Here is a 404,202-nt window from a genome sequence, read left to right on the forward strand (position 1 = left end):
CGTGGGGGAAATAATTATTATAAACAGATACATCGGAGAAATAATTTTCAAAATAAATTTTACATATAGCTTTAATATTCTGAACTTTATACAAAGGTATTCTCTCCTCTATTCTCCCCCCTCTTAGAAACGATTCGATCAGATTCAGCAAAAAAGGTCCGTCCCCGTGGGGGAAATAATTTTTACAATACTTCCCGAATATGTTTGTAATTGGAATGAATGGTATCTATTATTTCCCGGCTTTTCCCACTCATCAATAATTTATACATGGACCGTACAAAACCGGTCATCTGAGCCCATTCCACTTTTGGCGGCATAGCTAAAGCATCTGGGTCGGTCTTGATATCGACTAATACCGGACCTTCTCTTTTAAATACCTCTTTTAAAACCGGCATGACCTCCCCCGGAGCTAGTATACTATACCCTGGAATTTCCATGGCTTCAGCTACCCGGCTATAATCCGGATTTAACATATCAGTCTGCCAATCCGGTAGCCCGGCCACCTCCATCTCCAATTTTACCATTCCCAACGCCCGATTATTAAAGACAATGATTTTTATAGGAAGATGATATTGTACAATGGTACTCAAATCACCCAACAACATCGATAATCCCCCGTCCCCACACAAAGCCACCACCTGCCGGTCCGGAAAAGCCAAGGCTGCCCCGATAGCCTGCGGCATAGCATTCGCCATGGAACCGTGATTGAAGGATCCCAGCATTTTCCGTTTTCCGGTAGCCTGTAAATAACGGGCTCCCCATACGCAGGTCATCCCCGTATCGACGGTAAAGATTGCATTTTCCTTGGCTAATCCGTTGATGATAGACATGACAAATTCCGGATGAATACGTTCCTCACTCCCCCTTTCTTCTACATAAGTGTTCAACCGTTTTCTCACTTTTGCATAATCCGCCAACTGTTTTTTCAGGAAAGAATCGTCGGCATGCGGTTCTATCAGAGGAATAAGAGCCCGCAAGGTCGTTTTTATATCCCCGCAAAGCCCCATCTGTATTTTAGCTCTCCTCCCCAATCGCTCCGGATTGATATCCACTTGCACGATTGTATTGTGTTCCGGCATAAAAGAAGCATAAGGGAAATCCGTACCCAACATGAGGAGCACCTCCGCCTCATGCATACTATCATATCCGGAAGGCATTCCCAACAAACCCGTCATTCCTACTTCATAAGGATTATCGTACTGGATTTCCATTTTACTTTTAAATGAATAGGCTACCGGAGCATTTAAAAGTCCCGCCAACTCCACTAACTCATCGTGGGCATCTTTTGCACCTATGCCACAAAATAAAGTGATCTTGACCGCATGATTTAAAAGAGAAGCCAATTGCTGCAGTTCCCCTGGAGAAGGACAAATTTCAGCGGGAGCAGGAAAAATACAAGGAGAAGATAATCCCTTATCGGTAGCAGCTGAGGCCAAATCTCCAGGTATCCCGATGACAGCGACACCCTTACGGGTCAAAGCTTTCTGCATAGCTGCCTGCAACATCCGGGGTGCCTGTTCCGCAGTAATAGCCAGCTCGTTGTAAAAACTACAATCGCTGAATAATTTCAATGTATTGGTTTCCTGAAAATAATGGGTCCCGAATTCCTCCGAAACAATCGTCGAAGCAATCGCAATCACAGAAGCTCCCGAACGATGAGCATCATATAAGCCATTTATCAAATGCACATGACCGGGACCGCTACTTCCCCCACAGCAACCCAAACCACCGTGTAACTGAGCTTCCGCCCCCGCCGCAAAAGCCCCGGTCTCCTCGTGCCGTACATGTATCCATTGAATCTTTCCATTGCGCCTGACCGCATCATTTATCTGGTTTAAACTATCCCCTGTCACTGCATATATCCGTTTCACTCCGGCTTCAACTAACATTTCTACAATTTGTTCCGCTACCTTCTTTTCCATAATTATTGGTTTTATATTCCTATAAAACGCAATAAACCCAAAAATGTTAGGGAAACGGAAATTTTCACATTTTCAATTTTTCATTTGGACAATTCAAAAAACAATTCTATTTTTGTCCCGCCAATCTAAAATAGATTTTAAAAGGCGGTATCGTCTAGGGGTCAGGACGCAAGATTCTCATTCTTGAAACCCGGGTTCGATTCCCGGTACCGCTACCAGAGGTCCGTTTATACGGACCTCTTTTTTATCGGCCGGAAAAAACCAGAGGCAGAAATACGTGAAAGTTTAAATTCGAAGAAAAGATTCAGATCTTAATTTTCAATTTTTGACCAGGGCGGATATCTTTTACTTTACTTTCGCTAATACCGTTCCAACGCATGATATCTTTATTGGAAACTCCCGGATATTTTTTGGCGATAGACCAAAGATTTTCTCCCTTTTTAACCGTATAGTATACAAATTCGCCGTCTATCGTTTCCACTTTCGGCGCATCCGTCTCATTGGTTACCTTACCGACATAAGTGGCCTTATTTTTATATTGGTTGGCTTTTTTAGCCGATACATAAATCACCAATTTTTGTCCGACCCGTATGGTCATCTTCCGGTTCAGATTGTTCCAATATTTCAAATCAGCTAAGCGTACATTAAATTTAGCGGCAATTGCTCCCGGCACATCTCCACTCTTTACAGTATATACCAAACGGGCTTTATCTCCAGAAACTCCACTTACATAAGCATACTTTTTAAACCGTTCGTTGGGATTTGCCGTACGGTCGCTGTCGTCAAAGTATACCTTTCTTTTGTAGGCAAATATGGAATCCTGATTATCGATAAAACCGGACACATAATTATACGGCATTTTCAAAACATAAGCTTTCCCGAAACCGGCCGGAATAATATCCTTAATATACTGCGGATTAATATCTCTCAATTCCTCCACCGACACCTCCATATTTTTACAAATCTGATCGAAATGCAAAGCCTTCTCGATAATCACAGTATCACATAAACGGGGTAAAGTACTCTCTATCGGGTAAATATTATGCTCTTTATAATAATTAAATGAATACATGGCAGCAATAAAAGCCGGCACATACCCGCGTGTTTCCCGGGGTAAATGATAATAAATATCCCAGTAATTTTTCTTACCTCCGGAACGGCGAATAGCCTTATTTACATTTCCGGGACCGCAATTGTAGGCAGCAATCACCAGTATCCAGTCCCCATAAATATTATAAAGATCTTTCAGATAACAGATAGCAGCTTCCGTAGCCCTTGCCGGATCATAACGTTCATCGATATAGGAGTTAATCTCCAATTTATACATTTTACCGGTAGGATACATAAATTGCCATAATCCGCAAGCTCTGGCCCTGGAACGGGCCACCGGATTCAACGCACTTTCAATTACCGGTAAATATTTCAATTCCAAAGGCATTGAATTCGCCGCCAGAACTTCCTCAAACAAAGGAAAATAATATTCACTCAATCCCAGCATGGTAGCTAGCTGCTGACGCTTTTTCACCGTATACAATTCTATAAAATTCCGGACGATATTGTTATAAGACAATGTAATGGCAGAATTTAATGAATCCAGACGATATAAATAAACAGAATCCGGAAAGTAAGGAACCTGCCTGAAATTTTCCATTAAGAAAGTCGAATCCACATATTCCATTTCCCGCTGAAATTCCTGGGACCACTGAGTATAAGATTCGTCAATTGTGCGAATAAACGAATCCGCAATACTATCCCGAAGAGATTGTTCTGTAACCAACGTATCGTTCGATATACTTCCCTGAGCCTTTCCCATCGAACTGATTCCTAACAACACCAACACAACAAATAAACGCACCATTATCTTTCAGATTAAAAATTTAAAGTTAAAGTGAGACCGACCGAATTTCCGTTTGCAGGCGTATAAAACGCATTCGGTTGAACATTAAAGCTCAGGTCTTCATTGATTTCAAAATCGTAAAAATGAGCCGATACACAAGCCTCAATTACTTGTATAGCATAGATAGCCCCCATTGTAATATAAAGTAAATCCCGGTTTCGTTTAAAACTGTCTTTCTTATTTTTCAATTGAGTTTGAAAATTCAACTGCTGCTGGGGGGTAAAATTCTCAACCCCTCCTCCAATATACACTTTATCCCAGGAAGGATTTTGAGGATAAGGCAAATCAGGATCTTCGGCTTTAGCCTCAATATATAAAGTATAGTCGATAAAAGCTGTTTTATATTTTTTAAATTGCTTACTGTTCCAACTCAAGCCGTATACAGTAGCTCCCACTCCTCCGTATAAAATGGGCAATTTCCACCACCAGCCTTTTTTATTGTAGATCTGACCTGCCCCAGGCAATGCCAAAGCCAGAATAGTAGCCTTATGAGGAGAATGCGGTTTTTTATTTATAACTTCCTGAATTGAAAGTGTATCCGCTGCCACAAATAGTGTGTCAGGTTGGGGAGGAACATACTGAGCCCTAATTTCTATTCCCAGTACACAGATGAATAATATCAATAATAACTTCTTCACGTTCTCCGATTATCCTCCGACTTTATCCAGTAAACCAATAATTTTTTCCAGTTCGTCGTCCGATTTAAAACTGATCACTATCTTCCCTTTTCCGGTTTCGTTCCGTTTCAATTCGACTTTGGTATTAAATCGCTGAGCCAAATGTTTCTGCAAAGCAATATAATCCCCGATTTCCGTTTTTTTCCGAGAAAGAGTTCTTTCTTCTCCTTCCGTTTTCGGATTTGCTAATTCCCGAACGATTTCTTCCACTTTTCTGACAGAAAAATCATACTTCAGAATTTGTTCGAAAATCATAAACTGAGTTTCCGGATCTTCAATGCCGATAATTGCCCTGGCATGCCCCATACTGATCTTTTTATCCCGGATGGCCAATTGTATCGGCGCCGGTAACTTCAAAAGTCTCAGATAATTGGTAATAGTCGTTCTTTTTTTACCTACCCGTTCACTCAATCCGTCCTGAGTCAATTTACATTCATCCAATAAACGCTGATAACTGATAGCTACCTCTATTGCATTCAAATCTTCCCGTTGAATGTTTTCGATCAAAGCCAATTCCAGCAAACTCTCGTCTTCGGTTTTACGGATATAGGCCGGAATCGTTTCTGCTCCTGCAATTTTAGAAGCACGGAAACGCCGCTCTCCGGCGATTATCTCATATTTACCCTCCTCTATAGCCCGTACAGTGATAGGTTGTACAATCCCTATCGACTTTATTGAAGCAGCCAATTCATTCAAAGCTTCCTCGTCAAATTCCGTCCTGGGTTGAAAAGGATTCGGACGAATATCTTCCAATCTCAGCTCTTGAATAGCAGCAACAGCTTCCGGCCGCTGCTTGGGATCTTCAGCCGCATCTGTAATCAGCGCTCCTAAACCTCTTCCCAATGCACTTCTTTTTACCATATTTCTAACATTACAACAGCTTTACACTATATCTTAAATTCCTTAAAAGATTATTTCTTCTTTTAGCCACACGGTATTTTCTTTATCTGAATGTTTCGGTTTTCTTTTTATTCCTCGTTGTTTTTCCGTAATAATTCTTTGGCCAGATTCAGATAATTTACCGTCCCCCGGCATTCTGCATCATAAAGGATAACAGGCTGTCCGTAACTGGGCGCTTCCGCTAATTTTGTATTCCGCTGGATAATCGTTTCAAAAACCATATCTTCAAAATGCTTCTTTACCTCAGCTGCCACTTGATTGGACAATCTTAAACGAGCATCGTACATGGTCAGGACAAATCCCTCTATTTCCAATTCAGTATTCAAGCGTTTCTGGATAATTTTAATCGTATTGAGTAATTTTCCCAACCCTTCCAAAGCCAGATATTCACATTGAACCGGAATAATGACAGAATTAGCAGCCGTAAGAGAATTAACCGTAATTAAACCCAAAGAAGGAGAACAATCGATAATCACATAATCGTAATTATCCCGGATCGAATTCAATATCTTGGATAAAACTTTCTCCCGATTTTCAAAATTAAGCATTTCCAATTCTGCTCCCACTAAATCAATATTAGAAGGCAACAAAAACAACCCTTCAATCTCTGTCTTTAAAATAGCTTTCTCCGGCTCCAATCCATCCACAATACATTCATAGATCGTCGCATTCTCCAACTCTTTTAACTCATACCCCAAACCAGACGTAGCATTTCCCTGCGGATCAGCATCTACTAACAAAACTTTTTTCTCCAGCACTGCCAAGCTAGCAGCCAAATTAACAGAAGTTGTCGTTTTCCCCACACCTCCCTTTTGATTGGCAACAGCAATAATCTTAGACATAAATATCCATTTTAATTATGTGGTAAAAATACACATAAAAAGATAAACCTCCCTTTTTTCCCTTTATTTTTTAATAACAATAGAGCGTTTTTTACTAACACTATCTAAAAATTTCATTTCTTTCCTTTTCACAAACTGTATGGCAGTAAAAACGAACCGAATGATCTGCAAATTTAAAATTGTTTGTTATTTTTATTATTTAAAAAGGAAAAAAGAAAAAGAAAAAAGCTTATTTTGAATTTTCATTTAACATCGTTTACAAAAAAATTTTATGAATTCATCTGATATTGTCTGTGAATTAAAAGCTGCCGGTAATCCGGAAAAAGCCCGTCATCTCTCTCATTTTTTTAAAACCGGCAAAGGAGAATACGGAGAAGGAGATCTTTTCTTAGGAGTTACCGTACCGGAACAAAGAAATATTGCCCGGAAATACCACCAAGCCCCTCCCGAAGTGCTGGAAGAACTGATCATTTCCCCCTGGCACGAATGCCGGCTGACCGCCTTGCTGATTTTAGTCTACCAATTTGAACACCGGAAAACAAAAGAAGAGCAGGAGAAATGCATTGATTTTTATATTACCCATACCGATTATATCAATAACTGGGATCTGGTGGACCTTTCCTGTTATAAAATTCTGGGAAAATGGCTGGCAGACAAAGACCGTTCTCTCTTATACGACTGGGCCAGAGGCAATCATTTGTGGAAACAAAGAATCGCTATGGTCAGTTGTATGCATTTTATCCGGCAAGGAGATTTTAAAGACGGATTAGCCATAGCAGATATATTACTGCAACATTCCCACGATCTTATTCAGAAAGCAGTAGGCTGGCTCCTCCGGGAAATCGGTAAAAAAGATAAACAGACCCTGACGGACTTTCTGGCGAAGCGGTATAACCGAATGCCCCGGACCGCCCTCCGTTATGCGATCGAACGCTTTCCCGAAGAAGAAAGGAAAAGCTATCTGATCCGCAATTTTAAATCGGAGCGTCCCAACAGTTAAAGAATGAACAGCCACATTGCCGGATTCAGGCTTTACGGATTAAGGAAAGCAACTTCCCGATTGTCATCGTAATCCGAACCCAAGGTTCGTTAAACCGTGAGTTGCCAGACGAATGTCAAGCCAGTAGAAAGTATCGTTACCCCTCTCCGCATTTAAACATTTATCCACTTGAACATTTCTATCAAATCCATAATTTTAATACCTTTGCTCCACATTCAGTATATTCAAATTTATGATCAGTTATTTACAAGTAGAAAATTTAAGTAAACGTTTCGGCGAACAATTATTATTTGAAAACATCTCTTTCGGTATAGGAAAAAACCAAAAAGTATCCCTGATTGCCAAAAACGGGATGGGCAAATCCACTCTCTTACAAATTATTGCCGGAAAAGACAGTCCGGAATCCGGAAGCGTTATTTTCCGTAACGATATTACAATTGGCTATTTAGAACAAAATCCCGCCCTCCAAGAGGAAAACACGGTTTTTGAAGAAGTTTTCAGTTCCGATTCTCCTATCTTAAATCTGATCAAAGCCTATGAAAAAGCTGTGGCTCAAAATGACCTCCGGCAACTGGAAGAATTACTTCCCCAAATGGATACTTATAATGCCTGGGATTACGACAATACCATCAAACAGATTTTATCGGAGCTCAAAATAAACACTTACGAAAAAAAGATTGCCCACCTGTCCGGAGGACAGCGAAAAAGAGTGGGCCTGGCTAAAGTTCTGATCAGCAATCCGGACTTTCTGATTCTGGATGAACCGACCAATCACCTCGATATCGAAATGACAGAATGGTTGGAAGAGTATCTGGAAAAATCGAATGTAACCTTACTGATGGTTACCCACGACCGATATTTTCTGGATCGGGTGTGTTCCCACATCATCGAAATCGATGAATTCGGACTTTTCACTTACGAAGGAAATTATTCGTATTATTTGGAAAAACGAGCCCAACGGATTGAAACCCGGAATGCAACCATAGACAAAGCCAAAAATCTGCTTCGGACAGAGCAGGAATGGATGCGTCGTATGCCACAGGCCCGTAGTCACAAAGCCCGTTACCGCATCGACAATTTCTATAAAATTAAAGAAATCGCTTCCCAGAAAACCGATGAAAAAACATTGGAACTGGACATCAAAGGCCAGCGTTTAGGAAAAAAAATCCTGGAACTGGAACATATCAGTAAAAGTTTTGAAAATCATACTCTGATTCAGGATTTCTCTTACAAATTTGTACGGGGTGAAAAAATCGGAATCGTCGGAAAAAATGGAATCGGAAAATCAACTTTTCTGAATATCATCACTCAGAATTTAGCTCCCGACAGCGGCACAATCGAAATCGGGGAAACCGTGGCATACGGATATTATAAACAATCCGGGATACAATTTCAGGAAACAGACCGGGTAATCGACATTGTAAAGAATATAGCAGAACGTATCGATTTGGGAAACGGGCGCGTCTTATCCGCTTCTCAATTTCTGGAATATTTTCTCTTTACCGATAAACAGCAATATTCCCTGGTTGAAAAATTAAGCGGAGGGGAACGCAGACGCCTCTATTTACTTACAGTCCTGATGCGTAATCCCAATTTTTTAATTCTGGATGAACCGACAAACGATTTGGACATTGTCACCCTAAATGTGCTGGAAGAATACCTGAAAAGTTTCAAGGGCTGCCTGCTTATCGTTTCACACGACCGTTTTTTTATGGATAAAGTTTCCGACCGGATTTTTGCCTTTGAAGGGAACGGAATAATCAAGGATTTCCCCGGGAATTATACTCAATATAAGAATAAAAAAGAGGAGGAAGAAGAACAACGGCAGAAAGAACAAAAAAAACAAACAACTCAGCAAGCTGCCGTACAACCTTCCGGGCCAACTGACAAAACGCAAAAGCGAAAACTCAGTTATAAGGAAAAGCTGGAAATGCAGCAACTGGAACAAGAAATAGAGCAATTGAATACAGAAAAGACCGATATAGAAACGGCCCTCAATTCCGGAACACTATCCAACGACCAATTGTTACAACAATCCCAACGGATAGCAAAAATTATTGAATTGCTGGATGAAAAAGAAATGCGCTGGCTGGAACTAAGCGAAATATAAATCACGAATTTCGGTTCATTTTCATATTTTTGGATAGATAAATAGAATGCAGGAAATTATCAAAGAATTTTTAAAAACTCATCGGATCCCGGAAAAAGCAAAATTTATAATTGCCGTTAGCGGGGGACCGGATTCTATTGCGCTTTTGCATCTGTTTAAATACCTCAATCTGAACATTCTCGCTCTCCATTGCAATTTCGGCCTCAGGGGCAAAGAATCCAATAGAGACGAACAATTCGTCAAGCGTTTTTGCGACTTGTACGGTATTTCCCTTAGTGTAAAACAGTTCCAGACAAACCGTTATGCTGAAGAAAAAGGAATTAGCATTGAAATGGCTGCGCGGGAATTGCGCTATGAATGGTTTCGGGAAATGAAAAACAAAAAAAAGATGGATTATATCGTCACCGCTCATCATGCTGACGATCTGGCCGAAACTATTTTTATCAATATCTGCCGCGGCACCGGTCTAAAAGGACTCACCGGGATCAAACCCGTCAACGGTGATCTTTTACGTCCCCTCCTGGATTGCTCCCGCACAGATATCCTGCAGTATATCGAACAACACCAACTGGGATTCCGCACAGATTCTACCAACAATTCGCTGGAATTTGTCCGGAATAAAATCAGACATAAAATAATTCCGGTATGCAAGGAAATTAATCCCGCTTTTCTGGATATCATCCGGGAAAATTGCGAAATCCTAAAGGAAACCGAAGAAATCTATACCTATGCTATCGAAAAACTGAAAAAAGAAGTTACCGACTATAAGAACGGAGAAGTTCTCCTCCATATCCAAAAAATACTGGCCTCTCCGGCCCCCTATACTCTATTGTATGAAATACTGAAACCTACCGGTTTTAATAAAACCCAGGTCCGGGATATCCTGAATAGCAGTGAATCCACTCCGGGAAAACAATTTATATCCGGAAAATTTATCCTTACAAAAGGAAGAGATTATTGGAGACTTTTCGAATCGCATTCCACTCCCTTTATCCCTCTGCAAATCGAACAGCCAGGAAACTATGAAATCAATGGAATTCCCTATCGGTTCGAACTTGTCCCCGCCGGAAGTCCCCTCCCTACTAACCCTGCTATCGCTTGTCTGGATGCCGATAAGGCCATTTTTCCCCTCACCATCCGCTCCTGGGAAAAAGGCGACCGCTTCTGTCCCCTGGGTATGAAAAAACTTCAAAAAAAATTGAGCGACTTTTTTACAGACCTAAAATTCAGTCCCAAACAAAAAAGGGAATGCCTGCTCTTACTCTCCTCCAATCAAATTGCCTGGGTAATCGGTTACCGTATAGACGACCGCTTTAAAACAGGTCCGCTTACTCGACGCATCCTTAAAATTTATCCGCTCCAATAGCTTTTTTATTTCTGCTAATTCATTTTTTCATTAAAACAACTAATTTTTTAGTTAAAAGTTTTCATGTTTCTGCATTAAATTCTAAATTTGTCAATATAAACAAGATTACAAAAAAGGAACTGAATCCTATTTTGGAATTTCAAACTTTATCAGGAATGAAAAGTATTGTATTATTAGCGACATTTTTCCTTTTCCAACAAGTCTATTCCCAAGAAAAAAGACAGGCAGAACTCACGCTGACGGAACATTTGAATTTGCAGGAAGTCATTACGTTAGCCCGGCAGCGTTCCACAGATGCCATTCTTTATCGGCATCAATTTCTGAGCGCATATTGGCAATACCGTTCTTTTCGGGCAGAGCTCCTTCCTTCTCTCAATTTAGGTTTGGTCGCTCCGAATTTCAGTCATAGTTTGGTGGCCCTTCAAAACTCCGAGACCGGGGAATATAAGTATGTACAGGACTATGCCATGCGAAACAGTGTAAACCTTTCCATCGACCAGAATATTGCTGCTACCGGAGGTAAAGTAGCCTTGTATTCCAGTCTGGAGCGTTTGGATCAGTTTGAACCCCAGCGTTATCATCTTTATAATACCAATCCGGTCAGTATCACTTATACCCAACCGATATTCGGGAGTTTCAATAAACTAAAATGGGATAAAAAAATAGAACCGGAAGCTTATGAAAGAGCGAAAATAAATTATCTGGAAGCCATGGAAGGCGTAACGGTAAAAGCAGTAGATCTTTTTTTTACTTTAGTCAGTGCCCAGCAAAAAATGAAGATGGCCCGGACAAATTATCAAAATACGGAAAAGAATTACCACATTGCTCAGGAAAGATTTAAAATCGGGACGGTCACTCAAAACGATCTTATGCAATTGGAGCTACGCATGCTTAACGACGGAATGACGATCAGCCAGATGGAGACAGAAGTAAAAACTGCCCAATTTGAGCTGGCTTCTTTTTTAGGTTATCCCCAATCCGGAGTGAATTTTGAATTGACGCTTCCCGAAACAATTCCCCCCCTGAATCTCAATTATTCAGATGTATATGAATTGTCGATCCGCAATACGTCTTTTAAGCTGGATCAGAAAATTCTACTATTACGGGCCGAAATGGCCATTGCTCAGGCAAAAGCAAACCGGGGAGCACAAGCAGAATTTTTTGCCCAATTCGGGCTCAACCAGAGTGCCGCCGAACTGAATGGTAGCTACCGGAATCCTCAGGACCAGGAAAATGTCCGTTTAGGAATTCAAATCCCGCTTATGGACTGGGGTATGGGCAAAGGAAGAGTTAAAACGGCACAATCCCAGATGAACGTCATCCAAACCCAGATCAAACAACAACTGACCGATCACCAGCAAGATATAATGATTCGGGTACTCCAATTTAACAATCAGGCTACCCAATGCCGGATATCGGAAAAAGCAAATGAAGTAGCCCAAAAACGCTACGACCTCTCCATGGAATTATTTAAAAAAGGGACTTTAAGTGTATTGGAATTCAATACGGCACAAACCGAAAAAGACGAAGCGGTCAGCCGGTTTATTACGGAAGTATACAATTACTGGAAGTATTATTATTCCCTTCAGCAATCTACCTTATATAATTTCCTGGAAACCCGGAATATCTCGGAAGATTTTGACAAATTGATACAGAACTGAGCTCTCGGGGCCAGCTTATAAATATTTTACCTCTAAACCGAATGAAGATGAAATACCGGAACGTAAGATTATTTTTACTATTGATCATTTGCATTACCGGCTGCAAATCACCCGTACCACAGGAGGCAAGTGAAACCGGGCGAAAAAAATACGAAATAGAAAAAAATCCGGTCGATACGCTTATACTGCGCAAAAAAGACTTTCATAGTCAGTTGTTGAGTAACGGAAAGCTAAGAGCCCGGAACAAAAGTGTTTTAAAATTTGCAACCACCGGTATTGTACGTCAATTAAATGTTAAAAACGGAAGTGCGGTCGCTGCAGGAGAGATCATTGCCGTATTGGACACCTGCGAGGCGGCTCTTCAATGGGAACAAGCACTTAACCAAATGGATAAAGCATCCATCGAACTGGAAGATAAATTATTGGGATATGGTTATAACATCAGGGATTCCCTGCAAATTCCTCCGGAAACGATGCGAATCGCCCGGATCCACAGCGGATATAACGATGCCTTAGCCCATTTACAAATGGCCCGTTTCCAACTGGATCAATGCACTTTAAGGGCGCCCGTCGGAGGAAAAATAGCCAATCTGCACACCCATTTACATGAATACCCGGAAGGGAACGAATTCTGTGAAATCATCAACGACCGTACCTTCGAAGTAGAATTTACGATTCTGGAAAACGAATTGAAAACCATTTATACCGGACAAAAAGTTTTAGTGGCCACTTTTACGAATCCGGATAAAAAATATCCGGGATATATCACAGAAATTAATCCGACAGTAGATGAAAACGGACAAATCAAGGTAATCGCTCAATTTCCAAACCCGGGGCATTTACTGGATGGGATGAATGTAAAAATACAGGTCGAAAGCATTATCCCCGGCCAGTTTGTCGTTCCTAAAAGCGCTGTGCTGATCCGTGACAATCAGGAAGTACTCTTCAGAATTAATGAAGAAGGGAAAGCCGACTGGACTTATGTACATATTGTAAGGACCAATAACGATAGTTATGTGGTGACTGCCAACCGGGAAAAAAGAGTAGAACTCAAGGAAGGAGATATTATTATTACCTCAGGCAATTTGAATCTGGCTCATGAGTCCCTGGTAGAAATTAAAAAATAAGGAAGGTATATCGCTTTTTATTAAAAACAAAAATCCTATGGTTGAATTTCTGATAAAAAGACCCATCGCAGTGACTATGTCCCTGATTGCCGTATTGGTACTCGGCATATTAGCTGCCAATTTCCTCCCTGTTTCTTTAATGCCGGAAGTAAAAATCCCGCAAGTTACGGTTCAGGTTACTGCAGAAAATCTTTCAGCCCGGGAATTAGATGCCACCGTGGTGAAACCTTTACGGAATCAATTGACTCAACTCAACCACCTGAAAAACATCCGGACAGAAACCCGGGATGGCAGCAGCACTATTTTTATGGAATTTGAACACGGTTCGGACATCGATTTTATATTTATAGAAGTAAATGAAAAAATAGACCGCACCACTCTCCCCAAAGACATAGAACGCCCCCGCACCCTGAAAGCAAATGCGACAGATATCCCGGCTTTCTATCTCAATCTCACCCTGAAAGAGAATATTCCTCAACAGACAGCAGACATACAGAAATTCATAGAACTAAGTAAATTCGGCCTTTCGGTTATCTCTAAGCGAATCGAACAAATTCCGGAAGTAGCCATGGTCGATATCAGCGGACAAATCCTTTCAGAAATTTCAATTATCCCGAACCTCCCCAAACTGCAAGCCCTCCACATAGAAGTAGCCGATTTGGAAAAGGCTATTCTGGGAAATAATATCAATTTGGGAAACCTGACCATCAGAGATGGGGAATATCAGTACAATATCCGTTTTTCTTCTACCCTGACCCAAAAAGAAGATATCGAAAATGTATATTGTAAAATCAACGGCCGTTTGTACCAAATTAAAGATCTGGCCCAAGTCAAGGAAGTTCCCCAAGGACAGATCGGTTTTGTAAAATCAGACGGGAAATCCGCTCTTACCTTGGCCATTGTCAAGCAAGCCGATGCCCGTATGTCCGATCTGAAAAAAGAAATTCACCAACTGACGGAAACTTTTCGGAAGGACTATCCCCACATCGATTTTACCATCACCCGCGACCAAACGGCTCTATTGGATTATTCTATCGACAATCTCACCCAAAATCTACTGGTGGGTATTCTGCTGGCTTGTCTGGTTATCTTTTTCTTTATGCAGGACTTCCGCTCTCCCCTTCTCATTACCTTGACCATCCCGATCTCACTGATTATTACCCTGCTTTGTATGTTTGTCACTCGTATTTCCCTAAATGTTATTTCTTTATCCGGTATCGTACTCGGAGTAGGGATGATGGTCGACAATTCCATTATTGTCATCGATAATATCACACAGAAGTGGGACAAAGGCGAAAAACTGAAAACTGCTGTCATCAAAGGAACAAACGAAGTTTTTACTCCGATGTTAAGTTCTGTACTTACGACTTGTTCCGTTTTTATCCCCCTTATCTTTATGAGCGGTATTTCCGGAGCTCTGTTTTATGATCAGGCAATGGCCGTCACAATCGGCCTGTTCTCTTCCCTGGCTGTATCCCTCATCGTTATTCCGGTTTATTATTATAGGTTTTATAAAAAACAGGAAAAACGCTCCCGTAACCGTTTCCTGTCCCGCTTCCATCTGATGGATTATGAGAAAATATATGAAAACGGACTGAAATGGATTTTCCGCCATCAGGTCCTGACCTGGGGCATTCTAATCGGAATGATTGCTGGTAGCTGCGGAATTTATCTGGTAATTGAAAAGAGAAAATTTCCTCCTATCACGCAAAACGATTTGCTGTTGAATATCGAATGGAACAAACGTATCAATGCAGTTGAAAATGAGAGGCGTACTTCCCGCCTGACCGATCATCTAAAGCCTTTGCTTTCACAATATACAGTCATGGCCGGTAGTCAAAAGTTTCTGCTTTCACACACCAAAGAGAATTCAGTATCCGAAGCCATTGTGTACTTGAAAACCGTCCATCCCGACAGTATTCCGGTTTTAAAAGAAAAAATCCGCTCTTATCTGGAAAATAATTATCCGGAAGCCCTTTATTCTACAGAAAGTTCCGGAAATATTTTCGATATGATTTTTGCCGAAAAAGAACCGACTTTAGTAGCCCGGATCCGAAGTATAAACGGGAAATCCCCGGAACCCGATCTACTCAATCAATTACTCCGTTCCATCCGGGATAAACTCCCCTCCATACACATCGAACCGGTAGCCTGGCAAGAAGTTGTACAACTCCTCACCCAACCGGATCTGATGACCTTGTATGGGATTGATTATAACCGCCTTTTCTATAAATTGAAAAGTGCTTTCAACGAAAACCGTATCTTTTATATGAACGAAGGCGAATATTCGATTCCCGTACTTCTCGGCGAGGAAGAAAAAACGCTCCAACATATCCTTCGCACTACCACGGTAAAAAATGATGCAGGAATCGATATTCCACTTTCTTTACTCCTCAGGGAAAACCGGATCAACGACCTGAAAAACATTATCTCCGGAGCGGAAGGTGAATACTATCCGCTTCAACTGGAAGTAAAAGAAAAAAACATTCCGGATATTACACAACAAATCACAGCGGTTGTGGCAGCCGACCGGAATTTCGAAGTGAGCTTCAGCGGAAGTTACTATTCCAACCGGGAAATGATAAAAGAACTATCCGCCATCCTGGTTGTTTCTCTGCTATTGCTGTATTTTATCCTGGCGGCACAATTCGAATCGCTGATACAACCTCTCATCATCTTGTCTGAAATCGGCATCGATTTATTCGGAGCTCTTTTCCTGCTCTGGATTTGCGGTTCCAGTATCAATATTATGTCGATGATCGGCATTATCGTGATGTGCGGAATCGTGATCAACGATTCTATTTTGAAAGTGGACACCATCAACCGATTACGCAAAGAAGGCAAAGGCTTGCTAAAAGCAATCCTCATGGCAGGCAACAAACGGCTTAAACCGATTATAATGACCTCCCTGACTACGATATTAGCAATACTCCCTTTTTTATTTACCGGGAATTTAGGGGCCGATCTGCAATTTCCGCTTTCACTGGCCATTATCGGAGGTATGACAGTGGGAACAATCGTAAGTGTTTATTTTATTCCCCTGGGGTATTATTATATATACAAAATCCGTCAGAGCTAAAAAGAGAAAAAGACTGAACGCATGAATCAAGAAAAAGTAAATCCCGTAAAAACGAAGCAGAAATTCTCTTCTTTTTCTGTCATTCTGACGATGATAGCCCTTATGATCATCGGAGCAAGTCTGATTCCCAAATTGAATATCCGTTATACTCCCTCTCTGCAACAACAGGAATTAACGCTTACTTTTTACTGGTACGGCGCCTCTGCCCGGGTCATTGAACAAGAAGTTACTTCAAAAATTGAAGGAGTATTGGCATCTATCAAAGGAATTCAGGAAATGCGTTCTTCAACCGGAAAAGGATGGGGACAAATAACCCTTGAAATTAAAAAAAAGGAAAATGTGGATGCTATCCGTTTTGAAACCGCAACCCTCATCAAACAGATATATCCCCATTTACCGGAAAAAGTAACCTATCCGAATTTCTCCACCAATGTCTCAGGAGATCAAATGCAAACGCTCCTTTCTTATACGTTAAATGCTCCGTACTCCACTTCCCAAATTCAGCAATATGCGGAAGAACACATCCTGCCTGTTATCTCCCGCATCGAAGGAATAAACGATGTGAGTATTTACGGAGCTACGCCTTATGAATGGGAAATCCGCTTCCACCCGAATAAATGTGAAGCCCTGGGTCTTACTGCCCAGGATATCGCCAAAGCCATTGATGCTTTTAATGCCGAAAACATAGTGGGACTCATACCGGAACAAACCAGCGCCCGGGATACTCTTCCCGTCCGGGTAATCCTGGTTAATCCTGCTCTCCACAAAGTATCCAACCGGAATCCGGAAGAGCAAAATACCTTAACTGATACCCGGATATGGGAAAATATACCCCTCACCAATAACAAGGGAAGAATTATCTATCTCCGGGATATCGCAGAAATCCAATATAAAGAACAATTACCCAACCGATATTACCGGATTAACGGTCTGAACAACATCAACCTTTCTATCCATGCCGAAAAACAGATCAATGCCCTGGAAGTAACAGCCAAGGTCAAAGAGGAAATGAAAAAACTATCCGCCCATTTTCCGGAAAATTATTCCACTATCATCGCCTACGATTCTTCAAAAGAAATCGAAAAAGAATTGAATAAAATTTATGTCCGCACTCTTATGTCCACTCTCATTCTGCTGGCATTCGTTTATCTGGTAAGCCGGAAATTACGTTATCTTTTCCTTATCGTCATTACCTTACTGGCCAATATCCTCCTCGCTTTTATTTTCTACAAATTATTTCAACTGGAAATTCACCTGTACTCCATGGCCGGTATCACGGTTTCCCTGGGCCTGATCATTGATACCAGTATCATTATGATCGACCACTACAATTACTACCGTAACCGCAAAGCTTTTCTGGCTATTCTGGCTGCTCTTCTGACCACCATAGGAGCTCTGATTATCGTATTTTTCCTACCGGAACAAGAAAGAGCCAACCTGGTGGATTTTTCCTCCGTCATCATCATTAACCTCACTGTTTCCCTCTTCATTGCCCTTTTGTTTATTCCGGCTTTAGTGGATAAACTTCCCATGAAATCCCGAACAGGCAAAAAATTATTCCGGTCCCGCCGACGACTGGTGCAATTTACCCAAGGATACGGCAAATTCATCCGTTTCAGTCGCCGTCCCCTTCTGAAAGGAATATTTCTCGTATTCATCCTGCTCTGTTTCGGTATCCCGCTCCATCTCCTACCCGAAAGACTAAAAGATACGGCCGGCAAAGACCGACAAGGCTTTTTTCCGGCTTTATATAACAAAACATTGGGCAGTCGTTTCTATCAGATGACCCTAAAACCGAAACTCGAACCCCTACTGGGAGGAAGCCTGCGACTGTTTACGGAGCATGTATTCAACACCAATTACTACAGCGATCCCCAACGTACCCGTCTCTATGTAAGGGCAAACATGCCGGAAGGCTGTACTGTACATCAGCTCAATGAGGTACTATTAAAAATGGAAAATTTTCTCAGTCAATACGAACAAATCGAAACTTATCAAACGTACGTACTCGATTATAATAACGGAGGCATTATCATCACCTTCCAGCCGGAATTTGAAAGCAGCAGCTTTCCCCATACTTTGCAGGAAGCCCTCGTGTTGAAAGCAACGGATCTGGGAGGTGCTACCTGGAACGTATACGGTATGGGCCAATTCTTTTCCAACGCATTGGGATCCGGCTATAAAAGCAACCGGATTTCACTCAGCGGATATAATTACGATATGCTTTACAATTTTGCCCTGCAGCTGATCGACAGTCTTACCCGTAATCAAAGAGTTTCCGCTCCCGAAATCATGGGTTCAGACAACTGGAGAGTGAAAAATTTAAATGAATATTTCCTCCGCTTTAATTTCGAACGCTTTGCCCAACAAGAACTGACCCCTGCAAATTATTATGATTTCCTGACACAACAATTATACCGAAACAGCCTACAACCGGTTTTTATTTACGGCCAACAAACCCCGATTACCCTGGTATCCTCGGAAAATAAAGATTTTGACATCTGGCATTTGCAAAATGACATTATTACAATGAATAAACAGTCCGTCAAATTATCTGATCTCGGAAACATAGAAAAACGTCCCAGCGGGAATAATATTTATAAGAAAAATCAAGTTTATTCCCTTCAAGTGGCATACGACTTTCTGGGTCCTCACGAATTAGCCAAACGGGTTATGGAACGTGAAATCAAAAAACTAAACCTTCAGCTTCCTTTAGGATTTAAAGCCGAAAATAAATATTTATCTACCAATTGGAAACAACAATCCCAACCTTATATTTTACTTTTTCTGATTGTAATCATTATTTATTTCATTTGTGCTATTCTATTCGAATCTCTTTGGCAACCCTTTATCATTATCCTCATGATCCCCATTTCTTTTATCGGGGTATTTCTGACTTTTTACCTCTTCCAGTTTAATTTTGACCAAGGCGGCTTTGCCTCTTTTGTCCTCCTCTGCGGAATCGTCGTAAATGCAGGTATTTATCTTATCAACGAATATAATCTTACTAGTCAAAAGACCCGCCAAACCGGAATAAAAATCTATTTGAAATCGTATAACCATAAAATCATCCCTATTTTTCTGACAATTATATCCACCATATTAGGACTCATCCCTTTTGTATATTCCGGAGCTCAGGAAATTTTCTGGTTCTCTTTCGCAATCGGAGCCATGGGAGGTATGCTCTTCTCCCTTGTTGCATTAATTATCTACCTTCCCCTCTTGATGAAGTTTAAACCCCTTCTCCCAAAGGCTTTTTGATTTTATCATTTTTATTTAATCCGAAATACTTTGTTAAATTCTAAACAAACCTTCCTTTTGTTTAGAAAATTAATACATAACAACTTCATTATCAAATCTTAGTATTTCAAAATTAAGCAAAACAGCTCGATAAAAACGAACAAAATATTATCTTTGCTCCCTACAATTAAACTTATGACAATGAAGAAAACGGATCTATACAGAAATTTAAGCCCGAAAGAAATTCTCGCTTTACAGCAGCAGTACTGTACTTCAGACGATTGGAACCGGATAAAAGTTGCAGAAGATTTTACTCCTGAACATATTTGTCATGTTCGTTTTTCCGGCGACATTTATCTGGGAAAATTTCAGGATTCGTTCACCTTGGCAGGTGGATTGGTGAAACATTCCGGTCTTTTTCATGTGACCTTACACAACTGTTGTGTCGGGAACAATGTTTTGATTGAAAATATTCAAAATTATATTGCTAATTACGAGATTGGAGACAATAGCTTCATTCAGAATGTCAACTTGATTGTTACGGAAGGCAAGAGTTCTTTCGGAAACGGTGTTTTGGTTTCCGTACTCAACGAAACAGGAGGGCGTGAAGTTCCGATTTTCAATGATCTCTCTGCCCACTTAGCCTATATCGTAGCTTTATACCGGCACTATCCGATACTCACAGAAAAACTGGTACAATTCATTGATCGTTACGTAGAAACCCATAGCTCTGAAAAGGGACGCATCGGGAAAAACGTAAGTATTGTAAGTGCCGGAAGTATCCGGAATGTCATGATAGGCGATCATTGTACCATTGACGGGACATCCCGCCTAAAAAACGGAAGTATTAACAGTAATGTTTTAGCTCCGATATACGTAGGATACAATGTCGTAGCCGAAGATTTTATCATTTCTTCCGGTTCCCGTATTACGGACGGAGTGACCCTTATGCGTTGTTTTATCGGTCAGGCCTGTCATTTCAGTCATCTCTTTTCCGCCCATGATTCCTTATTTTTCAGCAATTGTCAGGGAGAAAACGGGGAAGCTTGCGCTGTATTTGCCGGCCCCTACACGGTAACCATGCATAAATCCAGTTTGCTGATTGCCGGAATGTTTTCCTTTTTGAATGCCGGCAGTGGCTCTAATCAAAGTAATCATCTTTACAAATTAGGTCCTATTCATCAAGGTATCGTAGAAAGAGGTTCTAAAACCACCAGTGATTCTTATATCTTATGGCCGGCCAAAATCGGAGCTTTTTCTTTGATTATGGGAAGACATGTGAATCATCCGGACACTTCAGATCTTCCTTTTTCGTATCTGATCGAAAAAAACAACCAGACTTATCTCGTCCCGGGTGTTAACTTAAGAAGTGTGGGTACGATCCGGGATGCGCTGAAATGGCCCAAACGAGACAAGCGGACCGATCCTCATCAGCTGGACTGTATTAACTTCAACCTACTCAGCCCTTATTCTATCCAGAAGATGTTAACCGGTATGGAAGTCTTGAATTCCCTCCGGCAAGTTTCAGGAGAAACTTCCGAAGAATACGCCTACCAAAGTGCACGTATAAAAAACAGCTCCCTGGAAAAAGGACTTGTCTTATACGCCAAAGCCGTTAACAAATTTCTGGGCAATTCACTAATCAAGCGTTTGGAAAAGATTTCATTCACTGCTGATTCTGAAATTCGTGCCCGCCTACAACCGAACAGTGAAAAAGGTCTAGGAGAATGGATTGATTTAGCAGGCCTGATTGCTCCTCAAAAAGAAATCGAAAATCTGATCCGGCAAATTGAAACGGGAGAAATCACCTCGGTAGAACAGATCAATAAAACTTTCGACACCCTACATCAACAGTATTACGAATTAGAATGGAACTGGGCCTGGCAAATCATCTGTAAGTGGTACGATGTTTCCCTCGACACCATCACCTCTTCCGATATTATTCGAATCGTCAACATCTGGAAGGAGGCTGTCATATCTTTGGATGAAATGCTCTATGCGGATGCCCACAAAGAATTTTCATTGACGGCCCAAACGGGATTCGGCATAGATGGCAACAGCCGGCAAAAACAAAAAGATTTCGAACAAGTAAGAGGAGGATTCGAAAATAATCCTTTCGTGGAAAACGTCCGCCGCCATATTTCCGATAAACGGGCTTTAGGAGACGAACTCATTGCAAGAATGGAAAAAGTCAAAATATCCTCCTTTATCCCCATCAGTGACCGGGAACGGATTGATATTTAGCTGTATCTTCAGCAAGTTATATCTATGCCACGACTTCTGAGAGCAAAAATATTTCTTTCAAGTATTGTCACTTTTTATAGGGGAAAAATCTACCTACCCTTCCACTGGAGAATATGCTCAGGACGTGATTAATTCTCAAATAGGTGACGAGTATGATATTTTTTTAGGAATATTATGGACTCGATTCGGTTCTAAAACGCTAAACTATGAATCGGGTACAGAAGAAGAGTTTTATCGGGCATTGGAACGCAATCAAAAAGCAAATAAAGTTCATATAATGATGTATTTTAATATTGAAGGAGTACCTTTGGACTCCTTAGATATTGAACAATACTCTAAAGTTAGATCTTTTCAGAAGCGAATAGCAGAATTAGGTTGTTATTATTTTACATATGTAGGTTCGGAAAACTTTAAAAATGATTTGCGTACTCATTTATATAAGGTTATAAAAAATTGGAATGTTAATAATACATCTTCGACAACAAATATGAATTTATCCAATTTGCCTGTAATTATAGAATCTACTGAGGACGAGGTGGTAGAATTAGGATTATTAGAGTTTCAAGATGTTTTGAACACGAAATCTGAAGAAGCCGTAAAAGCTTTAAATGAAATAACAGCTTCTACAGCTTGGATAGGTGAACAAATCTCCGAATATGCTCAGAAACTGAATATAATCAATGAACAAAAGCCTGTGAATCAAATTCAATTGGCTAAAGGTATAATCAATTCTTCTGCTAAAACGATGAATCAATATGCCATGAAGATCGAGCAACCTATTCAAAATTGGATTGCCTCTTTTGAGGAAATAGTAGGAGCTTTGAAAGGTTTATTACAAGTCTCTGATAATATTATTTCTGAAGAATCTTGGAGAGAAAATAAAGAAGCGCTGCATTTATTGTTAACTAATATAGATTCATCATATGAACAATTAGTAGAATTTTATAAATCGGTTAAAGGTTTACCAAAAATGACTCAATATATCATTCTAGCGAAGAAAAATGTTTGCTCAAAATTGAAACAATTATTAGATAGCACGGACAAATGCAAAATATCAGCTAATGAAATGATTGATTTAATTAATAAAAAATTATATGATATGGATAAATTATAAACGTACTATCATATCAGTCTGCTAGAAAATATCCTCCATTTTTGGGTGCACCTCTAAACTCTATTAAATCTTTATCTTGTAAAATCTTAATATATCGCATTGTCGTCCGCAAACTCTTACTTATGTGTTTACTGATTTGAGAAGCATTTAAACCAGGAGTTTTTGCCAGCAAATTGATAATGGCTTTTTCTTTCTCGTTTATAGTATCATTTACTATGCCTTTTACTATGCCTTTTACTATGTCATCGGCGACATTGTTTTTTGCTTGCCGTTTGAACATTACCGTAAACATCCCCTCCGTATGAAACTCCGGTTCAGACAGGTTGGCTTCTTTCATAGCTTCCTGCATACGGGGGATACCGGATGCTACCCTTTCGACCAAATGCATTCGGTTAAACAAGCTAAAGATTAATGGATTACGTGTCAGGCTCTTGTGTCCGAAATCTTTGGCTACGATAGGCAAAAGTCCTCCGGGATTGGAAACTTCTACCCGGTCATCAAACATTTCTATCGTAATGGTCGCTCCCTGTTCGTAATAATCACGATGGGAGAGGGCATTTATAATGGCTTCTTTAAATACCGTAAGAGGAATTTCCCAAATTTCTTTCCTCGGTCCCGCTCCTTCAATTTTATAGGCAACTTGCAGTTTACTTTCGAGCCACGCCATAGCCTGTAAATATTGTTGGTATAATGGACCGCCAAAGGTTTTATCATCTATGATATATACCTTAGTTGTTCCTTTGAAAAGAACACATCTTATTACGGCCTGTGGAAATTTCCGTTCGGGTTGTTTTCCAAAGAACATAGCTGCACCGTTCTTGGTTATTCCTTTGTCCGTAAATAGTTCCAAATTCTCAAATATCTGTTTGTTGGCAGTCGACGAACTTAGCTGTGCTTCCATGCGAAAGTCTTTTATCGCTTGTTCGTCCGCATCTGTATAGATATTGAACCAATCGCAAGGAATGTGGTCGAAAAATATTTTGTTGCACTCCTGAAAGAAGCTGCGCATCTCTTCGACAGTACGAAGTTTTTGCGAATTTGCGCCATCACGCACAAAAATAGAACCGGAAAATATATAAGGCTTGTCTTTACCTGACGGAACATCAATTACCCAAACTGTTTTATTGCCGATATTTACCGCATACATATCACAATGGAGAGCCGGAGATATTTCATGGATAGAGTCTTGAATGGCTGAACGTTTGTTATTCTCTAAATCTATACCAATGATCTGCCCGTTATCATCTACGCCAATGAGTAAATATCCTCCGTTTGCATTAGCGAAAGCGCAAATTTCCTCTGTGAGTTCACGAACTTTTGAAGGTACGCGGACTTTGAACTCTACCTTATAGCCTTCTCCGCTATCAATGAGTGATAGTATGTTTTCTACATTTGTCATAGATATTAATAAACATAATACAAAAATAGTTATTTATTTGGTAAACACTTCATTCATACAGTTTTATTTGTTGGCTCAACTGGAACGATAGGAAGACAAACTACATTTGTCCGGCAAGAAAATGGATGAGACTTTGGCCGTCTCTTGTGTACGGATAGAGGTAAGCTGGCCTGCAATATTTCTCGCGCCTGTAACCGGAAGGTCTCCCTGCATGAATGGGAAGATAAAGTAAAAAACTGTATACCGATTGCACGAGGGATGAATAGCTTGCCGGCAGAAGAGCATCTATACTAATACCCCGATAGAAGTGGCGGGAACCCTGGAAAGACCCTCAGGCGAAAAACTCATAACGCCACAGGAACCGGCCTTAGCCTATACTCAGAAAAATGACACTATTAGACCGGGAAAACAGATGCTTATGTATTTAATACCATTTTTCAATGAAACGAAATTAGGAAATTGAACCGATGACTCTGTTATACAACGCAACGTATTGTAAAATAAAGAAGTAGCCATTATGCAGGGAAACATTCAGGGATTTTTCAAACCGTCCTCCGAATAAATACCTATAGTTTACTTTAATCCTCTTTATTTTCGAAAATGAAAAATCCCTGAACTTCTTTGCATTCCAGCAATTTATATCGTTTTTCTTTTCCTAAAAGCGATGACAACCGAACTCTCAAACAGGAGGTATTCGGACAGCTAAACACTCAAAAGCGGAAGAAACAGCTGGAAGAATAAAAAGTCTTGACCCAAATCCAGGCTTTTTTCCTTTATTTTATTTAATTTCGCGTAAATTTTTTCTTTAAAGCGGAAAAATTGGAACAGGTTTTAATAAAGCTCCCATTATTGAGTCCTTACCGAGTGAAAGATCTGGACAAGGGGAACAAAAACAGCCTGAGTGCAGTGGTATAACTTATCATCCCAACATACTATGGCTTTATTTACAGACGAAGTATCAAGAACATTTGGGGAATATCTTCTTATTCCCGGCTTAACGACAAAACAGTGCATCCCGGAGAATGTCTCTCTGAAAACGCCGCTCGTAAAATTCGAAAAAGGTCAAAAACCTTTTATTGAATTGAACATACCTTTTGTATCGGCTATTATGCAATCGGTATCAGATTCGGGTCTAGCAATCGCATTGGCCCGTAACGGAGGACTATCTTTTATTTTCGGTTCCCAACCCATCAGTTCTCAAGCAGAAATGGTGAGGAAAGTGAAAAATTTCAAGGCCGGATTTGTCACCAGCGATTCCAATCTCACGCCCGAACATACGCTCGAAGACGTACTGAACCTTATCAAACGCACAGGGCACTCTACGATAGGGGTGACGGAAGACGGTACTTCCAATGGAAAATTGTTAGGCATTGTCACCAGCAGAGACTACCGTATCAGCCATGACAGTAAAGACAGCCGGATAAAAGACTTCATGACACCTTTCTCCAAACTCACTGTCGGGAAAGTAGGAATGACCTTATCGGAAGCAAATCAGTTGATCTGGGAACATAAATTGAATGCTTTGCCCATTATTGACCAGGACCAGAAATTGGTTTACTTCGTCTTCCGGAAAGATTACGACAGCCATAAAGAAAACCCCTATGAATTATCCGATGTTCACAAAAAATTGTTAGTAGGTGCAGGTATTAATACGCGGGATTACAAAGAACGGGTACCGGCTTTGGTAGAAGCCGGTGCAGATGTCCTTTGTATCGATTCTTCCGACGGCTATTCCGAATGGCAAAAAGAGACTTTGACCTGGATTAAGCAGGAATACAAGGGTAAAGTGTTGGTAGGAGCCGGCAATGTAGTCGACAAAGACGGTTTCTATTATTTAGCGGAAGCCGGTGCAGATTTTATAAAAGTGGGGATCGGAGGAGGATCGATATGCATCACCCGGGAACAAAAAGGAATCGGACGGGGGCAGGCGACGGCTCTTATCGATGTCGCTGCAGCCCGCAATGAATATGCTCAAAGGACAAACACCTATATCCCCATTTGCAGTGACGGAGGGTTGGTACACGACTATCATATGGTATTGGCTTTAGCGATGGGAGCCGATTTCTTGATGATGGGACGTTATTTTGCACGTTTCGATGAATCTCCTACCCGGAAGCTGACGGTAGGAAACCGCTTTGTAAAGGAATATTGGGGAGAAGGATCGAACCGGGCAAAGAATTGGCAGCGTTATGACATGGGAGGCACTGAATCCCTAAAATTTGAGGAAGGAGTGGATAGTTATGTTCCCTACGCAGGTAAAATGAAAGATAACCTTAACATTACTTTAGGAAAAATAAAAGCGACCATGTGCAGTTGCGGAGCGGTCTCTCTCCCGGAATTACAGAATACGGCGAAAATCACTCTCGTTTCTTCTACTTCTATTGTAGAAGGAGGTGCCCACGACGTCATTCTGAAAGAATAGTTGGGGAGAAAAGGGGAGTAAATCCCTTTTCAAACATTTGAGTAATCATTTTAAATCAGAGTAAGACATTTTTCTTACCTTTGCCGAAAATTAAAAAGGCGTATTATGGAGGAATGTATGGAACATCCGGAAAATTCACCGGAATACGAAGGATTAAAAGTTAACAAAGGAATAGAACAGCCGGATCCGATGAATCCGAATCTGGCCGCCCGGTTAAAAAATATACGTAAAAAAGCTTTAAGTATTGATGACTATGTAGAAGGGATACTAAAAGGGGACATCAATATTTTGAGTCAGGCGATTACGTTGGTAGAGAGTTCTAAAACGGAACACCAAGCGGTTGCACAGGAAGTCATAAAACGTTGCCTTCCCTCTTCCGGAAGCTCCATTCGCATCGGCATTACAGGAGTTCCCGGAGCCGGGAAAAGTACATTTATCGAAAGTTTCGGCAAATACCTTACCGGACAAGGGCATAAAATTGCTGTTCTGGCCATTGACCCCAGTAGTGAACGTTCCAAAGGAAGTATTTTGGGGGATAAAACCCGCATGGAAGAGTTATCGTGCGATCCGCATGCTTATATCCGTCCTTCCCCTTCTGCGGGTTCACTGGGAGGCGTAGCCCGGAAAACACGGGAAGCCATGATTTTATGTGAAGTAGCCGGATTTGATATTATTTTAATAGAAACGGTGGGGGTAGGCCAAAGTGAAACGGCTGTCCATTCCATGGTAGATTTTTTCCTGTTAATACAGATTGCGGGAGCAGGGGATGAACTACAGGGAATAAAGAGAGGGATCATGGAAATGGCAGACGGCATTATCATAAATAAAGCAGATGGCAATAACATCAGCAAAGCCCAACTCGCCAAAGCCCAATTGCAATCGGCCCTTCATCTGTTTCCTCCCCATGAATCCGGCACAGAACCCAAAGTTTTGACCTGTTCTGCCTACGAAAAAATAGGCATAAAAGAAATCTGGGACAATATTTTGAACTATTGTAGTATCACCCAACAAAACGGTTATTTTGACAAAAGAAGAAGGGAACAATCCAAATACTGGATGTATGAAACCATTAACGAACAATTAAAAAACCGTTTTTATAACAGTCAAAAAGAGAATCTGAAAATAGCAGAAGAAAAAGTTTTGAAAAACGAGATGAGTTCCTTTGCTGCTGCTTTTGAACTCCTGGAAAAATATTTTTCCAGTTGCAAAAACTAAAACAAAACCCCTCTGTCCACACCGGATAGGCACTCCTTATCAGTCGCCGATGAACGGACCTACGGTTTGAATAAAAAATCAAATCAGTAACGTGGGTCCGTTCGTCAATTCCCCCGCCAAACTTTTACTTAAAATCGGGAATATCTTCCAGAAAACAAAAAATCCGTTTCTCGTTCGTATAACCGCATAAATGCACCCGACCATTTGTAACGACCACATAGCGGGCTGCCAGGGTCAGATTATAACCGAACACCTGATCAAACACTTGCTGGGAAAGCGGAACGGAAGCAGCCTTGCATTCCACAATCAAATAAGGTTTTCCCTGTCTGTCGTAACATACAATATCAAAACGTTTCTTCAAACCGTAAACATCGATTTCTCTTTCAATAGCAACCAAAGCAGGTGCGTAATTTTTATAGTGAATTAAATAATGAATAAAATGCTGGCGCACCCATTCCTCCGGAGTTAAAAGCACATATTTCTTACGAATGATATCGTATATATACAAACCTTTCTCTTGCTTTTTCACTTTATACTCGAAAGCCGGTAAAGACAGATGCATATTTTCTCTATTATTATTTATGCTTATTTATCCACAACAGACTTGTATCTCCATAACTGAGAAATCTAAAATTTTCCCGGAGAGCATAGGCATAGATCCGTTTCCAATCCTCGCCTACAGCAGCTGCCACCAACAGCAAAAGTGTACTTTGCGGCTGATGAAAGTTTGTAAACAAAGCATCGATTACCCGGTAAGAATAACCGGGCACAATAATAATCGTTGTCCGGGCTTTTAAAAGCTCCTCCTGAGTTTCGTCAAACCATTCTTGTAAAGCCCCCATAGCCTGCTGCAACGAATAGCAGGAAGGTAATGTATAAGCTTCCCATTGAGACAAATCATAGAAACAAGGATCTCCTTCTAATTTCTTTACTCCCATCCAATAAAGGCTTTCGAGGGTTCTCACAGACGTAGTACCCACAGCAATCACCTCCCCGGCCTTTTTTGCCAAGTCCTCTATTAATTGACGGGATACCATCACATGTTCTGTATGCATATCATGTCCCCCAATTTTCTCAGCCTTTACAGGACGGAAAGTTCCCGCTCCTACATGCAACGTCAATTCATCGATTCTCACTCCCCTACTTGCCAGAGTCTCCAGTATCTCTTTCGTAAAATGCAATCCCGCGGTAGGTGCAGCAACAGAACCTTCCTCCCGGGAATAAACGGTCTGATAACGGATTTTATCCGAATCCTCAGCATCCCGATTTAAATAAGGAGGAATAGGTATCCTTCCGCAAGCTTCCAGTACTTCACTGAACGACAGATGCGGAGGCCAGGAAAAACGGACTTTTACTTCGCCTCCCTCCTGCGTTACTTTTTGCGCGGTCAAAACGACTTCCCGTCCCTCATGAAAAAAACGACAAAAAATCTCCCCCTCACGCCATTTCCTCAAATTTCCCACCATACAGGTCCAAACACAAGTGGCACGAGCCGCAAAATTCAAGGCGTAATCCGCTGGTTCTGCCGGCTCCAGACAAAAAATCTCAATATGCCCTCCCGTTCTCTTCTGAAAAAAAATACGGGCGAAAATAACCTTAGTATTATTGAAAATAAGGGTTTGCCCCGGAGCTAAAATCTCCTTTACGGCAGTAAAAGTATTTTTAGTAATTTCTCCCTTTCTGTATATCAGCAACTTAGATAATTCACGCTGAGGCAAAGGAAACTTAGCAATTTTCTCTTCCGGTAAATCATAAGTATAATCCTCTATTCTTATCTCTTTAAGACGATCGAGTATTCGTGTATCCATTTGCATTTTTTTAGAAAAACAAAGGTAGTAAAAAGTTCAAATGTGTAACAGGATAAGGGAGGAAATGGGGAAATATTCAAAGCCTGAACGGCTGTTCGAGCCTGAAGAATGCCCGAAGAGCCGTTTTATCCTTTCCGGCCTCTCCCCTCAAATCAAAACACCGGAACATTTTCAACACTTGTTTTCCGATTGCATATTTTTTTTAACTTTGTAAATTCAGAGGAACAAAAATCATGAAGACGAAAAAAGAAATAGTGGAAAATTGGTTGCCCCGGTATACAGGGCGTGAACTGGAAAATTTTCCGAAATACATTCTACTGACAAATTTTGAGTATTACTTGGATTTATTTTCAGAAATGTACGACGAACCGATTATCGGCATAGATAAAACAATGCCCAATGTCTCTCATGAAGATGTCATGCTGATCAATTTCGGTATGGGAAGTGCAAATGCAGCTACTATATTGGACTTACTGACAGCGATAGAAGTGGAAGCTATTTTATTTCTGGGAAAATGTGGGGGTCTTAAAAACAAGACTTCCGTAGGAGATTATATTCTCCCGATTGCAGCCATCAAAGGGGAAGGGACTTCCGACGATTATATGCCTCATGAAGTCCCGGCACTGCCAGCCTTCAGCATACAAAAAACCTGCTCGAGAATCATCGTCAACCACAACCGGTATTATTATACAGGAGTCGTATATACGACAAACCGCAGGGTTTGGGAATACGATGACCGTTTTAAGGAATACCTGGTAAAAACCCGGGCGATGGCAGTAGATATGGAAACAGCTACAATTTTCACCGTAGGATTTGCGAATCGGATTCCGACAGGGGCTTTATTGCTGGTTTCCGACCGTCCTATGATTTCTGAGGGAATAAAAACAGCCGAATCTGACAAACACGTCACTCAAAAATTCGTAAAACAACATTTAGAAATTGGTATAGAAACCATGAACAATATAAAAAATAAGGATTACTCTGTCAAACACCTTATATTTTAACTTTTTACGGGAGGAATATATGAACATACTTTACTATACAAAAAAAAATATTCGGTTTTCGTTGGGCAAATTAGCTGTTTTTTGTTGCTTATTCCTTTTATTTCTGACTTCCTGTCAAAATAAATCTCAAAAAAGCACCGATGATCTAGAAAACACTCGGATCGAATTGACACAGCCTACTTTCAATTTCGGGAAAATCACTTCGGGGGAAACCGTTAGTCACACTTATTCTTTAAAAAACACAGGGGATCATTACCTCATTATCAAAAACATTCAAACCAGTTGTGGCTGTACTACCGTCGACTATCCCAAAGAGCCCATAGCACCCGGAAAAGAAGGAAAATTAGAAATAGCTTTTAACTCTTCCGGCAGATACGGTAAACAATACAAAGAAATCCGTATATTTGCAAATGTTCCGGAAAAGGTGGTTACTTTAAAGTTTACGGCCGACATACAGGGAACGCCTTCGGGACATTGAAAATATTCCCTTCATCAATCGGAATCATGACGGGAAAACAGAAATAATGATAATAAAAACGATTGTAATCTATTCCTATAGACGATTACGATAATTTAAAACAAACCAAGATTATGAACACATTTTTTATGATTGTATTACAAACACAACCTCAAGGTAGCGGTTTAATGAGTTTTTTACCTCTGATCTTAATTATCGTGGTATTCTGGCTTTTTATGATCAGACCTCAAATGAAAAGACAGAAAGAATTGAAAAAATTCAGAGATGCTTTGCAAAAAGGAGATAAAATAGTAACTACCGGAGGAATTTACGGAAAAGTTGCTGAAATTCAGGAATACGCTATCATTATGGAAGTCGAAGGCGGAGTTCGCCTGAAAGTAGACAAATCAGCTGTCATCAAAGACATGACAGATGCTGCTCCTGCGAAATAAAAAGAGATTTATTGACGTATCTATTTTTTCGGATTTACAATTTTGGATTGTATTTTTACATCAAAATCGTAAATCCGAAACTTTATTCCGTGCACATGAAAATGAAAGGATCTTATTTTAAAAACCGGAATATCCGCATTGACCGGAATATTCTAAGTTATATAATATGTGTAATCATCGCAGCAATATTATGGTTTTTAAACGCACTGAATAAAGAATATACAAGTGAAATTTCTTATCCTGTCCGTTATACGGACTTTCCGAAAGGGAAATATCTGGTCTCTTCTCTTCCTTCCACTATTACACTAGAGGTGAAAGCCAAAGGTTTTACATTGGTCGGATACCGAATCAGCACTTCTTTTTTACCGATCAGTCTGGACATTAATTCTTACAGCAATTATATGCTGGAAAAAGATAATATCCTGGAATATACTTTAAAATTAAGTACCATTAAAGACAAAATCAACAACCAACTGAATTCAGATATCAAATTACTGAACATTAAACCGGAAGAAATTTATTTTAAATTCTCCCCGGCTGTGTCTAAAGTGATTCCGGTAAAACCAATGGTAGATTATTCCCTGAAGAAACAATACATACTCAAAGATAAAATCTCGGCTGTCCCCGATAGTATTTTAGTCAGCGGTCCGGCTTCTCTGATGGACACCTTAAGCTATATTCCCACAGAAACATGGAAAGCAGGAGAAATCAATAAAAATCTTTCCCGAACGATCGATTTAGAATTTCCTCCGAATTTTTCAGCAGATGAAAAAAGCGTAAAAGTGAATATAGAACTGGAACGTTTCACAGAAGCCAAACGTAACATTCCGATATCCGTCTGGAATCTACCGGACTCCCTCAATATTAAATTATTTCCCAATACGGTAGAAATCAGTTATGAAATCGGTTTAAGCCGATACGATAAAGCGACAGACCAAGATTTCGAATTTATCGTGAATTATGCCGAGACACAGAATTCCTCTTTTTTACCGGTAGAAGTTGTAAAATTCCCTCCTTACATAAAAAATCTGAGCTATACCCCTCAAAAAGTAGAATATATCCTGGAAAAAAGGAATCGTTGATTAGCTGCTTTAATGAAAGATATATGGTAAAAATTGGTATTACAGGAGGTATCGGTTCAGGTAAAACAACCATAGCGACCCTTCTCAAAGATAGGGGATATCCGGTCTATATAGCCGATAGCGAAGCCTCTGTCCTGATCAATACTCATCCCTCTATCCGGAAAGCTCTTACCGATCAGTTCGGAAGCTCCCTATACGACAAAGGAGTATTGAATAAAAAAAAATTATCTGACATTATTTTCAAGGATAAAAATGCCCTCTCCCTGGTAAATCATATCGTACATCCTGTCGTAATGGAAGATTTCATCGCCTGGAGCCAACAACAGCGTACAAACCTGGTATTTTTTGAATCGGCAATACTTTTTGAAGCAAATTTAGCTGCGCATTTCGATGTAATTATCTGTATTTATGCTTCCCTGCAAACCCGGATAGAACGAGTTCGCAAACGGGACGGGATTTCTCCGGAAAAAGTGATGGAAAGGATTAAAAACCAATGGAGCGATGAGAAGAAATGCCAGCAATCCGATTTTATCATTTATACGGACAGGGATTTGGATATCAACCGGCAAACGACAGAAATCGTAAAAAGAATAGAATCAAAATACTTCAGATCTCCTGAAAGTATATAACTTTGCAATAAGAAAACTGATAAAAACTACATTATGGCAAAATACGGTAAATGGATTGGAGCAGGATTAGGATTTGTGCTGGGAGGCCCTTTGGGGGCTTTATTCGGTCTTTTTATGGGATCCATCTTAGATAATGTAAACGTAACCGTACAAAATACAGGCGGACAAAATCCTTATCATACGGGCAGAGGCGACTTCATGTTCAGTTTAACTGTATTGGCAACGGCAATGATGAAGGCCGATGGTAAGATTACCCGTAACGAACTGAATTATGTAAAAAGCTTTCTTAAAAATAACTTCGGAGAAGAAGCCACCTTAGAAGCCTTGGGAATGATCAAAAAATTGAGTACCCAGGAAATTCCTTTAACAGAAGTGTGCCAACAGATCCGTATGAATATGGAACAAGCTTCCCGTATCCAGCTTTTGTACTTTCTTTTCGGCCTAGCACAAGCAGACGGCCAAATATGCAATAACGAAATAAAGTTATTGGAAAACATTTCTTCCTTGCTCGGAATCGACCGGACTACGTTCAATTCTCTTAAATCCATGTATTATAATGATCTCGATTCTGCCTATCAGACACTGGGAATAAGTCCGAACGCTACCGACGAAGAAGTGAAAAAAGCATACCGGAAGATGGCTTTCGAAAACCATCCTGACAAAGTAGGACATCTGGGCGAAGATATCCGGAAAGCCGCAGAAGATAAACTGACCCTGATTAATCTGGCTTATGAGAAAATCAAAAAACAAAGAGGGCTGAATTAAAACATTCCTTTCTTTTGGAAAATTTCAAATAAAAGCGAAAACCGGAACACTGCCAGAACATAAAAATCAGAACTAAAAATCGCAAATCAAAAAATTCTTTCTTATTTTTGCAAGCTGTTTTAACAAACAAATAAATTTTGCACTATGATGTTAAAAGAAATCTTATCTATTTCAGGAAAACCAGGACTTTACAAACTCATCAACAATACTTCTAATGCTATTATTGTAGAATCTCTCTTGGACGGGAAGCGTTTTGCAGCTTATTCCAATTCCAAAATTATAGCCTTAGAAGATATCTCTATTTATACGGAAGATGAAGATATGCCCCTCAAAGAAGTATTAAAACGGATTTTTGAAAAAGAAAACGGGGCACAAGCTTTATCCCACAAAGCAGATACAGAAAAAATTCTGGCTTATTTTGAAGAAATCGTACCGGAATATGACCATAACAGAGTATATGTCTCGGATATGAGAAAAATCATCCAATGGTACAACTTATTGGCAGATAAGAAAATGTTAAGCTTTGAAGAGGAAACTCCTAAAGCCGAATAATACATCCTTCTTTATTACCGATGTATAGACAGACGAAATCCCCTCCTATTCCGCTTCTATACATCGGTTTTTTTGTGAAAAATTACAGGAGAATTTTCTGGCTTTACCAGAAAACGATAGGCTTTCCCTTCTTTCGTTCCTTGAGGAACATTTCACAGAGGGATGTACCAATTTTATTTTTCCCAAACGTACCCGCCCGATGAACGACTATTTCCAGTTTAAAAAATTTACTGTCCGGCAATCTCAAACAGCGATGAAAGTCGGAACCGATGGAGTATTGTTAGGAGCTTGGGCCGAACTCACAGCAGCTTCATCCATTCTGGATATCGGGACAGGCACGGGCCTTCTCGCCTTGATGGCCGCCCAAAGAAATACGAAAGCCCATATCGATGCTGTCGAAATCGATTTTATGGCCTATCAGCAAGCTGTAGAAAATGTTGCACAAAGCTCCTGGAAAAACAGTATTTCCGTTTTTCATCTTTCTATTTTCGATTTTTTCCCCTCCCGGCTTTACGAACATATTTTATGTAATCCTCCCTTCTTTGTCAGTTCTACTCCCGCTCCTCTTCCGAACAGAACACTCGCCCGTCATTGTCAGGATTTTACACACGAAGATCTGCTAAAAGCAGCCGAGCGTCTATTACTGCCACAGGGTAAATTCAGCCTGATTCTCCCCTGTCAGGAAGCCGACGAATTGATCGCCAAAGCAAAATCATTAAATCTCTACTTATCCCGGGTCACCCGAGTTCTCCCTACACCGCAAAAAGCTCCCAAAAGGAAATTGCTCGAATTCAGCCGTATCGAAAAAACGATCGCAGTCAACGACATCGTTGTAGAATTCAGCCGCCATCAGTATAGTCCGGAATACATTTGTTTAACCCGGGAATTTTATCTGAACTTATAGCCCATAAAATTAAAAGTCAACTATCTTTGATTTTAATTAAGTAATTTATATATTTTTACCCCGAACTAATTTAAATTTTTAACTTTCCATTAACCATTTATTTTGTTCCTTTACTTTATATTTGCTTCTATAAAAACAGTCATTTAACAAAGACGTTTTTTTTTCATAAGTTTGTATGTTTAGGTTAGTAGTTAGTAATTAATAAGAGATCGTTCACGGTCTCTTATTTTTTTTCTATATTTACCGCTTGAAAACGTTATCGTCTGGAGATAAAATGCTCAGTAAGCTAAAAGGGGACAGAGAAGGGCACAAATCTTATAACGTCCGTAAAAGTCAGAACAAAGGTAAAAGGGTAATTTTTAAAACAAAGATAAATGATTATGAAAAAACAAGTAGCATTAGGTATTGATATCGGCGGAACCAATACGACATTTGGATTTATAGACAGAGAAGGAAATTATCTGGCAGATGGAAATATAGAAACCCAAAAACACGAAGATATCAATGATTATCTAAAAGAATTATATCTGGAAATAGAAAAAGTTTTAGATCCGTTACGGGAGGAAATAGAGATGATCGGAATTGGAATCGGGGCTCCCAACGGGAACTATTATAAAGGTTCTATTGAATTTGCTCCCAACCTAAGATGGCATGATGTCATTCCGCTTTGCGACATGATGAAAGAATATTATCCCACTCTTCCGATTTACCTGACCAACGATGCAAATGCGGCAGCCATAGGGGAAATGATATACGGAGGGGCCAAAGGTATGAAAAATTTTATCATGGTTACCTTGGGTACAGGTCTGGGTAGCGGATTCGTTGCTAACGGAGAATTGGTCTACGGACACGACGGTTTCGCCGGCGAACTGGGACATATCATTGTTTCTCCTAACGGCAGACAATGCGGTTGCGGACGGCAGGGGTGTCTGGAAACTTATGTGTCGGCGACAGGTGTAAAGCGGACAGCTTACAAAATGATGGCAAAATACAACTATCCGAGCGAATTGCGTACGATACCTTTCAATGAAATGACGGCGAAAATCGTTGCCGAAGCAGCAGAAAAAGGGGATATGATCGCTATCAACACTTTCAAATATACAGGAAAAATGCTGGGAGAAGCATTAGCAAATGCCATAGCCATCACCAGTCCGGAAGCTATCTTTTTATTCGGAGGATTGGCAAAAGCCGGGAATTTACTTTTTGAACCCACAAAAGACCATATGGAAATGAATCTTTTGAAAATATACTCCAATAAAGTTAAATTATTACCTTCCCAATTAGACAAAAATGCAGCTATTTATGGAGCTGCTGCTCTGGTATGGAAGGAGCTAAATAAATAATTTCTATTCTCAGGAAATCGGTAATCCGGAAAATCCGATTACCGATTTTCCCGGTTTCAGAATTTCGTTTTCCCCTTTTACGCTATTCCGAGGGCCAAGCCATCGATTATTTACTGCTTCACAAGTTATTCTTATCTGAAATACACCTAAGATGAAAAACTACACGGTCGTTTTTTGCTGTCTTTTTCTGCTCTGTCTGGGATGTAGAAACCACGAAAAAGAACTTAAAATTACAGAATATGTAAATCCGTTTATCGGGACTGGAGCTCACGGGCATTGCTTCCCGGGAGCGGCTTATCCCTTTGGAGCCATACAATTAAGTCCCGATAATCCCCGCAATGGCTGGGACTGGAGCTCGGGTTATCATTATAGCGATAGTATTATCTCTTCTTTTTCGCACACACATCTCAGTGGTACAGGCATAGGCGATCTGCAAGATATCCGCTTTCTGCCGGTATTGAATAAACCGGATAGCAACCAATCTACAATACAATATATTGCCTCCAATTACGCTCGCTTTTCGCACGACAATGAACAAGCAGAACCCGGTTATTACAAAGTAAAATTCGATAACGGGATTATCACCGAATTATCGGTAACCCCCAGATGCGGTTTTCACTACTATCAATATCCGTCCCATACCACCCACGGATTGACCGTCGATTTGACGACAGCCCGCAACTGGGATAAACCCGTAGAATGTTGCATCAAAAAAGTCAATAATCGTACTTTGGAAGGCTACCGTAAATCCAAGGGATGGGCACCGGACCAAAGGGTATACTTTTCAATCGAGTTTTCTCAGGATGTAGAAGTCTTAGCAGGGAAAAATAAATTTGAACCTTTACAAAACGGACAGAAAATCATAAGCGATTCTTGTTACGTCTGGATAAATTTCGGAGATAAAACAGATAAAATTCTTTCCAAAATCAGTATTTCCTCGGCCAATTTTGAAGGAGCAGAAGCCAATTTACAAAAAGAATTACCCCACTGGAGTTTCGATAAAGTAAAACGGGATGCCAAACAAGCCTGGAAAAGAGAATTATCGAAGATAAAAGCAGAAAGTCCGGATGAATCTCAATTGAGTATTTTTTATACAGCTCTTTATCATGCCTACCTTGCTCCCAATTTATTTTCCGATGCCAACGGCAATTTTAAAGGGCCTGATCATGAAATTCACAGTGTAGACAAACGACAAAAACAATATACGGTATTTTCTTTTTGGGACACCTTCCGGGCTGCTCATCCTCTTTTTACCATTACGCAGAAAAAGAAGGTAGGTGATATGGTCCATTCGATGCTAAAACACTACGATGCCTACGGACTGCTACCCGTCTGGGAATTGGCAGGAAATGAAACCAATTGTATGATCGGCTATCACTCCATTCCGGTAATGGTAGAGGCTTATTTAAAAGGGATCCGGGATTTCGATGCGGAAAAAGCTTATGAAGCCATGAAAAAAACGGTTGCTTCCGACCGGGGCGGTATGAACTATTTCAGGGAATTGGGTTATATTCCCTGTGACCGTGAAAATGAATCTGTCTCTAAAACCCTCGAATACGCTTACGATTACTGGTGTATTGCTCAAATGGCAAAAGCCTTGAACAAAGAAGACGACTATCTTTACTTTCTGAAAAAATCCAGAAATTACGCACACTTGTTCGATAAATCAACCGGTTTTATGAGAGGCAAAACAGCTGCCGGCCAATGGAAAACACCCTTTTCTCCCCTCTACTCCAATCATCGGGATGATGAATACACAGAAGGAAACGCCTGGCAATATTCCTGGTTTGTACCTCAGGATATCGAAGGCCTCATCCATCTGCACGGAGGCCCGGAAGCCTTCTGTATCAAATTAGACAGTTTATTCACCATCCCCTCCCAGTTAGAAGGAGAAAATGCCTCCCCGGATATCAGCGGCCTTATCGGGCAATACGCCCAGGGAAACGAACCCTCCCACCACGTAGCCTATCTTTTCAATTATACTGGTCAGCCTCAGAAAAGCCAGTATTATCTGAATAAGATTATGACCGAATTATATAAAAATACTCCCGACGGCCTGTGCGGAAATGAAGATTGCGGACAAATGTCTGCCTGGTATGTCTTTTCCGCCATGGGCTTTTATCCGGTTAACCCGGTAGAAGGTAAATACCAACTGGGAACTCCTTTATTCCCAAAAGTTACGCTAAAGGTAGGACCGGAAAAACGTTTTGTCATCACAGCTAATAAAGAAAATGACAAATTTATATACGTTGAAAAAGTATTGTTAAACGACAAAGAACTCGACCGTACCTGGATTACTCACGACGAAATTATGGAAGGGGGAAAATTAGAATTTACGTTGACGGACAAACCCACAGAAGAAAAGAGAGATTAAATTTTCAGAAAGGATAAAAACAATTTTTTATCGTCAACACTTCTTTTTTATATACTTTTATAGGTCAGTCAATAGAACTAGAATGAAAAAAAATATAGGTGTAATTTTAGCCGGAGGAAGCGGAAAAAGAATGGGGGAAAACATTCCCAAACAATTTCTGGTCATTGCCGGAAAAACCGTGCTTGAACATACATTAACTGTTTTTGAAAACCATCCCTTGGTAGACGAAATAGCCTTAGTAATAGCCCCCGCCCATGCTCCAATGCTGGAACAGATTCTTCAGGTTCATCCTTTTAAAAAATTAGTTTCTGTTTTACACGGAGGCCCGGAGCGGTACCATTCCAGCCTTTCTGCTTTAGAAGCATATGCCCATGTAGATTGCAATTTATTAATACACGATGCTGTGCGCCCTTTGGTAGATCCCAGGATTATCAGCGATGTCATCCGACAACTGGAGAAAGTGAACGCAGTCAATGTCGCAGTACCCGCCACCGATACAATTATAGAAGTAGATGAGAATCAAGAATATATTACCTGTATTCCGGACCGCTCCCGGTTATTTCATGTTCAGACTCCCCAGGGATTTGACAGGGCAACCCTACAACGGGCTTTTGACAAAGCGTTAAAAGACCCGGATTTTCAGACGACCGATGATTGTGGTGTGATAAAAAAATACCTGCCGGAAGAAAAAATCCGACTGGTACACGGGCATCCCCGGAACATAAAGCTGACCTGGCCGGAAGATCTGGCTTTTGCAGAAAAATGGCTAAGCTTGAATCCCTTTAATTCCTGCTACGAATGAAAAAATTTATCGGATTGTTTTTCTTTTTGGTGTGTACGGTCTCTCTTTCTGCTCAACCGCGTGAATTTCATTCTTCCGTCTCTTTATCCGGTTTTCTCGCCCATCAAAAAAAATTACCTTTTTGGGCGACCTCTAACCGCTACGGAATTCTTCCCGACAGTCGGGGAAGCCTATTGGAAGCAGGTCTGTTCTCCGATTTTAATTCCAAACATATTTTTCAACTGGCTTATGGCATTTCTGCCGCAGCTTATCTTTCTCACGACGACAATGCCATTCTATTAGACCAGTTGTACATCAGCGGAAAATGGAAAAAATTGCGGCTGGATTTAGGGATGATCCATCGGGAAACCGAATACAACGGAGTGTCTTTTACCAACGGAAATATCATTTATTCCAATAATGCCCGGACGATGCCCGGTTATAATTTACATTCCGATTATATTGCAGTTCCCTGGACCCATCAAGTTTTTTCTTTCCAGTTCAACTGGGCAGACTACCTGATGATCGACGACCGTTACGTCCATCATACACGCTTACACAACAAGTCCATTTTTCTTAAAATCACTCCGCACGCCCGTTTAGAAATTATTTTGGGATTAGAACATTGGGTACAATGGGGCGGAACTTCTTCCCGTTATGGGAAACAACCTTCCTCTTTCAAAGACTATCTCCGCATTGTATGTGGCAAAGCAGGAGGTGACGGAGCTACGAATAGCGACATCATTAACGCTTTAGGAAATCACCTGGGACGGGAACACCTGCGGATCAATTACAAAGGAGACAATTATCTGCTTTCTTTTTACCATGACATCCCTTTCGAAGACGGCTCGGGTACAGATTTCCGATCTTTCCCCGACGGCGTATACGCCTTTTATTTCGGCTCGAAAGAAAAAAAGCGGTGGCTGAGCGATATTATTTATGAATTCAATTACACCAAATACCAATCCGGCCGCTACCACAACCCTCCGGGACATCCCGAACAGGTATTGGGAGGGAATGACAATTATTTTAATAATGGCGAATACCAAAGCGGATGGACGCTGTACGGAAGAACCATAGGTTCCCCTCTAATGACCCCTCATGAGCCGAACGCTAAAGGTATCACCTTAGGAATCTATAACAACCGGATCATCGGGCACCATATCGGCTTGAAAGGCCAGGCCTGGAAAAAAATCCCCTACAAAATAATGTTGACCTATACGTTAAATTACGGACAATACGTAAAACCGCTGCCCCAAGCCCCTCAAAAACAATTTTCCTTTGCCCTGGAAGCTGCTTTGCCACAAACTCCTAAACTTCCTCTCAGAATCGATGTCGGCATATACGGAGATCGGGGAGAATTTTTACCCAACAACCTCGGTTTCACTTTAAAACTGAGCCGAAAAGATATAATCAAACGGAAAAAATAAACTTTTACGGCTCTGGATGCTTTTTCTCCTATAAGAATAAAATAAGCCGACACGGATATTTGTATCAAACAACTTTTATAACTAATAATTTTATTACTTTTGTAATACTATTTACAGCAGGTGTGCACGAGGAATCTGAAAAACAATTTTAATAACAACAATCGTAGCGGAACTCTAAAAATATGACACAAGAAACCACTTATCTCGACAGAAACGAATATAATTACGGGCCAGCCCCGGAAGTAGCTGAAGTTTTAAAAAATTTCGATCCCAATAAACTTTGTTTTTACACCCGTATTTACGACGAAGGGAAAAAAAGTATTTTTTCAGACTTTCTTTCCTCTTTATATCAAATTCCGGAAAAACAAATCATTCTGGGCTATGGAGGCGAAGATATTTTAAAACAAGTGGTTCATTGTTTTTTAGCCGGGAAAGAAAAACAAAAAACATTGTTGATTCCCAAATTTTCGTGGTGGTATTATAAATCCATTGCCGACGAAGTGGAAGGCAGAAGTGTCCTTTATCCGCTTTACGAAGACGGGAATACGTTTAAATACGACTTTAAAGCTCTGCAGGAGACTATCGAGCGGGAAAAACCGGAAATGGTATTGATTGCTTCTCCGAACAATCCGACCGGAAATGCACTGCCAGCTGAAGAGCTGGACAAGACGCTCTCCTTTATCGGAAAAGACACAGTGGTAGTCATCGACGAAGCATATGCTTCTTTTGCCAATAAAGATACTAGTTATATCAAACCGCTTTTAGAGAAATTCCCCAATGTATTAATTGTCCGAACCCTATCCAAGTTTTACGGTTTACCGGGATTACGGCTGGGATTCGCTTTTATGGGAACAGCTCTAAGCCGTTTTTTAAATTACAGCACGAAATACTTGGGCTATAACCGTTTGTCGGAAGAATTGGGTATCGCTGTATTAAAAGCAACCGATTATTATCAAAACGTAGCCGACCAAATGGCTCAGGACCGGGAAATGTATATCCGTGAATTGCGTCCGCTAGCGGGTTTTAAAGTTTATGACTCCAATGCCAATTTTATGCTTGTCAAATATCCGATCGAGTGGAAGGAAAAATTACAAACCGCTTTGAAAGCCAAAGGATATCTGATTAAATTTATGAATGAACCGGACATCAATACCCACATGCGAATCACCCTGGGTACACATGCCCAAAATTGTATGGTCATTGAAACCATTAAAGAAGTTGTAGGAGCATGAAAGCTGTAATACTGGCTGCAGGTATTGCATCCCGCCTGCGGCCTCTTACCAATCATACCCCCAAATGTCTGTTGGAAATCGGAGGGAAAAGTCTATTGGAAAGAGCCATACAAGGACTACTGACCAACAACATCCGGGAAATCGTCCTTGTCACCGGTTATTTGCAAGAACAGATTGTGTCTTTCGTGCAAAAGAAATTTCCGGAAGTAGACGTAAAATTTATCTACAACGAGAAATACGCTACGACCAATAATATTTATTCTCTCTGGTTGGTGAAAAACAGTATACAGGGTGAAGATATTATACTCCTCGACAGTGATATTCTATTTGATCCGGGATTGGTAACAGCAGTAATAAACTCCCCCTATCCGGATACGTTGGCTTTAAATTCGCACCCGCTTTGTGAGGAAGAAATGAAAGTCATTGCTGATCCTATGGGAAAGGTCGTCGAAATCAGTAAAACCTGTTCTCCGGAACAGGCCATCGGAGAATCGATCGGCATAGAAAAGATATCCCATACTTATCTGCAATACTTATTCGCGGAGTTGGACCACATGATTTTAAAAGAAGATTTAGGAAATGTATTTTACGAAGCAGCTTTCCAGCGTCTGATTGCTCAAGGTAAAAGTTTCCATATAGTCGACACCTCCACTCTATTCTCCATGGAATTGGATACCTTGGAAGATTTTCAGACAGCTACGGAAAAATTACCTGCTAATTTGTTGTAACCATGGGGAATAAATACGACATCAGAGCTTTACAATTGAAAGTATTGGATATTCTGCTGGCAGTAGATAAAGTTTGCCGGGAGCATCATTTACGGTACTATATTATGGCCGGTACCTTGATCGGAGCTGTAAGGCATAAAGGATTTATTCCCTGGGACGACGATCTGGATATTGGGATGCCCCGGAAGGATTACGAAATTTTCATGGAAAAATCGAAGGATTTATTACCGGATTACCTAGAAGCAATTTATTGGAAAAATGATCCGGATTACCCCCTCTCTTTCGCGAAAATACAAGATGCCCGGACGACATTGATTGAAAGAAAACATTTAAAATACAAAGGGGGGATTTATATCGATGTGTTTCCACTGGACGGCGCTCCTTGCGGAAAATTAATCCGCCTCTGGCATTTCGGAAAATTTGAGTTTTACAACAAAACGTTATATTTTCTTTTCAGAGATCCTTATAAACACGGCAAAGGGATCAGTTCCTGGCCTTGCCGGATCGCCCGTACCCTGTTTACCCGCCGGGGAGTGCAGGCAAAACTGGAAAAACTGATGAGGAAATACGATTTTGATCGTTCCGAATGGGTATGCGATTACGACGATGGCCGAAAGGGCATTCTTCCCCGTTCTGTCATCGGAAACCCTACCCTTATTTCTTTTGAAGAAAAAGAGGTATACGGTATAGAAAATTATCATGCCTACCTCCGCAATAAATACGGAGATTATATGCAAATTCCACCTGCAGAAAAGCAGCGTCAACATAATTTTTATTTTCTGGACTTGAATAAACCTTACCGGGAAAAAGAATAAGCGGAGGAAATAGAAAGGTTTAAACAGTATAGAGAAACTTTACAAGCTTGTTCAATCCATTAATCATTTCCTATGAAAATCGGGTACGATGCTAAAAGACTTTATAAAAATTTCACCGGACTGGGAAATTATAGCCGGACTTTAGTCGGGAATTTACAGCTCTTCTATCCGGAAAATGAATATTATTTATATACGCCGGACATCCGTCAGAATGAAGTGACGGATTCCTTTTTGAACAACGCTGCTTTTCATACGGTTATGCCCCGGGGAAAACTGAAAGGGTGGTGGCGCACTTCCGCTATAAAGAAAGATTTAAAAAAAGACCGGATCGACATTTTTCACGGGTTAAGTCACGAAATTCCGCTCCGGATGCAACATACGGGTATACGGTCGGTTGTCACCATACACGACATCATCTACCGTACTTTTCCAGATATGTATTCGCTTATCGACCGGAAAATATACGATTTCAAATTCAAGTACGCCTGCCGGCATGCCGATAAAATCATTGCCATCAGCGAATGTACAAAAAAAGATATTATTCGTTTTTTTGGTATCCCTGAAAGTAAAATAGCAGTTATTTACCAGGCTATACAACCCATTTTTTACCAGATGCAAGAGGCCGGGGAAGCCCGGAAAAAAGTAGAGCGTTTTCATATTCCTCCCGATTATTTACTATATGTGGGTTCAGTAAATTCCCGGAAAAATTTGTTGGGTATTGTCAAAGCACTCCGACTGTTGCCTTCGCATTTACAACTTCCTCTGGTCATCATCGGCAACGGCAGGGGGTATAAAAAACAGGTAGAAGAATATGCATCCACTCACCGACTGAGTCAAAGGTTAATCTGGCTCAACAACCTGACCGACAGCAGTGTCCTGCAGGCATTTTATCAGAGTGCCCGGATTTTTATCTACCCCTCTTTTTACGAAGGTTTCGGACTTCCGGTGACAGAAGCTTTGCTGAGCAAGGTCCCGGTCATCACTTCTTCCGTCTCTTCTTTACCGGAAGCAGGAGGTGATTATTGTTATTATGTGAATCCCTCACAGCCGGAGGAGATAGCCGAAGGTATCCGGAAAATTATAGAAGATCCGGCCTTTTGCAACAAACTGACAGCAGGAGGGTATGAATTTGCTCACCGGCAATTTGATCCCCGCCTCTTGACTCAAAAAGTCAATGATGTCTATCGGGAACTGCTTTCTTTGCGTTCATAAGTCAGGAAGGAACAGGCAAATTCATTTTTTTCATCCGCCACTACCTCTGTCCGGTTTACTTCTGTCCACTGCGTTGCCTTCACTTCAGGAATAAAAGTATCTCCTTCTACCCGGGTATGTACCCGGGTCAGATACAAACGGTCGGCTTTCTCCCAAAGGGCATTGTATAAAGTCCCGCCGCCGATAATAAAAACTTCTGTTTCTGCCCTCAAAGCCTCTAAGGCGTCAGTAATATCCGAATAACATTCACATCCCTCTGCACAAAAAGCAGGGTTATGGGTTATGACAACATTACGGCGGTTAGGTAAAGCTTTCCCGATCGACTGGAAGGTACGCCTCCCCATCACAATAGGATGCCCTGTCGTAAGGGTTTTAAAATGTTTCAGATCGGCAGGTAAATGCCATATCAATCCGTTATCTTTTCCGATAACATTATTTTCCGCTGCTGCAACAATAAGGGACAATATCATAATTTCAACGTTTTGAATACAAAGATAAGGATATTCCCGTATAAAACCACGTCTTGCTTCCCGGTTCTTTTTCTCTCAGCGGGACTCAACTTTCCGGGGGTCAAAATCCGGTTGTTTCTTTTCCTTTTTCCGGATTACGCATCAAATAATTGCTTCTTACGGAAACTTTACCTAGTTTTGCAAAGCACGTGCTTTTATGCGATAATTTAGATAACTTAATAAAATTGTATTATGGCCTTTACCGACATTTGCAACAAAATTTTTAACGAATCCATTACGGATTACCATGTGAAAGACAATGTAGACACTCCTATTCAGAACCCATACCCCTTAAAAAGTATAGAATATTATTTATATCTGAAAAACTGGATCGATACCGTACAATGGCATTTTGAAGATATCATCCGGGACCCGCATATTGATCCAGCAGAAGCCTTATTGTTAAAAAGACGGATCGACAAATCCAATCAGGACCGTACAGATTTAGTGGAGTTGATTGACAGCTATTTTCTGGATAAATTCAAAGCAGTAACCGTTTTGCCGGATGCCCTCATCAATACGGAAAGTCCGGCCTGGGCAATTGACCGTCTTTCCATTCTGGCTTTGAAAATCTACCATATGCAACAGGAAGTGAACCGGACCGACACCAACCCAGAACACCATCAGCAATGTGAAAAGAAATTGAACATTCTTCTGGAACAGCAAAAAGATCTTTCCACGGCTATTGGACAATTGCTGGACGACATCGCAGCCGGCCGGAAATACATGAAAGTATATAAACAGATGAAAATGTATAACGATCCGGCTTTAAATCCTGTACTTTACGGAAAGAAATAAATATGAAACGTTTGCTGGTCGTCCGTTTTTCCGCTATGGGAGATGTGGCCCTGACTGTACCTGTACTTTATTCGTTGGCAACACAATATCCCGAATTGGAAATTACTGTACTAAGTCGCGCAAATTTCCGGCCGCTTTTCGAAAAGTTACCGGAAAATGTGACTTTTAGGGCAGCCGATCTCCGGGGCAAACACAAAGGAATTCTCGGATTAACCCGCTTATTCAGAGAACTTCGCCCCTATAAATTCGATGCCATAGCCGATCTGCACAATGTATTGCGGACCCGCTTTTTGCGGACCTGCTTTTGGCTCTACGGGAAAAAAACGGCTTCTATACAAAAAGGACGGAAAGAAAAAAAACAACTGGTACGATCGGTAAATAAAATCCGTAAGCCTTTAAAAACGTCTTTTACCCGTTACGAAGAAGTATTTACCCGACTGGGCCTTCCCTTGACATTGCACTTTTCCTCTATTTACGGAGAGGGAAAAGGGAATTTCGAACTCATTCGGCCGCTTACAGGAGAAAAAAAACAGGAAAAATGGGTGGGAATTGCTCCTTTTGCACAGCATACAGGAAAAATATATCCCTTGCCGCTCATGGAAAAAGTCGTCGCCCTTCTGAATGCAAAATCCGGTATCCGGCTTTTTTTCTTCGGTGGAGGCAAAAAAGAAACGGAAATCCTCCAAGGATGGGAAAAGAAATTTCCGGGGACATTCGCTTTACCGGGGAAATTAAAGATGCCGGAAGAACTTGTCCTGATGAGTTACCTAGACGTGATGATTTCTATGGATTCCGCCAATATGCACATGGCCTCGCTGGTTCATACGCCGGTCATTTCCATATGGGGCGCTACCCATTTCTGGTGCGGATTTATGGGCTGGGGACAAAAAGAAGAACAGGCTATACAAATGGATTTACCCTGTCGTCCCTGTTCTGTATTCGGCAATAAACCTTGCCTGCGGAAAGATTACGCTTGTCTGAATGGCATTCTTCCGGAAAAAATCGTCCAGGAAACGGAACGTTTATTGAAAAAAAATGAAGAAAAAGATATTGATTAATCCCAAATACGAACACCTGCGTTCCTTTATCACTTCTCTTCCTGATACTTTTTCGCAAAACGGAAAAGTTATCTATCAGAGTCGGAATGAACTGCGTGTGTTTGAAAAAGCAGGATTATCTCTCAACGTAAAGCAATTCGGTATTCCTCTGTTTTTCAATCGGATTATTTATAACGGTTTCCGCCCCCCCAAAGCCCTCAGGGCTTACGAATATGCCTTGAAACTGCAACATTCAGGTATCAATACTCCGGAAGCCATTGGCTGTATTTGCATGAGCCGAAGGGGACTTCTGGACAGATGCTATTTCATCAGTCTGCAAGTACCTTATACCCGCAGATTTTATGAATTCGGAACCGCCCCACTCGAAGGGAAAGAAGAAATTATCCGGGCCTTTGCCCGTTACACCGCCCGTATGCACGAAGCCGGAGTATACCATAAGGACTATTCCCCGGGCAATATTTTATTCGATATACGGGAAGGTAAACCAGAATTCTGTGTCGTAGACATCAACCGGATGAAGTTCGGGCCCGTAGGTATAAAAATGGGTTGTGCTAATTTTGCACGTCTTTGGGGACAACAACCTTTTTTCCGTATATTAGCAACAGAATATGCTGCAGCCCGTCACTTCGACGCCGAAGTATGTATCAAATGGGTATTACATTACCGACAGAAATTCTGGAAAGCTTACAGTCAAAGACATCCTCCCGAATTTCAATTAGATTTATAAATATTATGATGGAGCAAGCGCGTTTATACGATTATTTAATTGTCGGAGCCGGCCTTTTTGGAGCCGTTTTTGCCCGGCAGGCCTTCCAATCAGGAAAAAAATGTCTGGTCATTGACAAACGTCCCCACAAGGGCGGGAATATTTATTGTGAGGATATCGACGGCCTCCGTGTCCATAAATACGGAGCCCATATTTTTCATACCAGTCAAAAAGAGATATGGAATTACGTCAACCGCTTTGTCGAATTCAATCGCTTTACCAACTCTCCCCTAGCCTATTACAAAGGGAAACTCTATAATCTTCCTTTTAATATGAACACTTTTAACCGCTTATGGGGAGTCGTCAGTCCGGAAGAAGCCCGGATTAAAATAGAAGAACAACGGAGGAAATATGCTTCTCTCCCAGAACCGGCCAATCTGGAAGAACAGGCTTTAAAATTGTGCGGGGAAGACATCTACCAAATTCTGATCAAAGGATATACCGAAAAACAATGGGGAAGATCAGCTAACGAACTCCCCGCTTTTATTATCAAACGGATTCCTTTCCGATTTACATACGACAATAATTATTTTAACGATGAGTATCAAGGTATCCCCAAGGGAGGATATAATCTTCTAATCGAAGGACTTTTAAAAGACATAGAAGTAAAACTGAACACCGATTATTTCGAAAACCGGTCCTATTTCGACCATTTGGCCGACAAAATAGTATTTACCGGTTGCCTGGATGAATTTTTTAACTATGAATGCGGACCGCTGGAATACCGCAGTCTTCGTTTTGAACACGAACAATTGGAAATAGTAGATTTTCAAGGTAATGCAGTCGTCAATTACACCGAACGGGAAGTGCCCTATACCCGGATTATTGAACACAAACATTTTGAATTCGGACAACAACCTTTCACCATCATTACACGGGAGTATCCCAAAGCCTTTGCAGCAGGAGATGAACCTTATTATCCCGTAAATGATTCACTCAATACAGCTAAAGTCAAAAAATACAAAGAAAAAGCAGCCCAATTTCCTCATTTGCTCCTGGGGGGAAGATTGGCCCAGTACGCTTATTTCGATATGGACGATACCGTAGAAGCAGCGTTGGATTTAGCTCGCCGGGAGTCCCTGTTTTAAAACGATGTTTTTTATCAGGCCGGCTGCACAATTATTTAAAACAAACCTACGAAGAATAGACCTCACAACGATATGACCAACAAATGTTATCTCTCCAAAAATTACAAGGGCTTACAAAACGCCGGAAACAAAGCTAAAACCGATATTGAAAAAATCCTTCAGCAACAGGGCTTCCGGAATGTCGGATTAAAACAAACAGTGTATACCAATAAAGTTCTCGGCTTTTTTATCACCCTCCTGGGGGTACTGAAAGCTCCTTTTTGTCTACACAAAGGGGATGTGCTACTTTTACAGTACCCTTTGAAGAAATACTATAGTTTCGTCTGTAATATGGCCCATCTGAGAGGAGCCAAAGTGATTACCCTGATCCACGACCTCGGAAGCTTTAGACGTCAAAAGCTTACGATTCCGCAGGAAATAAAACGCCTGGGGCATAGCGATTATATTATCGCCCACAATACGTTTATGAAAAGCTGGCTGGAACAACAAGGATGTAAAATTCCAATCGGCTGTCTGGAAATTTTCGATTACTTGTCGGAAACAACAGCTCCGGACCGGGACCTTCCTCCACTTCCTTATGGTGTCGTATATGCCGGAGGACTGAGCCCCCGCAAAAACACATTTTTGTATGAAATAGGAGAAACGATTTCCAATTACCACATCAATTTATACGGCAACGGATTCGAAGCTGAAAAAGCCAAAGGAAAAGAACATTTCACTTATAAAGGTTTCGTCCCTTCCGATCAGCTTATCGCGAAAGCGGAAGGAGATTTCGGCTTGGTTTGGGACGGAGATTCCATTACGTCCTGCAGCGGAAACTGGGGGGAATATTTACAATACAATAATCCCCATAAAACCTCTCTTTATATCCGTTGTGAATTACCGGTAATTATCTGGAAAAAAGCAGCCCTGGCTCCTTTTATTGAAAAAAATAAAATCGGGATACCCATCGACAGCCTGACCGAACTAAACGAACGCCTGAAAGCTTTAAGTCCGGAAGAATATAAACAAATGAAAGCAAACATCGCTATCGTCAGCAATCGCCTCTCAAACGGATATTATTGTACCAAAGCTGTAGAGAAAGCCCTAAAGACACTGTTATGAAAAAGGGATGTGCTATAAAATCCCTTTTTTGTTTTTGACGTCAAGCAACCGCTAAGGAATACACCATCAGAAACCGTAACGTTTTATAAAAAACGTCCAGTGTATCATTTTCAATAAAAGTTTATCCGTCGTTTTCAGGTTTTTCTTTAAAGATTTATCTTTTTGCCCGAATTCTATTTCAAAACGGATTTTACGGGTATTGTATTTTGCACGTATAATCCGGTCGAGTAAAGGATCGGGCAAAGCAATGGCCTTTTTCATACAAGTCCATATATATTTATCGACATCCAGCATTTCCCGGTAACAATTAAATGTTTCGTTCTCTGCAATACGATAATTAAACGTAGGAATCGTATTGTATATCGATCCAAACCGATAAGTGTAATGGGAAAATAAAGCATAATCCGCTACAGGATAAAATTCCGGATTAAATCCTCCTATTTCCAACAGACACTCTTTAGCAAACAAGGATCCGACCCCATTCCCTACCTCATCCATAAAATGAGCGAATACAGAATAATTATAGTGATCTTTTTTTCTCAATATCCCCATAATTTTCTTACCGACCTTTTTTTTCTTAATATATTCTCCTTTACCGTTTATCTTATTGAAGGCAGAAAAGATGGCTTTATTTCCGCTTTTTTTCTGTAAACTCATCAAACGGGACAACGCATTCGGCAATAACATGTCATCGTCGTGGCAAAATACCAAAAAAGGAGCCCTGGCCAACTCGATACAACGGTTCCAATTGCCGAACATGCCTATATTTTTTTGATTCCGATAGTAATACACACGGGGAGCATTGAATTCTTTGACAACTTTAAAATTGGGAGTTTCTCCAGAAACCGTATCGTCATTATCTATCACGATAATCTCGTAAGCTCCTTGGTAATCCTGTTCCAAAGCCGATTTTAAAGCGACCCTCAAAAAATCCGGATGATTATAAACCGGCATTACAATAGAAACTTCCGGTTTCGGGCAACAACTGAAATCTCCGCTTACCAATAAGGAGGGAACTTCTCTATACGTCTGAAAATTATCCTTTATTTCAAAAATATTCCGCATATCTCACTGTTTAATTATGCTGTAACAAATCCGATATTCCTTCTTGCAAAGAAATCTGAGGTTGCCAATCCGGCAAAACGGTTCCTCTCTTCCAGGGACACATCACTTCCCGAAGCCGGTACTCCCGCCCTCCCCATATAATATTCAGTTTCTTTCCGCTTACGTGCTCAAAAACCGCCGCCAGTTCCCGCAATGAATAAGGTCGGTCTGCCCTCAATACATATTCCTCTCCCTGTTCCTTTTCCTCACTTAAACGTCTGATTAAAACCCGGAATCCGGCGATTACGTCGTCAATATGCAATAAGTCGATCTGTTGTTCTCCCGGCGACATAGCTAACTCTTCTCCCGTTTCCGCAATTCGCTTGAACAATGCCAATATTTTGGTCCGCGTGTCCCAAGGCCCATAAGTATCACACAGTTTTAAGGTCATAAAACGCAGAGGGGATACGGCAGTATAATACCGGGCCACATCGATAAAAGCTTGTTTGGATGCCGCATATAAATTGACAGGACAATATTCCGGACTGTCCGATTCGTAATTCTGCCAGATTGTACCTGTATTCAAAAACCATTTTACTTCACTTTTAGAAGCAGCCTCCAATAAAGCCGTCCCAAAATAAACATTCGACAAAATGATATCTTTGATTTGCTCCTCCCGGTGCTGGGCAATATACAAAGAAGCCAAGTGCACAATTCCTTCTATTTTTTCTTTATTCAAATATTGCCGTAAGGCCAGTATATCTTCCTTAAAACAAAAGGCCGGTATATCTTCTAAGCCTGTCAAATCCGAACCTTCCCGGACCAAAAGATGCAGAGAAAAATCTTTTTTCAATTTCCGGACCAAATGTCGTCCGACAAAACCTGTGGCTCCGGTAATCAATATATTCATCAAAAAGGAGATTTGAAATTTTCCAATTTTTCAAAAGTCAGATCCCGCCCGGACACAATCGGTCGCTGTATCCCCCAGTCGAAGCCGAAAGAATCCCAAGCGATCCCGCAATCCTGATCCTTTGCATAACAGGATGTCTGGGCATAATTGACAATACTTCCCTCTTCCAAGGCCAGAAAACCATGGGCTAACCCCCGTGGAATATATAAATACCGGGCTGCCCGTTCATCCATCTCCAAAGAAAAAAACATCCCGAAAGTAGCGGATTTCTGACGTAAGTCCACGACAACGTCCCGGATTTTCCCTTTACTCACATACACTAATTTCGTATGATCGAAAGGGGGCAACTGAAAATGCATCCCCCGGATGACATCTTTCCGGGAAACAGAATAATAAAACTCTTTAAAATCAGTATCCAGATCGTTTTCCTTAAAAAAATCGTAATTGTACAATTTCTGAAAACAACCTCTTTCATCCTGAAAATCGACGGTTTCCAGGATATACAAACCCGAGATGGAAGTTTCTATCTTTTTCATTGGGAAAGCATATATTTTTCAATCTGTTCCACACAAATGCGATCAACCGGCTCCTGCCGATAACGCCTATACCAATCGGTCGTCAGACGTACCGCTTCTTGGACTGCTAAACGAGGTTCCCAGTTCAAATAATACTTTGCCTTTGAAATATCCAGCATCAAAAGCTTCGCCTCATGCAAAGCCCCGGCCTGCGAAACATCTTTCACCTCTCCTCCACCATATAAATCCGCAATCTGATTCGCAATCTCCCACACTGTCGCAACAGATTCGGCATGCGGCCCAAAATTCCACCCCTCACAATAACGGGTAGGTTCCTCCCACATTTTCATCGCCAGCAACAGATAACCACTCAAAGGTTCCAAAACATGCTGCCAGGGGCGGACTGCCTGAGGACTCCGGATTTCGATGGGCTTCCCTGCTTCCAACGCCCTTATGCAATCGGGCACAATCCGGTCCAACGCCCAGTCCCCTCCTCCGATAACATTGCCGGCACGCACACTGGCAATCGACTGTCCGTGTTTCTCGTAGGTCTCCGGATTGAAAAAAGAACGTCTCCAGGAAGCTATTGCGATCTCCGCCGCTCCTTTAGAAGAAGAATACGGATCGTATCCCCCCAGGGGCTCATTCTCCCGATACCCCCAAATCTGCTCTTTATTTTCATAGCACTTATCGGTTGTAATCATAACGCCGACCTTAACGTCAGGCGTATTCCGCATCGCCTCCAGAATCCGGATAGTCCCCATCACATTCGTCTCATAGGTCTCCACCGGAATTTCATACGATAGCCGGACAATCGGCTGTGCCGCCAAATGAAAAACAATTTCAGGCCGGTATTGCTGAAAAATCTGCTTCATTTTTTCTCCATCCCGAATATCTCCCCTTAAATCCACTATCCGCTTTCCAATCCCCGACAATACAAAATTATCCCGCTCCGTATAGGGCTCTAAACTTACCCCAATAACTTCCGCCCCCAATTCATACAACCAAATTGCCAACCAAGATCCTTTAAAACCGGTATGCCCGGTCAATAAGACCCGTTTCCCTTTGTAAAACGCCCGAAATGTATCCAGATTTGTCATAAGATCACCAAACTTTCCAGGGAGCAATTCCTTTCTCCCACATATCATTCAACTCTATACTATCCCGCAAAGTATCCATCGGTTTCCAAAATCCCGTATGCTTAAATGCGTGCATCTTTCCCTCTCTGGCAATGTTTTCCAGAGGCGTCCGCTCGAATATCGTAGCATCTCCTTCCCGTATATAATCGAAAACTTCCTTTTCACAGACAAAATAACCGGCATTTATCCAATTCCGGTCGCCATCCGGCTTTTCCAGAAAAGAAGTCACCTGATTCGATTGAGGATCAATCTGCAAAGCTCCGAATTTACCACTCGGTTGATAGGCCGTCAGCGACAAAATAGCTCCGGACTTTTCATGTGACAAAAGAGTATCCCCTATATTCAAATCCGTCACTCCGTCTCCATAGGTCAGCAAAAAACGCTCTTCTCCCACATACTTCTGAATCCGTTTTATCCGTCCTCCCGTCATCGTATTCAAACCGGTATCTATCAGAGTCACTTTCCAGTTCTCACTGTGATTATCCAGAATTTCCACACTATTATCCGCCAAATTCACCGTCATATCGCTATTGTGCCGGAAATAATTGGCAAAATACTCTTTAATCACGTATTGCTTATAACCGCAACAAATGATAAACTCGTGGATACCATAATAACTATACGTTTTCATAATATGCCAGAGAATCGGTTTACCGCCAATTTCCACCATGGGTTTAGGAATCAGGTTGGTCGCCTCGCTAAGACGGGTACCGAAACCACCTGCCAGAATTACTGCTTTCATTGCTTATGTCCGGATACAAAGTTTTTAATCGTTTCGATCATATAATGCAGCATTTCCGGCTGCATTCCTGGATATACACCTATCCATAAGGTATTATTCATAATCAAATCCGTACAGGTCAATTCCCCGACAATCCGGTATCCCCTTCCCGTACGGCGCATTTCGTCAAAAGCCGGATGTTTTACCAAATTACCAGCAAATAAATTACGGGTCTGAATTTTTTTACTTTCCAGATAACCAGATAACTGATTCCGGGTGAAACCCGCCCCTTCTTTTACGGTAATCAAAAATCCGAACCAACTCGGTTTTGAATTTACCTGCGGTTCAGGCAAAATCAAATCTTCTATTCCCTCCAAACCCGCTCTCAGTAAAGCCCAATTTTTTCTCCGGATCTCTACAATATCGTCTAATTTCTCCAACTGGGCACAACCGATGGCAGCCTGCATATCTGTCACCTTCAGATTATAACCGAAATGGGAATACACATACTTATGATCATATCCCACGGGTAATTCCCCAAATTGCTTACTGAACCGATAATGACAAGTATTATCCACCCCTCCCACACACCAGCAATCCCGTCCCCAATCCCGGAATGAATTTACAATTTTATGCAGTTGCGGATCATTCGTATAAACGGCTCCTCCTTCTCCCATTGTCATGTGGTGGGGAGGATAAAAACTACTGCTACCAATATGTCCCACAGTTCCGGTCTTCTTCCATTCCCCCTCTATAAAATAAAGGGATCCTAAGGCATCACAATTATCTTCGATTAACCACAATCCATGAGCATCACAAAATGCCTTTACCGCTCCCAAATCGAAGGGATTCCCCAGCGTGTGAGCAATCATGACAGCTTTGGTCTTAGCTGAATAAGCCTGTTCTAACTGTGTAACATCAATATTGTATTCCGGCAAAGTAACATCTACAAATACCGGTACGGCCCCAAACTGAATAATCGGAGCGACCGTCGTAGGGAAACCACAAGCGACCGTAATCACTTCATCCCCCCTGCAAATCCGCCGTTCTCCCAAAGCCGGGGAAGTTAAAGCCATAAAAGCCAACAAATTCGCAGAAGAACCGGAATTTGTCAGAGAACAATATTTCACACCCAACCATTCAGCAAAACGGGTCTCAAATTTCCGGGCCCAAGGACCTGCCGTCAACCAAAAATCCAGAGAAGAATCAACCAGATTGAGCATTTCTTCCTCATTGTAATAACGACCTCCGTAATTTACAAAAGTCTTTCCGGCTTCAAAAACCTTAGAAGGAGCATGCACCTCCGCATAATACTCCTTCACCAACTCTAATATTTGCGATTTTAACTCTTCCTTCCGAGCCATATTATTTTATTTAAATCCTTTCTCTTCTTTACAGGAGTTATTTCCTTGTTCCAAATACTGATCTATCCCGTATTGACAGCGGATCAGTTTATTTTCATTATTCCGGTTATAGATACTCTCGTTAACACTCATATCGTGTTTGGTACTGTGTTCATTATGATAGATATGGTACTCTATCGCCTTGAATTTAATAAATCGCCTCTGAATACCATAGCGGTTCAAACGGGCCGGAAGATCAAAATCCTCAAATCCGTATCCCACAAAGGCTTCGTCATATCCGTTTACCGCCCACAGATCTTCTTTCCAAAAAGACATATTACATCCTCGTCCATACATCCGCCCTTTCTTATAATTGTAAAAGAAAGGAGTGAGTAAAGGACACCTCAACCCATTAATCCGACGGCGTATCCCTTTGGAAAAAAAAGAAAGTTTGTATTCTCCTGCTTTTTCAAAATCAGCCGATACCCCCTCTTTCAACTTCACCCGGCCTCCCGATAAAAAATAACCTTTCCGGGCTTCCTTCATATGATCTTCTATAAAACGAGGATGCATAATGATATCCCCATCAATCTGTATGATATACTCCCCCTCACACACGGCAAAAGCCCTGTTCCGGATTTTTCCCGCCCGGAAACCTTTATCTTCTTGCCATACATGCTTGAGCTTACAAGGGAATTGCTCCCGCATCTCATCAATCAATGCTTGGGTAGAAGGCCGGGAACCGTCATCCGCTACCACTACATCCAAAGGCAGTTGTGTCTGCTTTAAAACACTTTTCAAAGATAACCGGAGGGCTGATTCCCAGTTATAGGTCGTTATAATTAAGCTAACTTTCATGTATAGAATGAGTTTTTCAAATTACCCGGAACAATCCTTCTCTCTTTCCGGCTAATTATTTTATTTTTAGCAAAATAAACATATTCCACCTAATAATACAAATTCGAGATGAACAATATGAAAAATACCTGTGAAATATAAAACAGACTACCTCTCCCTTAAATAAGATATTTTAATAAAAAAGAAAAATCAGAAGTTCTTTTCCGAACATCAGTTTTTATTTTTTAACCGTAACTTTCTGATTTTATTTCGTTATCCTTAGACAGATATATCTCCTTTAATATGGGGATGAGGATTATAATTACTCAACTGAAAATCTTCATACCGAAAACCAAAAATATCTTTTACCTCAGGATTCAGATGCATCTGAGGTAACTCCCGCGGTTCCCGGGTCAGTTGCAACTTCACCTGTTCGATATGATTTAAATAAATATGGGTATCTCCCAAGGTATGTATAAACTCCCCGGGCTGCAACCCGCAAACCTGCGCCATCATCAGTGTCAGTAAAGCATAGGAAGCAATATTAAAAGGGACTCCCAGGAAAGTATCAGCACTTCGTTGATAGAGCTGACAGGATAATTTACCGTCTACAACATAAAACTGAAACAAAGCATGACAGGGCGCCAAAGCCATATTTTCAATATCCCCGGCATTCCAGGCACTTACAATCAGGCGTCTGGAATCAGGCGTATTCCGGATATCCCGCACCACCTGGGCAATCTGATCCAAATGAGTACCGTCCGGACGAGGCCAACTCCTCCACTGATAACCATAAATATGCCCCAGATCCCCTTTTTCATCCGCCCATTCATCCCAAATCCGCACACCGTGTTCCTGCAGATAATGCACGTTCGTATCTCCCTGCAAAAACCATAACAATTCATATAGGATCGACTTTAAATGCAATTTTTTAGTCGTCAATAAAGGAAATCCTTTTTGCAGATCAAAACGCATTTGATGACCGAAAATACTGATTGTTCCCGTTCCGGTCCGGTCTGTTTTCTGTGCCCCTTCGGCAAGAATTTTATCCAATAATTCCAAATACTGCTTCATGATAATCTATCCTAAATGTTAAAGCATTAATGCCCCAAAGGCCAGGTTATAAAGATAAGTCCTCCGACTCATTTAATAATTTTGTAAACTCCTTGATTTCAGCTTATCACATTCCTGAAATATATAACTAATTTTGATGTTGTATTCCTTATTTTTTTCGGATCAACATCAGGCCATGCCGGACGGGCAGGATCACTTTTTCCACCCGTTCATCCGCTGCAACCCGCTCATTAAAATCCAGGATTCCCTTCGTCTGCGCATCCCGGGCTTCTTTTACTACCTTTCCTTCCCACAATACATCATCCGCTATAATAATCCCTCCCGGACGCAATTTATCAAATACCAGACGATAATAATCGGAATACTGTCTTTTGTCTGCATCGATAAACACGACGTCAAATTGCTCCTCCAAGGTCGGTATTACCGTACAGGCATCTCCCAATAAGAAACAGATTTTTTCTCCTAAACCGCTTTTCTCTATATAAGCCCGAGTAAAATCTTCTATTTCATCGTTGATGTCAATCGTATATAATTTTCCCCCTTCCGGCAAAGCCAAAGCCATAGAAATAGCAGCATATCCGGTATAAGTGCCGATTTCCAACACCCGTTTTGCTCCCGTCATCCGACAAATCAATTTCAGAAATTGTCCTTGCATATTACCGGACAGCATTCTTGGACGCATAACCTGTAAATGAGTTGCCCTCCTCAATTCAGCCAAAACAGCCGGCTCCGGTTCTGAATGAGCCATCATATATTCTTCCAATTCTGCATTCCACTCCATAAGCTTTCCAAAATTCTGTTCTCTTCTCCGGTTTCCCTTTCGACAAACATTAGCAGCAATAAAACCGGTTTTATTTATACACCAACACTGATTGGCGACCCGTATCCAATATTTCTGCTGCGACCTGCTGCAAACTCCCTGCATCAATCTCTTCAATCTTTTTACAAAGACACTCAATACTTTCCACTTTATCGTATACCAGAAAACTCTTCCCAATGGAGAGCATGGTATTTTCATAATTTTCAGCCGACAAGGTAAGTTGTCCAATAGCCTGCGTCTTTGCCTTCCTCAGTTGTACTAATCCCAAGGGTTCACTATAAAGCATCTCCATCTCCCGCCGGCATAGTTTCAGACATTTTTCCAAATCCGCCGCATCACAACCAAAATAAACGGTAAAAATACCCGTGTCCGAATAGGGAGTATAAGAAGCTTCTATGTTGTAGACCAATCCATGCTTTTCCCGAAGATTCAGATTCAATCGGGAATTCATCCCACTTCCACCCAAAATATCTACCAATACAGACAAAAGCAAACGTTTCTCCTCCCGGTAATCGTAAGCAATGTTCCCCAATATACAGTAATTCTGAAAGGTCCCTTTGACTACCTCTTTTTGCTGAGGAATGTAAATTTCAGGACAATGCCGGCCAAAAGGTACGGTTTCCCCGGATAATCCTCCGAAATATTTCTCAACGAACCGGATCAACTTGGAAAAATCAATATCCCCGACCGAACTGATCACCATACGCTGGGGAACATAGTTCCGGTGTACAAAATTAAAAATCTGTTCCCGGGTTAAATTCCGTACGCTCTCTTCATTCCCTAATATATTACGTCCGATTGGCTCTCCTTTATAAACCAGTTCTTCAAAATCATCAAAAATCAATTCCCCGGGAGAATCCTTGTAAGAGTTAATCTCGTCAATGACAACTTCCTTTTCCTTCTCTATTTCTTTTTCCGGAAAAACCGAATCAAAAACAATATCGGCAAACAATTCCAAAGCCCGTTCATAATCTTTGGGCAGAAAAGAAGCATATATACAGGTATCTTCCTTCGTCGTATAGGCATTTAACTCTCCTCCCACATCTTCCATACGGCTCAAAATGTGATAAGCTTTCCTCTTCGTCGTACCTTTAAAAATCACGTGTTCAATAAAGTGAGCAATCCCCACTTCATCTTCCCTTTCATCCCGACTCCCTGCATTTATAATTAAACCACAATAAGCTGCTTTATTCGGTACATGTTCATGAATGACCTTCAGCCCGTTTTTCAATATATAAGTCTGATACATTATCGACGTTCTCCCTCTTCTATTAGCTCACAAAAGTAGGAAAAAAATCGGGATTTCCGGAATTGTTTAAAAGTTCGGATATATAAAAGTTTTCTTATAAAAATGACCGAAAGATAAAGAAGTTATCCCTATGGACGTTCGGAACGGATCGGTGACTTTTAAGTTTGAGGAACAAAACCGCTCTGTTTCCGATTTAAATAGAAAATTACACATTAGGGCACGTCCCTAATGTGTAAATTCTTGTATTTGAGACCGAAGTTTTGTCCCGAATAAAAGACCTAGCGGGAGGAAAGCAACATTTTATCGGGAAATAGTATTGTTAAAAATGCACCTAAAAAAAGCTGATGAAAAATTTCACCAGCTTTTTGAATATGATACTCAAACGGAAGTCCCTTCTTCAGGAAGATCCGTTTGCCGCTTTCGGCTTTAAACTTGTGGGTACGGCCAAAATTGTTTTATTTTTGAAATAACTTTTCAAAATCAGCCATAGCAATAGGCTGCTCTTCCAATTTTACATTTTCCTTTATCACTGCAAAGATCTTATTGTCCACAGCTCTCTCATAAAGATGCTGCCGTTGCTTTTCATCTTCCAGCAGTTTTACAGCAAATCCGTCCAATTGCTCGTTCGTCAGTCCATACAAACCATATTGCTGTAATTGGGCAGCAGCAACTTCCCGGCCTACGGCCTTCAAATCATCCGCTTCTACTTTCAACTCGTACTCTTTAATCAAAGCATTTTTAATCACCTGCCATTTGAATTCATCCCGGTAACCTTCAAAATCCTTCTCTACATCCTCTGCTTTCATTTCTTTATTTACGGCCACGATCCATCTCTTCAAAAATGCTTCCGGTAACACCACTTCCTCGTTCTTCTTCAATAATTTTTCACGGGCATCTATCGTAAAACGGTATTCAGAATGTCCCTGTAATTGTTTTTCAATATCACCTTTTACACGGGCACGGAATTCTGCTACATCCTTTACAGCATCTTTGCCATAAACCTTATCAAATAAATCCTGGTTTACTTCTGCATCTACATAACGTTTGATCTCGTTCACGATAAAGCAAAAATCAGGATTGGCTTTTTCCGCTTCCTCTTTAGAAACACCTAACATAGAAGCGTAATCCGTTTTATTCGGGAATGATTTAGCTGCATTAAATTTTACTTCTTGCCCTACCTTAGCACCTTTGAATGCATTTACAGCTTCTTCGTCTTTTATGTGCATAACGGATAAGGATGCCTCAGCATTGTTCACCCCCCCCTCTTTCACACTGCCATCAGCATTTAATTCAATCAGTTCTCCCTTAACGTATTCCGTTCCTTCAACTTCGTCCACCGGAACCATTTCCCCATTGTTCTTACACATGTTCTCGATTTGCTTATCGATCATCTCATCGTCCACCGTAATCAAATAATAAGGTACTTTTTCCCGCTTACTCAACTTCACGTTCACCTCGGGAGAAAGAGCAATGTCATAAGCAAACTCAAAATTCTCATCGTTTAAATCCAGTTCTTTTTGTTCGGTCTCGCTTGGTAGCGGTTCTCCCAGAATTTGAAGATCATTTTCTTTTATATAATTGTTAAGCGCTTCTCCCAACACCTTGTTTATTTCTTCCACCAACACAGCCTTACCGTAAATCTTTTTCACAATTCCCATGGGGGTTTTCCCTTTGCGGAATCCGTCAATAACCACTTTCTTCTGATAATCTTTCAGTACATTCTCTACGCGACTTGCGTAATCTTCTTTACCTAACTGAATCTTAATAATGGCATTAAGATCATCGTTCTGGGTTTTTGTTATGTTCATGCTATCGTTTTTGTTACAACAGTCGCAACAGTTACAACGGTCACAACAGTTTTAATTATACAATATATTTCGATTTCTCTAACCTAAAAAAGCCACCTAGAAGAAGGCGGCTTTCCATTTTGTACGGGCGAAGGGACTCGAACCCCCACGTCTTTCGACACTAGATCCTAAGTCTAGTGCGTCTACCAATTTCGCCACGCCCGCTTACAATTTCAGCGCTGCAAAAATAGCCTATTTTTTTAAACCTCCAAAATATTTATGAATTAAGATTTTAGATTTGTGAATTAAAAAATACACATTCCCTCATCTTATTTTTTCTTCCTCAATTCAAAATTTTTACCCAGGTAAACCCGCCTTACTTCAGGATCGGCAGCCAGATGCTCGGCCGTTCCGGACTCCAATATCCGGCCATCGTATAAAAGATAGGCCCGGTCCGTAATGGAAAGCGTTTCCTGTACATTGTGATCGGTAATCAGAATACCAATATTCTTATCTTTCAGTTTCTGTACAATACCTTGTATATCTTCCACGGCAATGGGATCTACCCCCGCAAAGGGTTCGTCCAACAAGATAAATTTCGGACGGATAGACAAAGCACGGGCAATTTCCGTACGCCGCCGCTCTCCTCCGGACAACTGTATCCCCAAACTTTTACGGATATGCTGTAAACCGAACTCATCCAACATCTCTTCCAGACGGTCTTTTTGTTCGTCCTTCGGCATCTTTGTCATTTCTAATACCGCCTTAATATTATCTTCCACACTCAACCTGCGGAATACAGAGGCTTCTTGCGCCAGGTATCCGACTCCTAACTGAGCCCTCCTATACACCGGCTCTTTTGTAATCTCCCGGTCATCCAAGAAAATCCGGCCTCCGTTCGGAGTAATCAAGCCCACGATCATGTAAAAAGAGGTCGTTTTCCCCGCCCCATTCGGTCCTAACAACCCTACAATTTCTCCTTGTTCCACTTGTAAAGAAACCCCCTTTACTACCGTACGGCTTTTATATTTTTTTACCAGATCCTCTGCTCTCAGTATCATAAATTCCTATTTTGGTGTACAAAGATAGGCAAAAGTTAAGAGTTAACAAATACTTCCAAAGCCTATTCTACACGTAAAGTTATTTGGTTCCGATCAGAAATTCAGGTTTATACTGAAATTGACCGCGAAATTTTGTACTTTTTGTCCGGGTACACTATGCCGGTGACTCAAACGCCAGATAGCATCTACCCGTAATATCCTAAATATATTTTCAATGCCCACGCCTGCTTCAAAGTACGGCTTGGAAACAGACGACATCCCTTCCGGAAAAAGCAAAATAGCCCGCGTATCTTCCAAACTACCGTTATTTTTCTTCTCCAATGTTCCAATCAAAGCTTTGAATATAAATACCTCTCTCCACTTCAATCTTTTCATCAGAGGAATTTTTCCCAAGAAAAAACCTTTAAAATGATGCTCATACATCAGAGATGCCCATAAGTCAGAAGCAAATTCGTAATAATTCATACAAGAAAAAGCATAAGGATCGTAGAAATAGGTGGCATTCCCCTCATGCAATTTCAACAACGGATAAGGCACTTTTCCAAAAATCTTTCCCCCACTCAATGCAAATTTGGAAGTACCTATAGGCGGAAATCCTATATCCCACATCACCGTTCCCTCCAGCCGGTAATATTCATAATCATTTTTAAAAATGCCTTTTACCCCCGCAGACAAATCCAATGTAAAGATCGGATAATCCGAACCCAAAGAAAACTTATCAAATGTCTGACGGACAATAATTTCATTTTTGGACAATCGGGTCCTCAACCGAAACGAAAGCGACTGTATGGAACTCATTTCCTTCCCATCCGGGCGAATAAAAGGGACATAACGGGAAGAAAAAATATTCCTCACCTGAGCAGCAAAAGTATTGCTGACCCCTTGACGCCATTCTTGTTCAAACGAAATATCTCCCTGATTTACCAAACTCAGCCGATCATTATTGCCCCTTGACAAGATAGAACTCAATATGTTCCCCTCTGTAAACGCATTTACACCAGCCCCCAACTGTACGACATCATGCTTAAAAGACAGGGTGAGTTTAGAGGTTGGCAAATCCTTAAACATATACTCCAAACCTCCCCCTCCCTTAAAATGCCGGTCTTTTGTTCCATATGCCAAATGTCCGAATAAACGAATTTTTTTGCTGAAATCAGAAGTGGTCCGTAACCCCAGTTGAAAACGGCATCCTTCCAGCTTATTAAAACTGAACAATTTATAATAAGGTCCGATACCCACATACTTGGTATCATAATATCCTCCCAATATAGTACTGATAACGGTATAAATGTTCTGATAAAGCGGTACATTCTTTACAGAATCCACCATGCCATATATCTGTTTTTCTTTCACACTGAGCTCATACGGCCGTACAGTATCCCAATATTGTTCGTCGTTTTTCAATACATCCCGGGAAATAATCACGTTATTGTCCAATTTTAATACTTCTTCCGGTATTGGCTCATTCAAACGTACGTGAGTATAATCGATCTGACGATGGCCTAAAAAAGAAACGAGCTTGGCAGAATCAGACATAACAATCGTGAAATCAGCAAAAAGCTTATCCTGTTTTGGAAACCAAACCGAATCATTCACCAATTCATTGGTATTTTCGATGACCAAATGCCGGATCCAGTTTACATTCAAGCCTTTTAACATTTTCACATGAGCAGATTGTAAAGCCCAAGAGGCCGAATCAATATTTACCTCCCCGTCCAATACCGGCGTAGAAGTTCCTTTGGGATGAAAACGGATTTTATAGGTTTTCCGCCCGTTAATCTGCATACTATCTACTAAAAAATATTTGTAATACAGCAATCCGTGTTCCGATAAAGGACTGGCAAATTTCACCTCAAAAATATTGATATAATTATCATAAAGGTTCACATTTACATGCAAATGTCCCGTAAACTGAGCCAAAGAATAGTCCTCTTCTATTCCGGAAATCCGGCTGGCTTTTACAATTTCGCGGGAAAAACCAGGCGAACTCCGATGATAATAATCTGCCGTAGCTTCCGAAATCATAATCGGTAAAAAAGCCTTTCCGGTAATGACAGAAGTATCCATATGTTCAAAAATAAAACCAAAATTCTTTTGGAGTTTTTTATTTTTAAAATAAGGATTAATATTGGTCAGATCCAATTCCATCTTTGTATAAGTGGAACACTTATAGAGAGATAATTCATCCGGATTGTTTTTCTTTTTATTCCGGGAAACATTTTTCAGAATCCGATGGGCAGGATTTTCTCCAGGAGTCACATTCACTTCTTCCAGATCAACAGTATAAGGAACCAACTGAAAATCCAACGCATTATACGAACCCGGCACAACCTTTACTGTCTGAGATTCATATCCGACAAAAGAAGCCTGTAATTCGGTCACCTTTTCCCGGGTTTCCAAGATATAAATACCATCGAAATCAGAGGTAACTCCTACCGTCGTCCCTTTAAATACAACATTGACCAGAGGAAGAGGTTCCCCGGTCTTTGCATCGGTGATTTTTCCTCTCACACGCGTACTTTGTCCCCAAGCCACAGAGGTCACCGTTATCAGTAATATAAAGAGAATGTATCTATTCATGAATTTATTATCCTAAGAAAATTAATCCCGGTCTTTCCGGAATAAATTTATACCACCCCCTCTTTAAGTATGTCGTGGAGATGAACTATACCTTTATATATACGTTGGTCATCGGTTACGACCAATTGTGTAATACTGTTCTTTTCCATTAACCTGAAAGCATTATAAGCCAATTCTTCTTCCGGTATCGTTTTGGGAGAAGCCGACATAATGTCAGCAGCTTTCAATCCGTCGACATCCTTATATTTTTCCAACATACGCCGTAAATCCCCATCTGTTACAATACCAATCAATTTCTCTTCCTGGTCGACGACAGCGACTGCCCCCAAGCATCCCCCAGACATTTCCAGAATTACTTTGCGAATATTGTCTTCCAAACCGACTTTAGGCCGGTTTTCTTTATCAAATACATCCGAGACCCGTGTATAAAGGCGTTTCCCCAAAGATCCTCCCGGATGGTAACGGGCAAAATCCCGGCTGGAAAAATTCCGGCATTCAATCAAACACATGGCCAAAGCATCCCCCATTACCAACTGAGCCGTCGTAGAATTGGTAGGAGCTAAATTATTCGGACAAGCTTCCCGGTCTACCTTCGCCTTTATCACATATTCCGCATTCTGAGCCAAAAAGGAGTCCGTATTGGATACCATAGCCACTATGGAATTATTCCCAATATTCCGGATCAGAGGAAGCAATACTTTAATTTCAGGCGTATTTCCACTTTTAGATACAAAAATAACGACATCTTCATGTTGTACCATCCCCATATCCCCGTGAATCGCATCGGCAGCATGTAAAAAAACAGCCGGCGTACCCGTAGAATTCAAAGTAGCTACAATCTTTTGCGCAATAATGGCACTTTTTCCGATCCCCGTAATAATCACACGCCCCTTACTTTCATATATTAATTTTACAACTTTTTCAAAATCCTCGTCAATATAATTGAGCAGATTCCGGACAGCCTCTGCCTCATCCGAAACGACCTTCTTTGCAACACACTTAATATCAATCATTTTATCAAATCATTACTAAACTACTTCAAGAATTACAATATTTATGCCAAAAAAAATGACAAAAATTCTTGTAGGAATTATTTTTTACTATAACTTTACTCAAAGGCAAAAGTACCATTTTTTTATGATTCACCCTACAATAGGGGATCATACATTCGACTTTTATGAAAAGAAATAAATAGAAGGAAAAGAAATTTATTTTTTAATGTGCAAATGTTTAAACGTTCTCTTGTATAGATGCTCGATATCGCTTCATTTACGGTGAAGAAATCTCAGGAACCTTTGCTTTATTTCCCGAGAAATACTTTCATCTGTTCCCAAATGAACATTTATTCGAAAAAGAACTTTTGAACATTTTTACGTTTAAACATTTAAATTTAAATTTTTTTGTTATTCATTCAAATTAAGTTATAAATTTGCACTTCCTTTGCGAAAAGTGTGCGAAAAGATTACAAATACAATGGGATTGGAGATTGATTTACATGAAAAATTAAAAGAGTATTTTGGTTTTGATAACTTCAAAGGGAATCAGGAAGCGATCATCCGGAATGTGTTAGCAGGTAAAAATACATTTGTATTAATGCCGACAGGTGGCGGCAAATCCTTGTGCTATCAACTGCCTGCCCTTATTCTCGACGGTACAGCTATTGTGATCTCCCCTTTAATTGCTCTGATGAAAAACCAAGTGGATGCCATGCGTTCATTTAGTGCTGCCGAAGGAGTAGCTCATTTTCTGAATTCCTCTTTGACGAAAAATGAAATTTTAAAAGTCAAAGAAGATATTTTAGAAGGAAAGACCAAATTATTATATGTAGCACCGGAGTCTCTGACAAAAGACAGTAATGTAGAATTCCTGAAAAAAATAAAGATTTCTTTTTTTGCTGTCGATGAAGCACATTGTATCTCTGAATGGGGACACGATTTCCGGACCGAATATCGTAAAATACGCCCGATTGTCGAGCAGATCGGAAAGGCGCCTATCATCGCTTTGACAGCCACAGCTACGCCGAAAGTACAACACGATATCCAAAAAAATCTTGACATGCTGGACGCCGAAGTATTCAAATCTTCTTTTAACCGTCCGAATCTCTATTACGAAGTCCGTCCCAAGAATGATCCAACAAAAGATATTATCAAGTTTATCAAAAAGCATGAGGGAAAATCGGGGATTATCTATTGCCTGAGCCGGAAGAAAGTGGAAGAACTGGCAGAAGTCCTTTGCATAAACGGCATTAAAGCAGCTCCTTATCATGCTGGCATGGATGCAACTACCCGAAGTGCCAATCAGGACAAATTCCTGATGGAAGAGGTCGACGTCATCGTAGCTACAATCGCCTTCGGAATGGGCATTGATAAACCGGACGTACGGTTTGTCATTCACTACGATATTCCCAAAAGTCTGGAAGGGTATTACCAAGAAACAGGACGTGCCGGAAGAGATGGAGGAGAAGGTATTTGTATCACTTATTACAGTTATAAAGACATCCAAAAACTGGAAAAATTTATGCAAGGGAAACCGATAGCTGAACAGGAAATCGGAAAACAATTGCTGATGGAAACCGTATCTTATGCGGAGACCTCTCTTTGTCGACGAAAAGTCCTACTCCATTATTTCGGAGAAGATTTTGACGAAGACAATTGCGGATGCTGCGATAACTGCCTGTATCCGAAGAAAGAATTCGAGGGCAAAGAATATATATTGGATGCTCTCACATTGGTTTCAGAAATAAAAGAAAAATTTAAAATAGAACATTTGGTCAATATCTTGATCGGAGAAGCCGATTCGGCCATAAAGGCATATAAGCACGACAAACTGGAAATGTTCGGAAGCGGAGCAGAAAAAAGTCGTCAATTCTGGACAATGGTTTTTCGCAGAGCGCTGATCAGCCGGTTTATCGAAAAAGATATTGAACAATACGGTGTAATAAAAATAACGAAAGAAGGACTAGATTTTCTAGAACACCCTAAAGAATTTATGCTGATGGAAGATCGTAATTTTGAGGAAAACGAAGAAAAGATTCAGGAGAAGGGCGGCGTTTCCGCATTAGATAACACTCTATTTGCCATCCTGAAAGATTTACGGAAAAAAATTGCTAAAACCAATAACCTGCCTCCTTATGTCATTTTCCAGGATCCGTCTTTGGAAGATATGTGCATCAACTATCCCATTACAATAGAAGAGTTGGCCAATATCCAAGGCGTAGGTACAGGCAAAGCCCAAAAATACGGGAAAGAATTTGTAGAAGTCATCAAACAATATGTAGAAGACAACGAAATCGAACGGGCGCAGGATATGGTAGTGAAAACCGTAGCCAACAAATCCAAATTTAAAGTATATATTATCCAGAACATCGACCGGCAAATCGATTTGGAAGACATCGCCTCTGCCCAAGGACTTAGCTACGAAGAACTCATCAAGGAAATGGAAGCCATCGTATTTTCCGGAACGAAACTCAATATTGATTATTATATCAATAAAATTCTGGACGAAGAGCAGCAAAAGGAAATATTTGATTATTTTATGGAAGCTCAAACCGACAATATTGCAGAAGCTTTCGACGAATTCGAAGGGGATTATTCCGAAGAAGATCTGCGCCTCATGCGCCTGAAATTCCATTCCAAACACGGGAATTAATCTACCTGAAGAACGCTCTTCTCTGGAATTATGAATAATGTATTAATCTGTTAAGGGAGTGTGAGTGTATAGAAAAGCAAGGAAACCATCAGATTGAAAAATATAAACGACAGGAGAAGGAATACTACATTATAATAGGCATATCACGAATGAGAAGAAATCGTTGATTTCCTCTCATTTTTAATCCAAGTAAAGTTAAGCAGTTTGCCTGTTTTTCTTTTCGGCCTTTAAATTAGACGAGATAAAAAAGAGGGACTAGCATAAAATAATGCTAATTAACAAGCAGTTATAAGATTGAAGAAAATCAGATAAAGGAGGAAAAATTAAAAGAATAAACGCCCGTTTTATATTAAATCAAATACCTTGATAATCTATGTAAATACAGATTACAAAAATAACATTTTTTCCGGGAAATACAAAAGATAACATTTATTTTTAAATGTAAGTAAAATATCTACCTTCAATAGAACTAGTCTATTAAGAGATATAAAGACGGACAGGCCTTAGTCTGACACCGTATACCCTTCGTCCAAGGAATAACAGAAAGACACTTTCTCCCTGCTTTTTATTTTTCTTTATCGACAGAACGGACAAAGGGAATATCTTCCCGAAATAACTTCCGGTAAGTGATATGGGTTTTCACAGCTTTGGCACTCAAATAATCCATCAAATGCATCATCTGAGGATTAAAGTCGCCCACCCAGTTCATTTCTAAATATTTATAACAACTATTTTTCTTTACGATGGTCTCACAAAACTGTTTGATTAAAGCGGCTTCCACCCCCTTCCCCTGGAATTCGGGAACGACGCCGAAAAGCTGTCCTAAAGCGACGTCCACTTTTTTTATGCGGCGATAATATAAAAATTTCAGTATTCCGGTTAAATTCAATTTCCCATTCAAATGCCGGATCACCTGATTCATTTCCGGAAACATCAGGAAAAAACCGATAGGCATCCCTTTATAATAGGCAAAATAAATCAAATCTTTATCTATTACGGGCTGCAAATTCTTATAAATAACCTCGACTTGTTCCCGGGTAATACCGTCCACTCCATGTACCTCCAGATTCCAAGCTTTATTATATACTTCCAGTAAAGCGTCAATTGCCTTTTGTTTTCCGATTTCCCGGTAGGTATGGACCGCGTAATCCGGATTTTTCAACAGACGATCCGCTTTCCATACAACTATAGGTGCCAAACTTTCTACAACCAAACGGTTACGGTAAGTAAATTGTTTAAAATAATCCCGGAAACCATATTCTTCAAAAAATTTTACATAATAAGAGTGGGTGTAAGGCATAGCATAATTCGGAAATCGATCGAACCCATCCACCAACAATCCCCACCATTCAATCCGTTCCCCGAAATTTACAGGTCCTTCTATAGCCTCCATCCCCTTAGCCTCGAGCCATTCCCGACATTTATCAAAAAGCATAAAAGCAGCCTGCTTATCGTCTATACATTCGAAAAAGCCCATCTGCCCCACCGCATACTTATCCAAATGACAGGTTTTCCCGTTGACAAAAGCAGCTACCCGGCCTACACAATGCCCAACCTCATTGTATAACACCCAACGCACACATTCCCCGTTTTTAAAGCAGGGATTTTTTCTCCGGTCGAACACATTGCGGATATCGTTATCCAAAGGACGTATCCAATATGAATTATTCTTATAAAGCTCTACAGGCAAAAGCAAAAAATCCGCTTCCTGCTTTTCCGTTTTAATCTCTGTAATCGTATACATAACTTAGTTTAGTAGCTAAAATCACACCAACTTCACAAACTCACAGCTTCCGGATGCCTGCTGGTATAGATATATTTTATACGCCACTCCAATTTTCTTTCCCATACTACCAGAATAGCTAAAATCAGACGGGGAATAATCAACCACCATACTGGCAAACCAATGACCATAAACAACAAAGGATCTTCCACCTGTGAATGAGAAACGGCCAAATGATGATTTAACAAATCAGCTTCCTTCTTTTCCAGCTTGCCTAATTTGGCATAATCCATCATAATAGCTGAACCGTAAGCTAAACCGACAGTATTTCCTAAAATCCACAAAAAAGAAGCGGAAGCCGTTAAACCAAATAAATTCATTAAAGGAGCAAATAAGCGGGAGAGTGCCTTCAATACCCCGAACTCTTCCAATAAGCGCTGAATAATCATCAACGAAATAATAATACCGAAGATCTTCACGCACAACCACAAACTACTTTCCAACCAATGAAAAAATGCGGCCGAAAATCCCGGTTCCACAGCTTCGGTCGAGGAAAGTGCTTCCGGCATAGCCGGTAGTATACCGTTTAAAGCAAAAGCCGCTATCAAACTTCCTGCCAACCTGACTCCAATCATACGCAAAGCAGTAGAGCCTGTTTTTTGTTGCACCAATGTTTCTATAATAAAACCGTGAGAAATCAGACACATGACAGCCAGTATTACCCCTTCCCTTACTGTAAAATCCAATGTTGTAATCAAAGCAATAACCGTATAAATATTGGTAAAAATACTGGTTACAAACACCAAAGCAGCATCTCCGGGTAAACCCAGATAAGTAAATAAAGGAGTCGCAAAAGATGAAATATAAGGCAAAATATTAAAATAAGATAAAAGCATGACAAAAAAGGAAACAGGCAACATAATTTTGAGAAACCAGCAAGAGGTCCTCAAAGCTACCGGCAAAGCTTTTTTTATACAACCGAAAATACGTTCTTTAATCATATATTGCCAATTTACAGTTTCCAAACTTTCTACCTCAATTCCTCTGTCAGCAAACGGATTTCCATCGTCGGACTGATCCGTTCATATAAAATATTATATACCGCATTAGTAATGGGCATGTGCACATTATAATGCTCATTAATTTCTTTGATTCCCTTTACGGCAAAATAACCTTCTGCAATCATCAACATTTCCATCTGAGCCGATTTCACAGAATAACCTTTCCCGATCATCGTCCCAAAAGTACGGTTCCGACTGAATTGTGAATAAGCGGTTACTAACAAATCCCCCAGATAAGCTGAACTTTTTATGTCCCTGTGAATAGGATGAACTGCGGCGACAAAACGTTCAATTTCCTGTATGGCATTTGAAATTAAAACAGCCTGGAAATTGTCCCCATACCTCAACCCATGGCAAATTCCGGCAGCAATAGCGATTACATTTTTCAATACCGCAGCATATTCCGTTCCGTAAATGTCATCCAAAATACTGGTTTTTACATAATGACAATCAAAAGTCTGGGCAACTCGCCGGGCAACTTTCAGATCATTACTGGCAAAAGTCAGATACGATAAGCGCTCTAAGGCAATTTCTTCGGCATGACAAGGACCGGAAATCACCACAATCTGTTCCAAAGGCACTTTAAAATAATGATTAAAAAATTCCCCTATAATCAGATTGTCATTGGGTATCAAACCTTTAATAGCAGAAACGACAATTTTTTCCTGCAAAGAAACCGTAATATTAGCCGTTACATTTTTCAGGAAAGCACTGGGAATAGCAAATATAATGACATCACACATCCCGATGAGTTTATTGATATCGTCGGTAAAGGTAATTTTAGAAAGGTCAAATTCCACTCCACAGAGATAACGCGGATTATGACTCAAAGCCCGAAAAGCCTTGATGGTATCAATATTCCGCATAAACCAATTGATATGGTCGTTCGTTTCTGTCAATATTTTAGCTATAGCTGTCGCCCAACTTCCTCCTCCGACAATGCCCAACCGGGGTTTTTCTGGTATTTCCATGATTATTGCTTTATATTTACAATTTAAAATTAAAATCGTAAATCATACCTCTCAAATTTCCTTGTTATTTACCTGTCCATTTTTTCACTTCTTCCTGAGAAGGAGCCGTCAACCCCAGCTTTTCCTTTTTGTTAATTCCACAAAGCTGCTGATGTAATTTATTGGAATTTTCCACTTCTCTCAAAGCTTCTACAGTCAAAATTCCAGCTTTTTTCACCACTTCTATCCATTCTTTGGGCACCCCCGCCTCTTCAAATTTTTCGTCTCCGTCAACGGCAATTTTCTTTTCCGGTTTCATCTGGGGAAAAAACAAAACATCCTGAATAGAAGGACTATTGGTGAGGAACATACACAAACGGTCGATACCGATTCCCATACCGGAGGTGGGAGGCATACCATATTCCAAAGCCCGTACAAAATCATAATCGATATACATCGCTTCATCGTCTCCTCTTTCCTGCAATTTCATCTGTTGTTGGAAACGATCCAATTGATCGATAGGATCATTGAGTTCGGAATAAGCATTGGCGACTTCTTTTCCGTTGACAAACAATTCGAACCGCTCTGTCAGATCCGGATTACTCCTGTGTTTCTTTGTCAAAGGTGACATCTCCTTCGGATAATCATAAATAAAAGTAGGCTGGATATAATGCCCTTCACATTTCTCTCCGAAAATTTCATCGATCAGTTTCCCCTTTCCCATTGTCCTGTCTACGGCTATGCCCATCTTCAAACAAGCATTATAGAGGTCCTCTTCAGACATTTCTTCTATGTTATAACCCGTATATTCTAAAATAGCGTCTGTCATCCGAATCCGACGGAAAGGCGGAGTAAAATCAATTTCCTCCTCTCCGATCCGGGCTTTCAAAGTCCCATTCACAGCCATAGCAGCCCGGGCAATCATCTCCTCTGTAAAATTCATCATCCACAGATAATCTTTATAAGCTACGTAGATTTCCATACAGGTAAATTCCGGATTATGTGTTCTGTCCATTCCCTCATTCCGGAAATTCCGGGAAAATTCATATACTCCTTCAAAACCGCCTACAATCAACCGTTTCAGATATAACTCGTTTGCGATTCGAAGGTATAAAGGAATATCCAGAGCATTGTGGTGAGTGATAAAAGGACGAGCAGAAGCACCTCCCGGAATCGCCTGTAAAACAGGTGTTTCCACTTCCAGATAACCTTTGCTGTTAAAAAATTCCCGAATCGCATTGATCATACGGGTTCTTTTCACAAATACTTCCTTCACCTGAGGATTTACAATCAAATCCAAATAACGTTGCCGATAACGCAATTCCGGATCGGTAAAAGCGTCGAAAATCTTTCCGTCTTTCTCCTTGACAATAGGTAAAGGACGCAACGATTTCGACAACATAACCAACTTCTGAGCATGCACAGAAATCTCCCCGGTTTGGGTACGGAAAACGTAACCTTCTACCCCTACTAAATCCCCGATGTCCATCAATTTCTTAAATAAAACATTATAAGCCGTAGAATTTTCATCTTCAGAGATATCATCCCGGCTGACATATACCTGAATTTTTCCGGTAGCATCCTGCAATTCAAAAAATGAAGCTTTACCCATAATCCGGCGACTCATCATTCTTCCGGCAATCACAACTTCCCGCTTCGGAGCTGCATCATCAAAACTCTCTTTTATCTCTTCAGCCCGGCCCGTTACCTTAAATTCTGCAGCAGGATAAGCTTCAATTCCCAATTTCGTCAATTCGGCCAAAGAATTACGACGGATTATTTCCTGTTCACTCAATTCAGTAAAACCCATTTTATTATTATTTAAATAGTTTATTATCAATATGTTAATTTCCACATCTCATCGAGGGACTGCAAAGATAATAAAAAAATAAAGAGAAAGCTATCCTATTCCTTTGATTTGTAACTGCATACCTTTTTTATGTTTAAACTGTTGAAAAATTATAGTTTTTTAGTTTTGAAATAACAAGGAATTTCCGCTTCTTTGTATCAGAATTGGAAAAAAGTATAATGAAAAAAAGATGGGTTATAAACACTCCCCCGGAGGAAAATAAGATATTAAAATTAGCATATAAATTAAACTGTCCCCCCGTTATTGCGAATCTCTTGTTACAAAGAGATATAGATACTGCTGAAAAAGCACAGGCTTTCTTTTACCCTTCTCTCAACATGCTCCACGATCCGTTTTTAATGAAAGATATGGACAAAGCTGTAGACCGTTTGGACAAAGCCATCGCTCAAGAGGAAAAAATATTGATATATGGAGATTACGATGTAGACGGCACAACGGCAGTAGCTTTACTTTATAAATACTTAAAAAATAAATGTAACGCCACAAATCTGGAATATTATATTCCGGATCGCTATACAGAAGGATACGGAGTTTCTATCAAAGGCATAGACTATGCTGCAGAAAATGACTTTTCCCTCATTTTGGTAACAGATTGCGGTGTAAAAGCAGTAGAAAAAGTCCGGTACGCCAAAGAAAAAGGCGTAGACATTATCATCTGCGATCATCATACGCCCGGCGATTCGCTGCCGGAAGCCGTTGCGGTGCTGGACCCCCAACGCCAGGATTGCGATTATCCTTATAAATGGCTCAGCGGTTGCGGGGTAAGTTTTAAACTGGTACAGGCACACAGCATGAAACACAATTTACCCATGTCGGAATTGTATAAATTGTTGGACCTGCTCTGTGTCAGCATCGCCAGTGATATTGTACCCATCACCGGAGAAAACCGCATACTCGCTTATTACGGACTGCAACAGTTAAACGAAAAACCCAGTCTGGGTCTGAAGACAATCATTGAAGTTTCCGGTATCGATAAAGAAATTACGATAAACGATATCGTGTTCCGAATCGGCCCCCGGATTAATGCGGCCGGAAGGGTAGAATCAGGAAACCGAGCCGTCGATCTTCTGGTGGCTGACGAAAAATTCTCCGCCAACGATATCGCCTCCGATATCAATATTTTTAACGACCGCCGGAAAAAACTGGATCACGATATTACAGAAGAAGCTATCGCCCATATCACCCATTCCGAAATAGAACCTTCCCGTAAGACAACTGTACTTTTCAATCCCAAATGGCATAAAGGAGTGATCGGAATTGTCGCTTCCCGACTGACAGAATCGTTTTACCGTCCTACCATCGTATTAACCGAATCCAATGGCATGGCTACCGGTTCCGCCCGCTCCGTGGAGGGGTTCGATCTCTATTACGCTATCTCCCAATGCAGCGAATTACTGGAAAATTACGGGGGACATAAATACGCAGCCGGCCTGACCCTGAAAATCGAAAACATAGAACCTTTCAGAAAAAAGTTTGAGCAAATCGTTCAGGAAACGATCAACGAGGAGATGTTAACACCCCAAATCAATATTGATGCAAAGATCAAACTCTCCGATATTACGCCTGAACTGTATAATATGCTTCAGAAATTTGCCCCTTTCGGACCCAATAATACCATTCCGGTATTTATGACCGAAAATGTAACCAATTTTATCGGAACCCGTAGGGTAGGAAGAAACAATGAGCACCTGAAACTCGTCGTAGTAGATGATACCCGCATCTGCAGCGATCGTAGCGGTATTGGTTTTGGAATGGGACATTTATACGACGAAGTAAATTCCGGTAAATATTTCAGTATCTGCTACTCTCTTCAGGAAAACGAATTCATGGGAAAAATCGATATCCAAATGATGCTGAAAGACATTAAATTCAATAAGCCGGAAAAAACAGAAGAATCCTGACCGAACGAGACAGACATGCAAAGTTTATCTTCGAAATTATTAGAAAAAGCAGTAGAACAATTTGCTTTATTACCGGGAGTAGGGAAAAAAACAGCCTTGAAATACGTGCTTTTTATGCTGAAAAAAAAGCCGGAAGAGGTAAATTCATTTCTCCAAAGCCTTCAGGATTTAAAAAACAATATCCGGGAATGTCCGCAATGCCATAATATTTCAGACAATAATCTCTGTGAAATATGCAGTGATCCCAAACGAGACAATTCTGTGATCTGTGTGGTCGAAAGCATTAAAGATATCATGGCCATAGAAGCTACTTCCCAATACCATGGCCTTTATCACATCCTGGGCGGCATTATATCGCCCATGGAAGGCATTGGTCCGGCAGATTTACATATCAGCAGCCTGCTCGAAAGAGCTGAAAAACCGGAAGTGAAAGAAATAATCTTTGCCCTCAGCGCCACAATAGAAGGAGATACTACCGGTTACTATATCTACAAAAAGCTCAAAAATAAAGAATCCCTTACGATTACGACCATTGCCAAGGGAATATCCATCGGAAATGATCTGGAATATACCGACGAACTGACACTGGGCCGATCGATCCTTCATCGGGTTTCCTATACCGGCAACTGATTGATATCCCCTGAGGTTTGTACCGCTCAAACGTCGGTAAATTCTCTACGCAAAACAAAAGGCGTTCTCTTATAACAAAGTAAAAGCAAAAGGCATCAAAGCGCTCGCCTTCAAACAAACGGTCTGCTGTTTGCCGATCAGAATAACGTCAAAATCCCCGTGACGCTTTATCATTTCCATCATGACCTGACGGCAAGCTCCGCAAGGAGGTACAAATTCTTCTGTCTGTTGCCCCTTATTGGCACCCGCTACAGCCAAAGCTTTTATAGCAACCTCCGGATAAAGTGCTCCGGCATAATACAATACAGTCCTTTCTGCACACATTCCACTGGGATAGGCAGCATTCTCCTGATTTGTCCCTGTCAGAATTTCCCCATTTTCCAGCCAAACAGCAGCCCCCACTGAAAAACCGGAATAAATGCTATAAGCATTCGGCAATACTTCTACCGCTTTCCGACACAACAACTCATACTCTGGAGGATAAGAATTTTTATAAACCACATAATCAATTTTGACTTCTCTTTTATCCATTGCTTATTTTTATTACTTTTACAACGTGATACAGGATTTGTAAAGTTCGTAAAAGTTTATTAAAAGCAGAGCATGAAAAGAACTTTTTTTATTATTTTCTGATCTCATTGCGTTACGAAAGTATGAAGAAGATTTATAAAATATTTTTAATTTCACTCTTAAGCGTATCAAGCTTAGCCGTTTACGGCCAGTCCAGGAAAGAATTTATCCGAAAATACAAACACATCGCCATCAAAGAAATGGAAAGAACCGGTATTCCCGCCAGTATTAAGCTGGCTCAAGGTATTCTGGAATCCGGCTGTGGCCAATCGGAACTTTCCGTGAACGCCAACAATTATTTTGGCATAAAATGTCACGAATGGGTAGGCCCTACTTTTCATATGGACGATGATTTGGCCGACGAATGTTTCCGAAAATATAAAAATCCGGAACAATCCTGGATCGATCACAGTGAATTTTTAGTTTCCCGCCCCCGTTATGCCGACCTCTTTAAGATTCCGGCCAATAATTATAAAGCTTGGGCCAGAGGACTGAAAGCCGCTGGATATGCAACAAACCCTCAATATGCCGATATGCTTATAAAAATTATCGAAGAAGAAGAACTCTATAAATACGATCATCCTCTAAAACGCACCCTTTCTCGCCCGGAATCCGTAACTGCTTCCGCAGAAAACCCTACGCCTTCCCCTTATGCCAAACCGGTATCTGTCAATTATCTGAAACGGGAAGAAATGCGTAATGGAATTATCTGTATTGAAATACAGGCAGGCGATTCTTTCGAAAATATTGCTACTTATTACGGGATAAAACTCCGGAAATTATTACAATACAACGACAAAAAAGATACATCTCTGACAATCGGACAGTATGTATTCCTAAAAAAGAAAAAAAATAAGGCGGCAAGAGGATATGAATTCCATCGTGTGAAACCGGGAGATACACTCTATCTAATAGCACAGATGTATGGTGTAAAACTTAAAAGTCTGGTTAAATTCAATTATATCGATAGCAATACTCCTTTAATTGAAGGAGAAAAAATTTATCTGAGAAGTAAAGCGGGAGTTTAACCTCTCTGCATTCATACGAATACCGAAAAATGGAGAAAAAAACGAATATATTTCTATCTTTTAATATGCCTTTCGGATTACTGATGGGAGGAACTTTTGTTGTCGCCTCTTATATGTATTTCCAATATAATGGCAATATTTATGCCAATCCGGCTCTGGACAGGACACTCACTTTCCTGTATATCATCGGACTTTTTATCCAAATCCGCAGATACAGGGAAAATGCCGGATTACAGGGATATATTTCTTACGGAAAAGCCGTAAAAACAGGCAGCTATCTGTCTGTAGTCACCGCTTTCGTGTATGCTGTTTATACCTCCTTTATTTACTCGGCTCATCCGGAAACATTGAAAAACTATTTAACGACAGTAGAAAGTGTCTTTAAAGAACTTTATCCCAATTCTCCCTTAGCCGACAATATGACGCAAATGCTTCACGCTTTTACCACACCCCTCACAATGGGATTTTCTGAATTTATATCTAAAACCTTGCTGGGAGTTATTTATTCGCTGATTGTAGCTGCTTTTTTGAAAAAAAGCAGACCAACAGAAATTTAGCCTTTTGACGTTCAGAACAGTAATTAATATTTGTAAATCGAATTTCTATGAATATTTCCATAATTGTCCCTCTTTATAACGAAGAAGAATCTTTGCCTGAATTAACAGCATGGATTAAAAAGGTGATGGACGAAAACCAATTGAGCTATGAAATCATTATGGTAGACGACGGGAGTACGGATCATTCCTGGAAATATATAGAAGATTTATCCCGCCAGAATCCTTGTATACATGGCATAAAATTCCGACGTAATTATGGGAAATCGGCAGCCTTACACTGCGGTTTTCAAGTAGCACAGGGAGATGTCGTCATAACGATGGATGCAGATATGCAGGATAGCCCGGACGAAATACCCGCTCTTTTCCAAATGATCGAAAAAGAGGATTATGACATGGTGTCCGGATGGAAAAAGAAAAGATACGATCCCCTATCCAAAACGATACCGACAAAAATATACAATGCTACTGCCCGTAAGTTTTCCGGCCTGAAATTACACGATTTCAATTGCGGACTAAAAGCCTATAAAAACAAAGTGGTAAAAAGTATAGAAGTGTACGGAGAAATGCACCGTTATATTCCGATCTTAGCGAAACAAGCCGGATTTACCAAAATCGGAGAAAAAGTGGTACAACACCGTGCCCGCAAATATGGCAAAACGAAATTCGGAGGATTAAACCGCTTTATCAACGGCTTCCTGGATTTGTTATCGATCTCTTTTATCACCCGATTTGCCAAAAAACCCATGCATCTCTTCGGAGCCTTAGGTACATTTTTATTTTTAATCGGTTTTTGTTCTATCGCCTGGATCGGAATCGAAAAATATATGAATCTCGTCAAAGGAATCCGCGCCTCTCTGATTACAGATAGCCCTTATTTCTACATCGCTTTAACTTGTATGATACTGGGAACCCAATTATTTTTAGCGGGATTTATAGCAGAACTGGTTTCCCGTTCCGCCGTAGACCGGAATGTATATCAAATTGACGAAGAAATCTGAGGTTTTATGTTTACACTCTTGAATGTCCAAAAGTGTAAACACATATACGTCCAAGGGCTCCACACTAGCCCGCGCTCGATGAATGCTGACCGGTCACACCCTGCTTATCAAACCTCCCATCCTAAAGAAAAAAGGAATACGTACGAGTATTTAAATTCTACCCTTTTCTATCCGTATGTACACTCCAGATCGTTTCTGCGGTACAATGCACCCGTTCGTCCGAAGCATCTTTTACCCGATGGTAAACAATTACCCGCTCTCCTTCGGAAGTTATCCGGTAATAAGAATTTATCCGGCTATCCGGCATAATCTCATGCTCATAAACGACTTCCACTTCCGTCAGTATATGGTTTTTAAGAAAATCAAAAGGCAGGGAATTCGTTATCCATCTCATATAAGAAGCCTGGGTGACATGTCCGTTAAAATCAATATTGTCGAAAGTTGCTGTAAATTGGCGGCATTCCTGAAAATCTGTCCCGAATTCTTTCTCGTTGATCAAATGTTCGATAGGAAGTTTTTCAATCTGATGAGACGTGCTCATTTCTATAACCCGCACCGATTGACGCACAGGCCGCCTTTTCTTTAAATCGACTGTTATCCATTCAGAAGTAGCTCTTACAATTTCCTCCCCACTTCCCCTCAACATCCGGTAATCCCTCAATGCGAACAACCGATCTATTCCCGACGGCCAAGTCTCCAAAATCACTTCTTCCTCAAATTGAGGCATTTTATGAATCTGAATATGCAGGCGATGTAACATCCAGGTTAAACCGGATTTATTCAGCGTATCCACATCTACACCCAAAAGTTTTGTCTGCCCTTCCGCTACATCATTAAATAAATCACATAAAGTTTTAATAAACAACCGTCCTTTATAATTGGTATAATGATTGTATATTTTAATTTTTTCAGAATATTTTGTAATGACCATTTTTATTTATTTTATCGTAAAAATAAGGATATTTCAGCAGACTTCCATTTTCTAAAGCAAAAAGTTAAATTCCGAAAGTCAATTTTTTCTTTCTCGTCCCTCCCCTTGTCTGCTGCTCTTTTCTTCAGCAACTCTTTTCTAAAAAGAAATTAAGATTATGTAACAAATAGAAGGGATATTTCCGTACAAACAGTAAAAACGCCATAAATGCAAAATACCTACGTATTGATATTGCTTTCTCTATTGGTAGCCTGTACAAAAGAAAAAAATACCGACCTTACACTTTCCACTCGTCCGGTGAAAGTCGTAAAAGTCGGTACACTCAGTACTATCGACAGGACTTATACAGGTACAGTAGAAGCAGAAGAATTCAGTATTCTCGCCTTTAAAGTTGCCGGGACGCTCACTTCCCTTCCGGTGGAAGAAGGTCAGATTATACCCAAAAATTATGTCATCGCCCGCATAGATCCCATAGATTACCGATTAAAATATCAAACCGCGGAATCCAATTACGAAACGGCAAAATCCATCTATGAACGTACGGAACGGTTATTGCAACAAAATGCGACTGCCGTTCAAAATCTGGAAATTGCCCGGGCCGATTATATACGGGCCACCTCTGCCCTCAATATTGCCAAACGGACTTTTGGCTATACACAACTTTTGGCTCCCTTCCGGGGATTGGTAGAAAAAAAATATGTAGAAAATTTTCAACAAGTACAAGTAGGTGAAGCTATTGTCCGTCTTGTCAATCCGGATAAGCTCAATGTGCGCTTTATCTTACCGGAAACGGCTATTTCTGTGATGCAAATTCCAAAAACTATTTACGTACAATTCGACACCTATCCGGGACGCTGGTTTCAAGCCGATATTAAAGAATATATTTACTCCTCAGACGGTTCCGGCATACCGGTAACCTTACGAATTACCGATCCGGATTTTAAACCTTTTCAAAAAGAAGTATACCCCGGTTTTTCTGCAAAAGTGCTTCTCAAAATAGAAAACACTATTTCCGACAATTTTATTATCCCCGCCAGCGCTTTACTTTTTGAGAACAACCGATATTACATTTGGCTGGTCAATCCGGAACAGATGACAGTCCAACGCCATCCCGTAAAAGTTTTATTTTTCGAAGATAAAGCCCTGATAAAAAAAGGCCTCTATCCCAATGATATTATTGTTACAGCCGGCGTTGCCGACTTAAAAGACGGACAAAAAGTGATGATACAACATCCGAATAATAATCTATAAAATCAAAACTATGAGTTTTTTAAAGGAATTTAAAGCTTTTGCCATGAAGGGCAATGTAGTCGATATGGCTGTCGGTATTATTATCGGCGGAGCTTTCGGCAAGATTGTCTCCTCATTGGTGAGCGACATCATCATGCCACCTATCGGCCTTTTAATCGGAGGGGTAAATTTCAGAAATCTCGTTATACATCTAAAACCAGCAGAAGTAGACCCTACCGGAAAAGTCATAGAAGCAGTTAATATTAACTACGGAAATTTTATTCAAACCAGCTTGGACTTTCTGATTATCGCATTTTCTATTTTTTTAGTTATCAAAGGCATGAACAGCCTCCGCAAAAAACAAGTTCCGCCACCGCCTCCCGCTCCCCCCACTCCGACAAAAGAAGAAACCCTGCTCTCCGAAATCAGAGATATTCTGAAAGAGAAAAAGCAGATCTGAATTTGTTCTGAAATGTAATCGGTCAAGGGTGTAAATGTCGAAAGGTTCCCTTGAGGCTTAATGCTTTCTGGCAAAAACGGACTGAGGTTTCGCCAATAGACAAAACTTTGGTCCTGGAGAAAGGATAGGCACCAGAAACTTCAGTTTCCCCTATCAGCGAGGCGTCAGATAAACCTCTCTCAAGCATGAAATGCCCTCAATCATTTTCAAAGGAAACTTTTCAACCTTTACACGCTCAAACCAAGACGAATCCAGGTATAATTCATTACTCTATTTTTTAGGTATTCCTCCCCCTTGTCACAGGAACAAGCGTCTTTCTGTACAAAAGCAAAGTGTGAAAAACAACCGCCTCACAGCAACATCTCTACTACGTAATCGATATCTGTAGGGATTTCTTGTAACTTCAATGTCACACCATCTTTATCCTGACGGAAAATAACAGGCTTTCCATTCTTATAGACACTGGCTTTTTTTACTTTCACTCCTTGTAAAGGAAGATATAAAACATTATCCTGCGCATCCAATATATGTACATATAAAATATTCCCTTTTTGAGTTGTGACTCCCCAATGGTGGGGTGCAATAAGTCCTGCCCGGGTACCGTATATCGTATTCCCATATACTTTCATCCATTCTCCTACTTCCTGCAAGCGTTTTACCGATTCTTCCGGAATTTCCCCATTCGGTCGCGGTCCCACATTCAATAAAAGGTTGCTGTTATTTCCAGCAGCCTTTACCAGATAACGAATCAAAGCTTCTGTAGATTTAAAGTTGTGATCCTGTAGATTATATCCCCAAGTCCTGTTCATGGTTTCACAAGTTTCCAAAGGCAATGTTCCGATTTCGGATTCTCCGGAATAACCAGCTGTATTTTGACCCGGCAAATCACGTTCGAACATCTGGAAATCTTCTCCGCTCTTCGGCGCCTGATGATGGTTATTCCCAATCAGACAAGCCGGTTGTAAACGGTGAATTAAAGCATATTGTTCTTCCAGCCGCCAGGGAGCGTCTTTTTTATCCCACCAACCGTCAAACCAGATCCCCCCAATCGGTCCATAGTTTGTCAGCAATTCCGTCAACTGAGCATCCGTAAATTTCAAATAATTTTCCCAATTTCCCTTGGCTTCCCGACCGGTCTTATGCCCCGTCCGCCCCAAAGGAAAGTAGTCAGGATGATGCCAATCCAGATGAGAATAATAGAAAAATAATTTTATACCTGCTTTTTGACATGCTTCCGCCAATTCTTTTACGACATCGCGTCCGAAAGGAGTGGCATCGACAATGTTGTAATCCGATTGATGGGTAGCAAACATGGAAAAACCATCGTGATGGCGAGAAGTAAAACAGATATATTTCATGCCTGCTTGCTGAGCGATAGCCACCCATTCTTCGGCATTAAACCGTGAGGGGTAAAAACCGGCTGCTAGTTTCTGATATTCCTTTTCATTCAGCCCTTTCTGCTCCAATACCCATTCCCCACTGCCCAACATACTGTAGATCCCCCAGTGAATAAACATCCCAAAACGGGCATCCCGGAATTCTTCCCGGTTTTTCAGATTTTCAGCTGTCGGTGTGTAAACGTTTGCATTCTGTCCCCAAGTCCATCCGAATCCACCCAGAAGACATAAAAAAACCAAACAATATTTCATATCATTTTTATTTTATAAGGTTCGTATTCCGCTTTTTATCCTGACTTTATAAATATCCTCTATTTTAAATGAACAAATATCCGAAAAATACTCAAGTTTGCTTTGCATCGCAACGTTTTCGGCCGACTGTCTCCCTATACCCGGGCCTAAATTTACCAGTCAGTTCGCAGTATTTTTCGGATATTTTCAGCAAAATATAATTATTGTATCCTATTCTTTTCTAAAGATTCAACTTATAACCGACAGAAAGTTGAAAAACGTGATTTTTATTGGATTCTCCGACAATATCTTTGTCGAAAACATTTGTCAATCCGATATTATAACGGGCTGAAAACATCAATCCCATATCCAGCTCATAGGAAGCACCTACAGCAAGACTTAATCCCACCGTATTTAAATTATGCATTTTTACCTTGGTCGTTTCATCTCCTACTTTTTCTACATATTTTGCATTTAAAGCAAGCCCCAACTCCGGTCCAACCTCTACATGTAAGTTATCCCATACATTTAAACGAGCTAATACAGGGATATTCAAATAATTTACCCGTACCACGCTTGTCACTTTTTTATTGTAATTACTATGAAACTTATCTCTTGTCCCCTGCCGGGAATACAATAATTCGACCTGCATTCCGACAAAATCTGAAAATTTCACATTAGCAAAACCTCCGAAGTGAATACTCGCCTTATTGTTCATTTCAAAATTAGTAAGGTTCGTAACGTTTAACCCTACTTTAGGCCCAAAGTTAAAATCAGACTGAGCTTTCACACTTCCAAAAAATGCCACAACAACAATTAACAATAGAATTCTTTTCATATCACACTCTTTTGGTTATTAATTTAGAACAAAGTTAAAAAATATTTTATAAAAAATAACAAAAATCATGCCGGGAAGGTAACTCTCTTCCCCTCTATTTGTAAACAATCCCAGAATTCCGGATAACGAACTACCCTTCAATGATTAAGATAAAAGAAACCCCTTTAAATTTCTTATGGATAAACGCATATAAACTCATTATGATCTAGCTAACCATATTTTTATACCGTACCCTATACAGGTGCATGCTCAAATCTTTCAACATTTCAGATTAATTTTCTATATTTACAAGGGCAGAAAAAGAGGGATGTAGAAAAATAACGAACCAAAAACAATCAGAAAGATATATTAATACGGGTTTATAAATACAAAAATTATGCAAGATATAATAAACGGACGTTGCGGTTGGTGCGGTGTTGACGAGCTGTATGTGAAATACCACGATCAAGAATGGGGAAAGTTGGTGACAGATGACAAGACATTGTTCGAATTCCTTGTATTGGAAAGTGCTCAAGCCGGATTGAATTGGATAACGATCCTTAGAAAACGGGAGGGATATCGCAAAGCCTTTTGTCATTTCGATGCCGAGCAGGTGGCACAAATGACCGACGAAGATGTCAAACGGTTGATGCAGTTTGATGGCATTGTAAAAAATCGGCTGAAAATTAAATCGGCCATCACAAATGCAAAGTTATTCCTTGCTATACAAAAGGAGTTCGGTAGTTTTTATGATTACACACTGTCGTTTTTTCCCGACAGGAAACCAATTATCCACACTTTTCGATCATTGAGTGAGATTCCTGTATCCTCTCCCGAATCCGAAGCCATGAGCAAGGATATGAAAAAAAGAGGATTTAAATTTTTCGGACCTACGATTTGTTACGCCCATTTGCAAGCTTCAGGTTTTATCAACGATCATCTGACAGACTGTATTTACCGAAAAGAATAAACAACAGTAAAGCTGGAGACTTCCTGTATTTGTCTCTCTCTACCTAAAACGTATTTTATAGGAATGCTGAATTCTAAGAAATAAGAAAAGGAGGATTATGTGAATATGTCTCAGATAATACAATCAAATGCCCGATTTGTGAACTTCAAAGAAAATTCTGAAAACAGTAAATCTCAGTTATAAAAGCTTCGCAACATAAATTAGGCCTGAAAGTATACTTCTCTCACAAGATAGGTCCGTAGTTTACATCTACCTTTTTTCAGGAATTTTTTATATGCGGGAACGGTCCTTGTGTAATCCTCTAGTAGAAAGCAGACTGGCTTCTCAAGGGTAGTGCCCTTTTTAAAGTTTAATAGAATAATTATTTAGTAATAATAAAAATTACACATTAGGGCACGTCCCTAATGTGTAAAATGCTTGATTTACAAAAGAGAAACCGTTCATTTAGCTGGAACAGTCCCTGATTTTTATGAGAACCCAAATAATTACCAATTAAACTTATATCCGACAGAGAATTGAAATACTCCGTTTTTATTGCTTTTTCCAAAAGTATCTTTATCAAAAGCATTACTTAAACCCAGGTTGTATCGGGCAGATATTAAAAGATGATCGAATAAGTCATAAGAGACTCCGAAAACAAAGCTAGCTTCTATGGTATTCAAATCATGTAATTTTTCTTTTACAGTGGTTCCCGAATGTTTATATTTAGATTTGGCATTCAAGCCGATTCCCAACTGAGGACCTAAATCCACACTTAAACGTTCCAGTACATAGATACGGGCCAATACCGGTATATTCAAATAGTTCACCCGGTAATTCACCTTTTCCCTGATGCCGTCGATATCTACTTTATCTCTCCAGCCTTGGCGGGAATATAATACCTCAAGTTGCAAACCGATCAAATCGGTAAAACGGGCTTCTCCAAAAACACCTACATTGACACTGGCCTTACTGTTTCCGTGCGAATGAGATATATTACTCACATTTAACCCTACTTTAGGCCCGATTGTGTATTCTGTCTGGGCCTTCACACTGCCCAACAGGGCAATCCCCGCAATGAATGCTAATAATAATTTTTTCATTTTCGTTCTAGTTTAGTTTATTAATAATAAGACAAAGTTATGAAACATTCCCGAAATATGGAGGGCATAAAAAACGGGTATCTCTTCAGATACCCGTATTTTATACTATAAAATGTTATGAAAACTTAATAAGTAAACTCAAACCAATGATCCTTATCTGTAGCTACCGAAAGCGTCCGTACTTTTAAAGTTCCCTTTTTATCTTCCGGATCAAAATACCAACCGCTTTTGCCCGATTGGAAATCGGCAGCTGTAATATTTTTCAAAGCCGAACCATTTAGAGAAACTTGTAAAGGTGTTTCTTCCGTATGTACATTCAACTCATAAGTCCGTTCTTTCAGCCGGCCTTTGTAGTCTCCCCGGGCTTTACCTATATGCACAGTAATCCTTCCTTTTTTCTCTTGGGGAGCCGACATGGAAATGAGCGTCTTCGCAAATTCCCCTTTGCGATAATCCCGGCTTAATCCATCATCTTCGTACATATCAAAAGAACTGTCCCCAAAAGGATAAAGGTCTAAGGTCAGTACATCCGCAGGTTTCTCTCCTACATAATTCATTTGAGGATACAGGGGAATAATCGCTCCCTGACGGATAAATACCGGACAGATATCCAAAGCAGCTTTATACTTTTTGAGCCACTTCCCTCCTTCGTATTTTTCTCCTGTCCAGTAATCGTACCACGTACCTTTGGGGAAATAAATATCCTCCCGCTCACAAGTCCCCCGCCAGTCTCCCCGTTTATATACAGGAGCCACCAGCATCCATTCCCCACTCATAAACTGATACTGAGTAAGGGTATCATACGTCACTTCGTCTTCCGGGAATTCCAATACCATGGCCCTCACCATAGGTACTCCGGTAGTATGAGCTTCCTGACAATACGTATAAGCATAAGGCATCAAGCGCATTTTTAATCTGAGGTAATGCCGGTTAATTTCCTCATAGGGATGCCCGTATAGCCAAGGTTGTTTGTCCACCGGTGCCCATCCGCTCATCGTCATAATAATAGGAGTAAATACCTTCCACTGGAGATCCCGGGTATAAGTAAAAGCAGAACCGCCGAATATTCCGTCCACATCGCTGGTGGCCGCATTAAAAGCCGATAAACCTGCTCCCGTTATAGTCGGAATATGATAGCGGATATAATCGAAATTACCCGATTGATCTCCGCTCCATACAGTAGAATAACGTTGCGTACCAGCCCAACCGCATACCGACCAAACAAACCCCCGTTCGTTGGAATTATTTTCGATTCCTTCATAAGCCGCCTTCGTCCCGTTCAAAGCAAATTCATAACCGGGACCAACCCAAGCCACATCGAGTTTACAAAGGCGAGTCCCACATTCCCCAACTTCATAAGCAATTTTATCGACGCCGTTTTCTGTCCACAATCCCGTATAGAACCCTCTTTTCTTCAACTCTCTCACAACAGAATCGAGTTTGACATACCCACATCCATACCCGTCGTTGGGTAATATCCATCCTCTCGGCATATCGTGCTCGATATATTTATCCGCAATCTGGGTAATGACATCCGGAGTCTGTTGTTTCCACCCTACCCGTTGTTCGGGTTTATTATAACAATCAGCATCCCCCATTGTCAACATCCAAAGAGCAGGCATAAAAGGTTTTCCGGTAATATCAGTATAATCATTCAGGATATCTTTCAATGTCGGCCCATAAAAATAAAAAGCATCAAAGCGGTTTTCATTGTGAGAAAGAGTACTGGAATACTCTATTTTCATCCCGTCCTCTGCCGCAACCTGCCCCACTCCGCTGAAAGAATATTTTCCCGGTGCAAAAGTATTGCGAAATACGCCATAACCATTGGAAGACATATAAAAAGGTACCGGATTGGAAACCTGATCTTCATGCCAACCCGTGATCGAAATATCCAGATCCGTCCCACCATGGGAAAAACGTCCTTGCTGCATACCTCCTCCATAAAAATATTCTTTACCACCTCGTTTTAAAGTTTGGTAAGTCTTTGCTCCAAAAGAAAGCGGTTCTTTCTCTTCAAATATCATTTTTTTATCCGCCTTATCATAAAGGGCAAACCGCAAAGGTTTCTTATAAACCCGAACGACACAGGCCGGAGTCGAAAACCGATAATAACGGCTGTTCTCACTGACAGAAACAGACGGATTCTTTTTTCCGTAATCCACGACTATTGCATTTCCTGCCGGATTCGTATATTCTCCATCCTGAGCCAACCAAATCCGGAAAATGTCGTTCCGGTAAAACATCAGTTTTACTTTCGAATAACCGGAAATAAATTCAAACTCAGATTTATTCAATTTTTTAAAATCTGTCACATCCCCCAGACTCATCTTTGCCGCGTATAAACGCACGTCCAGAATATCGTTACTCTTTTTCTCATCCTTTCCGTATTTTATTTCAAAATGAATCTTATGCGACCCTTGCTGAGATAAATCTACCGGAGGAAAAGCAACAATACGCTCCTCTTGTTTCTCCAGATATTTTCCAGCAGCTTCTACCACCGTCTTGAACTGACGACCATCCCCCAAAGTGGCCCATACTTCAAAATTTTCCCCTACAGCTTGAGCACCGACATTCTGAATTTTAACCTTCAACGTATCATGCGTCGTAAATTCATTCCCTTCCGGACGATGCGATTCCAACCCAACAAGCGCTACATCATGAGCATAAGGCTCCGTCAGTTCAATATCATCTACCATCCAATACCAGGAAAACATCCCTTTCCAGAAAAAACGAATATATACAGCAGGCTGATTGGCAGCAACCTCCGTGATATTGATCTCTTCTGAAATCGGTTCATGCATATTCGTTGCTGCCGGACGATCCCTCAATACATCATACTCTTTCCAGTTCTTTCCGTCGTTGCTGACTCCTACCCACAATCCCTTATTCTTAGCTGTAAACCAATTGTTCCAGCGAAAAGCATGCTGGAATTTCAGCACTACATCGTTTTTCCCTTCACAATTTATGGCCGAAGTCTGAAAATAACCGGAAGGATATTCTTTTCTTTGATTCCATTTCGTCACTTCTTCCCCCGTAAAAACTCCGGCCCTATACTGCATATGATATCCCCGGCTTACAGAAGCAATCGGAGGTGCCTGTTGATCGAACTGAAAAGAACCGGGATAAGGCTGATCGGTAACAAACCATTCACAAGTACGTCCCTCTGCCCCGGTGGAATCCACAATCACCCACCCTTGGGGTAATGCTCCCGAAGAAAAATCCTCTTTCCAAAAACTCTTTTGCTGGGCACTGAGCCACGTACTCATCCCCACAAAGTACATTAACCATAAAAACTTTATCATGCGCTGAATTTTAGATAATTATAATGATGAAATTTATTACTTTTTCCGGGTAAACTTAATTAATTTTCTTTATATACACGAACAAAACAAAAACTTTATAAAAAATTTTACAATAGAAGCCCCTAGGCGACACCGTCCTCTATTTTTTCGCCTTCTCAAAACACAGAAAAATGAAAGGTATTCTGTCCCGGACAAATACCCACGCCCGTTTGGTAATTTTTTACTTTATATCATTGATCTTACAGATTTCCATAAAAGAAGCCCCTCTCACATACCCGAAACTACCTCCGATGACCAGGATATAGTCTTCTTCCTGGTATCCTGCTTTCAACAAAACATCGGGTATATCCCGAATAAATTCATCACGGGAAGTCGGCTTTTCAGTATGATAAGGGCGAATACCAAAAGAAAGAGCCAATTCCCGCATTACTTTGGGATTATAACAACGGGCATATACGGGTAAAGCCCCACGAAAGGCAGATAAATAACGTGCCGTACGCCCACTCAAAGTATCTACAACAATGGCCTTTATCGGTAACATGGTAGTAGTCTTTACAGCCACCCGCGCCAAAGCTGCCGTAATTTCATTATTAATCCGCACCAGACTTCTTCCTGAATCGGGAGGAGTGGTCAACTCGTTAGCTTCCGCCACTTTTGTCATGACTTCCACCGCTTCCACCGGATAACTTCCGTAGGCTGTCTCTCCACTTAACATAATAGCATCCGTACCCATAAAAATAGCATTCGCAATATCGCTCACCTCCGCCCGCGTCGGACGGGGATGTTCGATCATGGTATGCAACATTTGGGTAGCAATGATAACCGGTTTCTTACTTTCAATACACTTTGTTACAATGCATCTTTGAATTTTAGGTATTTTTTCTGCGTCGATTTCGATTGCTAAATCGCCTCTTGCCACCATTACGCCATATACATGATCCAGAATTTCGTCGATATTATCTACCCCTTCCTGATTTTCGATTTTTGCAATTATCTTAATATCACTCTTATACTGATCCAGAATTTCCTGTATCTGGAGGACATCCTCTTTATTCCGGACAAAAGAGTGGGCAATGAAATCGAGATGATTTTCGATTGCGAATTCGATAAACCGACGATCTTTTTCACTTAAAGATTGTAATTTCATCGAAGCACCCGGAACATTGACACTTTTCTTATCCTTTATAAAACCGGGATTCGTAGCCATCACTTCCAGACGATCCTCGTATTTCCCTTGAACGATAAATTCCATGTCCCCGTCATCAACCAAAATTTTATCTCCGATTTTAATATCCTGAGTAAAATTTTCATACGACACATGTAATAATTTTTCATCAGAAACCACCTCTTCCTTCCCGGTAATATAAATCACTTCTCCTTTTTCCACCTCTATCGGTACTGTCACCTGCTTCGTTCTCACTTCCGGCCCTTTGGTATCGATCAGTAAAGGTATTTTCTCAGACACCGCCCTGACATTTCGGATCACTTTCATGGCATCATCCAACGTCTGGTGAGCCGTATTCAAACGTACCACATCCATTCCTGCCTGATACAGTTCCTGTAAAAAGTCAACATCACATCGCTTATCTGAAATCGTTGCTACAATTTTCGTCCTTTTCATAGAATTATCTTTTTCTGTTTAGCAATCCCGAACAACCTCCTATTTCCTCCAGTGTATATTATTCAGTTTCGTATTGCTGTTTTTATTATCTGATTATTTCCGATTCAATGAAGTCTGTTTTCCCTTTACATTTTAGCTCTACGAACATTCTTCCTAAAAATGTTTGCTTTTATCTGGTCTTAGGAATGTCTTCTCTTCCGAAGCCGTAAAGCCTGTAAAGCCAATTCGTATGAATCCAGCCCGAATCCCGCTATACTTCCCTCACAAACAGGTGCTAAAAAAGAAGTATGCCGAAACCCCTCCCGTCTCGCAATATTAGAAATATGTACTTCTATAACAACAGCTTTCACCGCAGAAACGGCGTCTGCAATAGCCACTGAAGTATGTGTATACCCTCCGGCATTGAAAATAATACCATCGTATTCGAATCCTACCTCATGAATTTTATCAATCAACTGTCCTTCGCTATTAGATTGGTAATAGACAATCGTTTCCTCCGGATATTTTTTCCGGAGTTCTTCCAGATAATTATCGAAAGACATTTTTCCATATACATCTGGCTCCCGGACACCTAATAAATTCAAATTAGGACCATTTAAAATCAATATTTTCATACGCGTTTTCCGTCTCAAAGTTATTTTAAACCCTTACTTCTTTCCCTTTTAAGCCGATATATGAACCGGCTTCTTTCAAAAACTATTCCTTTCTTTTCTTGCCGGCTTCAGGCATATTTATATTTTACAAATTTAGTCATTTTTCCCGTTTTAACTTTTAAAACCCCTTAATTTATAGTCCATATTTTCATTTTAATAAAATAAAATCATTTTGTAAAATACATTCGTCTATAAAAAAATTAAAACGATTCACGTAAAGGGTAAAAAGAGGTCTTTATAACCTAAAGCATTTACCCCTATATTTCACTATTTTCATTCAATTTTAATTTACAAAAAATAGTTTATTTCAATTTTGGACATAATTAACATATTATTCAAAGAAATAGTTTGCATTTTATGCTATTATTAATTTACTTTGTAAGGGCAATTTATAAAAATAATCATATAGAATATAAAAAAAATATTTATATTTACCGCTTGATTTTAACCAGTATCTTTTGACAGAGAAGATTAAGGGTTTATATTCTATACTTGGGTGTTAATTTACTATTGATTAAAATAAAAAACAAAATGACTTGGGATAACGCTATTGAAAATTACAAGACTTTTCTTATCTTGGAAAAATCACTTTCCTCAAATTCAGTTGAAGCTTACTTAAATGATGTGCGTAAATTAGCTAAATTTTGCGAGGAAGGCCACGATGTCAAAGAAGTGGAACAAGTAACCTATGACATATTAAAAGGTTACTTGCTTTTTGTAAACGATCTGGGAGTAACAAACCGTACGCAGGCCAGAAGTATTTCCAGCATCCGCTCTTTTTTCAAATTTTTAGTATATGACGGAATTTTGACCAGTAACCCTACTAAAATGTTGGAAGCCCCGAAAATCGGGCGCAAACTTCCGAGCATACTCACTGTAGAAGAAATCGATTCTATCCTGAATGCCGTGGAAATGTACAAGCCCGAGGGACAACGGAATAAAGCAATTATTGAAACTCTTTATTCTTGTGGTCTCAGAGTATCTGAACTGATCAATGTCAAAATCTCCAATATTAATTTCCGTATGGGAACAATTAAAATTGAAGGAAAAGGCAATAAAGAAAGAATGATTCCACTAAGCAAAAATGCAAAACAGGAAATCAAATTATACATGAAAGGATATCGGGACTACCTGGATATCCAAAAAGGATACGAAGATGTTCTGTTCCTGAATAAACGCGGAACAGCTCTTTCCCGGGTAATGGTATTCAATATCATCAAACACCTCTCAGAAAGAGCCGGAATTAAAAAATCCGTATCCCCTCATACCTTCCGGCATTCTTTCGCCTCCCATCTGGTAAACGGGGGAGCTGACCTGAGAGCTGTACAAGATATGCTAGGACATGAATCTATTCTGACGACAGAAATCTATACCCACTTGGATAATCATTACCTTCGGGATACCATCAATAAATACCACCCGAGAATTATAAAAGAAGAAAGCGAAAAGGAAGACGAAAAAAATAAAAAATAAGTCGGAAAAGAGCGTTTTGAAACGCTCTTTTTTTTATCTTCGCAAACCGCAAATAAAAAAAGATGGAAAATAAAGACGATATTCTGAAAAAACTCAGTAGTGAAGATCCGGACGCCAGAAAAGAAGCCATTGAAATCATCAAAACAGCAGGAGACATATCGATTATTCCGGCTTTACTGGACTTACTTTCCCTGGGACAAGACCATACGACTACAACAGAAGTTGTAAGTCTTTTGGCAGATATAAAAGATAATCATTTCAAAAAAATACTGATCGACCGGATTGAAACCACTCCCGACCCATTCCCCAAATCTCTTTTATTGCGTATTTGTTGGGAATCTGCACTCGATTTTTCTGATTCCGCCGAAATGTTCGCCCGAATGATTCTTTCGGAAGATTTTATCGTAGCCTTGGAAGCCGCTACTATTTTGGAAAATATGTCCCAACCGGCAACAGCAACAAGGAAAGCTATCGTTCATATCCTGCAAAACGCTCATACGGGAGAGGAAAAACAATTTTTGATCGACAATGTATTGCATGCTTTGAATAAAGCATAATCAAACGTCACCCGATTTCAATAATTCCTGAATCCTCGTAATTTTTTCTTCTAAAGACAAATCAGCCCCGAGCCAATGGATGTGAAAACCTTCTCTTTCCATTTTCCGGAACCATGTCATCTGCCGTTTAGCAAACTGATGAATAGCTATATTTAACTTCTCTGTCATCTCGATATACGTCAATTGACCGGTCAGATATAAAGTAATATACTTGTATTCTAATCCGTAATAGATTAAATCTTCAGGAGCTATTCCCCTGTCCAGTAATTTTTTCACCTCTTCCACCATGCCCTTCTCTAATCTTTCGTGTAAACGCCGGGTAATTCTCTCCCGCCGGACTTCCCGGCTTACATCCACTCCTACAATTAAAGGTCTGATTTCCGGATAATCTTCCTTCGTTTGCGGATGACTCCTATAATACTCTTCTATTTCGATAGCTCTTACAGCCCGCTTTACAGTATCGACATCTGTGGTGTTATGCAATTTCTTATATTGTGACAACACCTCGCTTAATTCAGCCAAGCTCTTCTGTTCCAACTGCTTTCTCAATGTTTCATTGACCGGAACAGCCAATAGTTTATAGGCTTTTAATACAGCTTCCACATATAAACCGCTTCCTCCACACAATACCGGAAAAATCTGTCTTTTTTGCAAGGCATTCCACACGTTTAGAAAATCCTTCTGAAATTCAAATACATTGTATTTATAGCCGGCTGCTACAATATCAATCAAATGATAAGGAATCTGCCGACCTTTATAACAATATTCTTCCAGATCTTTCCCCGTGCCTAAATCCATTTCCTTATACACCTGACGGGAGTCCGCACTAATAATCTCTCCTCCCAATTCCCCTGCCATCCGGACGGCAAGAGTTGTTTTACCACTGGCAGTAGGGCCAATTACACACAAAAGATTAAACATTTTTTTCTTTCTTTCGTACCACATATCGATTTATTTTCATGCCTTTTGTCATTCGCAAAATAAATCAAAATATCTGTAAACTCTATTTTTATAAACTGAAGAACAAAAATAATCAATAATAATCTTTATCCGTTCAAAACTTCTATATTTGCAAAATACGAAATTTTTCAGCCCTCTGAATCATTTGGTATTCCTAAAGCAAAAAAACGGAAAACCGACAGAAAAATAGAAACAAGCTATTAGTGAAATAGTAATAACCTAAATAAACAACATTTTATGATAAACGATGAAAATATCCTGATCCGGGCGCTGGAACCTGAAGATTTAGAATACCTTTATAAATGGGAAAATAATATGGATCTTTGGGATGTAAGCGATACACTTACGCCCTTTTCACATTTTGCATTGAAAAAATACATTGAAAATGCTCACCGGGATATTTATGAAACCAAGCAATTGCGTTTAATGATTGCCAACAGAGAGGACAATGAACCTCTGGGATTAATTGACATTTACGATTTCGATCCTTACCACCAACGTGCCGGTTTGGGAATTATGATCCACAACACAGAAAATCGTCGCCAGGGATATGCACAAAGTGCTATCAAACTTATCCTGGACTATTGTTTTGAAACATTAGGCCTACATCAGGTCTACAGCAGTGTCCCCCAATGTAATATCGCCAGTCTGAAACTTTTTGAGAGCCTCGGTTTTACTCAAACCGGTTACCGGAAAGAATGGCTGAAACGAGGCAACGAATGGGAGGATGTTATTTACTTCCAATTGTTAGCTTCATCCTGGAACCGGGAAGAAACGACAAATTCCTAAGCCGGACAGACGTTTCCAATAAGGAACCGAAGCATAACAGGGCCAGTGAAAAGCAGTATCAAGTTTACTTGGATACTGCTCAAATACAGCCTAAAATTTCAGGGAATGAATCGGGGGGATCGATGTGAACCTTTCTTCGGATTACCCCTTTCCATTCGACTTTCCTTTTCGAATTTTTCGTACTTCAGGAACTGTTCCTCCGTCAATATTTTTTTTAGCTCTTCTCTCATTTCTTCCCGGTTTCTGCGTACAATTTCCCGCCTATTTTTCCGGTCCTCTTTTTTTCCTTCCAAAAGCCTTTTCCGTTTCTCTTGGGCAGATTTAAACCAAGCCTTTAATTCTTCCTGTTGCGGAGCGGTCAGCTCCAATTCTTTTTCCAACTGTTCCCACATCTTATTCACTCGCTGTTCCGGGGGAAAACGTTCCTCTGAAGCAGACTGGCGGGTATTAGAGTGACAAGCCAACAGAAACAAACATACAGAAACAAACAAAATTCCTTTTTTCATATCCGTTCTAAAAAGTAGGTAAAACATTCCGCTGCCCGAATGTTCAGAAAATTCAGAAGAGAAGGCAGGTATTCCTATCGAGTATCCCCTGGCATTATCCTTTCGAACGTTTGAATTTCCGAACGAATCGATATTCTTTTTTAGGACAAAAATTACGGATAAAAGTTTATTGTCCTTTTTCGGTTCCAATAAAAAATCGTCAGGTAAAAAAACAAATAAAAGGCAATAAATAACCCGATTTACTCTTTGACAAACCGGTAGGGAGTTATTTCCGGCCTAAGGGGCCCCTCCTCTCCTCCTATCAAATAAATAAATCGGGATAAAATAAAACGTTTATAACTGTCTTGAATCAGTCTCTATCGTAATGTCTCATGCGTTTTTCATGTTTTTTCACACCATCGCATTTTTGATGTCTGCATTGCTCCTGCATCGTTAAATATTGCTTATATTGTTCCGGAGTCAATACTTTTTGAACGGCAGCCTGCATATCCTCGTAATTTTTCCCCATTGCTTCACGCATAGCTGCCCTATCCTGTTGGCCATTCTGGCGGATCGAATGCATTTTTGTATACGAAGTTTCAAAAACACTCCTCAATTCCCGCTGCTGTTGCTCTGTTAAAGTCATGTTTTCCTGCATCTTTTCGATCATCCAATTTGCCCTTTCCGGAGCAGACATTCTTTTCACATTCTTCTGAGCCTGTAGCGACAAAGAAACTATAAAAAAAATACAACTTAAAAATACAATCTTTTTCATTCTCGTTTGGTTTAGTCTGTTTAATACCTCAAATCTCTCACTCTCTTCCTTATTATCGTTCCTTTGAATGAAAAGTTCGCTAAATCAGAAATATTTAATGATTCATGGGAAAGTTTAAATGTTCGAAGAGAAGAACCCTGAATCCCTTCTATCTTCACTCATTTGAACTTTCGATTTTTTCTAACTGACAACAAATCCAAAACTTAAAACGGATTTAAGCTTAGCGTTACGCGAAAAATAGCTATCTTTGTCGACCCAAAAGTAAAAATTATGAATCACAAATCAGGATTTGTCAATATCATCGGAAATCCGAATGTCGGAAAGTCAACTTTAATGAACCGGTTAGTAGGGGAAAAGATTTCTATCATCACTTCTAAATCTCAGACAACCCGGCATCGCATCAAAGGGATTGTAAATGATGAAAATTTTCAGATTGTATTTTCGGATACACCGGGTGTTGTAAAGCCCAGTTACAAAATGCAGGAATGCATGCTGGAATTTTCCAAATCGGCTTTAACCGACGCAGATATTATTCTCTATGTCACAGATGTAGTAGAAGATATGTTGAAAAATAATGATTTTATCGAACAAGTAAAACGATCCGCAGCTCCAATATTATTGGTCATTAACAAAATAGACCTGACAACCCAGGAAAAATTGGAAGATCTCTTTGACAAATGGAAATCTCTCCTTCCCCAAGCAGAAATTTTTCCGGTGTCAGCGACTGAAAATTTCAATGTAGATCATCTTTACCAAAGGATTCTGGAACTCTTACCGGAAGGGGAACCCTTTTTTCCAAAGGACGAGCTAACGGATTTGCCGGCCCGTTTTTTTGTCAATGAGATTATTCGGGAAAAGATTCTGCTGAATTATGAAAGAGAAATTCCCTATTCGGTAGAAGTAGCTGTAGAAGAATTTAAAGAAGATGCCAAGCGGATCAATATTATGGCTGTTATTTATGTAGAACGCGACTCTCAGAAGGGAATCATTATCGGTCGTCAAGGAGCCGCTCTGAAAAAAGTAGGGACGGAAGCTCGTCTGGATATTGAAAAATTTTTCGGGAAAAGCGTTTTTCTGAATCTTTACGTCAAAGTGCAAAAAGATTGGCGCAGTAAGGATAAAGATTTGAAAAACTTCGGATATGTGCAATAAAACCGTAGTGTTTTACCAACCAAGGATACAAACGGTTTTTAGATTTTAAAATGATAACTCATGAGTAATATAGTAGCAATTGTAGGACGCCCCAATGTGGGGAAATCTACGCTTTTCAATCGTTTAATCGGTAGCCGTAAAGCCATTGTCAACGAAGAAAGCGGCGTAACCAGGGACCGGAATTACGGAAAGTCCGAATGGAATGGCAAAGAGTTCTCTGTCATTGACACCGGCGGATATGTATCCAATAGTGACGATATTTTTGAAGAAGAAATCAATAAACAAGTACTTCTGGCGATAGAAGAAGCAGATGTCATTCTGTTTATGGTAGATACAGAAATCGGTTTAACAGATCTGGATCAGAATTTTGCAAAATTACTCCGGAACATTCAAAAGCCAATCTATCTCGTTGCCAACAAAGTCGATACCAGTGAACGGATTTACGATGCCAGTGAATTTTACCGTCTGGGCATCAACAGCGATCTATTTTGCATCTCTTCAGCAAACGGATTCGGCACAGGAGAATTACTGGATAAAATTACGTCACATTTTCAAACGGATTCCGTGGAAAGTACCGATCATCTGCCCCGTATCACCATTGTAGGACGTCCGAATGTGGGGAAATCTTCCACCATCAATGCTCTGATCGGCGAAGAACGGAATATTGTCACGGAAATTGCCGGAACGACCCGCGATTCTCTGTATACCCGTTACAACCGGTTCGGACACGACTTTCTATTGGTGGACACAGCCGGTTTGCGGAAAAAAGCCAAAGTAAACGAAGATGTAGAATTTTATTCCGTCATGCGTTCCGTACGGGCGATAGAAGATTCCGACGTATGTATGCTCCTAATCGACGCTACCCGCGGTATGGAAGCACAAGACCTGAATATTTTCCATCTGATTGAACGCAACCGCAAAGGAGTGGTGATCCTGATCAATAAATGGGACCTGATTGAGAAAGACAATAAAACGACCCTTCTGTTTGAAAAAGAAATCCGGGAAAAAATCGCTCCTTTCCGGGATGTAGATATTATTTTCACTTCCGCTTTAACCAAACAAAGGTTATTAAAAGCCCTGGAGGCCACCTTAAAAGTATACGAAAACCGTACACAAAAACTGAAAACCTCCGAACTGAACCGCGTCATGCTGGAAGCTATCGAAAACTATCCGCCCCCTATGGTCAAAGGCAAATCGGTCAAAATTAAATACGTGACGCAACTTCCCACACATGCTCCGTCTTTCGCTTTTTATTGCAATCTGCCTCAATATGTGAAAGAAACATATAAACGTTTCCTGGAAAATAAAATCCGGGAAAACTGGGATTTTACAGGAGTGCCTATACAAATTTTCATGCGAAAAAAATAGAAAACTTAGACAAAGCATAAAAATGTAAATATATCCCTTAGAAAAAGAAAATTCCGAAAGTCCTTTTCGAAAAGACGGGCAGTTTTCCACTTTCCTCAATTTGCCTTTCAATCGCTGAAGGAAGAAAGCTGCAAACCTGACAAAAATCCGGACTATCAGCTCCGTAGGGGGGTATGGTGTTTGCCGGTTTCCGAAAGAAACGGTTTATGACAGAAAGTCTGAATCGGAGCTTCCGGGATTACTTTTTTATTAAAAATGTATCTTCTTTTCCCAAGTTTCTTTTTTCCCTTTTACCTTTCAGCTTTTATTTTTTTATATTATCTTCGCGTGTATTTTTTTACAATACCTATGGGTCAAAGAGCAGGAATAGGACACGAAGGAGTGATAAAAAACATTTCGGAACATACCGTTGATGTCGTGATCAGCAGTCAGTCGGCCTGTGCAAGTTGCCATGCGAAGTCCCTATGCGGGGTATCAGAAAATACACAAAAAATAATTACGGCCATCCGTCCGGATTTTGAATTGACGGTCGGAGAAAAAGTAGTTGTTTATGCCAGCGTACAGAATGCTGTATTTTCAGTAATAGTGGCTTATGTTATCCCTTCCGTTATTTTAATAGGTATTATTCCTTGTGTATTGGCATTGGGATTTAATGAAACCATTGCAGCAATCAGTGCTGTAGGATGCGTGGTGATTTACTATTTATTCCTTTATCTGTTTCGTCAGTCGATCGGTAAAAAAATAAAATTTACGATTGCCCAGATAAGGGAATAACCATAGTTAAAGACAAACAGAATATAAAATACGACTCTATAAACTATAAGAAATGAATACAATTGTCATTACCATTATTGCATTATGTGCTATAGGTATAATATCGGCTATTATATTGTACTTTGTAGCACAAAAATTTAAGGTAGAGGAAGATCCCCGTATTGATATCGTGGAAGGTCTTTTGCCGGGAGCGAATTGCGGAGGATGCGGTTATCCGGGATGCAGGGGATTAGCTGAAGCTGCCGTAAAAGCCGATTCGCTGGACAATATCCTATGTCCCGTCGGAGGAGCTGAATCGATGAAAAAAATTGCAGCGGCTTTAGGCAGAGAGGTAGTGGAACAAGCACCTAAAATTGCGGTAGTGAAATGCAACGGTAGTTGCGAAAACCGTCCCCGGCTCAATCGCTATGACGGAGCTCGTTCCTGTGCAATTGAACATTCTTTATATATAGGAGATACGGCTTGTGCTTACGGTTGTCTCGGATGTGGCGACTGTGTAGCGGCTTGCCCTTTCGATGCCATTCATATGAGCCCAGCTACTGGATTGCCCGAAGTCTCAGACGAAAAATGTGTAGCTTGCGGTGCCTGTGTCAAAGCTTGCCCGCGCAATATCATAGAACTCCGGAACAAAGGTCCGAAAGACAGAAGAGTATTCGTATCCTGCGTCAATAAAGACAAAGGGGCCGTTGCCCGGAAAGCCTGTAAAGTAGCTTGCATCGGCTGTATGAAATGTGCCAAAGAATGTCCGTTCGAAGCCATTACCGTAGAGAATAATCTAGCTTATATCGATTATAACAAATGCCGTTTGTGCCGGAAATGCGTAACGGTATGTCCTACAGGCGCCATACACGAAGTAAATTTTCCCCCGCGGAAAGTGAATCCGGAGACACCGAAAACAACCGTAACAGCTAATGCAAAACCAGCACCTGTCTCCCAACCCGTTTCTTCCGTTCCGGGAAATTCCGAAACAGGAGAAAAAAAGGAAACGGTCTAAGCCAATAGAACATTCAAAAAGGATTTTAAAACTTAAAAATAATACACTGTGTTAAAGACATTTAAAATCGGTGGTATTCATCCGCCCGAGAACAAATTAACGTCTGGTGGAAAAATACAAAAATTACCCGTACCGGAACAGGTAATCATTCCGCTCGGACAACATATCGGCGCTCCTGCAAGTCCGGTAGTCAAAAAAGGAGACGCAGTAAAAGCCGGCCAGTTAATCGGTCAGGCTACCGGATTTGTATCTGCCAATGTACATAGTTCCGTTTCAGGAACTGTCACAGCTGTCGAAAGCCGCCCCGATGCTGCAGGATTACTCAAACCTTGCATTGTCATTCAGGTTGAAGGGGATGAATGGGTACCGGAAGTCGATCTTTCCGAAAAAATCGAACGCCATACGGATCTTCCGAAAGAAGAAATTATCAAAGCAATAAGTGCAGCCGGAATTGTAGGGATGGGAGGAGCCACTTTCCCCACTCAGGTGAAGCTTTCTCCTCCCCCGGGCAGTAAAGCAGAAATACTGATTATCAACGGGGTGGAATGTGAGCCTTATCTGACGGCCGATCATCGCATCATGCTGGAAAGAGGAGAAGAGATCCTCATCGGGGTACAGTTGTTGATGAAAGCTATAGAAGTAAAAAAAGCAGTCATCGGTATTGAAAACAATAAACGGGACGCAATTGAGCATTTGCAAAGCCTGGCAGCAGGTATGAACGGCATTGAAATCTGTCCCTTAAAAGTAAAATACCCGCAGGGAGGAGAAAAACAACTCATACAGGCTATCACCAAGCGGGCAGTTCCTTCCGGGGCTCTTCCGATTGCGGTAGGAGCTGTCGTACAAAATGTAGGTACAGCCCTGGCCGTATACGAAGCCGTATTAAAACGGAAACCTTTGGTAGAACGTGTGGTTACCGTTACCGGGAAATCGGTAAAGAATCCGGGTAATTTTCTCTGCAGAATCGGTACTCCTATAGCGGAAGTTATCAAAGCTGCCGGCGGACCTCCCGAAGATACAGCCAAAGTCATCGGTGGGGGTCCGATGATGGGACGGGCGATATTTAACATCGATTCTCCGCTTATGAAAGGCAGCAGTGGTATCTTGCTCCTGAATGAAAAAGAAGGAGAACGGAAACCGTGCAAAAACTGCATCCGCTGCACCAAATGTGTATCGGTATGTCCCATGGGCCTGGAGCCTTATTTGCTGATGAAATTATCCCAATACAATCTGTTGGAACGCATGGAAGAAGAAAAAGTGATGGATTGTATTGAGTGCGGATCCTGTAGTTTCACCTGTCCTGCCGATCGTCCGTTATTGGATTACATCCGTTTGGGCAAAGCCAGAACCGGAATGATGATCCGGAACAGAAAAAAATAAGAATTATAAATTATACATTTTAAGTTGTAAATCTCATTTACAGTTTAAAATCTAAAAACTTAAATATGAATAATTTGGTTATCTCTCCATCCCCTCATATTCATAGCGGCGATTCCATCGAAAAGAATATGTACGGGGTATTGATTGCACTGATTCCGGCCTTCATTTGCTCTGTATTGTTTTTTGGATGGAACGCATTAGTGCTGACTTTAACCTCAGTGATTGCCTGCTTAATTTTTGAATTTTTAATACAAAAATATTTATTAAAAAAACAAACCAGTATTTGGGACGGATCAGCCCTGATTACGGGAGTACTATTGGCTTTCAACGTACCTTCCAGCCTGCCGGTATGGATTATGATTCTCGGAGCTTTAGCAGCCATTGGTATCGGAAAAATGAGTTTTGGCGGATTAGGGTGTAATATCTTTAATCCGGCTCTGGTAGGGCGGGTATTCCTGCTGATCTCTTTTCCCGTACAGATGACGACATGGCCGGTCGCCCACACGCAGATTGTCGAGCCCACCTTCCCGCAAACCTATGTGAATGTAGTCAGTGAAAATTCTACGGATGCCATTTCCGGAGCTACTCCGCTTGCTTTATTGAAAATTGTAGTAAAAAATAATACAGAGATTTCCAAAGCAAAAGTAGCCCTGACGAAAGCGGATAAAGAATTAGCCGAGGGTACAAAAACGGCTGCCGAGGTAGCTGAATTGAAAACAAAACTGGAACAAGAAATTCAGGCCGCTCAAATCAGTCAGCAAAAAGCAAAAGCAGATTTGCCAACGGCACTGGAATTGTTTGTGGGACAGAATCCGGGTTCTTTCGGAGAAGTTTCAGCACTTGCCCTGCTATTAGGCCTTTTATTTATGCTGGCGAGACGCGTTATCACCTGGCATATTCCGATTACGATATTCATTACCGTTTTTGTATTTGCCGGTATATTGCACCTCTGTAACCCGGAACAATTTATCAGTCCGGTTTACCAGCTGCTTTCCGGAGGACTTATGTTGGGAGCCATCTTTATGGCAACGGATTATGTCACTTCTCCGATGGCCGTCAAAGGTATGATTATCTATAGCGTGGGAATCGGACTTCTCACCGTCATCATCCGGAACTTCGGAGCTTATCCCGAGGGGATGTCTTTCGCCATCCTGATCATGAATGGCTTCACTCCGTTGATCAACAGATATTGTAAACCTAAAAGATTTGCTTAAGGGACGATTTACGTTTCTGAAAAATAATCGTAAATCTGAAATTTAAAACAGAATTAAGATGGGAAAGAAATTAGAATCAAATTTTAAAAATATGGTGCTGGTGTTATTCACAATCACCCTGATTTCCTCAGCAGCCGTAGCATATGTCAATTCCCTGACAGCAGAACCGATCGAAGAAGCCAAGCAAGCCAAACAGGTGAAAGCCATACGGGAGGTAATCCCCGGAAAATTCGATAACGATCCCATGGCAGAAGCCTGGGCCGAAAAAACACCAGACGGTGGAATACTCGAATTTTATCCGGCTAAAAAAGAAGGACAACTCCTGGGCACAGCCGTAAAAACCTATACAAACAACGGATTTGGAGGGACTGTCTGGTTGATGGTGGGATTCAATCCCGACGGAACAATTGCCAATTATTCCGTATTAGATCACAAAGAAACTCCGGGACTCGGTTCTAAAATGGACTCCTGGTTTAAGCCCACTCAAAAAGAAAAGAGTCTGATCGAACGTATTTTTGGTTTTGAAGTTAAAAGCGTAGAAAAACAAAGCTCCGTTATCGGCAAAAATCCAGAAACACAGGCTTTAGCCGTTTCAAAAGATGGAGGAGAAGTAGATGCTATTACGGCCGCAACGATCTCCTCCCGGGCTTTCCTAGATGCAATCAACCGGGCTGCAAACGGCTTAAAGGGCAGTCGTGAACAAACGTCAGCCACTACCCCGGAAAACAAGAATAATTGATGTTATAAACCGTAAATTCACAAGCACATATGAATAATTTAAAAGTTTTTACCAACGGTTTGTTTCGGGAGAATCCGACTTTCGCATTGCTGCTGGGAATGTGTCCTACCTTGGGCGTAACGACCTCTGCCGGCAACGGAATGGGTATGGGATTAGCCACCGCTTTTGTACTGATCATGTCAAACTTAGTTATTGCTTTGGTCGCTAATATTATACCGGATAAAATCCGAATCCCTTCCTTTATTGTCATCATAGCAGCATTCGTAACTGTAGTAGACCTGTGTATGGCAGCCTATCTGCCCGCCTTACACGCTTCCCTGGGATTATTTATCCCATTGATTGTAGTGAATTGTATCGTACTGGGCCGAGCTGAGGCATTTGCATCTAAAAATAGAGTGATTCCTTCTATCTTTGACGGACTCGGCATGGGATTAGGATTCACCTTTAGTTTAACCCTGCTGGGAGCTATCCGAGAATTCTTAGGAAGTGGGAAAATGTTCAATCTTTCCATTTATCCGGACAATTTCGGTATGCTGATTTTTGTACTGGCTCCGGGAGCTTTTATCGCCTTAGGCTATCTGATTGCCATCGTAAACCGGATCCGGGCCAAACATTAACCCTTAATCGTTACTTCTATGGAATATATATTAATTTTTATCACAGCCGTCTTTGTCAATAATATTGTATTGGCACAATTCTTGGGAATATGTCCTTTTCTGGGTGTATCTAAAAAAGTTTCCACAGCTTTGGGAATGACCGGGGCCGTTACATTTGTTATGATACTGGCTACTATCGTAACATTTATCGTTCAGAAAACGGTATTGGATCCTTTCCATATCGGGTTTATGCAAACTATTACTTTTATCCTGATCATTGCTGCCCTGGTACAGATGGTAGAAATCATACTGAAAAAAGTAAGCCCTTCCCTCTATCAGGCACTGGGCGTTTTTCTTCCCTTGATCACCACGAACTGTGCCGTATTGGGAGTGGCCATTATGGTCATACAAAAAGACTTTAATCTGCTGCAGTCGGTGGTATTCGCCGGTTCCACCGCATTGGGATTCGGACTGGCCTTAACCATCTTTGCCGGTATCCGGGAACAACTGGAACTGACAGACCTTCCCAAGGGATTGAAAGGCTCTCCTATTGCTTTGATTACAGCCGGTCTACTGGCAATGGCATTTATGGGCTTCTCCGGAATTGTATAATATTACGAATATCCGTAAAATTAAGCGCTAAGTAGTTCCCCCGAGGAATATTCATTTTCACAAAGGCAAAATTTGCCTTTGTGGATTTTTTCTTTCAGCCCATTTGCCTTTCCCGCCCTTTTATATCGATAAGAGAAAATTTAAATTTTCGTTCATTTAATGGAATATAAATGAACGAAATCGGAAAAGGTGAAACGACTAAAATCAGGGATAACCCGATCGGCTTTATCGCGAATCTGATCTTCAGCATTAGTAGTAGCCAATCCCACTACTTTCATCTGAGCCCGGCGTCCGGCTTCCAAACCGGGAAATGAATCTTCAAAAACCACACATTCGGCAGGCTTCCTCCCCAGTTGCTCAGCAGCCAACAAATAGCATTCCGGATCAGGTTTAGAACGGGTAATCCGATCAGCAGTAATTATGGCGTCAAAAAGAATTTTCAGTTGGGGATATATCCGATATACGTTTTTCATCTTTTTATCGTCAGAACTGGTGACAATAGCCACTTTTACTCCGTTTTGTTTTAATATCCCCACGAATTCCAGACTGCCTTTTATGAAAGGAAAATCCATCTGTCGTTCGAAATCGTCAATTCGCCGTACAATTTCCCGGGCTTGCTGCTCTTGAGGAAAATATTCAGCTAAAATCTCTTTTAGGGTACGGCCTTTCAACCGACTGCTGAAATCCGGAATTTCCGGGTGTGCCAGTTTCCCTTGTTCTCGCCAAAAGCGGGTATATTCGGATTCCGTATCGAAAATCACTCCGTCCAAATCAAATAATCCGGCCATTCTCTTTTCCATAATTCCATTTTTTATAACTATATTTTTTCGGCTTTCGAAATTACAAAAAACTATTATTTCTGTTTTGCATTTACACTCTTTTCTCACAGAAAGATCCATTTGCTTCCTTTTCTATCCAAAAATTTTCCAAAAAACTCTTCTCTCTAACGGAAATTTGAAAGGAAACAGAAGTATCTAAAAAATATATCCTAATTTTGTAAACCCAACCCAAAAACGGAAATTGACAATGATGCAGGAATATCTGACACACCCTATCTTTCATGTATTGGCAGAAATAGCAGAAGAAAACAATATCGAAACCTATGTTATTGGAGGATATGTACGGGACCTCTTGCTGCATCGTCCTTCCCAAGATATCGATATTGTCGTTCAAGGTAACGGCATTGCCCTGGCAGAAGCTACGGCCCAAAAATTAGGACATTTGAAGGTGTCGGTATTTAAAAATTTCGGAACGGCTATGTTCCGCTATAAAGGTACGGAAATTGAATTCGTAGGAGCCCGCAAAGAATCTTATCGTTCTGATTCCCGCAAACCCCTTGTCGAAGCAGGTACGATAGATGACGACCAAAAAAGACGGGATTTTACAATCAACGCGTTGGCGATCTCCCTCAATAAAAAGGATTACGGCCGGCTGGTCGATCCTTTCAAGGGTCTGCAACATCTGCAGGAACGATTGATAAAAACTCCCCTGGAACCCGGTATCACATTTTCCGACGATCCTTTACGCATGATGCGGGCCATCCGTTTTGCGACCCAATTGAATTTCAAAATAGAAGAAAATACTTTTAAAGCTATCCGTGCCAACAAAGACCGCTTAACGATTATTTCGACCGAAAGGATTATGGATGAATTCAACAAAATCATGCTTTCTCCTGAACCTTCCAGAGGAATTTTCTTATTGGAGGAAACCGGTCTGCTGGAAATGTTCTTTCCGGAACTGACAGCCTTAAAAGGAGTTGAAATCATCGACGGCATAGGACATAAAGATAACTTTTACCATACTATGGCAGTTCTGGATACTGTAGCTTTGTATTCGAATGACCTATGGCTCCGCTGGGCAGCTCTTCTGCACGATATTGCAAAACCTGTCACCAAAAAGTTTATAAAGGGACAAGGATGGACTTTTTACGGCCACAATCACATCGGGGAAAGAATGGTTGCTAAAATCTTCAACCGTCTCAAGCTACCCCAAAATGAAAAAATGAAGTATGTCCAGAAATTGGTCAATTTACATATGCGTCCGATCGTCCTTTCCGAGGAAATCGTAACAGACTCCGCTGTCCGCCGATTATTATTCGATACAGGAAACGATATCGACGATTTGATGACTTTAGCAGAAGCCGATATAACGTCCAAAAATGAAGAAAAAGTAAAACGATTTCTGAAAAATTTTAAAATCGTTCGCCGGAAATTAAAAGAAGTAGAAGAAAAAGATTCTATCCGGAATTTTCAACCCCCTATCAGCGGAGAAGAAATTATGGAAACTTTTCACCTTTCCCCCTGCCGGCTGATCGGAGATATTAAAAATGCCATTAAAGAAGCTATCCTGGACGGGATCATCCCGAATAAGGACGAAGAAGCCCGGGCCTATATGTTTAAAATAGCCGCCGAATTGATGAAAGACAAAGAGACAAACGGTTAAAGAGAGGAACCTTCGGGATCGCCATACCGCTGATGGGCATATTTAGGTACAACAGTCTTGAGGACAGCCCGATGAACTTTTAAATAAATGGGAGAAGTCATAAAAGCCGCATCTCCATCGATATGCACCCGATAAATATTCCCCTCTATAAGCGCCTCCGGGCACTGGATTTCCTTATAAAAGCCCATTTTATCAATCCGGGCGCTCATTAAAGCAAATAAAAAAGGTACCAAATTCCAGTATTTCGGACGTTTTAAAAGACAGATATCAACCAATCCGTCCTTCAAGGAAGCATGCGGGGCAATACTTGCATTATTTCCGAATTGGGAACTATTAGCAAAACTCAAAATAAAACACCGCTCATTTAAGATTTTCCCGTTTACTGTAATTTTATATTCTTGTTCGGTATACCGAAACCACATTTTCAAACCGGCATAAATATAGGAAAAGACTCCCCGCCTTTTTAAACGATTAAATTCATGAGCAACTTCCGCATCAAATCCAACCCCGCTTACATTCAAGGAATAAAGTCCATTCATTTCCAACATATCGACATAGGCATAAGCTCCCGACAAAACCTGTCTCAAAGCTTTCTTCATACGGGTAGAATACCCCAAATGCCGGGCAAAACCATTTCCGCTTCCGATAGAAACAATGCCGAAAGCAATCTCACTCCCATATAAAGCCCCACCCACCTCATTTACGGTGCCGTCTCCCCCTACGGCAATGATATGCGTATACTTCTTTTTCTTTATCGCCTCCGCCGCTAAAATACGGGCATGCCCGGCATATTCAGAAAACAGGATTTCATAATCTAATCCTTGATATTCAGGCATAAAACGGATTATTTCCGGTAATTTTTTACCGGATCCGGCCCCCGAAACAGGATTGACTATAAACAACAAATGCATAGGTAATTCCGAGAGAATTATTTTCCAATCCCATAATAGACATAGCCGAACTCCTTCATCTGATCGGCATTGTATATATTTCGTCCATCGAAAATGACCTTTTCCTTCAAAGCTTTTTCGATATAGGTAAATTTAGGTACTTTAAACTCCTGCCATTCGGTGACCACCACCATGGCATCGGCATCTGTTAAGGCCTCATACATATTTTTGGCATACTCTATCTTCCCTCCTATCCGCCGCTTGCATTCTTCCATGGCAACCGGATCGAATGCCTTTACCACAGCACCCGCTTCCAATAAACGTTCAATTAACACCAGAGAAGGCGCTTCCCGCATATCGTCTGTAGCAGGTTTAAAAGCCAGCCCCCATAAACCAAACCGCTTTCCTCTTATATCCTGACGAAAATGCTTCATAATCTTAGAAAACAAAACTTCTTTCTGCTTTTCATTTACCCGCTCCACCGCCTTTAATACCTCCATACGATAACCGTATTCATCTCCGGTTTTGATCAAAGCTTTTACGTCTTTCGGAAAACAGGATCCCCCGTAACCACATCCGGCATTGAGAAACTTCTTTCCGATACGAGTGTCACTTCCGATCCCTTTTTTGACAGCCTCTACATCCGCCCCCACGATTTCACACAAATTGGCAATATCGTTCATAAAAGAAATCCGCGTAGCCAACATCGAATTAGCCGCATATTTGGTCATCTCCGCAGAAGGAATATCCATAAAGTAAATCGGGGTATTATTCAACAAAAATGCATGATATAGTCTCTCCATCGTCTTTCTGGCCCGTTCCGATTCCACTCCGATCACAATCCGGTCGGGCGCCATAAAATCGTTAACGGCATCTCCTTCTTTCAAAAATTCCGGATTGGAAGCTACATCAAATTCGACATCGGAATTCCGCTTCCGAAGCTCTGCAGCAACAGCCTCTTTTACCTTTTGATTTGTACCCACCGGTACAGTCGATTTGGTAACGACAACAGCATAATGATCCAAGATCTGCCCTACCTCTCTGGCAACCTCCAGCACATAACTCAAATCAGCCCTTCCATCCTCATCCGGAGGCGTTCCTACAGCTATAAACACTGCATCCGCATCTACTATGGCTTCTTCTAAAGAAGTAGTGAAAAACAAACGTTCATCGGCCCGGTTTTTTATGACCAACTCCCTAAGCCCCGGTTCATATATCGGAATCCCCCCCTCATTCAGCAAAGCAATTTTAGATGCATCGACATCCACACAGGTAACAGTAACTCCCGTTTCCGCCAAACAAGTTCCGGAAACTAAACCAACGTATCCAGTACCAACAACTGTAATTCTCATAAATTTATATTTATACCCAGGTTTTAATAGATCAGCCCCCTGATCAGCACATAGCCGATTGGTAATCCTCCGGATTTGACAGACAGAACTTGGTTCAGGATAAAACTTTAAAACTGAAAAACAACCGTAAATCTTATCCGAACCTTCGGTTCTTCATCAACACCCGACAGTCACCCGTCCACGAAGTACTTATCTGTGAATAAAGTGAACACTTATCGTTTTCCGGTAAACTCCAAAATCTACTTATCTTCCCGCTCTCCATTTCTCTGCAAAACACAAATAGATTTTCCCTTGTTTTACTAAAACGACAAAAATATAAAAATTAAAACGGGAAAAAACATACTTTCCTCATTATTTACGTAAATTTGTCTGAAATAACTTCTAATCCTGAAAACTATGGCTTTAAGTAAATATGTTTTTTGTTATTGCCTTCTCCTGGCCCTTTGTCTCAGCGGATGTTCCCGTACAAAATCCAACACCGCCCAACCTGAAATCAATAAATACATTTATGGATATACTTCCGGAACGATTACTTCCGATGCACACATCTATATTTATCTGGATAAAACTCCGGACAAGTCATTTCCCATAGGAGAACCTTTGCCGGGTGATCTTTTGAAAATATCTCCGGCCATAAAAGGACAACTTTTTCTCAAAGAAGAACGCATTTTGGAATTTATCCCCCAGCAAGGCTTTACAAACGGACAAGAATACCGGTTAAGGTTACATCTGGGAGCTCTTTTCAACGTTCCCAGCGATTACAACTATTTTGAATTTTCAGTGAAAGTCGTCGATCTACAAGCATCTTTTAATCCGGGAAATTTTACGACCACCTCCTCCAACGATACTTTAAATTATCAGGCTTCCCTCTATACTTCTGATCATATGGAACCCCAGGAAATAGAGAAACAGGTTACAGCACAAATTGATAATCAATCTCTTCCGATAGAATGGTCTCATTCAGGCAATACCCATCATTTTACAGTCTATCCTATTCTTAAAACCGAACAACCGCAAACGCTGACGTTACGTTTCGGCAATAAAGTTATCAATCAGAAGGAATTTCAGGAAAATATTCCGGGAAATCAGCAATTTTCAGTTCTCAACGTACAACTGAACGATAACGACAGACAATCACTACGGATCGACCTGTCGGAAAATGTGGATCCTTCCCAGAATCTCGAAGGATTGATTACAATACAAGGAGTATCGGATATCCGGTATAAAACCAATGCCAATACCATTTTCCTTTTTTATACGATTCAAGAAGATGCAGAAAGCATAGAGGTAACTGTCCACAAAGGTATCCGGAGTAGCGAGAACAAAATTCTGGAGGAACCTTATACCCAAACAGTCTATCTTCCTTCTTCCAACCCGGCCATCCGATTCATCGGAGAAGGTATTATTGTTCCTTCAGAAGGAAAAGTATGGGTCCCCTTCTCCGCAGTAGCCCTGAAAGCCGTCGATGTACAGATTATAAAAGTTTTTGATCAAAATATGAATTTTTTTCTCCAGCAAAATTCGTACGACGGAACCGGAGATCTCATACGGACAGCCCGACCTGTATTTCGTCAAAAGATAGCACTAAATCCGGAAGGTTCACCGATTAATTTAAACCACTGGAATGATTTTACCCTTAACTTATCCGATCTGGTTAAACTGGAAAAAGGCGTCATTTACCGGATAGAAATTCGTTTCCGCAAATCTTATACGACACTCGACTGCGCCTCAGAGGGCCAGGATAATATCGATTATTACGATCAGGACTGGGACGGCAACGACTATTATTACAGCAATTATTATTACAATAACGATTACCGATGGAGCGACAGAGATAATCCTTGTACAGATTCTTATTATACCGGAGACCGGTTTATCAGTAAAAATATAATCAATACGTCCCTTGGTATTCTGGCCAAACGAGGTTCAGACAACCGATATTTTGTGGCTGTCAACGACATTGTAACGGCAGCACCCGTGGCAAATTGCATGATCTCCCTTTACAATTATCAAAACCAAAAAATCGACTCTGTACAAACCGATAAAAACGGTTTTGCATACCTGAATACGGATATGAAAGCCTTTATTGCTCAGGCCCGTAAAGGACAAGATAAGGCCTGGTTAAAGATATCAGATGCCAATTCCTTATCTCTCAGCAACTTTGATATTAGCGGACAAGATGTGCAATCCGGATTGAAAGGATTTATCTACGGAGAAAGAGGCGTATGGCGTCCCGGCAACGATATCTACCTTTCTTTTATTCTCGAAGATAAGCAACACCTATTACCCGCCGGACATCCGATTATTGCCCAACTCATCGACCCGAAAGGAAATACGACAGCCACCCGCAAAAGCGTCACCGGCGATATCCCCATCCATACCTTCCGTTTTTCCACAGCAGAAGATGCCCCTACAGGATACTGGAAATGCGTCGTACAAATCGGAGGAAACCGCTTTACCAAAACCTTACGGATCGAAACGATCAAACCAAACCGACTGAGTATTAATATGATCTTTCCCAATGAACAAGTCGTAGGAAAAGGCATAAGCAATAGTATCGTAAAAGTTAAAACCAGATGGCTTAACGGAGCTTCCACTCCCAACCGGAAAGCAATAACTGAAGTCAAATTAAATCGGAGCCAATATACCTTTAAAAATTATCCGGCTTATACGTTTAATAGTTCAACAGACGATTTCGAACCTTATAGCGCCACTCTTTTTGATGGGGAAACTGACTCGGAAGGAAATTTTTCCTTTAATCTGAACGAAATAAAAACGGAAAATGCCCCGGGCATATTAAACGCGACATTTACCACCCGGGTATTTGAAGAAAGCGGAGATTTCAGTATTGCTACGTATACCACTCATTACTCGCCTTATACCCGCTATGCAGGTATCCGCCTCCCGGATTCGGAAGACGGCTGGTACCCCACTACAGAAAACGTAAAACTAAGCGGAGTACTGGTTACCCCCCTGGGACAAAAAGCTCCCGTTAATACAACTGTGGAGATTCAGGTATATAAAATTGAATGGCGCTGGTGGTGGGATTCAGAAAATAATAATTACACTTATATCAACCGTCCTTATAATAGCTTGTTAATAGACAAAACCATCCGAAGTAAAGACGGCAAATTCGAGTGCGAATTGAATATCGAACATTATGGCCGTTATTATATTCAGGCAACAGACAAAGAGTCGGGACATTCTACCGGACTCGTTGCTTATTTCGGCTCCTGGGCGGAAAATTCCAGTAAAGAAGCTGCAACGATACTCAATATTACAACCGATAAAAAAAATTATAAAGCGGGCGAAAAAGTACAATTGACTATACCTTCTTCTCAACAGGGAATAGCTATTGTCAGTTTAGAAAACGGAACTTCTTTCCGGGATATACACCGCATCCAAACAACTGAAAATTCCACTCGCTTTGAATTTGAAGCGACTCCGGCCATGTGCCCGAATATTTACGTTTTTGTGACACTGATACAACCGCAGCAGAATCGCGATAACGACCGGCCGATACGCCTGTATGGAGTGGTAAATATCAATATCGAAGACGCTGCCCTGCATCTGTATCCGGAAATAAAATTGAAGCCGGATCTCCGGCCAGGAGAAGAATTTACCGTAACTGTCAGTGAAAAAGAACACCGGGCTATGGATTATACCCTGGCCGTTGTAGACGAAGGCTTACTATCTCTGACCTCTTTCCGTACTCCTCAGCCCTTCCCGGCATTTTATGCCCGCGAAGCCCTGGGAGTCAAAACCTGGGATTTCTATGACTATATTTTCGGAGCTTACGGTGCCCGGCTGGAAAAAGCATTTGCCATAGGAGGAGACGAGGTTTTAAAACCGGAACAGGATGAAAAAACAAACCGCTTTAAACCCGTAGTCTTATTCGAAGGCCCCTTTTCTCTGAAAAAAGGAGAGTCCCGCACACACAAACTCCGCATGCCCGAATATATCGGAGAAGTACGGGCCATGGTCGTTGCCGCGACTGCCGACGGGAAATACGGTTCTGCCTCTGCCGATGCCCAAGTCAATAAACCACTGATGCTGTCCGTGGCTATGCCTCGTTTGTTCACTCCCGGCGATGTGATGAATGTCCCCGTGACCGTATTTGCCATGAACAATTCGATCCGAAACGTAGAAGTACAAATGACGACAGACGATAAGCTCGAAATCGTCGGAAAAAACATCCAGACTGTTACCTTTACTGAACAAGGAGAAAAATTAGCCTGGTTTACACTTCGCGTCAAACAAACAACCGGTAACACCGCTCTTACTTTTACAGCCCAATCCGGAAAAGAAACGACCGTTGTAAAAGAAAACGTACAGATCCGGGTGCCGAATCCACGAATTACCCACGTCAGCAGCGAAATACTGAAACCAGAAAAATCAGTTAAACTGTCTGCAAAAGTAGAAGGAGCAGACCCCCTATCCACACTGGAAATTTCTACTATTCCTCCCCTCAATTTGGCGGAGAGACTCCAGGAACTGATCACTTATCCCCACGGATGCGCCGAACAAATTGTATCTACAGCATTCCCGCAAATCTCTCTCAATACTTTATTGGATTTGACTCCCAAACAAAAAATGGATATTGAGACAAACGTAAAAGCCGTCATTAGTCGTCTATCCCTCTACCAAACAGCCGACGGAGGCTTCGCTTACTGGCCGGGATCACCTTATGTTTCAGAATGGGTAAGTACTTACGTAGCTCATTTTCTAATATCCGCCTCCCGAAAAGGATATTCCGTTCCTACACAACTTTTACAAAAAGATTTGAATTATCTCCAATCGTATGCCAACAGTTACCGGATAAACAACTATTACGATGAAATCGGACAAGGATACCGCTTGTACGTATTGGCTTTAGCAGGGAAACCGAATTTGCCGGCTATGAACCGAATGAAGGAACGGAAACTCCAGAATGCAACAGCCCAATGGCTACTGGCTTCCGCATACGCCCTCTGCAATCATCCCGATATTGCCCGCAAACTCATTCAAAAGGCTTCCCGGGAAGTTTCTCCTTACCGACAAACCGGAGGTACTTTCGGCTCCGATATCCGGGACAAAGCAATCATTCTCCAATCGATGATTTATTTAGGTATGCAGGACGAAGCTTATCAAATGCTGGAACAAATCTCAGCCGCCCTCTCGTCAAACAACTGGTTGAGCACACAAACCACAGCTTTTGCTTTACTGGCCGCCACTGAATATGTAGCGAAATTTGTCGGAAATACAGACGGTCTAAAAGCTGAAATCCAAACCCAAGGCCAAACGATAAACATACAAACCAACAAAACATTCCAACAAGAGCAATTAACAATCCGAAAGGAAGAAAGCTCTGCCAGTGTAAAAAATACGGGAACCAATACCCTCTATATCCGTTTAATCACGTCCTCAGCACCTTATCAGGTAGTGACGGAACAAATCCTGTCAGGCCTTTCTATGAATATCCGCTACTACGATGATAAAGGACAATCGGTAGATATCAATAATCTACTGCAAGGAACGGATGTAACAGCTAAGATTTCGGTCCGCAATACAGGTATGACAGGCACTTATGACAATCTGGCCCTTACTTATTTGTTACCCTCCGGTTTTGAAATCATTAACGACCGTCTGACCGGCAATACCCAAGCCTTTAAAGACACAGACTACGTCAACATCAGAGACGATGGATACGACATTTATTTCAGTTTAAACCAAAACCAGACCAAGACGTTTGAATTCCGGTTTAATGCAGCTTTCGCAGGCGATTATCTGCGCCCGGCCATTCAGTGCAGCGCGATGTACGACGACCGTATCCAAGCCGTTTTACCCGGAGGGAAAACCGTTATCCGTCAAGAATAAAGTTTTTCAACTTCTTTCCTCTCATCAGCTTGCCTGTCGTTTAGATTTGTTTAACGGATCTAAACGACAGGTCTGTTATTGGTTTATTTTTAATATTTGTCTTTCACTATTTCAAGGTTTGTCTGTAATTTTTGTAAATCTCTTTTATAAGCAGTCCGGAACATCATTCCACTTTTAAACATTTTCTGTATATTTGCATCGCCATTTTTTTATGCAAAGGATAGTTGGAAAAACCAATTGTCAAAGGAAAGCCTAGGTTTTACTATAAAATTCAATCTGAAATCCGGATCTGATGAAATATACTCCGGAGAAATAAAGATGCCGGAAATTTTCCGGTTGATACTGAATGTTCGTGTATGTCTGTTCAAACTTCACCCCTTGCGCTTGGAACCGAGAAAATCGGTAAATTACTGATTCACTATTCCCTACCGGCGATCGTAGCCATGACGGCCTCTTCGCTGTACAATATGATGGATAGTATCTTTATCGGACACGGCGTCGGGCATTTGGCTATTGCCGGCCTGGCCATCACCCTGCCTTTTATGAATATCGCAGCAGCATTCGGGTCTTTGGTAGGCGTCGGAGCTTCCACTTTGGTTTCTATGAAAATGGGGCAAAAAGATTTGAAAAGTGCCACGGATATACTGGGAAATGTTATTTTATTGAATCTGTTGATCGGAAGCCTCTTTACCCTCACAAGTCTTTGTTTCCTTGATCCTATTCTCCGCTTTTTCGGAGCCAGTGATGCCACTCTGCCCTATGCCCGCGATTATATGAAAGTGATATTATGGGGAAACATAATTACCCACGTTTATATGGGACTCAATGAAGTCGTGCGGGCTTCCGGTTATCCTCAAAAAGCCATGCTAGCTACTTTGTTCGCAGTAGTAATTAACGGAGTGCTGAATGCTCTTTTCATATTTGCCCTGGATATGGGCATACAGGGAGCCGCCTTGGGAACCATCACGGCTCAGTTCCTCGCACTTTGTGGAATATTATTCCATTTTTTTAATCCGAAAAGCTTTATTCATTTCCAAAGAGGAATTTTCAATATGAAACGGAAGTTAGTCTTCGGAATGCTGGCTATCGGTTTATCTCCCTTCCTGATGAACCTTTGTTCCTGCATGGTGGTCATCCTCATCAATAACGGCCTGAAAAACCACGGAGGCGACATGGCTATCGGAGCTTTTGGCATCGTCAACCGGATCAGTTTCCTCTTCATTATGATTATTATGGGGTTCAACCAAGGCATGCAACCTATTGCAGGTTATAATTACGGAGCCCGTCAACTCGACCGGGTCGTTAAAATACTCCGTTATACGATTGGATGTGCCGTCGGAGTAGCGACGACCGGATTCCTCATCTGCCAGTTTTTCCCCCGACCGATGATCTACCTCTTTACAACGAAAAAAGAACTGATCGACATTGCAGCGCGAGGACTCCGGATCGTATTGGCATTCTTTCCGGCCGTAGGCTTTCAGATGGTTACTTCCAGTTTTTTTCAATCCATAGGTATGGCAAAAAAAGCTATTTTTTTATCTCTCACCCGGCAATTATTATTCTTAATCCCCTGTCTGCTTATTTTGCCGAACATTTTCGGAGAAATCGGCGTCTGGATCAGTATCCCGGTAGCCGATGTCATCGCTTTTATTACCGCACTTTTTATGCTGATCTGGCAACTGCGGTATTTTCGACAGTTAAAGACAACAAAAGCTTAATACCTTTTTTCAACATTCGCCCAATCTACGATCGTCCATAAATTTTTGATGTGCTCCGGACGGCGGTTTTGATAATCCAGATAATAGGCATGTTCCCAAACATCAAACCCCAATAAAGGAATAAATCCCCGGGAAAGCGGATTTCCTCCGTTACTCTCCTGAAAAATAAATAATTCCCCTTGGTCATCTTTAGCCAGCCATACCCAACCCGAACCAAACAAAGTAACAGCGGCATTCGAAAATTCCTCCTTGAAATTCTCAAAAGAACCCCATTTTTCTTCAATAGCTTCCAATAAAGCTCCAGTAGGTTGTTGACGGGCATTCGGAGAAAAAGTATTAAAATAGATTATGTGGTTTAAAGCCTGAGCACCATTGTCATATATAGGTCCTGTAGAATACTTCACAATCGTTTCTAAATCACTTTTTTCAAAAGGAGTTCCTACGATTAAAACATTCAACTTGTCAATATAAGCTTTCAAATGTTTCCCATAATGATAATTCATGGTTTCTTCACTGACAACAGGAGCCAACGCATTTAAAGCATAAGGCAATTGCGGCATTTGTATTCCGGAAGAGGTTGTCTGAGCCCGTAAAGAATGCTGCCCCCATCCGGCTAAACCCATTAAAATTATCCAGCAACCTATAAAATATCTTTTTCCCATCTCTTTATCTAACATTTGTTTATCTTCTAATTACTTCAATCTTCTCCGGAAGGTCGTCCGACATTTTTCGACTCTTCCTTTAGCTCATCCATATAATCGGATAAATTATCCCGGGCGTTTTCATCATCTATATCGTCTATATGATTGACTACTTTTTTGTAGTTTTCCTCTAATTCCTCATCCCTTTTTTCCCGGGATTCAGAATATTTTTCTTGTTCTCTTTTCTCCATCGCATTGATTTTATAGAATTGATATCATGAGGCTTATAAATAAACCGAACAAGATATAAAACGTAAAAACCGAAGAAAGGTTTTAAAAGCTCCCCAAACGAATCCTCAAAATGCTTAAATTCACTTACCAACCGGACTCCCTCACAAATTTTAACAGCTCCAACCGAACAAAAACAGCTTCCCTTACGTTATTGGCTTATAACTTAAAGAAGGGAATAACAGACTACAAAAATTAAGTACAGACGATTATGGGCAAAACAAACAAAAAACTCTCCACTTGGCAACTGGCTTTGATGACGGCTGCCGCCATTATCAGTTTAAGAGGATTACCCATGATGGCTCAAGAAGAACTCACCATGTTCTTTTATATTCTCTTTGCAACCGTTCTTTTCCTGATTCCTGCTGCTTTAGTAGGAGCGGAATTAGGAAGTGCCTTTGCGGATAAAGGAGGAGGCGTTTATACGTGGGTAAAAGAAGCTTTCAATCGTCCCTTGGGATTTACTGCGATTTTTTTACAATGGATCCAAAATGTCGTATGGTATCCTACCGTACTTGGCTTTGCTGGGGCGGGAATCGCTTATATGATCGGGAAACCGGCATTAGCACAAAACGGGGTATTTGTCGGACTTTTTGCCATCGCTATGTATTGGTTTGCGACCTGGATCACCCTGAAAGGGACCTCCGCTGTTTCTAAAATTACAAGTCAGGGATTTCTGTTGGGAACCGTACTGCCCGGAATAGTTATTATCGTCATGGCCATCATCTGGATTGTCGGGAAAAATCCCATTGCTTTTGAACATATTCCAACCAACGTCCCACAGGTAGCTAATATAGATATTGCCCATCATGTACATCCCCGCTTTTTTCCCCACATGACAGGCATGAGCGACATCGCTTTTCTTGCAGGAATTCTCTTACTTTTTGCAGGAGTAGAAGTTCACGCCGTACACGCTCCGGAATTAAATAATCCGCAAAAACAATTTCCGGCAGCCATGTTTCTGGCAGCCCTGATTTCATTCGGATTATTTACCTTGGGAGCCTTAGCGGTAGCCGTTGTCACTCCCTACGACCAAATAAATCTGCAAGACGGATTATTTGTCACCTTCCGGCAATTATTCGATCATTATCACATCGGCTGGATGACAAATATTATGGGCTTTTTGGTAGCCTTCGGAGCATTGGCGGGCGTCATGTCCTGGATTTCAGGCCCCAGCCGGGGCTTACTTTGGACAGCCCATGACGGCGAACTCCCCGATTTTATGAAAAAAACAAACCGAAACGGCATACAGATCAACATCCTCATTATCCAAGGATGCATCGTCACCATTCTATCTTCCCTCTATATTGTAATGAGCGATGTAAGTGTAGCCTTTTTCTTACTCAGCGCCCTTACAATCGGGCTTTATCTGATTATGTATATGCTGATGTATGCAGCCGGCATTAAACTGCGGTATTCACAGCCCGATTTAAACCGGAGTTATCGCGTTCCGGGAGGAAATACCGGTATGTGGCTAATTGCCGGTATCGGCTTTTTAGCTGTACTCTTCTCTTTTGCCGTCACCTTTTTCCCCCCTTCCCAACTTCCTGTCGGAAGTCCAGCCTTTTACACAGGACTCGTAATTACCGGTACTGTGGTATTCCTGGCTATCCCCCTTATTATCAGTTCTATTATGGAAAAGAAAAGGAAACGACAAAAAAATAGGTAAAATGTCCAAAATTTGAAGGATTGAAAGCACAAAAGCCAGATTAAAACTTTGCCCAAACGGACAATCTACTCATTCGTCAATCACCAGACAAATATTAATCCGGCAATTGTTCTCTACCAGAGAAGTTTTTGCACATTGGGAGGAAGAACTTTTTGTACCTCTGCTCCATTTTTTGACTTGTATCAATTTGCAGGAAATTTGTAAATAATATCTTTGTCTGTCAATGGAGGACACAAATGTCCGAAAAACAATCTGCAAAGCAGAACATTAACTTTTTAAATTCATGATAAAAGCTGCATTTTTTGATATTGACGGAACTTTGGTCAGTTTTAAAACCCACGAAGTTCCCGCTTCTACTGTAAGGGCATTACATCAACTCCGCTCTCAAGGTATTCTGACTTTTATTGCTACAGGTAGACATATACTTACTGTCAACAATTTGGGCAATTTAAAATTCGACGGTTATATGACCCTCAACGGAAGTTATTGTTTTATTGATCTAAAAGTTATCTATAAACATTCTATTCCTCCTGCAGATATCTCTATGCTCGTCAATTATCTACAGGAAAAAGCAAATTTCCCCTGTATTTTTGTTCACGAAAACGCCCTGTATATGAATTATATAAACGAGCAGACAACAAAAGCCTTTCAGCTCCTGAATTTTCCACAGCCGCCTATACTCCCTCTAACAGAAGCCGCTCAAGGAGAGATCTTCCAATTAATTGCCTTTTTCACTCCTTCCCAAGAAATGGAAATTATGCCCCAGTTACCTCATTGTCAATCTACACGCTGGACTTCTCTCTTTAGCGACATCATCCCTTTAGGAAGTAACAAACAGATAGGGATGCAAAAAATAATAGAACATTATGGATTCTCCCGGGAAGAAGTTATCGCTTTTGGAGACGGAGGCAACGATATTCCTATGCTACAATATGCCGGAATCAGCGTGGCGATGGGGAATGCCAAAGACGCGGTAAAACAATCAGCGGATTACGTAACGGCTTCTGTAGATGAAGATGGCATTTACAAAGCCCTCACCCATTTGGATATTATTTCTGCACACCCCTTCTAATCCCAGCCCAAACCAAATCCAATTACACATTAGGGACGTGCCCTAATGTGTAATTTTACCCTTACTCACCCTCAGCCCAAACGATCTAAAACAACCATCCTCTTTTCAGATCACCCGTCGCCTTTTCTTTTCCCTGAAAAGATAGAACACAAGGTTTTTTGAGATTAATATGCAAATGAGTAATCTGTTTTTCATCTGGAATCACCTCTATTTTTTTACCAACCTTCTTTATTTTACAATTATAACTCCTATATTCTCCATTTTCCCGCTCTATCAAAAAAGCATTTGTCAAGACGGTTTCCCCCATACATTTAAATACTTCATGTACGTCATTATCCTGACTATTTACCGTCTGCCAATCGCTGATCATATTGACATATTGTTCTCCGATGGTAAATTTACGGGTATCGTACAAACAGGGATGCGGGTTTCCAAAACTCAAATCCGAAAAGTCATACTTCTTATCTGCGCTACAAGCTTGCTCCACTTCCAAATAGGGATCTACCACAAAAGCCCAACGGAGTTGGCCGGTTTTATAATCGATCAGATTGGCGAAAGCTCCCATAGCATTGAAGGTTTGCTGTAACCATTTCTCCTCGCCGGTAAGTAAATAGGCGTAATACGTCGCATAAGCCCGCCAACCGCTCCAACCGTGAGGAGAATTAAACATATTAGGCAACATTTCTACATCATATTGTGCTTCCCAATAACGCATAGTGCCTTGACGCCTACGAGCATCCGGCACTCGAAGCTGAGTAAGACAATCATGACTGTTCAGAATCTCCAGCATTGCCTCTGTATAATGTCTCCGGTCTTCTTCCTTTTGTTGCAAGATTCCTAGCATACCAATCTGTAAAGCAGAACAAGAAATCATTCCGTCCTCAAAAGTCATTTCTCCTTCCGTTTGAAAATCCCCCCGGGAAGCCACCAACTGGTCGATAGCCCGTTTAGCAGACTGGTAATGCCGTTCTCCCCTTTCCCTCCATTTTCTGTCTTGTTTTCCCAATTCCTGCTCAGCTATGGCTAATTCCAGCATACTTTTGGCAATGTATATAACACTCGTATAAACTGTTTTACGATTATAATAAGCTCCGTTCTCTTTTTGAGAAAAACCGATAAGCCAATCGGCCAGTCGACTAGCCCGTTCTAAATCCCGAATATTTTTACTGGCCTCATATTTATCCACTAACATCCCGATAGTCGTAGAAGTATTCTGAATACGGGATTTATAATAAAGCGGTTCCATACGAACAGTATCATGCAATTTTTGAAAAAGTAATTCAAAATAATCCTGTATCAGCCCATCTTCTCCCTCCTCCGGGAAATAGCGGGCAGCCAGAAAAGCAGAGTAAAATCCATACCAACTCTCTGCATGAGAGGTCGGTTTTTGATGATAGCGCCTTACATTTTCCCTGGCCTTGCGAAACACCCACTCCCAAGAGGGATGAACTGTAAGTACCGCTTCTGCTATTTTTCCTTTTGATTTAACATTCACCTGATACAAACCGGGACGAGGTAATATCACCTTTACCTGCGTACGGCCAGCTTTAATCCGAGCTGTTTGTAAAGGCAAAAGCATTCCGTTATCTGTTACAACTTCGACCTGTGGTTGTTCCCCCCAAATTTCAAAAGTGGCCTCTTCTCCTGAAGTATAAGAAGTACGAGATAAATCGATTAACGGTATCTCTACGATATCGGAAATTCCTTTCTCTAAATCTGATAACTTACCTATATTTACAAAAGCAATTACCCAACTTTTTGATTCTCCTTGTTTTAATTCATACAAATGTTGTGGATGACGTGGAGGAAGAGGCAAACAATTCAATAAATCCAAATTTAAAGATTCAATGCGGTGCCCCATAAACCAATGAGGAGCAGGATCCTGATACCCCAGATTGTAATCCACACTCCAAGATGCGATAGGCTGCTCACACACCAATGCCAAAGTATGCCCCCGAGGAGTTTGCATATATCCATAAAAATGAGTCTTTTCATTTCGCATCAAAGTAGGAAAATATTTATCAAACCAATCCGGATATTTATCCATATAAGTATCAATCCCTAATTTTAAACCGGCCTTCTGAGGCTGATAAGGAGTTGTCGACCGATTGGTCAGAGTAAGCTGAATCGCCGGATATTTTTCCGTAGATAAATAAGCTAATTCACATTCTACACCTTCCACCTCTGTCCGGAATAACTGGTTTCCCAACGCAGTCCACCTTGGACACTGCAATTTTCCTTCCCTTTCAGCATAAAAAGAAGGACCTCGTTTGCCTGTTTGCCGGAAAAAAGGTATGGTATCTCTTCCCTTATCTTTAAAAACAAGTTGTTTTATATACCCTTCGGGATCTAGTTGCATTTCCCAATTTTCAGTTCTTATAACGGATTGACTATACGCTTTAAAAACACCAATAAAAATAAGTAAACATAAACAATATTTCATACCTGATTTTTTTTATTTTTCTTCCAGAAATAAAACACTATACCCACAACCAAACAGATTCCCCCTCCGATTAACCCATATTGCCATACCGAGAATCCTTTTCTTTGTTTAATAATAATCGGTATACTTTCCCGTAAACCGATACTTTGCGTTTCAATAAGAGAGCTTGCTACAACTTTAGAATACTTGTTCACACGGGCCAACTCTTCTTTAGTAAAATAAACAATCTTACAGCTTTCGACATGCTTTCGCTTAGTAAAAACAGAATCCGCAGCTTCATAATCTACCTCCTTCGTTGTATTTTTTACTTCCCGTCGTAGCCAATTTCCCAAAGAATCCGTTTCCAAATACCGAATTTCCGAAACCTGAACGGCCATTCCCCTCTCCCAAAATTCAGACTTAACTATTTTCCAAGGCAACTGTTCTGTTTCTTCATACCAATATTCCGCTTCTTCTAAATCTCCGTAATCCGTCTGTACATATTTCCGGATGCGTCCCAGCTCATCAAAAGTATATACAATTCCCAAACATCCATTTGTATTCTCCTTCACTTCCCTCCGTACGCAGCCATCGAACTCTATATCATAAAATTCCTCCTGCAAAATATACCGACAGGCATTTATATAATCATAAACTGTTACATACTTTTCCGAATTCACGAATTGTACTACATTTCCCACTATATCAAAGGTCAGAAAAGAACCATCACTATACACAACCGATTTTACCTTTCCGTTTAAATTCTTTGTCTTCCACCCAGACATCTCCTCCCGATCCAAACTCAAGACCTCCGATATCCCGCACACCACACAAAACAACAAAAAATAAACCTTTTTCATCAATCCTTATTATAAATACAATTAACCTTGCAAATATACACATTTACACACTAGGGACGTGCCCTAATGTGTAATTTCACCTCGATCGTCCTATTTAAAAATCCTTTCCTCTTATTTGATTTAAAATATATAAGTATTTCTGATCTTATCAGAAAAGAAGAAACATCCCTTTGTTCACAAATCAGCACTCCGTTGACTCGTGTACTTATAGCCCTGAAAAGAGAACCTTCGATCCGGATGAAATTTGCCGCTGATTTACAATACAAAAGTTTTACCCCAATCGAAATTCAGTCAATTCGGCCCAAAGAGGTGCCAACCAGTAAGACGCCAGGTTCAAAGGTTGATCTATTGAAATTTACGTTTTTTCCAAAAAATTACACGTTAGGGCACGTCCCTAATGTGTAATTTTTTATCTTTACACAAAAGAAAGAGGATGAAACAAAGCTATCGATTCGGCATATTATTTTTTCTCTGCTTCCCAACATTTGTTATAGCACAAGAAAGAGGTATCGTTCTGGACAATCCTACACAAACACCTTTAGGAGGTGTCAACATTTATCTGAACGATAAAAACAATGGAACTGTTACAGACAAAAATGGAATCTTCGATCTCAATAATTTCCAAAATCTTCGAGAAAATGATACCCTTTATTTTTCGTATGTTGGATATTATACTCAAAAAATTACTTATCATACTTTGAAAGAAAATAAATATAAAATAGAACTTATTCCGAATCCTCAACTTTTAAAGGAAGTTACTGTGCATTCCGATCCTATCCATTTAAAGCGCTATATCGATTATATTAAATTAGCATCCCTCCCCGTTCAATTACGTGCTTTCGGTACATGTCTGATCGGCAACAGAATTTATGTTATCGGAGGGGATAGTTCCTTTGAGGAAAAACTTAAAAGTGGAGGCCGATATAACACTTTCTGCTGGTATAAATACCGGGGAAATATGTATGTGTACGATATTCCTACGGATAAATGGCAATTAAATACTTCAAAATTTAAAGAAAGAGCTAACCATACTGTTCAGTACGATAGCGGAAAAATATATATATTAGGAGGCAAAAGACTAGCTAAAAATAAAAAAGTCGAATATTTAGAAGATTGCATAGAGGTTTATGATACTTTGAGTCAAAAGATCTGGAAAGATTATGCCAATCCTCATCAAGCAGTCAATTTTGCATCTTGCATATACAATCATAACCTGATTGTCATGGGCGGCTCTACCCGAATCAAAATAAACAAAGAAAAAACATATTCTAGCAAAGTTCATGCTTTAGACTTAAAAACCGGTTATTGGTATGAACTGGAAGATATGCCCCAAGCACAAGAAGCCAAAGGCATCCTTGTCGGAGATCACATCTATTTGATTGGAGGTTATAAAACAACTGCACTTAAAGAAATCCAAAATTATAATATAACAACAGGGGCATGGCATACAGAAGGAGAACTACTTTACGCCACAGAAAGGCCTGCTCTTGCTTATCATAAAAATATCATTTACATTTTCGAAGGAGATAAAATTCAAACTTATAACGTCAAAACAAAAGAAATCAAAAATTTTCAAATCAATCTTTTCTTGAAAAACAGTGAATTATTCTGTATAGATAACAAACTCTATATACTCGGAGGTGCCGAAACTTCCGAGACTTTAATCCTTCCTTCCCAGCATCTTTATTGTATTGATCTTCACGAATTCCAAATAACCGCCCAATCTGACCGGGATTAAAAATTTAACAAACCAGACGTCTGGTATAACTCCAACGTTTCATACCCCATACAATCAATGCACTAATTATAAATACGGAACAAGCCATACCGACAATTCTCAGAATAGCAGGAAGAGAAGATTCCCAAATATCATAAGCAATTTGTACAAAAACAAAATGACAAAGGTATATGCCAAAAGTTAAAGAAGCGATACGAGACAACAAAACTGAAGACCTTATGTTTAACTTCTGAATGATTACAAACACAGGAAAAGTCATCATAAATACATTAATCCCTGCAAAATACCAGACAATCTCTAAGTTTGCATAATTACCCGGAAAATATTTCTGTGTCAATAAAAAGCCCAAAGAGGTTATTAAATAACCAATCCCAAACAGGGGGATAGTAATTCCTAAAGTACGTTTCCAACTCCAAGCAAGCGGATACTTTACCAAATAATAAGCCAGTATAATATATCCTATAAAACCAGAAACATAGTAAAAAGTACCATATACATTCCAATCACAAACTCCGAATAAACCCATATTTCCATAATTTCCCGTATATCCTAAAAGAGGTGCCAACATTTTTAAATACGGTATAACCAAAGAAATCACCCAAATCCCTAAAAATACCTGAATTTCCCGTTTTTTGGCTCCCTCCAGCCAACTGTTGAGAATAGGTATAATAAAATATATACCTATTAACATATAAAGATACCACAAAGGTGTTGTATCAAAATTGAAATTAAAAATAAATGTATATAACTTTGTTCCCATGCCCCTCCAAGTGTAATCGCCGGTAATCGCCATGTTTTGTGTAGCAGGATGAATATAATTCAAATAAACAAAAAATAAAATCGGCAAAAGCATCGACCAGAAAATCAATGGTATAATAATACGTCCGATTCGTTTTTTATAAAACGCAATCATATCCATGCGTACAGGAAATAACAAAACCCCTGTCATCATCACAAAAAGAGGGACACAGGGACGTACCAAACTCCCACTAAATACGGCTGTCAAAAAATTGGCCCGGTTTGTATCAAATTGAGCCGTAAAAGGATCACAACAATGAGAAAAAACAACTAAGAAACAGGCTAAAATACGTAACAAATCTATCCATCCGATAGTTTCTCTTTTTTCCATAATACAGATTTCCGTCAATAATTTAGACATACCATCTATTTCAATTCTCATCGCAGAATAACTCTTATTCCTGCTTATGGAATTAAAACAAATTTTTACTTTTTGTTGCAACAAAGATAAAGAAACATCCTTAAGTGCAAGAAATTTCAAGAATTAATTACCGAAAACCTTTTTATAAGTAAAAAATAGTAAAATCTTTAAATTCTATTATCTTTATTCTGCATTATTTCTACAAGATCTGCTACCGTCGGATTATGAATAGTTAGTCCTCCGTCAGCAATAATGGTCTGTCCTGTGATATAACCTGCATCGTCAGAAGCTAGGAAGGCGATTACAGAAGCAATGTCTTCCGGCTTTCCCAAATAGGGCAAAACATTATGGCGGAGGAATACATTCCGCATCTCTTCCGATAAATTATTTAAAGCAGCCGGAGTAAGAACCAAACCGGGAGCCACAGCATTACAGCGAATATTTTTCTTTCCGGCCTGGGTAGCTATATACCGGGTTAAATTTATCATACCTGCTTTCGCAACACCATAATAAGTTCCTCTAAGATCAGCAGTTATTCCTCCCACAGAAGCCACATTGACAATATTCCCCCCTCCCTGGTCTGCCATAATAGGAATTACCAACTGGGAAAGATAAACGGCACACTGTAAATTCAGCCGAAAAGCTTTATCAAAATAAAAGATATCTAAATCTTCAATGTTCTGATCTTTCTGAAGATCCGTCCCTCCCACATTATTTACCAATATGTCAATTCTACCATACTCTTTCACTGCAAATTCCACCAATTGAAGGCAACTTTTCAATACTGTTGCATCAAAATACTGAGCTTGAACATCTCCTCCTTCTTTTCTCAGTTCCTCCGCAAAAATATCCGCCCTATCCTTTGCAAAATCTGCAATTACAACCTTTCCTCCTTCTCCAACCATCCGCCGGGTCGTAGCCGCTCCAATTCCGGAAGCCGCTCCGGTAATCACAATAACTTTCTGCTCAAATCTCTTCATATCCGTCCGTTAATTCTTTCTCTTCCTTCTATAACGAATATCTTCCTCTCTTTGTTGTACAAATTACACATTAGGGATGTGCCCTAATGTGTAATTTTCAACTAAGTACAAAATTTACCTTCTTTTCCTTTATAATAAAAACCCATCTTCCCTCGTCTTCCCCTCTTTTAGGTAACTTTATAACTTCCTATTATTGCCCTGTGCAATTACTCTCACAATATTTGTTCTAAAAACAAATGAATGAAGAATAACTTAAATAAATATTTTGAATCCCCCGGATAGAAGAAAGCTAGAATTTTAAAGAAATGAAAAATGATTAATTACACATTAGGGCACGTCCCTAGTGTGTAAAAACAGAAAGGAGTTTATTCTAATTGATATGTTTCCTCTAGCATTTTAATTGTCTTTTCCAAACTCATTTCAATTTCCTGAAAAGGCTCTTCTGAACTGAAATTATTTACGACAAAGTTGCATACATTCCATCCCTCTTTGGAAAAAAGAAAATTTCTCCAAAAATCCCGAATAAATTGATATTGCTTCTTATCATAAAAATCAAAATTTTCACTATTTATAAGGTTATTCGTATACCCTACTTTTATATCGTAAAAATCTTTGACAAGCATTCTCGTTATCTCCAAATCACTATAGGATTTTATAATTTGTAAAACAAGTATTCTAGGCTGAATTTTTTGAAAAAGAGAAGAAATTTTTAGTAATTCCATAGCGTCTTTTGTATAAACAAATGACCTGCTTTGAAAAGGAATATTACTATACATTCTCAACGTATCTTCTGACGCTTTTTCAATACAATCTCTATATTTAAGAACATAACTACACGCTTTACGCTCCAATTGTATTCTTTCTGTAATTCGTCTTACTTCTTTTTTATTTAGTTCGAGTTCATTTTTGACAAGTTGTAAAGCATTTACGATCTCTTTTGATTGAGAATAATCTGTTATCATATTACTTCCAGCGAATGTAACAATAATTCCCACCATAACAATCGACAATTGCCGGATATAATCCCCAATCTTCCAAGATGTGATTAACTTAATTATATTATTTATTTTCATATGTTCCTAATAATAATTTATACACTTACATACCTGTTAAAGTTAATTATTTTTCTAAAAACTTGTTATAAAACCTGTAAAAACAATTTTAATTTGTTATTGAGGTATAGATACAGATCTTATATCCCCAAAAGCTTGAAATAATACAAATTATTTATGCTCTTAAAAATAGATTATTTACACCAAAAATCGGATTTTACATACAATAACGATATTAAAATGAAATCTTCGAGATAATCTTTAAACAATTCATTCTCCAACAAATATTTATTAAATTTCAAATCTGTAAAAATCGAATGGACGTTGTATTCAATCCATTCCATATTTCCTAAGAAAAAATCCCGAAAAATTCTACTTATAGATCTCTTAAGAAATAACAATAAAAGCAAATAATAATATTACATAAGATAATATTTAATAAATAATATATATATATAAGATAACAAATTAATATTTTTAATTAACAAAAATTTGTCAATTACCATAAAAATGAGTTTTTTTGTTGAAAACTTAAATTATGGAACCTTTATATCAGCATTTAAAAATGTTTGTAGCTTCTCCAGGAGATGTAGCAGAAGAGAGAGCAAGTGTAGAAAATATTGTGAAAAGAATAAATGATATATTAGGAGAAACGTTACATATAAACTTAAATATAGTAAGTTGGGAAAACATACCCCCTACCACAAATACGGAAGATGTACAGGAAGAAAACATAAATAAGAAAATTAAAGAGTGCCATTTCTTTTTGTTGATTCTATATAAAAGATATGGAACAATTGCCAAAAATGCAAGAAAATCTAATACTGAGAGAGAAATAGACACCATAATAGAATGTGTAAAACAAGAAAAAAAGAAACAAATTATTTCTTATTTTAAAGAAATCTCTTCTAATGAAGATCCAGGACCCCAGGAAAAAAAAATAAAAGCATTACAGAAAAAATTAGCTAAAGACCATCATTGGTTTTATAAATCCTATAAAGATGCGCATGATTTTGAGATTAAATTAATTCATGATTTATACAATCTCCTTTTAAAGATGCACACTTCTTCCTATAAAGTGATGCAATTAAAAAAATTTTGGAAATTCGGGCAAGTAGATGGTCAGAAAGGACCTGAAATTGCCATTATCTATCCTCCTGTTGCTAAAGACAACTTAAGCGATAAAATCACTAATTTCTGGCAAAAGAAATTAGTCCCTTATATCAACTTTGAAGATTATAAAGCTCTTCATAAAATAATGAAAAATATTTCAATGATAGGCGGTAGTAGTTCTTACCGTGTATATTCTAAATACAATTTACCGACTAATATAGGGGACCAAAATACGGTATGGGTATGTTTACCTAGGCAAGCAAAAGCTTTGGAAATCTTAAAAAGAGATTATCCTGATAGAAAATTCAATATCATTCTCGGGAAAAAAAATGTGGAACCTCAAATAGAGTGGATCAATTCCAAAGGCGAAAAGGTATTAATCAAATCACCTTTATATTCTTATTTAAAACGTCAGCGTCCAGCAAAAGACACACGAGATAATAACGATGTGAATTTTGAAAATATTATAGCAAAAGATTTTGCTGTAGTCGCCAGATTCGACAAAGGTAATAAGCGAGGTGAATGGGAAAAACTTAAAAATTATTTTATTGCAGGATTACATGGATTAGGAAATTGGGGAGCAGCATGGTATATCGACAGGAAATATTCAGATCTCGACCAATTCACAGATAATCAATACGATAATATTCAAATTCTTTTGGAAGTGACCTATCAGGACGGGAGAATATCAGATGTCAGGTCAATATCTGATATTACCCAAAAGGAAATTGATGAAATGATTAGTACAAAAAATGTTGTAAACGTAATCAAAAAGTATAAAGACATTACATAAGCATATCTTTTATTACAATACCTTATAAAGATACTGCAAGAAATAAAAATATTCCTTCTCCTTTTCTATTGATATTACATCAAAACATCTTTCTTTCTCTATATGTGATTTACAGTATAAATTACACATTAGGGCACGTCCCTAATGTGTAAAAATAGGGTTGGAAAGGGAGTGGGAATTATTTATAAATAAGCATACAATAGAAAACAGGAGAGGAATAAGGGAGGATATAAAAAAGGAGTTATTTTTATGTAACTCCTTTATTTTTCAATCAGTGATCCAGGCGGGATTCGAACCCACGACCTACGGCTTAGAAGGCCGTTGCTCTATCCAGCTGAGCTACTGGACCAACACTTTTACGGTTTGGCGGTGCAAATATAGAGGATTTTTACGGGAATACAAACTTTTGTTTTATATTTTTTGCAAACGACAGGGGGAAGAAGGCTTTCATTTCTAAAGAGAATGTGTAATTTTGTCGCTTCAATCGGAAAAGATGATAAAACCTGTAAAAGCGAATTTCTGGGCCTTGGTTCCTTTGTTTATTTTTCTTGGGATCTACCTGATCACTTCATTGATTGTAAAGGATTTTTATAAAGTACCGATTACGGTTGCTTTTGTCATTTCATCCGTAGTAGCTATCGGAATGACCCGGGGTGAAAAGTTGAGTGAAAGGGTTTCCCGTTTTTCAGCGGGAGCTTCTGATCCGAATATTATGCTGATGCTCTGGATTTTTATTCTGGCTGGATCTTTTGCACAATCGGCAAAAGCGATGGGAGCTATAGATGCTACCGTCAATCTGGCTTTACAAATCCTTCCGGATAATTTATTATTAGGGGGTATTTTTATAGCTGCCTGTTTTATTTCTCTTTCAGTAGGAACTTCTGTAGGGACGATTGTCGCTCTTACTCCAGTAGCTGTAGGAATAGCCGATAAAACCGGAGTGGAATTACCTTTTATGGTGGCCATTGTGGTAGGAGGAGCTTTTTTCGGCGATAATCTGTCCTTTATTTCTGATACCACGATTGCAGCAACTAAGACGCAGGAGTGCCAAATGAAAGACAAGTTTAAAGTAAACAGCATGATTGTATTGCCCGCGGCTTTGTTTGTACTTATCTTTTATATTATAGAGGGCTGGCACATACAAGTTCCCGCCCATTTGGCTCCGATTGAATGGATAAAAGTCATTCCTTATCTGGTCGTATTGGGAACCGCTATAGCCGGTATGAATGTGATGCTGGTTTTGCTCTTGGGGATCGGTATCACCGGAGGCATCGGACTTTGTAACTCCAGCTTTGATATTTTCGGCTATTTCGGAGCGATGGGAAACGGAATTACCGGTATGGGGGAATTGATCGTCATCACATTACTCGCCGGAGGTATGTTGGAAATGATCCGCTACAACGGTGGAATAGCTTATATCATCGAACGGCTTACCCGGCGTGTAAACTCGAAGCGCCTTGCAGAACTCTGTATTGCCGGCCTGGTCTGTCTCGCTAACCTTTGTACGGCCAATAATACCATTGCAATCATTACAACCGGTCCCATTGCCCGGAATATCGCCGGACGTTTCGGAGTAGACAAACGAAAATCTGCCAGTATTCTGGATACTTTTTCCTGTTTCGTACAAGGCATCATTCCCTATGGAGCCCAAATGCTGATCGCTGCAGAATTAGCGGGTATTTCTCCCCTTTCGATCATCCGCTACCTGTATTATCCAATTTTAATCGGAATTTGTGGTTTACTCGCTATTTTGCTGAGATATCCCAGACATTACTCCTAGTCCCTTCTTTAAAAATCCTACTATTAAGGCAGTAATCCTCCTATAGTCCTCTCGTACTCCGCCAGAGCGACTTTATATTGATAATTTGCCGAGACAACATTTATAAAAGCCTGTAACCAAGTTACCTGAGCCGACAGTACATCAATCACCGGCAACTTTCCCTCATTATAGCTAAAAGTATTGAGTATCAAATTATGGCGTGCAATTTCCAAGGAGGAATCTACAATATTGATTTTTTTCAGAGCTTCCGTTAAACTTACCCAGGCATTACTCAGATCCAGCCGGATCTGATCGAGCAGCTTACTTCTCTCCAACTCCCGGGTTTCTTCCTGAGTTTCACTTAAGCGGACATTATGCCGGCGTTCTCCCCAATAAAATACAGGAATATTCACCTTCGCAAAAGCAATCGTAGAAAAGCGTTTATCTCCATCTACATTTATCAGAGTAGTCCCCCAATTTTCTTTTATCCCTACGGCCAAATTAGGCAAGTAATTCGCTTTTACCAATCGGGTTTGTAAACGAGCTAATTCAATGTCCTGTTGTGCAATGCGGTAATCCGGCCGGTTTTCCAAAACAAGCTGTAAATCATAAAGAGAAGGGATAGCCATAGGCTGACGTATCGAATCGCCCAATACAATCGGCCGGCCGGCTTCTTCTCCCATCATGACATTCAAAGCCTGTACAGCTGTTCTATAATTTGTTTCAGAGGTATTTAACTGTAATTCAGCTTCTTTTAAACGAGCTTGTACCATTAAGACATCCGTCTTACTTATTGCTCCTTCTACAAACCGTTTGTCTACAATATCGAACAATTCCCGGACAATTCCCACAAATCGCAATGCAATCCGATACAAATCCCGGTTTGCCGCTACAGTCCAATAATTTACATCCGCTGCATAGACAATATTATCAACGGTATACTCTTCTCCCAAACGGGCAATAGCTTCCTGAATACGGGCCATCTCGTATTGTTTACGCAAGCCGCTTCCTGCATATACATTTTGGACCACTCCTGCCTCCACACTGTAATTATCGTGTTTAAGATCTATTCCGGGCATAAACTGAACGTCTTCTATTTGATAAGAATAGCTTCCTGTCATATCTACCCGGGGAAAAAATCCAGTTTTTATACTTTTCAACGTATAAAGAGCTGCTTTTACAGCTTCCTGAGATTGTTTGATCTCCTGATTATAATCCAGCACTTTCTGACGGTATTGCTGAAGTGTCAAGGGTTGAGCCATCCCATACCCTCCTAAAAATAACAATCCGATTATTCCATATATTCTTTTCATTCTAAATTCCTCTTCTGAATTTTAAATATCTTTTTACTTTTCTGGCAACTTTTTTATTCAGGCCTTTTTCTTTACCGAAATCCGGAAAATCAAACTATACGTCACCGGTAAAACAATAATGGTCAGTAAACTTGCGACCAATAATCCGCCCATAATGCCAGCAGCCATTCCTCCGAACATAGCATCGAACAATAAAGGCAACATACCCAGTATAGTCGTACCGGAAGCCATCGTCACGGGTACAATTCTGGATTTCGTAGCCTGAATGACGGCTTCCAAAGGAGCCAAACCGTTGGCTTGTTCTATCCCGATCTGATCGACCAATACAATCGCATTCTTTATATTCATACCAACCAATCCCAACAGCCCGAGCAAAGCAAAAAAATCGAACATCCTTCCCAGCACCAACAAGCCGAATACAACGCCGATAAAAATAAGAGGTACCATTAACAAAATGACAATGGGTTTACGGTAAGTCCGAAACAACAACAGCAATACGACAAACATCAGTATAAATGTGAGAGGCATATTTGCTGCCAACGCTTCATTTGATTCGACCTGGCTCTCATCTTCTCCAAAGAATTTCATCCGATATCCGGGAGGAACTTCGATCTTTTGTACCTCTTCCCACACTTTCCGGAAAGCCTGTTTTGTATTCGCTCCCCGCTTTGGATCACATTGCGCCATCATTACCCTTTCGCGGTTATACCGTTTAATCACGTTGTAATTATAATTCAGGTCAAAACGATCTACGACCTGCGCCAAGGGTACAGCAGAACCGGTAGCAGAAAACACGGGTAAAGTCCGCATATTATCTAAATTTCCGGCTTCATAGTTTTCTTCTTTTAATAAAATCGGCATAAATAAATCTTTCTCCCGATAATCGCCCAAAGGGAGTCCGTTTGTAGCCACTTTCAAAGCATAAGCAACAGCCTGTCGGGTTATTCCCAAACGTTGTCCTCTCTCCTGTGAATAAACAGGTTCCCATACGGGTACCATATTTCCCCAGCTACTCCGTACATCCGTCACCATAGGACAAGCTTGCATAATTAGCATCGCCTGCTCTGTCAAATTCTTAAGGGTGTCGATATTTTCTCCTATAAAACCAATTTCGATAGCCGCCTCTACTGCCGGCGATAACTTAAAAAGAGAAGAACGGACCAGCATATTGGGATAATTTTGCCTTACATAGCGGTTGAGGCGTTCTTCTACTTCAGCAGTATAAGCTTTTTCCTTTACTTCTATGAGTATATTTCCAAAATTCGGTTTGGGTCCGAAAGAAGTACTGGCCAGGTAATAACGCAGCGGAGAACCACCCAGAGTAGTAGATACATTGACGACTTCTTCTTGTTGCATTAAATAATTCTCGATATCCGATAACATTTTTTCGGACTCGCGTATGCTATAACCTTCCGGCAGAAAACAATCCGCCCGGAAATAAGGCTTATCCATATTCGGAAAGAAATTCTGAGGCATCAGTCCCATAATCACCAAGGACAGTACAAATAAGAGGATCACCCCCGCAATAGTCACTATTTTATAGCGGATCAATTTCCGCAGAACTTTCGCAAAGCCGTTATAAAATTTCGTATCATAGGGATCTCTTGCTGTATCATCTTTCTTTTCTTTTAAAATAAAATTCCCGAATACAGGAGTTTGTGTCAAAGCCAGAATCCAACTCAGTCCCAAAGACACCGCTAACACGACAAACAACGGCTTTACGATTTCGGCAACGGCGGAAGGAGCCAGATACAAAGGCAAAAAAGAGAAAATGGCGATCAAAGTAGCCCCCAACAGCCCCCACTGAGGGAGAGTAGCTCCCCGGATCAGGGCTTCCCGCCTGCTCATCCCCCGGCGGATGGCAATCTGGGCATTATCTGTAACGACAATAGCATTATCCACTAACATCCCCATTGCGATAATAAAAGCCGCCAAAGAAGTCCGGTTTAATCCCACTCCGATGAATTGCATCACCAGTAAAGTACCTCCGATAGAAAACAAAAGAGAAGAACCGATCAACATGCCGGCTCGGGCTCCCATCACAATGAGAATAATAAAAATGACAATAGCCAGTGATTCCACCAGGTTGAGAATAAACCCGTTATTCGCTTCCCGGGCAATCTGGTCTTCGGGATAAAGAGTAATCAGCTCTATTCCTACAGGCATCAAAGGCAACAACTGATCCAATTTCCCTCTCACCTCTTCTCCGGTTTTGACCACATCTTTTTCCGGAGCAGTGGATACTCCGATTCCGATAGCTCTTTTCCCATTTACCCGCATCAGACTTCCCGGCGGATCCAGATAGCCCTTTTCAATAATAGCGATGTCCCCTAACCGGATTTGTTGTCCGGTTTCTGTCACCAGCAATTGATTGCGAATATCATTCAAATCTTTATAAGTACCTTCAGCCAATATTTTTAACTCTATATAACCGGCTCTTTTTTCACCGGTATTGATGAGAGAATTTTGAGATTTAATGGTTTGAATCACCGTATTCAGATTTAAACCGGAATTTGCCAATTTAGACATCGATATAAATGCATTTACCACTTCCGTCTGTTCCCCATACAGAGCCACTTTTTGAACTCCGGGAACTGTCACCAATTCTGTCTTTATCCGCTGTCCCCATTCCCGCAAATCGTGGTAACTGAACCCTTCTGTAGCAGCCAGACCAAAGTAAATGCCGAATACATCCCCAAAATCGTCCGAGACACTGATAACCGAAGCGCCCTGTGGCAACTGAGGCTGAATATTGAGTACTTTACGCCTCAACTCATCCCACATCTGGGGCATCTCATCCGGAGGTGTTGCCGGACTCAGCTCGATATTGATTTTAGACATGCCATAATAAGATTCCGACTTTATCTTATATACTCTTCTCATCGATTGAATTTCCCGCTCGATAGGTTCTGTAATTAACTGTTCCACTTCTTGTGGTGTCGCCCCCGGATAACGGGTAATCAGAACAGCAGATTTTATAACAAAAGGAGAATCCTCTTTTTTCCCCAACGATTCAAAAGCCATCACTCCCCCAATCATCAGGACAGCCAGAAAAAAATAAATTACTTTGGGATTATCCAGAGAATATTTTGGAATATTCATAAAATTTTATTTAAAATATCGACTACTACCTTTCTGTTCCCCGGCTTTCGGATTCCGCGTTAAAAATAAACGCCCCCTTAAAGCCGATACTTTCCGGAACGATTTTAAGGAATAACTTGTACTTTTTGACCATCCGTAATAAAATTCACCCCATCGATTACCACCACATCCCCTTGTTTCAATCCCTTTTTCACCATCACCTTATCCTGACCAAAAAGCTGAACAATCTCTATCCGGCGTTTCCTTACCGTAGCTGTTTCCGGCTCATAAATCCAAACAGAAGTGACATTTCTTTCCGGATCGATAAACACAGCATTCAAAGGCACTACGGCATGTTCGTCTACTTTTTCCTCAATTTGGATATGAATCCGGGCAGAAAAACCGGGATAAACCGGAAATCGTTCTTTCTTATAAAGCGTATCCTCTATAACTAATTTTACGGGGATTCCGCCTCCCCCCGGAGAAGCATCTATAAATTCCTGGATTCTGGCCTGAAAATGATATCCTCTGTAGACATCAAATTCAACCGATATATTCATTTTTTCCCGGGTCAGTCCGACACTGGTTTCCGGTAAAATAAAACGAACAGCCAACTTATCCGGATTAACTAATTTTATAATCGGTTCTCCTGCTTGTACTTTTTGATAATTCTCCACATACTTTTTTTCTACAAACCCTTCAAAAGGAGCTTTTAAACGGGTATCCTGCAAGGTATTTTGAGAAGTCTGGAAGGCAGAGCGGGCTTTGACATAATTATTCAGGGAAACTTCGTAATCCTGACGGGAGATCGCTTCCATATCCAATAACTTTTTGTCCCGTTCCAATTGGGAACGGGCAGTAACATAAGCAGCCTGATTCGCATCATTTTGCAATTGGTAATCGAGCGGATCTACGACTGCCACGATCGTCCCTTTCTTTATCGTTTCTCCGGCATCCACATTCATTTCAACCAAAGGACCTCCTACTTTGAAAGCCAACTGGGCAAACTCTTCTGCTTCCACAACTCCGGTATAAATTTTATCCAGCCTTTGAGGGGTCCCTATTCTTTCTACTTTTACCGGACGTAGAATATCCTGGTACACCTCGTCTTTATTCCGGCTACATCCCAGTAAAAAAAACAAACTCAGGACGATAAACTGTACGTTGTCTATACGTTTCATATCTTTATTTTCCGGTTTCAACGGCGAAGCCGAATTCATAAATATTACTTCACGTATACGTCTTTTATCTTAAAATGGTTTGGGAAAAATAAAAAAATGAGAAAAACCTTCCGGCAAGTAAATCATACCTATCCGAAAGGCTTCTCTCCACAAAATTTCCAGGACAAAATATACGCTATTTCAGCATACCTGTAGATCTCAATTTGATTTCTGTCAAAATTTTTTTCGTATACAGAGGGAAATCGCTATTTAACATCCATGCAAAATAGCCGGGCTGTTCTTTTAAAACCTGTTCCACTGGGATTCCCTTATTTTTTCCGAAATTAAATACTTCCACTCCCTTATCGTTAAATACAATAAAACCAGCAAAATCGGCATTATTGTTCTGAGTAGAAAACTTGCTTAAAAATTCAATACTATTTTCCAATTTTCCCTCATACCGATCCAACTGGGCTTTCAAAACTTCATAGGTAGCAAAAGTATCGGCGGCGGCTGTATGTGCATCTTCGAGACATTTATCACAATAGAAACGATAAGCAGCAGAGAGGGTACGTTGTTCCATCTTATGGAAAATCGTCTGTACATCGACAAACTTCCTTTTCCGCATATCAAAATCCACTCCCGCCCTTAGAAACTCTTCGGCCAACAAAGGAATATCGAAACGATTGGAATTATACCCTCCCAGGTCGCATCCCTCGATATACCGGGCCAATTCCTTGGCAATCCCCTTGAAAACCGGGCAATCTTTTACATCCTCATCGTATATTCCATGGATAGCTGATGCTTCCTTCGGAATAGGCATTTCCGGATTTATCCGTATCGTTTTTTGCTCTTCTTTTCCATGGGGGTATACCTTTAATACCGAAATTTCCACGACCCGGTCTTTGGCAATATTGACACCCGTTGTTTCCAGATCGAAAAACACGATCGGATTAGCTAAATTCAAATTCATTTTTTCATTTAATTGCAAGTTATAGCAAACAGAATTAACCGATTAAAAACAGAACAGGTTAAAAGATCACACCTAGAGTCATCTTTTAACCTGTTGCTTATTCTCCGGTTATCACACCATCATCGGCATTAATAACATCAGCAGGTCTTCGTCCTGATCTTCATTTTCAAAAGGCAGGAATAAGCCGGGACGTGTAGGATCTGACAATTCCAATACCACATTTTCCGACTCAATATTCGATAGGATTTCCAAGACAAAAGGAGATTTAAATCCGATAGCAATCGGTTCCCCTTCATACTGACAGTTCAAGGTCTCATGGCCTGACATGGAATAATCGATATCCTGGGCAGAAACGGTTATTTTGTCTCCTTCCAGTTCGAATTTTACCAAATTACTGGCTTGATTTGCCATGACGGACACGCGGCGTAAAGAATTATACAATTCTTTTTTCTCAATAATTACTTTTTTAGAATTATTTTGCGGGATCACAGAATTGTAATTCGGGAAACGTCCTTCGACTAAAGTAGAAGTCATTTTATAATTATCGAAAACAAAACATGCCATTTTTTCATTGAAAGCAATCTGCAACGGAGCGTCGTCTTTAGGCAATATATTCTTCAACATCAAAGCTGGCTTTTTAGGCAATATCAAGGCATGTTGTCCGGTTTCACATTTACCGTCAAAGCGTTTATAACGCACCAGCTTATGAGCATCTGAAGCGACGAAAGTAAAATTATCTTCATTCATCTCGATCAGAATACAATTCATAACCGGTCTTAAATCATCATTCGCAGTAGCAAATATGGACTTTACAATACCATCCAGCATCAATCCGCATTTGGTCTCAAAAGAAGTGTTTTCTCCCTCCGGGACTCCGGGACGCGGATAATCTTCTGCACTTTCCCCTCTCACTGAAAATTCTCCTTTTTCCGAGATAATCCGAACTTCATTCGTCGATTCATTAATATCGAAAGTCAGGGGTTGTTCCGGAAACTCTTTCAGCATATCCAGTAAAATCTTCGCAGGAATAGTCATCTGGCCTTCTTCTTCCAGACTATCCAATTCAATTTTCGCCTCCATTGTGGTTTCTTTATCGGATGCTGTTGCATACAGCAAGCCGTTAGTAGCGACTAAAAGGATATTATCCAGAATCGGCTGTACCGGTTTCCCGCCGATTACCTTGCTTACCGCTTGCAAGCGCGTCAGCATAGTATTACTTGATACGACAAACTTCATAGGTTATATTTTTATTAATTATTATTCTGAAATGAACGCCTAAATTAATGTATTTTTTTTTCCTCTTGAAATTTTAAAGAAAATATTTCCACAGAAAAACAGAATTTATGAAATAAAATTTACCCCTTCTCTTCTTTCATAAAAATATTCTCTCCGGCTGTCATTTCGATCTCAAAGTTCCTTATTTTTATACAAAACAAATCCCCGAATCAACGCCACAAAAAAGGGATACCCTCCTGCTTTCAAACAGCATTACGGGTACCCCCCTCCTAAAAGACCAAGCGATCAGCCCATAATTTCTTCTACCTCTTCTATCGTAATCGGAATACGGCGGTCTCCTAACAAGCGGCATCCTTCCTCTGTAATCAAAACATCGTCTTCCAGACGAATACCACCGAAATCCTTATAAGTTTCGATCTTATCGTAGTTCAAAAATTCTTTATGCATTCCTTTTTCTCTCCATTGATCGATTAAAGCCGGAATAAAATAGCATCCCGGTTCATCGGTCACCACAAATCCCGGTTCCAAGCGACGTCCCATACGTACTGAAGACGTACCAAACTGATTAACCGGACGGGTTTCCGCATCGTAACCGACATAGATCTGCCCTAAATCTTCCATATCGTGAACATCCAATCCCATCATATGTCCCAGCCCATGAGGCATAAACAAAGCATGTGCTCCGGCCGCTACAGCTTCATTCACATCTCCCTTCATCAGTCCCAAATCTTTTAAGCCCTGTGCCAGGACCTTACATACATCCAGATGTACAGAAAGATAAGTCACACCGGGACGGGATAATTCCAAGGCTTTGTTGTTACAACGGACGACAATATTATAGATATCTTTCTGGCGGGCAGAAAACTTTCCGTCTACAGGGACAGTACGCGTAAAATCGGAACAATAATTCATATTATTTTCAGCTCCGGCATCTGTCAGCATCATTCTTCCCTTTTGCAGTATCTGGCTGTGATTATGATTATGTAAAGTTTCCCCATTCTGAGAAAGAATAACCGGGAAAGAAACCATACTCCCGTAAGAAGCGGCAATTCCTTCTATCAAACCTGTGATATATTGTTCCTTGATTCCGGAACGGCAATTCCGCATAGCGGTAGTATGCATATCATAACCGATATTACAAGCTTTTGTAATTTCCTCTATTTCACAGGCTTCCTTCACAGAACGCAAAGCGACAACTGCCTGTATCAATTCTACAGAAGCATATTGTTTCAAAAGAGAGTGATGAATACCCAATAAATCTTCCAACAATAACATATTCCGATAGCGATAAGGCGGCAAGAAATGGATTTTACGACCTTCCGCAATCGCCTGTTGTAACATCTCAGCTAATTTAGCAAAAGGGCGGGTAGACGTAATTCCCACAGAAGCTCCCAATTCCTTCACTTTCGGCTGAGGCCCCATCCAGATAATATCGTCCATGTCCACATCATTTCCGAACAGGTATTCTTTTCCGCTTTCCACATCCAAAACACCGGCAAACCCTGGCATATTCAAACCGAAAAAATATAAAAACGAACTATCCTGACGGAATTTATAAGTATTATCTTTATAATTAGCCGGAGCCTCTCCGTTCCCTAAAATAAGAACCAACCCTTCCCACATCCTCTCCTTCAATTCTTTTCTCCTGTTTTTATAAACACTTGCTTCAAACATACGATTTATTTTTAATGAGTAATTATTTTTATTTTCTCTTCACATATCCTCTTCTCTCTTCCTTTCCGAAAGAGCTCACAAGATAACGAAATAAACCCGGAAATAAAATACGTTTTAATACCTAAAATTCCAATTCAATATTATTCAACCGCATAGCGCTACATTTAGAAAGAACGTCCAATGGACGAATCTCGCAACGATGCCATTTTCCCGGTTCTAAGGGGAAGGTCCCCATTTCCTGCTTGTAAACTTTATATTCTTCTTCAGGTTTGATACTGAAGCAGATTTTTTTCTCAAAACGATTATACAATTTAATCACCAACTGATTTTTTCCCTTTTGCAAAGGCAATACTACGCTTTCTTTATTATATAATTTTCCTTTTTCTGAAAGATGCGCTGTAATTTCCCGCCCGTTCAATAATACCAATATACCATTCCCGCTTCCTAACTCAACCGATATGCGCTGAACTCTGTCGGATTCTATTTCTGTATATAAAAACAGCGATTTTCTCTGCCGCATTCCTAACTCGTTTATCTTTCCGTATTGAAAACCGGTCAGTTTTTTCCATCCGGCCTCTTCCGGATTCCCGGGAATCCGGTCGATCCCTGCCGGAAGATTTCCAAAAACACTACCAGAGGGTTTCGTGTACACCCTTCCCCATTTCACTGTTCCTTTTTTCAGATAAACCGAATTTCCCTGCAAATTACGATCTCCCAGGACCACTTCCCTTTCTACCCCGTCCACCAGCATCCGTATTTTTCTTCCTCTCTCATTATCCGTATAATACAAAGTAGGTTTCACTTGTTTCTTGGAAGTCTGGAAACCCCAGGTATAAGCCACCGTACTTCGAAATCCGGTATAATAATCAATACAAGAATAAGCGTATAAAGGTGTGGCATTATCCAATGTCCATTTTTTCCCTCTTACCCGACTGTTTACCGGTTCTACCTTCCATCCATCTTCCATCTCCAAACAAATTACTCCCAGGGGACTGTCTTCTTGCCAGCAAGGTTGCCCGTACAATTGCCATTCTCCCTTTTCCTGCCTTACAGTCACAGGTCCCCCTCCCACATAAGAAGCCGACAGAATTTGTCCTCTCAATCCGTCCAAACGAATATTGACGGGACTCACGGACTTGTCTGCAAAGATATAAATACGATTTCCTTTTACAGTGATATCCTGCCAGGGATACAAATATTCGAAAGGATTAGCTCTCACGCCGTAAACCCCTTCTCCATATTTTCCCAGCCAGCTTCCCATCTTTTCCAACACTTCCTGTTCGAAAGGAACCACACTCCCATCTCCTTTGGGACCAATATTTAACAAATAATTCCCTCCCCGGCTCACGACTTTAATCAAACTCCGGAGTTTTTCATCCCTCTTTTCTGCCACCTCCCCTCTTTTCTGCCAGGAACGATATCCCCATGTCTCATCGAAAAAAGAAGCAGCTGTCTGCCAGGGAACTCCTATCTTATCATCCGGGTATTCATTGTCTCCTAATACGCTGAAGTCGCTGCAATCATTTCCCAACCGCCCGCTGATCATACAACTTGGCTGTAAAGAATCCACCAAATGATAAAGTCCCCGGCTCTGTTCCGAAGTCAGGGACCCCATATCAAACCATATTTCGGAAATATCCCCATAGCCTGTCATGATTTCCTCTACTTGTTTGAGATTATAAATATAGTGTTCCGGAGTCAACGGATCCGCATTATGACTAGAAATAGGATAAGCCTGAGGAAAATGCCAATCGATCAGGGAAAAATATACCCCGAAACGCATTCCCTGTTTCCGGCAAGCCTCCGCCAATTCCTTCATGACATCTCTTTTAAAAGGAGTAGCGTCTACTATATTATAATCAGTATACCGGCTGTGATACATACAAAAACCGTCGTGATGTTTAGAAGTAAACACTATCGATTTCATTCCTGCCCGCCGGGCCAAGGTTACAATAGAATCAGCATTCCAGCAAACGGGATAAAACCGATCTGCCACTGCAGCATACCAATCTCCAAAAATACCGGCCTGCGACTGTATTTGTTCACTATATCCCTGAGTAATCGGTTTTCCTTCCCACACTCCTCCCAATTCGGAGTAAATCCCCCAATGAATAAACATCGAAAATTTCTGGTCCAACCACTTTGAATCGGGTTTCTTTTCACCATAAGCCCCTAAAGCACACAAAAGAAATAAGAATACTATTTTTTTCATAACCGTAAATTAAATTATCCGCATCTTTGCATCTGCCGAGATCGCCCCAAAAGGCAGCAATCCGCCTTTTGAGTAAATCTCTATTATTTTACGGCTATAAAAGTAATCAAATTTCCGATCCTTTTTTCAATCGGGGACGCCGAAACAAAAAGGCGGCCAAAGGAGTCGCTAATCCTGCGACCATAACGATCCAGGCACCATAGCGAAGTACAATCTGTTCCCCATTTATTCCGCTCAACCGTCCACTTAATTCTAAGGTAGTATCCTGAGCAAAATAAATATCGAAGATACGCCATAAAACGACAATTCCCGCTGCAATTCCCAACACAGAAACGGCCCAGGTATTCCCGTAACTCATATCGTAAGTCGTATTCCGGCGCACACATAAAAACAGGATAATAATAAACATAATAAAGGTAAACCAACCGGAGGTCGAAACCCCGCTAAGATCTCCTACCATTTCCACTCTGAACCAAGGTAAAAAAGTAGCAATAACCCCAGCAATAGCTAAAATAAATACAATAAACCGTTGTGTGCTCATAATTTTATTTTTTATTTACATTATTTTTCAAACAATCAGAAAAATTCCAGTTTACCTAAAAAAGGTAACGAAAATATATACGTTTACAGGCTGGAAAAGTTCGAGAGAAAACAAAAGGATTCCATTCTTTCCTCTATATGTAAAAAAAACTGACGAAAAACAGAAATTTAAAAAATATCTATTCTTTTTTTTTTGGTAATCGCAATAACAATGAGTACTTTTGAGGGCAAATTCGAAAAGTAAACGTTTCCGAAAGATATATTTATGTGCTTAAAATATGTTCTATAACACAAAAAATTAGAATTAAATACATTATTCATTAAATAATTTATTATCATGACACCAACTCATATTGAACACATCGGCATAGCCGTAAAAAGCCTGGACGAGGCTATTCCTTTCTATGAAAAAGTATTGGGATTAAAATGTTATGCCATTGAAGAAGTAAAAGATCAAAAAGTAAAAACAGCTTTTTTTCAGGTAGGTCAAACGAAGATTGAATTATTGGAATCGACAGATCCGGAAGGACCTATTGGTAAATTCGTAGAAAAGAATGGTGGTGGTATGCACCACATGGCTTTTGCCGTAGAAGATGTAGCACAGGCTTTAAACGACGCAGCCGAGGCTGGATGCCAACTGATTGACAAAACTCCGCGCGCTGGCGCAGAAGGTTTACAAATCGGCTTTTTGCATCCGAAGTCTACCAACCGGGTATTGACCGAACTTTGCGGAAAAAAATAATACGGTTTTAAAGTTCAGTTTCAATAAAGAATTACTGCGATGAACAGCAATTCTTTATTGATTTTAAGACTTTACAACTTTATAAACATTATAAATTCAATATTATATGATGACGAATCAAGATAAAGTAAAAAAACTGATCGACCTACGTGCGACAGCCAAATTAGGCGGCGGTGAAAAAAGAATTGAATCCCAGCATAAAAAGGGGAAACAAACGGCTCGCGAACGCATTGAAATGTTACTGGATGACGGTAGCTTTGAAGAATTCGACATGTTCGTAACTCACCGTTGTACCAATTTTGGGATGGAGAAAACCAAATTCCTCGGGGATGGTGTGGTAACCGGACAGGGAACTATCGACGGTCGTTTGGTATTTGTATTTGCACAGGATTTTACCGTATTCGGAGGAGCCTTATCTGAAACATTGGCACAAAAAATCTGCAAGGTCATGGATAAAGCCATGGTTGTCGGAGCTCCGGTAATCGGTTTGAACGATTCCGGGGGAGCCCGTATACAGGAAGGTGTAACTTCTTTAGCTGGCTACGCTGAAATTTTCGAACGCAATATTCTGGCTTCTGGGGTCATTCCTCAAATTTCTGCCATCTTTGGTCCTTGTGCAGGAGGAGCCGTTTATTCTCCGGCTTTGACCGACTTTATCCTGATGACAGACGAAACATCCTATATGTTCGTGACCGGTCCGAAAGTAGTGAAAACCGTTACCGGCGAAGATATCAGTACCGAAGACCTGGGAGGTGCCGGCATCCATTCCAGCAAATCAGGGGTTGCCCATTTCAAGGTAGAAAACGAAGAAGAAGGTATTCTGATTATCCGGAAGCTTCTCTCCTATTTGCCGTCTAACAACCTGGAAGACGCTCCAATGATTGATTGTACTGACCCGATCGATCGTCTGGAAGACAGACTGAATTCCTTGATCCCCGACAATCCTAACCAGCCTTACAATATGCTGGAAGTGATCGAAGCCATTGTCGACCATGGAGAATTTTTGGAAGTACATCGTAATTTTGCCAAGAATATTATTGTCGGTTTTTGCCGTATGGGCGGTATACCGGTAGGTGTTATTGCCAACCAACCGAACTTCCTGGCAGGGGTATTGGATATACAAGCTTCCCGGAAGGCAGCCCGTTTCGTTCGTTTCTGTGATTGTTTCAATATTCCGATTCTGACGTTGGTTGATGTACCGGGATTCTTACCGGGTAGCGGACAGGAATACGGAGGTATCATCATCCACGGCGCTAAATTGTTATTCGCTTACGGAGAAGCTACCGTACCCAAGGTTACTGTCACCTTACGCAAATCTTACGGTGGAGCACACGACGTGATGTCCTGTAAACAACTTCGCGGAGACGCCAATTATGCATGGCCTTCTGCCCAGATCGCCGTCATGGGGGCTTCCGGCGCCATCGAAGTTCTCTACGGTAAAGAAGTAGCCGCTATCAGCAAAGAGGAAGAAAAAGCTAAATTCATACAGGAAAAAGTAGATGCTTATGACGAAGCTTTTGCTAATCCCTACCAAGCAGCTTCCTATGGTTATATCGACGATGTAATCGAACCGCGCAATACCCGTTTCCGGGTGATCCGTGCTTTTGAAAGCCTGCGTACCAAAAAAGTGGTGAATCCGCCTAAGAAACACAGTAATATACCTTTATAAAATTAAAGCATATGACAAGTTTAATTACGCTTTCTACAGATTTAATCAGGGAAGCCGGGGGATATACCATTTCAATCGTTAGTATTATTGTTGTATTTGCAGCATTGGGGATTTTGGTGGCTATTTTCATGTCCATTCCGAAAATATTGGAAATGAGCATTAAAAACAAACTGAAAAAAGCCGGTAAAGAAGAACCCAATCAAAAAATAAATGTCGAAGCCAATGTAAATGTAGCTATTGCTATGGCTCTGCATCTGTATTTCGATGAACTGCACGATGAAGAAAGTAATATTATTACGATTCACAATGCACCTAAGCAATATTCTCCCTGGAGTTCTAAAATATATGGTGTACAAAATCAACCGGTGAAAAAATAAATTAATGATTCATGACCGGCAAAACGAATAAGCCGGTCACCAATTAGTAAAAATATGAAAAAATACAAGTTTAAGATAAACGGTCAAACCTACGAAGTTGAGGTAGGTGGATTCGATGGCTCAAACGCTACTGTTTCTGTAAACGGCACCCCTTATCAAGTAGAAATACAGGGAGAAGAGAAGAAAGCAAAAACGCCAGTATTAGCTCGTAAACCGGTGGTAAACAAACCGGGAGAAGGCCAGATTAAAAAGAATGAAAGCAGTGGAGCTGCTTACAAAATCAACTCTCCGCTACCAGGAACCATTAAAAAAATCAATATTAGCGTTGGGGCTACCGTAAAAGCTGGCGAATGCGTTATGATTATGGAGGCCATGAAAATGGACAATAACGTAATGGCCGAAAAAGGTGGTGTTGTACAGGCTATCAAAGTAAAAGAAGGAGATGCAGTTCTCCAAGGCGATACATTAGTAGAAATAGCATAATTCAATAGAATATGAACAGACTTATTTTCATTATGCTATCTTTTTTGTTTGTCGCCTTCAGCGGAAATATCTGCGAAGCTTCAGACAAAGGTAGCTTAAAAGACGAGCTTGTCCACGGCAAATGGATGAACAGGGCCGACGGGTATATCCCGAAGGCTATCCGGGCAGCAGACTTAAAGCCGGATCAGAAAGCCCGGACGGTAGCCCGCTACAAAGTTTACAGTTTTTATGATGATGGAACCTTTACCATGGACTCCATCAAACAGCGTTATACCGGAACATGGCAATTGGAAGGAAATAAAGTCATTATGACTTTCAATCCGAAAAAGATTACAGAATTCTCTCCGAACTTAGATCCGAATGCCTCTGGACAAGGTTACGTAACAACCGATGTAATGGTCAACTTAGGTATCCGTACCGCTACCATAAACGGAGATGTACTGGAATTCTCAAATCCGACCCAGAATGCTTATCACAATTCCGACGCTATTGCCGGAATGAAGAATTTCTGGGAATTTACCGGATTCCCGAATGCCACGACAGGAAACCTGATCATGATCATTATTGCCTTAATTTTTATCTGGCTGGCTATCCGCTTCGACTACGAACCCATGTTGTTGATTCCGATAGGTATGGGTATCATTATCGGAAATATTCCTTTCTATATGGGAGAGGCCTTCAACCTGAAATTGGGTATTTACGAACCGGGATCGGTATTGAATATTCTTTATTCCGGTGTGATCAACGGTTGGTATCCTCCTTTGATCTTCCTGGGTATTGGAGCGATGACCGACTTCTCTTCTTTGATTTCCAATCCTCGTTTGATGTTATTGGGAGCAGCGGCCCAATTGGGTATATTTGTAACCTTCCTCGGAGCTTTATGGTTAGGATTTGCTCCTCCCGAGGCCGGTGCTATCGGTATTATCGGTGGAGCCGACGGTCCGACAGCTATTTTCCTTTCCTCTAAATTAGCCAACGGCGTAAACATGCTGGCCGACGGGACCTTAGTGAAAAACCTTATCGGTCCGATTGCTATTGCAGCATATTCCTATATGGCTTTGGTTCCGGTAATTCAGCCGCCGGTAATCAACTTACTGACTACAAAACACGAACGGAAAATGCTGAATTCAACTTGCAAATGCAACAGAATTCTGATTAATAATTTGTTTAAATATTTCGTTTGGCGTGAGGTATCCAAGTCTTTTACGAGGTCGATTATTGAGTTTATTTTCAATCCACTTAATCTGTTTGTTGGTTACTTCACTAAAGTCCTTACCCTTTGGGATATACTGCCTGATAAGCCCGTTGGTGTTTTCATTGGCACCACGTTCCCATGAGTGGTATGGTTTGCAAAAATAGAATTTTATTTCCAATTTTTGCGCAATTTCCTCGTGCTTTGCAAACTCCTTTCCATTGTCAGCCGTAATTGTGTGTATTAAGTTTTTCACTTTCCGCAGTGCCCATACTGCAATCTTAGCTACCGGGATGGCTTCTTTTCCCGACAACTTGCGTATCCAGACCCTGCTTGTTGCTCTGTCGTTAATGGTAAGAATGGCACCTTTGTGGTTCTTACCAATAATTGTATCTATCTCTAAATCACCAAATCTCTCCTTCAGTTCCACTATCTCGGGACGCTCATCAATATCCACCCTGCCTGGGATAAATCCTCGCCCTGCATTTTTAGAACCACGTTTGGCATACCTGCGACCTTGTCTGCGAAGATATTTGTGCAGTTTGCCACCCCGCCGCTTATCCTCCCAAATCCAGCGATATATCGTTTCGTGAGATACCATCGCAATTCCCTCCAAGCGGCTCCTGCCGACAATCTGCTCCGGGCTGAATCCTTTCTTCAACAGCTTTATTATCCGTTTTCTCATTGCCGGTGTAAGCACTTCCTTGCGATGTTTTTGCTGCTTGCGCCTGTCTGCTTTTCGCTGGGCAAGCTCCATGCTATAGCTACCACTTCGGGCGTCGCAATTGCGCTTTATCTCCCTGTAAACAGTGCTTTTATCTACTCCGATAGCTTCCGCTATTGCTTTTTTGCTCATCGGTATTTGCAACATCATAGAAATTGCATACCTTTGTTCCTCGGTTATATGTTTGCTCATCTGCAACTTTTTTTTCTTTGGACGGACAATTAAAGCAAAGATAGCAAACTTTATCCATTCAGAGTGAGAGAAAGGGGGACATTGTCTCTCTTTCCTCTCTGAAAAATAAATGTTTTTATTGCTTATTATCCGCACCCAAAAAGTTGCATTTATAAGTTGAACTCAAGAATTAAAATGCGTCCCCCGCGTTCTGTCAGCCGTTTGGAAAAACAACTCTTCCCCATCATCGGTTTGTTGCTGACAGCTTTTATTGCACCGTCTGCACTTCCGTTGTTAGGTATGCTGTTCTTTGGTAATTTGCTGAAAGAATCGACAGTAACCAATCGTTTGGCCAATACAGCCAGCAATGCTTTGATCGACACGATCACGATGTTATTGGGAGTTACCGTAGGAGCTTCCACTCAAGCCGACGTATTCCTGACGAAAGACTCTATTTTGATCTTCGGATTAGGAGCGTTCTCTTTCATCATTGCGACTGCCGGGGGGGTATTAGTAGCCAAAATCATGAACTGGTTATCTCCGAAGAGCAATCCGATCAATCCGATGATTGGAGCCGCCGGCGTATCTGCAGTTCCGGACAGTGCCCGGGTGGTACAAAATTTGGGATTGAAAAACGATCCGACCAACTACTTGCTGATGCATGCGATGGCTCCGAACGTATCCGGAGTGATCGGATCAGCGGTTGCTGCCGGAACTTTACTGAGTTTCTTGATGTAAAATCGCTATTCTATAAAAAACTCCCTGATCAAACAGGGAGTTTTTTATTATCCATTTCTGTATTTCCTTTTCCAGAAAAATACATAATCCAAGGAATAACGTCCTCCTCCTATCCAAAAAAACAAAATATAAAATGCCAGATATAAAATTCCGAGTTCTTTCATCTGGAAAGGATCATCCCCATGAATAACCCATATTGCTATTATCATATTAAAAATCAAAGGTAGAGCCGACAAGCGGGTAAACAGCCCGAACAAAAGAAGCACAGAACACCCCACTTCTGCCAAAAGGGAAAAAACAAGGGATACCACCGGACTAACCCCCAAGGGATCCGGGAAATTATCAGCCAGTTCACCGAAGGCCATCCATTTTGCACCTCCATGCAGTAACATCATACAAGCAATAAATACCCGAACGAATAATAAAGGCAAAGAACGCCCTTTCTGTAATGGTTTTCCCAGAAATAAAAAATCTTTCATAAAACAATTGTAATTAACATAGTAAATACGAGTATCCCCCTCTTTCCAGAAAATCACGTCTATCTTCCGTCCCCACTTACAACCTTTATTCCCCTCCACTTACTTCTTCCTCACAACGCATTTTATTTTACGAAAATACCTAAAAATATGTTTCTTTTCCCTCTTTATTCTTTTCTTCATCTTTTTTCTGATACATATTTTTTCTTTCTTTTTATAAACGGTATCTTTATCCCATTATTTATTTAATTTACATATATGAGTATCCGAGGTTTTGGTAGTGATAATTTTTCCGGAGTCCTTCCGGAAGTGTTCAATGCTCTGAAAGAGGCCGCATACGGACATCAACATTCTTACGGAGAAGATCTTTATACAGAAAAAGCAATCCAAGATTTTAAACAAATCTTCGGGAAAGATATAGAAATCTTTTTCGTATACAATGGAACAGGAGCCAATATTGTCAGTCTTTCTGCTTTCGCCCGTTCATTCAACGCAGTTATTTGTGCAGAAACGGCCCATATTAATGTAGACGAATGCGGAGCCATCCAAAAACAGGCAGGCTGTAAACTGCTTACTGTTCCCACGTTTGACGGTAAATTAAATACCGGACTTATTCAAAATCACATGCATGGTTTCGGGGAACAACACCATTCACAACCCAATATCATTTCGTTAACCCAATGTACGGAACTCGGAACGACCTATACGCCGGAAGAATTGAAAGAAATATGTGATTTTGCCCATGCAAGGGGACTCTATGTCCATATGGACGGCGCCCGTTTAGCCAATGCAGTAGCATATCTGAATTGTGACCCTTTAGATATTACCGTAAAAGCCGGTATTGACGTATTGAGTTTCGGAGGAACCAAAAACGGTATGATGTTCGGAGAAGCCGTTATTTTTTTCAATACTTCTGTTTGCCAAAATGTCCCTTATATCCGCAAACAAGCGATGCAGCTTCATTCCAAATCCCGTTTCATTGCTGCCCAATTCTCCGCTATATTAAAAAACGGACTTTGGCTAAAAACAGCAGCTCACGCCAATCGCATGGCTCAAAAACTGGCAAACGAAGCTTCACTTATTCCCGGAATTAAAATTACTCAAAAAGTGGAAGGCAATGAAATATTCGCCATCATCCCCCGGGATAAAATTGAATGCTTGCAGAAAGAATGTTTCTTTTATATATGGGATGAAGACGCTTCGGAAATCCGCTGGGTATGCTCTTTCGATACCACAGAAAGCGATATCATTGAATTTGTAAATTTACTGAGAGAGAAATTACTCTAATTCTTTCCTCTCTTATATGAAACGCCAGTTTGTTCATACGGAAGACGGAAGTACTACCTTATATGTCCCTGCACTAAATGAACATTATCATTCGATACACGGGGCCATACAGGAGTCCTTACATATTTTTATCCGGGCGGGAATTGAATTTTACCTCCAGACTCATTCCACCGGTTTTCCTTTATCTGAATTGAATATTTTAGAAGCAGGATTCGGAACAGGCTTAAATGCTTATCTTTCGCTTCTGTATGCAGAAAAGCAAAAAATCAGGCTTCAGTACCACAGCCTTGAAAAATATCCCTTAACCTTCGAGGAAATCCAACAACTCAATTATAAAGCACAAGTTCCTGCTAAAAACCCGGATCTATTTGACCGGTTGCATACCTCCCCCTGGGAGACAGAAAACCTGATCAGCCCGTTCTTTCGTTTACACAAATACCAGAAAGATTTTAGGGAAATCAGTTTTGAATCCCGTTTCGACATCGTTTTTTTCGATGCTTTCAACCCGGATATTCAGCCTTATTTATGGACGGAAGAAGTATTCCGGAATTTTCATAAAGCCCTTAAACCGGGAGGGATATTGGTTACCTATTGTGTAAAAGGGAGTGTCAAGCAAGCTCTTCGAAACCTGGGATTTATGTTAAAAAAGCTCCCGGGACCTCCGGGGAAAAGAGAAATATTGAGAGCGCAGAAGGCCGTTTTTGAAAAGAAATAAAGACATGGAAAAGGAAGAAATCAAAGAATTACTGGAGGATAAATACCGGGAATACTGTCGTTCTGATTTTTTTGTAATCACCGATCCCATTCAAATCCCCAAACTGTTTGAACAAAAAGAAGACATTGAAATATCCGGTTTTCTGGCGGCGTCTCTGGCTTGGGGACAACGTCCTACGATTATTCGCAAATGTAAAGAACTTATGCGTCTGATGGATTATGCACCCTACGACTTTATATTAAATGCCCAAGAAACAGATTTTGAACGTTTTACAAACTTCAAACACCGTACATTTAACGGCTATGACTGCTGTTATTTTTTACAGGCTTTAGCTCACATTTACCGGACCAAAGGAGGTTTGGAAAAAATCTTTACACAGGCTTACCAGCAACATCAGGATATGTTCCAGGTGTTGCGTTGTTGGTATAACGAATTTACAGCACTTCCAGCCGAAAAAAGAGTACTAAGGCATATTGCAAATGTGGAAAAAGGATCGGCAGCCAAAAGAGTAAACATGTTCCTTCGTTGGATGGTCCGCCGAGATGCCAGTGGCATCGATTTCGGATTGTGGAAATCGATCCCTCCCGCCGCCTTACTGATCCCTTTGGATCTACATACGGGAAATGTAAGCCGCAATTTGGGCCTGCTCCATCGCAAACAAAATGATGCCCAAGCTGTTGCAGAACTGACAGAGCGACTCCGGGAATTTGATCCCGTAGATCCCATCCGCTACGACTTCGCCCTATTCGGCTTAGGTGCTTTTGCCAAGTCAAAGGAAGAAAAGGAGTATTAACGATTCAGCAAGGGATAAGAGTTGAGCTTGTCTGCTGCCCGGCTATAAAGAAAATCTTCCAAAGCTTCTACATAATTCATACGGTGAGCATCACTTCCCACAAAGCTCACCATTCCCGACTTTAATAATTGCCAAGCGATCTTCTCTGTTTCTTTTCCATAAAATCCGGCCAAAGAAAGTAAATTCACTTGTAAAAGACAACCCTTTTTGACCAAATCCTGACATTTCTCCAGAAAATGATTGTAATAAAACTTATATCGCTCCGGATGGGCCAATACCGGGACATATCCTTTAGCGCGCAAGAGAAAAATCAAAGACTCTAAATGTATCGACTCCGCCAGAAAACTATTCTCAATCAAGATATATTGCTGATAAAAAGGCAACATCTTTCCTTCTTCCGCCAATTGGAAAACTTCCTCTCCTACCCGATACTCCGCTCCTGCTTCTATAGGCACCTCCGGACAAGCTTTTTTTAAAATTGCCAGAGTCGTTTGGATATCTTCTATACTATTGGGCATAGCCGGATAAGCAACATGAGGCGTCAATGAGAAATGTTCAATTCCTAATTTCCTCATTTTTTCCACCAATTTTACCGCTTCCTCCAAGGTCTTCACCCCATCGTCCAAACCCGGTAAAAGGTGCGCATGCATATCATGCCGATAAGAAAAATATTGTTTACGACTCCCAAACCATCCCATTTACTTCTCTTCTTTGTGTTTTTTGGAATGCTCATGCTTTTCTTCCGAATCATAGCCGTAGCCATAACCGTAACCGTAGCCATAACCATAGCCATAACCGTAGCCGTACTTCCCATGTACCATCTTCACTCCGTTCAAAACAATTCCCAAATTATTAATCCGCTTTTCCCGATCTAATTCAGCAACTAATTTTAAGGCTTTCTTATCCAATACATTTGCTCTGACCACGTATACACAAGCATCTGCATATTTACTCAACGTAAATCCATCCGCCAAAACTCCCAGCGGAGGAGTATCCAAAATAATATAAGAAAATTCAGCCTTCAATTTTGTCAATAATTGATGCATTCTTTCCCCAGATACCAATTCCGTCGGATTCGGGGGCACCGTACCGCCGAAGATGGCATATAGATTCTCATCGATCTGTTCTATCACCTTATTCACATCGTCTTCTATTCCGGCCAACCAGGCAGACAAACCTTTCCCCTGTGGTTTCCCAAAGAATTCATTCATTCGGGGATTTCGTAAATCGCATCCCAATACAACGATCTTTTTACCTGCTTTAGCATAAGCAGTAGCCAAATGCGAGGATACCAATGATTTCCCTTCTCCGGGGATAGTAGAAGAAACCATAATCACCGGACAGCCGTCCTTTCGGTTAATCATATAATTCAGATTTTCCCGGATCAGGTGCATGGACTCTTCCAAAGCAAAATTTCCTTTAAATATCTTGACTTTTTCAACCGGTAACTCGGGCAAACTTCCCAAAACCGGAATTTTTACGGCTTTCTCCACATCTTCCAGCCCCCTCACTTTGGAATTGACCATATCTTTCAGGAAAATAATACCGAATGGCACGGCACAACCGACGATCAATCCTACCAGTATAATCAGCATCTTCTTAGGAGATACCGGAGATTTACCGCTACGGGCATCTTCTATAATTTTAGCTGCCGGTACATACATCAGCTTTGCAATTTCCGCTTCTTCCCGTTTTTGCAAGAGGAATAAGAACAAATTTTCTTTCAATTCCTGTTGACGCGCAATAGCCCGGTATTGGCGCTCCTGGGTCGGTACGGAAGTCAACAACTTGTCTACAGACACATTTTCCTGACGCAAACTGTTGATTTTAATTTCCTGACTTTTTTCTACATTCCCGATAGCGATCTGAATATTATTCTTCAAAGCCTTCAACTGGTTACTCAAACTGATCAGTAAGGGGTTGCTTTCATTAGCCGTCATCAACAACTTATTTCTCCGCAACACCATTTCATTATACTGCGTAATACCACTTGCCAAAGTAACGTCTGTCAAACCCAGATTTTCCGGTAACAGGCGGAACTCGTCATTTCCTTTCTGTTCCAAAAAAGCCCGGATACTTTTTACAACAGCCAGTTCCGTCTCTAGTTTCAATAATTCCGCATCCGCAGCTTTTTTCCTCTCCATGACCATAGCTGCATCGGATGTAATATCCGTCAAGCGGTTCTCTTTTTTAAACCGTTCTGCATCGGTTTCAATACTCCCCAATTCCCGGTTGATAACACTCAATCGTTCGTTGATAAATTCGACGGTTTTGGTAGAAACCAACTGTTTATCGGTTACACCGTTATCATTATAAAGACGAATAAGAGCATTGATTAAATCTATCCCTCGGGCCGGAATGGCATCTTTTACTGAAATACTGACAGCATTCGTATTTTTTCCCAGTAAATTGACAGACAAATTAGCATGATAACGATCGGTTGCCGATTCGTAAGAACTCAATTGTACCAATAACTCATCATCCCGGAAAGCTGTATCGACTTTTTCTACGGAGATCTGATAGTCTCCCATCGGAATCGCCTGAGAATATTCGCCTTCATAAATCAGCACTCCTTCCCGATCTTTGATCACCACTTTACCACTTTTATAGGTAGTGATGATCATAGAAGTATCCTGAATATTCTCTGGATGATCAATTAAAATTTTAATCGGAGTAGAAGCATATAAATTGCGGTCTCGGGGAAAACCTTCTTTAATATAACTGATATTTAATTCCAAATCCTTTATCACTTCCCGCATCAGATTTTTGGACTGGAGTTCTACAATTTCATTTTCCACAAACATATCCCCTCCCTGTATAAATCCCAGTTCTTTCATCATCACATTCGTTCCCAGTTCTCCTTTTTTCGAATCACTGATCATCACCTTAGCTTCCACATTATAAATCGGAGTCTGGATCATATAAATATACACAGCTAATGCTATACAGACAGGCACTGCTATGGCAAACCAACGCCAATGAATCAATAATTTAAAAAATAATTCCCTGAAATCAATGCTTTCTTCTTCGTTCCGGGTTAATTGTTCCTGTTCATTTACGTTCATATCGTTATCCTGAAAAATGTAAATCTAACTATTCTAAAATTCTGTTTCTGCCTTCCGATCCGGCTATAAGGTTTTCTATTTCACAATAAGTGCGACAATAGCGACGATTGTCGATATACTGGACACCACATACGTCCAGAAAGTACCCATGTTTCCTCCCACAACTCTTCCTTTGTTAGGTTCTACATAGATGACATCATTTTGTTGCAGATAAAAGAAAGGTGAATCGACAAAATCGGAAGAAGTCAGATCAATGCGGGCAAACTGTTTTTCATTCCCTGATTCCCTGATCAGAAGTACATTTTTCCGTTTTCCGCTAATCTGTAAATCTCCTGCCATTCCCAAGGCATCTAACAAAGAGATACGTTCTGTCGTTACTTTATAACTTCCTGGATTCTTTACTTCTCCCAAAACGGTTACTTTAAAATTGAGAAATTGAATCGTGACAATCGGATTTTTCAAGTAAGTGGATAATTTCTCCTTTAATAATTCCGACAATTGATTCCGGGTAATTCCGTCTACTTTAATACGGCCTAGTACCGGAAAATCGATATATCCCTCTTTATCGACGATATATCCTTGCTGAGCCCCCTGCTGAGAATTCGTGATTTCCCGTCCCAAACCGATCATCGGACTGTTAAAAGGAGTCGCTGCTTCAAAATCGTCACAAGAAACGATAATAGAGAGCAAATCATCCGGATGTATCACGGTCTTATATTCAGACGCAGTCTTAATCCTTTCATTCACCTCTACATCTTGTAAATAAATAACTTTTTTGGAAGACACACAAGAAACCCCTAACAGGCTCAACAACAAGAGAATTACGATATTCCTATATTTTCCCATACGTTTAGTTTTAATGTCGTTTATAAAGTGCAGACTTTCTTCAAAAGCCTCAAAAATTACAGATAATAAAATGATACAGGCCTCTTTCCTCCCATCCCTTTGTTGTTGCCACAATAGAGCAGGCAAATATAATGATAAAAATAGGAAAACTAAAAAAATATTAATTATTTATCCTATCCCTTATCATTTTAGAAATTGCTATCTTTCGGATCTCAGGAATAACTTTTGCCTGCAAAGTCTCATTCCCATTGATTTTTATGGATTTTCATTTCGTCGTATTTTTCCTTAGGACTATGAGGAATGGCCGGATAACCGACAGGTACGACACATAAAGGAAGAATATGATCCGGCAGTCGGATTTCTCTCTTTACCACTGCCATGCGATCCTCATAGGGGTAAGCTGCCGTCCACACGGCCCCCAACTGCAATGCTTCAGCCGCCAGCAAAATATTTTCTGTTGCAGCAGAACAATCCAAATACCAATAAGAAGATTTAGTAGTATCCCCGCATACAACAATTGCCAAAGGGGCTTGTTTCAACATCTTAGCATAAGGTAAAGCTTCTGCCATGGCATCCAATAGGGAACGTTCTGTTACCACAACAAATTCCCAGGGACGCACATCCTTTCCGGTAGGCGCAGCCATACCGGCTTTTAATAATATCTGCACTTTCTCTTCTTCCACCGGCTTTTCCAAATATTTACGTACGCTCTTCCGTGACATAAGATTCTGAATCGCATCCTGAGTCGGGATATTCCCTTCCGTAGGACGACTATTACTACAAGATGTAACCATAATACTGACAATAAATACTATAATTAAAACAGAATTTTTCATTTATTTATACTTTATACCTTTTTACGGAGACTGAAGTTACATTCTCAAATCAAAATTCTCCTCCGCTCTGCCCCTCAAAAAGATTATTTTTTATTTCTTCTTTTGCCATTTTATAGTAAGGCAATCTCTGTTCCAGGTGTTTCCTTACAAAATCGTGGATTTCCTCATCCTTCAAACCACTTACAAGAGGACGTTTTTGTTTTCCCCGAATCAAACGAGCCGTCAAGATGCTGATATCAGTATTCAAAAAAATAGTATGTCCCTGCTGATTCATATATTCCATATTGCCGTTAAAACAAGGAGTGCCTCCTCCCGTAGAGAGTATAAAATCTTCATACAACTCACATACCTCCTGTAAATAGCGGGTTTCTAATTTACGAAATCCTCCCTCGCCTACCCGGGTGAAAATTTCTGCAATACTACATTTTTCCCGATCGATGATATAAGCATCCAGATCAATAAAACGCCTCCCCTGCTCCTTTGCCATAACACGTCCCTTACGAGATTTGCCGCAGGCCATATATCCGACTAAAAAAATTTTCATTCCAACACTGAATAACATTACAGTAATGAGGACGTAAAATCTCCCCTCTCCCCCTTACCTATCATCCTTTTAATCAAATTCCAATTTCATCTGTTCTTCCCCGTCTGCCAGCTCCGAGGGATTGGTCACTTCAAATTCCACCTCCGAATTAATTTCTTTTTCCTCTTCCAACACCAAAGGTTCAATTTCCCGGATTTTTTTTACTTCATAGGTAGTTAATCGCTTTCCCCGAGCCTTATAGGACTTCTCGGCGATAAACTCATCTGCCCGTATCACTTCAGCCGGACGATTTGCATATTTTCCGCCAAAGAGAATCTCAAACTGCGGATGTCTTTCGCAACTCAAGCCCACTAAACAGGAACCAGCCCCTTCTCCGATAAAAGACAATATCTTGGTCGTCTCTTCAAACCGAAAGCGCTTCAAATAATAATATTGTTGCTCGGCATCAAAAAAGACAGCCGACCAAACTTTCCGTTCGTCAAACTTTTCGATAATCAAATATTCCCCGTCGTAATGGTTGGTCAAATCAAAAGAAGAAGTATAATATGTCCCGTTTTTATTGACCACCAATATCCGTTCTTCTCCCTGGAATTCCCCCAGATATTTTCCTCTTTCGTCCGTATTTAAACGAAATACATCTTCATCAAACCAGATTTTCCGCCCTCCGAGAGTAGACACTCCTTTTTGGACAACGCTGATCTTATGCACATCGTTCTTCGATAGTAAATTTCCTTGAGAATCCCGGCCTTTTATGGCGAGATCTGCAAAATCGTACTCAAATACCAGCTTCTTGAGAGTAGGCTTCGGCTTCAAACAGACTTTTACCACTTCGGCTTCCCCGTTCGGATTGGCCGTAAAATAAAGTACCCTGGAACCTGAAGTCCCTTTTGTCAAATTGTATACTTTATCCCGGGTAACTCCCGTTACATTAAACCGTTTGACATAAGAACTTCCGTAACGGCCGTCCCGGTAAATAACGTTATAGATAGTACGCTTGTCGTTTTTCTTAAAAACATTTACATACAATACATCTTTCCCTACAAAGATTTTATCCGCCACCTTGCTCACATAATAACTCCCGTCTTTTTTAAAGACAATCACTTCGTCCATATCGGAACATTCACAGATAAATTCGTCTTTTTTCAAAGCTGTACCGATAAAGCCTTCCTCCCGGTTAATATATAGTTTCTCATTGGCAATAACGACCTTAGCAGCTTCTATATTCTCAAAATTCCGGATTTCCGTCTTCCGTTCCCTCCCTTTTCCGTATTTGGTCTTTATGCGCTTATAATAAGCAATCGTATAAGGAATAATATTTGCGATGTCGTGTTTTACCTGCTTAATCTCCTCTTCCAAACCCTTGATAAAACGCTCTGCTTCTTCGGAATTAAATTTAAGAATCCGTTTCATTTTTATCTCCAGCAAACGCTTGATATCTTCGTCCGTAACCTTCCGCCAAAGCTGAGGTAAAAACGGCTTTAATCTTTCGTGCACATGTGCCAGCACTTTTTGTAAATTCGGACTCTCTTCAAATTTTTTGTCTTTATAAATTCGTTCTTCGATAAAAATCCGTTCCAAAGAAGCAAAATGCCATTCTTCCGACAATTCCGACAAACGAATTTCCAATTCCAACTTCAACAGCGTCACCGTATCGTCTGCCGATTTCCTCAATATCTCGGGAATAGGCATAAAACAAGGTTTTTCATCCTCAATCACACAAGAATTCGGAGAAATGGACAACTCGCAATCTGTAAAAGCATATAAAGCATCTATCGTCTTATCAGAAGAGACTCCGGGTGCCAAATAAATCATAATCTCTACATTACGAGCAGTATTATCATCTATTTTTTTGATTTTAATTTTTCCTTTATCATTTGCTTTGATAATACTATCGATCAATGTAGAAGTGGTCCGTCCATACGGAATTTCCGTAATTTTCAGCACTTTATTATTGTTATCTTTTTCGATTTTGGCCCGGATTTTTACATTCCCTCCCCTTAGTCCATCGTTGTATTTACTGACATCGATCATTCCTCCGGTCGGAAAATCCGGATAAAGTACAAAATTTTCATTTTTTAAATGAGCAATACAAGCATCTACCAATTCATTGAAATTGTGAGGCAAAATCTTAGACGCCAAACCGACAGCAATTCCTTCCACTCCCTGTGCCAATAATAGAGGAAATTTCACCGGAAGAGTCACCGGTTCCCGGTTCCGGCCATCGTACGAAAGTTTCCAATTCGTGGTTTTCGGATTAAACACCACGTCCAAAGCGAATTTAGATAAACGGGCCTCAATGTAACGGGGAGCAGCAGCAGCATCCCCCGTCAGGATATTTCCCCAATTCCCCTGGCAATCAATCAGTAAATCCTTTTGTCCGAGTTGTACCAAAGCATCCCCGATAGAAGCATCCCCGTGCGGATGATATTTCATCGTATTCCCGATAATATTGGCCACTTTATTATAGCGGCCATCATCCATTTCCCGCATCGAATGCAAAATACGCCTTTGTACCGGTTTCAACCCGTCGTCCACATAGGGTACGGCACGTTCTAATATTACATAAGAGGCATAATCCAAAAACCACTTCTGATACATACCGGAAAGATGCTGTATCGACCGTATCTTCCCATTTTCTTCCGGTTTTTCGGATATTCCGTCATTTTCGGACCGATTTTCCTCTTCCTGTAAACCCTCTGTAGGTAACTTCTGTTCGTCTTTACTCTCTTCTTCCCCGATCAAATTCTCCTTATCCATATTCCCTTTATTTTCAATTTATCATTCCTCCCTAAAATTTATTTAAGCTGTATACTGAATGAGAAATCTTCACCTCAATTCATCTTTTTCTATATATAGGTTGTCGATGATAAAATCCTGTCGTTCAGGGGTATTTTTCCCCATATAATAACTCAACACATCTGCAATGGTATCGCCTTTGGTAATTCTCACCGGTTCCAAACGAATATCTTTCCCTATGAAATTCCGGAATTCGTTAGGAGAAATTTCCCCCAAACCTTTAAAACGGGTGATTTCCGGTTTCGGCCCTAATTTTTTTATAGCACTTTCCCGCTCAGCATCGGTATAACAATAAGAGGTTTCCTTTTTATTCCGTACCCGGAACAAAGGCGTCTGCAGAATATAAACGTGTCCGGAACGTACTAAATCCGGGAAAAATTGCAAGAAAAATGTCAGTAACAAAAGCCGTATATGCATACCGTCTACATCAGCATCTGTCGCAATGATCACATTATTATACCGCAAATCTTCCAATCCGTTTTCAATATTTAAAGCCGCCTGTAAAAGATTGAATTCTTCGTTTTCATAGACGACCTTTTTCGTCAATCCATAAGAATTCAGCGGTTTTCCCCTCAAACTAAACACGGCCTGAGTATTCACATCCCGTTCCTTTGTAATAGAACCGCTGGCAGAATCCCCTTCGGTAATAAAAATCGAAGATTCATTTTTCCGTTCGTGAGAGGAATTAAAATGCACCCGGCAATCCCTCAATTTCCGGTTGTGCAAGCTGACCTGTTTAGCTCTTTCCCTGGCAATTTTCTGTACCCCCGACATGGCTTTGCGCTCCTTTTCCGTCTCTACAATTTTCCGCAACAATAATTCGGCCGTATCCGGATTCCGGTGCAAATAATTATCCAGCTCCTTCGTTATAAAATCCATAACAAAATTCCGGACCGTAGGGCCTTCCGGAGCTATATCTTTCGACCCCAATTTTGTCTTTGTCTGTGATTCAAACACAGGCTCTTGCACTTTTATGCTGATCGCTCCGATAATAGAAGTCCGTATGTCTGAAATATCAAAATCTTTCTTATAAAAATCCCGTATAGTCTTTCCCAAAGCTTCCCGGAAAGCATTCAAATGCGTTCCCCCCTGTGTCGTATGCTGCCCATTGACAAAAGAATAATATTCCTCCCCATATTGCCGGCCATGCGTCATGGCCATCTCGATATCATTTCCTTTCAGATGAATAATCGGGTAAAGTCCTTCTCCATTCATGTTTTCCGTCAACAGATCATACAATCCCCGTTTGGAAAAAAACTTATGCCCGTTAAATACAATTACCAAACCCGTATTCAAAAACACATAATTTTTAACCATCGCCTCCAGATATTCAGCAATATAAGAATAATTCCCGAATATTTCCTTATCTGCCAAAAAAGTCACCCGTGTTCCATTCGGTTCCTGGGTCGGCTCTATTTCCCGCTCTTCTACAATTTTAGCCCGGTTGTAACGGACATATTTCGTCTCTCCCTCCCGGAAAGATTGTATTTCAAAACTTTCCGACAAAGCATTCACCGCTTTAATACCCACTCCGTTTAAGCCCACAGATTTCTTAAATGCTTCAGAATCATACTTTGCACCTGTATTCATCTTAGAAGAAGCATCCACTAATTTTCCCAAAGGTATACCCCGGCCAAAATCCCGTACCGTTACCTTACGGTCTTCCACCGTTATAACAATTTCCGAACCACATCCCATCGCAAACTCATCGATAGAATTGTCCACCACCTCTTTCACCAAAATATAAATACCGTCGTCCGGGGACGAACCGTCTCCTAATTTTCCTATATACATCCCGGGACGCAAACGGATATGTTCCTGCCAGTCGAGCGTCTTAATCGAATCCTCCGAATAGTTTCCTACCATTTTAAACAGTTTTGGGCAAAAGTAATGATTTTAGCTTAAAAAAAGAATCGGAAATCTGACAGAATTACCCCCAGATACTCAAAGAGATTTTAAAAATCATTAAAATAAATACGCCATTCAAACGTAATTTTTACTGAAAATCTTCAAATGTAAAAAACATTCGAAGATTGAAAGGTTTTCACTTTTAAACGTTTTCATCGCTACATTTTTGTACATTTAAACAAATTTTATACTATATTTGTTCCTCTAATGTGGAAGAATTATTCGAGTTCAGTTTTGTACCTATGAAGATACTTTTAATCTATCTTTCCAGTCTGTTTATAATCTTCCCTATACGTTTATTCGGCCAAGCTGAATTTCCCATGCTTTTACCCAAACCACAAATAATTACATTTCATTCGGACCATTTTTTTATCGGCAGCATCCGATTGGAAACTCCGGTATTAGAACGGGAATGTGAAATGCTTTTGAAAGAAGTCGGGGGAGTTTTGGACGCCCAGGCCGTTCCTGTAATTGAAATTCGTCTGATCAGCCACCTGGAGAAGGTAAAAAATAACCCGGAAGAAGCGTATCGTATTTCGGTTACTTCTCAAAAGATCCTTCTGGAAGCCTTGACAGAAACAGGAGTTTTCCGAGCCCTCCAAACCTTACGACAGTTAAAATCTCCCAAAGGCCCTTATTTTTATGGCTGCTTGGTTACCGACTGGCCGGCTTTCCGGATCCGGGGGTTTATGCACGACACCGGCCGCAGCTATCTTTCCTTTTCAGAACTAAAACGGGAAATAGCCCAGCTTTCCCGTTATAAAATCAATACTTTTCATTGGCACCTGACAGAAAATCAAGCGTGGAGGATAGAAAGTAAAATTTTTCCTCAACTCAACGACAGTGTAAATATGAGCCGCCTCCCAGGCCAGTATTATACCCAGGAAGAAGCCCGGGAACTGGTGCGTTTCTGCAAGCAGCATCATATACTTTTAATTCCTGAAATCGATATGCCGGGACACAGTGAAGCTTTTGTTCGCACTTTCGGTTGCGATATGCAAAGTCCGCAAGGCATGATGATCCTAAAACAATTACTGGATGAAATCTGTACCGTTTTCGACGTTCCTTATCTTCACATCGGTACAGACGAAGTCCGTTTTACCCATCCGGATTTTGTACCCGAAATGGTCAATTATGTCCGTTCAAAAGGGAAAAAAGTAATCTCCTGGAACCCTGGCTGGCCTTATCAGAAAGGCGAAATCGATATGACTCAATTGTGGAGTTATCGGGGAAAAGCCCAAACCGGTATTCCCGCCATTGATTCCCGTTTCCATTATCTGAACCATTATGATGTTTTCGGAGACTTAGTTGCACTCTACAACAGCCGGATATACAATTGCGAAACCGGAAACGAGGACATTGCCGGGGTGATTTTAGCCGTTTGGAACGACCGCTTGGTAGTACCCGAAAAAAATATTCTCCTGGAAAATAATTTTTATCCTTGCCTGTTAGCCATAGCCGAGCGAGCCTGGCTGGGAGGCGGAAGCGAATATTTCGACCAGAATGGTCCCCTTCTTCCTACGGAAGACGACTCTGTTTCCTGTGCTTTCGCCGACTTTGAAAAGCGGCTTCTCTGGCATAAGGAACATTATTTTCAACATTATCCATTTCCTTATGTCCGTCAAACCCAGGTGAAATGGAATATTACAGATGCCTTCCCCAACGCAGGAAATCTGGAAGCATCTTTTCCTCCGGAAAAAAAGCTACGCCAGACCTACTTTTATCAAAATCAATCTTATTCCGTACGAACAGCCAGAGGTGCCGGCATCTACCTCAGGCATGTGTGGGGAGATTTAATACCCGGCTTTATGAAAGAACCCCGGGAAAATCACACGGCTTACGCCTGGACGTGGGTATACTCTCCCCGGAAGCAGGAAACCGGTTTATGGGTAGAATTTCAAAATTACGGGCGTTCAGAAAAGGACCTTCCTCCTCCACAGGGAAAATGGGATTACCGGGGAAGCCGTATCTGGTTAAATGGAACCGAACTGCTCCCTCCCCGCTGGACCAATACCCATACCTCTCCTTCTACCGAAATAGCCCTGGGGAATGAAAACTGTACTGCCCGGCCTCCGCTTTTAGTACATTTAAAAAAAGGTTGGAACAAACTATTTCTAAAATTACCGATCGGAAAATTCTCAACGCCTGAAATCCGCCTTCAGAAATGGATGTTCACCGTAATTTTTGTAACCTCCGACGGACAAAAAGCGACCGAAAATTTGACCTATTCTCCTCATAAAATAAAACCTAAAAACAAGAGACAATGAAATATTTATTTTTTATAGTGATTTTTAGCTTTTTGTTTTTTACAACGACATTGGCACAGGAACGAAAACACTCTACCTTTTATGAACAAAGAGCCAGTTTATTTGAAGTTCTCCCGACCGATCCACAAGATATTATATTTTTAGGAAACAGTATCACCAACGGATGTGAATGGGGAGAATTGTTCCAGGACATTCGTATCAAAAACAGAGGTATTAGCGGAGATATAACCACAGGGGTGTACGATCGGCTGGATCCCATTCTAAAAGGCCGGCCGGCTAAGTTATTCTTACTTATCGGGATCAACGACCTAGCCAAAGGTATCCCGGCCGATACAATTGCACAAAATATCCGGAAGATTCTTCAAAAAATACGCCGGGATTCTCCCGCAACAAAACTCTACCTCCAAAGTGTACTCCCCGTAAATGACTGTTACGGAAAATTCAAAGACCATACCTCAAAAGGAAAGGCTGCTGAAGATCTCAACGCGTCCCTCCGTCTCATAGCCGAGGAAAATCAGGCCACTTATATCGATTTATGGTCTCATTTTGTCGATCCGGTTTCCGGAAAAATGAACCCGGTATATACCAACGACGGACTGCATCTTTTAGGGAAAGGCTATTTATTGTGGCGTGAAATTATATTACCTTATCTACAGGAAAAATGAAAGTATATTTATACCTCTGGATTACTTTACTCATTCCCGTCTTTGTTTCTGCAAAAGAAAAAATAAAAGTCGCCTGTGTAGGCAATAGTGTCACTTACGGTTATTTGTTACCCGAGCGGGAAAAAAATGCTTACCCCGTTCAGCTACAAAAATTGCTGGGAGAAAATTATATCGTTAAAAATTTCGGAAAAAGCGGGGCCACTCTCCTCAAAATGGGTCACCGGCCTTATACCGACCAGCCGGAATACCAGCAAGCCCTCGACTTTGCAGCAGAACGAGTAGTGATACACCTGGGATTAAACGATACCGACCCGAGAAACTGGCCTCATTACCGGGATAATTTTATAAAAGATTATACAGAGCTGATCGCCTCGTTTAAAGCGGCCAATCCCCAATGCAAAATCTGGATCTGCCGTTTAACTCCTATAGGCGACCGTCATCCCCGTTTCCGCTCAGGAACCCGTGATTGGCACGCTGAAATTCAAAAAGAAATCGAAAAAATAGCCGTCCATACAGAAGTGGGTCTGATCGACCTGGAAGAACCGCTCTACCACCGGCCCGATCTCTTTCCGGACGCTCTGCATCCGGATCCGGAAGGGGCCACCCTTTTAGCGCAAACGGTATATTCAGCCCTGACGGGAGATTACGGAGGACTTCAACTGCCCCTCCTCTATTCCGACAATATGATATTACAACGGAATAAGCCTTTACTCCTCTCTGGGAAAGCCGATAAAGGAGAAAAAATCCGGGTAAAAATCGCCGGGCAACAACAAACGACTTGCTCTGGAGAGAACGGGAAATGGGAAGTGACTTTTCCGCCATTCGAAGCCGGGGGACCTTATACCCTGGAAATCCGGACGTCCCGGCAAAAACAAATCTATCACAATGTCTGGATAGGGGAGGTATGGGTATGTTCAGGCCAATCCAACATGGCTTTTCCCTTAAAACAGTGTGCAACAGCACAGTCAGCATTCCGTCAGGCCCGGCAACCGCAAATCCGGCTCTTCCATATGCAACCTTACGAGGAAACCAATGCCGTGGAATGGCGGCCTTCTTTTCTGGATTCCCTCAACAGATTGCAGTATTATCGTACCACAGGCTGGACGGAAACAGATACCGCCATAATCGGCGATTTTTCTGCCATTGCCTACTACTTCGGAAAAATGCTAAACGACAGCTTAAATGTACCTGTCGGACTCATTCTAAACGCAGTCGGCGGGTCTCCCTGCGAATCTTGGATAGACCGGCGAACGCTGGAATATGATCTTCCCGACATTCTACAGGACTGGAAGCACAATGACATGATTCAGGACTGGGTACGCCAACGGGCCGGACAGAATATCCGGCAAGCAAACCGGAAGGAGCAGCGCCATCCCTATGAACCCTGCTATCTCTTTGAGGCCGGTATACTTCCCCTGGAACACTATCCGATCGCCGGAATCATTTGGTATCAAGGCGAATCAAATGCCCATCATACGGAACTTGCAGAACAACTATTCCCGATGCTGGTAAACAGCTGGCGGCACTATTGGCAATCTCCCCGTCTTCCCTTCTATTATGTACAACTGTCCAGTCTTAACAGACCTTCCTGGCCCCGATTCCGGGACAGCCAGCGACGTATGCTTCAAACAATTCCCTATACAGGCATGGCAGTCTCTTCCGACCGGGGAGACTCTCTGGACGTACATCCGCGCTATAAAAAAGAAATAGGGGAACGTCTGGGACGCTGGGCCCTGGCCAATAACTATGGTAAATCCATTACCCCTTCCGGTCCTTTATTCCGGTCTGTCCGTTTTCACAACAAGCAGGCCATATTGGAATTTGATTACGGTCACCATTTAAAGACCTCCGACGGACAAGCTCTCCGCTGTTTCGAAATAGCCGGTCCGGACGGATTATTTTATCCGGCCAAAGCCTTTATTGAAGATGACAGGGTTATCGTTACCTCTCCCAAGGTGACGGCTCCTTGTGTTGTCAGATATGCTTGGCAACCTTTTACCCGTGCCAATCTTGTCAACGGAGATAATCTGCCGGCTTCGACATTCCGTACGGATCTATAAAACAGAAAGACAGAAAAATAAAAACGGTTGATTCTCCCAAAAACCTTCGTCAGTTTTAGTGTATTCACCCGGCTAAAATCCGATTTACTCCTATAAATAAGCATTGATTCCCTCAAAAAATTCCATTTTTCCCCTTATCTAGGGACTGGGGAATCCGTATCCACAAGCAAAAAACAATTTACAAACAAACAGAATATAAAAACGAAACAGCTTTTACTCTACGTCGTTTATGTCCAATAAATTATTGAGTATAGCAAAAACGGTTAAACCGGCGACCGACTTAATCCCGGTCTTCCGGCTAATATTTTTTCGATGAGAAATAACAGTATGAATGGAAATATGGTGCTGTTCGGCGATTTCCTTATTTATCATTCCTTTCGCCACACTGACTAATATTTCTTTCTCCCGCTCCGACAATTCATTCCCTTCCGGTACATCCTGCCGGGGAGTTACCGTTTCCATAACTTGCAATAACTTTCGGACGATCTTCGCCCGTTCGTCTTCTATATCGATAACAGCCCGGTAATGTCTCAGCGTTTCCGGTTCCACATACTGATAAACCAGTGCAACAAGCGGTACATTTCCTAAAAACAAATCTTCAACGCAATGTCTGTATTTAAAATCTACAATCAAAGGATTCAAAATAATTAAATCCGGTCGTAAATCATTGATATGCTCTGTAGAATGACAGCAATCGGCAAAAACGGCAACCACCTCCAATTCTCTTTCCCCTTTGATCAATTCCTGTATACCAGCCGTTATGATAGCAGAAGGCTCAATGAGGACAATCCGATAATGTTTTCTACTTACCATAATTCTGTTCTAATTTCTGAACCAACGGAATCAAGACTTTATCTTCAATAAATGTATGTTTTCTCAAATCTTCCTCCAAGGAAAAAATATTGAATAAAATAGCAGTACGTTCTTTTTGTGAGGAATCAGCCGGCCAATATTTAATAAAAATGTTTTTCAGGTCGCTGAGCTTATCATCGATATTACTGTGATTCTGCTCAAATATCTCAATTTCATATCCAGTCGCCTTTTTACCTACCCCGATACTTTGAATATAAGGAAATACCGTTTTCTCTTCATATTCAAAATGATTAATTACCTCGTTCTTATATTCTTCAAAAAAACGATTCAGTATTTTTTGATGGGCCAGATCAGAATTCGCCGACATTATTTTTAACTGATCCTGTATACGCTGAATCCGATCGTCCAGATAATAAGAATGGGAATGCCGCAAATAAGCAAGCAACTGATCGATTTCAGTCTGGTCGATTTCCTCCTTCCGGGGAGAATAATTCTCAAAAGCATAGATATTACAGATCATGATAAACAATTGGGAAGAGACCCCCACACGGGCACAACATTCCTCGGCCGTCTGATCCCTGAATCCTAAATTCAAACCGAAACGCGGTAGTAATAAAAGTAACTTATAATCCAAATGAATTAAATCGGCCAACTTCATACCGGAAGTAAAAAAGGAAGAGTTCTTTGTCATTTCTTTTTTATTGCAAATATCGGGAATAATATAATTCTTGTCAAACTTACTCCTGATTACTGTGTTAATAAACTTTACAAAAGTAAGAGACAAAAGAATGGATTACAATCCCCAAAAATGGTGAATTTTGACAAATATTAAAATCGGTTACGGGTAAGTATAAAAAATAGGAAAGAATAAATATCGGAAAATGCGTAAAAAGCAAACGGGCAAATGTACAAGAACTTTCATGAAACTGCACAAAAAAGTTTTTAGACCGGCTAAGGGTTTTATACACCGGATCGGGAAAGTAGGGCAGACTTCTGATTGGTGAATCTGAGTTCTGATAAATAAACAGAAATCAAGAACTTTCGTTCCACCAATCAGTGCTGCGTCAATCCCTTCCTAAAGGAACCTTACTTTTCAAAGGGTAAAACTTTCCTTTTAGAATAGACTCTTTTAAAAGAACATCTTATTTATCCCTGCGTTTGCGGGGTTTATCCTTTGGGGAGGCCGGATAATTACTCCATTGTATATCTTTAGTAGGAGTTGCCGAATTCACTTCTTCACTTCTCACCCGGCTCAACTCCCGATCGTCCTTTTCGACAGATTCCAATGTCCTGTCGGTTCCTTTGGGGTCAATATCCTGTAATCCGTTTGTCGATTCCACATGTTCCTTCGGATCATTTATATATTGCCAGGTCTCTTTGAACTGAGTGCTGGCCCCCTCATTCCAAGGACCACGGGCATCTTCTCCTGCCGAATTATTATAATACAAATTACTATACCGCGGGTCACTTTGCAAAACACCCGGAGGGAAATTCGGTCTGATGGTCTCCAAAGCCGCTTCAAACTGCTGGAAATGGGCCACTTCCCGGGTCATCAAAAAATTCAGAGTAGCGATCACGTCCGGATCATCCGTAAATTTAAGCAAATATTCATAGACAATTTTTGCCCGGGATTCTGCCGCAATATTAGAACGTAAATCAACTGTCAAATCTCCGTCGGCGTTGACATAAGTAGCAGACCAGGGATTTCCGTTACTGTCGGTAAGCATAGGTCCACCGCCGGAAAGCACGACAAAATGCGGATTAAAAATAGCCTCATGTATAAAATTTTCTTTAGAAGCTTTTCCGTCCAACATTTTCATAGTTTCCGTACGATCTGCTGCATTTTTCAATTCTCCGTTTACTCCGGCCAGTAGCATTTGTATGGTAGCTCCGACAATTTCCAGGTGTCCCATTTCTTCTGTTGCAATATCCATTAACATGTCATACTTATCAGGATAAGGGTCTCTACAACAAAATGCCTGTACAAAATACTGCATAGAAGCTTTCAACTCTCCGTTACCTCCACCGAATTGTTCCAGTAGTAAACGTGCAAAGCGTGGATCCGGCTTGGATACACGTGCATTAAATTGTAATTCTTTTGAATGATAAAACATAATATTCAGATTTAGGTTAATAATTCTCCTCCTCCATAATCCCTCCCCCCTCTAAAGGTTTTTCGTGTATTTTCCGTCAAAGTGGCTAGTAGATTTCGGAATTTTTCAGATAGTTCTTTAAATTCCAATTTACCCTATACATACGCAACTTTAGACCATTGTGTTCCAATAATTTATGAAACACCAACTATTTTTCCAGTGTTTTTATACTGTTTAATAATAAGAAACGATTGGGAAATAAACCGGCATCAATCCTCCTTTTCCAGGTATTCTTCTTTAAATATCTGGACGCACAAAGCAAATATGGCCAATAATAAGGGACCGAAAATAACTCCCATAAAACCGAACAAAGCCAACCCGATAATGACGCCAAAAATGGTTATTAAAGGATGAGTATCCGCCATCTTTTTTTGTAAAATAGAACGAACCAAATTATCGACATTCGAAACCACAACCAAAGCATATACAGACAATCCGATAGCATTTCCCCAATGCCCCGTAGCCCCTAAATACAAAGCCAGAGGGAGCCAAACAATGGCAGTTCCGATAACCGGAATAATGGTTGCAAAGCAGGACACTACGCCCCACAATACAGGCGCCGGTGCTCCAAAAATCATATACCCGATAGTGGCAGCAGCCCCTTGTATAATAGCTAACAAAGGCACACCAATTGCATTCGATTTGACAACCATATGAAATTCCCGCAAAATATCTTTTTTATTCCGCCGGTTAAAAGGAAGTAAATCATTGACATAATTCTCCATCTTCTTTCCCCCGATCAGCATAAAATAGAGTACGAAAAGTAAAACCAATACATTGATGGCGAAACTGGTAATACTTCCCATCAGTACTTGCCCAATCCGGGGCAAAAGAGCAAATATGGAATTTATATTCGCCTTACTCAATAAATTATATCCCGTCTTTTCCTGTATCAAATTCGCTACATTCGTTACCGGATCGATAATACTGCGGGGATTCAGATTCGCATCCTGGAATTTATTTACAAACATCCAGATAATCAAGGCCAAAGGAATCAGAAAACACAGAATGGTTTCGATTAATATCAGGATAGCGGCTATGCTTCTCCTGATGTGTTTTCTGTCGGTAAGATAGATCATATGTTCCCGTAAAAGGATATAGACAGTCATCGCTCCTAAAATCCCCCCCAAAAAAGGAGTAATCTTCAGGAAGATCAATACTCCCAGAAGCAATATGATAACAATAAGTGAATATTTCCAATATTGCTCTTTTAGGCTCATAGACTTATTTTCAATTTATCGAACGCTATGAAACATAAACGACAAAAAACAGGAAAAGATTATATTTTTGCAATTTTTATACCCCTCCTTCTTTAATTTTTTAAGATAAGGCAGGGCTTCTAAAGAAAAAGCCATAGGGATATGGCTTCCTATGGCTTTTTACGCGCATCAATAATCGAGAATCAATAAAACCAGTTGTTTAATTATTGACAAAAATAAAATACAATCTCTCTCCCGTCAATCCCTATTTATCGGGAAAAAACAAACTTTTCCCGATAAAAAGGTTATTATTTTATTTTTTGGAAAAACGATACGGTCAGTTAACATCACATCCTTCCCCGCTACAATGTCCTTCAGGAGTCTCAAATTCAAGGGTTGCATGAGCTACTCCTTCTTGCCGGAGTTTTGATTTAATCTCGCATTTTAGGGATTCCATTTGCTCCATATTTCCGACGACGACATGCACGGTCAAAGCCGTCTCCGTCGTACTCAATGCCCAAATATGCATATGATGTATGCTTTTCACTCCGGCAATCGAAGTGATTACCTGTCCAATATGTTTATAATCCGTTCCAATCGGGACCCCATCCAAAGAAAGCCGTAAGCTTCCTTTTAGCAATCCCCAGGTGGAATATACGATGATTCCTACTATGCCTATTCCAATCAAAGGGTCAATAATATACCAACCTGTATACTGGATAAGAATACCCGAAACGACAACTCCTATTGAAACTAAAGCATCCGCCGCCATATGAAGATAAGCTCCTTTTACATTCAAATCTTTCTCTTTGTCCCGCATAAAAAGCCAGGCCGTCACAGCATTGATGATCACCCCCGCTCCTGCTACCCAAGCCACAGCGTCTCCATCCACCGGACGAGGATGAAATAACTTATCTATACTTTCTCCCAGAATAAACCCGACGGCAATCAACAGAATCACAGCATTCAGTAAAGATACCAATATGGTACTTTTTTTATACCCGTATGTATACCGGGTATTGGAATGAACTTTTGCTAAACGAAAAGCCAGCATCGCCAACACTAAGCTTGCAACATCCCCTAAATTATGCCCCGCATCAGAAATCAATCCCAGCGAATCGTACCAAAAACCAGCAATAAATTCAACGACGACAAACCCGGCATTCAAAACGATACCTATAATAAAAGCCTTATTTAAAGAAGTCATCTCATGAGAATGATGTTCATGCTTATGCTCGTGTGCCATAATCTTTGTTTTAATTATCCGGAACAAAATAAAACGGTTCTAAAGCCAGAACGACAATAAAGAGGCAGACTTTATCCTACACTCCCTATCTTTCTATTTCCTCCGTATTCTTTTTTATAATGATTATTCAAAGTCTACTCCTCCCTTTTGGAATATACCAGTAAAAATATACGTAATCCCTCCGAAAAACAATCCCCTAAAGTTATGAATTTATCTTAAAATTCCCTTGTCAAGAAAATACTACCCGAAGAAAATTATTCAAAAATTTCCGGACAAAGATTTACTTCAGAACGTGTAAAAATACCGCTGATCAGCATCCAATAATCAGGCCATTCCTCCGTATTACTCCATTTCAACGGAACCTGCAATAATTCTTCTGCCGTACGACTTAAATCAAATCCCAAAGCTTCGAGAGAAGGACGTATCCACTCCGGATGACAGCAGGGTAATCTCCAAATTTTCCTGCATTGGCCTTCCGGACATAAATGACAAGTACCGGCATAAAAAGCCCGGCTACCCGGATATACAATTTCTAAATTCCGCAAACAGGGATCTAGTTTGGCCCTTACTTCTTTCAACAACTGCCAGACGGTGATTTGTTTTTTCTGTCCGGATGCAGCATTTTGCTTCCCCTCCAGCAGCGGAACGATCTGCGTGCCAATCAGAGAAACAAATTCATAGGTCTGTAATCCGGCAGCCAGGTCCCTTTCATAAGGGGGACAAACCCAACAGTTATCGTAACGGTCACATTCCTTACAAAAGGCCTCAAATTTTTCCACATTCCGATATTCCCTGACATAATCCGCAGCCCTAAGCCTATAAAAATGATAGGTAAGCGTATAACTCATTCCTTCCATTTGATCATTTAGTAATATTTTTATGCCTCTTTGCAGCTTGGATGACCAAAATGGAAAAATAGGTAAAAGGATGTTTCAGAATTTCTGCATATACAGAAGTTATGTATTCTGCTGCAGTTCCGACCTGCTCAAAATAGAAATAATGTTCCTCCGGATGATGTGCCATATAGGAACGTACAATTTCTTCCCCCAAAGGTACTTTCATGATAACCACCGTATAACCGCGATTCAAAGCAGACTCTAGTTCTTCTGCCGAAACATCTCCAGGGATCACCAGCATCCGTTCCCGCTGTTTTACAATATGTAATCCGACAGAAGCTCCCGCCGCAATAAAGGCAGGTACACCTGCAATCATTTTTACCGATATGCCAAGTCGTTGTAATTTTTCGAAAATATAATGAGCTGAAGAATAAAAACAAGCATCTCCCTCGGCAGTTAGGCTCACCTTCTGTCCCGCCCCCGCACATTCTGCCATTTCCTTACAGATTTCGTCGTAAACTTTATTGACAGCCGTCCGGTCGGTTGACATAGGTACTAAAAAAAAGCGGATTTTTGCTGTATTTATCCCTAAAGCTTCCAGAATACGAGCAGCTTTTGATTCTCTCTCCTCTTTCCCCCGAAGGGTAGCCGGACAAAAAATGACATCTGCTGCCTGTAGAGTTTTTAATGCTTTTACAGTGATCAGTTCCGGTTCTCCCGGTCCCAAAGAAACCCCAGTGATCTTTCCATTCATAAATTGCAATATTAATAGATTCCATTCCTCCGCAAAAATCAGAAAAAAATAAAAGCAGTCAAAATATTAATGCTATCTTTGCGCATGCGTCGGTACTTTCCTGAAGGAAAGATAAGGGAATCCTGTGAGAATCCGGAACTGTCCCCGCAGCTGTAATGTCTTTATCGCCTAAAAGCGGATTTTTTCAAAAACATCCACTGAAGTCAATAGCTTTGGGAAGGAGAAAAAATGACAAGTCAGAAAACCTGCCGATACGAAAATGGAGTATTAATTAATCTTTCGGAGGAAAAGAAAATGAAGTGTATTTTTATTTCTCTTCTATTATTATGCAGTAGTTTGTTTGTCTGCTGTCATTCCCAATCTCCTAAACAATCGGCCGCTACGGAAACCTTCCCTCCGGAAATTTCTGTCCGGCAGGCGGACATTCGCTATGCAGAAGGTTTTAAATTGGATTACCGGCAAGGCTATATTCTATTGCGTATTCAGGATCCTCAATCTCCGAACAGCTCGGAATATTGCTTCGCTCTCCGGCAAAAAGGAACGACGCCCCCCATTCCGACAGGGGTAACGCCTCTCGACCTTCCGATAAACCGGTTTATTTGCATGACATCTTTACAACTTTCCAATTTTATCCGCCTGAAGGCCACGGAGAAAGTCGTAGGGATCAGTAGTACCCGATTTCTGAAAAATAAAAAAATCCGCCAACAGATGGCTGAAGGCAAAACTCAAAAGATCGGTATCGAAGGAAACTTCGATCCGGAAATTATCATGAGCCTGGCCCCGGATGTGATTCTGATCTCTCCTTTTAAACAAGGCGGATACGATGCGATGAAAGAAGTGGACATCCCCCTTATCCCCCATCTGGGCTATAAAGAAACGACACCTTTAGGACAAGCTGAATGGATCAAACTCATCGGCCTATTGACCGGCAAAGAAAAAGAAGCCAGTGAAATTTTTAACGGCATCGAAAACCGGTACAATACCTTGAAAAAACGGACCGCTAACCTCCAAAGCCGGCCGGTCGTTCTGAGCGGAGAAATACATGGAGGGACCTGGTATGCCGTAGGAGGACGCAGTTTTCTAGCTCAGGTTTTTCAGGATGCCGGAGCCGACTACTTTTTGAAAGACGATCTCCGTTCCGGAGGCATACACCTGGATTTTGAAACAGTATATAATCAAGCAGACCGGGCAGATTACTGGCGGATCCTGAACAGTTTTCCCGGTAATTATTCTTATGAAGCCTTGAAAGCCCAGGACGCACGGTATGCAGATTTCCGGGCTTTCCGGCAGAAAGGTGTCATTTACTGCAATATGCGGGAAAAAGCTTATTACGAAGAAATGCCGATGGAACCGGATGTGCTGCTCTCCGATTTTATAAAAGTATTTCATCCGGAATTATTACCCGATTATACTCCCGTTTATTACAATTTATTAAAAGAATAATCTGCCATGAGGTATCCGGGTAAAAATAGCATAGGAATTTTTTTAATTACCTTTTCTATCCTTCTCCTTTTATTTTTGAATTTAGTATGGGGATCGGTATCCATTCCTCTTTCTTCTATCGGAAATATCCTCCTGGATAGAGGTAACGAACCGGAGTCCTGGCAAAATATCATTTGGAAATCCCGTTTTCCTCAAGCCCTGACGGCCCTGGTAGCTGGAGCCGGCTTATCTATCAGCGGTTTGCAAATGCAAACTGTTTTCCATAATCCGTTAGCAGGTCCTTCCGTACTCGGCATCAGTTCCGGCGCAAGCCTGGGAGTCGCTTTTGTCGTATTATTTTCAGGCAGCATAGGAGGCGTTGCCCTTAGTCGTCTGGGCTTTATCGGGGAAGTTGCCCTCTCGGTCGCAGCCATCGCAGGAGCCTTAGCCGTTATGTCCCTCATCGTTTTCGCTTCCCGAAAAATAAAAGGGAATGTTACCCTATTGATTGTCGGAGTGATGATCGGTTACATTGCCAACGCCGTAATAGGAGTGCTAAAATTTTTCAGTGTGGAAGAAGATATCAAAGCTTACGTAATCTGGGGCCTGGGAAGTTTTTCCCGCGTATCCGGCAATCAAATGACGCTTTTCGTCAGTCTGATGCTCGTTCTGATCCCTCTTTCTTTCTTACTTGTAAAAACATTAAATCTGTTATTATTGGGTGAAGGATACGCCCGGAATCTGGGACTAAATATCAAACGGGCCCGTATAGAAGTCATTGCCTGCTCCGGCGTTCTGACCGCAATTGTAACAGCCTATTGCGGTCCCATCATCTTTTTAGGACTGGCAGTTCCCCATCTCTGCCGTGCGATTTTCCAAACCTCCGACCATCGCATGCTGATGCCGGCAAGTATGTCATTGGGAGCAGCCCTGGCTTTGCTCTGTAATCTCATTGCCCGTATGCCCGGTTTCGAAGGAGCCCTCCCGGTAAATTCCGTCACTGCCCTAATCGGAGCTCCGGTGGTGGCCTCTGTTTTATTCCGTAAACGTAAAAATGAATGGAATGAATAAACAAGCTACCCTATCTATACGGGACCTTTCTATCGGTTACAAAACGAAAGGAAATCAGAAAATTGTCGCCCAGCATCTCAATTCTGTCATCTACAATCAGGAACTGACCTGTCTACTCGGAGCAAACGGCGTCGGAAAATCTACCCTTCTCCGCACCCTTTCTGCATTTCAGCCGAAATTAGCAGGAACAATCGATTTACTGGGAAAAGAAGTAAGCAGTTACTCTGACAAAGAACTCTCTACCTTATTGGGTATCGTTCTGACCGAAAAATGTGACATCCGCAATATGAGCGTAACGGAATTAGTAGGTATGGGCCGTAGTCCTTATACCGGATTTTGGGGAAAACTCAGTCCCGCCGATAAGCAAATCGTTGCCAACGCTATTGACACGGTAAACATCCGCCCCTTGGCCCACCGCCTGACCCATACGCTAAGCGATGGCGAACGACAGAAGGTAATGATTGCCAAAGCACTAGCACAACAAACTCCCATTATCATCCTGGACGAACCCACTGCCTTCCTGGATTTTCCCAGCAAAGTAGAAATCATGCAATTGCTTCACCGGCTTTCCCGTGAATCCCATAAAACAATTTTTCTTTCCACACACGATTTAGAATTGGCCCTTCAAATTGCTGATAAGATCTGGCTTATGGACAAAGTAAACGGACTGACCACAGGTACCCCTGAAGATTTAGCCCTGAACGGACACCTGAGCCATTTCTTTGCCCGCAAAGGAATTACTTTCGATTTAGAAACCGGCCTTTTCCGCATCACGAATCACTACCGCTACAAAATCCGGCTGACCGGACACGGACAAAAATACGCCATGGCCCGCAAAGCTTTACAACGCAACGAAATTCTGGCAGACCGAAAAGTAGAATCAGAAGTAGTAATCGAAACCGGTAATCTGCAAAGTCCTGAATTTATACTACATTTTCCTCAACAACCTCCCCGCATCGTAACGACTATAGCAGACTTGTTAAAACAAGTGGGAGAATATTTAAAAACAAAACATTGAACAGGACATTCTCCGGAAGTATTTACAAAAGAAGGATCCGTGAATACGCTTTTGCCTGAAAACAGAGGTCGGATAATAAGGTACAAACACTCCTCTCTTTAAAGGAATATAAAACAGTAAAGCCCCCAGGAAAAACAAGAGGCCCCTCTCTAAAGTTAAAAGATTGTTTTAAAATTAATTAAAACAATCTTTTATAAAAATTCAATTTCTTTACTCGGCAGCAATCGGAGTATAAACGCGCGTGCCCAGTTCTTTATCCAAAGTATATATACCGAAACCATTGTCTTTAATCATCCGGAGAGCATCGATAATTCCCTGTGCAGCAGCTTCTTCTTCCACTTGCTCGTCCACAAACCACTTCAACATGGACTGAGTGGCATAATCCTTCTCTTCGGTCGCTAAGGAATAAAGATCATTGATTAAGGCCGTTACTTTCATTTCGTGAGCCAATGTATCCTCAAAAGCTTTTAAAGGCGACTCCCATTGAGTATTTACTTCAGCAATCGGCTTTAATTCCGGACGTCCGCCCCTTGAAATCAAATAATTGAATAATTTCATGGCATGATCTTGCTCTTCCCTAAACTGTATATGCATCCAGTTTGCAAAACCCGGCTGACCTTTTACTGCAAAATCTGCAGACATCGATAAATACAAATAAGCTGACCAAAATTCAGCATTGATTTGCTCATTTAAAGCATTTTCCAATTTTTTACTTAACATTTTCTTTTTATTTAGATTATTAAAATTTTAAAGCCATACCACAACTGCAATGTTAACAAGAATTGGAAAAATTTGCAAAACAAATAAAATATTTTCAAGCTAATTCCTTCCTCTCCATAAGAAACAGAGAGTTTAAACTTATCCTAAAAATTTGAGAGGGATAAAGAGAAAAAGCGGGAACACATCCGGAAATATAGGACAGGATTCAGGGAAACAGAAAATCAGGACTAAGTAATCCTTCACTCGTTTCCGGAATTAAGATAATTTCCAGGCTACCGTTTTTAAATACAGGGGCACACACCTCTTGACATTTTCGGACCAATAATTCGAAAAACGGATGATTCTGGGGTAACAAAGACCAGAGCTCCCGGGCTAAAGTGATCTGCTTAACCTTTTCCCAAACGGTTTCCTCAACTCCGGACTCCTGCATCAGCGTGACAATAAAATCACGGTTCATCAGAACATGACGACTATGAGTATCCTGATGTCCTTCAGCCAATTTGACAGCCTTTCCAATCATTATGCCCATCGTGATGCGACTTATACCTTCCTCTTCCGCTATTTTTAAAGTCTCCCCGATATAATTTCCGTAATGGACAAAAGCCTGTGGAGATAATTCCGAAAAACGTTCTCTTACTATCCGTTCACTTTTAGCTCCGGAATTAATCACGATATGTTTGCATCCCAATGCTCCGGCTACCTGGATTTCTTTCCGGATAGTAGCCACAAAAGCTTCAGCAGAAAAAGGCTTGACGACACCGGAAGTCCCGATAATCGAAATTCCGCCTTCTATCCCCAATTTGGGATTAAACGTTTTCAATGCCAATTCTTTTCCCCCGGGCACAGTGAGCATAATATCTATACCTTGGGAAATTTTATAAAAAGACTGTAATTTCCGCAACTCTTCCTCCATCATCCGGCGGGGAACCGGATTAATGGCCGGAGCTCCGATTTCCAATCCCAATCCGGGTAAAGTTACAACTCCTACCCCCTCGCCCGGTAAAAACCGGAGCTCATGGGTGGTATTAAAATTTACGGTAGCACGTATTTCGCATCCGTTGGTGATATCGGGATCATCCCCTGCATCTTTCACAACGGAATAAGTGACCCGCCCTTCTTCCCTGCTGACAAGCCCCACCGGCAACTCCATCTCTTTCCCGCAAGGCAGGACAAACCGGCAATTTCGTAAAACCGTTCCGGAGACCAGCGTTATGAAAGCAGCCTTAGCCGCAGCACAGGCACAACTACCCGTTGTATAACCTGTTCTCAAAGGGAAAAAGCCAGGTAATAAACGTTCCAACTGATGGCGGAAGCCATTCTCTCCCCTCACCGTATAAAAAGCCTCCGGTACAGGCGGTCGTTTTAATACAATAACCAGTATTCTTTTTTCTACAGCAGCCTTCACTTTCTCTTCAAAATAACCGGAAGTACCACTTTCTTTCGTCACTATGGCATCCGGACGGATACGCTCTATCAACTTTTCAATCCCTTCGCCTTCTTCATAATACAATAATTTTTCCCGTGGGAAACCATATTTTTCTGCCAAAGGTAAAGACTGTTCCCGGTCCAATACCCGAAACCAACAATTATGCCGGCACCAGTAGGACTTTAAACGAGGAATGGTTTGTACCCCCGTCAAAGCCAACAGATTGCGTATATTCTGTTCACAGAGATAATCGACTATCTCCTCCCAGGATTCACACCAGATGAAAGCCGTATCCCGGGCAGGATATGTCCGCTCATAACGGATAACAGGTACACCCAGTTCCACAGCTGCCTGCTTGATATTTTCCCGAAGCTGCACAGCAAAAGGATGGGCGGCATCCACCAATAAGCCGACTCCTTTTTCCCGGCAAAAAGCTACTATCCCGGCAGCATCCATACCTCCGGAAAGGCGTTCTACATAGTTACTTTCCAGCCGCTGCCGGTCGCCTTTCGTCGAGTAATAATATTTTTTCCCGGCTCCGTCCAGTAACTGCACGACTTTTCGTCCCTCTGTCGTTCCTCCGAATACTAAAATCACCTCTTATCGATTAAACTTTTTTCGAAAATATCTCTGACAAAACGAAACTAACAACTTTCTTCTTTTCCCTTCCGAAACAGATGGGTAAAATGCCCGGAATAAAGTTTAGACAAACCGCTTCGGTTACCGACAGCCTCTCCCACGACAATTAATGTCGTCAAAGTAAGTTGCTTTTCTTTTATTATCGCTGCCAAATCCTCCAATTTTCCCCGGAATATTTTCTCATCTTTCCAGGTCAAATGATAGCAAACCGCAACGGGAGTTTCCGGCGGATAATGCTGCATCAACTCGCTCTGAACCTCTTCGGCAATAGAAGCACTCAGGAAGATACACATTGTACTTTGAGAACGGGCCAGCAAATGCAATTTTTCTTTCTCCGGCATAGGAGTACGTCCCTCTCCCCTCGTTAAAATAATCGTCTGGGTCTTTTCCGGAATGGTAAACTGAGAATGTAATGCTGCTGCTGCTGCTAAAAAAGAAGAAATTCCCGGCGTAATATGATAACGCATTCCATAGCGGTCAAAAAACGCCATCTGCTCCTGAATAGCACCATAAATACAAGGGTCCCCGGTATGTAAACGCACCACAAACAAGCCTTTATCGTAAAATTCTTTCATCAGGGCAAACTGTTCCTCTAAGGTCAGAGAAGCCGAACTACGCACTGTGGCTCCGGCCTTTGCGTAATAAGTCAACTCAACAGGCACCAAACTACCGGCATATAAAATCAAATCCGCCCGTTCTAACATCTGTTTCCCTCTTACAGAAATCAATTCGGGATCGCCCGGACCAGCTCCGACAATTTCGATAAAACCACCCCTCTCGGCTACTTTATCCAAAGCGACAGCATAGGTAAACTGATTCCCTTCCGTCACACAAGCCCGCTGTTTTTCTATCAATAAATCCGTATTCGCAGCACTTTTCAATGCCACCGATTCAGCCACTCCATACACTCCCGTCACCTCATATACTTTTTCCGAAGGATGAGGTAGTTCGATATCCTGCAACTGCTCCGGAAGATAGATCCGGATTTCCGCTCCCCACTCCTCCGCCAAATCGTGCAGCAGGCGTTCCTCCTTTTTCAATCCAATCGTAGCTACAACCCGGATGGCGGCAGCGGAAAGACAATGACGCTTTAAATCTCCTTCTATGTACTCTTTCACACCGACAGGATCGCAATTTTTCCGGCAACCGATTCCCAGATGTAATACTTTCGGACGATAATATAAAACCGGTTTATTGAATTCATAAATAAAAGGAGTGACGGCAATAATCAATTCGTATTTTTCTTCCGGAATTGCTTCCTGCCGATAATAAATATCCACGTGGGCAGGAGCAGTACGTTTCATTTCCGCAGTAGCATCATCCTGTATATCCAATAACAAAGCCGTGGGCCGCCCATTGACAAAAGAAGCGATCAGTTGATTCATCGGCCCAATATGTTCCGTTTTCCAGCCCCACTTTTCTCCCCAAACATCCAATGCCCATAACCCGGCCTTATCGCTCTGGGTGGTTACAACCGCTTCTGCTCCCAGACACCTTGCCAACCGGCAGGCCAAGTCATTCGCCCCTCCGACATGCCCCGATACGACCGGAATCACATAATGCCCTGTCGAATCAATGGATACAACAGCCGGATCCGTATACTTCGACCGAAGATAAGGAGCTATTGTCCTAACGGCAATTCCCAATGCTCCGATAAAAATCCAGGCAGAATACCGACTGAAGTTTTCCCCGACAAACTCTCCCAAAACCTCAACTCGTACGACCCCTTTTCTCTCCTGCACAGAAAATACCTCAACCTCCATTTCACTCCCGATCTTACGGGCGATCTCCTCTCCCCTATCAGACAAAATAATAATTGCTGTTTTCATTGTTAGTTGCTTTAAATACTACACCACTTTTTTCGCCCGAATCACGACAATAGGATTGTATTCATTCAAAACGATCCGGTCCCGCATTTCAATCTGCATATTCAATTTTGTTATAATCTGCTCAAACGAAAAGAGACTTTCTTCCGATACCGCATTAAACACAAGCACCCCTCCTGTTTTCATTTTCCCGTTAATCTTTCGCAGCACCTCCTCCATTTTCCCTCCATATCCTCCCATAAATACGGCGTCGGGACATTCATACCCGTCTATATCTATTGTCAGAAAATCCGCTATTACCGTTTCAATTCCGGGAGTTCCGAATTTCCGGCTATTTTTTTTCATTAATTCTTTCCCCTCTTCCCGGCATTCAAAAGCCGTAACATGCAAATGCGGGAATTGCAATTTAGCCTCTATGGATACCGAGCCGGTACAAAAACCAATATCCCAGAAATAATTCCGGCAGTATAAATCCAGACGACTCAATGTCAACAGACGAACCGGCATCTTCGTAATCATTCTCTCTCTCCCATTCAACAAGAAAAATGCCTCCTCCGGTATACCCAAAAACCGCTGACGGCTGTTCGTCTTCTCCAGAATCAGACAATTCGGAGTCCCGAAATCCGTCACAGCTGCTTCTGCTATAGTCAGCTGCCGGATACATTCCTCCGGATTCCCCAGCTTTTCACCGACACTCATCCGGTAATTATCATATCCGTATTCCAACATCCGCTCCGCTATGGCTGCGGGAGTATGCCGATGGTCTGTCAGCACGCCTATCTTCGCCTTCCCCTCTATCAGCGCCCTGTCGAATTCATGCCACGAACGTCCCGTTAAAGAAACCATATGCATATCCTGATAAGGCAAGATAAGCCGGTGAGCCAAGGTCTGTAAAGAATGAAAACAAGGATATACGTGAATGACGGCTTCCGGCATAAATTTTCGTATGGTATTGGCAAAACCAAAAAACAAAGGATCCCCGGAGGCAAAAACCACTATTTCTTCATAGGCCTCATAAGTGCGGAATACAGCCTGCAAAGGAACTTTTATATCAATCCATAGCCGGTCGTCCGGAAGTTGAGAGGCCACCAATTCAGCATGTCGCTTCCCTCCGGAAAAGATGCGATGAGTCTTTAATATTTCCTTTACTTCTTCACTAAAAACAGGTTGAGGCCGATCTTCCAGGCCGATGATATAAAATTCCATACATTATCCGTTAACGATCCAGTAAAGCTTGAAATTCTTTGAGGAAACACCCGATTTGATAGCCACTTACAAAAGCATGGTTCACAGATAAAGACACCGGCATCATCCGTTTCTCTCCTTCAAGCATTACTTTTCCGAAAGTAAAAATAGGGATGTTCAACTGCGGTTCCTGTGGAATTGCCAATTGTACGCTGCTAAAACGATACCAGGGATTTACACTGATCAAAAGGATATTCCGGCCCTGTTCCTTTTCGCTATGCGCTTCGCCTACTCCCTGTTTAGCCGCTTCCATAATTGGCATCGCTTTTTTCCGGAAGGTCTCCCACTCTTCTTCAGCAGGTAATAATACCGAACGATAACTTCCATCCGCAGTCAAAACAGGCGTAAACAAATCGATCCGGTCATAAAGTACGACCTCTTCCCCCTCTTGCCGGTACCGGAATTCTTCGATCCGATTCGCCGCTACAAGGGCCGCATGCAGATAATACAAAGCAAAGGAAACTTTTTTTTCTTTCGCCTTTTTATAAGCCTGCGTACAATCCACTTCAACCGTTACGGCTACCATGGGATTGAAAAAAGTCCTGAAAAATAAATATTCCTCTTTGCGTTTCCAGGTATTTACATCAATAATGTGCCTCATCGACCAGATATATTTCTATTTAAAGTTTGTGACCTACCTATCTTTTAGCATTAGCCTCCGTGATTTGCTCTCAATCGGTTGGCAGTCTCCGGACTTAAATTGCCCCCCTTCTTTTCCGCCGGCCTTTTAATTAAAGATCTCTTCCCGGCCATAATTGCTCAGCATCGTCAAAACACAATACAGCATTTACAAGAGTTGCCGCCAAATTACTACCTCCTTTACGACCTTCAACCATGATTTTAGGCAGCTTCCCCAAAGCTTTCAGCATGTATTTGGATTCCTTCACATTTACAAATCCGACGGGTGCTCCGACCACCCCGGCCGGATTCGCTTTTCCCTGCCGGATAAGACGACATAACTCCATAAGCGCTGTGGGAGCGTTTCCAAAAGCATACAAAGCATCCGGATGCTCTTCTACAGCCAAACGGATCCCGGCCTGAGTACGGGTGATATTCCACTTCAAAGCCATTTCTTCCACCCGGGGATCGCCTAAATAACACTTCACATTCACTCCCAAACGTTCCAAAGCTTTTTTCCGGATCCCTGAAGCTACCATCGTTACATCCGTAACAATAGTGTCCACCTGTCCTCCACTTAAAGCTTTATATATCTGTTCAACAGCCCCTTCATCCGCATAAAAAATATTTTCCATATCAAAATCAGCCGTCGTATGAATGGCATGGAGTAAAGCCCATTTACGATCGAAGGGGATATCGGGATTCCTCAATTCAGAAGCGATAGTACGGAAGCTCCGGATCATGATCTCTTGTCCGGGTTTAGTGCTTGCCTCCTCCGTTGCCCTATAATAACCACGAGGAGTAATAAATTTGTGCTGCCATTGATACGATTGACTATTTCCGATCAATACCACAGTAAACATATCCACTTCTTCCGGGTCAAAATCAATCAATGTCGTCAGCTTCACCTCTTCCTCCGGTCTCCCGGCTTGCCGCACAAAACCCACCGGGGTATTCCCGGCCCGTTCTTGCAAAAAAATCTCTTTCAAACGGTACAACTGCCAGTAACGTCCTTCACTTTTAGGATTATATACTGCCGTTATAAAATCAGCAGTAGCCGCAGCCTGAATCCGACGTTCTATTTTCTCCCAAGGGGTCAGTAAATCGGACAATGAAATTACACAAAAATCATGACCTATCGGAGCACCTAACAAAGCCGCAGCTTTTTGAAAAGCACTGATTCCCGGTAAGACTTCCATCTCCACCGCCGCATTCCGCTCCCGTTTCATTTCCCAAAGCAAAGGAGCCATTCCATAAATCCCGGCATCTCCCGAACTGATTACACATACTGTTTTTCCCTGTTCCGCATAGTCAAATGCCACAGCTGCCCGTTCCCGTTCCTTACGCATTCCGGAATCCACACATTCTCCTCCTTCTTTTATCCATTTCCGGATAAAAGCAAAATAATACTTATACCCGACCACCACATCCGACATCGCAATAGCCGCACCTACAGCAGGCGTAATATCTTCTTCACAACCCGGTCCGATCCCGGCAATAATTATTTTCCCCATTATTTACTTACCTTTCTATTTTCTGACAAAGTTAATATTTTAAAGCAAAAAGAATATGCCAAAAGTAATATCGGACTTTTGACACCTTCTTTCTCCTTTTAAAAAGCGTAATTTCAGCATCTTCTAAAAACGATAAGCTATTGTACCGGTAAAATTCCTTGGTTTGCCCAAGACAGTGGTACTCTTGAAATATTCTTTATCAAAAAGATTGTCCACATTCAAAGCCAAAGTCACTTTTTTCTTTATCGTATAAAACAACCCTCCGTCTACCAGAAATAAAGCCGGATAATAAGTACGGGTGGCTACATTCGTAAAAACCTTATCCTGGAAAGTTCCGCTCAAATGAATCGATAGATTTTTCAATACCCCTTTGGGAATAGTGTAATCTCCGTATATATAAAAAGTCGTCCGGGGAATACCAGTTGCCCTTACATTTTTACTGGCGTCCGTATATTCGGGAAACTCATCGCTTTTATTGATCTTTCTGACCCGGTAATCCTGCCATCCCAATCCACCGGTAATTGCCAAGGTAGAGACAGGCCGCACAGTCAGTTCCACATCGAATCCCCGGGAATCGGCCGTTCCGACTTGTCCCTGAATGGTTTTCTCCACCTCCACTCCGTTTTCATCCTTCTCGTGCTCAGTACCTAAAGATTTGACTACATTATTTTTGCGGATATAATATACACTTGCGGAAAAATCCAACCGGTTTCTCCACATATACCGCACTCCAACTTCCGCCTGATATCCTTTTTCAGGTTTAAATACCTCTCCTCCATCCGGAGAAGGATTAAAGCGATTTCCGCTTTTATCCAGATAAATCACCCGGTTACTATACAGGGTATTGTATGGCTTAAAATGCGACCCAAAAGAAGCATACAGAGAAAGGGTCTCTACCGGAATATATACCAAACCGGCCCGGCCGGTAAATGCAGAAGTCCTCACCTTTTTCCATTCACTACGATCTTCTTTGTCATAATCCTGTCCTCCATTTTTTACGGCCGCAGTAGCCGTGCGGTAATTGTAAAAATCCATACGGGCGGATCCCATCGCTTTCCACTTGGTATCGATAGCTATCACATCATGCAGATAAAGCCCGGAAGTCCTCCATTCCCGTATAGAAGCTTCGGAATATTTATAATCCCACCAGTTACGTGCTAAATGAGGATGGTGTAAGGCAACCACCTGATTCAATCCCGGTCCCCAGGTATCTCCTTCCTTCCAGCCGTTATATTGCGTATAATTGAAAAAAGAATAAGTATACCCGAGAATATATTTATGCCCGACACTTCCTGTTTTAAAATCTCCGGTCAATTCGACCGTATTGGTCCATCCCCGGCTATCCGGACTAAAACAAAGAGGACTTCCGGTAATTAACGAATCGGTCAGATCTATGTAATACTTTTTCCCTCTACTTTCATAATAATATCCTCCTCCAAAACGATTTACAGTATCTGTCCGGTAGCTCATTCCTTCCACACTGGCGTAATCCAGATCACTATGGTTCCAACTGAATCTTTCCCGCAATTTCATAAACGAAGCCAATTCCTGGGTATAGGTCAGGGAAATATCGGCCACCCGCCGTTTCATCGTATTATTGTTAAAATCGTTATATACGGTATGATAATCGGCAAAAGGATTTCGCGCTCCTACCGGCATGACAATCTCTCCTGCGGAATTCATCACATCCCCCATTCTGGAAGATAGAGTAGGAGCAGAACCGATTTCTGTATCGTATTTATCGTCGCTATAGCCAATAGTTCCCTCAAAATGTCCGGTTTTACCGATATTGGCAGCCAACGATCCGGTAACCGAAAAACGATCTGCATGCACATGCCGGTACCCCTCTCCCGTAGAATAATGAGCTGTAGCCCGATAAGTTAAAGGTCCGAATAATTTTCCGCCGAAATCCAAACTGGCAGATTTTATGTCCCAATTCCCATAACTTACGCGGGCTCCCGCAGTAAATTCGGGAACCGCTTTTTTGCGTACAATATTGATTACTCCCCCCATCACGGAATGACCGCTCAATACAGCCGCAGCTCCTTTCAACACTTCTATAGACTCTACCGACGACAAATCACCGAAAGGTACATTGTTTAACAAAGAACGTTCGTCCCGGAAACCATCCACAGAAATAACCGTCTCATTAGATCCCCTGACCGAAAACCGATAAAAGGCTCCCAACTGATCTCTTACCGTAACGCCCGGTAAAAAACGCACAGCATCTTCCAGGTTCAGAATATTTTTACGTTCCAATATATCGGCTGATAAACGGGTAACCGTTACCGGTAAAATTTTCAAGGGTACATCTAAATTCAGAAGATTCACTTTATGCTTCAGTGTTCCATATACATTTGCTTGTTCCAACGGAAAAATTGTATCTGTTATACTCTTACGCTGCTGCCCGTATACTCCCGTTATATAAATTGATATAATTAAGCTCAAAATTAACTTTTTCATCTTTTCAAAACATTAAAAATTCTATTCTACACTCTTAAATATCCTATTTTTGAATTCTAACGACCTTCCGGATAATGCGTCCCAACCATTTTAACATCAGAACCACACCAGAAAGAGAAAGAAAAGTGCCTCCGATCAGTAACACATACATCACCACATTCCAGACAATCGGACGGTCAACCAAAAATTTAAAATTCAAACGATGCAGACCACTGTACAATATACCCCTGAGACGGCTATTGTCGTCAATCTGTCGATGATACAAAGTCTCGGGGTTAAAATAATGCCGGGTATGGAGTTCGTCGCCGACAACTACCTTATACACGGGAAGAGTCAACATTCCCCGGCGGGAATAATAGTCACTATCCCAGTCGGTCATCCACGTTACAGTATAAGGGACCTCTTTGCCATGAATTTTCTGTACCGTCTCCTTTACCAGAGCCTCCGTCAACCGGAAAGGCGATAAACGGGTGGAATCGGAAGCGTCGATATAGTGTTTTTCCGTTGCAGTATTGACGACATAATAAGGATGTTTCCCAAAAGAAGACCACTCGATATTTTTGACTTCCCCCAAACGCCCCACAATTCGCCGGTAATCCAATACATACTTATTCATAGATAGCATTTCGTCCCCTCGTCCCCGAAAACGGATCTCCCGATTTTTCTGTTTCCCTTTTTGCATCCAGGCCGGGAGATCGACCAGCGACATCATGCCACTGAATACGAAAGTCAAGGCAAAAATCCCAAAAATCGTACCGCTAATATGATGCCAGCGTAACCACCATTTTTTATAGGGCGACCGGAAACCTTTCTTGCGGTTTTTCCAGAAGGCCCAGCCCCCTATCCAGAGACCGGTAAAACACATGAGGGCTCCCAAGCCAGAAACCCAGAGCATAAAGTGAATCCATAACGGTTGATTTTGCCGCAAGGAAGTAAAATACAGCCAGTGCGGAATTGCTCCTAACCAAGCCCAGAAACGGGAATGCCGGTCGGTTAACTGTAATACCCGCCCGCTCTTTGAAGAAATATACAATTCCTGATGAGCCGTATCTTCAAAACTAAACTTGTATATCGGGAATTCTTTTTTCAGGTATCCGAACAGAATCCACTGATCCAAATGATAAAGCGTATCTACCGCATAAGCAGATGAACCGCCCCAACGCACAGCTATCTTCCGGATCGTAGCAAAATCAGGCGATTCGACCTTCTGCAAAGAATCGGCATAAACTTCCGCCACAAATCGTTTTCCCTGCAAATGAAAAACCGGTCGCTCCCGATACATATCCACAGAAATTCCCCTCAGTTCTACACTATCCGGTAAGCTTTTCAAAAGCGTGTCTATTGCCGGTAAATCCGGAGATAAAGCCTCTTGTCTTTCCCATTTCAGGGTAGGACTTATCCTCGGAAAACTATGATAAATCATCACTATTCCGGAAATAAACCACATCAGAAACAACACACTGAGCACTAAACCCAGTATCTTATGTACTTGTCTTATTACTTTGATCAACATGTTTACGAATCTTCTCGGAAATACACCTTTCTAGATGCCTCTCCTTCTCCATTTTTATAATTCTATTCCTGACCCCGGGAACAGATTATCCGTGTAGTCACGGCAGGTTTCCTGACTTAGTCCCGAAAAGCAAACCTTCCAGCTTACGCCGTGGTAGAAGAAACTTTTCTCTTTTAAAAGACCTTACAGTAGCGGGTACTGTTCCGGTTTTCCACCGGATTCCCTCTCGTTTTCGCAGAACGCGTAAAACTCACCGTAACCAATAAAAAGCGGAAATGCTGAATTTAATTGAATAATTTGCTCTTATTAAAATGTTTTCTTTTTCCCAAGCTGACACCCTAAACATTTCAGAAAAAGCATCCACCTTATTTTTCAGGCGTCATTTACTATAATTCCGTTTTTTAACAGCCATACTCACAGCTTTATGCCCGGCAGCAAAACGAGCGTGAGCAATATACAAATCCTGTACAACCGGATTTTCCCCTAAGCCCTTCAAGTAAAGATTTACTTCATAGCCTTTTTCCTCCAGTTTCTCTTTCCATTCTCCGGCAATATCGTTCCGAGCATGATCTCCGGCAACAAACATCAAAGGAGCTAAGGTGACAACCGGAAGTTTTGTAGCCTCCAATTGATTCAATGCCTCTTCAAAAGTAGGATAACCTTCCACCGTACCGACATGGTAGTGGGAATATCCTTTTGCTTTCAGCATATAATCAAACATAGCATAAGAAGCCGTCGCCGGAACAACTGTTCCATGGCCGACCAATAACTTCTGACTTCCTTTTTCCATCCCATCCATAGCCTGAGTGACAGCCTGAATAACGGTAGCATAATCTTCCGGCGAATACAACAACGGATTTCCGACCCGAACATCCTTAAAATTCGGCTCCAAACTCTCTATTTCCCGCCTTAGTTCCGTCATCTCTGTGCCTTCGATAATATTCGTCGACTGTACCAACACATGGGTAAAACCCTCTTTCTGCAAACGAATTAAAGCTTCTGTCGGATTTAAACGTTCCTCTCCCCTTTCTTTCAGTTTACGCAAAATAATCCGAGAAGTCCAAGCTTCCCGAATCTCCAGCTCCGGAAAAGCTTCTTTCATTTTCGCATTGATTACCTCTATGGTTTTCTCCCGGGTGTCCGCATAGGTGGTTCCGAAATGCACCATCAATATTACCCCTTTGTCCTGGGGGCCAAGCTTTCCAAAAACATCCGATTCTACATAATTCGCATCAGAATGGGCAAAAGCAAGGGATGCCCAGCATAATGTAACGATCCAAATAATTAATCTCATCTTTCATTGTATTTAAATTATCAGTTTTATCGAACCTATAAAATCATGTTGCCGACTTTTGAGACTACAGTAGGGGGGTATTTATTCCCCTTTTATCTCCGGCCATGCAATCTTAAAATCCTATACACCGCTTCCCTCAAACTAAACATTTTTCGGGAATCACAAAAAGATACAACAATTCTGTCATTCAAGGAGTTTCCCTCCGGCCACTTGTAGTCAAATGCAAAGATTATCCCCTTGAACGTTTTGGATATTTCCTTGCTTTTACGGGATCCCGATTATGCCCTTCCTCTTTACCCGAAGGAGCATTGAAGCCGGCAACCTGTTGGGCCACACAAGCCATTTTGGTAAAAAAATTTTTCATAAACAGACCTTATTTTAAAATAAAACCCACCATCAACAGAATTAATGTTTAAACCTTACTCCCAAGCTAACATACAAGGAACGCCCCGGATGAAGGGTCGAATAATTACTATTCCACGGCCGGTCGTCCACCTCATCGAACAAATTTTCAATTCCGAACCCCGGTTCCAGGACAACCGATTTTAAATAAAATGAATGACGCGTATTTAAATCCCATTGAGAAAAATGAGGAGCAGGATCATAATAATAAGTCCTGGAATACCGCCCTTCCTGAATTCGCCCATTCAAATTAATATTCAACCGGTAACACCCCCAATGCCCTCCCCAACGAGCATTTGCCGTCCAGACATTTTTGACACTTTTATCAATAGGAAGATTTGTTGTCTTATCTTTTGTATCCATAAAATTATAACCCCCGCCAATTGAAAATCCCGCCCCTATATAAGCATTGAAGGCCAAGGTAACCCCTTTTACTTCAGCTTTTGCAATATTATCCCGTTGTTGTGCTTCGTCATGCCCTAATTCCGCCGCAATTTCAGGACTCAATTGACGGTAAGCGATCATATCCCGGATTTCATTTATATATCCGGAAACCGACAAGGTGAAACGCTGATGTACGTATTCAATATTCAACATAAAATAATCGCTTTTTTCCGGCTTTAAATGCAGATTTGCGATCGTAATCATATCCGTTGTCTTGGCTATATCTGTCGCATATAACTGAGACAACGTAGGGGTCCGGAAACCGGAGGCATAAGAAGCCCGGAAATTGAAATCTTTCCACTTGTAACGCAAAGCAACGTTGGGAGTCGCATAATTCTTAAAATATTCATTATAAACGTACCGAACTCCGACAACAGCTTGAAAATTCCGGAATAAACGGATTTCATCCTGAGCAAAAACAGCCATCGTATACATATTTTCTCCCTTCAGTTTATCAGAAACACTCATCAAATTTTCTTTTACATACTCTAACCCGATTGAAAATTTTTGACTTTGGCCGATTTTGAAAATACCTTTTAAAGAGCCGTTATAATACCGTACACGTTTACGGGTTTCCTCACCCAAGGGCTTTTCTCCCGGCTTCCAGATCGAATCGTAACGCGAAGTAAAATTGTCAGAATAAAAATCAGCAGCAAGATAAGCCGATTTATGAATCATATATTTTAATTCAGCTCCGTAAGTATAAGTCTCATGCTTCATATTGTATTTATACTCTGTCACCGGACGATCGTTCTTCCAATTATAATAAGATCCCCTGATCCCGAAAGACAAACGATCGTTCACTTCATAGGTAAACCGCTGGTTGATTGTATTGGAATAATAAGCTGTAGAAGCTTCTTTTCCCGTTGGCTTATCTTTTTCCGGCGTACGGTATTTCAATCGGGTTTTCTTATCTGTAGCATAAGATGCAGCTAAAGCATTTAATTGCCAACCCTCTGCCTGCAACCGCTGATAAGAAGTATAGGAACTGAATTTCCCGGCACTGAAATCGGCATTCACGGCTTCGGAAAAACGTCCCTTACTTCCGTAACGGGTGTCGTTGGAGAGGTTCACTGCATTCTTTGAGTCATTGGTGATGACGTTGATCACTCCTCCAATGGCATCACTCCCATAAAGCGCCGAAGCAGCACCGTTCAAAATTTCTATTCGCTTGATATTCGCTATATTGATACGGGCAATCCGGTCATCCCCGGCCAGTCGCTTGCCATTCTCCAACACCAGAATATAATCATCATTCAGTCCGTTCAGACTCATCGTCGTCCCCATTCCACTCGTTACAAAAGCAAAAGAAGGATTCATTTTTGTCAGCACTTCTTCCATTGTCGACAGATTAGCCTCCCGAATATCTTTAGCCGTAATTACGGATACCGGCACCGGACTGTCCGTCAGCCGGTGGTGAGTCCCCGTTCCGGTCACTACCACCTGTCCGATATTGACATGGCTGTCTTCCAAACGTATCCGGACATCCGTCTTCCCATCCTTTACAAGCACAGATTGAGGTACATAACTGACATGGGTTACCCGAAGGACATGCTCACCGGCAGGTAAATTACGAAGCATAAATTCCCCCTTCGCATTCGTTGAACATCCGGCTAAACTATGATCTACCCGAATATTGGCCCCGTCCACCGGTCGCCCGGTTTCCAGACTCACTACCTTTCCACTGATATTCACCTGTGCATAAACACATACCACAAGAAACGACAGTACTGCTGCCAGCACACATTTTCTTTTCATAAAAATGATTAAATTAAGACATTAATATTCGTATTCCTGGCCCCGAAAATACTCTATTAGCTGTATTGTACTCTGGCAGGTCTCCTGACTAAGCCCTGAAAAGCAACCTTCCCGTCTTTACGCGCAGACAGTGGTGTAAGATACTTTTCATCACAAAGGGCATCACAGTAGCGGGCACTGTTCCGGATTCCAACCGGATTCCCTATTAAACGGCAGAAGCTCATCTGCCGAATCACCAAAGTGGGGCAAATATAGAAAGTTTTATTAAGATATGCTAATTTCAATGTGTAAATGTTTAAAAGTTTTAATAACCTTCCTATTTCATTTTGTGTTCCTTCAGAAAAGCGGAAGAATTCATTAAATACAATCGAAAGGCCGTTTATCCGGGAAATGTCAGACATAGATTTATCTGACCCGAAATATCTTTAATTCAGTTCCACATCGAACAGTTGAATATTTAAACGTTATATTTGCAAAAATAAAATTGATTATCCCCTTAGCTCATTACAAAATGTTTTCTCACTTCTCTACCTCAAACAAATCTCAATTTCTGATCGGAGCGACGTCTTCCGGATGCGGGAAAACAACCCTTACGATAGGCTTATTACGCGCTATCCGGAAGCGAGGATTACAGGTACAGCCGTTTAAATGCGGTCCGGACTATCTGGATCCGAAGCACCATGCGATAGCAGCCGGCAAGAATGCCATAAACCTGGATTCTTTCCTGGCATCGGCCGGACATATTAAAAGTCTTTATTCCTACTATGGTCAACAGGCGGACGTCTGTGTCACCGAAGGAGTCATGGGCTTATTTGACGGTTATAAAGACATGCAAGGCAGCAGCGCCGAAATTGCCGGGATTTTGGATCAACCCGTCATATTGATTATCAATGCCCGTTCCTCAGCTTATTCTGTGGCCCCGATTCTCTATGGATTTAAACATTTTCAACCCCATATCCGGATTGTCGGAGCAATTTTTAATTTTGTCAGCTCTCCTACCCATTACGACTACCTGCGTCAAGCCTGTCAAGATACAGGGGTGGAAGCATTGGGCTATCTCCGGAAATGCCAGTCTATCGAAATACCTTCCCGTCATCTGGGACTGAGTATCGATACCGAATTTTGCCTGGACGAATTTGCAGAACAGGTTGCTACTGAAGTAGAAAAAACAATCGATATTCAACGACTTCTGGAAGTAACCTCCCAACCCTTCCCTCAGCCGGCAGAGGAGTCAACTGAAGCGATTTCCCCAGCATCCGGATTACGCATCTCTATAGCCCAAGACGAAGCATTCAATTTTATTTATGCGGAAAATATTCGGTCGCTAAAGAAATTAGGACAAGTTACTTTTTTCAGTCCTCTCCAGGATACCCAATTACCTCCTTCCGACTTTGTCTACCTGCCAGGCGGATACCCGGAATTTTATCTGCAACGCCTCAGCGCCAATCAGGAAATGCGCCAGTCGCTCTTGGCTTACTGCCAGTCCGGAGGTCATCTGCTGGCAGAATGCGGCGGAATGATGTATTTAGGCGAATTTATTGCCGACGCAGAGGGGAAAAAATATCCCATGTGCCAATACCTGCCCCAGGCTGCCACGATGGAAAATATGAAACTGAAATTAGGCTATCGGAAAGTGATCTGTAACGGACAGGAATGGAGAGGACACGAATTCCATTACTCCCGTATCGTAGCGGGTTCCGTTCCCTCTCTCCCCCGGACTCAGGTTTATAACGCCCAAGGAACAAAAGTAGATACCCCGATTTACAGCCTGAATCGGACCATCGCAAGCTATATCCATTTCTACTGGGGAGAAAAAACAGACTTTATCTCCATGATTACCGGCCGGACTTAGTTCCCGGCATTCTCCCGCAAAGTGGAATATATATATTCCATATCCACTGCCGCTCTGACCTGTCGGGCCAATTTATCGTATTGTTGCTGTTTAAAAGCCATGTAATCAAAGTTCTCACACCGTTCTTGCGTCAAGCCGGCAGCTAAATCGTTTAAAACCGAAGCATGGTCTAAAATGCCATGCATATAACTTCCCCAACACCTATCATCCAGATAATATCCGTCCTTTTCTCCGGTATCTAATATATTCAAACTCCGGGTTATCTCCCTTCCTTCCTTCCCGACTTCCTCCGTCTTTCCCATATGAATCTGATATCCCTCACACCACTCTTCTCCTCCCTTATAGCGAAAACGGCTTTGACAAGTCGTCTTCTCCTTTTCCATCACCGTTACCAGCGGAAACAATCCTAAACCCGGAACAGTCCCGACTTCTCCTTCCATTTGATCCGGATCCTCAATCCGTAAGCCCATCATCTGATACCCCCCACAAATTCCAATGACTTTCTTGCCTGCCTTATAGGCCTGCACAACAGCATCTGCAATTCCATTCGCCCGGATATTTATTAAATCAGCTATCGTATTTTTCGAACCGGGCAAAATAATAATATCGGCTTTCCGGATTTCCTCCACATTATTGGTATAATACAAATGGAAACGCTCGTCACGCTCTAAAACATTAAAATCCGTAAAATTGGAAATCCTTCTCAACAATACCACAGCTACATTGATTTTTCCGGAAAGCGCATGCATTTCCTTTTGTACCAAAGAAACAGAATCCTCCTCCTCTATCTGAATATCCGTAAAATAAGGCAACACTCCGACCACCGGAATACCCGTCAACTCCTGAATTAACTTCCGGCCTTCCTCAAATAAAGAAATATCCCCCCGGAATTTATTAATGAAAATCCCTTTTATCAATCTCCGCTCCTTCTCCGGCAACAACATCACCGAACCATATACCGAAGCAAAAACCCCTCCCCTGTCGATATCCGCCACCAAAAAAGTCGCCGCTCCCACTTCCGCAGCCATACGCATATTGGTAATATCCCGATCCCGCAGGTTTAACTCCGAAATACTTCCGGCTCCCTCCAATACAATCGGATTGTATCTCTCAGCCAGTCGTTTGTAGGCTGCAATAGCTTGCTGTAACAAATGATCCTTATTCCCACTGCGGAAATATTCCCTCGCACTCATATTCCCAACCGGCCGACCGTTTAATATTACCTGAGAGCTCTTATCATTGGTCGGTTTCAACAGCACCGGATTCATGTCGGTATGAGGCTTTATCCCACAAGCCTCCGCCTGAACAGCCTGAGCCCGCCCGATTTCTCCCCCTTCCGGTGTCGAATAAGAATTCAACGACATGTTTTGCGCCTTAAACGGAGCAGGGAAATAACCATCCTGCCGGAATATCCGGCAAAAGGCCGTATTGATCACGCTCTTCCCCGCATCCGAACACGTACCGACAAACATAATCGGCTTTAACTTACCTAATTTTCTAGGCTGCAAAAAATCTGTCATTTATTTCTTTTTATAAGTAAAAGATTTCCACTTTTCCTCCAGACTTCCCTCTCTTTGCATAGCTACCCTTGCCATCACAAAGAAAAGATCAGAAAGCCGGTTTACAAATACTAAAATTTCAGGAAGCAAAACATCCTTTTTGTTCAATGCCCACAAACGCCTTTCTGCCCGGCGAGCAATCGTACGAGCCAAATGACAATGAGCCGATATCAAATTCCCACCGGGAAGCACAAAATAACCTTCTTCCAGCAATTCTTCAGACAAACGATCAATTTCCGCTTCACATAACGGAATGAGTTCTGCCGGTAAAACGTTGGGATTCCTTTCTCTGATTTCCGAAGGCGTCGCTACCTGCGACATGACAATCATCAAATTCTTCTGAATATTATAAAGGACCTGTTGCCATTCATGCCCCTCCTTCAGAAAAGAACGAACAACCCCTATCGCAGCATTTAATTCATCCAATGTCCCGTTCGCTTCAATCCGGATGTCATCTTTATCTACCCGCTCTCCTCCATGAATACGAGTCGTTCCCTTATCACCGGTCTTTGTATAAATTTTCATAGCTTCTGTTTTATCAAGGCAAAGATACCATTTCATCAGAAACAGAAAGGACAATTGTATAAAAAATCCAATCCGTCATTTCCGTTTTTCTTTCCTCCATTTAATAAAATTTTTCATTTGATATTGCAATACTGAAAAAATAATATTACATTTGCTTCTGTCCTACATTACCCAAGAGCAGGGAAACCTGTCAATCGCGGCAGGCATTTTTTTGCCTGCTGCTCTTAGTATAACGGTTCTGTACCCCCGTGTGGAGCATTAATGTGCCCACTGCTCTTGAAGTGTAGGACAACGGGAAAGGCGGAACCGTTCCTTATTTCTGCTCTGGCGAAAATTTTGTTGAATGGGAAAAGATCCCAAAATCTCTAAAAAGAAATTTTCCCCATTGAAATATCCGATCCCGGCTTTATTAAAAATAGACAGAAAGGACTGTCCCATTTTTAATAATCCGGTATTTCAATCTGCCCCTTATATACAATATTGCACTAATATACCAATATTGCACCAAAATCAGAGAGATGATTCTCTCTTAAACAAAGAACAAGGTGTATAGTTAAAACATCCGGGAATACATTTACGACTCTAATCTATATACTATGAAAACAACAACTAATAAAAAAAACGATTTATCGTCCGTTCGTCATTCGTCCGGACAAAGTTATTCTGTCCGGATAGGAAACCAACTTCTCCGGCAATTATCGATTTCACGCCTTAAAGAAATACAGGAAGTCATCGATGCGATGTTAGCCCCCAAACAAAATTCAATTTATTGTCAAACGATCAAAAAAGAAAAGGACCAGATCCATTTCGACAAAATTCGAATCCGTTATGCAGATCATAACTGTTTCCATATCCTCTATTCTATGAACACCCACGACGGTTATCTCCAATGCACTTCTTCCCGGCAAATGAGAAAGATAGCCTTATCCATCCTTACATTTCTGAATTTAATCGAAAGAGAAGAATCCGATAAACCGGAAGCTTATTCTTTGGTATATCCCTCAGCTCCACAAAACGAAGTCCTGTTTCCTGTAGATATTCAAACCGATCCCTCCAGGGACAATAATTTTCTGGAAGAAACTCCTGCCATCTGTCAGCAAATTCATTGGTCAGAAGAAGCAGTACAACCGAAAATCACTTATCGGCTAACAGTCGATGACCAGGCACTAGACCTCTCGTCCATACTACAATTGCTCCAATTCCGGCAAAAACTAGCCGAACTTTTAGATAAAAATAATATATAAAATACAGGTTGCCCTCTATGCAAGTTACAAGCAAAATCCTCCAATGAAAAACAATTACAGATTATTAATTCTAACTCACCTTTGCAACCTGTCAATTCTGGCTTGTAACTTGCAATTTTATGTATTCAAAAGCTATTTTTATCACCAGAATTTTAATGCCATTTTCAAGACATGGAGGGATTTTTTACAGAAAGACTAAAAACAGAAATACTTCCTTAAAAAGAAAGGACATTTTAAAAAGGCTCGTAGAAGCAGTTAACAAAACGATACCCTTTCTTTGAAAGAAAATATCATTTTTTTACCGCAGCCACAATTAACATCATCGGACGACGCAATTCATCTTTCATATCCGGGATGGTTTCTAAAAAGGTTCCTTCAGGTTCAGGCTCCACCAAATCGGTTATTTCAAATCCAGCACCTATCACCCCTCTCACATAAGTTGTCAAAGTCTTATGATATTTTATTACTTCTTCTCCCAAAAAACGAGCCGTTCGTTTTCCTTCTGCAAAATAACGGTCCACAGGCCAATGTAAACGTTCTCCCTGTTCATTATAATACCAATCCTGACTTCCATAGGCAGTAAATACGGGATGTTCTACCGAAAATACGAAATTTCCATGTCGGGTCAGACCACCATAAATCTTCCGGCACAAATCTTCAAATGACTCCAGATAATGAAATGCCAGAGAACTGAGTACGATATCGTATGTTTCCGGCTCAAAATCAAAATCTTCAATAGCCATACAACGATATTCAATCTGCGGAAAAGCATTTCTCTTTTTAGCTTCTTTTATCATTTTTTCCGAAAGGTCAATACCTACCGCTGATAAGGCACCGTGTTCGATAGCATACCGACAATGCCATCCGAAACCGCATCCCAAATCCAGTACTCTTTTCCCTTGAAAATCTGGTAAAACGGCTTTTAAGACAGGCCATTCACCTGCCCCTTTCAAACCTTCCAGCGAACGCAACATCTGACTATACTGATTAAAAAAACATTCCTCGTCGTATTTATTTTCTTTCATCATTTTCTCTATTAAAATGAATTTTTCAGCGGATTTCTATTTGTAAACCGATTCAAAAGCTCAAATGTTTAAATATTCCGTCTGTAAATTTCGCTGGCCCCCGGAACAGACTCTTCCCCTAATAACTTTTTACTTCGTTATGCAGTACCGCCAATTCTTTAAACATTCGAATAAATATAATATTACTTTATAAATTACAAAAATATAAATTAATCCCTCTCAAAATAAGACCTTATCTCTTTTTCATTCCAAAGAGATAAGGTCTTACAAGATAAACGTCAATAGATTTCCCTCCTCGTCTACGCTTATTCTCTTATACAACGTACATTATGCCCTGAAGCCGAAGCATATTGATTAAAGTTAAATATCTCCGTCGAACTGAGGAAAAACAAATATTCTACCGCTCCTTTTCCTTCCGCATCAAAGGCAGAATTCGACCAATAGTACCCGGCGATTCCCACATCTCCCAATCCGCCATCATCCTCCCAACGCAACCCAGCACCCGGATACCAGGCAATATGAGACCCATCGTACTTAAACATACGCCCCTTCGAAAATTTACCCACATACGCCTGATCGAAACCGACGGCCAGCCACAAATCAGCAGGGGCAACCATATATCCCACAGGACAAGGATCATAAATTGTCTTCTGACCTTTCGGATAATTATCATACCCCGCAGGATTCCCCCAAAGATTTTTAACAGGAGTAAATGTCCACGCCAAAATACTCTTATTGTAAGTGATATACGTGGCAGGATGCTGAATGGCATACAAGAGGTTATTATTCGCATTATCCTCTGTCTTATCAAAAGCAACAGTATTAAAAGTAGTCACTTGTCCGAATACTGTTTTTTCTTTCATACCTGTAGCAGTTAAACCACCCCAGAAAGGATCCTTCCTTCCCCACTGATAATATAACCCATAAGCGGCCCAACGCTGAGCGGCAGTCATCGCCTCAATATCAGCCTGTACATCGGTAGCAGGCGCATATTGGGCTCCCAGATTCCGGTCCATAACAAGATAAGTATTATTTCCATCCGTATCTTTATATTGATGGTCCCGGGGCGTTTCAGAAAGCCAGATATGCCAGCTCCACAAAACAGTACCACTTCCATTTTCTCCGTCATATACGGCAAGAACTACATTTCCGGGAACCTTAACGGCAGTAAACATCAGGTAAGTTCCCCCATCGCTCAGTTTCACATCGGTTATTGTCCCCTCTTCTTCTTCCCATAATAGCGCTGCTGAAAGAGGTGCAATCGACACAGATTCGGTATGGAATCCTCCGTCCGGATGAAGCCCGTTCCTCCCGTTTCCAATGACAGTGGCATTCAAAAAATAAGTTCCAGGCTGATTTATCAGATAACAGTTCGAATAAACCTCTGTCGCCCCACTCATACCGTATCTGACCGGATCGTTCAAATCAATCCCTTCTGTAGGTTTCTGCTCCGCCTCTTTATCAAAAACGAATTCCACACCCTTTGTTAGCTCAGAGCGCTTTATCGTCAAGTCTCCTTCTACTGCAATTGTTTTATTTTCTTCCTCTCCGGTATGAATCGTAATTTCCGCATTCGTATAAACCTGAGGCGGTAATACAATATAAAACATTACAGAAGTTCCTTCAGCTATCGCAAAACCGTTTTCCGATACAGTCAATCTAACCACATTCGTGGCAGTTTCTGACATCAAGAGTGTAGGATTCCCTTCACCATAATTCATATCTAAGTAGCCTCTCCGGCGATTTTTTGCCCCTCTGCCCCTTTAAATGTAATATCATAAACAGAAATATTCCTTTCTGCCACCACTTTTATTCCCAATATACCACACAAATTTTTCATTTGTATAGTTGTCGAAGCAGCTACCCCTACCATCGGATTTTCACCCTTCGTCAGTTTACCTGCCGTATAATGCTGTAATTCCGGAACTTTAACAGATAATTCACTTCCATCCAGAACAGCAGCGGCAGAATAAGGATAATAAACCTGATACGTAGAAGGTTCCCCCATAATTTTCCCGGTAAAATCACTTGTAACTTTTCCTCCCTCCCCGGAAAGTAAAAAAGTTCCATTCAGCGTCTCCGCTGCAAACACACCTAGCTGATCCCCTTCATTCCAAGTAACAGGAAGTTCTTCTCCATACCCATTCTCCGTACCAACGGACAATGTTACAACTTCCGGTTCCACAACAGGCGGTTCCTGTTCATCATCGCTACAGCTCGGAAATCCGAATGCCATAAGTACACTGAATAATAAAATTAAATGTTTTTTCATAGCTTTGTCATTAATAGGTTGATATTTATAGTCAGAAAGTTTTCTTTCAAACAAGAAGTATTTATAACCAAAACCCTTTATTCAAATTTCAAATATTTCCCTTGATGATTTTCAGAATCATCTTTTCTTACAAATCTAAAAACTTAAACATTCAGGCTTCCTTTTCATAAGCGATCCAGAGAATTGCTGGCATAAAAATCAATATTTACAAAAATATGTTATTTTATATCAAAACCAGTTTTTTATATCTTAATTTACCCTTAAATTTCCCTTTATTACACATTAGGGACGTGCCCTAATGTGTAATTTTATTTCTCAATAAATTTCTTTTCAATTCCTCCGCTTGCCCATACACTAAAAATTCATTCAAACATTCTTAAGTTCTCTTGTTAAAGTGAAAAAGATGGTTGTATGGTTTTAAAAAACAATGATTAAAATTTCAAAAAGGCTCCATAACAATAAAGACAACCTTATTTTAATTTCCTATCCCTCCTTTTCCTTTGATTTATATTTACATAGGTAAGTAAACAGGTCTTAAAAGAACATATAAAATTTACAAAATCATCCAAACTAGAACAATAATCACTCGCTAATTTCAAATGTATTTATTTTAATAAGTATACTCTTTTAACACTCTTCTCTAAAACAAAGAGTTAGAGAAGCATAAGACAATGTGATAAAATTACACATTAGGGCACGTCCCTAATGTGTAATTTTTCAAATTTAACATAAATTAAAAAACAAAACTTTATTTATTGTACAATATGTAATAAATTTGATATATCCGATTTCTCTATTTCAAGTCTGTCAAATTTATTCTTCCCCTCATGGACCGCAGGCAATTTTTAAAGTTAAGTAGTTTAGGGATAGGAAGTATCTTTTTAAACTCGTTGTTAATCACTTGTAATTCGGAAGATATTTCTCTAATCAATTTACAAGAGGACACCAGACTGCAATTAATTCAATACATTGAAAATTCGAACAGAGGGTATTACGAAAACCACAGAAATATTTACAGGCAACAAAGAATTATTCTTCTTATTACAGAGTATAAACTTACGGAAGATCCCAAACATATTGTGGATTATTTAGCTTATTTCAACGTATTAGGACTTATAAAATGCAATTTTGATATTTATCGGTATCAAAATACAATTACAGATTGCCGAGAAACCCATAAAAATATGTACACGCTTTCGACAGCCATACCCGGTCAAAAAATTTATTTTGTTCATTTTCCTCATGAAAGACAAATAATTTACCCGATAAAATTTTCAAAACAAACGGCTAATAAAGAACTAATTTTAGGCCCAGCTTATGCTTTACCCTGCGTTATGACAAAAAACGCATTTGAGATGTTATTACAAAATCAAGAAAGCAGAGATTACTTTAAATTACAATAAATATGGGTATTATCAACTGTATAGGATGCAAATGGTGTATAAGTGAATGTCCGGTAGAAGCTATTTATGTAGCTTCCGTCAATGATTATTACAAAAATATTTTTATTAGAGATGATAAATGTATTTGCTGCGGTGCATGCAAAAACGTATGTCCCACTCAAGACATCTACTTCGGTTTACCGCCGGAATGCCGAGGCAGTGGGGGTGGTGGATCAGGAGGAGGCAGTGGTGGCGATAGTGGTGGCGGAGGGGGTGGCGTGGGCGGTGGTGGAATAGGAGGAGGAAAAGATGATGACAACGAAAAGATAACAAAAATTGGAGAATGGGCGGGAGAAGGTGTGGTTGCCGTAACCTTAGGTGAACAAATTGCAGAACATGCTAAAAAACAACAACGAAAAGATCGACGAAGATATGGTTCTGGAGCAGATTCTTTAGTCGATTGTTCAAAATTTACACAGGAAATTGCCAAAAACTTTAACATACAATTGCCTAGGACTGCTGCAGACCAAATGAAATGGTTTAAAGAAAATGGTAAATTTTCATTAGATCCTTCTGATCTTCAAGCAGGTGACCAACTTTTTTATACAGATCCTAACCATACAGGGATAGTCGTCGATAGTGGCAGAATTTTTGGGATTATACATGCAACAATAAACGCACATCAAAGAGGCAGTTTAAAATTCAATCCTATTGATAGTACAGGACAAATTCACAATAAAAGCGGATCCACAACCGGCTTCCCCAATAAATTTGCAGGAAGAGGACGTTATTAAAACTAATGATATGAAAATGATAACTATTTTATTATTCATCACTTTTTCAAAATCTCTCTATTCCCAAAATAACATGATGAAAAATTTCGAATTATTATACAGTATTCCCCAAGAAATCAATGATAATGAGGAATGGCCCAAATATACTTTAAGAAGTTTATATTTAGAAAATGACACATTACATACCCTTTTATTAAAAACAAATTATATAAGCTCGATATCACTTTCTGACTCTCTGGCAAAGATAAAACATCTGTTTACGCCTCTACCTAAAAATGAATTTCCTGTATTTCTAAAGAAATATCAACAAGAATGGTATACAGCCTCGACTAATTCTATCCAAAAATTTCAAAATTCATCTCAATACCAGACCCTTATCACCATCCCACAAGAAACGTTACTCGAATTTTTTGATATCATTGAAAACAAAATTATATACGCTACTCGCCAGCCTAAAATTGTTTTAACAGATCTCGATGGAAAAGAATTATTTCAAGTAAGTATAAATTATTTTTTTATTTCAACTACCGTCTACAATAATATACTGACTAATGGTTTTTACGACATTCTCATAAAAAAAAATCTTCTTATTTCCCTCCCTGTCAAACGCCACTATACCTCCTCCGCGTATCCGAACGCCACTTATATGATTGGGGGTTGGGAAAAATACGGTTATTTTGTCGACCCTACTCAAAGAGATCATTTGGTGATAAGAGATATGAGTGGAAATTCCGAAGAAGAATGCCTTTACTTTAATCATACTTTTAGTGAAAATGATTTAGACTTTCCCGAAGAAGATGATATTAACCTCAGAGTTTTTAGCTCAGATAATCAAATATTCTATTTTGTACAGGTAAAAAACGAACATTTGGACATTTATAAAGCAGCAAAATAAAAATAATTTATTAAATTTACACAGTAGGGCACGTCCCTATTGTGTAAATTTAAAGAGAAAAAGATGGAAGTTAAAAAGTTTATAGAAAATTATAAGGAAGCTTTTGGAGAAAAAGCAGAGTTACCTCTTGTGTTCTGGTACTCAGACAGAGCCATCAGACAAATTGAAAAAATCGGAGGTTGTTTTTTCAAAGGCTTAAAGGATGTCCGTGCCGGAAAGATTATCAGCTTAGATGCTAACAACATGGGATGCGGAGGAGGAAAATTTTATACTGGATTTACCGATATGCCCGAACACGTTCCTCACTTTGTATCGGCTAAAGAAAAATATAAACAGACTCCTGAATTGGTACGGGATTATATACGAGATTTAGATATCCCTTCGGCTACGGGAAAATTCCTACACTTTGCCCGTTTGGATCAAATAGAAGACTTTCAGCTGGTAGAAGGCATTTTGTTTTTAGCTACACCGGATATACTTTCCGGTTTAACCACCTGGGCTTATTTTGACAATAACGATAGAGAAGCAGTAACAGCCCTATTCGGTTCCGGATGTTGCAGCGTGGTAACGCAGACGGTTATTGAAAATCGGAAAAATGGGAAAAGCACATTTATCGGTTTCTTCGATCCCTCTGTACGTCCTTGGTTTGAATCAAACTTATTAAGCTATACCATACCCATGTCCCGTTTTAAAGTAATGTATCATACTATGAAAAATTGTTGTTTATTCGATACGCCGGCTTGGGGAAAAATAAAAGAAAGAATTAATCAAAGCGATTTAAATCGCTAAAAAATAGCATTCCGGATAAAATCTAGGGTATCCTTCTTGTCAGAAAACCTGAAAAAATGGCATCAAGAAAAGATTTTGGTCCGGAAATGTTTTATTGTGCTATTTTTTATGGATAACGAATGCATGATTCGCACAGGTTCCCGAAAAAATAAAACCGGAAAAGTAAAGGAATTCCTGGGTTCATATTTTACCTGAAAAAGCGTATTTACATATAGATGAAAAAATGCCTTAAAACTTTTTGACGAAGAATCCAATTTCGGCATTTTTCGAGATAATTATTTTACAACAGGTATCCCCTTCAATCAGCCAATAAATCAAAAGACGGCTGATGCCAAGTTTCAGACCAGTATCCGGCAGAGGCTTACGAAAAGTATTTTATCTTTTAACACCTTTCTAGACGTCACGTATACACAAAAATCTTTCTGGGATATCTATCGTACCTCCTTACCTTTCCCGGACAATAACTTTAACCCCGGATTAAGTATCGGAAAACCCATTATTCGCAACAATCAATTAAAAGGAATAGCTATTTTCTCTTTTGAACACAAATCCAATGGACGAGATTCCATAGATTCACGGGATTGGAATTATTTTTCATTTTCTTTTACCCATTTCTTTAATATGCGTTTCAGTGCCGAAGCTAAAGCCTGGGCGGGCTGGATAGATAAAAAAGAAAATCTCCGATTACTCCGTTACAAAGGCTATGGTTTAATTGCCTTAAATTACCAAAGCGCCGATGAACGATTATGGTGTTCCCTTATTCTATACCCCCGGAATAAATTTATCAATTTCAATACCATTGTCGAATTCAATTATAAATGAAGAAAGCAAGACAATCCATATTTGTTTATTCAGTGTTATCAAGGCTAAGGCGAAAATTTACTCGAATACCGCAAATATAAATGTATGATTCATTTCAGAATTTGCATTAAACCCAGGTGGTTCAATTATTATTAAATTCTCTCCAGCTTCCCTTAGCTTTGCCTAAAAAAGGAAACCTTACCTGTCAAAAGCAAATGTCTCTTGTAAAAGATGCTTTTTCCCTTTTAAGACAGTACATAATATATCTGCAGCCAGTATACTGAATGTAATTCCGTTTCCCCCAAAACCCAAAGCAAAAAAAGTACGGGGCATTTGCCGGATAGAACCGATATAAGGAAGCGAATCTGTTGTAGAACCGAATGTACCTGCCCAAGCAAAATCAGTATGAAAAAAAAGGTGAGGCATTAATTGGTGAAAATCCTCTGCCAATTTCATAGCTTTACGAGGAAGTCGTTTTTTCCTTTTCCGGCTATCCTGCATTTCATCGTCCCGTCCTCCGACGATAATTCGGGAATCAGAAGTAGTACGCATATACAGATAAGGAGTCTTCGTTTCCCAAATCAAGGCATTTTTATACCACGCCTCCGAACAAGCTATCGGCTCGCTGATAATAGCATAAGTCGTCAACAAATCAACTACCGGGTAAGGGATATATTGTTGAGATTCATACCCTGCAGCGATAATGAGATAATGAGCTATAATCTTTTTACCCGTATCCGTTTTCAAGACAATCCTGGATTTTCCCGGTTGAATCTCCATCACCTTCGTCCGGTCATATACCTGCAAATTTTCATCTTTCCGCTGAAAAATGGCATGTGTCAATAAAAAAGGATCCAACTGTGCCGCCTGTTTAGAGAAAATAGCTTTAGGAGCTTTTAACCGGAATTTCTCTTCTATCTCTGCTTTTTCCCACAATTCAACCGGTATGCCAATTTTATTCCGAAGTTCTGCCTCTTTTTCCAATTTAACAGTATCTTTCTCATAAGAAGCATATTGCAGACTAAAGCGTTTTTTAAATCCAACGTGAAAATTTTCAGTCCGGATAATTTGCTCCAATTCATTGATCGACTGATAACACGCCAGGTAGCTGTCGATTGCTCTTTTCTGTCCCACTTTTTCCATCAAATCGCCGAGAGGGGTATCTATCTCATATTGTAAAAGTGCTGTGCTGGCAGCAGTACTTCCCATACCAATATTCCGCTTGTCGATAACCGTTACTTTCCAACCGGCATTTATCAGCCGGTAGGTCACTAAAGCGCCTGTAATACCCCCTCCCATAACGATAATATCCGTCTGTATATTTTCTTGTAAAGAAGGGTAAGAAGAATGATAACCATTTTTCAATAACCAATAAGGATTTCGTGTTGTCAGTTCCATGGTATTTATCTATTGTCTCGAAATAAACGAAATGCCCTGGCAGAAAGTTCGATTTCTATTTTCCGGAATAAAACTTTTACAAAAAAATAAATCTACCTATAAATCCGTTTAAAGAAAAATGCTCAAAAATTTAAAAATCGAAAAGTTTCTGGAATCAGCCGGAAAGAGCAAAATAGAAATAGCTGAAAATAAATTCATTTTATAGTAACAAATCCATTTATTTAGCATATATTTGTAGCGTATTTGAGAAGAAATATTTTTTGTATTTGAAATTCCTGCCCGGCAGTAAATGTATTGTTAAGTAGACTTTCCTTTCAATTTTTTTCAACCTCATTTATTTATTATTAATTATAAAGTTTATTTACAATGAACATTTACATTTCCAATTTAAGTCATGGCATAAATGATGCCAACCTGCACGAATTATTCAACGAATATGGTGAAATTTCTTCAGCAAAAGTAATTACAGATCGCGAATCCGGTCGTTCTCGGGGGTTCGGTTTCGTTGAAATGAAAAATGATGACGAAGGCCAGAAAGCCATTAGCGAGTTAAACGAAGCGGAATACGATGGAAGAATCATCAGTGTAGCTGTAGCACGTCCGCGTACGGAAAGAAGTAATAACGGAAGTTATAACCGCAATAGCTATAATTCCAATCGAAGATACTAATTTCTGAAAGCAGAAAACCTTCACAATAAAATCGTACGGTCTTAAAATCGTACGATTTTTTATCTCTCAACTTATTCCAAGCGTCCCCAAAGTCGATTGGCGGATTTTTATTTCGGCTTTTAAAACGACTGTACGGGCAACGGTCTGCGGATGATCTAGTTTTTCAATCAGTAATTGGGCTGCAGTCTCTCCTATCCGATGAAGAGGTTGTTCAACGGTTGTCAAGGGCGGATGTACAATTGTTGAAAGGATAGTTCCGGAAAAACCGGCGACAGCCACTTCTTCTGGTATCTGAACCCCTTGTTCCTGTAGATAATTCATTGCTCCGATCGCAAGTGTATCGGTAAAAGCAAATACAGCGTCAAAAGAAATTCCCTCTTTCTGCAAACGTTTTACTGCCTGCCGTCCCCCTTCCACACTCACACCTGCCGAAATAACCAAAGCCGGTTCATAAGGAATATTAAATTTACTCAATGCATCAGCATAAGCCCGTTTCCGCTCCATGGCGTTGCGGATATAGTCAGGCCCCTGCAAGTGTACTATTCTCCGTCTGCCGGTCCGGATAAGATGCTCCACCAGAAAAAAAGATTTTACATAATCGTCTACTATTACCTTTGTCACTTCTGAACTTTCCGGTACCCGGTCGAAAAAAACAATCGGTATCCCTTGCTGCTGAATACGCTTATATTCCTCTTCATTTCCAGAAGTACGGCAAAGGTTCATGATAATACCATCTACCCGGAACTGTTCCATCAAACGCAAGTTATTCCGCTCTGTTTCCGGATTTTCGTCCGATTGAGTAATAATCACCCGCAGCCCTTTTTCAAAAAGCAAGTGTTGAATACTCCCGATCACTTCCGCTGCAAAAGGAGTGATCATTTCCGGAACAATAATACCTACAGTATTCGTCCTTCCCCGTTTCAGTCCCAAAGCCACCTCATTAGGCTTATATCCCCATTCTTCAGCCAAAGCGCGGACCTTGGCCTTTGTCTCCTGACGAATATTTTTATCATCGGTCAGAGCACGGGAAACTGTCGAAGTCGACAAATGCAACCGCAGAGCAATATCTTTAATAGTCACATGTTTCATGATACGAACCGTTTTACACAAAAATAGAAATTATAATCTGCCCAACAAACAGGAATATGAAAAATGGGAACGTTTGCAGATTTTGGGAACGTTTGCGGGAACGATTGCCGGTATTTCAGGAATTAAAATTTATCCAAAAAAGAATCATCCATTTACATTTGTAAGTGTAAAGCATAAAACACGTATAATAAAATTCAAATCAGATATTATGAAAACACTTATTCAACACCAGCACGCAAACGTTATCCCTTTCCCTTACGACCGCTCCTGTATAACAACCGGAATTGTACACATTGGTGTCGGAAATTTCCATCGGGCCCATGAAGAATATTATACGAACCAACTTTTATCCGATCCCTCTCAACAAAAATGGGGTATCTGTGGAATTGCTTTATTAGCCGGAGACAAATCCCTTTACAGCGCATTGAAACAACAAGACAATATCTATACTCTCACTGTCTGTGGCCGGGACAATCGGGATATAGCTTACGAAATCGGTTCGCTCAAAGAATTGATCTGGGGAATGGAAAACCCGGATGCCGTTATTCATAAAATAGCTCATCCCGAAATTAAAATCATAACGTTGACGATTACGGAAGGCGGATATAATATAGACAAAGCTAGCGGAAATTTTATTCTGGAAACCCCTGCTGTCCAGCATGATTTAAAAAATCCGGACACTCCACAAACCGTTTTTGGTTTCGTTGCGGCCGGCCTACGCAAACGTATGAAAGCCCACCAAGGTCCCGTCACCATTTTATCTTGTGACAATTTACAACACAACGGGAATACAGCCCGGAAAGCCTTTTGTTCTTTTATAGCAGCTCAAGACAGCGAACTGGCCGATTGGGTGAATACAAATGTAACTTTTCCCAACAGTATGGTAGACCGGATTACTCCGGCCGTTACTCCAGCAGATATAGAACGGCTCAACCGACGCAACGGTGTGGAGGACGCTGCTCCTGTATACTGTGAAGATTTTATACAATGGGTAATCGAAGATAATTTCATCGCCGGTCGCCCGGACTGGGAAAAAGTGGGTGTGGAATTTACAACCGATGTATCGGCTTACGAAAACATGAAACTCAGTTTACTCAACGCTTCCCACTCCATGCTCGCTTATCCGGCTTTTCTCGCCGGTTACCGGAAAGTCGACGATGCCGTACACGATAAGCGATTTGCCCGCTATCTGCAACAATTTATGGATACGGATATCACTCCTTACGTTCCTGCCCCAGGGCATACCGACCTGACACAATACAAACAAACACTGCTCGAACGCTTCGGCAACCGTTCCGTAAGCGACCAGCTGAGCAGGTTATGTTCTGACGGAGCTTCCAAAATCCCGGTATATATCATGCCCAATCTTATCCAAATGATACGCGACAAAGCCGACCTCAGACGGGTAAGCTTCTTTACGGCAGCTTACCGGCATTATCTAAAATACCAGCAAGACGACAAAGATAACATTTACGAAGTGAACGATCCTTGGTTAACAGAAACCGACTGGATACAGATCCGAGAAGAAAATCCGCTGGCCTTTTTAGCCCTTTCTCCCTTTAAAAGTACCCCTCTGCAAAGAGACGAAGGTTTTGTAACAAACTACCTGCAACTGGTGAGTGCCCTAAAGGAAAAAGGAGTAGTAGAAGTGTTGGAAACTATCCTTCAATAGAACGGACATGAATACAGCACAGCAAAACAAACTGGGACCTTTTATTGTCCTGATATTCATCTATTTTCTGGTAGGATTTCTGACTACTGTCAACGGACAGTGCCAGGCTCCCCTGAAAATCGCTTTTCTCATGCATGCCGGTGAATTGAAAAATACATTTATTACTCTAATCTCTTTCAGTTTCTTTTTAGCTTATCTTTTAAACGGAACATTGGGATATAAATGGATCAATAAATTCGGCTACAAAAAAACCTTAATCCGAGGATTATTAGCCATGGTCTGCGGCCTGACAGTATTTTTCTTTTCCTCATGGTTTACCGTGCGTTATGAAAATTTGAATGTCCTTATTGCCGGAGCCCATATCCCTTACGGTTATTTTATTTTTCTCTTCGGTTCTTATCTGATGGGAACTTCTGCTACATTGTTACAAGTTGTCATTAACCCTTATGTGGCTGCTTATGAAGTCAAAGGGACTCAACCCGTACAGCGGATGAATATTGTCTGTGCTTTCAATTCTTTCGGTACTACCATCGCTCCGTTTTTTGTAACAGGAGTCATGTTCGGCGGATTAGCCATAGAGGAAGTACAAGTAAAACAGCTCATGGTTCCCTTCTTAATTCTGGCCGCCTTTATTGCGTTTACAGCCTTTATCACCCAAAGGCTTTACTTACCTGATGTGATGCATACGAAAGCGGCAAAAGGGGAAAAACTCGAACGCAGTATCTGGTCGTTCCGGCACCTGACATTAGGCGTAATCGCCATTTTCTTCTATGTAGGAGCAGAAGTATCCATCGGTGTCAATGTCAACCTGAATGCCCTTGAACTGGAAAATTCCGGACAAACCTTATCCTTTTTCGGCATGAAGCACATTGTCATCGGGGGTATAGATTTTGGCCTGCCAGCCCTATTGGCCACTCTCTACTGGGGCGGCTTGATGGTAGGACGTATCGTATCCAGCTATCTGAAACATATTTCCCCCCGGATACAGCTCACGGTAACCACTATTCTAGCAGCCTCCTTCACCCTGATAGCTCTTGTGACCAACAACCTCTGGTTACTCGTCACGGTCGGATTATTCCATTCTGTCATGTGGGGATGTATCTTTACCTTAGCGATTACCGGCTTAAACAAATACACCTCCAAAGCTTCCGGAGTTTTTATGATGGGGGTATTTGGCGGAGCCGTCTTTCCCTTTTTACAGGGGATACTGGCAGATTCCTGGGGCAGCTGGCAATATACCTGGATTTTAGTCGTCATCTGTGAACTGGTGATGCTCTATTATGCACTGCTCGGTTCGAAAATAAGAAAAACGGATGAGGTGGAAAACACACCATAATTACATTTCCTGCTTATTTTTGTAAACTCTTTGTTTACCATTTTTTAATGATTACATGTATAACTATTAGGAACAGATATTTATGACAGATAAACTTATTGTTGGAATCGGTGAAATCTTATGGGATATTTTACCCGAAAGCAAAAAACTCGGAGGAGCTCCAGCCAATTTTGCTTATCATGCCGCACAATCAGGATTGCATAGTTGCGTAGTCAGTGCTGTAGGGAATGATCTTTTAGGACAAGAAATCCTGGAAAATCTGGAAAATAAAAAACTAAATTATCAAATCGCCATCACCCCTTATCCGACCGGCACGGTAAAAGTAACCGTGGACAATAAAGGTATCCCTTGCTACGATATCTGCGAACAGGTCGCCTGGGACAATATCCCTTACAAGTCCTCTCTTCAGGAACTGGCCAAACGTACAAACGCCGTTTGTTTCGGTTCTCTGGCCCAACGAAATCCAGTATCCCGTACCACGATCCAGCGCTTTCTGAATGAAATGCCTGAAGGAGAAAATCAATACAAAATATTCGATATGAACCTTCGCCAATCCTATTATACCCGGGAAATACTCCATCATTCCCTCCGCCAATGCAATGTATTAAAACTCAATGACGAAGAACTGACATGCGTCCAACAATTGTTTGGATATCCACACCTCCGCCCGGAAACCGCCTGCAAAAATTTACTTGCTACTTATTCCTTAAAAATGCTCATTCTCACCTGCGGCATTCAAGGCAGCTACGTCTTTACTCCCACAAAAATCTATTTTCGCAAAACGCCTTCTGTACAGGTTTACGACACAGTAGGAGCCGGAGATTCTTTTACGGCCACCTTCTGTGCCACTCTTTTAAAAGGCGGAGATATTGAAAAAGCCCAGCAATTAGCTGTCGAAGTCGCTGCTTATGTATGCACCCAAGAGGGAGCCATGCCTCCTCTACCCGATTCTCTAAAATACTGATCTTTTTTCCGAAACCCGGAGGGCGATAAAGAAACACTTCCTTTATCACCTCCGGCTTGTTTGCTCTGTTTTCTTTATCACCGATAACTCTAAGTTTGGTTGCTTAAATTTCAAAATTTTTCCCGAACAATCTCCCGGCCTTAACGCTTTCTCGCTGATTCCTCTAAAGACAAAGGACCTTCCTGAAAGAAAGCTCTCTCGAAGCAAAATAGATGCTCATTTATGGCTAATGCCCTCTTTTAAAATCCCCACATTTGGGTATATCAACACGCTTTCCTTCTTTTTATTATTGCAGTCCTAAAATTTAGAAACTGTGTACAAATTAATCCTACTGTATCAATTTTTATTCTTGTATTCATCCTTAACAGCCCAAAAGGCTGAATTTACCATTTATGGCAAAATAAGGGATGAATATACACAGCAAGGACTTGAATTTGCAACGGTCAGCTTTCAGTCTGAGCAAGGCAAATTCTACGGAGTCATTACGAATGAAGAAGGTGTTTTCATCGTCAGGCAAATGGAACGCGGACACTATAAAATATCGATATCATTCGTGGGCTATCCTCTTTTTACCCAAGAACTGCAACTGGACAAAAACGATTCGCTCTATTTTTATCTGCGGCCCCAAGCTACGGAACTGACAGAAGTCGTTGTCACAGCTACCGAATCCAAAGGTTTAAACAGCAGTACCCAAATCGACCGGGAAGCAATGAATCACAGGCAACCCAGCAGTTTCAGCGATTTATTATCCCTGTTGCCCGGAGGCATGTCCTCCACCCCAAACTTGAGTTCAGCTTCTTTAGTCCGGCTAAGACAAGCCGGCAACGGTGGGGATGAATACGACATCAGTTCTCTGGGCACTGCTTTCCTCATCGACGGACATCGGCTGCCTACGGACGCCAATATGCAGAAAGTAGTCCAAATCTCAAGCGGGACCACAGACAGTCACGACAATTTAGAATTTGCCAACAAAGGCATTGATATGCGGGCAATCTCTACCGATCAAATCGAAAGTGTAGAAATCGTCAGGGGATTGGCTTCTGTCGAATACGGAGATTTAACCAGCGGTTTAATCAAAATTAACCGTAAAAAGGGATATACTCCCTGGGATGCCCGTTTCAAAGCGGATCAGTATGCAAAATTATTTGCCCTCGGGAAAGGAACCGAATTAAAAGAGCGCAAGTTAACCCTAAATGCCGGCCTGGATTATACAGATGCCCGGCCGGATCCCCGGGATGATTTCTCCACCTATAAACGCCTGACAGGTTCCATACGGATCAATAAAAATGGGACTTTCTCCCGGGCACAACTTTACTGGGGCCTAACAGCAGATTATACCGGCTCTTTCGATAACCAGAAATCCGATCCGGAAGTCACTTTACAAAAAGAGGATCGCTATAAAGCTTCTTACAATGCCCTGTCGCTCGGGAACACCCTGAGCATCGATTTCCTAGGTCGTCAGTTATTGAAACGCATAGAATTCAATACCTTTTTAAGTTTTCAGAAAGACCAGATCAGACAGACAAAATTCGTGCAATTAGACCGGGACCGGGTTATCCCCAATTCGATCGAAGAAGGAGAACACGACGGAGAAATATTGCCTTACAAATATACCGCTCATCTCTTAGTGGACGGTCAACCTTTTAGGGCATCGGCCAAATTAAAAGCCAATCTGGAAATCTCAGGAGAAAATATCCTGCACCGGATATTAATAGGTACAGAATGGAGTATGGATAAAAACTACGGACGGGGGCAGGTATACGATATCAACCGTCCTCTGAATCCGACCACGTCCTTGCGACCCACTACTTTCAGAGATATTCCGGCAGGACATAAATACGCCGTATTTGCCGAAGACCACATCCGGGTTCCCATCGGCTACCATCAACTGGAAGTCATCGGAGGAATAAGAGGATCGATGTTATTCAATCTCTCTTCCCGTTACCGGATACAAAATAAAATGTATTTCGATCCCCGGATTTCCGCTCAATGGAATTTCCCAAGCATAGGACAGAGTAAAACGCTCTATGTCAGCATTTCCGGCTCCATTGGCTGGCAAACAAAAATGCCGACTTTACAACAACTCCATCCTTATTACTATTATTCCGACATCATGCAATTAAACTATTATAACCTAAATCCGGATTTCAAACGCATCAACATCCTGACGCATATCACCGATCCCACCAACTACCACCTCAAACCGGCCAGTAACCGGAAAGGAGAAATCAAAATGGATCTTTCTTATCAGAAAAGTCAACTCACCGTAACTTACTTTAAAGAATTTCTGAATTCCGGATTCCGCAATTCGACGATAACACAACCTTATATTTATAAAAAATACGATCCCTCTTCCATCGACGACAGTCAATTACAGGGACCCCCTGATTTAGCAGACATAAGCTGGCAGCCGGACACGATATTGGGAAATCACAGCAGGGTAACAAACGGTAGTTTCCTGGGAAAAGAAGGGATTGAATTCCAATTTATTTCTCCCCGGCTTGAAGGGCTCAAAACCAAATTGACTATTAACGGTGCCTGGTTCCGTACAACCTACAAAAACAGCGAGCCCGTATTTTACGCTGTCAATAAAATTGTCAATAATACACCTATCAACGATAAATACCTGGGGTATTACGACTGGATCGACGGCTCTGAAAAACAACAATTCAACACCACCTTTATCTTGGACACTTATTTTAAACCATTGGGATTAACTCTTTCCCTATGGATAGAATGCATGTGGTTCAACAGCTCCCGCAGATTCAAACAAAACGGTAGGCCCATTGCCTACATGGATGTCACGGGTGTCATGCATCCCTATACAGAAGAAGATCAGAAAGACACTTACAAACAATGGTTAATTAAAACATTCAATGACGAACTATTTAAAAAAACGACTGAACCTTTCTATATGTATGTCAATTTTAAAGCCAGCAAGGATTTTGGGAAATTTTTAAATCTCTCTCTATATGTCGACCGCATCCTGGATTACAGTCCGGATTATGATTCCAACGGTTATACCATACGGCGAAATGTAAATCCTTATTTCGGGATGGAAATTACATTGAAATTATAAAATGTCAAATTTAAATTTATAAAAAAATGAGAAACAACTATTTGTATTTATTTTTAGTTTTTACACTCCTGTTTGGTGTATCCTCTTGTAATGACGACGATCCGACTCCGATCCCTCAAGTAACCGTTTCCGTTACCCTGAATGCACCGGATAGCGTTTCAAATGCCGTTGTCAGTAATGTGGTCGCAACCCTAAAAAATATCACAACGGGAAGGGCCTCTGAAATAGACGTCATTCCTGCGGAAACCGGAGCTTCCACCTCGTTCAATTTTACGCTCACAGTGGAGGAGGGCCTATACAATATGACTCTGGAAGGAGATATCACCTACGCATTCCACGACCAGCAAATTACCAGCAAAATCAGAGGATATAAAGGGAATGTAGAATTGACGGGCACAAATCCCAGTATCTCTCTAGAAGGCTTCCTGCACAATAATACAGTCGGCGAAAAGGGAAATTTTGTTTTGGCAGAAATTTTCTTTACCGGAACGGAAACCCCGGAAAAGAAACAATATACCGGCGACAAATATTTCCGGATTTACAACAATTCTTCTGATACCTTATATGCCGACCGCCTGATGATTGCCGAATCTGAATTTACGACCGTAAAAAAATACAATTACGATCCGGATATCATGAAAGATGCCTTTGCTGCAGGAGCCATATATGTAGTGCCCGGAACCGGTAAAGATTACCCCGTACTTCCCGGTAAATCGATTTTAATCGTGGACAATGCCATCAACCATACCGAAGCCAATCCTAACTCTTTCGACTTGACAAAAGCCGATTTCGAATGGTATGACGAATCTACAAACCCTAACTTCATGGATGTTAATAATCCGGATGTACCCGATATGGACAAATACTATTGTTATACAACTACGATCTGGGGACCTCATAACAGGGGATTTAAATCTTACGTACTTGCCAGAGTACCGGAAGGAGTTAACAAAGATTCTTATCTGAGAAATTATCCTTACCATTACGAATATGAAATGGTTTTACCAGCAGGTACTTTCCCAATGGAGGGAGATTGCTATAAAATCCCGAATGAGTGGGTATTGGATGCTGTAAATTGCAGTATCGAATCCAACTTTGTTTGGTTAGTAACGGCACCCTCTCTGGATTTAGGCTGGACGTATTGCGGGAGTGTAGACCAAGACGCCAGCCGTTACGGTAAAAGTGTTCGCCGTAAAGTGGCTTCTACTACAGCAGATGGCATTGTGCTCCTGCAAGACACCAACAATTCGGCAGCAGATTTCGAAGCAGAAGCCAAAGCTGATCCTTTTTACATTTTTAAATAAAGAACATGTATAAGCGATTTTTTCATAAGAAATGTCTGATTTGCTTTCTGATTCCGGTACGACGGACGTTATTTCCCCAAACGTCTGCTCAACACCTGATTTACCGAGCGACACAAACATTTTCAATTGTACTTTTCTCATCGTTTGTCTTTCTAAAAACAACCGTAGCACAGGAAACTGTACTGCAGCGGGTGGCAGATTATCTGTCACCCTTTACAAATTTTACACCCCAAGTCTTTCAAAATCCGGCCTTACAATATTATCAGCATCAAAACGGCAGGACAGAACTAGCCCTGTCGGCTCATTACAAGGACGATAAAAAGACCCGGATCATGCAGGAAGGAGAGGGAGAACAAGGATTTCAATTTAACGCTGAGTCCTGGAATAAATTAAACGCACTTTCCCGGATATGGGGACAAGCTTTTTATAAGAATAGCCAAACTTTCAATATCCGTTGGAATGAAACATCCGATTTTCAAGTAGTTTATCCATACGTTATGGCCGATACGCTGGGAGGGGATTTAAAATCGGAAATTTATTCTTTTAAGGGAGGATATGCCCGCGAACAGCGGACTTTTCTCTGGGGAGCCGAATTAAACTACCGAGCCAATATGGAATACCGGAAAAAAGACCCGCGTCCCCGAAACATCGTATCGGACTTAAACGGCCAAATCGGAATCGCCCTCAAACTAAAAGAAAACTACACCCTTGGAACTTCCCTAAAAGCCCGCAAATATAAGCAAACGAACAATGTCAAGTTTTTCAGTGAACTGGGCGTATACAAAGTTTACCATATGAGCGGTTTAGGCATGGACTACGTCCGTTTTTCCGGCACAAACAATAATACCTATTATAAAGGGAAAGCCTATAGCGGCAGTCTGGAGGTTTATCCCCGGCTGAAACATGGATTTTCTTTAGCCATCACTTATAATCATTTTAATTTCGAAAAAATACTCTCGGATTTAAATAATCTTCCTTTAAATGAAATGACGGAAAACCGCATCAGCGGAGAAATAAGCTGGCGCCATACGACAAGAGCACAGGGATGGGGAATCCGACTGACAGCAGAAACCGCCAAGCGAAAAGGCACGGAAAATTTATTTGGAGATGCCACCAGCGGAGCTTATAAACAGATCGGTTCTGCTCAACAATATATTTGTCAGCAACTATTTTCCCAACTTCTTTTTCTTTACGAAAACAAGCGTTCTGCCCGCTTTCACTGGAGTATATCGCCTTATGCCGGCTATCATCAAATAGAAAGCAAATATCTCTCCCCCTTAAGGCGACTTCATTCTGAAATGCTAAATGTAGGAATCGGTCTGAATGCTTCGCATGTTTTAAAGAAGTGTCTATTACACTTTACACTAAAAGGAATACGTGCCCAGTCGCTTCATTCCGAGCTGGTACTAAAGGAAGGGAGTACAGAGAAAAAAATAACGGAAATGTTATCTGGCAACTATGATGTACTCTCCGCCCACCAAACCTCCGTTCAGGGAGAGGCCCGGTTTGACTATAGCGGAGGATTAACGAATAAAACCTTATTTGTAAAAGCACAAGGCCGTTACAACCGATATAGCAATCATTCGGAAAGCATTCATCTTTCACTGGCTTTGGGACTCGTATTGTAAAACCGACTCTTTGGCCAATCAAGAATATGGAAAACAGTATAGAAGACTGTCATCTGCCCCTCTATTAGGGGAAAGGGAGGATTTACCAAAACCTCAATTTTGGGGTATCCCGGGGCAGAATTCTGGGATATTCCCACTGCTCCGACAAGTCGGCAAGTACATTGCTGCTGAACGTGATTTTGACTATCACCTATTGGCTCGTCCATCACCGGCAAGCAGGCCATTCCGCTATCGCTCCAGTCCTCTTGATTTGCTTTCCAGGTATTTTCGGACTACTTCCTTTTTTGCTTTTTAAGAAATAAAACAACCGGCTATCCGAAGCATCGTACTGGATAGCCGGTAAACTTTACCCGCTAAAAGTATCAGAAAAATAAAAGAAACAGCAGAGGAAATAAAATTCCGACAAGCAATTCAATTCCTCCTCGTCCCCCTATTCCCTTTTTCCCCTTCACTAAAATAAGACCCGTTATCGTAATGATTAACAAAGACAAAGCAAAAATATCAGAAAATACAGTCCACCAACGCCCCGGATTGTAATGTAAACGATTAAAAGCGCTGATCACCGGACGTTTTCGGACTTGTTCATAAACCGCTTCTCCATTCGTCAAATCAATGACCAGAGAAGATCCTCCTTTTATAAAAATCTTCAATTGATTTTCTTTCGGAAAATAATGTTTGGTATAACCTTTTTCATCCTCTCCCACCTTTTCCATAAAAGAAATAGCATCCTCCCTGGAAATCTCTTCTCTCACTTTCAACGCCCCGGGATTTATAACAAATTCCTCCCGGCTTATTGAATATTCCGCATTGAAATCCCGCTTGTGATTCAGCATAATTCCCGATACGGCATAAATCACAATAATGCCCGAAAAGAAATAAGAAAGATCCCGGTGGATAAACCGGCATCCTTTACGTATCTGAGCTATTCTGGACATTTCTTTTACAGGATGGTATAGGTATCAGCCTCTATATGATAAAACGAAAGATAATCTTTTCCTTCTTTTTCTTTCCGTTCAGCAATACGTTTCCGGAAATTTTCAATTCTTTCCTGTTGAGTGGTAGCCATCGTTTCTCCCTGGGCTTTTTGTTCGGAAGAACAACCGGCTTCGTCGTTTCCATGCTTCGGAGCAGTCTGCGACTTCAGCATTTCCTCCCATTGCGCCAGATAAGCTTCATCGATACGATCTTCCACCAATGTGCCTTTTACCCGAACTATATTATTTACCGTTTCCTGCTTAAAACTACCTATTTTCTCACCGGCTTCTACCCGAATGGTTTGGGTGTCGTTACTGCCCATCAGAAAGATTTTACCTCCTCCGTGAGCACAAATATGCGTACATACTCCCTCGGCTTCTATTTCCTGTCCGTTCAACGTTTCCGCTTTACCTAATAAATCATCGATTTGTAGTATTTGGGAACTGGTCTGCTCGCTGGGATTTGCCTGTTTATTACTTTTTTTACCCGATTGGCATCCTTGTCCGATCAAACTGAAAATAAATATTCCCGTAAGCGTACTCAATAAATAAAATGTTTTCATATTTCAAATGAGATTAAATTATATATTAATTAAGCAAAGTTAAGAAATCATCTCCTGGATTTCAATACCTAAATCTAGGGATTCTATCCGAAGGAAAGTTTTTTACCTGATCTCCGTTCTTAAACAGCCCGTAAGCGGTTGTATAAATGTCTGTTTTCCAATAATTCTACGTCTTCTTTGTCCGGTACGGTAGTTCTATTCTAAAACCCCTTCGGTCAAGGACGACTTCTTCTGGCTCTCATCGCAACTGCTTTTTCCTGTATGATGGTATTTATACTTTTCTGGCTTTTATTTGATAAAACAGTAGAAAATGCATTTGTAAATATCGGCGGGAATAATCCCGGAGTTTTTATACCGGAACGGGACAAACAATTCTATTTTTGGATAGCAGTGATCCGGAGCATGTTTTTCAGCCCGATAGGTGAAGAATTTCTCTACAGAGAAGTGATCCACGGTAGCTTCACCCCTAAATTTGGGGAAACCGCAGCTTCTGTTTTCGACTCATTGGCCTTTGCTCTCATTCATATCGCTCATTTTAGACTCATTTACATTTCAGGTAGCTGGCATTCTCTCCCTTTTCCGGTAATACGCTGGATTTTAGCCATGTTTCTTGCCAGTCAGGTATTTTTCAGATGTAAACAATATTGTACTTCCATTTGGAGAGCCGTTTGTGCACATTCAGGATTCAATGCGATAATGATGTATCTCATTTTTTATCATTTAGAATAAATCCTGAGAGAAGGAAAGAATTCAGAACCGGAACATACGAAAAAAGGATATCATTTTTATGGACAGTCACAGCTCTTCCTCCCTGGATATTTAATATATTTGTGCAATAAATAACCCCATGACGGATCAGAATTATAACACCTTCCCCCGGATTCGCACGATACACGGCATAAATTATTTATGCAACAGCGATCTATCGACATGTATTCCTTTGCTTTACGACTATGTAGCTTCTCCCTGCGAAGAAGTCATTGTGGTCGCAAAGGGCGGCTTTCAGGATGACTGCAAGGAGTATGTCGGGGGAAAATATGGACTGATTGATCTGAAAGGAAAGGAAATTCTTCCTTTGGTTTATGACTATATTTTCAATGCTAATCAGGGAACAGTAATGCTCAATCGGGGAGGACAGGGACAACCCAACGGAGGATACCTATGCAAAGGTGGCAAATGGGGATTCTGTGACTTGAAAGGCCGGGTGATTACCCCTTGTAGATACGACAATGCTGATTTCTTTGATGGAGATTATGCCCGTGTTTGTGTCAACAGGCAGTGGGGATTTATTGACAGATCGGGCAAAGAAGTGATTCCAACCGTTTATAGGGATCTATGGAATTTTTCTGAAGGATTAGCCCGCTTCCGGAATTCAAAAGGATTATTCGGATTTATAGCTAAAAATGGCAAGGAAGTGATAGCAGGCAAATATGAAGATGCAACGGATTTCCTAAACAAAAATGCCTGCGTCTGTTGTAACAAGAAATGGGGAGTGATTGACACAGCAGGTCGTCTACAGACAGAGCTGAAATACGATGAAATCGAACAAGACAAATACGATTGGATGCAAGTACGCATCGGCAACTGCTACGGATATATAGACCACCAAGGCCATGAAAAAATTCCGGTAAAATATCATTATTTAAGCCATTACATCGACGATTATGCCGAAGCAAAAATCGGCGACCACTATGGTCTTATCGATCGTCAGGGAATTTGGAAAAAGTGACAAAAACAAATGCCCGAACAGCTATTTTTCAGGCCCGGAGGAGTGTCCTAGGAGGACATTGGGATTCACTTCAGACCCTCAACGACAAAATAATCATTCAAAACATCCATCTAACAGATAAAAATTACACATTAGGGACGTGCCCTAATGTGTAAATAACGTAAAATTCAGATCAGTTATACCAATCCCAATCATGACTTCTTCCCCGTTCTCGGGCGTTACAAGTTAAAATGCTTCTTGGATGACCCAATCTCCGGTACAAGGATATTCGGAAACCTCGCTTCCATATAACATATTTTCTGTCTGTCCGCAAGCGTAATGCCCCGTCTCAGACACTATCTCCTGACAGGTCTTGTGGGTAACGGTTAGTTGACCACGTAAAAAATCTTTATAATTTGAATTTTGTTTCTGTCGGAAGAGTTCTTCATTCCAACCGTATACTTGTAACGGGTTCATTACTTTTGTTTCTTAATCAGGAGACTGCCTTTGACAACAGTCCCCTTGATTGTTATTTAAATTTTCTTCCCGATATAAAACACATATCCGTAGAACTCTTTGTATTTATGGTACAACTCCATTTCGAGGCGTTGACCGGCAATAAGTTCTTCAACAATCTTATCCCCTTGATGTTTCTCCAGAAATGCCTGTTGTATCTTGCAACAGGGAGCAAAATAGTGCTCCGTCCAGCAATTCTCCGGTAGAATAAAAGTAGCAACAGGAACGTAACCTGCATTCTGCATTTGGGCGACTTTGTTCGGAATCGTATCTATTTCCGTATAATGTGCCATCCAGAAATCATAAATTTCTGCCGGGCGTTGGGGTGTGAACCACGAAGCCTCCGAGACAGCGATATAACCGCCTTTCCTTAGATATTGCCTCCACTCATTTAGCCCTTGTTCAAAGCCAATATTATAGATAGCCCCTTCCGACCAAATCAGGTCTAAAGATTCTTTCTCGAACGGAAGTGTCTCCACCATCGAACCGACGATGGCCTTTACCCGACCAGACAAACCAAGAGCCTGAGCATTTCTGTTGAAAATATTGATAAAATCGGGAAAGAGATCGAGCCCTGTAATATGTCCCGGGGCGTTTTGTGCCAGCGTCATGGTCTGTCCGCCCGTTCCGCAGCCGAGGTCGGCAATGCGGGACTGCGGAGTCAGATTATCAATAAAATGCAACGCTCTAATAGTTGCTTCGGGACTTCCCGGCCCCTGTCGTTTCACATTTGAAAAGTATTCGCAGATTAAATTGAAATCAAATTCGTGAATTGTTTTATTTTTGTTACTCATTACTTTAATGTATATAGCATACACGCAAAAACATAACAATACGTCTGTCATTGTATGCAAATTAAACTACAATGTAAATACATGAAAATCGTCTCAGAAAGATTATCTGAGAGTAAACGAAAGGACAATCTGCATCAGAAACGCAAATTGTTTACTAAACCAAATCCGATTTATTTGTTTTTGTCATCGCTGCAAAGATATGCAATCTTTTGTTTTCCAGCAAATTTGCTACAAATAAAATATACGTCTTCTATAGAAGAGATAGTTGAAGCAATGGAAGAGCTACTGCTACACGACTTTCTCTATACTGCAACTGTCAATGAATGCCCCAAAATGCCACTTCCAGACAGCTTAAAAAATGTTTCTTGATTCTTCTTTCATTGGACCGGAGCTTTCTTTATCCATTCATTTTGTAGCGTAATGCGGATAATCCTCTCCCCATTCTTCAGTCGGGTCATGGATGAGTTATGAGCACTACATCTTCCAGGTTAATGTAGTGAAGGCCAGGAGTTACTATCATTCTGATCGGCAAACATTTTCTCAATATATTCTTTGAATTCCTTTATTTTTTGTCGGAACATGAAAATTTTATCAATCGGTGGAGTAAATATTAACCGACATATAACAATAAAAGCACGTATAATATTGATATTTACCTGTATAGGGATAGGAGAATTCAATATCCCGAAAAGCATTGTCAGACCTTGTTCTGTACTGGCAGAAGGTAGCTTGCAGCTTCCTCCCCTACCTTGTCTTTTCTTGATTTAGGTTGACTTTTTTCAGTCTTATCTTAATAAAAATAGAGAGAGCTTCTTCCAAATGCTTCTTCCGCTTGAGGCTCAAATAAATTTTCCCCTCCATGTTTTACTCTTTGGGAGTCAACTTTTTTAGCGAAAGACACCCTTGCAAAAGTATGTTTTTGGACAGATTTATAATAAATCAAAATCGAGTATTTTCTGTCTTTCAGATTTAATTCCTACATTTACAGCCGTATAATAAAGGATGTATGTAAATAACGAGCAAAAAACATTTGGAAAGATACATATAAGTACTGAGTTCTAAAGGAAGTTGGTATATAGTTCTGATTTTGTTACAGATTCAAAAAATGTAAGACATATAAAACAAGAGAGGATGATAAATACACTGACATCATTGAGATTCTTGTTTGCTATGATGATTTTTGGGGCACATTGCTATGTAATCGACAGTTTTTTTGACGCCCATTTTTTCAAAGAGGGATTTGTGGGAGTCAGTTTCTTTTTTGTATTAAGCGGTTTCATTATAGCATATAACTATCAGCATAAACTGCAAGAAAATAAGATAAGCAAACGAACTTTCTGGGTGGCACGCATCGCACGTGTTTATCCTTTACATTGGCTCACGCTGTTTATAGCTGTAATTTTAGGGAATTATGTTGTCGCATCAGACTGTATGGACTGGCTGAAACACTTTCTTGCATCCTTTACCCTTACAAATGCTTATATTCCCAAGGCTGATTATTTTTTTTCTTTTAATAGTCCTTCCTGGAGTCTGTGTTGCGAGCAGCTTTTTTATTTTTGTTTCCCGTTTCTCATTCCATTGGCAAAGACCTACAAACGGTTGCTATATCTGTTCATACCTATAGCCATAATCGTAGTAACGGGTATGTATTTCACTCCGGAAGATGAGATAAAAGGATATTGGTATGTCAATCCCGTAACTCGTTTCCCGGATTTTATTGTTGGTATGCTGCTGTTCCACCTGTATAATTTTTTAAAAAATAAGCATATTACTTCACGACAAGGCAGTGCAATGGAAATAATATCAGTGCTTTTTTTTCTGTCTTTCTATCTTTTTGCTTCTGAAATTCCTAAAGTATACCGATATTCCTGTTACTATTGGTTACCCGTCGCTATGGTATTAATCAGTTTCTCATTACAAAAAGGGGTACTCTCGCGCATATTGTCAAACCGTTTATTAGTTACAGGTGGAGAAATAAGCTACAGCTTTTATCTGATTCACCTTTTTGTGCTGTTACTGTACGCAGAATGGCAAAAAGAAACGAATTTCAAAATAGCATGGTATATTTCAATTCCAGTTCTATTCTGTATCATAATTTTGTTGAGTCTGCTGTCCTACCGTTATTTTGAAAAACCCATGAATCAGAAAATCAAATCATTATTCAATAAATAAACATCATGGAACAACTTCTAAAAAAAAATCCTCGCATAGAGGTGGTAGATGCCCTGCGTGGGTTTGCTGTAATGGCCATTATCTTGGTTCATAATCTTGAGCATTTCATCTTTCCGGTATATCCAACAGACTCTCCCGAGTGGCTTAACATATTGGATCATGGAGTTTTCAATAGTGTTTTCAGTCTTTTTGCCGGAAAAGCGTATGCTATCTTTGCCCTGCTTTTTGGATTTACATTCTATATACAGACCAACAATCAGAAAAAACAGGGAAAGGATTTCGGATATAGGTTTCTATGGCGCTTAGTTTTACTGGTGGGGTTTGCAACACTGAATGCCGCTTTTTTCCCGGCGGGAGATGTACTCTTGTTATTCGCGGTAGTAGGGCTTGTGTTGTTTTTTACACGAAACTGGAGCGACAAAGCAATATTGATAACCTCCATAATATTTCTTTTGCAACCCGTAGAATGGTATCACTATATAGCCAGTCTTATAAATCCCGCACACCAATTGCCCGATTTGAAGGTTGGTGAAATGTATTCAGAAGTGACTGAATATACAAAATCAGGAAATTTTGGAGAATTCATTCTAGGAAATATTACTTTGGGACAAAAAGCCAGTTTGTTTTGGGCAATTAATGCCGGCCGTTTCTTTCAAACTGCCGGGCTATTCCTGCTTGGTTTCTACATCGGCAGAAAGCAACTGTTTGTTTCTTCTGAAAAAAACTTGCGCTTGTGGATAAAGACACTAATTGTTTCGGCGATTTCATTTGCTCCTTTATATACACTGAAAGAACTAGTCATGAAGAATGACGCTATTATACAACAAAGTGCAGGAACAGCATTTGACATGTGGCAAAAATTAGCCTTTACGCTGGTTCTGGTTGCATCCTTCGTGATACTCTACCCAAACAATACATTCAACAAAATGGTAAGCAATCTGCGTTTTTATGGTAAAATGAGCCTTACGAACTACATCACACAGTCCATTATAGGAGCTTTTATCTATTTTCCTTTCGGCCTTTACCTTGCACCTTATTGCGGATATACAATAAGTCTGTTAATCGGTATATTCACTTTCCTGTTACAAGTTCGATTCTGCAAATGGTGGCTTAATAAACATAAACAAGGACCTTTGGAGTATATATGGCACAAATGGACTTGGATTGGTACAAATAAATAATATAACAAGCCTCCGGCTGGGTTTCCGCTGGAGGCTTCTAATCTTTGCATATTCAAAAACAAAATGAAAGCGATATCACAGCCTTATACCTCAAAAACAGCCTGCCGGCAATTACACAATGATACGGCGTACTGCCTGACCGGGATGGGTTTCCCATCATGCGGACAAATTCCGGGAACAAAGTTTTGCCTCAAAAATTGAAGCTTATTGCATAAACGAAACTTTTTTAGACCTTTCTATAATTCATAATACAGGGGTGGAAAATTTCGCTCAAAACTTTACAAAATTTGTTGGTAAATTAACAGGTATTCCGGTAAGTATGGGAATCGTCCCAACAAAGACATTTGCTAAAATAGCATCTATATACACAATTGGAACTTCCGTCGAATAAAAAGTATTTATACATCCCGTTCATTTTCAGAAATGCTTACAGATTACTCTGACATACAGATTTCCGTTTCAAACTTTACGGCAGCATGTTCCCGTAAATTCCGGGAACAAAATACAGCCGCAGCCCCTTTAATCGTCTTTCTTTTTACAAACCGTTTTCGCCCCAATTTGCCTCAATATTACCAAATATAGACTCCATCGAAATATTTTATTGATACACTCCTATACTTTGCGCAGATAGAGATAAAAATTCTCAATGAAAAACAAATCCACTTTATTCAAACCTATAGCCGCTACACCGTATTTTTCTTTTATAAAAGCAAACAAGCGGTTCCGCGTGAAAATATAACGACTGTATATCTTCTACGTTGCGGTTCCAGTCTCTGCCTTCAACCGGTATTCACGGTTGAAGCGATCGAAAAAGTCCAGTAAAGTCGTATTGTTTCTCCTTCCCTCCTCCTTCTTTTTCAGGGCTTTCTCATCTTTTCCCAGATAAGCATCACGTACTTTTTCCGCAGTCATATAACCGTCTTCGGAAAGCAGCCGCTGATAATATTGTATTAAAGCCTGCAAATGAGAATGTTTATAGGATGGACAATAATGGCCTGCGATCAGCCCTTCCGGGACTTCACGTGGGCATTTTACCTGCCCATAAATGGCCATGATTTAGCCACGAATGAGAGGCACTGGATGGCTTTTAGGATAGACAGAGCAGAAAAGAAAAACTCCTACAACAATCTGATATTACAGGAGTTGTTCGTTTTTTACCGCCGTCTGGCGTATCTTTCCGTGATCCAGCTAGGGTTATGAACCAAGCGTTATTTCTTCCTCAATATCAGTGCTTTCAGAATTTTTGGTTTTGCAGCCGTCACTTTTTAGCCCTTAAAAGCTGTCTGCTGTTGTCCGGTGTCTGTCTGCCAACATCTTGGGTTCAAACGTACACATTATCTTTGAATTATGCAAGTGACTGATAATGAATGTATATAATTTCAGTGCAAGGTGCAAGCGCATACATACGCACTTGTACCTTGCACTGAAAAAAACATAATGAAATTTGCTATCCTGAATATTGTTCGTATATTTGCGAACAATATTCAAGATATGGAAGAAAAGAAAGATTATACAGCTACGCAAGAACAGTTGGCAAGATTTGCCAAAGCATTGGGACATCCTGCCCGAATTGCCATTATGCACTTTTTGGCAAAGCAGAAAACGTGTTATTTTGGGGATATTCACGAAGAACTTCCTATTGCTAAAGCAACAGTGTCCCAACACTTGAAAGAGTTGAAAGATGCGGGGCTTATACAAGGAGAGCTGGAAACACCTAAAGTGAAATATTGTATCAACCGAGAGAATTGGCAACTAGCTCGTGAACTCTTTAAGGAATTTTTCGGGCAATGTATCTGTAAATCAGGGGAGTGTTGCTAATAGTCCCCTTTTTTAATATCAATGTTCGTTGTTTTGCGAATTACGTTTAATATAATAAATTTATAAATTATGGAAATTAAAGTATTAGGAACAGGCTGCGCAGGTTGTAAGACTCTGTATGCAACAGTTGAGCAAGTAGTAAAAGAATTAGCTTTGGAAGCAGTAATAACCAAAGAAGAAGATTTGATGAAGATTATGGAATACAATGTAATGACGCTTCCGGCTCTTGTCGTGGACGGTAAGGTCGTGGCAAAAGGCAAACTTTCTGTCAAAGAGGTAAAAGATCTATTAACCAAGTAAATCAGAGTGTGATGAAACGCTTTTTATTCCTTACTATTGCTTGTTTGTTTTCTATTGGGGGAATGGCTCAGATTGCGACAGATACCTATGTGGAAGTTCTTTATTTTCATGGAAAACAACGTTGTGTAACTTGCAAAGCCATTGAGAAACATACGAAAGAAGTAGTTAATACGGATTTGGCGGAATTGGCCAAAAATGGCAAACTTCGTTTCAAAGAAGTAGATATTTCAACTCCTGAAGGTGAAAGGCTGGCAGAAAAATATCGTGTAAGCTGGTCATCTCTTTATGTTAATAAATGGAAGAACGGCAAAGAAGAACGCAACGATATGACACGCTTCGGTTTTCAGAATGCCCGAAACAATACAGCGACATTCAAGAAAGAATTAAAACAGAAAATCAATCAGTTGCTAAAATAACACAGTTTTATGGAATACTTACAAACATTGTTGGATAATAGTGAAATACCTATTATTACCGCTTTTCTGCTCGGTCTGCTGACTGCTGTAAGTCCTTGCCCACTGGCTACCAACATTACCGCTATCGGATTTATCAGTAAAGATATAAATAACCGCAACCGAATATTTACAAATGGTATTCTATACACTTTAGGGCGTGTATTGGCTTATTCTACATCAGGGGCAATACTTATTGCAATACTCCGAAAAGGTGCGGATATGTTTGCCATACAAAAAGGGATCAGCGAATGGGGAGAACTGCTGCTTGCTCCTGCTTTGATGTTGATAGGGCTGTTTATGCTATTCGGTGATAAATTGCAATTACCCAAGTTCGGATTCTCCGCTACTGAAAAGACGGAAAAACTAAAAGGCTCATGGGGCAGCTTGTTGCTGGGGATATTGTTTGCCATGGCATTTTGTCCTACCAGTGGGTTATTCTATTTTGGTATGCTTATTCCCATGTCGGCAATGGAAAGTGAGGGGTATCTGTTACCTGTTATTTTTGCATTGGCAACAGGGCTTCCGGTTATGCTTGTTGCTTGGATTTTGGCATACAGTGTAGCAGGAATAGGAAAGTTTTATAATCGTGTGCAAACTTTTCAGAAGGGGTTTAATTATATGGTAGCTATACTGTTTATCTTGGTTGGTATTTATTATGGATTGATTAATTTGGATATAATATGAAAATTTTGATTTTATGCACAGGAAATAGTTGTCGCAGTCAAATGGCGCAGGGCTTCCTGCAATCGCTTGATAAGAATATACAAGTGTTTTCAGCTGGTACACATCCGGCAGAGAAAGTTAATCCTTTGGCTGTTGAAGCAATGGCAGAAGTCGGTATTGACATAAGTAGGCATATTCCTACCAATGTAACTGCTTATTTAAGTGATACATGGGATTATGTGATAACAGTATGTGGCAGTGCCAATGAAACATGTCCTGCTTTTGTAGGTAATGTAGGGAAACGGTTGCATATTGGTTTTGAAGACCCCTCGGAAGCAATAGGGACAACTGACTTTATCAAAAGTGAATTTGAAAGAGTGCGTAATGAAATCAAGAATGAATTTACCAAGTTCTACATGACAGAGGTAAAAAAACAAGAACTGCCTAAATCTGCTTGTAACCGCTAATTTTTCAGGCTGTTTGTTCGTATTATTACAAACAATAATAGAATTATGATACAAAGATTTGCTGATTGGCTGGTGTATGACATCTTCGGCTTGGATGCTTCGACAGCTTTAGGAGAAGCTATTAACTTCTTCTTTTATGATACGATAAAGATTTTGATATTATTATTTTTTATCAGCGTGATAATGGGCATTATTAATGCCTATTTCCCGATAGAACGTTTGCGCAATTATTTGACCTCTCGCAAACTATATGGATTGCAATATTTCTTTGCCGCCTTATTTGGTGCTATTACCCCGTTCTGTTCCTGTTCTTCCATACCGCTGTTTATTGGATTTGTGAAAGGGGGCATTCCTTTGGGAGTAACATTTGCCTATCTGATAACCTCGCCTTTGGTGAATGAGGTTGCCGTTGCCATGTTTATCGGAACTTTTGGGCTGCGCATTACCACTATCTATGTGATTAGTGGTATTCTGTTGGGTATGGTAGGCGGATTTATTTTGGGTAAGATGAAATTGGAGTCTTATTTGAGTGATTGGGTGAAACAAATACAGCAAAATTCAACTTCCGACTCTGGAACGTGGGAAAAAGAGCATACTCCGTTTTCTAGACGATTGCCAGTTATCATGCAAGAAGCATGGGGTATTGTCAGAGGAGTGCTTCTGTATATCCTTATCGGCATTGGTATCGGTGCGTTTATGCACGGTTATGTGCCGGAAGGATTTTTTGAGCAGTATATGTCTAAGGAAAACTGGTTTGCAGTTCCTTTATCAGTTGTCTTAGCAGTTCCGATGTATGCCAATGCTGCTGGAATAGTGCCCGTGATTGAAGTTTTTGTAGCTAAGGGTATTCCCATAGGAACGGCAATCGCTTTTATGATGGCGGTAGTGGGGCTTTCACTTCCCGAAGCCACGTTGTTAAAGAAAGTAATGACATGGCGTTTGATTGGTATTTTCTTTGGGTTGATAACCTTATTTATTATTGTATTAGGTTATCTTTATAACATTGTGTTATAATGCGATATATGGTGAGTATGGAATATGTAGCAATTAAAAGCTACGTTAGTAAATTACTCTTTCAGATACAGACTGAAATAAATATTTCTAATTCTGATGAATGTATAAGGATTGACAGGGCATTACACATGATGCGTTTTATTAGGCCTTTATGTGACGAACTTAGGAAACATACAGTAAATTATCAGTTTAGGGACGAGGCGGAAGAAATCTATTTCTTTAAAGAACTAAAGCCTGAAGTGGTAAGTAAATATATGTACTACAACAAAATTTATGTCATAGAAAGTAAATTCCCTACTGGTAGTGAGGTTGCGCAAAAAGAGTATCTGTACAATGAATTAAATAGTTTGACATTTTATTTCAGCAGGAATTTAGACTTTTATGAGTATTACCGTTCTAAATCTACTTATTTGGATAGGTACTATTTTACTCGAAACCAAAACGATTTACGAATATGTACGGATAGTTCTCATATTGATAAAGACCCTTTTATATTAAATCGGATATGATTTTTAAATGACTAAAATTATTACTAACGAATTGTTGAAAATCTATTTGACTAACAGATTGCAGTAATTGGAGCATATTGTACAGCGCAAAGCGGATAACGGACTGATTGTAGAAACTATTTTGCGTTGGACTGGCTCTAAAAGAGCATTGGTGGAACTGATTTATGCTTTAGAAACAAATGGGGATTTTAATAAAGGAACAGCAACTTTAAAAGAGATTGCAGTATATTTTGAGCGTATGTTCAGTATAGATGTTGGCGCCTTATACCTCTCTTATTTAGAAATGCGAAGCCGTAAAACAAACAGAACTCGATACTTTGGAAACATTGCAAACAAGTCTGCTCCGAAGAATGGATGAAAACGACACATGATGCGAGTTTTATTTTCTTTTCGCAAGTAATTATACTCTTGTAATAAATAAACCATTCAGCATTTCAATCCATTTTGAATGGTTTATTGTTTTCATTCAATCCTGCTATATTGAAATCTTGCTTTCAATCAATCAAGCTATCAATATTTCAATAAAACAAGATTGCAGGATTACAAAAATAAACTCATTGGTCGGGGAACGCTCAGCGACAAAGGGCAGGACCTCCCGTCCCGACGAGCGAAAAAACGATAGTGTTTCAAAAAGTGTGTATGCCTTCCCTTTTTATTCATTTCTGCAAAATTATTTATTTTTAATAAAATAGTTTTGATTCTAAAAAATTATAAATGGGGTATTTATAAATATCCGCATTCTGCGCCACTGTGCCCATCAGCAGAATGACGGCCTGTGGATTTGGCATAGCTCCTCTCATGTTAATGACTCTTTTATAATCCCTGTTGAGTCTTTCAATCCAGTTTGTAGTGTAAATCATTCCCCTGATTTCCCTTTCATATTTAAAGTATGTAAAGTAGAACCTGTATCTTTCATGTTGATATCTTTTCAGTGATGGATAGCTCTTCTGCCATCTTAGGATAAAGTCTTTAAAGTTTTCAAATGCCTTTTCCGGATTGATATCCCATTGATCGGGGGCACATATTTGTTTCAGCTCTTCCATGACCTGTTTCTTATCCCTTGGCTTGACTTTACCTGCAATATTCCTTTTCAGATGAACAGTACAAAGTTGCAGATCTGCTTTTGGAAAAGTGTCTGCCAGGGCGTTTTCAATCCCGCTTAAACCATCACATACCAACAGATCAACAACACTCACCCCTCTTTCCTTGAGGTCTTCAAATACGTCTTTCCAGTTCGTTGCGCTTTCTGTGGGAAAGTTTACCACGGTCAATACTTCCCATGTACGGTCTTCCTTCACTACCAAAACAGTATAATAAGCTTCATTACTGACTGACTCATCCCGACGCGTGAGTACATAAGTGGCATCGAGGTATAAGATCGGATAACGAGAGTCAAGCCTACGGACAAGCCAAGCATTGACATCTTCACGGGCCGTATTCAGAAGACGGCTGACCTGGCTTTTGCTGTAATGCTTACCGTAAAATTGCTCGTAAATTTTACCCACTTGTTCCGTGGTTAAACCGCTACAATAAAGAATGCTCACTAGCTTTTGGGCCTCTTCTTCCTGATCTTTCAACACACCGAAAAACATCGGGTAAAAATTACTGTTACGACTACGAGGGACACGTAATTCGAATATCTTACCTCCATGACAGACACGACGGCCTCGGAAACCGTTACTCACATCAGATAAAGCTTCATTATGAAGACTTCGTTCCGAGAGCATTAAACTCTCTAAACCTTGTTTGACTAAACCCTGAAGACCGGATGCTCCATTTGTGATTTCCGAAATTATTTCCGTAATTTGTTCCTGTGTAAATTCCATAATAAGTTATTTTTGATGTGCAATTACAAAAATAATTAAACTTGGGATTTACACACTTTTTGAAACACTATCCACTATCGAAAAACTCTATCAGTGGATAGTGGATAGTGTGTCTTTTTGTGACCTTTTCGTGTCTTAGGTCACAGACATTATTCAAAGAAAAACTCCTACAATACCTTGATATTGTAGGAGTTGTACATTTACTGTCCATTTCTGTCCAGCGTTTCAGTGATCCGCCTGGGATTCGAACCCAGGACCCCAACATTAAAAGTGTTGTGCTCTACCTACTGAGCTAGCGAATCGTCGTTACTTTCGGAACGCGGGTGCAAAGATAAGGGGAAATATTAAAAGTGCAAATTTTATTTTACTTTTTTTACATAGAGAAGATAGAAAAAATATTTATCAACGGGGGATGTTGGTAACTTCATGTTTTTTAGCAGATTTTTCCATTGTGTGACAATTGCGTTTTTTATACATTTGCCTCTACGAACCAAAGGGAAAAAGAATGTTTTTGGAAAATGCCAGTAAAGCCGGTTGGATAGAAGTGATATGCGGTTCTATGTTTTCCGGGAAAACAGAAGAGTTGATCAGGCGCTTGAAACGGGCACAATTTGCCCGGCAGAAGGTGGAAATTTTCAAACCTAAAATCGACATACGCTATTCGGAAGAAGAAGTGGTTTCGCACGACGCCAATGCGATCCGTTCTACTCCGGTGGAAAATTCGGGCAATATTCTCTTGCTTACAGGTGATGTGGATGTAGTCGGTATCGACGAAGCCCAGTTTTTCGATGCCAATATCGTAGAAGTATGCCAAAAGCTGGCAAACAACGGTATACGGGTGATCGTCGCCGGACTGGATATGGATTTTCTGGGAAAACCTTTTGGACCTATGCCCCAGTTGATGGCTATCGCAGAATATGTCAGTAAAGTACATGCAATATGTGTCCATTGCGGAAACCTGGCCCACCACTCCCACCGGTTAGCAGACAACGACCGCCTGGTCGTACTGGGCGAAAAAGATATCTACGAACCCCTCTGCCGTCATTGTTTCAACCAAGCTAAAATAAACGAAAGCAAAAAAACTGAGCCAGAAAAGAAAGATCTAGTCTTCAAAAATTAAAGAATCGATTGTTTCTAAACGAGTTATCAAATGCGGACAAGCTTTCCGGCGTATCGACAAAGTCATCCGGCATTCCAGTTCAAACTCCCTCGCCACTACTTCCGGCTCTTCCTCTTTTATAACTTTCATAACTTCGTTTATAACCCTATAATCAAACCGGATCCGAAGGAGGCAGTTCTCCGTCTTTTCAACGATATCCGCATGAGCAATAGCATCGGCTGCCGCCTCTTTATAGGCTTGAATCAAACCGGAAACACCCAATTTTATTCCTCCGAAATAACGGACAACCACAATCAGTATATTGGTCAGGTCGGCAGACAAAATCTGTCCTAAAATAGGTTTTCCCGCCGTAGAAGAAGGTTCTCCGTCATCATTCGCCCGGAAACGCTTTTTATCCGCCCCTAAACGATAAGCATAACAGTGGTGACGGGCATCGTAATACTTTGTCCTTATATCCACCAGAATAGATTTAATCTCCTCCTCTGTATAAACTGGATAGGCCAAGGCAATAAACTTACTCCCCTTTTCTTTGTAGAGACCCTCAGCAACCGTCTTTATCGTTTTATACAAATCTTCCATAACTTCCTCCAAATTTCTTATCTTACAACAACCTCATGCAATTTATCAGGATTTTACTGATTTCCGGAACAGACCTTTCAGCTTTTTCCCGGAGAAAAAAACCTTCAGTTCTGAGTATGGTTACAAGACACAGAACTGAAGGTTACCCCGGTTAATGCTTTCTTCGCTTAGTTTCCGCAATACAACTTCCGCTGTATCTCTTCCACCTCCATTTTAAATTTCCGGTCGGTTTCCATTAAATCAGCTACAGCTTTACAAGCATACAATACAGTTGCATGGTCTTTTTTACCGATCTGGTTTCCGATATAAGAGAGGGAAGCCTTCGTATAATTCTTGCAGAAATACATTGCCAGCTGACGGGCTTGTACAATTTCCCGCTTGCGGGTTTTTGCCTGCAATGTCTCGGGGGCAATGTGAAAATGCCCGCATACCACTTGCTGAATCTTTTCTACCGTCAATTCTTCTTCTGCCTGTTTACGAACCATCTTTACCAGAATATCTTTCACCACATCGACAGTCAGATCTCTTTTATTAAAAGTAGCCTGTGCGAGCAAAGAAATCATGGCCCCTTCCAGTTCCCGGACATTATTATTAATATATTTACAGATATAAGCGATCACTTCGCTGGAAAACTCTATACCGTCTTTCTTCGCTTTATACAAGACAATTTCCTTACGGGTCTCAAAATCGGGGGATTTTATTTCTGCAGACAATCCCCATTTAAAACGGGAGAGCAGACGGTCTTCTATCCCACTCAACTCTGCCGGCGCCTTGTCTGAAGTCAAAATTAACTGTTTTCCCAACTGCTGCAGATGATTAAAAATGTGGAAAAATGTATTCTGTGTAGCCGTTTTTCCGGCCAATTCGTGAATATCGTCCAGGATAAGTACATCGATCAACTGGTAGAAATGCATAAAATCATTGATTTCATTCTTCCGTACCGCTTCAGTAAACTGAGTCTGGAACAAATTCGTCGATACATATAACACAACTTTTTCCGGAAAATTCTGCTTTACTTCCAAACCGATAGCCTGAGCCAGATGCGTCTTTCCCAGACCGGAACCTCCATAGATCAGCAAAGGATTAAAAGCGGTTCCGCCGGGATTTTTAGCAATTGCCATTCCGGCAGATTTGGCTAAACGGTTACAGGATCCCTCGATAAAACTCTCCATCGTATAGACAGGATTTAACTGAGAATCAATCTGCAAACGATTTACAGTACGCTCAAAAGGATTTTTCAAACCTCCGGACAATTGCTTATTCAAATAAATCGTATTGGTTTCCGGCCGCTTTTCCGGAGAAGAAGACAGCGTAACAGATAAAGGCTTTTTCGGCTGGTTTTCTACTACAACTGAATACTCCAACTTCGCATTCGGACCGATAACCGTTTTGAGAGAACTTCTTAAAATATCAATAAAACGTTCTTCCAAACATTCATATACGTAGCTACTTGCCACCTGTATCGTCAATACGTCATTTTTCAGTTTCAATGCGCGTATCGGCTCAAACCATGTCTTAAAAGTTTTGGGCGGTAACTGCTCCTCAATCAACCTTAGACACTTCGTCCAAATAATTTTACAATCTTTTTCCATAGTTTACTGTTAGAAAGATAGTTTCTTTTTCTGTTACATTTCTGTTTTGGGAAGGCTAAATTGAGAAAAAAAAGTGGATAAAAAAAATCACATTTTACTTTATTTTTTTGAAAAAAATGCTCGGGGTTTATTATCAGGACTTTAAATACAATAATCTGATTTTAAGACAGTTATACAATAAAAATCCGATATGTTAAATCAAAAAAATTCGCTCTGGAACTTGTCAAAAATTATCCCTTAACCGCTTCTTAACAATCCCTCTAATACACTAAAACAGAAGGTGGGTTCCGCAATTAACATTAATCATAATAACAAATTTATTAAATACATTATGTTAATATAATCCCCCTTCTTTTCCACGCTTATTTAGAAGCATTATAGATATTATTTTTGAGAAATTTTAACAATAAATGCATTTGGATATGCATTTTTAATCTTATCGAGATCTTTTTCCGCTCTTTTTAAATTTTTATAGGTAGCGATCAAATATAAAAATTGTCCCCGACTTTTATATTCCAATAAATCAGGATATTTGAGATACCATTCCGAATCCTGCGGTAAGGGTTTTTCAGATTCATAAACGGAAATTCCATAATTATCACCTTCTTTTACACCTGAACCCAAACTGATCAGTGAAAGATTGACGAATTTTTTGGGGTTGGTACGGAATTCTGTCAAAAGCCTATTCAGATTTTCTGTGACAGCAGTTAAATTATAATAGAGATCATCGTCGTTCACTACTTCTCCCAAAGTTCCCTTCCCTCTATTGATTTTCTGTACAATAGAATCCAGTTGAGATAAAATATGATTCAGGCTGTTGATACTTTTACTCAGATTGGCAGCCCGCAGAGAATCGCTGATCACGACGATATTATCTAATCCTCGGGAAATATTATCATTATTTTTTTCCAAATTGGCGGAAATACTATTGATATTTTCCAAAATAGAAGCAATATGAGAAGACTGTCCCGTAATCAATTTATCTAAACTGGCAGAGGCATGTTCCACATTCCGCAGGGTATTGTGCACACTGTTGATACTTCCTTCGATATTTCCCCGGGCATCTGTATTGAAAATATCCTGTACAACTGACAGTACAGAATCTAATGAAGAAAGCGTATTCTCTGCCTTTACTTTTAAAGGTTGCAATTGTTTATTAAATTGTTCCATCAATCCCAGCTGCAAAGCCGTACGCAATGTATCTCCGCTTTCAGCATATAATGCAGCATCTCCTGGTTCGATATTAATAGCTTTCGACCCCATTAAATCGGCATTTTGGATCACGGCGATTGAATTTGCGGGTATTTCCAGATTTTTTCCAACGGAAAATTCTACCAGCAAACGATCAAACCGTTCCCCCGTAAAGCGGATCGACGTCACCTGTCCTACATGATAACCACGGTAAATCACACTGCTGGATATTTTTAATCCGTCCACTTGGTTATAAATACCATAAAATACATTATTCCGATCGAAAAGAGCCTTTGCTTTCAAAAAATTAATTCCCCAGATCAGGATAATGACAGCCGCAATAGCTGTCACTGCCAGTTTTATCTCCTTTTTTATTACCATAGTGTTTATTTCAAATTCTTTTCCAGCCTGCAGGCCTCTGCAATATTAATCAATTTCCCTTTATGTACGGCAATAATAAAACAATCTTTTACCTTTTTACGGACTTTTTGTAGCTTTTGCTTTACTTCCTCTAAATCGGACGACTTACAGACAAAATAACGATATCTTTTCTCGGTGAGTAGCTCTTCCACTTCAAATCCCGTACATAAATCCCGCCTATTTTTAATGGGAGAAACAGCTGAAGCTACTTGTATTGCATAGAAAAGTTCCCCAGAAGAGAGAGAATCCTGAATTTTATCGAGCGAATCTTTTCCCTGTTCCGTGGAATGAGGAGCCAATACAACGCTATTCTTCTCTACATGCGTTTTATATTGGCGAAAAGCCCGGGCAATAGCATCCGCCATTTTATTCTGCCCGGACAAAGAATTCAAAAAACGTTCTTCTTCCGGATTTGAGATAAAACCCAATTCGACCAAGATAGCCGGCATAGCCACATCTTTCAGAACTAGAAAACCGGCCTGCCGTATACTTCTATCGTATTTCTGAGTACTTTTAATCAATTCTTCCTGTACCAAACCGGCTATCTCCAGACTTTTTCCAAGATACAAATTCTGCATCATAGAAAAAATAATATAGGATTCGGGACGGGAAGGGTCGAATCCTGCATAACGAACCGTATAATTATCTTCGTATTTGATCGCCGCATTTTCCTTCATCGCTACCTGCAAATTCGCTTCCAGTTTATGTAATCCCAGCACGTACGTTTCTATCCCTTTCACTGTCTTATTTTTCACAGCATTTACATGTATGGATATAAATAAATCAGCCTTGTGGTTATTGGCAATTTTCCCCCTCTGGTCCAATTCGATAAATTCGTCTTTTTCCCGGGTATATACAACTTTTATATCCGGGTATTCCGTTTTAATCAATTTTCCCACTTTCAGGGCTACACTCAAAGCAATATTCTTCTCATAACTTTTTAACCCAATACAACCCGGATCTTTTCCACCATGCCCTGCATCAATACATATACAATTGATTTTCCCTAACTTATCCTGACTTTCGGCGAAAAAAGGAAAAAAGAAAAGCATTGTTATAAACAGAAATCCTCCCACTCCGTATCGAATTATCATGATATTTAAAACTTTTTAAAAAGAATAATGAGTATTAACAGTCAATATTTCTTACATTTGCCACTCGGAATCAGAAAGTGAACGGCGAATCGTCCACACAAAAATAATACAATAAATTGCAAATTAGAGAATATATACATCAATTTATTCGGTTGTGTATCATTTTTGTAATGGTAACACTCGTGACAGGTTCGCTTGCAGCGCAAGAGAAAGCGGATTCACTTTTTCTTTTGGAAACCACAACTCTTTTAGCTCCCGATTCCCTCATTTTCGTTCAGGACAGTGTGCCCACAGATACCCTCACAGGAGACACCCTCAAAGAAAAACCTTTGTTTGAAGATATCATCGCTTACGACGCACAGGACTCCATACGTTTTTCCGTAGAACAGAAAAAAGTTTTCCTCTATGGGAACGCCAACGTGAAGTATATTACGACCGAACTAAATGCCAATTTCATCGAATTGGATATGGAGAAAAAACAGGCTTTCGCCTCAGGTTTACCGGATACTTCAGGCACCATTGTAGGAACCCCTATTTTCAAGGATGGTACCCAGGAATTCGAAAGTAAAGAACTCAGGTATAATTTCGAAACGGGAAAGGGCTTTGTAAAAGATATTATCACCCAGGAAGGAGATGGATATGTACAGGGGAAATTGACTAAAAAACTGACGGATTCTATCTATTGTGTAAAAGAAGGATGGTATACCACTTGCGATCAACACGATCATCCCCATTTTTATATCCGGATGAATAAAGCTAAAATGATCCGGGATAAAAAGGTCATCGCCGGTTTTTCCAATCTCGTTCTGGAAGATGTCCCGCTCCCGCTTTTTATTCCTTTCGGATTTTTTCCGATTACCAAAAAAGGAACTTCCGGCATCATTATGCCGACATATGGAGATGAACGAATGCGGGGTTTTAACCTCAGAAACGGAGGATACTACTGGGCTATCAGTGACTATATCGATTTAGCTCTTACAGGAGATATTTATACCAACGGATCCTGGGGAGCCAATCTCATCACAAACTACCGGAAGCGTTATAAATATAACGGTAATCTGAATTTTACCATGAGCCGGAACCACACCAGTGAAAAAGGAATGCCGGATTATACTCAATCCAGCGACTGGTCTATACGATGGACACATGCCCAGGATAATAAAGCAAATCCTTACAGTACCTTTTCGGCTTCTGTGGATATTTCTTCAGCCAACAACAACTATTACAACTCTACCAATATCAACGATATTGCCAACCAACGAAAACAGTCCAGTATCTCCTGGAGTAAAAAATGGCCGGAAAAACCGTTCAGCTTGACTGCAGCTTTCAGCCATAACCAAAATAGCCGGGATTCTTCTATTTCCATCACCTTACCGAATGTCAATTTCCGAGTCAGCCAATTTTATCCTTTTCGGAAAAAAGGAAAATCAGGAGATTTAAAATGGTATGATAATATTGCGGTTTCTTATTCAGCCGAATTGAGAAACAGTATCCAGACCAAAGAAGATTTATTGTTTAAATCCTCTTTCGACAAATGGCAAAATGGGTTTAAGCATTCTATTCCTATCAATACAACCATCAATGTGATAAAGGATGTCTCTTTAACCCCCCAATTTAGCTATAATGCCGTTCTCTATACACATGCTATTCGGAAATACTGGGTAAGTGACACTTCTTATTATGCCAAAGGATATGTAAAGAAAGATACAATCAACGGTTTCCACTATGCTCACAATTATACCGCCAGTGTCACTTTAGCTTATAATCCGACCATATACGGTATGTATATGTTTAAACCCAATAGCAAAATACACGCAGTACGGCATGTTATCCGTCCCAGCGTTTCCGTTTCTTATACCCCCAAAATGGGTGTAAAGAGAAGTAAATATTATAATACTTATTTGGATGTCGATAACGCAGAGCACGAATATTCTATTTTTGAAGACGGTATATACGGAACTCCTAGTGGTACACAAAAAAATTCCGGAACAATCAGTATGAGTATCGATAATAATATCGAAATGAAAGTGCGGAACGATAAAGATACGACCGGAGAAAACGAATTCAAGAAAATAAAAATTCTGGAAAGCCTCCGGATCGGTACAAGTTACGACATATTTGCCGATTCAATGAACTGGTCCAACATACAAATTACGGCCCGTACAAAATTATTCAACGACAAGCTGAATCTGGATGTCACTGCCGTACTGGATCCTTATGCTGTCAATGTCAATGGAACGCGTATTAACAAATTTCACGGAGGACTGGGACGTTTAAGGAGCGTAAGTGCTTCTACAGGTTTTCAATTCTCTTCTGACGACGGAAAAAACAGGGAAGAAAAAAATGAATTGGTAGGAGGATTTTACGACCATTATGTCGATTTTGACGTTCCCTGGGCTGTCAGTGTAGATTATACCCTCAATTATACAAAATCTTGGACCCGGAATCCGAATCCTGGAGCTACAAAAGCTTTATCGGAAGGAACAATCTCCCAGATGCTCCGGGTAAACGGGGATTTTTCGCTGACCCCCAAATGGAAAATCGGATTCAGTACAGGCTATGATTTCGACAATCACGAAGTAACAGCCACCAGCTTCAATATTTCCCGGGATTTACATTGTTGGGATATGACTTTTTCTTGTATTCCCTTTGGAACCCACCAATCCTACAATTTTCAGATCAATGTCCGCTCCAGTTTGTTGCGGGATCTGAAACTGACGAAAAAAGAATCCTGGTACGATACGGGTAACTTTTACCGCTAGCTCTGGAAATTGTTTAAAGAGGAATTTCCCAAAACTCTCATCATTTTACACAGTAGGGACGAGCCCTAATGTGTAATTTTTATATTGTTTTATTTCGCAGAAATCGAGATAAAGAAGGTGTTTAAAGCGGTTTCCGTTTCCCACCAAAAAGGTCCGTCCCTCTGGATAAAAATTTAAAAGGAAATATTCTCCAGGGGAGAGGAAAAGGTATTATTGTTGGTTTAATCAAAGTTTCTTCTCATTTTTACCCAGTAAGGACGCCCCTACTGGGTAATTTTTATATTGTTTTATTTCACAGGAATCGAGATAAAAAAGGTGTTTAAAGCGGTTTCTGTTTCCCTCCAAAAAGGTCCGTCCCTCTGGAGGCATCCAGTAAGGACATACCCCTACTGGATAATCTTTATATTGTTTTGTTTCGCAGAAATCGAGATAAAGAAGGTGTTTAAAGTGGTTTCTGTTTCCCTCCAAAAAGGTCCGTCCCTCTGGAGGCGTCTCTCTGGCGGACCACTTCAAATATCATCACGGCGGCGGCGGCGGATACATTGAGGGATTCAATCTCTCCTTTTAACGGGATTTTTATCTGCTCGTTGACAATGTTTAATAAGCCTTCGTCTATTCCTTTGTCCTCGGACCCCATCACAATAGCCAGAGGCAAAGTCATATCAACTTCCGTATAAAGTTTTCCGGCTTTCTCCGTGGCAGCATATACGAACATCTTTCGTTCAAATTTCAATTCACGAACCAGTTTTTTCAGATTTAACACCCGGCAAACAGGTATATGATATAAAGCTCCGGCAGACGTCTTTATGGCATCGGAAGATATTTTTGCCGAATTTTTATTGGGAATCACCACAGCATGTACCCCAGCACAGGCCGCACTTCGTACAATTGCTCCGAAATTCCGGACATCCGTCACCCGGTCCAAAATCAAAACAAGAGGCACTTCCCCTTTCGCAATCACCTGATCCAAAACTTCCTGGATATCCTGATAAGGTACAGGAGCGACTTCAGCCAATACTCCCTGATGATTCCGGTCAGCAAAAGGCTTGAATACGTCCTCCGGTACATACTGGAACGGGATTCCTCTCTCCCGCATTAAGGCAAAGAGAGTCTGGAACAATTCCCCCTTGATACCTTGCTTTAGCATCACTTTATCGATCTCTTTTTCCTGCTGTATTGCTTCAATTACAGCCCGTAAACCAAATATATATTCTTGCCTGTATTTTGCCATATTTCAATATTTAAATTTATTTATTCCGTTTTCTCCGTTCAATCTTCTTTTTTCCCCTTTATTTCTTCCCAAGCTTCGTGTGCCTTCTCCCATTCCTCCATACTTTCTTCCAGTTGTTTTTTTAACCGATTATAGTGTATATAGTCCTCTTCGCCCACCACACCGGAAGCCATTTTTTCTTCCAGGCCCTTTATTTTTTCTTCCAAGGAAGCTATTTCATTTTCAACCGTCTCCACCCGCTGTTCCGCTTTTTTTATTTCCCGGTTTAGCTGTTTACGGTCCTCATAAGACAGTTTTCCTTTGAGTTTACCAGGAGCATCGCCGGCATATTCTGTTTCTGCTTTCCGTGCATTTCTGCTTTTCCATCTCTCATATTCACTGAAACAGGCAACTTTTTTTGCTGCCAGGAAATCACTTACTCCACCCAAGTATTCTTTAATTCCATGGTGAGCAAATTCGTAAACTTTATCAGCCAAACCGGTCAGAAAATCCCGGTCGTGGGAAACGATAATCACCGTCCCTTCAAATTTCCGGAGCGCCTCCTTCAGGATATCCTTGGTCCGCATATCCAGATGATTTGTCGGTTCGTCCAATATCAATAAATTGTAAGGCTCCAGTAACAAGCGTACCATAGCCAGACGGGTCCTTTCCCCTCCCGACAAAACTTCCACTTTTTTATCCACTTCTTCTCCCGAGAAAAGAAAAGCTCCCAAAATATCCCTTATTTTTTTCCGGATCTCCCCCACTGCTACACGATCTACAGTATCGAGTACCGTCAATTGAGCATCCAACATATCCGCTTGGTTCTGAGCGAAATAACCGATATTTACATGATGACCGATTTTCAACGCTCCTTCATAGGGAATCTCGTTCATAATCATTTTCACCAAAGTAGATTTTCCCTCTCCGTTTTTCCCTACAAAGGCGACTTTCTCCCCTCTTTTTATATCGATATCTACCTCTCTCAATACGTTCTTTTCGCCGTACGATTTACATAAATTCCTACCGGTCAATACGATATCTCCGGAACGGAGAGCCGGCTGAAAGCGGATATTGATCCGGGCGGCATCTTCTTCTTCTACCTCTATCCGTTCCAGTTTCTCCAACTGTTTGATGCGGGATTGCACCTGTACGGATTTAGTCGCCTTATAGCGGAAACGTTCAATAAATTCTTCGGTATCCTTTATCTGTTTCTGCTGATTCTGATAAGCTCTCCATTGCTGTTCCACCCGTTCTTTCCGAAGTTCGGTAAATTTGGTATAAGGAACTTTATAATCGTATACTTTACCCAGCGAAATCTCGATCGTTCGGGTAGTCACATTATCTAAAAAAGCCCGGTCGTGGGAAACTAACACCACTGCCCCGGAATATCCCTGTAAAAAAGATTCCAACCAGGAAATGGATTCAATATCCAAATGATTGGTCGGTTCGTCCAAAAGAAAAATATCAGGTTTAGCCAACAATATCTTAGCCAGTTCTATACGCATCCGCCATCCTCCGCTGAATTCTTCGCATTTACGCTCCATATCTTCAGCCGTAAAACCTAAACCTTTGAGGATAATTTCCACTTCTCCGTTGACATTCCCTTCTCCCCTCAGGGCCAATTGCTCCGTTTTTTCATGGATACGATCCAGAAAACGCATATACGAGTCAGACTCATAGTCTTCCCTTTCTGCTAATTGCCGATTCATCCGGTCGACTTCTTCCCGCAAATCCAGTAAATCACTGAAAGCCTTCTCGGCTTCTTTTCTCACCGTATTTCCGTCCTTATAAAGCATCGTCTGAGGCAGATACCCTATCCGAACGCCGGACGACATCGAAATACTCCCTTCTGAAGGCTGTTGCAATCCAGCCAACATCTTCAGCATAGTGGATTTTCCCGCTCCATTCCGGCCCGTTAACCCAATCCGATCCTTTTTATTAATCAAAAAAGACACAGAATCCAACAGATAAAAACCTCCGAAGACAACACTTACACCATTTACCGAAATCATAAAATACTGAAAATTGAAAATATACAAAGCAAATTCCGGTGCAAAGATAGGGAGTTTCTCCCGAAATCTACTTTATTTAGTCGTCCTTTTTTCCTTCATCCCAGGCAACAGCAAAAACTCCATGACTTTTGTCATATTTTTTATCCCAGAAATAGTTTTATATTTGTAAAAACATATCGTTAACATTTAATACCTATCAACTATGCCTAAAGGAGTATACAGATTACCCAACATTACTAACGAACCTATTAAAAGTTACGCTCCGGGTTCTCCCGAACGGAAAGCCTTAAAAGAAAAGTTAGCCGAAGTAAAAAATACGGTAGTGGATTTACCGATGATTATCGATGGAAAAGAAATCCGTACCGGTAAATTAATGGATATCCGTCCTCCCCACGAACATAAACATTTATTAGGGCATTATCATCAGGGAGATGCCTCCCATATACAAATGGCCATCCAAGCAGCCATGAAAGCAAAACCGGCTTGGGAAAAAATGAACTGGGAAAGCCGGGCAGCTATTTTCTTAAAAGCGGCAGAATTAATTGCCGGCCCTTATCGGCAGCTGATGAATGCCGTCACTATGCTCGGGCAATCTAAAAACGCTTTTCAGGCTGAAATTGACTGCGTTTGCGAGCTGGCCGATTTCTATCGGTTTAACGTAAAGAACATGTACGAAATTTATCATATGCAACCGAATTCTTCAGCCGGAATATGGGATCGCAATGTATGGCGACCGCTAGAAGGTTTCGTATTTGCCCTGACTCCGTTCAACTTTACTTCCATCGCGGGCAATTTACCGGGAGCTCCTGTATTAATGGGGAATGTATGCGTATGGAAGCCTTCTAAAACAGCTGTCTACTCTGCCCATTTAATCATGCAGATTTTAAAAGAAGCCGGATTGCCCGACGGGGTGATCAATCTGGTGTATTGTTCCGGACCGGTAGCTTCCGATGTTATCCTCAGCAATAAAGACTTCGCCGGTATTCATTTCACTGGTTCAACAGGAGTATTCAACAGTGTATGGACCAATATTGTAAAAAATATTAATCAATACCGGACTTATCCGCGTATCGTCGGGGAAACCGGAGGAAAAGATTATATTTTTGCCGATCCGACGGCTCCGGCCAAACAAGTAGCCACCGCTATGGTAAGAGGTGCTTTTGAATACCAGGGACAAAAATGTTCGGCAGCTTCCCGGGCTTATATTCCTTCCAATATCTGGCCGGAAGTACGCAAATATATAGAAGCCGATCTGGCCCAAATTAAAGTAGGAGGAGTGGAAGATTTTACAAATTTCGTAAACGCTGTCATCGATGAAGATTCTTTCGATAAACTGGCCAAAGCGATAGATAATGCACAAGCTTCCCCCGACGCAGAAGTAATCCTGGGCGGGAAGTATGATAAATCGGAAGGTTATTTCATTTATCCGACGGTTATCCTGGCCAAGAAACCGGATTACGTCACTATGCAGGAAGAATTATTCGGACCGGTATTGACCGTTTATGTGTACGAACCGGATAAGGTAGAAGAAACCCTCGATATTCTGGATCATACCTCCAGTTACGCGCTGACGGGAGCGATTTTCTCCCAGGACCGCGCCGCAATTGAAAGAATGACCGAGCGTCTGACCTATACTGCCGGTAATTTCTATATCAACGACAAACCAACCGGAGCAGTTGTAGACCAACAGCCTTTCGGCGGAGGAAGAGCTTCCGGTACAAACGATAAGGCCGGATCCGTTCTGAATTTATTGCGTTGGGTATCCCCGCAGGCGATTAAAGAAACGTTTGTGCCGGCTACAGATTATATGTATCCTAACTTTTTAGAAGATTAAAACGACTTTCAATAAAAGCAAAAATATCTTCAAATGTAAAAGAAACTTCCCCCCTATGGCGTATATCATAGGGGGGAATTTTTTAAAAACCAACGGGAAAAGAAGGATGTCTTCTCCCCCCCAGCTATTCTTTTTGATTTCAGATTTTTTTACCTTTGGCAGGTTAACAGATAAACTTTTAAATTCAGTCGTATGTATATCCGTTTTTTTCTCCTTTGCTTTTTTTTACTCAGTTATTTCGTAGGAAACAGTGCCGACATAAGTATTTTTCCTACCCCCCAAAAAGTGATATTCACCGGTAAGACATTCTCTTTAGAAGGGACTTTTTGGATAAAGGAAAAAAATACCGATCCTTATTTGCGACAATTGCTTTCGGAAATTCTTCCCCTTCAAAAAGAAAAGAAAGGCCGTTCTCCCCGAATCTATATCGGACAAATAAAGGATCCCCAAATCAAAAAATTCCGGGCACAAATTCCGGAAATCTCAGGAGGGTATTATTTATCTGTCCGCCCGGAAACTATTATCATTGCAGGATTTGATCAAAGAGGCCTCTTTTATGCACTGCAAACCTTACGGCAACTCCGCCAAGGCAACAGACTGGCGGAAGCCGACATTACCGATTTCCCTACAGTGCTTTACCGGGGTGTGGTAGAAGGATTTTACGGACAACCCTGGAGCCATGAAGACCGCCTCCGGCAACTTCGTTTCTACGGTAATTTCAAACTGAATACTTACATTTACGGTCCGAAAGACGATCCTTATCACAGTTCTCCGAATTGGAGAATTCCTTATCCGGAAAAGGAAGCCCGACAAATCAGTGCGCTTGTCGAAGAAGCAAAAGCCAATCAGGTGGATTTTATATGGGCGATTCATCCCGGTCAGGATATCCAATGGAACGACGCAGACCGTCAGGCTCTTTTAAAAAAATTTGAAGACATGTACCGACTGGGAGTACGTTCTTTCGCCGTATTTTTCGATGATATCTCGGGAGAGGGTACCGATCCGGTACGCCAGGCAGAATTGCTGAATTTCCTGCACGATCGTTTTGTGGCCGCCAAACCGGATGTAACACCTCTGATTATGTGTCCTACCGAATACAACAAAAGTTGGTCGAACCCCAAACCCGGCAGTTATCTGGATATTTTAGGAGAAAATCTCTACCCTTCCATTCTTGTCATGTGGACGGGCGACCGGGTCATTTCTGACATTACGGCTTCCGGTCTGGAAGAAGTTAATCAGCGAATCCGCCGTCCGGCTTATGTGTGGTGGAACTTTCCGGTAAACGATTATGTACGGGATCATCTTTTGATGGGACCGGCTTATGGACTAGATGCCTCGGCCGGAGAGAAGATGTCCGGGTTCGTCGCCAATCCCATGGAAAAAGCCGAAGCTTCCAAAATTGCTATTTTCGGAGTGGCCGATTATGCCTGGAACCCGGCAAAATACGACTCCGAAAAAGCCTGGGAAAAAGCCATACAGGTATTGATGCCTAACGCTTCCGAAGCATTACATACATTTGCTGCCCATAATTCCGATCTGGGACCTAATGGTCACAAATACAGAAGGGAAGAGTCAGTAAATATAAATCCGGAAATCCGGAAATTTCTGACAGCTTTCCGAAAAGGAGATATGCCAGCGGAATCCCTTTCCAAAATCCGGACGGAATACCAAAAAATTCTCACAGCTTGTACGCAGCTTTCAACTACACCCGAAAATCCGGACTTGATACGGGAAATATCCCCCTGGTTAATGCAGTTCGAAGTCCTGGGAAAAGCGGGACTGGCTGCCACAGAACTGGCTGCACTCTCTCCCCGACAAGAGCTTTGCAGGTATTGGGACACTTACAGTGCTTTGATCGGGTACGAGAACGAACGCCTCCGCATCGACAAAAGTTACAATCAAAATCCCTATCAACCGGGCATAAAGACCGGTTCTCTCGTCATGCAACCCTTTATAGATAGTGTTCGTCTCCTCAGTGAACAACTATTCTGGAAAGAAGAAACTGAACCGGCACCCAAGGAGGCCTCTGTCCCCCGGCTCTACACAAATATTGAACAAATAAAAAGTCTGCCTTTGCAAAAAGACAGCAACAGGATTTCTCTGACCCCTATGCTGGAGGTGATTCGAATAGCTCCTCAGCAATACCTGGGTATAGCATTTCCCTATCCCATGCACTCTGCTCAATTAGAAGCCAATCTGAATGCTTCCGTTTCAAAATGGGGACGCCTGGAAATCTCGGCAAACGGATCGGACTGGATACCCTGTCGGGTCACCCCCCAAGGGACAGTATTTACGGCAGCTTTACCCGACAGTATTCCCTTTCAATACGTTCGCTTTATAAATTTCGGCCCTGCACAAAAAGAAATTTACCTGAAAAAATACAGCCTTTCTTCCCCTCAATTGTCGGAATTAAAAAACAGTGTCGCTTTCCTATCGGACAAGCAATTACAAACCGCCTGCATTTTAATGCCTGCACAAAGTGCCGTTATCGAAAATCCGCACAAAGGCGTCAATAAGCGCTACTGCTTACTGACAATTTTACCCCCGCAGGCGGCTCTGGAAATAAAAGGGAAAACCAAAGACAATCAGTTCCCTTTCCTGGGTACAGCCGATAAAAATTGCTATACCTTTGAGTGCCCGGCGGAAATTGAAGAAATTCATATCTCCAATCCCACTCAACAGCCGATTTCCCTTTACGAACTCCTAGAGAAATAAAAAGAAGTAAAATATTCCACAAACCAAGAAACGGGATACAACAAAAGAACTTTTTCGGTCGGAAAACGTACAATTTTTTAAAACAAGGTTGTTCAAAAGCACTTTTTTGCCCTCCCTCTTTTTATCCAGGTTTCTACCGAAATCACGAGTAAAGGGAAAAAACAACAAAGGGGAAACCGATACAACAACCTGATATTTAAAACGGAATGTTTTAATTATGAAAAAATCATACATACTTGTTTTATTGGCTTTGTTGCCCTTATGGACAATGGGAAAAGGAATCTTGATAAAGAATGTGGTTATTTTTGACGGGAAAAGTCCTGAAACAATCACTGGAAATATATGGATAGCGGAAAATAAAATCCAGAAAATATCGGCCGAGCCGATAAATGCAGGAGAAGATGTGGAAGTAATCGACGGGCATGGAAAATTCCTGATGCCCGGATTGATTGACGCTCATTGGCACGCTTATTTAGCAGCCAATACAATGGTCGATTTGTTGACGGCTCATGCTTCTTATACCCAATTAAGAGCCGGACAAGAAGCCGGAAAAACTCTTTTGAGGGGATTTACAACGATACGGGATGCCGGAGGACCGGTATTCGGCCTGAAACGGGCCATTGACGAAGGAGTGATAACAGGACCGCGTATTTATCCCAGCGGCGCCATTATCTCGGAAACAGGAGGACATGGAGATTTCAGAATGGTATATGACCTCCCGCAACCTTTCGATTGCTGCGGACTGACCCATACGGAAAAAATCGGAGCGGCATTAATAGCCGACGGAGTAGATGCCGTGACAGTAGCTGCCCGTAACAATCTGCGTCTGGGAGCCAGTCAGATCAAATTAATGGCCGGAGGAGGTGTTTCTTCTTTATACGACCAACTGGAAGATGTACAGTATTTCGAAGACGAATTGCATGCGGCCGTTATGGCCGCCAATGATGCCGGAACTTATGTGATGGTACACGTTTATGTACCCGAGGCAATCCGGCGGGCAATCCAGGCAGGCGTGAAGAGCATAGAACACGGGCAGCTGATAGACGAACCGACAATGAAGCTCATTGCCGAAAAAGGCGTATGGCTGTCTATGCAGCCTTTTATAGGGGAGGGAAACAACCATTATTCCACTCCCGAACAACAAGCAAAGCACGAACTGGTGGTACAGGGTACAGAAAATGCATATACACTGGCCAAAAAATATGGCGTAAAACTGGCCTGGGGTACCGACTTATTGTTTAGCCCGTCCAATGCCCGGAATCAAAATTTGAATATCGAAAAAATGACCCGCTGGTTTTCCAATTACGAAATCCTGAAAATGATTACTCACGACAATGCGGAATTACTGGCCTTATCCGGTCGCCGCAATCCTTACCCCGGTACATTGGGCGTTATCGAAGAAGGAGCTTTGGCAGATCTGATCGTAGTAGACGGGAATGCATTGGAAGACATAAAAGTACTGACCGACCCGGAGAAAAATATGCTATTGATTATGAAAAACGGGAAAGTATACAAAAATAATCTCTAAAACAATCCGACGAATCATTCGACAGCCTTTATAGAGCTTGTGATCCGCCGGATTATTTTATATAACACCTATCTATACTCTTTTTCCCTTATCAACGACACATCTTATACACCTCACAACCGGTCAATAGAAATGCTCCGACCCCGTACACTTCTGTCATTTCCCGGCTCACCTTTTTCGGATCTGCCCCAATAGGCTGCACATATCCCAATTTACCGTCCTCTTCTACAGCTGATACCAAAGCTTGCCAGCCTTTTTCCACTACAGGACGAAATTTTTCACTCGGCAATATACCCTGATTGATTCCATAAGCCAAAGCATATACAAAAAAACCGGTACTACTAGTTTCCGGAGCCGGATAGCTTTCAGGATCCAGCAGACTGGCCCGCCAAAATCCATCTGCCTGTTGTAAAGCGGCAATCCGCTCCGCCATCCGGACAAACAAATCTTCGTAAAAACTTCTGTACTTACTTTTTTGAGGCAGTTGCTCCAATAATTGACAAAGGCCTCCCATTACCCAACCATTCCCCCGTCCCCAAAATACCTTGGCTCCGTTTGCTTCTTGTTGTCCCAGATAACGGCGATCCCGGTAAAACAAATCTTCTTCTTCGTCAAACAATTGTTCATAAGTCGCCTTAAATTCCCGTTCCATAAACCGAATGTATTTTTTATCTCCGGTCATTGCATACAAACGGGCATACACTGCCGGCGCCATAAACAAGGCATCACACCAAGTCCAACGCTCCAAGGTTTCCGGTCGACGGTAATCCAAGTCAAAAGATCCCCGGGAAGGATGAGCAATAACCCAATCGGTTCGGGCCAGAGTAGGCTGAATCATACCCTCTTTACCGTACTTTTTATACATATCCAGGTATAACTGACTTACGGCAATATCGTCGGCATGATACATTCTCCCTCCCGGCTGCCAATAATTACGATTCCCGATCTTTCTCAGCCATTTAAAATAAGTGGTGTCGCCCTTCTCCTCAGCCAACGATGCCCACTGAAACATTCCCAGATACAGAGCTGCATTCGTCCAATCTGTACGCCGGTGTTTTACTTCTTCAAAATGTCCGATCTGCCAATCTGCCACTTGTTTCATTACCCGGGTTACCTCCTCCGGAGTCCAGCCAGCAGAATAACCCTCTCCTCGAAGAGACAAGCTGATTCCGACAAACAGACAAACAATACTGATTCCTTTTTTCATAACTTATATTACCATTTTTAACTACACTTTCGGGGCCACATAATTTCCGACAGAATCCCCCTCTTTTAATTTCAAACGGATCACATACGGGAAACCGTCCTTTACTTCCGGGGCCGGAATCACAAACTCATTTTTCGTACTTTTCTCCGGTTTTAATTCCATCCCTTCCTTTCCCAGCACTACACAATTTTCGATGACAGACCCCGTAGGTAATACTACTTTCAACATTCCGGACACCGGTTGATAGCACACGACCATATATACAAAACCGTTATCCCGATGCCGAGTATAATACCCCCATTTCTGCGGTTTTAAAGGAGCCTGTACACATCCATAAATCGCTTCTCCGTTAAGCTGCATCCATTTCCCCACCTTACGGGCCATTTGCTTTTCTTCCTCCCGAAGACTTCCGTCCCCTTTGGGTCCGAAATTCAACACAAAATTTCCGTTCATAGAAGTTGCCGCTGCCAGCATCTCTATAATTTCTGTAGCACTTTTAATATGTCCCCGCCAATCAGCCTGATAGCCCCACTGATTTTCGGGTATTGTCATGACACATTCCCAATCGTTTTGCGGCGCTTTTTCCGGTAAACTCCGTTCCCAGCCCTGTTCGTAGTCTCCCATCAATTTCCCGTTCGTATCAAAATGCCGGGCTCCTTTTTCATCTACTCTCAGGCGGCTCCCACAAATAATACCGGGATTCAGACGATGCATCAACTGCTCGATATCCCAGGTTATCTTCCCGAATTTCACTACCGATTTATCCCAGGTTCCATCAAACCAAAATCCTTTTACCTCCGGATAGCGGGTCATCAATTCCGTAATCTGTTTATTCATAAAATCACAGTAACGGAAAAAAGCAAGACTATCTTCTACAGTTTCTACGCGGGAACGCCAATCGGGATGATTCCAATCGATAATGGAATAATAGAAATATACATCTATTCCCTCCTGGGTATAAGCATCCACATACTCCTTCAATAAATCACGACCGAAAGGGGTACGACTTACATCATAATCCGTATATTCACTGGGCCACAAACAAAACCCTTCGTGATGTTTGGTAGTGATGACCGAATATTTCACTCCCATCTCTTTTGCAATCCGGGCCCATTCCCGGGCGTCAAATTCAGGCAAAACAAACTGCCGTGTCAGCGCTTCGTAATCCTCGTCGGAAATACGGGCATTGCCCTTTATCCACTCTGCAGCCCCTTCCACATATTTCCCATTCCAATGTCCCCCAGCCAAAGAATACAGTCCGAAATGAATAAACTGCCCGAAACGGTTCTCTCTCCAACGCTGCATAGCGGCATCGGTTCGTTTCCCTTCCCGGCTGGCTCCATATTTCAACGGGATTTGTGCTATAAGCTGCCCGGACACCAGAAGACACAGGCTAAAAAAAACAGCGGATAATACCAATTTACGTCTCATTTTTTTCTATTTAATTAAAACCCCCAATGTTCTGTATTCTTATCCAAAGGAACAGCTTCTCCGGCTTTTCGTTCCCGGGTATAGTTCCACTCAATCTGATCTGTATGTGTTTTATCCCCCTGCTGTACAATCGCCTCCAGGACATTTTTTCCTTTGTTAAGACGGACATTTTCAAAAATAAAATGAACATCGGTATATCCCTGACGGGCAGGAGATTGTCGTATACCGTTCACATATAAATCCGGTCGGCCCACATTGGAATATACCGTCACTTCCGTCTGTTGTTTTTCCCTTTCTTTTAAGCGACGCTGGGTGATATAAACGACAGGTTCTTTACTCCAATTCGCCTTATACCAGTAATAAGCATCCTTCTTTACCTGACGGTCGAAAGTGATTAAACCTTTCATATTGCGGGCTTCCACCCCGCCTCTCTTCCACATCGGCACAGCAAAATCAAACATATTCCACAGATAGGAAGCGATAATATACGGATGCTGGGCGATAATCCCCCATTGATATTCATGCGTTTTTGTCTGAAATGTCTCGGGATAGAACGCTTTGGTCCAGTCCAGCGATTCCTCTATATATTCCGTCTGATGAGCGATATTGGCGTCTGCCCCGTATTCCGTAAGCATCAGCTTATAATCCGGGAAACGGGTTTCCAGATCTTCTATCCACGGCTGAATAGCTTGTATATTTTTCTCATACCACCCGAAATAACGGTTCATTCCCTGTATATCGGCATTTCGATTTACCGGATGTTCCATATGCCCGTATCCGTTTACGGAAACCGTATACCGGTCAGGGTCTTCCGTCTTAGCGACATCGTGCAATTGCCGGGTCAAAGCAGCCGTGTATGCAGTAGGAGCATACACTTCATTGTGTAAACCCCAGACATAAATAGAGGGATGATTAAAACTCTGGCGAATCAGTTCCCTCAGTTGTTCTTTCGCATTCGGCCCTTCCTGTGTACTTACCCGATTCACGAAAGGAATTTCGGCCCAGACAATCAACCCCAAACTATCGCAACGGGAATAAAAGTAATCCGATTGCTGGTAATGGGCCAGACGAATAGTCGTAGCGCCGATGTCCAGGATAGCCGCCAAATCCGCATCGTGTTGTTCGCGCCCTAAAGCACTTCCCAATCCCCACCAATCCTGGTGACGTGTCACTCCATACATGGGGTATTTTTCTCCATTCAGGTAAAATCCTTTCCCGGCGATTATTTCATATTTCCGGAATCCCAGCGGCTGAATCACTTCGTCCCAGATTTGTCCCTCCCGTTTCAAACGGGTTACCACCTTGTATAAATACGGATCCGGACGTCCCTGCCACAAATGAGGTCTCTTTATCCGGAACTGTTGCCTAAACTCCTGTGTTCCCTGAGGGAGTACGATTATTTCTTCTCTCTGTAGCTTACATACCTTTCCTTCAGCATCGTATACGGCATTCTCCAATTCCATCCGGCAAACGGTTCCCAGACGATTCTCTATTTTCACTTTTATTCCCACCTCTGCCTGCCGGGCCGAAACATTTTTCTGAGTAATGTACACTCCAGGGGAAGCATAATCCGTTACAGCAATATGGACTGGTTCCGTTATAACCAACCAAACGGGACGATAAATTCCGCCATATACTCCGAAAAGACTGTGATTGACAGGGATTACATCGGGACGGGAACTATTATCTACCCGGACCAGAATTTCATTTTCCTCTCCGGATTTTAACAAAGCTGTCAGATCAAAAGCACAAGCCGAATAACCGCCCAAGTGATTCCCTGCATACTCCCCGTTTACATATATCTCCGCCACTTGTCCGATTCCCTCAAAACGCAGAAATATGTTCTTTCCTTTCCAATCGGGGGATACAGACAGCCGTTTGCGGTAATAAGCCGGACCGGCGTAAAAATTATTATGTTGCTCCTGCATATCCCGGGCATTCCACGTATGCGGCAACTGCACTTCTTTCCAACCCTTTTCCCAAACAGCCTGCCATTTTACAGGATCTTCCGGAAAGGGACCTCTTTTAAATTGCCAGTTGTCATTAAAGGCCTTTATTGTCCGTCCTTCCGCCTGTACACCGACAGTCACTACAATCCCTAACCAAAATAACAATACCTTTTTCCACATAATTCTGCATTTTATTACTGTTTATATTTCTTCCCGTCTTCTCCTTTCGCTTCTCAGGAATTAAAAAAATATCCTTTTGCATTCCAATAACAGATATTTTCCGTCATCTGCCCGATAAAATCAAAAGCCTCCCGGGGCAATAATCCCTTTTGGATATCGTTTCCCAACATATTACACAAAATACGCCGGAAATATTCATGCCGGGGAAAAGACAAAAAACTACGGGAATCTGTGAGCATACCGACAAAACGACTCAGCAATCCTCCGTTAGAAAGTACATTCAATTGCCGGATTATCCCGTCCAGCTGATCGAGAAACCACCAAGCAGCACCGTACTGCATTTTTCCAATCTCCGATCCGTCGTTAAAATTATAAGCCATTGACATCATGACTTCGGCATCCTTCGGATTCAAATGATAAAGAATCGTACGGGTAAGTTTTCCTGCTGCATCCAGCCGGCCGAAAAACTTAGACAAAGCCTCTGCCATAGGCCGATCAGTTATCGAATCGCATCCGATATCAGCCCCCAACAATTGATACAAACGGATGTTGTTATTCCGGATAGCTCCTATGTGAAATTGTTGTGCCCATCCCATACGGTAATTCTGTACAGCCAAATGGTACAACATCCCCGTCTGAAATATCTCTATTTCTTCTGTAGTCAAATGCTGATTTTTCAAAAGCTTATCGAATAAACATTCCAAAGCGCTTTCGCTGAAATCAGCTCCGGGAAAAGCGTATAAACCGTGATCTGAAAGCCGGCATCCCAGTTGGTGAAAATAGCGCTGCCGCCGGTCAACAGCTTCCAGCAAGTCCGGCCAATGCCGGATTTCCATATCCGCTGCTGCTCCCAACTTTTCCAAATATTGTCGGTAAACAAGACCGTCCTCTACTGCCATAAGTTTATCCGGACGCCAAGCCGGTAACACTTTTACCCCGAAAGGAGTAGTTGCTATCTGACGGTGAAATTCCAGATTGTCGGCAGGATCATCCGTTGTACACACTATTTCGACATTCATCCGCTGTAACAAATGCCTTACCGAAAATTCCTTTTCCTTCAACAATGCATTACAGCGACGGTAAATCGCTTCCCCGTTCTCTTTTGTCAGTAACTCCTCTATTCCGAAATAACGCTTTAACTCCAACTGACTCCAATGGTACAGAGGATTCCGCATCGCATAAGGCAATGTCTCTGCCCATTTCATAAATTTTGCCAAATCCTCCCCCTTGCCTGTAACATACTCTTCCTCTATTCCATTGGCCCGCATCAAACGCCATTTGTAATGGTCGCTACCCAGCCATAATTCCGTTATGGAAGAAAATTGACGGTCCTCCGCAATATACTGCGGATTCAAATGATTATGGTAATCAATAATCGGTAAAGCAGTTGCATGCTTTTGAAAAAGCTCTTCCGCAAACTCATTTTCAAGTAAAAAATGCTCGTCTATAAACATAATCTCCTTATTACAGATATCCAAGTGTACGGGCTATGCCCCATTCCAAGCCTCTTATTTCCGCTAAACCTCTCAGGCGACCGATGGCAGAATACCCCGGATAAGTCTTTTTCTTTAAATCATCCAGCATCTGATGTCCGTGGTCGGGACGCATAGGCAAACCTTCTTTCCGCCGGTTCATCACCTCAACCAAGTTCCGGACAATAGCATACATATCAATACTACCTTCCAAATGATAAGCCTCGTAAAAATTTCCCCACTCATCGCGCTGCGTACTCCTTAAGTGTACAAAATAAATCCGATCTCCCAACTCTTTTGCCATAACCGGCAAATCATTGTCTGCCCGCACACTGAAAGAACCGGTGCAAAAGCACAAACCATTCGACCGATTGGGCACGGCCTCTACCAAACGTTCAAAATCAGCCCGGGTACTTAAAATCCGGGGCAATCCCAATAACTTATAAGGAGGATCATCGGGATGAATGGCTAAACGTATCCCTACTTCGTCAGCTACAGGAGCTACCTCCTCTAAAAATCCGATCAGATTCTGCCGCAATTGTTCTTCCCCTATATTTTTATACAAAGCCAATCCTTCGCGGATAGCTTCCTCCGTAAAACTTTCATCCGCTCCCGGCAATCCCATCAATATACTCTCCATCAACACCTGTTTTTCCTTTTCCGTCATTTGAGCATACCGGATTTTCGCCCGTTCTACCTCTTCCGGCGTATAATCCCGTTCTGCATTCTCCCGCTTCAACATATACAGGTCAAAAGCCACAAAAGCAGCCCTTTCAAACCGGAGCGCCCGGGAACCATCCTCTGTTTCATATACGACAGAGGTACGGGTCCAATCCAAAACAGGCATAAAATTATAAGTCACTACTTTTATCCCACATTCTGCCAGGTTACGGATACTTTGTTTGTAATTTTCGATATGCTTTTCATAACCGGATGCCCGTGTTTTGATCTCCTCGCTGACCGGTAAACTCTCTACGACAGTCCAATGTAAACCGGCTGTCGCTATCATTTCTTTCCGTTTCCGGATTTCCTCTACCGGCCACGCTTCTCCCGGAACAATATGATGAAGGGCACTCACAACACCCGTTGCTCCTGCCTGACGTATATCTGCCAAACTGACTATATCATTCGGTCCATACCACCGAAAACTCTGCTCAAATCGATAAGTATTCATTTTCCATTTAATAATTTTAAAAAATCTTACTCTCTCAGACTCCGCTGAATATACTGAATCCCCCATCTACCGGTAATATAGTTCCCGTCATAAAAGAGGAATCATCGCTTGCCAAAAAGACAACCGCTCCGTTCAGTTCTTCCGCTTTTCCCAACCGCCCGAAAGGAGTAGCCCGGATGACGTCTTTTGCCCTTTCTGAATAAGAACCATCCGGTTGAGTCATCAAAGTCCTGTTTTGTTCTGTAATAAAAAAACCGGGAGCAATTGCATTGACCCGGATACCTTCTCCGAATTTCCGGGCAAACTCTACAGCCACCCATTTGGTAAAATTATCGATACCGGCTTTGGCCGACGAATAACCGACCACCCGGGTGACAACCGATTGCGCGGTCATGGAAGAAATATTGATAATAGATCCTTTCTTCTGCCGGGCCATCTGAGCTCCAAAAACCAATGTCGGAATAACAGTTCCCTTTAAGTTGAGGTCGAATACTTGCTGATAAGCATCTATATCCATATCCAAGATCGTCTGCCCGGGAGCAATCGTCGCCCCTGTCTTATTACCTCCCGCTGCATTAATCAGAATATCCACCCGCCCCCATAACTGCACAACTGCCGCACAAACCCGTTCTACTTCAGCCTTGTTTAAAACATCCGCTTTCCCAAAATAAGCCTCCGTCCCCAAAGCCTTCAATTCTTCCACTAATTTTTCTCCTTTTTCTGCCTGCCTTCCCAAAATAACAATCTTGGCTCCCTGACGGGCCAGACAACGGGCCATAGAGGACCCCAGCACCCCATAACCACCCGTTATAACAGCAATCCGGTCTTTTACATCAAACATCATCTTCTTTTTTTATAAACCGATTCCCCTAGAAACCAAATACATGAGGTATCCATAAGCTAATCTGAGGAATATAAGTAACCAACATTAAAACAATAAACATAGCCACAAATATCGGTACCAGTGGCTTCAATACATTTTCAATCCGGACTTTTGCCACACTACATCCGATAAACAATACCGAACCGACCGGAGGGGTACACAATCCAACGCTCAAGTTAACCACCATCATCACCCCGAAATGAATCGGATCCATTCCAAACTGAGTGACAATCGGTAAAAATATCGGTGTAAATATCAAAATAGCAGGTGTCATATCCATAAACATCCCCACTACTAACAAAAGTAAATTGATAATCAACAGGATAATTATCGGGTTATGACTTAATTCCAACAACCCGTGACTCACTGTCTGGGGAATATTTTCATACGACATAATCCACGACAAGCCGGTACAAGTCGCCACCAACAATAATACAATAGCCGTCGTCTTTACCGACAACAGCAGTATTTCCGGCAAATCTTTCCATTTTATTTGCCTATAGATAAACGATAAGATTAAAGCGTACAATACAGCTATAGCCGATGCTTCCGTAGCCGTGAATATACCGGCAATAATCCCACCGATTACAATGACCAGCATAAATAAGCTTGGAATAGCTTCTGCGAAGACTTTTAAGGCTTGCCGGAAAGGTACTTTCTGACCTACGGGATACTTTTTCCGATAAGCCACCCAGCCAGCCACCAACATAATGGCAATGCCTGTCAATATTCCGGGAAGATATCCGGCCAAAAACAAAGCCGAAATAGAAGCTCCCCCACTCGCCAAAGAATAAACGATCAACACATTACTGGGAGGAATGGACAATCCCGTGGTAGCAGAAGAAATATTAACCGCAGCACTGAAATTTTCATCGTAACCGGCCTTCTTCATTTCTTTCCCCATAATACTCCCGATAGCTGAAGCTGAAGCGGCTGCCGAACCGGAAATAGCCCCGAACAACATATTAGCCATTACCGTTACAAAAGCCAGTCCCCCCGGCAAAGGCCCCACCAAAACTTTCGCAAAATTTACCAGCCTCAAAGCAATCCCTCCGCTATTCATAATATTCCCCGCCAATACAAAAAACGGGATTGCCAACAACGTAAAACTATCCAGGCCGGAAGCCATCGTCATGGCATAAGTCGTAAAAGCCGGCAAGGAATCGATACTCACCAGCATGGTCAATATCCCCGAGATTCCAATACTATAAGCTACCGGAACTCCTATTCCCAATAATAAGAAAAAACTTATTACTAATACTAAAATACCTGTAATATCCATAATTTCCAAAACCAAAAGGACACACCCCTCTTAACGGCCCCTGCTATATTTCACTAAATTATCTATTTCATAATACAGGATCAACCCTCCGCTCAAAGGCAAAACCGCATAGACATACCCCATATTTAACTCTAATGAAGCAGAGGTAACTTCCAATATAAACCGGGTATACATCAACCAGGCTCCTCCGACGACCATTACAGTCAAAGCAAACAAAAGCGTAAATACAGAAATCAGCATTTCCAATACCCTGCGGGTCTTTGCCCCCGATTTATGCAAAAGGATATCGATAGCCAGGTGTTCTTTCTGTCCGCTGACATAAGCCGCCCCTAACAATCCCACCCAGATCAGTAAATAACCGGCACATTCGTCCGTATAAGAACTGGGATTAATCAATACATAACGGCTGAAAACCTGCCACAGTACATCCAACACCAATACAGCCATCAGAAAAACCAACAGATTTCCCAATATTTTATCAATTGTCTTCCGAAGCATTATTTCTTATTTTCTGTTTGTAACACAACTGTATCCGAGATCGCATCGATCCGTTGAATCATCCGGTAAACCCGTTCATTGTCCCGGAACATTTCCCGCATAGAAGCTACTTTTTCTACAAAAGGTTTTTTATCCGGGAAATAGATTTCTACCCCATTTTTACGGGCCGTCTCCAAGGCTTCCTTCTCCTGCCGGGCCCACAACTCCCGTTGATAAACCACGGCTTCTCCCACGGCCTGCCTCAACCACTGCTGTTCCTGCCGACTCAATTTATCCCACACCACTTTACTGATAATCAAAACGTCCGGTAACATCGTATGCTCGTTAACAGTAAAATATTTAGATATCTCGTGATGATGAGAAGTCACAAAAGAAGGCAGATTATTTTCAGCACCGTCCACCACTCCACTCTGTAAAGCCGTATACAATTCCGGCCAGGAAATAGGAGTAGCCGATCCGCCAAAAGCTTGCATCATGGCCACAGCAACCGGACTCTTCATGACCCGGATTTTCATCCCTCTCAAATCTTCCGGCTGCAAAACCGGTTTTTTCATCGTATAAAAACTCCGGGCCCCCGCATCAAAATAACCCAATCCCCGGAAAAGATATTTCTCGGTACTGGTCTGCAATTCCTTTCCGACCTCCCCTTCCAGTACCCGGAAAAGATGAGCTTTGGATCTGAAAATATAAGGGATACCGAATACTTTATACTCTTCTACAAATCCTTCCAAAGAAGCTGTAGAAACTTTGGCCATCGCCAGACTTCCAATCTGTACCAGCTCAATATTCTGGGTTTCAGAACCCAATTGCGCACCGGGATAGATATCCACCCGCATCTTTCCTCCGGAAATTTCCAGCAACCGATCGGCCATATACACCATTCCTTTATGCAGAGAATGGGTCTGATCCAAACCATGGGCCAGTTTCAACACCCGGACTTTTGCTCCGCCGGAAGTGCAAGCAGCGAATACGATTGCACAGACAACAATTCCGATACAACTAACACACCTGAGTTTCATTGTTATTTTTTTAGCTGAGTTCTCACCTTCCGCAAAATAGCATAACAATTCTGGACAAAAACGGTTAATTCCTCCCAATTACCGGACTGAATGTTAGATTTCGGAAACAAGTTTGAGCCCATCCCGACGCAAGTCACACCGGCTTTAAACCAGGCTTCCAGATTTTCCTCCGTCGGTTCGACCCCACCCGTCGGCATAATACTGGTCCAGGGACAAGGTCCCTTAATAGCCTTGACAAAAGCAGGTCCCCCGACAGCCGCCCCCGGAAATATTTTCACAATTTCGGCACCCAGTTCTTCCGCCCTACCGATCTCACTCAACGAACCGCACCCGGGACTCCACAACACTTTCCGACGGTTACACACCTTCGCTATCTCTTCATTTAACAAGGGAGATACGACAAAATTAGTTCCCAACTGCAGATATAAAGCCGCCGTTGCCGCATCCACAACCGAGCCTACACCCAAAATCATTTCCGGCAATTCCTGTGTTGCCCATTTATTCAACTCCCCGAACAACTCGTGGGCAAAATCCCCCCGGTTGGTAAATTCAAAAACCCGGGCTCCTGCTGCATAAGCGACCCGTATTACTTCCTTACAGACCTGAATATCTGCATGATAAAATACCGGAATAATTCCACATTCCGACATTTTTAAAGCCACTTCTATTCTCGTAAATCTTGCCATTTGCCTTATTGTTTACCGGGCTACTCTCCCGGAAGTATCTCCCTGCATCAATTTCTCTACTTCTTCCACCGTCACCCGGTTAAAATCTCCGTAAATCGTATGTTTCAAACAAGAAGCTGCCACAGCATACTCCAATGCCCGCTGATCTTCTCCGGTATAAGTCAGCAAACCGTATATCAAGCCTCCCATAAAGGCATCTCCCCCTCCGACCCGGTCTACAATATGCGTAATATCATACCGACTGGAAACATAGAGTTTTTCACCATCGTAAAGCACCCCTCCCCAAGTATTATGATTGGCGTTTACCGATCCCCTCAGGGTAATAACGATCTTTTGGGCTCGGGGAAAACGTGCTTTCAATTGTTTACATACCGACTCAAATTCAGCAGCATTGACTTCGCCTGCCGTAGCCGTAGCGTCAAATCCTTCCGGCTTTATGCCGAATACTTTCTCGGCATCCTCTTCATTCCCCAAAATCACATCGCAACCGTCCACTAAAGCAGGCATAACTTCAGCAGCTTTTTTTCCGTATTTCCATAAATTCTTGCGGTAATTCAAATCGCAGGAAACCGTCAACCCCATCTTCCGGGCCATTTGTATCGCTTCCAGGCAAGCCTCTGCCGCTCCCTGCGACAAAGCCGGAGTAATACCGGTCCAATGAAACCAACTCGCCCCGTCAAACACCTTTTCCCAATCCACCATCCCCCGGCCGATCTCAGATATTGCAGAATGCGCCCTGTCGTATATCACTTTACTTCCCCGGGCTACTGCTCCTGTTTCCAGAAAATAAATCCCCATCCGTTCTCCGCCGAACAAAATATGAGTGGTTCCGACGCCGAACTTCCGTAAATCCATGACGCAAGCTTTCGCAATATCGTTCTCCGGTAAACGGGTTACAAACTCCACCGGTATCCCATAGTTGGCCAACGATACCGCAACATTGGCTTCTCCCCCGCCAAACGTAGCCGTATATTCTTCCGTTTGCGTAAACCGCAAATACCCGGGAGTAGCCAGCCGTAACATGATCTCACCAAAAGTAATTACTTTATTATTCATTTTTATCTCTTTTCTTCTGTATTAAAACAATTGCTTTAGTCGTCTGTTTTCTACTCCTATTCCATACTTACCTGTAAAGGATGAAGCCTTTTTTCTCTCTCTTGTTCCAGCATTTTAAGCCAGCTTTCAGGAGATTCCACTCCTCCCTTACTCCAACCGGATCCCATGTAATATACAAAAGATTCCCCGACCGGATAATCTACCCGTCCGAGTAAATGTCCTCCCCTCTCCACAATTTCCTTTGCCGGCTGCAAAAAAATAACTCCGACAGCCAAGTGACCGTTATTATCTCCGTTATCATTGTTCTGAGGTTCCCAATACCCCATCAGTCCTTTCTCCGCTTCCTTCCATATCTGTCCGGGCTCGGGACGGACAACAATTCCGGCAACAACCTCCAGGCTATCTTTTATCCCGGTATACCGCTCTTCTATCCGGTTAAACCGACTATTGGCATCCAAAGCGATCGTACGGGTTTCCGTTATCTCTTCCTTTCCTACCTGAAAAGGAGCATAGTCCAAGCGGAAACTAATCCGAATCGGCCCATTATCTAACGTCTGCTGATGGATATAATTATTTCCCAGCACAATTTTCCCGTCCCGATAGGGAGCCAAGGCTCCTGCTCCCAATGTACGACCGACTTTATAACAATCCATCCCCTTTCCACGATCCTTGTGGTAATCACCGGTCCTGTACCATTCGTCAATTAACAATTCACCGGTCTTTTTCACCCATACGTCAATACCATTACTGATCTCTCCTGTCGCTTCCAAAGCAGGTCCGTACATGCGATGTCCCACTAAATTATTCTCCCAGGCATAATCGTCCATACGCTCCGGTACAAAACGTCCGTAAGCTTCCGGCCTATAGGCTTGCGGATGTCCCAAAACAAGCCGGTAAACGGCTTCCGCATCTGAGGGAACATCGGTTTGAAAAATCAGAGACTGAGGCTGTTTTTCTCCCTTGAAAAGAACCTGCGAAGGGATTTCCTCTCCCGCAGCATTCAAAACGAGAATAGTCGAATCCGTCACCCCTTTCAATTTTTTTTGCAACTCCGCCCACCCGATTTCAACTGTTTCCTTTTGCCGGTCCCAAGAGAGAGGATTCCGTACGGTCACCCGAACCTCCAATTTCTCCCCACAGCCTATTGCCAAACAAAACAACAAAGCTCCTACGATACATTTATTCATAACTTAACGATTTACGCATTTTACTTAATCTTCATTGGCAGCCTTTCCCAAAGAAGCCAAAATTCCCCCGTCCACATACACAACCTGTCCCGTCACGAAATCCGAAGCCGGAGAAGCCAGAAAAATAGCCGTACCTGCCAAATCCTCCGGATTTCCCCACCTTCCGGCAGGAGTACGCTTCAGAATAAATTCATGGAAAGGATGCCCGTTTACCCGAATCGGTGCCGTCTGAGAGGTAGCAAAATACCCCGGTCCTATACCATTCACCTGTATGTGATAACGCGCCCATTCCGTAGCCAGATTCCTGGTCAACATTTTCAATCCCCCTTTTGCAGCAGCATAAGCACTCACCGTATCTCTTCCCACCTCACTCATCATAGAGCACATATTAATAATTTTTCCACCTCCTCTTTCTTTCATACCTTTCGCGACGATTTTAGACATTAAGAAAGGTCCCGTCAAGTCGGTACAAATCACTTGCTGCCAATCCGTCAAAGACATTTCCAAAGCCGGTATCCGTTTGATAATTCCGGCATTATTGACCAAGATATCAATGGGCCCGACTTCTCTCTCTATCTTAGAAACATATTCCGTTACCTGTTGTTCATTCGTTACATCAAATAGATAAGCATGAGCGTGAATCCCCTGCTTGGCATATTCCTTTACTGCCTCCGCCAATTTTTCGGCAGAAGACGCTCCGTTAATAACCAAAGTAGCCCCAGCCTGAGCCAAAGCCGTAGCCACAGCCATTCCCAGCCCGTGCGAACTACCAGTTACCAATGCAACCTTACCGCTTAGATTGAACAATTCCAAACCTTTCATTCTCTTTTATTTTAAACAGATTTGATTACAACTCTTTCCCTTGCTTTACAGCAATTTTCTATTTTAAATCCTGAGGAGCTGCCATATCCATATCTCCGTAATCCAGATTTTCTCCGGCCATCCCCCAAATAAAAGTATAATTTGAGGTAGCACAGGCTGAATGAATCGACCATACTGGCGAAATGACAGCTTCTTCATTTTTCATCCAAATGTGACGCGTTTCCTTCGGTTCTCCCATAAAATGACAAACCGCTTGTTTTTCCGGAACTTCAAAATAAAAATAAGCTTCCATACGACGATCGTGAGTATGGGCTGGCATGGTATTCCACACACTTCCCGGTTTCAATTCCGTCATGCCCATCTGCAACTGGCAGGTAGGCAATACCTGACTCACTATTAATTTATTAATTATCCGATGATTACTTTCTTCCAGACCTCCCATCTCCACTACTACCGCTTCAGCTTTCGTAATCTTACGGTCTGGATAAGTCGTATGCGCCGGAGCCGAATTAAAATAAAAACGAGCCGGACAGGTGCTGTCTTCACTCCCAAAAACGACCTTTCGGTCCCCTTTTCCCACATACAAAGCCTCCTTATACCCCAACTCAAATCTTTCTCCATCCACCATTACCCATCCAGTTCCTCCCACATTAATAATCCCCAACTCCCTCCTGTGCAAAAAATAAGAGGCTTTCAGCGGATCTATCGGTTTCAATTCCAATTCTTCCTCCACAGGAACAGCTCCCCCTACAATCAAACGATCGTACATACTGTATACCAACTGAATACGATCCGGTCGCATCAGGTTTTCAATCAAAAATTCCCGACGCAAACGATCGGTATCATAAGCCTTCGCATCCTGGGGATGCGAAGCATAACGGACTTCATAATTTATTTCCATGATTCTATTTAAATTTTCAAGATTATCGATTGCATTTACCGTCAACCTCTGAACATTTTATATTATGACGTTATCATTCCGGAAGATTCGCGTACAATCAACTCCGGATCCAGGATGATATTCACCCAAGATTCCCCGTTCAAACGATCGAGTAACATACGGGCGGCTTGTTGGCCCATCTTTTTACTAAACTGATCGACAGAGCTTAAAGAAGGTCGCAACAGTTCATCGAAGGGCTCGTTAGCAAACCCGCATATTGCCATTTCTTCCGGTATCCTTACTCCATTTTTCAAAAACTCCAACATAGCTCCCAAAGCAACAAAATCGCTGGTACAAAACAAAGCATCCGGCCTATTTTTCATTCTCAGAATCTTACGAGCTGTAGCCTCTCCTTCTTCCCGGGTTATATTTCCCACAAAAACCCACTCCTTTTCCGGCTCTATACCGTATTCCTTCAAGGCATCCACATACCCTTTATATCGGTTTCTCCAAACAGAAACATGCTGAAACCCGGCATAATGAAAAATACGTCTCTTTCCCTGTGCACACAAATGCTTTACCACCCGGTAAGCTCCCCGGTAATCGTCCACGGTAACCGTACCGGCATTGATCCCTTCCGCTACCCGATCGAAAAGCACCAAAGGTATTCCATATTCTTCCAAACTATTAAAATGAGCATAATCCCGTGTACCGGCAGCAATAGAAGCAATGACACCATCTACTTTTCCCTGCGACAAAGAACCGATCACTTTCTTCTCCTTCTCGTACTGATCCTGCGATTGGCAAATCAAAACATCATATCCCATCTTATTTACTTCCTCCTCTATACCTTCTATCGCAGAAGCAAAAAAATTCCGGTTGATATTCGGTACAATTACCCCTATCGTATTACATTTTCCCCGCTTCAAATTCACAGCCATCGTATTCGGCTTATAATTCATCTCCTTAGCCGTCTTCTTGACCAATGCCTTCATCTCGGTACTGATCGCCGGATGATCCTGCAAAGCCCGGGATACCGTCGAACCGGAAATGTTCAATACCCTGGCAATATCATAAATCGATACTTTCTTCCGTTTTAATTCCATTCGTCTATGCAATCGGTTGCACAAATATACATTTTTTTTGAAAAAATACAAAAACAGAACAAATTATTAAAAATAAGTGGTAAGATAAAGCACTACGCCCTCTTTATGTTTTCACAATCCCTTCTACAACATTTGGATAATTTCTCTCATTCTTCTTGTGAAAATTCAATTCATTTGGAGATAACCTCATTAGTTGATAAAAGAGAATAAGTGCCGCCTGCAACATAAGCCCGGTATCTTAAAATCTCAACTTTCAGCAGTTTTCTGTATAGAAATAGGCCGAGTGAAAAAATGCTCTCTTATCTACATTTTATAAAATAAACCATATCCTAGCGACTGTCTTTTTTCCAATCTCTCAATTTTTCTTTTTTCGACCGCTTATCCTGAGGATAGTTTGGGCTATATAAATGCGTGCGTTGAAGTTTCTGCAATTGCCCCTCTTTTACAAACTCCTCTCCTCTTTCCTCTAAATGTACGACCATACGGTTTCTCCAGATTTCCAATAGTTTACTATATTTTTTCTGTCCGGACAGATCTGTTCTTTCCTGAGGATCGTTAGTCAAATCAAACAATTGTTCTTCCCCCGTATGGAAAAACCAGATATATTTCATTTTCCCATCTGTCAAAGCACACCAGTAATTATCAGCCCGATAACAAGTGGCATGTTCCAAGTCGATATACTCTCTCCATTGGGGCTGTTTTTCCTGTAATAATGATAATAAAGAAGCCCCATCCATATCCTCCGGGATTTCTGCTCCGGCAGCATCCAGAAAAGTCGGTAGTACATCCCTCAGTTCCACCACATAGGATAAATGCTCTCCCTGCTTTCTCTCGTTCTGCATCCAGGAAGGCAAACGCAACAAAAAAGGGATATGAGAAGATCCTTCGTACGCATAAGTTTTTCGCCAATGGTGATGATCCCCCAGCATATCTCCGTGATCCGATACAAAACAAATGACAGCGTCTTCATATAGGCCTTCCTCTTTCAACGCCTGTATCACTCTTCCTATCTGATCGTCGATAAAAGTAATCGCCGCATAATAATGCCTCCTTGAATCCACAGCATGCTCTACGCCGAAATCTCCGAAAGCAGCATCCGCTTTTTGCGGTTCCCCGGCAAATTTCCCAGCCCATTCCCCGATAACCGGTTCCGGGATTTTCACATCCCGATACATATCCAAGTAACGCTGAGGCGGATCGTACGGACTGTGTGGACGGGCAAAGGACACTTTTAGAAATAAAGGTTTATCTGATTTATAATGATGAATAAATTCCACGGCCATTTCTCCAGTCCACCAAGTCGGATGTAATTTTTCATCCAGCGGATAAACACCTCCCGTATGATCGTTCCAGCCGATACCGAGTGCATCCGGATTTTTACCGGGGGCATTCAACTTAAACCAGTCGCGGTAATCACTGACGAACCCATTTTGTTCCACACGCCCGCTTTCGTCAACCAATGTCCCATGAAAACCATGTAAAGTTTTTTGAGGAAACCAATGCATTTTACCTATACCAAATGTATAGTATCCCCTTTCCCGCAACAACCGGGGCATTTCGTAGCGATAACGCTCCGCTACCACTCCATACCCCATCATACCATGATGCCAGGGCGACAAACCCGTCAATAAAGCTGCCCGGGCCGGCGTACTACTAGGAGTGGTCGAATAACCTTTATCGAAACAGATACCTTCCCGGGCAAGAGCATCCAAATTGGGTGTCTTTATAAACGACTGCTGAATCCCGAGACAATCCCCTCGCTGCTGGTCGGTCATAATCAGAATAATATGCGGTTTCTTCACCTGTTGAGCCGTAACCGCAGCTGTCCCCATCAAAAAAGAAGCACTTAACCATAACGAATTCTTTATATCCATCATAAGGACTTAACTTTAAAATGCAAAAAAATATTCCTCGTTTTCTCTCAAAAAGTTAATTTCAGCAATTCTTTTCCTTCTGCATTTTTAACCGTTAAGGTCATTTTATTCCCCCGCTTTTCCAGAACCATAACAGTCGCATTTTTCAAAGAATACCCTCCTCCGATCACTACCGGGAAGGCATGTTCTTTATCGGCCGGATGATAGGCAAACCGATGGGTATGCGCATTGACCGCCACCTGAAAAGGCGCTTTACCAACCAAATCACCCCACAATTCCCGACAAGGCTGATAACGATCGGTATTTCCAAAAACCGGAATATGATGAATGAGTACTCTTTTAGCAGCCTTTTTGAAAGCTTTGGAATTTAATTCTTCCTTTAAAAAACCGATCTGATCCTGCCGCAGCTGACTGAAATCATTCAGTCCATAGTATACCCAGGTGGTATCCGGCTTATCTTCCCCACAATCCAACATGACAAAACGGGTATCTCCCCAGTTAAAAGCTCCGTAAGTCTTATCCCCTACGTAATCAAATAGTTCCCTCAACTGAATGGAATAAGCGTTCCGGATTTCATGATTTCCTCTCAGGTAAAATACCGGCACTCTATTTCCTCCGACTTTATCGTTAAAATAAGACAAATACCGGACAGCCTGTTCTTCATTAGCCGGATCGTCAATACAATCTCCATTGAAAAATACAAAATCGTATTTTACATCTCTTACTCCGGCATACAGAGAATCCATAGTCTGTGCATGTTTGTGTACATCATTGAATATCAAAGCTGTAAAATCCTTCTCATTTTCTCCGGGGAGCGTAAAAGAGAAAAAGCCGGTACAGGCTGTTTCACCAAACACCTTACTATAAGCTTTATAAGACAATATTTCTTGGGAACATACCCGATAATAATAGGTCTTACCCGCTTCCAACGGACTCAGACGAATCTTATGGATATAATTATTGGCTATGACCTGCCCGTCCACCAAGGTATGCACTCGTTTTAAATTCAAGGTATCCGTACCAAATTCCACCCAACTGTAAACGGGTACATTCGTCAGCCAACTGACTGTAATGCCTTGCCCCGTTGGATTCTGTAAATAAGGACGGGTCCGGAAGATGTCATCCTTGGAAACTCCCAGCCGGATATCGGCATATACCGGACGGTGGTCAGAAACGACAGACTCTTCCACGACCTTGCTCTGTACTCCAGCATAAGCAGGTACTTCCCCTCCTTTTATCCCCCATATATAATCCAAACATTCTGTCGGCAGATCGGCTGGGAAAGTCATCTTTTTCAGATCGGTCAAAGGCCGGAATTTTTGCTTTAATCCCTGAATCACAGGAGAATCCGGAAGGGCATTTAAATCTCCGGCTAAAAATACCGGCTTCTCATATTTTTCGACAGCCTGTATAAGTATCGGCAAACTGGCTAAACGGTCGGCTTCCGTTAAAGAAAAATGGGTGACACAAAAAACATACTTTTCAAATTCAGCAATCAATAAAACTCTTTTTTCTCCCTGGCCCGGAAGCGGCAAAGTATACCAATTTAAAGGCTTTTCCCGGGACAAAATACCGACTCCGTATTTCCCGCCCTGATAAGGAATCGCCTCTCCAAAAATCGGGCGCATCAGGGTATATTCTCCTAAAATTTGCATCATATCCTGTTTCCCGGAACGTTCTGTAACACTGTCCACTTCCTGAAGAGCCACTATATCCGGATTTACCTCCAGAATAACGGCCGCGATCCGCTCTAAATCCCTCCGTCCATCCAATCCCATACCATTGTGGATATTGTAACTCATTATTCTCAAATCTTGTCCTGTTCTTACGGGAGAGGATTGGGCAATTACTGAACATACCCAAAAGAGCATTAAACTCATGCCGGCCAGTTTCAATTTCATCTTTTTTTATTTATTTGTTTTATTCTTATAATCGACTGTACAAATATGCAAAAAATGTTCAAAAGTGTAAATGTTCAAAAAATCTTTTACGAAACAGCTCCTTTTCTTGTGAAGAATCGAACACCTGATGTATTAGTCCAAATAAATGTTCCCGATTCATTTTACAAACCTCTTCCAAAGTTTATGCTGACAGCTAATTCCCGGATAAACATAAATCAGTCCTCCAAACTACCCTCCTCCTTCAAACATTTAAACGCTCCTTCTTTAAGGCCTGCATTTCCTCAGTATACAGGCCACCTCTTTCCCGTATCTTTCAACTACATTTATGCAAACAAAAGTTTTTTCTTCTTCCGAATCATAGCGACTGCCTTCCCCTTCCCACTTACCGGACAAACTCAATCGGATTTGCTTTTGAGATTGTGTCGGATCGCATATCCTGAATTGATATTTTCTTCCCGTTTTCCGGCACATTAGGAGGCAAGCCTCCTCCGCAGTCAAAGTGACTCCCGGCTCGAATTCCACAGCACCTGCCGCAAAAAAGGCAACCTGCCACTTTTTACCTGATTTAATAAAATGCACACTTTCTTCACACCGGTAAAACTTCTCCGGCAAAGTTCTCACTACTCTCTTCCAGCTTTTTTCCGTTACTCCCGGCACAAGCATATAGCTGTATTGCCCCCCTTTCTCCGGATGTTCCAATCCTAGACGAAACACCTCTTTTTCAATTCCTGTCGTATCGTAAAAAGCAGCAACTCTTTTCCAATTCCCTTTTTGTATTCCCCCCGCATAACTCAAATTTTTCTTTTCCGGAAAAATATACACGATTCCATCGTGATAATAGGCTATCCCCTGGCCGGAAAGTAAATTCAAAGAATCTATTTTTCCCCTCCGCAGGCATTGGGCCACAGAAGTCATTATTTTTCCGTTCCCTTTTATCCCGCTCCCTAAACAAATAATAGTCTTCCCTGTAAAAGAATAAGTTTTATAAGCCTGTAAAGTATCTTTCTCTATTTCCAAAGCCATCATCCCCGTCCTACCGTCGGAAATTCCACCCACAAAATCTCCTGTATTCTGAAATATACCCCATCGCCTTTCTTGCCCAAAGGGTCCCCCTCCGATGGGACAACTTACCCCCGGAATCCTTTGCCAATCCCATACCGGAAAGATATCGCGAAACTCATCGCCCCGGATATAACAAAAAAGAGCCCCCTCTCCTAAATAATCCCCCCTCAGGTTTTCACTATTCACAATTTCTCCGCCAATGACCCGGGTAGAACTCATCTTTACAGTAGCAGACCACTTTTTACTCCGGAACACCCCATAATCGGAATAAGGAAAAAAACGGCATCCTATTTTTCCACGACCCGGCTTTCTCCCTTGCAGATGAACGCTATAAAATTGTTCGTATTGTTTCCGGTAAGCCGGATCAGCCAGCATCATATTCCGGACCGCTTTTCCCAAAGCCAAGGCTTTCCCCCGCTGAGTACCCTCAAATAATTGACGCCCACAGGCACTGATATCCATATATCCCCTCCAAACAACCCATTGTAACCCTTCGAGCAAATAAGACCGCAAGACCTCTATCTGTCCGGGACTCAAAGCATATTCCGTATCCTGAAATACCCAAGCCCAATGAGCCATCGTATGGATAAAAGCCAAACCGTAGTTTCCGAATTGCAATTGGGAACCGTGTTGCTGAAAACTCCTATCCGGTTTTATCCCTTCTCCTTCCGGCTGAATCTTCAACTCCCGCACTATTTCTTCCCGGGCTTGTATAAAAAGAAGTGTATCGTTCTGCAGCAAAGCCCGGACCAACACATTTTCAGCCAACCATACCCGGTTTTGCCCCGTACGGCCCAATCGGGCATTTCCCATATAAGCGATGGCTTTTCCCCTTTCCTCCTCATCCATTTCCGATTCCATCAACAAAAAAACACCTCCCAGCATCTTGGGCACACCAATCTCGTTATACCACCAATTCCGGCAACGAAAATTTCCCCGGAACCAATAAGCCAGTGCTTGCTTTATCTTTTCTCTGACGTCCTTTTTTCCATAATAAGCCGAAACCGGATTCCGATAAGCTTTTGCCAGACACAACAAACGTTCGGCGTGAAAAGAAGGCTGCCAACCACTACGACTGCTATCGTCATAAAAGATGTCCGGCCAATTCCCTTCCGGATTTAACGTACTCAAATAAGAATACACTTCTTCCTCCTCGCTTCCTTCTTTCAGCTCCCGGATCATTATATCGGGATTTCTGCTCCCCCTGTTAAATTGCTTAATTTCTGCCCGCAATTCCGGAGCATTGTTCAACACCCGGAAATAAGACTCACAAAGACGCCGCTTTACGGCCTCCATCCCTGCTGTCCCTGCCATTCCATTTAAGTAAAGGCATATCATAAATCCGATTACACTCAGCCTCTTCATCTGTTGGGGATTAAATTTATTTCAGTACCTCCGATCTCTATCACTTTGTAATAAACCCTAATCCCGGAAATCCAAAGGCATTTCCCGCTCTTGCCGGCGACAGCCCTCCGGTTCCGGATGAGCTGCCGGATTACGGGAATCAAAATAATAAATACCGTATCTGTCCAACAACCGATAAGCATCTTCCAAACGATTTAAGAAATGCCCGTAATCCTTTCTCTCTTCTAATGTCCAGGCAGCTTCAGCTAAAGCACATAAACGAGGAAACGTCATATAATCCAACCGCTTCTCATTGTGAATCCGCTCCGTCCAAAGGTTTGCCTGAATTCCCAGGATAAAATCCCGGCTATACGCCGGCAAATTCCATTCCTCCTCCTGTTTTTCCGGAAAAGCATATACGTCTTCTAAAGGACAAAAACCATCCCACACCCGACCCCATTTGTCTGCCTTTTGTTGTAGAAAATCAAAATACAAAGGTCTCCGGGGACACAAAACTGTTGCAAATCCCTTTTGTAAAGACGCCCTTAACACTTCCGGATGATCATGCCTCCACCAAAAAATTATAGTCGAAGCCGTATCCGGATGTGCATCCAGCAATTCATCCCAACCGACAACTTTTTTACCCAGCTCTTTCACCGTATCCCCCATCCGATGCATAAAATACCCTTCTACTTCCTTACTATTCTTCAACTTTTCCCGCTCCATCAACTGCAGAATTTCCGGATCATCCTGCCAAGCCTTACTGCCAAAAGCCACCTCATCTCCTCCAATATGTATGTATGAAGCAGGGAATAATCCAGCTACTTCCTTCAATACTTCCCCTAAAAAAGTATATACGTCCTCTTTTCCCGGATGAAAGGTAAAATCGGGATGGGTAGGAGTTCCTCCTCCGGAATATTGCGGGTAAGCCTTATTCGCTGCCGTTGCATGCCCCGGCATATCCACTTCCGGAACAATCTCGATATGGCGTTCAGCTGCATAGGCTACAATTTCCTTTATCTCCCCGCGGGTATAAAATCGGGCCACCGTATCTTGCGGGTTGCTCCAGTTTCCTTTTCCTCCAACACTAGTTAACCGGGGATATTTTTCAATTTCAATCCGCCAACCCGGTTCGTCTGTCAAATGCCAGTGAAATTTATTCAATTTGTAATAAGCCATCAGGTCCAGTAATTGCTTCACCTTTTCCTTTCCGAAAAAATGCCTGGATTCATCCAACATAAATCCCCTCCACCTATACCGGGGATAATCTTCTATCTGGCAACAAGGCCCGGCAATCCCTCCTTTTAGCCGCTCCCCATTCTCCAGAAGTTGTAATAAAGTTTGAATGCCGTAAAAAATTGCAACCGGCGTTTTCCCGCTCACCGTCAACCGATCCGGAGTCATTCGTAACCGATATTCTTCCTCTGTCCTGCACTGCTCATCCAATTGCAGAACGATGTTACACCTTTGGTTAAGCCGTTTTTCAATCCGTCCCGGCAATCCGGTTTCTTCCAATTTCTTTTTCAAAAATTCGGCCTCTGAAAGGAGTACCTCCTCCGAGCAATAAATGTTTCCTCTCCTTAACTCAAACTTCTCTTCCGATACGTCTATCGAAACAGGCCAGGGAATCAACCGTACCGACTGTGCCGCTAACCTATACCCCCCCAGCAATAAACACACACATATAATAAATTTCATTCTCTTACTTTTAAGACGCCCCACAACCGATTGCTTTTAAATTGTATTTATAAATATCTTATTATAAATAAATCAGCCACAAAACTCAAGAATTATATATCTTTTTACTTCCTCTATTACACAATCGATAGCATAAATTTTACTATTCTCTATTTTTTCAATAAAATATAATCCCCAACTGTAACAAACAGCGTTGGAGCAGAAGGAGTTAAACAGATATTCTTATTTCTTCCAGGAGCCCCATTTTACCTCTTCCACACCGGCTTCAAAAGCTAATTTACGCGCTAAGACAAACAAATAATCCGACAAACGGTTGATGTATTTAATCAGCAATTCATCCACCGGATATTCTTCGGCTACATCCAGAATCCGTCTTTCTACTCTCCGGCATACCGTCCGGGCAATATGACAAACGGAGGCAGCCGATCCCCCTCCGGGTAGAATGAAGCTCGTCAACGGAGGCAATTCCATATCCATTTTATCCATTGCCTGTTCCAGACGTATTACCTCCTCTTCCGTTACGACCAACTTCGCTTTTATTCCTTCGACAGTCGTATCCGTAGCCAAATTCCCTCCGACAGAGAAAAGAATATTCTGTATGGCAATGATCTCCTGTTTTACGGCTATATCAATCTCAAAAGAACGGATAAAACCGAGATAACTGTTCAATTCATCTACTCCCCCATAAGCCTCCAAACGGACACTATTTTTAGCGACCCGGGTTCCGCCGACCAAAGAGGTCATTCCTTTATCACCTGTTTTCGTATATATTTTCATAAGTCCTAAATTAAATCCGATTAAATAATCAAGTTATATCTTCCTTTTTGCAACTTCTTGTCGTAAAGCAAAATTCCGTACCACATCATGTCAATGGTTACCGTTGCTTTTCTTGCGGCCTGCTGCCATAAATAAGCATTAAAACTATTTTTATAAATATCGCTGATCACCAAACAAATACGGGATTGTCTCTCCTCATCCAAACACAAAGGAATCCCCTGCAACACCCTGCGGGCATCTCTTCCAATATAAATAAAGTCAGCTTCTGCCAACTGCCCGGGTTCGTTTTTTACAATTTTTGTCCCCTCCCCTACTTCCGATAAATACAAAAATACATTTTCCGGTTTGGCGCTAAAACATAAAACGTGCTGAGCTTCCAAATAGTTTGCCATCCGATACAATAACCGATAAAATTTTTTCTCCCGGTAACGGATACCGGGCTGTCTTTCGGCCCGCTCCGGATAGATAAATTTTTTTCCCTTATCCCGGATAATATTCAATATCAGATTGAACATAAAGGGAGAATGTACGCCAAATCCCCGTTTATGACGAAAACGAACCGCATGCTTTAACCTCTCTCTTAAATAGGAATACACTCTTGTTTCGTTTTTATGTTTTGTGTTCCAAATAATCCTTACGAAATTAAAATATATTTCCGACATCCTGAACGAACTCACTTATTTTTTTTATTTTCGTACTCAGATAAAAAGACAGGGCAAAAACAGGCAGGAGTAAGTGGAAAATCGTTGGTTTCATATAGTTTTAAACTTTTCAGTTTTTGGAAATTTCAGGCTTAAATATTAAATTTCTTACCGGCGTCGGTGAAAAAAAAGCGGCAATTTTGAATACAGAACTAGGTATTCAAAGTTACGAAGAGATGTTATATCATATCCCGTACAAATACATAGACCGCTCAAAAATATACAAAATTGCCGATCTCAACCCTCATTTACCCTACATTCAGGTTAAAGCCCGGATCCGGGACCTGAAAAGTCTGGGAGCCGGAAAATCCCTACGCATGTCGGCCACGGCTTACGATGAAACCGGAGAATTGGAACTCATTTGGTTTAAAGGCTTTAAATATCTGAATAGTCAGATCGAAACAGAGAAAGAATATCTTATTTTCGGACAACCTTCTGCATTTAACCGAAAATTAAATATTATCCATCCGGAAATAGATCTCTTTGAAAAGGCTTCTCATTTATTGTCCGGTTTTCAAGCCGTTTATCCGACAACGGAAAAGATGAAAAAAGCTTTTCTCAATTCCAAAGCAATTAGTAAAATACAAGGCGCCATCTTCAAAAATATCAACGGGAAAATACCGGAAACGCTACCGGCCTGGTTCATTCAAAAATACCGGCTGTTGTATCTGCATGAGGCGTTGTACAATGTTCATTTTCCCGAATCTCCGGAAACATTACGAAAAGCCCTGTTCCGACTAAAGTTCGAAGAGTTGTTTTATATACAACTCAATATACTGAAGTTAAAGTATAAAAGGAAAATCGCTTTCAAGGGCTGTCCGTTCCCACTCATCGGAGATTATTTCAATACGTTTTACCATCAGTATCTCCCCTTTCCCCTCACAAATGCCCAGAAAAGAGTCATTAAAGAAATCAGGCAAGATTGCGGCAGCGGAAAGCAAATGAACCGGCTTCTCCAAGGAGATGTCGGCAGCGGCAAAACCTTGGTTGCAGTGATGTGCATGCTCATGGCTTTGGACAATCATTATCAGACCTGCCTGATGGCTCCGACGGAAATCCTGGCCAACCAACATTTTACGACGATCAGCGAGATGCTGAAAGATATGGGAATCCGAATCGCCTTACTCACCGGCTCCACCAAAAAGAAAGAACGTACAGAGATTCATCAGCAACTCGCCGACGGCAGTCTGCAAATCATTATCGGAACCCACGCCCTGCTGGAAGATGTAGTTGCTTTCAACAATGTCGGACTGGTGATTATAGACGAACAGCATCGCTTCGGAGTAGCCCAACGCGCCAAATTATGGCATAAAAATAATATCCCCCCGCATGTGTTAGTCATGACAGCTACACCGATTCCCCGGACATTAGCCATGACTTTATACGGGGACCTGGACGTATCCGTCATCGACGAACTTCCTCCGGGCCGGAAGCCGATAACAACTTTACATGCTTTTGACACCAAACGCCAGGAGATATTTAAATTCATCGAACAGGAACTAAAGAAAGGACGTCAGGCTTATATTGTATATCCCTTGATTTCAGAATCAGAAAAAATGGATTTTCGGAATTTGGAAGAAGGCTATCAAAAAATCAATGAATATTTTTTATCGAAAGGCTATAAAACCAGTATGGTTCACGGGAAAATGAAAGCGGTAGATAAAGAGGAAGAAATGCGCCTTTTTGTCACCGGCGAAACTCAAATCCTGGTAGCTACCACCGTAATTGAAGTGGGAGTAAACGTACCCAATGCTTCTCTTATGGTCATCGAAAGCGCTGAACGTTTTGGGCTTTCGCAGCTACACCAACTACGCGGACGCGTAGGACGAGGGGCCGAACAATCCTATTGTATTTTGATGACCTCTTATAAAATATCGAATGACTCCCGCAAAAGAATAGACACCATGGTGTCTACAAACGACGGTTTCGAAATAGCCGAAGCCGATTTAAAATTACGCGGTCCCGGAGATATCGAAGGCACGCAACAAAGCGGCTTGAGTTGCAACTTAAAAGTAGCTAATTTGGGAAAAGATGCCTTGATCCTGAACGAAGCTTCCCGAATCGCCTCCTCCCTCCTGGAAGAAGATCCGGATCTCCAGAAAGAAGAAAATACGGTATTTGCCACCCAAATCAGACGTTTGTTTAAAACAAAAATAAAATGGAGATACATTAGTTGATGGAAAATTTCCATTTTCTAATTCCCTGTTATACAAAAAGGAAAATCCCAGCCCATCCTTCCTGAACAGATAAATACTTCTTCCCGAAACGGAACGATGCCTTACTCATTACAGTATACAACGTTCCGGATAAAATCTTCCTTATTCAAACTACCGTTTCTTTCCAGTAAAAGTTTGTCAGACATTTATCGGTTTGAATTACCTGAATCGAAAAACGGGCTCGGAATTTCCTGTTTTGTCTTTCTTCCGGATTATTGAGCCGCCATGATTTCCGTCTCGATCTCAGCAGCATTATTCTGATCGAAAGCTAAGGTTTTATTATTGGGCAGATAAGTAAAAACGGTTTTCTTTTTCATTTCCACCACTTTCACTTTACTCTCTCCTTCCATCAGATACCAACTCTTCTCTTCGGGGAAATACCGGAAATGTACACTTTCTCCGTCTGCCTGAGAAATTTCTAAATTATTCAATGTCTTGGTTAAATGATAAGTTTGTCCTTTTCTGACTACATCCATCTCCTCCGTCTCCCCTTCGTTCATAGCGATAGGATTATTTCCTCCCCAAAATTCGATTGAGTTAAAAATCAATGCATCTCCTAAACAAGCTAATTCATAAGCCGGCAAAATACATAAGCCGAAAAACACCAATTCATTTACAAACTTCTTATTCGACACCTGGCCGTTCCAACGATGTAACTTAGAAGTTAAAGCAAACGATCCGTAACATCCTGACATCATAACAGATGTCGTAACAAGTAGCAGAATTGCCACTCCTTTTGTCAATTTTCCTTTCATCTCTTTTTGATTTGATTAAACATCTATTGAATTTCAAAATTTATTCTTTCGTTTCCCCTTCTCTACTCCAATATTCTTCCGAAAATTTAAACTTGGACAGAGAAAAAAATGTATTGATTTACTTTTGATTTTTCAAAATAGAGAACGGTTATAAAATCAGAAAGTTACATGAAAAATGCTATTTCTTTAAAAGAAACTTACGATTTATCTCCCTGCCTTTTTAGAAATGAGGTTGTCCCAAAAATCGAAAGGATAATTTTTGAAGATTGACGTTCCCTAAATTCTCCCTTGATATTTGCTTATCAAAACCACAGGTTAGCCACTCATCTGTCCCAAAAGTCCTTTCAGGACAACCCCATTTTATTTTTTAAGTAACTGGAAATCCAGACCCTTTTATTCCTATTCAGCTTCAGGAATATCTTCACTGATCTTTCTTATTTTTTCCGGTAAAATTTATGAGGTTTAATCATCAATTCCGGTTTCAGTAATTCGTCCAGTTCTTCTTTGGTCAACAATTTTTCTTCCAATACCAAATCATATACACTTCTATTTTCTTTCAAAGCTCTTTTGGCAATCCGGGAAGAATTCTCGTATCCTAAAGTCGGATTCAAAGCCGTTACAATTCCGATGCTGTTTAACACCATTTCCCGGCAACGTTGAGCATTCGCCGTAATTCCTTCTACACACAATACTCTCAACCGTTCCATACCTTTCTGCAACATCTTGATAGAACTGAAAATAGCATGTACAATAATCGGTTCCATAACGTTCAATTGTAATTGTCCGGCTTCAGCGGCAAAAGTAACCGTCAGGTCATTCCCGATAATACGGTAACAAATCTGATTCACAACCTCGGGGATAACCGGATTCACTTTGCCCGGCATGATGGAAGATCCGGGTTGCATCGGAGGCAAATTGATCTCATTTAAGCCACAACGCGGCCCACTGGATAATAAACGCAAATCATTGCAGATTTTTGACAATTTTACAGCCAGTCGTTTCAATGCGGATGAATACATTACCGTAGAACCCGTATCCGGAGTAGCCTCGATTAAGTTGGAAGCCAGCAAAAATTCATGTCCGCTGATAATGCGCAAGTTCTTGATACATTTTTGAGAATATTCGGGCTCAGAATTGATTCCTGTACCGATAGCCGTAGCTCCCATGTTTACTTCCAAGAATAACCGAGCCATTTGATTCAAACGATCAATTTCTTCTTCCATATTGGCAGCAAAAGCTTCGAATTCCTGTCCCAATGTCATAGGTACAGCATCCTGTAACTGTGTGCGGCCCATTTTCAATACTTCCTTGAATTCTTCTCCTTTAGCCCGGAAAGCCTGGATTAATAGCTTCAATTCAGCAACCAGTTCTTCATTCATAAAAATGAATGCTAATTTGAAAGAAGTCGGGAAAGCATCGTTGGTAGACTGGGATAAATTTACATGGTTATTGGGATGGCAATACTGATATTCCCCTTTTTGATGCCCCATCAATTCCAACGCCCGGTTGGCTACCACCTCATTGATATTCATATTCGTTGAAGTACCGGCTCCTCCCTGTATCAAATCCACCGGAAACTGATCTCCCAGTTTTCCTTCTATAATTTCTTCACAAGCTTTTTGGATAGCTGTGGCAATATTGTCCGGCAATAAGCCCAGTTCTTGGTTCGCCCGGGAAGCAGCCCATTTTACCATAGCCAAAGCTTTTACATAATGAGGATAATTTCCAATTTCAATTCCACTGATATTGGCAAAGTTTTCTATTCCTCTTAGAGTCTGTATTCCATAATAAGCGTCTGCAGGTACCTCTTTTTCGCCCAACAGATCATGTTCAAGACGTGTTTTCATAATTACAATCTTTTAATTCATTTAAGCGTTCTTATATGATTTTTTGTTTCTATTTTAAAGTTATTTTCCACCTTTTCCTTCGACTTTACGAACATTTCCTCTACACAAAAGAATCTATCTGTATGATTTTAACAGTTCTGTCTTTTAAGGACGTCAAAGTTAACAAAGAAAAACAGATTAAACCAATCTTTTACGAAAAGAAATGCGCCTCTCTTTTCTCAAGAAAGACGCCTTACTCAAACGTTTACGGAAAATAAAAAAAATTTAACATTACGACCTTTTTAAAAAAGGCTTTTTTCTGCCCCAATTATTCCAAATTTTCCGTCTCTGTTTCTTCTTTTTTCAAAGGTTTTAAATTCGCCGGAATATCTGTTGCTTCTTCCGAAAAATAGGGAAAAACATCCATAAAGGAAGTATCTGCTATACCAGTAATCTCGTATGGGACAACAAAAGTAGAAAGGCTTTTTTCCAAGTTTTCCAAAGCCCGGTTAATATTGGCTGCCGCTATCAGATAATATTGGCTACTGGATTTCTCTTTTCCACTGACTTCGTCTGCATCTATAATAGCCACTTTGGCTTTATACCAACGATCATCGTTTTCATCTTCCGACAGGACCAATTCGGTAATATTCGATTTTTTCAAACCACTGATATAGTATTCTCCTTTGATTAAGGATTCCATTTCATGCATGATTCTGCTTTCTGCCTCTGTATACGACAGGGCATCTAACAGATAGGATTCATTTACTTTTTTCTCTCTGCCATCCTCGCTTACTTTTACATACTTCACTTTTGCTTCAAACCAATTTGCTGTCATTTGCTGTCATTTTAATCCCCTCGGTTCACCGGCCGTTTTCCAGTCCCTCCCAAGTCTTTTTATTTTTACACTACTTTTTATTCTTGTTGCAATTACCCGAATGGTTTTTACAAACCGACTTATTTTCCGGTTTTTGCTCTGCAAAAATAATCGAATAAGCTTCAAAAAAACTTTTTCTTCTTTAAAAATTTATATTTTCTCCTTTTACTTTTCCCAAAAGAACTGTTCCCTGCCTTATTGCATTTTGTCATTCAGTTTGTTTTTTGTAATTTAGCCGTCCAAATAAAAACGGTAAATATATGTTTCCACAAGACGAATTCAAAAAATACGCGATAAAACACAAAGGCATCAATAGCCTGACACTGGAAAAATTCCAGTCGGTGACCAACAGCTATCTCACTCCCAATATTATAGAGGAACGACAGTTGAATATAGCTTCTATGGATGTATTTTCCCGGTTGATGATGGACCGGATTATTTTCCTGGGAGTACCTATTGACGAGGATGTAGCCAATATTATTATGGCCCAGCTTCTTTTCCTGGAAACTTCAGATCCGGGCAAAGATATTCAGATTTATTTCAATACTCCCGGAGGATCTGTCTACGCAGGATTGGGTATATACGATACCATGCAATACATCAGTTGTGATATAGCGACGACCTGTACCGGACTGGCAGCTTCTATGAGTGCGGTGTTGCTGACCGCCGGGACCAAGGGAAAACGTTCTGCTTTACAGCATTCCCGTATTATGATACACCAGCCTTTAGGAGGCGCTCAAGGACAGGCTTCCGATATCGAGATCACAGCCCGGGAAATCCAGAAATTGAAAAAAGAATTGTATACGATTATCGCCGAACATTCCGGAAATCCTTATAAAAAAATAGAAAAAGATTCCGACCGGGACTATTGGATGACAGCACAGGAAGCTCTGGAATACGGTATGATTGACAAAGTTCTAATCAGAGAAAAAAAGAATGAAAATGCAAGATAAATGTTCGTTCTGCGGTCGCTCCAGAAATGAAGTAGACCTCTTAATTGCAGGGACGGACGGATTTATATGTGATGCGTGTGCGACACAGGCTTTCGAAATCGTCAAAGAAGAGATGAAGAGTAAATCTACCCTCAACTTAGACAAAATCGAAATAAAAAAACCCAGGGAAATTAAAGCTTTTCTCGACCAATATGTCATCGGACAAGATGAAGCGAAAAAACACATAGCTGTAGCCGTTTATAATCATTACAAACGACTGCTTCAAAAAGATTCCGACGACGGAGTGGAAATCGAAAAATCGAATATTATCCTGGTCGGAAGGACGGGTACCGGTAAAACCTTACTCGCCCGGACAATCGCTAAGATGTTGCATGTTCCCTTTACTATCGTAGATGCAACGGTGTTGACAGAAGCCGGATATGTCGGAGAAGATATCGAATCTATCCTGACCCGCCTCTTGCAAGCCGCTGATTATGATGTGGAAGCAGCAGAAAAAGGAATTGTATTTATAGACGAATTGGACAAAATCGCCCGGAAAGGAGATAATCCGTCCATTACCCGGGACGTAAGCGGGGAAGGGGTTCAACAAGGTCTGCTGAAATTATTGGAAGGCTCTATTGTCAACGTTCCTCCCCAAGGCGGACGCAAACACCCCGATCAAAAAATGATCCCCGTGAATACTAAAAATATTCTCTTTATCTGCGGAGGCGCTTTTGACGGGATCGAACGCAAAATTGCCTTACGCCTGAATACTAAGGTCGTGGGATTCAATTCAGAGAAATCTACCCATCAGATTGACAGAGACAATTTTTTACAATACATCGCACCCCAGGATTTAAAATCTTATGGACTTATCCCGGAAATTATCGGTCGTTTGCCTATCCTGACTTATTTGGAACCACTCGATAGACTCGCTTTGCGCAATATTCTCACAGAACCGAAAAATGCGATTATCAGACAGTATATCAAATTGTTTGAATTAGACGGAATTACGCTGAAGTTTAACGACGATGTATATGAATATATTGTGGATAAAGCTATTGAATTTAAATTAGGAGCCCGGGGACTCCGGTCTATATGCGAAGCCATTATGACGGATCTGATGTATGAGGTCCCTTCCCAAGACCAAAAAAGTATTACCGTCACAAAAGAATATGCGGCGGCACATCTGAACAAGCTAAATGCACAAAAACTAAGAGCCTAAAAAAAGCGAATCTAAGATTCGCTTTTTTTATTGAAAAGCATATAAGGTATTTTCGCCAATCCCTCCCCCAATTGATTGATTCCTTTCTCCAATTTTCCTTTCAGCATCATCTTCATCATCAGATTCATCTCCCCATCAAAAGTAAGGCGCATCCGGGTATCATAAGGGCCATTTTCCAATAACTGTATCCACAAATTAAACTGAAACGGCACTTGCCCATCCCCACCTAATTTAATAAGTTTGGGATATTCTTTTTCGACAATTTTTACCGCCACTTCTCCCAAATCCTTTACCTGCACCGTACAAGAATCCTCAGAAAATTGCACATCTTCTATTTTTTCCGCCAATTTTCCCATCTGCTCCGCTCCTCCCATTTGCCTGGCCATATTTACAACCATTCCTATCCGGTTAAAATCGGATAAAAAAGAATAAACATCATCAATCGTACTTGTGATTTTAAAAACTTCACTAACTATTTTTAATTCTGCCATAATCTCCTGATTTCCTAAAATCTATTTTACAAGAAATATGCCATTCTTGTTTCCCGGGTTCCACAAAATTTACAATTCTATTACCGGTATACTCTATTCCCCCCAAAGAACAAATAAATAAAAATTGCCGTTTCACCTCATTTCCTACCGACATTTGTACCCAAGCCTTATTTATAAGTCTCCGGGCTCTTCCTCCATTCTTTTAATTTGTCGACATCGCTTTCCTGTATATATCCCGTTTTTAAAGCCAAATCGATCATAGCACTGTAATTACTCAATGTCGTCAGCTCACAATGAGCCGCCTCAAAATTATCGACAGCTTTTTGAAAGCCGTAAGTAAAAATAGCCGTCATCCCCAGTACTTCGCACCCGGCATTTCTCAAAGCCTCAACAGCTTGTAAACTGGAGCCCCCCGTAGAAATCAGATCTTCAACGACCACTACTTTCTGACCTGCTTTATAATCCCCTTCAATCAGATTCTCCAAACCGTGCGATTTTGCAGAAGAACGGACATATATAAAGGGAAGATTCAACTCCTGAGCCACCAACACTCCCTGAGCAATGGCACCAGTAGCCACTCCTGCAATAACTTCAGCATCCGGGTATTTTTCACGTACGACAGCTGCAAACTGATCCCGGATATAAGCCCGCACTTCAGGATAAGATAAAGTTTTCCGATTATCACAATAAATAGGAGATTTCCACCCGGAAGCCCAGGTAAACGGATGGGTAGGTTCAAGTTTTATCGCTTTAATTTTCAATAAATGTAAGGCAACATTTTCTGCAACTGTACTCATTTTTATTAATTTTGTAAGATTATTATTCTAATCGTAATATCTATTTTTCAGATGCAAATGTACAAAGTATTTTTTAAAGAAAGCTCTTTTCTCTTAAGTGATGATAAGAGCTTATTAAAAAACTCTCCAGACGTGTTTGTACATACGTCTTCACAGACAACAAAAAATTATATTTTTCACCTCCTCAGGGAACCGAACATTTTTCACGCCAAAATTTATGCCCCGGATGCCGGGCAGCTTTTTGCCGAATTCCAGTCTTTTTTTACTGTCGTAGAGGCCGCAGGCGGAATTGTCCGGCAGACCGACCAACTACTGATGATAAAACGCCTGGGCGTTATCGACCTCCCCAAAGGACATGTAGAACAGGGAGAAAGCATCGAAGAATGCGCGCTCAGAGAAGTCGAGGAAGAATGTGGTATACGGGAGTTGACGATCCAAACGTTCTTACAAACCACCTGGCATATTTATTTCCGGGAAGAAAAATGGCATTTAAAAAAGACGTATTGGTATACGATGACTTGCCCCACCGGACAAGCGTTAATCCCTCAAACAGCTGAAGGTATCGAAGAGGTTTTCTGGCTCCGTACTCGGGAAATAGACCGGATTCTGCCTCAAACGTATGCCTCCCTGCGAGGCGTACTACAGGCCCTACAAAAAGCATGAAATGGCATTACAAAATCATGTCTATTTTATGGTATTCTTTTAAACCGTTCATCGGAGCCTGCTTAAAAACTCCGGGTTTTAAACCGTATTTTTGCAATTGTCGTTCCAATTGTTTTTTGAAAATATAGGCAATACTCCCGGTGAAAGAAATCTCAGTTTCTGAAATCTGCCGGTATTGCATAAGGTTCCGGCCAATAAAGCTATCAAACGCTTCCAGAACGATCTGTTCTATCTCCGGGAAACCGATATGCCGCCTGATGAAAGAAGTAAAATCGGCCAGGTAACGGTTGGGTAACGGCCGACGATATACACTTTCGATGATCCCAGCATAAGAAGTTTGCGTTTCTGCGAAAAATAATTCTTTCAATTCGGAAGGCAATATTCCTTTTAATAAATCAGCCACTAATCTTTTCCCCAGATCAGCACCACTCCCTTCATCCCCCAGAATAAAACCCAGAGGAGCAACATTCGACACGATTTCTTTCCCATCGTAATAACAAGAGTTAGATCCCGTACCTAAAATGCCGACGATCCCGGGACGGCGGCCACACAAAGCCCTCGCCGCCCCCATTAAATCGGAAGCAATCTCTACTTCTCGACAATGAAAATAAGAGGACAAAGCCGACTGTACACAGGCATTTTTCTCCGGAAAAGCACATCCTGCTCCGTAAAACCAGATTTTCTCTATACCTGTACAACCGACTGGAAATTCCCGCACCAAGAGATTCCGAATGTCCGCCTCCGACAAATAAATCGGATTGATACCAGTAGTATAGCACTCTTCCGGTTCCTGACCCGACCGTACAATACACCATTGGGTTTTGGTAGAACCACTGTCTGCAATTAAATAGCTCATCTTTGCTGTACGAATTAATACGGTAAAGATAAGGATTTGAAATCAGTCCGGAAAATTTATATTTTAGAAGAAAAGTAATATATTTGATTCCGGTAAAAACCGGCTCATATATCGGAATCCGGCCGGAAGTGTAATATACAACTCATGAATAAACTGATTACTTGTTTTATCGCCGGCGGAGCTCCGGACGATATAAACCGGACTTATACAACCCTGACCCATTCCGCTCCGGTAAAAGAAGTATATATTTTGCAAAAAGAAGAAACTTTTTCTTTTCCCGCAAAAACCATCGGAATTCCTGGTTTAGAAGATACCCGAGCCCTGAAAATCATCGCCGGTTTATGCCAAACCCCTTATCTGTTGCTTTACACAAAATCCTTATTTCTTCAGTTAAGCCCCCATGCACTGGAACGCTTCATACAAGTAGCAAAAGATACCTCCGCAGCTTTCCTTTATTCAGACTATTACGAAATCAAAGAGCAACAAACGGTTCCCCATCCGCTCATCGATTATCAATTCGGAAGTGTCAGGGATGATTTTCAATTCGGATCTGTCCTCTTCTTTGCTACCGAAAGTTTTAAAGAAGCAGTAAGCTGTATGGAAGAATATTACAATTACTCCGCGCTTTATGACCTCCGGTTAAAAATAGCTCAAAAAGGTGAAATCCTGAGGATTCCGGAATATTTATATACAGAACAAAGTACAGACACCCGAAGCTCCGGTAACCGGATTTTCGATTACGTAACCCCCTCTAACCGGAATGTACAAATAGAACGGGAAAGAGTCTTTACCCAATATCTGAAAGATATACAAGCCTGGCTTCCTTCCCCTCAGACGGAAATTTCCTTTGAAGAGAGCGGATTTCCAGTGGAAGCCAGCATCGTTATTCCGGTTAAAAACCGCGAACGTACTATTTCAGAAGCTCTCTTCTCTGCCCTAAAACAACAGACCGATTTCGAATATAATATTTTGGTGGTCGATAACTATTCTACAGACCGGACAAGCGGTATTATTCAAGAATTAGCCAACCGCCACCCTCAAATTATACCTATTTTTCCGGAACAATTCCAATTGGGAATTGGAGGCTGCTGGAACCGGGCCATCACTGACCCCAGATGCGGACGCTTCTGCGTTCAACTCGATAGCGATGATTTATATGCGGGAACGGATACCCTTCAAAGAATTATTCAAATGTTCCGCAAAGAAAGAACAGCTATGGTGATCGGTTCTTATCAAATGGTCAATTTCAATTTAGAAGAAATTCCTCCCGGCAAGATTGACCACCGGGAATGGACTTCCGAAAATGGACACAATAACGCCCTCCGGATAAACGGCTTCGGAGCCCCCCGGGCTTTCTACACCCCTATCCTTCGGGAGATCAAATTTCCCGATTGTAGTTATGGAGAAGATTATGCGGTAGCACTGGCTATTTCCCGCCAATACCGTATCGGGCGTATCTTCGATCCGATTTATCTCTGCCGGCGCTGGGAAGATAATTCCGATGCCTCTCTTTCTCTGCCTCAGGAAAATGCACACAATTTGTACAAAGACCGCCTCCGTAGCATTGAATTAAAAGCCAGACAATTACTTGTTCAAAAGAATAGATATGGAAATTAGTGTTGGTATATTAGCCGCCCAGGAAATTAATGTATTTTTCAGAGGGGAGTATAGGGAGTCTACAACATCCACTCTTTATACCCAAAAACTGAAGCTTTCCTGGAAGGAAGGACAAGTTGAAGTCGAAAATACCTCCGGTATACGATTGCTTTCTCTTCCCCTCTGTTTTTGTCCCCAAGAAGCAGATTCTTCTACATTTGAATTGTCCGATGTCACCATCGGTATCCATTTCCATTGGGAAAGAAAAGAAAATCAACGATTCAAAGGTAGACTGAAAATTATTGCAGAAAACGGACAACTCAGAGCTGTGAATATTCTTGATATCGAAGATTATCTGCAAAGTGTCATTTCTTCAGAGATGAGCGCTATGTCTTTTCCCGAACTTTTAAAAACTCATGCCGTCATTTCCAGAAGCTGGTTGCTGGCTCAACGAGCCAAAGCCGAATGCAGGAAAGGACAAACGGCACAAACCAATTTTATAAACGATACTTCTACTTATATCCGTTGGTATGATCGGGAAGATCATCTCTATTTCGATGTCTGTGCTGACGACCATTGCCAGCGCTATCAGGGAATTCAAAAGATAACGGCCCCGGCAGTCCGGCAAGCCATAGAAGCAACCCGCGGAGAAATCCTTACCTATCAAGGGGAGGTCTGTGATACCCGCTTTTCCAAATGTTGCGGAGGTATTACAGAAAATTTTGAAAATGTCTGGGAAAAGAATATTCACCCTTACTTAAAATCGGTCCCGGATACACCCGAACACACCCCTTTTTCCTATGATTTGACACAAGAAGCAGCAATGGAACGCTGGGTAAAGGAAAAACCCAATGTTTTTTGCCATACAAACGATAAAAATATACTGGCAAATGTATTGAACGATTACGACCAGGAAACAACCGATTTTTTTCGCTGGGAAGTGTATTATACCCAACAGGAACTTTCAGAATTGATCCGGAATCGCTTAGGCATGGATTTCGGCCAGATTGAAGAGTTAATTCCTATAGAAAGGGGACCCTCTGGACGTTTAATCCGGTTACAGGTGGTCGGTTCTAAAAAATCCCGGATCATCGGCAAAGAACTGCTTATCCGGAAAGCCCTGTCCCCGACACATCTTTATAGTTCCGCTTTTATCGTAGAAAAAAAGACTGATGATGATAAAACGTGTGGGTTTCGTTTAATAGGAGCCGGCTGGGGACATGGTGTAGGACTCTGCCAGATCGGAGCCGCAGTGATGAGCTATAAAGGATACACCTATAGGGAAATATTGAGGCACTATTTTCCGGGAACAGAAATTGAACAGCTGAAAGAAAAATAACCGGATGAGGTTCGGACAAAATGAAAATGCAAACACATTATGGGGCATATAAACGATAAGACAACTCCTAATCCTTGGTATTGGATACCTTCCCTCTACCTGGCAGAAGGTATCCCGTACGTCATGGTCATGACGGTAGCAGGCATACTCTTTAAACGATTTGGAGTTTCGAATACCGATATAGCTCTCTACACCAGCTGGTGGTATCTCCCTTGGGTCATTAAACCTCTTTGGAGTCCGGTAGTGGACCTCTTTAAAACCAAAAGGTGGTGGATTACCACTATGCAATTCTTTATCGGTATCGGTTTGGCCGGAGTCGCCCTTTCTTTACCCGGAGATGATTTTTTCAGGTATTCCCTGGTTTTTTTCTGGCTGTTGGCATTTAGCTCCGCTACCCACGACACCGCCGCAGACGGATTTTATATGTATGGCTTAACCCCACGCCAACAAGCTTACTTTGTGGGAATCCGCAGTACGTTCTACCGCTTGGCATTGATTATCGGCCAAGGTTTGGCGGTCATGCTTGCCGGGACACTGGAAAAAAGACTCCCACTGGCCACGGCTTGGTCCATTGCCATCGGAAGTCTTTCTATCCTTTTTTTCCTGTTCGCCATTTATCATATTTTTATCCTGCCGAAACCTTCTGATGACAAAAAAGCTGGACAAAGCCGGGCATTTTTTCAAGATTTTATAAATACTTTTGTTTCATTTTTCAAAAAGAAACACATTGGCCAAGCCCTGTGTTTTATGTTGCTATTCCGTTTAGCAGAATCCCAACTGCTTAAATTAGCCTCTCCTTTTATGTTAGACTCCCGTACGGTGGGAGGATTAGGACTGGACACCTCCGAAGTAGGCTTTATATATGGGACAATCGGCATTATTGCCTTAGCTGCCGGAGGAATACTCGGCGGCATTGTGACAGCCCGCAAAGGTTTAAAATATTGGCTGTTAGGAATGACAATCGCCATGAATATTCCCAACCTCGTATATGTATATTTAGCATACGCCCAGCCGGAAAATCTGCTGTTGATCTCTTCCTGTGTGGCAGTAGAACAATTCGGCTATGGTTTCGGTTTTACAGCCTATATGCTCTATCTGATCCTTTTCAGCGCCGGAGAACATAAAACGGCCCATTATGCACTTTGCACAGGATTTATGGCTTTAGGACTTATGCTTCCCGGTATGGGTTCCGGTTATATACAGGAACACACCAGTTATCTGACTTTTTTCCTCTGGGTAATGTTCTGTACAATTCCCAGTTTTCTGTTGCTTCATTTTATAAAAATCCCTGAAAATCAACCGTCATGAATCCCTGGCTCTCGATATTTATTTTAACAGCTTATTTTGCCCTTATTCTTCTGATTTCTTGGTATACCTCCCGGCATTCCACTGCCGCAGATTTTTATAAAGGCGGAGGTAAATCCCCTTGGTGGGCCGTAGCTTTCGGAATGATCGGAACAACGCTCTCCGGAGTCACTTTTATCTCTGTACCCGGCTGGGTGTCTTCCCCGGCCAAAATGACTTATTTCGCTGTTATTCTCGGAAACTTCGTAGGTTATATCCTGATCGCCCACATCTTGCTACCCTTGTATTACAAACTAAATCTGACGTCTATTTATACTTATGTGGAGCAAAGATTCGGCTATCGCGCTTATAAAACCAGCGCTTCGCTTTTTTTACTTTCCAAAATGATCGGAGCAGCCTTCCGGCTTTTTATTGTCACTCTGGTTCTGCAAATTATGATTTTCGCACCCCTGCACATACCTTTTGTCCTGAATGTCCTTTTCTCTGTATTTATTTTATGGGCTTACACATTTAAAGGAGGTATTAAAGTCATTATCTGGACTGACCTTATTCAAACTTTTTTTCTGGTATTCGCCGTCATATTTACAATTTTCTCCATTCAAAAAGCACTGGGCTTTTCTTTGGGAGAAATGATTTCCTCTATGGCTCATAATCCGCAAGCCCAAATTTTCGATTTTCAAAATTTTTGGTCTAATCCAAACAATTTCTGGAAACAATTTATTGCCGGTATTTTTATCGCTATCGTTATGAATGGATTGGACCAGGACATGATGCAAAAAAATTTAAGCCTGAAAAACATTCGGGAAGCCAAAAAGAATTTTCTCTCTTTCAGCCTGGCGTTTATACCTGTAAATTTTATTTTTATGTGTCTGGGCGTCCTATTTTTTATTTATATGCAAACCAATGGAATTCCCATTCCAGCAAAAACAGATAGTATTTATCCTCTTTTAGCTACCCATTATCTTTCCCTGGCTACCGGCATTTTCTTTATGCTGGGAGTAATTGCCGCAGCCTTTTCCAGTGCCAACTCGGCTCTAATCGCCATGACCACTTCCTTCACCGTCGATATATTGAATATTCAGCACCAACCAGAAAAATGGCAAAAACGGATACGCTTTTATACCCATCTGGTTAATGCAGCAATCCTAGCCGCTGTAATTATCCTTTTCAATGCCTTTAACAACGAAAGCGTCGTCTATGCTATTTTCAAATTCGCCGGCTATACCTATGGCCCTTTGCTGGGTCTGTTCTTTATCGGTATCTTCTTTCAAATCCGTATACAGGACAAAGCCATCCCTTATATCGCTTTTTTCTCTATCCTCTTCACCGTACTTATTGACCGGTATTCAGTCTTTCTTTTAAACGGCTACCGCTTCGGTTTTGAAATTCTCCTGATCAACGGACTTATTACTATTCTCGGCCTTCTCCTCTTTCGCCGCCGATAACAGAGAGAAATAGACCTTTCTTATCCCTCCAGAGGGACGGACCTTTTTGGCGAAAAACAGAAATTCTTCTAAATATCTCCCTCATCTAAATTTCCTATAAGCAAAATGATGTAAAAATGACACATTAGGGCACGTCCCTATTGTGTAAAAATGACAAGAAAAAATTGCTTGAACCCATAATAATACCTTTCCCCCATCTCACAAAGGATATTTTCTTTTAAATTTTTATCTAGGGAGACATCCAGAGGGACGGACCTTTTTGGCGAAAAACAGAAATTCTTCTGAATATCTCCCTCATCTAAATTTCTTATAAGCAAAATGATGTAAAAATTACACATTAGGGCACGTCCCTACTGTGTAAAATGATAGGGAATTTTGTTTAGCCTTATCGTAACGGTCCTATCGGCATAATCCATATAAATAATCAGTAAGGAATGAGTTTGAAAAATTCATAAATATTTAATTGGATATCATTGAGTTATAAAACTCAATTTATAAAAAAATTCAGATGATAGGTGAGAAACATATTCTTCTATTTTATCTATATAAAATAGAATTTAAATATACAAAATAAACGAACATTTAATTTTGTTACACACATTTTTACAAACGCAAATATACAAAAATTATAATATATTTTCTTTCAAACTATTAAAAATATTTAATAATCTTTTCAAAAATCGGAACAGGCGTCTTAAAAAATGTTCATTTTAATTTGAAAATGCCCTTTTAATAATCAAAAACTTATATCTATGGAAAGCTCTCAACAGATCAGTATGTCCGGCACTATATCAAAATTATAGAGATAGATTGAATTATCGTGGAAAAATAATAATTCTATCAAAATACCTTTCAGTATATCCCCAAACTATTTGGGAGAGACTGATTAACTAGAATCAATAAGCTAGAGAATAAAAGTCATGACAATTCAAAAAAGTAAAATAATTATACAATACAACACCATTAAAACACTCAAAAACATGAAAAGATTCATTTTAATTGCCTTACTCGTTCTTGCTTGGGGAACCGCCGAGACCTATGCACAGAAAGTAACCGTAAAAATGCAAGAAACACAGGCACGTCTGCTTGATGTAACTTCCAATGCGTATGTACATCCGCTGACTGTAGAACTGATCGTAGACAAAACGAAAGGACGCATTAAAGACGAATGGCCCCTTACAAAAGATCAAGCCGAAACAGAAATGAAAGGGGACATCGTGAATATCCGCAGTTATGCAGTCTATATGTCCTCCCAGAAACATAATGCCGATGTAATTGTAGCTGCGACATTTAATATCAAAACAAATGACGAAGGGACAGGTTATATTGTCACAGTAGTAGGCTACCCTGCCACTTTTGCAAATTGGAAAACAGCAGAAGCCTCTGACTACGAATGGATTCGCATGGAAAAAACCTTAACCACAGCCGACAGAGAAAAAATTTCTGCTATTGTAAAATAGAAAATCTGGTAAAGACAAGTTAAAAATCGGTTTATAGATACGAAATAAAACACCATTATATACTTTAAAATAACGTTAATATGAAAAGAGTAGTATTTTTTGTAGCAGCCATTTTATTGTGTACGAGCATGCAGGCACAAATTGTATCATCCAGAAGTGTAGGTATTAATTCGAAACCGGATCGTCCCTCTCAAACCGAACACTATTGGCGCGTAGGATTAAATATGATGAATTTTACAGGAGATGATGCTGAGGAAGACAAGAAGATAGGATACAATGTTTCTTACGGTTTTCTGAAACCAATGGGAAATTTCGGCATGTACTGGGGAATGGAATTTGGGCTCGGTTCCCGGGGATATAAATACGAATACGAGGGGTTTGAAGAAAAGTTGATAGCCCATAACGTACAAATTTCTCCATTTACATTTGGATACCGCTATGGAATTACAGAGGCTTTGAAAGTAGACATACACTTAGGTGCTTTTGTCAGCGTCGACTATACAGGTAAAGTCAAATTCGAATATGAAGGAGAAAAAGAGGATATCAGCATGGGAGACTGGGACGATCCTAACGGATTGGACATGGATTGGCAACGTTTTGACGCAGGTCTGAATGCCGGGTTCGGAGTCTGGTATAATAGATTCAATCTCGATTTCAATTTCCAACGCGGATTCGTAGAAGCAATCAAAAACTATAAATTCTATACGAATAACTTCTCTATCCGCTTGGGAGTAGCTTTTTAAATTATTAATCTTATTGTACATGAGGGCATTATAAAAGTTTCGGCTTTTATAACCCTCATTTTTTTCCTTTTAAAAATAATGTATATGATCAAACAACACTTAGGGATGATCTGCTGCCTCCTGTTGGGAGTATTTTCATCTTATGCACAAACATTTACGGAAAGCAGGAAAATTTACCCCCTCAGTACTGACGGGAATCAATATGTCGTCAGCGGTTTTACGCCCTTTCCCCATCAGAAAGACGAAGAAATTTATGCCAACGCTTTACTGTGGACAATCGAAAATATCTGCCCTAAACTGAGAGAAGGAATTGTAGAAGTCAATGTCCCGGCGAAAAGCTTTACTTGCGATCTTACATTGGCTTCCCAAGCCGGTTCAAATCAAAAAAATACCTATTATTGTCAAGCTATTTTTCGAGTAGCAGATGGAAAACTTACCTATTATCTCTCCAATATCTTGATAGAAGCTCCCCCGTTGTTAATGAGAAAAGTTACTCCTATGGAAAAATTATTTCCTAACAAAAAAGAGGCACATAAACAAACAAGGGATGATTTTGTACAGACTGAATCTTTATTACTCAACAAAATGTTTGATTTTATAGAAACTCATTCGCTTTCTCCAATTACCCACTGGTCAGAAATCAGTATTCAAAAACCGGTAAAAGGTATGACGGAAGACGAATGCCGTCTGGCCTTCGGTAAACCTTTGACTATTATGGAAACAGGCGGAGAAATCCAATGGATGTATAACAGTTCTTTTTATCTGTTTTTTAAAGAAGGCCGCGTACAAACCATTATTAAATAACATACACATTCTTTTTTATCGGTCTCTTATTCGGAGGTAAAGAGACGGTTCTTTTTTCAATATTTTCTTTTATAAACTGGAAGCTATGCTTAATTAAATCATAAGATCCACTTCAAGCACGTTTACAACCGATTTTTATGGTATAACTCATGTAACGTCAGGACCACAATAATCTTAAATTTTTCTCCCTTCCCTATTTTCTTAAATATATTGAAAAAAGAACCGTTCTCTTATTACTTTTTACACATTAGGGCACGTCCCTAACGTGTAAAAGTTGTGATGCTTTTCCAGGTATAGTCTTTCCAGACGTTTCCATTGATGTTTCCTATTTCTGCGCCGCTCTGATTGAGTTTCAAATCACAGTTAGGAGTAATGGTTTGCGGATCTTGTACAGGAAGATGTGCAAATACAAGATCTCCGAAAGTGATCTCTTCGGTTGTCCCTAATCTCAATTCTGTCAAAGCCGTACAGTTTCTGAAAGCCCATTTACCTATATTATTAACAACAGGCAGACTTACGTCTTTCAATGCCGTACAACCGTTAAATGTCCCTAAACTGATCGTAAATACATTGGGTAATTCCAATGTTTCCAATGCGGTACAGGAGGTAAAAGCGTAATTACCTACCGTATTTACCAACGGTAATTGTACCTTCGTAAGTTTCTCGCATCTGTCAAATACATAAGTGCCCAATGTAACAGCCTTTGGCAAATTGATTTCAGTGAGAGAAGCCCGTGCAAATACATTATTACCAATCGTCTCTGCGATAGGCAAGGCAATTTCTTTTAGGGAAACAGCTCCTGAAAATAAATTATTTCCGACGACTTTCATAGCAGGGAAAGAGACTCTCTCTATAGCCGAACAACCGTTAAAGGCATGTCCGTCTGCCGAAGTTTCCACAGCCGGAGCATTCACGATTTTCAATGCCGTACATTCCCCAAACATATAATTAGATAAAGCTGTCAATTTCGCCATGGAGACACTTTCTAAAGCGGTACATTTCCGGAAAGTTTCTTTACCGCAAGAAGTCAGTTTCGGCATGTCAAGTGTTACGATTTTAGTATTATAAAATGCTGAATTACCCAGTACCTCTACAGCGCTCATATTCAGATTCGTCAATTCATAGTCCAAACAAAAAGCAAAATCCATCACCTGCTTTGCCGAAGAGATATCAACCGTGGTCAATACAGTACATTTATAAAAAGCCTTTTCTGAAATCGTCTCAGCTTTAGGCATAGATGCCGATTGAAGAGCCGTACACGACTCAAATGCCTGTACTCCTACATTCAGCACACTGGCAAAAGACAAATGCTGCAGGGCAAAACATTCCTGAAAAGCTCTATTACCAATAGATTGGATATTACTATGACTTGCCTCTGTCAATTTTTCACACCTATAGAACATATCCTCTGTTATCGCTTGTAATTTGGGCATATGAAGAGCATCCAGGCTTTCCAAAGAAGTGCAGACGGCAAAAGAGGCTTTCCCACATTCCTCTAACTCCGGCAATTGAGCATTTTTAAGCATAGCACAATGCGACAGGAAATTATCGCCAGCTCTGACAAGCTTAGGCAGAGAAATAGATTCCAGAGCATCACATCTGAAAAAAACACCGGAACCTGCTTCTGTAGCATTAGGCAAGTTAACCTCAACCAGTTTTTTGCACATATCAAATGTTCCTTGTGCCAACATTCCTACTTTTGGCATATCTACTGAAGTAAGTCCAATACATTCAGATAAAGCATAATTTTCCAAGGTTTCCAATTCAGGAAAAGAAAGCGTTTCTAAATTCATACAGCCAGCCAGTCCAAATTGTCCAATACTTTTCAAAACAGGCATTTCAAGCGTTTGTATGTTAGACGCAAAAAGTGAATGCGATCCGATTCCCGTTAGATAAGGAGCTTTAACAGAAATCAATTGGGGCATTGTAGGTTGCTTTGCCGACTCATCATAGAATAAATAATCAGGCATTATGCCATTCTCGTCGTATAATACGAGATGTTCAAGAGCTGTAAATTTGTTAAGGGCTCTCCAAGCTTCTTCTGAAGGAATAGCTCCCGTAACAGTAAGTGTAGTGATCGTGGTCGCCTGTCCTTCGGGATAATCTATCAGAGCACTTCCCTCTATCGGCGTTCCTTCTACAGGTGGAGGTACAGGTCCTACTTTCCAAGTCAATACATTTTGAGGATCGTTTATTTCGACCACCGTCAATATTAGATTTGTATTCTTTTCATCCGCCTTTAACGTCATTTTCCAAAGCTGAGCAGCTTCTACAGCCAGCAGCTTTTCCGCTTCCCCCTCGATAAGCAATTCCTTCTCACCTCCTTTTAAGGCAATAGCCAAATTACCGGCAGGGAAATATCCTTTACGTTCCCGATCGGCATCGACAAAGGAGAGAGCTTTGCCCTCATATCCCACAGCCGGGACGATATCCGCATATTGAGTCTCTTCCAGAGAAGCATCATACACGAAAAATACACCCGCATTATCTTGAGTAGCAAGTACGTTTGTTTCCGTAATTTCATCCTCCACAATAATAGCTTCCACAGTCCCCTTATAAACAGGCATTTCAAAGGCCGGTTCCGTAAAAGCTGTCTTATGGGAACTCAAGGTAAGCTCGTATTTCCCTACTGCTAAATCTTCAATTGTATCATTTTCTACAAAATCCAGTTCCTGAGTACCTTCTGGTCCCTTCAAAGTCAAAGAATAACCAGTAAAATCAACCGGTAAAGCGGCTTGCCCCTCTGCTCCAGCATCCTCACTTATAAGCTGTAGAGAAGCTTTTACAACTAACATTCCCTTACCCGAACCAGGCTTTGGTTCCGGCTTAACATCATCGTCCGAACACGCGCCCAATAGCAAAGAAGCTATTGCAGCAAATAAAAAAAATCTTTTCCTCATACATTTTAAAAATTAAAAACAGTTTTATTCATCCACTTATTTATTCAGAATGTATAACCCTATAAATTACCCGATCTCTTTTAAAGAAAGGGTCTAAAAAATTTTTTAATCCATTAACAGCTTTCCCAACCTGTTCACCAAGATCTTTCAGACCTTGATGCGTTAAATCTTCGGTTCCCGTTAACCAATAGGAATCTGAAATTTTAATTCCATTTATTTCTCTCACACGAACCCATTTTGAAAAGAAATGCAAAACCTCAAAAGCTAAAATTTTGCTTTTAAATTCATCTCTTTCCTGTATCGGACTAATAAATCAAATAACGCTACATGATATACTTTCATTTTTTCAAATTTAAAGTATTTTAAAATATCTTGAAACTTTTTTAACCAAACAATCCTTAAAAATAATAATAAAATAACTCTCCCTTTTATATGCGCAAATTCATTATTTTTAACCCAAAAATCATCATGGACGATTGGGGAAATGTATTGAAATTCGGGAAAGATAGAAGCTCAGCAGCAGAATACAAAAATAATCTTTTGAAGAAGGCTATTTTATCCTATCTTACCACTCACGAAGAAGCCACCATAGCAGATTTGTCAAATGAACTCACCTGGAGTGTTCCGACGGTCACAAAGTTAATTCAGGAGTTAAAAGAAGAAGGATACCTGACAGATCTGGGTAAATTGGAAACAGCCGGAGGAAGACGCCCCAACGTCTTTGGCCTGGCAGCCGATGCTTTCTATTTTTTAGGAGTAGACATCAGAAGGCGACGTCTGGAATTCGTACTTCTGGATTTTAAAGGATATATATTGCATAAAAAACAAGAAGTACCTTTTGTATTGGAAAACACGCCGGAAGCCTTGGAACAGGTATGTCAGGAAACAGAAAAATTTATCTCCGAGATCGGAATGAATAGAAAAGAGATTATCGGTATCGGTTTTAGCTTGACCGGAAGAGTGGACTCCAATAGCGGATATAGTTATACTTATTTTAATTTCAACGAAATCCCCTTGACTGAGGTATTACAGCAACGTTTAGGAATTCGTGCCTACATAGAAAATGACAGCCGGGCCATGATGTATGCAGAAAAAACAGCGGGGGTTGTGAAAGAAGAAAAAAATGTAATTTTCCTGAATATTGGAAGGGGAGTAGGGGTCGGAATACTGATCGACAATAAACTTTATTCCGGGAAAACGGGCTTTGCCGGAGAATTCGGACATATTCCCTTGTTCCCCAATGAGATTCTCTGTTCTTGCGGAAAAAAAGGCTGTCTCGAGACAGAAGCTTCGGGATTAGCTCTGGAAAAAATGTTTGTGGAACATATGAAAGCCGGAGAAATCTCTGTCCTTTCAAAACAATGGAAAAAAGGAAAAGAAATCTTGCTTTACGATATTATTCAGGCGGCTCATAACGACGATATGCTGGCCATCTCCCTGATTTCAGAAATTGCAGAAAAACTCGGAAGAGGAGTGGGCATATTGATCAATTTACTAAATCCCGAATTAATTGTGATCGGTGGAACCCTGTCGCTGGTAGGAGATTATTTTATGTTACCACTGAAAACAGCCATTAACAAATATGCCCTCAGCCTTATCAGTAAAGATACATGTTTTAAGATATCTAAATTAGGAGACAATGCCAGTGTCCTTGGAGTAGCTATGCTTATACGCGCCAAAATCATGAACATCCTCTGAACCCTACTGTTCTGTTCGGAAATAATAAGTTTAGGACCGCTCAAAAAACGACAGCAAAATGCATTTTCGGATTTACGAAAATATTTATAAATACATGCTTTATTTTTAAAAATATTTAATATATGTTTTTGACCTTGTAAAATTATGTATTACGTTTGTAACTATTAATCGGAATAATAGCTAAGGAAACGGAGAAGAATTTTAAACCTTCAAGATATGGTTATAGATGCTTTGAAAAATAGTGCCGCAACGGAAAAATTACATTCCGCTTTTAAACAGGTATTTGATTATGTGAAGACACACGATCTGGCAAAATTCGACTTAGGAAGAATAGAACTGGATGGAGAACGGCTATATATTAATATAGCAGAAGTTCAGGGAAAAGAAAAAAACGAGGCTGTATTGGAAACTCACAATAATTATATTGACATCCAGTTTCCCTTAAACGGGGAAGAAATATATGCCTGGGAATCCCGCAGTTTGTTGGTTCATCCCCGGCAAGTTTATAATGTAAAAGAAGACATCACCTTTTATACCGACAAGGCTGCCCTCTATTTTAAATTAACCCCCGGAAAATTTGCCGTATTTTTCCCGGAAGATGGACATGCTCCTTGCATAGGCCAGGAAAAAATTAAAAAAGCAATTGCCAAAGTACGTATAGAAGAATCAAAAATTGATTACGATAAGTAGGCTTATCTCATCTCCTGAAGCAGGGAGAAGGATAGCGGAGCCCTCCTATCCTTGTACACAAAAGGAATAATTCATTAAAATCGGGAACAAGTTTTAAGATATAAAGAATGGAAAAAATTAAAGGATTAATCGATGCCCCTTTTACTCCGTTTTATGAAAATGGAGAAGTAAATTATGAACCGATCGAATCGTACGCCCGCTTATTGAAAAACAACGGTTTACAAGGTGTTTTTATTAACGGTTCCTCGGGCGAAGGCTATCTGTTGACAGAAACAGAGCGGATGAAGTTGGCTGAGAAATGGATGGCAGTAGCTCCGCAAGGATTTAAGGTGATTGTACATGTGGGAAGCACTTGCGTGAAAACAAGCCGTCGTCTGGCAGCTCACGCCCAGGAAATCGGCGCTTGGGGAACCGGAGCCATGGCCACACCTTTCCCCAAAATAGGACGCATCGAAGAACTGGTGAATTATTGTGAAGAAATTGCTTGCGGGGCACCGGAATTACCCTTTTATTATTACCATATTCCGGCATTCAATAATGCTTATCTGCCTATGCTCGACTTTTTAAAAGCTGTTGACGGACGTATTCCCAATTTTGCCGGCATCAAGTACACCTACGAAAGTTTATACGAATACAATCAATGTCGTCTCTATAAGGAAGGTAAGTTTGACATGCTGCACGGGCAGGATGAAACAATTTTGCCTTGTCTGGCCATGGGGGGAGCACAAGGAGGTATAGGAGGCACGACCAATTACAACGGACGTGCCCTGGTGGGCATATTGGAAGCCTGGGCAGCCGGAGATATTGAAAAAGCCAGGGAATTACAAAATTTTTCCCAGGCGGTTATCAACGTTATCTGTAATTACCGGGGCAATATCGTAGGAGGAAAACGCATTATGAAGCTGATCGGACTGGATTTGGGTAAGAACCGCACCCCCTTCCGGAATATGACCGAAGAAGAAGAGAATGCAATGAAAGCAGAACTGGAAGCCATCGATTTTTTTAGCCGTTGTAATCGGTAAAAAATGAAAGCCAATGGCTTTTATCAACCGATCCGCTGAAGGGTATAAATCCTGGTCTTATTACATTAGGGGAGGAATCCGAATATCTATAGAGCCTTAAAATCATGAAGATAGCCATACTATACGATCTCCTTTTATTTGTATTATTTTTTTCTGTTCCTGTAAAAGCCGGTCTCTATACAGGGGAAAATTACTCAGACCGTTCGGTACCGATCAGGGACAATCACCACAATACTGTCAGTTTAAAAAAGCTGGATGATCTGATCGTTTCAGGAGAAGAAAAATTTGAGCAGGGGATTTCTGCTCCTTACGCTGGTGCGATCGGGAATGTCCTGGTGGTAGCCGGAGGTTGCAATTTTCCGGAAGGAGCCACAGCCGATAGTGCTCAAAAAGTATACTATGACGATATCTATGTTCTAGAGAACCCTTTACAAGAAGATGCCCGCTGGAAAAAAGCCGGTAAAATTCCCCGGCGGGCCGCCTACGGAGTAAGCATAAATATTCCAGAAGGAATCCTTTGTATAGGCGGTAGGGACGAAACGGGGGCACTCAAAGAATGTTGGCTATTGAAGAGAGAAGCGGGCAAATCGCAGATCATTATAGAAAAGTGGCCCGATTTACCGGTCCACATGGACAATATGGCAGGAGCAACAGTAGGAGGGAAAGTGTATGTGGCTGGTGGTCATATCGACGGGAAACCTGGTAACCGCTGTTTTTCACTCCTTCTGAATGATCCCCGGAAATGGGAAGAATTACCATCTTTTCCCGGCAAAGGTCGGGTACAAGCAGTAGGAACCGTACAGAATACCTCCGAAGAAAGCCGTTTTTTTGTCATGGGCGGTTATTGCCCTCCACAGGCAGAAAAGGAAGGCTATGTACACACAGACGGCCTCTGTTACAGTCCACGGGATAAAAAGTGGTATCCGGTTGCAGAAATTTTACCCTATGGAGAAACTCAAACACTGGCTCTAGTCGGGAGTGCTGCCACTCCTTCCGGAAGTCACCATATCGTATTTACGGGCGGCGTTGACAAAGAACGTTTTACAGAAGCTATTAACCGCCCCTTCTGCATGGAACGAGCTTTGCAAACCAAAAACGATTCCCTTTGGAATCGCTTACAGGAAGAACAGAAAAATTATCTGAAACATCCCGGAGAATGGTACCGCTTTAACAGTCGCCTGCTCCTTTATCACACTTTGACGAATTCTTGGATCACGGAAGGACATTTTCCGCAATTGGCTTTGGCAGGAGCCGCCCTGGTTCCCTATCAGGGAAACTGGATCATCATCAACGGCGAGAACAAACCGGGCGTACGTTCAACCGCTGTGTATGCGATACAGATGGGAACCAGAACCCATTTCGGATGGGTAAACTGGAGCGTTCTGATCCTTTACCTGCTGAGTATGTTACTTCTGGGCTATTATTTTATGCGAAGGGCTGCGAGCAGCGACGACTTTTTCAAAGGAGGGGGACGTATTCCCTGGTGGGCAGCTGGCATTAGTATTTATGCCACCATGCTGAGCGCCATTACCTATATGGCGATACCGGCAAAATCTTTCGCCACGGACTGGACGTATTATCCCATGCTAATTATGATCTTGCTGGTCTCCTTCCCTGTCATAAAGTATTATCTGCCTTTTTTCCGTCGCTTGAACGTAACCAGTGCTTACGAATATTTACAATTACGTTTCAATTACACGACCCGTCTCATGGCCAGTATTTTGTTTATCTCCTTTATGGTAGCCCGTACAGCCTTAGTTCTCTATCTACCTTCCCTGGCCTTGACCACAGTAACTGGCATTGATATCTATATCTGTATCATTTTAATGGGAATCGTAACCGTTATTTATTGTACTATGGGCGGAGTGGAAGCGGTCGTCTGGGGAGACGTTATCCAAGGATTTATTCTGGTCGGAGGGGCTTTGTTCGCTGCTATTTACCTCATTCTCCACACAGAAGGCGGAGTGAGTGGCTTTATTGACATCGCAGTAGAGCACGATAAATTCCGGTTATTTAACTGGAGCTTCGATTGCACAAAAGCCGTTTTCTGGGTTGTTATCTTGGGAGGTATCGCCAATAATCTGATTTCCTATACCTCCGATCAAACCGTTATCCAACGCTACCTGACCACTAAAGATGAAAAAAGCGCAGGGAAAGGTATTTTAATGAACGGTTTTATGAGCGTATTTATCTCTGTTATTTTTTATCTGATCGGTACCGGCTTATATACTTTTTTTAAATCGCAACCGGGAGAATTGGATTATACTCTTTCCAACGGAGATGCGATATTTCCCTTTTTCATGATGAGCCAGATGCCCATAGGAGTAGCGGGTTTACTGATTGCGGCCATTTTTGCCGCGACCATGTCTACGATAGCTTCTAATATCAATTCTACAGCGACAGCATTTTCCATGGACGTTTATAAACATTGGGCCAGACGGGCCAGTGATAAAAAAATAGTAAGTGTAGCACGCTGGTCTTCCTTTATAGCGGGAGGACTGGGAACAGTGCTAGCAGTGATGATGGCTACCTGGAACATACTATCATTATTGGATTATTTCAATTCCATCCTGGGTTTGTTGTCGAGCGGTCTGGGCGGATTATTCATTATGGGAATTTTCTTCGATCGCATCGATGCCCGCGGAGCCTTACTGGGATTTATTTCGGGAACTCTGGCCGTTTTTGCATTGAGCATTTATACCCCTGTATCTTTTCTATTGTACGGAGCAATAGGCATCGTCGTCTCCGTGAGCACAGGTTTACTTTTCAGTCTGTTTTTCCCCCTGAAAATACAGCAGAAAGGCTTAACTTGGAAACAGTTAGAACACGATTCAATACATAATGTTGACAAAATTAGATAAGAATGGTTTATTTTGAAAAATTAGCAGCACAATACAAACAGGAATTGTTGAACAAAGTGCTCCCTTTCTGGTTAGAAAAATCCCAGGACAAAGAATACGGCGGGTATTTTACCTGTCTGGACCGGCAGGGAAATGTCTTTGATACCGATAAATTTATCTGGCTGCAAGGACGGGAAGTATGGATGTTTGCCATGCTCTACAATAAAGTGGAAAAAAAGCAAGAATGGCTGGACTGTGCTGTACAAGGCGCCGAATTCTTGAAAAAATATGGACACGACGGAAAGTACAACTGGTATTTTTCACTCACCCGGGAAGGCCAACCTTTGGTAGAACCTTATAATATTTTCTCTTATACATTTGCCACTTTGGCATTCGGCCAATTGAGTCTGGCAACAGGTCGGCAGGAATATGCCGATATTGCCAAAAAAACATTTGATATTATACTATCGAAAGTCGATCATCCAAAAGGGAAATGGGATAAAACCTATCCGGGCACCCGCAATATGAAAGGTTTTGCCCTGCCAATGATTTTGTGTAATCTGGCATTGGAAATAGAACCCTTACTGGAAAAAGAATTTATGCAAAAAACAATAGAAACTTGCATACACGAAGTCATGGAGGTGTTCTATCGTCCGGAACTGGGACTTATCGTAGAGAATGTTTCTACAAGCGGAGAATTATTGGACAATTTCGACGGACGCTTGCTAAATCCGGGGCATGCCATAGAAGCCATGTGGTTTATCATGGACTTGGGTGTACGTCTCCAGCGCAAAGAACTGGTAGAAAAAGCCGTACAGATTGCCCTGCAAGAAGTAGAGTACGGTTGGGATAAAAAACACGGAGGTATTTTCTATTTTATGGATCGTCTGGGACATCCGGTACAACAATTGGAATGGGATCAGAAGTTATGGTGGGTTCACATCGAAACACTGATCTCTATGCTAAAAGGTTATCAATTGACGGGATCCCAAGAATGCCTGGCTTGGTTTGAAAAAGTACACCAATATGTATGGGCACATTTTGCCGATCCGGAATATCCGGAATGGTTCGGCTACCTCAACCGGCAAGGAGAAGTGTTATTGCCTCTGAAAGGCGGGAAATGGAAAGGATGTTTTCACGTCCCCCGAGGTTTATACCAATGCTGGCAAGTACTGGAAAAACTAAAATACAATCCAAACGAGTTTACAGGGATATATTAATATAAACTTATCCATCCTAGATTTGCTAATCTAAAACTCACTGCTTGCTCACTTAGCTTAAATTTTTCTGTAAAGATTAGAAAAGAGAGAATTTACACACTTTTTGAAACACTATCCTATCGGTAAAAATTTGCTAGGTTTTTGCTAGGTTTTTATTCAAATTTCTACGGATTTCAACACAAAAATATTGCTTTTAAGGCAATAAAAAAGGGGGTGTAAATCCTTTTCTAGATTTACCCCCCTGATTCTCAGCGGAGAGAAGGGGTTATGAACCAATCTCTCCGAAAATCCTCATTATCAAGGTGATAACTATTTCAAAAAGTACGCTTGTAACGATTTAGTAACGGTATTTTGTCTGTCATAGTCGCCTAATGACTTCTTCTTGTCTGCCCGTTATTTATCATTTGTCTTGCAAATATAATATTTTTTTCTTATATTAACTGCAACCTCTTTTTCGTATTTTTGAAAAATAAATTTGTTCGAGATAGAATAGTAATATACAACTGACTGATTATGATATGATAATTGGAAAAATAGATCTACATCCAAATGAAAATATAATAAAAGCAGCATTAATCAATAACTATGCTCACATTAACAGCAAACCATTTGTTGTTTGCAGTGAATTAACGATTTCTGAAGAATCTAAGATTGTCGATTTAGTTTTTTGTAAAGATAATTTAAGCTACGCGTATGAAATCAAAGCATGGAATGATGATATGCGCAGATTACCAGCCCAATTAGATGCTTACTGTAAGTTATTTGATTATATATATGTAGCTACTACAGCTAATCATCTCGACCAACTACAACTTATACCAGACTTTGTTGGCATTGTCCTTTATTCAACAAAGACAAAGAAAATTGTATATAAACGACGGGCAAAAAAAAATCATTTAATAGACAAAAAAGAGCTTTTAATGTCCATTCCAATTTCATATATTCGGAATAATAGTCCATATTCTAAATATACCAGATCTGATAATGATTTGTTTTCCTTTTTTCAAGCACACAATCTATTCATAAAGCATACATCAAGTAAATGTCGCTGGACAAATAACGACCTTGAAACAATATTGCATTATGAAGATATTTTAATGAATACTAATTATATATCATTAGATTATAGATAATCTTTTTAATTGTTCAATAATAAAAATATTCATTCGGACAGACAACCAAAACGATGGAGTAGCTCCGGGTTTAAGCCCTGCTGCTGCACTTTTTATAGTTTGAACTCCCCAACAATCAATACCCTTGGGGAAGAGAGAATCTGATATGCACTTACTTGCAACATCGACGTAAACATCAGCATAATCTCTTTTTTCTCTTTTTTGGCGGTAATAATAAATTTGCTGTTGAGAAATTACAGGTACATCTATTCTTGGTGTCCATCCTCTACTATAATATGCTGCCTCATCATTACGCTTCGGAGTAATACTACCATAATCTGAATAGGATACATTTATATTCGTAATGGCACTAACAATTTGTTCATAGAGGGATATTTCTGAACATTTAATCTTCCCATTCATATTTCCGCTCAAACTGGTTACACTATCAGGAAAAGATGTACTGGTAAATATATACTCAACATTATGGATTGATTCTAATATTGCAGATATTTTACCCAAACAATCTATTGCTCTTGTTGTTGCTATTCTTATAAGCCCATCAACAATATAGCCCTGATCATAAAAGATAAATAGTTGGGTATTATCGTTTATATTATCTTTTATGATTTTTATTTCTTCCTCTATGATGTTTGCATCTATTGCTGGATATATTTTATATCCAATTTTATTATATTTTTCAGCGAAAGTTTTAATTTGCCTTATAAAATTCACATAACCTTCATCTTGATCATTAACAAGAAGCATAGGGGTAGCATTCGATTATTCGTTACCCTCCGTTTCTTTTTGCAGTTGGGCAATGACTGCCGCCACATTGTCCTGAAAGAATTGTCGCCATTGCTTGTCATTCTTCAACGTGATATGCCAATCTTCCTCCAATACGCCCATCGTTCGTTTACGGATTTCCACCAATTCGTTTTCCGTCGGGAACCTGCCGGAACACTCCCGATATTCCTGAATACACGAGCGGATATAATCCCGTAACGACATCTTTTCGTAGTTATCGAGACCGGCGAACCGCCTGCTTTCCGGGAAGACGGGCATATCATCTATGCCCGCGTCATCAAAGATATATTCGTCATCGTCATAGGGCATGGCTATATCTCCTCTTTTGGGGAATTATCGTGTTGCAGGCGGAAAAACTCTTTTTGCCGTGCTATTTCCTCGCGCAATTCCTCCTCCGTAGGCATATAGAGCATATATTTCGAGGCGAACAGCCGGTCGTTGTCGTGCAGCACGGAGTAGCGGGCGATGTCCTCGTCGGTTTCCGAACAAAGGACGATGCCGATAGTCGGGTTGTCGCCCTCGCCCCGTACCCGCTCGTCGTACATCCTGACATACATATCCATCTGCCCCACGTCTTAGTGCGTGATGGTCGTCGTTTTGAGGTCGATCAGCACGAACGATTTAAGAAACGAGGTCGATGAAGTAGTCCTTTTTCTCTGTGCGGATCAATTTCTGACGCGCCACGAACGAGAAGCCCTTACCCAATTCGAGCAGGAATTTTTGCAGGTTGCCGATGATGGCTCCCTCCAGCTCCGTTTCCGAAAAGTCGCTGTTCGGAGCAAGGCCGATGAACTCCGCGACGGTCGGGTTCTTGATGAACTCCATCCGGTCTTGCTCGAACGGTTTGGTCAGCGATTTCATCTCGGATTCGACCGTATCTTTATGCTGCGAGAGCAACAGCCGTTCGTAATACTGCGAACCGATATTGCGGTCGAGGGTACGGTAGCTCCACATCTGCTCGGCAGCCTCCTTCAGATACCATGCACGAGCATTGGTATTGGAAACCTGCATTAAACGCTTATAGTGAGACCACGTCAATATTCGCCACGGTGTAGCGAATATTTCAGGAAATGTCAGGTAGAATTGACGATAATAATAAAGTGAGCCTACGGAAAACCCTTTGCCGAACTCCGCCGTAAGCTCTTTCGAGAGCGACTTCAATAGCTGCGCACCGTAGTCGGCACGTTCCTTACCGAACTGCTCCTGCTCCACGATACGCTTGCCCATCTGCCAGTAGGCATCGACCATTGCCGAGTTGATGGCGGCGTATGCCTTTTGACGGGCTTGGGCTACGATTTGTTTGATCTCCAGAACAAAATCGGGATTATATAGCTTGACAGTATTCTCTTTTTTCATTGGCAACGAATGATTTATATGCAAAGGTAGAAAAATAAACGGAAGGATATGGATACTCCTTCCGTTTATTCACAGACTTATCGTCTGGCATTCTCTTTCGCGTCATCCCGCTGCATCCGCAGATTCAGACGCTCGCGCATCTTGTCGAGAAAGTACGTCCGGCTCTCGTTCTTGCGGCGTTTCATATCCAGATAGGCGTCGTAGCAATGTCTGTCTTTGATCTCCAGACCGAGCTGCGAGCCGAAGAAGGCCGCCAGCTCCTTGATTTTGTTCTGGACGTCATTGATGCAGCCCAGCTCGTCGAGGGCGTAGATGACCTCTATCAATTCGACAAGGCTGCCCGTCCAACGGAAAGAGCTTGTCGGGGGTGAATCGGTTTGCGGGGTGGATAGTGGTGGCACTTGGGATTTCAGGTTTTCCAGCATACGCCGGACGAGCGATAGAGCTTTTTTCAAATAGACGCTCTTGCTGTCCGCGTTGTCGGAAAAAGTATCATGGAGGCTTTGCAGCTCCGCTTCTGCATAGATCAACGAGAATAAAAGCCCGTGCGGGTTGTCCGCATGTACATAGGAATCGAATATCGCTTGCGAAAAATCGTCGTAGGCCGATCTTATATCGGCATCATCTGTATTTTGGCTGACGCAGCGGAAAAAGTTACCGCCCGTCAATATACGGTAGTCCATATTGTTCTGGGTTATCGAGTTTATACTTCATTGTTTCTTTCCCTTTGCGCAATGGGTTATATGAAACAGAAGGACAAAACCGAGACCTGAAAAGAATACGGGTACTGTATCTGAAATTAAAATATTGATATTCAGAAGAATATTTTTTTTGCACTGAAGTCCCTTGTCGTTGGCGGTATGGGTGAACCCCGCTGCGATACGTTCCAGCAGGCCGGAAAGCCGAAAAGGTATGTCATGGCGTGTTTCTTTCGCTTCGTTGAGCCGGTACACGTCCAGCAGGTTGTTCAGCAGGTGCAAGATATGTTTGCACAATACGCCGATATTGGCCAGATGTCCGTTGCGTTTTTTGCGGTCGCGCATATCCATCGCCAGTTCAGCGCTGCCATTGATGATACTCAACGGGGCGCGTATGTCATGGGAAATCGTCAGAATGATTTTCTTGCGCATATCCAGAAGGTCGCGGTTTTTATTTATGATTTCCTCCATTTGTTGCCTAAGTTTCGTGTCTCGCCTCAAATGCCGTTGAATAATCATAAAGGAGATAACCAGCAGGATGATGGCAGAGAAAATAAGTCCCGTGATGATGCGGGTGGAGCATCTGTGCGACTGCGCGATATTCTGTTCCCTATATTGGAATGCGGCTTGCATATGGTCGTTGATGCTTCCGAGCAGGGCGAACAGTTTCCGGTTCAGTTCCCTGTTGCGGGTGCGCAGGCTGTCGGTATAGTTGTCCATATTGCCTATCCGTTCCATTTGCAGGGCGAGTAACCGCTGGTTCAGCGCGTGGAGTTTATCGGGGGAAGGTGGCAATTCCACCGTCTTTTTCCCTCCGAACAACCTTGCTATGCCTGTTTTCTTTTGTACGACCGTCCGCGTCTGGGTAGCTTCTCTGGCAGCTTCGGGCAAATGGTTGACAAGCAGGCTGTCGGCCTCGTCCTGCCTATGGAACAGCAGCATAATCCGATGCAGGTGTTCTTCCTTGCTTGACAACAATCCCCGGAGCGTGTCTATCTGTGGATAATCGACCATATAACTGTTACCGCTTTGCAGGACTTGTAGCAGGTTATCCACTTTCAGCCGCCTCGTGCGGTAAGAATGATAATCCTCGATCTCCCATGCAATGACGCTTTCGCCAAGCGAGGCCAGCACCGTGATATTGCGGTGAATCTCGGATAACTCACACCGCACTTGGCGGATTTCCACGATGCCGGCCTCCAGCTCCCGGAGCCTCGCGCGTTCATGGAAAAGAATGGCGGCCATGCTACCGATGACCGCCATTAACATCAAATATCCAGAGAAAATCTTTACTTGCAGAGGTACACTTTTTATTTTCATTATTAACTATTTATCCACATTCTGTGCTTCCGGAACAGTGTTCCGGTTGTTCTCGTCCGGCAAGAGCAGGTCGGTAAAAAGACGCCCGTCGAGATGGTCTATTTCATGCTGGACGATGACTGCCGTAAATCCGTCGATGACCTCTTCACGCTTCTCAAAAGTCCGCCCATCCAGATAGCGTAATGTTACTTGCTTAGCACGCGACACGCAGCCCGACACATCCGGCAGCGAAAGGCAACCCTCCTCACCGGACTGCTGTTCTGCGGAGTAACGGATGATTTCGGGATTGACGAATACTTCGAACGGTTCGCCCTGCTTGTCGAAACGCTGCACGGCGACGATGCGCCGCAGGATGCCCACCTGCGGGGCGGCAATGCCTACGCCCTCGTTCTCCGGATTGCGCACGGTCGCCAGCATACACCCGACAAGCAGTCCATACTCCTCCGAAAAGAAAGCGGATTCAGGAAGCGGGCGGGAGACTTTACGCAACAGCAGTGAGTCTTCCCGGTCCTCCACCGTACAGAGCCGCATGATTTCCTCCGAACAGCCCGAATGTATAAGACGGGATTCTTCGGCTGTGAAGCCGTCTCTATTCCGGCAACCTGTGGCGGCAAACAGCACTATCACAGAAAGTGTAAATAATCGTTGTATCTTCATCATCCTACATGTTCGTATTCTGTTTCCGACCTCACTTTCCCGACTCGCCGACTTGAGGAGGTCGAGTCAGCGACTTGTGCGCCTCTTGTCGCTGACTCGGGAAAAGGAGGCTTTTTATCGTTTTACAAATCCGCCGGGACGGACTTTTGTTAATATTCTGCATCAGTTCCAAGAGAGTTTCCATTGAACTTAACTCCTTGCCACGATTGTAAGTTCTTATACCCACCCCACATCCGCCGAAACAGTCACTAATTAGCAGCATATGGGTGGAACGTGATGGTGCCGGTCGTGGCTTTGTTGGGGTCACCTCGGAGTTCCCAGAATCCATTGCCTATTGCCTGGGCCTTGGTAGTAGTCAGATTCTCCTTAAAATCGTCCACACTCTGTCCTTGCTTTAGCCAGATATTTATATTGCCGCATTTTGTGCCTGCGTTAGGACTTCCGGAAGTACCTATGACCGAGGCTTCTGCTTTGTACCCCTCCGAGTAGCCCGTTTTTGCCGTTATATCCGAATCACGAATCGTTATGTTCCTACAGACCGATGGTGAGTTAAAGTTACTTACACTCGCTCCGATAGCGGCGGTGTTATTCGGTTGGAGGGTTATATTCAACTTCGAGTTCTCTATGAGGATATCACCGCATGTTGCATTTTCACCTGCTCCGATTCCGGTGCTTATTGAAGTTATTATCAAGTTTATATTTTTTATGGTGATGTTGCCGCCGGCACTTTCGCCACTTTCGTTAAAGTTGGCACCTATTCCGCAAGCTAATGCTCCAGCCATATCAATCTTTAATGTGGTTTTGTCTTCGCCTTCTCCCTCTATCGTTACGCTCGCCCCGTCTTTGAGCTGTATTCCCGCTGCATACTCGACATTTCCCTCTATAGAGTTTGTTTCTTTAAAATACAGTGTCGGCTGCGTGTCTTTTCCGGATATGATAATTCCGGGAGCGTTCGCGATGCTGACATTGCTTAAGGTGACCTTGGGGCTGCCGCCCGTTATCTGGATTGAATTCGTGCCACTTCCTGTGATGGTATATTCGCCATTGTCTTTAATTTCTATCGGTTCAGCGGGAGTAAGCGCTTCGGGCTTCACATCAATCCCTATCTTGTGCCAATTTCCGGCTACGGGCGTGACACTTGTCGTAAGGTCTATCCAGTTGCCATCGTTTATTTTGAATTGTTTTATCTCATATCCCGGCACTACATTGGCTTCAAATGTTCCTTTAGCGGTTCTGCGCATTTTGATTTCGCCCGGTGTTGTACCCTGTACCGTGACTTGATTCACCGTACAGGAAGTATAGCTCTCTATGCTGACAGAGGTATCATCGCCTACCTCTTTTCCTGTCAGTACCACACGAATTTTGGCAAGGGCGTGGGAGAATTTCAAGTCTATGCTTTGACCGAAGTTGGCAGTGACCGGGGCGCTGTTTGTCAGTACATACGCCAATCCGTCTTTTTGGTCGGAGAGGGTTACGGTAGTAGTAGTTCCATCCCCGCTCGTATGATTGGGGGAAGTGTGCCATGCCTTAACTGTCTGACCATCCGCGTTAGAAGCCCAGTAAGCGGGCGAATCGCCATCGGCCACGGTCAGTTTTCCGCCTTGATAGGTGTACGTGCCGAGCGTGCCGCTACCTACCTGCACGTAAATCTTATCTCCGTCCTCCCACTTGCTGCTGTTTCCATCGGGATTCTCCGACACCCGTGTCTGTGGCGTAGGGCTTGTGCCCCACGGCTGTTCGCTGCTCTCTACGCTCATCGTTACCGAAGAGATTTCCAGCGGGTATTTGCCTTCGGGCAGGGTTGTGCTGCCCGATTCGTCGTCTTGCGTGCAGGCGGCGAACCCTGCGCAGACTATCATCGCTACTGCCAAGCTCCGTAACAGATGTTTTTTGCTTCTTTTCATATCTCGGTTGTTTTTTAATTGTTTTACTGTTTATTATTCTATGTGCCACCAGCGGCTGCGATGCCGCCCGCTACACCTTATGTCGTGTACCTCCGTGCTTACGCTTCATGCACGGGATGGCTGTTGTGCTTTAGTTTGAAATCTGCGATTTCACAATAAACGCTGCGCCTCGGAACAGCTCGGACAAGTTCGGCTCTTCATTCGGCTTGCAGTTTATTTATCGAGGATTAGCACATCCTTGAACTCGCCCTCCACTACCTGACCGGTGGCGGGGTCGTAGCTCTTGGAGTAGAGTACCGTCATGGTGTCGCCGTCAATGGTGACATTGGCCGTGGACGCCTCTTTCGGGGTCGATTCAAACCAGCGCATGTCGCCCGTGGTACAGTTCACCATCCAATACATCTCGGAGTCCTGATCCTTGTCGCCCGTACATGCATGGAATGTCGCAAAACCGTCTTCACGGTATTCGTGCCACGCCTCGTCGGGCTTGCCTGCGGCGGTCTCCACCCACTGCCCGTCCTTCTTCTCGTAGGTCTTGGACAATACCCATCTGCCGAGATAGTTCTCCACCGGGTGTTTCTCTCCGATGTCTATGCGGCGGAACAGCCAGTGCTGTTCTTCTCCGGCCGTGCCGTTTTCGGGGTTGGTGCCCGTTGTCATGGAGAAACCAAACTCATCGGCGGTCAGCCGGAGGACAGGACTCGGTACGCCTGAAATAGTGACCGTTACCGTCTCTTCGTCCGTCGTCCATGCGGAACTCTTCATGGCCATATACCCGCCGTCGAAGGTGCGGATGTGCTGAGCCGTGCCGTCTTCGCGGAGAAAGACACGCTCATAGATGTCGTCCGGAACGATGTATTCTTGCCACGTCCCGTCTTTTATGCCGGAACTTTCCGCCCAGCGCCACTTGCCGACAAGGTGTTCGGATAGGGGTTTGAGTATTGGAATGTCTTCGCCGCTGTCCTTGCAACTTGTCAGGAATGCGCCCGACAATACCGTAAGACCGAGGAGCAGCAGAATTGTTCTTGTCTTCATACGATTCATAAATATCTTTTTAAGTTCTCTAATTCTTGTTCTCTGTGCCACCGGCGGCTGCGATGCCGCCCGCTGCACCTTATATCGTGTACCTCCGCGCTTACGCCTCATGCACGGGGTGGCTGTTTTAGTTTGAAATCTGCGATTTCACAATAAACGCTGCGCCTCGGAACAGCTCGGACAAATCCGGCTCTTCGCTCGGCTTGCAGTTTATTTTTCGCGGACAAACACGTCCTTGAACTCGCCCTCTATCATCCCGCCCGTTGCCGGATCGAAGTTCTGCGAGTAGAACACCGTCATGGTGTCGCCGTCGAGGGCGACGGTAACGGTGTGGGACTCTTTCTTGGTCACGTCCCTGTACCAGACCATGGTACCGGTGTTGCAGTTCACGGCCCATAGCGACTTGAAACCCTGCTCCTTGTCGCCCGAACGGGCATAGGTCGTTACCGTGCCGTCCTCTTTGTACTCCGACCAACCCTCGTCGGGAACACCGTAGGTAATGGGCATCCAGTCGCCGTCCTGCTTTTGGTAGCTGCCGGTGAGCAGCCACTTGCCGAGGTATTGCTCCACGGGATGCTTGTCGCTCACGCGGCGGTATATCCAGCGGAAGCTGCCGTCCATGAGTCCGCCGGTGGCAGGGTCGATGGCCTTGTCGTAGGAGTTGCCGAACTCGTCTGCCGTGAGCCGCCATACCGGTGTGCTGAAGCCGCCCATCGTCACCGTGCAGGCCTTCTCGTCGGTTTTCCACTCGCCGCTCTTCATTTCGGTGAGTCCGTCCACGGCGGTGCGGATGTTCACTGCCTTGCCGTCGGCGCGGAAGTCGATGCGTTCCATCTTGCCTTCGGGGATGGGGTCTTCCACCCATTTGCCGTCCGTGAGGACGAAGTCCTGCGCACGCTGCCATGTGCCGATGAGGTGTTGCGCCAAGGGGCGCCGGATCTCCTCCTTGCAACCCGTGAGGCACGTTCCCACCAATGCTGCGAGGACAAAGAGCCATGTTGTCATTCTTGTCTTCATTATTCTTATTGTTTTATTAAATTTCACTTTGCTTGTTTTTGATTGTGCCACCGCCCCCTGCGAGAGGGGCAGTTACACCTTATAATATAGGCATATCTCCGTGCTTTACGCATGGCGCACGGGATGGCTGAGGGTGGGATTGTTACATGGTGGCATTACCGCTGCCGCTGCCTCCGTCACCCCATCCTGCAATCGTAGCGCCTTCTACATCAATTTCGGTCTTGTTTACCCTAATTTTAAAGGTGTAATTCATGCCGGAAGCCAATGCTTTCGCACTATTAGGCAGAGTAAGCGTAGTCTTGTAGGTCTGACCGCCTAATGTGAGAGACAAGTCGAATTTACCGTTTTCAACATCCTGCGGGAAGAGGATGAGCGACTTGGTGTATGTAGCGCTCTCTGTCTGAGTTTCCGTGATTTTCAATTCACTTACTGGTTCATCTGTTGCCTTTGCCTCACCGTTGGTTGTGTTGAATGTGCCTGTCATTGTTAGTTTGACAGTGAAATCTGTCATATTTTTCAAGTCGGTATCGTCTCCTTGTTGGAAAGTCAGTGTCACCATGCTCATGCAGTGCTGGAAACGGGCATCGGTATCCCCACTGGGTATGTTGTTCACGAACTTTACTGTTGGAGAAGTTTTGCTGGCTTTAGCACCTGTGGCAAACATATAGTCGATTTTCTTCTGGGCGATTGTTTCTTGGTCATTAGCCGTTATGGTCTTCTCAACAGTTTCTTTGTCTGCCACATAAGGATAGTATGCCTTAAACGTAACTTCCTCCAAGGTTTGGAAATAGATAGGAGAGTCACTTGTGAAATCTCCATCTCCATTAGCAGTGGTGTAAAGCACATTGGTGTAGTTCGTTTTGGTTGATTCGGCAGTAATACCAATCTGGTCACCTTTGTCCCAGCTTGTACCTGCCGCACGGGTCTGCACACCCTCAATACCTGCCGTAACTTGTGCTGCCACGGGACCATTGTTCACTCCGGGTTCATCATCGTTGCTGCAAGCGGTGAAAGCCAATGCAGCCAATGCGATGAAAAGATAATTCTTCTTGTTCATTGTCTTGAAATTTTTCGGGTTATTATTATTTATCTGTTTATTCCGCTTTGAAATCGCCGCCGTCAACATTTTCCCACTGAACAATTTCGCATCCGTCCACGGTGATCTTGGTCTTGTGGAGTGTCACGCTGAGGTTGTACTGGCGACCTTCCACCCATTTGTTTTCCGGGTTTTCGTCACCGGCTTTTTTGTTGGCTTCGGTGAAGTCAAGCTCTGCCTTGAAGGTCTGCTTGCCGGTAAGGTCGGCATGGACGGGGAGCTTTTTGTCAAACTTCTGTGGGAACATAATCAGCGTGTAGGTTACTGTCTGGGCTGTCTCGTCTACTACAACAGGAGCGTTGTAGTTTTCGTTATCGCTGTTGTTGGCAAAATTCCACATCACGGTTGTACCGGCATAGGTAGTAGTCTCACCGGTGGTGACATCAAACTTACCCGTATGCTCGAAGCCTTCCAATGTCATCACGGCAGCCTTCACTTCGTCAAGGCTCACGTCAGCACCTTTCTTGATGGTCAGCACCACCTTCGTCATCACATGGTTGAAGGAGAATGCCACATTGGGGGTTCCCTTGCTGCCGATGGCCTGCGACCAGAGGTAATCGAAACTCTTTTGGTCTGCCTGTCCCCATGTGTCGGTTTCAATAAAGGTCCCCTCCTTCAGTGCCTCTTCCCACGGGTAGTATGCCGTGAAGGTGACGGGTTCGTTATCCTGATAGTAGATCTCCTCTCCGGGAGTGACCACGGAGAAACTGCCGCTTTTGCCTCCGTTGGCCGTAAAGTATGCCACGTTGGTATATGTCTTGTCTCCTGTTTTGCCACTGATACCGATTTTGTCATTGTCATTCCACATCTGGTCGAAAGCACGGGTCTGTACCTGCCATCCGATAGAAGCGGAGAAGGTGGCACGGCTGCCGGTGTTGTCAATCATCGTCTCATTTTCATCGTTGGAGCAGGCTGCCAGCAGGACAATCGCGAGTGCTCCGAATACCATTCTTTTTGTTCTCATTTCTTTACGTTTAATTGTTTGTAATATTTTGGTATCTCTCTCTTGTTTAATGGGCATCGGTGTTCCCTCCGTCCGTCGGTTGCCATCCAACGATGGTGGCGGTGAAGCCTGCTTCGGTAGGTGTCTCCACGAGCGTGCCGCCGAGAATCATCCCTTCGGTCTTGCCGGTATTGAATCCCGAAAGGGCTTCCGTCAGGTCGCTGTCGAGGGCTACGGGCTTCGGGTTATCGTCAGCGAAACGGATAGAGCCTTTCAACCGCTGTTCCATGCCTGCAACACCGAGCAGCCGCACCGTTGCCGTCCATTTGCCTGCGTCCGCGCCCTCGGTTATCTTCCTGAAGGCAAGCTCCACATTAGCCGGGCTGCCGTGCATGCCGTCGGCAAAGTCCAATGCGCCTGCCGCTCCGGTCAGATAGGCATCTATGCCAACGATACGTACTGCGGCGTCGCCCTTCGGATCGATGACGATGGTCAGCTGCCGTACCTGCTGCATCATCGCGGCGGTGAAGGCATGCACGCGGTCTTTCTCTATCGTCACCTGCTGCATACTCGTATGCAGCCAGCCCGGAGCGTTATGGATGAATGCTCCTGCACCGTCCCAATTGCCCGAGGCGGAGGATACGGTGGCTGTCGTTCCGCTGACAGTGATATTGTCCGCATTACTCCATGCCGCGAGGGTGTACGTGTCCGGCTCGAAAAGGCGGTCGGATGCATGGACGGCTTCGGTCTCCTCGCCGGTGTAGTCGCCTATGCTTATTGTCCATCTTTCCGGTTCGGGAACATCCTCCCCGCGTGCCGTCCAGTCGGCAGTAACGGTGATCTTGCCGTGGTCGGGGTGCGGGGTGTTGAAAAGTTCGTCCTTCACGCAGGAGGTGAACGATGAAACCGCCGCAAAGATGGCCATCATGCCCCAGAGACGGAAATCTGTTTTACGAACTGCATTTATCTTTGACAAGCGTATATTTTCTGTCTTTTCCATATCTTCCTCCTTTCTTAAAATATCGTCCATACCAAGGTGACACCGGCTTGCGTCGGCCCCCACCAGTTCTTCGTCTCTTTGCCGCGCTTCACGCGCACGCCGTCGATGACGGTATATTTCTCGTAGTCGGCACGGACATAGCCCAAGCCCAAGGAGAAGTCGAGCGACAAGGCTCTGTTCAGTTTCAACTGGTAGCCTCCCGTGATACCGCCGCCCATCAGGTCGCCCTGCTTGCCGGTCTCGGAAAACTTGTAGTTGAATTGCCCCACCTTGTACATCGCGCCAATATAACCGCGCTTCTCCTTACCTATATAATAGCGCACTTCGGGGTTCACCTCCCACAGGGCGTAGCGGCGATCGCTGTCGTTCCATGTCCACGAAGTGTAGCTGCCGTTCACGGCGATACCCACATGGCGGTTGAAGCGCCACTCCACACCCAAATCGGGTGTAAGAGTCGCCCAACGCAAGAGGTTCGCACGCAGGGCGAAATGGTACGAGGTGGCTTTTGCCGTTTCTTCGGCTTGTAGGCGGGCTTGTTCCTCCGCTACCAGACGCTCTTTCTCGGTTTGTTCCGCTGCCAGACGTTCCGCCTCAGCTTGCTTGCGGGCAACCTGCTCTGCGGCGATACGATCACGTTCCGCCTGCTGACTTGCCTGCACTTCGGTTTTTGCTTTCTCTTCGGCGGCAAGGCGTTCACGCTCCGCCTCTCCGCTTATTTCCTTATTATAGGCTTCCACTTTGGCGGCTGCTTCCTCTCCGGCTATCTCGGATACTTTCCCCACAGAGGCAGGGAGAGTAACGATGACGATGTTACGCAGGGATTTTCCGTGCTCATCCGTGTAGGCCACATCGAAGGATTGGTCGGTAACGAAATGCGCCTCCTTTACCTTGCCGCGCACAATTAGTTCGGACTTCACACGGTTGCGGCGTGTTTTTGCCACTTGCGCCGCAGTCTGTTCTTCGTTGCCGTCCGTAGCGTAGCTTGTCACTAAAAGATACATCTGTCCTGCTTCGATGGCGGAGCGGTTCTCGTTTATGGCTGCAAGCAACCGCTCAAGTTCTTTTCCGTTACCGCTCCACGGCGTGAAGAACATGTCCTTGTCTGCCACAAAACGGAAAAGGTAGGTCGTGTCCGACCGCTCTTGTGCCGAAAGCGGAAGCCCTGCAACAGTCAGGAGCACCGCGAATAGTATTCGTTTGATTACTGTCATATTGAATTGAATTTATATTGACGGGTTAATGAAAATGCACATCGGCGGCGTATGCGGGCATGGCTACTACTACATGCTCCAGCATACACCGCCGACGGGTATGACGATACGCACCCCCGGTCGGTGAGGGTGGCGTATAAAGGTTCGGATAGTTTCGAGAAAACGAGAGATATTCCTTGCGAAAATATCTCTATAACTGATTGATTTTTAAGGAATAATTTGTATAATAACGCGCGTGGCGATGTGTGTGTGTGTGTGTGTGTGTGTGTGTGTGTGTGTGTGTGTGTGTGTGTGTGTGTGTTTACACGAATTTTACACATTTCCAAATAGTTGGCACACTTTTTTTGCGCATCGGATAAATTTTCTGCGGATATAAGGGTGGAATCATGAAACGATGGCGACGCAGAATTTCTCACTTCCGGTTCTACCTGTGAAATCCGGAAGCAATCGTTATTCATGTCTTCAAAATACGACAACAAACGACTTTTTGATATAACTGTATTGTTATATGGCATTCGTTTGAATGAATTATTTGCAAAATTAAGTAATTTTTCTATTATGGCAAAATAAAAATAACCCCTAAAATGCACTAAAACGAGATGTTTTTTCGTATTTTTGCACACTAAAATACACTAAAAACAGCCATTTGAACGAAAAAATGAAGTATAATTTACCCAAAGTACCCCGTTTGCTGCCATCCTCGCTCCTCGAAAGGGAGACCTCTTTCTTGGGAAAGCAGCAGCTTTATGTGTTCGTTTATTACACCATCGCCATACTGGTCGGGTTGGGCTTCAATCTAATAGGTGTAAGCGGCCCGCAGAAGGAATTCAACCTCGTTGTCAATTCGGGATACATCCTCGTGATCATCATGCTCTTTTCCGGATACCTGTTCCGTAAGATTACACTCTCCTTCGCCCTTTTCGGCATCATCATGGTCACGCAGATAGCCACGACCATGGAAATGATCAACTGCGCCCATACCCCCGACGAGTATCACCTGATGCTGATTGTCGGAAACACGGTATTGCTCGCGGTAAATATCCTTTTTTCTCTGATAGCCTATTTGGAATACACCCCGTATGTGCTTGGCGTGTTGAGCATGGGCACATATACCGCCTGCATGAAGATTACGGAAAACGGGGCGCTCAACAACTTTTTTATAATATTCCTTGTCATCTTTGCCGTCATCTGTGTTCTCGGAAGCCGTCTGGTACACAACATGCGCTCTTTAGACAAGGAAAACACGTCCTTAAAAAAGGACGAGGAGGAGTTTTTCGACCTGCTCGGACAGAATAAGGAACAGGTCAGGGCGTATTTTGAACTGGCACGGGCAAGGCAGGACTTCGACAAGACGAAAGCCCTGCTCGACATGGCAGGCGAGGATATGCGGCGTAACGTCATCGCCAACGTCAAGGAATATCTTCTCATGCAAGAGGCCGGTATGCTTGAAATGGAAACGCTCTTTCCGGAAATGTCTGCCTCGGAACGGGAGGTATGCCTGCTGATCCTGCAAGGGAAGCCTCTCAAAGACATCTGTTCGATACTCGGCAAGAAAGAGAGCAACATCACCTGCACGCGGACGCATATCCGCAAGAAGCTGAACCTGCAACCATCCGACAACCTTCTGAAAGCGTTGCAGGAAAGAGTAAAGGTGAAAAAGTAGAATCCGGAAAAAACGGGCAAAGAACTTTTCTTTGCCCGTTTGCCGGTACGGTATTCCACCTTTTTGCCCTTTACAGCCTGAATCCCTTGCCGGATGCGTTCTCCTCCATAGGTTTCGGCCTTACGATATGTACATGCTCACGGATGAAGTCTTCCGCATCCCCTTTGTCGGATAATTGCGTGTTCGGCATTCGCACTGTCGCTTCTTCGCACTTGTCAGAGGTCAAACGGATCATGATTCCCGACTTGCCTTCTTTGTTTACTTGATTCTTCCGAATGTAGAAAAGAATCTTAAATGTACTTTTGCTCATAATACCTCCTTTTTTTGCCTCTTTGCCGAGGGTAAAAACTTTTAGTGGCAAAGAAATGATTAATAATTGAGTTATGAGCAGACACTTTGAAGACAACAAACGACAAATCAGCGACTTATCCTAAAAATCGTTACTAAAATCAATCGTCCTTTTTCAGTAACGATTTAGTAACGGTACTCTGTCCAAACGGGGCTTTTTTGTGTCTTTCGGATGTCCGAGGAGAGAAATAAAAAATCCCGTAAAACCTTGATTTTACGGGATTTGTCATACTTTGACCCCTTTTTGTCTTTGGGGTTCTGCGGAGAGAAGGGGATTCGAACCCCTGATACCCTTTTGAGGTATACCCGCTTTCCAGGCGAGCCAGTTCAGCCACTCCTGCATCTCTCCAATACAGCGGGGCAAAGATAGGATAAAAAGGAAAAAATAAAAAATAAAAAAGGAAAAAACAGTGACCGAACTGGATTTTAATTTTACATCCGTACTTTTAAAAAGGATAACCGATGGCCAGATTGAGTACCAGTCCATCGTGAAAGTTATAACTCCGAATGTTAAAGTAGCCCGATTTTCCGGTGTTGTACGGAGCATGCAGAGCAACGCCCAAATCTGCTCGGATAACGATGTAGGTAATGTCGTAACGCAATCCGAAGCCCGTTCCCAAAGCGATTTCTTTCCAAAGTCCTTTTAGCCGGAATTCTCCTCCCGGTCTCTGTTCTTCTTTTCGCAACAACCAGACGTTTCCGGCATCCGCAAAGACTGCCCCGAGGAAACGTCCCGCTATTTTAAAGCGATAACCGATATTGGCCTCTAATTTGATGTCCCCGGTTTGGTCCAGATAAGCCGTAACGGACTTCCGGTCAGGATGGTAACTCCCGGGACCAATCGAACGAATCTGAAAAGCCCGTATGCTATTGGCCCCCCCGATATAGAATTGTTCGCTGTAAGGCATCACTTTTGCATTCCCGTATGCATAACCGATTCCTCCCATAAAACGCATGGCGATCTGCGAATTGTCGGACGTTTTTTTGTATTTAATGATCTCGGTCGTCAATTTTAAAAATTGAGAATAACGATTTCCCAAGATTTTCCGCCCTTCTCCGGTCTTTCCGAATAAGGCCTGTACCCCTGAAATAATATTACCCGCCTGGGTAAGAGAAGTCTGCCAAAAAATTCGGTTCGGATTACGGTAGGTCGCCGCCCGGTCGAAAGTATACGTATAGGACATCGAAGGGATAAACTGATTTTTAAAACTCAAGGCGATAGCCGGGTTATTATTCAAAGTGGAATCAAACTCATGGGAAGTCCGTAGCAAATGTGTATAACTCAATTTGAAGGGTACGACCGAATGGTAATTCCGACGAGAAGAATTAAAATCGTAAGTTGCACTTCCCCAGAAAGAAATCATCCGGAAATAGCTATGTCGATTCAAAAAATCCGTACCGATCTGAAAGTTGGTACGTTCCTGCCGGTCTTTTGTGGTTTTCATAAATTTCGGGACCAATAAACGCGGAACCGACAAATTCAAATTGATTCCCAGTTCGTAGGAATTTACCAAACCAGACCGTCCTTTTGTCGTCTTCTCGCCTCCGATCTGCCACTCATAAGCTCCATTCAACTTTAAAGAAAAAGTCTCTGCCCGCTTAAACATATTTTTATTATTCAAACTCAGTGTCAATCCCGGTCCCAACAAATTATTGGATTTAGAAGCCAGATCCAGTTCGATCTCCGTTTCAATCGGCAAGGCATAATCCGCATAGATATTATAATTCAACAACCTGCTGCCAGCGGAATCTACCGGTTCTATGGTCAGGTTGACGAATTTAAATACCCCCAATTGTACAAACTCCCGTTGAGTACGGCTTTGACGCCAGGCTGTATAGAGCTGTTCCGGGCGTACATTGACAGCCTGGGCTACTATTTTCGGCTTTAACGTCTGCGGAGGCGCATAATCTAAACGAAGGCCGTTGTAAAATATTGTATCCCGACTGGCCTCACTGCCATTTCCGCTAAGGGAAATATGTACATCTTTAATACGATACGGATAAAAAGCAGAAGAAGGGATCCCTTGTTTTAAGCCGATCCGGACATCGGCAATCCCATGTTGCCGGGTGGTATCTGCTAAAAATTCAATATAAGAAGGCTGGAAGTAATAATAACCTCTGTTCCGCAACAAGCCGGATATTCGCTGCCGCTCCTGTTCCATAATATTAATATCATATTGTTGTCCGGTCTTCAGCAAACTAAAACGCATAGAACGCCTGACAATCGTATCCATTTCTCCCGTCCATCCCCATAATTCCACTGTCCCGTATCGAAAAGGCTGAGGTAATTTTACCCAATAACTGACCCGCGCTTTTTTCGGATTTCGTCTATGGGGAATAATTTCATAACGGGATTCTACGCCAAAAAAGCCGAAATCCTTCATATTATTTTCGACCATATTTAACCTCAATTCTGGCTGTACATCTGAAATCAAAACAGGTTTCTTAGCCAATTTCCGATACAACCACCACTTGAAGCCTTTTTCTTTTTTTATATTCCAGTTGTATACCCATAATCCTATGGGGAAAGGGCTCCGCACATAAGGAGAAAACAAGGGATTATTGGGAGGATAAGACAAGGGTGTCGTCAAAGCCGATTTCTCCGGTCCCTCCAATTTCAATTTTTTAGGTGTTTCTATTTTCATTTTTTTTACGCCGGTATACAGAATTTCCCCCTCCTTCAATTTCTTCGTTGTAGAACACGCAGCCAGAATGAATATGAAAAAAAGAAAAAAGAAAATATTACGTCCTGCCTGCAACAGTCGTTCCTTGCCGTCCGGATGTATTTTACATTTCACCATCATGCTTATTTTTACGTTGGTTATCCCGTATAATCCGCTTTGATTTCCGGATAAAGAGATCCTTTATTTTCCGGAAACTCTTTCGCAAAACAATACCGAAACCGGTTTGCGTCACCTCTCCTTCCAATACACTCTCGTAATTGGTATGCCGGAAAATCTTCAAAAACCAATTCCGGTTTTTACTAAACATATATTCAATGGCAATATCGTCCACCAGATTCTGTTCCATACCCGTCGCCGGATCGTTATCTGTCGTCACCCGTCCCCCAATTTTTACATTGATTTTATCATTGAATAACTGTTTTGAAAATTGGTAGGAAACATCTGTCTTTTTCACTTCCTGTCCGCCGGCACCTATCTGATTATAACTATCAATACCGAAAGTAAGTCCGGCATTTTTCAAATATTTACGACTCCACTGATTCAATTCTTTTTCGACAAAATTATTTAAGGTATTATTGGCACTGTTGCCGGTATTTACGGTTCCCGGACCGGAATAAGTGCCATAAATCAGTAAATTCATCGCTTGTTTTGTCCGTTCCTCTGCAGAAAAAGCAGCCAATTGGGTCTGAATAGCCTGATCGTTCGGGGCTGAGAGATCAAAAGTGATCTGGGGTTGGTTTAAATTTCCTTCTATTCGGATAATGGCATCAAAATTGACGAGCCGGGAACTCTGATTATCCTCAGAAACACTCACTTTTACCGATTCGCTGGCCGTTATATACAAGGAAGGATTTTCCAAAGGACCTGTCCATTCGACATAACTACCACTTCGAATATTAAAATTTTTTTCCCCCACCACCGGGATAGCATAACGAACCATTCCCCCACTCAAGGTATATTTCCCAACCAGATTGTTTCCTCCTTCCGGGTTCATAGAATAGATCAGATTTCCTCCTCCCTGTATAGCCACTTGATTATCACCGTCTTCGGACAAATTGATAACGACATTTACTGCACTGCCGATCTCAATAAATAATTTCATCATAAAGCTACTGTTATTGACCCGATTGGTCAAAAGATCTTTTTGCAATAATGTCGTATCCCGGAAAGAAACAAAACGCACCAATTCTATACTCCGGTCTTTCAACTGAGGGGTAGAGCTTTTTATTACATAATTGATAGACGTATTGTTCAATAAGTTTATGCCTCCCGTCAGGTTCAAAGCCGTAAAAGGTCCCTTCAAACTAACTCCGACATCTGCATAAGCCTTTCCATACAGTAGGGATACCGGATTTTTCTTCACATTTACCACCTGAAAATTAGTGGCTTTAAAGTTCATATCCATCCGCATATCAGAAAAAGGGGTCAGCGTCAGTTCTCCATTCACCAATAAAGCCTGCCGATTGGGGGCTGTAAAAGCAAAATTGCGAAACGACAACTTTCCATCCCTTATCGGTATCAAAGTAGAATCCAAGCCGAAAGCAGTCCCCAGCATCACGGCTTCCGCCTGCCCATTCTGAAAAGCAAGTCCACCGTTTAACTGAGGCCGATCCAAAGTTCCCCGCAACTCCACCTTTCCATTCAAATCCCCGCTTAATTTTACGACATCTGCCGGTACAAAAGCATTTACAAGATAAAGCGGCAGAGAAGGAATACTCAGGTCTATTTCTACATCCCGGTTTTGTTCAGAAGTTGAAAACTTTCCTTTTGCAATTACCCGTTGTATCTCATCCAGATAAAGGCTAAAATTGACAGCATGATTGGTAAAGCGATTGGCTGCATCATAAAAAACATTTAATCCGACATCTCCTATCCGTTGCTTCTGATAATAAAAATCTCCAATAGACAAATCTCCGTCTGCAATGACATGATCCTCCAAGGAATAAAACAATAAATCCGTATTCAGTTTTCCACTTAAATCCGGTATAAAAGGAATGACTTTCGTAAGGGCAGCCAGATCAATCCCGTTAATCTCGATCTGTAATCTTTCTTTTTCTGCTCCCCTATCTTCCAACGACTGTATGCTCACTAATTTTTCCTGATAGACGATCCGTAAATCGGCTGTAATCCGCCCGCCGGGACCGATTATGATCCGGTTACCGGCATTGATCATCCAAGAAGTATAGCCCAATACCGGATTTTCCGGAAATAAGCTAATGACATAAGAACTATCCCGCAAGATCAAATCAGCCCCGATATGCACTCCGGTTTGGTTTTGCTTATTCTTTTGGCAAATCTCCACTTCTACCCGGTCCTGACGAATATAACCGGACGCCTGTACATTGTATAAATCTTTTACAATCCCCTGAGGATTCAAAGCCTGCAGACGATATGTCAGTTGCTCGCCTCGCTGGTCGATATTTAAAACAATCGAATCCAATTCCACTTTATCCAACACAGGATGTAAAATACCCGATTTCAGATGAAATCCTTCCGCCGGCGTAGAAGAAACGGCTAAAGCAATCTCTTTAAAAAGAATCCCCTTCGATTGCAGGTATTTCCCCATCACATTTTCAGTACTCCCGTTTATCTTCAAACGGAAAAAAGGTAACAAAGCCTGTATTTTCACCATGTCAAATTCCCGCTGCTGGATCTGTTGCTTTACTTCTGCAGCAACAGCGGCAAACATAGGTGGCAATTGAGTAATCAGGGTATCTGCACGGAAAGTCATATGAAAATCTCCCGACACCAAATCGACATGGGTCTCCCGCCGATCGCTAAGCAGGTGCAACAGCAGCCCGCCCAAATTATAAAATCCCCGTCCATCGTCTATGCGTACCTGATCGAGCCCGACATTCAGCAGATAACTATCCTCTTTTTCTATAGCCGCATCTGCTTTGACCTTCATCGACAGCGAAAAGTCATCCTGAAACAGATTCAATTCCTTCAAATTCACCATTCCGACTTCTCCCTCCAAACCCAATACATATCGTTTGTCCAGAGAATCTGCCTGAAAAGCAAGCTGCAATATCAAATCAGGATCTTCACTTTTCAATTCACCTTTCCACTTCATCCGATCGACCCCGGCAATCAATTGAATATCCCGATAAGCATGTCTTTTATAAGTTAACTGTCCAATCTCCACGGACAGCCGACTTTCAGCTTCCTTCAGCTCGATGCCTTTTCCTACGAGCCGGATATCTGCCGTAAGAATTCCCAGCGAATCTGCGGGTAAAAACGGAGCTACATCAAAACGATCTGCCTGCAGGTGCAAATCATAAGTGAGGGCGGGAATAGAGTAATTTCCGGCGACGACCAGACAACCGGCATTCCGGCATATTTCGATATGCGGGGACAATTCGCCTCTTAAAGCGGAAACCTCCATATCAAGTTGTATATCCGGAGGTATTTCAAAGTTCCCGCCGGTCATATGTTTGACAAAAGCAATATCCTTTAATTCCCCTTTCAGTATAAAATTCCCGCTTATATTCTGCAAATCCCGAATGGAAGAAAATTGTCCTTTCCCCTGTAAATCGAAAAAACCGGCCATAGAAGTCCTCAAACGTTTCAGATCGATACGATTTTCGGAATAAGCAAATTCAGTCTGAATACTCAGTTTTTTCCCCACTAATTCAGGGGGCAAGTCTTTCCATAACAAGCGAATATCTTCCATGCCCACAGAAGCGTCCAACTTCACCTTTAAAGGAGACTGGCGAATAATCCCGGAAAGAGGTGCTTCAGAAAAAGCATTTAACCGAAGGGAACTGTAGGGAGTACGAACGTACACATTCCCGGCTTCCGTATAAGCCGGCTCCAAATCGACCCGGGCCTGCATTTGTTCTATCCGTCCCCCTTCTTTCCGAATCACCTGTAACTGCTTTAAATCCGCCCTCACCACGGAACCCCGATTATAGACACTATCTATCTGGATACCGATATTGGATAAATTGAGCTCAAAATGCTGACCGGAACTTTCTAAAAGGGTAAAAGCATAATTTTTCACCTCTACCCGAGCGGCTTTCACTGTCCACAGGGAAGTTGTATCCGTAAGCTCCTCGGCTACAGTCTCCGGAACGGTTTCAGAAGCCGCTGTTTGAATACGGCATTCTCCTTCTGCAACCGCTACAGTCTGTACATCTATTTCCTGCTTTCCAATATCTACCTCTCCCTTGCTGATCATTCCCCGTTCCAAACGAGCAGACAATAAAGGCAGGGTCGGAGTTTCCATATTGTAGCTGATCTGAGAAAGTTCCAATCCTTCCAAATAGAATTTCCAATCAAAAGGTGTAGCAGCAGTTGTATCCTTCTCCTCATTCCCCTTTCCTCCTCTCAAAAAAATATCTCCTGTTGCAACCCTCAATTCCCGGACATTTATTTCCTTATTTTTCAGGTCCATCCGGTCTGCCTTTAATTCTAGTGTATCCAAACCGACAGACAGTTCCATGCCGGTTGTATCATTTTGCAGACGGAACTTCACCCGGTTCAATGCCAATTCTTTTACAGCCAATTCTTTCCGGAAAATCCGCTTTAATCCCACATCCAGATGAAGCTTCCCGATATAAGCAAAAGTATCCCTTACTGTTTTTCCGACATATACTTCTTCCAGTGTCAAGTCCAAAGGAAATTTTAACGCCAGGTTCCCCACCTGGACCTGCATATCCAGTTTCTTTGCCGCATAGGTTATCGCCTTATTTTTTACAAACCGCTGTACAGGAGGTAAGTAAAGCAATATCACCCCTAAGCCAACTAACAGGATAACTCCCAAAAGAATACGGAATATATATTTAAATACTTTTCTCATATTTTACACTCGCCCGAATATAACACAAATTATACGAATCGGCACTGTAAACAGTAAAGAAATATCAAAAGCCAAAGGCGGGAAACAGGCAGTATTTACTGTCGAATCCAAACCCTTGACTTCTTCGTTTAGATTTTAAATCTTATAGTTTAATTTTTCGGTAATGTATTTTCCCAGCCTGGATTTTGTGTAACGCCAAATCCTGAATTGATTTCGGAAGAAGGTATGGGATAAACAAAAGCCGCTACGTCAAAATCAGTATAATTTCCATTGGAGACACTGATTAATTCTCCTGTACGCCGGGCGTCGAACCAACGGAAACCTTCTTCGAAAAATTCCCGCCTTCGCTCATTCACAATAAAAGCCAGTAATCCTTCTGCAGTGGAGGGTAAATCTCCTACAGTTTCTATGGCCGTATTCCGTTTGGCGGTATACAACAAAGCCTCCTGAGATCTGCTCACATTCCCCAAGCGGGCGTATGCTTCTGCCTGGATCAACATCATCTCCGAAACCCGGAATACCGGAATGTTATTCACAGCCTGAGACGTCGGAATACCGTCAAACTTCCTGGGATGCAAGGTTCTCGTATCAATCAATCGCAACCGGATATCGGTAGCCGCAAATAATTTGACTACTGTATCCGTCAAACTAGCCCTGTAGCTGCCATATAAGTTATTCAACGAATTGGCCGACAAATTATCATTCTCCGATTTGGAAATCGTCAGAATGTCTTCATCACTGATGGCGGTGGACGACCACATTTTCAGATAAGTTTCATTCGAAACCGGAGAGGCATCCCGGAGAATCACGGCGGAATCCGCTGCAACAATCGCCCGTTCATAATTTTGCATAAACAAATTTACACGGGCTTCCAAGGCATAAATTGCAGCCCGGTTCATATAAAACTGATCCAATAAAATTAAATCGTCTTCATTATTCTGATTATAATTATCTACATAAGTATACCATCTGCCGGCCTCTTCTATATCTCTCAATATCTGCTCGTAAGTCTGAGCAACAGAAGATCTTTCCACCTGGGTAAAAGGTTCTATCGGATCGTTATCCATCAACACAATTCCCAGCTGGCTATTGGCCTCCCCGGCACGGTAAGGTAAAGCGAAAACATTGACTAACACGTGTTCTGCCAAAGCCCGCAAAGCATAGCATTGAGAAATATACGATTGTAAACTGGCCGCTTCCTTTTCAGTAAGATGCATTTCCCGGCTAATTGTCAAGAGGCTTTTAGCTCCCCGAATCGTACGGGTAGCTCTGTCTATCACCTGATACCCTCCCTGCCATATATAATCCAGATTTTCATCCGTATCTGAAAAATTATACCGGTTTATGGATAAAAAGTGTCCCGTAGAGGAACTAGCTACAGCATTGTCGGCAGCCATATCTCCCAAAGCGACTACATTTCTTCCATAAAAATAATAATATCCCAGTGCATAATACATACCATTCAGGCCGTTTTGTACGTCCTCTACCGTATTATAGGCATCCTCTGCCGGAATATTCTGGAAAGTATCCAAATCCAGAAAATTATTGCAGGAACAAAGCAATAATACAGGTAATCCGATCCAATATTTGATTTTATTTTTCATATGCTTATTTTTTAATTTCAATGTCATGCGGTACATTTCATTCGATTCGTTAAAAGGCAACGGTTACTCCAAACATCACATTACGGGGAGTAGGATAGTTCCACCATTGTATCCCGTTAGCCCCTATTCCTGCGGGGTCAAATCCTCTGAAATTTTTGGCACAGAACGTATATAAGTTATCCGCGGTCATAAAGACCCGTACGGTTCCCAGATGAGCCTGATCCGTAATGTATTTGGGCAGAGTATATCCCAACGACATCGTCCGTATTTTTAAATAACGTCCGTTCATGAGGAAACGGGTGGAAGCATTATTGGCCGCTGACCCGTCTCCGAAGACAAAACGGGGGACATCGGTTACATCCCCTGGTTTCTGCCAGCGATGATCGTATACATAACGGGTAGTATTATCAAAACCGGAACCTCCGATCTGTTCATCGTAACTCAAATTATCCCCATAGATCTTTCCGCCAAAGGAATAATTCAACTGGAAAGAAAAATCGATTCCTTTATAACTCATCCGGCTGATCAAACTGCCTTGAAACTTCGGACTGGCAGCCCCTACATACCGTTTCCCGGCTTCGTTATAATTTTTCGTCAATTCGTAACCTTCCGTCCCTTTATACCATTGGGCTTCCCCGGTCTGAGGATCTACTCCTGCGTATTTTTTCATCTTAAATGTATAAATATCCCGGCCTTTCTCCACAATTGTAATAGCACCTTCTATGGGTTCGTCGGTACTGAGTTTGATAATTTCATTTTTATTGTGAGATCCCACCAAACTCAGATCCCAGTCAAACCCATTTATTCGCAAAACTTTGGCATTAATCGTAAATTCTATTCCCTGATTTTCCAATTTTCCGATATTCTTAGGCACTGTTGTCAAACCGGTGGTTCTGGAAATAGGTACCAGAAAGACCATATCCTTAGTACGGTGGTAATAATAATCAAACTCTAACGTAATCCGGTCCAAAAAAGAAACGTCCAGACCGACATTGAATTTATTGGTCTGCTCCCATTTCAGATCGGGATTTCCCTGCTGCTCATGGGCACTTCCCGGCAGACCGTTATAGTTATATCCAAAACCGAATAAATTGCGGGATGCATACCAACCGTGAGCATAATCTGTATCCCCAACATCCTGATTACCAGAGGTACCGTAGCTTGTCCGAACCGTCAGATTCGTCAACCACGATTTTGTCGATTCCATAAAATCCTCTTCCGACAAGCGATAGCGGGCGCCGATAGACCAAAAGCCTGCCCATTTATTATCTTTCCCAAAACGAGATGAACCATCTGCCCGGGCACTCATAGAAAAATAATATTTATTCCTAAAGTCGTATTGACCGTTAAAGAAAAACGAAGCCAAGGCGTAGTCATTTTTACTCGTAGAAGCAGAACTCGGTACCGCAGCATTCGCCACTTGATTCAAATTGAAAAGCGGATAATTGGAAGCAGCCAGATAAGTCAAATTCTCTTTCGTTTTCTGTACTTCCTGTCCGATCATCAGATTCAGGTTGTGTTCTTCGTTAAAGGTCTTGACATAACTTAAAGTATTGGTAATACTTAACAATGTTCGCACAGTCGAGCCGTGTTCTCCCATTCCCCTCATATCCTTTCCCTGAGGTTGTAAGAAAGACCAGAAACCGAATTCTTTCAAATCATAATAATCAATGCCGACACGGGAATTGAAAATTAAATCTTCTCTGAAATTAATTGTCACATAAGGGCTGACTGTAAAACGATATTGTTTCGCCTCACTTTTATCTCCGTATTTACTCCGTTGAGCAACAGGATTATAGCCATTTAACGTATTGAAATTCCAATCGCCGTTTTCATCTTTGACAGGGATCAAGGGTGACTGCATATAAGCCTGAGTAATGGGATCGGTAAAATAACCGCCTCCGGCTCCCATATTCGTTTTCGTATAAGAAAGATTTAAGGCAAAACCATAACTAACTAATTTACTCGGAGATTGTGAAAAATTCACCCGTCCGGAATACCGTTCCAGGTCCTTACTGATGACCAAGGCCTTGTTATTAAAATAATTAAAAGAAGTATAGAAACGAGGGGAAGTCTCGGAAGTCCCTCCACCTTGCAAATCCAGATTGTATTCCTGAACGAATCCGACCCGGGTGACTTCATCCAGCCAATTCGTACGGGTACTGCCGTCCGTCTCCAGATAGGCATACATCATTTCTTTCATTCCCTCGGGAGTATAGGGAAAATATCCGCCGAACAAAACATCATTATAATAGGCTGCATTTCCATTTTCTCCATATAGATCATAGTCGTTCAACAAACCTTCTACCTGTAACTCTGTATACCGGTCTGCATTCAGCGGTCTGTAACTCTTCGGAATACTCGGTTTCATTTCCATACCGAGTTTCACAGTCAGATTCGCCTGCAATTTTCCAGATCTTCCTTTTTTTGTGGTAATGACAATTACCCCATTTGCAGCTCGTGCCCCATATATAGAGGTGGCCGTAGCATCCTTCAATACGGTCATGGATTCAATATCAGCAGGACTCAAAGTAGAAAGAGGAGACAGCGTTTGATTTTCGGCAGAACGCATCCCCATCGTCCCGGCAGTAACCGGGACTCCGTCAATAACATACAAAGGTTGGGTACCCGAATTCAAAGAATTCCGTCCCCGGATAAAAATAGTAGCGGGAGCTCCCGGTTGACCGGAAGAAACATTCATCTGTAAACCCGGTACGGTTCCTTCCAATGCCTTGATGGGATTGGCATCGGTTTTATCCACAATATCCTGAGCTCCTACTGTAGTAGCGGCCCCGGTAAATGCCCTTCTACGGGTTACACCATAACCGGTCACCACAACTTCATCCAAACTCTGGGCATCACTTTCCAGTGCAACATTAATTATCGTTCGGTCACCGACCGTATAATTTTCCGTTTTCATTCCGACAAAAGAGAAAACGAGCATATCTGTAGGGGACGCTTCAATCGCATAACGTCCTTGCAGATCCGTCGCAGTCCCTATCGTCGTACCTTTAATGACTACAGATACCCCCGGTAGCGGACTCCCATCGCTTTTATCTGTCACAATGCCACTGACTGTATGCATTTGTGCATAACTCACCTGCAGACCAACTAAAAACAGGAGAGATAATAAACTCATTAATTTTCTCATAAATTTTAGTTTAGTTTAATTATAAAAAAACCGCTTTTGCAATTTTTTTTGTATTGTTTAACGAATACTAAGATTAGCGGTTTCAATAAATCTTAATTTTAACAAATAAAAAAAGCTGTCGAAGAAACTCTCCAACAGCCCCTTTGGTTTTATAAAGGTCGATTTAATTTGCTTATTTATTTTTTCTTAGGTATTCCTCCGCCTTGTTTCGGGAAAGAGCTGGAGACTCCGTTCGCTATTTTGTATCGTCAGTCTCCCCTAAAACGCAGATGCTTCCTCCTTTTAGTCACACTTCGTGTGCCTAACGTCGGCGGACAACCCTGCGTTTTTTAACGGTACGACTTCCTGACAAAATTACGCTCTCTCCCGTCATATCTCTTTCCCGAAACAAGGCTCCGGCTTCAAACACAGGAACTTTGAGAAAACATTTAAAGAAGCGACGAGGGGAGAATTTAGCGAGTATCGGAGGTCGTTTGTGTTTTTCAGTCATTGCGGGAAGGAGCGTCTTTCTGTGCGAAAGCGGAGTGTAAAAAAACACCATTTGTCCGCCGACGTTAGGCAGGCAAAGCCTGTCTAAAAGGAGGAAGTTTTGGTGTTTTAACGGAGCTTGAGCTTACAGAAAAGCGAGTGAAGCACGACTGAAAAACATAAACGACCGGAGGAGGAGCAAAAATTAAATCGACCTTGTATACGCTAATCGTTAATTTCAATAATTTTATTTTTAATTGCATACATGACCAACGCAGCGGTATTCCGACAACCGGTTTTACTCAATAAATTAGCCCTGTGTTTATCTACCGTCCGTTTACTGATAAACAATTCGTCTGCAATTTCCTGATTCGATTTCCCTTTACATACATGATACAAGATTTCCATTTCCCTTTCCGATATTTCACTATCCGGACTTTCTGTTTCTGTTTTATTACTATCCCGCATATTATTTAAAATAGTGAATAATAACTCTTCAGAAAAGAAATTTTCCCCCGCTGCCACTTTTTTAATGGCGGTAATCACGTTTTCTATTCCTGTATTTTTCAACATAAAACCTTTTGCGCCGGCATCAATCATTTTGTAATAATATTGCTCATCCCCATACATAGACAAAACGATGATCTTCAAATCGGGATGTAACCGTAAAGCTTCACGAGTAGCTTCAATACCGTTCATTTCCGGCATTTCAATGTCCATTAGCACAACATCACAATCCACCAGCGACAAGCTTTCAATAAATTCTCTCCCATTGGAAGCTTCATAGATATGATGGACAAAATCCTGAGTCGACAATAATAATTTCAATCCTTCCCGGAATAATTTATGATCGTCAACCAGATAAATTTTCAGCTTTTGCATAGTACATTTTCCTTATTAGCATTTTCAAGCGATTGCTTCTCCCACCTCTCAAAAATCGTAAATTTTATCTAATTATTACGCGATTTCCTTATTAAAATAATTAAACTTTTCCTCTCCGGCTGGATTTTTAACCATTTTTTCCTCTCCCTTTACATTTTACATCATTGAATTTTAATAGAAGCTTTCGCCTGCATACCTTTCCCCCTTTCACTGATAATCTCAATATCTCCGTTTCCGGATTTCAAACGATATAGGATATTGTCCAATCCCATTCCATACTCAGTAGCTTCCCGGCTGACATCAAAGCCGATACCATCATCGCTGTAATCCAGATAAATCGTCTGTTCCCTCAATTGCAAGTCAATCCGGATATTATGAGCAACAGCATGTTTTAACGTATTATTAATCAGCTCACACATCACCCGATAAAGAATAACCTCAACATTATAAGTAAAACGTCTTCCTCCAAGATTGGTCGTAAAACGGATTTCAATGCCCTCTGCCGATCCCAATCTTTTTATAAAAGCTTCCACAGCGTCTTTCAATCCGAAATTATTCAGAATATGCGGACTTATATTGGCAGAAATGTCTCTGACGCTCACAATTGCTTCGTCTACCGCCTGCTTGAGGTTTTGCTTGATTTTCTCATTTACTTCCGGATCCGCTTTGGCATCCAAACCGGAAAGTAACATTTTTACCACGCTCAACAAAGGCCCTAGACCATCGTGCAGCTCTTTGGCAAAACGCTGTCTTTCTTTTTCTTCCGTACGAATCACAGCCGACAACACCTTATTTTCCGTCTCTCTCCGGATTTCGTCCAAACGTTTCATAAATTGAAAAATTTTCCGGATATAAAATACACCTACCAATAATACCAGAGAAATGATGAAAGTCAGCCATTTCTGAACAATAGCCAACTCGTCCTCCCATTCGGGATAAATTGTCGGGAAAAGTTCCAAAATGATAGAAGCGACCATCAATATAAAACCGCTGGATATCAAAATCCAGGATACATTAAACTTTGTACGTTTAAACAAACTGATCGCTATTCCGGCAGCCAGTACCTGAAAGACCAAAGACACATAAACAACAATTGTGGAAAGCATATGCTATAAAATAAAAGATAAAACTTCCGAAAAACCTCCACTTTTTTCTCTGCCGTTCCTTTTTAAAACGGATAACCAATAGCGATATTAAACACTGTATGTTTTATCCATTTCCCATTATCGAACAATACGAAACGCTGTCCTTGCGGTTTCGCCGGATCCCGCATTTTTATTCCCCAATCGAAACGCAAAAGGAAAAAATTAGCATCCACTCTTAGTCCCGGCCCGGTGCCCAAAGCAATCTGCCGCAGGAAATCTCCCCCCAATACCGTTCCTCGCCGATTTTCATACTTTGTAATATTCCAGATATTTCCAGCATCCAAAAACAAAGCGCCTTCCAACAACCAGAAAAGTTTGAAACGGTATTCTATATTGGCTTCTAATTTAAAGTCCCCGACATTATTGGGATAATTATCTTCTGCCACATAAGAACCCGGTCCCAACGTCCGGGCTTGCCAAGCCCGGATCCCGTTTGCCCCCCCTCCGTAAAAAGCTTCTTCAAAAGGAAGTACTTTCATATTTCCATAAGGATAACCGCAACCCAGAAACAAACGGTATACAATTGTATTGGCCCGATTTAAATAATGATTGAAACGATATTCCCCGTCGGCTTTAATATATTGAGCATACTGGACTCCCAACATTTCATAATAGCGTTCATCATTTTTTTCCACCCGGGGAATATTGAAAACCTTATCTATAGCCCACAAAAAATTCCCGGAAGTTTCCAGATTCCCCCGAAAATAATTGAAACTACTCTGCCCGTTTAACTGCTGATCGGTATAAACAGCCGAAAAATTGGCCGATAAAATCAAGTGACTGGTATAGGCACTCTTTACGTATTTATTTTTTAAACCTGCGATAAAAGCACTGTCCACATTCTGCATCATCACATAATTCAAATCAATCAGATCAAAATTATACCGCCATTTTTTATCGGCCTTTCTCCAGAGATATCCGAACTTAGCGCTGGCAATACGCCGGTCGTAAAAAGGGGTATGCTCGTAACTGAAAGACAAGGAGACCGAAGTTTTAGGGGCAAAATTCCTTCGGAAATCATGCAAACGAAAAACCGGCATCCAAAACTGGGGCGTCACTAAACGCATTTCCACACCTAATTCTTTCGTACTGAATATCTTATTTTCATTAAATTGTTCTTTTTTCAATGCTCCCCATACGCTCAACGTAAGGTTCTCCCCACTTTTAAACAGGTTCCGGTGATTGTAGGTCAGGTTCCCCCCCACCCCGATATTACCGGAATTATGAGTCCCTTCCAGAAAAATATTGTAAGATTGCCTTTTCATCGGCGTCAACTGTATGTCACACACCAAGATCTTCTCCTTTCCAGCCGTAGGTTTTTCCCGGAACACAATATTGATAAACTTAAATAGGTTTAAAGCCTGTAAGCGGGAATAAGAATCCACCACTTTCTGTACATTATAGAGTTCTCCCTCCCGAAATTGTATGGTTTCAATAATCAATTTTGGTTTCACTTTCAGCTTATCCCGGTAAAGAATCCCGTAATTCCGTTCAATAGTAGCCGTATAACAAGAATCTGTTCCCGACAAAAAAACCAAAGGGTCATAATCAAAATTTATATTTATTTTCTCGATCCGGAATTTATGATAAGCAGTTGTATCGGTAGGGTTACTGACAATACTCAACAGCAAACGGGCTTTATCCGGCTGATTAGCGGTTGTCGTATCGGCATAAAACTGAATAAAGTTTTTCGAAAAATTAAAATAACCTCTTTCTCTTAGCATCCGGGTGATCCGTTCCCGCTCCGTTTCGAGTAGTTCAATATCCAACGGAGCTTCCGGGCGGATTTTTGTCCGGAAAGAATCCTGCAAAACCTCACGCATTAACCTGGCAGTATCGGACAGTTCATTGGACACATAATTGTGCGTATCGGTAAAAGTAAAATCCTCAATAGTCGTCACCTTCCCAGGGAAAATGTTATATTCTACATAAGCTTTCCTTTTCTTAAAATAAACCGTGTCCAAGACTTCAGCATTGTAATAGCCTTTATTATTCAGAAATAATTTTATCTGGGCAACACTTCGGTCGGTCAAAAAATCACTGTATACAACAGGAGCTTCTCCTATCGTGCGCAACCACTTATTAAAACGTTTTTTCTCATTTTTTCCGCTCAGGTTATACACCCCCAAATGAAAGCGGGCCACTCCCAGAATACGGGTATTGGGCTTCTGACGGATATTCTTTTTTATATCCGATTTCTTAATCTCTTTACTGTCTGTTTTTATAGTAACTTTATTCAACAAATACTCTTTTTCCGACACATATTTTGTCGGCGAACAAGAGTACAAGAAAAAAAACGACAGAAAAATAAGTAATATCTTATATCCGCAACCCTTCTCCAACTATCAAAAATGTTATTATTTTTGTATGCAAATTACACTTTGCCCTGTTTTATAATTTTAGATGCAGGCTATTCCGGCATCTGAAACTGGAAACTCAATTTTACAGCATGCTAAGCAAACACGTAACAAAAATAGTCCAAAGTCTTGAAAAAAAGAAATTCAGAGATAAATATAATCTCTTCAAAATTGAAGGGGAAAAGTTAGTACAAGAACTCCTTTTATCCGATTTAAAAATCAATACCCTCCTTGCCTATCCGGAATGGATCGCCCGGAATCGGAATTCCTGTACTCTTCCTAAAATCATCGAAGTGGATGCCCGGGAAATGGGACTCATTTCCAATTTCCAATCTCTCCCGGAAGTGATAGCTCTGGCCAGCATTCCTGAATATACCTATTCGGAAGAAGAAATCATACACTCACTCTCTCTCGTCCTCAACGGAATACAAGATCCGGGTAATCTGGGGACGATATTGAGAGTAGCGGACTGGTTCGGAGTCCGGCATATTTTTTGCGATAGAGACTGCGCAAGTGTTTATAATCCCAAATGTGTGCAGGCAAGTATGGGAGCTGTATTCCGGGTAAAAACGCATTATACGGAACTCCTACCTTTATTACAAAAATTCAATACACCCGACTTTCCCTGCTATGGAACGTTTCTGAACGGTGAAAACATTTACAAAGTCCGTTTGAGCCGCCAAGGATTTATTGTCATGGGAAATGAAGGCAGTGGAATACGGTCCGAGATAGAGCAGCTGATTCAGTGCAAACTGACAATCCCCAGTTTTGCCCACAACGCCTATTCCACAGAATCCCTGAATGTCGGGGTCGCAACCGGTATTATCTTATCGGAATTTAAACGAAATACCGAATGAGTACCTTGCAGGAATATGGCACATTTATTGATAGGTAAAATTTTATAACAAAACCAAAATAAGGATTAATTCTCATCAATTGATTGTAAAATTAAATACAAGAAATTAAACTAAAAACGAGTATATGAAAAAATGGATTATTTTATTCGCCCTTTGTTTTTGCGGTTTTACACTGATGGCCCAGTCTCCTTTTAATATCGGTATTCATGGCGGTGTATCCAATAACAAAATCAAAGTCAAAGATGCTGCCTTAGGCTTAAAAAACGGGACCAATACCGGTTATATGTTAGGTGTTTTTGCCCGCATCAATTTAGGACCCCTCTATGTAGAACCGGCTTTGAATTTCTCGCATAAGAAAGGGGAAGTAAAAGATGAAGTGAACAAAAGCGCCCTGAAATATAATTCTTTCGATATTCCGGTCATGCTGGGATTACATGTGATAGATGTTCCAGCCCTAAAATTAAGGGCTTATTTAGGACCGGTCGCCTCTTTTACCGGAAAACTGAAATGGGACAACGAGGATTTCGGCGACAGGTTGGACAACCGGAAAGTAATGTGGAATGGGAAAATCGGAGTCGGAGTAGATGTTTGGAAATTAACTTTCGATATTGATTTCGAAAAGGGATTCAAAAACTTTCAAAACAAAGATTATATAAAAGTCAAATCACCCCGATCTTTCAATTTCACCCTGGGGCTTAAGATCATTTAAAATGTAAGAATATATAAGCACTCAAAAACTGAAGGAATGAGGTGTGTAACGAAACAGTTAGTTGGGTTACACACCTCATTTATCTGCAACGAAGTTCTGCTCTTCCGGCCTAAAGAACCCCTATTCAGCAAGGCGCTTACCCCGAAGAGGGATTTATTTCGGAAATATCCCTGACTATTTAAACGCTTGCCCCCTTGAATGTTTAATTTTCGCTATCATTGTCCGAAAACTTCCCGGAACACAAGGGGAGCAACGTCAATAATATTCCCCTCCGGAGCCGATGCATAGACCTTATTTTTAAGAGTCCAGGGTTCTTCGAACGCATACCAATCGATATCCTCTGTTTCCTCTCCGGCTAAACGCTTCTCCAGTAAATCGAAATAAGCCTTCCAACGCGGATAGTAAAAATCCTTCAAAAGGCCGGCCCATTCCCGGTGGGAGTAATCTCTCAAACCACCCTTATCGGCAGCCTGACGGTTTCCCCAAGTCGTAATCTGTACTCGGGCATTCCATTCATAAAGTCTTTTTTCCTCCTCAGTCTCCCCCTTTGCTTTTGCCCTCTCTAACCAGGTTCCCAACCGAAATTCCGGCCGGGTAGCCAAAAGAGTGTCCTGCCAAAGAATCAATTGTAAAAATTCCCGGCTCAAATTCCGGAAAGCAGTTTCATCCTTGAGCCGATATGCTTCAGTAATCTTTTTTTGTAAAACATTTCCTTTGTCTGCAAGAGCCTGACGCATAATATCCGTCAAATCGTATTCAAAATTATTGTTTCCTTTATATTGCTCACTCACTTCCAGAAAAAGTGCTGCTACCTTTTTCGATTCTTCAGGAGCATAATATAACTCCGAAGTTCCCCAGGAAGAAGCTCCGGAAATCTCTTCTGCCGGCCGGGCACAGAAAACCGACTCGGTAGTCCCCTCCTGCACGACAGGACAATTATACGCAGCTTTCCCTAAAATCTGCCAGGCCTGCTGTAAACGGGGATCATCCTTCCCATAACGGGCCTTTACATAACCCTTCAGCCATTCCTCTTTTGTAAAAGGAATTTTCCGCCATGGCAATTCCAAGAGCAGTTCGTACATCACCGGATTATTTTCAATCCCTTCCATCGTCTTTCCCACCCCCCTTAAAGAAGCTCCATTCGGATGCTGAACAGCAGCATAAAAACCATTTATGACGCGATCCATCCGACCGTACATTCCGACATTTCCGCCGAAATTTAACAACATACAATAAAGCCAATCCTGTCCTTCAAATCCCTTTTCCCTATACCAGACGGACTCTTTATCTCCCCACATCGGCCGGTTTTCACTGGACAAATCCAATATCAGGACATTCCCCGGCTGTAAAGCAGTAATCATCTCGTGACGGGGATTGGCCTGCCAGGCTTGCATGACCCATACCGCCTCCGGATTAGCCGTTTTCATCGCCTGCAATACCGATTGAGCTGCCGCAGCCAGATCGATTCCCTGTACATTTCCCCCTTCATGAAAAGGATCCATTCCATAAAATTTTGCTTTCCCGAACCGCTTTTCCATCTCCATATAATACAAACCCGCTATTCGCTTGAAAGCAGGGTTTTCGGGATACAAAAAAGCAGGACGCTGATAACCGCACCACAAGCCCGGATCTTTCACTTCTATCCCTAACTTTTCAGAAGCATTATGAGGCAACATACCGGCATATCCGGGAAATACCGGCTCAATTCCATACTCCCTCATCCGATTCAGAATACGATGTTGCAATTGCATTTGTCGCTCATACCAACTTTCCGGATTGGGCCCACCCCAACCTTCCAGATTATTCATATGCCACCAAGCCAAAAAACCCGGTCCGGCAATAAATTGCCCGATCTCTTCTGCTGTATAGCCCAACTGCTGTAATACATTATGCCATACGACTTCCATGCCCGTCAACGCCAAAGCCATATTTATCCCATGCATAGCCATCCAGTCCAATTCCCGCTCCCATCTTTCCCAGTCCCAAAAAGCCATTGAGTAAGAATAAGTACAATAATTGAAATCATAACGGTATTTTAAACTCGCTTCCCGCCTTTCTTTTTCTTTTACCGGAGGTAAGACAGCCGGCAATTTCGCCTGCATGCCATTCCAGCTAAGGTGAATCCCCGCGTAATATTTTAAATACCAGTTAATACCGGTAGCAATACTGACGTAGTTATTCCCCCTTACAACCACTTTTTCTCCGGCCTGATCCAACTCAAAAAAGTCCGGTTCTCCCTCGCTTAATTCGATCTTAAATTTCTGCGAAGCCCCTGGGTCTATCCGTTCCAGTAATTCATAGACCGGAGAAGATTTCGCCGACAAACAGATAAGCATACATAAGCCCAAACAAATCCTTTTCATTTCCCTAATCTTCTTAGATATTTATTTTTCAGTTTTCCTTTTTCCGCAGGATTCTATACCCTTTGTAAATTTTAAATCTTTATATAAATATGTCTTTTGTATAAAATATAAGCAAAGCCCCAATTCAACATTACGTAGAGCAAAGCATACACTAAGGAAGCAAAATAAGCTTCTAACCAAGATGCCAAAACAACAGTATAAATCTTATCTTGAAACGTATACGCCAAAACAATAGCAACGATTTCTGACCATACATATATAAACAAGGGATTTACGCCGAAAACCTCAAAAAAACGACAGCCTCTTTTATATCCCTTTACATCAATCCAATAAATAAGTAAAGCAAAGAGAAGAGAAGCTGCCCCACAGGAAATCAGTACATAAGTCGGACTCCATATTCTTTTATTTACAGGACAAGCATAACTCCATAAATAACCGGCAAATAAAAGGATGGTCCCAAAAATAAAAAGCTGACGTATCCGGATCTCGTTTTCTTTTACTTCTCCCAACATTCTCCCCATACAAACCCCGAATAATACATGTGCGAAACAGGGTAAAGTACTCAACAATCCCTCCGGATCAAATGCCATGCCGGCGCCGGACGATGCCCCACCTCCATACAAATGCCTTACGCCCAACACAGCCCGGTCGACAACCGATAGGATATTATGCTCCGAACGGATAAACCCCTCTCCTACCACTAAAATCACAAAATACCCCACTAAAATCATAACTGCCGTAAACAATTGATAACGTGGTCTTATTCCTAAGCAAAGGATAGCTCCCCCCAAATAAGCAAGCGCTAATCTTTGTAATACCCCCAATATCCGAATATCAGCTACCGGAAAAATATTTTGCGTAAATCGCTCCCAAAAAGTAAATTCACCATTCCCCATACTCATAAAAGTCCCAAACCACAAAGCAAACCAATTGATCCCTAAACCGATTAAAAAGATAAGAACCGCCCTCCTGAAAATCTTTGCAACCGCTCCCCGAGAGAAAAGAGAATTATATCTTCGTAAAGAAAAATACATAGAGATACCCATGATAAACATGAAAAAAGGAAACACCAGATCAGTAGGAGTCAAACCGTTCCAGGAAGCATGACACAAAGGAGCATACACTGCCGACCAGGACCCCGGATCGTTCACCAAAATCATACCTGCAATCGTAATTCCCCTAAAAACATCTAATGCCAATAAACGATTTTCTGTTTTCATATTCCTATTTTCTCAAAGTTAATCTAGCTCATCAGTACTCCCCCGGATAGTCAGACTGATGTTTCTCACGAAAGCTCTCTATTCCAGCCGAAACAGGATAAACAGCTCTACTTAAGCATAAATAATCCCGCACCAAATATTACTTAACTTTCCGGACTTTTTAAATTATCAGCACCCCCACTCCTCTTGTCACCTTGAACCTTTTACACCTTCAGACTTCCTCATCTTTTAAACTTCTTCATCTATTTAAATCTGCCCTTTTAAGAAAGATTCCCTGTCTGCAAATCACAAAAATGTTCAATATTATACAAATAAACACAAAAAAGAGAAATTTAACGCAAAATAATAAATTAAAAACACAATCTTCTTTTCTTTTTTGGATATTTCCAGATTTTGATTTTCCTTTGCAACATCAATTCAATCCGTAAGAAAGATTGTTTGAATTATAAAGAGGAGTTGAGAGACGGGCTCTGTGAAACTCCGACAACCTCAGTGATACTGAAAGGTGCCAAAACCCGTCCTGAAAAAATCAGGAATTATAATTTAAACCTGTAGAAGATGAGCGCAGACAAGAATTACTTCAGCATTTCAAAGATTTTCGAAAAATTTAAATTCATTTTTCTTCACGACTTATCCATGTATATGCGCTGCATGCGCTGATTTTATTTTCTCCCCGCTACAAAACGGCTCTCCCGGAGCTATATGAGAAGACCTTTACGAAAAACGGAAGGGAGTTTCTGTTTTCTTACAGGTATTTTCAAGGTAAAATTTATTATTTGAACTTATAATAGCAATATCATCATGGCTAAATCGTATACAGAAATCAATGAAAAAATTAAAAATGGCAAAGCCGTGGTATTAACGGCAGAAGAAGTTTCTGAATTATCCAAATCCCTGTCGCCGAAAGAAATAGCAGCGAAAGTAGATATCGTCACTACCGGTACATTCGGAGCGATGTGTTCTTCCGGAGCTTTTATCAATTTCGGACACGCCAATCCTCCCATCCGTATGGAAAAAATAGAACTGAACGGCGTAAGGGTCAGCGGAGGTCTGGCAGCTGTCGACACCTATATCGGAGCCACCGATTGTAATCCGGAACATCCGGCTTACGGAGGGGCCCATCTGATTCAGGAATTGATCGAAGGCAAAGACATCACCCTGGAAGCCTGGGGTAAGGGTACGGATTGTTACCCTCGCAAACACATAAAAACGATCATTAATCGGGAAACGATCAACGAAGCTATTTTATATAATCCCCGGAATGCCTATCAGAATTACAATGTCGCCACCAATACGACCGATCAAATTAAATACACCTATATGGGCACCCTGCTTCCCCGCATGAGGAATGCTTCTTACAGCACGGCCGGAGAGCTTTCACCTCTGCTCAACGACCCGGAATGCCGTACAATCGGATTGGGTACCCGTATTTTCCTGTGTGGAACGGAAGGCTATGTCACCTGGAACGGCACTCAGTTTCATTCTACTAAGGAAACAAACTCCTATGGAATCCCGACAAGCAATGCCCGTACGATTGCTGTGATCGGGGACCTGAAAAATATGAGCCCGGATTTTTTACGGGCTGCTTACTATGAAAAATACGGTGTAAGTATGTTCGTAGGCATCGGCATTCCTATTCCTGTCCTGGACGAGGATATGGCACGGCGGGTATCCATCCGGAACGAACAAATCGAAACGACAGTCGTCGACTACGGAAAGGAAAATCAAATTTTAGGTAAAACCAATTACGCAGCTCTGCACAGTGGGGAAATCGAAATCAACGGACATAAAATCAGGACAGCCCCGGTCGCCAGCTTGGCAAAAGCCCGTGAAATAGCCGGCATCTTAAAAAACTGGATACAACAGGGCCAATTCCTGCTTACAGAGCCCATCCGGCCGATGCCTACCGGCACAAGCCTGAAAACACTGCAAGAAATCAAAAAAGAGGAATAAGCCGCTGAAATTTAAAGCAGAGAGTAGAATTAACCGTTAAATTGTAATTGTTTAAACCATGATAAAAAAATTAGTATTATCTTTTCCGGTCGATGCCACCGACAGATCATTGACGTATGATCTGGTCAAATTATACGATATCCGCATCAATATTTTAAAAGCCGAAATAGAAGCCGGAAAATCCGGAAAGCTTTTGGTAGAACTAGAGGCTGACGAAACACAATTGGAAAAGGGAATAGCTTATCTCGGGGGAAACGGAGTCAGCGTAAGCCCGCTCTCCAGTAAAATATCCTACGACGAAGCCCGTTGTATCCAATGCGGAAATTGTGCTTCCGCCTGTTTTTCGCACGCTCTGACGATAGGGGCTCCGGATTGGTTGCTAAAATTCAACCCGGAAAAATGTATCGTATGTAAACTTTGCTTGAAATCCTGTCCGCTGAAATTATTTCGGATAGAATTTGCCGAAGGTATTTAATGCCCAGAGGTAACCCCAAAAGGGAAATATCTGTAAATAGCTTATAGTTAAAAAGGAAAAAGAATCCGGAAAATAAAAGAGGAAGAGGAAAAATCAAAAACATTTTACTAAAAATTTTATAATTTTAGGAATCCTATTTACCTCAAAAATAAACAAGCTATGGAATATAAAATCAGGACATACCGCGAACATTTCAGAGAAGGCCGTTGGACCAACTTTATCGTAAAATGTAAGGACTCTGATCTTTGGATAGGAGTGGATAAAGCTTCTTATCAACCTGAAATGCCCCAATTTTGTAATAACTTACTACAGGAATTACGAAAGGCTATGGAAACTTATCTGCACAAAGATCCCTGTTATTTAACTTCTCTGGTTCCCTATAAGGCAAAACCGGATGCTCCCGAAATTTTTCAAAAAATGTCGGAGGTTTCCCGGCAAACGCATATCGGTCCGATGAGTGCCGTAGCAGGAGCCGTAGCCGAACACATGGTGCGATCCCTAAAGGGAGAGTTTGGCATAAAAGAAGCCATTGTGGAAAACGGAGGAGATATCTATGCAGATATCATAGAAGACATGGACGTTTCGGTCTTTGCAGGCAACTCTCCCCTTTCGGAAAAAGTCGGTTTGCACATTACAGCTTCCCAAGCCCCTTTGGGCATTTGTACTTCTTCCGGAACGGTGGGACCTTCCCTGAGTTTTGGTAAGGCCGATGCTGTCATGATCATTTGCCAGGACGTATTATTGGCAGACAGTTATGCCACAGCCTTTGCCAATTTCGTCAGGAAAGCGGAAGATATCAATCCCGTATTGGAAAGAATCGGTAAAATAAAAGAGATCATTGCCGCCTTATTGATCAAAGACGATAAGATGGGAGTTATCGGTAAATTTGAACTTAAATTTTTTAATTAAACTGTACGTTGCTCGGAATACAATTTCCCATAGCTTTCCATGCCGGATAAAAAGGATGGGTATGCAGGCAGATTCAGTGGATCGCTACAGTATAAATTCGTTTTAGAGTCGGAAGATAGCCAGCATTTGATAACAGAAACATTTTATTTTGAGAAGGCCGGCCGTCTCCTCCCTGACTTTAGAACATTATATATTTCAAACTAGATGCTGAAAAATTTATTAGAGGAAAGAATACTTATCCTGGATGGTGCTATGGGCACCGCTATACAACAATATCAATTGGAAGAAAAGGACTTCAGAGGAGAGGAATTTGTAAACCATCCGGTCAATCTGAAAGGGAATAACGATATTTTATCCCTTACCCGTCCGGATATTATCAGCCGGATACACCAAAGTTACATTGACGCCGGTGCCGATATTATAGAAACAAATACCTTCAATTCCAATGCAGTATCGCAAGCGGATTACCAATGTTCAGCTGATGTTTACCGCCTGAATTATGCAGGAGCACGGCTGGCCCGGGAAGTAGCGGATAAAGCCGGACGGCCCGTATATGTTGCCGGTAGTATAGGCCCTACTTCCAAAACCCTTTCCCTTTCTCCGGATGTCAACCAACCGGCATTCCGGGCAATCGATTTTGACACATTAGCTGCCACTTATGCACAACAAATCAGCGGATTAATCGACGGAGGGGTCGACATTTTATTGGTAGAAACGGTCTTTGACGGTCTGAATGCAAAAGCAGCCCTCTACGCGATCGATAAAATACAGACAGAAAAAGCAACCCGGTTACCGGTAATGATCTCTGCAACAATCAACGATAAAAGCGGACGCACCCTTACCGGACAATCCTTGGAAGCTTTGTATACAGCCCTTGCTCATTACCCTTTATTCAGTTTCGGACTGAATTGTTCTTTCGGAGCAAAAGAATTGCTGCCTTTTGTAGAGCAGCTTCACAAGTTCCTGCCCTGCAACCTGAGTCTTTATCCCAACGCAGGACTTCCGAACGAAATGGGAGAATACGATGAATCCCCCGACTATACGGCAGCTTTTTTAAAGTCAATGGCTCAAAAAGGCTGGTTAAATATAGCAGGGGGATGTTGTGGAACCACCCCGGCCCACATCCGGGCAATACGAAAGGCGCTCGAAGGAATCGCCCCCCGTATTCCCGCCAAGCCTTTTCCCTCATTAGTGGTAAGCGGCCTAGATAACATTGTCGTCGACAAAGCCCTCAGCAATTTTGTCAATGTGGGCGAACGCACAAACGTAGCCGGTTCCGCCAAATTTGCCAAATTGATACATGCCGACGCCTACGACGAAGCCAGCAACATCGCCCGCAAACAAATCGAAGACGGAGCCTCCATCATCGACATCAATATGGACGACGCCATGCTGGATAGTGCCAAAGAAATGGCTACTTTTATCCGGATTATCAGCAATGATCCCGATATTGCCAAAGCAGCGCTGATGATTGACTCGTCCGACTGGAAGACCCTGCTCGCAGGCCTGAAAAACGCACAAGGGAAATGCATCGTCAATTCTATTAGTTTAAAAGAAGGAGAAAAAGAATTCCTAAGAAAAGCGGCCGAAATTAAACGGTTAGGAGCAGCCGTCGTCGTAATGGCTTTCGACGAGGAAGGCCAAGCCGTAAGCTACGAACGAAAAATTGCCATCTGCCAAAGGGCTTTCCAACTACTGACAGAACAAGCCGGTTTTGCTCCCGAAAATATTATTTTCGACGTCAATATTCTGGCAATCGGTACAGGAATGGAAGAACACAATAATTATGCCGTCGACTTCATTCGGGCCGTAGCATGGACTAAGAAACACCTTCCCGGCAGTTCTACTTCCGGAGGAGTTTCCAATCTTTCCTTTTCTTTCCGGGGAAATAACCCAGTGCGGGAAGCCATGCACTCCGTATTCCTCTATCACGCGATTGCCGCCGGCTTGGACATGGCCATTGTCAATCCTTCTCTCTTACAGGTATATGACGATATTGACCCCCAGCTCCTTCAAGCCGTGGAAGCCGTTGTCCTGAATAAAAATCCGGAAGCGACCGAACATCTTATCGAACTGGCAGAAAAAATGAAAGCCCATAAAACGGAGGAAAAAACCATTAAAAATGAAAGCTGGAGGACGCTCTCTCTGGAAGAAAGGCTGATTTATGCTCTGGTAAAAGGAATAAAAGAATACCTGCCGGAAGATATATCAGCAGCCCTGCAGGCATATGCTTCTCCTGTGGAAATTATAGAAGGTCCGCTGATGAAAGGGATGGATAAAGTAGGCCAACTATTCGGAGAAGGAAAAATGTTCCTTCCCCAAGTGGTAAAATCTGCCCGAATCATGAAAGAAGCAGTAGCGATATTACAACCGGCAATAGAACACAGCAACTCCCTGAAGACATCTGATATCCGGAAACACAAAGTAGTTCTCGCCACAGCCAAGGGAGACGTACACGACATCGGGAAAAATATCGTCCACATTGTGCTCAGTTGTAACAATATGGAAGTGATCGATTTGGGAGTAATGGTCGACAACCACCGGATTCTGGAAGCCGCCCGCCAATATCAGGCCGATATTATCGGAGTAAGCGGCCTGATTACCCCTTCTTTAGCTGAAATGGAAGATCTGTGCCGTTTGTTGGAACAAGCTCAGCTAAAAATACCTCTCCTTGTGGGAGGAGCCACTACTTCCAGCGTACATACGGCTGTCAAACTAGCTCCCCTTTACTCCTATGGGGTCCTCCACGGCGGAGATGCTTCCCGGACTGCCGGTCTGATCAAAAGACTTTTGCAACACCCGGAAAATTATTTACAGCAAATAAAAACAGAGCAGGAAAATATACGGCAACTCTATTATAAAGCCCATACATCTCTCGTATCTTATTCGGAAGCTCAAGCCGCAGCTCCCCAATATGATCCGGAAAGTTATCTTTTGCCTAAGGCATTCGGCGAGCACAACTTACGGGCCCGGAAGCTGGATCTTCGCGAACTGGCCGACCGGATAGACTGGACGCCTTTTTTCCATTTCTGGGGATTTAAGGGTAAATTTCCGGAAATTATCTATACCCATGAAGAAGCCGATCACACCTATCAGGCGGCTTTGGAAACTTTGGGACAGATTATCGCCGGGAATGAATTTGAAGCTTCAGTTCTCGTCAAGTTCTTTAATGCCCGTTCTGAAAATAACGAAATCATACTGGAAAACGGATACCATTTCCCTATGCTGCGACAACAAATGCGGAATTCTGAATATTTGTCCCTGGCTGATTTTATAAGTCCGGATCCGGCTTTCAAAAGCACTATCGGAATTTTTTGTCTGAAAGTCTCCGATACACATAAATGTACGGATTGTCCCGATTTTAACCAACTCATCCGGGAAAGCTTATGTGCTCGTCTAACGGAAGCCCTGGCCGAATGGATGCATGAACAATTATCCGAAGGACTCCACATGATCCGTCCGGCTTTCGGTTATCCGGCCTGTCCGGACCACTCCCTGAAAAAAGAAGTTTTCCAATTATTGAATGCTCCAGCAGATATCGGTGTGGAACTGACTTCCTCTTATGCCATTATTCCCACCACAAGCCTTTGCGGGATGTTAATTGCCCACCCCCAGGCCCGTTATTTCAATGTGACTAAAATCAGTTCAGAACAATTCCACACTTATTGCCAACAAAGGGGATTTAGTCCGGAAGAAGGGAAACGCCTGCTGGGACCCCTTATAGACAATTAATTTATTTCACCTACCGGAAAAGCAGTGTTGAAAATATTGTAATTTACAATTCTATGAAAATAACCGACATATTAAACCGCAAAGCAAAACCGTTCGCCACGTTTGAATTAGTCCCTCCCCTCAAAGGGAGCGATATTAATAAGTTATACAAGGCTATCGATCCCCTGATGGAATTTAAACCTCCGTTTATAAACATCACTTTTCATCGGAATGAAATCGAATTCCGTCAAAAAGAAAACGGCACTTTTGAAAAAATAACGGTTACGAAACGACCTGGTTCCGTAGCGATTGCTGCTGCAATCATGAAACGTTATCAGCTAGAAGTAGTCCCTCATTTAATATGCGGAGGAGCTTCAAAATATACGCTGGAAAACGACCTGATTGACCTGAATTTTTTAGATATCACCAATGTGATGGCTCTAAGAGGGGATGCTATTCCCGGTCAAAAATATTTTATCCCGGAAGTCGACGGACACAAATATAGTTGCGATTTGGTAAGCCAAATTCACAACATGAATCAAGGAAAATACCTGGACGAAACCCTGACAAATGCCATCGCCACTAATTTCTGCATCGGCGTAGCCGGTTATCCGGAAAAACATTACGAAGCTCCCAACCCTGAAACCGATATCATGAACCTAAAACGGAAAGTGGATGCCGGAGCAGATTATATCGTCACCCAAATGTTCTTCGACAACAACCGATTTTTTCATTTCGTCGACAAATGCCGTACAGCTGGTATAACCGTTCCGATTATTCCCGGCCTTAAACCGATATCGACGCATACTCACATCGAAATGTTGCCCCGCACGTTCAGCATCGATTTGCCAGAAGAACTCATGAAAGAAGTGAGAAAATGTAAAAATGATCAGGAAATCTACCAGGTTGGCATAGAATGGTGCATTACGCAAAGCAAAGATTTACTGGCCCATGGAGCACCGGCCATTCATTATTATACGATGGGCAAAGCCGACAATATCCGAACGATTTTAAAACAAACATTTTAATGGATTTTTCTGACTATATTCTACTGGTTTTTCTAGGTTTTGCCGCCGGCTTCATCAATATTTTTGCCGGCGGAGGATCTATGCTGGTAGTCCCCTTCCTCATTTTCCTGGGATTGCCGGCAAATATCGCCAATGCCACCAATCGGATTGCTATTTTATTCCAAAACACCGTATCTGTTTTTACTTTCCAGCAAAAGAAAATTTTAGACCTGCGAACGGACTACAAGCTTTTATTCCCCGTGTTGCTGGGAAGTATAGCCGGTGCCTTTACAGCTGTTGATATCCAAAAAGAAATTTTGGAAAAAATTATAGGCGGATTATTAATCCTCATGTTTTTTATGGTCGGGTTAAACCCTAACGCCTGGATCCGGGCAAAGGCAGAAAAAGCTGGTAATAAACATCCCCTTTTGCGTTTTTTTATTTTTTTCGCCATTGGATTTTACGGCGGATTCATTCAAATCGGAGTAGGCTTTTTCCTTTTAGCCGGACTGGTTCTCGGATGTGGATTCGATTTACTGAAAGCCAATGCCGTAAAAATATTTTTAGTACTCTCTTATACCCTCATCGCTTTAGTTATTTTTATATTTTACGGCCTGATCGACTGGAAAGCCGGCTTGATACTTGCCTGTGGTAATATGAGCGGAGCCTGGCTGGGAACCCGCCTCAGCATAAAATGGGGAGCCACCTATATCCGCTACATCCTGCTCGCCGCCTTGCTCATTGTCGCCTTAAAGCTTTTCGGCTTGTTCTGAACCCGCACGTAAAGAAGGGAGGGCATTTACTGCCCCACCCCTTATCCCGTTAACAGCACCTTTAAGCACAGGAATCTCTCCCTATTTACACCCGCGACTTTCAGCATTTTTCCGGAATATGAAGTATTCTTTCAAATATTTCCTACTTTTGGAAAAATATTTAAATATTCCTGTATGAAAATTAAATTTTGCTTCTTTTTGAATTTACTTTTCCTGCATAGTATACTTTGCGGACAAGTGCAGCCCATTTATTTGGATCAGGATAAACCCCTAGAAGAAAGAGTTGAAGACGCCTTATCCCGCATGACTTTACCGGAGAAAGTAGCGATGTGCCATGCCCAATCAAAATTCAGTTCTCCGGGAGTACCCCGTTTAGGGATTCCGGAAATATGGACCAGTGACGGTCCTCACGGTATCCGGGCCGAAGTATTCTGGGACGAGTGGTATAACGCCGGCTGGACAAACGATTCCTGTATTGCTTTTCCTGCCCTGACTTGTCTGGCAGCTACCTGGAATCTGGAAATGTCTGCCTTATATGGAAAATCCATCGGAGAAGAAGCTCGCTACCGGAATAAAAATGTTCTTTTAGGTCCCGGCGTCAATATTTACCGTACCCCTCTAAACGGCCGGAATTTCGAATATATGGGAGAAGATCCTTATCTGGCTTCAGCTATGGTCGTACCCTATATACAAGAAGTACAAAAAAACGGAGTAGCCGCATGCGTAAAACACTTTGCCCTCAACAATCAGGAAAAAGACCGGGGACATATCAACGTACAAGTGGACGACAGGGCTTTACACGAAATCTATCTTCCCCCCTTCAAAGCAGCGATACAAAAAGGGAAAGCCTGGGCCATCATGGGAGCTTATAATCAATATAAAAATCAACATTGCTGCCACAACCAATACCTTTTAAAGGATATTTTAAAAGAAAAATGGCTCTTCGACGGAGTGGTTATTTCCGACTGGGGCGGAGTCCACGATACTCACCAGGCAATTGAAAACGGTCTGGATATGGAATTCGGCACCTGGACAGATGGTATGCAGGAAAATATCAAAAATGCATACGATCTCTATTATTTAGCTCGCCCTTATTTACAAGCTTTACAATCAGGAGAAAGTAAAGAAGAAATCTTAAACGACAAAGTAAGACGGATTCTCCGGCTTATTTTCCGGACGACAATGGCACCGAATCGTCCCTGGGGAAGTTTCGGCACTACAGAACATGCTCAGGCCGGACGTCAGATTGCCGAAGAAGGTATCGTACTTTTAAAAAACGACAATTCCCTTCTACCGATCGATTTTTCCACTGTACGCAAAATCGCCGTAATCGGGGAAAATGCGATAAAACAAATGACCATCGGAGGAGGAAGTTCTTCCCTCAAAGTGAAATACGAAATCTCACCCCTCCAGGGACTACAGAAGCAAATCGGAAACCAAGCCGAAATCCTCTACAGCCTCGGTTACGCCAGCCCTCAGAAATCCAGCAAAGATCCGATGGGAGAAATTCAACAAATCGGAGTTCATGCCAGCCGGGAAGAACTCCGGCAGCAAGCCATCGAAACAGCCCAAAAGGCCGATCTGGTCCTCTTTTTCGGAGGTTTGAATAAAAACAGTTTTCAGGATAGCGAAGGCAGGGACCGGCAAAGTTTAAGTCTCCCTTATGGTCAAGATACCCTTATCGCTGAGTTAGCAAAGGCAAATCCTCATCTGGCAGTTATTCTGATTAGCGGAAATGCGGTCGCCATGCCCTGGATAGAAACAGTACCCGCAATCGTCCAAGCCTGGTACGGAGGAACCGAAGCCGGAAATGCCATAGCAGCCATACTCACCGGCGAAGTTAACCCATCGGGGAAATTACCCTTTACTTTCCCTGTCCGGCTTGAAGATAATGCAGCACATGCCTGTGGCGGATATCCCGGAGACGGCAAAAATGTCGAATACAAAGAAAGCCTGTTCGTAGGATACCGATATGCAGATAAACAAAAATTATCTCCCCTCTTCCCATTCGGTCACGGCCTCAGCTATACAACTTTCAGCTACGGAAAAATTACCGCTGACAAAAAAATCATCCGGCCGGACGAAAAGATTACCTTCTCTATACAAATAAAAAATACAGGACTCCGCGCAGGTTCGGAAATCGTACAACTCTATATCAGCGATAAAAAATCCAGCCTGCCTCGCCCGATAAAAGAACTGAAAGGTTTCCAAAAAATATACTTACAACCCGGGGAAGAACAAATCCTGCAATTTACAATCGACAAAGAAGCCCTCTGCTTTTACGATGATATTCAACAAAAGTGGATAACAGAACCCGGAAAATTCGAAGTTCTGATCGGCGCCTCTTCAACCAATATTAAAGACCGATTGACATTTGAATTAAAATAGAAAATATCCAGAGGGCTCGAAAAAAGCAGAAATACAAATAAATTACCATTAAATTTTTACTTTTACCTCCCTCTCTAAAGTATTCGGAAAACATAAAAACAGGCTATTACTTCCCCCATTTATTCCCTTTCGGAGAAGTAATAGCTCCTTCTTGTCCTATTAACTACCTCGGTAATAAAATCCGGTCCTTGCCATAAGGATCTTCCTTTAGTAAAAGCACATCATATGCCATTTCATTCTCAATTAATCCATACATGTCAAAATGCAGGCTATACAAAATATAATAAATCCAGTTCAACATATCTTTCGAGAATCTGCAAACAGCACGATTTCCCAGATAGTCAACCAAGTTTTTCAAAAACCAACTGTAATTATTACAATCATCCAAAATCCTCAATTCCTTCGTAACAAATCCATACACGTATTTTATCGGAATCATATTTTCCCCATTTACTACAAACTCCCGGGTAAGACATTCCAAAGGGTAAAGCAAAATTCTATAATTCCGATCGGTATAAGCTACTTCTTGCACTTCATCCTCTCTTTTCAATTCATAAGTAATTCCGTTTAACTTACTGACAAAGAAAGAATGTTCAGGATTACAAATATCTATTGCTCTTACCTGATAAGGGTAATAGAACATTAAAATACTTTTTGTCATAAATAAATTTCTGATCCAGAAACAAGAACACACACAGTCTTGTTTCCGCTGTAACAAACAAATCGTAACAAAGCTAGGACTTATCTTTTAATATCCCTTCCTCTTTATTTTACTTTCTCTTCGATATATATGTTAAAAAGAGTTTTAATAGACAAATAAATACAAAAACATCGATTTACTTTTAAGAGTATATTTTTATAAAAAATTTATATTGTTATAAAATATTACTAATTTTGTTAAAAGGCCTAGAACAGTATGTCAAGCAATAAAATTCTTTACTTAAATTATAAATTCATTGTTTTCTATTACCCGCTAAATCGATATATTATGAAAAAATTATTCCTATTCTTGTTTGCAGTTTAATTCCTGTAAAGACGATGATGCTCCCTCTGATCCTCTTTTTCTTCCCAAAAATTATCAATTTACCAAAGCCTACGGGATTCTGAAGCCTTACGGAATTTACGAAGCCGTAAATAGTATACAGATTATTTTATCTAATGCAAACGGGAATTCTATAGAAGAATATACAGGACCAGGAGAATATCTTTCTCTCTACTTCAATGTATCCGACGTGTCTGTATCGAATGGACAGGTATCGCTTCCTTCGGGTACTTATACGATCTCTGAATATCCGGCCTTACCCTTGACTATCTGGAAATCATCCTATAGCTATTTTATTCTTCTGGATGCTTCTAATAACCGCACTTCTTATACCCTAACCGAAGGCTCTGTTACAATTGATGGAATTTCCGGAAAATATTCCATAAACGGCGGCTTAAAAGGATATGATACTGAATTCACCCTTGAATTCGAAGGGATCATTACTTCCCCCTCTCCTGTAATTACACCCCAAATGAAACTGACAGAGGCTACCGTTGAATACAGCAACCAATAGACAGAAGAAGCAAAATTTAATTACGTGGTTACCCTCCCCAAACTTCCCTGTCTTTTCCCCTTATATCACTTTCCTCCCTATCCGGTAAACCCAAGGAATAAAGGAAAAGAAAAGAAAAACCCTCCTCTAAAATAGAGGAAAAATAAAAAACCGCAGCTTTACTGCGGTTTTATGTACGCGAATCCCGAAAAGTGTGCCCGAAACAAGATTTGAACTTGCACGGCCTAACGGCCACTACCCCCTCAAAGTAGCGTGTCTACCAATTCCACCATCCGGGCTCTTAACTTTCAACATTTCAATGTGCCCAAAACAGGACTCGAACCTGCACATCCGTAAGGACACTAGTCCCTGAAACTAGCGCGTCTACCAATTTCGCCATTTGGGCTTTTTATTTAGCGATGCAAAGATACAAATATTTGCTATATCGCCAAATTTTACCAATAGGGAAATTACATTTTTTTTAATTCTTATTTTCCCAAAACGTCAAAAATCTGTAATAATTTCATTGGCAGCATCCAAAACATTATTTTCAAAGCTATCCAGATAAATCTGCGTTGTCCTTTCGGAATCATGTCCCAAACCTTCACTGATGACAGAAATAGGTATCCCAGAACGCTTTGCAATAGAAGCCCACGAATGACGAGCCACATAAGTTGTCAAAGGGAAATGAAAATGCAACATCGTTCCAATTAATTTTAAACGACGATTTACCTCCCGGTAAGCATTTTTATATTGATGGTATTCATTTTTACCCGGATATTGAATCAAAGGAAAAATATAACTCGTCCGATCGGATAAATCATTATATTTACGTATGATTTCCCAAGCTTTATCCGTTATCTTTATATTTAATTTCTGTGCCGTTTTCTGACGGGAATAATACAAACGCTCTCCCACTATACTGGATACACTCAAAAAAGCGATGTCTTTAAACGACATTCCCCTCATATAAAAACTGAACAAAAAAATATCCCTGGCTAATCCCATACGACAAGAAGAAATATTCAAATCCCGGATTGCTGCGATTTCCTCTTTATAAATAGCCCGCTTCATGGTCTTTTCTTTTCGAATGGTGATTTTTTTAAACGGATAATATTCTTCCGCAACAATACCGTCCCGTATGGCCCGGTTATAGACAGAACGAAGCGTGCGAAGATAAAGAGAAATCGTATTGACCTTACAGCCCTTCCGCTGCAAATAAATCTCGAAATTTTTTATAAAACTATAATTTATTCCCTCAAACGTAAGATCCTGTTCGGGATGGAAATTTTGAAGCACACCCATCGTTCCCCTGTAAACATTTGAATTACCGTTTTTCCCTAATTTTTCCAGAGAATCGACAATATTTCGCATATAATCGTATACGTATCCACCAGTAGAAGTCGGATACTGATATGATTTTACAACCTCTTCCAAGGTATAATCTTCTTCCATCATAGTAAAATCCAATAAAATTTTCTTGATTTTTAAAACCTCACTCTCTAGGTATAAATTGCCTTTCTGTTGCTCTATTTTCTCTTCCAGAGTACCTCGTTTTTCTTTTAACAGAGATTTTTTAAAATTCCAATCCTCCCATTTCACTTTCAAGGCTAAGGGGATAAAACAACGTCTCCGTCCCTGTACAAGTTTCAGGACAACTGGACATTCATGTTTAGCATTCATTTTTTGCCTATCCAACATGATTCTCAATGTTACCATAAATACAATTTTACCAGATTAAAGTTCAAACAGGACAAAGGGATATGCTTTCGTTACCAAACAGGACCAAAGACATAGGCACCCACTTGCACTCCCTCTCCCCCATCAAATCTATTTACAATTCCAGACATTTACATATCGTCTGCTACAAAAATAATTATAAAAATCTACATGTACTTTTCTAAGCAAACCAGCCCAAAAGGAAATAATGCACCAGAGGGACGGACCTTTTTGGCGAAAAAGACCAATTACCCTTATCATAAACCTTTTCTAAATTTCCCGGAAAAAATAATGCAAAAATTACACATTAAGGCACGTCCCTAGTGTGTAAAATGACAAAGAATTTTGATTGATCCGAAAATGATTATTTTCCCCGGCTCCGGGAGATATTAAAAAAACCGCTGTAATACAGCGGCTCGTAGGAAATTTAACGAACATAAAAGTTGTCCCACCAGGATTCGAACCTGGACTGACAGAACCAAAATCTGCTGTGCTACCATTACACAATGGGACAATCATTTTGTCAAAGACGGTGCAAATGTAAAACTTTTTCTATTTACAGCAAAAAAAAGCACAAAAATTCAATCAAAATAATTATTTTCGTCCTTCGTAATTTTGGTAGAGAGTTTTCAAGAAAAACCAAAATTTATATTATGTAAGGGAAAACAATTTGAATTATAAAATCAACTTATTGCAAATGTATAAAATTAAAAATCATCCTCATTTAAGTTTTCAGCTTGTAAACAATATCGCAGGTTGGATTACATTTGTCATCGCCAGTATCACTTATATTCTTACAGTGGAACCGACTGCAAGTTTATGGGACTGCGGTGAATTCATCACGACCTCGGTGGGGTTACAGGTAGGACATCCTCCCGGAGCTCCTTTATTTATGATTATATCCCGCCTGTTTGCGATCTTCGCGCCCAGTCCGGAAAAGCAATCTGTAATGATTAATTATATGTCCGCTCTGGCCTCTGGTTTTACTATCCTTTTCCTTTTCTGGACAATCAGCCATCTGGCTCGAAAACTAATATTGAAAAAAGGAGAAGAATGTACAATGGGACAACTTTTGGCAATCATGGGCGCTTCTTTGATCGGGGCACTCACTTATACTTTTACAGATACATTTTGGTTTTCGGCTGTAGAAGGAGAAGTTTACGCTCTCTCGTCTCTGTTTACGGCTGTCGTTTTCTGGGCCATTCTGAAATGGGAAAATATTGCTTTTGAGCCTTATGCCAATCGGTGGCTGGTCTTAATTGCCTATCTGATTGGTCTTTCCATAGGGGTTCACTTACTGAATCTGTTGGCTATACCCGCTATTGTATTTGTATATTATTTCAAAAAATATACCCCTACCCGGGAAGGAATTATTAAAACCGGGATTTTGTCAATCATTATACTGGGATTCGTCAATTTCCTGCTTATTCCGGGAGTTATAAAAATTGCCGGCTGGTTTGAACTTTTGTTTGTAAATAGTATGAAACTACCGTTTAATACAGGGGTTATTATTTATGCGCTTTTATTAATTGTCGGTTTGACATTCGGTATTCGCTATACGCTGAAAAAACAAAAAACAGTATTGAATACCATTTTCACCTGTTTTATCGTAATAATGATCGGTTACTCCTCCTATGCAATGGTGGTTATCCGCTCCATTAGCAATCCGCCGATCGATGAAAACAGTCCGGACAATGTATTTGCCCTCTTATCTTACCTGAACCGGGATCAGTACGGAGAAAATCCTCTGCTCTACGGTCAGTATTACAATGCACCTCTTGTTGCCATTGAAGACGGAGCTCCGGTTTATTACCAAAATAAAAAGACCGGACAATACGACAAAATACGCTATCAGTCGAAATACGAATACGATAGTCGTTTTTGTACTGTATTTCCCCGTATGTACAGCAATCAACGTCCCTATTTTGCACAGGAATACGAAGCCTGGGGAGGAAAACCCTCAGGTCCGGTATATTACGTAAACAATGAACCCATTCAAAAACCCAGTTTTGCAAACAACCTGAGGTATTTCTTTTCTTACCAATTAGGCCATATGTATTGGCGATATTTTATGTGGAATTTTTCCGGTCGCCAGAACGATATTCAAGGATATGGAGATATACGTTACGGTAACTGGATCACAGGTATTAAATTTCTGGATGAGTTGCGACTCGGCAATCAATCGGATATTCCCGATACGTTAAAAGCCGAAAAAGCGTTGAATAAATATTATATGCTGCCCTTTTTACTGGGCTTATTGGGTATGTTTTATCAATATCGGAAAGGAAAGGGAGGCAAGCAAGATTTTTGGGTAGTGATGCTGTTATTTATTATGACCGGTATTGCCATTATTGTTTTCTTAAATCAGACTCCGCGGGAACCGCGGGAACGGGATTATGCCTATGCGGGTTCTTTCTACGCCTATGCGATCTGGATCGGATTGGGCGTACTGGCTCTCTGGGAATTGGCGAAAAAGTATATGAAACCTGCCGGAGCAGCAGTTTTAGTCAGTGCGATTTGCCTGGTAGCGGTTCCTGTCAATATGGCTGCACAAAACTGGGACGATCACAACCGGAGCGGACGATATGCTACAATCGCTCATGCCAAAAACTACTTGAACTCCTGTGCCCCCAATGCAATTCTCTTTACTTACGGAGACAATGACACTTTTCCGCTGTGGTATGCGCAGGAAGTGGAAGGCGTCAGAAGAGATATTCGCATTGTAAATCTGAGCCTTTTAGCCGGTGGATGGTATATCGACCAGATTGCCCGGAAAGCTTATGAAGGAGAACCGGTACCGATTTCTCTCACCAACGATCAATACCATGAAGGAGTGCGGGATTGGGTGGTTATACAAGAACAGATCAAGTCGGCTAATATGAAAGATGTCATGTCATTTGTCGGCAGTGACAATATGAATACCAAGCTGAAAACTACTTCCGACGAAGTATTGGATTACATTCCGACCCGTAATGTCTACTTTCCTGTCGATTCGGCAAAAGTGATCGCTAACGGAACTGTAAAAGCAAAAGATGCCGATAAAATTGTTAAACAATTGGATATAAACCTCAAAGGGAATGCATTAAATAAATCCCAACTAATGGTGTTAGATATCCTGGCCACCAACAATTGGGAACGTCCCATTTATTTCGGAATTGGTATGGGTCCAGACAGCTATATGGGATTTGAAAAATATTTCCAACTAGAAGGAGCCGCTTATCGGGTAGTACCCATTGAAACGAATCCGGAAAACTATTACGATTACGGCAGAATTGATTCCGACATTTTATATGACAATGTCATGAATAAATTCGAATGGGGAAATATTAAAGACCCGAAGGTAAATATCGACTATTTCCACGACAATACCATAGCTGTCATGAAATACAGATATACCTTTTTACGCCTGGCAGAAACCTTAGCGCAAGAAGGTAAAAACGAACAGGCCATTGCCGCATTGGACAAGAGTCTGGAAGAAATACCCTTGTATCAGGTGCCTGCCGACAACAGCCTATTGAATTATATTCCTCTCTATTACAATTTAGGGGAAACAGAAAAGGCAAATGCCCTGGCAAAAGAGTTGGCCGTCAATAATTACCAGACGTTGAAATATATCCATTCCCTGGCACCGGAAGACGTGCAAAGAGGAGATATTATGCAGGACGAAAAGCTCAGTATGAATGTCATCCGCTTCCTATTGGCTTATATTACTCAGGCAGGCCAAACAGAGCTGGCTCAGGAAATAAGCAATATGGTGGAAAGTATTTACAATCCGACTGCTGTTCACCCTTATCGGCCGGAAGTACAAAAAAAGATAGATACCAGTGGATCGCAATCCTAAAAAATAAATTCATTAACAACGCGTCTTTCCTGATTTCTTTTATCAGGAAGGATGTGCTGTTAAACAATTTCCGGAAGAAACAGGAAAGACTCAAAAAATTCTATAGCTATTTGTCTGTTCAAGTTCTTGAATTTTTTGATTATATAAAAATTTATAGCTGACATTAATTATATAATTATCACATGATTACAATAGATCATATAAAAGAGTTAAAAGAACGTGGTGACGCTCTGAGGAGGTATCTTTGACGTCGACCATAAAAAAATCCAATTAGAAGAAGCAGAATTACGTACTCAGGCGCCGGAGTTTTGGAACAACCCCAAAGAGGCGGAAAGTGTAATGAAAACGGTACGGGAATTAAAAAAATGGATAAGCGGTTGCGAAGAAATTTCCCGGGCTGTAGATGATCTCGAAGTCCTTTTTGACTTTGCCAAAGAGGAAGAAGCTTCCGAAGAAGAAGTAGAAAAACAATATCAAACCGCCCTTCATCTTATTGAAGATCTGGAACTAAAAAATATGCTGCGTCAGGAAGCCGATTCCATGAGTTGCGTATTAAAAATCAATTCCGGGGCCGGAGGAACTGAAAGTCAGGACTGGGCTTCCATGTTAATGCGTATGTACATGCGCTGGGCAGAAGCCAACGATTACAAAATCACGGTCAGCAACTTGCAGGATGGAGATGAAGCCGGTATAAAAACGGTCACAATCGAAGTCGAAGGAGATTATGCATACGGCTATCTGAAAGGCGAAAACGGAGTTCATCGTTTGGTAAGGGTATCTCCCTTTAACGCACAGGGGAAGCGGATGACTTCCTTTGCATCAGTATTTGTGACACCTTTGGTGGACGATAGTATAGAGGTCGAAATTAACCAAGCGGACATTTCTTGGGATACCTTCCGTTCCGGAGGAGCCGGAGGGCAAAACGTAAACAAAGTAGAGACTGGGGTTCGGTTAAGATACAATTACAAAGATCCCGATACAGGAGAAACCCGGGAAATTCTGATTGAAAATACAGAAACCCGTTCTCAGTTGGACAATCGTCAAAATGCTCTGCGTCTTTTACGTTCCATGTTATACGATATGGCATTGCAGAGGAGACTGGCAGAACAACATAAAATAGAGAGTAATAAAAAGAAAATCGAATGGGGCTCTCAGATACGCAGTTATGTTTTTGACGACCGAAGGGTAAAAGATCACCGGACCAATTATCAGACTTCTAATGTACAAGCCGTGATGGACGGAGATATCAATGATTTTATCAAAGCTTATCTCATGGAATTCGGAGGTAGTGAAAATTAAAAAAGACCCATCGCCAAGAAAGGTCGTAAAATAACCGTCCAATTTAGGAATCAAGATTAGAATTCCCTTTAGGAATATTCGCAAATAACAAAGCTTAACCGAACTAATTCATTGCATTTAGTTCGGTTTTATACTTGTTGAGTATTCCTCCAAAATAAGGTTTGAGAACCGAAACGGAGGATATTCCAAGAATAGAAATTTAGATTTAAGCAGGATGTGAGAAACACCATTTGTCCGCCAACCTTAGACAGGCTTTACCTCACTCAAAGGAGGAAGTTTTAGTGCTCAAGCCGGTTCCGCTTTATTTATTTTGTGGCATCAACAAAACTCCATTCAGTTTATCTCTGGGAATATAGACTTGTGCATATCCACAGGAATAAGGGCCTAATACATATTGGGGATAAGTAAAACAAATAGCTTTAGGCGTAATATTCAGGGCGGTAAACCCATTGGTCAAAGTCGGCTTTTCCGTAAAACAACCTCCTTCATTTTTAAAATTTTCCGCCAATAGATTATTAATTTCAATCCTTTGCTTAAAATCTAATATTTCCTGAGGCGATACAAAAGCCTGCTTTTTCATATTGTAGTTCAGCGCATAAAAATCGGTCATTCCATGAGCTCCTCCTGTAAAAGAATAAGCAGATAAACGTATACTGATATAATCTTCATTTGCCAGAAATACGGTATCCCTTATATACAATTCATAATTGTATACAGGTCGGTTAGCGGTATCTGTTGCAAAAGCAGCAAAAAAAGTATCAGCTTGCGTCTTTACGTTATTTTGTAAACTATCGATCAAATATTGAACTTTTGCATTCACTACTCTACAAGCTTTTTCCGCTTCAGCATTCGTTGAGGAAAAATAAGTCTTTTCCACATTGATGTCCCAATTCCGGGTCTGATCGACATACTTATCTGTTTTTGTATCAATCTTTGTTTGTTGTTTGCAGCTTCCCAAAAGCCCCAGTAATCCGAATAATATACAATAAATCGTTTTCATCCTTTTTCTTTTTTAAAAAGATTATACGAACCTTTTACTGAAAGGTTCAATTTTGGCACATATTCACAAAATAACGATGAAAAGCAGAATCTTCTGTTAATTCGGGATGAAAAGAAGTAACCAACATATTCTGTTGCCGAGCTGCCACAATATTTCCGTTCAGGCAACACATTACTTTTACTTGCTCTCCGACTTCTTCAATATAAGGAGCCCGGATAAAGACAAGGGGAATCGGTTCTTTACTTACTTCAGGAATGAGCACCCGGGTATCAAAGCTATCAATCTGGGTACCATAAGCATTTCTTCTCACGGCAATATCCATAACAGCCAAATGGGCAGTGCTATCATTTACCAACTTCTTGGCCAATAAAATCATTCCGGCACATGTGCCCCATACCGGAAATCCCGCTTCAATTTTTTTACGCAAGGGCTCCATCATTCCTGTCCGTATTAATAATTTACCGATTGTCGTACTTTCTCCTCCCGGCAAAATTATTCCGTCCAGCTCTTCCAATTGTTCTGTATAACGTACGTCGACAGCCTCATGTCCGAGCGTACGTATATGTTGTTCATGTTCTAAAAATGCTCCTTGAAATCCTAATATTCCTATTTTCATATTTATCCTCTCATTAAAAAAAGAGTGCCGAAGCACTCTTTTTACCATCCTCTTTCAGCATATTTATCTTCGAGTGTCTTTATTTCCAAACCAGACATGGCTTCTCCCAGATTCTCAGATAGTTCAGCCAGTTTTACGGGATCGTTAAAATAAGTAACAGCCTGTACAATAGCCCTTGCTCTCTTTTCCGGATCTCCGGATTTGAAAATACCGGAACCGACAAATACACCTTCGGACCCTAATTGCATCATCAATGCAGCATCCGCAGGAGTAGCAATACCACCGGCAGCAAAATTGACTACAGGCAATTTTCCATTTTCATGCACATATTGAATCAACTCGTAGGGAGCGCCGAATTCCTTTGCCAAACTCATCAATTCCTCTGCCGGAGCATTTTTTACTCTCCGCATTTGGTCCGTAATCTGACGCATATGGGTCACAGCTTCTACCACATTTCCGGTACCGGCTTCGCCTTTCGTACGAATCATAGCAGCCCCTTCCCCAATCCGTCGCAAAGCTTCTCCTAAATTTCTGGCTCCACAGACAAAAGGCACTTTAAAAGCCGTTTTTTCCACATGATACAGCTCATCTGCCGGCGTCAAAACTTCACTCTCATCAATAAAATCAATTCCTATCGCCTCCAATATCTGTGCTTCTACAAAATGTCCGATCCTCACTTTAGCCATCACCGGAATAGAAACCGATTTTTGTATCTCTTTGATCATCTGCGGATCCGACATTCTGGCTACACCTCCGTCCCGACGGATATCTGCCGGCACCCGTTCTAAAGCCATAACTGCGCATGCACCTGCTGCTTCTGCAATTTTAGCCTGTTCTGCATTTGTAACGTCCATAATTACCCCCCCCTTTAACATCTGAGCGAGGTTTTTGTTCAATTCATACTTTCCCATGTGGTTATATTTTAATAAAATTAATATATAAAACATTCATAACGTCCGCACCCTTTTGGGATTCCCAGACTTCGTTTTGAAATCCATCCCTAAGCTGTTCTGTAAGGTGATCCCCAATCTATTTTGTCCCCTCTACTTTCCTTTGGATATACCTCTGGAACAATCTTCAGATCAAACGACCTTTTACTTACATATTATAAGATAAAAGTACCGAAATCCTCATAATTGTGCGCAAATATATGAATTTAGTTTAAGAAAAAAGAGAAAAGAGAGAAAAGTACGAATGAAAGTGAAAAGAATTTATAAATAACCAAAAAATGTTTTCTTAATACGAACGGTTCCCCCTCAATACCTCAAGCATTTTTGGGGGAACAGTACGACTTTGCGAAAGATTGTCCATCCAATCTCTCTCTTTTATAGTAAATTTAGTTCAGTCTGCGAGCTCCATCGCTAATTTTTACAGGGTATATTTTCGGTTCTTTACCGAATTTTTCTTTAAACTTAGCGACAGCTGTTTCGATAAAATGATCGTATTTATCTTCCGGAACCAGATTGATGGTACATCCACCAAAGCCACCTCCCATAATACGAGATCCCGTAACCCCGCATTCTTTAGCGATATCATTTAGAAAATCTAATTCGATTGTACTTACTTCATATAATTTACTCATGCCATGATGAGTAGCGTATATATTCTTCCCTACTGTTTCGTAATCTCCTTTTTTCAAAGCCTCACAAGTATCAACCAAACGTTGATTCTCCTGAATAGCATAAGTAGCACGCATATAATCTTCCTCACTGATTTTACCCTTTACTTCTTCCAGCATCTCTAAATCGGCATCTCCCAACAATTTAACCTGAGGATGATTTACGGCAATAGCGGCGGCGGCTCTTTCACAAGATTGCCGGCGTTTATTATAAGGAGAATCTACCAGTTCGTGTTTCGTAACGGAATCCACCAGCACCACTTTATATCCTTGAGGATGAAAAGGAACGTATTCGTATTCCATCGTACTACAATCCAAACGGATTAAATTGCCTTCTTTTCCGAAAATAGAAGCAAACTGATCCATAATTCCGCAATTCACCCCACAATAATTGTGTTCTGTCTTCTGTCCGATCAACACAAGTTCCTTTTTATCGAAACCGCAGTTATATATTTCATTCAGAGCAAAACCGAATGTACTTTCCAAAGCTGCTGAAGAAGAAAGTCCTGCTCCCAACGGCACATCACCCGAAAATACCGTATCAAAACCGCTGAGTTTGGCCCCTCTTTTCTGCATTTCACGACACACGCCAAAAATATAATGCGCCCAAGAAGCTTTCGGCTTATCTTCTTCATTTAACCCGAATTCAGCATAATCTTGTAAATCCAAAGAATAAGCCCTTACTTTATCGGTACCATTCGGTTTAATCTCAGCCAAAATCCCTTTATCTATAGCTCCTGGAAGCACACATCCCCCATTATAATCAGTATGCTCTCCGATCAAATTAACACGTCCCGGAGAAAAATACAATATACCTTCTGCTCCGAATTTTTCTTTAAATGTATTTCTTACTGCTGTTGTATCCATATCTTTATTATTTCTTTACTGTTATCAAATTTTATATCATTCAACCGGAATATCCTTATTTACATTCTTCGAACCAATCAAAGCATAATACAACAGGTATACCAATGCTCCGAAAATCACCCAATAACTGGTCATGTAAGAAGAAATATCAGCAACAAGTCCCTGCAATAACGGTAATAACCCACCGCCACATACCATTACCATAAAAATACCGGAAGCGGCTTCAGTATATTTACCCAAGCCTTCTACTGCCAGGTTGAAAATACCGCCCCACATCACTGAGGTACATAAACCACATAATACAAGGAACATAATACTCATTGGAATTTCTGCCATACCGAAAGAAATATCAGACTGGAATACCGGCATTTTTACGGTATAAGAAATCGGAGTGAAGATGGCCACCAAGGTTAAAATAATTCCCAAAATTGAAACGAAAATAAGCATCGTCTTACTGGAAACTTTGGCTCCGATAGAAGCTCCTACCAAACGGCCGACAAGCATCAGGAACCAATAGGTACCCACTACAGAACCCGCAGTCGTTGTGTTGATGCCCAAACCACCTTCTGCCGCACTTCCTGTCATAAAGGGATTGATAAACATCTGAATACCGACCTCGACACCTACATACAAAAAGATTGCAATAGCTCCCAATACGAAATGCCGGAAAGACAAAGCACTGTGTTCACTTTTTTCGGCAGCCTTTTCACTCACCATCTGACGAGGTTCCGGAATTCTGACCATAGAGAGAACAATAAAAGCTAAAGCAAAAATTCCCATAGCCAAAAACAAGGCAGGATTCGCATCCTGAATCGTAGCAGCTTCTACATTACTACCGATCAGATAACCAACTAATACAGGAACAATAGTCGCATTCAGGGAATTAAAAGATCCTCCTACCTGGATTAACTGATTCCCTTTATTTCCGCCCCCGCCTAAAGTATTCAACATCGGATTGACAACCGTATTCAGCATACACATGGAAAATCCAGCAACAAATGCTCCGATCAGGTAAATGACAAAACTTCCGGCAATACCCGAAACATACTGAATACCAACCCCTATAAAACCGACGATAATAGCTGCCAAAGCCGTCTTTTTATAACCGATTCGTTGTAACAGAATGCCAGCGGGAATTCCCATAAAAGCATAAGCGATAAAGTTTGCCGCATAGCCTAACGACGCCATAAAATTAGAAGCGCCAAACTGACTCTTAACGATTACGCCCATCGGATTCTGTAGACCAGTTACAAATGAGATCATACCAAAAAGTAAAATCATCATTAAAATAGGCAAGGTGTAATTTTTTTTCTCTTGAATCATGATTTTTAATTTAGATATTAATGATATTATTTTTCCACACCGAATTTATAAATGCATTTTTGAGTATATACCTCTCCTACACCCAATACTACGGACGGGAAGTGAGGTTTATTCGGACTATCCGGGAAATGCTGTGTTTCCAGACAAATAGCACTTCTCTCCGGATAAGTAGCTCCGTATTTACCTGCAAAACCTCCCAGCCAATTGCCTGTATAAAGCTGTACGCCTGGCTCTGTTGTATACACTTCCAGGGTACGTCCGCTCTTGGGATCGACAACCCTTGCAGCAAAAGAAAGCTCTCCCGCTTCTTTTTTATTCAGCACATAACAATGGTCATATCCTTTTCCGAATACTAATTGTTCAAACGAATCCTCTATGCGTTCACCGACGATACGAGGGGCCCGGAAATCCATAGGCGTTCCTGACACCGGAGCAATTTCCCCGGTTGGAATCGAAACCTTATCCATAGGGGTATAATGATCGGCATTGATGGTCAAGATATGATCGCAAATCGTAGGAGTAGGATCGGCGGTACCCGCTAAATTAAAAAAAGAATGCTGGGTCAGGTTGATAACCGTCTTTTTATCCGTCATAGCCTGATAAGATATCTCCAAAGCATTCTCATTACTCAGATGATAAACGACTTCTATAGACAAATTCCCCGGAAAACCTTCTTCCCCGTCCACTGATAAATAATTCAGCTTTAACGTTTGCGAATTCAGTTGTTCGGCATCCCAAACGACTGCATTAAAACCGGTTAAGCCTCCGTGAAGCGTATTCGGACCATTGTTAATTGCCAAAGTATATTCCTTACCATCTAAAGTAAATTTTCCATCAGCAATACGGTTCCCATACCGGCCTACTAATGAACCCAAATAAGGTTCAGGCGTTTTCTGATAATCCTCTAAACTACTATGTCCCAATACGACATCGGCATATTCCCCGTTTTTATCCGGAACCATTACCGATACGACAAAACCGCCGTAGTTCGTTACAGCAATTTCTACTCCGTTTTTATTTTTCAGTAGGAACAAGTGAGTAACTTTCCCGTTCACCTCCGCCTGAAAAGCCGTGGGATCCAACTTTATCAAGCTGTCTGACAAAGAATTGTTGTGTGTCATAATCTCAAATTTTTAAATAACTGTCATTTTCCCCTATAAATGTGTGTCCGAGTCCCACAGCCAAATCCGCTCCTTCACTCTTTCCTCCCGACAATTTCGTGCCTATTTTTAACACATTCACATATCCTTGCAAAAATAATCCGTTTTTAAAGAATAACAAATAAAAAAGAGGCCTTTCGACCTCTTTGATTTAATATTACGTTATAAATTTTTCATTTTTTCCCCGGAAGTAGTTTATTTTTCAGCCCGGGAATATTTCTATGGAACTAAAAAGAGAATACGTTCTCAAGCATTACAAATACGTTTTCAATCGTTTCACACAACGGGCTTCTTTCAATTTCCGGATTGCTTTCGACTTTACTTGCCGGACCCGCTCACTTGTCAGGGTTAATTTCGCACCGATTTCTTCGAGTGACATCGCCACATAACCGTTTAATCCGTAATACATACTGACAATAGTAGCTTCTCTTTCGGTCAGGACAGATAAAGAACGCTCAATGTCTTTTTTTAAAGAATCGTGATTCAAACCGGCTTCCGGAGCTGCCATTACATTCTCTGAGGGAATATAAATATCGTACAAATTAATCGCTTCTTCTCCCGTTGTCAACGGAGCATCCATAGAAATAGGTTTATTGGCGATCTTCATATTTTCTTTCACATCTTCCGGAGAAATATCCATTTTTTCAGCAATTTCTTCTGCAGTAGGTTCCCGCTGATATTCCTGTTCCAATAAAGTATAAAATTTATTTACTTTATTTATCGTACTGATTTTATTCAAAGGCAAACGGATTAAACGGGCATTTTCTGCAATAGCCTGTAATATCGACTGACGAATCCACCAAACAGCATAAGAAATAAATTTAAATCCTTTGGTTTCGTCAAAACACTCAGCAGCCTTTATCAATCCTAAATTTCCTTCGTTTATGAGATCTCCTAACGTCAATCCATGATTCTGGTATTGTTTGGCCACCGAAACGACAAAGCGTAAATTACTTAATACCAATCGCTCCCGGGCTTCACTATTTCCCTTTTTAATTTGTTTGGCCAAACGTGCTTCTTCGTCCGGATTCAATACATGAATTTTCCCGATCTCTTGCAAATATTTCTCTATCGCATAAGATTCACGTCCTGTTATCTGCTTCGTTATTTTAAGTTGTCTCATAACTATACATACTGTTTAATTAATAAAATTACTCACGAGAAACAGAATTACTGTCCGGGATATAAACAATCACCGTGTATACGAAAAAAGAAGTGAAAAGTTTCAAAAAAATAAATGTGAGTCTCCGAAAGAAGACAAATCGAAAAATTTAGTCCTGAAAAAAAGTTTCTTTTCTTTGGAGTAATTAAAAAATTCCATACTTTTGCAATCCAAAGTTTGAAAATAATATCCAAAAAATAAGTGCAATGAAACGTACATTTCAACCATCTAACAGAAAGAAAAGAAACAAACATGGTTTCAGAGAGAGAATGTCTACTGCCAGTGGCAGAGCCGTTTTATCGAAAAGAAGAGCTAAAGGGAGGAAAAAATTAACGATCTCTGACGAACACAGACATAAGGCTTAATCCTTAAGAAAGAATATAAAAGCTGTCGGTATAAACTGACAGCTTTTTTTATAAAAAATAATATCTTTTTTTCAATACGCTTATCCCCCGAGAAAACAAGGATTTTTAATTACAGCAAACAGAACTTATTTGGCAGGAATGCAGAAAAGGTTGTAAAAGGTGAAGAAGGAGATTTCAAAAATAGAAAAGAGATAAAAAATTAAAATAATTCGGGAAAAGACTTACCTTTAAAAGGATTTATCGTATTTTACCAAAATCAAAAAAGAGAGTATTTTTATTACCATATAAATCGTTTAAATTTGTGGGATAAACTTTTACATAGAGGGATGGAGAAAGAATTAGAAAAAAAATGGGAAAATATTAGCGAGCTACTGGCACAAGTAGGATCGAATTTGAATATTCTGGAAGAAGAAGTAGATATCAAAGTCCAAAAAGAATATTTCAATCTCGCGAAAATGTTGTCTACTAATGCCGAAAAATACCAAATCCTCTGTAAACAATACCTGGAACAAATAAACGATTTATACGACGAAACTTTACCGCTGGACAAGAAAAAAGAAATGCTGGTAATTCTGGGTACTCTCGATGATATTTCGGTTTACCGCGCTATCGAATCTTTTTCCAAATCCGAAGGGGCTTTACAGAAATGGGCAATCATTGCTTTACAGCAATCCCGCATGTTGATACAATCCGGATTATTAGATGATCCGGGTATTTTCATCTCCACAGGATTGGGAGGTCAAGGTTCTTTGTTACGCTATTTTTGTGTTTTCCTCCATCGCACAGACGAACAATTACAAGAATTCCAACAGCGCATCATCCAGGATGAAATTGAAACAGCCCTTGCTCCTTTAAAAGGAATCATTGAACAAATCGATTTCTATAAAAGTTATTCTACATCGCTACTCCTTTTACCCTTAGACACCAACCTGAAAAAAACGTTTGAAACAATTATCAATGAATGTAATTTGTATGGAAATTTTTTGCACGAAAATATGATTATTACGAATGTAAAAAAGCTATCTGAACAAGAGATCCTGACAATATTGCATAAAAAAAATTGACCTTACCTAATATATTCTAAGAATGCGACAGCAAAGCCTGAGCTCTTTTCATCCCTTTTATTTTAAAAATTTTAGACGTTCCTTCCGGCAACACCTATCTTTAAATTTCGTAAATTTGAAGGTAGAAAACTTTTACAAGGAAGGTGGACAGATAAAACGATAAAAAATACCTCTCAACATTTTGCTATTTTTCACTTTCTTATTCTTTCTGTCCTGTTTATAAAGTGGTGGTTTTACACAACCATGAGGGAATATTCTATTTCCCGTTGGTACAAATATTTTGATTCAATCGTTTATTCCAGGGACAACGATCCTTTGTGCACCCTGACATTTGCAGTAACATAAATGTATTCGCAAACTGTCAGTCTTCTTCTGAAAATTGAGTTTTACTTTTCTGTCCTCTACTAATTCGGCGTTCTATGAAAACATTTTTATTTTTCCTGTTTCTTTGCGCTTGTCCTTTATTGCCGCTCTGCGCTCAAGAATCATTGGATATAGAAAAATTATTGGAAACGAACGATATCCTTCATTCAGAAGAAGGATATGAAGAAATGACCCGCACCTTGCTACACTTACAACGTTATCCTTTGAATATTAACACAGCCGGTTTCGATTCTCTAAAAATGCTCTTTTTCCTATCAGACAGTCAGATCGACCGTATTCTCAGCTTTCGTAAAAAATACGGGATTTTCCTTTCCCGCCACGAATTGCTACTGGTAGGAGGCATCGGAAAAAAAGATCTGGAAAACATCTCCCCTTTTATCTGTTTAGGAGAAGTGACAGGCAGAAAACGCCTACAAGCTATCCGAAAATATACTTCTCAGGAAATACTGGCCAAAGCCCGCTCAACTCTTCCCCGCCAGGAAGGTTATAAGTCCTATTCTCCTTCCGCTTTTAAAAGTGAAGCTCAATACCTGAAAAAACAGGCATCCCGGTTTCAGGGAATTCCTCTGGGTACACTTTTAAAATACAAAATTAAAACGGGTGATCATTGGCAAGCCGGATTAACACTGGAAAATGATCCGGGGGAAGCTTACTTTACCCGGTATCAAAAAATGGGTTTCGATTTTTTTTCAGCTCATCTTTGTGCCACAACCACCCATTTTTTCCGAAAAATCATTTTGGGAGACTATCGGACGCAATGGGGACAAGGTCTCGTTGCCTGGGGAGGCTTTTCCTCCGGTAAATCCTCCTTAGCTCTCGGAAACGAAAAATCAGGAAAAGGTTTTAGTCCTCATACCTCCACAGATGAAAACAATTTTTTAAGAGGCGTTGCCCTCTCTTTGCAACCGCTACCTTCTTTGCAAACAGATTTATTTTTTTCTTCTAAAAAAACGGATGGAAATAGAATCGATCCCGCTAGCATCAATGAAGAAAATATTTTAACGGCAACACTTTATGAAAGCGGAAACCACCGGAATAGTACAGAAAACGAGAAAAAACATCAGCTAAAAGAATGGACAACCGGTCTGTCTTTTCATTGGAATGCTTCAGCTTTTCGAATCGGAATAAATACCGTGTATTACAATTTTCAACCGCCGATCAAAAAAGGAGAAAAAATTTATCAGCAATTTAACGATGAGGGGAAAAAACGTTTGTTAACCAGTATCGATTATAAAACAAGTTTTCGAAATATTTATTTATTCGGAGAAACAGCTACATGTGAACAACATAGCTGGGCAACCGTAAATGGATTGCGTTTCAGCCTCTACGCAAATGCCGCGATGAGCGTGATATACAGACGATATGATAAAAACTACGTTTCCCGTTATGCCCACGGATTCGGAGAATATTCCAACACCTCCAACGAAGAAGGACTTTATATCGGCTTGGACATATCTCCCGTTAAAAACCTAAAAATCAATACCTATTACGATTGGTTCCGCTATTTCAGTCCCCGTTATAATGCTTATGTACCGGATGCCGGTCAGGAATTTCTCTTCGAAGCAAATTATACTCTTTCGGATTTTGAACATTTATTCCGGTTCAAAAACGAAAGAAAACCGGAAAATTTCAACCATACGGATCACACCTATACCGTCTTAAGGGTAAAAAACGAAATACGGTATCAACTGAGTTACCGACCTCTCAAAAAATTGGAATTGCGGACACGCATCGACTTTACTTTTTATCGCAAACTACACCTGCGGGAAAAAGGTTATCTGATTCACCAAGACCTTATTTATACCTCCGGAAAGGAAAAATTTAACTTCCAGCTTCGCCTGGCTTATTTCGATACGGACTCGTACAATACCCGTATCTACAGTTACGAAAATAACGTATTATACGGCTATTCGTTTCCTGCTTATTTCGAACGGGGATTCCGGACCTACCTGAATCTGAACTGGAAACTGCACCGGATTTTAACCTTTTATCTAAAAACCGGTTTTACCTATTATCCGGATGCAGATCATATCGGCTCATCGGTAACCCGAGTCGAAGGCAATAAACTCTTCGATTTGACTGCTCAGCTCCGCATCCATTTGTAATCGCATTTTACTCGAGTCGTTTCGGGGGAAAAACGATATTCCCCCTAATGCATAAATTATCCGGAAAACTTTTTTCAGAGGAGAGACAAACGCTCTGTCGCTGAATAAAACATTGGTTTTTGATAAAACTATCGATTCAGACCGAAAGCTCGTTTCTCCACCCATCGCCAAACCCGAACCGAGCAAGTACACCACCTTATGCTTCTAAAAAAGTTTTCCGGAGCCCCTTTTAAACCGACCTCCTCTCACTAAAATCAATTGGTCTTATAAGTGTACTTTACTTGTGCCAATTCTTTGTTTGCATCTACGATTTTTTTCTTCAAGGATTCCTTATAAGAAAGGATTTTCTTTTTTAATTCTGCATCTCCCACAGCTAAGATCTGGGCCGCCAGAATACCTGCATTCATTGCACCATTGATGGCAACTGTAGCGACAGGAATGCCCGGAGGCATCTGTACAATAGCCAATAAGGCATCCATACCTTCTACGGAAGATTTGATCGGTACTCCAATGACAGGTACAGGGGTCATCGCTGCAATTACTCCCGGTAAATGAGCCGCCATACCAGCTCCTGCAATAATTACTTCTATTCCTCTTTCTGCCGCATTTTTTGCAAAATCCTCCACCTCAGCAGGAGTTCTGTGTGCAGAAAGGGCATTCATTTCAAAAGGGATACAAAAATTATTCAAGACTTCGGCCGCCTTTTCCATCACTGGTAAATCCGAAGTACTTCCCATAATAATACTAACTTTCGGTGTCATTATTCTCTGATTTAAAATACAATCTTTTTCTATTTCTCCTTTTCTCCTCCCCTGCTTCTGCCGATAAAGCAGCTTCTCCTTCCATTTACCAAAACCGCTTCTGTCTTCCGCCCACTTCTACATCAACGGCTGAAGTCTGCCGACAATCCCCCCACTTCTCCATAATGTAAACGTTATTTCTAATCTTTCTGCCGAAATATACCGTAAAAACATTACTTTTGCACAAAGTAAATAAAAAAAAACAAATCTCAGGTTCCAATAAGACACAAACAGCGTTCGGCGATGAAAAAAGTAAAATTACACGACAAAGAATTCGAACTACTTATTGATGCGGCAACAATCGATCAAGCTATTGCTAAAGTTGCAAATGAAATCAACAAAGATCTGAAAGATACAAAACCGCTGTTTTTAAGTATATTAAACGGCTCGTTTATGTTTACTTCTGATCTATTAAAACAGATTACTATCCCCGGAACTGAAATCTGTTTCATGAGAATCGCTTCTTATGAAGGAACGTCTTCCACCGGGAAAATCAAAGAACTGATCGGCTGTAACGTAAATCTGACGGACCGGACAATCGTTATATTGGAAGATATGATCGATTCCGGTAGGTCAATGACTTATTTAATTGACTACCTCAAAGGTAAAAATCCGAAAGCGATCAAAGTAGCCACTATGTTTTACAAACCCAAAGCCCTCACTCATCCAGTAACAGTCGACTACTGTGCTTTGGAACTTGAAAACGACTTTGTCGTGGGGAGAGGACTGGATTACGATGGATTAGGACGCAATTATCCGGATTTATATATTTTAAGCACTGCAACAAATGAATAAGACATTACCGATCATTAATAATATAAATCTCCCTTGAGGTGAAACATACACTCTAAATAAAAAACGCCTGAAAAGCCTCTTGCCAAGGGGAGACACAAACTCGAAATAAAACCTGAATTTTATGGCTTCAACGAATTTCATTGACTATGTAAAAATATTCTGCCGCAGCGGTGCTGGCGGTAAAGGTTCAGCACATTTGCACCGGGATAAGATGACGGCCAAAGGTGGCCCGGACGGAGGAGACGGCGGAAGAGGAGGCCATGTGATTCTCAAAGGGAACCGGAATTATTGGACCTTAATTCACCTCAAATACCAGCGACATGTTTTTGCCGGAGACGGAGAAGGTGGAAGTGAAGCCCGTTGCAGCGGAGCTGACGGAGAAGATAAAATTATAGACGTTCCTCTCGGAACAGTTGCCCGCGATGCAGAAACAGGAGAAATGATATGTGAGATTACAGAAGATAACAGCGAAGAGGTCCTCGTCAAAGGAGGACGCGGAGGATTAGGAAATTGGAATTTCAAATCGGCCACGAATCAGACCCCCCGCTATGCCCAGCCGGGAGAACCCCGAGTCGAACGCACCGTTATCCTGGAATTAAAAGTATTGGCCGATGTCGGCTTAGTCGGTTTCCCGAATGCAGGTAAGTCGACCCTTCTCTCTGTCGTATCCGCAGCCAAACCGGAAATCGCAAACTATCCTTTTACTACTTTAGTCCCCAACCTAGGGATCGTTACTTACCGGGACAATCAATCTTTCGTCATGGCCGATATCCCCGGTATCATTGAAGGCGCCCACCTCGGAAAAGGGCTGGGAATCCGCTTTTTACGCCATATTGAACGCAATTCTGTACTTTTATTTATGATTCCGGTAGACTCACCGGATATCCACCAGGAATATAAAATCCTACTGAATGAATTAAAGGAATATAATCCGGAATTACTGGATAAAAAAAGAGTACTGGCTATCACCAAATGCGACTGTGCCGACACAGAATTAATGACGGAAATGGAATCCGACCTGCCGGATATACCTTATGTATTTATTTCTTCCGTGACAGGAGAAGGCATTACAGCACTAAAAGATGAACTGTGGAAAGCATTGAATAACTAAATAAAACTGTACAAAAAGTCAAAATTTTGGTTTTTTGTACAGCTTTATCTATCCCATTACTTGTGTCTTTCTCTCAAAACCTCAATTACTTCTTCCAGTCCATATCCTTTCGCTATCAACAAAACCAAATAATGATACATTAAATCGGCCGCTTCGTTTAAAAATAAGATTTCATTGTTATCTTTCGCTTCAATGACCAATTCTACAGCTTCCTCTCCGACTTTTTGTGCCACTTTATTTATACCGCGGGAGATCAACCGGGCCGTATAAGATTCTTCCGGAGAATCATTTTTTCTCTTCTTCAGATATTCCTGTAAATAAAAAAGAAAATCCGGATTCTGATTTATCTCTCCCCAACAGGTATCTTTTCCGGTATGACAAACAGTACCAATAGGATCAGCCTTTATCAATAAAGAATCATTATCGCAATCGGATAAGATTTCTTTTAAATATAAAAAGTGTCCGCTTTCTTCTCCTTTCGTCCACAAACGCTGACGGGAACGACTGAAAAAACACACTTTGCCGGACGCCAACGTCCTTTCCAGAGACGTTCTATTCATAAAAGCCTGCATCAGTACGACACCCGTTTTTGAATCCTGTACAATGGCTGGAATTAATCCTTTTTCATCGAATTTCAATGCTTCTATTTCCATATATTCGTTTTTAAAATCACCTGACTTCTATTCCTTTTTTTCTCAAATATTCTTTTACTTCCTTTATACTGATTTCCCCATAATGAAATATTCCGGCGGCGAGCGCAGCCTCCACTTTTCCGTATTGGAAAACACGATAAAAATCCTCCGCCCGACCCGCTCCGCCCGAAGCAATTATGGGAATCCCAGCTTTCTCTTCCAGGCGGGCCAACGCCTCACAAGCAAACCCCCTATGCGTACCGTCGTGATTCATAGAAGTAAAAAGGATTTCTCCCCCACCCCTTTCCTCCACTTCCCGCGCCCAGGAAAAAAGCTCCCTCGCAGTCCGTTCCCTTCCCCCCTTACGGTAAACCACCCAGCTTCCCCCTTCTTCCTTTGCATCTATCGCTACGACAATACACTGTTTTCCGAACGAATAAGCCAAACGATTTATTAAATCCGGATCCTTCAATACCGAAGAATTCACCGAAATCTTGTCGGCACCTTTCCCCAATAAAGCCTCTACATCTTTTTCGGATGCAATACCTCCCCCTACCGTAAAAGGGATATTGATCTCGGCAGCCACCCGCTCTACCCACTCCAAGACCGTTTTTCTCTTATCACTACTGGCTGTAATGTCTAAAAATACCAATTCGTCAGCTCCCTCTTCTGAATATTTTTTCCCCAACTCTACAATATCCCCGGCATCTTTCAAATTCAAAAAATGAACCCCTTTCACTGTCCTGCCATTCATAACGTCCAGGCAGGGAATAATGCGCTTTGCCAACATAGGACACGTCTTTTAATATATTAATCATAAAATGTTCAAATGCAAAAACGATACTTCTTTTCCGATTAAACCGCCTCTCTCTTCCTCTTGTCCGCCCCCAACCAGATTTTAAAACCGCCCTCTAAGCTCTGCAAAAGTTATCTTATTCTCATAAATAGCCTTTCCGACAATGGCCCCATACAGACCCAAATGAGCCAATCGCTCCAAATCTTCCATCCCGCCTATTCCACCGGAAGCAATCAAATTTAAAAGAGGATAACGCTTTCGTAAATCCGCATATAAATTCACAGCCGTCCCTTCTAATGTTCCGTCCCGGGTAATATCGGTACACATCAAATATTTTATCCTTTCTTTGTATCGGTCTATCAATTCAAAAATGGTCGTACCCGTCACTTTTTTCCAACCTTGAATGCACACTTTGGTATTCCAACTATCCACACCGATAATTATTTTTTCTCCCCCATACAAATCAATCCATTCCAACACTTTTTCGACCCGGGTTTGCGCCATACTTCCGATACAAGCCAAAGCCGCCCCAGCGTTAAATACATCCCGAAGATCTCCGTCCGACTTTATTCCACCCCCGAAATCCACTGTTAAGCCTGTACTTTTACAAATCTGCTCCAACACCCGCATATTGACCACCCGGGAAGATTTCGCTCCCTCTAAATCTACTACATGCAAACGCTTTAACCCCGAAGCTTCAAATTTCTTAGCCATACTGACCGGGTCCTCTGAATATATTTTACACTGGCTGTAATTGCCTTGTATCAAACGGACACATTTCCCGTCGATAATATCTATTGCCGGTATAATTTCCATCGTTTTATTAAAATAATTGGTTTATAAAATTTCCTAATATTCTTTCTCCTGCCTGGGAAGATTTTTCCGGATGAAACTGACAACCATAAAAATTATCCTTGGCTATAGCTGCAGCAAAAGTCCCCCCGTACTCGCAACGAGCAATACAAAATGCATTGTCCGGAACATAATAGGAATGCACAAAATACATTCTCTCCCCTTCTCTTACCCCCTTAAACAAAGCAGTTTGCATTCCCCCTATCGTATTCCACCCCATATGAGGGACTTTTTCAACATCCCTGAACTTTTTTACACTAAGGGGGAAAATCCCCAAACCCGAAGTCTTATCCTCTTCCGTATCTATACACATCAGTTGCATACCTAAACAAATTCCTAAAACCGGAATTTCTAATTGAGGAAGTAATTTATCTATCCCCCTCTGCTGTATTTTTTTCATAGCAGCTGAAGCCTGTCCCACTCCGGGGAAAATAACTCGGTCTGCTGAGCGAATCACGGCCGCCTCTCCGCTGACCACTGCCTGATATCCCAATCTGCGAATAGCCGACAGAACAGAGTAGACATTTCCGGCACCATAATCTACAACGACAATTTTCATTTTTTTATTCTTTAAAGGATACCTTTGGACGAAGGAATAGCCGTACCTGTCTGACGGATAGCCATCCGGATACAACGGGCAAAAGCCTTAAAAATAGCTTCAATTAAATGATGCATATTCTCTCCTTCGGCCACAATATGTAAATTACATTTACTACTTTCACAAAAAGACGCAAAAAAATGCCGGGTCATCTCCGTAGGGAAATCCCCCACATACTCCCGCGTAAAAGCAACTCTCCATTCCAAACAAGCTCTTCCCCCAAAATCCAATAAGACTTCCGCTTTCGATTCATCCATCGGCAAGGCAAATCCATATCTTTCTATTCCTTTTTTACTCCCCAAAGCTTCCCGAAAAGCCTCCCCTAATACAATAGCCGCATCTTCTATGGTATGATGTTCATCCACGTGCAAATCCCCTTTCACCTGAAAGTACAAGTCAACGCCACCGTGACGGGCAAGCTGTTCCAGCATATGATCGAAAAAAGCAATGCCAGTATCAATCCCAGCCCGTCCGCTTCCATTCAAATCCAACTCCACACACACCTTTGTTTCCGAAGTCCGGCGCTCTATTTTTACCCGCCGACAACCCTGCTTTAAAAAATCCCGAATCTCAAGCCACGATTCTGTACAAAATGCTACCGGTAAATCGGTAAATATTTCTCCTCCCCTATAAATCCCCCGGATTCCCATATTAGCCGCCAACTGCATGTCGGACAAACGATCCCCGATTACATAAGAATTTTCCCTGTCCAAGAGTTCATTCAGGTATTTTTCTACCATTCCGACAGACGGTTTCCGGCGATAAGAAGGCTCTTCCGGAAAACTACCATCGATTAATACTTCGTCAAAATGAACCCCTTCTCCTTCCAATATCTGAAGCATCAGTTGTTGCAAGGGTAAAAAATTCTCCAGCGGGAAAGCCGGGGTTCCCAATCCATCCTGATTGCTCACCATTACAAACCGATAATCCGTCTCCATTGCAAGCTGCCTCAAGGCTCCGATAACTCCCGGAATAAATTCGAATTTTTCCAGACGATCTATCTGTTGGTCGACGGGCGGTTCCCGTAATATCGTCCCGTCCCTGTCTACAAATAATATTTTTTTCTTCAACATACTTCTGTCTTTTTTTCCGATTTCCACTCAGCCAATAAGGCCAATAATCGGTCGTTTTCTTCCGGAACCCCTATACTGATACGTAACCCTCCTTCCACCAGAGGAGGAATATTTCGCAACCGGACAACCATCTTTTGCTGAACTAAAAAATCATACAATTCCCGAAAATCGTCTAAAGTGACCAGTATAAAGTTCGCTTCGGAAGGAAATACAGACCGGAATATGTCCAATTGCACGAATGCCCGGAATAAACGTTCTCTTTCCTTTTTTATAACCCTCAGTTTTTCCTGAAACTCTTCCCGTTGTTCCAAAACATCCAAAACAGTACGCTGCGTCAGAACACTAATATTATAAGGTGCTTTTACCCGGTTCAATATCCCGATCAAAGCCGGGGTTCCATAGCCAATCCCCAAACGCAGACCTGCCATTCCCCACGCTTTAGATAAAGTCTGTAATACAAATAAATTTTCATGCCGTCGTAACAAAGTAAGGGCTGAAGGGAATTCCGTAAAATCAATATAGGCTTCGTCTACGACCACCAAACCCGTAAATTTTTCGCATATTTTTTCAATCTCGGCCAAAGGGATTACATTCCCCAAAGGATTGTTCGGCGTACACAAAAAGATCAGTTTTGTAGAAGCATCCGATTGACGTTCCACCTCCCTCCAATCCGGCTGCAAATCAGTCTGAAGATTAATTTTCCGGATTTCTACGTCATTAATAGCACCACACACTTCATACATCGAATAACCGGGAGAAAAAACAATCAGATTGTCTTCCCGGGGCTGACAGAGGCTTCGGATAAGCAGATCAATGATTTCATCACTCCCGTTACCCAGAATCAAACGGCTTTCTTCCACTTGCTTATAGGCTGCTAACTTCTTTTTTACCATCCGTTGATAAGGATCCGGATAACGGTTAAAACCATTGTCAAACGGATTTTCATTGGCATCTAAAAAGATCGCTTCGCTTCCCGCATATTCTTCCCGGGCACAGGAGTAGGGCTGTAAAAGCCGGATATTTTTCCGGACCAGATTTTGAACCTTCATCATGCTTCTTTTTCTGTTTCTTTATTGGTGACTCTGATCTGTACTGCATTTTTATGTGCTTCCAACTGTTCCTGTTCCGCCATCGTCACAAGCACCGGAGCCAAATAACGAAGCCCTTTTTCACTAATTTCCTGAAAACTGATTTTTTTCACAAAAGTGTCTACATTAATTCCGCTATACGCTTTGGCAAAAGCACTGGTTGGCAAAGTATGATTGGTTCCGGAAGCATAATCCCCGGCACTTTCGGGGGAATAGTTTCCCAAAAAGACAGAGCCGGCATTCTGAATGGCAGCTATATAGTCCCGATAGTTTTCGATATTCAAGATAAGATGTTCCGGAGCATATTCATTTACAAATTGTATACATACCTCCGGATTTTCGAACACCACAAATCTGGCATTCTCCCAAGCCGCCCGGGCAATTTCACAGCGAGGCAATAGGCCTATTTGCCGTTTCACCTCTTTCTCAACTTTTTCCAGCATATCCGGACACCAGCTTACAAACACGGCCTGGCTGTCTTTACCGTGTTCTGCCTGCGACAACAAATCGGCAGCAATATATTCCGGACGGGCAGTCCGATCGGCAACAATCAGAACTTCTGAAGGCCCCGCAGGCATATCCATAGCAAGCCCGTAATTTCCGGCAAAGCGCTTAGCAGCAGTAACATACTGATTACCAGGGCCTACTATTTTAAAGACCCGGGGTACTGTCTCCGTCCCGAAAGTCATCGCTGCAATAGCTTGAACTCCTCCCACTTTATAGACAGCGGTTGCTCCGCAATACCGGGCAGCCCATAAAATAGCCGGAGGAACCCGTCCCTCCCGGTCGGGGGGAGTACAAATCACAATTTCCCGGCAATGGGCTATACGGGCCGGTATAACCAACATTAAAACGGTAGAAAATAAAGGAGCACTACCTCCCGGAACATACAACCCGACCTTTTCTATCCCCCTTACCTCCTGCCAACATCTGAAACCGTTCCCGCTTTCATATTCACAACTACCGGGAAGCTGCTTTAGGTGAAAAGCCTCAATATTCCGGGCAGCTTCCCGGATCGCTTCCTTCAAAGCAGGACTTACCCTCCCCTCTGCTTCTTCCATTTCTTCCTCACTCACCTTGAAATTTCCGATACGAACCCGATCAAAATACCAAGTATATTTCATCAAAGCTTTGTCTCCCTCTTTCTGTACTTCCATAAAAATAGCACGACATAATTTTTCCAAATCATCGTTACCGATTTGTGGACGGGCCATGATTTTTCCCCAATCCTGCAAACTTGGATTTATCCATTTTTCCATTTTATTTATCTTTAAAATTTATTTACCAATTCTTTACCTGAACTTACAGCTATTTTATCCTATAGAATCATCTTTTCTATCGGGATAATTAAGATTCCTTCAGCTCCTGCTTCCTTTAAACTTCCGATTACCTCCCAAAATTTATTTTCATTCACCACAGAGTGAACCGACACCCAACCTTTCTCTTTTAAAGGCATTACAGTAGGACTTTTCATCCCCGGCAATAAAGCACATATCCGGTCCAAAGCAGTCTCCGGCGCATTTAACAATATATATTTACTGTTTTTCGCCGCCAACACAGCTTTAATCCGAAAAACGAATTTATCCAATAAAACCCGTTTCTCTCCTTCTAAGCAAGGATTGGCGACCAGAATGGCTTCCGATTCAAAAATTTTATATACTTCCTGCAAACCGTTTTTGAAAAGTGTACTCCCGGAACTCACTAAATCGCAAATAGCATCCGCTAATCCAATATTGGGAGCGATTTCGACAGAACCGGAAATTTCATGTATTTCAGCCTCAATCCCCTTCTCCGTCAAAAAATCTTTTAAAGAATTCGGATAAGAAGTAGCAATCTTTTTCCCCTGTAAATCAGATAAATCGGTAAATTCCATACTTCTGGGAACAGCGATCGATAAACGACAACGGGAAAAACCTAAATCCAACACATGAACAATTCCCGTTTTTTTCTCTCTCTCCGTATTATCTCCGATAATAGCTATGTCCGCTACTCCATCTTTTACATATTGAGGAATATCGGAATTCCGTAAATACAACACTTCCAACTGAAAATTAGAAGCCTGAGCCATCAACTGGTCCCTTCCGTTATTAACCGATATTCCACATTCCTTCAATAAAGTCAAGGAATCTTCATTCAACCGGCCCGATTTCTGAATTGCAATTTTTAGATTAGTCATAAGGTTCGTTTTATTAGAAAGCCGAACCTGAATCAGAAAGGAAATAAAAAAGCCCGCCTGATTCAGGCGAGCTTATTATACTTTAAAATAGATTACGGCATAACGGCATCATCTCACCTGAAGACAGTGATGGCAATGATGATGGTTATGATGTAATACAATACGATACATGATTTTTCTCTTTATGTGCGACAAATGTAAAAGTAAAAATTTATTTTCCAAAGCTTTTTTAAAAGAATGTTAGATTTTTAACAAGATTCCTTCTGTTTGCTAATTCCTTCCAAAATTTTTCTGCTCTCTCCCTTTTTCTGTCAAACAGAAATTATTGAATATATAAATTTCCATTCCGGATTTCTAAATCTACTTTTCCGGTTCGCTTCTTATTTCCAATAAAACCGGTTTCTACAAGTACATTTTTCTCAGAAGTAGGTTGCTGACTCAGCTGGAAATCGGCAGGCAGATCCATTTTTAAACTCTTATTATGCTTTAATTCCAAATTATAGCCTGCTCCTTCCATAAAGGTCAAACCGACTTTTGTATAATTCGTTCTCAACTGGATTAATGAAAAATCGGTATGAATATTCCGGATATTTATTTCTCCAAAACGCATGGTCATGCTCAATTCATTTCCAAGATCCTGAATTTCAAATTTGGTAGAATTGGCCGTACCCGACATCTCTTCAATTTCTCCCAAATCCAGCTCTCCATTCTGGGAAGTAATATTCAGCTTTGCCGCAGTTGCCAGATTACCGGTACATTTCTCTAAATTCAATTTAGCCTCTCTGACTTTCTCTATCTTTAAATTGCAATCTTTGAATTGTCCATTCAGGGTATTCACATCATCAACCACAAAGTTCCCCCCACTCTGTAAAATTTGCAATACTCCGTCCTTCATTTTACCCAATTGAAAGTTACCGTTTTTAATATCGATAGCCAGATCTCCCTCAAAATTGTTTATAAATACATTTCCTTCTGTATTAATAATTCTCAATTTCATCCCATAAGGCAATACCACTTTGTAAACAATATTGATCTCTAATCCGGAAAGCAATTGCTTAAAAAACACATCTTTCCCGAAAGTAGTCTCCACATTCAAAAAGCCCCCGCTCACGACATCCTCGATATGGATATATTCTATAAATTCATCAGCCTTACTTTTATTTTTAGCCGTTACACTGATGGTAGCCGTCACATCAATCTTGTCTGCTTTTTTCTGTTCCACATCAATCTGCCCGTAACGATTTGACAAAACTACTTCTGTAATACCAGCTTTATCAAAACTTTTCTGATATTCTTTTTTACTGGTTTGTGCATAGAGTGTTACCCCCATAAATATCATCCCTAAAATAAATAAAGTCGTTTTCATAAGCTTAGTCATTTTATATAAGTTAGTTCTTTTCTTCTTCCATTTTGTTATATCGGGCAGCCAGATAAGCAATCATATTACTGAATGTCTTGACCGCCTGCTCTGTTTGAACAGAAATCTCTTTTTTCTCCAATCGCAACATCAAAATCCCATACAAAGCATTTAAGGCTAATTCTACGTCACCGACACTTTCATCTACGCCCGACTTTTCCCGGAATTCCACCAAATTTGCTGCTGCCTGCGCAACAATCTGTTGGTAACGCATATCCCGGGTTTCGTGCAAAAGGAAAAAATGCAATTCCGTCAATTCATTTACATCATTTTTCAATACTTGTATATGACCGCTTTTTTCCACTTTTTCCAAACGCATCATCTCGATGAGATTCTCATACCACTCATGCATCTCTTTCGCCGTCGCTTCATCTATCCGATAACTTCCGATGAGCTTTTCGTCTACTTGCCGTATATCTAAATTCAATGCCCGTAACATCGCTTCTACCTGCCACATATATAAAATATATTCGGCAATATTGGTCTTTTTTTTCTCCCGCGCAATCAGCATTGTCCTGTATTTTTAATCTTCTTCATAGTTTTTCATCCGATCAATCATTCTCCTGTCCCGTTTCGTAGGCCGCCCACTCCCTTTTTCCCGGTATTCAAATCCGTAAGCTCTGGCCGCATTTAATAAATCGAATTGTTCTTGAGGCGTTATATCTTCTACAAAATTTACAGCCAATGGAGCAGACATTCTCTTATCTGTAAGTTCTTTTACCCGGTATTGCCGTTCAATCGGAGCCAAGCGCACTTTTATCACTTCCCCCAACCGGACTTCCCGGGAAGCCTTTACAGGGATATCGCCTATTTTTACGTGCCCTTTGTTACAAGCCTCCGCAGCCAGGGAACGGGTTTTAAATATCCGTACCGCCCATAACCACTTATCTATCCTAACTTTATCTCCTTCCAACATAAGCTCTCCGTAAATTTTCAGATTATTCCGATTCTATTATCTTCTTTCCATTAAAAGAAGTCATCGTTTTAGATAATCCCAACAATACAAAACTACTAATAATTTCTTTACTACGTTCTAATAAAGCATCCATATGCTTGATTTCTTCCTCTTTCCACCCCCCTAATACATAATCGACCTGTTGTCCCTTTTTAAATTCATTTCCAATACCGAAACGTAAACGGGCATAATTGGTTGTCCCCAGACAAGCATTAATACTCTTCAAACCATTATGCCCCCCATCGCTTCCTTGTCCTCTCAGTCTAAGTGTCCCAAAAGGTAAAGCCAGATCATCCACCAGAATAAGCAGATCTTCCAACGCAATCTTCTCTTTCTGCATCCAATAACTGACAGCTTTACCACTTAGATTCATATATGTGTTGGGCTTTAATAATATCAACGGACGCCCTTTCAATTTGACTTCCGACACGGCTCCATAACGCCTATCTTCAAAAACAACATTGGACGCCTTTGCAAAGGCGTCCAATACATTAAATCCGATATTATGCCGCGTATCTTGATATTCCGGGCCGATATTCCCCAACCCTACAATAAGATACTTCATATCTCACTTTTTAACTATTTCTTATCCCCCGCTTCTACAGATTTAGAGGCTCTTGTTACCTTCACTTGTGCGATTACGACTTCCTTCGCATTTACAACTTCAAAATTATCGAAAGATAATTCTTTTACTTTAATCGATTTTCCTAATCCCAAAGAAGTCACATCCAATTCCACTTCTCCCGGTAAATTAGCAGGTAAAGCTTTTACTTTTAGCTTCCGGATCACTTGAACCAACTTACCACCGGCTTGTACACCCTCTGCAAATCCTTTCAATTTTACAGGCACTTCTATAATAACCGGCTTTTCAGCAAAGATGTGATAAAAATCAATGTGCAAAATACGGTCTGTCACGGGATGAAATTGTATCTCACGCATCACAGCTTCGTAAGCATTTCCATCAATCATTATTTTTACAATGTATACGAAAGGAGTATAGACCAATTTTGACAAATCTTTTTCTACAACAGAAAAATGAATATTCTCCTTTCCACCATACAATACACAAGGAACTTTTTTCTCTTCTCTTAATACTTTTGTTGCTTTTTTCCCTAAATCGGTTCTTAGTTCTCCTTTTAATTCAAATACTTGCATAATACATATGTTATGTGCTACTCAAAAACAAATTTAAACTCCGGGGATCTAAGTCAATTTGTTCTCCCATTGCACTGATTTCTATTATTCCCCGATTAAAACAGTGGGGCAAAGATATAAATTCTATTGTAAACAGAAAAACATAATCCTGAATTTTTCCTTTTAAATCTGCTGGATAAGAGACGTCCGGGGCCTCAAACGACTCGGAAATTATACCCCTTAAAAAAATGAATTTTCACCCTACACTTATAAAAACAGGAAAGGCTCCCCGGGACAGTATTATCGTATGTGTGTGTGTTGGGAAAGATACTGCCTCACCGGGGAAGCCCCTGTTTTTCTCTTATTACGTATCTTTTTCCCCAGTGTTTCAAGGTTTAATAACTATTAAACCTCTCTATTTTTTTTTCAATTCCCAATAAAACTGCAGAAAACCTTTTTTCTTTCAAATATTGGTTTTAATTTTGCCCATTATTAATCAATAAAACTTAAAAAAATGGCTTACGTAATATCTGATGATTGTATCTCTTGTGGTACATGTGAAGGAGAATGCCCGGTAGGAGCAATCTCAATGGGTGCTGATCACTATCAAATTGATCCAGACGCATGTACAGAATGTGGCACTTGCGCTGGAGTTTGCCCAGTGGAAGCTATTAAACAAGCCTGATAAAAATAAAAAGCGACTTTTGTCGCTTTTTTTTTGAGTTTATATCTTCCTGACATTCTGCTTTTCGAAAGCACTCATTTCATAACAGCATCCATTCGGATATCGTGGGGCTCCGTCGGCACTTCTTCCACAAACTGAAAAGCAAAACACACACCTATTTTATAGGCCTTGCAATTTTGTAAAATCTTATCGTAATATCCCTTCCCACGCCCTAAGCGGTTTCCTGCCTCGTCAAAAGCCATACCCGGGACCAGTATTAAATCAATCCGGTCAAAATCTGTAAATACCTCTCCTACCGGTTCGGGTATTGCATACCCTTCTCCCGGGCACAATTTCTCCTCCCCATCAAAATAACGCAATTCCAATTCCCCTCCTTTGACACAAGGCAGTAAAAAAATTTTTTCCCGGGACCAACGCTTTATAAAATCATGAGTATACAACTCATCTTCCAACGACCAATAAGCTAAAATTATTTTCGCCTGCTGAAAATGCTTATCCTGCTCCAATTTTTTCCAAACCTCCAACGACAGCAGCCTTCTCTCTTCCTGGGTGTATTTCTTTTTTAGTTCCCGAATGTATTTTCTCAGTTCCTTTTTATCCATTTTATCCGAATTTAATCGTCAGAAACATAGTATTCTTCACGTCTGAAAAATCCTTATAAGTATTCCCTTTTTACGCTCCCATTCTCCCTTTATCACAACGACAAAGCATCCCATTATCCCTGATTATTCACCTGTTCCAGCTTTTCTTTATCGATAATTTTTATTTTTTTCCCGTCCAATTCCACAATTCCTTCGCTGGCAAAATGAGAAAGCGTACGGATGGCATTGGCTGTCGTCATATTGGACAAATTGGCCAGGTCTTCCCTCGTCAGGCATACCTTTAAGGTAGCATTGTCTGCCTCATAACCATACGTATCTTTTAAAACCAACAAAGCTTCTGCTAATCTTCCCCGAATATGCTTTTGAGTAAGGGTCACGGTTCTCCGATTTGAAAATCCCAGATCCGTAGCCAATGCACGGATAATACTCATGGCAAATTCAGGATTGGTACGGACAATATCGAAAATCAAATCGGTTTTAATACGACAGACGATCGAATCCTCTAAAGCTTCTGCCGATGCAATATGCATTTCTTCTGCAAAAAAAGCTCTGTAACCAATAAAACCTATCGGCTTTGCCATTCGGACAATCTGCTGTCGTCCGCCGACACCTTCTTTAAAAATTTTGACTTTCCCGCTTACAAGGCATAATAACCCGATAGGCATCCGGCCTTCCTGATAAATCAAATCTCCCTTTTTGTAAGAAATACAAATAGTCGTCTCCGTAATTTGCTGCTTTACTTTTCTGTCTAATTCCGACAACAAAGAATGAGGACTTTCAATGCAAATCTGACATAAATTATAATGGAGATCGGGATCGTTGATAATCTGCATAATTAATTATTTAAAAAGGTATTCTTCTACCCCTACCAAAAGCTTTTTTACTTACTTTTAATATAGGCGGACATTGATTTCTTTTATATTCATTCCGATCTACTAAACGGATAACTTTATCTACCGTTTCCCGCTGATAACCTTTTTCACAAATACTCTCCAAAGATAAATTTTCCTCTATATATAATTTTAAAATAGGATCTAAAAGCGCATAATCCGGTAACGAATCCTGATCTTTCTGATTGGGGCGCAATTCAGCCGAAGGAGCTTTGCGTATCGTATTTTCGGGGATAAGAATTCCCTCCCGGTTTATATCCTCAGCCAATTTATATACATCCGTTTTATATACATCCCCAATCACCCCTAAAGAACCGCACATATCCCCGTAAAGTGTCCCATAACCGACAGCTACCTCACTCTTATTCGAAGTATTCAAAGCAATATATCCGAATTTATTCGACATAGCCATTACCAAAGCCCCCCGGATACGAGCCTGCAGATTTTCTTCAGCTACATTAAAAGGCTTATCCCCAAAAACAGGAGAAAGAAGGCTCAGGTATTGATCGTATATTTCCTTTATCGGCAACAATTGATGAGAAATTCCCAAATTTTCTGCCAAGTCATAAGCATCTTGCAAAGAGTGGTCCGAAGAATAAACAGAAGGCATCAAGACTCCCATTACATTCTTTGCCCCAATCGCTTCAGCCGCTAAAGCCGCTACGATGGCAGAATCAATCCCTCCGGAAAGCCCTAAAATAGCCCGCGTAAATCCGTTCTTTTCGAAAAAATCCCGGATACCGTGCACCAATGCCCGGTGAACTAAAGAAATATGAACTCCCCGATGCTCTGGTATAGGCGGCAAAGAACCCATCTCATGGGTATCCACAACCTGAAAATCCGTTTCGAATTCCTTCAAACGAACCACTAATTTACCTTTATAATTGTATCCCAAAGAATTCCCATCCAATAAAATCGAAGTCGCCCCTCCCACCATATTTACAGTCAAAATATTCTTTGAATATTTGTAGGACAAATTCTTTAAAATTTCCTGACGGAAAATCAAACTTTCCGTAGTGAAAGGAATAATTCCCAAATAAAGGACAATATGATCCGAACAATCTATATATTCCGATTCGTATTCATCAAAGAGAATGCGGATCTTCTGATTTTTATAAGTAAGAGGGGTATTTTCTTCTCCAGCTACAAAATAACGGCTTTCCTCAAACACATCATAATCACTCAATATGGTTTTATGAACACCATCCGTCACTTCCCCATTCTGGATGAAATAAGCAGAATTATACATAATTCCACTTTGTATATCTAAATTAGGAGCCCCCACAATAGCCGCAATACCCTCACATTCCATAGCCAACCGATCTACAGCTAATCTGCATTCATCCACAAAAGCCTCTTTTTCCAGCAAATCCTGTGGAAAAGGTCCGCAAATAGCGAGTTCCGGAAATACAATTAAATCCGCTCGAACCTGCTGCGCTTTCTTTATAGCTTCCAGCATTATTTCGTAATTTTTCTGGACATTTCCCGTTATATAATTGAGCTGAGGAATAGCAATACGCATAATTTGTCTGAATTTAAGGGTTTATTTATAAGAAATCACTCGATTTTCCCATCAATCAATCAGTTCAATACCCCGGATTTCTCCTATTTCTCTGTGGTAAAATTACGATTTTTAGATTTAAAATAAGTAAAAAGCATAAATAAGTTTATAAGTACTTCTCTCTCTTGCTTTGCAAAACACACTCGCAGAGCCTCGTCCCTAAAAGAAAAATATTTAAAAGATAAAAGTATCCGGACATTCAAAGGTATACACCTTCTCTCAGCAACTACTCATTTTTCGGCAATTAAGAAGAAATATAGCTACTGCTCCCTCAGGCAGCCATGAAATATCTTGCCACTTCACCCAAAAAAAATTACACAGTAGGGACGTGCCCTACTGTGTAATTTTTACTTCAATCCAGATAGTGTTCCGAAAAGTGGTAAATCCTATCCATGATTATTTTTGTAAGTGTCAAAGCAAACCATCCTAATTGGATTTACACAGTAGGGCACGTCCCTACTGTGTAAAATAATAGAAAATTTTACCTGAAAACAAAAGCAGTCCTGACCCTCCACCCCCCGAATACAATAGAAAAACCCTGACAACTCTCGTCGTCAGGGTTCCTAAATTCGGCGCCTACCTACTCTCCCACCTTTAGGCAGTACCATCGGCGTGAAAGGGCTTAACTTCTCTGTTCGGGATGGGAAGAGGTGGATCCCCTTTGCTATAGGCACCTGTTAATATTTTCCAAATTAATGATTACGTACCAATGAACACGCTTGTCCAGTAATCTTAGATCTGGTAGCGAGAGGCGGGCTTGAACCGCCGACCTCATGATTATGAATCATGCGCTCTAACCAGCTGAGCTACCTCGCCTTAATTTGACATCTTACCGGAAAGTTAAAAAATATATAATTCACTATAATGAAGCTATCGGGTGATTAGTATTGCTCAGCTGTGCCGTCACCGACTATACACCTGCAACCTATCAACGTCTTCGTCTTAAACGACCCTTAAAAGAATATCTCATCTTGAAGTTGGCTTCGCGCTTAGATGCTTTCAGCGCTTATCCTTTCCGCACGTAGTTACTCAGCAATGCAATTGACATCACAACTGATGCACCAGAGGTGCGTCCAACACGGTCCTCTCGTACTAGTGTCAGATCTCCGCAAATATCCTGCGCCCACAACAGATAGGGACCGAACTGTCTCACGACGTTCTGAACCCAGCTCGCGTGCCACTTTAATCGGCGAACAGCCGAACCCTTGGGACCTTCTCCAGCCCCAGGATGTGACGAGCCGACATCGAGGTGCCAAACCGCTCCGTCGATATGAGCTCTTGGGAGCGATCAGCCTGTTATCCCCGGAGTACCTTTTATCCTTTGAGCGATGGCCCTTCCATACGGAAACCACCGGATCACTATGCTCTTGTTTCCAACCTGATCGACTTGTAGGTCTCACAGTCAAGCACCCTTATGCCATTGCACTCTACTGGCGATTACCAAACGCCATGAGGGTACCTTGAGAAGCCTCCGTTACGCTTTTGGAGGCGACCACCCCAGTCAAACTACCCACCATGCAATGTCTCTCCACTAAGGAGATTAGACCTCAGATAAGTAAAGGGTCGTATTTCAACAGCGGCTCCATGACACCTGACGATGCCATTTCAATGCCTCCGACCTATCCTACACATCACTTACCCAAAATCAATGCAAAGCTGCAGTAAAGGTTCACGGGGTCTTTCCGTCCCGTTGCGGGTATCCGGCATCTTCACCGGAACTACAATTTCACCGAGAACATGGCTGAGACAGTACCCAGATCGTTACACCATTCGTGCAGGTCGGAACTTACCCGACAAGGAATTTCGCTACCTTAGGACCGTTATAGTTACGGCCGCCGTTTACTGGGGCTTCAATTCAGATCGTCGTATTGCTACTAAACCCTCCTCTTAACCTTCCAGCACCGGGCAGGTGTCAGGCCATATACATCATCTTACGATTTAGCATAGCCATGTGTTTTTGGTAAACAGTCGCCTGGGCCATTTTACTGCGGCTGGGGTTAAACCCAGCGTCCTTTATCCCGAAGTTACAGGACCATTTTGCCTAGTTCCTTAGCCATGAATATCTCGAGCGCCTTAGTATTCTCTACCCGGTCACGTGTGTCCGTTTACAGTACGGGTCATATATGCCTGAAGCTTAGCAGATTTTCTTGGTAGTCTGATTACCCGCATTATCCGCGCAGCCGAAGCCTTGCGGTACTATCACCCATCTCCTCTGCTGACGTACTTAACTATCAGCATCGACAGATAAAGACTTCAACGTACTATTTCGTCTGTACGCAGCGGTGTCACTACTACGTCCCTGCATCGCAGCATATATGAGTACAGGAATATTAACCTGTTGGCCATCGTCTACGCCCTTCGGCTTCGACTTAGGACCCGACTTACCCCCGGTTGATTGACATTGCCGGGGAATCCTTGACCTTTCGGCGTGCGGGGTTCTCACCCGCATTATCGTTACTTATGCCTACATTTGCTTTTCCATCTGCTCCACAATACCTCACGATACTGCTTCGACGCTAAATGGAATGCTCTCCTACCACTCACCTTTCGATGAGTCCATAGCTTCGGCTGTATGCTTATGCCCGTGTATTATCCATGCAGAACCGCTCGACTAGTGAGCTGTTACGCACTCTTTAAATGAATGGCTGCTTCCAAGCCAACATCCTAGCTGTCTGTGCTGTTCCACCGCGTTTTGTCAACTTAGCATACAATTCGGGGCCTTAGCTGATGGGCTGAGTTCTTCCTCTTTCGTCCGCGGACCTTAGCACCCGCGGGCTCACTCCCTGTCTGTAAAGTTACTGCATTCGGAGTTTGGCCGGATTTGATAGGCGGTGAAGCCCTCGCATCCAATCAGTAGCTCTACCTCAGTAACTGAAAAACAGAGGCTGCACCTAAATGCATTTCGGAGAGTACGAGCTATTTCCCAGTTTGATTGGCCTTTCACCCCTACCCACAAGTCATCCGGAAGCTTTTCAACGCTTATCGGTTCGGTCCTCCAGTTTGTGTTACCAAACCTTCAACCTGCTCATGGGTAGATCACTAAGGTTTCGCGTCTACCGCCTCTGACTAGTCGCCTGTTTAGGACTTGCTTTCGCTTCGGCTCACGTACGTTTACGTACTTAACCTCGCCAGAGACGAGTAACTCGTAGGCTCATTATGCAAAAGGCACGCCGTCACCCCAAAAAGGGCTCCGACAGCTTGTAAGCGAATGGGTTCAGGGACTATTGCACTCCCCTGTTCGGGGTTCTTTTCACCTTTCCTTCACAGTACTGGTTCACTATCGGTCTCTCACTAGTATTTAGCCTTGCCGGATGGGCCCGGCCGATTCAGACAGGATTTCTCGTGTCCCGCCTTACTCAGGATTCTGCTATGTATCATAAACTTATATGTACGGGACTATCACCCTCTATGATCGCTTTTTCCAAAACGTTCCATTTCATTTATTACTACAATATCGCAGTCCTACTACCCCACAAATGCCGAAACAATCGTGGTTTGGGCTGTTCCCCGGTCGCTCGCCACTACTGGGGGAATCACTGTTGTTTTATTTTCCTACAGGTACTTAGATGTTTCAGTTCCCTGCGTTTGCTTACCCGAAGGTATAATACATCTTCAATGTATTGGGTTGCCCCATTCGGAAATCTGCGGATCAAAGGTTATTTGCACCTACCCGCAGCTTATCGCAGCTTATCACGTCCTTCATCGCCTGTGAGAGCCTAGGCATCCACCATTCGCTCTTATTTGCTTCTATTATATTTTTT

General features: G+C 41.5%; 322 protein-coding genes, 9 tRNA genes, 2 rRNA genes, 3 pseudogenes and 4 riboswitches. Of the genes and pseudogenes, 146 read left to right on the forward strand and 190 right to left on the reverse strand.

The features are described 5' to 3' along the window. Positions 1–182: 182 nt before the first annotated feature. Positions 183–1,922 carry a ubiquinone-dependent pyruvate dehydrogenase gene (locus tag HMPREF9449_RS06885; RefSeq protein WP_009136532.1) on the reverse strand — a complete coding sequence of 580 codons (1,740 nt, stop codon included), beginning with the start codon at positions 1,920–1,922 and terminating at the stop codon, positions 183–185. 143 nt (positions 1,923–2,065) lie between these two features. Here HMPREF9449_RS06885 and HMPREF9449_RS06890 point away from each other — a divergent pair. Beyond that, a tRNA-Glu gene (locus HMPREF9449_RS06890) sits at positions 2,066–2,140 on the forward strand. Between the two features lie 86 nt (positions 2,141–2,226). Here HMPREF9449_RS06890 and HMPREF9449_RS06895 read toward each other — a convergent pair. From HMPREF9449_RS06895 to HMPREF9449_RS06910, 4 genes are all read right to left on the reverse strand, one after another. Continuing rightward, positions 2,227–3,780, reverse strand: a complete 1,554-nt coding sequence (locus HMPREF9449_RS06895) for a lytic transglycosylase domain-containing protein (RefSeq protein ID WP_009136533.1) — start codon at positions 3,778–3,780, stop codon at positions 2,227–2,229. A gap of 11 nt (positions 3,781–3,791) precedes the next feature. Then, positions 3,792–4,457 (reverse strand): DUF5683 domain-containing protein, encoded by a 666-nt coding sequence (locus HMPREF9449_RS06900; protein ID WP_009136534.1) that lies wholly within the window; start codon positions 4,455–4,457, stop codon positions 3,792–3,794. Between the two features lie 9 nt (positions 4,458–4,466). Further along, complete coding sequence (locus HMPREF9449_RS06905; RefSeq protein ID WP_009136535.1) at positions 4,467–5,357, reverse strand: ParB/RepB/Spo0J family partition protein; 891 nt, start codon at positions 5,355–5,357, stop codon at positions 4,467–4,469. 107 nt (positions 5,358–5,464) lie between these two features. Next, entirely contained in the window at positions 5,465–6,238 is a 774-nt protein-coding gene (locus tag HMPREF9449_RS06910; RefSeq protein ID WP_009136536.1) for a ParA family protein, read from the reverse strand. A 271-nt stretch (positions 6,239–6,509) separates the two neighbouring features. Between HMPREF9449_RS06910 and HMPREF9449_RS06915 the strand changes: the two genes are divergently transcribed. The 9 genes from HMPREF9449_RS06915 (at position 6,510) to HMPREF9449_RS06955 (ending at position 23,179) form a co-directional block, all read left to right on the forward strand. Continuing rightward, a complete protein-coding gene (locus HMPREF9449_RS06915) occupies positions 6,510–7,238 on the forward strand; it encodes a DNA alkylation repair protein (RefSeq protein WP_009136537.1) in 729 nt (242 codons plus the stop codon). 232 nt (positions 7,239–7,470) lie between these two features. Beyond that, positions 7,471–9,348: an ABC-F family ATP-binding cassette domain-containing protein gene (locus HMPREF9449_RS06920; protein WP_009136538.1), complete on the forward strand. Its 1,878-nt coding sequence runs from the start codon at positions 7,471–7,473 to the stop codon at positions 9,346–9,348. Between the two features lie 46 nt (positions 9,349–9,394). Further along, positions 9,395–10,714 carry a tRNA lysidine(34) synthetase TilS gene (gene tilS, locus HMPREF9449_RS06925; protein ID WP_009136539.1) on the forward strand — a complete coding sequence of 440 codons (1,320 nt, stop codon included), beginning with the start codon at positions 9,395–9,397 and terminating at the stop codon, positions 10,712–10,714. A 155-nt stretch (positions 10,715–10,869) separates the two neighbouring features. After that, positions 10,870–12,375 carry a TolC family protein gene (locus HMPREF9449_RS06930; RefSeq protein ID WP_009136540.1) on the forward strand — a complete coding sequence of 502 codons (1,506 nt, stop codon included), beginning with the start codon at positions 10,870–10,872 and terminating at the stop codon, positions 12,373–12,375. Positions 12,376–12,422: 47 nt separating this feature from the next. Next, positions 12,423–13,502 (forward strand): efflux RND transporter periplasmic adaptor subunit, encoded by a 1,080-nt coding sequence (locus HMPREF9449_RS06935; protein WP_009136541.1) that lies wholly within the window; start codon positions 12,423–12,425, stop codon positions 13,500–13,502. A 37-nt stretch (positions 13,503–13,539) separates the two neighbouring features. Further along, on the forward strand, positions 13,540–16,581 hold the full coding sequence (locus tag HMPREF9449_RS06940) for an efflux RND transporter permease subunit (RefSeq protein ID WP_009136542.1): 3,042 nt from the start codon (positions 13,540–13,542) through the stop codon (positions 16,579–16,581). 21 nt (positions 16,582–16,602) lie between these two features. Further along, positions 16,603–19,842 (forward strand): efflux RND transporter permease subunit, encoded by a 3,240-nt coding sequence (locus HMPREF9449_RS06945; RefSeq protein ID WP_009136543.1) that lies wholly within the window; start codon positions 16,603–16,605, stop codon positions 19,840–19,842. 180 nt (positions 19,843–20,022) lie between these two features. Further along, on the forward strand, positions 20,023–22,065 hold the full coding sequence (locus tag HMPREF9449_RS06950; protein ID WP_009136544.1) for a DUF4954 family protein: 2,043 nt from the start codon (positions 20,023–20,025) through the stop codon (positions 22,063–22,065). A 64-nt stretch (positions 22,066–22,129) separates the two neighbouring features. After that, positions 22,130–23,179, forward strand: coding sequence for a hypothetical protein (locus HMPREF9449_RS06955; protein ID WP_009136545.1), 1,050 nt, complete (start codon positions 22,130–22,132; stop codon positions 23,177–23,179). 13 nt (positions 23,180–23,192) lie between these two features. Here HMPREF9449_RS06955 and HMPREF9449_RS06960 read toward each other — a convergent pair whose 3' ends face one another. Further along, a complete protein-coding gene (locus HMPREF9449_RS06960; protein WP_009136546.1) occupies positions 23,193–24,578 on the reverse strand; it encodes an RNA-binding domain-containing protein in 1,386 nt (461 codons plus the stop codon). A gap of 934 nt (positions 24,579–25,512) precedes the next feature. Here HMPREF9449_RS06960 and HMPREF9449_RS06965 point away from each other — a divergent pair. Continuing rightward, positions 25,513–27,000 (forward strand): IMP dehydrogenase, encoded by a 1,488-nt coding sequence (locus HMPREF9449_RS06965; RefSeq protein WP_009136547.1) that lies wholly within the window; start codon positions 25,513–25,515, stop codon positions 26,998–27,000. A 117-nt stretch (positions 27,001–27,117) separates the two neighbouring features. Next, positions 27,118–28,215 (forward strand): methylmalonyl Co-A mutase-associated GTPase MeaB, encoded by a 1,098-nt coding sequence (gene meaB / locus HMPREF9449_RS06970; RefSeq protein WP_040611699.1) that lies wholly within the window; start codon positions 27,118–27,120, stop codon positions 28,213–28,215. A gap of 124 nt (positions 28,216–28,339) precedes the next feature. On the opposite strand, the gene HMPREF9449_RS06975 is transcribed toward meaB, so the two are convergent. Both HMPREF9449_RS06975 and HMPREF9449_RS06980 read right to left on the reverse strand, forming a co-directional pair. Further along, on the reverse strand, positions 28,340–28,777 hold the full coding sequence (locus HMPREF9449_RS06975; protein ID WP_009136549.1) for a type I restriction enzyme HsdR N-terminal domain-containing protein: 438 nt from the start codon (positions 28,775–28,777) through the stop codon (positions 28,340–28,342). A gap of 13 nt (positions 28,778–28,790) precedes the next feature. Further along, positions 28,791–30,023 carry an S-adenosylmethionine:tRNA ribosyltransferase-isomerase gene (locus HMPREF9449_RS06980; protein ID WP_009136550.1) on the reverse strand — a complete coding sequence of 411 codons (1,233 nt, stop codon included), beginning with the start codon at positions 30,021–30,023 and terminating at the stop codon, positions 28,791–28,793. 233 nt (positions 30,024–30,256) lie between these two features. Between HMPREF9449_RS06980 and HMPREF9449_RS06985 the strand changes: the two genes are divergently transcribed. The 16 genes from HMPREF9449_RS06985 (at position 30,257) to HMPREF9449_RS07060 (ending at position 45,783) form a co-directional block, all read left to right on the forward strand. After that, entirely contained in the window at positions 30,257–31,027 is a 771-nt protein-coding gene (locus HMPREF9449_RS06985) for an AMP nucleosidase (RefSeq protein ID WP_009136551.1), read from the forward strand. Positions 31,028–31,046: 19 nt separating this feature from the next. Beyond that, positions 31,047–31,505: a DUF1573 domain-containing protein gene (locus HMPREF9449_RS06990; protein ID WP_009136552.1), complete on the forward strand. Its 459-nt coding sequence runs from the start codon at positions 31,047–31,049 to the stop codon at positions 31,503–31,505. Positions 31,506–31,618: 113 nt separating this feature from the next. Beyond that, positions 31,619–31,936 (forward strand): preprotein translocase subunit YajC, encoded by a 318-nt coding sequence (gene yajC, locus HMPREF9449_RS06995; RefSeq protein ID WP_009136553.1) that lies wholly within the window; start codon positions 31,619–31,621, stop codon positions 31,934–31,936. A gap of 95 nt (positions 31,937–32,031) precedes the next feature. Next, positions 32,032–33,018 carry a YbbR-like domain-containing protein gene (locus HMPREF9449_RS07000; protein WP_009136554.1) on the forward strand — a complete coding sequence of 329 codons (987 nt, stop codon included), beginning with the start codon at positions 32,032–32,034 and terminating at the stop codon, positions 33,016–33,018. 23 nt (positions 33,019–33,041) lie between these two features. Beyond that, complete coding sequence (gene coaE, locus HMPREF9449_RS07005) at positions 33,042–33,647, forward strand: dephospho-CoA kinase (RefSeq protein ID WP_009136555.1); 606 nt, start codon at positions 33,042–33,044, stop codon at positions 33,645–33,647. 33 nt (positions 33,648–33,680) lie between these two features. Continuing rightward, positions 33,681–34,412 carry a TerB family tellurite resistance protein gene (locus tag HMPREF9449_RS07010; RefSeq protein ID WP_009136556.1) on the forward strand — a complete coding sequence of 244 codons (732 nt, stop codon included), beginning with the start codon at positions 33,681–33,683 and terminating at the stop codon, positions 34,410–34,412. Positions 34,413–34,559: 147 nt separating this feature from the next. After that, a complete protein-coding gene (locus HMPREF9449_RS07015; protein WP_040611701.1) occupies positions 34,560–34,964 on the forward strand; it encodes a DUF5606 family protein in 405 nt (134 codons plus the stop codon). Positions 34,965–35,163: 199 nt separating this feature from the next. Next, positions 35,164–35,868 carry a tRNA1(Val) (adenine(37)-N6)-methyltransferase gene (locus HMPREF9449_RS07020; protein WP_009136558.1) on the forward strand — a complete coding sequence of 235 codons (705 nt, stop codon included), beginning with the start codon at positions 35,164–35,166 and terminating at the stop codon, positions 35,866–35,868. Between the two features lie 374 nt (positions 35,869–36,242). Continuing rightward, positions 36,243–37,211 (forward strand): ROK family protein, encoded by a 969-nt coding sequence (locus HMPREF9449_RS07025; RefSeq protein WP_009136559.1) that lies wholly within the window; start codon positions 36,243–36,245, stop codon positions 37,209–37,211. Between the two features lie 151 nt (positions 37,212–37,362). Then, on the forward strand, positions 37,363–39,585 hold the full coding sequence (locus HMPREF9449_RS07030) for a GH92 family glycosyl hydrolase (RefSeq protein ID WP_009136560.1): 2,223 nt from the start codon (positions 37,363–37,365) through the stop codon (positions 39,583–39,585). A gap of 82 nt (positions 39,586–39,667) precedes the next feature. Next, positions 39,668–40,387 carry a 2-C-methyl-D-erythritol 4-phosphate cytidylyltransferase gene (gene ispD / locus HMPREF9449_RS07035; RefSeq protein WP_009136561.1) on the forward strand — a complete coding sequence of 240 codons (720 nt, stop codon included), beginning with the start codon at positions 39,668–39,670 and terminating at the stop codon, positions 40,385–40,387. Next, positions 40,384–41,796: a capsule assembly Wzi family protein gene (locus HMPREF9449_RS07040; protein WP_009136562.1), complete on the forward strand. Its 1,413-nt coding sequence runs from the start codon at positions 40,384–40,386 to the stop codon at positions 41,794–41,796. Before ispD ends, HMPREF9449_RS07040 begins: the two co-directional genes overlap by 4 nt. A 182-nt stretch (positions 41,797–41,978) precedes the next feature. Beyond that, positions 41,979–43,028, forward strand: coding sequence for a pyridoxal phosphate-dependent aminotransferase (locus tag HMPREF9449_RS07045; RefSeq protein ID WP_009136563.1), 1,050 nt, complete (start codon positions 41,979–41,981; stop codon positions 43,026–43,028). Beyond that, complete coding sequence (locus HMPREF9449_RS07050) at positions 43,025–43,756, forward strand: phosphocholine cytidylyltransferase family protein (protein ID WP_009136564.1); 732 nt, start codon at positions 43,025–43,027, stop codon at positions 43,754–43,756. The genes HMPREF9449_RS07045 and HMPREF9449_RS07050 overlap by 4 nt, the downstream gene beginning before the upstream one ends. 2 nt (positions 43,757–43,758) lie before the next feature. Further along, positions 43,759–44,571 (forward strand): LicD family protein, encoded by an 813-nt coding sequence (locus HMPREF9449_RS07055; protein WP_009136565.1) that lies wholly within the window; start codon positions 43,759–43,761, stop codon positions 44,569–44,571. A 72-nt stretch (positions 44,572–44,643) separates the two neighbouring features. Beyond that, on the forward strand, positions 44,644–45,783 hold the full coding sequence (locus tag HMPREF9449_RS07060; RefSeq protein WP_009136566.1) for a glycosyltransferase family 4 protein: 1,140 nt from the start codon (positions 44,644–44,646) through the stop codon (positions 45,781–45,783). Here the strand turns inward: HMPREF9449_RS07060 and HMPREF9449_RS07065 are convergent. Beyond that, on the reverse strand, positions 45,753–46,253 hold the full coding sequence (locus HMPREF9449_RS07065; protein ID WP_009136567.1) for a dihydrofolate reductase: 501 nt from the start codon (positions 46,251–46,253) through the stop codon (positions 45,753–45,755). The genes HMPREF9449_RS07060 and HMPREF9449_RS07065 overlap by 31 nt on opposite strands. A 231-nt stretch (positions 46,254–46,484) precedes the next feature. On the opposite strand from HMPREF9449_RS07065, the gene HMPREF9449_RS07070 reads away from it, so the two are divergent. From HMPREF9449_RS07070 to HMPREF9449_RS07090, 5 genes are all read left to right on the forward strand, one after another. Then, positions 46,485–47,090, forward strand: a complete 606-nt coding sequence (locus tag HMPREF9449_RS07070; RefSeq protein ID WP_009136568.1) for a DUF4254 domain-containing protein — start codon at positions 46,485–46,487, stop codon at positions 47,088–47,090. Positions 47,091–47,092: 2 nt separating this feature from the next. Further along, the gene (locus tag HMPREF9449_RS07075; RefSeq protein WP_009136569.1) at positions 47,093–48,148 is read left to right on the forward strand and encodes a glycosyltransferase family 9 protein; all 1,056 of its coding nucleotides are present in this window, start codon (positions 47,093–47,095) and stop codon (positions 48,146–48,148) included. Continuing rightward, positions 48,126–48,875: a lipopolysaccharide kinase InaA family protein gene (locus HMPREF9449_RS07080; protein WP_009136570.1), complete on the forward strand. Its 750-nt coding sequence runs from the start codon at positions 48,126–48,128 to the stop codon at positions 48,873–48,875. The genes HMPREF9449_RS07075 and HMPREF9449_RS07080 overlap by 23 nt, the downstream gene beginning before the upstream one ends. Positions 48,876–48,883: 8 nt before the next feature. Further along, the gene (gene glf / locus HMPREF9449_RS07085; protein ID WP_009136571.1) at positions 48,884–50,002 is read left to right on the forward strand and encodes a UDP-galactopyranose mutase; all 1,119 of its coding nucleotides are present in this window, start codon (positions 48,884–48,886) and stop codon (positions 50,000–50,002) included. Between the two features lie 72 nt (positions 50,003–50,074). Beyond that, the gene (locus tag HMPREF9449_RS07090; protein ID WP_009136572.1) at positions 50,075–51,106 is read left to right on the forward strand and encodes a galactofuranosyltransferase; all 1,032 of its coding nucleotides are present in this window, start codon (positions 50,075–50,077) and stop codon (positions 51,104–51,106) included. Between the two features lie 66 nt (positions 51,107–51,172). Here HMPREF9449_RS07090 and HMPREF9449_RS07095 read toward each other — a convergent pair whose 3' ends face one another. From HMPREF9449_RS07095 to HMPREF9449_RS07165, 15 genes are all read right to left on the reverse strand, one after another. Further along, positions 51,173–52,171, reverse strand: coding sequence for a glycosyltransferase family 2 protein (locus HMPREF9449_RS07095; RefSeq protein WP_009136573.1), 999 nt, complete (start codon positions 52,169–52,171; stop codon positions 51,173–51,175). A gap of 10 nt (positions 52,172–52,181) precedes the next feature. After that, complete coding sequence (locus HMPREF9449_RS07100) at positions 52,182–53,060, reverse strand: NAD-dependent epimerase/dehydratase family protein (RefSeq protein ID WP_009136574.1); 879 nt, start codon at positions 53,058–53,060, stop codon at positions 52,182–52,184. Beyond that, positions 53,060–53,596, reverse strand: a complete 537-nt coding sequence (locus tag HMPREF9449_RS07105; RefSeq protein ID WP_009136575.1) for a dTDP-4-dehydrorhamnose 3,5-epimerase family protein — start codon at positions 53,594–53,596, stop codon at positions 53,060–53,062. Before HMPREF9449_RS07105 ends, HMPREF9449_RS07100 begins: the two co-directional genes overlap by 1 nt. After that, positions 53,593–54,675: a CDP-glucose 4,6-dehydratase gene (gene rfbG, locus HMPREF9449_RS07110; RefSeq protein WP_022048950.1), complete on the reverse strand. Its 1,083-nt coding sequence runs from the start codon at positions 54,673–54,675 to the stop codon at positions 53,593–53,595. Before rfbG ends, HMPREF9449_RS07105 begins: the two co-directional genes overlap by 4 nt. Positions 54,676–54,679: 4 nt before the next feature. Next, positions 54,680–55,456, reverse strand: a complete 777-nt coding sequence (rfbF, locus tag HMPREF9449_RS07115; protein ID WP_009136577.1) for a glucose-1-phosphate cytidylyltransferase — start codon at positions 55,454–55,456, stop codon at positions 54,680–54,682. After that, positions 55,453–56,799: a lipopolysaccharide biosynthesis protein RfbH gene (rfbH, locus tag HMPREF9449_RS07120; protein WP_009136578.1), complete on the reverse strand. Its 1,347-nt coding sequence runs from the start codon at positions 56,797–56,799 to the stop codon at positions 55,453–55,455. Before rfbH ends, rfbF begins: the two co-directional genes overlap by 4 nt. Positions 56,800–56,805: 6 nt before the next feature. Further along, a complete protein-coding gene (locus HMPREF9449_RS07125; RefSeq protein WP_009136579.1) occupies positions 56,806–57,636 on the reverse strand; it encodes a glycosyltransferase family 2 protein in 831 nt (276 codons plus the stop codon). 258 nt (positions 57,637–57,894) lie between these two features. Beyond that, a complete protein-coding gene (locus HMPREF9449_RS07130; protein ID WP_009136580.1) occupies positions 57,895–58,689 on the reverse strand; it encodes a thymidylate synthase in 795 nt (264 codons plus the stop codon). Between the two features lie 148 nt (positions 58,690–58,837). Then, complete coding sequence (locus HMPREF9449_RS07135; RefSeq protein WP_009136581.1) at positions 58,838–59,470, reverse strand: O-methyltransferase; 633 nt, start codon at positions 59,468–59,470, stop codon at positions 58,838–58,840. A gap of 70 nt (positions 59,471–59,540) precedes the next feature. Next, positions 59,541–60,758, reverse strand: coding sequence for a M16 family metallopeptidase (locus HMPREF9449_RS07140; RefSeq protein WP_009136582.1), 1,218 nt, complete (start codon positions 60,756–60,758; stop codon positions 59,541–59,543). Positions 60,759–61,213: 455 nt separating this feature from the next. After that, on the reverse strand, positions 61,214–62,566 hold the full coding sequence (tig, locus tag HMPREF9449_RS07145; RefSeq protein WP_009136584.1) for a trigger factor: 1,353 nt from the start codon (positions 62,564–62,566) through the stop codon (positions 61,214–61,216). Positions 62,567–62,688: 122 nt separating this feature from the next. Further along, positions 62,689–62,770, reverse strand: a tRNA-Leu gene (locus tag HMPREF9449_RS07150). Positions 62,771–62,874: 104 nt separating this feature from the next. Next, a complete protein-coding gene (gene lptB / locus HMPREF9449_RS07155; RefSeq protein WP_009136585.1) occupies positions 62,875–63,606 on the reverse strand; it encodes an LPS export ABC transporter ATP-binding protein in 732 nt (243 codons plus the stop codon). A 93-nt stretch (positions 63,607–63,699) separates the two neighbouring features. Beyond that, the gene (locus HMPREF9449_RS07160; RefSeq protein ID WP_009136586.1) at positions 63,700–66,186 is read right to left on the reverse strand and encodes a DUF5686 and carboxypeptidase-like regulatory domain-containing protein; all 2,487 of its coding nucleotides are present in this window, start codon (positions 66,184–66,186) and stop codon (positions 63,700–63,702) included. 47 nt (positions 66,187–66,233) lie between these two features. Continuing rightward, positions 66,234–67,199 carry a KpsF/GutQ family sugar-phosphate isomerase gene (locus tag HMPREF9449_RS07165; RefSeq protein ID WP_009136587.1) on the reverse strand — a complete coding sequence of 322 codons (966 nt, stop codon included), beginning with the start codon at positions 67,197–67,199 and terminating at the stop codon, positions 66,234–66,236. 460 nt (positions 67,200–67,659) lie between these two features. Here HMPREF9449_RS07165 and recQ point away from each other — a divergent pair, with 460 nt between their 5' ends. Beyond that, complete coding sequence (gene recQ, locus HMPREF9449_RS07170; RefSeq protein ID WP_040611255.1) at positions 67,660–69,834, forward strand: DNA helicase RecQ; 2,175 nt, start codon at positions 67,660–67,662, stop codon at positions 69,832–69,834. A gap of 565 nt (positions 69,835–70,399) precedes the next feature. On the opposite strand, the gene HMPREF9449_RS07175 is transcribed toward recQ, so the two are convergent. From HMPREF9449_RS07175 to lysS, 4 genes are all read right to left on the reverse strand, one after another. Then, positions 70,400–71,578 carry a hypothetical protein gene (locus HMPREF9449_RS07175; protein ID WP_009136589.1) on the reverse strand — a complete coding sequence of 393 codons (1,179 nt, stop codon included), beginning with the start codon at positions 71,576–71,578 and terminating at the stop codon, positions 70,400–70,402. 32 nt (positions 71,579–71,610) lie between these two features. Continuing rightward, the gene (locus tag HMPREF9449_RS07180) at positions 71,611–72,558 is read right to left on the reverse strand and encodes a nucleoside recognition domain-containing protein (protein WP_009136590.1); all 948 of its coding nucleotides are present in this window, start codon (positions 72,556–72,558) and stop codon (positions 71,611–71,613) included. 29 nt (positions 72,559–72,587) lie between these two features. Then, positions 72,588–73,589, reverse strand: coding sequence for an NAD(P)H-dependent glycerol-3-phosphate dehydrogenase (locus tag HMPREF9449_RS07185; protein ID WP_009136591.1), 1,002 nt, complete (start codon positions 73,587–73,589; stop codon positions 72,588–72,590). Positions 73,590–73,653: 64 nt separating this feature from the next. Further along, the gene (lysS, locus tag HMPREF9449_RS07190; protein ID WP_009136592.1) at positions 73,654–75,378 is read right to left on the reverse strand and encodes a lysine--tRNA ligase; all 1,725 of its coding nucleotides are present in this window, start codon (positions 75,376–75,378) and stop codon (positions 73,654–73,656) included. Positions 75,379–75,596: 218 nt separating this feature from the next. Between lysS and recJ the strand changes: the two genes are divergently transcribed. Further along, the gene (gene recJ / locus HMPREF9449_RS07195; protein WP_009136593.1) at positions 75,597–77,339 is read left to right on the forward strand and encodes a single-stranded-DNA-specific exonuclease RecJ; all 1,743 of its coding nucleotides are present in this window, start codon (positions 75,597–75,599) and stop codon (positions 77,337–77,339) included. A 15-nt stretch (positions 77,340–77,354) separates the two neighbouring features. Next, positions 77,355–77,969 carry a recombination mediator RecR gene (recR, locus tag HMPREF9449_RS07200; RefSeq protein WP_009136594.1) on the forward strand — a complete coding sequence of 205 codons (615 nt, stop codon included), beginning with the start codon at positions 77,355–77,357 and terminating at the stop codon, positions 77,967–77,969. Between the two features lie 69 nt (positions 77,970–78,038). On the opposite strand, the gene HMPREF9449_RS07205 is transcribed toward recR, so the two are convergent. After that, positions 78,039–78,500 carry a cytidine deaminase gene (locus tag HMPREF9449_RS07205; RefSeq protein WP_009136595.1) on the reverse strand — a complete coding sequence of 154 codons (462 nt, stop codon included), beginning with the start codon at positions 78,498–78,500 and terminating at the stop codon, positions 78,039–78,041. Positions 78,501–78,622: 122 nt separating this feature from the next. On the opposite strand from HMPREF9449_RS07205, the gene HMPREF9449_RS07210 reads away from it, so the two are divergent. The 3 genes from HMPREF9449_RS07210 to HMPREF9449_RS07220 are packed head-to-tail and all read left to right on the forward strand — an operon-like array spanning position 78,623 to position 81,122. Beyond that, positions 78,623–79,567 carry a glucosaminidase domain-containing protein gene (locus HMPREF9449_RS07210; RefSeq protein WP_040611256.1) on the forward strand — a complete coding sequence of 315 codons (945 nt, stop codon included), beginning with the start codon at positions 78,623–78,625 and terminating at the stop codon, positions 79,565–79,567. Between the two features lie 29 nt (positions 79,568–79,596). Beyond that, complete coding sequence (locus HMPREF9449_RS07215) at positions 79,597–80,124, forward strand: DUF4199 domain-containing protein (protein ID WP_040611258.1); 528 nt, start codon at positions 79,597–79,599, stop codon at positions 80,122–80,124. Positions 80,125–80,171: 47 nt separating this feature from the next. After that, positions 80,172–81,122, forward strand: a complete 951-nt coding sequence (locus HMPREF9449_RS07220) for a glycosyltransferase family 2 protein (RefSeq protein ID WP_009136598.1) — start codon at positions 80,172–80,174, stop codon at positions 81,120–81,122. A 157-nt stretch (positions 81,123–81,279) separates the two neighbouring features. On the opposite strand, the gene HMPREF9449_RS07225 is transcribed toward HMPREF9449_RS07220, so the two are convergent. Beyond that, positions 81,280–82,053: an acyl-[acyl-carrier-protein] thioesterase gene (locus tag HMPREF9449_RS07225; protein ID WP_009136599.1), complete on the reverse strand. Its 774-nt coding sequence runs from the start codon at positions 82,051–82,053 to the stop codon at positions 81,280–81,282. A gap of 207 nt (positions 82,054–82,260) precedes the next feature. Between HMPREF9449_RS07225 and HMPREF9449_RS07230 the strand changes: the two genes are divergently transcribed. Further along, a complete protein-coding gene (locus HMPREF9449_RS07230; RefSeq protein ID WP_009136600.1) occupies positions 82,261–83,304 on the forward strand; it encodes an efflux RND transporter periplasmic adaptor subunit in 1,044 nt (347 codons plus the stop codon). Position 83,305: 1 nt separating this feature from the next. Then, the gene (gene mscL / locus HMPREF9449_RS07235; protein WP_147640034.1) at positions 83,306–83,743 is read left to right on the forward strand and encodes a large-conductance mechanosensitive channel protein MscL; all 438 of its coding nucleotides are present in this window, start codon (positions 83,306–83,308) and stop codon (positions 83,741–83,743) included. A gap of 350 nt (positions 83,744–84,093) precedes the next feature. On the opposite strand, the gene HMPREF9449_RS07240 is transcribed toward mscL, so the two are convergent. Next, positions 84,094–85,392 (reverse strand): alpha-L-fucosidase, encoded by a 1,299-nt coding sequence (locus HMPREF9449_RS07240; RefSeq protein WP_009136602.1) that lies wholly within the window; start codon positions 85,390–85,392, stop codon positions 84,094–84,096. A gap of 220 nt (positions 85,393–85,612) precedes the next feature. Beyond that, positions 85,613–86,209 (reverse strand): porin family protein, encoded by a 597-nt coding sequence (locus tag HMPREF9449_RS07245; protein ID WP_009136603.1) that lies wholly within the window; start codon positions 86,207–86,209, stop codon positions 85,613–85,615. A 376-nt stretch (positions 86,210–86,585) separates the two neighbouring features. Here HMPREF9449_RS07245 and HMPREF9449_RS07250 point away from each other — a divergent pair, with 376 nt between their 5' ends. Beyond that, positions 86,586–87,158 carry a DNA-3-methyladenine glycosylase I gene (locus HMPREF9449_RS07250; RefSeq protein ID WP_009136604.1) on the forward strand — a complete coding sequence of 191 codons (573 nt, stop codon included), beginning with the start codon at positions 86,586–86,588 and terminating at the stop codon, positions 87,156–87,158. A 485-nt stretch (positions 87,159–87,643) separates the two neighbouring features. Here HMPREF9449_RS07250 and HMPREF9449_RS07255 read toward each other — a convergent pair whose 3' ends face one another. The 4 genes from HMPREF9449_RS07255 to aroQ all read right to left on the reverse strand — a co-directional run bounded on the left by HMPREF9449_RS07255 (position 87,644) and on the right by aroQ (position 93,780). Further along, on the reverse strand, positions 87,644–88,240 hold the full coding sequence (locus HMPREF9449_RS07255; protein ID WP_009136605.1) for a porin family protein: 597 nt from the start codon (positions 88,238–88,240) through the stop codon (positions 87,644–87,646). A gap of 125 nt (positions 88,241–88,365) precedes the next feature. Continuing rightward, complete coding sequence (locus tag HMPREF9449_RS07260; RefSeq protein WP_009136606.1) at positions 88,366–91,545, reverse strand: glycoside hydrolase family 31 protein; 3,180 nt, start codon at positions 91,543–91,545, stop codon at positions 88,366–88,368. A gap of 220 nt (positions 91,546–91,765) precedes the next feature. After that, the gene (pyk, locus tag HMPREF9449_RS07265) at positions 91,766–93,166 is read right to left on the reverse strand and encodes a pyruvate kinase (RefSeq protein ID WP_009136607.1); all 1,401 of its coding nucleotides are present in this window, start codon (positions 93,164–93,166) and stop codon (positions 91,766–91,768) included. 179 nt (positions 93,167–93,345) lie between these two features. Then, positions 93,346–93,780, reverse strand: a complete 435-nt coding sequence (gene aroQ, locus HMPREF9449_RS07270) for a type II 3-dehydroquinate dehydratase (protein ID WP_009136608.1) — start codon at positions 93,778–93,780, stop codon at positions 93,346–93,348. Positions 93,781–94,350: 570 nt separating this feature from the next. On the opposite strand from aroQ, the gene xerD reads away from it, so the two are divergent. Together xerD and HMPREF9449_RS07280 are read left to right on the forward strand one after the other, a co-directional pair. Continuing rightward, entirely contained in the window at positions 94,351–95,292 is a 942-nt protein-coding gene (xerD, locus tag HMPREF9449_RS07275) for a site-specific tyrosine recombinase XerD (protein ID WP_009136609.1), read from the forward strand. Positions 95,293–95,354: 62 nt separating this feature from the next. Beyond that, on the forward strand, positions 95,355–95,849 hold the full coding sequence (locus HMPREF9449_RS07280) for a HEAT repeat domain-containing protein (protein ID WP_009136610.1): 495 nt from the start codon (positions 95,355–95,357) through the stop codon (positions 95,847–95,849). Here the strand turns inward: HMPREF9449_RS07280 and miaA are convergent, their stop codons facing one another. Beyond that, positions 95,850–96,794: a tRNA (adenosine(37)-N6)-dimethylallyltransferase MiaA gene (gene miaA / locus HMPREF9449_RS07285; protein WP_009136611.1), complete on the reverse strand. Its 945-nt coding sequence runs from the start codon at positions 96,792–96,794 to the stop codon at positions 95,850–95,852. 252 nt (positions 96,795–97,046) lie between these two features. Here miaA and HMPREF9449_RS07290 point away from each other — a divergent pair, with 252 nt between their 5' ends. After that, complete coding sequence (locus tag HMPREF9449_RS07290; protein ID WP_009136612.1) at positions 97,047–97,598, forward strand: GNAT family N-acetyltransferase; 552 nt, start codon at positions 97,047–97,049, stop codon at positions 97,596–97,598. Positions 97,599–97,696: 98 nt separating this feature from the next. Here the strand turns inward: HMPREF9449_RS07290 and HMPREF9449_RS07295 are convergent, their stop codons facing one another. Next, positions 97,697–98,104, reverse strand: coding sequence for a hypothetical protein (locus HMPREF9449_RS07295; protein WP_009136613.1), 408 nt, complete (start codon positions 98,102–98,104; stop codon positions 97,697–97,699). Between the two features lie 349 nt (positions 98,105–98,453). Continuing rightward, positions 98,454–98,858 carry a hypothetical protein gene (locus tag HMPREF9449_RS07300; RefSeq protein ID WP_009136614.1) on the reverse strand — a complete coding sequence of 135 codons (405 nt, stop codon included), beginning with the start codon at positions 98,856–98,858 and terminating at the stop codon, positions 98,454–98,456. Between the two features lie 270 nt (positions 98,859–99,128). Between HMPREF9449_RS07300 and era the strand changes: the two genes are divergently transcribed. The 9 genes from era to rsxA all read left to right on the forward strand — a co-directional run bounded on the left by era (position 99,129) and on the right by rsxA (position 107,687). Continuing rightward, positions 99,129–100,010: a GTPase Era gene (era, locus tag HMPREF9449_RS07305; RefSeq protein WP_009136615.1), complete on the forward strand. Its 882-nt coding sequence runs from the start codon at positions 99,129–99,131 to the stop codon at positions 100,008–100,010. A 60-nt stretch (positions 100,011–100,070) separates the two neighbouring features. Beyond that, the gene (der, locus tag HMPREF9449_RS07310) at positions 100,071–101,378 is read left to right on the forward strand and encodes a ribosome biogenesis GTPase Der (RefSeq protein WP_009136616.1); all 1,308 of its coding nucleotides are present in this window, start codon (positions 100,071–100,073) and stop codon (positions 101,376–101,378) included. Between the two features lie 348 nt (positions 101,379–101,726). Further along, a complete protein-coding gene (locus HMPREF9449_RS07315) occupies positions 101,727–102,152 on the forward strand; it encodes a SoxR reducing system RseC family protein (RefSeq protein WP_009136617.1) in 426 nt (141 codons plus the stop codon). A 52-nt stretch (positions 102,153–102,204) separates the two neighbouring features. Beyond that, positions 102,205–103,146 (forward strand): Fe-S cluster domain-containing protein, encoded by a 942-nt coding sequence (locus HMPREF9449_RS07320; protein WP_009136618.1) that lies wholly within the window; start codon positions 102,205–102,207, stop codon positions 103,144–103,146. Between the two features lie 48 nt (positions 103,147–103,194). After that, positions 103,195–104,526, forward strand: coding sequence for an electron transport complex subunit RsxC (gene rsxC / locus HMPREF9449_RS07325; RefSeq protein ID WP_009136619.1), 1,332 nt, complete (start codon positions 103,195–103,197; stop codon positions 104,524–104,526). Between the two features lie 128 nt (positions 104,527–104,654). Beyond that, positions 104,655–105,740: an RnfABCDGE type electron transport complex subunit D gene (locus HMPREF9449_RS07330; protein WP_390621390.1), complete on the forward strand. Its 1,086-nt coding sequence runs from the start codon at positions 104,655–104,657 to the stop codon at positions 105,738–105,740. A 58-nt stretch (positions 105,741–105,798) separates the two neighbouring features. Further along, positions 105,799–106,479 (forward strand): RnfABCDGE type electron transport complex subunit G, encoded by a 681-nt coding sequence (locus tag HMPREF9449_RS07335; RefSeq protein ID WP_009136621.1) that lies wholly within the window; start codon positions 105,799–105,801, stop codon positions 106,477–106,479. 29 nt (positions 106,480–106,508) lie between these two features. After that, positions 106,509–107,096 carry an electron transport complex subunit RsxE gene (gene rsxE, locus HMPREF9449_RS07340; protein WP_009136622.1) on the forward strand — a complete coding sequence of 196 codons (588 nt, stop codon included), beginning with the start codon at positions 106,509–106,511 and terminating at the stop codon, positions 107,094–107,096. Positions 107,097–107,114: 18 nt separating this feature from the next. After that, positions 107,115–107,687, forward strand: coding sequence for an electron transport complex subunit RsxA (rsxA, locus tag HMPREF9449_RS07345; RefSeq protein ID WP_009136623.1), 573 nt, complete (start codon positions 107,115–107,117; stop codon positions 107,685–107,687). A gap of 152 nt (positions 107,688–107,839) precedes the next feature. Here the strand turns inward: rsxA and HMPREF9449_RS07350 are convergent, their stop codons facing one another. Further along, the gene (locus HMPREF9449_RS07350) at positions 107,840–108,487 is read right to left on the reverse strand and encodes an HAD family hydrolase (RefSeq protein ID WP_009136624.1); all 648 of its coding nucleotides are present in this window, start codon (positions 108,485–108,487) and stop codon (positions 107,840–107,842) included. A 226-nt stretch (positions 108,488–108,713) separates the two neighbouring features. Between HMPREF9449_RS07350 and HMPREF9449_RS07355 the strand changes: the two genes are divergently transcribed. Then, entirely contained in the window at positions 108,714–110,129 is a 1,416-nt protein-coding gene (locus tag HMPREF9449_RS07355; RefSeq protein WP_009136625.1) for a CCA tRNA nucleotidyltransferase, read from the forward strand. On the opposite strand, the gene HMPREF9449_RS07360 is transcribed toward HMPREF9449_RS07355, so the two are convergent. Beyond that, positions 110,126–111,040 carry a diacylglycerol/lipid kinase family protein gene (locus tag HMPREF9449_RS07360; protein WP_009136626.1) on the reverse strand — a complete coding sequence of 305 codons (915 nt, stop codon included), beginning with the start codon at positions 111,038–111,040 and terminating at the stop codon, positions 110,126–110,128. The genes HMPREF9449_RS07355 and HMPREF9449_RS07360 overlap by 4 nt on opposite strands. A 17-nt stretch (positions 111,041–111,057) precedes the next feature. Next, a complete protein-coding gene (locus HMPREF9449_RS07365) occupies positions 111,058–112,371 on the reverse strand; it encodes a UDP-glucose dehydrogenase family protein (protein WP_009136627.1) in 1,314 nt (437 codons plus the stop codon). A gap of 396 nt (positions 112,372–112,767) precedes the next feature. Here HMPREF9449_RS07365 and HMPREF9449_RS07370 point away from each other — a divergent pair, with 396 nt between their 5' ends. After that, positions 112,768–118,227, forward strand: coding sequence for an alpha-2-macroglobulin family protein (locus HMPREF9449_RS07370; protein WP_009136628.1), 5,460 nt, complete (start codon positions 112,768–112,770; stop codon positions 118,225–118,227). 356 nt (positions 118,228–118,583) lie between these two features. Further along, on the forward strand, positions 118,584–119,945 hold the full coding sequence (locus HMPREF9449_RS07375; RefSeq protein WP_009136629.1) for an MATE family efflux transporter: 1,362 nt from the start codon (positions 118,584–118,586) through the stop codon (positions 119,943–119,945). Here HMPREF9449_RS07375 and HMPREF9449_RS07380 read toward each other — a convergent pair. Continuing rightward, complete coding sequence (locus tag HMPREF9449_RS07380) at positions 119,942–120,568, reverse strand: superoxide dismutase (protein WP_050810431.1); 627 nt, start codon at positions 120,566–120,568, stop codon at positions 119,942–119,944. The genes HMPREF9449_RS07375 and HMPREF9449_RS07380 overlap by 4 nt on opposite strands. Positions 120,569–120,642: 74 nt before the next feature. Beyond that, positions 120,643–120,837, reverse strand: a complete 195-nt coding sequence (locus tag HMPREF9449_RS07385; RefSeq protein WP_009136631.1) for a hypothetical protein — start codon at positions 120,835–120,837, stop codon at positions 120,643–120,645. A 248-nt stretch (positions 120,838–121,085) separates the two neighbouring features. Here HMPREF9449_RS07385 and HMPREF9449_RS07390 point away from each other — a divergent pair, with 248 nt between their 5' ends. Continuing rightward, complete coding sequence (locus tag HMPREF9449_RS07390) at positions 121,086–122,543, forward strand: amino acid permease (protein ID WP_009136632.1); 1,458 nt, start codon at positions 121,086–121,088, stop codon at positions 122,541–122,543. 283 nt (positions 122,544–122,826) lie between these two features. Continuing rightward, positions 122,827–123,615: a Cof-type HAD-IIB family hydrolase gene (locus HMPREF9449_RS07395; RefSeq protein WP_009136633.1), complete on the forward strand. Its 789-nt coding sequence runs from the start codon at positions 122,827–122,829 to the stop codon at positions 123,613–123,615. A gap of 85 nt (positions 123,616–123,700) precedes the next feature. On the opposite strand, the gene HMPREF9449_RS07400 is transcribed toward HMPREF9449_RS07395, so the two are convergent. Next, positions 123,701–126,058 carry a hypothetical protein gene (locus HMPREF9449_RS07400; RefSeq protein WP_009136634.1) on the reverse strand — a complete coding sequence of 786 codons (2,358 nt, stop codon included), beginning with the start codon at positions 126,056–126,058 and terminating at the stop codon, positions 123,701–123,703. Next, the gene (locus HMPREF9449_RS07405) at positions 126,055–126,897 is read right to left on the reverse strand and encodes a hypothetical protein (protein WP_009136635.1); all 843 of its coding nucleotides are present in this window, start codon (positions 126,895–126,897) and stop codon (positions 126,055–126,057) included. Before HMPREF9449_RS07405 ends, HMPREF9449_RS07400 begins: the two co-directional genes overlap by 4 nt. A gap of 433 nt (positions 126,898–127,330) precedes the next feature. Between HMPREF9449_RS07405 and HMPREF9449_RS07410 the strand changes: the two genes are divergently transcribed. Next, entirely contained in the window at positions 127,331–128,635 is a 1,305-nt protein-coding gene (locus HMPREF9449_RS07410; RefSeq protein WP_009136636.1) for a Kelch repeat-containing protein, read from the forward strand. 4 nt (positions 128,636–128,639) lie between these two features. On the opposite strand, the gene HMPREF9449_RS07415 is transcribed toward HMPREF9449_RS07410, so the two are convergent. From HMPREF9449_RS07415 to HMPREF9449_RS07425, 3 genes are all read right to left on the reverse strand, one after another. Next, positions 128,640–129,815 carry an acyltransferase gene (locus tag HMPREF9449_RS07415; protein ID WP_390621387.1) on the reverse strand — a complete coding sequence of 392 codons (1,176 nt, stop codon included), beginning with the start codon at positions 129,813–129,815 and terminating at the stop codon, positions 128,640–128,642. A gap of 146 nt (positions 129,816–129,961) precedes the next feature. Next, complete coding sequence (hdhA, locus tag HMPREF9449_RS07420) at positions 129,962–130,774, reverse strand: 7alpha-hydroxysteroid dehydrogenase (RefSeq protein ID WP_009136638.1); 813 nt, start codon at positions 130,772–130,774, stop codon at positions 129,962–129,964. Positions 130,775–131,139: 365 nt separating this feature from the next. Beyond that, positions 131,140–131,847, reverse strand: a complete 708-nt coding sequence (locus HMPREF9449_RS07425; protein ID WP_009136639.1) for a hypothetical protein — start codon at positions 131,845–131,847, stop codon at positions 131,140–131,142. A 517-nt stretch (positions 131,848–132,364) separates the two neighbouring features. Here HMPREF9449_RS07425 and HMPREF9449_RS07430 point away from each other — a divergent pair. Continuing rightward, a complete protein-coding gene (locus HMPREF9449_RS07430; protein ID WP_009136640.1) occupies positions 132,365–133,732 on the forward strand; it encodes a DUF4062 domain-containing protein in 1,368 nt (455 codons plus the stop codon). A 275-nt stretch (positions 133,733–134,007) separates the two neighbouring features. Here the strand turns inward: HMPREF9449_RS07430 and HMPREF9449_RS07435 are convergent. Further along, positions 134,008–134,081 (reverse strand) — tRNA-Arg (locus HMPREF9449_RS07435). A 144-nt stretch (positions 134,082–134,225) separates the two neighbouring features. On the opposite strand from HMPREF9449_RS07435, the gene HMPREF9449_RS07440 reads away from it, so the two are divergent. After that, complete coding sequence (locus HMPREF9449_RS07440) at positions 134,226–135,512, forward strand: Na+/H+ antiporter NhaC family protein (protein WP_040611265.1); 1,287 nt, start codon at positions 134,226–134,228, stop codon at positions 135,510–135,512. A gap of 23 nt (positions 135,513–135,535) precedes the next feature. Here HMPREF9449_RS07440 and HMPREF9449_RS07445 read toward each other — a convergent pair whose 3' ends face one another. The 8 genes from HMPREF9449_RS07445 to HMPREF9449_RS07480 all read right to left on the reverse strand — a co-directional run bounded on the left by HMPREF9449_RS07445 (position 135,536) and on the right by HMPREF9449_RS07480 (position 147,681). After that, positions 135,536–136,804 carry a TolC family protein gene (locus tag HMPREF9449_RS07445; RefSeq protein ID WP_009136642.1) on the reverse strand — a complete coding sequence of 423 codons (1,269 nt, stop codon included), beginning with the start codon at positions 136,802–136,804 and terminating at the stop codon, positions 135,536–135,538. Between the two features lie 57 nt (positions 136,805–136,861). Next, entirely contained in the window at positions 136,862–139,906 is a 3,045-nt protein-coding gene (locus tag HMPREF9449_RS07450) for an efflux RND transporter permease subunit (protein WP_009136643.1), read from the reverse strand. Positions 139,907–140,010: 104 nt separating this feature from the next. Continuing rightward, the gene (locus tag HMPREF9449_RS07455; protein WP_040611709.1) at positions 140,011–141,066 is read right to left on the reverse strand and encodes an efflux RND transporter periplasmic adaptor subunit; all 1,056 of its coding nucleotides are present in this window, start codon (positions 141,064–141,066) and stop codon (positions 140,011–140,013) included. A 175-nt stretch (positions 141,067–141,241) separates the two neighbouring features. Beyond that, positions 141,242–142,018: a 3'-5' exonuclease gene (locus HMPREF9449_RS07460; protein ID WP_009136645.1), complete on the reverse strand. Its 777-nt coding sequence runs from the start codon at positions 142,016–142,018 to the stop codon at positions 141,242–141,244. Positions 142,019–142,129: 111 nt separating this feature from the next. Further along, the gene (gene dnaN / locus HMPREF9449_RS07465) at positions 142,130–143,254 is read right to left on the reverse strand and encodes a DNA polymerase III subunit beta (protein WP_009136646.1); all 1,125 of its coding nucleotides are present in this window, start codon (positions 143,252–143,254) and stop codon (positions 142,130–142,132) included. A 285-nt stretch (positions 143,255–143,539) separates the two neighbouring features. Further along, a complete protein-coding gene (locus tag HMPREF9449_RS07470; protein WP_009136647.1) occupies positions 143,540–144,928 on the reverse strand; it encodes an aminopeptidase P family protein in 1,389 nt (462 codons plus the stop codon). 121 nt (positions 144,929–145,049) lie between these two features. Next, entirely contained in the window at positions 145,050–147,140 is a 2,091-nt protein-coding gene (locus tag HMPREF9449_RS07475; RefSeq protein WP_009136648.1) for an alpha-L-fucosidase, read from the reverse strand. 106 nt (positions 147,141–147,246) lie between these two features. Beyond that, positions 147,247–147,681, reverse strand: a complete 435-nt coding sequence (locus tag HMPREF9449_RS07480) for a hypothetical protein (protein ID WP_009136649.1) — start codon at positions 147,679–147,681, stop codon at positions 147,247–147,249. A 336-nt stretch (positions 147,682–148,017) separates the two neighbouring features. On the opposite strand from HMPREF9449_RS07480, the gene mce reads away from it, so the two are divergent. The 5 genes and pseudogenes from mce to HMPREF9449_RS07505 form a co-directional block, all read left to right on the forward strand. After that, positions 148,018–148,422: a methylmalonyl-CoA epimerase gene (gene mce, locus HMPREF9449_RS07485; protein ID WP_009136650.1), complete on the forward strand. Its 405-nt coding sequence runs from the start codon at positions 148,018–148,020 to the stop codon at positions 148,420–148,422. Between the two features lie 109 nt (positions 148,423–148,531). Beyond that, on the forward strand, positions 148,532–150,091 hold the full coding sequence (locus HMPREF9449_RS07490) for an acyl-CoA carboxylase subunit beta (protein ID WP_040611710.1): 1,560 nt from the start codon (positions 148,532–148,534) through the stop codon (positions 150,089–150,091). An 11-nt stretch (positions 150,092–150,102) separates the two neighbouring features. Then, entirely contained in the window at positions 150,103–150,468 is a 366-nt protein-coding gene (locus tag HMPREF9449_RS07495; RefSeq protein WP_009136652.1) for an OadG family protein, read from the forward strand. Between the two features lie 54 nt (positions 150,469–150,522). Continuing rightward, complete coding sequence (locus HMPREF9449_RS07500; RefSeq protein ID WP_009136653.1) at positions 150,523–150,951, forward strand: biotin/lipoyl-containing protein; 429 nt, start codon at positions 150,523–150,525, stop codon at positions 150,949–150,951. Between the two features lie 497 nt (positions 150,952–151,448). After that, positions 151,449–152,066 (forward strand): annotated as a pseudogene (locus tag HMPREF9449_RS07505) (sodium ion-translocating decarboxylase subunit beta); the annotation flags it as partial. A 12-nt stretch (positions 152,067–152,078) separates the two neighbouring features. Here the strand turns inward: HMPREF9449_RS07505 and HMPREF9449_RS16210 are convergent. Continuing rightward, positions 152,079–153,059 (reverse strand): IS30-like element IS4351 family transposase, encoded by a 981-nt coding sequence (locus HMPREF9449_RS16210; RefSeq protein WP_009136301.1) that lies wholly within the window; start codon positions 153,057–153,059, stop codon positions 152,079–152,081. A gap of 117 nt (positions 153,060–153,176) precedes the next feature. Here HMPREF9449_RS16210 and HMPREF9449_RS07510 point away from each other — a divergent pair, with 117 nt between their 5' ends. Continuing rightward, positions 153,177–153,776 carry a sodium ion-translocating decarboxylase subunit beta gene (locus tag HMPREF9449_RS07510; RefSeq protein ID WP_261795512.1) on the forward strand — a complete coding sequence of 200 codons (600 nt, stop codon included), beginning with the start codon at positions 153,177–153,179 and terminating at the stop codon, positions 153,774–153,776. A gap of 47 nt (positions 153,777–153,823) precedes the next feature. On the opposite strand, the gene HMPREF9449_RS07515 is transcribed toward HMPREF9449_RS07510, so the two are convergent. Then, positions 153,824–154,255, reverse strand: coding sequence for a DoxX family protein (locus HMPREF9449_RS07515; protein WP_009136656.1), 432 nt, complete (start codon positions 154,253–154,255; stop codon positions 153,824–153,826). A gap of 261 nt (positions 154,256–154,516) precedes the next feature. Here HMPREF9449_RS07515 and HMPREF9449_RS07520 point away from each other — a divergent pair, with 261 nt between their 5' ends. From HMPREF9449_RS07520 to HMPREF9449_RS07530, 3 genes are read left to right on the forward strand one after another with little or no spacing between them, the layout of a single operon-like run. Beyond that, entirely contained in the window at positions 154,517–155,539 is a 1,023-nt protein-coding gene (locus tag HMPREF9449_RS07520) for a threonine aldolase family protein (protein ID WP_198010604.1), read from the forward strand. 16 nt (positions 155,540–155,555) lie between these two features. After that, entirely contained in the window at positions 155,556–156,254 is a 699-nt protein-coding gene (gene mnmD / locus HMPREF9449_RS07525; RefSeq protein WP_009136658.1) for a tRNA (5-methylaminomethyl-2-thiouridine)(34)-methyltransferase MnmD, read from the forward strand. 4 nt (positions 156,255–156,258) lie between these two features. Beyond that, positions 156,259–157,047 carry a TIGR02757 family protein gene (locus HMPREF9449_RS07530; RefSeq protein WP_009136659.1) on the forward strand — a complete coding sequence of 263 codons (789 nt, stop codon included), beginning with the start codon at positions 156,259–156,261 and terminating at the stop codon, positions 157,045–157,047. On the opposite strand, the gene HMPREF9449_RS07535 is transcribed toward HMPREF9449_RS07530, so the two are convergent. The 7 genes from HMPREF9449_RS07535 to HMPREF9449_RS07565 form a co-directional block, all read right to left on the reverse strand. Beyond that, entirely contained in the window at positions 157,044–157,745 is a 702-nt protein-coding gene (locus HMPREF9449_RS07535; RefSeq protein ID WP_009136660.1) for a tyrosine-protein phosphatase, read from the reverse strand. The genes HMPREF9449_RS07530 and HMPREF9449_RS07535 overlap by 4 nt on opposite strands. Continuing rightward, on the reverse strand, positions 157,746–160,112 hold the full coding sequence (locus HMPREF9449_RS07540) for a GumC family protein (protein ID WP_009136661.1): 2,367 nt from the start codon (positions 160,110–160,112) through the stop codon (positions 157,746–157,748). 75 nt (positions 160,113–160,187) lie between these two features. Next, entirely contained in the window at positions 160,188–160,958 is a 771-nt protein-coding gene (locus tag HMPREF9449_RS07545; RefSeq protein WP_009136662.1) for a polysaccharide biosynthesis/export family protein, read from the reverse strand. Positions 160,959–161,197: 239 nt separating this feature from the next. Next, on the reverse strand, positions 161,198–161,794 hold the full coding sequence (locus HMPREF9449_RS07550; protein ID WP_009136663.1) for a nitroreductase family protein: 597 nt from the start codon (positions 161,792–161,794) through the stop codon (positions 161,198–161,200). A gap of 49 nt (positions 161,795–161,843) precedes the next feature. Further along, positions 161,844–162,338, reverse strand: a complete 495-nt coding sequence (locus tag HMPREF9449_RS07555; protein WP_040611714.1) for a shikimate kinase — start codon at positions 162,336–162,338, stop codon at positions 161,844–161,846. Between the two features lie 69 nt (positions 162,339–162,407). Continuing rightward, positions 162,408–165,095 carry a DNA gyrase/topoisomerase IV subunit A gene (locus tag HMPREF9449_RS07560; RefSeq protein ID WP_009136665.1) on the reverse strand — a complete coding sequence of 896 codons (2,688 nt, stop codon included), beginning with the start codon at positions 165,093–165,095 and terminating at the stop codon, positions 162,408–162,410. Positions 165,096–165,164: 69 nt separating this feature from the next. Further along, positions 165,165–167,000, reverse strand: coding sequence for a DNA topoisomerase IV subunit B (locus HMPREF9449_RS07565; protein ID WP_009136666.1), 1,836 nt, complete (start codon positions 166,998–167,000; stop codon positions 165,165–165,167). A gap of 362 nt (positions 167,001–167,362) precedes the next feature. Between HMPREF9449_RS07565 and HMPREF9449_RS07570 the strand changes: the two genes are divergently transcribed. Genes HMPREF9449_RS07570 through HMPREF9449_RS07580 form a run of 3 tightly spaced genes read left to right on the forward strand, consistent with a single transcriptional unit; the run spans position 167,363 to position 172,034 of the window. Continuing rightward, positions 167,363–169,309: a family 20 glycosylhydrolase gene (locus HMPREF9449_RS07570; RefSeq protein WP_390621391.1), complete on the forward strand. Its 1,947-nt coding sequence runs from the start codon at positions 167,363–167,365 to the stop codon at positions 169,307–169,309. Continuing rightward, entirely contained in the window at positions 169,306–169,974 is a 669-nt protein-coding gene (locus HMPREF9449_RS07575) for a GDSL-type esterase/lipase family protein (RefSeq protein WP_009136668.1), read from the forward strand. The genes HMPREF9449_RS07570 and HMPREF9449_RS07575 overlap by 4 nt, the downstream gene beginning before the upstream one ends. Further along, positions 169,971–172,034: a GDSL-type esterase/lipase family protein gene (locus HMPREF9449_RS07580; RefSeq protein ID WP_009136669.1), complete on the forward strand. Its 2,064-nt coding sequence runs from the start codon at positions 169,971–169,973 to the stop codon at positions 172,032–172,034. Before HMPREF9449_RS07575 ends, HMPREF9449_RS07580 begins: the two co-directional genes overlap by 4 nt. A gap of 213 nt (positions 172,035–172,247) precedes the next feature. On the opposite strand, the gene HMPREF9449_RS07585 is transcribed toward HMPREF9449_RS07580, so the two are convergent. The 7 genes from HMPREF9449_RS07585 to cobI all read right to left on the reverse strand — a co-directional run bounded on the left by HMPREF9449_RS07585 (position 172,248) and on the right by cobI (position 179,035). Beyond that, positions 172,248–172,847: a response regulator transcription factor gene (locus HMPREF9449_RS07585; RefSeq protein ID WP_009136670.1), complete on the reverse strand. Its 600-nt coding sequence runs from the start codon at positions 172,845–172,847 to the stop codon at positions 172,248–172,250. Beyond that, complete coding sequence (locus HMPREF9449_RS07590; RefSeq protein WP_009136671.1) at positions 172,837–173,538, reverse strand: hemerythrin domain-containing protein; 702 nt, start codon at positions 173,536–173,538, stop codon at positions 172,837–172,839. The genes HMPREF9449_RS07585 and HMPREF9449_RS07590 overlap by 11 nt, the downstream gene beginning before the upstream one ends. Before the next feature lie 451 nt (positions 173,539–173,989). Continuing rightward, positions 173,990–174,961, reverse strand: coding sequence for a manganese catalase family protein (locus tag HMPREF9449_RS07595; protein WP_009136673.1), 972 nt, complete (start codon positions 174,959–174,961; stop codon positions 173,990–173,992). A 248-nt stretch (positions 174,962–175,209) separates the two neighbouring features. Then, positions 175,210–176,220, reverse strand: a complete 1,011-nt coding sequence (locus HMPREF9449_RS07600; RefSeq protein WP_009136674.1) for an AI-2E family transporter — start codon at positions 176,218–176,220, stop codon at positions 175,210–175,212. A 316-nt stretch (positions 176,221–176,536) separates the two neighbouring features. Beyond that, positions 176,537–177,445, reverse strand: coding sequence for a cation diffusion facilitator family transporter (locus tag HMPREF9449_RS07605; protein ID WP_009136675.1), 909 nt, complete (start codon positions 177,443–177,445; stop codon positions 176,537–176,539). A gap of 254 nt (positions 177,446–177,699) precedes the next feature. Then, a complete protein-coding gene (locus HMPREF9449_RS07610; RefSeq protein WP_009136676.1) occupies positions 177,700–178,302 on the reverse strand; it encodes a DUF2284 domain-containing protein in 603 nt (200 codons plus the stop codon). 4 nt (positions 178,303–178,306) lie between these two features. Continuing rightward, positions 178,307–179,035, reverse strand: coding sequence for a precorrin-2 C(20)-methyltransferase (gene cobI / locus HMPREF9449_RS07615; RefSeq protein WP_009136677.1), 729 nt, complete (start codon positions 179,033–179,035; stop codon positions 178,307–178,309). A gap of 73 nt (positions 179,036–179,108) precedes the next feature. Then, a riboswitch (cobalamin riboswitch) is annotated at positions 179,109–179,302 on the forward strand. Positions 179,303–179,329: 27 nt separating this feature from the next. Between cobI and HMPREF9449_RS07620 the strand changes: the two genes are divergently transcribed. The 3 genes from HMPREF9449_RS07620 to HMPREF9449_RS07630 are packed head-to-tail and all read left to right on the forward strand — an operon-like array spanning position 179,330 to position 182,546. Continuing rightward, on the forward strand, positions 179,330–180,478 hold the full coding sequence (locus tag HMPREF9449_RS07620; protein WP_009136678.1) for an ABC transporter substrate-binding protein: 1,149 nt from the start codon (positions 179,330–179,332) through the stop codon (positions 180,476–180,478). A gap of 6 nt (positions 180,479–180,484) precedes the next feature. Then, positions 180,485–181,528, forward strand: coding sequence for an iron ABC transporter permease (locus HMPREF9449_RS07625; RefSeq protein ID WP_009136679.1), 1,044 nt, complete (start codon positions 180,485–180,487; stop codon positions 181,526–181,528). Next, a complete protein-coding gene (locus HMPREF9449_RS07630; protein WP_009136680.1) occupies positions 181,521–182,546 on the forward strand; it encodes an ABC transporter ATP-binding protein in 1,026 nt (341 codons plus the stop codon). Before HMPREF9449_RS07625 ends, HMPREF9449_RS07630 begins: the two co-directional genes overlap by 8 nt. Positions 182,547–182,756: 210 nt before the next feature. Here HMPREF9449_RS07630 and HMPREF9449_RS07635 read toward each other — a convergent pair whose 3' ends face one another. From HMPREF9449_RS07635 to HMPREF9449_RS07680, 11 genes are all read right to left on the reverse strand, one after another. After that, positions 182,757–183,266, reverse strand: coding sequence for a ferritin (locus tag HMPREF9449_RS07635; protein ID WP_009136681.1), 510 nt, complete (start codon positions 183,264–183,266; stop codon positions 182,757–182,759). 205 nt (positions 183,267–183,471) lie between these two features. Then, positions 183,472–185,289 carry a cobalt-precorrin-5B (C(1))-methyltransferase CbiD gene (cbiD, locus tag HMPREF9449_RS07640; protein WP_009136682.1) on the reverse strand — a complete coding sequence of 606 codons (1,818 nt, stop codon included), beginning with the start codon at positions 185,287–185,289 and terminating at the stop codon, positions 183,472–183,474. Between the two features lie 47 nt (positions 185,290–185,336). Beyond that, the gene (cobM, locus tag HMPREF9449_RS07645) at positions 185,337–187,160 is read right to left on the reverse strand and encodes a precorrin-4 C(11)-methyltransferase (RefSeq protein ID WP_009136683.1); all 1,824 of its coding nucleotides are present in this window, start codon (positions 187,158–187,160) and stop codon (positions 185,337–185,339) included. Between the two features lie 18 nt (positions 187,161–187,178). Continuing rightward, positions 187,179–188,363 (reverse strand): bifunctional cobalt-precorrin-7 (C(5))-methyltransferase/cobalt-precorrin-6B (C(15))-methyltransferase, encoded by a 1,185-nt coding sequence (locus tag HMPREF9449_RS07650; RefSeq protein ID WP_009136684.1) that lies wholly within the window; start codon positions 188,361–188,363, stop codon positions 187,179–187,181. Between the two features lie 10 nt (positions 188,364–188,373). Then, positions 188,374–189,003, reverse strand: coding sequence for a CatA-like O-acetyltransferase (locus HMPREF9449_RS07655; protein ID WP_009136685.1), 630 nt, complete (start codon positions 189,001–189,003; stop codon positions 188,374–188,376). 130 nt (positions 189,004–189,133) lie between these two features. Then, positions 189,134–190,534, reverse strand: coding sequence for a precorrin-3B C(17)-methyltransferase (gene cobJ, locus HMPREF9449_RS07660; RefSeq protein WP_009136686.1), 1,401 nt, complete (start codon positions 190,532–190,534; stop codon positions 189,134–189,136). Positions 190,535–190,657: 123 nt separating this feature from the next. Beyond that, on the reverse strand, positions 190,658–192,997 hold the full coding sequence (locus HMPREF9449_RS07665; protein ID WP_009136687.1) for a TonB-dependent siderophore receptor: 2,340 nt from the start codon (positions 192,995–192,997) through the stop codon (positions 190,658–190,660). A 43-nt stretch (positions 192,998–193,040) separates the two neighbouring features. After that, positions 193,041–194,510: a PepSY domain-containing protein gene (locus HMPREF9449_RS07670; RefSeq protein WP_009136688.1), complete on the reverse strand. Its 1,470-nt coding sequence runs from the start codon at positions 194,508–194,510 to the stop codon at positions 193,041–193,043. Between the two features lie 84 nt (positions 194,511–194,594). After that, a riboswitch (cobalamin riboswitch) is annotated at positions 194,595–194,783 on the reverse strand. Positions 194,784–194,889: 106 nt separating this feature from the next. Further along, positions 194,890–195,804 (reverse strand): sirohydrochlorin cobaltochelatase, encoded by a 915-nt coding sequence (locus HMPREF9449_RS07675; RefSeq protein ID WP_009136689.1) that lies wholly within the window; start codon positions 195,802–195,804, stop codon positions 194,890–194,892. 229 nt (positions 195,805–196,033) lie between these two features. Beyond that, positions 196,034–196,168 (reverse strand): hypothetical protein, encoded by a 135-nt coding sequence (locus tag HMPREF9449_RS16910; protein ID WP_009136690.1) that lies wholly within the window; start codon positions 196,166–196,168, stop codon positions 196,034–196,036. Between the two features lie 41 nt (positions 196,169–196,209). Next, positions 196,210–198,408, reverse strand: coding sequence for a TonB-dependent receptor (locus tag HMPREF9449_RS07680; RefSeq protein ID WP_009136691.1), 2,199 nt, complete (start codon positions 198,406–198,408; stop codon positions 196,210–196,212). A gap of 57 nt (positions 198,409–198,465) precedes the next feature. After that, positions 198,466–198,663: riboswitch (cobalamin riboswitch) on the reverse strand. A 256-nt stretch (positions 198,664–198,919) separates the two neighbouring features. Between HMPREF9449_RS07680 and HMPREF9449_RS07690 the strand changes: the two genes are divergently transcribed. Further along, positions 198,920–200,260, forward strand: coding sequence for a cobyrinate a,c-diamide synthase (locus tag HMPREF9449_RS07690; protein ID WP_040611268.1), 1,341 nt, complete (start codon positions 198,920–198,922; stop codon positions 200,258–200,260). Here the strand turns inward: HMPREF9449_RS07690 and HMPREF9449_RS07695 are convergent. Beyond that, positions 200,257–201,780, reverse strand: coding sequence for a cobyric acid synthase (locus HMPREF9449_RS07695; protein WP_009136694.1), 1,524 nt, complete (start codon positions 201,778–201,780; stop codon positions 200,257–200,259). The two genes, HMPREF9449_RS07690 and HMPREF9449_RS07695, sit on opposite strands and share 4 nt — an antisense overlap. Then, positions 201,781–202,344, reverse strand: coding sequence for a cob(I)yrinic acid a,c-diamide adenosyltransferase (locus tag HMPREF9449_RS07700; RefSeq protein ID WP_009136695.1), 564 nt, complete (start codon positions 202,342–202,344; stop codon positions 201,781–201,783). Between the two features lie 596 nt (positions 202,345–202,940). On the opposite strand from HMPREF9449_RS07700, the gene HMPREF9449_RS07710 reads away from it, so the two are divergent. Next, a complete protein-coding gene (locus HMPREF9449_RS07710; protein ID WP_009136696.1) occupies positions 202,941–203,588 on the forward strand; it encodes a hypothetical protein in 648 nt (215 codons plus the stop codon). A gap of 290 nt (positions 203,589–203,878) precedes the next feature. On the opposite strand, the gene HMPREF9449_RS07715 is transcribed toward HMPREF9449_RS07710, so the two are convergent. The 3 genes from HMPREF9449_RS07715 to HMPREF9449_RS07725 all read right to left on the reverse strand — a co-directional run bounded on the left by HMPREF9449_RS07715 (position 203,879) and on the right by HMPREF9449_RS07725 (position 206,885). Continuing rightward, on the reverse strand, positions 203,879–204,613 hold the full coding sequence (locus tag HMPREF9449_RS07715; protein WP_009136697.1) for a class I SAM-dependent methyltransferase: 735 nt from the start codon (positions 204,611–204,613) through the stop codon (positions 203,879–203,881). A gap of 305 nt (positions 204,614–204,918) precedes the next feature. After that, positions 204,919–206,334 (reverse strand): fibrobacter succinogenes major paralogous domain-containing protein, encoded by a 1,416-nt coding sequence (locus tag HMPREF9449_RS07720; protein ID WP_009136698.1) that lies wholly within the window; start codon positions 206,332–206,334, stop codon positions 204,919–204,921. A gap of 2 nt (positions 206,335–206,336) precedes the next feature. After that, a complete protein-coding gene (locus HMPREF9449_RS07725) occupies positions 206,337–206,885 on the reverse strand; it encodes a fimbrillin family protein (RefSeq protein WP_009136699.1) in 549 nt (182 codons plus the stop codon). 827 nt (positions 206,886–207,712) lie between these two features. Here HMPREF9449_RS07725 and HMPREF9449_RS07730 point away from each other — a divergent pair. From HMPREF9449_RS07730 to HMPREF9449_RS16410, 5 genes are all read left to right on the forward strand, one after another. Then, positions 207,713–208,288, forward strand: coding sequence for a hypothetical protein (locus tag HMPREF9449_RS07730; protein ID WP_009136700.1), 576 nt, complete (start codon positions 207,713–207,715; stop codon positions 208,286–208,288). A 2-nt stretch (positions 208,289–208,290) separates the two neighbouring features. Next, positions 208,291–209,061 (forward strand): NlpC/P60 family protein, encoded by a 771-nt coding sequence (locus HMPREF9449_RS17005; RefSeq protein ID WP_009136701.1) that lies wholly within the window; start codon positions 208,291–208,293, stop codon positions 209,059–209,061. Between the two features lie 10 nt (positions 209,062–209,071). Beyond that, a complete protein-coding gene (locus tag HMPREF9449_RS07740) occupies positions 209,072–209,956 on the forward strand; it encodes a hypothetical protein (RefSeq protein ID WP_009136702.1) in 885 nt (294 codons plus the stop codon). A gap of 63 nt (positions 209,957–210,019) precedes the next feature. Next, positions 210,020–210,745: a DUF169 domain-containing protein gene (locus HMPREF9449_RS07745; RefSeq protein ID WP_009136703.1), complete on the forward strand. Its 726-nt coding sequence runs from the start codon at positions 210,020–210,022 to the stop codon at positions 210,743–210,745. Between the two features lie 309 nt (positions 210,746–211,054). After that, positions 211,055–211,567 (forward strand): phospholipase A, encoded by a 513-nt coding sequence (locus tag HMPREF9449_RS16410; RefSeq protein WP_261795513.1) that lies wholly within the window; start codon positions 211,055–211,057, stop codon positions 211,565–211,567. Between the two features lie 177 nt (positions 211,568–211,744). On the opposite strand, the gene HMPREF9449_RS07755 is transcribed toward HMPREF9449_RS16410, so the two are convergent. After that, entirely contained in the window at positions 211,745–212,944 is a 1,200-nt protein-coding gene (locus tag HMPREF9449_RS07755) for an NAD(P)/FAD-dependent oxidoreductase (protein WP_009136705.1), read from the reverse strand. Between the two features lie 366 nt (positions 212,945–213,310). On the opposite strand from HMPREF9449_RS07755, the gene HMPREF9449_RS07760 reads away from it, so the two are divergent. After that, on the forward strand, positions 213,311–213,613 hold the full coding sequence (locus HMPREF9449_RS07760) for an RNA recognition motif domain-containing protein (protein ID WP_009136706.1): 303 nt from the start codon (positions 213,311–213,313) through the stop codon (positions 213,611–213,613). A gap of 66 nt (positions 213,614–213,679) precedes the next feature. Here the strand turns inward: HMPREF9449_RS07760 and HMPREF9449_RS07765 are convergent, their stop codons facing one another. Then, positions 213,680–214,702 carry a LacI family DNA-binding transcriptional regulator gene (locus HMPREF9449_RS07765; RefSeq protein WP_009136707.1) on the reverse strand — a complete coding sequence of 341 codons (1,023 nt, stop codon included), beginning with the start codon at positions 214,700–214,702 and terminating at the stop codon, positions 213,680–213,682. Positions 214,703–214,910: 208 nt separating this feature from the next. Between HMPREF9449_RS07765 and HMPREF9449_RS07770 the strand changes: the two genes are divergently transcribed. The 6 genes from HMPREF9449_RS07770 to HMPREF9449_RS15875 all read left to right on the forward strand — a co-directional run bounded on the left by HMPREF9449_RS07770 (position 214,911) and on the right by HMPREF9449_RS15875 (position 224,685). After that, on the forward strand, positions 214,911–216,374 hold the full coding sequence (locus HMPREF9449_RS07770; protein WP_009136708.1) for a mannitol dehydrogenase family protein: 1,464 nt from the start codon (positions 214,911–214,913) through the stop codon (positions 216,372–216,374). A gap of 7 nt (positions 216,375–216,381) precedes the next feature. Further along, positions 216,382–217,710, forward strand: a complete 1,329-nt coding sequence (locus HMPREF9449_RS07775; RefSeq protein WP_009136709.1) for an MFS transporter — start codon at positions 216,382–216,384, stop codon at positions 217,708–217,710. 82 nt (positions 217,711–217,792) lie between these two features. Continuing rightward, on the forward strand, positions 217,793–218,674 hold the full coding sequence (locus tag HMPREF9449_RS07780; RefSeq protein WP_009136710.1) for a carbohydrate kinase family protein: 882 nt from the start codon (positions 217,793–217,795) through the stop codon (positions 218,672–218,674). 313 nt (positions 218,675–218,987) lie between these two features. Beyond that, on the forward strand, positions 218,988–221,753 hold the full coding sequence (locus HMPREF9449_RS07785; protein WP_009136711.1) for a TonB-dependent receptor: 2,766 nt from the start codon (positions 218,988–218,990) through the stop codon (positions 221,751–221,753). Between the two features lie 26 nt (positions 221,754–221,779). Further along, positions 221,780–223,057 (forward strand): DUF4876 domain-containing protein, encoded by a 1,278-nt coding sequence (locus tag HMPREF9449_RS07790; RefSeq protein ID WP_009136712.1) that lies wholly within the window; start codon positions 221,780–221,782, stop codon positions 223,055–223,057. A 5-nt stretch (positions 223,058–223,062) separates the two neighbouring features. After that, positions 223,063–224,685, forward strand: a complete 1,623-nt coding sequence (locus tag HMPREF9449_RS15875; protein ID WP_009136713.1) for a DUF6850 family outer membrane beta-barrel protein — start codon at positions 223,063–223,065, stop codon at positions 224,683–224,685. A 362-nt stretch (positions 224,686–225,047) separates the two neighbouring features. On the opposite strand, the gene HMPREF9449_RS07800 is transcribed toward HMPREF9449_RS15875, so the two are convergent. Together HMPREF9449_RS07800 and HMPREF9449_RS07805 are read right to left on the reverse strand one after the other, a co-directional pair. Next, a complete protein-coding gene (locus HMPREF9449_RS07800) occupies positions 225,048–225,620 on the reverse strand; it encodes a PepSY-associated TM helix domain-containing protein (protein ID WP_009136714.1) in 573 nt (190 codons plus the stop codon). A gap of 5 nt (positions 225,621–225,625) precedes the next feature. Then, positions 225,626–226,222, reverse strand: a complete 597-nt coding sequence (locus HMPREF9449_RS07805; RefSeq protein WP_009136715.1) for a hypothetical protein — start codon at positions 226,220–226,222, stop codon at positions 225,626–225,628. A 261-nt stretch (positions 226,223–226,483) separates the two neighbouring features. Between HMPREF9449_RS07805 and HMPREF9449_RS07810 the strand changes: the two genes are divergently transcribed. Then, the gene (locus HMPREF9449_RS07810; protein ID WP_009136716.1) at positions 226,484–226,951 is read left to right on the forward strand and encodes a CPBP family intramembrane glutamic endopeptidase; all 468 of its coding nucleotides are present in this window, start codon (positions 226,484–226,486) and stop codon (positions 226,949–226,951) included. A gap of 118 nt (positions 226,952–227,069) precedes the next feature. Continuing rightward, entirely contained in the window at positions 227,070–227,951 is an 882-nt protein-coding gene (locus HMPREF9449_RS07815) for a WG repeat-containing protein (protein WP_009136717.1), read from the forward strand. A 225-nt stretch (positions 227,952–228,176) separates the two neighbouring features. On the opposite strand, the gene HMPREF9449_RS07820 is transcribed toward HMPREF9449_RS07815, so the two are convergent. Both HMPREF9449_RS07820 and HMPREF9449_RS07825 read right to left on the reverse strand, forming a co-directional pair. Further along, complete coding sequence (locus tag HMPREF9449_RS07820) at positions 228,177–228,407, reverse strand: hypothetical protein (RefSeq protein ID WP_009136718.1); 231 nt, start codon at positions 228,405–228,407, stop codon at positions 228,177–228,179. A gap of 56 nt (positions 228,408–228,463) precedes the next feature. After that, positions 228,464–229,291, reverse strand: a complete 828-nt coding sequence (locus tag HMPREF9449_RS07825) for a class I SAM-dependent methyltransferase (protein ID WP_009136719.1) — start codon at positions 229,289–229,291, stop codon at positions 228,464–228,466. Between the two features lie 1,080 nt (positions 229,292–230,371). Between HMPREF9449_RS07825 and HMPREF9449_RS07840 the strand changes: the two genes are divergently transcribed. The 4 genes and pseudogenes from HMPREF9449_RS07840 to HMPREF9449_RS17015 all read left to right on the forward strand — a co-directional run bounded on the left by HMPREF9449_RS07840 (position 230,372) and on the right by HMPREF9449_RS17015 (position 233,175). Then, positions 230,372–231,412 (forward strand): acyltransferase family protein, encoded by a 1,041-nt coding sequence (locus tag HMPREF9449_RS07840; RefSeq protein WP_009136720.1) that lies wholly within the window; start codon positions 230,372–230,374, stop codon positions 231,410–231,412. A 5-nt stretch (positions 231,413–231,417) separates the two neighbouring features. Further along, positions 231,418–232,593: a DUF418 domain-containing protein gene (locus HMPREF9449_RS07845; protein WP_009136721.1), complete on the forward strand. Its 1,176-nt coding sequence runs from the start codon at positions 231,418–231,420 to the stop codon at positions 232,591–232,593. Positions 232,594–232,786: 193 nt separating this feature from the next. Next, positions 232,787–232,984, forward strand: a pseudogene (locus tag HMPREF9449_RS17010) (Y-family DNA polymerase); the annotation flags it as partial. Between the two features lie 5 nt (positions 232,985–232,989). Beyond that, positions 232,990–233,175, forward strand: coding sequence for a DinB/UmuC family translesion DNA polymerase (locus HMPREF9449_RS17015; RefSeq protein ID WP_390621392.1), 186 nt, complete (start codon positions 232,990–232,992; stop codon positions 233,173–233,175). A gap of 171 nt (positions 233,176–233,346) precedes the next feature. Here HMPREF9449_RS17015 and HMPREF9449_RS07850 read toward each other — a convergent pair whose 3' ends face one another. Beyond that, positions 233,347–233,646 (reverse strand): hypothetical protein, encoded by a 300-nt coding sequence (locus HMPREF9449_RS07850; protein WP_009136722.1) that lies wholly within the window; start codon positions 233,644–233,646, stop codon positions 233,347–233,349. 384 nt (positions 233,647–234,030) lie between these two features. On the opposite strand from HMPREF9449_RS07850, the gene HMPREF9449_RS07855 reads away from it, so the two are divergent. The 8 genes from HMPREF9449_RS07855 to HMPREF9449_RS16920 all read left to right on the forward strand — a co-directional run bounded on the left by HMPREF9449_RS07855 (position 234,031) and on the right by HMPREF9449_RS16920 (position 238,177). Continuing rightward, positions 234,031–234,411, forward strand: a complete 381-nt coding sequence (locus HMPREF9449_RS07855) for an ArsR/SmtB family transcription factor (protein ID WP_187118592.1) — start codon at positions 234,031–234,033, stop codon at positions 234,409–234,411. Between the two features lie 69 nt (positions 234,412–234,480). After that, the gene (locus HMPREF9449_RS07860; protein WP_009136724.1) at positions 234,481–234,711 is read left to right on the forward strand and encodes a thioredoxin family protein; all 231 of its coding nucleotides are present in this window, start codon (positions 234,481–234,483) and stop codon (positions 234,709–234,711) included. Positions 234,712–234,722: 11 nt separating this feature from the next. Continuing rightward, positions 234,723–235,127, forward strand: coding sequence for a nitrophenyl compound nitroreductase subunit ArsF family protein (locus HMPREF9449_RS07865; RefSeq protein ID WP_009136725.1), 405 nt, complete (start codon positions 234,723–234,725; stop codon positions 235,125–235,127). Between the two features lie 9 nt (positions 235,128–235,136). Beyond that, positions 235,137–235,850, forward strand: coding sequence for an aromatic aminobenezylarsenical efflux permease ArsG family transporter (locus HMPREF9449_RS07870; protein ID WP_009136726.1), 714 nt, complete (start codon positions 235,137–235,139; stop codon positions 235,848–235,850). Next, entirely contained in the window at positions 235,847–236,296 is a 450-nt protein-coding gene (locus tag HMPREF9449_RS07875) for an arsenate reductase ArsC (protein WP_009136727.1), read from the forward strand. The genes HMPREF9449_RS07870 and HMPREF9449_RS07875 overlap by 4 nt, the downstream gene beginning before the upstream one ends. 45 nt (positions 236,297–236,341) lie before the next feature. After that, positions 236,342–237,310, forward strand: coding sequence for a permease (locus HMPREF9449_RS07880; protein WP_009136728.1), 969 nt, complete (start codon positions 236,342–236,344; stop codon positions 237,308–237,310). Positions 237,311–237,564: 254 nt separating this feature from the next. Continuing rightward, positions 237,565–237,819, forward strand: a complete 255-nt coding sequence (locus HMPREF9449_RS16915; protein WP_261795514.1) for an RteC domain-containing protein — start codon at positions 237,565–237,567, stop codon at positions 237,817–237,819. 67 nt (positions 237,820–237,886) lie between these two features. Further along, positions 237,887–238,177: an RteC domain-containing protein gene (locus HMPREF9449_RS16920; protein ID WP_009136730.1), complete on the forward strand. Its 291-nt coding sequence runs from the start codon at positions 237,887–237,889 to the stop codon at positions 238,175–238,177. A gap of 322 nt (positions 238,178–238,499) precedes the next feature. Here HMPREF9449_RS16920 and HMPREF9449_RS07890 read toward each other — a convergent pair whose 3' ends face one another. Then, positions 238,500–239,645 (reverse strand): IS256 family transposase, encoded by a 1,146-nt coding sequence (locus tag HMPREF9449_RS07890; RefSeq protein ID WP_009136731.1) that lies wholly within the window; start codon positions 239,643–239,645, stop codon positions 238,500–238,502. Between the two features lie 229 nt (positions 239,646–239,874). Further along, positions 239,875–239,947, reverse strand: a tRNA-Lys gene (locus HMPREF9449_RS07895). A 203-nt stretch (positions 239,948–240,150) separates the two neighbouring features. Between HMPREF9449_RS07895 and HMPREF9449_RS07900 the strand changes: the two genes are divergently transcribed. Then, positions 240,151–240,765, forward strand: coding sequence for a thymidine kinase (locus HMPREF9449_RS07900; RefSeq protein ID WP_009136732.1), 615 nt, complete (start codon positions 240,151–240,153; stop codon positions 240,763–240,765). On the opposite strand, the gene HMPREF9449_RS07905 is transcribed toward HMPREF9449_RS07900, so the two are convergent. The 4 genes from HMPREF9449_RS07905 to HMPREF9449_RS07920 form a co-directional block, all read right to left on the reverse strand. Next, on the reverse strand, positions 240,748–241,344 hold the full coding sequence (locus HMPREF9449_RS07905) for an IMPACT family protein (protein WP_009136733.1): 597 nt from the start codon (positions 241,342–241,344) through the stop codon (positions 240,748–240,750). The genes HMPREF9449_RS07900 and HMPREF9449_RS07905 overlap by 18 nt on opposite strands. 167 nt (positions 241,345–241,511) lie before the next feature. Then, entirely contained in the window at positions 241,512–242,936 is a 1,425-nt protein-coding gene (gene dnaA, locus HMPREF9449_RS07910) for a chromosomal replication initiator protein DnaA (protein ID WP_009136734.1), read from the reverse strand. A gap of 384 nt (positions 242,937–243,320) precedes the next feature. Continuing rightward, complete coding sequence (locus tag HMPREF9449_RS07915; RefSeq protein WP_009136735.1) at positions 243,321–244,508, reverse strand: MlaD family protein; 1,188 nt, start codon at positions 244,506–244,508, stop codon at positions 243,321–243,323. A gap of 5 nt (positions 244,509–244,513) precedes the next feature. After that, complete coding sequence (locus HMPREF9449_RS07920) at positions 244,514–245,641, reverse strand: N-acetylmuramoyl-L-alanine amidase family protein (protein ID WP_009136736.1); 1,128 nt, start codon at positions 245,639–245,641, stop codon at positions 244,514–244,516. A gap of 170 nt (positions 245,642–245,811) precedes the next feature. Here HMPREF9449_RS07920 and HMPREF9449_RS07925 point away from each other — a divergent pair, with 170 nt between their 5' ends. Continuing rightward, positions 245,812–248,403 (forward strand): putative LPS assembly protein LptD, encoded by a 2,592-nt coding sequence (locus HMPREF9449_RS07925; protein WP_187118593.1) that lies wholly within the window; start codon positions 245,812–245,814, stop codon positions 248,401–248,403. Between the two features lie 442 nt (positions 248,404–248,845). Here HMPREF9449_RS07925 and rlmB read toward each other — a convergent pair whose 3' ends face one another. Next, positions 248,846–249,634: a 23S rRNA (guanosine(2251)-2'-O)-methyltransferase RlmB gene (gene rlmB / locus HMPREF9449_RS07930; RefSeq protein ID WP_009136738.1), complete on the reverse strand. Its 789-nt coding sequence runs from the start codon at positions 249,632–249,634 to the stop codon at positions 248,846–248,848. Between the two features lie 38 nt (positions 249,635–249,672). Beyond that, positions 249,673–251,628: an ABC-F family ATP-binding cassette domain-containing protein gene (locus HMPREF9449_RS07935; RefSeq protein ID WP_009136739.1), complete on the reverse strand. Its 1,956-nt coding sequence runs from the start codon at positions 251,626–251,628 to the stop codon at positions 249,673–249,675. A 202-nt stretch (positions 251,629–251,830) separates the two neighbouring features. Here HMPREF9449_RS07935 and pruA point away from each other — a divergent pair, with 202 nt between their 5' ends. The 3 genes from pruA (at position 251,831) to HMPREF9449_RS07955 (ending at position 257,705) form a co-directional block, all read left to right on the forward strand. Continuing rightward, positions 251,831–253,462, forward strand: a complete 1,632-nt coding sequence (gene pruA, locus HMPREF9449_RS07940) for an L-glutamate gamma-semialdehyde dehydrogenase (RefSeq protein ID WP_009136740.1) — start codon at positions 251,831–251,833, stop codon at positions 253,460–253,462. Between the two features lie 192 nt (positions 253,463–253,654). Further along, on the forward strand, positions 253,655–256,177 hold the full coding sequence (locus HMPREF9449_RS07945; protein ID WP_009136741.1) for a beta-N-acetylglucosaminidase domain-containing protein: 2,523 nt from the start codon (positions 253,655–253,657) through the stop codon (positions 256,175–256,177). Between the two features lie 268 nt (positions 256,178–256,445). Continuing rightward, positions 256,446–257,705 carry a metal-dependent hydrolase family protein gene (locus HMPREF9449_RS07955; RefSeq protein ID WP_040611726.1) on the forward strand — a complete coding sequence of 420 codons (1,260 nt, stop codon included), beginning with the start codon at positions 256,446–256,448 and terminating at the stop codon, positions 257,703–257,705. A gap of 91 nt (positions 257,706–257,796) precedes the next feature. Here the strand turns inward: HMPREF9449_RS07955 and HMPREF9449_RS07960 are convergent, their stop codons facing one another. The 21 genes from HMPREF9449_RS07960 to HMPREF9449_RS08060 form a co-directional block, all read right to left on the reverse strand. Next, positions 257,797–258,912 (reverse strand): glycoside hydrolase family 88/105 protein, encoded by a 1,116-nt coding sequence (locus tag HMPREF9449_RS07960; protein WP_009136743.1) that lies wholly within the window; start codon positions 258,910–258,912, stop codon positions 257,797–257,799. Between the two features lie 21 nt (positions 258,913–258,933). Then, the gene (locus HMPREF9449_RS07965; protein ID WP_009136744.1) at positions 258,934–260,343 is read right to left on the reverse strand and encodes an alpha-L-fucosidase; all 1,410 of its coding nucleotides are present in this window, start codon (positions 260,341–260,343) and stop codon (positions 258,934–258,936) included. Between the two features lie 14 nt (positions 260,344–260,357). Beyond that, positions 260,358–262,472, reverse strand: coding sequence for a glycoside hydrolase family 2 protein (locus tag HMPREF9449_RS07970; protein ID WP_009136745.1), 2,115 nt, complete (start codon positions 262,470–262,472; stop codon positions 260,358–260,360). 53 nt (positions 262,473–262,525) lie between these two features. Then, complete coding sequence (uxaC, locus tag HMPREF9449_RS07975) at positions 262,526–263,926, reverse strand: glucuronate isomerase (protein ID WP_009136746.1); 1,401 nt, start codon at positions 263,924–263,926, stop codon at positions 262,526–262,528. 10 nt (positions 263,927–263,936) lie between these two features. Beyond that, positions 263,937–265,118, reverse strand: coding sequence for a mannonate dehydratase (gene uxuA, locus HMPREF9449_RS07980; protein ID WP_009136747.1), 1,182 nt, complete (start codon positions 265,116–265,118; stop codon positions 263,937–263,939). A gap of 34 nt (positions 265,119–265,152) precedes the next feature. Further along, positions 265,153–265,959: an SDR family oxidoreductase gene (locus HMPREF9449_RS07985; RefSeq protein WP_009136748.1), complete on the reverse strand. Its 807-nt coding sequence runs from the start codon at positions 265,957–265,959 to the stop codon at positions 265,153–265,155. Between the two features lie 28 nt (positions 265,960–265,987). Next, a complete protein-coding gene (locus HMPREF9449_RS07990) occupies positions 265,988–267,283 on the reverse strand; it encodes a TRAP transporter large permease (RefSeq protein ID WP_009136749.1) in 1,296 nt (431 codons plus the stop codon). Between the two features lie 30 nt (positions 267,284–267,313). Continuing rightward, complete coding sequence (locus tag HMPREF9449_RS07995; protein ID WP_009136750.1) at positions 267,314–267,781, reverse strand: TRAP transporter small permease; 468 nt, start codon at positions 267,779–267,781, stop codon at positions 267,314–267,316. After that, positions 267,781–268,800, reverse strand: coding sequence for a TRAP transporter substrate-binding protein (locus HMPREF9449_RS08000; protein WP_009136751.1), 1,020 nt, complete (start codon positions 268,798–268,800; stop codon positions 267,781–267,783). Before HMPREF9449_RS08000 ends, HMPREF9449_RS07995 begins: the two co-directional genes overlap by 1 nt. A 2-nt stretch (positions 268,801–268,802) precedes the next feature. Next, a complete protein-coding gene (locus tag HMPREF9449_RS08005) occupies positions 268,803–269,486 on the reverse strand; it encodes a bifunctional 4-hydroxy-2-oxoglutarate aldolase/2-dehydro-3-deoxy-phosphogluconate aldolase (protein ID WP_009136752.1) in 684 nt (227 codons plus the stop codon). Positions 269,487–269,498: 12 nt separating this feature from the next. Beyond that, on the reverse strand, positions 269,499–270,542 hold the full coding sequence (locus HMPREF9449_RS08010; RefSeq protein WP_009136753.1) for a sugar kinase: 1,044 nt from the start codon (positions 270,540–270,542) through the stop codon (positions 269,499–269,501). Positions 270,543–270,598: 56 nt separating this feature from the next. Further along, complete coding sequence (locus HMPREF9449_RS08015; protein ID WP_009136754.1) at positions 270,599–271,729, reverse strand: DUF4861 family protein; 1,131 nt, start codon at positions 271,727–271,729, stop codon at positions 270,599–270,601. Positions 271,730–271,753: 24 nt separating this feature from the next. Beyond that, the gene (locus tag HMPREF9449_RS08020; protein WP_232211434.1) at positions 271,754–272,542 is read right to left on the reverse strand and encodes a gluconate 5-dehydrogenase; all 789 of its coding nucleotides are present in this window, start codon (positions 272,540–272,542) and stop codon (positions 271,754–271,756) included. A gap of 67 nt (positions 272,543–272,609) precedes the next feature. After that, positions 272,610–273,452, reverse strand: coding sequence for a 5-dehydro-4-deoxy-D-glucuronate isomerase (kduI, locus tag HMPREF9449_RS08025; protein ID WP_009136756.1), 843 nt, complete (start codon positions 273,450–273,452; stop codon positions 272,610–272,612). A gap of 62 nt (positions 273,453–273,514) precedes the next feature. After that, the gene (locus HMPREF9449_RS08030) at positions 273,515–274,537 is read right to left on the reverse strand and encodes a LacI family DNA-binding transcriptional regulator (RefSeq protein WP_009136757.1); all 1,023 of its coding nucleotides are present in this window, start codon (positions 274,535–274,537) and stop codon (positions 273,515–273,517) included. A gap of 329 nt (positions 274,538–274,866) precedes the next feature. Beyond that, a complete protein-coding gene (locus HMPREF9449_RS08035; protein WP_050810432.1) occupies positions 274,867–276,411 on the reverse strand; it encodes an arylsulfatase in 1,545 nt (514 codons plus the stop codon). A 47-nt stretch (positions 276,412–276,458) separates the two neighbouring features. Beyond that, positions 276,459–278,312, reverse strand: coding sequence for an endonuclease/exonuclease/phosphatase family protein (locus tag HMPREF9449_RS08040; protein ID WP_009136760.1), 1,854 nt, complete (start codon positions 278,310–278,312; stop codon positions 276,459–276,461). 264 nt (positions 278,313–278,576) lie between these two features. Continuing rightward, a complete protein-coding gene (locus HMPREF9449_RS08045; protein ID WP_009136761.1) occupies positions 278,577–280,739 on the reverse strand; it encodes a polysaccharide lyase family 8 super-sandwich domain-containing protein in 2,163 nt (720 codons plus the stop codon). A 57-nt stretch (positions 280,740–280,796) separates the two neighbouring features. Then, positions 280,797–282,416: a beta-N-acetylhexosaminidase gene (locus HMPREF9449_RS08050; RefSeq protein ID WP_040611278.1), complete on the reverse strand. Its 1,620-nt coding sequence runs from the start codon at positions 282,414–282,416 to the stop codon at positions 280,797–280,799. Positions 282,417–282,638: 222 nt separating this feature from the next. Continuing rightward, positions 282,639–283,193 carry a cob(I)yrinic acid a,c-diamide adenosyltransferase gene (locus HMPREF9449_RS08055; RefSeq protein ID WP_009136763.1) on the reverse strand — a complete coding sequence of 185 codons (555 nt, stop codon included), beginning with the start codon at positions 283,191–283,193 and terminating at the stop codon, positions 282,639–282,641. A gap of 20 nt (positions 283,194–283,213) precedes the next feature. Next, positions 283,214–283,789: a hypothetical protein gene (locus tag HMPREF9449_RS08060; protein ID WP_147640036.1), complete on the reverse strand. Its 576-nt coding sequence runs from the start codon at positions 283,787–283,789 to the stop codon at positions 283,214–283,216. A 182-nt stretch (positions 283,790–283,971) separates the two neighbouring features. On the opposite strand from HMPREF9449_RS08060, the gene recG reads away from it, so the two are divergent. Then, the gene (gene recG / locus HMPREF9449_RS08065; protein WP_009136765.1) at positions 283,972–286,071 is read left to right on the forward strand and encodes an ATP-dependent DNA helicase RecG; all 2,100 of its coding nucleotides are present in this window, start codon (positions 283,972–283,974) and stop codon (positions 286,069–286,071) included. A gap of 251 nt (positions 286,072–286,322) precedes the next feature. Here recG and HMPREF9449_RS08070 read toward each other — a convergent pair whose 3' ends face one another. From HMPREF9449_RS08070 to HMPREF9449_RS08080, 3 genes are all read right to left on the reverse strand, one after another. After that, entirely contained in the window at positions 286,323–286,865 is a 543-nt protein-coding gene (locus HMPREF9449_RS08070) for a DUF3332 domain-containing protein (RefSeq protein WP_009136766.1), read from the reverse strand. Between the two features lie 434 nt (positions 286,866–287,299). Beyond that, positions 287,300–288,712 carry an aspartate ammonia-lyase gene (gene aspA / locus HMPREF9449_RS08075; RefSeq protein ID WP_009136767.1) on the reverse strand — a complete coding sequence of 471 codons (1,413 nt, stop codon included), beginning with the start codon at positions 288,710–288,712 and terminating at the stop codon, positions 287,300–287,302. Between the two features lie 307 nt (positions 288,713–289,019). Continuing rightward, on the reverse strand, positions 289,020–289,529 hold the full coding sequence (locus HMPREF9449_RS08080; protein ID WP_009136768.1) for a DUF4494 domain-containing protein: 510 nt from the start codon (positions 289,527–289,529) through the stop codon (positions 289,020–289,022). A gap of 299 nt (positions 289,530–289,828) precedes the next feature. Between HMPREF9449_RS08080 and clpP the strand changes: the two genes are divergently transcribed. Together clpP and clpX are read left to right on the forward strand one after the other, a co-directional pair. Further along, a complete protein-coding gene (gene clpP, locus HMPREF9449_RS08085; protein ID WP_009136769.1) occupies positions 289,829–290,521 on the forward strand; it encodes an ATP-dependent Clp endopeptidase proteolytic subunit ClpP in 693 nt (230 codons plus the stop codon). After that, a complete protein-coding gene (gene clpX, locus HMPREF9449_RS08090; RefSeq protein WP_009136770.1) occupies positions 290,511–291,725 on the forward strand; it encodes an ATP-dependent Clp protease ATP-binding subunit ClpX in 1,215 nt (404 codons plus the stop codon). The genes clpP and clpX overlap by 11 nt, the downstream gene beginning before the upstream one ends. Before the next feature lie 11 nt (positions 291,726–291,736). Here the strand turns inward: clpX and HMPREF9449_RS08095 are convergent, their stop codons facing one another. Both HMPREF9449_RS08095 and pyrE read right to left on the reverse strand, forming a co-directional pair. Beyond that, positions 291,737–292,216, reverse strand: a complete 480-nt coding sequence (locus HMPREF9449_RS08095; protein WP_009136771.1) for a hypothetical protein — start codon at positions 292,214–292,216, stop codon at positions 291,737–291,739. Positions 292,217–292,383: 167 nt separating this feature from the next. Then, positions 292,384–293,013, reverse strand: coding sequence for an orotate phosphoribosyltransferase (pyrE, locus tag HMPREF9449_RS08100; protein WP_009136773.1), 630 nt, complete (start codon positions 293,011–293,013; stop codon positions 292,384–292,386). A 132-nt stretch (positions 293,014–293,145) separates the two neighbouring features. Here pyrE and HMPREF9449_RS08105 point away from each other — a divergent pair, with 132 nt between their 5' ends. Then, entirely contained in the window at positions 293,146–293,676 is a 531-nt protein-coding gene (locus HMPREF9449_RS08105; RefSeq protein ID WP_232211411.1) for an NUDIX hydrolase, read from the forward strand. Positions 293,677–293,683: 7 nt separating this feature from the next. On the opposite strand, the gene HMPREF9449_RS08110 is transcribed toward HMPREF9449_RS08105, so the two are convergent. Next, positions 293,684–294,532, reverse strand: coding sequence for a hypothetical protein (locus HMPREF9449_RS08110; protein WP_009136775.1), 849 nt, complete (start codon positions 294,530–294,532; stop codon positions 293,684–293,686). A 144-nt stretch (positions 294,533–294,676) separates the two neighbouring features. Between HMPREF9449_RS08110 and HMPREF9449_RS08115 the strand changes: the two genes are divergently transcribed. From HMPREF9449_RS08115 to HMPREF9449_RS08150, 7 genes are all read left to right on the forward strand, one after another. Next, positions 294,677–296,149 (forward strand): glycosyltransferase family 2 protein, encoded by a 1,473-nt coding sequence (locus HMPREF9449_RS08115; RefSeq protein ID WP_009136776.1) that lies wholly within the window; start codon positions 294,677–294,679, stop codon positions 296,147–296,149. Next, positions 296,139–297,467, forward strand: a complete 1,329-nt coding sequence (locus HMPREF9449_RS08120) for a SpoIID/LytB domain-containing protein (protein ID WP_009136777.1) — start codon at positions 296,139–296,141, stop codon at positions 297,465–297,467. Before HMPREF9449_RS08115 ends, HMPREF9449_RS08120 begins: the two co-directional genes overlap by 11 nt. Before the next feature lie 39 nt (positions 297,468–297,506). Next, positions 297,507–298,775, forward strand: a complete 1,269-nt coding sequence (locus HMPREF9449_RS08125; RefSeq protein ID WP_009136778.1) for an MFS transporter — start codon at positions 297,507–297,509, stop codon at positions 298,773–298,775. After that, positions 298,772–300,217, forward strand: coding sequence for a sodium:solute symporter (locus tag HMPREF9449_RS08130; protein WP_009136779.1), 1,446 nt, complete (start codon positions 298,772–298,774; stop codon positions 300,215–300,217). Before HMPREF9449_RS08125 ends, HMPREF9449_RS08130 begins: the two co-directional genes overlap by 4 nt. A 980-nt stretch (positions 300,218–301,197) precedes the next feature. Continuing rightward, entirely contained in the window at positions 301,198–301,677 is a 480-nt protein-coding gene (locus HMPREF9449_RS08140) for a hypothetical protein (RefSeq protein WP_009136780.1), read from the forward strand. 80 nt (positions 301,678–301,757) lie between these two features. Continuing rightward, positions 301,758–302,420 (forward strand): outer membrane beta-barrel protein, encoded by a 663-nt coding sequence (locus tag HMPREF9449_RS08145; protein WP_009136781.1) that lies wholly within the window; start codon positions 301,758–301,760, stop codon positions 302,418–302,420. A gap of 84 nt (positions 302,421–302,504) precedes the next feature. Next, positions 302,505–303,224: a hypothetical protein gene (locus tag HMPREF9449_RS08150; RefSeq protein WP_009136782.1), complete on the forward strand. Its 720-nt coding sequence runs from the start codon at positions 302,505–302,507 to the stop codon at positions 303,222–303,224. 260 nt (positions 303,225–303,484) lie between these two features. Here HMPREF9449_RS08150 and HMPREF9449_RS08155 read toward each other — a convergent pair whose 3' ends face one another. Then, the gene (locus HMPREF9449_RS08155; RefSeq protein ID WP_009136783.1) at positions 303,485–306,124 is read right to left on the reverse strand and encodes a leucine-rich repeat protein; all 2,640 of its coding nucleotides are present in this window, start codon (positions 306,122–306,124) and stop codon (positions 303,485–303,487) included. A gap of 40 nt (positions 306,125–306,164) precedes the next feature. After that, positions 306,165–306,350 (reverse strand): hypothetical protein, encoded by a 186-nt coding sequence (locus HMPREF9449_RS08160; RefSeq protein WP_040611282.1) that lies wholly within the window; start codon positions 306,348–306,350, stop codon positions 306,165–306,167. 206 nt (positions 306,351–306,556) lie between these two features. On the opposite strand from HMPREF9449_RS08160, the gene HMPREF9449_RS08165 reads away from it, so the two are divergent. The 6 genes from HMPREF9449_RS08165 to HMPREF9449_RS15880 all read left to right on the forward strand — a co-directional run bounded on the left by HMPREF9449_RS08165 (position 306,557) and on the right by HMPREF9449_RS15880 (position 314,727). Next, positions 306,557–307,822: an ROK family transcriptional regulator gene (locus tag HMPREF9449_RS08165; RefSeq protein ID WP_009136784.1), complete on the forward strand. Its 1,266-nt coding sequence runs from the start codon at positions 306,557–306,559 to the stop codon at positions 307,820–307,822. Positions 307,823–308,038: 216 nt separating this feature from the next. Further along, positions 308,039–308,512, forward strand: coding sequence for a YhcH/YjgK/YiaL family protein (locus HMPREF9449_RS08170; protein WP_009136785.1), 474 nt, complete (start codon positions 308,039–308,041; stop codon positions 308,510–308,512). 107 nt (positions 308,513–308,619) lie between these two features. After that, positions 308,620–309,534, forward strand: coding sequence for a dihydrodipicolinate synthase family protein (locus HMPREF9449_RS08175; RefSeq protein WP_009136786.1), 915 nt, complete (start codon positions 308,620–308,622; stop codon positions 309,532–309,534). A gap of 104 nt (positions 309,535–309,638) precedes the next feature. Continuing rightward, a complete protein-coding gene (locus HMPREF9449_RS08180; RefSeq protein WP_009136787.1) occupies positions 309,639–312,395 on the forward strand; it encodes a cyclically-permuted mutarotase family protein in 2,757 nt (918 codons plus the stop codon). 2 nt (positions 312,396–312,397) lie between these two features. Next, positions 312,398–313,594: an AGE family epimerase/isomerase gene (locus HMPREF9449_RS08185; protein WP_009136788.1), complete on the forward strand. Its 1,197-nt coding sequence runs from the start codon at positions 312,398–312,400 to the stop codon at positions 313,592–313,594. A 518-nt stretch (positions 313,595–314,112) separates the two neighbouring features. Continuing rightward, a complete protein-coding gene (locus HMPREF9449_RS15880) occupies positions 314,113–314,727 on the forward strand; it encodes a sce7726 family protein (protein ID WP_009136789.1) in 615 nt (204 codons plus the stop codon). Here the strand turns inward: HMPREF9449_RS15880 and HMPREF9449_RS08195 are convergent. The 13 genes and pseudogenes from HMPREF9449_RS08195 to HMPREF9449_RS08255 form a co-directional block, all read right to left on the reverse strand. Then, the gene (locus HMPREF9449_RS08195; protein ID WP_009136790.1) at positions 314,713–315,474 is read right to left on the reverse strand and encodes a beta family protein; all 762 of its coding nucleotides are present in this window, start codon (positions 315,472–315,474) and stop codon (positions 314,713–314,715) included. The two genes, HMPREF9449_RS15880 and HMPREF9449_RS08195, sit on opposite strands and share 15 nt — an antisense overlap. A 15-nt stretch (positions 315,475–315,489) precedes the next feature. Continuing rightward, positions 315,490–315,822 (reverse strand): hypothetical protein, encoded by a 333-nt coding sequence (locus HMPREF9449_RS08200; RefSeq protein ID WP_009136791.1) that lies wholly within the window; start codon positions 315,820–315,822, stop codon positions 315,490–315,492. Positions 315,823–315,824: 2 nt separating this feature from the next. Next, positions 315,825–316,869, reverse strand: a pseudogene (locus HMPREF9449_RS08205) (PDDEXK nuclease domain-containing protein). Between the two features lie 77 nt (positions 316,870–316,946). After that, the gene (locus tag HMPREF9449_RS08210) at positions 316,947–317,552 is read right to left on the reverse strand and encodes an RteC domain-containing protein (RefSeq protein WP_009136794.1); all 606 of its coding nucleotides are present in this window, start codon (positions 317,550–317,552) and stop codon (positions 316,947–316,949) included. A 27-nt stretch (positions 317,553–317,579) separates the two neighbouring features. Further along, entirely contained in the window at positions 317,580–318,887 is a 1,308-nt protein-coding gene (locus HMPREF9449_RS08215) for a histidine kinase dimerization/phospho-acceptor domain-containing protein (protein WP_009136795.1), read from the reverse strand. Between the two features lie 6 nt (positions 318,888–318,893). Next, entirely contained in the window at positions 318,894–319,547 is a 654-nt protein-coding gene (gene def, locus HMPREF9449_RS08220) for a peptide deformylase (protein ID WP_009136796.1), read from the reverse strand. A 245-nt stretch (positions 319,548–319,792) separates the two neighbouring features. Then, positions 319,793–321,448, reverse strand: a complete 1,656-nt coding sequence (locus HMPREF9449_RS08225; RefSeq protein ID WP_009136797.1) for a fimbrillin family protein — start codon at positions 321,446–321,448, stop codon at positions 319,793–319,795. Positions 321,449–321,661: 213 nt separating this feature from the next. Continuing rightward, positions 321,662–322,492, reverse strand: a complete 831-nt coding sequence (locus HMPREF9449_RS08230; protein WP_009136798.1) for a hypothetical protein — start codon at positions 322,490–322,492, stop codon at positions 321,662–321,664. A gap of 201 nt (positions 322,493–322,693) precedes the next feature. Then, positions 322,694–323,500, reverse strand: coding sequence for a hypothetical protein (locus tag HMPREF9449_RS08235; protein ID WP_050810411.1), 807 nt, complete (start codon positions 323,498–323,500; stop codon positions 322,694–322,696). A gap of 142 nt (positions 323,501–323,642) precedes the next feature. Beyond that, positions 323,643–324,557 carry a fimbrillin family protein gene (locus HMPREF9449_RS08240; protein ID WP_009136800.1) on the reverse strand — a complete coding sequence of 305 codons (915 nt, stop codon included), beginning with the start codon at positions 324,555–324,557 and terminating at the stop codon, positions 323,643–323,645. 37 nt (positions 324,558–324,594) lie between these two features. Further along, positions 324,595–325,560 carry a fimbrillin family protein gene (locus HMPREF9449_RS08245; RefSeq protein WP_009136801.1) on the reverse strand — a complete coding sequence of 322 codons (966 nt, stop codon included), beginning with the start codon at positions 325,558–325,560 and terminating at the stop codon, positions 324,595–324,597. Between the two features lie 46 nt (positions 325,561–325,606). Further along, the gene (locus HMPREF9449_RS08250; RefSeq protein ID WP_040611735.1) at positions 325,607–326,467 is read right to left on the reverse strand and encodes a FimB/Mfa2 family fimbrial subunit; all 861 of its coding nucleotides are present in this window, start codon (positions 326,465–326,467) and stop codon (positions 325,607–325,609) included. Between the two features lie 86 nt (positions 326,468–326,553). Then, the gene (locus tag HMPREF9449_RS08255; RefSeq protein ID WP_009136803.1) at positions 326,554–327,750 is read right to left on the reverse strand and encodes a DUF3575 domain-containing protein; all 1,197 of its coding nucleotides are present in this window, start codon (positions 327,748–327,750) and stop codon (positions 326,554–326,556) included. A 646-nt stretch (positions 327,751–328,396) separates the two neighbouring features. Between HMPREF9449_RS08255 and HMPREF9449_RS08260 the strand changes: the two genes are divergently transcribed. Further along, the gene (locus tag HMPREF9449_RS08260; protein ID WP_009136805.1) at positions 328,397–329,413 is read left to right on the forward strand and encodes a hypothetical protein; all 1,017 of its coding nucleotides are present in this window, start codon (positions 328,397–328,399) and stop codon (positions 329,411–329,413) included. Between the two features lie 70 nt (positions 329,414–329,483). Here the strand turns inward: HMPREF9449_RS08260 and HMPREF9449_RS16245 are convergent, their stop codons facing one another. The 9 genes from HMPREF9449_RS16245 to tamL (HMPREF9449_RS08310) form a co-directional block, all read right to left on the reverse strand. Continuing rightward, positions 329,484–329,723, reverse strand: coding sequence for a hypothetical protein (locus HMPREF9449_RS16245; protein WP_009136806.1), 240 nt, complete (start codon positions 329,721–329,723; stop codon positions 329,484–329,486). Positions 329,724–330,022: 299 nt separating this feature from the next. Further along, positions 330,023–330,110, reverse strand: a tRNA-Ser gene (locus tag HMPREF9449_RS08270). A gap of 97 nt (positions 330,111–330,207) precedes the next feature. Then, positions 330,208–332,562, reverse strand: coding sequence for a translocation and assembly module lipoprotein TamL (gene tamL, locus HMPREF9449_RS08275; protein WP_147640149.1), 2,355 nt, complete (start codon positions 332,560–332,562; stop codon positions 330,208–330,210). Further along, positions 332,549–337,246, reverse strand: a complete 4,698-nt coding sequence (locus tag HMPREF9449_RS08280; RefSeq protein WP_009136808.1) for a translocation/assembly module TamB domain-containing protein — start codon at positions 337,244–337,246, stop codon at positions 332,549–332,551. Before HMPREF9449_RS08280 ends, tamL (HMPREF9449_RS08275) begins: the two co-directional genes overlap by 14 nt. Before the next feature lie 149 nt (positions 337,247–337,395). Then, a complete protein-coding gene (locus HMPREF9449_RS08285) occupies positions 337,396–338,850 on the reverse strand; it encodes a RagB/SusD family nutrient uptake outer membrane protein (RefSeq protein WP_009136809.1) in 1,455 nt (484 codons plus the stop codon). 49 nt (positions 338,851–338,899) lie between these two features. Then, positions 338,900–342,001 (reverse strand): SusC/RagA family TonB-linked outer membrane protein, encoded by a 3,102-nt coding sequence (locus HMPREF9449_RS08290; RefSeq protein ID WP_009136810.1) that lies wholly within the window; start codon positions 341,999–342,001, stop codon positions 338,900–338,902. A gap of 693 nt (positions 342,002–342,694) precedes the next feature. Then, entirely contained in the window at positions 342,695–343,351 is a 657-nt protein-coding gene (locus tag HMPREF9449_RS08300) for a response regulator transcription factor (RefSeq protein ID WP_009136811.1), read from the reverse strand. Between the two features lie 161 nt (positions 343,352–343,512). After that, the gene (locus HMPREF9449_RS08305; protein ID WP_009136812.1) at positions 343,513–344,457 is read right to left on the reverse strand and encodes a sensor histidine kinase; all 945 of its coding nucleotides are present in this window, start codon (positions 344,455–344,457) and stop codon (positions 343,513–343,515) included. Positions 344,458–344,519: 62 nt separating this feature from the next. Continuing rightward, positions 344,520–346,838, reverse strand: coding sequence for a translocation and assembly module lipoprotein TamL (gene tamL, locus HMPREF9449_RS08310; protein WP_009136813.1), 2,319 nt, complete (start codon positions 346,836–346,838; stop codon positions 344,520–344,522). Between the two features lie 107 nt (positions 346,839–346,945). Between tamL (HMPREF9449_RS08310) and HMPREF9449_RS08315 the strand changes: the two genes are divergently transcribed. Together HMPREF9449_RS08315 and HMPREF9449_RS08320 are read left to right on the forward strand one after the other, a co-directional pair. Beyond that, entirely contained in the window at positions 346,946–347,710 is a 765-nt protein-coding gene (locus tag HMPREF9449_RS08315; RefSeq protein WP_009136814.1) for a TrmH family RNA methyltransferase, read from the forward strand. Positions 347,711–347,834: 124 nt separating this feature from the next. Continuing rightward, positions 347,835–348,419 (forward strand): porin family protein, encoded by a 585-nt coding sequence (locus HMPREF9449_RS08320; protein WP_009136815.1) that lies wholly within the window; start codon positions 347,835–347,837, stop codon positions 348,417–348,419. Between the two features lie 215 nt (positions 348,420–348,634). On the opposite strand, the gene HMPREF9449_RS08325 is transcribed toward HMPREF9449_RS08320, so the two are convergent. Together HMPREF9449_RS08325 and HMPREF9449_RS08330 are read right to left on the reverse strand one after the other, a co-directional pair. Further along, the gene (locus HMPREF9449_RS08325; protein WP_009136816.1) at positions 348,635–350,782 is read right to left on the reverse strand and encodes an alpha-N-acetylglucosaminidase; all 2,148 of its coding nucleotides are present in this window, start codon (positions 350,780–350,782) and stop codon (positions 348,635–348,637) included. Between the two features lie 71 nt (positions 350,783–350,853). Further along, on the reverse strand, positions 350,854–352,002 hold the full coding sequence (locus HMPREF9449_RS08330) for an acyltransferase family protein (protein ID WP_009136817.1): 1,149 nt from the start codon (positions 352,000–352,002) through the stop codon (positions 350,854–350,856). A 440-nt stretch (positions 352,003–352,442) separates the two neighbouring features. After that, a riboswitch (SAM riboswitch) is annotated at positions 352,443–352,547 on the forward strand. Between the two features lie 256 nt (positions 352,548–352,803). On the opposite strand from HMPREF9449_RS08330, the gene HMPREF9449_RS08335 reads away from it, so the two are divergent. The 7 genes from HMPREF9449_RS08335 (at position 352,804) to HMPREF9449_RS08365 (ending at position 363,218) form a co-directional block, all read left to right on the forward strand. Further along, positions 352,804–353,955 (forward strand): homocysteine biosynthesis protein, encoded by a 1,152-nt coding sequence (locus HMPREF9449_RS08335; RefSeq protein WP_009136818.1) that lies wholly within the window; start codon positions 352,804–352,806, stop codon positions 353,953–353,955. 58 nt (positions 353,956–354,013) lie between these two features. Then, entirely contained in the window at positions 354,014–354,430 is a 417-nt protein-coding gene (locus HMPREF9449_RS08340) for an NIL domain-containing protein (protein ID WP_009136819.1), read from the forward strand. A 159-nt stretch (positions 354,431–354,589) separates the two neighbouring features. After that, positions 354,590–355,339, forward strand: a complete 750-nt coding sequence (locus tag HMPREF9449_RS08345) for a UPF0280 family protein (RefSeq protein ID WP_009136820.1) — start codon at positions 354,590–354,592, stop codon at positions 355,337–355,339. Between the two features lie 204 nt (positions 355,340–355,543). After that, the gene (metH, locus tag HMPREF9449_RS08350; RefSeq protein WP_009136821.1) at positions 355,544–359,071 is read left to right on the forward strand and encodes a methionine synthase; all 3,528 of its coding nucleotides are present in this window, start codon (positions 355,544–355,546) and stop codon (positions 359,069–359,071) included. Between the two features lie 53 nt (positions 359,072–359,124). After that, positions 359,125–360,078, forward strand: coding sequence for a methylenetetrahydrofolate reductase [NAD(P)H] (metF, locus tag HMPREF9449_RS08355; protein ID WP_009136822.1), 954 nt, complete (start codon positions 359,125–359,127; stop codon positions 360,076–360,078). Then, a complete protein-coding gene (locus HMPREF9449_RS08360) occupies positions 360,078–360,830 on the forward strand; it encodes a sulfite exporter TauE/SafE family protein (protein WP_009136823.1) in 753 nt (250 codons plus the stop codon). Before metF ends, HMPREF9449_RS08360 begins: the two co-directional genes overlap by 1 nt. 174 nt (positions 360,831–361,004) lie before the next feature. Then, a complete protein-coding gene (locus HMPREF9449_RS08365; RefSeq protein ID WP_009136824.1) occupies positions 361,005–363,218 on the forward strand; it encodes a glycoside hydrolase family 3 C-terminal domain-containing protein in 2,214 nt (737 codons plus the stop codon). A gap of 163 nt (positions 363,219–363,381) precedes the next feature. Here the strand turns inward: HMPREF9449_RS08365 and HMPREF9449_RS08370 are convergent, their stop codons facing one another. Next, positions 363,382–363,879: a hypothetical protein gene (locus HMPREF9449_RS08370; protein ID WP_040611287.1), complete on the reverse strand. Its 498-nt coding sequence runs from the start codon at positions 363,877–363,879 to the stop codon at positions 363,382–363,384. A gap of 352 nt (positions 363,880–364,231) precedes the next feature. On the opposite strand from HMPREF9449_RS08370, the gene HMPREF9449_RS08375 reads away from it, so the two are divergent. After that, positions 364,232–364,774: a hypothetical protein gene (locus HMPREF9449_RS08375; protein WP_009136826.1), complete on the forward strand. Its 543-nt coding sequence runs from the start codon at positions 364,232–364,234 to the stop codon at positions 364,772–364,774. 194 nt (positions 364,775–364,968) lie between these two features. Here HMPREF9449_RS08375 and HMPREF9449_RS08380 read toward each other — a convergent pair. From HMPREF9449_RS08380 to HMPREF9449_RS08395, 4 genes are all read right to left on the reverse strand, one after another. After that, positions 364,969–365,052, reverse strand: a tRNA-Leu gene (locus tag HMPREF9449_RS08380). A gap of 23 nt (positions 365,053–365,075) precedes the next feature. Continuing rightward, positions 365,076–365,159, reverse strand: a tRNA-Leu gene (locus tag HMPREF9449_RS08385). Between the two features lie 98 nt (positions 365,160–365,257). Continuing rightward, positions 365,258–366,472 (reverse strand): tyrosine-type recombinase/integrase, encoded by a 1,215-nt coding sequence (locus HMPREF9449_RS08390; RefSeq protein WP_083833163.1) that lies wholly within the window; start codon positions 366,470–366,472, stop codon positions 365,258–365,260. Between the two features lie 443 nt (positions 366,473–366,915). Further along, positions 366,916–366,986 (reverse strand) — tRNA-Gln (locus HMPREF9449_RS08395). Between the two features lie 183 nt (positions 366,987–367,169). On the opposite strand from HMPREF9449_RS08395, the gene HMPREF9449_RS08400 reads away from it, so the two are divergent. After that, positions 367,170–370,313 carry a glycosyltransferase family 117 protein gene (locus HMPREF9449_RS08400; protein WP_009136829.1) on the forward strand — a complete coding sequence of 1,048 codons (3,144 nt, stop codon included), beginning with the start codon at positions 367,170–367,172 and terminating at the stop codon, positions 370,311–370,313. A 182-nt stretch (positions 370,314–370,495) separates the two neighbouring features. Beyond that, positions 370,496–371,612, forward strand: a protein-coding gene (prfB, locus tag HMPREF9449_RS08405; protein WP_147640037.1) for a peptide chain release factor 2 whose coding sequence is annotated in 2 segments (ribosomal slippage) — positions 370,496–370,558 and positions 370,560–371,612 — 1,116 coding nt in all. Because the reading frame shifts where the segments join, the coding sequence is not laid out codon by codon here. Between the two features lie 301 nt (positions 371,613–371,913). On the opposite strand, the gene HMPREF9449_RS08410 is transcribed toward prfB, so the two are convergent. The 7 genes from HMPREF9449_RS08410 to HMPREF9449_RS08440 form a co-directional block, all read right to left on the reverse strand. Next, complete coding sequence (locus HMPREF9449_RS08410; protein ID WP_009136831.1) at positions 371,914–372,612, reverse strand: PdaC/SigV domain-containing protein; 699 nt, start codon at positions 372,610–372,612, stop codon at positions 371,914–371,916. Positions 372,613–372,658: 46 nt separating this feature from the next. Continuing rightward, entirely contained in the window at positions 372,659–373,228 is a 570-nt protein-coding gene (pdxT, locus tag HMPREF9449_RS08415; protein ID WP_040611740.1) for a pyridoxal 5'-phosphate synthase glutaminase subunit PdxT, read from the reverse strand. 41 nt (positions 373,229–373,269) lie between these two features. Further along, positions 373,270–374,139: a pyridoxal 5'-phosphate synthase lyase subunit PdxS gene (gene pdxS, locus HMPREF9449_RS08420; RefSeq protein WP_009136833.1), complete on the reverse strand. Its 870-nt coding sequence runs from the start codon at positions 374,137–374,139 to the stop codon at positions 373,270–373,272. 425 nt (positions 374,140–374,564) lie between these two features. Beyond that, positions 374,565–375,713 (reverse strand): galactokinase, encoded by a 1,149-nt coding sequence (gene galK, locus HMPREF9449_RS08425; RefSeq protein WP_009136834.1) that lies wholly within the window; start codon positions 375,711–375,713, stop codon positions 374,565–374,567. Between the two features lie 36 nt (positions 375,714–375,749). Then, positions 375,750–377,036, reverse strand: a complete 1,287-nt coding sequence (locus tag HMPREF9449_RS08430) for an MFS transporter (protein ID WP_009136835.1) — start codon at positions 377,034–377,036, stop codon at positions 375,750–375,752. 26 nt (positions 377,037–377,062) lie between these two features. Then, the gene (locus tag HMPREF9449_RS08435; protein WP_009136836.1) at positions 377,063–378,157 is read right to left on the reverse strand and encodes an aldose epimerase family protein; all 1,095 of its coding nucleotides are present in this window, start codon (positions 378,155–378,157) and stop codon (positions 377,063–377,065) included. Positions 378,158–378,449: 292 nt separating this feature from the next. Then, the gene (locus HMPREF9449_RS08440) at positions 378,450–379,319 is read right to left on the reverse strand and encodes a sigma-70 family RNA polymerase sigma factor (RefSeq protein ID WP_009136837.1); all 870 of its coding nucleotides are present in this window, start codon (positions 379,317–379,319) and stop codon (positions 378,450–378,452) included. Between the two features lie 245 nt (positions 379,320–379,564). On the opposite strand from HMPREF9449_RS08440, the gene rpmH reads away from it, so the two are divergent. From rpmH to HMPREF9449_RS08450, 3 genes are all read left to right on the forward strand, one after another. After that, complete coding sequence (gene rpmH, locus HMPREF9449_RS16250; protein ID WP_071987186.1) at positions 379,565–379,723, forward strand: 50S ribosomal protein L34; 159 nt, start codon at positions 379,565–379,567, stop codon at positions 379,721–379,723. A 326-nt stretch (positions 379,724–380,049) separates the two neighbouring features. After that, positions 380,050–380,787, forward strand: a complete 738-nt coding sequence (locus HMPREF9449_RS08445) for a hypothetical protein (RefSeq protein ID WP_040611288.1) — start codon at positions 380,050–380,052, stop codon at positions 380,785–380,787. A gap of 419 nt (positions 380,788–381,206) precedes the next feature. After that, on the forward strand, positions 381,207–383,276 hold the full coding sequence (locus tag HMPREF9449_RS08450) for a helix-hairpin-helix domain-containing protein (RefSeq protein ID WP_009136839.1): 2,070 nt from the start codon (positions 381,207–381,209) through the stop codon (positions 383,274–383,276). A 254-nt stretch (positions 383,277–383,530) separates the two neighbouring features. Here HMPREF9449_RS08450 and purE read toward each other — a convergent pair whose 3' ends face one another. Beyond that, positions 383,531–384,037 carry a 5-(carboxyamino)imidazole ribonucleotide mutase gene (gene purE, locus HMPREF9449_RS08455; RefSeq protein ID WP_009136840.1) on the reverse strand — a complete coding sequence of 169 codons (507 nt, stop codon included), beginning with the start codon at positions 384,035–384,037 and terminating at the stop codon, positions 383,531–383,533. A gap of 282 nt (positions 384,038–384,319) precedes the next feature. Between purE and HMPREF9449_RS08460 the strand changes: the two genes are divergently transcribed. Continuing rightward, positions 384,320–384,871 (forward strand): phosphoribosyltransferase, encoded by a 552-nt coding sequence (locus tag HMPREF9449_RS08460; RefSeq protein WP_009136841.1) that lies wholly within the window; start codon positions 384,320–384,322, stop codon positions 384,869–384,871. Between the two features lie 121 nt (positions 384,872–384,992). Then, complete coding sequence (gene obgE, locus HMPREF9449_RS08465; RefSeq protein ID WP_009136842.1) at positions 384,993–385,982, forward strand: GTPase ObgE; 990 nt, start codon at positions 384,993–384,995, stop codon at positions 385,980–385,982. 56 nt (positions 385,983–386,038) lie between these two features. On the opposite strand, the gene hisIE is transcribed toward obgE, so the two are convergent. The 13 genes from hisIE to HMPREF9449_RS08530 form a co-directional block, all read right to left on the reverse strand. Further along, positions 386,039–386,635: a bifunctional phosphoribosyl-AMP cyclohydrolase/phosphoribosyl-ATP diphosphatase HisIE gene (gene hisIE, locus HMPREF9449_RS08470; RefSeq protein WP_009136843.1), complete on the reverse strand. Its 597-nt coding sequence runs from the start codon at positions 386,633–386,635 to the stop codon at positions 386,039–386,041. Positions 386,636–386,651: 16 nt separating this feature from the next. Next, entirely contained in the window at positions 386,652–387,404 is a 753-nt protein-coding gene (gene hisF / locus HMPREF9449_RS08475) for an imidazole glycerol phosphate synthase subunit HisF (protein WP_009136844.1), read from the reverse strand. Positions 387,405–387,512: 108 nt separating this feature from the next. Beyond that, positions 387,513–388,226, reverse strand: a complete 714-nt coding sequence (gene hisA / locus HMPREF9449_RS08480; RefSeq protein ID WP_009136845.1) for a 1-(5-phosphoribosyl)-5-[(5-phosphoribosylamino)methylideneamino]imidazole-4-carboxamide isomerase — start codon at positions 388,224–388,226, stop codon at positions 387,513–387,515. A 7-nt stretch (positions 388,227–388,233) separates the two neighbouring features. After that, positions 388,234–388,821 carry an imidazole glycerol phosphate synthase subunit HisH gene (gene hisH / locus HMPREF9449_RS08485; RefSeq protein ID WP_009136846.1) on the reverse strand — a complete coding sequence of 196 codons (588 nt, stop codon included), beginning with the start codon at positions 388,819–388,821 and terminating at the stop codon, positions 388,234–388,236. An 11-nt stretch (positions 388,822–388,832) separates the two neighbouring features. Next, complete coding sequence (gene hisB, locus HMPREF9449_RS08490) at positions 388,833–389,933, reverse strand: bifunctional histidinol-phosphatase/imidazoleglycerol-phosphate dehydratase HisB (protein ID WP_009136847.1); 1,101 nt, start codon at positions 389,931–389,933, stop codon at positions 388,833–388,835. Continuing rightward, the gene (gene hisC / locus HMPREF9449_RS08495; RefSeq protein ID WP_147640151.1) at positions 389,927–390,982 is read right to left on the reverse strand and encodes a histidinol-phosphate transaminase; all 1,056 of its coding nucleotides are present in this window, start codon (positions 390,980–390,982) and stop codon (positions 389,927–389,929) included. The genes hisB and hisC overlap by 7 nt, the downstream gene beginning before the upstream one ends. Beyond that, on the reverse strand, positions 390,982–392,280 hold the full coding sequence (gene hisD / locus HMPREF9449_RS08500) for a histidinol dehydrogenase (RefSeq protein ID WP_009136849.1): 1,299 nt from the start codon (positions 392,278–392,280) through the stop codon (positions 390,982–390,984). The genes hisC and hisD overlap by 1 nt, the downstream gene beginning before the upstream one ends. A 59-nt stretch (positions 392,281–392,339) precedes the next feature. Beyond that, entirely contained in the window at positions 392,340–393,197 is an 858-nt protein-coding gene (gene hisG, locus HMPREF9449_RS08505) for an ATP phosphoribosyltransferase (protein ID WP_009136850.1), read from the reverse strand. Between the two features lie 322 nt (positions 393,198–393,519). Then, positions 393,520–394,563: a hypothetical protein gene (locus tag HMPREF9449_RS08510; protein WP_009136851.1), complete on the reverse strand. Its 1,044-nt coding sequence runs from the start codon at positions 394,561–394,563 to the stop codon at positions 393,520–393,522. A 22-nt stretch (positions 394,564–394,585) separates the two neighbouring features. Then, entirely contained in the window at positions 394,586–395,125 is a 540-nt protein-coding gene (locus tag HMPREF9449_RS08515) for a DUF4924 family protein (protein WP_009136852.1), read from the reverse strand. Positions 395,126–395,137: 12 nt separating this feature from the next. Beyond that, a complete protein-coding gene (locus HMPREF9449_RS08520; protein WP_009136853.1) occupies positions 395,138–395,530 on the reverse strand; it encodes an RNA-binding S4 domain-containing protein in 393 nt (130 codons plus the stop codon). Positions 395,531–395,552: 22 nt separating this feature from the next. Further along, entirely contained in the window at positions 395,553–396,134 is a 582-nt protein-coding gene (pth, locus tag HMPREF9449_RS08525; protein ID WP_009136854.1) for an aminoacyl-tRNA hydrolase, read from the reverse strand. A 14-nt stretch (positions 396,135–396,148) separates the two neighbouring features. Continuing rightward, entirely contained in the window at positions 396,149–396,724 is a 576-nt protein-coding gene (locus tag HMPREF9449_RS08530; RefSeq protein WP_009136855.1) for a 50S ribosomal protein L25/general stress protein Ctc, read from the reverse strand. Between the two features lie 493 nt (positions 396,725–397,217). Between HMPREF9449_RS08530 and HMPREF9449_RS16255 the strand changes: the two genes are divergently transcribed. Then, entirely contained in the window at positions 397,218–397,388 is a 171-nt protein-coding gene (locus HMPREF9449_RS16255) for a 4Fe-4S binding protein (RefSeq protein WP_009136856.1), read from the forward strand. A 74-nt stretch (positions 397,389–397,462) separates the two neighbouring features. Here HMPREF9449_RS16255 and HMPREF9449_RS08540 read toward each other — a convergent pair whose 3' ends face one another. From HMPREF9449_RS08540 to HMPREF9449_RS08565, 6 genes are all read right to left on the reverse strand, one after another. Further along, entirely contained in the window at positions 397,463–397,990 is a 528-nt protein-coding gene (locus HMPREF9449_RS08540) for a 5-formyltetrahydrofolate cyclo-ligase (protein WP_009136857.1), read from the reverse strand. A gap of 113 nt (positions 397,991–398,103) precedes the next feature. Continuing rightward, positions 398,104–398,754: a Crp/Fnr family transcriptional regulator gene (locus HMPREF9449_RS08545; RefSeq protein WP_390621393.1), complete on the reverse strand. Its 651-nt coding sequence runs from the start codon at positions 398,752–398,754 to the stop codon at positions 398,104–398,106. 79 nt (positions 398,755–398,833) lie between these two features. Further along, positions 398,834–400,402, reverse strand: a complete 1,569-nt coding sequence (locus HMPREF9449_RS08550) for an NAD+ synthase (RefSeq protein ID WP_009136859.1) — start codon at positions 400,400–400,402, stop codon at positions 398,834–398,836. A gap of 606 nt (positions 400,403–401,008) precedes the next feature. Continuing rightward, positions 401,009–401,119, reverse strand: a 5S ribosomal RNA gene (rrf, locus tag HMPREF9449_RS08555). Positions 401,120–401,180: 61 nt separating this feature from the next. Beyond that, positions 401,181–401,257: transfer RNA gene (locus HMPREF9449_RS08560), tRNA-Met, on the reverse strand. Between the two features lie 45 nt (positions 401,258–401,302). Continuing rightward, positions 401,303–404,192 (reverse strand): 23S ribosomal RNA (locus HMPREF9449_RS08565). Between the last annotated feature and the right edge of the window lie 10 nt (positions 404,193–404,202).

The organism is Odoribacter laneus YIT 12061, assembly GCF_000243215.1.
GTDB lineage: Bacteria > Bacteroidota > Bacteroidia > Bacteroidales > Marinifilaceae > Culturomica > Culturomica lanea.

What these genes read in the sequence shown, in the direction of transcription:
- HMPREF9449_RS08030 (WP_009136757.1), bottom strand. Translation starts at nt 274,537, where the DNA reads ATGGAATTAAAACGGAAGAAAGTATCGATTTATGATATTGCCAGGGTA.
- HMPREF9449_RS07570 (WP_390621391.1), top strand. Translation starts at nt 167,363, where the DNA reads ATGCTTTTACCCAAACCACAAATAATTACATTTCATTCGGACCATTTT.
- HMPREF9449_RS08000 (WP_009136751.1), bottom strand. Translation starts at nt 268,800, where the DNA reads ATGAAACTCAGGTGTGTTAGTTGTATCGGAATTGTTGTCTGTGCAATC.
- HMPREF9449_RS16910 (WP_009136690.1), bottom strand. Translation starts at nt 196,168, where the DNA reads ATGAAAAATTTTTTTACCAAAATGGCTTGTGTGGCCCAACAGGTTGCC.
- pruA (WP_009136740.1), top strand. Translation starts at nt 251,831, where the DNA reads ATGCCTAAAGGAGTATACAGATTACCCAACATTACTAACGAACCTATT.
- HMPREF9449_RS07870 (WP_009136726.1), top strand. Translation starts at nt 235,137, where the DNA reads ATGGAATACTTACAAACATTGTTGGATAATAGTGAAATACCTATTATT.
- HMPREF9449_RS06935 (WP_009136541.1), top strand. Translation starts at nt 12,423, where the DNA reads ATGAAATACCGGAACGTAAGATTATTTTTACTATTGATCATTTGCATT.
- HMPREF9449_RS06910 (WP_009136536.1), bottom strand. Translation starts at nt 6,238, where the DNA reads ATGTCTAAGATTATTGCTGTTGCCAATCAAAAGGGAGGTGTGGGGAAA.
- HMPREF9449_RS07445 (WP_009136642.1), bottom strand. Translation starts at nt 136,804, where the DNA reads ATGAAAAGAATATATGGAATAATCGGATTGTTATTTTTAGGAGGGTAT.
- HMPREF9449_RS07565 (WP_009136666.1), bottom strand. Translation starts at nt 167,000, where the DNA reads ATGGTAGGAAACTATTCGGAGGATTCGATTAAGACGCTCGACTGGCAG.
- HMPREF9449_RS07990 (WP_009136749.1), bottom strand. Translation starts at nt 267,283, where the DNA reads ATGGATATTACAGGTATTTTAGTATTAGTAATAAGTTTTTTCTTATTA.
- HMPREF9449_RS07775 (WP_009136709.1), top strand. Translation starts at nt 216,382, where the DNA reads ATGAATACAGCACAGCAAAACAAACTGGGACCTTTTATTGTCCTGATA.
- HMPREF9449_RS06905 (WP_009136535.1), bottom strand. Translation starts at nt 5,357, where the DNA reads ATGGTAAAAAGAAGTGCATTGGGAAGAGGTTTAGGAGCGCTGATTACA.
- HMPREF9449_RS08300 (WP_009136811.1), bottom strand. Translation starts at nt 343,351, where the DNA reads ATGCAAAAGCTGAAAATTTATCTGGTTGACGATCATAAATTATTCCGG.
- HMPREF9449_RS08515 (WP_009136852.1), bottom strand. Translation starts at nt 395,125, where the DNA reads ATGCTGATTGCGCGGGAGAAAAAAAAGACCAATATTGCCGAATATATT.
- HMPREF9449_RS07635 (WP_009136681.1), bottom strand. Translation starts at nt 183,266, where the DNA reads ATGTTAAGTAAAAAATTGGAAAATGCTTTAAATGAGCAAATCAATGCT.
- HMPREF9449_RS07450 (WP_009136643.1), bottom strand. Translation starts at nt 139,906, where the DNA reads ATGAATATTCCAAAATATTCTCTGGATAATCCCAAAGTAATTTATTTT.
- HMPREF9449_RS08185 (WP_009136788.1), top strand. Translation starts at nt 312,398, where the DNA reads ATGGTTTATTTTGAAAAATTAGCAGCACAATACAAACAGGAATTGTTG.
- HMPREF9449_RS08435 (WP_009136836.1), bottom strand. Translation starts at nt 378,157, where the DNA reads ATGACACACAACAATTCTTTGTCAGACAGCTTGATAAAGTTGGATCCC.
- HMPREF9449_RS07015 (WP_040611701.1), top strand. Translation starts at nt 34,560, where the DNA reads ATGTTAAAAGAAATCTTATCTATTTCAGGAAAACCAGGACTTTACAAA.
- HMPREF9449_RS08230 (WP_009136798.1), bottom strand. Translation starts at nt 322,492, where the DNA reads ATGAATCGTATGAAGACAAGAACAATTCTGCTGCTCCTCGGTCTTACG.
- HMPREF9449_RS07065 (WP_009136567.1), bottom strand. Translation starts at nt 46,253, where the DNA reads ATGATATTGTCCCTTATTGTTGCAGCAGCGGAAAATAATGTTATCGGA.
- HMPREF9449_RS06920 (WP_009136538.1), top strand. Translation starts at nt 7,471, where the DNA reads ATGATCAGTTATTTACAAGTAGAAAATTTAAGTAAACGTTTCGGCGAA.
- HMPREF9449_RS07425 (WP_009136639.1), bottom strand. Translation starts at nt 131,847, where the DNA reads ATGAAAATAAATAATATAATTAAGTTAATCACATCTTGGAAGATTGGG.
- HMPREF9449_RS08225 (WP_009136797.1), bottom strand. Translation starts at nt 321,448, where the DNA reads ATGAAAAGAAGCAAAAAACATCTGTTACGGAGCTTGGCAGTAGCGATG.
- HMPREF9449_RS08320 (WP_009136815.1), top strand. Translation starts at nt 347,835, where the DNA reads ATGAAAAAATGGATTATTTTATTCGCCCTTTGTTTTTGCGGTTTTACA.
- lysS (WP_009136592.1), bottom strand. Translation starts at nt 75,378, where the DNA reads ATGGGTTTTACTGAATTGAGTGAACAGGAAATAATCCGTCGTAATTCT.
- HMPREF9449_RS07030 (WP_009136560.1), top strand. Translation starts at nt 37,363, where the DNA reads ATGAAAAACTACACGGTCGTTTTTTGCTGTCTTTTTCTGCTCTGTCTG.
- HMPREF9449_RS07055 (WP_009136565.1), top strand. Translation starts at nt 43,759, where the DNA reads ATGGGGAATAAATACGACATCAGAGCTTTACAATTGAAAGTATTGGAT.
- HMPREF9449_RS07105 (WP_009136575.1), bottom strand. Translation starts at nt 53,596, where the DNA reads ATGAAAAAGATAGAAACTTCCATCTCGGGTTTGTATATCCTGGAAACC.
- HMPREF9449_RS08410 (WP_009136831.1), bottom strand. Translation starts at nt 372,612, where the DNA reads ATGAAAACGATTTATTGTATATTATTCGGATTACTGGGGCTTTTGGGA.
- HMPREF9449_RS08540 (WP_009136857.1), bottom strand. Translation starts at nt 397,990, where the DNA reads ATGGATAAAAAGGAACTGAGAAAATACATTCGGGAACTAAAAAAGAAA.
- HMPREF9449_RS07095 (WP_009136573.1), bottom strand. Translation starts at nt 52,171, where the DNA reads ATGCGGAATATTTTTGAAATAAAGGATAATTTTCAGACGTATAGAGAA.
- HMPREF9449_RS08215 (WP_009136795.1), bottom strand. Translation starts at nt 318,887, where the DNA reads ATGAAAATAAAAAGTGTACCTCTGCAAGTAAAGATTTTCTCTGGATAT.
- HMPREF9449_RS07550 (WP_009136663.1), bottom strand. Translation starts at nt 161,794, where the DNA reads ATGAAAAATTCTGTTTTAATTATAGTATTTATTGTCAGTATTATGGTT.
- HMPREF9449_RS07900 (WP_009136732.1), top strand. Translation starts at nt 240,151, where the DNA reads ATGTTTTTGGAAAATGCCAGTAAAGCCGGTTGGATAGAAGTGATATGC.
- rsxE (WP_009136622.1), top strand. Translation starts at nt 106,509, where the DNA reads ATGAATAATTTAAAAGTTTTTACCAACGGTTTGTTTCGGGAGAATCCG.
- HMPREF9449_RS07295 (WP_009136613.1), bottom strand. Translation starts at nt 98,104, where the DNA reads ATGAAAAAAGGAATTTTGTTTGTTTCTGTATGTTTGTTTCTGTTGGCT.
- HMPREF9449_RS08360 (WP_009136823.1), top strand. Translation starts at nt 360,078, where the DNA reads ATGGATTTTTCTGACTATATTCTACTGGTTTTTCTAGGTTTTGCCGCC.
- HMPREF9449_RS08050 (WP_040611278.1), bottom strand. Translation starts at nt 282,416, where the DNA reads ATGAAATTTATTATATGTGTGTGTTTATTGCTGGGGGGGTATAGGTTA.
- HMPREF9449_RS07860 (WP_009136724.1), top strand. Translation starts at nt 234,481, where the DNA reads ATGGAAATTAAAGTATTAGGAACAGGCTGCGCAGGTTGTAAGACTCTG.
- HMPREF9449_RS08130 (WP_009136779.1), top strand. Translation starts at nt 298,772, where the DNA reads ATGAATCCCTGGCTCTCGATATTTATTTTAACAGCTTATTTTGCCCTT.
- HMPREF9449_RS08305 (WP_009136812.1), bottom strand. Translation starts at nt 344,457, where the DNA reads ATGCTTTCCACAATTGTTGTTTATGTGTCTTTGGTCTTTCAGGTACTG.
- HMPREF9449_RS07755 (WP_009136705.1), bottom strand. Translation starts at nt 212,944, where the DNA reads ATGGAACTGACAACACGAAATCCTTATTGGTTATTGAAAAATGGTTAT.
- HMPREF9449_RS08035 (WP_050810432.1), bottom strand. Translation starts at nt 276,411, where the DNA reads ATGGATATAAAGAATTCGTTATGGTTAAGTGCTTCTTTTTTGATGGGG.
- HMPREF9449_RS07025 (WP_009136559.1), top strand. Translation starts at nt 36,243, where the DNA reads ATGATTATGAAAAAACAAGTAGCATTAGGTATTGATATCGGCGGAACC.
- HMPREF9449_RS08370 (WP_040611287.1), bottom strand. Translation starts at nt 363,879, where the DNA reads ATGACAAAAAGTATTTTAATGTTCTATTACCCTTATCAGGTAAGAGCA.
- xerD (WP_009136609.1), top strand. Translation starts at nt 94,351, where the DNA reads ATGACTTGGGATAACGCTATTGAAAATTACAAGACTTTTCTTATCTTG.
- HMPREF9449_RS07935 (WP_009136739.1), bottom strand. Translation starts at nt 251,628, where the DNA reads ATGATTTCGGTAAATGGTGTAAGTGTTGTCTTCGGAGGTTTTTATCTG.
- hisC (WP_147640151.1), bottom strand. Translation starts at nt 390,982, where the DNA reads ATGAAGGTTCAAAATCTGGTCCGGAAAAATATCCGGCTTTTACAGCCC.
- glf (WP_009136571.1), top strand. Translation starts at nt 48,884, where the DNA reads ATGGAGCAAGCGCGTTTATACGATTATTTAATTGTCGGAGCCGGCCTT.
- HMPREF9449_RS07430 (WP_009136640.1), top strand. Translation starts at nt 132,365, where the DNA reads ATGGAACCTTTATATCAGCATTTAAAAATGTTTGTAGCTTCTCCAGGA.
- mnmD (WP_009136658.1), top strand. Translation starts at nt 155,556, where the DNA reads ATGAAACGCCAGTTTGTTCATACGGAAGACGGAAGTACTACCTTATAT.
- HMPREF9449_RS07365 (WP_009136627.1), bottom strand. Translation starts at nt 112,371, where the DNA reads ATGAGAATTACAGTTGTTGGTACTGGATACGTTGGTTTAGTTTCCGGA.
- HMPREF9449_RS07855 (WP_187118592.1), top strand. Translation starts at nt 234,031, where the DNA reads ATGAAATTTGCTATCCTGAATATTGTTCGTATATTTGCGAACAATATT.
- HMPREF9449_RS07725 (WP_009136699.1), bottom strand. Translation starts at nt 206,885, where the DNA reads ATGAAAAAACATTTAATTTTATTATTCAGTGTACTTATGGCATTCGGA.
- HMPREF9449_RS07560 (WP_009136665.1), bottom strand. Translation starts at nt 165,095, where the DNA reads ATGGATAAGGAGAATTTGATCGGGGAAGAAGAGAGTAAAGACGAACAG.
- HMPREF9449_RS07140 (WP_009136582.1), bottom strand. Translation starts at nt 60,758, where the DNA reads ATGTATCAGACTTATATATTGAAAAACGGGCTGAAGGTCATTCATGAA.
- HMPREF9449_RS06945 (WP_009136543.1), top strand. Translation starts at nt 16,603, where the DNA reads ATGAATCAAGAAAAAGTAAATCCCGTAAAAACGAAGCAGAAATTCTCT.
- rfbH (WP_009136578.1), bottom strand. Translation starts at nt 56,799, where the DNA reads ATGGCTCGGAAGGAAGAGTTAAAATCGCAAATATTAGAGTTGGTGAAG.
- HMPREF9449_RS06980 (WP_009136550.1), bottom strand. Translation starts at nt 30,023, where the DNA reads ATGGATACACGAATACTCGATCGTCTTAAAGAGATAAGAATAGAGGAT.
- HMPREF9449_RS07580 (WP_009136669.1), top strand. Translation starts at nt 169,971, where the DNA reads ATGAAAGTATATTTATACCTCTGGATTACTTTACTCATTCCCGTCTTT.
- HMPREF9449_RS06985 (WP_009136551.1), top strand. Translation starts at nt 30,257, where the DNA reads ATGAAGACGAAAAAAGAAATAGTGGAAAATTGGTTGCCCCGGTATACA.
- HMPREF9449_RS07290 (WP_009136612.1), top strand. Translation starts at nt 97,047, where the DNA reads ATGATAAACGATGAAAATATCCTGATCCGGGCGCTGGAACCTGAAGAT.
- rfbG (WP_022048950.1), bottom strand. Translation starts at nt 54,675, where the DNA reads ATGACAAATCTGGATACATTTCGGGCGTTTTACAAAGGGAAACGGGTC.
- ispD (WP_009136561.1), top strand. Translation starts at nt 39,668, where the DNA reads ATGAAAAAAAATATAGGTGTAATTTTAGCCGGAGGAAGCGGAAAAAGA.
- HMPREF9449_RS07350 (WP_009136624.1), bottom strand. Translation starts at nt 108,487, where the DNA reads ATGGAAAAGAGAATGGCCGGATTATTTGATTTGGACGGAGTGATTTTC.
- HMPREF9449_RS07535 (WP_009136660.1), bottom strand. Translation starts at nt 157,745, where the DNA reads ATGGGATGGTTTGGGAGTCGTAAACAATATTTTTCTTATCGGCATGAT.
- HMPREF9449_RS07690 (WP_040611268.1), top strand. Translation starts at nt 198,920, where the DNA reads ATGTTTTCTCACTTCTCTACCTCAAACAAATCTCAATTTCTGATCGGA.
- HMPREF9449_RS07405 (WP_009136635.1), bottom strand. Translation starts at nt 126,897, where the DNA reads ATGAAAAAGGTTTATTTTTTGTTGTTTTGTGTGGTGTGCGGGATATCG.
- aspA (WP_009136767.1), bottom strand. Translation starts at nt 288,712, where the DNA reads ATGAAAACACGTCTTGAACATGATCTGTTGGGCGAAAAAGAGGTACCT.
- HMPREF9449_RS08140 (WP_009136780.1), top strand. Translation starts at nt 301,198, where the DNA reads ATGAAAAGATTCATTTTAATTGCCTTACTCGTTCTTGCTTGGGGAACC.
- HMPREF9449_RS07845 (WP_009136721.1), top strand. Translation starts at nt 231,418, where the DNA reads ATGGAACAACTTCTAAAAAAAAATCCTCGCATAGAGGTGGTAGATGCC.
- HMPREF9449_RS07875 (WP_009136727.1), top strand. Translation starts at nt 235,847, where the DNA reads ATGAAAATTTTGATTTTATGCACAGGAAATAGTTGTCGCAGTCAAATG.
- HMPREF9449_RS07710 (WP_009136696.1), top strand. Translation starts at nt 202,941, where the DNA reads ATGAAAACAACAACTAATAAAAAAAACGATTTATCGTCCGTTCGTCAT.
- HMPREF9449_RS08015 (WP_009136754.1), bottom strand. Translation starts at nt 271,729, where the DNA reads ATGAATAAATGTATCGTAGGAGCTTTGTTGTTTTGTTTGGCAATAGGC.
- HMPREF9449_RS08445 (WP_040611288.1), top strand. Translation starts at nt 380,050, where the DNA reads ATGGAGAAAGAATTAGAAAAAAAATGGGAAAATATTAGCGAGCTACTG.
- HMPREF9449_RS08005 (WP_009136752.1), bottom strand. Translation starts at nt 269,486, where the DNA reads ATGGCAAGATTTACGAGAATAGAAGTGGCTTTAAAAATGTCGGAATGT.
- HMPREF9449_RS16210 (WP_009136301.1), bottom strand. Translation starts at nt 153,059, where the DNA reads ATGAGCAAACATATAACCGAGGAACAAAGGTATGCAATTTCTATGATG.
- HMPREF9449_RS07810 (WP_009136716.1), top strand. Translation starts at nt 226,484, where the DNA reads ATGATGGTATTTATACTTTTCTGGCTTTTATTTGATAAAACAGTAGAA.
- HMPREF9449_RS06950 (WP_009136544.1), top strand. Translation starts at nt 20,023, where the DNA reads ATGAAGAAAACGGATCTATACAGAAATTTAAGCCCGAAAGAAATTCTC.
- era (WP_009136615.1), top strand. Translation starts at nt 99,129, where the DNA reads ATGAATCACAAATCAGGATTTGTCAATATCATCGGAAATCCGAATGTC.
- HMPREF9449_RS08340 (WP_009136819.1), top strand. Translation starts at nt 354,014, where the DNA reads ATGATAAAAAAATTAGTATTATCTTTTCCGGTCGATGCCACCGACAGA.
- HMPREF9449_RS08200 (WP_009136791.1), bottom strand. Translation starts at nt 315,822, where the DNA reads ATGCCCTATGACGATGACGAATATATCTTTGATGACGCGGGCATAGAT.
- HMPREF9449_RS07575 (WP_009136668.1), top strand. Translation starts at nt 169,306, where the DNA reads ATGAAATATTTATTTTTTATAGTGATTTTTAGCTTTTTGTTTTTTACA.
- HMPREF9449_RS07100 (WP_009136574.1), bottom strand. Translation starts at nt 53,060, where the DNA reads ATGAATATATTGATTACCGGAGCCACAGGTTTTGTCGGACGACATTTG.
- HMPREF9449_RS08250 (WP_040611735.1), bottom strand. Translation starts at nt 326,467, where the DNA reads ATGATGGCCATCTTTGCGGCGGTTTCATCGTTCACCTCCTGCGTGAAG.
- uxuA (WP_009136747.1), bottom strand. Translation starts at nt 265,118, where the DNA reads ATGAATACTTATCGATTTGAGCAGAGTTTTCGGTGGTATGGACCGAAT.
- HMPREF9449_RS07880 (WP_009136728.1), top strand. Translation starts at nt 236,342, where the DNA reads ATGATACAAAGATTTGCTGATTGGCTGGTGTATGACATCTTCGGCTTG.
- HMPREF9449_RS07960 (WP_009136743.1), bottom strand. Translation starts at nt 258,912, where the DNA reads ATGAAAAAAGGAATCAGTATTGTTTGTCTGTTTGTCGGAATCAGCTTG.
- HMPREF9449_RS08245 (WP_009136801.1), bottom strand. Translation starts at nt 325,560, where the DNA reads ATGAGAACAAAAAGAATGGTATTCGGAGCACTCGCGATTGTCCTGCTG.
- HMPREF9449_RS07475 (WP_009136648.1), bottom strand. Translation starts at nt 147,140, where the DNA reads ATGAAAAAAATAGTATTCTTATTTCTTTTGTGTGCTTTAGGGGCTTAT.
- HMPREF9449_RS07945 (WP_009136741.1), top strand. Translation starts at nt 253,655, where the DNA reads ATGTATATCCGTTTTTTTCTCCTTTGCTTTTTTTTACTCAGTTATTTC.
- HMPREF9449_RS07180 (WP_009136590.1), bottom strand. Translation starts at nt 72,558, where the DNA reads ATGATTAAAGAACGTATTTTCGGTTGTATAAAAAAAGCTTTGCCGGTA.
- HMPREF9449_RS07300 (WP_009136614.1), bottom strand. Translation starts at nt 98,858, where the DNA reads ATGAAAAAGATTGTATTTTTAAGTTGTATTTTTTTTATAGTTTCTTTG.
- HMPREF9449_RS17005 (WP_009136701.1), top strand. Translation starts at nt 208,291, where the DNA reads ATGGGTATTATCAACTGTATAGGATGCAAATGGTGTATAAGTGAATGT.
- HMPREF9449_RS07370 (WP_009136628.1), top strand. Translation starts at nt 112,768, where the DNA reads ATGGCTTTAAGTAAATATGTTTTTTGTTATTGCCTTCTCCTGGCCCTT.
- HMPREF9449_RS07470 (WP_009136647.1), bottom strand. Translation starts at nt 144,928, where the DNA reads ATGTTTGAAGCAAGTGTTTATAAAAACAGGAGAAAAGAATTGAAGGAG.
- HMPREF9449_RS07985 (WP_009136748.1), bottom strand. Translation starts at nt 265,959, where the DNA reads ATGTTTGATGTAAAAGACCGGATTGCTGTTATAACGGGTGGTTATGGG.
- cobJ (WP_009136686.1), bottom strand. Translation starts at nt 190,534, where the DNA reads ATGGGGAAAATAATTATTGCCGGGATCGGACCGGGTTGTGAAGAAGAT.
- HMPREF9449_RS07260 (WP_009136606.1), bottom strand. Translation starts at nt 91,545, where the DNA reads ATGATAAAGTTTTTATGGTTAATGTACTTTGTGGGGATGAGTACGTGG.
- kduI (WP_009136756.1), bottom strand. Translation starts at nt 273,452, where the DNA reads ATGGAAATAAATTATGAAGTCCGTTATGCTTCGCATCCCCAGGATGCG.
- metF (WP_009136822.1), top strand. Translation starts at nt 359,125, where the DNA reads ATGAAAATAACCGACATATTAAACCGCAAAGCAAAACCGTTCGCCACG.
- HMPREF9449_RS08180 (WP_009136787.1), top strand. Translation starts at nt 309,639, where the DNA reads ATGAAGATAGCCATACTATACGATCTCCTTTTATTTGTATTATTTTTT.
- clpX (WP_009136770.1), top strand. Translation starts at nt 290,511, where the DNA reads ATGCAAGATAAATGTTCGTTCTGCGGTCGCTCCAGAAATGAAGTAGAC.
- obgE (WP_009136842.1), top strand. Translation starts at nt 384,993, where the DNA reads ATGGCTTCAACGAATTTCATTGACTATGTAAAAATATTCTGCCGCAGC.
- HMPREF9449_RS07965 (WP_009136744.1), bottom strand. Translation starts at nt 260,343, where the DNA reads ATGAGACGTAAATTGGTATTATCCGCTGTTTTTTTTAGCCTGTGTCTT.
- HMPREF9449_RS07320 (WP_009136618.1), top strand. Translation starts at nt 102,205, where the DNA reads ATGAATACAATTGTCATTACCATTATTGCATTATGTGCTATAGGTATA.
- HMPREF9449_RS07655 (WP_009136685.1), bottom strand. Translation starts at nt 189,003, where the DNA reads ATGAGGCACATTATTGATGTAAATACCTGGAAACGCAAAGAGGAATAT.
- HMPREF9449_RS07045 (WP_009136563.1), top strand. Translation starts at nt 41,979, where the DNA reads ATGACACAAGAAACCACTTATCTCGACAGAAACGAATATAATTACGGG.
- tamL (WP_147640149.1), bottom strand. Translation starts at nt 332,562, where the DNA reads ATGGTGAAATGTAAAATACATCCGGACGGCAAGGAACGACTGTTGCAG.
- HMPREF9449_RS07610 (WP_009136676.1), bottom strand. Translation starts at nt 178,302, where the DNA reads ATGGAAGGAATGAGTTATACGCTTACCTATCATTTTTATAGGCTTAGG.
- hisA (WP_009136845.1), bottom strand. Translation starts at nt 388,226, where the DNA reads ATGGAAATTATACCGGCAATAGATATTATCGACGGGAAATGTGTCCGT.
- HMPREF9449_RS07255 (WP_009136605.1), bottom strand. Translation starts at nt 88,240, where the DNA reads ATGAAAAAATTATTATTAGCATTCATTGCGGGGATTGCCCTGTTGGGC.
- HMPREF9449_RS07890 (WP_009136731.1), bottom strand. Translation starts at nt 239,645, where the DNA reads ATGGAATTTACACAGGAACAAATTACGGAAATAATTTCGGAAATCACA.
- coaE (WP_009136555.1), top strand. Translation starts at nt 33,042, where the DNA reads ATGGTAAAAATTGGTATTACAGGAGGTATCGGTTCAGGTAAAACAACC.
- HMPREF9449_RS08170 (WP_009136785.1), top strand. Translation starts at nt 308,039, where the DNA reads ATGGTTATAGATGCTTTGAAAAATAGTGCCGCAACGGAAAAATTACAT.
- HMPREF9449_RS07920 (WP_009136736.1), bottom strand. Translation starts at nt 245,641, where the DNA reads ATGATAATTCGATACGGAGTGGGAGGATTTCTGTTTATAACAATGCTT.
- cobM (WP_009136683.1), bottom strand. Translation starts at nt 187,160, where the DNA reads ATGAAAACAGCAATTATTATTTTGTCTGATAGGGGAGAGGAGATCGCC.
- HMPREF9449_RS07545 (WP_009136662.1), bottom strand. Translation starts at nt 160,958, where the DNA reads ATGGGAAAATATAGGAATATCGTAATTCTCTTGTTGTTGAGCCTGTTA.
- HMPREF9449_RS06895 (WP_009136533.1), bottom strand. Translation starts at nt 3,780, where the DNA reads ATGGTGCGTTTATTTGTTGTGTTGGTGTTGTTAGGAATCAGTTCGATG.
- HMPREF9449_RS07490 (WP_040611710.1), top strand. Translation starts at nt 148,532, where the DNA reads ATGACGAATCAAGATAAAGTAAAAAAACTGATCGACCTACGTGCGACA.
- lptB (WP_009136585.1), bottom strand. Translation starts at nt 63,606, where the DNA reads ATGATACTGAGAGCAGAGGATCTGGTAAAAAAATATAAAAGCCGTACG.
- HMPREF9449_RS08240 (WP_009136800.1), bottom strand. Translation starts at nt 324,557, where the DNA reads ATGAACAAGAAGAATTATCTTTTCATCGCATTGGCTGCATTGGCTTTC.
- tig (WP_009136584.1), bottom strand. Translation starts at nt 62,566, where the DNA reads ATGAACATAACAAAAACCCAGAACGATGATCTTAATGCCATTATTAAG.
- HMPREF9449_RS08510 (WP_009136851.1), bottom strand. Translation starts at nt 394,563, where the DNA reads ATGAAAACGACTTTATTTATTTTAGGGATGATATTTATGGGGGTAACA.
- HMPREF9449_RS08440 (WP_009136837.1), bottom strand. Translation starts at nt 379,319, where the DNA reads ATGAGACAACTTAAAATAACGAAGCAGATAACAGGACGTGAATCTTAT.
- HMPREF9449_RS08550 (WP_009136859.1), bottom strand. Translation starts at nt 400,402, where the DNA reads ATGCGTATTGCTATTCCTCAGCTCAATTATATAACGGGAAATGTCCAG.
- HMPREF9449_RS07000 (WP_009136554.1), top strand. Translation starts at nt 32,032, where the DNA reads ATGAAAATGAAAGGATCTTATTTTAAAAACCGGAATATCCGCATTGAC.
- HMPREF9449_RS07995 (WP_009136750.1), bottom strand. Translation starts at nt 267,781, where the DNA reads ATGCTTCGGAAGACAATTGATAAAATATTGGGAAATCTGTTGGTTTTT.
- yajC (WP_009136553.1), top strand. Translation starts at nt 31,619, where the DNA reads ATGAACACATTTTTTATGATTGTATTACAAACACAACCTCAAGGTAGC.
- HMPREF9449_RS16255 (WP_009136856.1), top strand. Translation starts at nt 397,218, where the DNA reads ATGGCTTACGTAATATCTGATGATTGTATCTCTTGTGGTACATGTGAA.
- HMPREF9449_RS07375 (WP_009136629.1), top strand. Translation starts at nt 118,584, where the DNA reads ATGTCTGTTCAAACTTCACCCCTTGCGCTTGGAACCGAGAAAATCGGT.
- HMPREF9449_RS07050 (WP_009136564.1), top strand. Translation starts at nt 43,025, where the DNA reads ATGAAAGCTGTAATACTGGCTGCAGGTATTGCATCCCGCCTGCGGCCT.
- HMPREF9449_RS07720 (WP_009136698.1), bottom strand. Translation starts at nt 206,334, where the DNA reads ATGAATTATGGTGAAGGGAATCCTACACTCTTGATGTCAGAAACTGCC.
- HMPREF9449_RS07330 (WP_390621390.1), top strand. Translation starts at nt 104,655, where the DNA reads ATGTACGGGGTATTGATTGCACTGATTCCGGCCTTCATTTGCTCTGTA.
- HMPREF9449_RS07400 (WP_009136634.1), bottom strand. Translation starts at nt 126,058, where the DNA reads ATGAAATATTGTTTATGTTTACTTATTTTTATTGGTGTTTTTAAAGCG.
- HMPREF9449_RS07440 (WP_040611265.1), top strand. Translation starts at nt 134,226, where the DNA reads ATGATAAAACCTGTAAAAGCGAATTTCTGGGCCTTGGTTCCTTTGTTT.
- HMPREF9449_RS07335 (WP_009136621.1), top strand. Translation starts at nt 105,799, where the DNA reads ATGGGAAAGAAATTAGAATCAAATTTTAAAAATATGGTGCTGGTGTTA.
- HMPREF9449_RS07495 (WP_009136652.1), top strand. Translation starts at nt 150,103, where the DNA reads ATGACAAGTTTAATTACGCTTTCTACAGATTTAATCAGGGAAGCCGGG.
- HMPREF9449_RS08235 (WP_050810411.1), bottom strand. Translation starts at nt 323,500, where the DNA reads ATGAAGACAAGAATGACAACATGGCTCTTTGTCCTCGCAGCATTGGTG.
- HMPREF9449_RS06940 (WP_009136542.1), top strand. Translation starts at nt 13,540, where the DNA reads ATGGTTGAATTTCTGATAAAAAGACCCATCGCAGTGACTATGTCCCTG.
- HMPREF9449_RS08165 (WP_009136784.1), top strand. Translation starts at nt 306,557, where the DNA reads ATGCGCAAATTCATTATTTTTAACCCAAAAATCATCATGGACGATTGG.
- HMPREF9449_RS07225 (WP_009136599.1), bottom strand. Translation starts at nt 82,053, where the DNA reads ATGGTCATTACAAAATATTCTGAAAAAATTAAAATATACAATCATTAT.
- HMPREF9449_RS08530 (WP_009136855.1), bottom strand. Translation starts at nt 396,724, where the DNA reads ATGCAAGTATTTGAATTAAAAGGAGAACTAAGAACCGATTTAGGGAAA.
- HMPREF9449_RS08125 (WP_009136778.1), top strand. Translation starts at nt 297,507, where the DNA reads ATGGGGCATATAAACGATAAGACAACTCCTAATCCTTGGTATTGGATA.
- HMPREF9449_RS08390 (WP_083833163.1), bottom strand. Translation starts at nt 366,472, where the DNA reads ATGGTAACATTGAGAATCATGTTGGATAGGCAAAAAATGAATGCTAAA.
- HMPREF9449_RS07590 (WP_009136671.1), bottom strand. Translation starts at nt 173,538, where the DNA reads ATGACAAAGAACTCTTCCTTTTTTACTTCCGGTATGAAGTTGGCCGAT.
- HMPREF9449_RS07390 (WP_009136632.1), top strand. Translation starts at nt 121,086, where the DNA reads ATGGGCAAAACAAACAAAAAACTCTCCACTTGGCAACTGGCTTTGATG.
- HMPREF9449_RS07745 (WP_009136703.1), top strand. Translation starts at nt 210,020, where the DNA reads ATGGAAGTTAAAAAGTTTATAGAAAATTATAAGGAAGCTTTTGGAGAA.
- HMPREF9449_RS08280 (WP_009136808.1), bottom strand. Translation starts at nt 337,246, where the DNA reads ATGAGAAAAGTATTTAAATATATATTCCGTATTCTTTTGGGAGTTATC.
- HMPREF9449_RS07765 (WP_009136707.1), bottom strand. Translation starts at nt 214,702, where the DNA reads ATGAAACATGTGACTATTAAAGATATTGCTCTGCGGTTGCATTTGTCG.
- HMPREF9449_RS07205 (WP_009136595.1), bottom strand. Translation starts at nt 78,500, where the DNA reads ATGGATAAAAGAGAAGTCAAAATTGATTATGTGGTTTATAAAAATTCT.
- HMPREF9449_RS07665 (WP_009136687.1), bottom strand. Translation starts at nt 192,997, where the DNA reads ATGAAAAAGTTAATTTTGAGCTTAATTATATCAATTTATATAACGGGA.
- HMPREF9449_RS07385 (WP_009136631.1), bottom strand. Translation starts at nt 120,837, where the DNA reads ATGGAGAAAAGAGAACAAGAAAAATATTCTGAATCCCGGGAAAAAAGG.
- HMPREF9449_RS08210 (WP_009136794.1), bottom strand. Translation starts at nt 317,552, where the DNA reads ATGGACTACCGTATATTGACGGGCGGTAACTTTTTCCGCTGCGTCAGC.
- HMPREF9449_RS07915 (WP_009136735.1), bottom strand. Translation starts at nt 244,508, where the DNA reads ATGGTAATAAAAAAGGAGATAAAACTGGCAGTGACAGCTATTGCGGCT.
- HMPREF9449_RS07090 (WP_009136572.1), top strand. Translation starts at nt 50,075, where the DNA reads ATGACCAACAAATGTTATCTCTCCAAAAATTACAAGGGCTTACAAAAC.
- HMPREF9449_RS08345 (WP_009136820.1), top strand. Translation starts at nt 354,590, where the DNA reads ATGGAATATAAAATCAGGACATACCGCGAACATTTCAGAGAAGGCCGT.
- HMPREF9449_RS07540 (WP_009136661.1), bottom strand. Translation starts at nt 160,112, where the DNA reads ATGAACGTAAATGAACAGGAACAATTAACCCGGAACGAAGAAGAAAGC.
- rsxA (WP_009136623.1), top strand. Translation starts at nt 107,115, where the DNA reads ATGGAATATATATTAATTTTTATCACAGCCGTCTTTGTCAATAATATT.
- galK (WP_009136834.1), bottom strand. Translation starts at nt 375,713, where the DNA reads ATGGATACAACAGCAGTAAGAAATACATTTAAAGAAAAATTCGGAGCA.
- HMPREF9449_RS15880 (WP_009136789.1), top strand. Translation starts at nt 314,113, where the DNA reads ATGATAATTGGAAAAATAGATCTACATCCAAATGAAAATATAATAAAA.
- hisD (WP_009136849.1), bottom strand. Translation starts at nt 392,280, where the DNA reads ATGGAAAAATGGATAAATCCAAGTTTGCAGGATTGGGGAAAAATCATG.
- HMPREF9449_RS07695 (WP_009136694.1), bottom strand. Translation starts at nt 201,780, where the DNA reads ATGACAGATTTTTTGCAGCCTAGAAAATTAGGTAAGTTAAAGCCGATT.
- rpmH (WP_071987186.1), top strand. Translation starts at nt 379,565, where the DNA reads ATGAAACGTACATTTCAACCATCTAACAGAAAGAAAAGAAACAAACAT.
- HMPREF9449_RS08040 (WP_009136760.1), bottom strand. Translation starts at nt 278,312, where the DNA reads ATGAAATTGAAACTGGCCGGCATGAGTTTAATGCTCTTTTGGGTATGT.
- HMPREF9449_RS07010 (WP_009136556.1), top strand. Translation starts at nt 33,681, where the DNA reads ATGGCAAAATACGGTAAATGGATTGGAGCAGGATTAGGATTTGTGCTG.
- HMPREF9449_RS07080 (WP_009136570.1), top strand. Translation starts at nt 48,126, where the DNA reads ATGAAGAAAAAGATATTGATTAATCCCAAATACGAACACCTGCGTTCC.
- HMPREF9449_RS07820 (WP_009136718.1), bottom strand. Translation starts at nt 228,407, where the DNA reads ATGAACCCGTTACAAGTATACGGTTGGAATGAAGAACTCTTCCGACAG.
- miaA (WP_009136611.1), bottom strand. Translation starts at nt 96,794, where the DNA reads ATGTGGTACGAAAGAAAGAAAAAAATGTTTAATCTTTTGTGTGTAATT.
- dnaN (WP_009136646.1), bottom strand. Translation starts at nt 143,254, where the DNA reads ATGAAGTTTGTCGTATCAAGTAATACTATGCTGACGCGCTTGCAAGCG.
- HMPREF9449_RS08195 (WP_009136790.1), bottom strand. Translation starts at nt 315,474, where the DNA reads ATGCTTCTTGTTAATGATCAAGATGAAGGTTATGTGAATTTTATAAGG.
- HMPREF9449_RS08045 (WP_009136761.1), bottom strand. Translation starts at nt 280,739, where the DNA reads ATGAAGAGGCTGAGTGTAATCGGATTTATGATATGCCTTTACTTAAAT.
- HMPREF9449_RS06965 (WP_009136547.1), top strand. Translation starts at nt 25,513, where the DNA reads ATGGCTTTATTTACAGACGAAGTATCAAGAACATTTGGGGAATATCTT.
- rfbF (WP_009136577.1), bottom strand. Translation starts at nt 55,456, where the DNA reads ATGAAAGCAGTAATTCTGGCAGGTGGTTTCGGTACCCGTCTTAGCGAG.
- HMPREF9449_RS07585 (WP_009136670.1), bottom strand. Translation starts at nt 172,847, where the DNA reads ATGGTAAGTAGAAAACATTATCGGATTGTCCTCATTGAGCCTTCTGCT.
- HMPREF9449_RS07955 (WP_040611726.1), top strand. Translation starts at nt 256,446, where the DNA reads ATGGGAAAAGGAATCTTGATAAAGAATGTGGTTATTTTTGACGGGAAA.
- HMPREF9449_RS07415 (WP_390621387.1), bottom strand. Translation starts at nt 129,815, where the DNA reads ATGAGAATTGAAATAGATGGTATGTCTAAATTATTGACGGAAATCTGT.
- aroQ (WP_009136608.1), bottom strand. Translation starts at nt 93,780, where the DNA reads ATGAAAATATTGATTTTAAATGGTCCTAATTTGAATTTATTAGGTGTC.
- purE (WP_009136840.1), bottom strand. Translation starts at nt 384,037, where the DNA reads ATGACACCGAAAGTTAGTATTATTATGGGAAGTACTTCGGATTTACCA.
- HMPREF9449_RS08330 (WP_009136817.1), bottom strand. Translation starts at nt 352,002, where the DNA reads ATGAAAACAGAAAATCGTTTATTGGCATTAGATGTTTTTAGGGGAATT.
- HMPREF9449_RS07020 (WP_009136558.1), top strand. Translation starts at nt 35,164, where the DNA reads ATGAACGACTATTTCCAGTTTAAAAAATTTACTGTCCGGCAATCTCAA.
- HMPREF9449_RS07800 (WP_009136714.1), bottom strand. Translation starts at nt 225,620, where the DNA reads ATGTCCAGAATAGCTCAGATACGTAAAGGATGCCGGTTTATCCACCGG.
- uxaC (WP_009136746.1), bottom strand. Translation starts at nt 263,926, where the DNA reads ATGTTTATAGACGAGCATTTTTTACTTGAAAATGAGTTTGCGGAAGAG.
- HMPREF9449_RS08095 (WP_009136771.1), bottom strand. Translation starts at nt 292,216, where the DNA reads ATGGCAGAATTAAAAATAGTTAGTGAAGTTTTTAAAATCACAAGTACG.
- rlmB (WP_009136738.1), bottom strand. Translation starts at nt 249,634, where the DNA reads ATGGCAAAATACAGGCAAGAATATATATTTGGTTTACGGGCTGTAATT.
- HMPREF9449_RS07815 (WP_009136717.1), top strand. Translation starts at nt 227,070, where the DNA reads ATGACGGATCAGAATTATAACACCTTCCCCCGGATTCGCACGATACAC.
- HMPREF9449_RS07670 (WP_009136688.1), bottom strand. Translation starts at nt 194,510, where the DNA reads ATGTTGATCAAAGTAATAAGACAAGTACATAAGATACTGGGTTTAGTG.
- HMPREF9449_RS07220 (WP_009136598.1), top strand. Translation starts at nt 80,172, where the DNA reads ATGAATATTTCCATAATTGTCCCTCTTTATAACGAAGAAGAATCTTTG.
- HMPREF9449_RS07040 (WP_009136562.1), top strand. Translation starts at nt 40,384, where the DNA reads ATGAAAAAATTTATCGGATTGTTTTTCTTTTTGGTGTGTACGGTCTCT.
- pdxT (WP_040611740.1), bottom strand. Translation starts at nt 373,228, where the DNA reads ATGAAAATAGGAATATTAGGATTTCAAGGAGCATTTTTAGAACATGAA.
- dnaA (WP_009136734.1), bottom strand. Translation starts at nt 242,936, where the DNA reads ATGGAAAAAGATTGTAAAATTATTTGGACGAAGTGTCTAAGGTTGATT.
- HMPREF9449_RS07380 (WP_050810431.1), bottom strand. Translation starts at nt 120,568, where the DNA reads ATGGGTTTAGCCGGATGGGGGCAGCATTCTTTACGGGCTCAGACAACC.
- HMPREF9449_RS08150 (WP_009136782.1), top strand. Translation starts at nt 302,505, where the DNA reads ATGATCAAACAACACTTAGGGATGATCTGCTGCCTCCTGTTGGGAGTA.
- HMPREF9449_RS07675 (WP_009136689.1), bottom strand. Translation starts at nt 195,804, where the DNA reads ATGAGATTAATTATTTGGATCGTTACATTATGCTGGGCATCCCTTGCT.
- HMPREF9449_RS07125 (WP_009136579.1), bottom strand. Translation starts at nt 57,636, where the DNA reads ATGAAAGTTAGCTTAATTATAACGACCTATAACTGGGAATCAGCCCTC.
- HMPREF9449_RS07160 (WP_009136586.1), bottom strand. Translation starts at nt 66,186, where the DNA reads ATGAATAGATACATTCTCTTTATATTACTGATAACGGTGACCTCTGTG.
- recJ (WP_009136593.1), top strand. Translation starts at nt 75,597, where the DNA reads ATGAAAAAAAGATGGGTTATAAACACTCCCCCGGAGGAAAATAAGATA.
- HMPREF9449_RS07130 (WP_009136580.1), bottom strand. Translation starts at nt 58,689, where the DNA reads ATGAAGCAGTATTTGGAATTATTGGATAAAATTCTTGCCGAAGGGGCA.
- HMPREF9449_RS08450 (WP_009136839.1), top strand. Translation starts at nt 381,207, where the DNA reads ATGAAAACATTTTTATTTTTCCTGTTTCTTTGCGCTTGTCCTTTATTG.
- HMPREF9449_RS08460 (WP_009136841.1), top strand. Translation starts at nt 384,320, where the DNA reads ATGAAAAAAGTAAAATTACACGACAAAGAATTCGAACTACTTATTGAT.
- recR (WP_009136594.1), top strand. Translation starts at nt 77,355, where the DNA reads ATGCAAAGTTTATCTTCGAAATTATTAGAAAAAGCAGTAGAACAATTT.
- HMPREF9449_RS07730 (WP_009136700.1), top strand. Translation starts at nt 207,713, where the DNA reads ATGGACCGCAGGCAATTTTTAAAGTTAAGTAGTTTAGGGATAGGAAGT.
- HMPREF9449_RS08110 (WP_009136775.1), bottom strand. Translation starts at nt 294,532, where the DNA reads ATGAGCTATTTAATTGCAGACAGTGGTTCTACCAAAACCCAATGGTGT.
- HMPREF9449_RS07455 (WP_040611709.1), bottom strand. Translation starts at nt 141,066, where the DNA reads ATGAAACGTATAGACAACGTACAGTTTATCGTCCTGAGTTTGTTTTTT.
- HMPREF9449_RS07780 (WP_009136710.1), top strand. Translation starts at nt 217,793, where the DNA reads ATGACAGATAAACTTATTGTTGGAATCGGTGAAATCTTATGGGATATT.
- HMPREF9449_RS08520 (WP_009136853.1), bottom strand. Translation starts at nt 395,530, where the DNA reads ATGTTGGAAGGAGATAAAGTTAGGATAGATAAGTGGTTATGGGCGGTA.
- HMPREF9449_RS07280 (WP_009136610.1), top strand. Translation starts at nt 95,355, where the DNA reads ATGGAAAATAAAGACGATATTCTGAAAAAACTCAGTAGTGAAGATCCG.
- HMPREF9449_RS07410 (WP_009136636.1), top strand. Translation starts at nt 127,331, where the DNA reads ATGAAACAAAGCTATCGATTCGGCATATTATTTTTTCTCTGCTTCCCA.
- HMPREF9449_RS07650 (WP_009136684.1), bottom strand. Translation starts at nt 188,363, where the DNA reads ATGGAATTTTATATCATCGGCCTGGAAGATCGGCCTCAACCTGTTTTT.
- HMPREF9449_RS07460 (WP_009136645.1), bottom strand. Translation starts at nt 142,018, where the DNA reads ATGAATTTGAATTTAGCTAATCCGATCGTGTTTTTCGATCTGGAAACA.
- HMPREF9449_RS07360 (WP_009136626.1), bottom strand. Translation starts at nt 111,040, where the DNA reads ATGCATTTGTTGTTTATAGTCAATCCTGTTTCGGGGGCCGGATCCGGT.
- HMPREF9449_RS07680 (WP_009136691.1), bottom strand. Translation starts at nt 198,408, where the DNA reads ATGAAAAGAAAATGTGTGCTGGCAGCAGTACTGTCGTTTCTTGTGGTA.
- HMPREF9449_RS08335 (WP_009136818.1), top strand. Translation starts at nt 352,804, where the DNA reads ATGGCTAAATCGTATACAGAAATCAATGAAAAAATTAAAAATGGCAAA.
- HMPREF9449_RS07245 (WP_009136603.1), bottom strand. Translation starts at nt 86,209, where the DNA reads ATGAAAAGAATTCTATTGTTAATTGTTGTTGTGGCATTTTTTGGAAGT.
- HMPREF9449_RS08145 (WP_009136781.1), top strand. Translation starts at nt 301,758, where the DNA reads ATGAAAAGAGTAGTATTTTTTGTAGCAGCCATTTTATTGTGTACGAGC.
- HMPREF9449_RS08010 (WP_009136753.1), bottom strand. Translation starts at nt 270,542, where the DNA reads ATGAATAATAAAGTAATTACTTTTGGTGAGATCATGTTACGGCTGGCT.
- HMPREF9449_RS08285 (WP_009136809.1), bottom strand. Translation starts at nt 338,850, where the DNA reads ATGAAAAATAAAATCAAATATTGGATCGGATTACCTGTATTATTGCTT.
- pyrE (WP_009136773.1), bottom strand. Translation starts at nt 293,013, where the DNA reads ATGAGTACAGTTGCAGAAAATGTTGCCTTACATTTATTGAAAATTAAA.
- meaB (WP_040611699.1), top strand. Translation starts at nt 27,118, where the DNA reads ATGGAACATCCGGAAAATTCACCGGAATACGAAGGATTAAAAGTTAAC.
- HMPREF9449_RS07165 (WP_009136587.1), bottom strand. Translation starts at nt 67,199, where the DNA reads ATGATTGATATTAAGTGTGTTGCAAAGAAGGTCGTTTCGGATGAGGCA.
- HMPREF9449_RS08120 (WP_009136777.1), top strand. Translation starts at nt 296,139, where the DNA reads ATGGAAATTAGTGTTGGTATATTAGCCGCCCAGGAAATTAATGTATTT.
- HMPREF9449_RS07215 (WP_040611258.1), top strand. Translation starts at nt 79,597, where the DNA reads ATGGAGAAAAAAACGAATATATTTCTATCTTTTAATATGCCTTTCGGA.
- HMPREF9449_RS07060 (WP_009136566.1), top strand. Translation starts at nt 44,644, where the DNA reads ATGAAAATCGGGTACGATGCTAAAAGACTTTATAAAAATTTCACCGGA.
- metH (WP_009136821.1), top strand. Translation starts at nt 355,544, where the DNA reads ATGCTGAAAAATTTATTAGAGGAAAGAATACTTATCCTGGATGGTGCT.
- HMPREF9449_RS08255 (WP_009136803.1), bottom strand. Translation starts at nt 327,750, where the DNA reads ATGACAGTAATCAAACGAATACTATTCGCGGTGCTCCTGACTGTTGCA.
- HMPREF9449_RS08315 (WP_009136814.1), top strand. Translation starts at nt 346,946, where the DNA reads ATGCTAAGCAAACACGTAACAAAAATAGTCCAAAGTCTTGAAAAAAAG.
- hisF (WP_009136844.1), bottom strand. Translation starts at nt 387,404, where the DNA reads ATGTTGGCAAAGCGCATTATTCCCTGCCTGGACGTTATGAATGGCAGG.
- der (WP_009136616.1), top strand. Translation starts at nt 100,071, where the DNA reads ATGAGTAATATAGTAGCAATTGTAGGACGCCCCAATGTGGGGAAATCT.
- HMPREF9449_RS07620 (WP_009136678.1), top strand. Translation starts at nt 179,330, where the DNA reads ATGAAGTGTATTTTTATTTCTCTTCTATTATTATGCAGTAGTTTGTTT.
- HMPREF9449_RS08365 (WP_009136824.1), top strand. Translation starts at nt 361,005, where the DNA reads ATGAAAATTAAATTTTGCTTCTTTTTGAATTTACTTTTCCTGCATAGT.
- HMPREF9449_RS07185 (WP_009136591.1), bottom strand. Translation starts at nt 73,589, where the DNA reads ATGGAAATACCAGAAAAACCCCGGTTGGGCATTGTCGGAGGAGGAAGT.
- hisH (WP_009136846.1), bottom strand. Translation starts at nt 388,821, where the DNA reads ATGAAAATTGTCGTTGTAGATTATGGTGCCGGAAATGTCTACTCTGTT.
- def (WP_009136796.1), bottom strand. Translation starts at nt 319,547, where the DNA reads ATGATGAAGATACAACGATTATTTACACTTTCTGTGATAGTGCTGTTT.
- HMPREF9449_RS06915 (WP_009136537.1), top strand. Translation starts at nt 6,510, where the DNA reads ATGAATTCATCTGATATTGTCTGTGAATTAAAAGCTGCCGGTAATCCG.
- HMPREF9449_RS06960 (WP_009136546.1), bottom strand. Translation starts at nt 24,578, where the DNA reads ATGACAAATGTAGAAAACATACTATCACTCATTGATAGCGGAGAAGGC.
- HMPREF9449_RS08325 (WP_009136816.1), bottom strand. Translation starts at nt 350,782, where the DNA reads ATGAAAAGGATTTGTTTGGGCTTATGTATGCTTATCTGTTTGTCGGCG.
- HMPREF9449_RS07230 (WP_009136600.1), top strand. Translation starts at nt 82,261, where the DNA reads ATGCAAAATACCTACGTATTGATATTGCTTTCTCTATTGGTAGCCTGT.
- HMPREF9449_RS07530 (WP_009136659.1), top strand. Translation starts at nt 156,259, where the DNA reads ATGGAAAAGGAAGAAATCAAAGAATTACTGGAGGATAAATACCGGGAA.
- HMPREF9449_RS07925 (WP_187118593.1), top strand. Translation starts at nt 245,812, where the DNA reads ATGGTAACACTCGTGACAGGTTCGCTTGCAGCGCAAGAGAAAGCGGAT.
- hisG (WP_009136850.1), bottom strand. Translation starts at nt 393,197, where the DNA reads ATGACTAATCTAAAAATTGCAATTCAGAAATCGGGCCGGTTGAATGAA.
- HMPREF9449_RS07760 (WP_009136706.1), top strand. Translation starts at nt 213,311, where the DNA reads ATGAACATTTACATTTCCAATTTAAGTCATGGCATAAATGATGCCAAC.
- HMPREF9449_RS07905 (WP_009136733.1), bottom strand. Translation starts at nt 241,344, where the DNA reads ATGGAAGATTTGTATAAAACGATAAAGACGGTTGCTGAGGGTCTCTAC.
- HMPREF9449_RS07070 (WP_009136568.1), top strand. Translation starts at nt 46,485, where the DNA reads ATGGCCTTTACCGACATTTGCAACAAAATTTTTAACGAATCCATTACG.
- HMPREF9449_RS07210 (WP_040611256.1), top strand. Translation starts at nt 78,623, where the DNA reads ATGAAGAAGATTTATAAAATATTTTTAATTTCACTCTTAAGCGTATCA.
- HMPREF9449_RS07480 (WP_009136649.1), bottom strand. Translation starts at nt 147,681, where the DNA reads ATGAGCACACAACGGTTTATTGTATTTATTTTAGCTATTGCTGGGGTT.
- HMPREF9449_RS07240 (WP_009136602.1), bottom strand. Translation starts at nt 85,392, where the DNA reads ATGAAATATTGTTTGGTTTTTTTATGTCTTCTGGGTGGATTCGGATGG.
- HMPREF9449_RS08290 (WP_009136810.1), bottom strand. Translation starts at nt 342,001, where the DNA reads ATGAGAAAATTAATGAGTTTATTATCTCTCCTGTTTTTAGTTGGTCTG.
- HMPREF9449_RS07630 (WP_009136680.1), top strand. Translation starts at nt 181,521, where the DNA reads ATGAATAAACAAGCTACCCTATCTATACGGGACCTTTCTATCGGTTAC.
- HMPREF9449_RS06975 (WP_009136549.1), bottom strand. Translation starts at nt 28,777, where the DNA reads ATGCATCTGTCTTTACCGGCTTTCGAGTATAAAGTGAAAAAGCAAGAG.
- HMPREF9449_RS08400 (WP_009136829.1), top strand. Translation starts at nt 367,170, where the DNA reads ATGTATAAAATTAAAAATCATCCTCATTTAAGTTTTCAGCTTGTAAAC.
- HMPREF9449_RS07850 (WP_009136722.1), bottom strand. Translation starts at nt 233,646, where the DNA reads ATGGCCATTTATGGGCAGGTAAAATGCCCACGTGAAGTCCCGGAAGGG.
- HMPREF9449_RS07625 (WP_009136679.1), top strand. Translation starts at nt 180,485, where the DNA reads ATGAGGTATCCGGGTAAAAATAGCATAGGAATTTTTTTAATTACCTTT.
- cobI (WP_009136677.1), bottom strand. Translation starts at nt 179,035, where the DNA reads ATGAATGGAAAGATCACTGGGGTTTCTTTGGGACCGGGAGAACCGGAA.
- tilS (WP_009136539.1), top strand. Translation starts at nt 9,395, where the DNA reads ATGCAGGAAATTATCAAAGAATTTTTAAAAACTCATCGGATCCCGGAA.
- HMPREF9449_RS07500 (WP_009136653.1), top strand. Translation starts at nt 150,523, where the DNA reads ATGAAAAAATACAAGTTTAAGATAAACGGTCAAACCTACGAAGTTGAG.
- HMPREF9449_RS06885 (WP_009136532.1), bottom strand. Translation starts at nt 1,922, where the DNA reads ATGGAAAAGAAGGTAGCGGAACAAATTGTAGAAATGTTAGTTGAAGCC.
- hisIE (WP_009136843.1), bottom strand. Translation starts at nt 386,635, where the DNA reads ATGGAAATAGAAGCATTGAAATTCGATGAAAAAGGATTAATTCCAGCC.
- HMPREF9449_RS08055 (WP_009136763.1), bottom strand. Translation starts at nt 283,193, where the DNA reads ATGAAAATATATACGAAAACAGGTGATAAAGGAATGACCTCTTTGGTC.
- HMPREF9449_RS07395 (WP_009136633.1), top strand. Translation starts at nt 122,827, where the DNA reads ATGATAAAAGCTGCATTTTTTGATATTGACGGAACTTTGGTCAGTTTT.
- HMPREF9449_RS07790 (WP_009136712.1), top strand. Translation starts at nt 221,780, where the DNA reads ATGAGAAACAACTATTTGTATTTATTTTTAGTTTTTACACTCCTGTTT.
- HMPREF9449_RS08175 (WP_009136786.1), top strand. Translation starts at nt 308,620, where the DNA reads ATGGAAAAAATTAAAGGATTAATCGATGCCCCTTTTACTCCGTTTTAT.
- HMPREF9449_RS08115 (WP_009136776.1), top strand. Translation starts at nt 294,677, where the DNA reads ATGAATAAACTGATTACTTGTTTTATCGCCGGCGGAGCTCCGGACGAT.
- HMPREF9449_RS06990 (WP_009136552.1), top strand. Translation starts at nt 31,047, where the DNA reads ATGAACATACTTTACTATACAAAAAAAAATATTCGGTTTTCGTTGGGC.
- HMPREF9449_RS07555 (WP_040611714.1), bottom strand. Translation starts at nt 162,338, where the DNA reads ATGAAAATTTTTTTAGTCGGATATATGGCCTGCGGCAAATCTCGTAAG.
- HMPREF9449_RS07595 (WP_009136673.1), bottom strand. Translation starts at nt 174,961, where the DNA reads ATGTTTTATCATTCAAAAGAATTACAATTTAATGCACGTGTATCCAAG.
- HMPREF9449_RS07825 (WP_009136719.1), bottom strand. Translation starts at nt 229,291, where the DNA reads ATGACAGACGTATTGTTATGTTTTTGCGTGTATGCTATATACATTAAA.
- hisB (WP_009136847.1), bottom strand. Translation starts at nt 389,933, where the DNA reads ATGTTGAAGAAAAAAATATTATTTGTAGACAGGGACGGGACGATATTA.
- HMPREF9449_RS08070 (WP_009136766.1), bottom strand. Translation starts at nt 286,865, where the DNA reads ATGAAAGGAAAATTGACAAAAGGAGTGGCAATTCTGCTACTTGTTACG.
- HMPREF9449_RS08080 (WP_009136768.1), bottom strand. Translation starts at nt 289,529, where the DNA reads ATGACAGCAAATTGGTTTGAAGCAAAAGTGAAGTATGTAAAAGTAAGC.
- HMPREF9449_RS07135 (WP_009136581.1), bottom strand. Translation starts at nt 59,470, where the DNA reads ATGGAGTGGAATGCAGAATTGGAAGAATATATGATGGCTCATTCAGAA.
- recQ (WP_040611255.1), top strand. Translation starts at nt 67,660, where the DNA reads ATGGGATTGGAGATTGATTTACATGAAAAATTAAAAGAGTATTTTGGT.
- mce (WP_009136650.1), top strand. Translation starts at nt 148,018, where the DNA reads ATGACACCAACTCATATTGAACACATCGGCATAGCCGTAAAAAGCCTG.
- HMPREF9449_RS07250 (WP_009136604.1), top strand. Translation starts at nt 86,586, where the DNA reads ATGCAAGATATAATAAACGGACGTTGCGGTTGGTGCGGTGTTGACGAG.
- HMPREF9449_RS07970 (WP_009136745.1), bottom strand. Translation starts at nt 262,472, where the DNA reads ATGTGGAAAAAGGTATTGTTATTTTGGTTAGGGATTGTAGTGACTGTC.
- HMPREF9449_RS07865 (WP_009136725.1), top strand. Translation starts at nt 234,723, where the DNA reads ATGAAACGCTTTTTATTCCTTACTATTGCTTGTTTGTTTTCTATTGGG.
- HMPREF9449_RS15875 (WP_009136713.1), top strand. Translation starts at nt 223,063, where the DNA reads ATGTATAAGCGATTTTTTCATAAGAAATGTCTGATTTGCTTTCTGATT.
- clpP (WP_009136769.1), top strand. Translation starts at nt 289,829, where the DNA reads ATGTTTCCACAAGACGAATTCAAAAAATACGCGATAAAACACAAAGGC.
- HMPREF9449_RS07600 (WP_009136674.1), bottom strand. Translation starts at nt 176,220, where the DNA reads ATGAGCCTAAAAGAGCAATATTGGAAATATTCACTTATTGTTATCATA.
- HMPREF9449_RS07700 (WP_009136695.1), bottom strand. Translation starts at nt 202,344, where the DNA reads ATGAAAATTTATACAAAGACCGGTGATAAGGGAACGACTCGTATTCAT.
- pyk (WP_009136607.1), bottom strand. Translation starts at nt 93,166, where the DNA reads ATGAAAAGGACGAAAATTGTAGCAACGATTTCAGATAAGCGATGTGAT.
- HMPREF9449_RS07515 (WP_009136656.1), bottom strand. Translation starts at nt 154,255, where the DNA reads ATGAAAGATTTTTTATTTCTGGGAAAACCATTACAGAAAGGGCGTTCT.
- HMPREF9449_RS08430 (WP_009136835.1), bottom strand. Translation starts at nt 377,036, where the DNA reads ATGATTCAAGAGAAAAAAAATTACACCTTGCCTATTTTAATGATGATT.
- HMPREF9449_RS08155 (WP_009136783.1), bottom strand. Translation starts at nt 306,124, where the DNA reads ATGAGGAAAAGATTTTTTTTATTTGCTGCAATAGCTTCTTTGCTATTG.
- HMPREF9449_RS07805 (WP_009136715.1), bottom strand. Translation starts at nt 226,222, where the DNA reads ATGAAAACATTTTATTTATTGAGTACGCTTACGGGAATATTTATTTTC.
- HMPREF9449_RS07715 (WP_009136697.1), bottom strand. Translation starts at nt 204,613, where the DNA reads ATGAAAGAAAATAAATACGACGAGGAATGTTTTTTTAATCAGTATAGT.
- HMPREF9449_RS07840 (WP_009136720.1), top strand. Translation starts at nt 230,372, where the DNA reads ATGATAAATACACTGACATCATTGAGATTCTTGTTTGCTATGATGATT.
- HMPREF9449_RS07175 (WP_009136589.1), bottom strand. Translation starts at nt 71,578, where the DNA reads ATGTATACGATTACAGAGATTAAAACGGAAAAGCAGGAAGCGGATTTT.
- HMPREF9449_RS07605 (WP_009136675.1), bottom strand. Translation starts at nt 177,445, where the DNA reads ATGGCACACGAGCATAAGCATGAACATCATTCTCATGAGATGACTTCT.
- HMPREF9449_RS06930 (WP_009136540.1), top strand. Translation starts at nt 10,870, where the DNA reads ATGAAAAGTATTGTATTATTAGCGACATTTTTCCTTTTCCAACAAGTC.
- HMPREF9449_RS07355 (WP_009136625.1), top strand. Translation starts at nt 108,714, where the DNA reads ATGATGCAGGAATATCTGACACACCCTATCTTTCATGTATTGGCAGAA.
- HMPREF9449_RS07315 (WP_009136617.1), top strand. Translation starts at nt 101,727, where the DNA reads ATGGGTCAAAGAGCAGGAATAGGACACGAAGGAGTGATAAAAAACATT.
- HMPREF9449_RS16915 (WP_261795514.1), top strand. Translation starts at nt 237,565, where the DNA reads ATGTACTACAACAAAATTTATGTCATAGAAAGTAAATTCCCTACTGGT.
- pdxS (WP_009136833.1), bottom strand. Translation starts at nt 374,139, where the DNA reads ATGGGAAAGTATGAATTGAACAAAAACCTCGCTCAGATGTTAAAGGGG.
- HMPREF9449_RS07075 (WP_009136569.1), top strand. Translation starts at nt 47,093, where the DNA reads ATGAAACGTTTGCTGGTCGTCCGTTTTTCCGCTATGGGAGATGTGGCC.
- HMPREF9449_RS16245 (WP_009136806.1), bottom strand. Translation starts at nt 329,723, where the DNA reads ATGAGCAAAAGTACATTTAAGATTCTTTTCTACATTCGGAAGAATCAA.
- HMPREF9449_RS07770 (WP_009136708.1), top strand. Translation starts at nt 214,911, where the DNA reads ATGAAAACACTTATTCAACACCAGCACGCAAACGTTATCCCTTTCCCT.
- HMPREF9449_RS07740 (WP_009136702.1), top strand. Translation starts at nt 209,072, where the DNA reads ATGAAAATGATAACTATTTTATTATTCATCACTTTTTCAAAATCTCTC.
- hdhA (WP_009136638.1), bottom strand. Translation starts at nt 130,774, where the DNA reads ATGAAGAGATTTGAGCAGAAAGTTATTGTGATTACCGGAGCGGCTTCC.
- pth (WP_009136854.1), bottom strand. Translation starts at nt 396,134, where the DNA reads ATGAAGTATCTTATTGTAGGGTTGGGGAATATCGGCCCGGAATATCAA.